The following is a 461,373-nucleotide window of genomic DNA, read 5'->3' on the forward strand; positions in this document are numbered from 1 at the left end:
AGGACGCACTACAGATCGCAGCCGCCACATTGCCGCGCGCGATGGCGGTGAAAGCGATCGAGCTTTGTACCGTCGACGGGAGCAGCGACAGGAAGACGATGCCCATCGCCAGCGATGGATCGACGCCCGGCAGTCTCGCCACCCCGAACCCGAGCAGCGGAAAGAGCACGAAGGTCGAGGCCAGCACCGCCAGATGCAGCGGCCAGTTGCGCATCCCCGTCCAGATCGCATCGCGCGACAGCTTCGCACCGTGCAGGAAGAAGAGCAGCACGATCCCCGCATCGGCCATATAGCCCGCAAAGACGGCAAAGCCGCCGCGCGCGGGCAGGACCGTGGCGAGGAGGACGGTCGCCAGCAGACTGAGGATGAAGGGTTCGAAGACGGAAAACAGGCGCTGGATCATGGGCGCTCCCCGGCTGACGCGCTCCGCACCCTGAAAGGCTCCACCGAAACGCCGTAAAAGCCGCCAGATAGGCAAGACCGCCGGACGACGCCACCCTTTGCCGTGGAAAGATGCTTCGCGCCGGACGGCGGAAGTGAGGGGAGCGAGACCCGAACGCTCAACCCCCACCCCGATCGTCTGGCCGGTGCCGGTCTTCCCGGCGGCTTCCGCTCCCAATATCGATACTGTTCTGTGTTGGCCGACGATGCCCGGTTGCCGTAGGGGAAATCGCGGCCAAAAAAAAGGCCGGTCTTGCGACCGGCCGGAAAGTTTTTAGGAGAGGATGCCTGAAAGGCCCGTCCCTTGTGCATTGCAGCAGGGAATGACGCAATTGCAACCTTGGCAAGCAGAATTGCATGAATTGCAATTGATAGCGTTATCAGAGCTTTGCCGTTCGACTGCTCCGTAATCACAAGGCTAATCGGCCCCCTTCCCTCTTCCATGGCTCTTGCCGAACGCCGCAACGCTGCCGAGATGATCCTTATGATTTTGCCTGAGGATGCCGAATGACCACGAATCCGCTTCTTGCCGATACCGACCTGCCCGACTTCGCTGCGGTTCGCCCTGAGCATCTGGTGCCTGCCGTCGAGCAGATGATCGCGGATGCGCGCGCCGCTGCCGACCGGATCGGCGGATCGAACGCCAGCGATTTCGACGATGTCGTGCTGGCCAGCGAGCGCGCCGGGTTCGCGATCGCGCGGGGCTGGTCCCCCGCCGGGCATCTCCATTCGGTCGCCGACACGCCCGAACTACGCGCCGCCTTTGCTCAGGCCCAGGCGATGCTGGCCGAATATGGCATGGAGGCCGGTCAGGACCCGCGTATGTTCGCCGCCTTCAACCGGGTCGACCTGGCGCCGCTGACCGACGCCGAAGCCCGCGCGGTCGAACTGGCGCGGCGCGACTTCACCCTGTCGGGCGTCGGCCTGGATGACGACGCCAAGGCGCGGTTTCGCGAGATCGGGGTCGAACTCAACCGGCTGAGCACCGAATTCGGCAATGCCGTGCTCGATTCGACCGAGGCCTGGAGCGAGCATGTCACCGACGAGGCGCTGCTTTCCGGCCTGACCGACAATGCCAAGGCGATCCTGGCCTCTTATGCCGCCGAGAAGGAATTGGACGGCTGGCTGGTGACGCTGCGCGAACCCAGCGTGCAGGCGATCCTGACCCAGGCCGACAATCGCGACCTGCGCGCCCGCGTCGCTCGGGCCTATGCCACCCGCGCCTCGGATCAGGCGGCCGATCCGACCCACGACAATAGTGCCCGGATCGACCGCATCCTGGAACTGCGCCACGAAGCGGCCAGGCTACTGGGCTTCAACGACGCCGCCGCGCGTTCCGTCGAGACCAAGATGGCGCAGTCGGCGGACGAAGCGCTGGCCTTCCTGTCTGACCTCGCCGCACGGGCCCGCCCGCTGGCGGAGCGCGAACTGGCCGAGGCAAGCGCTTATGCCGCCGAAAAGTTCGGCGTCGACAAGCTGGAGCCCTGGGACACGGCCTATGTCGCAGAGCATATGCGGCGGGAGCGTTTCGGTGTCGATCGCGAAGCGATCCGCGCCTATTTTCCCCTGCCCCGCGTCATGGAGGGCACGATCGCGCTGATCGAGCGGCTGTACGGCATCCGGCTGGTCGAGCGGTCGGGCGTGTCGGTGTGGAATGCCGATGTCCGCTATTATGATGTGCAGGACAAAAGCGGGGAGATCGTCGCGGGCGTCTATTGCGATTTCCATGCCCGCGCGGGCAAGCGTGGCGGCGCCTGGATGGACGTATGCCGTCCACGCTTCCGCGATGCCGACCGTTTCCACCGGCCGATCGCCTATCTGACCTGCAACTTCCCGCCCGCGACCGGCGACACCCCTGCCCTGCTGGCGCATGGCGATGTCGTGACGCTTCTCCACGAGTTCGGCCATGTGCTGCATCACCTGCTGACCGAGGTCGACCTGCCCTCGATCGGCGGGATTTCGGGTGTGGAGTGGGACGCGGTGGAGCTGCCCAGCCAGTTCATGGAGAATTTCGCCTGGGACCGCGACACGCTGACCGCACTGTCCGCGCATATCGATACGGGCGAGCCGCTGCCCGACGCGTTGTTCGCCAAGATGCTGGCGGCGCGGCGTTTCCAGGCAGGCCTGTTCCTGCTTCGCCAGATCGAGTTCGCGACCTTCGACCTGCGGCTGCACCGAGACTTTGATCCCGCCCAGGGCGGTCGGGTGATGCAGGTGCTGAACGCGGTGCGCGACGAGGTGTCGGTGATTCGTCCGCCGGAATGGAACCGCTTCCCGCACAGCTTCAGCCATATCTTCGCGGGCGGTTATGCGGCGGGCTATTACAGCTATCTCTGGGCCGAGCTGCTGTCGGCGGACGCCTTCGCCGCCTTTGCCGAGGAAGGGCAGGCGGCGGGCGACCGCTTCCGCCGTGAAGTGCTGGCACGCGGGGCGAGCCGTCCGGCCGCCGAGAATTTCCGCGCCTTCCGCGGCCGCGCGCCGGAGCCGGACGCCTTGTTGCGTCATCACGGGCTGGCGGCCTGACCGACATTGCGGGGGCTGGAGCCATCCGGCCCCCGATTATGGTCCGCTCCATAACCTGGATTACGAAGAAAATCCCGATCGCTAAAAGCGCCGCCACCGCTTCTTAACCCTCTGCAATACAATAAGATATGGCATGGAGGGACTGCCGGTGAGCGGATCGGAACATATCGACTTTGAACAGAGGCTGGCGGCGTTCGATTATGACGCCCGCAGCTATGCGACCTTCCCCATGGTCAAGCGCGCGATCGAGCGTCATGCCCCCGCCGCGCTGACCGCGCTGTATCGCCATATCGCCGACACCGTGCAGATCCGAGGCCTCTTCGCCTCGCCAGCGCGGATGGATCACGCCCGCGACAAGCAGATGGAGCATTGGCGCAAGCTGTTCTCGCGCCCGCTCGACCGCGACTATGCCGCCGCCTCCACCCATATCGGCCAGGTCCATGCGCGGATCGGGCTGGCGCCGACCTGGTATATCAGCGGCTATGCGCGGATGCTGGAATATGTCCTGCCCAAGCTGATCCTGGGACGGCTGCTCTGGCCATTCGGCGCAAAGCGGCGGGCACGGGCGGCGACCGCGCTGGTCAAAGCCTCGCTGATCGACATGGACATCGCGCTTGCCGCCTATTTCGAGGCCGAGCAGGCCGGGCGGCGCGCGGTGATCGAGCGGTGCGGCGCGGTGTTCGACCGCATGGCGAAGGGCGACCTGACCGCCTCGCTCGACGGGCTGCCCACCGAATATCAGGCATTGGCCGACAGTTTCGAGGCGATGCGCGCGCAGATGTGCGCGACGCTGGGCGTCGTGACCATGTCGGGCCAGAATATCCGCATCGGCTCGGGCGATATCCGCCAGGCGTCGGATGACCTGTCCGACCGCACCAAGCAGCAGGCGGCTTCGCTGGAGGAAACCGCCGCCGCGATGCAACAGATTACCAGCACCGTCCGCCAGACCGCCGATGGTGCGTCACGCGCCAACCAGATCGTCGGCGAGGCACGGGCCGAGGCCGAGGAATCGGGCCAGATCGTCCGCCGCGCGGTCGACGCGATGGGCGGCATCGAGCGCGCCTCCTCGGAAATCAGCGAGATCATCACCGTCATCGACGGCATCTCCTTCCAGACCAACCTGCTCGCCCTGAACGCCGGGGTCGAGGCGGCGCGGGCGGGCGAAGCGGGCAAGGGCTTCGCCGTCGTCGCCAGCGAGGTCCGCGCACTGGCGCAGCGCTCGGCCGAAGCCGCCAAGGACGTGAAGACGCGCATCCTGGCGTCCTCGAACCAGGTCGGTGCCGGTGTCGAACTGGTCAACGAAGCGGGCGAAGCGCTGCAACGGATCATCGGGCGGATCGGCGAGATCAGCGAACTGGTGTCGCAGATCGCGACCTCCGCAACGCAGCAGTCGGTCGGCCTGCAACAGGTCAACACCGCCGTCGCCGAGATGGACAGCGTCACCCAACGCAACTCCGCGATGGTCGAACAGGCCACCGACGCCGCCCGTACCCTGGCGCAGGAGGCCGAAACGCTAGCCCGCGAAGTCGCCCGCTTCCGCCTGGCCGACATGACCCACGACCCGCGCAACCCGGTCCACCAGATGCAGCGGCGCCTGGCGGCGGTCTGACCCCTAAGGATGAACTGGGCTCCGACGCAAGTCGGGGCTATTTTTTCGGGCAGCAGACACGGCGAATTGCGCGACGTTGTGGAGTCGATAGGATCGCCGCCCATGCGCGCCATTCTCCTCAGCCTTGCCCTATCGCTCACCGCCGCCGCACCGCGCGCGACGGCGGAGCCTGTTCGCTACCGACTTACGCCCGAATTGACGGGCCAGGCACTGACCGGCTTGCAGGTCGAGATACGCTTCCCGGCCGATCCGTCGGGCACGACCGATCTTCATTGGGACAGCGGCTGGGCGGGTGAAAAGCGGCTTTGGCAATGGGCGCGCGACATGAAGGTCGAGGGCGCCACGGCGGTCAAGAGCGAAGCGGACGGACATTGGCGGATCACCGCGCCGCCCGGTACGCCCCTGATCGCGACCTATCGCATCGTCTCGGCCTATGATCACGACCCGACCGTCGAGGACAGCGAGCAGCCCCGCCCGGTGATTCGCCCCGACTGGTTCTACGCGGTCGGCAATGCCCTGTTCGCGTATCCGGGCACCAGGACGGACGTTCCCGCAACCTTTGACTGGGTCGGCACGCCCGGCATCGGCTTCGCCTCCGACCTGGAGCATCTGGCAGGCCAACACCGCAAAGCCAAGCGACCGGGGACGATCGATGATATCACCGAGAGCAGCGTGATCGGCGGCCGGGACCTGCGCCTGTTTCCGGCGCCTGACGGGTCGGGCGTCCGCGTCGCCAGTGTCGGGCGCTATAGCTTCAGCGCCGACCAGCTGGCCCAGTTGTCGCGCCGGATCATCGGCGTGGAACGGACCTTCTGGGGGACCGATCGGGGTGCCCCCTTCCTCGTCACGGCCGCACCGCTCGTGGCCGATCCGACGACCAGCAGCTATGGCGGCACGGGCCGCGGGGATGCCTTCGCACTGTGGATGGACCAGAGAATGTCCGCCGAAGACCTGAAATTGCTGCTGGCGCACGAATATTTCCATAGCTGGAATTCGCTCCGGCTGCGCAATGTCGACGATCGTGGGGAGCGGCCGCGTCCCGAATATTGGTTCAGCGAAGGCTTCACGGATTATTACGCCCGCGCCCTCCTCCTGCGCTCCGGGTTGATTACCCCGGAGCAATTCGCAGGGATGTGGAACACCATGCTCGCACTCTACGCCGGATCGACGGCCAAGGGCATGACCGACGCGCAGACGACCACCGCCTTCTGGAGCGACCAAGCGGCCGGAAAGATGCCCTATCAACGCGGTGCGATGCTGGCTGCACTGTGGAATGCCCGATTGCTCGCCGCGAACAGCGATGGGCGCAATCTGGATACCGTCCTGCACGATCAACTGCGTCGCGCCCGCACCGCCAGGGGATCGGCCGTCGCGCTGTTCCGCCAGAGCGCCCGGGCGGCTGGCCTGGATATTACGGCAGATATGCAACGGTATCTGACGGAAGGACAGCGCATCCTGCTGCCCGCCGACACGTTCGGTTCCTGCGCGACCATCGTTACCGAAGAGCGCCCGGTGTTCTCCCGGGGCTTCGATTCAGCGGCGACCGACAAGGCAGGGAATGTCGCGACCGGCGTCGATCCGGCCTTGCCCGCCTATGCAGCGGGCCTGCGCGACGGCATGACGATCCTGGAGCGTGTCGAGGGCGAGCCGGGCAATGCCATGCGTCCCTATGCGCTGCTGGTCGACGATCACGGCACGCGACGCACCATCCGCTATCTTCCGCAAGGGCAAGAGCATGAGACGGTTCAACGCATGGAGTTGGCGCACCCTCTTGCCGCCGACTGCCGTCGGACGCTTGGCGGACTGGCGCCCGCCACCGGCAAACCCGCAAAACAATAACGGCCACCCACGGCAAGACCGCGAAGGCATCATGTTGCGATTTCGTGGGAAGATGGTGGAGCCGAGGGGGATCGAACCCCTGACCTCTGCAATGCCATTGCAGCGCTCTCCCAGCTGAGCTACGGCCCCATCGATTTCGGCACGCGTCCGGCGGGATGCGGACTGGCCTGTCAGCGCATTATCAAATGCGGCTGTTCCGGCGGAATGGTGGAGCCGAGGGGGATCGAACCCCTGACCTCTGCAATGCCATTGCAGCGCTCTCCCAGCTGAGCTACGGCCCCGTTCCGCTGTGGAGGCAGCCCACTAGCGGGGCCGCCGGGGCTCGGCAAGCACTTTTTTCAGGTGCCTGCCAAGCCCGCTGGACAACTTAGTGTTCGTCGTCCTCGCTGGACGTTTCCACGCCCAGATCGTCGTCGCCGCCCAGATCGACTTCATCGTCGGGCGAGGGCTCTTCGTCCTCACCGGTGATGTCCAGATCTTCGTCGTCACCGCCCGCCAGATCGCTGTCGGCTTCCTTGTTCTCGGGCTTGTTCTGCTCGAAGGGCAGAGGCTGCTTCGACTTCAGGATGGGCTCGGGCTCCCACTGCGTCCCGCAATTGATGCAGGTGACAGGGTCGTCCTTTTCGAGGTCGTAAAAGCGCGTCGCGCATTTCGGGCACGTACGCTTCGTGCCCCATTCCGGCTTGATCATGCCGTTCATACCTTTCGGATTGGGTTTTCCGCCGGAGCGAAAAGTGGGCGCGCCTTGCCACAGCGCAAGGCCCCTGTCAAAAGCCCGCGCCATCATGGCGCATTCCCTTCCCCAACCTCGCACCGTGCGAGCCGCCGCCGCCCTTCGCGGCACCATCGCCGTTCCGGGCGACAAATCGATCAGCCACCGCTCGCTGATGCTCTCCGCGCTCGCGGTCGGCGAAAGCCGGGTCCAGGGGTTGCTGGAGGGCGAGGACGTGCTCGCCACCGCCGCTGCCATGCGCGCGATGGGCGCGGACATCGTCCGGCAGGATGACGGGGTGTGGGTGATCCACGGCGTCGGCGTCGGCGGACTGCTCCAGCCCGAAACCGCGCTCGACATGGGCAATTCGGGCACATCGACGCGCCTCCTGATGGGCCTGGTCGCCAGCCATCCGATCACCGCGACCTTCATCGGCGACGCCTCGCTGTCGAAGCGCCCGATGGGCCGGGTCATCGATCCGCTGTCGCAGATGGGCGCTGCGTTTCAGGATACGCCCGGCGGTCGCCTGCCGCTGATGGTGCGCGGGATCAGCCCGGCGGTGCCGATCCGTTACACCCTGCCCGTCGCCTCGGCGCAGGTGAAGTCGGCGATCCTGCTGGCGGGGCTCAACACGCCCGGCGAAACGACGGTGATCGAGCCGATCGCCACCCGCGACCATAGCGAGCGGATGCTGGCGGGCTTCGGCGCCGAACTGACCGTCACCCCCTCCCCCGAAGGCCGGATCATCACGATTCGCGGCGAAGCGGCGTTGAAGCCGCAGAATATCGTCGTGCCGGGCGATCCGTCCTCGGCGGCCTTCTGGCTGGTCGCGGGCTCGATCGTGCCGGGCGCCGACCTGACGATCACCAATGTCGGCATGAACCCGACTCGCACCGGCATCATCGCCGCGCTCAAGATGATGGGCGCGGACATCACCGAGCTCGACGCGCGCATCGTCGGCGGCGAGCCGGTGGCCGATCTGCGCGTCCGCCACGCGCCTTTGTCGGCGATCGAGGTGCCGCCCGAACTGACGCCGAGCATGATCGACGAATATCCCGTGCTGTTCGTCGCCGCCGCCTATGCCAAGGGCACGACCATTGCGCGCGGCGCGGAGGAACTGCGCGTCAAGGAGTCGGACCGCATCACCGCCATGGCCGACGCGCTGGGCGCATGCGGCGTGACGTGTCAGGAATATGAGGACGGCATGGCCGTGACCGGCACCGGCGGCGATCCGATCCCAGGCGGCGCGACCATTGCCACGCTGCTCGACCACCGGATCGCGATGAGCATGACCATTGCCGCGCTCAACGCCCGCGATCCCATCACGCTGGACGATGCCGCGCCCGTCGCGACCAGCTATCCCGTCTTCTTCGACACGCTCGAGAAACTGGGAGCCTTCGCATGATCATCGCCGTCGACGGCCCGGCCGCCAGCGGCAAGGGCACCATCGCGCGCGCACTGGCCAAGCATTATGGCCTGCCGCATCTCGACACCGGCCTGCTCTACCGCGCGGTGGCAGCGACGGTGCGGCAGATGCATCTCGACCCGACGAAGGAAGCCGATGCGGTCGCCGCGTGCAGCTTCGACGACAGCCTGCTGGCCGACCCGGCCCTGCGCGATGACGAGACGGGCAAGCTCGCCTCGGTCGTGTCGGCCCATCCGCTGGTCCGCGCCGCGCTGCTCCAGCGGCAGAAGCGCTTCGCCCAGCAACCGGGCGGTGCGATCCTCGACGGGCGTGACATCGGCACGGTCATCGCCCCCGACGCCGATGCCAAGCTGTTCGTGAAGGCCAGCTCGCAGGTCCGTGCCAGGCGGCGGCATAACGAACTGGCCGCGAACGGTTCTACCGCGAGCTTCGAGCAGGTGCTGGCCGACATCCGCGCCCGCGACGAACGCGACAGCGGCCGCGCGACGGCGCCCCTCACCCAGGCGGCGGACGCGGCGGCGCTGGATACGTCCGGCCTAACGATCGACGCAGCGGTCGCCCGCGCGATCCAGTTCGTCGACGCACAGGTGGCGGCAAAGGCGCGCGCCTGAAATTCCTCCCCTGCAAGGGGAGGGGGACCGCGGCGAAGCCGTGGTGGAGGGGTGTCCCGCCATCGAGAGGGCGACACCCCTCCGTCATCGCTGACGCGATGCCACCTCCCCTTCCAGGGGAGGAATACACAACCTCCCCCAACCTTGCGCCAAACCCCATTTTCCGCTATGGAGCCCCCGCTCGCGGACCCTGTTCCGCGGAGAGGCTGACGCGGGGCCTTGCCCTCAGCGTCCTTTCCGCATTTGTCGCGGACCGCCGCTTTTCCGTGTTTCAGCAATCTCTTCGGGCCTGGTGGCGTCGACATGGGGTCGGCGCGGCCATCGTCGAAGGCCGGGGCCGAATCCTCGACCAGAGGCGAAAAACTCTCAGGAACCTAACCCTTTTATGGCAACCAACCCCCAGCCCACGCGCGACGATTTCGCGGCGATGCTCGATGACATGTTCGGCGGTGCCGACAGCTTCGAGGGTCGCGTCGTGCATGGCACCGTCACCGCGATCGAAAACGACATGGCCGTCATCGACGTCGGTCTGAAGTCGGAAGGCCGTGTGCCCCTCCGCGAATTCGCTGCCCCCGGCCAGAAGGCCGACCTGAAGGTCGGTGACGAAGTCGAGGTCTATGTCGACCGCGTCGAGAACATGCACGGCGAAGCGATGCTCAGCCGCGACCGCGCGCGCCGCGAGGCCGCCTGGGACAAGCTGGAACTCGAATTCTCGAAGTCGGCCCGCGTCGAAGGCGTGATCTTCGGCCGCGTGAAGGGTGGCTTCACCGTCGACCTGAACGGCGCCGTGGCCTTCCTGCCCGGTTCGCAGGTGGACATCCGCCCCGTCCGCGACGTCACCCCGCTGATGGACATCCCGCAGCCGTTCCAGATCCTGAAGATGGATCGCAAGCGCGGCAACATCGTCGTGTCGCGTCGCGCGGTCCTGGAAGAGACCCGCGCCGAGCAGCGTTCGGGCCTGATCCAGAGCCTGGCCGAGGGTCAGATCATCGACGGCGTCGTCAAGAACATCACCGATTACGGTGCGTTCGTTGACCTGGGCGGCATCGACGGCCTGCTGCACGTCACCGACCTGTCGTACAAGCGCGTCAATCATCCGTCGGAGATGATCGCGATCGGCGACACCGTGCGCGTCCAGATCATCCGCATCAACAAGGACACGCAGCGCATCTCGCTCGGCATGAAGCAGCTCGAGAGCGATCCGTGGGATGGCGCCGGCGCCAAGTACCCGGTCGGCGCGAAGCTGTCGGGCCGCGTCACGAACATCACCGAGTACGGTGCGTTCGTCGAGCTGGAGCCGGGCATCGAAGGCCTGGTCCACGTCTCGGAAATGTCCTGGACCAAGAAGAACGTCCATCCGGGCAAGATCGTCTCGACCTCGCAGGAAGTCGATGTGGTCGTTCTCGAAGTCGATCAGGAAAAGCGTCGCATCTCGCTGGGTCTCAAGCAGGCTCAGGCCAATCCGTGGGAAGCGTTCGCAGCGGCCCATCCGATCGGTTCGACCGTCGAGGGCGAAGTCAAGAACGCGACCGAGTTCGGCCTGTTCATCGGCCTGGACAACGATGTCGACGGCATGGTCCACATGTCGGACATCGCCTGGGGCGTGTCGGGTGAGGATGCCCTCAACCTGCACCGCAAGGGCGAAGTCGTTCAGGCCGTTGTTCTGGACATCGACCCCGAGAAGGAGCGTATCTCGCTCGGCATGAAGCAGCTCGAGCGCGGCGGCCCCGTCGCTGGCGGCGTGGCTGCGGCTGGCGATCGCCTGAACAAGAACCAGGTCGTCACCGTGACCGTCCTCGAAGTCCGCGACGCGGGCCTCGAAGTCCAGGCGGGCGACGATGGTGCGACCGGCTTCATCAAGCGCACCGATCTGGGTCGCGACCGTGACGAGCAGCGCCCCGAGCGCTTCCAGGTCGGCCAGAAGTTCGACGCGATGGTCACCGGCTTCGATCGTTCGAAGAAGCCGACCTTCTCGGTCAAGGCGATGCAGATCGCCGAAGAGAAGCAGGCTGTGGCACAGTATGGTTCGTCCGACTCGGGCGCATCGCTGGGCGACATTCTGGGCGAAGCGCTGAAGGCGCGTACCCAGAAGTAAGTGACTGGACCGGGACATGTTTTTCAAAAAGACATGTCCCGGTTTCGGGCAAACGGCACCGACGCGTCGTTTAATCGTATAATAAAAATACTTTCAGCAGCGAGAAACACAGGTTAAGAACGGCTGGTCTGTAGCTTGGGACTAGGCGATGATCCGTTCGGAACTGGTGCAAAAAATCGGTCAGCATAATCCGGGTCTCAACCCGCGCGAAGTCGAGCTGATCGTCACGATTTTCTTTGATGAGATCACCAAGCGGCTGGCGAAAAACGGTCGTGTGGAACTGCGCGGCTTCGGCGCCTTTTCGACCCGCGCGCGCGACGCCCGCACCGGTCGCAATCCCCGCACCGGCGAAACCGTCGACGTCTGCGCCAAGCGCGTCCCCTATTTCAAACCCGGCAAGGAAATGCGTGCCCGCCTCAACGTCGAGGCGGATTGATCGCTTTTCTTACCGCATCGGGCAGCGGGATGGCGTGGCTATTCCCGCTTTCTGCCCGCTCCTGTCTTGACCTTCGCGACAACCTCGTCTCTTCGTAAGCCGGTGCGCGGACGTGGCGAAACCGGTAGACGCTGCCGACTTAAAATCGGCTTCCTATGGAGTGCGGGTTCGAGTCCCGCCGTCCGCACCATCGCGATGGGGGCCGCGCTGCTCGCGCTGTCCGGCTGTGACCGGCATGCCGATACGGGCGCGGTGGTGGTCAGTGTGGTGCAATCGGCCACCCCGGCCGCGCAATCGGGTGCGCTGGCGCTGGCCGATGGCGACACGCCGCACCGCGTGTTGCGGGATGCGCTGGCGCAGGGGCTGGTCCGGTTCGACGCCAATGGCCAGATCGAACCGGGCTTAGCCGAGCGTTGGATCGTCATCGACGAGGGCGGCAGCTTCATCTTCCGCCTGCGCGAGGCGAAGTGGAATGACGGCACGCCCGTCACCGCCGAGCAGGTGGTGCCGATCCTTCGCCGTTTGATATCGCCACGCTCGGGCAATCCGCTCGCGCCCTTTCTGACGGCGATCGACGAGATCGTCGTCATGACGCCGCAGGTCATCGAAATTCGCCTGTCGCGCCCTCGTCCCGACCTGCTGAAACTGTTCGCCCAACCCGAAATGGCGATCATCGACCGTGGCCGGCATGGCACCGGGCCGTTCCGGATCATCCAGGCAGGGCCGCTGCCGCTGCTCCGCCCGATCCCCGACCCGCGCCGGGCCGAACCCGATGACGCGGCAACGCCTGCGCCGGAAGAGGATGTCCGCCTGATCACCGAAAGCCCGGCACGGGCGATCCTCCGTTTCGCGCAAGGGCGATCGGATTTGATGCTGGGTGGCCGGTTCGAGACCTGGCCCCTGCTCGACGCCGTGCGGATCAATCAGGCGGCGGTCCGCGTCGATCCCGCCGCCGGGCTGTTCGGCCTCAGCATCGTCAATCGGGACGGCTTCTTGGGGGATACCGCCAATCGCCAGGCGCTGTCGGCGGCGTTCGACCGGGACGCCGTGCTGAGCGCCGTCTCACCCAATTGGGAGGCGGCGGATCGGCTCTTGCCCGATGCGCTGGATTCGGATGCACCGCCGCAGATTCCCGGCTGGGCGCTTCTGACCCTGGACGAGCGGCGCAGCGGCGCACGGGCGCGTGTTACCGCCTGGGGCCAGCCCGTCCGGTTGCGGATCGCCCTGCCGCCGGGGCCCGGCGCCAATCTTCTCTATGGCCAGATCGGCGCGACCTTGCTGGCGGTTGGCATCACGCCTGAGCGTGTAGCGATCGATGCGCCCGCCGACCTTCGTCTAGTTGACGCGGTCGCGCCCTATGACAGCGCGCGCTGGTATCTTGCCACCGCCTGTGCCCCGTGCGGTGAGACGGCAAAGGCCGCGATCGAGCAGGCCCGTCTTGCTCCGACCCTGGCGGCGCGGGGGGCGGCGATCGCGGCGGCCGATGCGGCGGTCAATGCGGATGCGCCCTTTATTCCGCTTGCCCGGCCATTGCGCTGGTCGCTCGCGACCAATCGCCTGCGACAGTTCCAGACCAACGCCCGCGCCTGGCATCCATTGAACCGGCTGCGCGCCGACACCAATTGAGCCGCATGGCCAAAGCATCCCGCATCGATCCCGCGACCTTCGACGCGCTGCCCCTGAACAAGAGTATCGCGGCGAGCCGTCAGCGGATCGAGGCGATGGAGAAGCTGCTCGAACGCGTCGTCGTCCTGCCCGGCATCAACCGGCCGATCGGCCTAGATGTGATGCTGGGCCTGGTCCCCATCGTCGGCGACATCGCCGCCGCCGCACTGGGCAGCTATATCATCTGGGAGGCACGCAATCTGGGCCTGTCCAAATTCCAGATGGCGCGGATGATGGGCAATGTCGGGTTCGATGCCCTGCTGGGGCTGGTGCCGCTGATCGGCGATGCCGCCGACGTGCTGTTCCGATCGAACACGCGCAATCTGCGCATCATCCGCAAACATCTGGACAGGCACCATCCCTCCGGCGCCACGCTGGAGGGATAGCGCCCGTCGCGCGTCACCGATAGCCGCGCCAGATTTTCAGCGGCGCATTGGGCGACAAGCCACCCTGATGGGCCGGGCAACGGCTGGGGCGGAACGCCTTGTTCAGGCAGATCCAGATTTCGTCGAGCCAGCCCTCGCGCGTCGCGGTGACCCGCATCATATCGGCGGTCATGCCCCGGTTCGCCGCGGCAAAGGCACTGGCGAGATCACCTGCGGTCAGGGCGTTACGCCGCGACAGCCGCTCCATGTCCGGGAAGCGCAGGCCATGGTACAGCGCATTGGACTGCTGGAAATAACGCGCCGGGCTGTATCCCGCCATGCAGGTGCCATGCTTGGCCCATTCATGCTGCATCAGCTGCGCCGAGGGGGTGGCGCAGATGTGGCGGCGAACGACCGCCTGCGGGAGGATCGCGGTGGGGCGGCAATATTGCGGCCAGTCCTTGTCCACGCCGTCGGGCCACAGCCCGTGCAGGGTGAAGCCGAAGCGATTGCTCTTGCCGCACTGGAAGCTGCTATCGCCCTTCGGGTCACGGCAATATTGCGGGCTCCAGGTGATGGCGAGCGTATAGCCACCGATCGGCAGCACCCGTGTCGGCTGGCTCTGGCTGGGCAGATCGGGGCGGATACGCTGCGGCCCCGACGGTGCGGTGCATTGCAGCGTTTGCGCCGATACGATCTGCGGCGCGGCCAGCAACGCCAGCCCGACCATTACGTGTTTCATGCTTCGCTCACCTCCGCCATCGCGCGATACCAGGCCAGGGCGTTGGGCCGCATCAGCATGACGACCGCGACCAGCGACGCCGCCGCCTGCACCGCCGTCAGCACGCCGAACACGCCCTCGGCCAGCGCACCGACCGACACCTGATAGAGAAAACCGAGCAGGTTTAGCACAGTCAGCACGACCAGCAGTCCCAATCCCACCCGGCTCGCGAACCGGGTGGTGAGCAGCGTGCCGAGCAGGAACAGCCCGATCAACAGCCCATTGGCGATCACCGCGATCGCGACCCCGGCCTGCGCGACCGTATCGCCCCAGCCGATCACCGCCAGTATGACCAGCAACAGGATGGCGAGGAACGACAGCCGCTCGCCCAATATCACCGACTTCGGTCGCACGCGCTTCCCCTTCTTGCCCCCACGGCCGATCAGGCCGCGGCGAAATCCAGCCCGATATCGGCCGCCGGGGCCGACTGGGTCAAGCGCCCCACGCTGACATAGGTGACGCCAGATTCCGCGATCGCGCGGATCGTGTCCAGCCGCACGCCACCCGACGCCTCGGTCGGAACGCGTCCCGCGACCAGCGCGACGCCCTGGGCCAATTGCGCCGGGCCCATATTGTCCAGCAGCAAATGGGTCGCCCCCGCCGCCAAGGCCGGTTCGATCTGGTCCAGCGCGTCGACCTCGACGATGATCCGGGCGATCCCCGCGTCGCGCGCCGCCGTCACCGCCGGACCGATGCCGCCCGCAACCGCGACGTGATTATCCTTGATCATGGCCGCATCCCACAGGCCCATGCGGTGGTTCTGCGCGCCGCCCATGCGGGTGGCGTATTTTTCGATCAGGCGAAGGCCGGGAATGGTCTTGCGGGTATCGAGCAAGGTCGCGCCCGTCCCCGCAATCGCCGCGACATAGGCCGCCGTCATCGTCGCGATGCCTGACAGATGCTGCACGGTGTTCAACGCCGACCGTTCAGCCGTCAGCATCGCACGCGCCTTGCCCGACAGGCGGAGTAGCGCGGTGCCCGCCGCAACGCTGGTTCCGTCCTCGACCAGCCGCTCGATCACGACATCCGCGTCGAGGCGACGGAAGAATGCCTCGGCGATGGGAAGCCCGGCGACGGTGATCGCGTCGCGGCTCGCCATCGTACCGACGAAGCGTGCGCCCGCCGGGATCACGGCGGCGGAGGTGATGTCACCGCCCGGCCCCAAATCCTCGGCCAGCGTCGCGGTAACGAACGCGTCGAGGTCGAAGCCCTCGATCATGAACGCGGGCCCAGATCGCCCTTGCCGACCGTCCCGCTGGCCAGGGTCAGCATGGCATCGAGGCTCTTCTTGGCCTGGAGCCGCAACCCTTCCTCGATCTCGACGCGCGGGGTCAGGTCACGCAGCGCCAGATACAGCTTCTCCATCGTGTTGAGCGCCATATAGGGGCAGATATTGCAGTTGCAGTTGCCGTCCGCGCCCGGCGCGCCGATGAAGGTCTTGCCCGGCATCGCCTTTTGCATCTGGTGGATGATGTGCGGCTCGGTCGCGACGATCAGCGTATCGCTGGTCACGGTTTGCGCGAATTCCAGGATGCCGCGCGTCGATCCGACATAATCGGCATGGTCCAGGATCACCGCCGGGCATTCGGGATGCGCGGCGATCGGCGCGTCCGGGTACTGGGCGCGCAGCTTCAGCAATTCGGTTTCGCTGAACGCCTCGTGCACGATGCAGACGCCGGGCCACAGGAGCATGTCGCGGCCGGTCTTGCGCGCCAGATAGCCGCCCAGATTGCGGTCCGGGCCGAAGATGATCTTCTGATCGGGGTCGATCTGCGCCAGGATCTGCTCCGCCGAGGACGAGGTGACGATGATGTCGGACAGCGCCTTCACCTCGGTCGAGCAGTTGATGTAGGTCAGCGCGATGTGATCCGGGTGCTGCGCACGGAACTCGGCGAACTGTTCGGGCGGGCAGCTATCCTCCAGGCTGCACCCGGCGGCCATGTCGGGCAGCACGACGATCTTGTCCGGCGACAGGATTTTCGCCGTCTCCGCCATGAAGCGCACGCCGCAAAAGGCGATGACGTCCGCATCGGTGGCCTGCGCCTTGCGGCTGAGGTCCAGGCTGTCGCCGACGAAATCGGCCAGGTCCTGAATCTCGGGCTTCTGGTAATAATGGGCGAGGATGACGGCGTTACGCTCGCGGCGGAGGCGATCAATCTCGGCGCGCAGGTCGAGGCCGGTCAGATTCGTCTGGATGGTCATGGCACTCCCCTAGGCGCAAGCCCCTGCGCCGACAATCGGGCACGTTACCGCGCGTTGCTCAGGACATCCTGAACGGTGCGGGTGGTATCCCAGTGTTCGTCACCGGCAGGCTCGTCGGCGAAGCGGACCTTGACGGTGCCGTCGACCCCGGCGGCGCGCAGCGGCATGGTGAAGCTGCGCTCGACCGCCCGGCGGGTCGCATCGCGCGCCAGCTTCATCGGTGCCGGCGCGCGGGCCTGGCGCATCAGTTCGACCTGCCCCGCCGTCCGGTTGGCCGCGTCCAGTCGCTGTTCGGCGTCGGTAAAGGTGCTGAGCACCCCGCCCGAGCCATATTCGCGGATCGCCGCCAGATCGACCTGTGGCCCATCGATCTCGATCGGGGGCAGCGTGACCGACAGGATATGATCGGTCCCGTCCCAGCGGACATCCTGCTGCCGCAGCTTGCCCAGATCGACCTCATAGCGGACCATGCCCGGCATGATGAGCGTCCGCTCGGTCGAGAAGCCCAGTTGCGACTGGCGCGAGGTGACGACCGCGACATAGCGCGCGGCAAAAGCCGACAGACGGTTCTGCTCGCGAAGCCCCTCCAGGCTGGCGCGCGCGATCGTCGTCGGATCGGGGGTCAGGCGGTCGGCGACATAGCGCTGCACGCCCCACACCACGATCAGCCCGGCCAGGATCAGCAGGACCAGCGCGCCCGCGACCTTGGTCAGGAACAGCCCGACCCCGCCGCGCCGCTGCGTCGTGGCAGGCGGGATTACGCCGCGCTCGTCCATGATGCTCCTTCCTCGCGGACCAGCCCCCGGTTCCGCAGGTCATAAAGATGCGCCAGCACCGATCGTTCGGCGGCCGGAAGCAATTTGGGGTTCAGCCCGACATACATGCGCGCGGTCATCGCGGCGATGGTCTGCGCCTCCCCCGCCGCGAGCAATCGCAATATCTGCCCCTCGCGCTGCTTGCGGTGCCCCAGCATGCCGCGCACCAGCCGCTGCGGATTGTCGACCGCCTCGCCATGGCCGGGATAATAGACCCGGTCATCGCGACCCATCAGCTTTTCCAGGCTCGCCATATAGGCGGTCATATCGCCATCGGGCGGCGAGACGATGCTGGTCGACCAGCCCATCACATGATCGCCTGAAAACAGCGCCTTCGTCTCCGGCAATGCAAAGGCGAGATGGTTCGATGTGTGGCCCGGTGTGGCAATGGCCTCCAGTGTCCAGCCATCCCCGGCGACGCCCTCTCCCTCGGCCAGCACGCGGTCGGGGGCATAGTCGCGGTCGAACGCGGCGTCGGACTGGCCGCCCTCATAATCGGGGGCGAAGGGAGCCGCACCGACAATCGGCGCGCCGGTCAGTCGGGCGAGCGGGCGGCTGGCCGGGCTGTGGTCGCGGTGGTGATGGGTGATGACGATCGCCCTCACGGGCCGCCCGGCAATCGCGCGGGTCAGCGCGTCGATATGGGCAGGATCGTCCGGGCCGGGGTCGATGACCGCCACATCGCGGTCGCCCACGACATGGCTCTGCGTGCCCGTATAGGTAAAGGGCGACGGATTGGGAGCGAGCACGCGGGTAACCAGCGGCTCAAGCAGGATCGGAATGCCGGTCGGGTGCTCAGCCATTATCGAGCATGTGGGCAAGCCGCAGGCAAAGGGCAACCCCTGTACCCGCTAACGGGTACGGGGGTCGAGTTCGGGGTAAAGTCGTGGTCGCCTCAGTCGCGATCGCGGTTCGCCATTTCGGCCTTCACCTGGGCGGTCGCCTGATCCAGACCATTCAGGGCGCCGTGGCGAGACTCTTCGGATAGGTTGCGGTCGCGAATAATCGAGGCGCGGGCGCTTTCGATGCTGGCCAGCGCGATCTGCATGTTCACCTTCGCCGTGCGCTGGGCATCGATGACGGCGCGCGAAGCAGCCTGTTGCGCCGAATGCTCGATCCGGTCGGTGCAAATGACGGTGACCTGTCGCCGCGTCTTGCCGTCCACCGTGGTATAGCTGGTACGGGTATCGCTGCTGCCCGTGCCGCAAGCGCGGGCCTGGACCATCGGGATCGGAGGCATCGGCACCAGCGAAGACACGCCATGTGCGTTGACGATCTGAACCTTTTGTCCGTTGCGCAAGGTGACGACGCGGACACGCGGCACGGCCGGGGTCGCCGGAGCGGCCGGGACATCGGCAGCTTGGGGCGCGGCGGGAGCGATCGGTGCGGCAGGAACCGTCGGCGCTATCGAAGCCATAGCGGTCATCGGGGCAGCGCGGTTGATAGGAGCTGCCCGAGCAGGAGTCGTGGACGGTGCTGCGACCTCCGGCATCTCGGCAACCTCCGGGGTTTCTGGCGTCTCCGGGGTCTCCGGCACGTCGATCTGATCGGGCATAGCAGGCGTCGTCAGGTCGACGCCCAGGGTCCGCTCGACCTTCTTGGTCAGCGCCGCCGCCGCCGGGGTGCCCGAGGCGGTCGCCCCCAGCCCAGCCAGCACCAGCAGCGACACGGCCGCGCCGCCCATCGCCAGCTGACGACGCGATTTCGGAGAAGTGGTCAACATCTTCAGCCTCCCTTTCAGATCATCGATGGTGTGCAGGTGACAAGCGCCCGACAGCGCGCGGCCATGCGCGGCCTTGACGATGGCGCAGGCATAGACATGCCGGTCGGCGCGACTGCGGCCCTTCAGGACGCGGGCGTCATTGGCCAGCTCCTGATCGGCGCGGAACGCGTGGAAGGCCCGCCAGGCCACCGGATTGAACCAGTGGAGCGCCAGCACCGTGAGCGCGATCCAGTTGGCGATCAGGTCGCCCCGCGCGTGGTGCCCCAGCTCATGCGCCAGCGCCAGATCGCGTTCATCCGCGTCGTACCGCTCGGCGAAATCGCGAGGAAAGGCGACATAGCGATGCCATATGCCGAAGGCGAGCGGACCGGGCGCGCCATCGCTGGCCACGACACGCACCCCCTCGATCGCGTCCAGCGGTTCGGCCGAGGCGAGCAGGCGGCTACGGAAGCGCCAGTGGCGAAACAGCTGGAACCCCAGGAAACCCGCCGCCCCGACGATCCAGAACCAGGCGATCCCCTCCCCCACCATCGGCCAGATGCTGGGCGCGGCGAGCGGCGCGGGGAGCTGTTCGGCAACCGGCACCATCACATAGGCCGAAAACCGTTCGCTGACGGCGGCCAGCGGCGGCGTCGCCTGCTCGGACACCCCTTGCGGCAGACGGGGCAGGACCAGCCGGAGCAGCGGCAGCGCCCAGAGCGCATAGGCGATTTGCGGCCCGAAGGCTGCGCGGACATGGCGGCGGGCGAGCAGCACCAGCACCATGAGGAGGGTCGAGGCGATCATCGCCTCCACCGCCCAGCCGAGTTGCGCGCCGCTCACGCCTTCAGCTCCTTGAGCAGCGCCTCGATCTCGGAAATGTCCTGCGCGGTCAGTTCGTCGCGTTCGGCCAGATGCGCGACCAGCGGGGTCAGGCGGCCGCCGAACAGTCGGTCGATCAGGCGGCGGGACTCGCCCACCACATAATCGTCCCGCGCGACGAGCGGGTGGTACAGGTAACGCCGCCCCTGCTCTTCATGCGCGATGGCGCTCTTGGCGAGCAGGCGGCCGAGCAGCGTCTTGACGGTGTTGGTGCTCCAGCCCCGATCGGGATCGACCCGCTCGGCGACATCCTGCGCGGTCAGCGGAGCCTCCTCCCACAGGACCTCCATCACGGCATGTTCGGCATCGCTGATACGCTCGGCCATCGACTCGCCCTCTTATTGACTACAAGCGTAATCCTATTCCGATTACAGGCGTAGTCAATAGGGTCGATTCATTCCTCCCCTGTAAGGGGAGGTGGCAGGCCGCAGGCCTGACGGAGGGGTGTCACCATCAGCGGGGACACCCCTCCACCATCCTCTGGATGGTCCCCCTCCCCTTACAGGGGAGGAATAGAAAAAGGGGGCCGGATCGAAACCCAGCCCCCCTCTCAATTTTCAGGATCGCCGAACGATCACGCGGTCTTCACATCCTGGACCAGCTCGGCCAGTTCGCCGCTTTCGTACATCTCCATCATGATGTCCGAACCGCCGACGAATTCGCCCTTCACATAGAGCTGCGGGATGGTCGGCCAGTCCGAATAGGCCTTGATCCCCTGGCGGATGCCCTGGTCCTGGAGCACGTCGACGCTCTCGAACGGCACGTCCAGATGGTTCAGGATCGCCACGGCGCGGCTGGAAAAGCCGCATTGCGGAAAGAGCGGCGTGCCCTTCATGAACAGGAGGACGGCATTGTCCTTTACCAGCGCGTCGATCCGCGCATTCGTATCGTCGGTCATATCAATCGTCCTTGAGGAAAAGGGTCAGGCGGGAACGGCGGTCGTCAGTTGCAGCGCATGAAGCTCGCCCCCCATGCGCCCGCCAAGTGCCGCGTAAACGGCGCGGGTGCGTGCGACGCGGCTCATCCCCGCAAAGCTGGCGGCGGTCACATGCGCGGCATAGTGATCGCCGTCCCCGGCCAGATCGGTGATCTGGACATCGGCATCGGGAATGGCGGCGCGGATCATCGCGGCGATATCGTCGGCGGCCATCGGCATGGTCAGCGGCTCTCCATCAACTGGCGGCGGGCCTCGACCTGCTGCTCGTCCAGCGCGCGGCGGACCTCGGCCTCGTCCACATCGATCCCCGCGGCGGTCAGATCGCCCAGCAGCTTACGGATGACGTCCTCATCGCCCGCTTCCTCGAAATCGGCCTGTACGACCGCCTTGGCATAAGCATCGGTCTCGGCAGGCGTCAGCTTCATCCGCTCCGCGGCCCATTGCGCGACCAGCCGGTTACGCCGGGCCGTGATCCGGAACACCATATCCTGATCGGCCACGAACTTGGCCTCGAAGCCCTTTCTGCGATCGTCGAAACTGGTCATCGGTCCGCCATCCCCCAAGCCCTGGTCGGGCAATCAAAACACCCGTCCGAGATAGGGGGCGGCGCGGCGGCGCGCAACCGATGGTCGTGGATCGACCTGCAAGGGATGGCCAGAGGTTCCGCGGCAGCCTCTCGATCAGCGGAAGCTCCAGCCCATCGTTGCTCAGCCGGAACGAACGGAACCCGGTGCCCTGCAAAGCGTAGTGTAAGAGTAACCAGAACGGGATGGACCACCGGGTCGAAACGAACCCGACGCCTGACCGATAAAGCGTTAGGAGAGCGTGATGCCGACCCCCCTGCCTCCCATTGCCGGCGACCGCGATCGCGGTCCGATGCTGGGTATCGTCAACGGCGTGATCGGGTCCCTCGCCATGTGGGCGCTGATCGCGGGCGTCGTGGTCGTCGCGTCCTGATTGCCCCAGCGAACGCTTACGTCGCGGCTCAGGCGTTGCCGGTCACCTCGGCGTCCAGCCGCCGCCGTCCGGCAACCCAGGGCCGCCCCTCGGCCATCGCACCTTCGAACGTGCCGATCGCCTCGTCCCGTGCCAGCGTCAGGCCGACTTCATCGAGCCCTTTCATCAGGCATTCGCGGCGGAACGGGTCGAGGTCGAAGCCGAACCGATCCTGAAACGGCGTCGTGACCGTCATCGTTTCCAGATCGACCGTGATCGGCTGGTCCTTCGCCACTTCGATCAGCCGATCGACCGCGTCCTGCGACAGCACGACCGGAACGATGCCGTTCTTGAACGCATTGCCCGAAAAAATGTCGGAGAAGCTGGGCGCGATCACCGCCTGGATGCCCATATCGGCCAGCGCCCAGGCGGCATGTTCGCGGCTGGAGCCGCAGCCGAAATTGTCGCCCGCGATCAGGATCGGCGCACCCGCATAGGCGGGATCATCAAAGATATTGCCCGGTTGCGCCCGCACCGTCTCGAACGCCCCGCGCCCCAGACCGGCGCGGGTGATCGTCTTCAGCCAGTGCGCCGGGATGATGACATCCGTGTCGATATTCTTGGCACCCCAAGGGTAAGCGGTGCCGGAGACGGTCGTAACCGGGTTCATTCCATCATCCCTGTGTTCAAAAGCGTCCGGGTCAGCGCGCCTGGGGCGGACGCTGCTCGGCCACGGCGGGGCGCGACGCGATCCCGGCGGCATAGGCGGCCGCACCGCAGAGTACCGCGCCGGTGACGAGCATGACCAATACGTGCTTCATGATGCCTTTCCCCTATCGTCCCTGTCCGATGCCTTCACGATCGAAATCGTGGATCTTCAACTCTCTAACATCGAAAAGGCGCCCGGTCACGGCCGCCGCCGCCGCCATGGCGGGGGAAACGAGATGGGTGCGCGCACCCGGACCCTGGCGACCGACGAAGTTGCGGTTCGAGGTCGAGGCACAACGCTCGCCCGCTGGCACCTTGTCGGGGTTCATCGCCAGGCACATCGAACAGCCCGGCTCGCGCCATTCAAAGCCCGCCTGTACGAAGACACGGTCGAGCCCCTCGGCCTCCGCCTGGCGCTTGACCAGCCCCGAACCGGGGACGACCAGCGCGCGGACGCCATCGGCCACCTTGCGGTCGCGTGCCACGGCGGCGGCGGCACGCAGATCCTCGATCCGGCTGTTGGTGCAGCTGCCGATGAAGACGTGCTGGATGGGCACGTCCTGCATCGCGGTGCCGGGTTCCAGGCCCATATAATCCAGCGACTTGCGTGCTGCTTCACGCTTGGACGGATCGGCGAAGCTGTCGGGATCGGGGACGACGCCGGTGATCGGCACCACATCCTCCGGGCTGGTGCCCCAGGTCAGGTTGGGCGCGATATCGGCGGCGTCGAGCGTCACGACCTTGTCGTACACCGCGCCCGGATCGGTGGGCAGCGTCCGCCACCAGGCGACGGCGCGGTCCCAATCTTCACCCTGCGGCGCCATCGGGCGGCCCTTCAGATAGGCGAAGGTCGTCTCGTCGGGCGCGATCAGGCCCGCGCGCGCGCCGCCTTCGATCGACATGTTGGCGATGGTCAGGCGCCCCTCGACCGACAGGTTGCGGATGACGCTGCCGGTAAATTCGATGACATGGCCGGTGCCGCCCGCCGCACCGATCTTGCCGATGATCGCCAGCACCACGTCCTTGGCCGACACGCCGTAGCCCAGCGTGCCGTCGACCCGGACCTCCATCGTCTTGGAGGGCGAGAGCAGCAGCGTCTGGGTCGCCAGCACATGCTCGACCTCCGACGTGCCGATACCGAAGGCCAGCGCGCCCAGCGCGCCATGCGCCGACGTATGGCTGTCGCCGCAAACCAGCGTCGTGCCCGGCAGGGTGAAGCCCTGTTCCGGCCCCACGACATGGACGATGCCCTGCGCCGCCGCCGTCGCGTCGATATAGTCGACGCCGAACTCGGCGGTGTTGCGGCGAAGCGCCTCCAGCTGCTGCGCGCTTTCCGGGTCGGCGATGGGCAGCAAATTGCCGTTCGCGTCCGTGCGCGGCGTCGTGGGCAGGTTATGGTCCGGCACCGCCAGCGTCAGCTCGGGACGGCGCACCTTGCGGCCCGCTGCGCGTAGCCCCTCGAATGCCTGGGGACTGGTCACCTCATGAACGAGGTGGCGGTCGATATAGATGAGGCAGGTGCCATCGGGCCGCCGTTCGACAACGTGCGCGGCCCAGATCTTCTCGTACAGAGTCTGGGGTCGTTGGGCCATGATGCCGGGCTGTTATCCGAAAAGGTGCCAAACGCAAAGGCCGGGCGCAATCTTATTTCGCCCGGCGATCGATCATGGCGGATTTTTCATGTTGAAACGGTCGATCGCTCACGCCTGCGTACGAAAATCCTCGGTCACCCCGCCGCATTCGGCCAGGTCGATTTCGTGATCCGGATCACGCCACGTCTCGGCCAACGCCTGCGCCTCCCAGTCCTGCACCGCCGGATGCGCCAGGATCGTCTCGACCCAGGTCGCGCCCACCGGACCGACGTGGATGCCATAGGTGCGCACCCGGAACGCGACCGGGGCATAGAAAGCATCGACCGCCGAAAAGGCCGCACCCGCCAGCCACGGCCCGCCGAAGCGCGACAGGCCCTCTTCCCACACTTCGATCAGCCGCGCGATATCGCGCTCCAGGCGCGGCGAAGCAGGCTTGGGATCGACCCGCACCCCGACATTCATCGTCCGCTCGGAGCGCAGCGCATCGAAGCCGCCATGCATCTCCGCCACCGCGCACATCGCCCAGGCGCGGGCCGCTTCATCCTCGGGCCAGACACCGGGATGCCGCTCGGCCAGGTAAAGCGCGATGCCCAGCGAGTCCCACACCACCCGCTCACCATCGAGGAGCACCGGCACCTGCCCGGTCGGCGAGAAGGCGCGGAACGCCGCGTAATTCTCGGCTGCCTGAAAGGGTTCGATCCGATCCTCGAACGCGATCCCCAGCGCCTTCATCAGCAGCCAGGGCCGCAGCGACCAGCTCGAATAATTCCGGTTCGCCGTGATGAGGGTATAGGCCACCCGCTCAGCGCTCGAAGCGCGCGGTCGTCTTGGCGGCGATCTCGTCGGCGGTCACACCCGGCGCGCATTCGATCAGGCGGAAGGCGCTGTCATGATCGGGGCGCTGGAACACCGCCAGATCGGTGACGATCATATCGACGACGTTGCGCCCGGTCAGCGGCAGGGTGCATTCGGGGATGAACTTGGGGCTGCCGTCCTTGGCATTATGCTCCATGACGACGATGATCTTCTTGACGCCCGCGACCAGGTCCATCGCACCGCCCATGCCCTTGATCATCTTGCCGGGGATCATCCAGTTGGCGATGTCGCCGCCTTCGGAGACTTCCATCGCACCCAGCACCGTCAGGTCGATATGCCCGCCCCGGATCATCGCGAAGCTGTCCGCCGACGAGAAATAGACCGAGTGCGGCAGTTCGCTGATCGTCTGTTTCCCTGCGTTGATCAGATCGGGATCGACCTCGTCATCATAGGGAAACGGCCCGATGCCCAGCATCCCGTTTTCGGATTGCAGCGTCACCTCGACCCCTTGTGGGATATGGTTCGCCACCAGCGTCGGGATGCCGATGCCGAGATTGACGTAGAAACCGTCCTTCAGCTCCTTGGCCGCACGGGCGGCCATTTCGTCGCGGGTCCAGGCCATGCTCACTCTCCTGTCGGGTGCCACCGCCGGTCGGCGGGGAAGATGTCGTCGGGTGTGCCCTTCAGCGCCTTGCCGTAGACGGGGTTCGGGAAGACGAACCAGCCGCGTCCCCACAGCGCCGCGATGCGCGGGCCATCGGCACGGGCGCGACGCTGCGCCACGGTGGCAGAGGTATTGAACAACTCGCTGAAATCGCCCAGCTGGTCGCCGCCCATCGCGATCACGCAATAGCGCTGCGCAATCTGCCAGCGGCGTGGGTCCTTATTGTCGCCGCTCCCCGTGTCGGGCCGCACGAACAGCGTGTCGCCATGCACCGCCGGGCCCAGCCCCGCTGCATCGATCACCCGCGCGGCCCCGGCAGGATCGTCGCGATTGGTGTTGAAGATCACGGTCACGCCCATCGCGCGCAGATCGGCGATGGCCGCCACGGCGCCGGGCGTGGGCAGGACGGCATGGCCGTCGCTCTGTTCCCAGGCGCGCCAGCGGCCGGGGAAGTCGCGGTCGGAACGGCCGGTCAGATCGTCATATTCGAAACCGAGATTCTGGAGCACCGTCTCGTCGACATCGAAGACCGCCGCCGGGCGCTTGCCCGCACAAGGGACGAAGCGGGGGCTTTCGAGGCTCGAACCCTGCGCCAGCACGACGCTGTCGGCTTGGGGGCGGCGCACCCGGTCGGCGGCATAGGTGACGAGCGTGTTCCAGGCTTGGCGCGAGATCGCGTCGGCCTCGGCCGAGCCGTAGAGGTATTGCATGCCCGCGAGTTTGGGGTTCGTCGCAGCAGAGGGTGCCGGAGCCGGACTGTTGTTGCCGACCGCTACGACGCAGCCGGACAGGGTCAGGGCGGCGGCGAGTGCGATGCCCAGCCTCAAGCCGGGCTGCCCTCCCCCAGCCCCTCCCGCCTGCGGGAGGGGAGAGGTTTCTGGGCTATCGTTCGATTTCAATCGCCAGTTTTTCAAAGCCATGCCCTCCGCCAAGCACGCTCCCCCTCCCGCAGGCGGGAGGGGGTCGGGGGGAGGGAAAGCCCCACCCCCTGCCCCATCCATCAAACCCGCTCGCGAACCGTGCGGAACTCGATCTTCTTCTCATACGGTGCGCCGACGATCATGCGCTTCACGTAAATGCCGGGCAGATGGATCTGGTCGGGGTCGAGCGACCCCACCGGCACCACCTCTTCGACCTCGGCGACGCAGATGCGGCCCGCCGTCGCCATCGGCTGGTTGAAGTTGCGCGCGGTCTTGCGGAAGATCAGGTTCCCGGCCTCGTCGGCCTTCCACCCCTTGATGATCGACAGGTCGGCGCGGATACCGCGTTCGAGGATATAGTCCTCACCGTCGAACTGCTTCACTTCCTTGCCCTCGGCGACCTTCGTGCCGACGCCGGTCTTGGTGTAGAAGCCCGGAATGCCAGCGCCCCCCGCCCGGCAGCGTTCGGCCAGCGTGCCCTGCGGACAGAACTCGACCTCCAACTCTCCGCTCAGATATTGCCGCTCGAACTCCTTGTTCTCGCCGACATAGGACGAGATCATCTTCTTCACCTGATGCGAGCGGAGCAGCTTGCCCAGCCCGACGCCGTCGATCCCGGCATTGTTGCTGGCGATGGTCAGGTCCTTGACCCCGGCGGCCTCGATCGCGTCGATCAGGCGTTCCGGGATGCCGCACAGGCCGAAGCCCCCGGCGCAGATCGTCATGCCGTCATGGAGCAGGCCGTCGAGCGCGGCGGCCGCGTCGGAATAGAGCTTCTGCATGGGCGTCCTCCCTATGATGGCGCAAGCGTTAGGCGGAGGGGTGGAGCCGGGTCAACCCAAGGTTTGCGCTTTGCAAACAAGCAAGGCTAGGCTCAGCCCATGACCACGAAAACCGGCGGACGCCTGCTTGTCGATGCGCTTCTCGAACAGGGGTGCGACCGTATCTTCACCGTGCCGGGCGAGAGTTTCCTGGCGGTGCTGGACGCGCTGCACGACACGCCCGCCATCGACTTGGTGACGTGTCGGCAGGAAGGCGGCGTAACCTTCATGGCCTGTGCCGACGGCACGCTGACCGGGCGGCCGGGCATCGCCTTCGTGACGCGCGGGCCGGGCGCGACCAACGCGGCGATCGGCGTGCATGTCGCACACCAGGATTCGCAACCGATGATCCTGTTCATCGGCGATGTCGACCGGGGCACGCGCGACCGCGAAGCCTTTCAGGAGGTCGATTTCCAGGCGATGTTTGCACCGCTCGCCAAATGGGCGGCGCGAATCGACGATGCCGCGCGTATCCCCGAATATATCGCCCGCGCCTATGCTACCGCAATGAACGGGCGGCCGGGGCCTGTGGTGCTGGCCCTGCCGGAGGACATGCTGTGTGACCTGATCGAAGGCACACCCCGCCCCCGGATCGAGCGGCCCGCGCAGGATGTGCTGATCTCCGACGCGATGGAGGTTCAGGAACTTATCAACGCGGCGGAGCGTCCGGTGGCGATCATAGGCGGCGCGTATTGGAACGCCGATGCGGTCCGCATGGTCGCGCAATGGGGCGAAACCTCCGGCATTCCGCTCGTCGCCGCGTTTCGGCGGCAGGACGCGGTGCCAAGCACTTGCCCCGTCTATGCGGGCAATCTGGGCTATGGCCCCAACCCCGCCCTGGTCGCGCGGGTGCGGGAAGCCGACCTGCTGATCGTACTCGGCGCGCGGCTGGGCGAGGCGACGACCGATGGCTATGCGCTCATCACGCCGGACCATCCGGGACAGAAGCTGGTCCATATCCACCCCGACCCGCAGGAATTGCATAGCGTCTATCGCACCGATCTGGCGCTGTGCTGCGACGTGTTCGAGGGCGCGGCGATGCTGGACGTGCTGGCGCGGGATCGCGGCGTGGTCGACATGTCCGGCGCGAAGGCCCATGCCGACTATCTCGCCTGGTCCGAACCCGCTCCGCGCGACGGCGTGACGCTCGATCTGGGACAATGCGTCGCCGCAATGCGCGAGATGCTCCCGGCCGATTCGATCCTGTGCAACGGCGCGGGCAATTATTCCGGCTGGTGGCACCGTTACTGGCGCTACGAGCCGGGATGCCAGCTCGCCCCGACCTGCGGCGCGATGGGGTATGGTGTCCCCGCCGCCACCGCCGCCGCGCTGCGCCATCCCGACCGGATGGTCGTCGCGCTGGCGGGCGATGGCTGCTTCCTGATGAACGGACAGGAACTGGCGACCGCCGGGCAGCACGGCGCGCAAATGCTGGTCATCGTGGTCGACAATGGCGGGTACGGCACGATCCGCATGCACCAGGAACGCGAATATCCCGGCCGGGTCGCGGCGACGGGACTCGCCAACCCCGATTTCGCGGCGCTGGCGCGAGCCTATGGATGCTGGAGCGAGACGGTGACGCAGACCGAGGATTTCGCCCCTGCCCTCTCTCGCGCCATGGCGGAGACGGGGGTGCGACTGCTGCATCTCAAGACCGACATCGAGGTCATCACGCCAGCTACCACCTTGTCGCGAATCGCTGGCCGCTAAATCCTCCCCGGCATGGGAAGGTGGCAGGGCGAAGCCCTGACGGAGGGGTGGCGCGTTATCGAGAGGGGTGACACCCCTCCACCATCCTTCGGATGGTCCCCCTCCCCTTGCAGGGGAGGATCGGGAAGCAATGCGTCACGGCGCTATAGTGAAGCCATTACAATCAAGCCGCATTTGGCCGATCAACCTCAGACAAAATAAAACCGCCCCGGCATGACCGGGGCGGCGAGTTCGTTGCTGATTGCTTTAGTCAGAAACGATTAGCAGGTTCAGATGTTGTCGCCAAGAGCGCCCTTCACCGAACCTTTGACTTCCTGGCCCTTGCCCTTGAGCTGCTGGGCCTGGCCCTCCGCCTTCAGGTCGGCGTCATGATTGTGGTCGCCCAGGGCTTCCTTGGCCTTGCCAACCAGCTCGTTGACATTGCCCTTGATCTTGTCGGTCAGCTCACCCATTGCGGCCTCCATTTACTGGGGACTGAATAAGTCCCGTTGAACACACGGAAACACAACGGTTCGTTACGCGGCAAGTTCCCTGAAATTAATGTCAGATCAGTCCGGCAAGCGGGCTGGAGGGGTCGGCATAGCGCCGCATGCCCATCCGCCCGGCGCGATAGGCCATGCGGCCCGCCTCGACCCCGGCCTTCATCGCGCGGGCCATCAGGACCGGGTCCTTGGCCTCGGCGATCGCGGTGTTCATCAGCACACCGTCACAGCCCAACTCCATCGCGACCGCCGCCTCGGACGCGGTGCCGACGCCTGCATCGACCAGCACCGGCACCTTGGCCCCTTCGACGATCAGGCGGATCGTCACCTTGTTCTGGATACCCAGCCCCGATCCGATCGGCGCGCCCAGCGGCATGATCGCGACCGCGCCGACATCCTCCAGCCGCTTGGCCGCGATGGGATCGTCGACGCAATACACCATCGGCTTGAAGCCTTCCTTGGCCAGGATCTCGGTCGCGCGCAGCGTTTCGTACATGTCGGGATAGAGCGTCTTCGCCTCGCCCAGCACCTCCAGCTTGACCAGCTCCCAGCCGCCCGCCTCGCGCGCCAGACGTAGCGTACGGATCGCGTCCTCAGCGGTGAAGCAGCCAGCCGTGTTGGGCAGATAGGTGATCTTCTTGGGGTCGATAAAATCGGTCAACATCGGCGCGTTGCGATCCGATACGTTGACCCGGCGCACCGCGACCGTGACGATCTCAGCCCCCGCCGCCTCGACCGCCGCGGCATTCTGCGCGAAGTCCTTATACTTGCCGGTGCCGACGATCAGGCGCGAGCGGAAACGCTGGCCCGCGACTTCCCACGAATCGTCATCCACCACGGGCGCCACATGATCGCCGCCGCCGACGAAGTGCACGATCTCGATCTCGTCGCCATCCTCGACCTGCACGTCCGCCAGCGTCGAGCGCGGTACGACCTCCAGGTTGCGCTCCACCGCCACCTTTTCAGGCACCAGCCCCAGTTGACTCGCCAGATCGGCCAGCGACAGGCCCGCCGCCACCCGCTTATGCTCGCCATTCACGGTGATCGTCACGGTTCCATCGGTATGGGGCATATGTGTCACTTACCATGCAAGTCGCTGCCCGCTCGACGTGGGATAGGGCATGCGGTTAAGGAGGACCCTCGATCTAGGCCCGGCCATCCCGAGCCGCAACCATGGGAGTGCCGATGCCCGCGACCATCTATGTCCTCAACGGGCCGAACCTGAACCTGCTGGGTATGCGCGAGCCGCATATCTATGGTCATGACACGCTCGACGACATCGCGGGAATGCTGGAGGACCGCGCGCGCGAACTCGATCTCATGATCGACATGCGCCAGTCCAACCATGAAGGCCATCTGATCGACTGGCTGCACGAGGCCCAGGCCTATGAGGCAAAAGCCGTGCTGCTCAATGCCGGGGGCTTTACCCACACGTCGATCGCGATCCATGATGCGATCAAGTCGGTGACGACCCCGGTGATCGAGGTTCACCTATCCAACCCTCATGCGCGGGAGCCATTCCGTCATGAGAGCTTCATCGGGCGTGCCGCAAAAGGCACAATCGCCGGTTTTGGCGCGCAATCCTATCTGCTCGCGCTTGAAGCCGCCGCCCGGTTCTGACAGGAGCGCGTCCCATGACCGAAAAGACTGAACAAGCGATGAAGGTCGATGTCGACCTCGTCCGTCAGCTCGCCGAGCTGCTCGACGCCACCGCCCTGACCGAGATCGAGGTCGAGCATGGCGACCGCAAGATCCGCGTCGCGCGAAAGGCGGCCCCCGCCGCACCGGTGGCCTATGCCCCGGCACCCGCCGCTGCCCCCGCTCCGGTGGCTGCTGCGCCCGCCGCCGCCGCTGTGCCTGCGGAAGCCGCCGCGCCTGCCGTCTCGGCCAATGCCGTGAAGTCTCCGATGGTCGGCACCGTCTATCTGTCGGCCGAGCCGGGCGCCAAGCCCTTCGCCTCGGTCGGGCAGAAGGTGTCGGCGGGCGACACGCTGCTGATCGTCGAAGCGATGAAGGTGATGAACCCGATCACTGCGACGGCGGCGGGCACCGTCACCGCCGTCCTGGTCGAGAACGGCCAGCCGGTCGAGTTCGACCAGCCCCTGGTCGTCGTCGAGTAAGCCGCCTTGGCGCAGATCAAGAAACTCCTGATCGCCAATCGTGGTGAGATTGCGCTTCGCATCCACCGCGCCTGTCACGAGATGGGGATCGAAACCGTCGCCGTGCACTCCACGGCCGACGCCGATGCCATGCATGTGCGCCTCGCCGACCAGGCGGTGTGCATCGGCCCGCCCGCGGCCGGTGACAGCTATCTCAACATCCCGAACATCATCTCGGCCGCCGAGATTTCGGGCGCGGACGCGATCCACCCCGGCTATGGCTTCCTGTCGGAGAACGCCAAGTTCGCCGAGATCGTCGAGGCGCACGGCCTGATCTTCGTCGGCCCCAAGCCCGAGCATATCCGCATCATGGGCGACAAGGTCGAGGCCAAGCGCACCGCCGGTGCGCTCGGCCTGCCGCTGGTCCCCGGTTCGGACGGCGCGATTTCGGATGTCGAGGAAGCCAAGGCGCTCGCGGCGGAGATCGGCTATCCGGTGCTGATCAAGGCGGCGTCGGGCGGCGGCGGTCGCGGCATGAAGGTCGTGCCGTCCGAGGACCAGCTCGAAACGCTGATGCAGCAGGCGGGTTCGGAAGCGAAGGCCGCGTTCGGTGACTCGACCGTCTACATGGAAAAATATCTGGGTAACCCCCGGCATATCGAATTCCAGGTCTTCGGCGACGGCAACGGCCAGGCGATCCATCTGGGCGAGCGCGACTGCTCGCTCCAGCGCCGCCACCAGAAGGTGCTGGAGGAAGCCCCCTCGCCGATCATCACCGCCGAGGAGCGCGCGCGCATGGGCGGCGTGGTCGCTAAGGCGATGGCCGATATGGGCTATCGCGGCGCGGGCACGATCGAATTCCTGTGGGAAGACGGCGAGTTTTATTTCATCGAAATGAACACCCGCCTTCAGGTCGAACATCCCGTCACCGAGATGATCACCGGCCTGGACCTGGTGCGCGAGCAGATCCGCGTCGCCGAGGGTCATCCGCTGACCCTGCGCCAGCAGGACGTTCAGTTCCGTGGCCACGCCATCGAGTGCCGCATCAACGCGGAAGACCCGCGCACCTTCGCCCCCTCGCCGGGCACGGTGAAGATGTATCACGCGCCGGGCGGCATGCATGTCCGCGTCGATAGCGGCCTGTACCAGGGCTATAAGGTGCCGCCTTATTACGACAGCATGATCGCCAAGCTGATCGTGTACGGCACGACCCGCGAGGGCGCGCTGCGCCGCCTGCGCCGCGCGCTGGAGGAGTTCGTGATCGAGGGGATGAAGACCACCATCCCGCTCCACCAGGCGCTGCTGGACGATCCCGAGTTCCAGAAGGGCGACTATACGATCAAGTGGCTCGAGGAATGGCTCGCCAAGCAGGGCTGAGATGACGAAAAGGGCATGTGCGAAAAAATCGCACATGCCCTTTCTTCTGAAACCATAGCCAATACAAATACTTGCCGAACACCCCAATCGAAACCGGCACGCAAACGCATGAAATCCGTTTCACCGGCGGGAACTCGCAGTTGCGAAGCGCTTTTATGCAATGCCTTTAACGAGAGGGGTTTGCAGATGAAAATGCTCAAAGCTTTCGGTGTCGTCGCAGCGTTCTCGATCGCCGCGGTTTCTTCGGGTGCTTTTGCTCAGAGCGTCTATGAACAGGCTCATGTGCCTGGCAAGAACGGCGTGCGGGTCATCGAAGTCCTGAAGTCCGGCAAGAAGATGGAGACTGTGACCTGTCACGACTTCGGTCTGCTTGACGAGAGCTTCCGCCCGCAGGCCATTGTTTATGCGGCCAATTATGGTCCCAAGGGCAAGCCGCACCCGACCTATACCATCGATGGCGTCGAGAAGATCGTGCCGGTCGTGGTCGACCAGTGCAAGGCGCGCCCCGGCGACCATTTCGTGACCGCCGTGAAGCGCGCGATCGCGAAGCAGCCCTAATCCTCTTTCGGAGCGGGAGGGGCGGTGCGCCCTTCCCGCTCTTATCGCGATCATGGCCTTGGCTTCCAGGCCATCAGGGCGCATAAGCCACCCATGGCTCGACGGGCGACCATCTATCACAATCCGCGCTGCTCCAAGTCGCGCGAAGCGCTGGCCCTGCTGCATGACGCGGGCGCGGACGTCACCATCGTCGAATATCTGAAGTCGCCGCCTAGCGCCGACGAACTCCGCCGCCTCTATGCCAAGGCTGGCCTGTCGCCCCGCGACGGGCTGCGCAAGGCGGAGGCAGAGGCCAAGGCGCTTGCCACGTCGGACGACGCGGCGGTCCTGGCTGCTATGGCGGCCAATCCCATCCTGATCGAACGACCGCTTGTCGAAACCGACAAGGGCGTGGTCATCGGCCGCCCGCCCGAAGCGGTTCGGAGCATCCTGTGAGCGCTGCCCGAAAATCAGGCAGCGAGCAGGTACTTGCCCATTTTGCGGGCGCAATCATGAGCATTTCCTTACCCTCTCACGAGGGAGAAGCAGTTGGCACGATCCATGCGAAACGCATGATCGGGCGAGGGTTCGAACAACATCGGGGGCATTCAGGCTCGTGAAAAAGATTGAGGCGATCATCAAGCCGTTCAAGCTCGATGAGGTGAAGGAGGCGCTGCATGAGATCAGCGTGTCCGGTATCACCGTCACCGAGGCCAAGGGCTTCGGCCGCCAGAAGGGCCACACCGAGCTGTATCGGGGTGCCGAATATGTCGTCGACTTCCTGCCCAAGGTAAAATTGGAAGTCGTCGTCGAGGACGGCCTGGCCGAGCGCGTGGTCGAGGCGATCGCGGCGGCAGCGCAGACCGGCCGGATCGGCGACGGCAAGATATTCGTCATCCCGGTCGAAACCGCGCTGCGCATCCGCACCGGCGAGCGGGACGACGCGGCGATCTGACCCACCCCGACCCATCGACGTCACCGGGCTGACACTCAGCCCGTCTAAAACCTTACCACCGACCCCGGAGTTTTTCCGGGTGGCGGCCACAAGCAGAGAGAGAACGGAACATGGCGAAAACGGCCAGCGATATCCTGAACCAGATCAAGGACGAAGAGATCGAGTGGGTCGACCTGCGCTTTACCGACCCCAAGGGCAAGTGGCAGCACCTGACCATGGTCGCCTCGATCCTGGGTGAGGACGAGCTGACCGACGGCCTGATGTTCGACGGTTCGTCGATCGAGGGCTGGAAGGCGATCAACGAGTCGGACATGGTCCTGAAGCCCGACCTCGACGCCGTGTACACCGATCCGTTCTCGGCCACCCCGATGCTGATCGTGTTCTGCGACATCGTCGAGCCGTCGACCGGCGAACTCTATGCCCGCGATCCGCGCTCGACCGCCAAGCGCGCCGAGGCGTTCGTGAAGACCACCGGCATCGGCGACACCGTCTATGTCGGCCCGGAAGCCGAATTCTTCATGTTCGACGACGTGCAGTTCGACACCAACTATTCGTCGTCCTACTTCAAGATCGACGATATCGAGCTGCCGACCAACACCGGCCGCGACTATGAGGGCGGCAATCTCGGCCACCGTCCGCGCGCCAAGGGCGGCTATTTCCCCGTCGCGCCGGTCGACTCGGCGGTCGACATCCGTGGCGAGATGGTCACCACCATGCTCGAAATGGGCCTGCCCTGCGACAAGCACCACCATGAGGTTGCCGCCGCGCAGCACGAGCTGGGCCTGACCTTCGGCACGCTGACCCAGACCGCCGACCGCATGCAGATCTACAAGTACGTCGTGCATCAGGTCGCCCATGCATACGGCAAGACCGCGACCTTCATGCCCAAGCCGATCAAGGAAGATAACGGCTCGGGCATGCACACCCACTTCTCGATCTGGGAAGGCAAGACCCCGCTGTTCGCCGGCAACGGCTATGCGGGCCTGTCGGAAACCTGCCTGTACTTCATCGGCGGCATCATCAAGCATGCCAAGGCGGTGAATGCCTTCACCAACCCGACCACCAACAGCTACAAGCGCCTGGTGCCGGGTTACGAAGCGCCGGTGCTGCTCGCTTACTCGGCGCGCAATCGCTCGGCGTCGTGCCGTATCCCGTACGGCACCGGCCCGAAGTCGAAGCGCGTCGAAGTGCGCTTCCCCGACGCGCTGGCGAACCCGTACCTCGCCTATGCGGCGCTGCTGATGGCCGGTCTGGACGGTATCCAGAACAAGATCCATCCGGGCGAAGCGATGGACAAGAACCTGTACGACCTGCCGCCCGCCGAACTGGCCCAGGTCCCGACCGTCTGCGGTTCGCTGCGCGAAGCGCTCGACTCGCTGGCCGCCGATCACGACTTCCTGCTGAAGGGCGACGTGTTCACCAAGGACCAGATCGAAAGCTATATCGAACTGAAGATGCAGGAAGTGATGCGCTGGGAAATGACCCCCAGCCCGGTCGAATACGACATGTATTACAGCGGCTGATCCAGCCACCGATGGATGTCACTACGGGGAAAGGGGCCGCAAGGCCCCTTTCTTTTTGGGGGAGGTGGTCATCACGAACAAGCAATCACGCTCGAAAATGCGAACGAGGCCATCCTATCAGGTCTGCCCGATTGACAGCCGTGTCGCTCAACCTCACGATCATGGACAATTATCATAAGAAGCTTTGATAGTGATCCTGATTTTGGCCCTGCTCGCGTTGCAAGAGACGACCGCTCCCTTGGAAGCTGCGAGCCCCTGGCAAGTCGCGCCGTCATCGGAAGGCTGCATCGCTCAGCGGGCCTTTAAAGGTGAAGACGCAGTCCAGATCGGATTTGAAGAAACTCTTCATAGCCGCACCCCCTATCTTCTCATCCGCGCACCCAATGCCCTGCTCCCATCGGGTATCGGGCAGATAAACGTCTCCGTGGACAATGCGCCACCGATCGCTATCCATTATGGCGCCTTCGCAACGCAGGACACGAGATATCGGCTGCTCAAGCTCTTTCCCGACAAGGCGGCATTAGCCTCATTACACGACGCAACCACTATTCGGCTGGAAGGCAAGATGCCGCCGCTTCACGTTACGTCCATAGGTGCTGTTCTGCAAAAGATGGACGAATGCATGTCGAGCAAGTTGGCCGATTGGGGCGTGTCGCCGTCACTCTATTTCGAGGACAAGCTCGCCAAGGTCAGCAAGCAACTCCTATTGGCGTTCGACAACAAGCGCTACCCGGAGGAAGCACGCCGGGCGGGCGTTTCGGGGCGCGTTTTATTACTGCTTAAAACCGATCCAACCGGCGCGATCACAGATTGCAAGGCCGTGGAGTCGGCCGACGAGCGGTTGAACACCGGAAGCTGCGCCATAGCGAAAGAGGCACGGTTGATCCCTCCGACGGATGCCAGCGGACGGCCCATGGCGAGCTACGCCTTCCTTCCTATCCGGTGGAATCGTCCATAAAGGCGGCAATAGGGATTCGATCCGGTTTGGCTCAGGTCTTGTTGGGTTGACCGACCGGATAGACCCGCAAATCCCGCTCGCCGATGCCAGTTCCGGCCAAGCCGCCCGCCATTCCGCCAGATGCGGCGCGGCGAAATGGCGGTCCAGCGCCGCCTGGTCGGTCCATAGCTCCTTCACATGGATGAGGCCGGGATCGAGCACATCCTCGGCATAGCTATAGTCCAGGCATCCCGGCTCGGCGCGGCTGGCCTCGACCATGCGCCGCATGACCGGGCGCGCCGCGTCGAGATTTGCGGGCGGCAGGCGGACGGTGCCGACGATCAACAGCATGTCACTTCGCGACCGTCACCCGCTTGGCCGACAGGATCTTCACCGGCGCGGCCAGCATCTCGCCTTTGAACGGGCCCTTGGTGGGATCAGCGGGCTGGTCGAGGATCTTGTGGATCACGTCCATCCCCTCGACGACATGGCCGAAGGCGGCATAGCCCAGATTGTCGCCGGGCTTCGACGGATCGGCGTCGAGCGAGGGTTGGTCGCCGACCATGATGGTGAAATCACCGCGCGCCGATCCGGGCGCCAGCCGCGCGATCGAGATGGTGCCGTCCGTGTGCTTGATGCCCGTCTTGGTCGTCGGCTCATGCGCGATCGGGGGCAGGATGCGCTTGGGCTCGTTCTGGATGCCGAACTGGACGAATCCGAAATCGGGTGCGACCCGGACCGTGCGGTAGAAGGTTACGCCGTCCAGCCGGTGCTGGTCGACATAGCGCAGGAAATTGGCGGTGGTGATCGGCGCATGGGTACGGTCGAGATCGAGCACGACCGGCCCCAGGCTGGTCTGCATGGCGACACGGACCATCACCGGTTTGGGCGCCTCGGTCGTCGCCGGGGCGGGCGGGGCGACCGGCACGACTTGCGCGACGAACAGGGCGAGCGGCAGGAGCGGGAGCATCTGGGGGCCTCCAATTACGAAACTGGCTCTGGTCTAACGTGGATCGCGGGCTTCAGGGAAGCCGCACGTCGCTCACGGGATCAAGACCGTGCTACCGACCGTCTCCCCGGCCTCGATCGCGCGGTGGGCCTCGGCAGCGTCGGTCAAGGCGAAGGACTGGCCGATCTCCGGCGTGATCGCGCCTTTCTCCAGCATCGCAAAGACCCGCGCGATCAGGCTGCGCTTTTCCTCCGGGCTGACCGCATAGTCGAACAGGGTCGGACGGGTCACGAACAGCGATCCCTTCGACGCCAATATACCCAGATTGACGCCATCGACCGCGCCCGAGGCATTGCCGAAGCTGACCACCAGCCCGCGCCGCGCGGTGCTGTTCAGCGAGGCGTCCCAGGTCGCCTTGCCCACCCCGTCCAGCACCACCGGCACGCCCGCACCGCCGGTGATCTCGCGCACGCGGGCGGCGACATCCTCCTGCCGGTTGAGGATGACGTGATCGGCCCCGGCGGCGCGCGCTTTCTCCGCCTTCGCGTCGCTGCCGACGGTCGCGATCACCGTCGCGCCGATCGCCTTGAGCCAGCCGACTGCCAGGTGCCCCACCCCGCCCGCCGCTGCATGGACAAGGACCGTCCAGCCGGGCTGAACCCTGGCGCAATCCTCGATCAGGAAGGCCGTCGTCGCGCCCTTCAACAGGATCGCCGCCGCCGTCCGGTCGTCGACGCTGTCGGGCAGCGGTACGAGCAGATCGGCCGGGACATTGCGTGCCGTGGCATAGGCGCCGCGCGCGGGGCCGAACACACCGACCCGGTCGCCGATGGCGAAATCGGTGACGCCCTCCCCCACCGCCTCGACCACACCCGCCGCTTCGGAGCCCAGCTTGCCGGGCAGGTCGATCGGATAGAGCCCGCTGCGGTGATAGGTGTCGATATAGTTCAGCCCGACCGCATGGTGGCGCATCCGCACCTCGCCCGCGCCCGGCGGCGGCAGGTCCTCGTCGCGCCACTGGATGACCTCTGGCCCGCCGGTCCGGTCGATAAAGGCGGTCTTTTCCATGGCTCTGCTCCTGTTCGCGGTTCGCCCGCGCCAACGCGTCAATAATCCTTGGATATCCGCACGTTCACATTCTGCCGCCCCAGCGTCGAGATGCTGGAGAGCAGCGAGAGCCAGCGGGTGACCTGGAACTCGATCTGGGTCGCGGAATAGCCCTGCCCGTCGGTGATGATCTCGGCATAGAAACGCCGGGTGATGTACTTGCCCGCCGCGACCGAGGTGCCGCGACCGATCTGCACATCGGCGGGCAGCACCCTTAGCCGATCGAGCCCCGCTGCGCGCCGCACCGCATTGATCGGGTTCAGCCCATTGCCGCCATCCTGAAGCGCGGCCACGGCGGCGGCGAGCTGCAACGCTTCCGGCGCGGACAATTTGGCGATCGAGGTGCCAAAGAGCAGCCGCGAGAGGAGTTCGTCATTGGGCAGAGCGGGCGTGCTCGAAAAACCGATCTCGGGTTTGAGCGCGGTGCCGGTCACGCGGATCGTCGCGCTCAGCCCCTGGACATTGGCGTTGGCGGCGATGTCGAGTGCGGGGTTGGCGGGCACCTCGCCGCCGAAGCGGATAATCCCGCGCGCCAGGTCGAAGTCGCGACCCGCAAATTCATAATCGCCGCGGATCAGCGTCGCCTGCCCGTTGATCGCCGGATTGTCGGGCGTGCCGCCGATCTTCAGGTCCGCCGACCATTCGCTGTTCAGGCCCAGGCCGGACACGATCAGCCCGTTGGGCGCGCTCGCCCGGACCGCCAGCGTCCAGGGTTTGCGGGGAACGTCATCCTCCTCGCCGCCGCCGGGAATGTTGATCTCGCGGATGTTGAGCTGCGGCACCGCCGTCGCCGCCGTCGCGCGGCCCAGGCGATAGCGGCTGCGGTTGAGCACCACATCGCCCGCGATCGTGCCGCCCGCGCCATCGGAATGGAAGGTCAGCGGCCCCGTCACCGTCGCGCCGATATCGTCGCGCGCGATCATCACCGCATTGCTGGCGTTGAGCGACAGATCGAGCCCGACGCCATGCGCGGCGGCGAAGTCGAACTGGCCGGTGCCGCTGACCCGACCGTCGCGCCCCGCCTGGGCGGTGAAGCGGTCGATGACCAGCCGCGATCCGCCGAACCGGCCGCTGGCCTGTACATCGGTCAGCACCGTGCCGGTGGTCGCGCTTTCGATCCGCGCACCCGTCGCCTTCACCGCGCCCCGGATAACCGGCTGGCTTAGCGATCCGCTGACATCGGCACCGATCGCGACCGGGCCGGACAGGTCGAACATCTCGACCCCCGTCAGCCGCCACAATGTATCGGCGGGCCCGGCATAGCGAAGCTGCGCGATCAACCGCCCGGCCTGCATCCGCGCCGCCCAGTCCCCCGCCCCGCCGGGGACCAGCAGCGCCTGACCGCGCCCGATCACCCGCCCGCCCGAGGCCATCACCGCCCGCACGCCCAGCCGATCGGCGGACAGCACGCCCGCCACGCCCATATCGATCGGCCGCGAGGTCAGGACCAGCCCGGCGCGGGTCAGTCCGCTGATGGTCAGGTCCACCTTGCCGGTCGGGGCCCCCGCCGCCTGTCGAACGGTCAGCGTGCCGGTGGCGGTGCCGCCCAGGCCAAGCCCCGGATAGCCGATGTCGAGCACCGCCAGCGGCATTCTGGTCAAGCTGGCCTGAACCTCCGTCGCGTCGCTGTCGAACCGCCCGGCCAGCTTCGCCTCGCCGCCCGCAAAGCTGAGCCGGGTCGGTGCCAGCACCCAGCCGTCGCCGTCGCGCGTCACCACGGCGGGCGACAGCAATTGCAGCGGCCGCCGGTCGAGCGTCCCTTGCGCAGCCGTCGAGAAACGGTCGGGCGTGACCTGCGTCACCGCCTGGATCGAGAAGGCCCGACCGCGCGAGCCGGAGATGCCGACCCGAACCTCACCGGTGCCGCCGCGCATCCGGGCGGTCCCGTTCATCCGGGCGATGTGCAGCGCACCGCGCCGCAGCCCCTGGGCATTGGCCGACGCCTCGACCGAGGCGCCCGCGGGGTCGAGCAGCGCAATCAGGTCCAGCCGCCCCTGCCGCACCATGACGCCCGAAATCTGCGCCTGCCGTGCAGCAAGATGCGCCTCGACCCGCTGGACCTCGCCGACCGGACGGAACAGCAATTCGCCCGACAGACCGCCGCCCGCCACGTCCAGCCGCCCGGCAAAGCCACCCTGCACGACGTTGAGCACGCCGGTCGCGCGGGTGCCTGCCACCAGCAGCGGCTGGATCTGGATCACCGCATCCTGGCCATGCGGCAACAGGATCGCCCCGCTCGCCTGGAAGGGCCCCAGCCGCGATCCCCCGGCGGCGCGGACGGTAAAGCCCTGGTCGGTCGGGTCGAGATGCGCCCGCACGTCGCGCAGGCCCATCGCCGCATTGGGCGCGGTGAGCAGCAGGTCGAGCGTCGGCCGGTCGATGCGCCCGTCCAGCACCATCTGGACCGGGCCGTAGGTCCGCTGTCGCCCGCCACCGACGAAGTGGAAGGTGCCGTCGCGCCGCCGGATCGCTTCGCCGGTCAGGCGGATGGCCGGGCCGGTCAGGACCAGATGGTGGAAATGGAACACGCCATCGGGCCCGCGTTCCAGATCGGTGGTCAGGTGCGGCAAGCCCCCCGCCAGCGAGCGGAGGAAGCCATTGTCGAGCCGCCGGACCTGCGCCTCGCCCCGCCCGACGACGCGCGTGCCATGGCCACCGGCACCCGGTACGGCGGTCAGCCGGGATTTCACATCGACGATGCCCAGGCCGGGGATCAGATAGCGCTGGAGCGCGCCGTCGAGCCCGACATCATAGCGTCCATTGGTCAGGTCGATACGCAGGTTCAGCCGCCCGGCCAGCTTGTCCGAACGGAGCGCCAGCCCCTGCCCCAGTATGTCACGCGGCGTGATGCGCAGGTCGCCCGCCACCGACAGCCGGTGCAATATGCCTCCCGCCGCCTCGCCTACGCCCGTCACGCGCGTCGCGGTGAACCGCACCGGCAGGGTCAGCGGCCAGCGCCCCTGCAACCGGCCCTTGCCCGCCGCGACCGCATCCTCGAACCCCGTCCGGTCGAAGGCGAAGCGGGTCGCCGCCAGCCGATAGTCGAACGCGGCGCGGTCGAATGCGCCGTCCAGCCGCAGGGTCATGGCAATCGCCTGCCCGCTCATATTGCGGAACAGCGCCTCGGGCCGGAGCAATTTGGCATCGACGCGCAGCCCTTCGAAGCGGCTCCGGCCCAGATCGACGATCCCCCGCGCGCGCATCCGCAGCGCGGGCGAACGCAGCACCAGCGCGCCGTTCAGCCGCCGATCGGCGAAATCCGCCTGGCCCGCCACGATGACGCGCGGCGTGGCCATCCGCTGGAGCCGCCCGTGCAGGATCAACGAGGGCGCGATCTGCCCCGCCAGCGCATAGCGGCCCCCGCGGGCCGACAGGGTCAGGTCGACCGCGCGCCGACCACCAATCTGCCCCTGCGCCCGGCCGTCCCAGCGCGACCAGCGGCCCGCGCCCGCAACGGTCAGCGTCACCGGCACGCGGGCGCCGACCGCCTTGGCGAGCACGCCATCGGCCGCTCCCCGCGCATCGACCGTCAGGTCGAAACGGTCGCGATCGGGTTGCGCATCGAGGCGAAGGCGCAGCCGGTCGCTACCCGCCACTGCACCGTCGAGCGCCACGACGGCGCGTCCGTCGCGAATGTCCGCGCGGCCTATAACCTTCGCCACCCGCTCGCGGCCCAATACGCGCGGGGCAAGGATCAGGCGGTCGAGCCGCAGCCGGTCGATACGGATATCGAAATCCGGCAGGATCGGCCTTTGCCGCCCGGTGCGCCGCATATGGGGCACATGATAGAGCGTTGCCGTCGCCGCCTCGACCCGGCGGATATCGAGCATGCCGCGCGTCCAGTTCCAGGGCCGCCAGTCGAGCCGCGCCTGCGGCACCTGCACCAACAGCCCGTCCAGATCATAGACGCGCAGGTCGACCAGCCGCATGTCCGAATAGAGCGACCCGTCGATCCGCCCGACCGAGAAGCGAAGCCCCGTCGGCGTGCGGATGGTCGCAATGCGATCCGCGACCCAGCGATGCCCGATCGACGTATCGACGACACCCAGTGCCGCACACAGGATGCCGACCAGCGCCGCCACCGCAATCGCGATTGCCCTTCCCACACGGAAACGCGGCCGGGCGACGGGTGCGGGCTCGGTGTTCTCGGTCAAAAGGCCTGTCCCAGCGAGACATAGACCGCAACCCGGCTATCCCCCTTTTGCGGGTTGAGCGGGGTGCCGACATCGAGGCGGATCGGCCCGAAATTGGAATAATAACGCACGCCGAGCCCGGTGCCGAAGCGCAGGCCCGTTAGGCGCGGCAGCGGCGAGGTGGAGATATTGCCCGCATCCAGGAACGGCACGATGCCGAAATGGCCGAACGCCTTGACCCGCGCCTCGATCGAGAACTCCGCCAGACTGCGCCCGCCGATCGGATCGTTGTTCGCGTCACGCGGCCCGATCGCCTGGAAACCATAGCCGCGCACCGAAGCGCCGCCGCCCGCATAGAAACGCCGCGACGGCGCGATCTGGTCGCGCGGGGCACCCAGGATCGTGCCCAGCCGGGTCCGCGCGGCCAGCACCACCCGGTCGCCGAACGGGTGATAGAGGCTGGCATCGATCTGGGTCCGGGTATAGCCGAAGACGCTGCCCTGTAGCGACAATTCCGGGCTCACCCGCCCGCCCAGCCGGAAGCCGCGCGTCGGGTTCAGCAGGTCGTCGGAGCCGTCATAATTCAGGCTGGTCGGCAATGCGCCGATGAAGAAGGTACGCCTGCGCGGCTGGCCGGTGCTCTCGATCACGTCGCGTTCGTCCGAGGTCAGCAATTCCGCACCCAGCGACCAGGTCCAGGTCTTCTGGAAGAAGATATTGGTCTGGCGCTCCAGCCCGCCGGACAACGAGATCGTCTTGGCCTCATAGGCGTCGCGCAGGATATGCGCCGCCGAGAATTGCGCTGTCAGCACGCGGTCGCGGCCCTGGAAATTGTTGCGCCGGAACACGACCGCGCCGAGCTGCTCGCGGGTGCCGAGCACGCTGCGCAGGGTCAGCGCGCCTTCGGGTGGGAAAAGGTTACGGTCGGTCCAGTTGATCGTCGCGCTCGCGCCCTCGCCGGTGCCATAGCCCAGTTCGCCCGCGATGGTGTGCGGCGGCGCGGGCTCCAGCGCGACGGCGATGTTCACCGTGTCGGGCGTGTCGCCGGGCACGGGCTTCACCTCGACCGACGAGACGAGCCCGGTCTGCACCAGCGCGCGGCGCAGATCGTCCAGCCCGGCGGAATCATAGGGCTGGCCGGGTTCGAAGCGGGCGATCTCCTGAACGTGCTTGGCGTCGAACAGCTTGTCGTTGGCCATGACGATCCGGCCATAGCGGCGCGACGACCCCGGATCGACCGACAGGTCCAGCGTCGCGGTGCGCGCGGCGCGGTCAACCACGATCTGCGGGTCGCCGACCTTGGCGAAGGGAAAGCCTTCCTCCCCCACCACGGTCTTCAGCCGCGCCTCGCCCGCGACGATGGTGTCGGCATCGACCGGATCGCCCGGCTTGATCCCGAACGCCTTTTCCAGCGGCGCGGCCTTGTCACCGGCCGCCTTCACCCCGTCCAGCGTCACGCCCGCGAAGCGATAGAGATTGCCCGGCACCGCCTCCAGCACGACGGTCGGCTCATTCCCCGGCTCGATCCGGGTCGTGACCTGGGCGTCGTAATAGCCCGCCCCACGCAGCAAATTGGTCAGCAGTTGCGCGTCCTCGCGCGCGCGGCGATCGAGCTGCGCGGCGTTGGCGGGCTCGCCGTCATTGGCGTCCAGGGTGGACAGTTGCTCGAAACGACGGCGAACCAGATCGCCCGTGCCGTCGATCCCCTCCACCCGCCAGTGATAACGCCGCTCGGCCGCCGCATCGACCGTCGCGGCCATCGTCGCCATCGGATCGCCCGGCGCGGTCGCCAGGTCGGGCCAGGCCACGCCGATCTCGGGCAGCGGTGCCAGCGGCGCGGAGGGATCAAGCATGGTCGGATCGTCCAGAGCGTCCGCCGTCGGGGCCGTCTGTTTCGCCACGGGCGATGCCGGGCTCGCGGTCTGCGCGGACGCAGCGCCGGACCAGCCCGCGCCGCCAAGCCCCCCAAGACCCATTGCCAAGCATATGATGGCGGCCGAGCGGCGCGGCCGCCCGACGCGGACCATCATGCGCCAATCCCTAGCCGCGCGGAGGCGACAGCAACACCCCAAAGCGCCATCATCTGGACAGATTTGCCGATCCGGTCGTCGCGAAGCACCACGATCCCGAGGAACGCGGGCCGCCGATCAATGGACGGTGCCGACCGCCTCGTCACCGGACAAGAGGTCGATCAGCCGCTCGATCTGACGCCAGCGGCAGAAATGGATGTGATTGCCCAGATCGCGGCTGCGATCGGCGCGCGCGGCGGCCTCATCACCCGCGGCATGGCCGAAAGTTTCCATCATCTCGGCCGCGTCCGCCACATCTCGATCGGTCAGGAATGGCGCAACATAGGCATCGCGATGATCGCGCATGGAAACTCCCTCTAACCGCGCCGTGGACGCCGCTTCCCCTAAGCGGGGGTTATGAATTTAGCCACCCCTTGAAATGGTTAACTCGATTTCGACCATGGGTGGCTGGTTTCGCCGCCTTGTGCATGGCAGGAAAGCCAGCATGACCGACCCGAAAATCCCGCGCCCGTCCTCGTCGTCCGCCCATGCGGGCGGCATCTTCATCGCGCTGGGCGTGGTGGGCGGGATCATCGCGGGGCTGGCGACCGGCGAAGTCACTATGGGGGTGTTGATCGGGCTGGCGGTTGGGGTCGTCGTGGCGCTGCTGCTGTGGTGGCGGGGGCGGTAAAAACATTCCTCCCCTGCAAGGGGAGGGGGACCAGCGAAGCTGGTGGAGGGGTGTCGCCGGTCGTGAGTTGGGACCATCCTCGCCGATGGTTACACCCCTCCGTCAGGGCTTCGCCCTGCCACCTCCCCTTGCAGGGGAGGAATACGTTCATCAGCTTGGCAATCGCATCTGCCATACGACGCGCCCGATTACCGCGATCGCCCCCTCAGGCAGCGGCGGCGCGGCGGGGTTGTCGCTGGTGGCGACCAGCCGGTCTGCCATCGCGCGCACCCGCTTGACCATCAGCACCTCGCCGATCCGGATCACGTAAAGGCCCCCGCGCGCACTGGGCCGGACGTCGCGCTCGTCGACCACCAGATGATCGCCGTCGAGCAGCCCCGGCGCCATCGAATCGCCCCGCACGCGGATCACCGAGGCCGCCCCGTCCCGCAATCCCAGCCGCCGGGCCAGACCGCGATCGATCGCCTCGACCCCGATCATCACTTCGTCATCGACCGTCGCCCCCGGCCCCGCCGACGCCGCGACCGCCAGCCGGGGCACCAGCATCGGTCCCGTCGCGGGCGAGGCCCCCAGCCGCGTCTCGGGCACCCCGAAAAACTCGGCCAATTGCCGCCGATCCGCCTCGGCCAGCACGCGTGGGGTGCCGCGCTGCACGAACTGCTGGAGATAGGCGTCGTTGCGACCGAGCATGCGCGACAGCGCCGCCAGGCTGACTCCCGCCTCCGCCGCCAGCGCCTGCACCGCCGTCCTGATGCCCGTGTCCGTCATTGTCCCGATATAGGCATAGGATTTTTCCTAGACAAGTTGGAAATCAGAACAGATCATGAACATAGGAACAAGAATCGGACTTTGGGAGAACGTCCATGGAATTGTTGGGAGTGATCGATCGCTATCTGAAAACCAGCCATATGCCCGAGACGAAATTCGGACGGCTGGCGGTCAATGATCCGCGTCTGGTCAGTGATTTGCGGCGCGGGCGGGAGCCGGGGCAGGAAATGATCGCGCGCGTCAACGCGTTCATCGCAGGACAGCCCGCATGACCGCGCTGGCCCGAATCGTACAGGCTGCGCAGCCCCGCCCGCTACCCGTTCGCCGCCCGGCAGATCGCGGCGAGCGGCTGGCCCGCGCGCTGACCGCCCATGCCGCACGGAACGGCTGCGCCGTGCAGCTGTCCGTCGTATCGGTCGAGCCCTGGTGTTCGGCGACGTTCAGCGGCTCGGTCATCGTGCTGGCGGTAGAGGCGCTTGGCGGGGCGGCGCGATCGGCCTGGCTGGCCGACCTCGCCGAGGCCGATATCCCGCTTGGCCGCGACCTGATCGCCGACATCGCGGTAGAGGCAGAGGGCGATGCTCTGCGCCTGCGCGTCCTCCTGTGCCTGGATGCGGCAAACACATGACGAGCGCGTGAATTTTTTCTTGATATGTTGTAACAATACTGTAGGCGGCGGGGCATCATTTATCGGAGCCCCGCCTTGTTCAAGCCCGTACTCCTGTCCGGCCTTTCGGCCACCGCGCTCGCCAGCCTGCTCGCCCCCGCCGCCGCGCAGTCCACCAGTTCCTCATCGGCCAATCGGGGTCGTGAGATCGTGGTGACCGCGCCGGTCCAGCAATCGGAGGCCGATGTGCTGTCGGGTACCTCGATCATCACCGGCGAGGAACTGGATCGCGCGATCCGTCCGACCATCGGCGAGACGCTGGCCCGCCTGCCCGGCGTGTCGGCGACTTCGTTCGGCCCCAATGCCTCGCGCCCCGTGCTGCGCGGTTTCCAGGGCGAGCGTATCCGCGTCCTGACCGACGGCATCGGATCGATCGACGTGTCGAACACCAGCGTCGATCACGCGGTCGTCATCAACCCGCTGCTCGCCGAGCGGATCGAGGTGCTGCGCGGCCCCTCCGCGCTGCTGTTCGGCTCGTCGGCGGTGGGCGGCGTGGTCAACGTCATCGACAATCGCATCCCGCGCACCGTGCCCGAGAAGGGCTATCGCCTGTCGGGCATGGCGACCTATGGCTCGGCAGCGACCGAACGTTCGGTGGCGGGTGCGACCGACGTGGCGGTGGGCAAGCAGTTCGTCGTCCATGCCGACGGTTCGTATCTGAAGACCGACGACCTGAAGATCGGCGGCTATGTCCTCAGCCCCCGCGCCCGTGCCGAGGCGCAGGCTTCGGCGGCGCAGGCCCCGAACGATCCGCTCGACTTCGCCAGCGTCGCGAACCTGCGCGGCCGCCTGCCCAACACCGCCAGCGAGACCTGGACGGCGGGCGTCGGCGGTGCGCTCATCACCGACACCGGATCGCTGGGCATCGCCTATAGCCATTATGACAGCTTCTATGGCGTGCCGATCCGCTACACGCTGACGCCCGGCGGCGAAGAGCCCGAGGCCCCGCGCCTCAGCCTGGTCCAGAACCGCCTCGACCTGCGCGGCGAGATCGAGACGGGCGGCGGCTTCCTCGACCGTATCCGCCTGCGCGCGGGCGCGGCGCAATATCGCCATTACGAGCTGGAAGAGGATGGCGGCATCGGCACCGCCTTCTACAACAAGGGTATCGAAGGCCGCCTGGAACTGGTGCAGAGCAAGCGCGACGGCTGGCAGGGCGCGTCGGGCGTCCAGTTCTTCAACCGCGACTTCGACGTGCGCGGCGATGAAGCCTTCCTGCCGCGCAACAACACCGCGCAGGTCGGCCTGTTCACCCTGCAACAGCTGGATCGCGGCGCGTTCAAGATGGAAGCAGGCGCGCGCTTCGAGCATACCTCGCTGACCGCGCGCACCGCCGTCAGCGACGATCGCTTCTTCCGGGGTCAGCGCAGCTTCGACGCCTTTTCCGGCTCGATCGGCGCCAGCTATGGCTTCGCGCCCGACTGGCGGGCGGGCCTGAACCTGTCGCGCACCGAGCGCGCGCCCTCGGCCGAGGAGTTGTTCGCCAACGGCCCGCATGCCGGGACCGAGGCCTATGAACTGGGCAATCCGAACTTCAAGAAGGAGGCGAGCTGGGGCATCGAGGCGACCGTCCACGGTCATGGCGACGGCTATAGCTTCGACGCCTCGGCCTATTACAACCGCTTCTCCAACTATATCTATGACGCGCTGGTGCCGCAGGGTGCCTGCGTCGCGGCGGCGGCTCCCTCGGGTCGCGATGTCGACCTGCCCTGCTTCCAATATGCCCAGGCCGATGCCCGCTATTATGGTGTCGAGGCGGAGGGTTCGCTGCGGCTCGCCACGATCGGCACATATGCGATCAACGCCGACCTGCTGGGCGATTATGTCCATGCCCAGATCATCGACACCGGCCCGGCCCCGCGCATCCCGCCGCTGCGCCTGCTCGGCGGCCTGGAAGCCCAGTCGGACAGCGTCAACGCCCGCGTCGAGGTGGAGCGCAGCTTCAAGCAGACCCGCGTGCTGGGGCTGGAGACGCCGACCAACGGCTTCACCCTGGTCAACGCCTCGGTCCAGCTGAAGCCCTGGGGCGCGCTCAACCCGACCACGCTGACTCTGTCGGCGAACAACATCTTCGACGTCGATGCCCGCCGTCACGCCAGCGTCCTGAAGGACTTCGCACCGCTGGCGGGCCGCGATCTGCGCGCGACGCTCAACTTCAAACTGTAAGGCTCCTTCCTCCCCTGGCAGGGGAGGTGGCAGGCTGCAGGCCTGACGGAGGGGTGTCCCGGCTGGTGATGGATGGGAATCCTCGCGACCGGTTACACCCCTCCACCATGCTCCGCATGGTCCCCCTTCCCTTGCAGGGGAGGAATAGCTTCTGCACCGGGGGTGGACAAAGCGTGCCGCCTTCGAAAGAAGCGGGGACATAAGGAGAGAAGCCAATGTCCCCGATGGGCAAGTTCGACTGGGCGGACCCGTTCCTGCTCGACGACCAGCTGACCGATGACGAGCGGATGATCCGCGACACCGCGCGCGCCTATGCCGACGACCGGCTGGCCCCGCGCATCATCAATGCCTTCGCACAGGAACATACCGATCCCGGCATCTTCCGCGAGATGGGCGCACTGGGCCTGCTCGGCCCCACCATCCCCGAGGAGTTCGGCGGCGTCGGCGCCTCCTATGTCGCCTATGGCCTGATCGCGCGCGAGGTGGAGCGGATCGACAGCGGATACCGCTCGATGATGAGCGTGCAGTCCAGCCTGGTCATGTATCCGATCCATGCTTACGGCTCGAACGAACAGAAGCATCGCTATCTACCCAAACTGGCGAGCGGCGAGTGGATCGGCTGTTTCGGCCTGACCGAACCCGATGCCGGTTCCGATCCGGGGGGCATGCGGACGACCGCGAAGAAGGTCGAGGGCGGCTATGTGCTGTCGGGCGCGAAGACCTGGATTTCCAACTCGCCCATCGCCGATGTCTTTGTGATCTGGGCCAAGTCCGAAGCGCATGGCGGCGCGATCCGGGGCTTCGTGCTGGAAAAGGGCATGAAGGGCCTGTCCGCGCCCAAGATCGAGAACAAGCTGTCCTTGCGCGCCTCGATCACCGGCATGGTGATGATGGACGAGGTCGCGGTCGGCGAAGACGCGCTGCTGCCGCATGTCGAAGGGCTGAAGGGGCCGTTCGGCTGTCTCAACCGCGCGCGCTACGGCATCAGTTGGGGCGCGCTGGGCGCGGCGGAGTTCTGCTTCCACGCGGCGCGCCAATATGGCCTCGACCGCAAGCAGTTCGGGCGACCGCTGGCCGCGACGCAGCTTTACCAGAAGAAACTGGCCGATATGGAAACCGAGATCGCTCTGGGCTTGCAGGCGTCTTTGCGCGTCGGACGGCTGATGGACGAGGGCCGGTTCGCGCCCGAGATGATCTCGATCGTCAAGCGCAACAATGTCGGCAAGGCGCTGGATATCGCCCGTGCCGCGCGTGACATGCATGGCGGCAACGGCATTTCGGGCGAGTATCAGGTGATGCGCCACCTGATGAACCTGGAGACGGTCAACACCTATGAAGGCGCGCATGACGTCCACGCGCTGATCCTGGGCCGCGCCATCACCGGGATTGCGGCGTTTTGAGCCCCACCCCAATCCTCCCCAAGCTATGCTTGGGGTGGGGGACCGCGCCCGCAGGGCGTGGTGGAGGGGCATGGCCGGTCCGTCGCGCCCCTCCACCATCGCTGGCGCGATGGTCCCCCTCCCCAAGCAAGCTTGGGGAGGATTGAAGTGGTGAAACCCGCTCCCCTTACCGGCCTGAAGGTCATCGAACTCGCCCGTATCCTGGCCGGCCCCTGGGCGGGTCAGGTCTTGGCCGATCTCGGCGCGGAGGTCATCAAGGTCGAGAGCCCCGAAGGCGACGACACGCGCCGCTGGGGGCCGCCCTTCATCTCCAACCCGGACGGCACGCAGGACGCCGCCTATTTCCACGCTGCCAATCGGGGCAAGGCCTCGGTCGTCGCCGACTTCGCCACGCCCGAGGGTCAGGCCAAGGTCCGCGCGCTGATCGCCGACGCCGATATCGTCATCGAGAATTTCAAGCTGGGCGGCCTGACCCGTTATGGCCTGGACTATGACAGCCTGTCGGCGATCAATCCGCGCCTCGTCTATTGCTCGATCACCGGCTTCGGACAGGACGGTCCCTATGCGCCGCGCGCCGGGTACGACTTCATCGTGCAGGGCATGAGCGGCATCATGGACCTGACCGGCGAACCCGGCGGCGCGCCGCAGAAGATCGGTGTCGCGCTGGCCGACATCATGACCGGCCTCTACGCGGTCATCGCGATCCAGGCGGCACTCCACATGCGGACACGCACCGGGCGTGGGCAGCATATCGACATGGCACTGCTCGACACGATGACGGGCGTGCTCGCCAACCAGGCAATGAACTATCTCGCCTCGGGCACGACGCCGACGAGGCTGGGCAATGCGCATCCCAATATCGTGCCCTATGCCGCCTTTCCGGCGCGCGACGGCTGGTTCATCCTGGCGGTCGGCAATGACGCGCAGTTCCGCCGCTTCGCCGCGATCGTGGGACTCGATGGCGACGATCCGCGTTATGCCACCAATGCGCTGCGCTGCCAGCACCGGGCCGCGCTGACCCAGGCGATCGAGGCCGTCACCGCGACCTGGGCCCGCGACGCCCTGCTCGCCGCGCTCGAAGCGGCGGGCGTCCCGGCCGGGCCCATCAACACGGTCGAACAAGCCTTTGCCGATCCGCAGATCGTCGCGCGCGATCTGGCGATCCACCCCAAGCGCCCCGATGGCTCGGCGGTGCCCGGCGTGCGCACCCCGATCCGCTTCTCCGACGCCGCGCTGACCCTGGACCGCGCTGCCCCGATGCTGGGTCGCTAGCCCGGTCCGATTGCATCCGCTAAGCACCGCCCCGCCATGACCAGCCTGACCGTCAACAATCAGCCGATCCGCTATCGCCTGCCGCCCGACACACCGCTGCTCTGGGCGCTGCGCGATGCGTCCAACCTGACCGGCACCAAATATGGCTGCGGCACCGGCGATTGCGGCGCATGCACGGTCGATATCGACGGGCGCGCGGTGCGCAGTTGCCTGGTCCCGATCGGCCGGATCGAGGGCAGCGTCGTCACCACGATCGAGGGGCTGTCGCGCGACCGCTCGCACCCGGTCCAACAGGTGTTCCTCGCCGCCAATGTCGGCCAATGCGGCTATTGCATCCCCGGCATGGTGATGGCCGCCGCCGCGCTGATCCACAAAAATCCCGACCCGTCCGAGGAGCTGATCCGCACGACGATCACCAATCTGTGCCGCTGTGGCATCTATCCCCGCCTGGTCGAAGCGATCCAGCGCGCCGCCCGCGCCGCGCGGGGCGAGGAAACCATTCCCGCCGCCCCCATCCCCGGCACCGATCCGGCCGACGCCGCCCGCGCCGTGCCTGCGCTGGTTCCGGGCGCGATGCAGCAGGAGCCATAGCCGCGCCGTCCGTCCAAACGCCGCCACGATTCTTTCACGAAGCTGACAGGTGGGTTCAGCAACCGCTCAACGCAGATCGGGCAAGGTCCATCGCATGATCGGGGTCGGCTCGTGCGCCGACGGATGGGGTGAAGACGGATGAACAGGCATTGGATGGCGGCTCTGCTGGCGGCGACCGCGATGGTGGCGGGGGCGACTCCGGCGATAGTGCGGGCGCAGGCGATCGACCCCGGTCCGCGTGGGGGTCCACGTGGGGGTCCGGGCGAGGGCCCGCGCGGCGGTCCGCCCCGTGGCGGTCCCGATGGTCCGGGCGGCCCTGCCGGGCGGCTGGAGCGCAGCGAGAACCGTCCGATCTTCCACGATCGCGAATCCTTCCCCGAAAACCGCCCGGCCTTCCGCCCGGACCATGCCGAGGCACCGCGTCCGCCAGCGCCCGCGCAATCGCGCGACTGGGGCGATCGCGGCCGCAACCGGCCCGAGCCTTCACCCGCCCCGGTGCCGGGGGAGGAACGCGCATGGGGCAATCGCGGCGGCTGGCGCGACCGGCCGGAGCCCTCGCCCATGCCCCGGCCCGGCCCGGCCGGTCCCAGCGGCGTGCGGGTCGACCGCCAGAATGCGGGCCCCGACACTTGGCGCGACGGTCGTCAGCAATGGCGCGACCAGCAACGCCGGGACCAGCGGTGGCGCGACGACGACCGCCGCCGCCGCGAGGATCAGGACCGCTGGCGGCGCAACTATGGCGACTGGCGCGACCAGAATAACCAGGCCTATGGCTTTGCCGAGCGCCGCGCCTGGGCCGACCAGTGGAACCGCAGCTGGCGCGGCGACCGCCGCTATGACTGGATGGGCTGGCGGTCGCTGAACCGGGGCGTCTATCACCTGCCGCGCTATTATGGCCCGAACGGCGGCTATGGCTATCAGCGCTTTTCGAGCGGCGTGATCCTGGAGCCGATGTTCTTCGGCCAGAATTACTGGCTCGACGATCCGTACAGCTATCGCCTGCCGCCCGCCTACGGCCCCTATCGCTGGGTCCGCTATTACAATGACGCGGTGCTGGTCGACCTGCGCAGCGGGCTGGTCGTCGACATCGTCTACGACATCTTCTGGTGATCGGTCGGGAGGGGTTCGCAAGGCCCCTCCCCCCTTGTCTTTGCTCGGCTGTCGTCGCACATCGGCGCCCATGTCGTTCTTCTCGAGGAAGCCGAAGGGCCACCCCGCCGCCTCCCCCGTCCGTGCGCGTTTCGGGGTCACCGTCGCCGAGCATCTGGACGCGAACCCGGCCGTTACGCGGGTGGCGACCGATATGGCGCAAATCTATTATCAGGCCGATTTCCTGACGCCCGAACAGTGCGACGCGCTGATGGGCATGATCGACGCCAATCGCCGCCCCTCGACCCTGTTGTCGGACCGGCCCGATTATGGGTTCCGCACCTCGGAAAGCTGCGACATGGCGCGCTGGTCCCCCGATGTGCAGCCGATCGACGAATCGATCGCCGCGCTGCTCGGCATCGCCCCCGAACAGGGCGAGACGATGCAGGGACAGCGTTATGCCCCCGGCCAGCAATTCCGCGCCCATCACGATTATTTCCACGAGAGCGAAAGCTATTGGGAAAAGGTGCGCGTCCATGGCGGCCAGCGGACCTGGACCGCGATGATCTACCTCAACGACGTGCCCGAGGGTGGCGCGACCTGGTTCCCGCAAGCAGGCATCCGCGTCGCCCCGCGCCGGGGCCTGCTGCTCGCCTGGAACAACATGAAGCTCGACGGCAGCCCCAATGAGATGACGCTGCACGAAGGGATGCCGGTGATCGAGGGCACCAAATATGTCATCACCAAATGGTTTCGCGAGGGCAACTGGGTCAGCTGAGCGCGCCGCCCGCTCTTGTCGCGACTCTGCCGTCCATGGCATGACGTTCGCGTGACGTTCTCCCTTTTCGTGTTCCGCCCATGACCGAGGTTCTCGGTATCGCCCAATCGATCCTGGGCCAGCCCTGGCGCTGGCGCGCGCTCGCCGCCGACGCGCGCGACGGCCTCGGCCATGACGATCTGGTCGCCCAGCTGCTGCTGGCGCGCGGATGCCCGCCCGACGCGGTCGAGGCGCATCGCACGCCCTCGATTCGGGGCTTCATGCCCGACCCCTCGATTTTCCGCGACATGGATCGGGCGGCCGAGCGGCTGGCCGATGCGGTGGCCGCGGGCGAGCCGGTGGCGATCTTCGGCGATTATGACGTCGACGGCGCGACTTCGGCCGCGTTGATGGTCCGCCTGCTGCGCGATCTGGGCCTGTCCGCCCGCCCCTATATCCCCGACCGCCTGACCGAAGGCTATGGCCCGACCGAGGCCGCGCTGCTGCGCCTGCAGGCCGAGGGCGCGAACCTGATCGTCACCGTCGATTGCGGCGCGCAGGCGTTCGAGCCGCTGGCGGCGGCGCATGCAGCGGGCATCGAAATCCTGGTCGTCGACCATCACAAATGCGCGACCGAGCTGCCCCGCGCCCATGCGGTGGTGAACCCCAACCGCCTGGACGAGACCGAAGGCGCCGCGCACGGCCATCTGGCGGCGGTCGGCGTGTGCTTCCTGCTCGGCGCGGCGCTGATCCGGACGCTCCGCGCGCAGGGCTTCTTTGCGAACCGGGCCGAGCCCCGGTTGCTCGACTTGCTCGACCTTGTCGCGCTGGGGACGGTGGCCGATGTGGCGCCTTTGCGCGGGTTGAACCGCGCCTTCGTCGCGCAGGGGCTCAAGGTCATGGCGCAGCGGCGCAATATCGGCCTCGCCGCGCTGACCGACGCCGCCCGCCTCACCCGCGCGCCGACCTGTTCCGACCTGGGCTTCGCACTGGGGCCGCGGATCAATGCGGGCGGTCGCGTCGGCCGCGCCGATCTGGGCGTCCGCCTGCTCACCACCGACGATCCGGCCGAGGCGCGCGCGATCGCCGAGGAGCTCAACCATTTCAACGACGAGCGCCGCGCGATCGAGGCGGGGGTGCAGACGACCGCCGAAACCATCGTCGATCGCAACCGGCAGGTGGCGGTCGTGTCGGGCGACGGCTGGCACCCCGGCGTCATCGGGATCGTGGCGGGCCGCCTCAAGGAAAAGCTCGACCGCCCCGCCATCGTCATCGCCATCGACGAACACGGGATCGGCAAGGGCTCGGGCCGCTCGATCACCGGTGTCGATCTGGGCGCCGCGATCCTGGCCGCCAAGGAACACGGCCTGCTGATCGCGGGTGGCGGCCACGCCATGGCGGCAGGCCTGACCATCGCGGCGCACCGCATCCCCGAACTCGCCGAGTTTCTGGAGGAACGCCTGGCCGAGACCGTCGTCCGCGCCAGCGCGGGCCGGGCTTTGCTGGTCGACGCGGTGCTAGCCCCCGGCGGGGTCAATCCCGGCCTAGTCGGCGCGATGGATGCCGGTGGCCCTTACGGCATGGGCTGGCCCGCCCCCCGCATCGCCGCGGGCCCCTTCCGCGTGATCCGCGCCGATCTGGTCGGCACCCATCATGTCCGCGCGATCGTGGCGGGCGCGGATGGCCGCAGCCTGAAAGCCATGGCCTTCCGCCAGGCCGACACCGCACTCGGCCAGGCGCTGCTGGCCGCTGGCAGCACCCGCCGCCTGTGGCTGGCGGGCCGCGCGAAAGTCGACGACTGGTCGGGCCGCGACGTCGCCGAACTCCATGTCGAGGACGCCGCATGGGCCGACTGAAAAAAGCGCTTGACCGATTCCTCACCCTCCCTTAGAGGCCCCTCCACGCCACCCGGCGGCCCCTTCGTCTAGCGGTTAGGACGCGGCCCTTTCACGGCTGAAACACGGGTTCGATTCCCGTAGGGGTCACCATCTGCGCTCAACAGTGCAGAATTGCGCGATTAAGCCATTCTTTGCCGCTCGCTGGTACAGCGCACAGGTACAGCGAGCATTATAATGGCCCTCATGGCGACACCCTGGAAACACCCTTCGACCGGCGTTTATTACCTGCGCCGACAGATCCCCGAGAAGCTGCGCCCCGCATTCGACGGCAAGGCGTTGTGGAAGGTATCGCTCAGCACCAAGAACGCCAGCGAAGCCACGGTGCTGTTCCTCCAGGCCAATGCCGCCCTCGAACAGCGGTTCGAAGAGGCGCGGGCCCGGCTGAAGGCGACCGGCAGCCCCTGCCCGTCCGCACGTGATCGTGCCGACGAATTGGTCTCCGCGTATTTCCAGGGCCCCGAGTTGAAGGCCGGCGGTCTCGATGGCATCGAACGTCTGCTGCTTGCCCGGCTGGAGCTGGACCGTGGGTTGTGGAACGCGACCCCGACCGGATGCAGCTCCCCTAGCCCGCTGAGCGATCAGCAATGGTGGGAATTGGCGAACAACGCCGCGCTTTTCCGCGATCATCCCGGACGCAAGCCGGTTCAAGGCCACGCACCCGGCACGATCTGGCGCTGGGGCAACGAAAACTTCCGATCCGAAGCCAGAGCCGAACAGATCGGCCGGGTCGTCGACCAGATCGCCCGCCACAATGATGTGACCGTCGCCGAGCTGCCCAACGGCATCGATGCGGCGATCACGGCCTATCTCGACGCGATTCCTGTTGAAGCCCCAAAGGCCCGCAAGCGTCGACCGACATCGGGTCGCCTGCGGCCTGACCTCCGCCTGATGGAATTGTTTGCCGACTGGCAGGCCGTGATGCAGCCGTCTTTGCAGAGCGCGCATGAATATGAAGGCGCGACCCGCGATTTCATCGACTTTCTGGGGGACGTCACCGTCGAGGAGATCGTCAACAACGATCTGCTCGATTACCGCGATGAGGCAGCCCATCTGCCCGCCTCCATGCCACGCGCAGATCGCGAACTGACCTTCACCGAGCGCCTCGAGCGCCATCGGCATTCAGATACGCCCCGGATCAGTCCGGCGACGCTGAAAAAGCGAGTCGGCGCGATCCAGGCGTTGCTGAGCTTCGCCAAGGGCCAGAAGTGGATCAGCCGCAACGAGGGCCGCGACGTGCCGATCCTCGGCTATTCCAAGACTGGCGCCGCCCCTCGCCAGACCTTCCAGGAAGAGGAGTTGCAACGGCTGTTCGCCAGCCCGCTATTCACCGCCCCCGCGACGTGGAAGCATGATCGGCTGGTCAGTGACATGACGCTGTATTGGCTGTTCCTCCTCGGCCTCACGACGGGTGCGCGGCTTGAGGAAGTCGGCCAGGCGATGGTCGCCGATGTGAAGACCGACGGCGCCATCACCTATATCGACATCGACGACTACGCCGCCGGTCCCAGCGATGACCCGAAGTCGATCAAGACGACCACCTCACGCCGACTCGTACCGGTCCATACCAAGCTGATCGAGCTGGGCTTTCGCCACTATATCGACGCGGTGAAGAAGGCCGGACACACCAGGCTATTCCCTGACCTGGTTCCCAACGGTTTCGGCAAGCGGACGAAGGAGGCCTCGCGCATCGCCAACCGCATCATCGACCGTTACGTGTCGACCGATGCCCGATTGGTCTTTCACAGCTTCCGGCACGGATTCAAGGACCTCGCCCTCGAAGCTGGCGTGCTCGAGCGGATCGTCGACCAGATTTGCGGTCATGCCGCGACCACGGTCGGCGGCAAATACGGTCAGGGTGTTCGCCTGACGATCCTGAACCGCGAATTGCACAAGGTCGATTGGTCGTTCCTCGACTGGGCAGCGCTGGTTCAAGCGAGCACCCAAATAGACTGGGTCAAACGGTTCGAATGAAATTCCGCCACCTAAACAACCTCAAATGGCAGCAGTCGACCAGAATTCGTCGTTCGTCGGTTGGGCTTCGAACGACAGATTCAGCTAAAACCGGCCATTCCCTGAGCGCAGGATCGTCTGGCAGTAATGCGCCCTAAAGTCGGATTTCGGGTCGCGGATTGGCGCGACCTGAAAGCGGACAAAGCTCAATCAAATAGCTCCACGACCAGCGAATAGTTCGAATCTTTCCGGGCGCGCCATATCTCCGGTATTATGGCGCAACGGCACCAAGCGTGCCGGAAGCCAAATACCTATCTGACGGGGCATGAGCGCCACGTCCAACCTCGTCCACAATCTCGAACATCGACTATCGCATTTGCGTGGTGAGCGCGAAGCGATAGCGTCCGAACTGCGATCGATCGAAGAGGGCGTCACTCGTCTCTCGGCTTTGCATGAAAAGCTCGCAAGTCTGGATAAGGCCATCTCATCCACGAACGTCCGGATTGGCAATCATCACGCGTCAAAGCGGTTCGTCCCGGCGAACTTGGACGGACCGCGCTGACCGTTCTTCGCGAATCCCGATCAGGACCAGCATCGCCAATGACCACCCATTGCGGCCAGTGCCGAGCGGCGCGAATGCACTTGCCCGCAACAATGCTGGCGTCAGCAGCGCCCAGGGTGTGAAGAACAGGATCATAGTGGCCAGCGTGACCGGCAAGGCCTTCCAGTCGCCCCCCTTGTCGAGCAACCAGACGGCGGGCGCATAGCAGCACGCGGCGATGCACCAGCCGCCTGCCCCAAACCGAATGGATGGCCTCCCCTCGCCGTTCATGATCTGGAACGAACGATATCCTGGACAGTCACCGAGACAGCATCCTGGGCAGACCTCAAGGAAAGTAGGCCGGGATACAGGGATCGCCCGATCCTACGGGATCAGGATGATCTTGCCCGCGAAGGTACGGTCCTCCAGCAATCGGTGCGCTGCCGCCCCCTCCTGCAACGCAAAGGTCGTGATCGGTGGCGCGGTGATCGTCCCGGCGCGCAAGGCGGCGAACAGCCGGTCGACGCGGCTCTGACGGGTCTCGGCACCGTTCAGATGGGTCCACAGATCACCGCCGACGACGCTTTTCGATCCCTCCATCAACAGCAGCGGATCGATCGCCGGTGGGGTGCCGCCGGCCTTGCCGAAGATCACCGCACGACCGCCCGGACGCAGGGCGACGATGCTGTCCTGCAGGGTGGTCCCGATCGAGTCATAGACCACATCGACCCCGCCTCCAGTCGCCCGCCTTACCTGCGGCACCCAATCCTGATAGCCATAGACGGCGCTCGCCCCATTCGATCGCGCCTGTTCGCGCTTGGCCGGTGTGGAGGCCAGCGCATGAACCTCTGCGCCCAGCGCATGGGCCATCTGAACCAGGAGTCGCCCCACACCCCCTGACGCGGCCTGCACCAGCACTCGGTCGCCAGCGGACAGCCTGCCGCTATCCTCGACCAGATACTGAGCCGTCACGCCTTGCAACAATAAAGCGGCCGCGGTGCGGTCGTCGATATCGTCCGGCAACGCCACCAGACGGTCGGCTGGCGCGCGGACCCGTTCGGCATGAGCGCGCGGCACGTCGAGAAACCCGACCCGCTGCCCGACCTGCCAGCGATCGACGTCCCTGCCAATCGCGACGACACGCCCGGTGCCTTCATAGCCGCCGATCCAGGGCGCCTCACCGTCCAGCACATAGACGCCCTGTCGACGATAGATGTCGGCGAAGTTTAACCCGACCGCGCTGGTTTCCACCAAGACCGACGTCGCATCCAACGCCATGTCCGGCAGAATATCGTATCGCAACACATCGGGCCCACCGAACCGGTCGAAGCACAAGGCCTTCATCGCACATCATCCCTATCATGGTTTGTAATGGCGACAGGCTATCGGCTGTATCGGCAGGGAATAAGCCGTGTAGGATATGGTTTCTTTAAACCAGGGGTTTGGAATGGACCGGTTGACCAGCATGGCGATCTTCGTTTCAGCGGTCGATCTCGGCAGCTTCACCGCCGCGGCCAAGGCGCATGACATCTCGGCGACGATGGTGGCCAAGCATGTCAACGCGCTCGAAGCCCGGCTCGACACTCGCCTGCTCCACCGAACGACGCGACGGCTGTCGCCGACCGAGGCTGGACGGCGCTTTGCCGAGTCCTGCCGGCGTGTCCTGGCCGATGTCGCGATCGCCGAGACCGTGGGGGCAGAGGTGGCGCAAACGCCGGTCGGTCGGCTTCGCATCGCGGCGCCCATTGCGTTCGGCACCGAACGGGTCGCGCCGTTGCTCGCGACCTATCTCGACCGTTTTCCCGATATGCAGGCCGAACTGGTGCTGGGCGATCGGAAGGTCGAGCTGATCGAGGAAGGCTTCGACCTGGCCTTTCGTATCGGCGCGCTGGAGGACGACTGGCTCGTCGCCCATCCGCTGGCCCCCTATCGCCTGATGCTCGCGGCCGCACCGTCCTATCTGACGCGCCACGGTCATCCGGAGACGCCCGCCGACTTACGCGAACACCGGCTGATCGGCTTTGCGCAATTTGGCGCAGACGATCGCTGGACGTTGGGCGGGCCGGACGGCGAGCATATCGTAAAATTGCCGCCGCCCCGCCTCCGCATCAATCAGGCGGCGGCCCTTCGGCAGGCTGCGGTTGCGGGCTATGGCGTCATCCTGCAATCCCGCGTGACGCTGGAAGGTGATATGGCTTCGGGACGCCTGGTTCCGGTCCTGCCCGATTATGCACCCGAACCGCGTCCGCTGACGCTCGTCCGTCTGCCGGATCGCCGCTCGACGGCGGGCCTCCGGGCGTTTGTCGACATGGCAGTTTCGGCTTTCAGCGACAACTGAAACGGTGAGCATGGCCGAACGTCATTATGTCGATACGGTCGCAGCGACCTGTCGAAGCCGCGGGGATGCGTCGATCAGGGGGCTATCGTCCGAATGCGCATCGCCGTTCACAAGTGATCTGATTGCGGCCACGGAGTCCTGGACAAGCCGATAGCTGCGACGTCCGGTTTCGATGGCACTGGTCGGGATACCCACCAGTCGAAGGGCACATCGCAGATTGCAAATATAGACTTTGACCGCCTTGCCATCGACGGATCGGATACCCGCCGCGCGAACCAGTTCTTCGCACGAAACATAAGAGCCGGGCTCATCAAGTAGGCGTAGCAAGATCGCGACACCGTTTCGCCCGGCCCGAGGCATCAGAGCGGCCATGCGCTCTATAACGAGGAGACGGCGCTGCTCCTGCGCAATCAGCTTTCGCGAGAGGGGCTGAATGGAAACGGTCGGGATCAGGGGCGGGGACAGGAACAGCTTCAACAGCTCAGGGTCGATCAAAGCGTCAGGAAGTTCTTCCAGGCGATGGAGCAATGCGCGGGCAGCCGACAGAGCCTCGATCCCCGCGTCGATCATGGCGGTCAATTCGCGATAGTTCTCAAAACTCGCATGGTCCTGGACCACGATCCGGTTCTCCCTTGTAGGTCTCCAACGTTGCCGGAGGATAGCAAGGTCGTTTCCTCACCATCCTCCGGCAGCCACTCAGTGCGACGGCGCGTCGCCGAACAGCGACCCAATCCGACGCAAGGAGAAGAGATGCGCGAAGATCAGCGCCAGCGCGCCCGATTGAACCAGCTTGCGATACTGGTCGCCACGCAGGCTCTTCAGCTTTTCTTCCGACACCATCTGAAAGCCACGCAGGATACGCGGCGTGCCGTCCTCGCCAGCCACGCTCGCCTCGGCTTCGATTAACAGATCGAGCTCGCGCAGTTCGGCCACGAAGCTTTCGGTGCGCCGGACCGCCGCCTCGAATTGCTCGCAAAAAGCCAGGATGGCGCGGGCTTGGTCGGTGGGTTCATCCCCGGCGAACAGATTGCCTGCCTCGCCCTCGATCAGTCGGCCGCTTTCACCGTCAAAGCACAGGGTCAGGTCGGTCGCCTTGTCGTCGAGCCTGGCGAGCAGGAAGGGATAGCGGCGAACATAGGCCGGAATGTAACGCTCCGCCTGCCAATGCCCCTCACTATCGACATGACGGTTCTTGCCGCCCGGCATACCGGTCATGACCACCGGCATCGGGTTCTCGCCGCTGGAGAAGACGATCGGATAATCGGCTTGGGCAGCGATGAACTCGTCGGTGGTCAACACGATCGCGGGACTGTCGGCCGCGAAGCCAAAATCAGGGGTGGCCTGCTCCTCGAAGATAAGGGCGCTGTGGAGCTGGCTCATCAAAGGGGTCACCGCCTTATAGAATTGCGGCAAGGTCTGGGTTTGGGTCTGTTCAGGGGTCTGGTCGGTCATATCATTCGCTTTGGTTGAACGTTCGGGATATTCGGCAACGAGGGCTTAGCTCTCGTCTGCCACGTCGGAGGCCGGAGCCGGAAAGGCCTGCGCCAAATGGCGCAGCGAGAAGAGGTGGGCGAAGATCGCACCTTGTGCGCCCGTGCTCATCAGCTTGCGCAGAGGCTCGGCCCGCAACTGACGCAGCCGTTCCTCATCGACCATGCGGTAGCCGGGAACCGTGATCCGCCCGCCCGCGCCATCATCGAGTCGCAGATCGACCAACAGGTCGAGTTCGGCCAGCTCTTCCATGAAGCCGCGCGTACGACGCACCGCAGCCTCGAAGCTCTGGCAGAATTCGAGGATCTGACGGGTCGTCTCGCTGGGATTATCGTCTTCGCCGAACAGATTGCCCTCGTCCCGATCACTCAGCCAGGGGCAGGCACCATCGAAGCACAGGCTCATCTCATCCAGTTCGGGGTCGAGCCGGGCAAGGAGAAAGGGATAGCGGCGAACATAGGCCGGAACATAGGCTCCCGGACGCCACGCCCCCTGGGCGTCAACGAACTGGTTGCGCTGACTGCCGGGCTGGCCGGTCAAGACCATCGGCCTTGGTGCATCCCCGCCGCCGAACACGATCGGATAATGCATGACGGCGGAAGGAAACTCGTCGATCGTCAGGTCGATCGTATCCGCCCGCACGGCAAAGCCGTAATCCGGTGTTTCGGGCGCATCATAGGCCAGATGACGATGAAGCCGGCTAATCAGCGGCGTCACGAAGCGATAGAAGCGCGGCAGCGGCGCGCTAGGCATCGGTGTCATGGAGTTTCTCGCCTTTAACGAGGGGTGGTCGGCGTTGCGGCAGGCTGAGCCGGACGCGCCTTGGCCCAGGCTTGGTTGCGTGCGGTCATCACCTGCATCGCCTGCGCGAAGCCGTTGAGCGACAGCGGCAGGACAACCGGCTTGCCCGAGCGGTCGGCGACCGCGATCAGTCCCTTGGTCGCCTTGAAGAAGGGTTCGATTTCGGCGCGGGTCATCACCCGGTCGATGAAGCAGCCGTCCGGTTCGCAGCGGGTGATGCGAAAGCCAGGTACGTCGGTCTTCTCGTCCAGCCGGATCAGCGGCGCGGTCTGGACCAGCACGCCGAGCGGCACTTGGAACTGGACGCCATAGCGGTCGCCCTGGCCGGCATAAGCGAAGGAGAAGCGAAGCTGCTGGGTATCGCCTTCCTTGCGCTGGACACCTTGCACCACTTCGCACGGCGGCAATTCGGCGCGCTCGACGCACAGAACCGACCAATCGCCATAGCGCTCGGGTTGTGCGGCGGGGGCCGACGGCGCGGGTGCCGTGGCTTGCGGTGGTGTCGCGGTCGGCGCTCCCGATGTCAAAGCGGCCGCAGCCAATAGCGGAATCATCGTGTCTTTCCTTCCTGTGTTATGGGGAGTCTGGCCACCGGCCAGGATCGCGGAGTTACGGCCGAGCATGTCGGCGAAAGCGGCGGCAAGGCCTTGGCGGGCGAGCGGAATGTCCTGCGAGCCCGCGATGCGGTCGCGAAAACGAACATAGATGTCTGGCGCACGAGCCATCTCTTGCCCCAGGGCCAGCGGCAGTACCGCTCCGGCAAGGCAACGCACCGCGTCGCAGTCGATCACCGGCAGTTCCAAGGGCGTGGTCGCGCCAAGTTGGAGCAAGGCCCCCCGTCCCCTTACCAAGTTAGGGGGCAGGGCCAGTTGAATGGCGCAACGCGCTTGTCCGTCACGACAGCTCAGCGAGACCTGCAGGATCGGCCGCCCGGCGCGTGCGCTATCCTCGACACGCTGTGCCACCTGGCAATAATCGGCCCGGCCCGTCGTGTTCGGACACTGCACCGACCATGCGCCATAAATGGCGACGGGCGGAACCGAAGGGGGTGGGCTGGCATCCGCGACGGCCGGGATCGCGGCGGAGGCGATCAGAGCCGCCGCCATCGCCTTTTCCCAACCCGCACCGGACATCGCCCGGCGCTTAGTTGCCGACATAATAGACCGCGTTCCCCAGATTCGTCTGCGGCACCACCTGGCGATAGACCGCCTTGGCGTCCCGATCGCCGAAGCGCGCGGTGACATAAGTGGTGTCGGCCTGGGACGTCATGACCGCGTCGGTCAGCATGCTGCCCGCCCCGCCCGCAATCGTGGCGTCGGCTGGCTCACCCTGAAGAAGCGCCGCGACGCCGGTCGCACCGGTAGAAACGGGGGTGTTCGCCATCGCTTCGAAGGCCGGGGCGCCAGGCAGAAGACCGCCGACGGTCGCCGGGCCACCGGTGAACAGGTTGCCAGCCCCGATGAACGTTGCCCCCAATCCACCGCCCGAAGCGGAACTGATCGCAGCGGCGCGTGCGGCCAAGCTATCCGCCGCAACCCTTGCCTGATCGATCAAACCGCCCGCCGTGCAGGAGCCGGAAATCTTGCCCGACCCGGATGTGCACGACACCGTACCGCCGAAATGATTGCCGCTATTGGTCAGCGTGATATCGCCGACCGCGTTCAACACGGCATCACCCGTGACCGTGACATATTGATCCTGCAGGATGCGGCCCGCCCCGCTCTTGCCCGCCGTCACCGACAGGTTGCGTCCGACGGTGGTTGGCCCGCGCAGGACAGCATCGCCACCCGCTATGATCGTCAAATCACGCGAAGCAGTGGTCCCGCCGGCACGCACGGCCTGATCACCGACCAACGTCACATCGCGTCCCGAAATCGACAACGTCTCAAGATCGGCCCCGCCCTGATGAATTGCCACGTCGCCCATCATCGCGATCGCACCGCCTGTCTGCGTAAAACCGTCAAGGACCGTCACATTGCCTGCGCCGGTCAGCGCCCCGCCCCGCTGGATCAGGGTGTCGACGCTCAAATCCTTGGCGATGACCAGGTTACCCTTGAGCAGAGTCAGGGCGGTATCCGTGCTGCTGGGAACGGTGTCGGCGTCCGGGGTGGTGAGCAGCCGGTCGATCGACACGCGCTCCGCCCCGTCAAAGCTTATCGCCGTGCTGGCCGGAAGGACGACGTCGGCGACATTGGCCCCATCAGGGATCGCCCCCCCCGCCCAGTTGGCGGGATCGAACCAGCTCTTGCCGTCACCCTTCCCGGTCCAGACGACGCTTGCCAGGCGGGTGATATCGGCAGTCAGCCCGGTCGGCTGGACGATGGTATAATTCCCAGCATCTGCGCCTCCCAGCGTATAGCCCGAGGCAACGACAACCTTGTTCGTGCCGACGTTGCGATCATCGAACCGGGCGACTGCCCCCGTGGTGACCAGGGCAACGGTATCAGGCGCAAGCGCCGTGACGAAGCCGCCCGAGGCCGAGGCCGCATCACCACCGTCATAGACCTTGTTCGCGACCGTGACGCCCTGCACGCTCAACGGCGCCGGGGTGATCGTGGCGGTCAATCCGGTCGGCTGAACGACGCTGTAATTCCCCGCATCGGCCCCGCCGAGCGTATAGCCCGAGACCGTCACGGCCTTACCCACGCCTGCCATCCGGTTGGCAAAAGCACCGCTCACGCCCGCCGTGTCGAGGGTCACGCTATCGCCTGCAAAAGCGGTCACGCTACCCCCCGAAATAGCCGCGAGGGTGGTGGCATCATAAACCTTGTCGGCGGCGCGCGCGCCGGTGACGAAGAGCTGCGCCGGCGTGATATCGGCGGTCAGCCCGGTTGGCTGGACCAGCGCATAATTACCGGCATCCGCACCGATCAGAGTCAGACCACTGACACTGACGGTCTTGCCGTTACCGACATTCTTGGTCGCAAACCGCGCCTGTGCGCTGCTCGCATCGAGCTGAACCGCATCCTGGGCCAAAGGCCGCACGTCGCCCCCTGTAAAGGTCGCGTCGGTGCCCGCATCATAGCTTCTGTTCTGAATCGTCATTCCATCCACCACCAGCGTTGCGCGCGTTATCGTCGCCGTCAGCCCGGTGGGCTGGATCAGAGTATAATTGCGGGCATCCGCACCCGAGATGGCATAGCCCGATGCGGTCACCGTCTTGGCGGTACCGACATCCTTGGTCGCAAAACGCCCACTGGCTCCTGCCGCCGACAAGGTGACGACATCATCGCCCAAGGCGTTCACCGTGCCGCCCATAAGGGTCGCGGCCGTCGTCGCGTCATAGACCTTGTCGCGTGCCGTAACGCCCAGGACCGCGAGATTGGCGGGCGTGATATCCGCCGTCGTGGTCAGCGCGGTGGAGACAAGCCGGTAATTCCCCGCGTCCGCCCCTGTCAGCGTGCCCATGACGTCAAGCGTCACGCGCTTGGCGGTGCCGACATTCTTGTCTGCAAAGGCTCCGGTCGCCCCGCTCAGGTCCAATCCGACCGTATCGCCCGCCATCAGCCCCGCAAGCGACAGTCCGCTGACATCGACCTGTGCCGCGACGCTCGCGTCATAGACCTTGTTTCGAGCGGTGAAGCCGCCCGCCAGCGTCAGTGAGGCCGGGGTGATCGACGCGCGCAATCCGGTGGGCTGCACGAGCAGGTAATTGCCCGCATCCGCACCCGAAATGGCGTATCCCGACGCTGTCACGGCCTTTCCGGCTCCGACATTCTTGTCGGCGAAGCGCCCGGAAGCACCGCTCGTCGACAAGATCACCACATCCGCACCCAGTGCCGACACCGTGCCACCCGACAGAGCGGCATCGACGGTCCCGTCATAGACCTTGCTCAGCGCGCTCACGCCCTGCACCGTCAGGCTGGCGCGGCTGATATCCGCGCTCAGCCCGGTCGGCTGGATCAGGGTATAGTTGCCAGCATCGGTCCCCGAGATGGTGTAGCCCGACGCCGTTACCGCCTTGGCGGTGCCCGCGTTCCGGTCCGCGAAGCGACCAACCGCTCCCGCCGTCGACAGCGTCACCATGTCGCTGCCCAATGGCCGTACCATGCCGCCCGTCAACGTGGCGACGGTCGTCGCATCATACACCTTGCCGAGCGCGGTCACACCACTCACCGCCAGGTTGGCGCGGCTGATATCCGCCGTCGTGGTCGGAAGGGCCGAGACGACCACATAATTGCCCGCGTCCAGACCGGTCAGCGAGCCCGTCGTGCTCAGCGTGACGATCTTGGCCGTGCCGACATTCTTGTCGGCAAACGACCCCGTCGCGCCGTTCAGGTTCAATCCGACCGTATCACCGGTGAGTACACCCGCGATCGACAGCCCACCGACATCAACCTGCGCCAGGGTCGTCGTATCATAGACCTTGTTTTGCGCTGTAAAACCACCTGCGAGCGTGAGGGACGCAGGCGTGATCGACGCGCTCAACCCGGTTGGCTGGGCCAGTACGTAATTGCCAGCATCGGCACCCGAGATGGCATAGCCCGACGCCGCCACCGCCTTGGCGCTACCGACATTCTTGTCGGCGAAGCGTCCGGCTGCACTGCCCGTCAGGAGGGTCACGACATCACCGGGCAATGCGCTCACCACGCCGCCGGTCAGCGTCGCATCGACACCGGCGTCATAGACCTTGTTCTGTGCGGTCACGCCCGTCACGGCCAGTGTCGCCTGACTGATGTCCGCCGTCAGTCCGACCGGCTGCGCCAGCAGGTAATTGCCAGCATCGACACCCGAGAGGGCATAGCCCGAAGCAAGCACGGTCTTGCCCGTGCCGACATTCTTGTCCCCGAACTTGCCGCTGGCCCCGATCGTCACCAACGTCACGGCGTCGCCACCGAATGCCGTCACCGATCCGCCGCTAAGGCTGGCCAGTGTGTTGGCATCATATGTCTTGTTCGCCGCACGCACGCCTGCAACCGACAGGGTCGCAGGCGTAATGCTTGCCACCAATCCGGTCGGCTGGACCAGCATATAATTGCCGGCATCCGCCCCCGAAATCGCATAGCCCGATACGCTTACCCGCTTGCCGTATCCGACATTCTTATCGTCGAAGCGCCCCGTAGCGCCCAGGGTCGACAAGATCACGACGTCCTGGCCCAGCGCCGTCACCGTGCCGCCGGACAGTGCCGCCGTCGTCGTGGCATCATAGACCTTGCTCTGGGCAGTCACGCCCGTCACGCCCAAGATGGCCTGAGAAATATCCGCGGTCAGGCCTGTCGGCTGAACCAGCGTATAGTTGCCCGCATCCGTACCCGAGATCGCATAGCCCGAGGCCGTCACCGCCTTGCCCGAACCGACATTCTTGTCGGCGAATGTGCCGGTCGCACCGCTCGCCACCAAAGCGACCACATCGCTGCCCAGCGCTGTCACCGAGCCGCCCGTCAGGCCCGCAGCCACATTGGCGTCATAAACCTTGCTGAGCGCGCTCACGCCGACGACACGCAACGTCGCAGGTGTGATATTGGCAGTCGTCGTCGGAGCAAGCGCGCTATAGCTGTAATTGCCCGCGTCGGCACCGCTCAGCACGCCTGCCGTGCTAAGCGTCACGCGCTTGGCTGTGCCGACATTCTTGTCCGTAAATTGGCCCGTCGCCCCCGCCAGATTGAGGGCTACCGCGTCGCCGTTCATGACACCGGACAACGTCAACCCGGTGGTATCGACCCGTGCCGACGTCGTTGCGTCATACACCTTGTTCTGCGCCGTGAAGGTTCCCGCGAGAGCCAGCACGGCGGGTGTGATCGTCGCGGTCAAGCCGGTCGGCTGGGCAAGCGTGTAATTGCCTGCATCCGCACCGGAGATCGCATAGCCCGACGCGCTCACCGCCTTGCCCGCCCCGACATTCTTGTCCGCGAATACGCCCGAAGCGCCGTTCGTGGACAATAGGACAACGTCATGGCCCAATGCGGTTACCGTGCCGCCCGACAGCGCCGCCGTCGTCGTGGCATCGTAGACCTTGCTCTGCGCGGTCACGCCCGTCACGGCCAGGACGGCCTGGGTGATATCCGCCGTCAGCCCTGTCGGCTGAACCAGCGTATAGTTGCCCGCATCCGTGCCCGAGATCGCATAGCCCGACGCCGTCACCGCCTTGCCGGAACCGACATTCTTGTCGGCAAACGAGGCCGTCGCACCGCCGGTCACCAGAGCGACCACATCACTGCCCAGCGCTGTCACCGCGCCGCCCGTCAGGCCCGCAGCTACGCTGGCGTCATAAACCTTGCCGAGCGCGCTTACGCCGACGACATTCAGCGTCGCAGGCGTGATGTTCGCGGTCGTCGTCGGTGCCGACGCATTGAAGACGTAATTGTCCGCGTCCGCGCCCGCCAACGAGCCCGCCGTGCTCAATGTCACCAGCTTGGCGTTGCCGACCGTCTTGCTTGCGAAATGACCGGTTGCGCCGTTCAGATTAAGCCGGACATCATCGCCCACGACGGCATTGGCCAGGCTGAGACCGCTGGTATCGATCGACGCGATGGTGGTCGCATCATATACCTTGTCTTGCGCGGTGAAGCTGCCGGACACCGCCAGCGTACGAGGGTCGATCGTCGCAGTCAGGCCCACAGGCTGGATCAACGTATAGTTGCCCGCATCCACGCCCGAGATGGTGTAGCCCGACGCCGTCACCACCTTACCCGCGCCCACATTCTTGCTTGCGAAGCGGCCGACCGCGCCGCTCGTGGACAGCGTAACCACGTCACTGCCCAACGCAGCTATACCGCCGCCGGACAGGCCCGCTGTGTCCGTCCCGTCATACGTCTTCGAGGAGGCTTTGACACCGGTGACGGTTAGATTGGCCTTGGCGATATTCCCCGTCAGTCCGACCGGCTGGATCAGCGCATAGTTGCCCGCATCGGTTCCTGAAATGGTGTAGCCGGATGCGGTCACCGCCTTGCCGGTACCGACATTCTTGGTCGCAAAATTGCCGGTCGCGCTGGTCGTGACCAACGTCACGACGTCCCCGCTCAGCGCCGCAACCGCTCCGCCCGACAGCGTGGCCGATGTACCGGCATCATAAACCTTGTCCGCAACGGTGACGCCCGTGACCAGGAGGCTGGCCTGCGTGATGTTCGCGGCCAGTCCGGTCGGCTGGATTAGCGCGTAATTGCCTGCGTCCGTCCCCGAAATGGCGTAGCCGGAGGCGCTTACCGCCTTGGCCGTCCCGACATTCTTGTTCGCGAAACGTCCCACCGCGCCGCTCGTCGACAGCGTGACCACATCGTTACCCAGGGCCGTTACCGATCCACCAGACAGGTTCGCTGCAGTCGTGGCATCGTAGACCTTGTCCGCCGCCGTTACACCGGTGACGGCCAGGCTGGCACGCGTGATATCCGCCGTCAGTCCGGTCGGCTGAACAAGCGTATAGTTACCGGCGTCCGTACCCGAGATGGTGTAGCCGGAGGCCAGCACGGACTTGCCCGTGCCGACATTCTTATCCGCGAAGGCACCAACCGCGCCAGTGATGACCAGCGTCACCGCGTCGCTGCCGAGCGGCCGCACCGATCCGCCTGTCAGACTGGCAATCGTCGAAGCATCATAAACCCTGCCGAGCGCGCTTACGCCGACGACGTTCAACGTGGCAGGCGTGATGCTGGCCGTCGTTGTCGGGGCCGAAGCCGCAAAGCTGTAATTGCCCGCATCGGCACCGGTCAGCGAGCCCGCCGTGCTGAGGGTCACGAGCTTGCCCGCCCCGACATTCTTGTCGGCAAAGCGGCCGCTTGCCCCTGCCAGGTTCAACCCGACATCGTCTCCCGCCACTGCGTTGGACAAGCCCAAACCGCTGGTGTCGATCGATGCCGTGGTCGTCGCGTCATAGACCTTGTCCAGCGCGGTGAAACTGCCCGATACGCCCAACGTGCGTGCAGTGATGTCCGCCGTCACGCCGGTCGGCTGGATGAGCGCATAATTGCCTGCATCCGCCCCGGAAATGGCGTAGCCGGAGACGCTTACTGCCTTGGCCGTCCCGACATTCTTGTTCGCGAAACGTCCCACCGCGCCGCTCGTCGACAGCGTGACCACATCGTTACCCAGGGCCGTTACCGATCCACCCGTCAGGTCCGCTGCGGTCGTGGCATTATAGACCTTGTCCATCGCCGTTACACCGGTGACGGCCAGGCTGGCACGCGTGATATCGGCGGTCAGTCCAACCGGCTGAACAAGTGCGTAATTGCCCGCGTCGGTCCCTGCGATGGTGTAGCCCGAGGCCGTCACCGCCTTGCCCGTCCCGACATTCTTGTCCGCAAAGTCGCCGGATGCCCCCGTTTTCACCAGCGTCACGACATCGCTGCCCAATGCGCTCACCACGCCGCCCGACAGACCCGCGGTCCTGGTCGCGTCGTAAACCTTATTGGCTGCGGTCACGCCCGAGATCGTCAGGCTGGCCTGGGTGATATCCGCCGTCAGACCACTCGGCTGAACCAGCGTATAATTGCCCGCATCAGTGCCTGAGATGGTATAGCCCGAGGCCGTCACCGCCTTGCCGGTCCCGACATTCTTATCCGCAAAGGCCCCGCTCGCCCCGGTCTTTACCAAGGTCACCACGTCGCTGGCCAAGGGGTTCACCGATCCACCCGTCAGGTACGCGACCGTCGAGGCATCATAGACCTTGCTGGATGCGCTCACGCCAGCAACGGCCAGCGAGGCTGACGTGATGTTGGCCGTCGTCGTCGGAGCCGAAGCAGTGAAACTGTAATTGCCCGCGTCGGCCCCCGTCAGCGCGCCCGCCGTGCTGAGCGTTACGGTCTTGGCAACGCCGACATTCTTGTTTGCAAAACTACCGGTCGCCCCGCTCAGGTTCAAATGGACATCGTCACCAGCCACCGTATTGGACAGCCCTAGGCCGCTGACGTCGATGACTGCCGCGGTGCCCGCATCATAAACCTTGTTCTGCGCCGTGAAGCTTCCCGACACACTCAAAGCACGAGGCGTGATCGTGCCAGTCAGCCTGCTTGGCTGAACCAGCGTATAGTTGCCGGCATCGGTGCCCGACAGGCTATAGCCAGAAGCCGTAACCGTCTTGCCGGTACCGACATTCTTATCCGCGAACAGGCCTCGACCGTCTGCGAGAACGACCGTATCGCCCGATACCAGGCCGGATAGTGCGCCTCCGTTCAGCGTCGCAGCCGCCGTACCATCATACACCTTACTGGTCACCGTAACGCCGGTCACGGCCAACGTCTTGGCGGTGATGATCGCGGAGACGCCGTTTGTCGCAGACAGTGAATAGTTGGAGGCCAGCCCACCATTGCTGCCATTGGCCAGCGTATAGGCGACGCTCGTCGTATAGCTGCCGACATTCTTGCTCGACAGCGTACCAGCTGTGCCGGTCACATCCAGCGTCTCGCTGCCGATCAGCCCCGACACGGTGCCGACGTTGACCGCACCGGCACTCGTCGTCCCGTCATAGGTCTTGGCCGTGATGCTGGTGCCACTGATCGACAGCGCCTTGGCCGTGATCTCGGCCGACACACCGCTTGTCGACGTCAGCGTATAATTGGACGCCAAGCCGCCATTGCTGCCATCCGCCAGCAAATAGGCGACCGTCGTCGTGTAGCTGCCGGCATTCTTGCCCATCAGCGCCGCCGCCGTGCCAGACACGTTCAGCGTCTCGCTACCGACGAGGCCCGACAGACCGCCAATGGTCAGCGTACCCGCGGCCGTTGTCCCATCATAGGCCTTGGACGCGATGCTCGGCGCGCCGATCGTCAGCGATTTGGCTACGATGGCCGCCGATACGCCACTGGTCGATGCCAATGTGTAGTTGGAGGAGAGCCCACCGTTGCTGCCATCCGCCAGCGTATAGGAAACCGCCGTCGTGTAACTGCCGACATTCTTGCCCGTCAGTGCCGCCGCCGTGCCAGACACGCCCAGCGTCTCGCTGCCGACCAAGCCCGACAGACTGCCGATCGTCAGCGTACCCGCGACCGTCGTGCCGTCATATGCCTTGGACGCAATGCTCGGCGCGCCGATCGTCAGCGATTTGGCCGTGATCGTACCGGTCAACCCGCTCGGCTGCGTCAACGTGTAATTGCCCGCGTCCGTACCTGAAATCATATAGCCCGACACGGTGACGGCCTTGCCCGATCCGGCATTTTTGTCAGCGAAGTTGCCGGTTACCCCTGTCGTCACCAACGTCACGACATCATTGCCCAGTGGGCTTACCGCCCCGCCGGTCAAGGTCGCCGTCGTCGTGGCGTCATAGACCTTGTCCACGACCGCAACCCCTGTGACCATAAGGCTGGCTGGCGTGATGTTCGCGGTCGTCGTCGGGGCCGATGCGGTGAAGGTGTAATTTCCGGCATCAGCGCCCGTCAGCGAGCCTGCCGTACTCAGCGTAACGACCTTGCCATTACCGACATTCTTATTCGCGAAGCTGCCGGTGGCACCCGTCAGGCTCAGGTGCACATCATCCCCGGCTACGGCGTTGGAGAGGCCGAGACCACTCGTGTCGATCGACGCCGTCGTCGTTGCGTCATAGACCTTGTTCTGTGCCGTAAAGCTGCCTGAAAGATTCAAGGTCCGCGCGGTGATATCGGCCGTCAGACCGGTAGGTTGGACCAGCGCATAGTTGCCCGCATCCGTGCCCGAGATCGCATAGCCCGACGCCGTTACCGCCTTGCCCGTTCCGACATTCTTATTGGCGAAGGCGCCGACCGCATTCGCCGTCGACAGCGCAACCACGTCGCCACTGAATACCGTGATCGTTCCACCACTAAGGCCTGCAGCAGTCGTGCCGTTGTAAATCTTGTTCGCCGCACTGACGCCCGCGATGACGAGCGAAGCGGGTGTGATCGTGGCCGTGGCGGTCGGAGCACCTGCCCCCAATACATAATTGGCTATATCCGCACCTGTCAGAACGCCTGTGGCGCTCAGACTTACCGTCTTGTTGGTGCCAGCATTCTTGTTGGCGAAGCTGCCCGTCGCCCCGCTCGTCTTCAGGGAAACCGCGTCACTGCCCAGGACGCCGGACAGTGTCAGACTGCTCGTCGTCACCGCTGCCACTGTCGTCGCATCATACGTACGATCGCTGGCCGTAAAGCTACCGCCCAACGTCAAGGAGGCAGGCGTAATCGTCGCCGTGGCGGTCGGAGCGCCCGCTGCCAACACGTAATTGCTCGCATCCGACCCTGTCAGCACCCCCGACGCGTTCAACGTGACCGTCTTGTTGGTGCCGACATTCTTGTTGGCGAAGCTGCCCGTCGCCCCGCTCGTCTTCAGGGAAACCGCGTCACTGCCCAGGACGCCGGACAGTGTCAGACTACTCGTCGTCACCGCTGCCACTGTCGTCGCATCATAAGTACGGTCGCTGGCCGTGAAGCTACCACCTACGGTCAGCGAAGCAGGTGTGATCGTCGCCGTTGCAGTCGGCGCGCCTGCCGCCAATACATAATTGCCCGCATCCGCGCCGGTCAGCACGCCGGACGCGCTGAGCGTGACCGTCTTGTTCGTGCCGACATTCTTGTTGGCGAACTGCCCCGTGGCGCCGCTTGTCTTAAACGACACGCTATCACCGGCGAAGACGCCCGTCATCGACAGGCCATTCGTCGCGACAGAGGCCAAGGTCGTGGCGTCATAAACGCGATCACTGGCGACAAAGCTACCCGACAGCGTCAATGCGGCTGGCATGATCTCGGCGGAAAGCCCACTGGTGGAACCGAGTGAATAGTTGGAGGCTAGCCCACCATTGCTGCCATTGGCCAGCGTATAGGCGACGCTCGTCGTATAGCTGCCGACATTCTTGCTCGACAGCGTACCAGCTGTGCCGGTCACATCCAGCGTCTCGCTGCCGATCAGCCCCGACACGGTGCCGACGTTGACCGCACCGGCACTCGTCGTCCCGTCATAGGTCTTGGCCGTGATGCTGGTGCCACTGATCGACAGCGCCTTGGCCGTGATCTCGGCCGACACACCGCTTGTCGACGTCAGCGTATAATTGGACGCCAAGCCGCCATTGCTGCCATCCGCCAGCAAATAGGCGACCGTCGTCGTGTAGCTGCCGGCATTCTTGCCCATCAGCGCCGCCGCCGTGCCAGACACGTTCAGCGTCTCGCTACCGACGAGGCCCGACAGACCGCCAATGGTCAGCGTACCCGCGGCCGTTGTCCCATCATAGGCCTTGGACGCGATGCTCGGCGCGCCGATCGTCAGCGATTTGGCTACGATGGCCGCCGATACGCCACTGGTCGATGCCAATGTGTAGTTGGAGGAGAGCCCACCGTTGCTGCCATCCGCCAGCGTATAGGAAACCGCCGTCGTGTAACTGCCGACATTCTTGCCCGTCAGTGCCGCCGCCGTGCCAGACACGCCCAGCGTCTCGCTGCCGACCAAGCCCGACAGGCTGCCGATCGTCAGCGTACCCGCGACCGTCGTGCCGTCATATGCCTTGGACGCAATACTCGGCGCGCCGATCGTCAGCGATTTGGCAATGATGGCCGCCGATACGCCACTGGTAGAACCGAGTGAATAGTTGGAGGCCAGCCCACCATTGCTGCCATTGGCCAGCGTATAGGCGACGCTCGTCGTATAGCTGCCGACATTCTTGCTCGACAGCGTACCAGCGGTGCCGGTCACACCCAGCGTCTCACTGCCGATCAGCCCCGACACGGTGCCCGCGTTGACCGTACCGGCACTCGTCGTCCCGTCATAGGCCTTGGCCGTAATGTTCGTACCGCTGATCGACAGCGCCTTGGCCGTAATCGCTGCCGACACACCGCTTGTCGACGCAAGCGTATAATTGGACGCCAAGCCGCCATTACCGCCATCCGCCAGCGTATAGGAAACCGCCGTCGTGTAACTGCCGACATTCTTGCCCGACAGCGCACCAGCCATGCCCGACACGCCCAACGTCTCGCTGCCAACCAAGCCCGACAGACCGCCAATGGTCAGCGTACCTGCGGCCGTTGTCCCATCATAGGCCTTGGACGCGATGCTCGGCGCGCCGATCGTCAGCGATTTGGCTACGATGGCCGCCGATACGCCACTGGTCGATGCCAGGGTGTAGTTGGAAGCAAGGCCACCATTACTGCCATTGGCCAGTGTATAGGCGATGCTCGTCGTATAGCTGCCGACATTCTTGCTCGACAGCGTACCAGCGGTGCCGGTCACACCCAGCGTCTCGCTGCCGATCAGCCCCGACACGGTGCCCGCGTTGACCGTACCGGCACTTGCCGTCCCGTCATAAGCCTTGGCCGTAATGTTCGTACCGCTGATCGACAGCGCCTTGGCCGTGATCGCTGCCGACACACCGGTTGTCGACGCCAGCGTGTAATTGGATGCCAAGCCGCCATTACTACCATCCGCCAGCGTATAGGCGACCGTCGTCGTGTAACTGCCGACATTCTTGCTCGACAGCGCCGCCCCGTTGCCGGACGCCGTCACCGTCTCGCTGCCGACAAAGCCCGACAATGTACCGACGGTCACCGAACCGGCGGACGTTGTTCCGTCATAGGCCTTGCTCGCGATCGTCGGTGCGGTGACCGACAACGTCTTGGCAGCTATCGAGCTTGCGGTGTTGGTCACTGTCGAAGCGATCGCATAGCCGTATACCGGCTTAGTCGCTTGACCGTTCGACGAGGTAACCGTGGCGGAGACGCCGACGGCGGTCAGCGTATTGTTGGCCACTACATTCTTGCTGCGGAAGCTGGCGCCGGTCGATCTAATCGAGGCGGAGTCGCCACTGAATGTGCCGCTGACGGTCAAGCTGGTGATAGAGCCAGAATCACTACCGTCATACGTTTTGCTATAGGCGCCAAGTGTAGCGGTCAGTACCGGTGCGACTCTATATAAAAGACCATTGCCGGTCCCGCTTACCGGCACATTATCGACATTGTACTGCTTGAAATCGAAGAGTAGACCGCCGACAGTATCGTTCGCAGGCGAATCACTACGAATGTCCCAGTTACCGTTCGGGGCCGATAGAGCGTTGGCTCCGGCGTTATTTTTAAATATTGGCGCACTTAGAGCGAGGGCAACGCGCTGACTACCGTTCGCACCGCTGGCCGTTAGGGTATTACCATTCGTCAATATAAGGGCACTACCAGGGGAAATGCCCTGATTCTGAATTGTCAGCGTCGTGGCCGAAACAGACGCAAGTGTAACATCGCCGCTCGTACGGTTGGTCAGCCCCGCTCCATCTGCCAGCGTTAAGTAGAAATCATTTTTACTCGTGATAGAGGTACCCGAGGCCATCGTTACGACCGCTGCACCGGAATCTCGCTGCGCGTCCACCGTACCACTTGAGGTCGGAACGTTCGCTGCCATGCTAACAGTCCCAGCAATTGATATGCTAGCATTGATTAGCAGCGAACGACCGGCATAAAGCTCAAGAACACCGGTAGCATTTGGTGAATTTATCGCACTATTGAAATACAGGTCGTTCGATGACTGAAGCTTTACTCCCGTACCACTGTCCAATTGCGCAGCGACATCCGATGCCTTAACATTTTGGACTCCGTTCGTCTCGGATTGATTGACATCTCCAACAATCAAGTTCTTTGGATCGAGCAATAGATATCCATCACTGGCCTGTACGCGGCCGAGGTCAGCGCGGTACAGATTATCCTCCGACGAGATTTCGACCGCGCCGCCGCTGCCCTTCGCCCCGCTGCCGCGTGCGTCGATCGCGCCCAGGAAAGTCGTCTTTGCATTCGACCAGACAATCGCCGTACCGCCCCGCCCTTCGGATGAGGCGACATTGATCGTGGTCGCATCGTCGACGAAATTCTCATTCGCCTTGCTCAGTTTGGGCATGGTGCCCCAGCGGCCGAGAAAGCTTTGGGTCGAGGCTTGGGTCTCGTCCGGGGTCTTGCCGCCCTGGAACGGACCACCGAGCCGGACAAGACCGCCACCGCTACGCCCAGTTGCCAGGACAGTCGCACCCACCAGCAGCATGTCGGTCGCTGTCATGTCGATCCAGCCACCCAGGCCATAAAGCCCGTCCGCAATGTAGCGCCCCGAAATCCTCGCACCGTCACGGATCAACGAACGGATCGTGCCGCCATCGATCTTCCCCGAGACATCGGTGCGGCTATCGCTATTTTCGAGCAGATTTTCCGCGGCATATGTCACGTTCCCGCCAGAGCCGAGTTCGGATAGCGCCCGCGTCGTGCCGCCCAGCGACAACAACCCGTCGGACTTGACGGCAACCGTGCCGCCGGTCTGCTTGACCCCGGTCGAGGACGCGTCGATCAACCCACCCAGGCCGACGCTGCCGCCGGTGATGGTCACGCTGCCGCCGGAGGCGCCTGCCGCCGAGATCACCGATCCCGTCTCGGTCCCGATCCCGCCCGGGCCGGACAGGGTGATGACCCCGCCTTGCGCCGAGACGGAATCCGCGCGCACGATGCCCGACACGTTGACCGACGCGTTGACCACGTCCCGCGCCGCCGCCGCGCTGAGCAGGATCTTGCCGCCCTGCGCCGCGATGGTGCCGTCATTCTCGACCAGCGCCTTGATCGGCTTGCCGCTCGCATCCTTCAGCGTATCGGTGATCGCGTCGGATGCGGCGAAGCGCACGAGACCGTCGCCATAGAGGTCGATCCCGAACCCCTTGCCCGCCGCCAGCGACACCCGCCCCATATCGGCCATGATCAGCCCGGAGTTGCGGACATGCGGTGCCACGAACGCCGCCATACCGGCGTCGCGGATGGTGATCCGCCCCTCCACGACGATTTCGGCCTGGTCGTTGCCGCCATCGCTGAAGCGCAACAGCGAATCGCCGCGCATGAAGCCCTTCGCGTCGATATCATGGGTCGAGACGATCAGCCCCGCCGTATCGACCTGCGACCCCTTGCCGAACAGCACGCCGTTGCGGTTGATGAGCACGACCTGGCCATTGGCCTTGATCGAGCCCAGAATGGTCGAGGGATCGCTACCCGCCACCCGGTTGACGGTGATCGACTTGGCATCAGGCTGTTGAAACACCGCCATGTCGCCGTCACGAAGCGAGAAGCGATCCCAGTTGACGATGGCGCGGTCGCTGGTCTGGGTGATCGTCGTCTGCGACGTCCCCTGTCCGCTGATCGTCGCCTGACCACCCACGACCTGACCACCGGAAAGCTGGGCGAAGGCCGGGGTGGCATACATCAACGCCCCCGCCGCGACCGTGATCGCGATCCCGCTCGTGCCACCGTACCAGCGCTTGCCCCTGTTCATCATCACACTACGTCCTGGAAAAAATCGATTGGCCCACACGGCCCGCGGCCGGACTCCCGAAGCGGCCGCGGGCGGTCAAAAGCGGAAAGAGATGTTGCCGAGCAGCCGCCCGCCACGCTCGAGCGGACTGCCGCTCGGCGCCTTGACGATCCGGCTTGCCTCAATGCCGCCGCTGATATGCTCGGTCAGGCTCAGCCGGAGCCCCAGCCCCGCTGATGCGGCAGAAGCGGTGCGCCGCTCGCCGGGCAGCAACCGGCCCTGCTGCCAGACCTGCCCGGCGTCGACGAAGGTATAGGCCTGCATACCGACCGGCATGTCGCCGATGCTTGCGGGCGCGCTCCAGCGCAGCTCGACGCTGGAAAGCAGGCAATGGTCGCCGACCATGGCGCCCGCATCGAAACGCCGCCCGAAGCGGCGACCACCATAGCTGCACTCGGCCGAGCTGTAGAGCGGCCCCCGTGCGGCCGCCTGGGCCTGCGCGGCGATCAGTGTCGATACCTGGCCACCCGCGACGCGCGCGATGGGCTGCAGCCGCTGCACCTCCATGGTCAGCAGCAGATAGTCGAGCCGTCCATTCGCCCGGCTGTTGCCGCGCGCGTCGAGCTTCTTCAGCCCCTGCTCCATCCCCAGCCGCAGCGAACTCGCCGCCTGATGCGCATCGGTGACGTCATAGGTCAGCGCCGTCACCACCGAACGCAGCCGATCGCGCATCTCGGCGCGGCCGAGCAGTTCGGAGTCCGTGTTGGCGATGGCACCCCCCACCTCGACCGCGAGATTTTCGGTTCGCGACCGGATGAAGGGAAAGCTCAGGCTGGCCCGACCGGTCATCGCACTGCCCTGATAGTCGAGCAGGCGCAGCAGCGGCGTGGTCGGGCGGGTATGCGAATAGCTGCCCGATACTGCCAGCGACAGTCCGTCCTGGTCGAGGATCGAGACATAGTCCCCCGACAGGTTCCAATACGCATTGCTGGCAATGCTCTGATAAGCCCCCAGCCGCAGCCGATCTCCGCCGGTGAGCAGCGCATTGGCCTCCACCGTGCCGCCCACGACATGGGTGCCCAGCGTGCGCGGCATGAAGCTGTTATAGCCGACATCCATCGAACGGCGCTTGCGCGCGATATCGATGGTCAGGATCGAGCCGCCCACCACATCGGGGGCGGGCGACAGCGTCGCGCGCGCGGTGACGCCTGGCACGTCGTTGATGAGCAGCAGATAGCGCTCGAGATCGGCATTGCGTAAGGGTCGGGACTGGCGAATGCGCTCGGCAATATCCGCAACCGGCCCTCGACCGAGTAGACCACTGGGCAGTTTCGCGCCCGTAAAGTCGATCCGGCTGACAAAGCCCTCCACCACCCGGATGGTGATGATGCCGTCCCTGATCTGCTGTTCGGGCACCACCCCGAACGAAATGGCATAGCCCTTCTTCGCATAGAGCCGCGTCACGGCATTGGCGAAGCGGAACACGTCCTCGACGCTGACCTCTTCGCCCGGCGCATGCTTCCATTCGCGCATCAGCCGCGCGACGGGGATTACCGTGGCCCCCTCGATGTGCACCTCCCGCCAGACAAAGCGGGTCGCAGCGGCGGCTTCGGGTGCGGCCTGTTGCGGCGAGGCCTGGATCGCCAGCGGCGCCGAGGGCACAGGCTCGGGCGTGCGCGCGACATTGTCCTGCACCCGGTTCGGATCGAGCGTCGGCGGCACGACCTGGGGCGGCACACCCTGCGCCAGTGCAGGAGCCGCCAACATCAACCCCAGGGGCAACGTCGTCACACTGCCCAGCCCCCGGATCGAAAGCCGATATGAACGCAGTCGAGGGCGGAAAGAAGGGGCATCGGATAGGAACACGGGAACCTCTACAGACGGAACCCGCCAGTTGGCGGGACGCAGAATAGGAAAAAGGGAAAGCGCGGATGACGTCGCAACCATGCGGGGGCGCTGCATCAGCGCATGGCGCCTGGGGCCTCGGACCCAGCAGTCCAACCCTGTCGCCACAACCGGGTCAGCGAAGGCTTGGCGTGGAGATAGCCCTGCTGCCAGGACACTCCGGAAGATCGGACGAAATCGGCCTGCGCCGCGGTTTCAATTCCTTCCGCCACGACCTCGGCACCAAAGGAACGGGCCAGTTCGACCAATTGGCGAAAGATGCCCGCGTCCCGCGCGCTCAGCGTCGCCCGATCAAGAAACAGGCGGTCGATCTTGATGATGTCGGGCGAGAAAATGAGGAGTTGGCGGATCGAGGCGAAGCCCACCCCGAAATCGTCGATCGCGATCCGGCATCCCAACGACTTGACCAGGGACACGAACGCCACCGCCCGGTTCATGTCGGCCACAAGCGCTGTCTCGGTAATCTCCCAGACCAGCCGCCGGGCGATATCGGGCCGCCGCCCCAACCGCTCGAGAATCTCGCTCCAGGATTGCGTACAGGACAAGCTTTGCGCCGAGACATTGGCCGCCAATGTTACGCCGGGTGCCGCTTCCAACTCGTCGATCACCGAAGAGACGACATAGCGATCCAACGCACAGACGAAGCCCAGTCGTTCCAGGGCCAGCAGCAATGGCTCCGGCGAACCCGTCGCGCCATCGGGATCGCAAAGACGACACAAGGCCTCGTGATACAGGACCGCATCACTGCCGGATCCGTCGATGACGGGTTGCCAGTAGAGCACCAGACTCCGGCCGCTTTCCGTCGCCCCCCCATCGCGCGGAGCCAGGAGCATGGGCAACACCTCCACCGCCAATGCCATATCGGCGCGGTAGAGCGCCGCCGCGTCCGCCTCATTTCCGATCGACGGACCGCCGAACGGGAAGATTCGGCCGCCCTCCCGACCGCCGACCGCCCAATCCCCGGACAGCCAGACGCCCAGAGGCCCCGCCTCGGTAGTGATCGGGCGCCCCAAAGTCGCCGAGCAGAAAGAGGCCAACCAGATCGGGAAGAGCGCCTCGGCGGCCTCGCCTTCCGCGTCCTGGCCCACCCCATGACTTATGCCGGCGAGCAACGTGTCCGCGCCACCTGACATGACATGGCTCGTCGCCGGCAACGCCTCCACCAGCCGACGCCGGACTTCAGTCGCGACCGCTGCTGCGACCGTCCATCCATAAGCGCGGTCGATATGATGGAAATTGCAGATGCGCAGGGACAAACGCACCCTCGCCGCCCCAGCCGCACGAACAGCCAGGCCCGGAACGAACGCTCCCCCCCGCCACTCCATGCTGCCGCGCCCTGCCTGTATCATCACCCGCACCCCCCGGAAACGCGCCTGTCAAGGCGCCTCGCCGGTTACAGTTTAGCCAAGAGTGTATCAGCTGTGCCGTGTCTGCTCCCTATCAGTTTCCGCAGCGCCCATCCTAAATACCGCCCATAATGTGAAGAGGTCAGAGTCAATGACGCCCATGATTTTCAATCGCGATGGACAAAGGAAATATCTCACGCCCGCTGAAATTGACGTATTCGTCAATACGGCACACGGATTTCCATCCGGCATACGCTTGTTCTGTATGATGATCGCTTACTCGGGATGTAGAATCTCGGAAGCGCTCGCGATGAAGAAAAGCAACATAGACTTCGCATCGCGCCACGTCGTGATCCGATGCCTGAAAAAGCGCGGAAAGACGATATTTCGTTCTATCCCTCTACCTTCACGCTTCCTTGATATGCTCAAGTCATGGATCAGAAGAGAAAAGATCAAGGATTGTTTTCTGTGGCCATGGTCGCGCATGACCGGCTATCGCCGGATACGCGACGTCATGAACGCCGCCAATATCCGTGGGCGCCATGCCTCACCCAAGGGCCTGCGCCATGGCTTTGGCGTGCGCGCCGTGCAGTCCAGCGTCCCTCTGACATTGATCCAGCGCTGGCTGGGACATGCTGATATCAAGACTACGGCGATCTATACCAATGCGATCGGCCCCGAAGAACGTCGCATCGCATCGCGCATGTGGCGCGCCAATGTTATCAACAAGGCGTCATCCAATGAACATGCCGCAATAGCGCCGGATAACACGCCTCTCGACGTGGAATCGAATAGTAACATTCACCAATCCAGAGATTCGACAGACTCGGCAGAATTGGTAAACCAAAGTTTAACAACCAAAGCGCATCTTGAGTGCGGTCGGCATATTTCCTCAATAATCCAACCGGTTTCCCCAAATCGGCTAATCGGTAAAACCAACGGTTGCACGCTGATACACTCTTGGCTAAATCGTAACAGTATTTTCACATACTTTTCAGCATCTTATGTCAATGATGCAGTCTTTGATCCGTTGCAACACCATAGCGTTGCAATGGGGTTAAATACCATGTCCAAACCCAACCCCGATGGCTGTTCGGATCCGAAATCAATCCATCCGGAAATCGTCACGGCATCCGACCATCTGCGAGGACGAACGGCTGGCGATGGGCTTGCCGCCGACACCTATTCCGGGCCCGGCTGCAAATCTCGATTCCGTCTGGAGGCGGACAAGAGGCAGGCTGGTGTCAGCCCGCATGGCTGCCCGATGGCCGACCAACATGGCGGCGGCCACTCTATGTCACAGCATTTCGATATCAGAACATGGTGCCACGCCGTTTCTCATTCGGGGTCAAGAACCCTTCCGCCCCTGCTCGCTGCCAAAGACTGACATCGCCACGTCGATGACGCCCTGAAGACCTACGCCTGACGCATAGATTCTGCTCGTAATGCAGCCGCTGAAGCAAATTCCGATCAGTCTGCATCATAACCTGCAGCGACGAAGTAGTTGGCGCACTCTGTCGGCGTGAAGGTGTCGATGGCGGCACCGATGGCGCTGTACAGGCCGTTGCGGGTGTGGGCGGCGGCTTTGCGCAGGAGCGCCTTGAGCTTCGCGAAGGCGTTTTCGATCGGGTTGAAGTCGGGCGAGTGAGGCGGAAGAAAAGCAGCCGGGCACCCCTTGCCTCGATCGCCATGCGTGCCACGACGCTCTTGTGGGCGGGTAGGTTGTCGAGGATCACGACGTCGCCGGGCTTCAGCGTCGGGGCGAGCGCGCGAGCGACTTAGCACTACTTTGGCAGAAATTTGCTGTATTCATTGGTTAAGCCTTTGCCGCAATGAGGGCATCGCCGTGGTGGCGGTCGGGAGAGGCGGTCAAGGATGGCTTGGCGTACAGCCGGGAGGCTCGGCTGAGGCGGTGGTCCGGAGGCTCTTTTTTTTCCGTCCCGCCTGAGCGAGCCTTCGCGTCTGCAGGAAGGCGTAAGCGATCATTGTCATGAGGGCATGGCGATGCAGCCCGGTCCAGGATCGGCCCTCGAAATGGTCGAGCCCGAGTTCCTCCTTGAGTTGCTGATGCGCCTGTTCGCAGATCCAGCGCGCCTTGATGGCGCCAGCGACGTCCTTGATCGAGGTGTCGGGGGGCAGGTTCGAGAGATAGTATTTCCGCTCTCCATTGGAGCGATGCTCGCCCACCAGCCAGGCTTCTTCGCCCGGCATATGCTGCGCGCCAGCCGCACCGATCCGCTGTGGTGGGCCATCGGCGATCCGCACGCGCATGACCGCGAAGCGGGCCGTCAAACGGCCCTTTGTCCCTAGACGCCAGCTGACCTGTCGCCACTTTGACCCTTCGAGCATGGCATGGGCGGCCCGGGATGTGATATCGGGGACATGCCGAACGCGCGGTCGCCCACGTCCCGCCACCGGAAAGATCAACTGCACGTCGGCGGGATAGACCTTCTGATGGCGCGGGACGCCGACGGCCCAGCACAATCCTCGCGCGCTGAGCGCCTGTCGGAAGGGCGCTGACAGGCCGTAGCCTGCATCTGCGACTATGGTGCGATCGAACGCCGTGCAGCGTGAATCGATTGAGTTTTGGAATACGGCTACCGGCTTCGGTGTGTGGCTATCCGCAGCCGCAATCGACGTCATCCTCAACGCTGCGTTTCAAGCGGGAAGGCGCGAGACAGGTGGAATCCTCATCGGCCGCTACGATGCCGAAGGCTGGATGGCCGAGATCGTGGAGGCGACATCGAAGCCCCATGTGTGCAGCACGGCGGTGATGCCGACCCGCGCGCCGAGGTGTTTCGGATCGGCCGCGATGGCCAGCAGCGTGTCGGCCGCCGCGCGGAACAGCAGGTCATAGACCATCGCCTTGTTCTGCTAGGCGATGGCGGCAATCTGTGCGGGCACGGTGAACACGACATGGAAATAGCCGACCGGCAACAGATCGGCCTCGCGCGCGGCCAGCCAGGTGCGCGCGGCGGCGCCCTGGCACTTGGGGCAGTGCCGGTTGCGGCAGGAGTTGTAGGCGACCCGCCAGTGCCCGCAGTCGTCACAGGCTTCGACGTGACCGCCCAGCGCGGCGGTACGGCAGTTCTCGATCGCCGTCATGACCTTTAGCTGGCCAAGGCTCAAATGCCCGGCATGGGCCGCCCGATAGGCGGTCCCGGCGCTACGGAAGATATCGGCGACCTCGAGCGAGGTGCGCACCGGCTCAACCGGGAGGGGCCTTGCCTTCCATCACGGCAACGATCTGGTCGAGCGGACTGGCCACCGCCCGCATGGTCTTGCTCGACACCTTGGTATAGATGGCGGTGGTGTCGATGTTGGTGTGACCCAGCAGCACCTGGATGACGCGGATATCGACGCCCTGCTCGAGCAGGTGAGTGGCGAACGAATGGCGCAAGGTGTGCGGGCTCACGCGCTTGCGGATTCCGGCGAATTCAGCCGCCTCATGCACGGCGCGGTTCAACTGGCGCGCCGAGATCGGATCGGTGCAATTGCGACCCGGGAACATCCAGCCATGCGGCAACATCACCCCGCGCCGCTTGCCTTCGCGCCACCATTGCCGCAGCAGATCCAGCAGGTGCGGTGAGAGCATGGCGTTGCGGTCCTTGCGTCCCTTGCCCTGTTCGACACGGATGATCATGCGCTTGCTGTCGATGTCTCCAACCTTGAGGTGGGTGACTTCGGACACGCGCAGGCCGGCGCCATAGGCCACGCTGAAAGCCGCCTTGTACTTGATGCCTGGCGCGGCCTTGATCAGCCGCGCGGCCTCTTCGACGCTCAGAACGTCTCGAAGTTTGGGTTCACACCGGATGACAGATAGCCCCAGCGCAATCTCCGGCCGCTTTAGCGTCATGGTGAAGAGGAAGCGCAGAGCCGATACTGCGGCGTTGATGGTCGCTGGTCCAACCGCGCGCCGGTGTTGGTCGAGCTGAAATCGCCGGAGGTCTTCTGCATTGGCCGTGTCGGGAGGGCGGCCCAGAAACGCGGCGAAAGACCGGACGTGGCGAATATAGTCCTGCTGGGTATGCGCCCCAAGCCCTCGAAGCTTCATATCCTGCAGCATCCGCTGGCGCAGCGAACCGATTGGGGCCGCAGTAATCGTAATGGTCTCCATGGTGAGTTCCTTTGCGTTGAAGGAACCTCACAATCTCATGGCAACTACGCCTCGCCCAACGGCGCCGCTATTACGGCGCGCGCTCGCCACAAGTACCCATCCTGCGGAGCGGGTTCGTCCTTGTCCCAAGGGCGGCCGCCCCGGTGCCCGATAATGTAGTGGAATGACGTCTCGAGGCGCGATGGTGATAGCCACGTCCTCATACCCTATACGGACGAGGCGGCATATTCGGACACGAAGGTAACAATTTTGTTGGCAGGTGTCCGAATTCGCTGGCTGGTCCGTATAGGGTGATAGACCTCAACCCGATCCGTCAGGCGGCCTGCGCCCACAGCGTGCATTGCGCGTCGTCATACTGGACGCCCGGCCGCGTGACCTGTCGGGCCAACCAGGCGCTGGCGCGCCCGATGCCCTCGCTCAGATCCTCGGCGGGCTTGCCGTCGATGTGCATGATCTCGCGCGGTGCGAGGCGGAAATGCCCGCGCACATGGGCCTGCGGCAGGATCAGCCCACGGTTGCCCGACTTCGACAGCCACAAGTGACAGCCGCTCTGGATGTGGCAGCGACCATCGCGCGGCAGGAACAACGCGATGCCGGTCAGCGCCGGGTTCGGTCCGGCGCGATATTCGAGGTGGAGCAGATCGGCATCGGTCTCAACCGCATGGCGGCCCATCTCGATCTTGTCCTCGACGCCGAGCGGATCGCCGCCGGTGATGACGACGCCGGGCTTGAGCTTGCGGGCACCGAGCAGCAGCTTGACGACGGCGCGGGTGACGGCGGCTTCGAAGGTTGTGATGGTCATCATTCTATCTCCTGGTTTCATCCCCGCATCGGGGCCGTTCATCATTCCGTTCATCTCAACCCTGGTGTTCGCTGCGGCAGGCGCGCACGATCTGGGCGGCGGCGCACTCCAGCCCGGCGGCGCGGTCCCACAGGCAGTTCCAGGGCAGCCGGGTGCCGATCTCGACACCGTGACGGCCGAGCTTCACCGACAGCCCGCCGCGAGCCGGAACCAGATGCAGGCCCTGATCACGGTCGCGGAAAAAGTTGAGGTCGGTGAGCAGCAGCGGGCCGGTGATCGAGCGCAGCGCGACGTCGACGCGGACCGGATCGATCGTCTCCGGATGGAAACCATGCCGAATCAACAATGTATCGCGACGGCGCGTGGCGGCACAGCGCAGCAGCGCCTGATCGAACATCGGCTCGGTCACGGGGGTCATCGCGATGATGACGTTATGGTCGAGGCATTCGACCGCACCCGGCAAGCCGGAGTTGCCGAAGAGCGGCGCGGGTTCGTCGCAGCCGAGGGCTGCGAGAACATAGGTCATCAGCGCGACCGAGGCGGTCGGCAAAACATCGTGGATCATAGAGGACATCGAGCCTTTGTGGACGTACGTGATCCCCGGACCGGCTGGTCCGGATCAGGCCCCTTCGATTTTCATTTCTCGCCAGGGCTTCGCTCGGCCCCGGCCAATTGTCCCTTCCTCACACGGCAGCGATCGCGGCCATCGCGAAAGATGGCGTTGCCGATGACGGCATAGCCCCAGCTATCGAGTGTTCGCGCGCTGTCGCCGGTGGTGCCGGACCGGTGAATGGCGGCAGCCGGGCAATACACCTCGGCCATGGCCGGCACCCAGCCGGCGATGCTGCCGGCGGGCTGGCGTTGCCACCATTGTCCCGCGATCAGGGCGGTCAGCAGCAGGATTGCGCTCAAGCGAAAGACGATGGGGAAGCGGCGGCGCTTCATTTTCTTTTCTCCAGCAGATTGTCTGCTGCCGGAGAAGGTAAGCGTCTAGAAATACACCAAATCGTACTGTCAGAACTAGCCCAGCTTACCGCATGATGCAGCAACCCGACGTCCATCCTGCACAACGGGACTTGGTTCGTTAACGGGTTCCGCCTAAACAAGCCCGGTTCGCCAGCAGGCGGACCGAGGCGTGGAAACCTCGTCGGAAAGTAGCCGCATGCCCGGTCGAAAGAGATTTCGGCCGGGGAGCGGGCGTGGATGTCCAAGGCACCCTTTGGGGGGCCCAAAGACGCTCGCGCCTGTCTTTCCGCAGGTTTCCAATCCCCGGCTTACGGGCCGGCATCGCCTCGTTTCAATATGGGGCGGTGCCGCCGGCTGGGGAAGCCGATGCATCGCCCGACACGGGGGTGCGTATGGTTGCGGGACTCAGCCGCCAGTGGCGGAAAGCGTTTCAAACGACATCGGTGATTTCGGCAGCCATGCTGCTTGCGGCCTGTGGCGGTGGAGGCGTTAATTCGTCCGGGTCGATCCCGACGCCTGCACCCACGCCGACGCCCAGCCCGACACCGACGCCGTCCCCCACACCGACCCCGCCGCCCAGCGCTGCCGATAGCGCCGAGTATAAGGCGTCTGCCGCTGTGGTCAGCGCGAAGGCCGCCTATGCCTATGACAAGGGCATCACCGGCAAGGGCGTGACCATCGCGGTCATCGACACCGGCATCGCCACCAGCAGCGCCGAGTTTGCCGGGCGCATCTCGCCCGACAGCAAGACGTTCGAGAGCCGGATCGCGCGTTGCGCTACCTGTGCACCGGAGACGGTGACCTTCCCGCTCGACGATGTGCAGGGCCACGGCACCGAGGTCGCCTCAGTCGCGCTGGCCGCGAAAAATGGCTCGGGCGTGCACGGCGTCGCCTACGACGCAACACTGCTTGCGCTTAAGATCGCCGCCCCCGATCTCGAAGGCGTCACCGCGACCTCCGTAATCAAGGAGGCGGACAGCGCTAATCCGATGAACGTCGCCCCGGCCATTACCTATGCGGTGGAGAAAGGGGCGTTTGTCATCTCGCTAAGCCTGAATGGCGAGGCGGCTGGTCAGACCGCCGCGGAGCAACGTGCGGCGATGGACGGCGTCGTCAAAGCAGACCGGCTTTTGGTGCAATCCGTCTCCAATTTCGTCGACGACAAGAGTGCCAACGTCGGCACGATCACCCGCAATTTTGTCGGCAGCAATCTCGAGAACGAGGACAACTTCCTGTTCGGCATCCGCGTCGACAGTGCGCTGCGACCACCCAGCGGCAATGGCCTGCCCGGCGAGCTTGCCGACCGCACCCTGGCGGTGGTCGCGACGGACGTCAGCGTCGTTGGCAAGGACGGGCAAATCACCACAGTCACCGGCAACAGCTTCGCCGCCCCCGCGATCGCCGGGGCCGCTGCGCTCCTCAAGCAATATTGGCCGCAACTCGGCGGCAAGGCGATCTCGCGCATCCTGCTCGATACCGCGACCGACCTTGGCGACAAGGGCGCCGACCAAATCTTCGGTGCTGGTTTGCTCAACGTCGAGGCCGCAATGAAGGCGCAGGCGCCCACCAGCGCCTTCGCCGCCGCCGATATGGTGCTGGCACGCTATTCCTCACTGAGCCTGTCGGGTCCATTTGGTAGCGGCGGACAGCTATCCGATGCCGTGACCCGCATGACGGTGTTCGACCGCTATGGCCGTGACTTCGCCATGACCGGCACCGTCGGGCCACGGAGCCGAGGATCGGGGTTGCTGGCAGGTGCCATGCTGGGGGCGATCGATCCGCCGTGGCTCGCTACGAGTGTGAGCGACGCGAAGTTCGGCTTCGCTTCCGCTACCACCGGGCCATGGGCTGCAGCGCGGTCCAGCCGCCCGGCCACCTTCGCCTTCTCGCCTGCTGCAGGCCATATGGTCAGCTTCAGCGCCAATGTCGCGGTCGGGCAAGGTGCGGGCATCGCCGGTTCTGCCCTGCGCGGTGTTGTCGCTGCACCGGTCGGCATGTCATCGTCGTGGAGTGGCAATGGCTGGTCGGCTGCCTATGCTTCCGGCGCGTCGCACGACGGCCGCTCTGATTTGCGCAGTGTCAGTTTCGCAACGCCGCTGGGGCTTGGGGTTGAGCTGTCGGATCTGACCGAGCGCGGTCAGGTGCTGGGCCTGCGCGGGCCGGCTGGCTTTGCTCTCTCAGGCAGCCGGACGACGCTGGCCACACTGACCGCCAGCCGAACCGTTGCAGGGGTGCTGCTGTCGGCACGGGCCACGGCCGCCAATACCCGGGTCGATGGCGGATCGGACCTGCTGCACTTTACCGGCCAGATGACCGGTACGGCCTTCGCGCTCGACGCCGCGCATCGCCTCGGCGGCGGTACCGTCACATTCGGACTGTCATCACCGCTTCGGCTGGAACGAGCACGGGCGGTGGTCGAAGCGCCAGTCGCCTATGACCTGATGACCGGCGTGCTCGCCACCCGCCTTACCAGCGTCGACCTGACACCGACTGCGCGCGAGCTGGACGTCGCGCTCGGTTGGTCGGCGACGCTGTCGCCCACCTCGTCACTGCGGCTTGGCATCGCCCACGCCTTCGATGCCGGGCACGTCGCCGGCGCGCAGGACACCGCTGGCTTCCTCAGCCTGACCCTCCGCTGATCCAGCATCATCACAAGGACATGACTATGTATGACCGAATAATATTTGCAGCGGTTGCAGCCGGACTGCTCACCTTCGCCGCACCCGCACACGCCGCCGATCCGGCAACCATGGACGTGGCCGGCATTCGGCTCGGCGACACGCCGCAGAAGGTGAAGGCGGCCCTGCAGCAGGCCGGATACAAGGTGACCGAGACGCGCAAGACCGAATCCTTCGCGCAGCGCGTTGCTGTCGAAGTGGCGAACCGCAAGGGTGCGGCGGCAGCCAATTCCACCTATGCCGGGATCAGCAACATCATCGCCATGGGGCCTCACCAAGAGCGCGCCGACATCCAGTTCGCGCAAGTAGCCGGGGGCGACAGCGTATCGCGCGTTGAGGTCACCATCCCGGGCACCGCGATGGGCGAAGCCGCGATGAAGGCACAGCTCACGGCCCGATACGGCAAGCCTGATGCGGTGAAGGACCAAGGGCTTACCTGGCATTGGTGCGCACCGCAGGCGGTGAAGATCTGCGGCATGACCTATACTGGCGGCGAGCTCGATACGGCGTGGCCGACGTTGCGGGGCAGCACCGCCATGGGCGCCAATTCGATCATCCTGGAAGCGGGCACCGATGCTGATCGCCGCCTTAGCCAAGCGTTCGAGGCCGCCGTACTGGCGCGAGCGCCCAAGACAGACCGGGCCGCGTTCTGACGATCGAACGGGGTGGCAGCGGCCACCCCGCTCACCTGCTCAAGCGGCAACCATCTGCTCCCATCCGGTACGGAATGCCTGCCATTCGTCCGCCCACATCCGATGGGTGGTGTCAGCGAGATCGGGATGTTCGGCGGCCCAGCCGCTCGGCGTGTGCTGGCGCGCCAGCATGCATATATGGACATGCGGCAGGGCGCGGCTGAGTTCATCGCCGGGGGCATGCGCCACGACCACGCTGGTCAGCGAGCGGCCGCAGGCGAGGTGAATCGCGGCATAGCTGGTGGCCATGTCGAACACGTCGTGGATCGGGGTGCTGATATCGCCGCGCACTGTCAGCACGCCGGCGAGCAGGCGCTGATGCGGGCGGACGGCACGATCATACTCGTCGAGCAGCGGCGCCAACGGCATGTCCCCGACACCTCGGGCGAGCACGAGCCGGTGCTGGCGGGCAGTCACCGGGATGCCGCAGGCGGTCGTGCGCGCGGCGCTGGTCGGCTCGACGGGCGCCATCTTCGCGCGGACCAGCGTCGCCACGCTGTTCGCCTTCTGCTTCGCGCGGGGTCGGAGCAGAGCATAGCCCAGTTCTTCGCACCCGGGCTCGCGCACATCGAAAAGCGTGTCCATCACGGCGCTCGGGCTCAGCCAACCCGGCACAACGTTCGTCTTGGTCTTCATATCAATTCCAGTCCGGCGGCGCGGGGCTGCTCGCGTCGCCTTCAGGTCCATTTCACCATCATGGTGCAGCCGACAGGCTATTCCCCTCCTTCCTCCTGGCCGATCGCATCGATCGGGGCGGCCCGAAATCCGTCATTATCTTTCTGAACCGCGATCCATTGGATGCTGTGGCGGTGCTACATCGTCCGGCCCCTTGCTCCGGATATGGGGCGGAGGGCCCTTCGGCCTGTCTCGCGGGGCGGGCCCGGGCGGCACCTGCCGCTCGCCCTCCTTCTCTCGCTGTGGATCGACCCTGGTCACAACGGGCGGATCCGGCGGTCGTCGATTGACGGGCTGGGTAGCGGCGTAATCGACAGAAGCGGGGGGAGCAGGTTTGGGCGGCGATTTCCCTTCCGGCACGGGTGGCCTGTCCGGAGGCTGGGCGGCGGGCGTGTCCGCAGCAACCGGTGCTGGCCGCGCACGATCCTCCGGCGGCGACATCGTTCTGACCAGGTCGTCCGCTTCCGCCTTCGCGGCCTGTTGCTTGCGACGGGCCGCCTCGGCGCGTTGCAGCGCTGCCTGCTTGTCGCGCTGCCGCTTGGCATCGGCTGCGGCCTGATTGGCCCGCCGCTCCCGTTCGCTGACCAGCCAGTTCTGGAACTCCTCCTCGCCAGCGAACCGCCGCATCAGCCGGTCGATCGATTTCGGCACAACGGACGCGAAGCGCACCGCGTCGCCTTCAAAGATCAGCCGCCCCTCATCTCGTCCATGCCGCGTCAACCATTGGCGAAGGCGTCCACGCACCTGCTCCTGATAATCCGGATGGTGCATCGTCGCGGCGGGTGCCGTCCGTGTGGAAACATAGGTGATCGCAGGAGTGCGTTGGCCCTTTGTCGCAATCGCCGCCGCGACCTCGTCCCATGCAGCACCAGTCTGCGCTTCGATCCGGGCGAGCCGCTGCCGTTCGGCCACACGCTCGTCGTCGGAGGGCGAATGCTGCGCTACCCAGTCGAGATGCGCGCGCGCCGCCTCCAACAGCGCACCGTCACCCGCGCGTGGCTTGGTCCGGCGGCCGGGCTCCGGCTCCAGCGTCGCGATCACCGCTTCCGCCCTCGATCGCGATGCCGCCACCACGACATCGGCGACGTCCATGTCATGGCGGCGCTGGATCAGTCGGCGGGACAATCGCTCATACCGCTGCGCCGCTAAAACCGCGTCGGGCTGGTCACCGATCGACGCCAGGATCAGCGCCATGTCCCTTGCCAGCACGTCCGTCGCAGCGGCCGCCTTCCTATCGCAGGCGGCAAGCTCATCGCGCACGATCTGCCGCGCGTTGCGGGTGCCGACCTCCGTCGCCATTCCACGCCGCTCGTGGCCGGTCGCACGATTACCCATATGCTCGAGCGGGGTCAGGGCAATGCCGTTTTCCTCGTAGGTGCCGTGGAGATAGCGCTCCTCACCCATCACCGCGTTGACGATGTCGATGAAGCGCCCGCGCATGAGCTCGGCGGTGTCGACCTTGGCACGCTTGCCGTTGTTGCCCGGCTCCGCGCGGTAGCTGACCTTGTTCTGACGGTAGGGCCGGGTGTTCTTGCCATTCTTGCGCTCGACCACCTCGAAATCCCACTTGCCCTCCTCGTCCAGCCACTTCGCCGGGCGGTCATAGGCGTCGACATGGATGTGGAAGTTGCGCTTGTCGCCGTGCTGGTCCGGCTGGTGGATCACCCCCACCGCCATCCAGCCATCCGCCGCCAGCATCGCGACGATGTCGCGAAGGATCTGACCTTGCTGCTCTGGCTTGGCGTCGGCGGGCAGTTCCTGCACGAAGCGATAGTGACTGCGCCCCGTCCGTCCCTGCTGCCATCGCGGCGCGGGGAAGCCGGGATGCTTATCGAACCAGGTCAACCGGTCGAACGCCTGCTCGGGCGTGACATCCGCGACGACGACCTGCCGGTTCTTGAAGGGGCGTCCCTTGGCCGCCGCCTTGGCTTCGGCTTCCCGGCGCGCAGCCTTCAGTCTGCGGCTCATGTCACGCAGCCAGTCCGGACTTGTCGCGAATCCCGCCACCCGATCATATCGTCCGACCTCGGCGGTCGAGGCGGTGAGATGATGGACCCTGGGCTGGCTTTCGCTCTGCTCGGCGGCAACGAACAACGACCGCTGGCGCTCAGGGCTACCGCGGATGTTGGATACGATGGCCCGGGCGTTCATACCGCCCCGGATCACCTGCTCATCGATCATGTCGATGACGAGGTCCTCGGCCAGATCGGCGACCGCATGATCGCGCCGGATATAATCGAGATGGCTGATGATCGTGACCTTCGCGCCGTCCCGCAGATAGTCGAAGTGTTCGCCCTGCGTGACCTTGGCCTTGAAGCGGTGGTGAACCTTTCCGTCTCCGCTCGTCGGTACGTGAGCCATGCCCATGGGCTTCATGTCGAAGTGTGGCACCCGGCCGCCACCGGTCTGGCGGCTACCCCGCCGGATCGGGCTGGGTCGGTGGAAGTCGATGCCGACCGCTGCGGCGAGCGCATCCGCCTTGCGACGGGCTGGCGATTGGCCCTGCTCCGCCTCGGGCTGGTGATTGCGTCCGCGACGGTACGACGCTCCCACCAGATCCCGGTCGGCCTGCGCTTGACGCGCCAGGAGCGCGCGCACATGATGCGCGAAGACGGGCTGTGCGTCGGGCAGGCCAGGACCGGTCATGCCTCATAGTGTCCGGCATCAGCCCGGCGCCGACAAGTACCCCCTCCCGCCTTCCGGAAGCCGCGTGCGGCTGGAGGACACCGCGCTCGATCGCCCCTGAACGAGCGCGCGCACCGGCAAATTGGCGGCCCAGCCGCCGATTTGCGTTGTTGCGCCTAAATTTCCTCATCTCCGGTCACGATGGCGCCTTTTCCTGCCCCTCGGGCCACCAAGCTTTACAGCACCGATGCATATTCCTTATTCTGAGGTCGGTTCCACCGCGGCAGAATGATCAGACAAACATGGTAGACGGTGAGCCCAGCAATTCGCGAAGCCCGGTCGCGGCAGGAACCGAATTGAAGATAGCTGCGAGAGAAATCGTCCGACGGTGGGTCCGCGATGCCAGTGACGTTATACTCGACCGGATTGGCGAAGGTGCCATGTGCACATCCTCCGATGCCACAGCTCACCTGCCTGCACTGGTCGAGGGCCGATCTGCACAGACCATCATAGCGGATGTCGAGCGGTCGATCGCGGCATGGGATGCGCCCCCGCCGCCGCCTCGCTTTCCCTGGCTGCGGGGCCGTCAGCAGACTGCCCCCGGCCTATCACCCAAAGACATCGACACGCTGGTGATGCGTCTAGATGCCGAACGGGATGAATCCACTCGGCGGATGATCCTCCTCACATCGGCCCGCGATCGCCTGGCCAGGGCCGCTGGCGGATTGGAGCAGTCTTTAACGACGATCGAGCTATTGCGCCCCATGATCGAGTCAGCGGCGCGGGAGTTGCGGGTCGAACAGCCCGAACGCGCCGCCGCCATGCAGGATCGCGGATCTGCCATCCTGCTGGAACGCGAACAGGCCCTGCTCACGCAGCAGGCCATTCACCAGCAGGCCGTGATGACGCTGGACCTGCTAATCGCCAATCAGACCGTCCTCGACAAGGCGATCATCCAGGCGCGCACTGCAACGCTGTCGGCGCTGCAAGTCGCCATGGCGGCCAGGCAGGTGATGAGCGATCAGACGCGTATCGACCCAGGCCTCGCCGCCGACCGCGCCCGAGACAAGCTTCGTGCTGCCCTGGCCGAGGCGCACCAGGCGATGGAAACACTGGCATCGCGTGACAATTCCACCAGCCCGCTGGATTTGTAGCCGCTGCATGCGGTAGTCTCGCCTCCGGACGGAGGCGACAAGCGCAAGACATGGTATCGGGGTTTCTTGATCGAATCGCCAACTGGCTCTCAGCCCCCGATGACGTGTCGGCCACCCAGCCCCCTGCGCCCGTTCCGAGCAACCCTGCCATCAGCCCCGACGACGAACGCCTGCCCGATGCGTCGCGCCCGCGCGTGGCCCGGCTCGTCTCGCTCATTGCTGATATCGAAGCGCGTGCCCGGGACAATAGCCTGATGGTCTCGGCATTGGCCGAGGTTCGCCAGATGCGCGACACGCATCTGCCGCGACTGATCGCCAGCTATGCCGAAATCCCCCCTGCTCACCGCGCCGAGATTTTCCGCACGACGGGTCGTTCGGCGAGCTACAATCTCAATGAGGCGCTCGATCGCATGGTCACTCGAGCGGAAACGCTGTCCCGATCGATGGCACAGGACGATATCGACAGCTTCGCCGACAATCTGCGCTTCATCGAGCAGCGCTATGGCGACAACGGCCCCGCCTGACCTCGGTTAGCCGAGCCGCATCGTCGGAGTGAGCCATACCGTGCCACGCCCGGAAAACACGAAGACCAGCCCCTCACCACTACGCATCGCATTGCGCAGCCCCCGGACCAACGGGCGAAGCTCGACCTGCAACCCGGCTGAATACATCAGCATCAGGTCGCCATCGACGATCAGTTCGTCACGCCCATCCAGCTCGACCACCTCGATCTCGTCGACCGGCACCGGCGACTCCACGACAAAGGCCCCCGCCCCGGTCAGCTTGGGCTGCATCAGGCCGTTACCCGACAGCACGCCCTGCACGGATCGGTGGATATGGGTCGACACAGCGATATTGCCGTCGCAGGCGTAGAAGGCGCCGTCGTCGAGGATCAGGGCATCCTGCGGCCCATCCATCTGCGCCAGGATGAAATGCTTGGGGGTCGCCTCGGTCCACACCTCGCCCTGTCCAGCATAGCGGGTCGCGAAGGCGCTCTCACCGGTCCCGGCGGAGGTGATGGCGCGGGCAAAAAAGCCACCGGCACCGGCATTCTTCTGAATGTCGATCTGCAACCGGCCCTTGGCATATTGCAGAGCGCCCGGCTCCAAGAGCGCTGCACCGCCATCTAGCACGATCCGCAACTGGCGCGCGGTGGCGGGATGCGGCGGGTGAAGGTGGATGGTGGCGGCGGTTCCGTTCGGCGCGGCATTGGGAACGTGCATCGGCGTGCCGAGCGCGTGGCTCTTGCGCACGAACTGATACAGTTCGAAGCGGACGCCCCTGCCGACCTGCTCGTCGATCTTGGTCCGATAATCGCTCATGCTACTCTCCCCTATGCTCATGCGCGCAGCGGTATCGACGCAGGGCGTGACATGGAATCTGCCACGCCGAAGGCATCGGCGCGGGCAAGGATCCGCTCGGCCCAGCCGCGATGGGTCGATGGTTCGCACATGACCCCATGATGGGCAAACACCGCCGCACTGTCCGGCGCCAGGATCGCCTGCGCCTCCCTCCATTGGTGCGACGGCACCGCGAGCGCCGCCTGGATGACCGGAACCTGATCGGGATGGATCGCCGATTTGGTGAACAGGCCATGCTCGACATCGCGCTGCACTTCGTCGCGGAGCAGCGCGGTGTCGCCGAACCGCTCGAACACCGGCGCGCTGAGGGCAAAGCCCCAAGGCGCGAAGCTGCCGACCAGCATTCCGATCATCGCGCCCAGCGGCCCGTCATAGGCGGTTCGCCCCGCCACGCGGCGCAACCCCATGGTCTGCAGCAGATCATTGCCGCCGATACGCAGCGCCAGGATGCGATCCTGCACAGCCAGCAACTGATCGCGCAGCCGACGCAGCTCATAGGGGTCGAGTGCCTCCCGCGTCTCCAGCGTCGGCATCAACCGATGCCCCGGCGCATAGGGCAGCGAGAGATAGGCGGGCATGTTCTCGGCATGGGCCTTGGGCAGGACGAAGCCCTGGACCCGCTCGATGCCGGGCAAGCGGAGGATATGGTCCAGCATTGCCCCATCGCGCGGCCGGACGAAGATCATTGGATCGCCTGATGCGGCGTCCCGCTGCGCCAGCCGACGCAGCAGCGCCACCAGATGCGCCATCGCTAGAGGAATGTCGGAAACGAGGACCGCATCTTCCAGGCACAGCACCGCTGAGCGCAGCCCTGGCACGGCAGCAGGACCGAACAACCGCTCGAACAGATCGGGCCGGGTGCATGGCATGTAGAGCGTCGCGCCCAGCATCATCGCCGACATCATGAGTCGTTCCCCAGGCTGCGGATGATGGCGACCGCGCGGTAACGGCTGTCGTCGCCAAGGCCCGAGACGGGGACGCCGCCGCGTTCGGCCAGATGCAGCAGATGCGCGACATCGGCATCGTCGCGATCGCGGACCAGCAACCGCTCGGGCATACGACGCAGCAAGGCACGGGTCGCCTCGGCGATGCCCGGCTTGATCCGGTTGCGGTCAATGGTCTGCCCCGATGCGAGCAGACGCGTGACCATCGCCTCGCATGCCTGACGCAGCGCCGGTCGCCGTGCCGCATGTCCGTCGATCGGCTGCACCATCGCTCGCAGCGCCAATGGCGTCAGCGCATCGACAAAGGCGCGCGAACGGTCGGCGGCGGCGAACTGCGGGTAGCAGACACAGGCATGGAAATCGTCCGGCCCAACCAGATCGTCGCGCAGGATCGAGCGGCTGACCAGCCCCGAAACAATCCCGTTCAGCAGGCCTGAGGCGATCAGGTAATCGTCATGGGAAGCGGCGATGTCCGCCTGCCCGGCGGGATCGGCGACGACCGCCAGCACTGGCGCGAAGCCGAACGGCCGGTCGGCGAGGCTAGCACGCAGTTCCTGCGCGATCGCCCCCTTCCCCGTCCAGCCGTCGACGAAGACGACATCGGCCGGATCGTGGCGATCGGCGATATGGCGCAGCGCGTTCCGGTCGATGCCGCGATCGCGAATGATGCTGACGGCATAGTGATCCGCAGTATGCCCGGTGGCCCGCAACAGCCGCATCAGCAACACGCCAATCGGCGTACCAGCACGTGCGAGGCTCGCGATCACCACGGGGCGACCGGGACGTCGCGCCGCCAGATGCGCAGCAAGGCTTGCGATATCCTGCGCCAGCCGCGCGCCATTGCGCGCCAAAGCCGCATCGTACAGCGAGAGATAGGCGTCGCCGGGCACGGTTTCGGGCGCGATCATCTCGGAGTAATGGCGGCGGCCCGACTGGATCAGTGCCTCCTTCTCCACGACATCCGTCGCGTCGAGCGCGACCGGCTTGAGCAGGAACGTCACATCCTCGGGCGCATAGCTGCCCGAGAATTGCAGTCCTGCCAGGACGGTGGCGGGATCAGCCGCCACGCAGCACCTGCTTGCCCAGTTGCGATCCCACCGGCATCATCGCGAAGTCGCAGGCCGCCATGAAGGGCGCATCGGTCAGGCTGTCGCCGATGCCCAGAACCGGCAGATCGCCATGCGCGGCCCGCAACCGGGGTAGCAGCCGCTCGACCGCGTGCCGCTTGCCCAGATAGGGCGGCATCAGCGCGATATTGTTGCCGTTGCGGTGATCGGTCCAGCCGACGGGCAGGCTTGGCACGGCGGCGTTGACCACCTGGTTCAGCGACGCGCTGTCGGCCGTCGCATGTTTGACCAACACGTAGAGCGGCACATCAACTTCGGTCAGGACGCGGACGCGGATCGCCTGCCCCCTATGCTCGGCCTCGGCTGCAATGGCGTCGGCATAGCCAATCAGTTCGGCAACATGCGCTTCGGCGCTGGCGGCGATGCGGGCGGCCCATTCCTCGTCCACCTGCCCATGATCGTCGAGGATCACCCCGCCGTGCGCGCAGATCGCGGCGGCGAAGGGGATATGAACCCGACGCAGCGCATCCAGGCTACGCGCCGTGACCGGAATCAGACGCGTCGTCTGAGCCAGCCAGTTCAGGAAAGACATTTGGCGGGGCGTTGCATAGCTGAGCGGGTCGCCCTCCCGGGTGAAGCCCAGCGGCGTCAACCGGTCGATGGGAACATCGTCGGGACATTTCCCGATCGTCTGGAACAGCGTGTCGTCCAGATCGACGAACGCGATCGCCCCTATCGTCATCGCCACCCCAAGACAGAAGCGTCCAACGCTGAGATCAGCGCCGGATCGACACTGGCTATCGGCGTTTCATGACAGATCCAATTCGCACGCCCATCGGCGGGATCGGCATTGTAAAGATAGTTAGCGACCCCGGTGTCGTAATTGTCGCCGAAGCACAGCTTGGTCGCCATCGCGCCGCCGATCCGCGCCGGGCTGCGGCTGGTCGCCTGCACCACCACGTCACGCCCCTCCGCCTCCAGCCGTTCGGCGAGGCGGAAGGGCAGATAGGTGAACTCGCCGGTGCCGATGATCCGCAATGGCTCCGTGCCATCGGGTAATGGCTCAACCGGCAGCGAGTCGGGCGAGTCCGACCGCCCCAGCCGTCCGTAATTGATATGTGTCGGCATGGTGCCGAGCGACCCCGCCCGCGCCTCGAAGCCCAAATCGGCTTGGTAGTCGGCGGCAGGCGTCCAGTCCAACCGCCCGCGAAGCAGCGATACCACCTCGGTCGAGCGCGGCATGGCGCTCCAACGATCTGGACCCGCCGTCCAGTCGGTGAGCGTCGCCACAACGACCCTTTCGACCTGCGGCCATTCGGCGATCAATGCGGCTGCGAGGTTGCGAACGGTGGTGCCGGTCGAAATCTCGTCATCGACGATCACCAGCGATCGGGGACAGGCCAGTGCATCGAACTGCGGGCGATAGATCAGATGTGCCGAGGCGTGGCTGTGCGGTTCCTCGAACCGGCACAGCAGCGGTGCGTTGACCGTTTGTCGGGTGGAATGGATGAAGCCAACATCTTCGCGCCCGGTCTGACGCTGCCATTCCTCGTGCAGCGTCTGGCCCAAGCAAACCGCCGTCTCGGCCAGTCCGATGACCAGCACCGGGCCGGGCAGATCGGCGGGGATGGCGGAAGCCAGGTCGCGAACGCTGCGCCGCATGACGCTGGCCCGCGCGGGCAGATGCCGCCCCAGCACGCGCGACACGACCAGATAGCCGCGCTTGGGGTTCTCCCGCGCGGCAAAGTCACAAAGCGCCTCCAACGGCCAACGGCTATGGTTGACGCGGATGGTCAACTGACCGGTCGGCAGAGCGAAGCGATAGGGCGGAGGCGCGAGGTCCGGCACGGCCGACATGAAGTAAGAATGTCCCGAATGAACGACCACGACAGGCCGATCCCGCCGGTTTCCCCGGCGGGATCGCGTCGTCAGATATTGACGCCAAGCGACTGGGCAAGCGGCCCCAGACCACCGGCGAAGCCCTGGCCGATCGCCTTGAACTTCCACTCGCCATTGTGGCGATACAGATCGCCGAAGATCATCGCCGTCTCGGTCGAGGCGTCTTCCGACAGATCGTAGCGCGCGATTTCCGTGCCGCCGTCCGCGTTGACCACCCGGATATAGGCGTTGGACACCATGCCGAAATTCTGGCGACGCCCCTCAGCTTCGTGGATCGTCACCGCGAAGCTAAGCTTCTGGATGTCGGCGGGAAGCTGATCGAGGCCGACGACCACGACCTCGTCATCGCCGCTACCCTCGCCGGTCAGGTTGTCGCCCTGGTGGACGACCGCGCCGTTCGCGCCGTTCTTGTTGTTGTAAAATACGAAATCGGCATCCGAGCGCACCCGGCCACCTTCGTTCAGCAGGAACACGCTGGCATCGAGATCGAACGCGCTGCCATCCGTCACGCGCGTGTCCCAGCCCAAGCCGACACGCACGCCGCGCAGGCCCGGTGCTTCCTTGCTAAGGCTGACATTGCCGCCCTTGGAGAGAGAAACTGCCATCTTTGCTATCCTCGATAGGGTCGGCGATCAGCCGACATTGACGCCATAATTGCGGGCCATGGGAGCCAGGCCGCCCTTGAAACCCTGGCCGACCGCGCGGAATTTCCACTCGCCATTATGGCGATAGACTTCGCCGAAGATCATCGCCGTCTCGGTCGAGGCATCCTCGGACAGGTCGTACCGCGCGATCTCGCGGCCGGTGGCATCGTTGACCACGCGGATGAACGCGTTGGATACCATGCCAAAGCTCTGGCGCCGGGCCTCGCCTTCATGGATGGTGACGCTGACCGCGATCTTCTGAACATCGGCGGGCACTTTGCCCAATTCGACCTTCAGCGCCTCGTCATCACCGTCACCCTCACCGGTGCGGTTGTCGCCGGTATGCTCGACCGAACCGTCCGAAGAGCGCAGGTTGTTGTAGAAAATGAAGTCGGCATCACCTCGCACCTTGTCATTGGCGCCCAGCAGGAAGGCGCTGGCATCGAGATCGAAATCGGTGCCGTCGGTGGTGCGTGTATCCCAGCCCAGACCGATCAGGATATGGGTTAGGCCGGGTTCTTCTTTCGACAGGCTGACATTGCCGCCCTTGGCCAGACTGACTGACATTGGTTTTTCCTCTCTCTTGATCGTTTAGATGGACAGGCGTTCACCGGTCGGCGCGACCGGCACCGCTTCCTCCAGCGCCACGTCGCCATCGCCTTCTCGCCGGTTGGCGCGGACCGATGCGAACAACGCCATGCCGATAAACGCCGCACCGATCAGGCCGGTGACGGTTTCGGGCACCTCGACCCGGACCGAGATCAGCATGATCGCGGCCAGCGCGATGATGGCGTAGAATGCGCCGTGTTCCAGGTAGCGATATTCGGTCAGCGTTCCCTTATCGACGAGCATGACCGTCATCGACCGGACGAACATGGCGCCGATACCCAGGCCGAGTGCGATGATGAACAGGTTGTTCGACAGTGCGAACGCACCGATCACACCGTCGAACGAGAAGCTGGCGTCCAGCACCTCGAGATAGAGGAACGCGGCGAGGCCGGACTTGGCCACCGCAACTGTCGCGGCCGCATTGCCCGAGGTGGGTTCCTCGTCGTCTTTTTCCAGGATCGCACCGACTGCCTGCACCGCGATATAGGCAAGCAGGCCGAAGATTCCGGCGGTCAGGAAGGTCATCGCCTCCTCGGCGGGAATGGCGCGCGAGATTCCGTAGATCGCCAGCAGCACTATGCCGATCGCCAGCCCCGAAATCCGCGAGAGACCGGCAAAAGGCCGCTCGATCAGGCCGATCCAATGCGAGTCCTTTTCCTCGTCGAGGAAGAAGGTCAGCCCGACCATCGCCAGGAACGCGCCACCAAAGCCCGAGATGCCGACATGCGCGCCGGTGATGATCCGTTCATAGGCGACGGGATCTGTCGCGGCGAGCACCACCGCGTCGATCGGTCCCAAGCGCGCCGCGATCGCGACGATGACCAGCGGGAACAGGATGCGCATCCCGAAGACCGCGATGATGATGCCCCAGGTCAGGAAGCGACGCTGCCAGACCGGCGTCATGTCGCGCAGCACGGTAGCGTTGACCACCGCATTGTCGAACGACAGCGAAACCTCCAGCACGCCGAGCACCAGCACGATCCACAATATCCCCAGCGTGCCCGCGATATCATGCGTCAACGTCCAGCCAATCCAGGCCCCGATGGCCAGGCAGATCGCCGAAAAGGCGAACGATCCCTTGAAGTACTTAAACATTTTTCCCCCGTATGCCGTCGACCATGGTCGGACGGCCTTAATCCTTGCTGCCCGCGACCCAGCGAAGACCCCAGTCGAAACGTTCGTCGAGCACCTGCTGGTCGCGAACATATTCGACGATCCGCGTCGCCTTCAGCCGCCCGCCGTCATTCTCGATCAGGACGATGCCGCACAGACGGCGGTCATTGCGCCCCTCGGTCATGCGGACTTCGATCGGCGGCTGGTCCGGCATGGTGACCGTCACCACGCCATCGGTCTGCTGCCAGTTCGGGACACCATCATAGATGTTGGCGAAGACGACGAGGCGACGCAGGTCCGACCAATGGGCACCATTGATGCGCATCGTTTCTCCCTGCGAGACATCGCCCGTGCGATCGTCACCCGACAAGGCGATATAGGGGGCTCGATCAAAACCACCGAACGCCCGGCCCAGCGCCTGCACCACACCCTTGCGCCCGTTGGTCAGTTCGAACAGACACCCCAGATCTAGATCGATCGCGGTGCTGCCGCCGAAAAACGCTTTGCGACCGCGAGACCAATTAAGATTGACGATGATCTCGCCAAAATGGCTGCCCTTCTTCTCCAGGCTGACCGTCTGGCCCGGCTTGTCGAGCGTGACTTTGCTCAGACGGACAGGCGGCGCCGGTGGGGATGACGGAGGCGCCGGCGGCGGAGCGGCATCCTCCGCCACCTCGATCCCGAAGGAGCGCGCCAAGGGTGCCAGGCCGCCATTGAACCCCTGCCCCACGGCGCGAAACTTCCACTGGTTACCCCGCCGATAGAGCTCACCCAACACCATCGCCGCTTCGGTCGCTCCAGCCAGCATCGGCCGATAGCGAATCGTGTCGCCGCCGCCCGCGGGGGTCACGGAGATTTCGGCATTGGCGAGCAGCGCCAACGTCTGCCCCTTGGCCTGCGCCTCGTGGATCGTCACACAGAAGACGATGCGCTCCAGCTCGACGGGCAATTGCGCCAGATCGACGGTAAAGCTTCCGCGCGGCCCGGCACGATCGCCGAAGCGCACCGCACCGGCCGCGCCATCAGGCTGATTATAGAACACCATGTCCGCATCGCCGCGAACCTTACCGATTGCGGTCAGCAGATAAGCAGACGCATCCGCCTCGACATCACGCCCCGACGGTATGGCCCACGAAAAGCCGACAGACATCTGGCTGCCGGTGACAGGCGTGTTGCCGCCCTGTTGAAGCTCGGTCATCCCCCGCAATTCCCCGCCTGGACGATAGTTCAGAGAACAGCGTTGATCGCGGAACTCATGTCGTGGAACGTGCGCCCTGTCGTCTTCTCACCCAGCGCCTTCATATCCCAGCCCTGACCGTTGCGGGTCAGCTTGGCCATCACCTGCCCGGTGTGGCTACCCTCCCCCGTCAGGTCGTAGCGTGCCATCTCGCGTCCCGTGGTCAGGTCGACCAATCGACAATAGGCATTGGCGATCCGCTCGAAGCTGTCGCCCTGGAAACTGTTGACCGTAAAGACCAAGGTCTGAACCGAGGATGGAACGCGCGACAGATCGACATTGATCGTCTCGTCATCGCCGTCGCCAGCACCGGTCCGATTATCGCCACTATGGACGATGCTGCCGTCCTTGCTCGACAATTGGCGGAACCAGACCTCGTCGACCATGCGGCGGTTGCCATCGAACAGCAGGCAAGAGGCATCGAGATCGATGTCGCCGCCACCGCCGCCGAACAGACCGAACAGCCCCTTACCCTTGCGGACATCCCAGCCCAGTCCCATCGCAACCTTGGTCAGGCTGCCGCCATCGGACTTCGCGAGCGAAACCGTCTGCCCCTTTTGCAAGCTAACCATATACGATCGTTGCCCCCGTTAGATCTCCCGATGGTGGCGCGAACAGTGACACAAGGTCAAGGTCGCCACAGCCCGAATTTTTTCATCCATTTTGGTCAGTGCAAAAAAGATGACCGACACCCCTTCATCTTTCTATGCTTGGCGTGTGAAGGTGGGATGACATCGAGCAAAGGCGACGGGGGTTTATGATCGAGCGGGATCGCTTGACGGCACTGATCGAATATGTCGAGGCAACCGAACGAGATCGATTGCGCACGGTCAGCGACATGGCGGACTATCGTGCGTTTCGGCGATCGGGTGAGGATATCATCCTTCTTCCCGGCGTCCTCGTCAACGTGCGCGACGGCGACGATCATCGCTGGTTGAGTGTCGACCGCCTTGTCCGCCGCCCTCCCCCGGTGCCAAGCGACCCCGAATTGCGACGCTGGATCGACCTGCGCGACGATGTCGCGCAGGTACCAAGTCTGCGCCGCGAACTGCCTAGAGAGATGCTCGATGACGCGCTACGCGACGGGATCGAAACGCCCGGCCTGGCGCTGATCGATCACCCTGAAGCTGCGCGTTTGAACTCGGCATTGGAGGGCTACAAACGCGAGATCTGGTCCGCCTGGGCGCTGGAGGAACGACCCCGCCGCCAAGCGATCGACCTGTACAACAGCCTGTTCGCGCTTCGTCAGACGCTGGACGGCGGGTCGGAGCAGCCGGTCGAACTGGTATGGGGCATCGGCGTCGCGCGCTGGACCCGGCCGTTCGGGCGGCTGCACCACCCGCTGCTCACTATCCCCGTCGAACTGACGCTGGACGAGGTCACGCACCGCATCGACATTCGCCCGCGTAGCGAAGCCCCACCGGGGATCGAGACAGCTCCGCTCGATGCGCTCGACGCGCCCTCGGTCGACGAGTGGCAGGCCGGCACGCAGCGCTATCTCGACGCAATGGAGGGCGAAGGCCTATCTCCTTTCGATGCTGAGAGCTTTGCACCGCCGCTACGCCGGGCGGTCGCGCTACTCGATCCCGACGGGCATTATCTGCCCGATCTGGGCGAACGCCACCCACCGAGCGGCGAGACGCTGCAAGTTGATGGTGGCTGGATCCTGATCGAACGCACGCGGCAGGCGACGCAGTTGATGGACGACCTGCGCCGGTTCAAGGCTGCCCTTGTCACGATCGATGATCCGGAAGCCCTGCCCCCCGCCGTCCGTGTCCTGCTGCAACCACCCGCCGACAGCGCGACGACGGAGGCCTATCCCAGCTATCGCGGCGTCTCGACGGTGCCGGGCGTCACATCCTCGGACGGGTCGGGCCACGACCTGTTCTTCCCCATGCCGTTCAATCGCGAACAGGTGGAGGTGATCCAGCGCCTCGCGACTCGGCCGGGGGTGGTCGTGCAGGGGCCGCCGGGCACCGGCAAAACCCACACCATCGCCAATATCATCAGCCACTATCTGGCGCTCGGCAAACGGGTCCTCGTCACCTCGCAAAAGGCACCCGCGCTGAAGGTCCTGCGCGACAAGCTGCCCGCCGCCGTCCGCCCGCTCGCCGTTAGCCTTCTCGACAGCGACCGCGATGGGTTGAAACAGTTTCAGGAATCGGTCGATATCATCGCCGACCGGCTGCACCGCACTCGCCCGACCGAAACGGCGCAGCAGATCGCGGTGCTCGATGCCCGGATCGAAGCGATTCACCGCCAGCTCGCCAGCATCGACCGGCAAGTAGAGGATATCGGTCGACAGGCCATGACCGTGGCTATGGTTGACGGCGCGTCGGTCGAACCCGCCGATGCCGCACGACGCGTGATGGCGGCGGGAGAACTGGCGGATTGGCTGCCCGATGCGATCGACATCATCGCCTCGCACGAACCCGAGTTCGACGATGCCGCCATCATCCGGCTGCGCGCGGCGCGCAAGGAAGCGGGCGAACGGATCGCGCTGCTCGACCAGCCACCGCCGCCGGGTGACCTGCCCGGTGCGGCGGCAATCGGTGCGATACACCGTGATCTGGTCGAGGCCCGCGCTCTGGGTGAACGGACCGGGGGCGATCAGGCACTGGGACGACAGATCGGTGCCGAGGCCGTCGCCACCTTGCGCGCGCAGGCCGAGGCTCTGCTTACCATCCGGCGGCAGGCGATGGCGGGCGGTTTTGCCTGGTCGGCCACCGTGCGCGACCGCTGGTTAGCCGATGCCGACGATCCCGCGCTGGTCGCCCTCGACGGACTGGCCGACGAAGCCGGGCAGGTCGCGGCCGAGGCGCGGCATTTCCTGGTCCGCCCGGTCGTTTTGCCGGATGACGCCGTCACCGATGCGGCTTTCCGCGAAACCGTTGGCCGATTGGCGGCCGGTGAGGATCTCGGCCTGTTTCAGAGCCTGTTCGCGCGACAGCTCAAGACGCAGGTCGCCACCGTCCGTCTTTCGGGCCGCGCACCCGGTGATGCCAGCGAATGGACCGAGGTTCATCGCTATCTCGCGCTTTGTGATCGGGCGATCCGGCTGGCGGCGGCGTGGAACCATGCGGGACCGCTTGCCGGAGTTGATCCGGTGGCCGGGCAAGAGCCAGCCGCTGCCGAAGCCATGCGGCGGCAGCTTGCACACATCGCCGCCCTTCGCACATTGGCGCACGAAGAGCGGGCATTGGCCGATGGCGTTCGGATAGTTCTGCCCGGATGGCGACGCCCGCTGATCGGCGACGATGCCGCGACCGAGGCGCTGATCATGCTGTTTGACCAGCATCTGCTGGTCTTCCGCCTATCCGCCGCCGAAGAGGAGCGCGACCGACTGGTGACGCTGGCGCGTACCATTGGCGGCGCCATCGGTGATGAAATATTTGCCATACTGCAGGACATGGTCGGACAGCAGAGCATCGACGCTCATCTGCTCGAACGTCGGTGGCAGGCGGCGCTGAGCGAGGTGGCGGTGCTGCGCGCACTGATCCCCAGCTTCGCGACGATCCGCGACCTGACCGCGCTGATCGCCGAAAACGGCGCACCCGGTTGGGCGGAGCGACTACGCAGTGAGGCCGTGACGGGCACCGAAGACGCACTGACGCCCGGCGACTGGCGCGAACGTTGGACGCTACGCAGGCTGTCCACCTGGCTGCGCCGGGTCGATCGGCACGATCGGCTGCGCGCGCTGGGGCAGGAACGCGGCGAGCAGGAATCGCTGCTGCGCCGCGCCTATGAAGAGGCGATCGAACTTCGCACCTGGTGCCGCCTGGCTGAGAAGGCCAGCGATCAGGTTCGCACGGCGCTCGCTTCCTATGCGCAAGCGATGCGAAAGCTGGGGCGCGGCACCGGTATCCGTGCGGGTCGCTATCGTGCCGATGCGCGTGCCGCGGCTGACCGCGCCAAGAACGCCCTGCCCTGCTGGATCATGCCGCATTACCGCGTATCGGAATCGCTGCCCGCCGAACTGGGCCTGTTCGATTTGGTGGTGATCGACGAAGCGTCGCAATCGACCGTCGCCGCCCTTCCAGCCCTTCTACGGGCCCGCCAAGTCCTGATCGTCGGCGATGATCGGCAGGTCAGTCCGGATGCAGGTTTCCGTGAAGAGGCACGGATGAACCAACTGGCCGACCGCCATCTTGGTGGACAGGTCGCAGACTATCGATCCGCGCTACGCGAGGAAAAGTCGCTATACGACCTGGGTACGGTCGTCTTTGCCGGTGGGGCGATCCTGCTCAAGGAACATTTCCGCTGCGTCGGGCCAATCATCGAATACTCCAAAGCGCAATTCTACAGCCACCAGCTAGTACCGCTGCGCCTGCCATCGGCATCCGAGCGCCTCGATCCGCCGCTGATCGATATTCTGGTCGAGGACGGCTATCGCCGGGGGAAGGTCAATCCGCCCGAGGTCGACTGTATCGTCGATGCCATCGGTCGCATCGCCGACGATCCGGCGATGCACAAGCGCTCGATCGGCGTGACCACGTTGCTCGGCCAGGAACAGGCCGTCGCGATCATGACAGCGATCGAGCAGGTGCTGGGCTCCGAAGTCCAGCTGCGTCACAACATCCGCGTCGGCGAGCCCGCAGCCTTTCAGGGCGACGAGCGCGACATCATGTTCATTTCGCTGGTCGCGGATGGGAAGAGCAGCGGCCTGTCCGGCCTGGGCTATGAGCAGCGCTTCAACGTCGCCGCATCCCGGGCACGCGACCGGATGGTGCTGGTCCGCTCGGTGGAATTGGAGGATTTGCGTGCGGCCGACAAATTGCGCCGAAGCCTGATCGAGCATTTCCATGCACCCTTTGCGGGCGACACCACCATGGTTGCCGATCGCCGGGCCAGATGCGAGTCGCCATTCGAAATCGAAATGTACGACCTTTTGGTCGAACGGGGTTATCGCGTCGACACGCAGGTGCCGGTGGGTACCAAGCGGATCGACTTGGTTGTCGAGGGCGAGAACGACCGGCGACTGGCGATCGAATGCGATGGCGACCGTTACCACGGCCCCGATCAATGGCCGCATGACATGGCCCGTCAACGCATGCTGGAGCGAGCGGGTTGGACCGTGTGGCGCTGCTTCGCCTCGCGTTTCGTTCGCGAACGTGATGGTGTCATGGCCGAATTGATCGCTTTGCTGGATTCTCGCGGAATTGAGCCACAACGGGAGGAAGGCGCCCCGCCGAGCCGCTTCACGGAGCACCGCCGATGGCGCAGCACGCCAGAAAAATCGGACCCTGTTCCTTACGCGTGGCTTGTTGCGGAGGATATATTCTGAAGAGCGCTCGGAAAAGTGATAGCGGCTTGAAAGAAATGGGTTCCCGCTCGCACCTCCCCTTAATATCACGCGGGTGAATTGACCGCGACGTATTTAAATGATCTTACGAGAATCGGCATTCTGGGTTTCTTTAACCCATATGTATTATTGAACATTGCCAAAGCCTGGACAGAATAAGGGCCTATAACGCCTCAGCACGTCAATGGCATCGACGACCAAGGGAATATGGCCTTTGATATTGCCGCAAGCGAAAGCCTTACTATGTTGTGCAACTCAACCGCGTTGGTACAGCAAGCAGGTACAGCGTGGCTGATCGCAAGACACAAAAAGCCCGCAAATCTGCGCTTTTTGTGACTGTGACATCCCTCCCGTAGGGGTCACCAGCACCCGCCAGAATGGCGGATTTGTGCGGCTTTGACGGTCTTCATGGACGCTTTACCCATCCTTGTGTACAAAGGATGCGTACAACGTGATCCGTATGGCCAGTCCCATCAAATATCCTCGCACTGGCATTTTCTATATTCGTCGGGTCATCCCCGAGGCGCTGCGTCCGTTCTTCGACGACGCGTCGCGCGAGTATAAGCGGACCCTCAATACGCGCGATCCATGGTCGATGCCTATCTCGACGGCGTAGACGAACGACAACTGCACAGCACGACCCATTCCGTTTCAGTGCACGCCCGCGGCGACGCTGGCGCGCAAAGCCAGCGGCAGCAGGTCATCGTCGACGGCGTCATCCGCGACCGATACCGCGTTCGCCGACGATCTTCAGTCCATAGCCGTCGAGGCCGACCAGCGTGTGGTGCGTGTTGGTGAGCAGCATGATCTCCCCCACCCCCAGTTCGTTGAGGATCATCGCGCCGACGCCGTAATCGCGCAGTTCCTCCATGTCAGGCAGCGTGGCTCCGGCCCGCGCATGGATGGCGAGGGTCAGGCCATCGGGACGCGGGCGGTCGATCACCACGACCACCCCGGCCCCCTCCTCGCCGATGATCCGCATCGAGCGGGCGAGCAACTGCGCCCGCGCGCCGGTTTCGCCGAACATGTCGGTGAAGGGCGACAGCGAGTGCATGCGCACCAGCGTCGGCTTGTCCGGCCGAACCTCTCCCTTGACCAGCGCGACCTGTTCGCTGCCGGTCGCCTTGTTCCAGAAGGTCATGGCACGCCACTGGCCACCCCATTCACTCTCGAACACCGTCTCTGCGCGCTTCTGCACCAGATGGTCGTGGCGGCGGCGATAGGCGATCAGGTCGCGGATGGTGCCGATCTTGAGGTTATGAAGCTGCGCGAAGCCGACCAGATCGTCGAGCCGGGCCATCGAGCCGTCCTCGTTCATGATCTCGCAGATCACACCCGAGGAATTCAGCCCGGCGAGCCGCGATACGTCCACCGCCGCCTCGGTATGCCCGGCCCGCACCAGCACGCCGCCGTCGCGTGCGATCAGCGGAAAGACATGACCGGGCGTTACGATGTCGGCCGCGCCCTTCGTTCCGTCGATCGCCACCGCAACGGTCCGCGCGCGGTCGGCGGCGGAAATACCGGTGGTCACCCCTTCCCGCGCCTCGATCGAGACGGTGAAGGCGGTTTCGTGGCGCGTGCCATTGGCCTTGGCCATCGGGCCGATGCCCAGTTGGTCGACACGGTCCTTCGTCAGCGCCAGACAGATCAGCCCGCGCCCGTGCCGCGCCATGAAGTTGATCGCGTCCGGCGTCGCCATCTGCGCGGGGATGACCAGGTCGCCTTCATTCTCGCGGTCCTCGTCATCGACCAGAATGAACATCCGGCCGTTGCGGGCCTCGTCGATAATCTCCTCGGGCGTGGCGAGAAAGGCGTGGCGGACGTCCGATATTGCGCAGCTGGCCATGGACTTGTTCCTCTCACATCAGGGATGCGCGGGGCGGAGCATCTCGAATCGGTCGGTCTGTCGGCCGTACCAGCCTGCGCCGTGCAGCCGGGAAATCAGGTTCATCGCCGCGATGTCGAAATGCAGCCGCTCGGCGTTCGCGACAAAGGCGTCGGCGATATGGGCGTGGACGATCTCGGCCAGCACCGCGAACTGGTGCGGGCCGGTTTCGAGGAAGCGCCGCGTCCGGCATTCGAACGCGACCGGCGCGCTCGCGATGCGGGGCGCGCCGACTTGGGCAGCGGCCACCATGTCGAGACCCAGCAGCGCGCCTTCATCGACCCCCGCCGGGTGATCGTAGCTCGACCGGTTCATCGCCTCGGCATGGGCCTCGTCGACCAGATGGACGACGAACTCGCCGGTCGCCCGGATATTCCCGGCGGTGTCCTTCGCGCCCTTGGCCGGATGTGCGACCAGCCCCAGCGCGATCATCGGCGGGTCGTTCCCGATCGCGTTGAAGAAGCTGTAGGGGGCGAGATTGGGCACCCCCTCGGCCGATACGCTGGACACCCAGGCGATCGGCCGGGGCGTGACGCAGGCCCCGATGATCTTGTAGCGGCTCGCCGGGTCGAGCGTGCGCATATCGACATGCATCGGGGCCGCTCCCGTCAGTAGCGACCGCTGAGCAGCGCACCGGCATTTGGCACCCGCCGCTCCAGCCCCAGCCGGTCGAGCATCTGGTGCGTGGTGCATACTGCCGCCGAGACGACGGGCACGCCGATCGCATCCTCCAGCCGCTGGATGATCGGCAGCGAGGGCATCTGGACGCAGGCGGAGGCGACGAAGGCATCGACGCCGGTCCGGTCGACGCGCTTGTAGATTTCCAGCAGCCGCTCGGGATCGTGCCGCCCGACCTCCAGATTGTCGGGGATTTCCAGTGCGGTGAAGTCGTGGACCGTGATCCCCTCATGCTCGATATAATCGACCACCAGCTGGGTCAGCGGCTTCATATAGGGGCAGATGACCGAGATCTTCTTGGCCCCCATCCGCTTCAGCCCATCGACCAGCGCGCCCGCGCTGGTGACGACGGGCGCGGCGGCGTTGTTCTCGACGGTGCGGGCGTGGAGCCTTGCTTCGGACTCGCGGTGATAGCCCTTTCCCATGCTCATGATCGCAACGAGGCACGCATAGCCCAGCACGTCGACCCGCGCGTCGGACAGTTCGGTGGCGCAGCGATCGCTGTCGCGGTCCATCGCTTCCAGCTCTTCCTTGACCACCTTCTTCATCCGCATCCGGCTGGAATGGAAGGTGAAACGCTCGGGCAAAATCTCCTCGCGCGCGCGGAGCATGGCGGGGATTTCGGTTTCCATGGTGGTGTTGGACGACGGCACGATCTGGCCGATGCGATAGCTGCGGACGGTCATGGTGATCCTCTCTGGGGTCTGTTCTGGAATGTCAGGGCTGGGCGTCGCCGGTCGGCTCGGGCTCGACCGGCGGCTTGGGCGCGGTCTCGATCCGCACCGGCTGTTGCGGCACCGCGTTCACGCGCAGGTCGAACACGTCGAAGCGGTTATAATGGCCGATAATGTCGTGCATCTGCTTGGGCTGGATGCAGCGCGACAGGTCGATTTCGCCGTAGACGATGCCTTCCTCGTCGATCAGCGGCTGGCCGACGACGCGCCCATCGGGGCCGAGGATGCCGGAGAAGGCGCTGTTCCTGCGTTCCAGCCGCGCGCGCGCATCGGGGACCAACGTCTCCATCGCCGCGATGATCTCCTCCGACACGGTCGAGCAGGAGACGATGGTGAACAGCTTGCCCTCGAAGCAATGCGCGGCGGCGCGCACCTTGATCGCCTCGGCCATGTCGTAGTCGGGCGGGGCCACCGGCAGCGCGATATAGCTGGCGACATGGACCAGTTCGCCCTGCGCCAGCAGGCTGAACCGCGCGAGCGTGTTGGTGTTCTCCCCGCAGGCCAGCCCGCCCAGCGGCCCGATCGCGGTGTCATAGACCTTCAGCGTCGACCCGTCGCCATGCGCCCAGGTCAGCTTTTCGGCCCAGGTCGGCACCAGCTTGCGATGCTTGCCCAGGATCGTACCGTCCGGCCCGATGAAGACGAGTGTGTTGTAGAGCGTGCCGAGCGACACCGGGCTGCGTTCGTTGACGCCGATGACGACATGCACGCCCGCCTGCCGCGCGGCGGTACAGACCCGGTCGATCTCCGGCCCCGGTATCAGGATCGAGGCGCGGGCCAGCTTCTCGAACCAGGGACTGCCCGACACGGGATCGGCGATCCAGCTCCAATAGGGATAGCCCGCTACGAATACCTCCGGGAAGGCGACCAGTTCGGCGCCGTTGGCGGCTGCCTCGCGGATCAGGCTGGCGGCCTTGTCCACGGTAGCGGCGGGATCGAGGAAAACGGGGGCCGCCTGGACGGCGGCGGCCTTGAAGCGGGGCAGGTTCAGCATGAGGCATTCCTTGCATGTGCAAGTTTTTCCTAACCCCGATTGACAGCGCTTGGCAAGATATTTTAAGCCTGAACTAATTCGATGCCACAAGGAGATCGAGCATGTCGACGGAGAGCTTTGACGCCTATCGCGAGGATGTCGCCGGGCGCGCCAATGTCAGCGATACGGCCGAACTGGTGGATTTCTACCGCGACCTCGAAAGCCAGCACGCGGGCGCGCTGTGGACCGTCGCCAACAAGATCGAACCTTGGGAACCCAAGTCCCAGTCGGTGCCGGTCCTGTGGCAATATGACCGCCTGCGCGACCATGTGCTGCGCGCGCTCGAATTGGTAAGCCCGGAAAAGGCCGGGCGCCGTGTCGTCTATCTCGCCAATCCGGGGCGCCGCGACGTGTCGGCGGCGGTCGGCTGGCTCTACACCGGCCTTCAGGTGATGGGACCGGGCGAGGTCGCCTCGGCGCACCGCCATTCCGCCTCCGCGCTGCGCTTCATCATGGAGGGCGCGGGCGCGTTCACCAATGTCGATGGCCACAAGATGACGCTGGGCCGCAACGACTTCGTGCTGACCCCCAATGGCACCTGGCACGAACATGGCGTGGCGGAGGACGGCTCGGTCTGCATCTGGCAGGACGGGCTGGACATCCCGCTGATGAACGCGCTGGAGGCCAATTTCTACGAGGTCCACCCGGACCTCAACCAGGCGGTCGGCTATGCGGTCGACGATTCCACCGCGACCTGGGGCAATGCCGCGCTGCTGCCCGCCGGGGAAAGCTGGTCGAAGCGCTATTCGCCGCTGCTGAAATACGAATGGGAGCCGACCTATGAGGCGCTGCTCCGCTATGCGCGCGCGACCGACGGTTCGCCCTTCGACGGCATCCATATGAACTATGTGAACCCGTTCAACGGCGGCCCGCCCATGTCGACCATCGGTGCGTCGATGCAGTTGCTGCGGCCCGGCGAGCACACCAAGGCGCATCGCGAGGTCGGCAGCTTCGTCTATCAATGCGCCAAGGGCTCCGGCCATTCGATCATCGGCGGCAAGCGCTTCGATTGGAAGGAGCGCGACATCTTCGTCGTGCCGTCCTGGATGTGGCACGAACATGCCAACGGATCGGCCAGCGAGGACGCCTGCCTGTTCTCGTTCCACGATCTGCCCGCGATGCGCGCGCTCAATCTCTACCGATCGGAAGCCTTTGCCGACAATGGCGGGCACCAGCCGGTCCTGTCCTGATCCCCACCTCGAAAGGATTACCATGCGTCTCGTTACGTATCGCGCCGATGTCGAAGCCGAAGGCCGGTTGGGCGTGCTGGTCGATGGTCTGGTCATCGACGTCGCCAAGCTGGGCGCACGCGCGGGTGTGCCGCTGCCGTCGCGAATGCTCGATTTCATCGATCTGGGGCCGGTCGCGGCGGCCGAACTCAAGCTGCTGCTCGACGAAGCCAAGGGCCGCTGGCCGGTCGATGGTGCACGTCCGCTGGCGGGCGTCAAGCTGCTCGCCCCGATCCCGCGCCCGCGCAAGAACGTGTTCGGCATCGGGCTGAACTATATCGATCACGTCGCGGAGAGCGCCGCCGCGCTCGACACCTCGCCCGATTTGCCCAAGAAGCCGGTCATCTTCTCCAAGCCGCCGACCAGCGTCATCGCGCCTGGCGAGCCGATCGTCCACCGCGCCGACATCACCCAGCAGCTGGACTGGGAGATCGAGCTGGGCGCGATTATCGGCACCACCGCGCAGCGCGTCGCCCGTGAAGATGCGTTGAAGCATGTGTTCGGCTACACCACGCTGATCGACATGAGCGCGCGCGATTGCCGCCGCGCGGGCCAGTGGATCTATTCCAAGGGGCAGGACAGCTATTGCCCGATGGGGCCGTGCATCGTCACCGCCGATGAAATCCCCGATCCGCAGACGCTGGACCTGTGGCTGACGGTCAATGGCGTCGAGAAGCAGCGCAACAACACCAGCCACATGCTCTTCAAGGTCGACGAACTGATCGCCGACATCAGCCAGGGCATCACGCTGGAGCCGGGCGACATCATCGCGACTGGCACCCCCGAAGGCGTCGGCGCGGGCCGCACTCCGCAGGAGTGGGTGTGGCCGGGCGACGTGATCGAGGGCGAAGTCGTCGGCATCGGCAAGCTGCGCCATTCGATCGTCGCGGGGTAAAACCCGCCCCTGACAGGTGTAAAGACCGCCCCCGATCGCCAAAATCGGGGGCGGTTTTGTTTTGATCGCACTTATGAAGCGCCCCACCCCGATCCCTATCCTGAAGGGAAGGGCCAAAACGCAAAAAAACGGCGCGCGGGCCGGGACCCGCGCGCCGTCGATCGGCCCGGTGGAAGGATCAGGCCGCGACGCTCAGCGCCTTCGGCCGCATGTCGGCGGGCCATTCGGCCGAGCGGGCTTCCTTCAAATTCATGCAGACCAGCACCACGGTCGCGCGGAAGCGCAGTTCGCCACCGCATTCCACCTGCACCGACATTTCCGCCGAGCTGCGCCCGACCCGTACCGGCGTGACCAGGAAGTCGAGCATGTCGCCCAACCGGCTGGGCATGGCGAAGTCGGCCTCCAGCCGGACGGTGGGGACGCCCAAGCCCCGATCGCCATGCATCTCGGCGAAATCGACGCCGACGGCATGGGCGAAATAATCCTCGATCGCCGCGTTCAGCATCTCGAAATAGCGCGGATAGAAGACGATGCCCGCACCGTCGACATGGGCGAAGCGGACCTGTTGAGTCGAACGGAATGTCATTCGCTATCCTCTCCTTCGGACCCCAGCGACTGTTTCAGGATCGCCAGTAGGTCATAGAGTTCGGCCATCCGCGCATCGGGCACGCGGTCGAACATCGCCGCGATCCAGCCATGATGCGCGGCGGCCAGTTCCTCGAAATGCGCCCGCCCCTGCGGCGTCAGCGCCACGATATAGCGGCGGCGATCCTCGGGCGCGGGCTGGCTGGAGACATAGCCGTCGGACTCCAGCTGGCGGACCAGCGCGGTGACGTTGCCGTTGGACACCAGCAGCGAGCGGGACAGCTCGCCCATGGTGATCCCTCCGGAGTGCCGCTCCAGCGCGGCCAGCACGTCGAAGCGCGGCAGGGTCGTGTCGAACTGCTCGATGAAGCGGCGGCGCAGCCGCTTCTCGATCGTCATCGAACAGCTCAGCAGGCGCAGCAGGACCTTGATGTCCATGCGGCCCGCCAAGGCCCCGTCATGCTTTTCGCGAATGCGATCCGTCAAAATCAATGTCTCCACAGGCGCCGTCACGCCGTCTCCGACTGGCGTTGGACGTTGCGCATAAGCTGTGCCTGGCCAAGGGCATAGGCCGAAGGCACCGGAACCTTATGGCCTGCCGCCGCCGCCGCATGGAGCGTCCAGTTGGGATCGGCCAGATGCGGCCGCCCCAGCGCGACCAGATCGGCACGGCCCGCCGCCAATATGCCGTTGACGTGATCCGCCTCATAGATGTTGCCGACCGCCATGGTCGGGCAGTCCAGCTCGTTGCGAATGCGGTCGGAAAAGGGCGTCTTGAACATGCGGCCATAGACCGGCCGGGCCTCAGGCGCGGTTTCGCCCGCCGACACGTCGATCAGGTCAGCACCTGCGTCGCGCATGGCCGCGGCAATCTCCACCGCCTCGGCCGGGGTCACCCCCGCCTCGCCTGCCCAGTCATGGGCGGAAATGCGCACCGCCAGCGGCCGGTCCTCACCCCATACCGCGCGCACCGCCCGCACCACCTCCAGCGGGAAGCGCAGCCGGTTTGCCAGGCTGCCGCCATAGTCGTCCGTACGCTCGTTCATCAGCGGGGTGATAAAGGACGACAGCAGGAAACCGTGTCCCGCCTGGATTTCGATCATGTCGAACCCGGCCTCGACGGCGCGAATGGCGGCGGCGACGAAATCCTCGCGCACCCGGTCCATATCCGCGCGCGTCATCGCGGACGGGCGCTGGCTTTCCGGCCGATACGGCTTGTCCGACGCGGCGAGCAGCGGCCAGCCACCTTCGGGCAACGGCCGATCCGGCTGCACCGATCCCGGCAGCGTCGCGCCGCGCGGGCCAGCATGGCCAAGCTGGATGCATAGCTTGCCCGCCCCTTGCGCATGGGCAAAGTCGGTGATCCGCCGCCACGCCGCCGTCTGCTCGTCATTCCACAGGCCGGGACAGGCGGGCGTGATCCGCCCCTCGGGCGAGACGGCGGTCATCTCGGTCACGATCAGCCCCGCCCCGCCCATGGCGCGTGCGCCGTAATGGACGAGATGGAAGTCCCCCGGCACCCCGTCCGGCCCGGCTTCATAGGTCAGCACCGGCGACACCACCACGCGGTTGGGCAGGGTCAGTTCGCGCAGGCGATAGGGCGCGAACATCGGCGGCACCGCTTCATTGCCCCCGGCACGCGCGGCGAACCACTGCTCGATACCGTTCAGCCACTCAGGATCGCGCAGGCGCAGATTTTCGTGGCTCACCCGCTGCGACCGGGTGAGCAGCGAATAGGCGAATTGCTTCGGGTCGAAATCCAGATAGCGGTCCAGCGTCTCGAACCATTCGGTCGAGTTGCGCGCCGAATTCTGGATCTTCAGCACCTCGACATGGCGTTCGTTGCGATATTCGGCCAGCGCGGCGGCCATGCCCGCGCGGTCCTGCTCGATATGGTCGCGGCTCATCACCTCGGCCAGCTTGATCGCATCCTCCAGCGCCAGCTTGGTGCCCGATCCAATCGAGAAATGCGCGGTATGCGCGGCGTCGCCCAGCAGCACGACATTGTCGAACGACCACTGCCCGCACAGGATGCGCCGGAAATTGATCCACGCCCCCGACCCGCGCAGATGCGCCGAGTTGGTCAGCAACGGCTCGCCGTTCAGGTGGCGCGCGAAGATGCGCTCGCACGCGGCGATCGCATCGGCCTGCTCCATCGTGTCGAAGCCCAGCCCCTTCCACGTCGCCTCCGAGCATTCGACGATGAAGGTCGAGCGCGTCTCGTCGAACCGATACGCATGGGCCCAGATCCAGCCCGCCTCGGTCTTTTCGAAGATGAAGGCAAAGGCGTCGAACAGGCGCGGCGTGCCCAGCCAAATGAATTTGTTGGCGCGGGTATCGATGTCGACATCGAACTTGTCTTCATAGGCGGTACGGATGCGGCTGTTGATGCCGTCCGCCGCGACGATCAGGTCGTAATCGGCCCATTTGGTCAGGTCGGCATCAAAATCGGTCTCGAACTGCAACCGCACGCCGAGTTCACGGGCGCGGTCCTGCAGGATGTTCAGCAGCCGCTTGCGCCCGATGCCGATAAAGCCATGCCCGCCGGAGCGTTCGACATGGTCCTCCACGACCACCTCGATATCGTCCCAATGGGCGAATTCCGACTCGATGGTCGCCGCACTGACCGGATCGTTGGCGCGCAAATTGGTCAGCGTCTGGTCCGAAAACACCACGCCCCAGCCGAACGTGTCCCCCGCCTTGTTGCGCTCCACGACCAGCACGTCATGCGACGGGTCACGCAGCTTCATCGAGATCGCGAAATACAGCCCCGCAGGCCCGCCACCCAGACAAACGACACGCATCGGCATCTCCTCTATTTGTTTTAGACTTAAAATATATCGACCCACCAATCAAGGGGGTTTCGGGCGATCAGCCCTCCAGATTGCGGTAGACGCGGTCGAGCAGGGCCAGCAGCCGGTCGAAATCGCGCGCGGAAAGTCCCTTGATTACCTGCTGATAGACAGGCGATGTGGCCTGCCGCGCTTCGGTCAGTTTCGATTCGCCGATCGGGGTCAGCGCGACCATGGTGACGCGCGCATCCTCAGGACTAGGGGTCAGCGTGACCAGATCGGCGGCGGCCATGCGCTGAACGATCCGGGTCATGGTGGACAGCGGGATCACCGCCGCCTCGGCGATGTCGCGCACCCCGCGCGGGGCGTGTTCGCCCAGGATCATCAGCACCCGCCAATTGGGTATATCGAGGCCGATGTCACGCAGGCGCGGCTCGATCGTCGCATTGTACCGACTCGCCAGCCGGTTGATGAGGAAGAAGGGATAACGCTCCACCTGGAACGCCGCCGTTCCGGGATCACCCTGCGTACGATGGTCCAATCCAATAGCTCCCTATTCCACAGGGCCTTACCCCCTGGCCCGTCCCGTCGCAACCGGCTCCAAAATAATTTGGTTGCATATGCACGTTTCTTTCGGCAGCTTTCGATCAAGAAATACGAAATCGGAGAGCGACTATGGCCGAATCCGCCTTGTCTCGTTTCGCGGCCGCCCTGACCGGCGGATCGATCGAGATCGTCGACCTGACGCAGGAACTGTCGGAGGACACGCCGGTCCTGATCCTGCCCGAACCCTTCGGCCAGACAGCACCGTTCAGCCGCCAGGAAATCTCGCGCTATGACGAACGCGGCGTCGCCTGGGCCTGGAGCAACTTCACCACCGGCGAGCATACCGGCACCCATTTCGACGCACCGCTCCACTGGGTGACGGGCAAGGATCTGCCCGACAACAGCGTCGACACGATCGACCCCGCGCATTTTGTCGGCCCGGCGGTCGTGATCGACGCCTCGACCGAAGCCGCCGCCGACCCCGACTTCATCCTGACGGCCGAGTTCATCCGCCAGTGGGAAGCGACACATGGCCGCATCCCCGCGAAAAGCTGGGTACTCCTTCGCACCGACTGGTCGAAGCGCGAGGGCGATGCCTATACGAACCGGCGCGACGACGGGCCGCACACCCCCGGCCCCGATCCCGAAGCTGTGCGCTTCCTGGTCGAGGATCGCGACATCATCGGCTTCGGGGTGGAGACGATCGGCACCGATGCGGGGCAGGCGCACGGGATGACGCCCCCCTACCCCGCACACACCCTGCTGCACGGGGCGGGCCGCTATGGCCTGCAATGCCTCGCCAATCTCGACCGCCTGCCGCCGACCGGCGCGGTCATCGTCGCCGCGCCGCTCAAGATCCGTGGCGGCTCGGGTAGCCCGCTGCGCGTCCTCGCTTTCGTCGGGAGCTGATCCATGGCCGAACGGTCCTTTAAGAAGGAAGTCGAAAAGCTCCGCCTCGGCGCGGGCGAGACGTTCGAGGGTGAAGGCATCCTCGCCGTCACCAAGGCGCTGTTGCAGGCCGGGGTCGCCTATGTCGGCGGCTATCAGGGGTCGCCGATCAGCCATCTGATGGACGTGTTCGCCGACGCCGATCCGCTGCTGCGCGAACTAGGCGTGCATTTCGAATCCAACGCCAATGAGGCGGCAGCGGGCGCGATGCTCGCGGCCTCGGTCAACTATCCGTTGCGCGGTGCGGTCGCGTGGAAGTCGGTGGTCGGCACCAATGTCGCCTCCGACGCGCTGTCAAACCTGGCCAGCGGCGGCGTGACCGGCGGCGCGCTGGTCATCGTGGGCGAGGATTATGGCGAAGGCTCCTCGATCATGCAGGAGCGGACGCATGCGTTCGCGATGAAGAGCCAGATGTGGCTGCTCGACCCGCGCCCCAATCTGCCGACGATCGTGGGCATGGTCGAAAAGGGCTTCGAACTGTCCGAGGCGTCGAACACGCCCGTCATGATCGAGATGCGGGTGCGCAGCTGCCACATGACCGGCAGCTTCGTCGCCAGCGACAATCGCCGCCCGACGATGACCGTCGGACAGGCCGCCGCCAACCCGCGCCGCGCGCTCGACCGGATCGTCCTGCCGCCCGCCAACTTCCAGCACGAGATCGAGAAGATTGAACAGCGCTGGCCCGCCGCGCAGACATTCGTGCGCGAACAGCGGCTGAACGAATGGTTCGGGCCGGAGCGCGACGATATCGGCATCATCGTGCAGGGCGGCCTCTACAACACGCTCAACCGCGCGCTGGAGCTGGCCGGACTGTCCGACACGTTCGGCGCGACGCGCATCCCGATCTATTGTCTGAATGTCGTCTATCCACTGATCCCCGAAGAGGTCGTCGCCTTTTGCGCAGGGAAACGCGCGGTGCTGGTGCTGGAGGAGGGCCAGCCCGAATTCATCGAGCATGAACTCAGCACGCTGCTGCGCCGCGCCGATATCCAGACCCGGCTGGTCGGCAAGGACGTGATGCCCCGCGCGGGCGAATATTCGGGACAGGTGATCGGCGACGGCCTCGCCAAGTTCCTGCGCAACCACGCGCCCGAACGCGCGCCCGAACCCCGCGCGGGGGTGCCCGTCCCCGCCGATGTCGCCGCCACCGTGCCGCAGCGCCCGGCGGGCTTCTGCACCGGCTGTCCCGAACGCCCGATCTTCGCCGCGATGAAGCTGGTCCAGCGCGAACTGGGCGAGATGCACGTCTCGGCCGATATCGGCTGTCACCTCTTTTCGATCCTGCCGCCGTTCAACATCGGCAATACGACGATGGGCTATGGCCTGGGCGCCGCCGCCGCCTCGGCGTTCAAGCCGGAGGGCAAGCGCGCGCTGGCGGTGATGGGCGATGGCGGCTTCTGGCATAACGGCCTGACGTCAGGCATCGGCAATGCCGTCTTCAACCAGGACGAGACCGTCACCGTCATCGTCGACAATGGCTATTCGGCGGCGACCGGCGGGCAGGACATATTGTCCTCGCGCGCGAAGAACGACACGCGCATCACCAACCACCCGATCGAGAAAGCGGTGCGCGGCATGGGCGTCAAATGGGCGCGCACGCTGACCCGTACCTATGACGTGGCCAGGATGCGCGACCTGATCCGCGAGGCGATGACCAGCCCCGAAAAGGGTCCGAAGGTCATCATCGCCCAGTCGGAATGCATGTTGAACCGCCAGCGCCGCGAAAAGCCGCTGCTGGCCAAGGCGGCGAAGGACGGAAAGCGCGTGGTGCGCGAGCGGTTCGGCGTCGATCCCGACACCTGCACCGGCGACCATGCCTGTATCCGCCTGTCGGGCTGCCCTTCGCTCAGCATCCGCGACAATCCCGATCCGCTGCGCCAGCATCCGGTCACGCATATCGACAATAGCTGCGTCGGCTGCGGCAATTGTGGCGAGGTCGCCCACGCCGCCGTGCTGTGCCCCTCCTTCTGGAAGGCGAGCATCGTCACCAATCCCGGCCGCTGGGAGACATGGCGCCACCGCCTGACCCGGCGCGTCATCGGCTGGCTGCAACAGCGCCATGGCCGCCACCTTGCCGCGAGGGCTTTCTGATGGAACTGGTTCTTCCCGATCGCGACCGGATCACCATCGCCATCCTGGCGCTGGGCGGTGAAGGCGGCGGCGTGCTGGCCGAATGGGTGCAGCATATCGCCCGCGCCAATGGCTATGTGGCGCAGGGCACGTCGGTTCCCGGCGTCGCGCAGCGCACCGGATCGACGGTCTATTATATCGAGCTGGTGCGGTCACGCCCCAGCGGCGGCAACCGCCCGGACCCTGTGCTGGCGATGATGCCGGTGCCGGGCGATGTCGACATCGTCATTGCCTCGGAACTGATGGAGGCGGGGCGCGCCATCCTGCGCGGTTTCGTCAGCGAGGATCGCACCACGCTGATCGGTTCGACCCACCGCGTCTATGCCATCTCGGAGAAGGCCGCGCTCGGTGACGGCACCGGGGCGAGCGAGCGCATCCTCGCCGCCGCGAAGCGCCGCGCGCGCCGCTTCATCGGCTTCGACATGTCGGCCGCCGCGAGCAAATCGGGCAGCGTCATCAGCTCGATCATGCTCGGCGCGCTGGCGGGCAGCGAGGCCCTGCCCTTCCCGCGCGCGGCGTTCGAGGATGCGATCCGTCATGGCGGCAAGGCGGTCGAAACCAATTTGAAGGGCTTCGGCCTGGGCTTCGACTCGGCGAAAGGCGGCGGCGAGGAGGCCGATGACAGGCCCGCCGGTCCACCGGTGCCGACGACCGCCGCCGGGCGTGCGCTCGCCGCCCGTATCGCCAACACGCTCCCCGAAGCGGCGCAGGCGACCGCGACCGAGGGTGTGCGCAAGCTGATGGACTATCAGGACGCCGACTATGCCGGGGAGTATCTCGACCGGCTGGCGGCGTTCGTACCGCTGGACGATGCGGACGGCGCGCTGACCGGGGCCGCGGCACGCCATCTGGCGCTGTGGATGGCCTATGAGGACACGATCCGCGTCGCCGACCTGAAGGTGCGCGCGACGCGCAGCGACCGCGTCGCGCGGGAGGTGCGGGCGAAGGACGACCAGCTGCTCACCGTCACCGAATATATGCATCCGCGCCTGCAGGAAGTGTGCGAGACGCTGCCCGCTGGCCTCGGCCGCTTCATCCTGAAGCGCGACTGGCTGCGACGGCGGCTGGAACCGTTCTTCCGGAGCGGTCGCCATGTGCGGACGACCGGCCTGCGCTGGTTCCTGATGCTCCGATTGCTGGCGGGAATGCGGGGGATGCGGCGGCGGACGCTGCGCTATGTCGAGGAACAGGCGCGGATCGCGGCATGGCTCGACCTCGCGCTTGGAGCGGCGCGCACCGATCGCGCGGCGGCGATCGCCATTCTGCGCTGCCAGAATCTGATCAAGGGCTATTCGGACACGTTCGAGCGCGGGCTGGCGCATTTCGGGATGGTCATGGCGGCCGTTCCCGCCGCGCTCGCCAGACCCGGTGCGGCGGCGCGGATCGCGGCGCTGCACGATGCCGCGCTGGCGGATGAAAAGGGCGAGGCGCTGGGCTGCGCGCTGGCGGCCACGGGCTGATCTTCGCCGCGCCCAGCGAACAGGCCCGGCACTGGCTGCATAACGCCATCGCCCCGCCGGGCCATAGACTGACACCATAACATATAGGCTAAGAGGATAAGCGCATGGCCATGCTGGACGGAAAGGTCGCGATCGTCACCGGGGGCGGCGCATCGATCGGCGGCGCGATCACGCGCAAGCTGCATGCCGAGGGCGCGAAGGTGGTCATCGCCGCGCGCAACCAGGATCAGGGTGCGAAGCTGGCCGAGGAACTGGGCGACAACGCGCTGTTCGTCGCGACCGACATCACCGACGATACCGCCATCGCGCATCTTGTGGATGCCACGATCGCGAAATTCGGGCGGCTCGACATATTGGTCAACAACGCCTGTTCCTATGGCGACGAAGGCCCCGCGACCCCGCGTGAGACCTGGCTCCAGACGCTGAACGTCAACGCCGTCTCCGCCGCCATCCTGGGTGAGGCGGCGCGCCCGCATCTGGCCGCTGCGCGGGGCAATATCGTCAATATCGGCTCCATCTCAGGCAAGTTCGCGCATATCGGCCGCTGGGCCTATCCGGTGTCGAAGGCGACGCTGGCGCACCTCACCCGCTCGCAGGCGATGGATTATGCCGCCGACGGCATCCGCGTGAACATGGTGACATTGGGCCATATCTGGTCCGACCCGTTCGATGGCCTGACGGCGGGCGACCGCGCCCATGCCGACAAGGTGGCGAGCGATCTCAACCTGATCGGCCGCGTCGCCGATGCGGCCGAGGTCGCCAATGTCGTCGCCTTCGTCGCCTCCGACGCAGCGTCCTACATGACCGGCAGCGAGACGGCGGTCGACGGCGGCTACGGGATGCTCGGGCCGGAGCGGCGGGTGCCGCTGATGCCCCTCCTCGCCGCGCACGGCTGACTCGCGATGGCGGCCGGGAACCGAGACGCCGATATCGTCATCATCGGCAGCGGGATCAACGCGTTGGTCTGCGGCGCGCGCCTCGCCCTGAAAGGCAAGCGCGTCGCGCTGTTCGAGCGCGAGAGCGTCGCGGGCGGCTGTATCCGCACCGAGGAACTGACCCTTCCCGGCTTTCGCCACGACACGCTGTCGACGCTCTACCCGCTGTTCGTCACCTCGCCGCATTATGCCGAGCTGGGGCCGGAACTGGCGCGCCACGGCCTGCGCTTCCGCAACACGACGACGCCGACCGCCTCGGTCATGGACGATGGCCGCAGCGTCATCTTCCGCACCGACCGCGCCGCCAACATCGCCGCGCTCGACGCCTGCGCGCCGGGCGACGGACAGGCCTATGCCCGCGCCATGGCCGAGGTGGAGGACATCGCGCCGCTGGTCTTCGGCCTGCTCGGCGGCGAGCTATGGTCCTGGCCGACCGCGAAGCTGCTGCTGGGCGAAGTGCGCAAGCGCGGCCCCAAGGGGCTGGGCCGGATGTTCGGCGGAATGCTGCGCGCCTCGCGCGACTGGCTGCGCAGCGACTTTTCCTCGCCGCTGTCGCAGGCGCTGTTCGCGCCCTGGGTGCTGCATGTCGGCCTGTCGCCGGAGAGCAGCGCGTCGGCGCTGATGAACCGGCTGGTCCTGATGTCACTGGAGGCGGCGGGCAGCCCGATGGTCGAGGGCGGCAGCGACCGCATCGTCGCGGCCCTCACCCGGCTGATCGCGGAAAAGGGCGGCCGCATCCACACCGGCGCGGACGTCGCCGAGATCATCGTCGAACGCGGTCGCGCCACCGGCATCCGGCTGGCGGACGGCGAAGTGGTGCGCGCGCACAAGGCGGTGGTCGCCTCGGTCACGCCGACCCAGCTTTACGGACGGCTCCTGTCGCCCAAGGCCACGCCCGAACGCGCACGCAGCGAGGCCAGCGCCTATCGCTATGGTCGCGGCGAGATGCAGATCCACCTCGCCTTGTCCGAGCCGCCCGCATGGCCCGACCCGGCGCTGCGCGACGTGGCGATGCTGCATGTCAGCAACGGGCTGGAGTCGGTGTCGCGCGCGGTCAACGAAGCCGAACGCGGGCTCCTCCCCGCCGAGGCGAGCATCGTCGTTGCCCAGCCGATCGCGCTCGATCCCAGCCGCGCGCCCGAGGGCAAGTGGATCTTCTGGATTCAGCTTCAGGAGCTGCCCCGCGACGGCGCGGTAAAGGGCGACGCGGCGGGCATCATTCCCACCCCGGCGGACGGCCATTGGACGCCCGAGCTGCGCGACGCCTATGCCGACCGTATCATCGACCGGCTCTGCGCGCTGATCCCCAATCTGCGGGACAGCATCATCGGCCGCCACGCGATCAGCCCGGCCGATCTCGCCCGGCTGAACATCAATCTCGTCGGCGGCGATCCCTATGGCGGCGACTGTTCGCTCGACCAGTTCATGCTCTGGCGCCCGCGCGCGACGCCGGGCAACCACGAAACCCCGATCAAGGGGCTGTACCAGATCGGCGCCTCGACCCATCCCGGCCCCGGCCTGGGCGGCATGTCGGGCCATATGGTCGCCGAGCGGCTGGAGTAATTTCCATAAAAAATGGCTCCCCGTCGCGGTGACGGGGAGCCCAGTCGGCCAGAGCTCTTAGCGGCCGATCGGGATGATCGCCTTCAACCAGAATTTGTCACCCTGCGGCCGGTTCTCGGCGTGGAACTCGTGCTGCCAGCTGCCGATGAGCTGGACCTTGCCCGCCTGATAGCTGGCCGAGGGGCCGACGCCGATCACCTGCCCCTTGAAGCCGCGCATCCGGTCGACGAACGCCTGTGCCGTCGGATCGGACACCTGGTCCTTCGTGGTCTGCTTATAGACATAGCCCGACGCGCCCAGCTTCCACTTGCCGATCTGCTGGCCGACCGCGAAATCGGCGTGCAGTTCGTTGCCGCTGCGATAGCTGGCGCCGGTCGGGTTGAAGGGGGTGAAGACCGCCTGGTTGTTGCGGGTGTTGATGTCGTACATCACCTTCACATCGACCGAGAAGCCCGACTTGCCATAATAGGCCAGCGCCACGACCGGCTCGAAATTCAGGTAGTTGCGCCCAATATTGGACAGCTTGCGGCGGTCATAGGCCCCAAGCGGCAGGTTGATGTCGACCCCGGCGCTCAGGTGCACGCCGTTCTGGAAATGCCAGCCGAGCAGGATCGGGTCGATGGTTACATCGCCCACCCCCGTCGTCTCGTCACCCAGGCCCGCCGCCCCGACCTTCAGCCGGGTGACCGGCACGATCGCCTGCATCCCCCAGGTCGCGCCCAGGATCTTGACCGGCGTCATGTGCACGACGCGGATCACCGCGGCATCGGCACGGACGCGGAAATTGGGGAGCAGCCCAGCCTCGCCGTCCGGCCCGTTGAAGCGATCCGCCTCATAATGCTGGAGATAGCCCAGCAAATAGGTGCCCGGCGGCGGCATGGCGGCCCCAGAATAGCCCTCCGCCCCGTTCGGATAGACACCACCCCCCAGTTCGGATGCCAGCGCCGGGGCAGAGCCCCCCGCCGCCAGCGCGAGCGTCATCGTGGCGAGAAACTTCCGCATATCATCCCCCTTTTTTGTGATTTATGTCGTTAAGCCGGTGGCCGCCGGATCAGGCGGCCATCTCGTGCAGCTGCCGATACGCGCCGCCATAGAAGAGCAGCGGCGGCGTCGACTCGTCCTCGTGCCGGTGATCGACCACTTCGGCGACGAACAGGCAGTGGTCGCCCGCCGGGAACACGTCCTTCACCCGGCACGCCAGATGCGCCATCGCGCCGCGCACCAGCGGAATATCCTCATGCCAGTCGAAGTCGATCGGCTCGTCGCACGGACGCCCGGCAAAATGGTTCGACAGCGCCATTTGCTGCTGCGACAGGATGTTCAGGCCATAATGCCCCGCCTCGCGCAGGCGGGCCGCCATCTTGGCCTTGTTGTCGATGCTGATCAGCACCAGCGCGGGGTCGAGCGATACGGAGGTGAAGGAATTGGCGGTCATGCCGTGCACCCCGTCCTCGGTCGAGCAGGTGACGATCGTGACCCCGGTGGCGAAGCGGCCGAAGGTCCGGCGAAGAGCCATGCGATCCATGTTATGCAGCCTCCTTGATGAAGTCCTCGGTCAGCTCGGGCGCGGTGATGGTCGGGAAGAAGCGCCGCGGATCGTCGAACGCGTTGGCGAACCAGTGCGCCACGCGCGGCTGCGCCGATGCCGCACCGAGCAGTTGCACCATGTGCGGGGGCGGCGGCTGCAGCATGCCGTTGGTCCAGCCGACGACGAACTGCGCATAGTCCCAATAGCGATCGAAGGTCGCCTGCATCCAGGCGGCGTCGAACGGCTTGCCCGCATTCTCGATGATCGAGTCGAGATAGATGGCCGCGCTCTTGGCGGCGTTGTTCGCGCCCTGCCCGGTGATCGGGTCGTTCAGGCAGACCGCATCGCCCAGCCCCAGCGCCTTGGCACCCGACGGCAGGGTCAGCACCGGCTTGCGCACCGTCGGCGGGAAACGCCCGGTCAGCCAGCCCTGCTGGTCGGTCAGCGTGCAGTTGCGCGCCCGCTCATACTCTTCCGGCACATAGCGCTTCAGAATGTGGAGGCTGGTTTCCAGATGCTCGTCGGCCGAGGCGCGCGGGTCCCACAGGTCCATCGGGCCGCCGGGCAGCGACTCGAACACCATGATCTCGCACGGCCCGTTCAGGGTCAGCGCCGGGAAGACGAAATATTCGCCCATGCCGGGGATGAGGTTGAAGTTGACCGCACTATGCTCGGCACGCGGGGTCATGCCCTTCACATAGGTCAGCGCCAGGCTGCGCATCGGCTTGTCGAAGGGCGACTTCTCCGCGTCGCGCTCGAACAGCTTGCCGATCTCGCCCTTGCCCGAGGCGACCAGGACCAAGTCGCATTCGCGCGCCAGTTCCTCCAGCTCGGCGATGCCCGCGTCGCAAATGCGCAACTCGCCGCCGCGCTTTTCGAACTCGGCCAGCCAGCGCGGCATCTTCACCCGCTGGTCGACCGACTGGGCGGGCGCATCGAGGCGCGAGGCCCAGGACATTTGCGGCGCGCCATCCTCGCCGACCAGCGAGAAGGCGATGCCCTCCACCGGCGGACAGGCCTCGTCCCAGAAGTTGATGCCCAGCGCACGCTCATGAGCCCGCGCCTGGTCGAACATACACTGGCTGGAGGTGACGCGGCCGCCCGCAATCTGCTCCGCCGTCTGGTTGGACAGCATGATGACCTCATGCCCCCTCTCCAGCAAACCCATGCCCAGTTGCAGTCCCGCCTGGCCTGCACCGACGATCCCGATCCGCGTCATCTCTCCGGTCTCCACATGTCTTTTTAATGGAGGCAGGATAAGTGCGTGTGCCGCGCCGGGACTATGCAGCGACCGCCGATGCTGTTCGCGGATTGCATATTTTAAGTTTGAAATGTTATGCTGCGCCACGAGCCGGGCAAACCGGCCGGCGCTTGCAGGTGGACACGACTCATGGCTTGATTCGCCGGTGACGGCGGGACCGATGGAGAGGCGATGCTGGACAGGATGATGCCATCAAAGGCCAAGGCGCAACCGCTCGACAAATGCCGCGTGTTCGGCTCGTCGGATGTGGACGAAACGCGGGCGCATGTCGCACGTCTTTATTGCGACCACCGGCTCAGCCCGACCTCGCAAGACGCCAAGTTGCAGGCGTGGCAGAACGCCGTGACCATCAAGCAATCCTGTCTGGCGACGATGGGCTATGGCGCCGAAGTCCAGATCGATCCGGGCAAGCTCCAGAATTTCTATCTGCTGATGTTGCCCTATGCCGGACAAGCGATGGTCGACGCGGGCGGACGCATGGTGCAGGCCTCCCCGACCCTGGGCACCTTGTTGTCACCCGACGATCTGGTGACGATGCGCTGGTCGCCCGACTGCGCCAAATATATGGTGCGGATCGACCGCGAGGCACTGGAACAGCATGTCGCGGTGCTGCTCGGCCATCCGCTGCGCCGTCCGCTGACCTTCCGCCTTGCCATTCCCCGCGAAGGACTGGGGGCGGAATGGTGGCGGCTCACCGAGTTGCTCGTCGGCCTGGTCGAGTGCCAGGATCGCACGCATCCCCAGAGCCTGGCGATCGAACATCTGGAACAGACGCTGCTGCTCAGCCTGATCGAGGGGCAGGAGCATAATTACAGCGACGTGCTGCGCGACCGCGACCGCTCTATCGCGCCGCGCCATGTCCGACTGGTCGAACAATATATCGAGGAACATGCCGCCGATCCGATCACGATCGAGCAGCTCGTCGCGGTCAGCGGCGTCAGCGGGCGGGCGTTGTTCGATGGCTTCAAGCGCTTCCGCAACACCTCGCCCATGGCGCATCTGCGCGCGTGCCGGATGCGGCGGGTGCGCGAGGCGCTGCTTGCCCCGACGCCGGACACCACCGTATCGCGTCTGGCGCAGGATTGGGGCTTTTTCGAACTGGGACGCTTTGCCGGGCAATATCGCAAGCTGTACGGTGAAACCCCATCCGAAACCCTTCGCAGTGCCCGCTGACGCCGTAACGAGATTCACCGATGGCGCGCCAGGCCCCAAGACAATTCCGTGGCGCCGGCTGTTTGACGTGATCGTCGCCGTATCGAAACGGAGTTGGCAATTGGCGATCCGACCGTCCGGGGCGGTGCCGTGCTTGTTCGAGGTCGCATATCTCGTGGATCGGGAAAGGTTCGAACGAGCAACCGCATTCGTATCCGTCGATATTGCGGACTGAGCAATGCGTCAGCCTGCGGCCGTCATGGCGCAGATGTCGGCGAGCAATGTCGGACCTTCGGGTTGCCAACCCAACCGCTTGCGCGTCAACGTGCTGGATGCCGACATGTCCTTCGATGCGAATGCCGCAAGCCAGCCGAAATGCGCACCAGCCTCGTCCGCGCTCACCGACTTCACCGGCAGGCCGAACGTCTGGCCGATCGCCTCGGCGATGTCGCGAAAGCTGATCGCGCCTTCGGCGGTGCCATGATAGCGCGCGCCGGCCTCGTTCCGCTCCAGCGCCATCCGGTAAAGACGGGCGGTGTCGAGAACGTGCGCGGCCGACCATGTGTTGGTGTCCTCGCCGACATAGGCTGAGACGCCCTTCTTACGGGCAAGCCCGATGATGTCGCTGACCAGCCCCTGCTTGCGGGTGTCATGGATCTGGGAGTTACGCACCACAATGACGCGGATACCGCGCCCGGACAGCGCCTGCCCTGCCAGTTCGGAGGCCACCCGCGGGTTGGGACTATCGGGATTGAAGGCATCCTCCGATGCCGGGTCGCCCGGTACGGTCGATCCCATGGCCGTACTGGACGTGATGATGAGCGGCTTGGACGTACCCCCATGCCGCCCGCCACCTGCAGACATGTGCGCACTTGTCTCGCAGGATCGAGGAATATGGCGAGCACCCTGACCATAAGGCTTATGTGACTGCTCTGAAGGACCGCCATGGACGAAAGAGCGGCTGCTGGAATGCGTAGCTGTTTCCCTGCGGACACAGTCTTGCTTCCCGACAGAACGGAGCGTCGATCACCGTCAGAAGCACCACCGTCATGACAATGTCAAAATCTCCGCGTCGATATCGGCCAAGCTATAGGCCGCATCCGCGATGACGTGACCAACATTCCGCAGGTCAGGCGGAAGAATCGCCATACTGCCATGTGCAGCGCCTGCAGCCCTACATTGGTGAAGTCTATCGACCAATCGCCGGACACACACGGCAGAAACATGGTCGCAGCTTACCCCGCCCCCACTTCGCGCGTGGCACCCTGGACCAGTCCGTCGAGTGTGGCGCCGTCGAAGCCGAGTTCCTTCATCAGGCCGTCGATTACCGGCGCCTGGGCACGGTAACGCAGCGCGGCGGCGACCGCGGAATTGGCGAGGTTTCCATCGCCAGCCGGTGGTGACGACGCATTCCCCGCCGATGCCGCCCCGCCGCCGTTCAGTCCGTCGACCTGGACGATCCTGATGCTGTCGATCGCCTCCAGCGGCTTGGAGGCTTCGCGGACGAGGTCGGGCAGGACCTTGAGCAGCGCCAGCTTGGTCTGGAGCGAGACCTGTTCGTTGGACAGCAGATTGGCGGCTTCGTTGACCGCCTTCTGTCCGGCGGCCTCCACCTCGAAGCGGACGCGCGCGGCGTCGGCGCGCAGCTTTTCGGCCTCGGCCTCACCCTCAGCGGCGGCACGCAGGGCCTGGGCGCGGTCGCTGGCGGCCTTTGCCTCGGCCTCGGCGGCGACGCGGATCGCGATCGCGGCGCGTTCGGCTTCGCGGGTGGCGTCGATCAGCTCGATGCGCTTGGTCCGCTCGGCGACCTCGGTTTCACGCGCGGTGGCGACCTTTTCCTCGGCGGCGACGGCTTCGGCGCGCGCGCTGTCCGCCTGTGCCTTGGCCTGGCTTTCCTCGCGGCTCTTGTTCTGGACCGCGATCTGCTGCTCCTGCCGCGCGATGGCGAGCGCCTGTTCCTGGGCGATCCGCGCCTCCTGGATTGCGCGATCGGCCTCGATCTGCGCAGCGCCGGTCTGCTGCTTGGCGAGGATGCGGGCCTGTTCGGCCTCGCGCTCCCGCTCGGTCTGCTGGCGCGAGATTTCGCTCGCCTGTTCAGCACGACGCACCTCCAGCTCGCGCTCCTGCTCCAGCCGCGCAAATTCGGCGTCGCGGGCGATGGTGAAGGACTGGCGGCTCGCCTCCAGATTCTTCGCCTCGATCTGGACACGCGTGTCCTGTTCGATGTCGTTGCGCGCCTTTTTGCGCAGCTCGATCTGCTCGGTGAGCTTGGTCAGGCCCTCGGCGTCGAACGCATTGTTGGCGTTGAAATGCTCGATCGAGGTCTGGTCGAGCCCGGTCAGCGACACGCTCTCCAGCTCCAGCCCGTTCATCGCCAGGTCGGCGGACGAGACCTGCTGCACCTTCTGCACGAATTCGCTGCGCTGTTCGTGAAGCTGGTTCATCGTCATGCCCGCCGCGACCGAGCGGAGCGCGTCGACGAACTTGCCTTCGACCAGTTCCTTCAGCGCCTCCGGGTTCATCGTGCGCTGCCCCAGCGTCTGCGCCGCGGTGGCGAGGGCTTCGCGGTCAGGACGGACGCGGACATAGAACTCCGCACGGACGTCGATGCGGAGGCGGTCGAGCGTGATGAGCGCGTCGCCGTTGCGCCGCTCCACCGCCAGGCGGACCGTGTTCATGTTCACCGGCATCGTTTCGTGCAGCACCGGCAATACCAGCGCGCCGCCGTTCATCACCACCTTCTCGCCGCCGAAGCCCGTGCGGACAAAGGCGATCTCCTTCGACGCCCGCTTGTAGAGCCGGGCGGTGACGATGCCGATGATGATAAGCGCGAGGAGCGGGATGCCGGCATAGAGGAGCACGACACCCGCACCGGCGGGAACGAGGTTGTTCATATCTTCATCCAGTCGGTGTGGCGGGGTGAGGAATAGAGGACGGCACGAAAGCACGCGCCCTCCCGGCGAACGAGGAGTACGGTATCGCCCTCTTCGAAAATGGCGGCGGGATCATTGGGTTCGACCAGCACATGATGCGGCTGGCCATGCGGGTCGAGGACGCGGGTGCGCGCGGGGCTGTCGATCGCGGCGCGGCCGACCGTGATGACGCCCTGACGCCCGACCAGATCCTCGACATCGAAGGCGGTGGTTTCGTCATGCGGCATCAGGCGTGCGAGCACGCTTCCGAGCCCTGCCGTGACGGGAACCGACACCAGCGCCGCTCCCGGCACCGCCAGCCAGACCGGCAGGAACGTCCCCGTCAGCCCTTGCGCAATCTGCTGCCCCGCCAATCCGAAAATGCCGAAGCTGGCCAGAAAGGCGATCAGGATGACGAGCAACGGCACCCGCCCGACGCCCAGCCAGTCAAGCAACCCGGAATCGAGATCGAGGTCCAGATCGAGCCCGCTTGCGCCAAGCCCCAACGCCTCGATCACGCCGATCGCAAGCATCAACATCAGCGCTGCGGTAAAGACCACCGCTTGCGGCGCGATCAATACGTCCAACACGTCGCAATCCCCCGTCTGACGCCGAGATTAGCGTCGTCGGACGGGGGAGCAAGTGATTCCACAATTTACCGTATCGGCGCTCAGGCGGACTGACCGACACGCATTGCTGCAGTTCGATTATAAAAAAGCGCCGTAATATTAACCCTATGCTTGATGGGACGAGCGCTACAGCCCGACCGAGTACAGCGCATGGTGGGACAGGATGAACAGGCGTTTCCCGCTGCCCTTTTCGTCGAGCACCAGTTGCAATGGCCGTTCCGGCGTATCGATCCGGCGGAGCAACCGGCCGTCGGGCGCGTAGACGAACACCTGCCCGTTCGCGACATAGAGATTGCCCGCCGCATCGCGCGCCACGCTCTCGCCGCCGCGTTCGGCCAGCACGCGCAGGTCGGTGACCCGCCCGTCCGCGCCGAGCCGCCCGGCATAGGTGCGGTTCTCCGATCCGTTGGTCAGGACGACATCGCCGCCGGTCGCTGCGGTCGTGAAGCCATAGGCATCGAGCGTGTCGGACCAGCGCCAGCCGCGATGATCGTCCGGCCCCTGGTTCCAGACCCGAAAGGCGGGCAGGACCAGCGATCCGTCGGGCGAGACATATTCCTGCGCCTTGGCCTCCCCCATCTTCTCGGCGAACAAATCGGCGAGCGTCGGATAGGCGTAGCTTTTGGGATCGATCCGGTCGGCGAACTCGCCATTGGCCCAGACATTGACCGGCAGCAGCGTGCCAGCCCCGTCATGGGCGCGGGCGGCGGTCGGCGGGATGACGGTCACCGCGGCCGGATGGGCGGGGTCGATGCTGTAGACCGTCCCGTCGCGCCCGGCCGAGGACAGGACGAGCAGGTGCCCGGACCGATCGACCGCCAGATTGACCGCATCGAGCGGCGCGTCGGCGACGATGTTCAGCCCCTTGTCCGGCGACCAGCTGTAAATCCGCTGAAAGAAGCGATCGATGAAATAGAGCCTGCCGCCGGTATCCAGCGCCGCTCCTGCGATCGAATAGAAGCCATCGGCCAGCCTTTCGACGCCGGGCGACACCGCGACGGCCGAGCGGGTTGCGGCGGTCGTGGGCGCGGGCGGCACGTCGAGGCGGGCGAACTCGCGCTCACGGACCTCGGCCTGACGGGTCATGTCCTTGATCGCATTCTCGAAGGGGTATTTGCTGGCCCGCAAAAAGGTGCCGCAGCCCTTGGCATCGCAACTGGCAAAGCCGCTCTCGGCATTCACATGGACATTGCGAAAGCGGATATCGCCCGAGTCATAGAGCTTGACCGCCGCGTCCATCGGCTTGGCGGTGCGGGTCACGCGGTAGCCATGGTAATTGGCGAACAGGATGTTGCGACTGTGACGAAACTCGGTCGACACCGCGTTGACGCCGTCGCGCACCTCCTGCTCGGTCTGGGGCGCCAGAAACTCCCAATTGGCGACATGATCCAGCACGATCTCCGCACGATAATGATGCTCGGCGGACAGTTGGTAGACATGGCCCGGCGTCTCGGTGTTCGAGACGTAGAAGCCTGCCGAGGCCAGCGTGTTGGGTGACCAGAGCGCATTGAACGTGCCGCCGCCGCCGTCCGTGACCCAGATGCTGGGATGCTGGCCATCGAACCGGGCGCGGTCATTGCCGAAGCCGATCGGGCTGCCGGGCGTCAACACCGTGCCGCCGCCCTGGATCTTCACATCATCGACCAGCGAGGCTTCGCCTGCCTTCCAGATCAGCGCACTGGCACGCGGATTGACCCCGCCGGTCCATAGCCCCACACCCGACACGATCCCCGCCCCGCCCTTCGCACTCTCGATCAGGGCGCGGGCCGGACCGACCCCGCGATAGGCGGGCGCATCATCGGCCAGATAGATATGGGTCAGGCTGGGATGCAGCGCGATCAGAACGCTATCGGGGCGCAGCCGTAGCGTGTCGCTGACCCGGTAGCGCCCCATCGGCAGATAGAGCACCCGGTGGGTGTCGATCGCGCGTTGCAGGGCGGCGGTGTCGTCGGTGCTATCGTCGCCCTTCACGCCCAGGGTCCGGACATCGGTCCAGACGGCGACCGGCGGCAAGGCGGGGATGGCGGGCCGGGGCCGGGCGGGCGCCCTGGTCAGCCGCGTCATCCGGACATCGGTGGCGAAGTCGCCCATATCGCCCAGCGCCGGGACTTTCAGGCCATAGGAGAAGTCGGCGACGCGGTAGCGCGGCCCCGTACCCGCCACCGTCCGCCCGCTGTCGCGAAAACGGGCGAAGACCGGCGTCGCGATACCGACCGCATCGTCGAAGCCGATCTGGGTGAACACGCTCTTTTCCGACGCGATCAGCACGCCCGCATCGCGGACATTCTCGAACCGGACCTGCTTGCCCCAGAGCGAGTCGGAATAACCGCGATCGATCTCGATCCCGACCGGCGTGTCGCGGATCGCGACATTGACCAGGGTCAGGTCGACCTCATGCTCGCGGATCGCGGCGTCGCGCTGGCCGGTGAAATCGGAGTCGATCAGCGTGAACTGCCAAGCGGGCGAGGTCTTCTCGGTAACGATACCATATCGGCCACCGAAAAAGCGCAAATCCTGTGCGGCATTGCCCGCCTGATAGATGCCTGCAAAGCCCGACCCCAGATGGAAATCGACATGGCGCAGATAGCCATGCTGCGCCACACGGAACCGCACGCCGACCGCGCCCGCATTGCCCTGACCGATCCGGAAATCGATATTGGCGAGCGCGGAATAGAAGGTGCTGGAGGTCGCATCGAACAGGCTGGCGTCGAAGGGGACGGTGGTCGGCACCGGCACGGGCGGCTTGCCCGATCGATATTGATCCTCGCCCGCGAAGGTCATCATCGCGGCGATCCCCGATCCGAAGCCTGGGGTCGCATCGCCCAGCACGATCTCCGGCCGGGTCGCGCCGACGCCGAAAAGGCGGACGCCCGCACGCACGATGATCGTGCGGCTGATCCGATAGCGACCGGACGGCAGGAAGACGATGCCGCCATGGCCGCCCTTCGCCGCGTCATCGATCCCCTGCTGGATCGCCGCGCTGTCGTCCGCACGGCCATCGCCGACACCGCGGATCGTAACCGCGCGCGGATCGGCCGGCGCGGTCCGATAGACCGATGTCGAGGATCGGGCGGCGGCCGGTGTCGCCATCGACGGCACGGCCGCCATCACCACCGCCGCACTCAGCAGCCAGTTCGCCTTCATCACGCTCTCCCTGTTTTTCGGCCTATCGTAACCGCCTGGCCGGGGGCGTCGCCAAACTGGATCAGGTCCAGGATTCAGGCGTGGAGGCTCAGCGCCTGTGCCGCGATCGCCACCTGGGTCCGGTTGCGCACGTTCAGCTTGCGCATCAACGCGGTCATATGCGCCTTCACCGTCGCCTCGGCGATGCCCAGGTCGAAGGCGATCTGCTTGTTGAGCAGCCCCGAATGGACGCCGCGCAGGACCTTCATCTGGGTCGGGGTCAATTGCGCGAACGACGTCGCGCCAGCGGGTGGTGCCATGCCCGGATTTACGGGCTGACGGGCGATCGCGTGAGTCCCTTCCATCGTCATCCTCCTCCATGCCCCATCGGGCCACGGCCGCCGGTCCTTCATGCCGATACGGTCCGCTTATCCTGACCGACCCGCTGCTTTGGACAGATTCGGTTGGACAGGTTTCTACAATGCATCCGTGATTTGCTTGGGATCAAGCCCTTTTCATTTGCCCTATGGCAAAAACCTGTCGTACAACTTGGGATAAGCTTCGGGCAGGTGAAGGCACCGCCACGGGGTTGGGAAACACGACCTAGGAGGGGTGCCGATGCGCGATCCGAACAGCATGACCGGGCTCGGGGCACGCGTCCGTCGATGACCGGCGAGGATTTTCGACTGATCGGGGCGGCGCTGGCGGGCATCCTGCTGGCCGTGCTGATGATCGTGCGCGGCCGATTGCATCCCTTCATCGCCCTGTTGTGCGGCGCGTTCACGGTCGGGCTGCTCGCCGGGCTGCCGCTGGGCGACATTGCCAAGGCGGTGCAGAAGGGCGTGGGCGATATCGTCGGGGGCACGGGCCTGGTCGTCGCGCTCGGCCTGTCGCTGGGTGCGATGCTGCATCTGTCGGGTGCCGCCGCCGCGCTGGCGCAAAGCGCGCTGCGGCTGACCGGGGCCAAGGCCGCACCCTGGGCGACATTAGGCATTGCGATCCTGATCGGCCTGCCGCTGTTCTTCGAAACCGGCCTCGTCCTCCTGTTGCCGATCGTCGTGGCGGCGGCGGAGGCGATGAACATCCCGGACGGCCCGGCGCGCGACGCCGCCAAGTTGCGGCTCATCATGCCCGCGCTTGCCGGTCTGGGCGTCGTGCACGCGCTCGTGCCCCCGCATCCCGGCCCGCTGCTGGCGGTCGAGGCACTGGGCGCCAATCTGGGGCGCACGATGTTCTATGGCATCCTGGTCGCCATCCCGACCGCGATCATCGCGGGGCCGGTGCTGGCGCGGATCGTCACGCCCGGCGTGCGACTGGCACCGCCGGTGCTGGGCGACCATCGCCTGGATATCGCGACGCCGGGCCGGGGCGCGGCGCTGTTCATCGTCCTGCTGCCCGTCCTGCTGATCGCGACCGGCGAACTGGGCCAGCTTGCCCCGGCCTGGAAGGGCGCGGCCTGGTTGGTGGCTGCCAGCAACCCGGTGATCGCGCTGCTCGTCACCAATCTGCTCGCCCTGCCCCTGCTGTTCGGGCGGCGGCTGCGCGAGGCAAAGATCCAGGATGCCGTGTGGCATGAGACGATGGGTGCCGCAGGCGCGATCCTGCTGGCGATCGGCGCGGGCGGGGCATTGAAGCAGGTGCTGGTCAGCGCGGGGCTATCCGACCTGCTCGCCCGGCTCGTCACCATGTACGCCATCTCGCCGCTGCTGCTCGGCTGGCTGGTCGCGGTCGGCATCCGCCTGGCCGCGGGGTCGGCGACGGTGGCGACGATCACCGCGGTCGGTATCATGCCGGGCGTGGTCGCGAACTCCGGCGTCTCGCCCGAACTGGTCGTACTGGCGATCGGCGCGGGATCGGTGTTCTTCAGCCATGTCAACGATCCCGGCTTCTGGCTGGTCAAGAGCTATGTCGGGACCAGCACCGCCGACACGTTCAAGACCTGGTCGATGCTGGAGACGGTGATCTCGGTCGTCGGCCTGGCGCTGGTCATGCTGCTGAGCCGGATCGTCTGAAGGGGGCGGCGATGAACGAGGGGCGGCTGGCGGACCGGGCCTATACGGCGATCGTCCGCATCATCAATGACGAGGGGCTGGTGATCGGCGACCGCCTGCCCTCCGAGGCAAGGCTGGCCGAGACGTTCGGCATGTCGCGGACCATCGTGCGCGAGGCGCTGGCCCGGCTCGCCTCGGACGGGATCACCGAGGCGCGGCGGGGGGCGGGGTCCTATGTCAAACGCCGCCCGTCCGAGCGGCTGGGCACGCACATGCCGATGGACGACCTGGCCAAGACGCTGGGCACCTATGAGGTGCGCTTCGTGCTGGAGGCGGAAGCGGCACGGCTGGCGGCACAGCGCCGGTCGAGCGATCAGCTGGACGAGATCGAACGCGCGCTTTCCGCGCTGCGGGCCGCGCTGCTGTCCGACGCGTCTGCGCATGACGAGGATTGGTGGCTGCACCGCGCCATCGTCGAGGCGACGGGCAATTCGGCCTTCATACCGGTCTTCGATCACCTGAAGGACGCGGTGATGCACATCCTGCGCGCTGGGGTCGACATCTCGCGCTCGCGCCCGCCCGAGGTGATCGGCGCGATGATGGACGAGCATGACGCCATCGTCGATGCGATCCGCGCGCGCGACGCGGACGGCGCGGCGCTGGCGATGCGGTGGCATTTGTCGCAGGGACGCAAGCGGCTGATGCCATGAGGGGCCTAGGCGGCCTGCATCGTCTCGACCCAAGCGAGCGTGTCGCCGACCAACCGTTTGGGCGGCTGCCCGGCATCCAGGGTCAGCGCGCATTCTCCTGGCCCCGGCCGCTCCAGCGTCGCCAACTGGCTGTCGAGCAGGCTGGGCGGCATATAATGGCCCGGCCGCCCGCGCATCCGCCGCGCGATCTCGTCCGCATCGGTATCGAGCAGCACGAAGAACAGCGGCACGCCCGCCGCCGCCGACAGCCGCTCGCGATAGCTGCGCCTGAGCGCCGAGCAGGCGGCGACCGCCACCCCGCTGCCGTGCGCCGCCTCGCCGATCGCCGCGCCCAGCCGGTCGAGCCAGGGCCAGCGATCCGCATCGGTCAGCGGATGGCCGCTGCGCATCTTGGCGACATTGGCGGCGGAATGAAAATCATCGCCCTCCAGCACCGGGCAATGCAGATGCGTGCCCAGACGCTGGGACAAGGTGGTCTTGCCGGTGCCGCTGACGCCCATCACCACGATGCCATAAGCGCGTTCGCCTGCGTCACTTCCGTCTGTCGCCTTCACCCGCATCCCTTATCGCTTGTGCCCGTTCGGCCTTCGCTATCGCGCCTTGGGCGGCAAAGGCCATTACGACCTTTGTCGCAGTCGTGCCGACGTGTCGCCTTGCCTATTCCAATTACCCTGCCATCGATCCGTTCCGCCTGATGAGGATGACCGCCATGACGCGCCCGCTTTCCCTTGCCGTTCTGGCACTGCTCGCCGGGACCGCCGCGTCGCCCGTTTGGGCCGATCGCCCGGCCTCGGTCTTCACCCGTGCCCCCGCCGATCCGCGCGCGGTGACGGTGACGGCGCGCGGCGACGGGCGGAGCGACGATGGCGCAGCGATCCAGCAGGCAATCGACCGGGTCGCAGGCCAAGGGGGCGGCGGCATCGTCTTCCTCCCCTCGGGCCGCTATCGCCTGACCCGCACGCTTTATATGCGGCCGGGGGTGCGTCTGTTCGGGGTGGGCAAGACGCGGCCGGTCTTCGTCCTCGCCCCCAACACGCCGGGGTTCCAGCAGGGCATCGGCACCATGGTCTTCTTCACCGGCACCCTGCCGCCCGAGGCAGGCAAGACGGCACCGCCGGTCCCCGTGCCGCCGCCGACCAGCGTGCCCTTCGACAAGGGCATTGCCGACGCCAATTCGGGCACCTTCTATTCGGCGATGGCCAATGTCGATTTCGACATCGGCGCGGGCAATCCGGCCGCGACCGCCGTCCGCTTCCATACCGCACAGCACAGCTATCTGGCGCATATCGACTTCCGGTTGGGCGATGCGCTGGCGGGCATCTATCAGGTCGGCAATCTGGGGCAGGACCTGCATTTCCATGGTGGCCGCTATGGCATCCTGACCGAAAAGCCCTCGCCCGCCTGGTCCTATACGCTGCTCGATTCCACCTTCGACGGACAACGGGATGCCGCCATCCGCGAGCATGAGGCGGGGCTGACGCTGGTCAACACGGTGATCCGCAACGTGCCGGTCGGGATCGAGATCGACCGGGGCTATGGCGACTGGCTGTGGGGCAGGAATGTCCGGTTCGAACGGGTCCGCCGCGCCGGTGTCATCATCAGCAACGAGGACAATGCCTATACCCAGATCGGGTTCGAGGGCGCGACCGCGACCGACACGCCCGTTTTCGCGCATTTCCGCGACAGCGGGCGCGATGTCGCCGGACCGGGCCGCCATTACCGGGTAGGCCGCTTCACCTATGGCATGGCGGTGCCGTCGCTGGGGCAGACCGGCGATTATGCAACGACGTTCGATGCCGCGCCGCGGTCGGGCGCGCCACGGTCCCCCGCGCCCGCGATCCGCGCGCTGCCGCCGGTGTCCACCTGGACCAATGTCCGCGCCCTTGGCGCCAAGGGCGACGACGCGACCGACGATACCGCCACATTGCAAAGGGCGATCGACACGCACCGCGTCCTGTATTTCCCCGCCGGTTTCTACCGAGTCAGCTACAGCTTGCGCCTGCGCCCCGACAGCGTGCTGATCGGCCTGCACCCCAGCCTGACCCAGATCGTCCTGACCGACGACAGCCCGGCCTTTCGGGGCGTCGGCAGCGCCAAGGGGCTGATCGAAAGCGCCAAGGGCGGTGACGCCGTCATTTCGGGCCTGGGTCTGGCGGCGGGCGGACGCAATCCGCGTGCCGCCGCGCTGCTGTGGCGTGCGGGCGAGGCCTCGCTGGTCGACGACGTCAAGTTCCAGGGCGGTCACGGCACCTTCCGGGCCGATGGCAGCCGCTTCGATCCCTATAATGCCGATCACACCGGCGATCCCGACCCGACGCAGCGCTGGGATGGTCATTATCCCAGCCTGTTGGTCACGGACGGTGGCGGCGGCACGTTCAACGGGTTGTGGACACCCGATACCTATGCCTCGGCCGGAATGATGGTGTCGAACACCGACACGCCGGGCCATGTCTATCAGCTATCCGCCGAGCATCATCGCCGGGCCGAGATCGTGCTCGACAAGGTGGCGCATTGGGAGTTCCTGGCTCCCCAGACCGAGGAGGAAGCGGGCGAGAGCCGGGATGCCGTCGCCTTCGAGATACGCAATGCGCGTGACGTGCTGTTCGCCAATCTCCATGCCTATCGCGTCACCCGGTCGCTGCAACCCGCGCGCGCCGCGATCACGCTCTATGGCGACAACGCGCTTCGTTTCCGCAACGTCCATGTGAATGCCGAGAGCGGCTTTGCGACCTGCCAGGCGGATGGTTGCGGCACCTATCTGCGCGCCAGCAAATATCCCTATGAGAATGCCATCCGCGACATGACCCGCGCCGCCGAAGTGCGCGAGCGCGAGTTCGCGACGCTGGACGTCACGCCCGCCGCCCTGCCCGCCCCCTCGCCGACCCTGGCGCCGGTGCGTCGTCTGGCCGACGGCTTTTATTCGCTGGGCGGCGGTGCGACGGACGCGAACGGCAAGCTCTATTTCGTCGACCGTTATTTTCAGCGTATCCATGGCTGGAGCGAGGCGGAGGGCCTGTCGGTGGTGTCCGACGCACCGCTCGATCCGGTCAATCTGGCGGTCGATGGCGCGGGCAAGCTGATGGTGCTGTCCTCGGCGGGGCCGGCGGCGACGGTCTACAGCATCGACCCCAAGGCCCCCGCCGCCGTCACCCTGCTATCGCCGACCACTGCAACGCCGCCGGGCGCGCGGATCGTGCTGCCCGGCAGCCTGTGGGACAATGGCGAGTTTCGCGATCAATATGATCCGGCCACCGACCACTTCACGACGCTGGCCGAAATGTTCGCCCGCGATGTCGCCATTCCCAAGCCGACATCCTATGTCGCCCCTGATGGCAGCATCGCCCTGCCCGCCTTCCGCGTGTGGCAGCAGGGGCCGACCGACCATCGCGGCTGGCGCTTTTCCGACACGCTAGACACCTATGGCTTCATCACCGGCCGCCCCGGCACGCGGATCGCGATCGCCAACGGGTCGGAGGACCGCACCTATACCGGACTCCTCGGAGCGGGCGGCGCGCTGACCGATCTGAAGCCCTTCGCCAGTCGCGGGGGCGAGAGCGTCGTCACCGGGCCGGACGGGCGCGTCTATATCGCGAACGGCCAGGTCTTCGTCTATGATGCAGGCGGTCGTACGCTGGGGCGGATCGACGTGCCCGAGCGTCCGCTGCAACTGGTCTTCGGCGGTGCGGAAGGGCGGACGCTGTTCATCCTGACCCATCATAGCCTTTACGCGGCGCAGCCCTGAAATCCGCCGATACCGACTATGGTCGTAGATGCCCCCTGCCTTTCCTCAGGTTAAGGTAGGGGACAACGGAGGAATCACCGGCAAACGGCGCGTGCTCCGATAGGCGAGTGAGGGGATGGATCAATGAACATGGGCAAGCGCCGCGCGGGCGTCACGACAAAATCCGGTAACGCTACCAGCATCATGGCGCTGGCGTTGACGCTGATCGCCAGTCCCGCGCTGGCTCAGCCTTTGCAGCAGACCGGCTCGCCCGATCCATCCACCTCCCCCACCGAAGAGACGCAGGCCGCCCCCAGCGCCAAGGACATCATCGTCACCGGCACGCGCATCACCGCCAATGGCTATAACGCCCCCACCCCGACCACGGTGATCGGCGAAGAACAAATTCAGCAGAATGCGCAGCCCAATATCTTCAACACGGTCGCGCAACTGCCCTCGCTGCAGGGATCGACCGGCGCGACGACCGGCACCTTCAGCACGTCGAGCGGGCAACAGGGCCTCAGTTCCTTCTCGCTGCGCGGCCTGGGTACGATCCGCACCCTGACCTTGCTCGACGGGCAGCGGGTGGTCGGCGCGAACGTGACGGGCGTTCCCGATATCAGCCAGTTCCCGCAACTGCTCATCAAGCGGGTCGATGTCGTCACCGGCGGCGCCTCGGCCTCCTGGGGGTCGGATGCGGTCGGCGGCGTCATCAACTTCATCACCGATACCCGCTTCACCGGGTTCAAGGGCAATCTTCAGACCGGCGTCACCACGTACGGCGATGACGGACAGGTACTGGCCCAGGCGGCGTTCGGCAAGGCGCTGGCGGGCGACCGGCTGCATGTCATCGTCAGCGGCGAATATGCCAAGGATCAGGGCGTCGGGCCGGGCAATTTCGGCGAGGATCTGGCCGGTAGCCGCGACTGGTATCGCGCGACGACGCTGGTCGATACCGGCATCCGCAATGGCAGCACCCCGCAATTCCTCTATCGCGACCATGGCCAGGCCTATCAATACACCAAATACGGCCTCATCAGCGCCGGGCCGCTTCAGGGCACCGCGTTCGACGCCAATGGCAATCCCTTCCCTTTCCAATATGGATCGAACGGGGTGCCCGCGAAGAATGCGGCGGGCAATGTCATCGGTTGCTATGTCGGCTTCTGCGTCGGCGGCGACCAGTCGGGCCATGTCGGATCGGGCACCTCGCTGCAATCGGCGCTGGAGCGGATCAACGGCTATACCCGGATCGGCTATGACATCGCGCCCGACATGGAGCTGTATGTCACCGCCAATATCGCGCAGGTGAAGACCAGCAACCAGCCCAATCCGGGTGCGGCCAAGACGGGGCTGACCATCCAATGCTCCAACCCCTATCTGCCGCAATCCATCCAGCAGCAATGCGCCGCCAACGGCATCACCCAGTTCAGCTATGGCCTGAGCAACGCGATCCTGCCCAACATCAAGGTCAATACCGACCGCCGCCAGTATCGCTTCGTCGGCGGGTTGAAGGGCAAGGCCGATGTGCTGGGCGGCAGCTGGACCTATGACATCTATTACGAGCATGGCATCAACGTCACCGATATCGATGTCGACAATATCAGCCTGACCGGACGCTATAATCAGGCGATCAATGCGACGACGCTGAACGGCCAGATCGTCTGTGCCAATGCGGCCGCGCGGGCCAGCGGGTGCCAGCCGATCAACATCTTCGGCGGCGCGACGCCCTCAGCGGCGGCACTCGCCTATATCGTGCCCGCCAACGGCCCGTTCCAGCATACCCGCCAGACCCAGGACGTGGCGGCGGGCAGCATCTCGGGCAATCTGATCGACCTGTGGGCCGGGCCGCTCTCGATCGCGACCGGCATCGAATACCGGCGCGAAGCCTATCGCGTGAACGCCGATCCTTACGGCGCGGGCGTATCCGACATCAGCCCCAATTCGGCGGCGTACCCGGCCGACCCGTTCCTGAACTCGACCACCGGCAGCAACTGGTATGCGGGCAATTACAAGAACGGATCGGGCAAATACGACGTCTATGAGAGCTTCCTGGAGCTCAACCTGCCGATCCTGAATTCGGAAGCGCTCGGCCGTGCCAATCTGAACGCGGCGGGCCGTGCCACGCATTACTCCACCTCAGGCGCGGTCTATGCGTGGAAGGTCGGCGGCACCTGGGACACGCCGCTCGACGGATTCCGCCTGCGCGCCGTCACCTCGCGCGACGTGCGTGCGCCCAACCTGTCCGAGCTGTTCGCCGCCCCCACCACGACGACGGTGCCCAACTTCACCGATCCGTTCCGCAATACCCAGGTGCTCATCATCCAGAACACGCTGGGCAACCCCAATCTACGCCCCGAAATCGCGCGCAGCACCGAGGCGGGCGTCGTCCTGTCCCGGCCGAGCTGGGCACCGGGGCTGAGCCTGTCCTTCGACTATTACACGATCAAGGTGAACGACGTCGTCTCCAGCCTGTCGGCGGCGCAGATCGTCAATCTCTGCTTCCAGGGCAATACCGAGACGTGCGGGGCGTTCAACCTTCAGAACACGGCCGGGCCCAATTTCGTCAACGTCCAGGCGTTCAACCTCGCCTCGATCAAGACCAGCGGTTTCGATATCGAGGGCAGCTATCAGTGGCGCAATCCGCTGGGGCTGAACGGCAATCTGACGCTGCGGGCGCTCGCCACGCATGTCATCAAGTTCGTCACCGATCCCGGCCTGCCCGGCACCATTCCGGTCGACAGCGCCGGGGCCAATTCGGGCGCGACGCCGGACTGGAAGTGGCTGGCGATCCAGAGCTACGACACCGACAAGTTCAGCCTGCTCATCCAGGAACGCTGGTTCAGCGACGGCGTGATCGGTCACCAATATGTCGTCTGTTCGACCAACTGCCCGGTCTCGACCGGCAACAATCCGACGATCGACCGCAACTTCATGAAGGGCGCCTTCTACCTCGATATCGGCGGTTCGCTGAACGTGACGCCCGCGGTCAGCATGTTCTTCAAGGTCGACAATCTGCTCAACCGCGATCCCGAGCCCTCGCCGCAAACGAACACCGGCCTCGACGTCAATCCGGCGCTCTACGACACACTGGGCCGCTTCTACCGGATCGGCCTGCGCGCCAAATTCTGATCGCCGGACGGGCGCAGCGTCTTTCCCCCGCGCTTGCGTCGCTGGCCATAGTCCGGTCGGCGGAAAACCCTTCCGCCGACCGGTTTTTTTTGCCTCACCCGCCTTAACGCCACGCCCTGACGCCCAGGATCGCCAGCCCGCCCGCGATCGTGACCATCGCCAGCGCGATGAGGACGCGGCCGAAATCCTGCGGTGTGGCGAAGGTCCAGGTCAGGGCGGCGCCCAGAAAGGTCGGCAGGGTGTTGGTCAGGTTGAACAGCCCCAGGTCGCGCCCGCGATGACGCGGATCGGGCAACAACTGAAAGCTCAGGCCCGAATGGAGCGCAACGAACACCGACGATCCGGCGGTATAAAGGATGAAGGCCGCCGCCCCCGCCGCGCGGCTTTGTGCCAAGGCCATCGCGAACAGCCCGAGCGCCGCGACCAGCGCCGCCAGCAGCAACACATATTGCCGCCGCTCCGCCCGGTCGGCCAGCCGCCCGAAAATGAGTGCCAGCGGAAGCGGCACGATGAAGGCGAAGGTGAAGAGTTGCCCGATCCAGCGCGGCAGATCGGCCTGCTCCGCCGATGGCACGATCGTCTCGAAATAATAGAGAAGGTAGAATTGGGTCGCGACCGCCGCGACCTGGATCAACAGGCGCGACAGCCCGGCGATCCAGAAGTCACGCCGGGGCGGGCGTGAGGAGACGACGGGCAGGTCGTCCATCGCCACCGCAAGACGCCCGCGCGTCAGGACCAGCGGCAGGACGCACAGCAGGATGACGAGCAGCACCATCGCCAGCCGGGCCCGCTCCCCCAGCATCGCCTCGCCCACCAGCCAGGCCGACAGCGCCGAGGCGGCCGGATTGCCCAGCGCCAGCAGGCCGCCCGCCAGCCCACGCTTCGCATCGGGGATTTCCTCGGCCATGATCGCCATCAGGGGGGCGAGCAGCGCATTGACCGCGAACTGAAAGCCCAGGATCGCCGCGACGAGCGTGGCGGACGTCGACGCCATGCCGATCGCGGCATAGCTGGCGGCAATGCCGACCAGTCCGATCGCCATCCAGCCGCGCCTGCCGCCGCCCGCCCGTCGCGAACGATCGCTCAGCCAGCCGAACAGGATATTGGCCCCACTGGCGACGACCGCGCCCGCCACTGCGATCAGCGACAGGAGCGCGATCCGGCCGTCCGCGCTGATCGCCTCCACCTTCAGTGGCACCAACAGGGTCAGCAACGGCAGATAGGCGATCACCCCGCCGATATTGGCCAGCGCGAACAGCCCCAGCGGAAGGGGTGCGCGCGGCGGAGCCGGATCGGGGCCAGATGGGGACATGCCCCACCCTGCCCCCGATCGTCCCGCCGGGCAACGTCCCCGGCGGGATGCTTAGGGCTTCATCGTCTGCGGCGTGACCATGGTGGTCGTGACCATCGCCCGGTCGGCGGCGTCATGCGCCACCGCAACGCGGTATGGCCCGCCCGCGATCCGCCAGCCCGGCAGGCTGGTGTCATAGTCGGCCAGGATGCGCGGCTCGGCGGTCAGGGTGATGCGGCGCGTCTCGCCCGGCTTCAACGCCACCCGCTGGAACGCAGCCAGACGCATCGGCGCGTCGCCGCCATCGCGCGCGATATAGATTTGCGGCACGTCCGACCCTTCACGCTGGCCGGTATTCACCACATCGACGGTGACGCGGATCGTCTTGCCCCCGGTGACGACCGGATTGCGATAGGCGAAGCTGGTATAGCTGAGCCCATGGCCGAAGGGGAAAAGCGGTTTCAGCCCCTTTTTCTCATACCAGCGATAGCCGACATCCGCGCCCTCGACATAATCGACCGGGAAGCTTTGCAGCGTCTTGCCCGACGACGCGGCCGGATTGGCCGCCGCGGCCGCCTCCAGCTCGGTGAGGCGGTCCAGCCCGACCGGGCGCGGGCGCGGCGGTTGCGAGGCATCGGCCGGGAAAGTGATCGGCAGACGGCCCGAGGGATCGACCTGTCCGGTCAGGATCGCGGCGATCGCCTCACCTCCGCGCTGGCCCGGATACCAGGCCTGGACCACGGCGGGCACCTTGGCGATCCAGGGCATCAGCACCGGGCCGCCGGTTTCCATCACCGCGACCGTCCTGGGCTGGACGGCGGCGATGGCGGCGATCAGCGCGTCCTGCTGGTTGGGCAGGCGCAGGTCGGGCACGTCATCGGCCTCCGTCGTCCACTGGGTCGCAAAGAAGATCGCGAGGTCCGCATCCTTCGCCGCCGCGACGGTGGCGTTCAGGTTGCGCCCGTCCATCCATTGCACCTCGACACCCGGCAGCGCCTTGCGCAGCGCGTTCAACGGCGAGGAGGCGTGATAGGTGATCCGCGCGAACGAGGCCGACCCGCCATAGGCCAGCGGAATCTCCACCGGTGCCCCGCCGACCGAGCGGACCTGCGACGATCCGCCGCCCGACAACACGCCGACATCGGCATTGCCGCCGATCACAACGATGCGCTTGGCGGTGCGCGCGATGGGCAGCAGATTGCCGTCATTCTTGAGAAGGACGATGCCCGCTTCGGCCGCCCGCTGCGCCACCTCGGCATGGGCAGCGTAATCAGGCGTCACCGCCTGGGGCGGCATGGCCGTGTCATAGGCGCCCGTCTCGATCAGGCCGGTCAGATAGCGCGCGACCATATCGTTCAGCCGCGCCTCGGACACGTCGCCCCTGGCCACCGCCTCGGCGAGCGGCGCGCCGAAATAGACGTCCTTGTCCAGCTCCTGCCCGGATTCCTGGTCCAGACCCGCATTGGCGGCCTTCACCGTCGAATGCACCGCGCCCCAGTCGCTCATCACCCAGCCGGGATAGCCCCAGTCACGCTTCAGCACATCGGTCAGCAGGTGGTGGTTCTCGCACGCCCAGTCGCCGTTGATCTTGTTATAAGCGCACATGACCGAGCCGGGTCGCCCCTGCTCGATCGCGATCTGAAAGGCGAGCAGGTCGCTCATCCGAAGTGCCGCCTCGCCGATCCGGGCGTCCAGGATGTTGCGGCCAGTTTCCTGGGCATTGAGCACATAATGCTTGATCGTCGAGACGATGCGGTTCGACTGGACGCCCGCGATATGGGCGCCGCCCAGCGTGCCCGCCAGCAGCGGGTCCTCGCCCAGATATTCGAAATTGCGCCCGTTCCACGGGTCGCGGGTCAGGTTGACGCCGCCCGCCAGCAGCACGTTGAACCGCTTGTCGCGCGCCTCCGCGCCGATCATCGCGCCGCCCGCCCGCGCGATGGCGGGATCGAAGCTGGCCGCCGTGGCCAGGCCGGAGGGCAGCGCGGTGGCGACATCGCCGACCCGCTGTTCGACCTGATTGGCGACGCCCAGCGAGGCGTCGCTTTCGCGGACCAGCGGCACGCCCAGCCGGGGAATGCCGTCGATATGCCCGGCCGAAGGGATCAGTTCGTTGGTCGTCTTGCCCGCCGCCATCGGCGGGAACAGGCCATGGACCAGCGCGATCTTTTCCGCGCGGGTCAGCTTCGCGACGATCCGGTCGGCGCGGGCGCGTGCCGCCTTGGCGGAGGATGCAGCCTTGACCTGGGTCTTCGTCTGCGCCTGCGCCACCGTGCCTGCGCCCGCACCGCCCATGACCAGCGCGATCATCGCCAGACTGCTCGCCAACTTGCCCTTGTTCACTGTCATCCTCCCTGTATCGGCCGCGCTTCTACCGGCTTGTTGCTGTCAGACAAGCATATCCGGAGAACGTTCACAATCATTCGATTTCAATGACAAGTCGCTCTTGACACCATCATGGCTTTGCGAGAGTGAACGTTCTCAAGAGCGCGGCAAACCGCGCCCGTTTCAAAAGGGGAGGTTTTTATGCGTAGCGTTCGTGCGCGCCTGCTATCCAATTTCGCCATCGGTGTTTCCACGGTTGCCCTGACCCTTCCTGCCGCCGCGCTGGCGCAGGATGCGGCCGCCACCATGGGCAATCCGGGCCCGGCCCAGACCGATCCCAACGCCCCCGCCACCGGCCCGGCCGATCCCGCACAGGGGCAGGGCGATATCGTCGTCACCGGCATCCGCGCCTCGCTGCGCCAGTCGATTGACATCAAGCGCAATGCGCAGGGCGTGGTCGACGCGATCAGCGCCGAGGAAATGGGCAAGTTCCCCGACACCAACCTGGCGGAATCGCTCCAGCGTATTACCGGCGTGTCGATCGACCGGTCGAACGGCGAAGGCCAGTTCGTCACCGTGCGCGGGTTCGGCCCCGAATATAACCTGGTGACGCTCAACGGCCGCCAGATGCCGACCGCCGCGATCGGCGACGGCAACAGCGCACCGGGTTCGCGCTCGTTCGACTTCGCCAACCTCGCCTCGGAAGGCGTCGCCGCGCTGGAGGTCTACAAATCCGGGCGCGCCACGGTTCCGTCGGGCGGCATCGGCTCGACGATCAACATCCGCACGCCCCGCCCCTTCGACAAGCCGGGCCTGCGCGGCTCGGTCGCGGCGCGCGGCGTCCTCGACACCTCGCAGAACGGCGGCAAGCAGATCACGCCGGAAGTGTCGGGCATCATCTCCGACACCTTTGCCGACGACCGGATCGGCGTCCTGATCACCGGTGCCTATCAGCGCCGCAACTTCAGCCAGAACCAGGCCAATGTCGGCTGGCGCGACGGCTATCTGGGCTCGGAGAATAATTGGGGTTCGCTGGCGCAACCGGGCGACCCGCGTTACGCCAACATCACCAACCGCCCCGGCCCCAATGACGTCTATCAGGTGCCGCAGAACGCCAGCTACAACATCGTCAACGGACGGCGCGAGCGGATCAACGGGCAGGCCGTCCTGCAATTCCGCCCGACCGACGATCTGACCGCGACCGTCGACTATACCTATTCGCAGAACACTTTCGACATTCGCGACAACAATGTCGGCATCTGGTATAATCACAACGACACATCGAGCGCCTGGACCGACGGCCCGGTGGCAGGCCCGATCTTCTATACCGAACGCTTCACTGCCGCCGAGGCCAAGGATCTGGCCTATTCGGCGTCGCAGACCTCGACGCGCAGCGTCAACAAGTCGCTGGGCGGCAATTTGACGTGGAAGGCGCCGGGCGGCGTCACCCTGTCGATCGACGCGCATCACTCGACCGCCGTGTCCAAGCCCGACAATCCTTACGGCAACAGCAATTCGGTCGGCACCGCGATCTTCGGGGTGCAGAGCCAGACGGTCAATTTCGACAACAAGCTGCCCGTCATCTCGTTCGCGATGCAGCCGGGGGTCGACCCGCTCAACGCCGCGAACATCGTCCCCACGGGCAGCGCGTTCCGCAATTCCTATTTCCGCGACGAGATCAACCAGGTCCAGTTCCGGGGCCATTATGACCATGAGCAGGGCTTCATGGACAGCCTGGACTGGGGCTTCGACTATACCGACAACAAGGTCCGATCGGCCTATAGCGTGCTGCAGAACGACACCTGGGGCGGCACCGGCGGCGACAGCGCGGCCCAGCGTGCGGCGGCCGCGGCGCTGATCCCCGACGATCTGTTCAAGCTGATCAGCGTGCCGGACAAATTCTCGGGCATCAACGGCGCAGGCGATCCGGCGATGGTCAAGTCCTTCTACGGCTTCGACCTGCCGACCATGGTGTCGCTGCTCGACAAGGCGTATAATATCTGCGGCGGCAACGGCCAGTGCCTGATCCCGTACAACACGGACTCGCGCATCCGCGAAAAGACCGTCGCGCCCTATGTCCAGTTCAACGGCAAGATGGACCTGTTCTCGCGCCCCGCGCACCTGATCGCAGGCCTGCGGTTCGAGAATACGGATGTGTCGGCGTCGGCGCTGGTGCCGACCCCGGTCGGCGCACGCCAGAATTCGCAGAACGAGTTCAACGTGCTGTTCTCGGGCAGCGGCTTTACGACCTTCAAGGGCAGCTACCAAAACTGGCTCCCCTCGATCGACTTCGACTTCCAGCCGCTGGAAAACGTCAAGCTGCGCGCATCGTACAGCCACACCATCACCCGCGCCGATTATGGCAGCCTGCAAGGCGGGCGGCAAATCGATCAGCTCTTCCGCATCGGCGGCGGCACCGGCAAGGTCGGCAACCCCAACCTGATCCCGTACAAGTCGAAGAATATCGACCTGTCGGCGGAGTGGTATTACAAGTCCGACAGCTACATCTCGGTCGGCTTCTTCCACAAGGTGGTGTCGAACTATATCGGCCAGACCCAGCGCAACCTGACCATTCCGGGGATCACCACGCCGGTCACGACCTTTGGCGGGACGACGCAATATGGCCCGCGTTACCAGGCGGCGGTCAATGTGCTGGGTGCGAACGCGACCTTTGCCGATATCCGCAACTATATCGCCACCAACTTCCCCGGCGGCGTGGTCAACGGCACGATCGTCGCACAACCCAATGATCCGCTGGCCAATTTCGTCGTGACGACGCCGTTCAACAGCGACCAGACCGCGACCGTCAACGGTGCCGAATTCGCGATCCAGCATAATTTCTGGGATACCGGTTTCGGCACGATCCTGAATTACACGATCGTCCGGGGCAATCGCGACTATAACAACACCCTGCCCGCCAGCGTGTCGCAGTTCGCGATCACCGGCCTGTCGGACAGCGCGAACGCCGTGCTGTTCTACGACAAGTTCGGTATCCAGGCGCGGGCGGCCTATAACTGGCGCAAGGGCTATCTGGCGGGGGCGGGCATCAACCCGGTCTATGTCAACACCTATGGCCAGCTCGACGCCAGCGCCAGCTATGCGCTGACCCCGAAGATCGCGATCTTTGCCGAGGGCATCAACCTGCTGGGCGAAAACCGCAGCGGGCATCTGCGCTCGGATCGCAACATCAACTTCGTCACGAAACAGGATGCGCGCTATTCGGCGGGCGTACGCTTCACCTTCTGACGATGTCGGATCGGCCGGTTTTCCCCGCGGGGAAAGCTGGCCTTTTCGGACCGGCGGCGGCATCCTGACGGATATGGGCGTGCCGCCTGCCCTCCCCTCTCGTGCCGCGATCGGAAAGACACAGCCCATGACCCGCCATGCGATCCTGACCCCGGAGGCGCATCGCGACCTGCGCATCCTCGACCGGCATGACGCGGCGCTTGGCGATGCACAGATGTGCTGCATCACCGTGCCGTCCGAGTTTCGCGCGGTGCAGGCCGAATATCCCATCCTGTTCCGTCTGACCGCCGAGCGCGACCGGTTCCACGCGCTCGCCATGTTCGGGTTCGAAAATGGCGAGAATCTGTACCTGACCGATCGCGGCTGGGACGCGCGCTATCGTCCGCTGGCGATGGCGATCCAGCCCTTCCTCATCGGCGGCGGCCCCGACGATCACAGTGCCAAGCAGGTCCATGTCGATCTGGACTCCCCGCGCATCGCCAGCGGCGACGAAGGCCTGCGCGTCTTCGACCAGCATGGCCGCCCGACCGCGTATCTGAACCGGATCGCCGAGCAACTGGGCGATCTCGATCAGGGGTATCGCGAGGCGACGGACTTCTTCGCGGCGCTCCAGCGTTACGACCTGCTGGAGCCGTTCACGCTGGAAGTCACGCTGGACGATGGATCGACCAACCGGCTGGTCGGCTTCCACATCATCGCGGAGGAACGGCTGGCCTCGCTCGACGGTGCGGTAATGGCCGAGCTTCACGCCGCCGGGTATCTGGAGCCCATCTATATGGCGATCGCCTCGCTGACCCAGTGGAGCGGCCTGATCGCGCGGCGCAACCGGCGGATGGCGCATGGCTGACGACGGTTCGGGGCCGCTGTCCGCGCTGCCCCCGGTGCCCGAAATCGCGGTTGCCGATACGGCGGCGCTGGACGCGGCGCTGCGGCGGCATGACCGCCCCTTCGTCATCCGGGGCCTCGCCGCCGACTGGCCGCTGGTGCAGGCGGGGCGGCGCTCGGCCGGGGCCGCGCAAGGCTATCTGCTCGATCATCATCGCGACCGGCCCTTCACCGTCTCGGTCGGCGTGCCGGGCAGCGGCGGGCGGCTGTTCTATGACGATGCGATGGCGATGAACTTCCGGATGATGGAGGCCAAACTCCCGGAAATCTTCACCCGCATCGCCGAATTTGCGGGCAAGCCCGAGGCGCCGTCCATCTATCTTGCCTCGATCGACATGCACCAATATTTCGACGGGCTGCACCAGGCGAACCATATCGATCTGGGCGACCGCGAATTGCTGTCGAGCATCTGGATCGGCACCCGCACCCGGATCGCCGCGCATAACGACGTGCCGCACAATCTGGCGGTCTGCGCGGTCGGCCGCCGCCGCTTCACCATTTTCCCGCGCGAACAGTTCCGCAACCTCTATCTCGGCCCGGTCGACAACACGCCCGCCGGTCGCGCGGTCAGCATGGTCGATTTCCACGCCCCCGATCTCGGCCGCCATCCCCGTTTCACCGAGGCGCTGGCGACGGCACAGGTCGCCGAACTGGAACCGGGCGACGCGGTCTATATCCCTGCGCTCTGGTGGCATCATGTCGAGGGGACCGAGGATTTCAACGTGCTGGTCAATTACTGGTGGCGCGACGCCCCCCGCTGGATGGGCCAGCCCCAGGAAGCCCTGAACCACGCGATGATGACGATCCGCGACCTGCCCGCCGACCAGAAGGCGCATTGGCGTGACATGTTCGACCATTATGTCTTCGCCAATGACGAGAGTGTCGTTGCGCATATCCCGGAGGGCGGGCGCGGCATCCTGGACCCGATGACCCCGGAACTAGCCAGCCGCATCCGCTCCTTCCTGCTGCGGACGCTCAGCCGATGAGCGCGCCACGCCGGATCGTCATCGCCGGGGGCGGCACCGCCGGTTGGATGGCCGCCGCCGCCTTTGCCCGCACGCTGGGCCGGGCGGTGACGGTGACGCTGGTGGAATCGGACACGATCGGCACGATCGGCGTCGGCGAGTCCACCATCCCGCCGATCATCACCTTCAACCGGCTGCTCGGCATCAACGAGGCCGAGTTCATGGCCGCGACCCAGGCGACCTTCAAGCTGGGCATCCAGTTCGACGGCTGGAAAGGCCACGAGGACCGGTATTTCCACTCCTTCGGCCTGACCGGCAAGGATCATTGGGCGGCGGGCTTCCAGCATTTCTGGCTCGACGGCCGCGCGCGCGGGCATGACGCGCCCTATGACGACTATTGCCTGGAACTGGTCGCCGCGCGCGAGGGCAAGTTCGCGCATCTGCCCGACGAGCGGATGAACTATGCCTATCAGCTGGACTCGACGCTCTACGGCCGTTTCCTGCGTCGCATGGCGGAGGGCGACGGCGCGACGCGGATCGAGGGGCGGATCGCGCAGGTCGATCTGGACGGCGAGACGGGCGACATCGCCGCGCTGGTCCTCGACGATGGACAGCGGATCGAGGGCGACCTGTTCCTCGACTGCACCGGCTTTCGCGCGCTGTTAATCGAACGGGCGCTGCATGTCGGGTTCGACGACTGGAGCCACTATCTGCCCTGCGATGCCGCCGTCGCGGTGCAGACCGAAAGCGTGCGGCCGCCCGTGCCCTTCACCCGCGCCATCGCGCATGAGGCGGGGTGGCAATGGCGCATCCCCCTGCAACACCGGGCGGGCAACGGCATCGTCTATTGCAGCCGCTATATGGATCACGACGCGGCGCGCGAGACGCTGCTGTCCACCATCGAGGGCAAGGTGCTGACCGAGCCCAATATGCTTCGCTTCCAGACCGGCGCGCGGCGCAAGCAATGGCATCGCAACTGCATCGCCATCGGCCTGTCGGGCGGGTTCATGGAGCCGCTGGAGTCGACCAGCATCCACCTGATCCAACGGGCGATCCTGCGGCTGATCCGCCTGCTTCCCGGCGGTCCGATCAGCGCGCACGACATCGCCGAGTTCAACGATCAGCAGATGACCGACATGCTGCAGATCCGCGACTTCCTGATCCTGCACTACAAGGTGCACGAACGGCGCGACAGCGCCTTCTGGCGGCAATGCGCCGATATGGAGATACCGGACAGCCTGGCGCACAAGATCGCGCTGTTCCGCGAAACGGGGCGCGTCTTCCGCCGCAACGACGAACTCTTCGCCGAGAATAGCTGGGTGCAGGTGATGATGGGTCAGGGCATCACGCCCGAAAGCCATCACCCGATCACCGCGCGCCTGTCGGACGAGGAACTGGCCAAGCTGCTGTCCACGCTGCGTCAGAATGTCGCGACGACGGTGCGCGGCCTGCCGCCCCATGCCGACTATGTCGCGCGGCATTGCGGCACGGCCGCCTGACCGTCCATGGCCCCGCGTCGCCGCCAGTCCGTCACCATCCGCCACGTCGCGGCCGATGCGGGCGTGTCGCTCCAGACCGTCAGCCGCGTCATCAACAAGGAGCCTAATGTCCGCCCCGAAATGATGGCGCGGGTGCAGGCCTCGATCGCCAGGCTCGGCTATGTCCCCTCGATCGCGGCGCAGCGCATGGGCGGATCGCGATCCTATCTCATCATCGCGCTCAACGATCGCGAACGGACCATCGCCGACTGGCGCAATCGGCAGGGCACCGACTGGGTCGACCAGATGATGCTGGGCGGCATGCTGACCTGTGCCGAACATGGCTATCGCCTGATCGTCGAGCTGGTCGACACGCATAGCGATCATATCGAGCGCGAGCTGCTGGGCGCGATTGCCGCCTTGCAGCCCGATGGCGTGATCCTGACCCCGCCCCATTCGGAAAACCCGCTCATCACCCAGTTGCTGGAGGCGCATGGGATCAGCTTTGCCCGGATCGGATCGCTGAAGCCCGGCGGCGGCTTCGCACTGGCGATCGATGACGAGGGCGCGGCGCGGCTGGCGACCGATCACCTCGCCGCACTCGGGCATCGCCGGATCGGCTTCATCGCCGGGCCGGATGACTATGAACTCAGCGGCTGGCGGGTTCAGGGCTGGCGCACATCCATGGCGGCGGCGGGACTGAGTTGCGATCGCCTGCTCGCACAGGGCGACTTCAGCTTCGCCTCGGGCCGTGCCGCCGCCATCGCGCTGTTCGACGGCGCCCCTGCCCCGACCGCGATCATCGCCAGCAACGACCAGATGGCGCTGGCGACACTGGAACTGGCGCGCGAGCGCGACCTCGACGTGCCCGGCGATCTGTCGCTGATCAGCTTCGACGATACGCCTATCGTACGCTTCGTCCACCCTGCGCTGACCGCCGTGGTACAGCCGATCGCCGCCGTCACCGCCCGCGCGGTCGAGCTGATCATCGCCGAACGGTCCGGGCAGGACGCGCCGACCGGCCCTGTCATCCTGCCCGCCGAACTGGCGATCCGCGCCTCGACCAGCCCACCCCGTTCTGGGGACGCCTAACCTCAATCCCTCGACAAAAAGGCCCCCAGCTTAGCCCCGGCCGCCTGCCAGTCGACATCGCGCTCATGCAACCAGGCGTCGTCATAATAGGTGCAATCGTAACGCTCGCCGCCATCGCACAGGATGGTGACGACCGAGCCGTGTTCGCCGGCCGCGTGCATCTCGGCGATCAGCTGCGCACAGGCGACCAGGTTCGTGCCGGTCGAGCCCCCGACCCGCCGCCCCAACCGCGCCGACAGGGCCCGCATCGCACCGATGCTGTCCGCATCCTCCACCGCGATCATCCGGTCGATGACCGAGGGGATGAAGCTGGGCTCGACGCGCGGCCGCCCGATGCCCTCGATCCGGCTGGCGCATCCTTCCGCCAGCGCGGTCACCGCGCGATCGGCAAAGTGGCGGTGGAAGACCGAATGAACGGGGTCGGCGACACAGAGCCGGGTCGCATGACGCTGATACCCGATATAGCGGCCGATCGTCGCCGAGGTGCCGCCGGTGCCCGCCCCGCACACGATCCAGGCCGGGATCGGAAATGCCTCCGCCGCCATCTGCGCGAAGATGCTTTCGGCAATGTTGTTGTTGCCACGCCAGTCGGTCGCCCGCTCGGCATAGGTGAACTGGTCGAGATAATGACCGTTCGTCTCTACCGCGAGGGCGTGGGCAACGTCATAGACGGTACGCGGATCGTCGACCGCATGGATCTCGCCGCCATGGAAGCGGATCGCATCGAGCTTGGGCGCGGCGGTCGAGGCGGGGACGACCGCGATGAAGCGCAGCCCCAGCATGCGCGCGAAATAGGCCTCGCTGACCGCCGTCGACCCGGACGACGCCTCGATGATGCAGGTGTCGGGCCCGATCCAGCCATTGCACAGCGCATAGAGAAACAGCGATCGTGCCAGCCGATGCTTCAAACTGCCCGTCGGATGGCTGCTTTCATCCTTCAGATACAGCGTGATCCCCGGATAGCGTGGCAGCTCGATCCGGATCAGATGCGTATCCGCCGAGCGGTTGAAATCCGCCTCGATCCGATGGATCGCCTCGGTACGCCAGGCCCGGATGGCGGCATCGTCGCGATCAGCGGGCATCGGCGGTCAGCCCGTGGCGTAGCAGCATCGCCTGCGGATCGGCGTCGCGACCGCGAAAGGCGCGGAAGCTCTTGGCGGCCGGGCGGCTGGCGCCGCGCGACAGGACCTCGTCGCGGAAGCGGGCGGCGGTGGCGCGGTCGATCAGCCCGGCTTCGGCAAAGCCCTGGAAGCCGTCGGCGGCCAGCACCTCGGCCCAGAGATAGCTGTAATAGCCCGATGCATAGCCCCCTGCGAAGATATGGGTGAAGGCGTGGGGGAATCGATGCCAGGCGGGCGGGCGGACCACCGCCACCTCGTCGCGTACCGCTTCGATCACCTCCATCGGATCGCTGCCCATCGTGCCCAGGTGCAGCAACAGGTCGAACAGTGCGAATTCCACCTGTCGCACGATGAACATGCCCGACAGGAAGTGCCGCGCGGCGATCAGTCGCTCGAACAACGCATCCGACAGCGGCGCGCCGGTGTCGTGATGTCCGGACATGTCGCGCAGGACGGCGCGGTCCCAGGCGAAATCCTCCATCAGCTGGCTGGGCAGTTCGATCGCGTCCCATTCGAAGCCGTTGGTGCCCGCAATATTGGGGCGGTCGACCCGCGTGAACAGGTGATGCAGGCAATGCCCCGTCTCGTGCAGGAAGGTGACGACCTCCTTATGACTGAGCAGCGACGGGCTACCCGGCATCCTGGGCGCGAAGTTGCACACGAGATAGGCGACCGGCACGCGCCGGGCATTGCCGTCGTTCAGCCGGGGCCGCGCCTGCGCCATCCATGCGCCGCCCCGCTTGCCCGGCCGCGCATGCAGATCGACATAGACGCCCGCGAACACCGTGCCCGCTTCGTCCGCCACGTCATAATAACAGGCATCGGGATGATAGACCGCCACATCGGGCCGCGCGATCAGGCGGATGCCGAACAGGCGGTCGAGCAGATTCTGCCAGCCCGTAACGACACGCACCACCGGGAAATGGGCGCGCACCTCCTGCTCATCGACGGCATAGCGGGCCTGACGCAGCCGCTCCGCCACATAAGCCACATCCCAGGGTTGAAGATCGGCGATCCCCAGATGCTGGGCAGCATAATCGGCCAGTTCGGCAAACTCGCGCGCCGCGGCCGGTTTCGCGCGGCACGCCAGATCGCGCAGGAAGGCCAGAACCGTGGCGGCATCGGGCGCCATCTTGGTCGCGAGCGACCATTCGACCGGATCGGGAAAACCGAGCAGGTGCGCGCCCTCCCGCCGCCGCGCAAGGATTTCGGCGATACGCCCCGAATTGTCGAAGCGACCGGCATGAGGCCCCTGATCGGACGCACGGGTGCCCGAGGCGGCATAGACACGCTCGCGCAAGCCCCGATCCTCGGCAAAGGTCAGGACCGCGTTGACGCTGGGCATCTGAAGCGTGACGACCCAGCCGGACAGGCCACGCAGCTTGGCCGCCTCGGCGAACATCGCCCTGTCCGATGCGGAAAGACCGGCCAACAGGCCTTCGTCCTCGACATGTTCGAACCAGGCATCGGTCGCGTCGAGCACCGCATTGCCGAACTCGGTCGACAGCTGTGACAGCTCCACCGACAAGGCGGCGAAGCGGGCGCGGTCCTCGAGCGACAGCGCGACCCCCGACAGGGTGAAGTCGCGGATCATGTGGTTCACCGCCGCACGATCCGCCTCGGGACGCGCCGCAAAGGCCGTCGTCTCGGTCAGGGCGACCAGCACGTCGTACAGGGCGCGGTTCTGCATGACCTGAAGATGGTTCTCGACCAGCCGCTTCTGCCCCTGTGCGTAGGCCGATCGCAGTTCGGGCGTGTCGGCGACCGCCTGTAGATGCGACACCGCCGACCAGACACCTGCGATCGCGGTGTCCGCCCGTTCCAGCGGCATCCACGCCTCGGCAAAGTCGGTCGGTCGGGCCTCGACGATGCGCGCCACCACCGCGCGGTGATCGGCCAGCACCTGGTCGAGCGCGGGGGCGATCTGGTCGGGGCGGATATCGCCGAAATGCGGCAGTGCCAGCGTGTCGAGCAGCGGGTTCGTCATCATGCCTTCTCTTTCAAACCAGCGGAGCGGAGGCCGCGCCATCGGCGGCAATCGCGTGAATATTGTGGCCCGCCAGGAAGCGCTCGGCCTCCAGGGCGGCCATGCAGCCCATGCCTGCCGAGGTGACGGCCTGGCGGAACAGCTTGTCCTGCACATCGCCCGCCGCAAATACGCCGGGCACGCTGGTCGCGGTCGATCCGGGGGTGACGAGGATATAGCCCTCGTCGTCCATCCGAAGCTGCCCCTTGAACAGCGATGTGGCGGGATCATGCCCGATCGCGACGAACAGCCCGTGGACCGCCAGTTGCGACATGGTGCCGCCCTGCGTATCGCGCAGCGCGACGCCGGTCACGCCGCTCGCATCGCCCAGCACCTCCGCCACCTCGGCATTCCAGATCATCTCGATCTTGGGATTGGCATGGAGCCGCGCCTGATTGGTGCGATCGGCGCGCAAACGATCGCGGCGATGGATCAGATAGACCTTCTCGGCGAAATTGGTGAGGTACAGTGCTTCCTCGACCGCCGTGTTGCCGCCGCCCACCACCGCGCAGGTCCGGCCGCGATAGAAGAAACCGTCGCATGTCGCGCAGGCCGACACGCCGCGCCCGCGATATTCGGTCTCGCTGTCCAGCCCCAGCCAGCGCGCCGACGCGCCGGTCGCCACGACGATCGTGTCGGCGCAATAATGCGTGCCGTCGTCACCGATCGCCAGGAAGGGCCGGGCGGTCAGGTCCACTTGGACGATCAGGTCGCTCACCACCTCGACACCGGCTTTCCGCACCTGTTCGCCCATCCGCGCCATTAGGTCGGGGCCGAGCACGCTTTCGTCGCCCGGCCAGTTCTCGACCTCGGTGGTGATGGTCAATTGTCCGCCCGGTTGCGGCCCCTCGATCAGGATCGGGGCAAGCGCGGCGCGCGCGGCATAGACGGCGGCCGTGTAACCCGCCGGGCCGGAACCGATGATGAGGACCTTGCCGGACCGGATCGAGGGGGAGCGTATGTCCGGCACGTTACGCCTCCACGACCAGCGGCGCGGCTTCCATGACCTCGATGGCCTTCCAACCGGTGGCCATATAGGTCGCGACCGACTTGTCCATGCGATCGCATCGCATGCGGAAGCGTTCACCCAGCGCCGGATGATCGGCGTCGAGAATGGCATAGACCCGCGCCAGCCCATCCAGGTCCGCCTTGTACCCGTCTTTCTCCGCCTGTTCGCGGATCTTGTAGACCTGGCTCTCTTCCTCTTCGGTCCAGCCGATCTCCGCGAGCGAGCGATACAGGTTCAGCGTGCCGACCGCACTCAGCGTATCGCGCAGCACCGTGCGCATCGTGCCGGGCCAGGCCGCCGCCTCGACCGCACTGCCCGCCTTGCGACCCAGCGGATCGTCGCCGATCGCATCGGTGGCCGCCACCGCCGCCAGCCGTGCCGATTTCCACGCCTTGCGATCGGGTTCGTCCCCGTCGATGGCGCGCCGGTGCAGGGCGACGATCGCCTGTCGGCTCTGCTCCAGCAGCGGGTGACGCTCCGCCACCGCGCACAGGGTCTGCTGTTCCAGCAGCGACAGGATCAGCCGGGATACGACCCCCGTCAGATCGGCACCGACCGGCGTGCGCTCCAGCCAGGCTTCGGCAAAGGCGGCGGCGTCGGCGCGCGGCCGGAAACCGTTGACGAACACCGGCAGCGTCTCGGCCAGGGCGATCGGGTATCCCAGCCGGGCGGCATAGCCGGGCGTGTCATCCGCCTCGATGATCGCACCGATCACATTGGCCTGGCCATTCTCCCAGGCGGGGAAATAGACGAAGGTGTCGGCCGCGATGTGCCGCCGCAGTTGCGCCAGGGCATGACCCTTGAGCGCAGGATCGCCGTGAAACGCGATGTCGGCCATCATTCCCCACCCACATGCGCATCGACAAAGGCATCGAGGCGGCTACGCGAAATGGTGCCGACGGTGCGAGCGGTTTCCGCCCCGTCCTTCACGATCATCAGGAGGGGAATGCCGCGCACGCCGAACCGCTGGGCAAGACCCGGATTGGCCTCGATATCGACCTTCACGATCTCCATCTCCTCGGCATAATCCTCGGCCAGTTCGTCGAGCGCGGGGACCAGCGCCTTGCACGGCGCGCACCACGGGGCCCAGAAATCGACCAGCACCGGCTTGTCGTTCTTCAGGACGATGTCGTCGAAATCCTGCTCGGTCGCGTTACGCATGAAACTGTCCTTTCGGGAATGTTCGGGAGTTCATCCGGCCTGTCCGCCGACCATCATCCGGTCGATGCGCAGCGTGGGCTGGCCGACGCTGACATTGAGCGACTGGCCCTGCTTGCCACAGGTCGCCATGCCGGTGTCGAAGGCCAGGTCGTTGCCGATCATCGAGACGTGGCGCAGCGCCTCGTGCCCGACGCCGATCAGCGTCGCGCCGCGTACCGGCGCCACCAGCCTGCCCTTCTCGACCAGCCACGCCTCGATCGTGGTGAAGTTGAAGCGGCCGGTGACGATATCAACCTGCCCGCCGTCGAACTCGGTCGCGTAGATGCCGCGATCGATCGAGGCGATGATGGCGGCCGGATCGGCCGCGCCGTTCGCCAGGAAGGTGTTGGTCATGCGCGGCATCGGCAGATGGGCATAGGACTGGCGACGGCCATTGCCGGTCGAGCGGGCGTTCATCAGCCCGGCGTTGAGCCGGTCCTGCATCAGCCCGGTCAACACGCCGTCTTCGACCAGCACGGTGCGATCGGGCGCGCTACCTTCGTCATCGATGCCCAGCGAGCCCAGCCGCCCTGCCAGCCCGCCATCGTCGATCACGGTCACGCCCGCCGCGGCGATCCGTTCGCCGACCTTGCCGTCGAAGGCAGACAGATGCTTGCGGTGATGATCGCCCTCCAGCCCATGGCCGACCGCCTCGTGGAACAGCACGCCGGGATAACCCGGCCCCAGCACCACCGGCATCTCGCCGACCGGCGCGGCGATCGCGTCGAGATTGTTGAGCGCCATGCGCGTCGCGGTCTTGACCATCTGATCGACGGACGCGGCATCGAATCCCTCCAGTGCCGCACGCCGCCCCAGCCCCGCCTGGCCGCGTGCGCGCCGCCCGTCCTGCTCGGCGATGACGACCATCGACAGGATCGTCAGCGGCCGCACGTCGCCCGCCAGCAGGCCATCGGCCTCGGCGACGAGGATCGTCGTGTCGGTCGAGCGGACATTGGCATCGACCCGCGCGATGCGGCCGTCCTGGGCGCGGGCAAGCTGGTCGATCCGCTCGAGCAGCGCGATCCATGCGGTGGCGTCGGCGACCGAGACCGCGTCGATGGCGGGATAGAGATCATGGCCGCCCGCCTGACGGGTCAGCGCGATGCCCTGCCCCTGCCGACCCGCATCGCCGTGGCGCGCGAGCGTGCGCACCGCGCGCACCGTATCGCGCAACGCGCCTTCGCGCATATCGGCCGAATGGGCGAAACTGACCTGGCCGCCATGCGCCGCGCGTGCGCCGACGCCCTGCCGCATCGAAAAGCCGCCCTGGGTGACGCGGCCGTCCTGCAATTGCCAGCTTCGAGTCGCGGTCGTCTCGAAATACAGATCGGCCAGATCGGCGCCGCCGCCCGCCAGTTCGCCCAGCGCGCGGCCGATCGCCGCTTCGTCCAGCCCCGCCGGGCCGAGCAGCGCCGCACGCGCCCGGTCCAGAGCCAATGCGCCGCCGTTCATGCCTTGCCTCCCACCTGCATGTCGTCGACCAGGATCGCCCCCGTACGGATCGCGCCCAGACGCTCGACATCGCGGCCGACCGCGCGGATGCCGTTCAGCATCGCGGGCAGTTGCCCCGCCAGCGTCACATCGGTGACGGCATGGACGATCTCGCCCCCCTCGACCCACAGCCCCTTGGCCGCCTGGGTCCAGTTGCCGGTCGCGGGATCGGTCTTACCGCCCTGAAACTCGGTGACGACCAGCCCTGTGTCCAGCATCCGCAGCATCGCCGCAAAGTCGCCGCTCGGGGCCGTGCTGGTCAGTCGCAGATTGTAGAAGCCATCGGCATTGCCGGTCGACGCCATGCCCAGCTTGCGCCCCGAGACGCTCGACAGGAACAGCCCCTCGACCATCCCGCCGCGCAGGATATGCCGGGTCGACCCTGCAATCCCCTCGCTGTCGAACCCACCGCTCGCCAGTCCCAGCGGTTCGAACGGGTCCTCGACCAGATCGAGATGCGCGGCGGCGACGCTCCGGCCCAGCGGATCGCGCAGGAAACTCATCCCCCGGAACTGCGCCATGCCGGTCAGCGCGCCCGCCAGGTCGGACACCAGCGACATGGCTGTGCGCGGATCGAACAGGACGGGACCACGGCGGCTGGGCACGGCCCGCGCGCCCAGCCCTGCACGGGCCCGGTCGGCTGCGGTCCGGACCAGCTGCTCCGGCGGAGTCAGCGCGTCGACGCGCCGCTCCTGCGACTGGCAAAAGGCAGACGTGCTGCCGCCCTCGTCCTTCGCCAGCATCACCGACCAGCGTGCATCGTTCGAGCGGCGGACGCTGCGGCAAAAGCCGTCGCTCGTCGCCAGCGCCCACAGCCCCTCGGTCGCGACCGCCACCGACTCCCCGGCGCGAAGGCGCGGATCGGCGCGCACCGCCTCACCGGCGATCCGGTCCATCAGGCTGGCCGAGGCCAGCAACACGTCCGGGTCGCGCGGGCCGTCCGCGTAAATCGCGGGCGACGGCCCGGAAAAGGCGAGCGCGTCGGCGGGCGGCAAGCCCGCATCCGGGTCGGGCTGGACATGGGCGGCGATCATCATCGCCTCCTCGACCACCCGTTCGATCGCCGCCCGGTCGAAGCTGGCGGTCGAGGCCGCGCCGCGTCGTCCTTCGTGGAAGACCGTGATCCCCAGCCCTTGCGTCCCGCTCCGCTCGGCAGTCTCGACCTCGCCGCCGCGCACCGCGATCTTGGCGACGCCTTCATGATGGACCGAGGCCCGTGCGGTGGCACCGCGCCGGACCGCCAGTTCGACCGCCCGTTGCGCCGCAGCGCGCAGATCCTCCTCGCGCTGGGTCAGCAGGCTGCTCATGCCGCCCCCTCGATGCGCGACGGCGTGGCATGGCCGTGATGCAGGGTCAGGCGGTGGGTGTGATACGCGGCCAGTTTCTCGTTATGCACGACGCTGACGATGGTGGCGTCGGGCATGGCGGCGATCACCGCCTGATAGAAGAACGCCGCATTGCCGGCATCGAGCGCGCTGGTCGCCTCGTCGACGATCAACAGGGTCGGCCGCTGCAACAGGATGCGGGCCAGCGCGACACGCTGCTGCTCGCCGGGCGACAGCTCGTCCTGCCACATGCGCAGCTCGTGCATGGCCTCAACATGGGCATCCAGATGGACTTCCCTGAGCAGCGCCGCGATGACCGCATCGTCATGATCCTCGGGCTGGTCGGGGAAGCAGATCGCGTCCTTCAGCGTCCCCAGTGGCAGGTATAGCCGCTGCGGCACCAGCATCGCACTGCCGGTCCGAGTCATCGCGACCTGCCCCGTGCCGTCCGGCCACAGCCCGGCAATGGCACGCAGCAGCGTGGTCTTGCCGGTGCCCGACGGCCCCTCGATCACCCAGCGCTCGCCATTGCAGATCGTCCAGTCCGCCACCGACAATAGCGGCTCGCCATTGGGGCGGCGCAAGGCAAGGCCGGTGGTCAGGATCGCCACGCCATCCGGTGTGCCGCCGGGCGTGAACGCGATGCCGCGCGGCCGTTCATGATCGATCGCATCGTCCAGCGCCTTTAGACGGTTGATATTGGCGATCTGCGTCGCGATCTGCGGATAGGCGGTGACGATATAGGACAGGCTGGACGAGAATTGCGTGAAGGCGTCCCGTGCGGCTTGCACTTGGCCGAAGGTAATCGCGCCTGCGAAATATTTGGGGACGGTCAGGAACAGCGGCACGACCGTCATGATCCGCTGATAAATATTTTGCCCGGCGCTCAGACCGGCATTGGCCAGCATCAGCGGATACCAGTTGCGACGGATATTGGCGAAGGCGATCCGCAGGCCATCACGCTCGGTTGCCTGCGCGCCCGAAAAAGCGATCTGCTCGCCGTTACGCCGGACGTGCAGCAGGGCGCTGCGATAATCGGCATCATAATGCTGCTCGCGCATCTTGCGCCGGATGAACGGCTTGCCGATCCAGGCGATGAACACCGTACCGAAGATCACATAGGCGATCGAGAACCAGACCAGGTCACCGCCGGGCAGCGGGATGCGATAGCCGAAGAGCGGTATCGCGATTGGCGAGGAGGTTTGCAGAAGGATGGTGGCGAACACGACCGCGCGCACCGTGCTGAAGATCACCCCGACCAGGATAGCGAACGGCGATGTGCCATATTGCAGGCCGATCGAGGTGAAGGATCGGATATCCTCGGCGATACGCTGATCGGGATTGTCGATCATGCGCAACCGCTCGATCTCGTAAAACCGGTCGCGCGCGAACCAGCGGCCGAGATACCAGTCGTTCAACCAGCTGCGCCACCGGATCGACAAGGTCCAGTTGACGATATTGTGGGCGAACATCGTCCCCACTTCCATGCCCGCGATCATCAGGAACATCACGACCAGCGACAGGAACTTGGCCCCCTGCCGCTGCTCGATCGCATCATAGAATTGCCGCTGCCACTGGTTCGACCAGAAGAAAGCATAGGTCGTGCCGATCTCGATCACGCAATAGCACAGGACCAGAAACCACGCCCATTTCCAGTCGTCCGAGACGAAGTACCGCGTGCTGATCCGCCAGGCATGCGCCCACCGGTCGCGGGCGGGCTGCGGCGGCTGGAGACCCGCTTCGCGGCGGGTCTCCTCGACATTGGCGGGGGGTGGCATCATGATCGGCGAAACCTATCAGAACAAACGCTTGGAGATGCTCAGGCGGACGCTGCGCGGCTCGTTGACCGGTACATAGGCGAATGTCGCGGTCGACCCGTAATTACGCCGGTTGAGAATGTTGCGGATACCGATGTTGAAGTCGAAGCCCTTGAACGACAGGAACGCATTCGTATCGATCTGGCGTGACGGCGGCACGACATATTGGCCCAGAACATTGGCATAGGAACTGGAGCGCCCGTACAGCCCCCCCGATACACCGCCGCTGACGCCATCGGAAATCTTTGTGCGATAGGTCGAATACAGGCTATACGTATCGCGCGGCTGGTTCGCTACCACGGTCTGCGATGCGTTCGTCGTCAGCAAGGCATATTTGGTGCGTGTCAGCGACGCCAGCACCGACCATCCCGGCAGCAACTGCCCGGCGATATTCAGGTCGATGCCACGCCCTCGCTGGCCCGGTCCCGGAAACAGATTGGTCGGGTCGATCGGATCGCGGACGATGATATTGTCCTGCTGGATATCGAAATAGGACGCGTTGATCGTCGCCCGCTTGTGGAACAGGTCGAGCTTGACGCCCGCCTCCTTATTCGTGGTGATGATGTTCGGCAGGATGCTACCGTCCTTGGCCACGGTGAAGATGGCCTGTTCGCCACGTCCATAGTTGGCGAAGAGGGACAGGTTGTTCGTGGCGTCCAATATGATGCCCGCGCTGGGTGACACGCCGTTCTTGCGCTGCAAGGATACAGCCGACGGCCCTGTGAAGAATGTCTGCCCCCGCGTTTCGAACCAGTTCTTACGAACGCCGCCGAGAATCTTGATCTTCCAGAATTCGATCAGCGCCTGGCCGTATACGCCCTCCTGCTTGCCCTGGCTGCGGATCTGCACCGGTCCGAAGGGCTTCCAGAGAATTACATTGTCCGTATTCCCGAACAGAGGCGGATTGGGGATGGTCAGACCCGACGTCGCGGACCGCTGCTCGACCGTGCCGTCACTATAATTATAGCCGACGTTGAAACTCGCCTTCAGTGCATCACCGAGATGGGTCTTGATGCGGACAAAGCTGTCGATGGCGTTGGACGAGCCCTCCTGCTGCGAGCCTATGAAATAGCCGTTGAAGGCCCCCGCACGCGTATAGCCGAGACTGCCGGCCCGCAGCGTCAGCAACGTCTGGTCGTGCATGCCACGGGCCACGATCTCGACGCCCGGCACGATCTGTCGCGTCGCATCAAAATAGAAACGACTGGTGCTGATCCGGATACCCTGGTCGGAGGAATAGATCGGCACCGAGGGATCGCGATCGATGATCTGCCGCGTTTTGTTGTCGAACAACGTGTACGCGCCGATCCCGCTGGTCGCCTCGTTGATGCTTGCGCCGACGACGATATCGGTCAGGCGATCCTTATATCGCAGCGACGGCGCGAACAGCCAGCTCTTGTCCCCGGTATAGCCGCCGTAATTATGGTCCATCGTCTGCGCGCTGGCGATGACGCGTGCGGAGAGTTTCTTGTCGGCGGTGATCGCGTTGTTGGCATCGATCACACCGCGCACCAGCCCGAACGAACCCGTATCGAAGCTGACGGCCAGCCGCTCCTCGGCGCTCGGCTTCTTGGTCACCACGTTGATGTTGCCGCCCAGATTGCCGAACCCGGCGAGTATCGCGTCCGGCCCCTTCAGGACTTCCACCCGCTCGATATTGGCGACCGGCTGATCGGCACCGGCGTTGACGCCATATTGCGACGACGACGTCAGGCCATTGACCAGGCCGCCTGCCGAAAAGCCACGGACCGTGTACGTCGCACCGCTATTGGGGCCGTTGCCCTGGATCGACACACCGCCCGCATTGCGCAGGATGTCGGTGATGTTGAGCGCCTGCTGCTCCTCGATGGTCTTGGCGGTGATGACCTGCGTGTTGCGCGGCTGGTTGCGCAGGCCCAGGCCGTTGCGATCCGATGTCGTGGCCTGGCGAACCAGAACGCTGGTCTCCGCCTCGTCGCGCCGCGCGGTCACGACGATGTCGTTGACGATGGTCAGCGCGCCCTGCGCACCGGGGATGATCGCCAGGCTGCTGCCCTGGATCGCCGCCTGAACGGCACGCTTGGCGTTGCGGGCGCCGCGCACCGGGTGCGAGGTCAGCCCCTTCACCGCATCGGGGTCGTAATTGATCGCCTCGCCGCTCCGTGCGGCGATCGCCTGAAGCGCCTCGGCCATCGGCATGGCGGGCAGGTCGATCACAGCCCCCCGGTTGCTCGGCCCGGTCTGTGCCGAGGCGGGCGACGGTGCGACGCCACTCATGATCGCCAGAACGCTCAGGCTGGCGGCGCCCAGAAGGCCGCGTGCATTTGCAGTCATATCCAACATGCAATCCCCTCCCCAAGGCCAAGCGCCATCCCGCGCACGGGCATGATCGCCCATCCGTTGAACCGAAGACCCTGTGACAAAAACGGACTCGCCCGGTGGCGAAAAAGCGGTCGATTCCACGACAGTAACAACCGCGGCCGTCCTCCTGCTCGACGGACTTCCCTATCTTGGCACCAACGGCGCCAGTGGGAATTTTCCGTCTGAAGAGAGGCTATGCTTCAGGCGTGTGACACGCAAATTCGAAGTGTTCATGACCACCATGAATGGCATCGATGGGCCGGATCGTTCACATCCGGCCGGGAAAAAGCCCGGCATAGGCCTCGATCTGTTCGACGAACCAGGCGAGCATCGGGTCGCGCCGCCGGTGCGACGCCCATTGCGCCACGATCTTCGCCTCTTCGCGCACGAAGGGCGGACTGACGACCTTCAACGGCATTATCGAGGCATAACGCTGGAACAGCCAGCTGCTGCCCGTCGCGATCAGGTCGCTGCCGAGAACGATCGACGGCAGCGCCGCCTGCGAGCTGGTGCGCATGGCGATCCGCCGCGCGCCGAGCAGGTCGGCGGCCTTCCGGTCGAGGGTGAAGGATGGCATCCGCTCGTCCCGCGCGATGACGTGGCGGGCGGCGCGATAGGCGGCCTCGTCGATCTCCAGTCGATCGCTCAGTTCGGAATGACCGTTCCAGATCAGACACGACACATGATCGGTCAGGATCGGCAGGGTTTCCAGGTCTTTCAGCGCCATGTCCGCAGGCAGCAACAGCAGCTCCGCCCCCCGGTCGAGCGCCTGACGCGGTGCCCCGGCATCGAGCGGAATGACGTCGACCGTTAGTCCGGGCGCCGCATGCAGCACGCCGCGCAGGACCGGGCCGAGCAGCATCTGCTCGACAACGTCCGATGCCGCGACGGTGATCGTCCCGGTGCCCGTCAGCGGATCGAAGGACAAGGCGAAGTTCAGCGTACCGTCCACGTCGCGCAGCACCCGGCGCACCTCTGCGCGCAACGCCATGCCCAGCGGGGTCAGTTGCTGCTCACCGCTCAGATGGATGACCAGGTCGTCGCCGAAATGCTCACGCAGGCGGCGCAGGGCATGGCTCATCGCGGACTGGCTGAGCCGCACCCGCCGCCCCGCCTCGGTCAGGGTCGGCGCGTGCAGGATCGCATCCAGCGGATAGAGCAGGTTCAGGTTGAGACGGTGAACGGGCGCCTCGCCCAGAGGCACGCCGATCCTGTTCGTCGTCGGTCGATCCACCGTCACCCCTGCCCCCTTCCGCATCACCGCCATCCGCCGACACTATTCACGGCTTTGTCGCGGCGCGAAAGGGGCACGGGCCGGAGGCGACGGGTGCCGGGCGATGCCGGGCGGCCGGTCAGCGCTGGCGGGCGAGGTGGCGGTGGATCGTGCTGCGATGGACACCCAGTTGCCGCGCCGCCGCCGTGATATTCCCGCCATAGGCCGCCAGCGCCGCGTCGATCGCTTCCGCCCGGTCATCCGCCAGCGGACGCGCGACGGACAGTTCGATGCCACCGCCTTGATTGTCCGCGTCCCAGCCGCCGATCAGCATCGCGCCGTTGGTCAGCCGCAGATGCCCGCGCGCCGCCTGCCCGCCCATATCCACCAACTCGCCCAGCGCCGTATCGTCCAGCGCTTCCCAACTGCGCCCGACCAAGGACAGGCCCCGGCGATTGGCGGCGACCAGCCGGTCCTCACGAAACACCAATATCCCCTCACGCGCGGTGCCCAGCATCGCGGCATCGTCATGCATGCGCAGGACGCGACAATCGGTGAAGCCGGAGCGGAAGAGCCGATGCTCGATCTGGTCGACCGCCAGCCGGATCAGCCCCAGCGCATGGCTATGCCCGCTGGCCGAGGGCCCGGAGATATCCAGCGCCCCGACGATCGCGCCGCGTGGATCGAGGATCGGCGTCGCCGCACAGCTCAACACGGCATGTTCGGCGAAGAAATGTTCGGGGCCGTGGACGGCGATCGGGCGACGCTCGGCAATGGCGGTGCCGATCGCGTTGGTGCCGGTACTCGCCTCGGTCCAGGAGACGCCCGGCCGCAGCGCCACCTGCGCCGCGCGGGACAGGAAGCCGGTGTCGCCGATACTGTCGAGGATCATGCCGTCCGCATCGGCCAGGATCACGACGCTGCCCGTATCGCGCGCCTCGCCCGCCAGCATTTCCAGTTCGGGACGGCATAGGCGACGCAGCGACTCGCGACGCTGGCGCAGGGCGTTGAGTTCGCTCTCGGTCAGCGGGCCGCCATCCCGTCGCCGTCCTTGCGCCAGGCCCATGTCGGTGCAGCGCAGCCAGGAGCGCAGCACCGGCTGGCGCACGCTTTCCAGCGGCAACTGCCCCTCGTCGAAATAGGCCCGACGCCCTTGCTCTATCCCGGCGCCGTCCATCGCCGCATCCTTCTCCGCCATATCGTTCTTCCAGTGTCGCAAGTTGCGACACTGGCGCGCCTCCGCGTCGCGCCGTGCGACACATGCTACGCTTAACCCGCAGAAAGTCCATCGTCGCGCTTACACTTCGTCGCGGATCGGCTTGTCGTCGGCCGGGGACAGGCAGAGCCTTTGTTCCATACGAAACGAAGGAGAGGTTGCATGACGATCCACGAAACCATCAAGGCCCGCACCGCGCCGTTCAAAGAACGCTATGCCAATTTCATCGGCGGCCGCTGGGTCGATCCGGTCGACGGCCGCTGGTTCGACAACCAATCGCCCATCGACGGGCAAGTCATCTGTCAGGTCGCGCGCAGCCAGGCGGCCGATATCGAACTGGCGCTCGACGCCGCGCACAAGGCCAAGGACGGCTGGGGCCGCACCAGCGTCGCCGAGCGCGCCCTGATCCTCCACCGCATCGCCGACCGGATGGAGGAGAATCTGTCCCTGCTCGCCACCGCCGAGACCTGGGACAATGGCAAACCGATCCGCGAGACGACCGCTGCCGACCTGCCGCTGGCGATCGACCATTTCCGCTATTTCGCCGGCTGTATCCGCGCGCAGGAAGGCGGGATTTCGGAGATCGACCATGACACGGTGGCCTATCACTTCCACGAGCCGTTGGGCGTGGTGGGGCAGATCATCCCGTGGAACTTCCCGCTGCTGATGGCCTGCTGGAAGCTGGCGCCCGCGCTGGCGGCGGGCAATTGCGTGGTCCTGAAACCCGCCGAGCAGACCCCGGCCTCGATCATGGTGCTGGCCGAACTGATCGCCGACCTGCTGCCCGCGGGCGTACTGAACATCGTCAACGGTTTCGGCGTGGAGGCAGGCAAGCCGCTGGCGCAGAACCCGCGCATCGCCAAGATCGCCTTTACCGGCGAAACGACGACCGGCCAGCTCATCATGTCCTATGCATCCGAAAACCTGATCCCGGTCACGCTGGAACTCGGCGGCAAGAGCCCCAACATCTTCTTCGCCGATGTGGCGGCCGAGGATGACGATTATTTCGACAAGGCGATCGAGGGCTTCGCCATGTTCGCGCTCAACCAGGGCGAGGTCTGCACCTGTCCCAGCCGCGCGCTGGTGCACGAATCCATCTATGACCGCTTCATGGAAAAGGCGGTCGCCCGCGTCGAGGCGATGATCCAGGGCGATCCGCTCGACCCCGCCACCATGGTCGGCGCGCAGGCCTCGCAGGAGCAGATGGACAAGATCCTCGGCTATCTCGACATTGGCCGCGACGAAGGGGCCAAGGTGCTGACCGGCGGCACCCGCAACCGGCCCGAGGGGCTGGACGGCTATTATGTCAAGCCGACCGTGCTCAGCGGCAACAACAAGATGCGGGTGTTCCAGGAGGAGATTTTCGGTCCCGTCGTCTCGGTCGCGACCTTCAAGGATGACGAAGAGGCGCTGCGCATCGCCAATGACACGCTCTATGGCCTCGGCGCGGGCGTGTGGACCCGCGACGGGACGCGCGCTTACCGCATGGGCCGTGCGATCCAGGCGGGCCGCGTCTGGACCAACTGCTACCACGCCTATCCCGCGCACGCGGCGTTCGGCGGCTATAAGCGGTCGGGCATCGGGCGCGAGACGCACCGGATGATGCTCGACCACTATCAGCAGACCAAGAATCTGCTGGTCAGCTATTCGGCCAAGAAGCTCGGCTTCTTTTGATCCGGTCAAGGCAGGGACCGGCACACGCGCCCGCCCCTGCCTCATCATCCGACAGGAGAAACACCATGGCGAAGACGATGAAAGCGGCGGTCGTTCGCGCGTTCGGCGAACCCCTCAGCATCGATGAAGTCCCCGTGCCGGAGGTCAGCGACGGCCTGATCCAGGTCGCGATCCAGGCCTCGGGCGTCTGTCACACCGATCTCCACGCCGCCGAAGGCGACTGGCCGGTCAAGCCCAACCCGCCCTTCATTCCGGGGCATGAGGGGGTCGGCTATGTCTCGGCGGTCGGCAAGGGCGTAAAGCATGTGAAGGAAGGCGACCGGGTCGGCGTGCCGTGGCTCTACACCGCCTGCGGCCACTGTATGCATTGCCTGGGCGGGTGGGAGACGCTGTGCGAGAGCCAGCTCAACACCGGCTATTCGGTCAATGGCGGCTTTGCCGATTATGTCATCGCCGACCCGAATTTCGTCGGCCATCTGCCCGACAATATCGGCTTTACCGAGATCGCACCCGTGCTGTGTGCCGGGGTCACGGTCTATAAGGGGCTGAAGATGACCGATACCAAACCGGGCGACACGGTCGTCATCTCCGGTATCGGCGGGCTCGGCCATATGGCGGTGCAATATGCCGTCGCCATGGGCCTGAACGTCGCGGCGGTCGATGTCGACGATGCCAAGCTGGACCTCGCCCGGCGGCTGGGTGCCAAGATCACCGTCAATGCGCGGCTCGGCGATCCGGTCGAAGCGGTCAAGCGCGAAACGGGCGGCGGCGCGCACGGCGCCTTGGTGACGGCGGTCAGCGAAAAGGCGTTCGCCCAGGCCGTGGGCATGATGGCACGCGGCGGCACCGTCGCGCTCAACGGCCTGCCGCCGGGGGACTTTCCGCTCAACATCTTCGGGCTGGTGCTGAACGGCATCACGGTGCGCGGGTCGATCGTCGGAACCCGGCGCGACCTGCAGGAATCGCTCGACTTCGCGGCGGACGGCAAGGTCCGGGCGACCGTCTCCACCGCGCCGCTGACCGAGGTCAATGAGGTATTCGAGCGAATGCGCAAAGGCCAGATCGAGGGCCGCATCGTCCTCGACCTCGCCGCGTGACACCGTGGCGGGCGGCGGTTTCGGCCCCGCCCGCCGCATTGGGAGTGACAATGACCGATCGTATCGCCTGCCCGACCCTGCGTTCCCGTATCACCGATGCCGACACCGCCGCCGCCCTGATCCGCCCCGGCGAGACGGTGGCGACCAGCGGCTTCACCGGCTCCGGCTATCCCAAGATGGTGCCGCAAGCCCTGGCGCGACGGATGGCGGCGGAGCATGTCGAGGGGCGGCCGTTCCGCGTCAATCTGTGGACCGGCGCGTCGACCGGCCCCGAGCTGGACGGCGCGCTGGCGGCGGTCGACGGCATCGCCCAGCGGCTGCCCTATAGCGGCGATCCGGTCGCGCGCGAGAAGATCAATCGTGGCGAGATCGACTATCTCGACATGCATCTCAGCCAGGTCGCGCCGATGGCATGGGAAGGCGTGCTCGGCCCGCTCGATACCGCGATCATCGAGGTGTCGGGCATCCGCGCCGATGGCTCGCTCATCCCCTCCTCCTCGATCGGCAACAACAAGACCTGGGTTGACCGGGCGAGCCGCGTCATCCTGGAGGTCAACCGCTGGCAGGACGCGGCGCTGGAGGGGATGCACGACATTTATTACGGCACCCGCCTACCGCCCGACCGCGTGCCGATCCCGCTGGTCCGCCCCGACGACCGCATCGGCACGCCCTATCTCGCCTGCGATCCCGCCAAGATCGTCGCCATCGTCGAGACGGACGCGCCCGACCGCAACCTGCCCTTCGCCGCGCCCGATGCCACCGCGCGCGCCATTGCCGGGCATATCATCGAATTCCTGCGCCATGAGGTGTCGCGCGGCCGCCTGCCGCCCGCGCTGCTGCCGATCCAGTCGGGGGTTGGTAATATCGCCAATGCCGTGCTGTCCGGCCTGATCGACGCGCCGTTCGAACCGATGACCGCCTATACCGAGGTGATTCAGGACGGGATGCTCGACCTGCTCGATGCGGGGCGCCTGCGCATGGCCTCGGCCACCGCCTTCTCGCTCAGCCCGCAAGCGGCGGCACGGCTCAATGCCAACATGGCCGCGTATCGCGACCGCATGATCCTGCGCCCGCAAGAGATCAGCAACCATCCCGAACTCGTCCGCCGCCTGGGGTGCATCGCGATGAACGGGCTGATCGAGGCGGATATCTACGGCAACGTCAATTCGACGCTGGTGATGGGATCGCGCATCCAGAACGGCATCGGAGGATCGGGCGATTTCGCGCGCAACGCCTATGTCTCGATCTTCATGACCCCCTCGACCGCCAAGGGCGGCAAGATCTCGGCCATCGTGCCGCAGGCCTCGCATGTCGATCATATCATGCAGGATGTGCAGGTGATCGTGACCGAACAGGGCCTGGCCGATCTGCGCGGCCTGTCGCCCCGCCAGCGCGCGAAGGCCGTGATCGAACGCTGCGCCCATCCCGATTACCGCCCGCTGCTCGCCGATTATGCGATGCGCGCCGAGGGCGGGTCCTACGGCCTTCATGCCCCCGCCCTGCCCGCCGAAGCGTTATCCTGGCACCGGCGTTTCATGGAAACCGGGACGATGCTACCGTCTTGACCAGGGTCGATGTCGCGCGCGTCGAACCGGCCCATCATCGATGGCAACCCAGGAGGACAGCATGATGACCACCGACACCGACCTGCTCGTCACCCGGCATGGCGTGCGGCTGCACGTCCGGCCCGCGCAAGACGCGGACGAGGCGGCGCTGGCTGCGTTCTTCGCCAAGGTCTCGCCCGAGGACCTGCGCTTCCGCTTCCTGACCGGCATCCGCCAGGTCAGCCACGAGCGACTGTCGGGCATGATCCGCGCCAATGACACCGACAGTCTCAGCCTGATCGCCTTTGCCGATGACGGATCGATCCTGGCGGCGGCGATGCTGGCGGGCGACCAGACGGGAACCACGGCCGAGGCGGCGATCGCGCTGCGGCATGACAGCAAGCAGCAGGGCATCGGCTGGACGCTGCTCGATCATCTGGTCGATCATGCCCGGCGCCGGGGATACCGGACGATCGAGGCGCTGGAGGACCGGGCGAACCGATCGGCCATCACGATCGAGCGGGAAATGGGCTTCGAACCTTATCCAGTGGAGGGCGACCCGACGCTGGTCCGGCTGAAGCGGACGATCCGCTAGGCCGGTTCGCCCAGCGTCTTGCGCATCCGGGTCAGCGGCACGACCACCCCGTCGACCGCCGCATCGGCGCGCGCGATCGGGTGATAGCCGCAGGCGGCGTAAAGCGGTGCACCGCCCGCGGTGCCCATCAGTTCGACCGCCGTGAAGCCTTCCGCCCGCGCCGCCGCTTCGCAATGGTTCAGGATCATGCGGCCAATGCCGCGCCGGACATGGTCGGGATGGGTGTACATGGCGCGGATGCGCGCGGCATCCTTTGCCGGATCGAGCAGGGCCGGATCGCGCAAGGCGGTGCTGTGGTCGCCGCCATAGAGCGTCGCCCGCCTGCTCCATCCGCCGCACCCGACCGGCACCGTCCCCTGCTCGACCACGAAATAGGTGCCGTCGCGCACCAGTTGTGTGTCGAGCCCCATCACCGCACGGCTCGCGGCGACCTGCGCCGGGGTAAGGAACGCCGCCTGCCCCTGGTCTATCGCCAGCGTCATCAGCGCGCGCAGGGCCGCAAGGTCGGCCTCGATCGCCTGCCGGATAGTCAGCACCCCGCTCATGCCCCCAGCTCCAGCCGCCAGGTCTCGCCCTGAAGCGGAACGCCGAAGCGTTCATGCATCGCCGTCTCGACACAGGCAAAGCCGTGCCCAGCATAGATGCGGCGTGCGGACTCCAGGACGCTGTGGGTCCACAGCGTCAACGCATGATAGCCGGTTTCCCGTGCGAAAGTGACGCAAGCGCCGACCAGCGCATCGCCGATGCCCCGCCCCCGTGCAAAGGGCTCGACATATAGCAGCCGTAGCCGCGCCAGCCCCTCGCCTTCATCGGTGACGAACACCGCCCCCGCCATCACCCCATCGATCTCGGCGACCCAGCATTGTTCGCGTGCGGGGTCGAAGTCGCGCAGGAACGCCGCCGTCACCCCGCTCTCGATCACCTCCAGTTCGCGGCCCCAACCATGGCTTTCGGCATAGAGGACCGACTGGCGCGCGGCGATCAGCGCGGGCTCGCCGGTGCGAAAGGGGCGAATGACGAACGGCCCGCCCGATCCGGGGTCGAGCAGCAACCGTGCCCGCGTCAGCGCCTCCACCAGATCGCGGCGGGCTCCACCCTGAACCGTGGCCAGCAGATCGCCGACGGCATCGCTCTGGCGACCATCGATCAGCGCAAACGCCGCGCGCCCGGCTTCGGTCAGGCGCAGGTCACGCGCCCGCGCATCGTCGTCGCGGCGGACCCGGACGACCCAGTCGCGCCCCTCGAACCGCGCGATCAGGCGGCTGAGATAGCCCGCATCCATGCCCAGCGCGTCCTGTAAGGCACTGGCCGTCACCGGTTCGCGGGTGGCGATCTCGAACAACAGGCGCGCTTCGGGCAGGGTCGCATCGGTTCCCAGAAAGCGGGCGTCCAGCGCGCCGATCATCTGGGTGTAGAAGCGGTTGAACCGGCGGATGGCGGTGATGTCTGCATCGTCCATAGCCGCCATGCTGCATCGGCTTGGTTGACAGAGTCAACTATTCTCGCGCGCCCAATGCTGCGAATAGCGCCTGTTGCCGCAGCGGCTTGCCCAGTACCATGTCGAAGCCGCTGTCCCGCGCGATCGCCGCCAGCGCCGCGCTGGGGGCCCCGGTGATGAGGACCGAGCGCCCCTGCCAGCCCCGCGCCGCCATCGCCCGCCGCACATCGCAACCCGTGGCATCGGGCAGGCGATAATCGGCGATCAGCACATCGGCGGCATCGAAACCGCCCCCGGTCAGCACCGGTGCGGCGGAGGCGAAGGACAGCACGTCATAGCCGCGCCAATGCAACAGCAATTGCAGCGAGCGCCGTACCCCATCGTCATCCTCGATCAGCAGGGCCCTGCGCCGACTGTCCGCCTTGTCCGTCGTCATGATCCGCTCCACGTCGAAGGTCGATCATGGCGGCGCGCGCCAGCGCCGTCGCTACGTGATGTTCCGGACCCCGCTACGCCTCCGCCAGCCCGGCGGCGAAGGCCAGGCGCAGCGCGTCGGACAGGCTGTGTACGCCCAGCTTGGCCATGACGTTGGCGCGGTGCACCTCGACCGTACGCGGGCTGATCCCCAGGTCGAAGGCGATCGTCTTGTTGGGATGACCATGGACGAGGCCGGTCAGCACCTCGCGTTCGCGCGGGGTCAGCGCGGCGATGCGTATCTCCGCCTCACGCGCGCTGGCCGCCGTCACGTCGCGACGTTCGAGATCGCCGAATCCCCGGTCGAGCGCGGCAAGCAGCGCGGCCTTTTCGAACGGCTTTTCGAGGAAATCGACGGCTCCCTGGCGCATCGCGGTGACGGCAGTGGCGATATCGCCATGCCCGGTCAGCACGATCACCGGCAGCGCGATGCCCTGTTCCGCCAATTCGCGCTGGACCTGAAGCCCGTCCTTCTCCGGCATCCGGATGTCGAGCAGGACGCAGCCGGGCGTCGCCGCCTTCGCCTGCGCCAGAAAAGCCACGCCGCTGTCCCAGGTCGTGACCGCGAACCCGGAGGTCTTCAGCATGAAGGCGATCGAGCGGCGTACCGCCTCTTCGTCATCGACCACATGCACCTGCCGTGCCTCAGTCATCGCCGTCCTCCGCCGCGCCGCTCCATAGGGTGAAATGAAAGACCGTGCCGCCCCCCTCGCCCGGCACCGCCCAGATGCGGCCGCCATGCGCCTCGACGATGGTGCGCGAGATGGAGAGGCCGAGGCCCATCCCCTCTTCCTTGCCGCTGGCGAACGCCTCGAACAGGCGCGGTGCGATGGCGGGCGCGATGCCGGGGCCGGTATCGGCGACCGCGATGTCGATCATGCCGCCGTCGCGCCGGGTCGTGACGCGAATGTCGCGCCGCTCGCCCCCCGTGACCGCCTCGGCCGCGTTGCGCAGCAGATTGACCAGCACCTGCTGCACCTGCACCCGGTCGGCCAGCACCAGGGCGGCGCGGGGATCGAAATCGGTGAACAGCCGGATGCCTCGTTCGGTCGCGCCGAGCAGGCCCAGCCGGGCCGCCTCGGCGATCATCGCGGGCAGGTCGTGCACCGCCTTCTCCGTCTCACCCCGCGCCACGAAATCGCGCAGGCGGCGCACGATCTGCCCGGCGCGCAGAGCCTCGCGCGCGGCCTCGTCCATCGCCTCGCGCAGGAAGGGCCGCGCATCGGCCGCATCGCTGTCGATCAGGTCGCGTCCCGCCTCCAGATAATTGGCGATCGCGGTCAGCGGCTGGTTCAGCTCATGCGCCAGCGTCGAGGCCATCGTCCCCATCGCGCTGACGCGGGAGACGTGGATCAGTTCGGCCTGCAATTCCTTCATCCGCATCTCGGCCAGTTGCTGTGCGGTCAGGTCGCGGATGAAGCCGGTGAATATACGGTGCCCCTCGTCCCGCGCTTCGCCGACCGCCAGCTCCATCGGGAATTGGGTGCCGTCGCGGCGCAGGCCGGTGACGACGCGGCCGATGCCGATGATACGGCGCTCGCCGGTCGCCTCGTACCGGGCGATATAGCCGTCATGCTGTTCGCGGTACGGTGTCGGCATCAACAGGCTGACATTGCACCCGACGATCTCGGCCTCGGTATAGCCGAACAGCCGCTCGGCAGCGGCGCTGAACGACAGGATCAGCCCGCCATCGTCGATGACGATCATCGCATCGGGCACGGTCGCCAGGATCGAGCGGACATGGAGTTCGCTCTGGCGCAGCGCCTGTTCGTGGGCGCGGCCGGAGGTGACATCGGCGATGCCCAGCCCGAAGCCGGTCAGCGCGCCCGCATCGTCACGCAGCGGCACGATCGATACATCGGCCAGAAACTCGCTGCCGTCGCGCCGGGCCAGCCATTGCTCGCACCGAAGCGGCCCGCCGTCGCGCGCGGCGTCCAGATCGGGGCCGGGCGGGCCCTCACCGCTACCGCGCGGATAGAGGACGGAGGCGGTCCGCCCGATCAGCTCCGCCTGCGTCCAGCCCAGCAGCAACATGGTGCCGGGCGTGCAGCCGGTCACGATGCCGTCGCTCGCCAGAAGCAGCACGGCACGGTCCAGCGTACCCTCGACGAACCGGGCCAGCTGATCGGCCATGGCCCCGTCGTGCCCGCTCATCGTCATGCCGCTCGCGCTATCCTTCTGAAGGGAGGCCCATGCGTTCCAGCATGACGATGGCGGCCGCCATGTCAAACCGCGACACTCGCCCGGCCGCGCACCGACACTCGGCGCGCATCGAAGGCGGCGGCGACCAGTCGACGATAGCAACGATCGGTCTCGGCCATCACGACCTGTCCACCCGACCGGGCCACGATGCCCCGCGCGGCCAAGGCGTCCAGCGCGGCCACCGACCCATCAAGGATGTGGAGATCGGCCTCATGATCCGAACAGACCGCCGCCAGATCGACCCGGCCTTCGCACAGGATATGCGCGATGATCGCTCCGCGCAGCCGGTCCTCGGCCGTGCGCACCACCCCGCGTACGCCCGCCAGCCGACCGTCCCGTACCGCCGCGCGGTAGCGGCCGACATGCTTTTCGTTCTGGACGATCACCCCGTCGAACTGGCTGATCGACGAAGCGCCCAGCCCGATCACCGCCTCGGCCGGATCGTCGGTGAAACCTTGGAAGTTACGCCGCAACCGTCCGGCCGCCGCCGCGCGGGCCAGGCTATCGCAGGCGAGCGCATAATGGTCGAAGCCGATGGGGCGATAGCCTGCCTCCCCCATCAGCCGATCCGCCAGCGCGCTCTGGCCGAACCGCGCCTCGGCATCCGGCAGGGTCGCGGCGTCGATCATCCGCTGGCGGGGCAGCATCGCGGGCACATGGGCATAGCCGAACATCGCCACCCGCGATGGCCGAAGCTGCAGCGCCGCCGCGATGGTGGCGGCGATGTCGTCCAGTCCCTGATGCGGCAGGCCGTACATCAGGTCGAGATTGATATGGCGGATGCCGACGCCGCGCAGCCGATCGACCACGCCCGCCACCCTGTCATAGGGCTGGATACGGTTGATCGCGCGCTGGATCGGCAGGGCGAAGGTCTGGACGCCGATGCTGACCCGGCGGATGCCGATCGCCGCCACTGCGGCGGCGCGTTCGGCATCGAAGCCGCGCGGGTCGATCTCCATCGCCCATTCGGCCGCTTCGTCGACGCCGAACTGGTCGCGGATCGCGTCGGCGATACGGTGGAGTTGCGCGGGCGACAGGACATTGGGGCTACCGCCGCCAAAATGGACCGAGCCGACCCGCCCGTCGAGCAGCCTCGCGACCGTCGCGATCTCGGCCAGCAGCGCCTCGACATAATCATCCAGCCGCGCCGCCCGCCCGATCGCGCCAGTATTGCACCCGCAATACCAGCAGATTTCATGGCAATAGGGGATGTGGATATAGAGCGAGACCGGCATGTCACGCCCGACGCCGAGCAGCGCCAGTGCCTGGCGCTCGGCCCCCACCGCAGGCGTGAAATCGACCGCGGTGGGATAGCTGGTGTAGCGCGGCACGGCCGCGCCTGCGAGGTCGGGGTGATAGCGCGCCATGCCCTCACGCCTCCTCGTCGGCGGGCAGGTGGAATTCATGCCACATGCCGTTGATGATGCCGAAACCGACGGCAAGGCCAAGGCCCAGAACCCAGGTGAAATACCACATGGCGAATACTCCTGTTCAGTAGAAGTCGGGGCCGGTCGTGACCGCCTGGGTCGTCACCCGACCGAACATCACGCGGTACGCCCAGGCCGTGTAAGCGAGCACGATCGGCAGAAAGACGATGGTGACGATCAGCATGATCCCCAGCGTCCGTGCGCTGGACGAGGCGTTCCAGACCGTCAGGCTGGAATGCGGATCGATGCTGGAGGGCAGGATGAAGGGAAACATCGCCAGACCCACGGTCGCGATGATCCCGGCCGCGCCGATGCTCGACCCGCTGAATGCCGCCGCCCCCTGCCGCCGATAGATGCCGATCATCGCCAGCAGCGTGCCGCCAAAGCCCATGACCGGCGCGATCAGCATCCAGGGATGCCGGGCGAAGTTGAGCAGCCAGCCGCCCGACACCATCCGTGCGCTGCTGTGGAGCGGGTTGGACGGGGCGGACGGATCGACCGCGCCGACCAGTTCGAACCCCGGCATCTGCATGACCAGCAGGCCGCCCAGCCCGAACAGGATCAGCGCCACCGTGCCCGCCGTAAAGCCATAGGCGGTCGCCCGGTCATGCACCGCGCCGTCCTCCACCTTGATCGACAGCCAGGCCGCGCCGTGCAGCACCAGCATCGCCACCGACAACAGCCCGGCGAGCAGCGCAAACGGGCTGAACAGCGCAAGGAAGCTGCCATCGTAAAAGACGCGCAGATCGCCATCCAGGCGGAAGGGCGCGCCGGTCAGGACATTGCCGACCGCGACGCCGAAGACCAGTGCGGGCACCAGTCCGCCGACGAACAGCGCCCAGTCCCAGCGGCTGCGCCAGGCGGGATCGGGTCGCTTGCTGCGATATTTGAACCCCACCGGCCGCAGGATGAGCGCCGCCAGCACCACGAACATGGCGAGATAGAAGCCCGAGAAGCTCGCCGCATAGACGAAGGGCCAGGCCGCGAAGATCGCGCCGCCACCCAGGATGAACCACACTTGGTTCCCCTCCCAGGTCGGGCCGATGGCGTTGATGACCATCCGCCGCTCCGCATCGGTCCGCGCCACGAAGGGCAGCAGCGCCGCGACGCCCAGGTCGAACCCGTCGGTCAGGGCAAAACCGATCAGCAGCACGCCCAGCAGCGCCCACCAGATCAGGCGCAACATCTCATAGTCGAACATCGGTCATGCCTCCTTCAGGCGACAAGGGGTCGAGCGGAAATGGCGGCGTCCGCCTCCGCCGGAAGCTGCGGCTCGTCCTCGACCGGGCCGTGGCGGACGGTTGCCAGGATCAGCCGCACCTCGATCACCGCCAGCGCGCCATAGATCAGGGTGAAGCCCGCAATGGTGGTCAACAGCGCCGGGACCGTCAGGCTGGACGCGGCCAGGAAGGTCGGCAGCACCCCGTCGATCGCCCAGGGTTGCCGCCCCAGTTCGGCGACCACCCAGCCCAGCTCGATCGCGATCCAGGGCAGCGGGATGGCGACGACCGCCGCCTTCAGGAACCAGCGCACGTTCATGTGCATCCGCAGCGAACACAGGACGAAGGCGGTGGCGAACAGTGCGATCATCGCAAAGCCGATCGCCGCCATGATCCGGAACGCCCAGAACATCAGGGGGACGCTGGGCACCGTGTCCCAGGCCGCCCGTTCGATCTGGGCGGGCGTCGCGGCGGCGGGGTCGGCGACATAACGCTTCAGGAGGAGGGCATAGCCCAGATCGCGCTTATGCGCCTCGAACGCGGCGCGCGCGGTCATGTCCCGGCCATCGACCTTCAGCCGCTGGACCGCGGCATAGGCGATCCGGCCCGAGGCGATCCGCTCCTGCGCCTGCAACACCAGTTCGGACATGCCGGTGACGGTGCCGTCCAGGCTGCGCGTCGCGATCAGGCCCAGCACCCAGGGGATCTGCACCTCATAGCGCGTCTCGTGCGTCGCCATGCTGGGCATGCCGAAGACGGTCAGCCCGGCGGGTGCGGCCGAGGTGTGCCACGCCGCCTCGATCGCGGCGAGCTTCATCTTCTGGTTGTCGGTCAGCGCATAGCCGCTCTCGTCGCCCAGCACGACGACCGACAGCGACGCGGCGAGACCGAAGGCCGCCGCGACCGTCATCGACCGGCGCGCGACCGGGACCCAGCGCCCCTTCAGCAGCCAGAAGGCCGAAATGCCGAGCACCACGACCGAGGCGGTGACATAGCCTGCGCTGACCGTATGGACGAACTTGGCCTGCGCGACCGGGTTGAACAGCACCGCGCCGAAGTCGCTGACCTCCATGCGCATCGTGTCGGGGTTGAACGTCGCCCCGACCGGGTTCTGCATCCAGCCATTGGCGATCAAGATCCACAGCGCCGACAAATTGGTGCCCAGCGCCACCATGAAGGTGACGATCAGATGCCCCAGCCGCGACAACCGGTCCCAGCCGAAGAACATCAGCCCGACGAAGGTCGCCTCCAGGAAAAAGGCCATCAGCCCTTCGATCGCCAGCGGCGCGCCGAAGATATCGCCGACATAATGCGAGAAATAGGACCAGTTGGTGCCGAACTGGAACTCCATGGTCAGCCCGGTGGCGACGCCCAGCACGAAGTTGATGCCGAAGATCTTGCCCCAGAAGCGCGTGACCTGGCGCCACACCGGGCGGCCGGTCATGACATAGATCGACTCCATGATGACCAGCATGAAGCTGAGCCCGAGCGTCAGCGGCACGAACAGGAAATGGTACAGCGCGGTCAGCGCGAATTGCAGCCGCGACAGGTCGATGACGGTCGGGTCCACCTTCTGGGTCTCCTCCTTGGCCCACAGCGAAAGGCGCCGGGCTCGGGCGGCTTCATCGGCCTGCCGCGTCGCCATCGATATACGGGAAGTCCCGTATTCGGGGCGGTCGGGGCAGCGGCTAATCCCCCCCGCATGACGACGATCCCCTCACGCCGCCGCGCCGCCCCCTCTCCGCTCGTCGGCCTGACCCTGGGATCGCGCGGGGCCGAATGGCTGATGATCGGCGATACGCTGGCCGCGATCGGCTTTGCCGCCGGGCTGGCCGGGGCGATCGGCCATGGTGGAGACATGAGTGCGACTCTACCTTGGCTGGGACTGACGCTGGTCGCAGGGGTGGCGCGGGCCGGGCTTGCCGTGGCGCTATCGGCACGCGGCGCGGCGGCGGGACGGGACGCCACCATGCATGCCCGAACGCGCATCGTTCGGGCGGCGTTCGGCGGCATGGCCGGGTGCGGGCCGAGCGCGCCGGAACTGGTCGGCGCGGCGGTGGACGAGGTCGATACGCTGGACGGCTATGCCGCGCGCTTCGTGCCCGCGCGACGGGCGGCCTCGATCGCGCCGATGATCGTGCTGGCCGCGATTGCCGTCGCCAGTCCGGTCAGTGCCGCGATCCTGCTCGGCACGCTGATCCCCTTCGTCGCAGCGATGATCCTGGCGGGCGGCGCGGCGGCGGATCGCTCGCGGCGGCAATTCGCGGCGCTTGTGCGTCTCTCCGCCTTGTTCGCCGACCGGGTGCGCGCCCTGCCGGTCGTTCTCGCCTTTCGTGCCGAAGAGCGCGAGGCGGCGCGGATCGGGACCGCGTCGGAAGAACTCGCCACGCGCACCATGGGCGTGCTGCGCGTCGCCTTCCTGTCCTCGGGCACGCTGGAGTTCTTTGCCGCGCTGTCGGTCGCGCTCGTGGCGGTCTATTGCGGTTTTGCGCTGCTCGGCCTGCTGCCCTTCGCGACGCCCGAAACGCTGACGCTGCCGGAGGCGTTTTTCGCGCTGGCGCTGGCGCCGGAATTCTACGCCCCCATGCGCCGTCTGGCCGCCGCCTATCATGAACGGCAGGCGGCGGAGACGGCCGCGACCCGGCTCGCCCCGCTGTTCGACCGGCCCGCCCGCCCCGCGCCGCTGGCCCCGGCCGCGCCGCCGCATATCATGTTCGACCGGGTCACCATCCGCTATCCCGACAGCGATCGCGCGGCGGTCACGACCTTCTCACTGACCATCCGGCCGGGCGAGACGGTGGCGCTGGTCGGCCCCTCGGGCAGCGGCAAGACCAGCCTGCTCCACGCCCTGCTCGGACTGGCGCCGGTGACCGAGGGGCGGCTGCTGATCGACGGCCTGCCCCCGCCCTCCGGCGGCGCGGTCGCGGCAGCCTGGGCGGGGCAGAATCCCCTGTTGATGCCCGGCACGATCGGCGAGGCGATCGCGCTCGGCCAGCCGGGTGCCTCGTGCGACCGGATCGCGGCGGCGGCCGAGGCGGCGGGGCTGGGCCCCGCACTCGCCCGGCGCGACGGCGGTTTCGACGCCCGGATCGATGCACGCGGCGGCGGTCTGTCGGGGGGCGAGCGGCGGCGGATCGGCATCGCCCGTGCGCTGTTGCGCGACGCCCCCCTCCTGCTGCTCGACGAGCCCAGCGCGCATCTCGACGCGCTGGCCGAGGCGGAAATGGTCGACGTCATCGCCCGCGCCTGTGCCGGGCGTACCGCGATCATCGCCACCCATTCGTCCCGTCTGGCCGCCATCGCCGACCGGGTGATCCGCTTGGGAGACATGGCATGACCCGCTTTTCCGATCTGCTCACAGGCGAGATGCGGCGCGAGCGCCTGGGCCTGATCCGTGCCGGGCTGCTCGCCGCTGCGGTGGCCGCCGCGACCGTCGCGCTGCTCGGCCTGTCCGGCTGGTTCATCACGGCGGCGGGCGCGGCGGGGCTGGCGGGGCCGGTCGTCGCGCAAGGCTTCAACTATCTGCTGCCCAGTGCGGCGATCCGGCTGCTCGCCATCGTCAGGACCGGCGCCCGCTATGGCGAGCGGCTGGCGGGGCATGCCGCCGCCTTCGCGATCCTGTCACGGGTCCGGCCTGCCCTCTACCGCGCCATCGCCGCCGCGCCGCCCGCCCGTGCCCTTGGGCTGACCTCGGGCGAGGCCAGTGCACGGCTGGTGCAGGATGTCGGCGCGGTCGAGATGGCGATCGCGCGCCGCCCGGCACGGGTCGGCGCGGTGGCTTCGGTGGCGAGCGGCGCAGCGCTCTGCTGGCTTGCCCGCCCTGTCGCCGCACTGGCCCTGGTTCTGCTGGTCATGGCGGTGCTGGCCGTCGCCTTCCGCCTGTCACGGTCGCTCGATGAAGCGGGCCGTGACGTACAGCGACTGCAGGGCGCGTTGCGCGATTTGCTCGCTTCCTATCTCGCCGCCGCGCCTGAATTGCGCTGCTATGCCATGGAAGAGACCGCACTGGCGCGGATCGCCACGGTCGACACGGCGCTGGCCAAGGCCCGGCGGCGGCAGATGCTCGGCTTCGGGGCAATCGAGGGCGTTTCGGCGACGGCCACGGGCATGGCGGCGGTCGGCGCCTTCCTGCTCGCCTGGCCGAGCGGCGTGCCGCTCGCATCGCTCGCCGCACTGGCCGGGGTGACCGCGATCGACGGGCTGATGCCCTTCCTGCGCGAATGCGCCGCGCGCGGTTCGACCCGTGAGGCCGAGGCGCGGCTGGCCGACCTGTTCATGACGGGCGACGCGGCATCTGCGCCCGCTTTGCCCGTGTTCGGCTACCTCCCCAAGACCAGCCGGATCGCGATCACCGGTCCGTCCGGCGCAGGCAAGACGACGCTGGTCGAAACCCTGCTTGGCCTGCGCGACGCCGATCGGGCCCCGGCCCAGAGGCGGGCGCGTTTCGCCTGGTCGCCGCAGGACGCGCAGCTTTTGGCCGGGACGATCCGCGACAATCTGCGGCTCGCCCATCCCAGTGCCGATGATGCCGCCATGTGGGAGGCGCTCGACGATGCCTGCCTCGCCGAGGTCGTGCACGCCCTGCCCCAGGGGCTCGACAGCTGGATCGGCGAGGACGGCACCCGCCTGTCGGGCGGTGAGCGACGCCGCCTGTCGCTGGCCCGCGCCTATCTCGCCCCGGCGCCATGGCTTTTGCTGGACGAGCCGACCGAGGCGCTGGACGCGCGGACCGAACGCCGGGTCATCGACCGCCTGACCGCCAGGCTGGCGCGGACGGGACAGGGACTGATCGTCGTGACCCACCGCCCCGCGCTGCTGGCGCTCTGTCCGATCCGCCATGCCGTCGGCGATCCGGCCGACGAGCGGATGATCGCGGCATGAGCGGGTCCGCTCAGCAGACCGAGGTCAGCGGTGCCGGATCGGGTTCCTCGATCGTCGACAAGGGGATCGGGCGGCCATAACGATAGCCCTGCCCCAGCTGGCAGCCCAGCTGGCGAAGGCGATCCGCCTGCCATTCGGCTTCGATACCTTCCGCGATCACCACCTTGCCCAGCCCGATACCCAGCCCGACAATCGCGCTGACGATGGGTAGCGTGCCGCCCTCGCCTTCGTCCAGCCCGGCGACGAAGGACTGGTCGATCTTGATCCGGTCGACCGGCAACTGGCGGAGATGGACGAGCGAGGCATAGCCGGTGCCGAAATCGTCGAGCGCGATGCACACCCCCGCATCGTGCAGCGTGCGCAGATTGGCCAGGATGCTGTCGGCCACCCGGTCGAGCATCACCCCCTCCGTCACCTCGACACAAAGACGGGCGGGATCGATGCCGTGATGCGCCAGCCGGGCGAGCACATTGCGCGCCGCGCGCGCGCCTGCCAGCTGGGCCGAGGTGAAATTGACGCTGAGCAGCCCCAGTTCCTCGCCCCGGTCCCGCAGCGCGAGCAGCGCCATTTCCAGGACATGATCCTGAATGCGCAGGCCCACCCGTTCGGCGACCAGCACCTCGGCAAAGCTGTCGGGGGTCATCAGGCCATGATACGGATGGTTCCAGCGCAGCAGCGCTTCATGCCCGCACACCGCCTCGGTCTCGAGCGAGACGATGGGTTGCAGATAGAGTTCGAACTGGCCTTGCTCCAGCGCCTGCTCGGCCTCGTCGTTGAAGGCGATCTGCATGTCGCGCAGGCTGCGTTGCAGCGGATCGAACCGGATATAGCGCCCGCGCCCCAGCCGTTTGGCGGTATAGAGCGCTAAGTCCGCATTCTGGTAGAGCAGGTCCAGCGCCGCCGCATCCTCGGGATAACGCGCCGAGCCGACGCTGAGCGACATGGTGCGATTGCGGTCGGTGGGGTGCCAGACCTCGCCCTGCACCGCGGCCATCGCCTCGGCCAGCGCGGTTTCCGCCGCGAGCGGGCCGGGACACAGGATCGCGAACTCGTCGCCGCCGATCCGCGCGACCCGCACATCCGCCATGGGCTGAACCACCCCGGCCAGCGCCGAGCCGACATGACAGAGCAGCATGTCGCCGCTGGCATGGCCCAGACGGTCGTTCACCTCCTTCAGATAATCGACATCGACCAGGAACAGGCTGAACGGCATCGAGGCCTTCATCAGGGCGTTCGCCTGCTGCTGAAAGGCGGCACGGTTGCCCAGGCCGGTCAGGAAGTCGGTATGCGCGGCGAGCCGCAGCGTCTTGGTCTCCGCCAGGTCGATTTCGCGCCGCTGCCGCGCCTTGTCCAGTTCCTGCCGGATCAGGCGGAACCGGTCGGCGATCGCCAGCGACAGCACGAGCGCCTCGAACCCGAGCGCGACGAAGGTCGCCATGTCGACCGCATCGCTCTGGCCCACGAACCCCAGGTTGCGCGCCAGCCGCGCGAGGAAGAGGCAGATGACCGGGGTCCAGCCGATCAGGTAGAACCAGATGACCCGGCTGCCTCGCCGCACCGCAACCACGCAGGACCAGGCGATCACGATCGAGGTCGCCGCGATCGTATAGCTGAGCAGCTGATCGGTCAGGACCACGGGCAGCCATGCGTCCGCCGATGCCAGCACCCCGAACACCGCGCCCGCCACCGCCAGCAACCGGCCGATCCGCGTCAATCCGCGCGGCAACACCCCCTCCTCGATCACCGAGAAGAAGAACATGTTGCACGCCGCGACCATCAGGCCGATCAGCACATAGTCCAGCCGGAACGCGATCGGGCCGACCAGCCAGGGAATGGCCAGCGCCGCGGTGTTGGTCCAGATCAGGCCATAGACGAGCGCGACCGACACCCAGAGCAGATACCAGCGCTGAAAGGCCGGTCGCTGCCCGGTATGGATCACGATATTATAGACCAGCGCCGACAACAGGGTGCCCGCGAACAGCCCGGTCAGCACCAGCCAGCCGACATCCGCGCCGTTCATCGCCGTCCCCGGCCGGGCGACGACCTTGCGCATCAGCGACAGGTCATCGATCCGCCGGAACCCGATATAGAGCCCGCGCACGTCACGGCCCGGCGGCGCGATCACGAATTTCAACAGTCCGCCGGGTGCCCAATGGCCCGCAAGTTCATAGGCGCTGCGCGAGACGCGGGTGGTCGAGTCCCGGCCGACGATCAGCACCGCGATCCGATCGAACCGCGTCTGATCGATCAGCAGATCCCAGTTCGCGGGCAGCGCCCCCAGATACGACGTATCGAGGCGCAGCCACAGCCAGCCGGGGCTCTGCGTCGGTGCCTGCGCCCCGCAGCGATAGGGTGCGGCCAGCACCTGCGCGTTGGTGGCCTGCGCGGGCAGGACGGCGCTACAGACCGACCGGTGCAGGTCGATCGGCGCGGCCGACGCGGTCCCTGACATCAGTCCCGCAAGGAGCAGCAGCCATGCGAGCCCCCACGCCCTGACGTTCAATGCCACCTTCGCGGCCACCATGCCGATCCGCCCTTAGCGTAGGTTAAATTGCGTGGACACGGACGCGGCCGTCCCATGAAGCCCCCCAGCTTCGCCGCGCGTTCCAGCGCTGGCCCCTGCCCCCTTTTTTCCGCCTGCGTCAATGTCGGTATCTCAAGCCGCTGTGCCAATTTGGTTTTCCTCCGCGATTTCGCCGCGCTGCGTCGCCGGAGGGCGGACCGGCCTGATTATCGACGGGCCGGTTACGCACCGCTGGCGGTCGGCTTACGCTTTCGCCATGGAGGAGGAATGACGATGTCCCATCCGATTGCCCGCGCCTCGCGCGCCCGCTTGGCGCTGGCCGCCGGGCTGCTGATCGCCGCCTGTTCGCCGCTGACCGCGTTCGACACGCTGGTCCCCAAGGACGGCGGGGGCGCGAGGGTCGCGAGCGGCCTGGCCTATGGCCGCGATGCCCGGCAGACGCTGGACATCTATGCGCCCAAGGCTCCCGGCGTGCGGGATCGGCCGGTCATCGTCTTCTTCTATGGCGGCAGCTGGAACAGCGGCACGCGTAGCGGCTATGCCTTTGTCGGCCGCGCCCTGGCGGCGCAGGGATTCGTGGTGGTCATCCCCGATTACCGGCTGGTCCCCGCGATACGCTATCCCGCCTTTGTCGAGGATGGTGCGGCCGCCGTGCGCTGGACCGAGGGGCATATCGCCGGATATGGCGGCGATCCCCATCGCCTGGTGCTGATGGGGCATTCGGCGGGTGCCTATATCGCCGCGATGCTGGCGGTCGACGACCGCTGGCTGGGTCCGGCGCGGCAGGCGGTTCGCGGCTTTGTCGGACTGGCCGGTCCCTATGACTTCGCCCCCTTCGACATCGATGTCAGCCGCGCGGCGTTCGGCGAATGGCCGCGCCCCGAGGAAACCCAGCCGGTGCACTGGGCCGGTGCCGGCGATCCGCCCGCGCTGCTGCTGTTGGGTGCCGAGGACAAGACCGTTCAGCCGCGCAACAGCGAGGCACTGGCCGCGAAGTTGCGTGCGGGCGGCGTGCCGGTGACGCTGCGCACCTATCCGAAATTGGGGCATATCGGGCTGATCCTGGCGGTCGCCCGCCCGTTTCGCGGCCGCGCGCCGGTGGTCGCCGATGTCGCCCGCTTCGTCCGGCAGGTGACGCGTTAACGCGCGTCCGGGATCAGCCAGGTCTCCGCGACCTGCTTGCCGCGACCGCTGCCGCCCATGCCCGGCGGGCGGGTCCAGGCGAGGTCGAGCATGCCATGCGCCGTCGCTTCGCGCGGAATGGCGATCGTGACCTGCATCGGGTTGGCGGTGCGGACGAAGTGGTCCTGCAATATGATCGTCCCGTTGGCGACCAGCCGCATCGGCAGGGTGTAATCCTCGCCCGCATAGGTGATCGTCAGGCTATAGCCCCGGCGCGGGTCGAGCCCGTCATAATGCATCCGCAGCGGGCTGTCATAGAGCGTCTCGGCATAGTCCAGCTCGCCGGGCCACCAGCCGTCCTGCAGAGTGCGGTCGGCGATCCCGTCGATGGCGGTGGTGAAGAATTGCGGATCGGCGAGGAAACCGGGGCCGCGCACCAGATGCGGCTCGGCATCGGGGCGCCCCAGATCGTCATAGAGCGCGCCCTCCGCCCGGCGGCTGCGATCGGGGATCGGCCAGCCCTTGGCCATCTGCGCCTCGATCCAGGCACGGCCGGTCAGGTCGACATCGGCACGGTCGAGATTGGCGCCCCGCTCGATATTCGACGCACCATAGCGTTTAACGCTGAGTTGCAGCCGCGCCTTTTGCCACAGTTGCTCGGCAAGGGCGTTCAGCCGGTCGAGCAGGGCTGCGACCTCCGGCCCGTCGCCGGTCGCCAGGATCGCGCGCGCACGCTCGGGATCGGGGGCCGCCAGCGCCGCTGCACGGCGTGCACGCGCCGCGATGGTACGGCGACGGACCAGCGCGTCATAGACCGCGCGGTAGCGGAGCGCGTCGAGCCGCCAGTCGGCAAAACCGGCGGGCCGGACCTGGTCGGCCAGGCGCAGCGTCGCATCTATTCCGGCGTTGGTCGCCGGATCGCCGACCCAATTGGCCTCCAGCGCCGCCGGTAGCGCCGCCGCGCGGGGGTCGCCGATGAACACCCGCGCATAATCGCGCACAAAGGCCTGGGGATCGGTCTTCGGGTCCCACCCCATGCGGAACCAGAGGAACTGGTTGAAATCATCATTCACCCCCTCGGAATAGGTGATGAACCCGGCGGTCAGCGGGGCGAAACGGGCGAAGATATGCGTATAGGCCGAAGGGCGCGGATTGATCGGCTCACGCCCTTCGGTCAGTGCAAATTCGGGCCACCAGCGCGGCACCGGGAATTGCGCATGCATGGTGTGCGCGATGTCGGGATAGAGGATCAGCGGATAGCGCGCCGGTATCCGCGCCCGCTCGACCGACAGCGGATCGCGGGTCTGGGGGCCGACGAATATGCCGGTCAGCCAGTCGGGGCGCTTGTCCAGCTCATGGTAAAAGGCCTCGAACCCCGCCGCGTCGAATCCCTGCGACGAGATATAGACGGGCGCCCTGGGATTGCGCGCCCGCAGCAATGCCGCCTGCTGCGCCACCAAGGGAAACAGCCGTGCGGGCGCGGTATGCCCCGGATCGCCGCCGGGCACGTAGAGCGCATCGACATAGGGCAGGTCGCCGAGCACCTTGCCGAACGCCGCCACCTCCGTCGCCACCGCGCCCGGCTTTTCATAATCGCCCAGCTCCGGATAATAGAGCGCGACGTCCAGCCCCAGCCGGTGGGTGATCGTCGAAATCCCCGCCAGCGTCTCGCGCGGCGGCGCGGGGAAGAGCGGCCCGGTCGCCGCGTCGTCGGACACCGGCGCGATCAGCTGTACGCCGCTGGCGCCCCATAGCGCGAAATCCTCGATCCGCCGCTGAAACATGGGCAGCGTCCAGGCATCATAGCTGTTGTTCTTGGGTCGATAACCGATCTGGGTCAGCCGCGTGGCATAGGCAGGGGCCTGATCGACCGGTCCCTGGAGCGTCAGCCGCGCCGTACCGCCCGTCCCGTCGAGATGACGCAGCACCCAGCCTGCGCCATAGACCAGTCCCCGCGTGCCGCGCGCGGTGACGACCGTGACCGACCCGACCTGCCGGATCGCAAAGCCTTCCGGGGCCAGCATGACCGGCGCGCGCCACCGCGCCCGCAGCTTCAGCGGCAGCGCCGCCGCCACCGCTTCCGGCGGCGCGACCAGCAACCGGACATCGCCGCACGCCTTCACCTGCTCGGCGATACGGCGGTTCAGCAGATCGGCGGCGACCTCGCCCCCTGCCCCGGCCGTGACACAGGATACGGCAAGCGCGGCCGCCACAATCATCATGCGCCGGTCCGATATGCGATGCGGGTCAAGCTCGGCTCCCAGGTTTCACCTTCGCCTTATCGCCGGCCGGCGGGACTGGCGATAGACTTTGCCCGCTCGGTCAGTCCTCGGGCCGCAACCCCCATTGGTCATAGACATAGACCCGCTCGCCAAAGCGGAAGCGCCGATCGTCCAGTCGTTCGGCCGACATACCGGGTGCCGCCCGCGCCGCCATCCAGCCCGGCAGCGTCACGCGCGCCACCACTCCACCGAACGGGCTGGCGAGCGGGCTATCCAGGTCGAGCAACAGGTCACGTGCGCCCAACCGGGTCATGACCTCCGCCATATCATCCGGGAAAACGAGTTCGAAAAAAGGCTTGGACAGATCGAGCGCCACCCCGTCCGCCCGCTGCCCGTCCGCCAGAACGCCGCCCTCCAGGCGACTGGCGTGATTGATCCAGGCGGCCCCGCCCGCCTGCGCGATCGGCTTCAGCGCATCCGGGTGCAGGGCCCGTTCGACCAGCAGGCGATTGTCGCGCGGAATGGCGATGTCGGGCCGCGCTTCGATCAGCCGCAGCGTCGCCTCCAGATGCAGCACATTGGGATAGACATCGCCCAGCCCGTGCCGACCACCGCGCCCCGGCTCCAGCAACGGGGTCAGATCGCGGTCCTCGGGACGCAGGACCAGCACGCGCGCCTGGGCGAATGCGCCGCGATCCTTGCGCCCATGACGATGCAGCCGCCCGATCCGCTGGAGCAGCACGTCCATCGGCGCCAGATCGGTAATGAGGAAATCGGCATCGATATCGAGCGACTGTTCCAGCGTCTGGGTGCCGACCAGGACGCACCCGCCCGCATGTCGCGCCTTGCCGAACGCCGTCTCAACCGCCTTGTCCAGCCGCTGCCGATCCGTCGCGGCAAAGCGGCCATGGTGCAGGGTCGGCACGTCCTCGACCCGGAAAGCCAGATCGGGCGCGCGCGTCGCCACCGCCTGCGCCACCGCGATCGCCCCGGCCACGCTGTTGCGCACGACTAGCACCGCCGCGCCGTCCCGTGCCGCCGCGACCGCGCGCGTGGCGACGGCGTCGGGATCGGCGATCAGCCCCGCCGTCTCGATCGCCACCTGTTTCTGGCGCGCGCCACCCGATAGGGCCGCGCGCGGTGCGCGCCCCGTTCCCGACAGCGCCGGATAGGGCAGCGCCTCCGCCTCGGCGAGCGACGCGGGCGGCGTCCGCAACAACCGCCCCCGCGCCGCCGCGCCCAGCGTCGCCGACAACAGCAAAGCCCGGCCACCGACCGCGACATGCTGGTCCAGCAACCGTTCGAGCAGCCCGGTCATATAGGCGTCGGAGGCATGGACCTCATCGACGACCAACAAGCTGCGCGCCAACACTGAGGCGCGGAAAAAGGCGTGTTTGACCGGCAGCACCGACAACAGCGCCTGGTCGATCGTCCCGACCGCCACCCGCGCCGCGAGGAAACGGTTGGCCCGCTCCGCCGCCCAGCGCGCATCCTCCGCCCCGCCGGGCTCGCCCCGGTCCCAGCGGACCGCATAGCCAGGCAGCGCCTGTCCGTGCGCATCGCCCGCCCGCAAATAGCCGGGCACCGCCAGCACGGCGGGCGGGGCGTCCGCACCCCAAAGCGTCTTCACCGCGTCGTTGACCCGCGCGTGAAGCTGTACCGCCGCCGAGCGGGTCGGCAGCGCGAAGAACAGGCCATCGACCTCGCCCCGCCGCCGCATCTCCAGCCAGCGCCAGAGCGCCGCCTCGGTCTTGCCCGATCCGGTCTCCGCCTCGATCAGCGCGACCGGGCCGAGGTCGGGGGCGGCCGCGTCGGCCTGAAAGGCATAAGGCGGATTGCCGAATATCGTCTCGAACGTCGCAGGCGGCGTGGCGAGCGGCGTGAAACCCCGTGCCGCCGCCGCCGCGCCCGCCTGGGTCCGCCGTAGCGCATCGCGCGCCATGCCGTGCGGGCCATCGACCGGGAAACGCCGCGTGTCCGAACCCAGCCAGTCGGCCAGAGTCACCAGTCCGGCGAACAGCGCCGCAAAGCGTGGTGCATCGGGCAAGGGTGGACCCACCTGCCAGGCGAGCGGCCAGCGGGCACGCAGGGCCTCGATCAGATGGACGACATCGAACTTGGGATCATGGCCGCGAATGGCCTCCCAATGCCCGATATGCCGCTTCCACACATCTTCCTTTTCGCGACCCGCCGATCGGTGAAATTCGGCCAGCGGCCTGCCGTGATGGGCCATGACGGCGGCGAAAAGGTCCGCTGCGCCCCAGGACGTGATGACCTCCAACAGCGCCTTTCCTGCGATACTCTGTCTGAAACCGGCATGGCGCAACAAGGCGGCGACCGGGCCGGTATGGCCGACGATCTGCTTCACCGCCGGATCGATCCGCGCCTGAAAGCCGTGATTGGCCTTGCCCAGATCGTGCAGCGCGGCCAGCACGATCAGCCGGGCCATATCCTGCGGCGTCAAAGGCCGCCCCGCCGCAACTTCCAAACTGTGCAGCCAGACCGGCAGAACCCCCTCCAAAGCGGCGCCGACATCCAGGCAATGGTCGAGCAGCGGCAATATCGCCGTCAACGTCCCGTCATCGGCACGGGTCAGTTTTGCCCAAGGCCCCGCATCGGTCATCGCCCGCTCCCCCAAGGCGACACGCGCCCGCGCGAAAGACTAGCGTCGACAATGGCCGACGCAATCCTTTCCACGCCTGGAAATACATCCGATTCGATCCGTCCTTTCATTGCAACATCTGCGCCCGCCAGCATCCTGATAAGCGGGAGGATCAAACAATCGACATGTCGGACACGGCCGCCTTTGCCATGCCTTCGCCCCGTGGGTCCGGCCCGGGCGTCGGCCAGTTCGTGTCGCTGCGCGGACGGCTGTGGATGGTCGAGGCGCAGCCCGACGGTCCGCTCTCCGGCCACCGCCTGGCCTGTATCGACGACGATGCCAGCGGCGAGGATGCGCAGGTCCTGTGGAGCGCGGAGGTGGACGCGCGGCTGCATGACGAGGAAGCCTGGGCCTCGCTGGGCGCGCAGGGCGGCGACGCGGCGACCTTCTCGGCCTATTTACGCACCGTGCGTTGGCGCACCGCGACGGCGGCCGAGCGCGACCTGTTCCAAGCACCGTTCCGCGCCGGTATCCGCCTCGATCCCTATCAGCTGCTTCCCTTGCGCAAGGCGCTGCGCCTGCCGCGCGTCAACCTGCTGATCGCCGACGATGTCGGGCTGGGCAAGACGGTCGAGGCCGGGCTGGTCCTGCGCGAGATGCTGCTGCGCCGCCGGGTCGATTATACCGTCGTCGTCGCGCCCGCCGCCATGACCGGCCAGTGGCGGGACGAGTTGCAGAGCAAGTTCGGCCTGGCCTTCGAGATCGTCGATGCGCGCCACCTCGAAGACTTGCGGCGGCGGCGCGGCTATGGCGCAAACCCCTGGGCGGCGGGATCGCGTTTCATCCTGTCGCACCGGCTGCTCGGCGAGGAAGCCTATGTCGCGGGCCTGCGGGACGTGCTGGAGGACTTCCGCGCCCGCTCGCTGCTGATCCTGGACGAGGCGCATCATGCCGCACCCTCGGGCAATGGTCGTTATGCGATCGAGAGCCAGTTCACCCGCGCGCTTCGCGACCTGTCGGATCGGTTCGAGCATCGCCTGTTCCTGTCGGCGACGCCGCATAACGGCCATGCCAACAGCTTCGCGACGCTCCTCGAACTGCTCGATCCGCAGCGTTTCACGCGCGGGCTGACCGTCCGCCCCGCCGATCTGGAGCCGGTGATGGTGCGGCGGCTGAAAAGCGACCTGCGCGCGCTGGGCGAGGCCTTTCCCGAACGGATCGTTGAACCGATCCTGCTCGATGGTCTGGCCGAGGATGCGCCCGAACTGACACTGGCGACGATGCTCGCCGACTATCGCCGCCTGCGCGAACGGCGGATCGCCGGACTGCCGGGGGCACAAGGCGTGCGGGCGCGGCTGGCGATGGTCGGCCTGCAACAGCGGTTGCTGTCGTCGATCCCGGCCTTTGCCCGCACGCTGCGGGTGCATCTGGCCGGACTGGACCGCGCCATCGCGGGGACGGTGCGCGAGGTGGCACCCCCGACCGAACCGGAAGCGCCCGACCGGATGGAGGACGAGGATGCCGCGCTGAACCTGCTCGACCGCGGCGTCGAAGCGGAGGCCGAACGTCAGGCCATGACCGGCGCGGCCGGGGCGTCACAGGACCAGTTGCGACAGGAACGTGGCCAGGCCGCCGCAATGCTCGCCGTGGCGGAGGCCGCGCGCGCGAACAGCGATGCGCGCATGGACTGGATATTGGACTGGGCGCGCACGCATCTGCTCGATGCCGAAGGCCGGTGGCGCGAGCGGCGGTTGATCCTGTTCACCGAATATGAGGATACGCGTCGCTGGCTCCAGCGGCAATTGGCGGTGCTGGTCGACCCCGAGGACGTGCATGAGGCGCGGCGGATCGACAGCTTCACCGGCATCACCTCGACCGAGCGGCGCGAGGCGATCAAGCGCGCCTTCAACGATCCCGCCGATCCGCTGCGCATCCTGGTCTGCACCGATGCCGCGCGCGAGGGGATCAATCTTCAGGCGCAATGCCATGACCTGATCCATGTCGACCTGCCCTGGAACCCGTCGCGGCTGGAACAGCGCAACGGACGGATCGATCGCAAGCTGCAACCCAGCCCGACCGTCACCTGCCGTTATTTCGTCTATGCCCAACGGCCCGAGGACGTCGTGCTCGACGCGCTGGTCCGCAAGACCGAGCTGATCCGTCGCCAGCTCGGCTCGGCGGGGCAAGTGCTGGGCGCACGCATCGCCGATCGGCTGGGCGGCGGCATCGACCGGGCGGCGGCGCGCGATCTGGCCGCACGGATCGATGACGAGGAAGCCGATGAGCGCGTCCGTGCGGCGGTCCGCGATCTGGACGACGGCGCGGACGTTCGGCTGGCGCGGTTGAAGCGCGAACAGGCCGATCTGTCCAAGGCGCTGGAGACGGCCCGTGCGCGGGTCGGCGTCGATCCGGGGGAGTTGCAATCGGTGGTCGGCCTCGCGCTGACCCGTGCCGGTGGTGGCTGGGCCAGCCCGTCGGCAGTCGGCGACACGCCGGTCTTCGCGCTCGATCAGGATAGGCTGGCGACCGATCCGAGCTGGCAGCCGCTGCTCGACGAGTTGCGCGCCCGCCCGATCCGCCCCGGCGAGCGGCCCGGCGAATGGCGGGCGAGCGCCGATGCCGATGTCCGCCGGATCAGCTTCGCCCCCGCCATCCTGCCCGATGGGCGCGATGCGGGCGATGTGGTGCAGCTGCATCTGGAGCATCGGCTCGTCCGCCGCCTGCTCGGGCGGTTCCTGTCGGCGGGTTTCCGCCAGGGGCTGGAACGCGCCTGCGTCATCCGCACCGCCGCCACGCTTTCGCCGCGCGTCATCCTGCTCGGGCGACTGGCGCTCTTCGGCGAACAGGCCGCACGACTGCATGAGGAGGTGCTGAGCGTCGCCGCCGACTGGCGTGACACCGGCGGGTTGCGGGCGCTGGCCGAGGGGCGCGAGGCCGAGGCGCGGGTGCTGGAGGAACTGATCGAGGCGCTGCGCCACGCCAGCGACGCCGAACCCGCCATCGCTGCCCAGGCAACCGCCCATGCCCTGCGCGACGTGACCGATCTTCGCCCTGTGCTGGAGGCGCGGGCGGCAGCGCGGGTCGAGAAGGTCGCCGCCGAACTTACCCGCCGCGCCGAGGCCGAGGCACGCGGACTGGAAACCCTGCTGCGCCAGCGTATCGCGCGCATTTTGCGCGAACGGGGCGAGGATGACGGTCAGCTCGCGCTGCTGCTCGATCCGCAAGAGGCCCGCCAACGCGCCGCCGACCGCCGTTCCTGGGACCGCGCCGCGACGCGGCTGGATGACGAACTGGTCCGCGAGCCCGAACGGCTCCGCGCCGCCGCGCGCATCCATGCCACCCGGCTGGAGCCGATCGGCCTCGTCTATCTCTGGCCCGTGGCATGAGCGGCCCCATCCCCGGTGGTCGGCATGACTGGATCGGTTATCTCCAGCCGGTCGGCCTGGTCGTCGCCCCCGCCGCGCTGGCGCGGATCGGCCTCTGGCCCAGCCCACAGGGCGCGGCGGATGGCGAAGCGGCGGTGCGCGCGGCAGCGGGCTTCGCCGACGATCCCTGGTCGTTCTTCCGCGAGATATTGGGCTGGCCCGACGGGCGTATCCTGCGGGACGAGGCCCTGCCCGACCGATTGCGCGTGGTCTTTCGCGAGCAGGAGACGCTGCTGGAGCCGCATGGCGCAATCCCGGCACCCGACGGCACGATCCAGTTGCTGGTGCGGATCGAGGCACCCGACCTGATCCTCGACCGACGCGGCACGCTGCCCGGTTGGGAGGCCACCGCGCAGCAGCGGTTCGAGCGGCTGCTCCGCGAAACCGGCGTCGCGGCCGGGGTGATCGTCGGCGCGGGTGAAACCGGGCGCAAGGACGGCCCCGCCACCGAACCGGTCCTGCGGCTGGTCGTCGTCCCGCGCGGCGAGGCGTCGGGGCATATCAGCTGGCCCTTGGCGCGGCTGGGCGATGTCTCGGGCCGCGCGATGCTGGCGGGCTTGAAGCTGCTGCTCGACGCCCATGTGCTGTTCAGCGGGCCGCCGTCACACCGCCTGCCCGCCATCCTCGCCGAAAGCCGCGCGGCGCAGGCCGAGGTGTCCAACCGGCTCGCCGGACAGGTGCTGGCGGGCCTGCACGAATTGCTGCGCGGGCTGGACGCCGCCGATGGTCCGCGCATCCGCGCGCTGGCGGCGGGCGACCCGGATCAGCTCTACAAGGGGTTGCTGACCGTGCTGCTGCGGCTGGTCTTCATCCTTTATGCCGAGGATCGGCAGCTGATGCCGTCCGCACCGGGCGGCATGGCGGCGGCGCTGTACGAACAGGGCTATGCGCTGGGCGGGCTGCATCTGCGGCTGCGCGACGATGCCGCGCTCTATCCCGACACGATGGACGAGCGGCGCGGGGCCTGGGGGCGGTTGCTGGCGCTGTTCCGGCTGGTCGATCGCGGCCATCCCTCGGGCTTCATGCAGGCGCGGGGCGGCAAGCTGTTCAGCGAGGCGGCCTTCCCTTTCCTCTTGGGCCGTGACACGCCCGACCAGCCCGAATGCGTGCTGCCGGTCGGAGATGGCTGCATCCTGCGGGTGCTCGACAGCCTGTTGATGCTGAAGGGCGAACGGGTCGCCTATCGCGCGCTCAGCGTCGAGCAGATCGGCTCGGTATACGAGGCGGTGATGGGCTTCACCGTCCAGCGCGCGCCCAGCATCATGCTCGCCATCCGCGCGGGCAAGGGCAACAAGGTGCCGGTCTGGGTCGATCTGGACGCGCTGGCCGCCACCAAATCGTCGGAGCGCGAGCGCGCGCTGAAGCTCTGGACCGGCCGCGCCGCCTGGCCCGCCGCCGTGTCACGCAGCCTGCGCGGTGCCGAGGATGTCGCCGCGCTCGCCGCCGCACTCGGCCCGGTGACCGACCCGCGTGCCTCCCCGCGCGGACAGCCGGTGGCGGCGGGGACGCCGATCCTGCAACCGACCGACGAACGGCGGCGGACCGGCAGCCATTATACCCCACCCTCGCTGACCCGCCCGATCGTCCAACACGCGCTCGCCCCCGCCTTTGCCCGGATCGGCCCGGATGCGGGGCCCGCGCAGGTGCTCGACCTGAAGGTCTGCGATCCCGCCGCCGGATCGGGCGCGTTCCTGGTCGAGGCGTGTCGCCAGCTCGGCGAGCGGCTGGTCGCCGCCTGGACCCGCTGGCCTGCCCAGCGTCCGACCATTCCCGCCGACGAGGATGATCTGCTCCACGCCAAGCGGCTGGTGGCGCAGCATTGCCTGCGCGGGGTCGACCGCAATCCGCTGGCCATCGATCTCGCCAAGCTGGCGCTCTGGCTGGAGACGCTGGCGAGCGCGCATGAGTTCACCTTTCTCGACGCGGTCCTGCGCTGCGGCGACAGCCTGGTGGGCTTGCCCAATCCGAACATCATCGCCGTCACCTGGGACAAGGTGTCGGGCCAGCAGGGTTTCGTCGAGGCGATCGTGCGCGAAGGGATCGACGCCGCCGCGCAACTGCGCCGCCTGATGCGGGTCGAGGCGGAGATCGCGCCCTATGCCGTGCAGGAACAGCGGCATGACGCAGCGACCTTCGCGCTGGCGCGCGCGCAACTGGTCGCCGATGGCATACTCTGGTCCTATTTCACCGGCACGACCGCGCGTGAGCGGGCCGCGCGGCTGGCCGAGGTGCAGCAATGCGTGCTGGCGCCCACGCCCGCCAGCTGGGCCCGGCTGCAAGCCTGTCGCGACGCGTTGCGCCAACCGCCGATCGGCATCACGCCCTTTCACTGGGAGCTGGAGTTCGAGGATGTCTTCAACCGCGCCAATCCCGGTTTCGACGCGATCATCGGCAATCCGCCTTTCGCGGGCAAGAACACCATCGCGGCGGGCCATGCCCCGGCCTATCCCGACTGGCTGAAGACGCTCCACACGGGCGCACATGGCAATGCCGATCTGGCGGCGCATTTCTTCCGCCGCGCCTATGGCCTGCTCCGGCGCGGCGGCGCATTCGGCCTGATCGCCACCAACACCATCCGCCAGGGCGACACGCGCGAGACCGGCCTGACGAAAATCCTGGCCGAGGGCGGCGCCATCATCCGCGCGGTCAGCCGCCACCGCTGGGAAGGTGAAGCGGCGGTCGTCGTCGCGCAGGTGTTCGTCATGAAGGGCGCGGCGGACGTGACGCCGATGCTGGACGACCGGCCGGTGCGGCGGATTTCGGCCTATCTGATGGAGGGCGATCTCGATGGCTCGCCTGCGGCGTTGCGGGAGAATGCGGGGAAGGCGTTTATCGGGTCGTTCTTGTTGGGCATGGGCTTCACATTCGACGACGTCAATTACAGCAAAGGCAAAGCCAGTTCGATCGACATGATGAGCGAACTGATCGCCGCCCATGCCGACAATGCCAATCGCATCAGGCCCTATCTTGGGGGCGAAGAAGTCAACAACTCGCCGATCATATCCCATAGCAGGTACACGATCGATTTTGGCGACATGCCACTTCGACGGATCGAAAACGGAAAGAACTGGGCATCGCTGTCAGAGCGGGAGCGGGCAGACCAACTGCGCTCCGGCTTGGTAGCGCACGACTATCCTGACCGCGTGGCAGCCGATTGGCCCGCACTGCTCGAAATCGTCGAACGCCTGGTGAAACCGGAACGCGATCGCGACAATCGCGAACTACGCCGACGCAAATGGTGGCAGTTCGCCGAGAAGGCTCCTCAACTCTACCAAGCGATCTCTTCTTTGAATAAGGTGATGGTACGCCCCCAGGTTTCACCACATCACGCTTTCGCATTTGTTCCCAGCGACCAGGTTCTTGCATTGACGCTGGTCAACTTCGCGATGGAATCCAATTCGGCCTTCGCCATACTGCAATCGCGCGTCCACGAAGTCTGGACCCGCTTCTTCGCGTCCACATTGGAAGACCGCCTCCGCTACACGCCGTCGGACTGTTTCGAGACCTTCCCCCTGCCCCCCGGTTACGCCGACTCCCCCGACCTCGAAGCCGCAGGCCAGGCCTATCACGACCACCGCGCCGCGCTGATGATCGCGCGGGATCAGGGGATGACGCCGACCTATAATCGCTTCCACCGCGCCGCCGACACGGACGACGATATCGCGACGCTGCGCGCGCTCCACCATGCCATGGATCGGGCGGTGCTGGCCGCTTATGGCTGGGACGATCTGGCCGCCGAGGCCGCGCCCGTCTTCCTCGATTCCGAGAGCGAGGACGATCATCGCTATCAGGGCCGCCTCTTCTGGCCCGCGCCGTTCCGCGATGCGGTGCTGGCACGCCTGCTCAAGCTCAACGAGGAACGGGTCAGGATGGAGCGGATGCTGTGAACGCGAGCGGCGTGCGTGCGGAGATGGTGCGGCGGCTGCGCCGCAACCTGATCGGCCCCAGCGAGGCGGAGGATCACGACCTTGCCGCCGAACGCCTGCCAGCGGGCGAGAATCCGTCGCGCTGGTATCTGGCGGGCTTCATCGCGCCGTCCCGGGAGCTGACCGTCGAGCCCGCCGCCGATGCCGACACCGAATGGGACGAGGTCGACGGGTTGCTGTCCGATGTCGAGGCGTTCGGCGCGGGCGGCGCGGCGGGGGATCATGACGAGCCCGAGGCTCCGCCCGCCCGGCGGCGTTTCCTGCCCAGCACGATCGGCCTGTCGACCATGGTCGCGCCCGAGGTCCGCATGCTGGAGGCCACGATCGACTGGGGCGATTATGTGCCCGAGCCGCCGCTGCCCCCCGAGATGCTGGAAACCGGTGGCGAGCCGCAGGGCGTGCCCGTCAGCTGGCGGCGGGTGGCGCGCCAGCATCGCATCACCCTGCCCTTGCCTGCCGAGGCCGAGGGCGTCACGCATCATCCGTTGCCCGGCACCGCCGCCACCGCGCGGCCGGGCGGCGCGCTGGAGCTGGCGATCCGGGCGCGTCCCTTTGCGCTGCATCTGGCCGATGGATCGCGGCGCGCGGTGCAGGTCGTCACCGTCTTCCTGGTCAATAAGCGGTTGGAGCCGCCCTCTAAATATCGCGATCTGGCCTATGCCTTTCAGGCGACGCTGCGCCTGCACTGCGCGAACGGCTTCGTCGCGCAGCATGACCTGTCGCGGATCGCGCGCGACGACTGGGACGACCAGCTCGCCGATCTTCACTACCGCGACAGCGCCGCCTATGCCGCCGGGCTGGGCTGTGCGGCGGCGCATGTCGTGGAGGAGGACGGCATGGTCCGCTGCGTCCACACCACCCACCTCCCCCGCGCCGCCGTCGAGCGGACGGTGGCCGCGCCGGTGCCGGGTGTCGTCTTCGGCATGGACGCGCTGGCGACGCTGGCACAGGGGGATGGGCAGGCGCTGCACGCCGCGCTGATCCCGCTGGTCACCGACTATCACCACTGGGCGGAGGACCAGCGCACGGCCGCCACCGCCCCCGATCTGGCCAGTGCAGCTCAGCGTGGCCGCACCGCCGCCGCGCTGATCGCCGCGCAGGACGAGGCGCGGGGCCGGATCGCGGCGGGTATCGCACTGCTGGCGCGGGATGCGCAGGTCCGCCTCGCCTTCGAGATCGCCAACCGTGCGGTCGCCGATGCCACCCGTGCGCGCCGCCCCACCGATACGGCGCCCGCATGGCGGCCGTTCCAGCTCGCCTTCATCCTGCTCAACCTGTCGGGCATGACCGATAAGCGCCATCCCGACCGCGACATCGCCGACCTGCTGTTCTTCCCGACCGGCGGCGGCAAGACCGAAGCCTATCTGGGCCTGGCCGCCTTCACCATCGCGCTGCGGCGGCTGGGGGCGAGCGGGCTGCTGGGGGCGGGCGTGTCGGTCATCATGCGCTATACGCTGCGGCTGTTGACGCTGGACCAGCTGGGCCGCGCCGCCGGGCTGGTCTGTGCGCTGGAACTGTTACGCGACGGGCCGGATTACCGCGACGTGGCGGGCCGTCCGCGTCTGGGCGACTGGCCGATCGAGATCGGGCTATGGGTCGGCTCCGATGCCAGCCCCAACAAGCTGGGCCGCAAGGGCGACCGGACCGAGGGCACCGCCGTCCGCCGGGTTCGCGCCTATACCACCGGCCGCGACACGCGCGCGCCCGCGCCGATCAAGGCCTGTCCATGGTGCGGCACCGCCTTCACTCCGCAGAGCTTCCGGTGCGTTCCCCATGCCGACGCGCCGACCAATCTGGAACTGCGCTGCGTCAGCGACACGTGCCCGTTCACCGGCGATCGCGCGCTGCCGGTGGTGACGGTGGACGAGGCGATCTACCGCCGCCTCCCCGCCTTCCTGATCGCGACGATCGACAAGTTCGCCGCTTTGCCCTGGAACGGTCAGGCGGGCGCGTTCTTCGGCCATGTCGACCGCGCCGACGACAGCGGTTTCTACGGCGCGGCCGAGCCCGGTCAGGGCCGTGCGCTCGATGGCGGGCACCGGCTCGATCCGCCCGATCTGGTCGTGCAGGACGAACTTCATTTGATCTCCGGCCCGCTCGGCACCGTGGCGGGGCTGTACGAAGCGGCGATCGACCGGCTGGCCACCCGCGAGATCGCCGGACAACGGGTGCGCCCCAAGATCGTCGCCTCCACCGCCACCGTCCGCCGCGCGAGCGACCAGATCCGCGCGCTGTTCGACCGCGACCGGACCCGCATCTTCCCGCCACCGGGCCTCGACCGGCGCGACAGCTTCTTCGCGTTGACGCGCGCCGAGAGCGAGGCCGATCCGACGCGCTGGTATGTCGGGCTGGCCGCCGCCGGGCGCGGGCCGAAGCTGGTCTTCCTTCAGGCGCTGGTGACATTGCTCAGCGCCGCGCAGGCCATGGCCGAGGATGGCGACGAGGCCGACGCCTATCGCACCGCACTCTGTTACTTCAACGCACTGCGCGAACTGGGCGGCGCGCGGCGGATCGTCGAGGACGAGGTGGCCGCCCGGCTCGCGCGGTACGGGGCGCAGCGGCGGCGGCTGGAGCCCTCCGACCGGCCCTTTGCCGATCGCGAACTGGGCGAGCCGGTCGAACTGACCTCGCGCGTGTCGACCGATCAGGTCGCCGCGGCGAAGCGGCGGCTGGAGGCGACGTTCGACAGCGCGGAAGATCAGCCGGTCGATGTCGCACTCGCCACCAACATGATCTCGGTCGGGCTGGACATCGACCGGCTGGGCCTGATGCTGGTGCAGGGACAGCCCAAGACGGCGGCCGAATATATTCAGGCTACCAGCCGCGTCGGCCGCAACCCCGCGCGGCCCGGCATGGTCGTCGTGGTGCTCAACGTCCACCGCCCGCGCGACCGGATGCATTTCGAGCAGTTCGGCCATTTCCACGACACCTTCTACCGCGCGGTGGAGGCGACCAGCGTCACCCCCTGGTCGCCACGCGCGCTGGACCGCACGCTGGCGGCGGTGGTGGTGGCGATCGCGCGGCATCTCGACCCCGCGCTCACCCCGTCGGGCGCGGTCGAGGCACTCGCCCGCATGCCCGGCACCCGTACGGCGGTAGTTCGGCATCTGGTCGAGCGTGCGCCATCGGACGTTCGCGACACGCTGGCCGTCCAGATCGAGACGCTGCTGGACGACTGGATCGCCATCGCCGTCGAACAGACCGCCGCCGGGGGCCGCTTCACCTATGAGGATCGGCCGCACCGGCTGCTCCACCCGCCGCTCGACCCGGCGCTGGACCAGCTTACCCCCGAGCATCGCCGCTTCCAGGCCGGATGGAGCATGCGCGATGTCGAGCCCGGCGTCCGGATCAAGCCGCGCGGCCCCGATGGCGAACGGGTCGGCGGCGCGGGAGACATGGCATGACCACCAAACCCATCACGCTGCGCCAGTCGCAGCTCATCACCGCCTTCGGCCCCGGCGCGATGGTCGACCTGCCCACCCGATCGGTGGTGATCGGCGGGCTCGACCTGTGGCACATGCGCGAGCGCGGCAGCTGGCAGCCGATCCACGAGCCGCGCGCGACGGCGGTGCTGGAGACGTTGATGCGCGCCAGCGGGCGACTGGCCGAGGAGGCCCGGCTGACCCTGCGCACGCCGCCTGCCGATGCCGACAGCGCCGGTACGGCGACCGAACCGCCCGGCGTCGAGGCGCGCATCTTCCCCGCCTGGTTCGTCGCGCGCGATGCCGAGGAGCTGGGTGAGGTCCGCCGCCGTCGGCTGGTCCGCTGGCGCGATCTCGATCCGCGCGGGCGCAACATGCTGGTCGATGACGAGGGCCGCCGTGTGCCCGTGACGCCGATCCGCTTCGTCGCGGGGTGCCGCAAGGGGCATTTGCAGGACATCAACTGGGCCCAGGTGGTGCATATCGGCATCGAGGGGCGCTGCATCCAGCCGCTCTGGCTGGAGGAGCGTGGCACCTCGGGCGATCCGGCTTCGACCCGTGTCGTCTGCGGCTGCGGCGCGGCGCTGTCGCTGCGTGATGCGCAGGCGACCGGGCTGCTCGGCGGGTGCCGGGGGCGTCGTCCCTGGCTGCGCACGCCCGAGCCCGGCGCATGTAGCGAGAATCTGCGCTTCCTGACCCGCACCGCGACCAACGCCTATTTCCCGCAGGTGCTGACCGTCATCTCGCTGCCCGCCGCCGAGGACGAGCTGTCGCGGCTGGTCGAGGCGCATATGGACGCGATCGACTGGGTGACGTGCGAGGCGGAGATGGCGATCGCCCGCCGCTCCAACCCCGCGCTGCGTGCCGCACTCGCCGGGTGGAGCGACGGCGAGGTGGTGACCCGCATCGGCCAGCTGCGCCTGAGTGGCAACCAGTCGCTCGCCAAGGCCCCCAAGGTCGCCGAGTTCGACCTGCTCGCCTCCGGCCAGCCACAGATCGGCATGGATGCGCCCGATGCCCGGCTCCACGCCCGCACCCTGACCCGCGCGGCGTGGGACGGCGAGCGCCCCCGCCTCGCCCCGATCGCCTCGGCCGTGGCGGTCGATCGGCTGCGCGAGGTCGCCTGCCTCTATGGCTTTACCCGATTCGAGGCGGCCCCGACCGCAACAGACGGCGATCTGGAGGAACTGTATCTGGCGGTCGAGGGCGCAGCACTCGCCACCGAACTGGAATGGCTGCCCGCGGTCGAGCATCGCGGCGAAGGCATCTTCCTGCGCTTCGATCCGCAGGCCATTCGCGACTGGCTGTCCCGCCCGGCGGTGATGGCGCGCGGCGAGGCGCTGTACCGGGGATGGGACCGGTGGCGGGCCGGGCAATTCTATGGCGCGCGGCTGCAATTTCCACGTCTGGCCTATTATGCCATGCACGGCTTTTCGCACGCGCTGATGAACGAGATCGCGCTCGACTGCGGCTATCCGGCGACCGCACTCAAGGAGCGGCTCTATGCGATCGTCGATGACGAGGGCGAGCGCTTCGGCCTGTTGATCTATACCGCCTCGACCGGCACGCAGGGGACGCTGGGCGGGTTGGTCGCCGTGCTGCCGAGGCTGGGCGCGATCGCCGAGCGAGCGCTGGACCGGCTGGTGCTGTGCTCCGGCGATCCGATCTGCGCCGAGCATGATCCGGACGCCCATACCGACGACCGCGCGCTCAGCGGTGCCGCCTGCCATAGCTGCCTGCTCGTCGCCGAGACGAGTTGCGAGGCGCGCAACCTCTATCTCGACCGCGCCCTGACCGCGCAGACGATCCTGGCGGGCGGGACGGGGCTGTTCGAGTGAGGCTAACGGCGATTCACCGTAGCATCCTAACATGCTGTTGAGCACAAGATATGGCTGAACATGCTTTTAATCACTGTAGTGTGTCTTATTGACTCACAATGTGAATAAGCTCATTAACCAGATGTGCTCGACCCGAATCACTCCATTCCCTCGCGCAGAGTGAGACGCAGCTATCTGCAAGCGTCTACACTTGCTCGCCTGACACTATGGTGGAATTCTAGGTACACAGCACCGAAATCCAATGGCGATCTAAACAAGTGCAATCTTGTGACATTTGTTCAAATTGACATTGTTCGATGCGGAGGTTTGGCTGGTCGCGCCAAAGGGACGTTATCTGTTTCCGCGCATATGGCGCGGATTGCCCCATGCTTTTAAGTACCGGGTGGACTCCCCCGCACTTGCGGGGAAAATAGCATCAATCACGCAGATAACCCAAATCGGTCGTATTTTTGCTTGATATTTTCGATAATATCTCGAAATATTTTCGCCGGGAGGGGCTAATGATCGAATGGCGCGATAGTGAAAACCACGATCATTGCGGCAGCCTGTTTGCGGCATTTTCCGCTCTGGCGCGCGGCGAGGCACGGAGCTTTCCCGCGCTGCGCCCGCATCAGCGCGAACCCTGGCACAGCTTTACCGTACAGGTCGCCGCGCTGGCGCTGATCCGCGCCGGGCGGGACGACATGCCCGACGACGAGGCGGCGTGGCGTGACTTGCTGATCGCCTTGACCCCGGAATGGCCCGACGGCGAAGCATGGGACCTGGTCGTCGTCGACTGGTCGAAACCGGCGCTGCTGCAACCGCCGATCGTCGCGGCGACCGATCGGGCTGCGTACAAGAACCGGCTGATGACGCCCGACGCACTCGACATGCTGGTCACCGCGAAGAACCATGACGTGAAGCAGGAGCGCATGGTCGGTGCCAGCGAGCAGGACTGGCTGTTCGCGCTGGTGACGCTTCAGACGACGGAAGGGTTTCTGGGGGCCGGCAACTATGGCGTGTCCCGGATGAATGGCGGTTTCGCCAGCCGGATGAGCCTGGGCGTGCGGCCTATTGGCGGGGCGGGCTTCCGACGCGATGTGCGGCGGCTGGTCGAGGATGCCCGCGCCCGGCCCGACCGGCGCGGCGGCATCCCGCTGCTCTGGACCGTGCCGTGGGACGGCACCGTATCGCTCAGCTATGCCGATCTGGATGAACTCTATGTCGAAATCTGTCGGCGGGTCCGGTTGCAGCGTTCGAATACGGGCACGGTTCAGGCGATGGCGGCGGGTTCGAAATGCGCGCGGGTCGCGGCGGCCGATCTGAAGGGCATCACGGGCGACCCCTGGGCCCCGGTAAAGGCCGATCGCTCGTCCAGCCATACGCCGACGGGTGCGGGCTTCGGCTATCGCCAGATGGCCACCTTGCTCGACCAGGCGAAGATCACCCGCCCGCTCCTTGCCGAGCCGCATGACGGCGACGACCGCCAAGGCCTGTCGATCGTCGCGGCGGCACTGGTGCGCGGACAGGGCAAGACCGAAGGGCTGCACCGGCGCAGCGTGCCCGTCAGCCGCTGGGAGACGATCAGCGCCTATGAGGACGCCCCGCTCGACCGGATCGGCGCGGTGGCGACCAAGCGTGCCGGGGACGCGGGCGAGGCTGGCAGGCGGCTCGGTCGCGCGCTGATCTCGTTGGTGCAGGGCGGGCCGGAAAAGGCACGGCTCGACGATGATGCCGCCAAGAAAAAGACCGAACGCTGGCTCGAACAGTTTAATCGGGTGGTGGACGCGGAGTTTTTCGACGTGCCCTTCTGGGCCGAGGCGGCGGGCGATGACGGCAATCACCGGCTGCTCTGGCGGACTCGGCTACGTTCCATCGCCAGCGATGTGTTCGACACCGCCGCCGAAGCCGCCCCGCGCACCGAGGTCCGGCGCATCCGCGCCATCGCCCGCGCGCGCGCTTTTCTCGATGGTCAGATGGGGAAGTGGATGAAGGATGTGCAGCATGGCGAGTGAGGCCCCTTCCCCGGCAGTACCAGGCGCCCCGCCCAGGGACAAAGGCCCCATCGAGTCGATCGCCGGGCAGATTCCGTATCTGTCGAGCCGCGACCATGCGCTGTTGCGGCGCATGTATCTGACCGGGCGGCATGAGGCCGATGGGGTCGTCGCGGCGCTGCTCGTTCGGGCAAAGGTCAAGGTGCCGACGGACCCGCTGGGCTTCGCACCGTGGCGGCTGCTCGCCCATTGCGCGGCGCTGTTGTCCGGTACCGGCAAAGCCCATCCGCACGCCAATGGACCGCAGTTGGGCAGCCGACTGCATGAGATCGGCCTGTCGGAAAACCGGCTGATGCGCCTGGTGTCGGCACGCGGGAGCGGGCTGGAAGCGCAGGTCATCCGCGCGATGCGAATGCTGGCGCAACACGGCAAGGCGCCGGTCAACCTCCACACGCTGTTCGGGCTTATCGGCCACGACCCCGATCAAGCGGAGGCTGCGCGCATCCGTATCGCCAAAGACTATTATGCCGCCGAAGCGCGGTCCGAAGAGGGGACTTCGAGTGACGACTGATACGACCGAACCCACCACGCCGAAGTTCATCCAGATCCATTTCCTGGCCGCCTGGCCGGGCGCGCTGCTCAACCGCGACGATGCCGGGCTCGCCAAGCGTCTGCCCTTCGGCAACGCGACCCGGACGCGCATTTCCTCGCAATGCCTGAAGCGGCACTGGCGCGTGGCCGATGATCGCCACGCATTGCACAGCCTCGCCAAACAGGCCGGGGTCGAGGGGTTGCGCTCGAAGATCGCGATCGAGCGCGAGGTGACAGGCCCCCTGCGCGCCCGTTTCGACGAAAAGGCAGTGGACGCGGTCGAACTGGCCTTCCTGACGAAATTCTACGGCAAGAACGCCAAGGACAAGCAACAGCGCCAGGCGCTGCTGTTCGGCCGCCCCGAACTGGCCTGGATGCGCGAACAGGCTGAGCGCCTCCTGTCCGAGAACCCCGACGCCGCTGCCGCCAAGGCCGCCGCCGAAGCCTGGATCAAGGAGGAAAAGGCCAACCTCAACCAGCTGCGTGACCAGAATGTCCTCGCCGCCTCGCTGGAGGCCGCGCTGTTCGGGCGGATGGTGACGAGCGACACCCGCGCCAATCGCGATGCCGCGATCCATGTCGCCCATGCCTTTACCGTGCACGAAGAACAGGCCGAGCTCGACTATTTCACCGTCGTCGACGATCTGCGCGACCGCGAACAGGGCGACGATGCGGGCGCGGCGGGCGTGTTCGATACCGAACTGACCTCGGGCCTATATTATGGCTATGTCGTGGTCGACGTGCCGCTGCTGGTGTCCAACCTGACCGGCTGCGCGCGGGGCGACTGGACCGGCGATCATGACCGCGCGCTGGCGGCACAGGTCGTCGCGCATCTGATCCACCTGATCGCCGAGGTCTCGCCGGGCGCCAAGAAGGGCTCGACCGCGCCCTATAGCCGCGCCGAACTGGTGCTGGTCGAAGCGGGCGACCGCCAGCCACGTACGCTGGCCAATGCCTTCCGCGATGCCGTGACGCTGGTCGATCGCGGTTCGAACGAGCCTTTGGGGAGCCGCGCCGCCGAAAAGCTGCACGCCCATTTGCGCGAGATGGACGCTGTGTATGAAACCGGCGAGGCGCGCCGTCATGCCGCTCTGCCGCAGTTGAAGCTGAACGGCGTCGCGGACGGCAGCCTGCGCGAACTGGCGGACTGGGCGGGCGCGCTGGTCCGCGACGCGCGGATGCCCGCATGAGGCATGTGCTGCTGGACCTCGACGCGCCGCTGATGAGTTTCGGCGGCGACCTGGTCGATGCTTACGGCGTGGTGCGCGACTTTCCCGCCAAGTCGATGGTCGCCGGGCTGTTCGGCAACGCGCTGGGCTGGGAGCGCTTCGACGGCGCGGCGCATGCCGATCTGCAGGCGCGGCTGACGATCGGGTCGATGCGGATCGCCGAGGGGCACCGGCAGCGCGAGTTCCAGACCGCCAAGCTGGAGGCGGGCGATCGCGGCTGGACGACCCATGGCCGGGTTGAGGGGCGCGCGGGCGGCGCCGACACCTATAAGTCGCCACATATCCGCTACCGCGACATGGATGCCGATACCCGCGTGCTGGTCGCCTGTCGGCTGGCCCCTGCGGACAGCGGCCCCGATCTCGACAGGCTCGCCGCCGCGTTGACCCGGCCCGAGCGGCCGCTGTTCATCGGGCGCAAACCGTTCCTGCCCTCGCGCCCCCTGCTGCTCGGGACGATCGACGCCGATACCATCCCCGATGCCTTGATCGCAGGGCTTTCCCTGCTCCGCGAACCGCCGGTCCGTCAGGACAGTGCACGTGCGCAATGGCCGTTCGGCGAGCCGACCGGCGCCGCCATCGCCACCGCCTTGCGCGAAGACGAACTGACCGATGAGCGCCATTGGCCCGCAGGCGTGCATGCCGGGCTGCGCCGCGTCGTCCAGGGGCGGCTCGCCTGGCCGGAGGCAACCGCGTGACGCTGCACCTCGTTCGGATCGGCATCGACCCGCACGCCCTCGCCATCTTCGCCGCCGAGCGTCGGCTGAGCGACGATGATGCGGGCTATGCCCTCCATGCGGCGCTGGCGGCGCGGTTCGGGGAGGCCGCACCCCGGCCCTTCCGCTATTTGCCCGACCATGCGCGGAGGCCCCATCTGCTCGGCTATTCGAGCGACGTCGCCGGAATCGCGGACGCCGCCGCGCTGCCCCCCGCCGATGCCTTGGTGGCCGACCTCTTTGCCGCCCCCCAGGTTCAGGCGATGCCCGAAGCGTGGCGCGAAGGCGCCCGCTATGGCTTTGATGTGCGGGTGCGCCCCGTCGTCCGCTTCGGCAAGACCATCCGCGCCGCGCGCGCCGAACGCGCCGACGCCTGGCAGCGCAAGGCGGGCGAGATCGACGCCTATGTCCGCGCCTGCGAACGGGCGGTGTCGGAAGGGCGCGAAACCGGCTCGGTCGACCGCGAGGCGGTCTATATCGCTTGGCTCGCCCAGCGGCTGGACGGTGCGGCGACGCTCGATCACGCAACGCTCCACCAGTTTCGCCGGTCGCGCACACGGCGCAGCACGCACCAGACCAAAGGCGCGCGGACGCACGGAGTCGAGGGGCCCGATGCGATCATGACCGGCACGCTGACCGTCACCGACCCGGCGGGCTTTGCCGCGCGGCTGGCCAATGGGGTCGGGCGCCATGCGGCCTTCGGCTATGGCATGATATTGCTCTCGCCGCCGGGACGCGCCGGATAGATGCTGTCGGGGCGCCTCGGGCTGGAGCGGGCGCGCATCCCGCATGCCGACCGGCATGGCCTGGTCTGGGTCGAGCGCGGGCGGCTGGAGGTGGAGGATGGCTGCCTGCGCTTCGTGACCGCGGGCGGCGGGGCGATGGAGGCGGGGGATTACCAGATTCCCTATCATTCCATCTCGATCATCCTGCTGGGGCCGGGGTCCAGCGTCACCCATGACGCGCTGCGCCTGCTGGCCCGCCATGGCTGTGCACTGGCGGCGATCGGGGACGGGGCGGTGCGCTTCTATACCGCGCCGCCGCTGATGCCCGACAGCTCGGCACTGGCACGCGCGCAGGTCCGCCGCTGGTCCGACCCCAAGCAGCGCATGGAGACCGCCCGCGCCATGTATGCGATGCGTTTCGGCGAGATCGTGCGCACCCGCGACATCGCCGTGCTGCGCGGGCAGGAGGGCGCCCGCATCAAGCGCGCCTATGTCCTGGCCGCCGAACGCCATGGCATCGTCTGGAGCGGACGCCGCTATGACCGCGAAAACCCGGAGGCGGGCGACCTCGCCAACCAGGCGATCAACCATGCCGGATCGGCGATGACCGCCGCCGCCAGCGTCGCGGTCGCCGCCACCGGCGCGATCCCGCAACTGGGCTTCGTGCACGAGGATTCGGGCCAGAGCTTCGTCCTCGACATCGCCGACCTCTATCGCCACGACGTGCTGCTCGACATCGCGTTCGGCGCGGTGCGCGAGGCGCGGGCGCGCGGTGCCGCTCCGATCGAGCGGCTGGTCCGCAAACGCGCCGCCCTGCTCTTTCGCCAGCGCGCGGTGATCCCCGGCATGATTGACCGGATCAAGACGCTGCTGATGCCGGGCGGCGGCGACGGCCCCGGCGAGACTGCTGCCGGGAACGGGCCACCCACGCCGATCGACCCGCCATGCCGCTGACCGTGATCATCACCCGCGATGTCGAGGACCGCTATCGCGGCTTTCTGGGCTCGGCGATGCTGGAGTTGGCCCCCGGCGTCTATGCCCAGCCGCGGATGAGCGCCGGGGTGCGCGGCCGGATCTGGGCCGTCGTCGAGGAATGGCACGCCCGCCTGCGCCGCGGCAGCATCGTGATGTGCTGGGCCGAATCCGCCGCCGCCGGTGGCCTGGGCCTCCTGACCCTGGGCGAGCCGCCCAAGGACGTCATCGCCCATGAAGGCATCCTCCTGGTCCGCCGCGCCCTCCCCTCCCGCATCCCGTCCTGACGCGCGTTCCGAGTGGGCCGTCCAACAGCGGGTCTTTGACATTGTGAACGAAATCAGCGATCTGCCTGCCAGAGGCTCCCCCGCACCCGCGGGGATGGTCCCTTCAAGACCCTCGTGAAGGCCGCCCTCGACACGGCTCCCCCGCACCCGCGGGGATGGTCCCGATTGGGCGTCGCAGCCCTACACCGCCGAGACGGCTCCCCCGCACCCGCGGGGATGGTCCCGCCAAGGCCCTCTTCGGCCTGCCTGACGATACGGCTCCCCCGCACCCGCGGGGATGGTCCCCGTTATGGCGGGATCGACCAGATCGCCAACGTGGCTCCCCCGCACCCGCGGGGATGGTCCCTGTGCTGAAATGGGGTATCACGGCGGCAATCTGGCTCCCCCGCACCCGCGGGGATGGTCCCATGGACACGCCGCGCTTCAAGCGATCGCTCACGGCTCCCCCGCACCCGCGGGGATGGTCCGCGCAGATTGCGCTACAGGCATCGCGGCGAGAGGGCTCCCCCGCACCCGCGGGGATGGTCCCTTTTTCGACGTGACCGCCGGGTCCAATCGCATGGCTCCCCCGCACCCGCGGGGATGGTCCCGTGCGGAGGCGGCCGAAAAGGACGGCCAAGCGGGCTCCCCCGCACCCGCGGGGATGGTCCCAAGGTCCTTGTTTATCCATCACTCGCCCAATCGGCTCCCCCGCACCCGCGGGGATGGTCCGGCTAACTCCCGTATGCCGGGCACCCTGACATGGGCTCCCCCGCACCCGCGGGGATGGTCCCCGGCGTTCGAGCGGTCGGACAAGGCTTGGTACGGCTCCCCCGCACCCGCGGGGATGGTCCCAAGCGAGCAATCGTAGTACCATGTGTCGCAAGGGCTCCCCCGCACCCGCGGGGATGGTCCCCCCGGAAGAACAGCCCCAGCGGTGCACCCATGGGCTCCCCCGCACCCGCGGGGATGGTCCCCAATCGCTGGAGGTTCACTCAGTTCGGTGACGGGCTCCCCCGCACCCGCGGGGATGGTCCCACCGACGCGAAGATCATGCGGGAGGCGCGGATGGCTCCCCCGCACCCGCGGGGATGGTCCCGTGCCAATGGCCTATAAGGACGGCACTCCGCTGGCTCCCCCGCACCCGCGGGGATGGTCCCATGCCCGGCATTCCAGGCAAGGGCGGCGTAAAGGCTCCCCCGCACCCGCGGGGATGGTCCCACGGCGGGTGACAAGGCAACCGAAATCCTTGCGGCTCCCCCGCACCCGCGGGGATGGTCCCGGGCAGCCCGGTTTTCAAGTGTGGATACTAGCGGCTCCCCCGCACCCGCGGGGATGGTCCCCGCCATCATCGGGGTTGCTATTCTTTCGGTCAGGCTCCCCCGCACCCGCGGGGATGGTCCGAGCCCAATGTTGCCGCGAAACTTTTTCTTACCGGCTCCCCCGCACCCGCGGGGATGGTCCCTCTGTAGCGTTACCGGTGATGCTACCGGTGAGGGCTCCCCCGCACCCACGGGGATGGTCCCGTGCGCACCCTTCACAGTGTCGGGAAGAGTGGGGCTCCCCCGCACCCGCGGGGATGGTCCCGTCAATGTTGTCATTACTAACGAGGTAGACTGGGCTCCCCCGCACCCGCGGGGATGGTCCCCATGCGGTAGCACCGCGTCCAGCATTGGCCGCGGCTCCCCCGCACCCGCGGGGATGGTCCCGTCGGTGTGCTCATGACTTAACACACTGTATTGGCTCCCCCGCACCCGCGGGGATGGTCCCTGGTGCATCGGACGATCGACGGCAGCGCGTATGGCTCCCCCGCACCCGCGGGGATGGTCCCCACTGGTCGAAGACGACCGGCGTGTTGTTCGCGGCTCCCCCGCACCCGCGGGGATGGTCCCGTCTGGCTCGGCGCGACGGTGGTCAATCAGACGGCTCCCCCGCACCCGCGGGGATGGTCCCGACATGGAGGATTTCCACGTCGCCGAGTTCCGGGCTCCCCCGCACCCGCGGGGATGGTCCCCTTCCATCAGTGCCAGATCACCGTGCGCGGCCGGCTCCCCCGCACCCGCGGGGATGGTCCCCGAGGGCGCCGCTGATCGTCGTCTGGGCGATCGGCTCCCCCGCACCCGCGGGGATGGTCCATTGCCTTTCGCATCGCGACAAGGAGCTGTGAAAACTCCCTCACATGGGTGGGGACGATCTTTTCTCCTTTGCGACGCAGCAACTGCTATGCACTTCCCCAAGCCTGCGTCACGCCATCAACCGAGCGGGCCCCGGCTAAAAACGGCAGCCTGCCGGCTCCCCAACTAGGCATCCCCAAACAATCACCGCACCTGGCGCCCCATGCCCGGTCGCGCCCGCCCGGCCAGGCGCGTCCATATCCTCGACCGCGCCTCCGAACCCAAACCCGCCAGCACAGCCCGCTCCCGCGCCGACAGCGCGTATAGCCGCCAGCCGCGCTCCTTCATGCAGGCGTCGATGCTCGTCCCCGGATCGACCGCGCGCGCACCATTGTCGAGCAATGCCGCGCCGTCGGGGCGTTCGCCGCCGGTGGTCGGGCCCGTGGTGATACGGCGGCACAGGCGCCGTTCGGCCTCGACGTCCTCCACCTTCGCGCCCGGTCGGTTGTAGAAGACCGGCGGCACCGGGTCGGCGACCGTCGCCGGTCCCGGACCCGATACCGCAAGCAGGGCCCATGCGATCATGTCATCGGCCCCGCTCGCTCCATCAGAAAGCCAGCTTCAGCCCGGCGCGATAGGACTGGTTGCGGACATCGTCGCGCCCCACCGTCGAGTCCGCCGCCAGCGAGACGGTCGCCCGGCCGGACCGATAGGCGATACCGGCGCTGATCTCGCCCCAGTCGCGGTCTTGGCTGGCGGTCAGGAAGCGGGCCTGGGCGCGCGTGCCGCCAGCGAAACCGGCGTCGAAATAGCCCGGCCGCCCCTCGAAATCATGCACGAAATAGGCCGAGGCGAAGGGGCGGAAGCCCCCCTGGGTCGCATCGATCTGAAGCCCCGCCCGGCCCTGCACGCTCAGGAAGCGGTCGCGGCCATAGAGCAGCGCGGGACCGGTGCCCGTCTCGCCCGTGGGGGTGAAGTCGATCGTGCTGGTGCGGATCGCCACGCGCGGGCCGAAGCGCAGCGTCTGGCTGCCCTTCATATAGCTCGCCCCCACCTCGCTCGACAGCGCCAGCGCATTGTCGCGCGCGCGCAGGTCGAACGGCGTGCCGACGAAGCTGCCCTGCCGCCGGGTCGAGGACTGGTACACGCCCGCCCCGAACTGTGCGTCGAGCGCGGGCCCCAATGTGCCGCCGAGCCGTCCGTAGAGCGTGCCCTGGATCAGTTCGCCCTCGGCGGACTGGCCGAAACGCTGGTCGCCGTCGATGTCCGAATAGGACAGGCCGAAGCCCAGCGCCGCCGTGTCGGACACCCGCGCCTCAATGCCGCCCGCGATATAGAAGCCGTCGAACGGATCGCGGCCGCCGATGGTGCCGGGCATGGGCGCGCCCGATCCGTTGACATAGCCACCGGCCAGATAGGCCGAGACAGTGTCGGGCAGCATGTTTTCGCGGACCATGCTGGTCGGCGTATCGCTGACCGTCTGGGGACGGCCGGGCGCGGCGATCGCGTTGGCGGCGAACTCCAGCGGCTTGCCGATCATCGCGACCGTGCCGCCCGCAAAGCCGTCCGGCGTCATGCCGTTCAGGCGGTCGCGATAGAAGCGCGCGATATTGTCGGTCGCGGTGGTGCCGATCGCCCGGCGCGTCGTCTCCGCCCGTGGCGCGATCGCCTCCAGGCTTGCTCGGATCGTGCCGACATCCTGAAGGTCGAGCAGGTCATAGGTGCCGCGCAAATTGGCATAGGCCGACCGGTTGCTGTCGAGCAGCCGGGCATAGGCGGTCTGCACCGGCGTCCCCGCGACGACGCTGGCATAGGGCTTTGCCCCCACCGCCGCCGTCACCCGGCCCGCGGCATAGCTTAATTCGGGATAGAGGATCGCGCTGAACGCGGTGGTATTGCCGAAGCTGCCGGTGATGCCGTTCGACGCGGTCAGGATCGTGTAGCTGTCGCCATAGCGCGGCAAACGGTTGACCGGACGCAGGGTCAGCGTGCCGCCGCCCAGCACGATGCTGCGCGCGGTCAGCTGGTCCGAGGTGCCGCTGGCACCGATATCGGCGACGAACTGGCTGCCCGCGCCCAGCGTGGTGGTCCCCGCGACGTTGAGGGTCCCGATCGCGCCGGTGCTGCCAGGCGAGACGATGCCGCCCGACCCTGCCGTCAGCGATGCGACGCTGCCGTTGCCCGCAAGGATGCCGCCGGACATCGCGGTTACCGCCGATCGGGTCAGGCTGCCGTCGACGGTCAGCTGTCCCTGCTCGACCCGCGTCGGGCCGCTATAGCTGTTGGCGGCGGTCAGGATCAGCTCGCCGCCGCCGCGCTTGACGATGCCGCCGATATCATTGGGGAAACCCGCCAGCACTTCCGCCGAATAGCGGTCGCGCGCGTCGGTGATCGGGTTGCTCCAGATATCCGTGGTGCCCGACGCCACCGTCACCTCGCGCGTGTCGCGCAGGGCGGTCGGCCCGCGCAGCGCCACCGCCATCTGCGGCGCCCCCCAGCCGGAGCGCAGGTCGACGCCCGGCGTGTCGAGGTCCTTGGAACTGGACACCAATATGTCCGAGATCAGCCCGGTATTATATTCGGGGAAATACTCCATCAGCAGCGCCGCGAAGCCCGAAATATTGGGCGCCGCCATCGAGGTGCCGGTCAGCGCGGCATAGCCGGGCCCGGTGAAGGTGATGTAGCGCTGAAGCTCGGCGGTGATGATGGCATTGGCCTGGGTCAGCACCGAGGAGGTGAAGTCGCGCCCGACCAATGCGACATTGCCGGGGATGGTCAGGATCTGGGCCAGGCGGCTGGTATAGCCGTCCGGATCGGGCGTCATGAAGCGCGCGCCATAGGCCAGCGAGATGCCGACCGCCTGCTGTGCGACCTTGGTTCGCTCGGCATCCTCGTCGAAGAAGCGCCCCGACGCCTTGGCCGCATCGCGCCGGTTGAGATAGTCGTTCAGCACGCCCAGCCAGCTGTTGACCGCCGCATTCTGCAACTGGGCCAGCGTCGTCGCGGCATAGATGCCCGGATACATGGCGCGGGTATATTTGGCGCGGATCGCGGCCCCGTCGATGGTATAGGTCTGTGCCGAGGACACGACCGAGCTGCCGGGCCCCGATACGCACCAGGTCGCGGTCTGTCCGCACAGGCTGGTGCTGGCCGCCGCCGTGCCGTTCGCCAGATAGTTGGTGACCGACAGCCAGTTGGAGCGCAGCCGCAGGTCGTTCAGCGGGGTCACCGCATCGATGCTGGCATGGACGCCCGATCCGTTGCCCGCGGAAAACACGACCAGCACGTCGTTCTTCAGGACCGGATCGTAAAAGCCGTTCAGCGTCTGCTGGAACGCGCTGCGCGCCTGGGCCGGGGTCAGGGTATAGGGCTGGGTCGATGTCGAACCCCAGCTGTTGTTGATGATCCGCACCCGCCCGGTATTGGCGAGATCGGGGATATTCTCCTGCGCGGTGGCGACCATCACGTCGTCGAGCACCTGATCGCGCCACCACAGGAAATCGCCCGCCGCGAAGTTGGTCGTCGCCGACAGGATGTTCGCGCCAAAGGCGTTGCCGAACATCACCCCGTTCGCGATCCGGTTGCCCGCCGCCGTGCCCGCGACATGGGTGCCATGGATTTCCCAGGGCCGCCGGGGATTGACCATCCCGTCATTGCCATAGGTCGAGGGGATCGGGGTGCGCAGGCCGGAAATCTTGCCCGACCCGGCGAACAGCGGATGGCTCATCACCACGCCCGCATCGTTGATCCCGATCGTCTGTCCCTTGCCCGACAGGCCCAGGACATAGGCATATTCCAGCCCCAGATTGCCCTTGGTGTAGTCAACCGAGAATTGCTTGTCCTGCCGCCAGGATGCCAGCGCCGCGTCATAGTCGGTCGTCCGCTGGCCATTGGCCATGACATAGCCGCCGGTCGGTGCGGGCGGGACATATTGGCTTTGCGCCATGGCAGGCACCGCCTGCGTCGAAATTCCGAATGCGATCGCTAACAGCGATGCGCGACGAAGATTGCCCCCCATGATGAGCTAGCCCCTTGATATTTATCCGTTATCGGAGCAGTTTTCATGGGGGCAGATCGATGTCAACGATTTCATATAGTTGACAAAATCTTAGAGATCATGACGCGAAGCATGACCCCGATGCTGTAACGATCATGCCAACACAATGCGCAACGGACGTGACGCTACGGAAAGTATAGGCGAACGGCTAATAGGAGAGGTGGCGGACAACGCGTCGCCTTAACCTCGCGCAACAACGGACCCTGACGCCACCACTTGGCTCGGCAAGACCCTATGGTCGATTTATCTTGGTTAAGACATCGCAACGCGTCGCTAAAGCGGTGAATACGTGTCCATTACGGTCGACCATGCGGTGCCGAATCGCTCCGAGTCGTTAAATTTAACCGGTGCCCGCTCTTGCGCCGATGGAGCGCCATAACTGCCGAGAGCGATATCATCCTGGCGATCAGCGGGGGACCTCGGCCCGCTCCGCGCCCGAGACGGTCAGGCGGCGGGCGCCGAGTGCGATCGGCAGCGTCGCGAACCCCATCACCCCGATCACGCCGGGCACGCTCAGCCCCAGGGCCAGCAGCAGCGTCACGACCACGACCATCGCCACCGTGACGAGGGCGTTGACGATGTTGTTCGCCGCGATCACCCGCGACCGCTCCGCCGGGTCGGTCCGGACCTGCAGGATCGCATAAAGCGGCACGATGAAGATGCCGCCCGACAGGGCCAGCCCGGTCAGCGCGACCAGGATATGCGCGCTTCCCGCACTCGCCCAGAACGCCGCGATATCGGCTTGGGGCACCGCGCCGTCATAGCGACCCGTCGCGATCCACAGATCGATCAGGAACACCGCCATGCCGAGCGCCGCGAACGGCACATAGCGCGCCGACACCTCGCCGCCGAGCAGCCGGTTGACGACCAGCGACCCCGCCGCGACCGAGATGGAGAAGACCAGCAGGAACAATGTCACGACGCCCGGCCCGGCATGCAGCGTCCCGCTGACCAAAGGTGCGAACTCGGAAAGCAGGATCGCGCCCACCGCGAAGAACCAGCTGATCCCCACAACCGCCAGCCACACGCCCCGCCCCGAGCGCGCGACCGCCAATATCTCCCACGTCCCCTTCCAGATATTGCGGTCGATCCGCAGATCCGGTGCCGCCGCCGGAGCCGAAGGGATGGCGAGGCTGGCCAGCAGGCCTAGTGTCGCCACCCCGATCGCCGCCAGCCCCGCCTGCCACGCCTGGATCACCCCGCCCAGCAATTGCCCGGTCAGGATCGCGAGGAACGTCCCCGCCTCGATCAGGCCGGTGCCGCCCATCAGCTCATGGCGGCCCAGAAGCTGGGGCAGGATCGAATATTTGACCGGCCCGAAAAGCGTCGAATGCACCCCCATCAGGAACAGACAGGTCAACAGCACCGGCACCGACTGGAACCAGAAACCGACCAGCGCCAGCGTCATGATCCCGACCTCGGCCCCCTTGATCGCGCGGATCAGCCATGCCTTGTCCCACTTGTCCGCGACCTGGCCCGCCAGCGCCGACAGCAGGAAATAGGGCAGGATGAACAAGCCGGTGGCGATCGTCGCAAGCTGCTCGGCCTTGGCGGGTGCGGCGGCGTAGAGGGTGAAGTTGGCGAGGAAGAGCATCGCGAACTTCAGCAGATTGTCGTTGAACGCCCCCAGGAACTGGACGACGAACAGGGGCGCGAACCGGCGCTTGGCCAAGAGCGACAGATCAGGTGCGGACATGGTGACGATTCCCCTTCGTCACGCGCGATAGCGGCGGAAATTCAACGAGCAAGCTCGTCGGGCAGATAGCGGCTGTAGAGCCAGCCGATCCCGATCAGGCTGAACCCCAGCGCCGCGAAGGATGCGATGCGCGCCAGTCCGTCGAGCCCGGCGGCGTCGAACAGGAAGACCTTCACCACCGCGACCAGCATCAGCGCCAGGCTGGCGACGCGACAGTCCCGCTTCCGCCGGACGATGCCGAGGCCCAGGAACAGTCCCGCAAGCGCCAGCGCGAGGAGCGAGCGCAGGATCTTCTCCCCCTGCCCCGTACCGTCCCACAGCGGCATCGGGCGGTGGCTCAGCTGGCGCAGCAGGGTGAAGCTGGCGACGATGCTCAGCGCCATCAGCGCGCCGTCACGGGCACGGACCATGTCCGGCAAGGCGCGGGGCATGGCCCACAGAAGCGCCCCCATCACCGCATAACCGATCGCCAGCCACGGCCCCGACTGTTGCAGCACGATCAGCGGATTGAGCACGATGCCGGTAAACCAGACGCCATGCGCGAGCGCCGCCGCACCCAGCCCGATCGCGGCATCGCGTCGCCCGAAACGCCAGGCGGCCCCCGCGCCAAGTGCCAGCATCGCTTCCCACATGGTGCGCTCCATCGGTGCCCGCATGACGAAGGCGGCGGCCGTGTCGATGCCGATGGCGTGTTTCAGCGCGACATGCGCCGCCAACATCATCAGCCCCAGGCCCAAGATACCACCGATCCGCCGTGCTTGCCGGTCCAGCGGCAGCCACCACGCGGCGGCACCGATGGCCAGGCCCGGCAGCGCAAGGCGCGACAGGGCGTCGGCCAGGTCGGGCCAGCGGTCGAGCGGCACGAACGTCCCCGCCATCGCCTCAACCGACGCGGCGATCCAGCTCCACACCGGCATCAGGGCCCAGCCGATCACCAGCGCCGCCGCAGCCGCGCTCGCCGGGCGCAACGCGCCCCGCCGGGTAGCGGCCAACCCACCGAGCAGCGCCACCGCCAACCAGGGCAAGGCCACGCCCGGCAGCAACTGCGCCACGGCACCATAGCCGATCACCACCGCCACCGGCTGCACGAGCCAGGCGCGCCGCCGATCCGAGCGCCAGGCGATCAGGATCGCTGCCAACGCGGGCAATATCCAGTGGCTCGCATGGCCGGACATGGGTTCGCCGAACAGCCGCTGGATACCTTCGTCGATGCCCAGCAACGCCAGCATCGGCAGGCCGAACGCCATGCCTATCCGCTCGATGCGCCGATCCTCCGCCGTATCGCCCAGCAGAACCAGCGCGGCACCGACCACCGCTGCGACCGACGCCCAGGCAGCCAGTGGCAGCGCCTGTGCGCCTGCCAGTGCGGTGAGCAGCCCGGCACTGTTGGCGAGGACCGCGAACCGCGCATCCTCGCCCCGCTCGGCCACGCGCCAGCCCCAGGCCGCGACACCCGCTGCCAGCACCGCTCCGACCAGCGTGGCCATGCCCGATCCATGACCATGGATCGCTGGCAACACCCCGATGGCCGCTGCCGCCGCCGCCACGATCGGTGCATCGATACGGCGGACATCGCTGCGCCAGACGCGCCAGGCCGCGGGCGCGGCATGGATGGCGACCACCCCGCACAACAGCAGCGTCAGTCCCAATATGCTCGGGTTCGGCCAGGCACAGCCCAGCAGGAGCGCGACACCCAAGGCCGCCACCGGCATATCGGCGAACAGCGTCTCACGTCGCGACAGCCAGAGGACCGCAACCGAGATCAATCCGAACAGCGCCCATTGCAGCGCGCCGAACCCGCCCAATGCGACCAGCGCCGCCATCTGCGCACAGCCCATCAGCCCGGCACCGGCACGCAGCAGCGTGGCACGATCGCCGACCAGCAGCATCGGCAAGCCGATCGCCAGCACCAGCGCATAAAGCCCCAGCGACAGCGACGCGGCGAAGCCCAGCGCGCCACTTACGATCAGCAGCGTGCCCCAACCGAACCCGCCCAGCAAAGCCGTCGCCCCCAGCCATGCCCAGCCCTGTCGCCGCCCGAGCATGCACAGCCCACCGACGGTCAGCGCCAGATACAGGGTCAACAGCGAAACATCGGGCTCCCCTGCCCCCAGCAAGGCGGGCGCGGCCAGTCCACCGAGCAGGCCCAGCAGCGCACTCGGCGCGCCGAAGCGCAGCGACAGTCCACCCGCCAGGATCGTGACCCCGGTCATGACGGCAAAGGCGGTGCCGGAGCCGATCAGGCCATAGAGATTGGCGGCCGCCAGCGTGACCGCATAAAGCGTTGCGATCCCCGCGCCCGCCAAGGCCTGCCGCACGCGCGGGTCGCGCACCGCCTCGTCGCGCCGCAACGCCAGTTCCGCCCCCGCGATCAGCGCACTGCCGAACAGCCAGCCCATCACCACCCGGACCAGCGGCGACAACAGCCCCGCCTCGATCGAATAGCGGACGATCAGCACGCCCGCGACCGCCAGCGTCAATCCGCCCGCCCAGATCGGCAGGCGGCGGCCGAAAATCTCTTCGAAGCCGAAGCCACGGACCGGCGCGGCCGGTTCGAATTCCACCTCTTCCACCACAGACTCTTCCACCACAAACGGGGGGCTGGCTGGAAACGGGATGGGCGGCGACCAGTCGACGGTTGGCGGCGGCGGCGGCGCGGCCGGAACCGGGGCGGGCGCAAACGGACGATCCGCGATATCGCTATCCGGTTCAAAGACCGGCGCGAACGATGCGCCTGCCTCCAACACGGCGATCCGCGCGCGCAGCCGCCGCACCTCTTGCCACAGCATCGCCAGCAGCACGGCCAAGACGATCGTCATCAGCATCATTGGGTTCCCTCCCACGATTCGGACGCGACCATATCACGAAATGAACACCGCTCAATAATGAAATTGGACAGCGTTCAATTATGGCGCTAGAGCCTTGTCATGGGCCGACGATCCGATCATAGCCGCGCCGAACTGGAGGAATTGATCCTGTCGACCGGCACCGCCCTGGTCGCCGAGACGGGGCTCGCCTGTTTCTCCGCGCGCGAGGTTGCGCGGCGGATCGGCTATTCGATCGGGACCATCCACAATGTCTTCGGCAGCGCGGACCGGTTGATTGCCGCGATCAACACGCGCAGCTTCGCCGCCTGGGCCCAGTATCTCGGCGCGCGTCTGGCCCAGGCGGGCGATGGCGACCGGATCGCTGCACTGGTCGAGGGCTATTTCGGCTTCGCGCGCGATCACACCCATTTGTGGACCGCCATCTACGACCACCGCCTGCCCGCCGATATGGGCCTGAGCGAAGCGGACGAGGCCGGGCGCGGGTTGCTGACCCGGATCGTGGTGGAGGAGATCGCCAACGCCCTGCACCGTCCGGTCGATGAGGCGGTGATCGCCCTGTCCCGCTCGTTGATCGCGACCGTCCACGGCCACTGCGCCTTCGCGATCAGCGGCGCCTGGGCCCTGATGGGCGAAGCCGCACCCGAGGCCGCCGCGCTCGCCCGTGTCCGCGAGGCGCTGGCGGCGGCGCGTTAGCGACCGGAGGAGCCACTAAACCGCCCTGCGCACCGCCGCTAATGCCTCGTCACGGCGGCGCGTCAGTTCCTCGACCGACCGCTGTGCCAGATCGAACCGCAGTTCGTGCATCGTCATGCCCGAGCGATACCCCTCCGGCCAGACAGCGGTCTGTTCGAACCCGCACCGCAGGAAAAAGGGCGCGACCTGAGGCGAGGTGTCGACGGTGACATAGCGGGTGACCGGCCGGGCATGGACCGCGACATGCCGCAGCCGCTCGAACAGCAGCAACCGTCCCAGCCCGCTGCCATGATAGCGCCGCGCGGCCATGCCCCAGAACAGCAGCGCCTTGTTGTAATGCTCCCAGATCTCATAGCCGCCGAACGCCGCCGCCTGTCCGTCGATCGCGACGACGAAGGCCGGGCCATCGGGCTCGTCGAGCGTCTCGACCAGCCATTCGCGGTCCCCTGCCCCGAAATAATCGGGCAGATTGCTGTCGAAGATCGCCAGCACCGCGTCGCGATCGGCGTCGTCATAGGGGCGGACGGTGATGTCGGTCATACCCATAAAGCCACCGTGTCGATCGCCCCGTCCTGTTCGCGGGTCCAGCAATGCGAGACGCCTTCGCACGCCGCCGTCGCCTCGCAATCATCGATCAGTCGCGTGTCGATCGCCGGGGGCGCGATCCGGCGCGGTTCGCCGATCAGCTTGGCATGCGCTTCCTTGATCGTCCATCGGCGCAGCCATTGCCGGGGCGGGTCGGCGGCGGCCCGCACCGCCCGCGCCTCTGCTTCCGTCAGCATGTCCCAGAGCGGCGGGACATCATCGATCACCTCATGATCCACCGCGATGGGGCGGTCCGCCGCCGCGATCAGGCATTGGCCGTCCCGCCCGGCGAAACTGATGAACCAGCCGGGCGGCGCGGCGACCTGGGGTGCGCCTGCAATACTCCGCGCCAATTGCACCGCCGCGCCCGACAGCCGTCCGACAAGGGCATTCGCCAACGGCGCGCGCTGCCCCCGCCCCGGATCGCGGGTGCGCCAGACCAGGGGCGACTGCCCGTCCCAGTCCAGCCGGTCGAGCGGCCCGTCATGCCAGACCGGGGTCATTCCCCGGTCACGATCCGCGCCGGGCTGCCCTCCCAATTGGTGCCGTCGGGCAGCGTCTCGCCCTTCATCACCACCGACAGATCGCCCAGCTGCGCATCCGCGCCGATTTCGGCATCGTAGAGCACGATCGCCAGCGAGCCGATGGTCGCGCGGTCGCCGACCTTGATCGCGCCGACCTTCATCACCCGATCCTCGAACAGATGCGTCTGGAGCCCGGCATAGTCGTTCAGCGCGACATCGTCGCCGATCGTCACCAAATCATGCTCGGTCAGATCGGTCGTGTCGATATAGCAGCGCTTGCCGACCTTGGCCCCCATCAGGCGCAGATACAGCCCGATCCACGGCGTCCCGCGCAACGGCTCCAGGAAATTGGCGACCGCGAGATTCTCATAGGTCGCGGTCACCAGTTCGGTCCGCCAGACGAAGGTGCTCCACAGCGGCGCGGTCCGCGCCTTGTAGCGGCCGACCACCAGCCATTTCAGCGCAAGGACGAACACGCCGCACGCCAGGCAGAACGCCATGTACAGGAACGGGAAGGTCGTGATGATGACCAGCCCGCCCCGCTCCAGATCGTCGAGATCGCCGACCACCGACAACAGCGCGCTGAAGAACACCAGGAAGGCGGTCAGCGACAGGGTGGTGCGGATCGCCTCGATCGACAGGCGGGTCGCGATCAGCCCGCGCGATGGGTTGAAGCGTGCGCCCTCGTCGAACATCGTCGCGACCTGCCGCACGGGCAGCTTGATCGCGGGCGAGCCGAACCAGGTGCTGCCCGGCTCGGTCGCGAGCGCGGGGTCTTCCGGCGGCTTGGAGAGGACGCCGATCAGCACTTCGTCGCCGATCTGCGCCCCGCTGGGCAACAGCGCGGAATTGCCGATGAAGCTGCGACGGCCAATCTTCGTATGCGCCAGCTCGATCGTGCCATGCCCGATTCTGGCCGCCCCGAAGATGACCGAGTCGGCGATGAAGCTTTCCGGCCCGATCTCGACCAGGTCGGGGACGATGGCGCTGGCGGTCGAAATCTCCGCCCGCCGCCCGACCTTCACGCCCAGCGCGCGATACCAGGGAATGACATAGAGGGTCGCGAAGATCGGGTGCAGCAGGCGCAGCGCCAGGTCGTTGATCTGCTTGACCAACCAGTAACGGACATAGAACCAGCTGCCGAGCGCATAGGTGCCCGGCGCCACCCGCCCCAGGATCAGCCGCTTGGCGAGCACCGTCAGCACGCACATCATCACGACATAGGTGACGGCGAGCAACGGCGAGACAAGCATGTAGCTATAGCCGGTCGTCGCCCAGTCCATCTCGATCAGCGCGATCAGGCCCGGCGCGATCGGCAGGATGGCGATGATCGGCAGCAACAGCGCACCGATCAGCAGGCCCAGCGCCGGGCCGAACGCGCCCTGCTTGCCCTGCACCATGCCAGGCTGCACCCGGCGGTCGAAGGTGGCGGGCGATCCGGTCCAGCGCTCGCCCGCCGGAATGGCGACCCCGGCCTGAAGCGCGGACATGTCGTCCAGGATCGCATCCTCGCCCAACGACGCATTGCGCCCAACCACCGCCTGCGACCCGACAAAGGACCGCGCGCCGAGCGTGACCGTCCCCAGCCGCAGCAGGCCGCGCTCGACCGAGCTAGTCGCCATCACCGCCATGTCGCTGACGATCGCATCATCGCCGCAGGTGAACAGGTCGGCGGTATCGATGACACCGGTGCCCAGATAGGCGCGCTTGCCGATCTTCGCGCCCAGCATCCGGTAATAGCCCCGGATCATCGGCGTCCCCGCGATATAGGGGGTCGCGGTCACAGCGATGATCCGCCGTACCAGCCACCAGCGGAAATAATAACTGCCCCAGAGCGGATAATCGCCCGCCTTGGACCGCCCGACGATCAGCCATTTCGCGGCGATCGAAAACAGCATCGAGGCAATGGGGACGATGGTAAAGAACAGGGCGCTGAGGATCAGTGCGTCGATGCGCGGCATCCGCCCGGCCAGATGGGTATAGGCGACATAGGGCGAGAACCATTGCAGCCCTGCCAGCGTATAGATCGGGATCAGCGCGATCGTCTGCGCCGCGACACAGGCCCATCGCTTCCAGGCGGGGACGCGGTGGAAACTCGCCTCGGTCTCGACCGCGACGGGGGCGTTGCCGCCGATACGCAGCGCCAGCGCACGGATGGTCGGCGCGGCGTACAGGTCTTCGAGCGACAGCCCCTCCAGCCCCGGCACCTTGCGCGCCGCCGATACGAGGCGCGCAGCCTTCAGCGAATGGCCGCCCAGATCCTCGAACAGATCGTCCAGCACCGATACCGGCTGCGGCGCGAAGGCCTCGGCCCAGATGGCATGGAGTTTTTCCTCCATCGGCGTGGCGGGCGGCTCGACCGTGCGGCCGGTGTCGATGGTGACCTCGGGCTTCACCAGCGCCTTGCGGTCGACCTTGCCCGAGGCGGGCAGCGTCGGCAGCGCCGCCAGCTGCTGATAGGCGGCGGGGCGCATGTAATTGGGCAGGCGTTCGGTGACGCGCGCCTTGATGTCGGCGATGTCGATCGTCTCGCCGGACCGCGCGACCAGGAAGGCGGCGAGGAATTCCGAACCATCGGCATCGGTGAACAGATGCACGACGACCTGCGCGACGCCCGGCGCCTCGCCGATCACCGCCTCGATCTCGGCCAGTTCGACACGGAAGCCGCGGATCTTCACCTGCGTATCGATGCGCCCGACGAAATCGATATCGCCCGCCGGGTCCAGCCGGACGAGATCGCCCGAGCGATAGATGCGCTCCGGCTTGCCCGACACGGTGTCGAACGGGGTCATGGTGAACTTCTCGGCGGTCAGGTCGGGACGGTTGACGTAACCGACACCGACGCCGGGGCCGCCGATGACCAGTTCGCCCTCCTGCCCCGCCTCGACCGGTTGCAACTGCTCGTCGACGATCCAGGCGGTATAGCCGGGAAGCGGCTTGCCGATGGTGATACGCTGGCCGGGATGCACCTCGGTCCAGGTCGCCGTCACCGAGGTTTCGGTCGGGCCATAGGTGTTGAGCAGCCGCAGGCCCGGTCGCGCCAGACGACGCGGCAGATCGGCCGGGCAGGCCTCGCCCCCCATGTTGATGAGGCGCAAGCTCGGCACCGGATGCTCGACCAGCGCGATCAGCGAGGGGACGACGTGCCAGATCGTCGCCTTTTCCGCCGCCAGGGTGATCGCGACATCGGGGCCGCTCGACGCCAGGGCGTCGGTCGCGACCAACAGTTTCGCGCCGACGAAAAAGGCGCTCCACATCGTCTCGACCGACATGTCGAAGGCCAGGCTGAACCCGCCGAACACGATGTCGCTCGGCTCCAGCGCCAGGATCGCGCTTTCGGAGCGGACCAGGTGGCAGGCATTGGCATGGGTGATCATCACCCCCTTGGGCCGCCCGGTCGTGCCCGAGGTATAGATGATATAGGCCAGGTCCTGCGGGTCCGATCCCGTCAGATCGCGGCCGAGCGGTTCGGCCGGTTCGGCGGCCAGGTCGCCCAGTTCGGCATCCAGGCACAGGGTCTTGCCCGGTATCTCGCCCGCCCGCGCGGAGGTGGTGATGGTCAGCGCCGCACCGCTATCCTCGATGATGTAGGCGATGCGATCCTGCGGATAGCCCCAGTCGACCGGCACATAGGCCGCGCCCGACCGCAGCACGCCCAGGATCGCCATATACTGGTCCAGCCCGCGCGGCAGGCACAGGACGACACGGTCGCCCTTGCCCACCCCCAAGGCGCGCAGCCGGTGCGCCAGCGACAGGCTGCGCCGGGCGAGCATGTCATAGGTCCAGGCCTTGGGTCGGCTATATTCCTCGTCCGCGCCGATCAGCTGGGCCGCCACCGCCGTCCCATGGTCGCGCACGGTCGCGTCGAACAGCTCGTGCAGCAACTCGTCACGGGCATAGGGCCGCCCCGGCCGCAGCGCGGGTGCGGGCGCGATCGAGGCGTGGATGCTCGGCGCGACGGGATCGGCGTCACGGGGCGGCATCGTATCTGCTGGCATCGAGAGGCTTTCTTGCGGAACGACAGGACAAAGGGATCAGCTTCGGCGGATAAGCGCCCGCGATAGTCGCCGATCCTCCAAGGAATAGTAAAGCCAGATACCATCCTGCGCCACCACAACCGAGGCGGCAAAGGCAATATCGGTCGCCCCGCGATCATCGGCGGGCGGCGGTAGGATCAGCGGCTCGATGCCGCGCGCGACGACGCGGGTATAATGCTCGTCGAACGCGACCCAGCCGATCCGCCAGCGCGCGTCACGGGTCGCGCCGTTATAGAACATCACCGGGCACGTCTTGTCATCGGTCAGCAGCGGGCCGGTCGACAGGTGCCAGTCGTCCCAACTATCCTCGCGCGGCATGAAGGGCGTGGGCTGCTCGGTCCATGGCCCGGCGACATCCTCACCGATCGCCAGACCGATCCGCGACGCATCGTCGGCGGCATATTCGTAGAACAGCCGCCAGCGCCCGTCCGCCGTCCGGTCGACCGTCGCCTCCTTGGTATTGCCCTCCGACTTGGAAGAGGCGAGCGCCACGCCGCTCTTCTCCAGCCGGTCCAGCGACGGCCCGGTGGCGTAGGAAAGTTCGCCATGGGCATGATCGGCGAGCACGCCCGAATAATAGACGATATAGCCTTGGTCGGTGCGTACGACCGTCGGGTCCTCGACCCCGCCCGCGTCATGATCGCCCGGCCCCGGCGCGATGGAGGGCGCGTCTAGCATGGTGAAATGCCGCCCGTCCTCGCTCCATCCCGACCAGATGACGCCGGTATCGGTCAGCGTCTCGCCCGGCCGCACCACCGCGCGGACCATCATTCCCCAGCGGCCATCGGCCTCACGCCAGACATAGGGGCTCATCAGGTCGCGGGCCATCAGCGCGGGCGGCCCGTCGAGCGTGACATCCTCGATCCGCTTGACGTTGAAATCCAGGTCCAGCGGCGCGTCGGCCACCCGGTCCTTGCGGTGCGGGTCGGCGACCGGGCTGTTCGCGTCGGGGGCCATCATGCGCCGAGCGCCTGCATCAGCGACAGACCGCCATCGATGACGATCCGCGCGCCGGTGATGTACCGCGCCTTGTCGGAGGCGAGGAAGACGGCAAGGTCCGCCACCTCCGAGGCGTTGCCCGCCCGGCCGATCGGGATATTCTTCTCCAGGCTGGCGCGATAGGCGGGATCGGCCTGCGCCTTGGCATTCATCGGGGTCAGGATCATGCCCGGCTCGATCGCATTCACGCGTATGCCGCGCGGGGCCTCCTCGATAGCGAGCGTCTCGACCAGGTTGGTCAGCCCGCCTTTGGCCGCGCAATAATCCGCGCCGCCCGCGCGCACCGCATAGGCATGGATCGACGAGATTTGCAGGATGGTCGCGTCGCCCTTCGCCGCGCCGCGCCCGGCCAAGAACCGGCGCGAGGTCAGGAAGGCGCCGGTCAGGTCGGTGTCGATCAGCCGCTGCCACTGGGCCAGCGTCATGTCGCGCACGCTCACGCCCGACATGTTCAGCCCGGCCGAATTGACCAACACGTCCGCCGGACCCCATTGCTCCTCGACGGTGGCGAAAGCCTGGTCGACCGAGGCTTCGTCATCGACCGCAACCTGCACCGTGATCGCCTCGCCGCCTGCCTTGCGCACCGCGTCGGCCGTGACATCGGCGTCGTCCTGCCTGCTGTGAAACAGGACCGCGACCCTGGCCCCGGTCGCACCGAACGCCTCGGCACAAGCCGCGCCGATCCCCGACTCCGCCCCCGTCACGATCACCGTCTGCGCTGCCACCGGCTTCCTCCTTTCATGGATGAAAGCCCGTAACGATTCTTATCCTGGATTGTTTCTAGGCGGGAACGACATTACATTTCCGTCATTCCCGGTCCGTCTGTCCGTCATGATGCCCGCTCATCGCCGCACCCGCATCGGGGGCGAAACGCCGGTTCCAGATGATCGCCGAGGTGGAGATCACCGCGACGACCAGGAACGCCGCCGAAAAGCTGGTCAGCGTCGGCGTGCCCTTCCCCTCGACCAGCGCGCCGATCTGCAGCACGGTCGCGGCGGTACAGATGCCCAGCGACAGGGTAAGCTGTTGAAAGGTCGCATAGAAGCTTGTCGCCGCGCTCATCCGGTCCTTGTCCACATCGGCATAGGCGATGGCGTTGAAGCCGGTGAACTGGAACGAGGTGAAGAAGCCCGACAGCGCCAGGATGCCCATGATCGCCGCGATCGACCAGTCGGGGCGGAACAGCGCGCAGGTCGCGTAACCCGCACTGCTGACTAGGCCCGACACGATCAGGCTGCGGCGAAACCCCCAGCGGCGCAGCACGCGCGGTGCCAGCGCCTTCATCGCCAGCGCGCCGACCGCGCCCGCCATGGTGATCGTCCCGGTCTTCGCGGCGGTCAGCCCGAAGCCGAGCTGGAACATCAGCGGCAATAGAAAGGGCTGCGCACCTTGCGTGATCCGGGTCAGCGACCCGCCGATCACCGACAGGCGAAAGGTCGGCACTCGCATCAGCGTCGGGTCGAGGATCGGATCGACCATATGCCGCGCATGGCGGATGTAGAGCCCCCCGAACGCCAGACCGACGAGCAGCAGCACCAGCGCGACCCAGCCCGTCCCCGGTCGGCTCGCCAGCTCGAACCCGAAGAGCAGACAGCCCAGCGACACGCCCGACAACAGGAAGCCCGATATGTCGAACCGCGCCCGCGCATCGCCGCGTACCTCGGGCACCAGCATCCACGCCCCAATCATGCCGATGACGCCGATCGGGATATTGAGATAGAATATCCAGCGCCAGTCGAGCCAGGTCACGATGAACCCGCCCAAAGGCGGTCCCAGGATCGGGCCGATCAGCGCAGGCATGACCAGCCAGGACAAGGCCTGCACCATGTCCGCCTTGGCGACGCTGCGCAGCAGGACCAGCCGCCCGACCGGCACCATCATCGCGCCGCCAATCCCCTGAAGAAAGCGCGCCGCGACCAGCGTCGGCAGCGAGCCCGACTGCGCGCACAGGATCGAGCCGAGCAGGAACACGCCGATCGCCGAACAGAACACCGTGCGCGAGCCAAATCGATCGGCCAGCGTGCCGCTCGCCGGAATGAACAGCGCGAGTGCCAACAGATAGCTGGTCAGTGCCAGGCTGAGGCTGGTCGCGGGCGTGCCCAGGTCGCGCGCCATGGTGGGGAGCGCGACGGTCAGGACGGTGCCGTCCAGCTGTTGCATGAACAGGGCGGAGGCGACGACCAGGGCGATCACGCGATAGCCACGGGTCTGCACAGGCTCTTCGGAACGGGGGGTGCCGCTGGTCACGGCCTCGACGCCGGGGGCCAGCCCATCGCTCACGTCCGCACTCATCGAGGCCAGGTTACGTCGTCTCCAGCGCATGCCGTTCCATTCGTCTATCGCTCACCCCCGGCCCCCTAGAACGCGATAGGCCCCCGACCGATCAAGTCCCATCGCGATCTTTTGCGGATCGGCCGGTCGCGGGCCGACGGAACGGGGCGAACGGGCCAGGGGTTTGGCCAGGGTTTGGAAAGCCGAAACAAAGAGTTCCCCGCCGATGCCGACGATCGCCACCGACCATCTCTTCATCGCCCATGACCTGTACGGCCCGGAGGGCGCGCCCGTGGTCCTGCTGCTGCATGGCTGGCCCGACGATGCCACCACCTGGGACAGGGTCGCGCCGCGGCTCGCCCAGGCGGGGCTGCGGGTCGTGGTGCCGACGCTGCGCGGGTTCGGTGCGACGCGGTTCCGCCATGACCATATACCGCGCACCGGCGACAGCGCGATCCTGGCGCTGGACGCGATCGCGCTGATGGATGCGCTGGGTATCGACCGCTTCATGGTCGCCGGGCATGACTGGGGCGCGAACATCGCCGAGGCGCTGGCGGTCGGCTGGCCAGAACGGGTTACGAGGCTGGCGATGCTGGGCACTCCACCACGCTTGGGAGGGATGCCGACGCCGTCCTTCGATCGGGCGCAGCGGCAATGGTATCACTGGTTCATGGCGACCCGGCGCGGCGCGCAAGCGGTGCGCGACGATCGGCGGGGCTTTGCCCATATCCATTGGGTCAACTGGTCGCCGCCGGGCTGGTTCGACGCGGCGACCTTCGACCGGGTGGCCAAGTCCTTCGACCATCCCGACTGGCCCGCCATCACCATCCACAGCTACCGCGCGCGCTGGGACGAGGCGCAGCCCGATCCGCGCGGGAGCTGGCTGGCCGACCGGGTCAAGGCCACCAGGACGCTGTCGCTGCCCACCCTCTATCTTCACGGCGAACGCGATGGCGTGAACCCGCCTGCGACCGCGCGCGACGTGCCGTCCAAGTTCACCGGACCGTTCACGATGGTCGAACTGCAAGGCGTCGGCCATTTCCCGCAGCGGGAGAATCCGGAGGCCGTCACGCGCCATCTGATCGACCTGTTCGTCGACAAGGGCGACGATCGGCGACGCAAGGCGACCGCCACGAGGCTCGGCATCGGTCTCGCCGCCACTGCCGGTCTCATCGCCCTCGGCATCGCCTGCTCCCGAAGCGGATCGGACGATCCCGCGTCGTAACGGGTTGCCCCACGGCGCGGTCGATGCGAAGGAATCCCTAGGGTGTTCGCAGACCAGATGCGGGCAGGATCGTCGTTGGTCGGGCCGCCAGCGATGGTCAGCCATGTCGGAGACACCCCTCATGACGCAATCCGCGCGCGCCAGCGCCATCCGCCGTTTCCTCAATTCCCAGACCTCGTCCGGACTGGTCCTGATGGCGGCGGCCCTGCTGGCGCTGATCCTCGCCAATTCGCCGCTCGCCGGGAAGTATGAGGCGGTCCTTCACCAACATCTGGGGCCGTTGTCGCTGAGCCACTGGATCAATGACGGGCTGATGGCAGTCTTCTTCCTGCTCGTTGGGCTGGAGATCAAGCGCGAGGTGCGGGACGGGCAATTGTCCAGCTGGCCGCGTCGTATCCTCCCCGGATTGGCGGCGCTGGGCGGGATGGTCGTGCCCGCCCTGATCTATCTCGCCTTCAATCGCAGTGGCACCTCTTCGGGCTGGGCGATCCCGACGGCGACCGACATCGCCTTTGCGCTGGCGGTCATCCGGCTGGTCGGCGACCGGGTGCCCGCGTCCTTGCGCATATTCCTGGCGGCGCTGGCGATCATCGACGATCTGGGCGCGGTCGTGGTGATCGCGGCCTTCTATTCCGCCGCACTGTCGCCGATCGATCTGGGCGGCGCGGCGGCGATGCTGGTCTTGCTGATCGCGTTCAATCGACTGGGGGTGAAGCGGCTGTCGCCCTATATGCTGGTCGGGATCGGGCTTTGGGTGTTCATGGTCCGATCGGGCATTCACGCCACCATCGCGGGCGTCCTGCTGGCCTTCACCATCCCGATGAGCCGCACCCCGGCCCGGCCCGATGGCGAGGATGATACGCGCGACAGCCCGCTCCACCGATTGGAGCACGGCCTGCACATGCCGGTCGGGTTCCTGATCCTGCCGATCTTCGGGCTCGCCAATGCCGGGGTTCCTGTGCTGGGCCTGCCCATGGGGGCGTGGGCCGCGCCAGTGACATTGGGCGTCGGCATGGGGTTGCTGGTCGGCAAGGTGGTCGGCGTCTTCGGCATGACGATGCTGGCGGTGCGCACGGGCCTGGCCGATGCGCCCGCCCATGCGACCGTCACGCAGATGCTGGGCACGGCCCTGCTCTGCGGGATCGGGTTCACGATGAGTATCTTCATCACCTTGCTCGCCTTTCCCGGTGATCCGCTGCTTCAGGCGGAGGCCAAGCTTGGCGTGCTGGCGGGGTCGCTGGCGTCGGGGCTGATCGGTTTCGCCATCCTGCGCCGCGCCGCCCGATAAGCGCTTGCGCCCGTTCGGCCCGGCGGCCATCCTGCCGATCTCGGGACATGAAGGGGGACGGCAATGCGGTGGATGGCGGCAACGGGTTTGATGGCACTCGCCTGGGCGATGCCCGCCACGGCGCAACAGGCGACCCCGCCGGTCGCCGCCAAGAAACCGCATCAGGTCGCCTCCCCCAATGGCGCGCGCGAGGACGAATATTACTGGCTGCGCGACGACACCCGGAAGAACCCCGAGATGCTCGCCTATCTCAAGGCCGAGAACGCCTATGCCGATGCGCAGACCGCCGCGCTGAAGCCGATTGAGGCGACACTCTATGCAGAGACGGTCGCCCATATCAAACAGGACGACAGCAGCGTCCCGTACCGCAAGAACGGATACTGGTATTCGTCACGCTTCGCGACCGGCGCGGACTATCCACTGGTCGAACGCCGCCAGGGCAGCCCGACCGCGCCCGCCACTCTGCTGTTCGATCAGCCCGCCATGGCGAAGGGCCACAATTTCTTCTCGCTGTCCGACTGGTCGGTCAGCCCGAACAACAGGCTGGTCGCCTGGGCCGAGGACACGGTCGGGCGGCGGCAATATGTCCTGAAGGTCAAGGATATCGCGACCGGGCGCCTCTATGAAGACACGATCGCGAACATCGAGCCGAACATCGTCTGGGCGGCGGATAATCGCACCATCCTCTACATCGCCAAGGACCCGACGACGCTGCGGGGCTACCGCGTCATGGCGCATGTGCTCGGCACGCCGGTCAACGCCGACCGGATGCTGTATGAGGAGAAGGACGACACCTTCAATATGGGAATCGGCCGGACGACCGACGACCGCTATATCTGCATCGGCGTCCAGAGCACGGTCAGCGACGAGCAGCGTTGCGCCCCCGCCGCGCAACCGACCGCCTTCACGATCATCGCGCCCCGCGAACGCGAGTTCCGCTATAGCGCCGACCATCTCGGCAATCGCTGGATCATCCGCACCAACCGGGGCGCCAAGAACTACAAGCTGGTGACGCTCGCCGATGCCGACACGGCAAGGGGCGAGGCTGCATGGCGCGATTTGGTGGCCGGCAGCGACGCGGTGTTCATCGAGGCGTTCAAGCCCTTCAACGGCTTCGTCGCGATCGACCAGCGCGAGGGCGGCAACCGGATGATCCGCCTGCTGACCGATGCGGGCACGTCCATCCCCGTCAAGGCGGACGAGCCCGCCTATCGCATGGGCCTGTCGACCAATGAAGAGCCGGACACGCCCTGGGTCCGCTACACCTATGGCTCGCTGGTCACGCCGACCACGACCTATGAGATCAATGCCCGCACCGGCGAGCGCCGCACGCTGAAGGTGACGCCGGTGCCGGGCTATGACCCCTCGCGCTACGTCACCGAGCGGGTCTGGGCGCCTGCACGCGACGGCACGCGCATCCCCGTCTCGATCGTGTATCGCAAGGGCGTGAAGCGCGACGGCACGGCACCGCTCTTCCAATATGCCTATGGCAGCTATGGCATTTCCACCGATCCCTCGGTCGATGCCGGGCGGATCGGGCTGCTCGACCGCGGCGTCGTCTATGCGATCGCCCATATCCGCGGCGGGCAGGAGATGGGGCGCGGATGGTATGATGACGGGCATCTGCTGAACAAGAAGAACAGCTTCACCGACTTCATCGACGTGACCCGCTATCTGGTCGCGCAGAAATATGCCGCGCCCCGCCGGGTCGCGGCGATGGGCGGCAGTGCGGGCGGCCTGCTGATGGGCGGCGTCGCCAATATGGCGCCGCAGGATTACAGGGTCATCATCGCGCAGGTGCCGTTCGTCGACGTGGTGACGACGATGCTCGACGCCTCGATCCCGCTGACCACCTTCGAGTATGACGAATGGGGCAATCCAGCGAACAAGCCCTATTACGACTATATGCTCAGCTACTCACCCTACGACAATGTCGCGGCCAAGGCCTATCCGGCGCTCTATGTCGGCACCGGCCTGTGGGACAGCCAGGTGCAATATTACGAGCCCGCCAAATGGGTCGCCCGGCTGCGCGCGAAGAAGACAGACGCCAACCCGCTGCTGTTCCGGGTGAATATGGAGGCCGGGCATGGCGGCAAATCCGGGCGGTTCGAACGCATCCGCCAGAATGCCGAGTGGCAGGCGTTCATGCTGTCGCAACTGGGGGTGACGGGAAGCTGACCCCAAATCCTTCGCCTCGGCACCCGCACGACGAGGGGCATTGCAGATGATACGGCTCGGCTGGCTCATCCTGGGATGCCTGTTCGTCGCGCTCGGCGTGATCGGGGCGATCCTGCCGCTGATGCCGACGACGATCTTCCTGATCCTGGCGGCGGGCTGTTTCGCGCGGTCCTCGCCCCGGCTGGAGGCGTGGCTGCTCGACCATCCGCGCTTCGGCCCGACCTTGCGCGCCTGGCGGGAACAGGGCGCGATCGGGCGGCGGGGCAAGGCGATGGCGTGCGGCGGGATGACGCTGGGCTATGGTCTGTTCTGGCTCACCGCCAGGCCGCATTGGCCGCTGGCGCTGCTCGTCGCCGCCGTGATGGGCGGATGTGCGGCCTATGTCCTGACGCGGCCGACCGCCTGATCCGGCCTTGCAGTCGCTATATATGAAGCATATACGCTTCATATATGGGTATCGTAAAAATCGACGACCAGCTCCACGAGGACATCCGCCGCGCCAGCACCGTCATGTGCCGGTCGATCAATGCGCAGGCCGAGTTCTGGATGAAGATGGGCATGCTGGCCGAGGCCAATCCGACACTGACTTTCCATCAGATCGTCAAGGATCAGATGGCGGCCGCCGATATGGCCCTGCCCAAGCCGCTGGTCGCCTGACATGGTGAAGACTCCGCAAGAACTGGCGCTGATGCGCATCTCCGGGCGCCTGCTGGCGCAGGTGTTCGAGATGCTGGACGGCGTAACGCTGAGCGGCATGTCGACGCTGGCGGTCAACGATCTGGTCGAACGCTACATCACCCATGACCTGTCCGCGCGGCCCGCGAGCAAGGGGCAGTACGGCTTTGCCTATGTGCTCAACAGTTCGATCAACCAGGTCGTCTGCCACGGCGTGCCGAACGCGGATGACGTGATCCGCGACGGCGATATCGTCAATCTCGACATCACGCTGGAAAAGAACGGCTTCATCGCGGATTCCAGCAAGACCTATATGGTCGGCGAAGTCTCGCCGGGCGCGAAACGGCTGGTCCGCGTGACGCAGGAAGCGATGTGGAAGGGCATCAGACAGGTCCGCCCCGGCGCACGGCTGGGCGACATCGGCGCGGCGATCGAGAAACATGCCAAGGCGAACGGCTATTCGGTGGTACGCGACTATTGCGGCCACGGCATCGGGCGCGAAATGCATGAGGCGCCCGATGTGATGCACTTCGGGCGGCCGGGCACGGGTGTGCCCTTGCGCGAGGGGATGACTTTCACCATCGAACCGATGATCAACCAGGGCACGCGCAAGGTGTCGACCAGCGACGATGGCTGGACGGTGGTGACCGATGACGGCAAGCTCTCGGCGCAGTTCGAACATACGGTCGCGGTGACGAAGACCGGGGTGGAGGTTCTGACCCTCCGGACGGGCGAGAAGCTGGGCTGACGTAATTCCTCCCCTGCAAGGGGAGGTGGCAGGCCGTCAGGCCTGACGGAGGGGTGTCGCTATCGAGAGGGTTACACCCCTCCGACGCGCTACGCGCGCCACCTCCCCTTGCAGGGGAGGAATGGGATGGTCCTACCCCTCCACCCGCAACCGATACCCCACGCCCAGTTCGTTCGCGATCACGCTGCCGACCGGCCGTGGCGCCTCCAGCTTCTGGCGCAGGTTGCGCACGACGATGCGCAGATAATCGATGCGCGGGTCCTCGTCCCCGCCCCAGGCGGCATCGATGATCTTGTCATGCGTCACCACCCGCCCCGGATGCCGCGCCAGTACCGCCAACACGTCATATTCCTTGCGGGTCAGATGCTGTTCCTCACCACCCCGCGTCACCACGCGCCGATCGAGATCGATCGCCAGATCGCCCGTCCGCACGACAGAAGGCGCCGCCTCCGCCGCGCGTCGGTGGCGCAGGGCGACACGCAGCCGCGCCAGCAACTCGTCGGTGTCGAACGGCTTGGTGACATAATCGTCCGCGCCCAGATCGAGCGCGGCGACCTTCTCCTCGGTCGCCTCGCGCGCGGAGACGACCAGGATCACCCGCTGTCCCCCACGCAGCAGCGGGATCAGGCTGAGCCCATCACGGTCAGGCAGCCCCAGGTCGAGCAGCACCGCATCGGGATGGTCCGCCGCCGCGCGTGCCAGCGCCTCTCGCCCGTCGCGCGCCTCGACCACCAGATGCCCCGCCTGTTCCAGCGTGTTGCGCAGCAGGCGGCGGATCGCGACTTCGTCGTCCACCACCAGGATCGTCGCGGGCATCAGGCCATTCCCTCCGGCGCCCCGTCACCCATGACAAGGTCGCGCATGATACGCTCGCGCGGGAAGCACAGCGCGAACGCCGCGCCCGTGCCATCCTCGCGATTGCCCGCCTCTACGCCCAGACCCATGGCCTCGGCAAAGGCCTTGACGATGGCGAGGCCAAGGCCCGTGCCACCCGCCACCCGGTCCGAGCCTTCCAGCCGCCGGAACGTCTCGAACACCTCCGCCTCGCGCCCCGGCGGCAGGCCGGGACCATGATCGAGGACCGAGAGGCGCAAGCTCCCATGGCGGTGCCGCCCCTCGATGACGATCTCGGTCCCCGGATCGCCGTAACGCCCGGCATTGTCGAGCAGGTTGAGCAGGCAGTGGTGCAGCAGTTGCGGATCGGCGCGGACCAAAGGCAGGTCGGGCGGCACGTCGAGCCGCACCGCATGGCCCTCCAGCGCGCGGCGGGCGTCATGCGCCGCGCCGGTCACCGCGTCGCTGAGGTCGATCGCCTCGATCTTCAGCTTAAGCGCCCCAGCCTCGACCCGCGCCATGTCGAGCAGATTGGCGACGAAGCGGTTGAGCCGTGCCGCCTCGCCCTCGATGGTCGAAATCAGGTCGGGCGTCGCGCCCTGCCGCAACTGCGCGGCGGCGGCCATCACGGCAGTCAGCGGCGTGCGTAGGTCATGGCTGACCGAGGACAGCAGCGCGGCGCGTAAACGATCGCGGGTGCGCACCGCATCGACGTCGCGCACCTCCACCTCCAGCCGCAACCGTTCGAGGATCAGCGCGGCCTGATCGATCAGCCCGGTCAGCAGCGGCAAGCGGTCGGCGCGCACCGGCTCGCCCCCTGCCTCACGCGCCAGCCCCAGCACGGCGAGCGTCCGGTTGCCCGCCTTCAGCGGCTGGAACAGCCATTCGGAGGCGGCCAGCGTCGCCGATCCCTTGCCCGCGGGCGTGCCGGTGTCGAACGCCCAGTGCGCGGCGGCCATCTCCATCGTCTCCAGCCGGTAGTCCGGCTTGGTCGCGGCCTGCACGGCCAGCCCGGCGGGCGATGGGGTGAGCAGCACCGCCTGCACCTCGAACAGCCGGGCAATGTCTTCGCAAATGACCCGCGCCGCCTCGGCCGGATCGGCGAGGCCGCTCAACCGGTGGAGGAACCCCGCCAGCGTCGCATTGTCGCGGGCACTCGCCGCCGCCAGATCGGCCTGCGCCCGGACCCGCGAGGTCAGCTGGCTGGTCGCAATGGCAACGCCTAGCAGGACGAAAATCGAGATGACATTCTCGGGATTGCTGACGCTCAGCGTGCCGACGGGGGGCAGGAAGAAGAAGTTGTAGGCCAGGCTCGACGCGATCCCGGCGAACAGGCCGGTGCGCAGGCCATAGAGGCTCGCCGCCGCCATGACGGGGAGCAGATAGAGAAGCGCGACATTGCCCAAGTTCAGGATATGGAACAGCGCACTCGCCAGCCCGGTGACGCCCGTGACCCCCGCCAGCGTCAGGGCATAGCCGATGGGCGAGCCCCATTGTCCGCGCCGCTTGGTGCGCTCGCGCGCGACCGGCGCTTCCCCGACCGGCAAGACATGGACGGTGACGCCCGGCGTCTCACGCACCAGCCGGTCGACGACCGAACCATGGCGCAGCTCGAACCAGCGCGATCGCTTCGCCTTGCCGACGACCAGCTGCGTGGCGCGTGCATCGGTCAGGAAGGCGCGGATACCCTCGACCACGCTGGGGGCAGGCACCGTCGCCACCGCAGCCCCCAGCTGTGTGGCCAGCGTCATCGTCGCGGCCAGCCGCCGATGCTGTGCCTCGCCCAAAGTCGCGGTGCGCGGCGTATCGATGAACAGCGCGGTCCAGGGCGCGCGTAAAGCATCGGCGGTGCGTTTGGCGGCGCGGACCAGTTCATCCGCACCGGGCAATTCGCTGACCGCGACGACCAGCCGCTCCCCCGCCGCCCATTGCCCGCCGACGCCCAAGCTGCGGACATGGTCGAGCATCTGCGCATCGACCGCCTGTGCCGCCCGCCGCAGCGCCAGTTCGCGCAGCGCCGACAGGTTGGACTTGGAAAAGAAATGCGACAGCGCCCGCGTCGCTTCCTGCGGCAGATAGACCTTGCCCGCCTTCAACCGCTCGATCAGCTCGTCGGGGGGAATGTCGACCACCTCGATCTCGGCGGCCTCCAGGATGCGGTCGGGCACCGTCTCGCGCACGCGGACACGGGTGAAGCTGGCGACGACGTCGTTCAGGCTTTCGACGTGCTGGATGTTGACGGTGGAATAGACGTCGATCCCCGCCGCCAGAAGCTCCTCGACATCCTGATAGCGTTTCGGATGGCGACTGCCGGGCGCATTGGTGTGCGCCAGTTCGTCGACCAGCGCGAGGCGCGGCGCACGGGCGAGCACCGCGTCGATGTCCATCTCATGCAGCGTCCGCCCCTCATAGGGGACGGCGCGGCGAGGCATGACCTCCTGCCCCCGCACCAGCGCCTCGGTCTCGACCCGGCCATGGGTTTCCACGACCGCGACGACGACATCCACCCCGTCGCGTCGTCGTGCGGCCCCTTCGGAGAGCATCTCGAACGTCTTGCCGACGCCGGGGGCTGCGCCGAGGAAGATTTTCAGGCGGCCGCGCCCCTCGCGCTCGGCGGCGCGCAGCAGGGCATCGGGGTCGGGGCGCGGCTCGCCTGCCGTCATCGCGCGGGCGTGGCGTCCAGCGCGCGGTTAAGGGCGAGGACGTTGACATGGGGGTCGCCCAGCACCGAGCCTTCGGTATGAGCGACGACCAGCGCCCGAACCTGCTCGACGCCCAGACCTCGGACGCGGGCGACGCGTGCGACTTGCGCCAGTGCGGCTTCGGGCGACAGATCGGGGTCGAGGCCCGAGCCGCTGGCGGTGACGAGGTCGGCCGGAATCGGCCCCATCACACCCTCGGCACGACGCTTGGCCACATCGGCCTTCACCCGGTCGACCAGGGCGCGCGACGTCGGCCCCAGATTCGAGCCCGACGAGGCCAGCCCGTCATAGCCCTTGCCTGCCGCCGAGGGACGCGTCTGGAAATAGCGATCGCTGACGAAGGCTTGCCCGACCACCTCGGAGCCGATCACGCGGCCGCCGACCTGCACCAAACTGCCATTGGCCTGATGCGGGAAGATCGCCTGGCCGATCCCGGTCATGGCCAGGGGATAGGCGATGCCGAGAAGAGCGGCGAACAGGATCGTCATGACGATCGCGGGCCGCAAGGCGGAAGTGAAATCCTTACCCATGACAATGCTTCCTTATGCGAGGCCGAGGCCACCGACCACAAGGTCGATGATCTTGATGCCGACGAACGGCGCGATCAGGCCGCCCAGGCCATAGACGGCGAGGTTACGCGCCAGCAGCGGCCCCGCCCCCATCGGCTTGTAGGCGACACCCTTCAGCGCCAAGGGCACGAGCAACGGGATGATGAGCGCGTTGAAGATGATCGCGCTCAGGATCGCCGATTGCGGCGTCGCCAGACCCATGACGTTGAGCACGCCAAGGCCCGGATAGAGCACCACGAACATCGCCGGAATGATCGCGAAATACTTCGCCACGTCATTGGCGACCGAGAAGGTCGTCAACGCCCCGCGCGTCATCAGCAGCTGCTTGCCGAGGCCGACGACCTCGATCAGCTTGGTCGGATCGCTGTCCAGGTCGACCATGTTGCCCGCCTCGCGCGCAGCCTGGGTGCCGGTGTTCATCGCCACCCCTACGTCCGCCTGTGCCAGGGCCGGCGCGTCGTTGGTGCCGTCGCCGCACATCGCGACCAGCTTGCCGCCCTGCTGTTCCTTGCGGATCAGCGCCAGCTTGTCCTCCGGCGTGGCCTGGGCGAGGAAGTCGTCGACGCCCGCCTCGGCAGCGATCGCGGCGGCGGTCAGCGGATTGTCGCCGGTAATCATCACCGTGCGGATGCCCATGCGGCGCAGCTCGCCGAAGCGTTCGCGGATGCCCGCCTTCACCACGTCCTTCAGGAAGATGGCACCGAGCAGGCGACCATTCTCCGCCACCGCCAGCGGGGTGCCACCGGCGCGCGCGATCTCGTCGGTGATACGGCGCAGCTGGGTCGCCGCCGCCGTCTCGCCTACGCCCGGATGGGCGCGCAGGATCGAGTCGACCGCGCCCTTCTGGATCAGCCGATCGCCGATCCTCACGCCCGAGATGCGGGTCTGGGCGGTGAAGGGGATGATCTCGGCGTTCGCCGGCAGGCTGGCGATCGACACCTTGAACTGCTCGCGCGCCAGGACGACGATCGAGCGGCCCTCGGGCGTTTCATCGGCGAGACTCGCCATCAGCGCCGCCTCGGCCAGCGCGTCGACATCCGAGCCGCCGACGGCGCGAAACTCGCTCGCTTGACGGTCGCCGATGGTGATGGTGCCCGTCTTGTCGAGCAGCAGCACGTCGACATCGCCCGCCGCCTCGACCGCGCGCCCCGACTTGGCGAGCACGTTGAAGCGGACCAGACGGTCCATGCCCGCGATACCGATCGCCGACAGCAAGGCCGCGATGGTCGTCGGGATCAGGGTGATGAGCAGCGCCGCCAGGATGGCTACCGGGATGCTGCCGCCCGCAAAGGAGGCAAAGCCCGGAATGGTGCCCACCGCAATCAGGAAGATGATGGTTAAGCCGACGAGCAATATGGTCAGCGCCACCTCGTTCGGGGTCTTCTGCCGCTCGGCCCCCTCGACCAGCGCGATCATGCGGTCGAGAAAGCCCTGGCCCGGATTGACGGTGACGCGTACCCGGATTTCGTCCGAGATGACGCGGGTGCCCGCCGTCACCGCCGAACGGTCGCCGCCCGCCTCGCGGATGACCGGCGCGCTCTCGCCGGTGATCGCGGCCTCGTTGACCGAGGCCACACCGGCGACGACTTCGCCGTCCGAGGGGATCAGGTCGCCGGTCTCGACCAGCACCACGTCGCCGATCTTCAGCGCGCTGGCGGGGACATTCTCCCACTCATGGCCCGCGCCCTTCAGCCGCTTGGCAGTCAGCTCGGCCTTGGCAGCACGCAAGCTTGCCGCCTGCGCCTTGCCACGCCCTTCGGCCAGGGCTTCGGCAAAGGTGCCGAACAGCACGGTCAGCCACAGCCAGACGACCAGTTGCAGCTTGAAGCCGGTGGTCAGCCCGTCATGCCCGACGACGAGCAGGATGGTCAGGAGGGCGGCGACCACGGCGGTCACGAACATCACCGGATTGCGGATCAGTTCTCGCGGATTGAGTTTGACGAACGACGCCTTGATCGCCGGGAGCACCAGCTCGGCGGTGAACAGGCTCTTGGTAGGGGAATGGGCCATGACAGGCGCTCCCGATCAGAAGAGTTGACCGCGGATCATCGCGAGATGATCGGCGATGGGACCAAGGGCGAGGCTCGGCAGGAAGGTCAGGCCGCCCAGCACCAGCACGATGCCGACGAGCAGACCGACCCACAGCAGACCCGTGGTCGGGAAGGAACCGGCCGAGGCGGGGACATGCTTCTTCGCCGCCAGGCTGCCCGCGATCGCGAGCATCGGCACGATGATGAAGAAGCGGCCGACCCACATGGCGACGCCCAGAAGGCCGTCATACCAAGGGGTCGCGGCGGTCAGGCCGCCAAAGGCCGAGCCGTTGTTCGCGACGGCACTGGTGAAGGCGTAGAGGATTTCGCCGAACCCATGCGGCCCCTTGTTCAGCGGCCCCGCGAGGCCTTGCTGCGTTACGCATGACAGCGCAGTCAGCCCCAGGATGAACAGCGGCAGGACGGCGATGGCGAGGACGGCGAGCTTGACCTCGCGGGCTTCGATCTTCTTGCCGACATATTCCGGCGTGCGGCCGACCATAAGACCTGCGACGAACACCGCGAGGATAGCGAACAGCAGGAAGCCATAGATGCCCGCGCCGACGCCGCCGATCACGACCTCGCCCAGTTGCATGTTGAACAGTGGGATCATGCCGCCAAGTGCGGTGAAGCTGTCATGCATCGCATTGACCGCACCGCACGACGCCGCCGTGGTGACGGCCGCGAACAGGGCCGAGGCGGCGATGCCGAAGCGCACTTCCTTGCCCTCCATATTGCCGCCCGCGACACCCAGCTGGTGCAGCACGGGGTTGCCCGCCGCTTCCGCCCAGTAACAAACGGCCGCGCCGCCCAGGAACAGCAGGATCATGGCCGACAGCATCGCCCAGCCCTGACGCGTGTTGCCCACCGCCTTGCCGAAGCACCAGGTCAGGCCGAAGCCGATGACGAAGATCGACAGCATCTGGACAAAATTGGTCAGCGCGGTCGGGTTCTCGAACGGGTGCGCGCTGTTGGCGTTGAAGAAGCCGCCGCCATTGGTGCCGAGCATCTTGATCGCTTCCTGGCTCGCGACGGGGCCGAGTAGGATCGACTGGCGCACGCCCTCCAGCGTGTCGATGTTGACGACACCGGCCATGGTCTGCGGCACGCCGCTGGCGATCAGGAACAGGGTATAGACGACGCAGAGCGGCAGCAGCAGATACAGGGTGATCCGCGTCACATCGGCCCAGAAATTGCCGAGATTCTTCGTCTCGCGTCCCGCAAAACCCCGGAACAGCGCGAACGCCAGCGCGATGCCGGTCGCGGCCGACAGGAAATTGTGGATGGTCAGGCCGACCATTTGGGCAAGGTTCGACATGGTCGACTCGCCCGCATAGCTTTGCCAGTTGGTGTTGGTCGTGAAGCTGATCGCGGTGTTGAACGCCAGATGCGGGGTCAGCCCGGCCAGCCCCTGCGGATTGCCCGGCAGATAATATTGCAGGCGCAGCACCGCATAGGTGAAGACCATCAACGCGACGTTGAAGATCAGCATGTGCAGCGCATAGCGGCGCCAGCCCTGCTGGGCCTCCGGGTCGATGCCCGACAGCGTGTAGAAGCCGCGCTCGACCGGGCCGAGAACGACATGAAGGGGCGTACGCCGCCCCTCGTACAGCGCGAACAGCCACGCGCCGACCGGCTTGGTCAGCGCGAGCAGGATTGCGACGAAGCCCAATATCAGGGCCCATCCTTGAAGCGTCATGATGCCGCCCCCTTCAGAAGCGTTCGGGGCGGATCAGCACCGCCACCAGATAGACGAGAAGGCCAAGCGCGGTCAGCGCCGCCAGCCAGAGGTCGAGGGTCATGGTCTCAGCCCCCTCACGCGTGGTCGCACAGGCGGGCATAGGCGAGCGTCGCCGCCACCAGCCCGGCCATGACCAACAGCCAGATCAGATCGTCCATGTGCGATGCTCCTCAGAAACCGGCGGTGAGGGTGGCGAGGAAGGTGCTGCCCGCGATATTGCCGCTGCCGTCCTGCCCCTTGCTGAAGCTCGGGCGCAGATAGGCGGCCTTGCGGTCGGCAATGCTGGTGTCGACCCAGGCGACGCCCAACGTCAGATTGTGCCAGCTCGTATCCGCGCCCAGCGACCAGTCCCAATAGTCGCCGGTCGGCGTCGGCGCGGTGGCGTTGGGGCCAAGCCCGTCCATGCCCCAGCTATGGCCGATATGCGCCTTGGCGGTGAACGGCGTGCCCGCGATCGCCGCCGCGCCGTCGCCCCAGAGATAGAGGTTGTCGCTTCTAGCGCCGGGATGATCATAGACCCCGGCGGCGGCGCTGGCGCCGTTATCGTACCATTTGCCGATCGCCTGCTGCTTCGGCGCATAGGCGACGCCAGTGGTCAGCGAGACCGGGCCGGTGGTGCCCGACAGCTTCACATAGGGTTCGGCATAGTCGGTCTTGTTCGCGCCGCCCGGATACATGTACCAGGTCAGCCCGACGTCCAGCGTGCCGGTCGGGCTGATCCTAGTCTTGTACCCGCCGATCAGGTCCAGCTCCATGTTCGCGCCGCCGAAGGTCCCCCACCCCGCGAGGTTCGATCCCCAGACGCCGACATAGGCGCCGCTTTCGTGTGCCACGGTCAGGCCGCCCTGCACCGCCATATGCTCGTCCGACTGCGAAATGCCGCGCAGGCGATAGTCCGATGCGATGGCAACCGATCCGCTGACCGTCACGGGCGGCGGCGGCGCGGTGTCGGCGGTCTGCGCTGACGCAGCAGCGGGAAACACGAACAGCGCCGCGGCGGCGCTCAACATCATGGTCTTCATACAGGCCCCTATGGACAGGCCCCCACGATGGAATGGGCGGCCTCCAGGGCTGAGCAATTAGGCCCGAGCGCCGTAGCAATTCGAGGGCGATCCCCCGGTTTCGCATATAGATGGCGTATAGCGACGCACACATTCCTCCCCTGCAAGGGGAGGGGGACCAGCGAAGCTGGTGGAGGGGTGTCCCCGGTCGCGAGGGTGGTCGAACCCCACCGAGCGGGACACCCCTCCGACGCGCTGCGCGCGCCACCTCCCCTTTCAGGGGAGGAAAAAGATCGGCGTCACCAAAACGTCAATGACATCGGCCATGGCGGGACATGGTCACATTCTCCCGTCGTTCCCTTCTCTCCGCTGGCGCCGCACTGGCCGGTGCCGCCGCCCTGCCCCCGGCCATCGCCCGCGCCGCCGCCATCGCGCCCGACCGGCGTACCGGCACGATCCGCGACATCGACCATGTCGTCATCCTGATGCAGGAAAATCGCGGCTTCGATCACTATTTCGGCACGATGCGCGGCGTGCGCGGCTTCGGCGACCGCCTCCCCATCCCGGTTGCGTCGTCCGCGGACGCGCCCCGTACCGTCTGGCAACAGCTCGACCGCAGGGCGGAGGGCGGCCCGCGCTTCGTCTCCCCCTTCCACCTCGACACCGAGAAACAGTTCGCCCTCATGCGCATGGAAGGCACGCCGCACACCTGGCCCGACGCGCAGGCCGCCTGGGACGAGGGCCGTATGGCGCACTGGCCCGAGGCGAAGCACCAGCGCGCCATGGGCCATTATGCCCGCGCCGATCTGCCCTTCCAGTTCGCACTGGCCGAGGCGTTCACCATCTGCGACGCCTATCACTGCGCGGTGCAGACGGGGACCAACACCAACCGCCTGTTTCTGTGGACCGGCACCAACGACCCGAGCGGCCAGGCGGGCGGCCCGGCGATCGGCAATTCGCATGACAGCTTCGTCGAGAATGGCGGCGCAGCCGATCCCTATCGCTGGACCACCACCCCTGAGCGGATGCAGGCGGCGGGCATCGACTGGCGCATCTATCAGGACATGGCAGACAATTTCACCGACAACCCGCTGGTCGGCTTCCATGCCTATCGCGAGGCGCATCATGGGCGCGGCGACCCGACGCTGAAAGACCGGGCGCTGACCACGCGCGGGCTGGACGTGCTAAAGGCCGATGTGCTGGCCGGGCGACTGCCGCAGGTGTCCTATGTCATCGCCACCGCCGCCGGATCGGAACACCCCAATCCATCCAGCCCGGCACAGGGCGCGGCCTATACCGCCGAGCTGCTCGACGCGCTGACCGCCGATCCGAAGGTCTGGGCGCGTACCGCGCTATTCGTGATGTTCGACGAGAATGACGGCTTTTTCGACCACGTCCCGCCGCCCGCGCCGCCGTCGCGTGGGAGTGATGGCAAACTGCTCGGCGGCTCGACGGTCGATCTGGCGGGGGCCTATCATGACGTGCCCTCGACCGGCGACGCCGATGTCGACAAGCCCGCCTATCGCGGCCGTCCCTATGGCCTGGGTCCGCGCGTGCCCATGTATGTCGTCTCGCCATGGAGCCGGGGCGGCTGGGTCAATTCGGAAGTCTTCGACCACACCAGCGTCATCCGCTTCCTGGAGACGCGGTTCGGCTTCCACGAACCCAATATCGCACCCTGGCGGCGCGCGGTGTGCGGCGACCTGACCAGCGCGTTCGACTTTACGGGAAGCGACGAGACCACGCCCAGCCTGCCCGATCCGCGCGCGCAGGCGGTCCGCGCCGCCGCGATCAAGGGGCAGGTCGATCCGCAGGCGCCCGCCTCGCCCGGCGCGCCGCAACAGGAACCCGGCATCCGCCGCGCCCGGCCCCTGCCCTATCGGTTGGACGTGCAGCGTGTCGCCGATCCGGCAGGCGTTCACCTGCGCTTTCGAGCGGAGGGTGCGGGGGCGGTCTTCCATGTCTATGACCGCCTTGCCCTCGATCAGGCACCGCGCCGCTATGTGCTGGCGGCAGGCACGCGGATCGAGGATGTCTGGCCTCCCGCCCATGACCTGTGGGTGCTCGGCCCGAACGGTTTCCACCGCCATTTCGCCGCGCGCGACGTGGCGGCAGAGGTGCAGCATTGGGTCGATGACCACGGCCTGACCCTGATCGTCCCGCCGAGCCTGACCGACCTGTCGATCGTCCGCCTCGAACCCGGCAAGGCCGCCCCCTCCCCCCGCCCGCTCAAGCCCGGCCGCCATCGCTGGTCGTTGGATCAGGCACTTGGCTGGTACGACGTGACGCTGACCCGCACGGGCGATCCGCATTACCGCCTGCGGCTGGCGGGACGGCAGGACCGGCCGGGTCGCGCGACGATCAGCGATCCGTTCCGCGCCTGACCGCATTCCCCCTTCCCCACCCGCCGCACCAGCGATAGGGTGGCGAATACGCAAAACAGTTTGCTTAATAGGGGGGATGTTTCATGCGGGGCAAAGCGCGCGCCACGGTGTCCGGTCGTCGCTGGCGATGGGCTGTCGCCGCATCCGCCCTGCTCGCGGGCGTCGCCCCGCTGGCGCTGTCGGCCGATCCGATCGCGACCGTCGAGCGCAACGGCGCGCTCGTCTCGGTCGAACCCTACGCCCCCGGCATCGTCCGCGTCACCATCGCCACCGACCGCGCCGAGGCGGAAGGCAAGCCCGGCTATGGCCTGATCGCGAAAAGCGACGCGAGCGGCTGGTCGCACCGTGCCGATGCCAGCGGCGACGTGTTCGCCTCGCCCGGCATGACCGTCACCGTCCCACCGCAGCCTTGGCCCAAGCCGCCCAACCAGATGGAGCGGTATTTCGCGCCCTCGCTGCCCCCGGTGGCGATCAGCTTCACCGGGCCAGACGGCAAGCCGCTGACCCGGATGAACGGCTGGGAAAAGGCGCCGCACACCGTCTCGGACGAAAAGACCTTCCGCGTCGGCGCAAGCTTTTCCGATACGCCCGACACCCATTATTATGGCCTCGGCCAATATCAGGACGGCGTGCTCGACCTTCGCGGGCGGACCATCGATTGCCGCCACGATTATGACCGCCCCGGCGGCGAGTCGGTCTGCGTGCCGTTCATGGTGACGGACAAGGGCTATGCGATCCTGTGGGACAATCCGTCCGCCACCACCGTCTCGCCGGGCCTGCTGAACGCGACCAAATTCGCCTCTAACGTCGGCGAGCGGGTGTCGTTTTTCGTCATCGCGGGCAAGACGGCGGACGAACTCTATGCCGGTTACGCCCGCCTGACCGGCGCGACGCCGCTGCCGCCCAAGGCCGCCTTCGGCCTGATCCAGAGCAAGGCCCGCTATGAGACGCAGGGCCAGTTGACGGACATTGCGGACGGCTATCGCAAGCGTGGCCTGCCGCTCGACATCATGGTGCTCGACTGGTTCTACTGGACGCGGATGGGGCAGCTCGACATCGACCGCACCGCCTTTCCCGATCCCGCAGGCATGAACGCGCATCTCAAGGCGATGGGGATGCAGAGCATTATCAGCATCTGGCCGCGCTTCGAGCGGGAAAGCCGATATTTCGACACGCTGGCCGCCAAGGGCTGGCTGATGAAGGACAAGGACGGCAACCCGGTCGACGGCCTGCCGATCCGCTCCGACCGCGCGGGCGCGCTGATCGACAGCACCAATCCGCAGGCCCGCGAATGGTATTGGGACAAGATCCGCAACAACATCTTTAGCCAGGGCTTCGACTATGCCTGGCTGGACGAGACCGAGCCCGACCTGGTGCCGGAAGGGCATTTCTTTTCGATCGGCTCGGGCGACCGCTATCGCAACGTCTATCCGCTGCTCCACACCGCCAGCGTCGCCGAAGGCTCGGCGCGCGACCGGCCGGACAAACGCAACCTGATCCTGTGCCGCGCCGCCTATCTGGGCACGCAGGCCAATGGCTGCCTGTTCTGGTCGTCGGACGTGCAGTCCAACTGGGAAGCGCTGCGCCGTCAGGTGCCCGCCGGTCTGGGCATGACCGCCAGCGGCATGGCCTATTGGTCGAGCGACACCGGCGGCTGGCAATGGCCCAACGGACCGGAGGCCCAACGCCCGGTACTGGTCGATCCGGCGGGAGCGACCGCGATGGCACCGTCCTACCGCGATTACCCTGAGCTGTTCGTCCGCTGGTTCCAGTATAACGCCTTCACGCCCACGCTGCGCATCCATGGCCAGCGGCCGGGCACGGCTTTGTGGGACTATGGCACCGCCGCCGAGCCGATCCTGGCGAGCACCCTGCGCCTGCGCTACGCGCTGATGCCCTATCTCTATGCGCTGGGGCGGCAGACCAGCCAGACCGGCGCGCCCTTCATGCGCGCGCTGTTCATGGACTTCCCCAATGATCCGGCGGTGAAGGATCTGGGTGACGAGTACATGTTCGGCCCCGCCTTCCTGGTCGCGCCGGTAACCGAACAGGGGCAGACCACGCGCCGCGTCTATCTGCCCGCCGGGGCCGACTGGTATGATTGGTGGACCGACAAGCGCTATACCGGTGGCCAGTGGATCGCGGCAGCCGCGCCCATCGACCATATTCCGCTGTTCGTGCGGGCGGGCTCGATCGTGCCGATGGGCGTTCAAGTGCCCAGCACCGCGACCGCGCAAGGGCTGGAGAGCATCCGCGTCTATCCGGGCCGCGATACCAGCTTCACGCTGTACGACGATGACGGCACCACCAACGCCTGGCGCAAGGCCGGGGGGCGCAGCGCCACGCTGCGCTGGGATGACAGGGCCCGCCGACTGACCGCCAGCGGCCGCCTGCCGACCGGTCAATCGGTCGAGCCGCTCGTCAAGATCATCGGCCAGTAAGACGAGGCCCGGCTCCTTCCTGGGGCCGGGCTTTTCTTAACTCGCAGAATACAATCGTTTTTATGGAACGGCCTGGATGCCCTGGCCGAAAGAGGAGGAGAAGGATCATGATCGGATTTGTGGCCCTGCTGATCGCGGCGCTGCCAGCGGGAGGCGCCGCCCAGGCCGCCCCCAGCGCGGCGGCCCAGCCCAGCATCTTCGACAAGGCGGTCAACGCCCCCGGCATCGGCTGGTCACCCTATGGCCCTAATCAGAGCGCCAAGCAGGTCCCCGCTCCCGACGTGCCCGGCGGCAATGCCGTACAGGTCAAGGTGACGGCGGCGGGCGCCAATCCCTGGGACAGCGGCGTAACCTATCCCACGATCAAGCCGATCGCCGCAGGCGACACGCTGATGACCATGATCTTCCTGCGCGCGCCCAACGCGCCCGAGGGGCAGACCGTGTCCATCCCCGTGGCCATGGGCGGCGCCGAACCGCCCTATACCCCGATCGCGTCCGAGCCGGTGCAGGTCGGATCGACGTGGAAGCGCTATTATGTGACGGGCGTCGCAGGCCAGGCCTTCGCGGCGGGCAAGGCGAATATCTCGGTCCAACTCGCAGGGGCCAAGCAGGTCATCGAAGTCGGCCCGGCCTTCCTGCTCGACCTGGGGCCGAATTTCGACCGGTCGAAGCTGCCGCATAACTGATCCTCGGACCGGGGCGGTTCCATGTGAGCGCCCCGGCTCTGACTCATTGCGAGCGTAGCGAAGCAATGACGGGTCAGCATGCAAAGAAAAAACCGCCCGCCTCCGAACAGGAAGCGGGCGGTTTTCTTATGTCACCCCGGCCGAACCCCGAAAGGTCCGGCCGGGAAAACGGGATCAGAAGTTGCCGCGCAAGATGAACGAGTAGCGGCGGTCATTGACGAAGTACGACCGAGGGGCAAGCTGGCTGGGATCGCCAGTATAAGCCTGCAGGGTCTTCGTCACGGTGTTGGTCAGGTTCACGCCCTGAACGCCGATTTTGACGAACTTTGACACGTTGATGAATGCCGACGCATCGAGCTGCCCCGCAGCATCCTGGAAGATCGACGTGTAGGGGAAGATCACGTCGGCCGCCGTCAGCAGATACTTGGACCGCCAGTTATAGGCCGCGCGAAGCGAAATCGGTCCCTTTTCATAGAAGAGCGTGGCGTTAACGTTATGCTTCGACAGACCTTCCAGCGGCAGGTTCCCGCGCACCGTCTGCGCCGCAACGTTCGTGACCGGTGCACCACCGTTCAGGAACGAATTGGGCAGGCCCGAGCTTTCGATATACGAATAGTTGCCCGTGAAGCCGAAGCCGTTGAGGAAGCCCGGCAAGAAGCTGAAAGTCTGCTGATAGGCAATCTCGACACCCTTGATCTTGCCATGGCCGTTGTAGTTCGCAGGTCCCCGCGTCAGCAACGGGAAGGTCACGCCGTTGTTCTGCAGCGGCAGGCTCACGATCGACTGGTAGAAGAAGTTCGACACGTCCTTGTAGAAGGCGTCGACGGTCAGCGATCCGACCTTCGAGAAGTACCATTCTGCCGTTGCGTCGAACTGCCACGCCGTTGCCGGCTTCAGATACGGATTGCCGACCGTGCTGAGGAAGTTGCCGTTACCGTCGATCGTGATCTGCTGGAAATTGCGGATCAACGCGGAGTCGGGCCGTGTCAACACCTTCGAACCAGCGAGACGCGCGATCAGATTCGGCGTGATACCGAACTTCAAATTCACGCTCGGCAGCCAATAGGTGTAGCTGTTCTTCGCCTGGTTAAACAGGTTGACCGAGTTGACCCCCGCAAACTGCTGCAGCAGGCCATAACCGGTTTCGCCCAGGTTACAGACACCACCGGGACGGCTGGGGTTGGTACCAGCCGGCGCGCCGGCTGGCGGCGGCGAAATGGCGCAACGCGAGTTGTACGGGTTCGAGATGTTCAGCGTCGCCTGGTTGGGGATCGTGCTGGTGCCGAAAGAGTCCAGACCGGTGCGAACATAACGTACACCCGCATTACCGCTGAAGCTGAACGACCCCAGCGATTTGAACGACACCATCGCATATGCCGCCGTGTCGCGCTGATGCACGCGCTGGATTTCGCTCGGAAGATACGAGGTGCCTGCGACAACGCCCGGACGCTCGGCCAGCGGCACCCACTGCTGCTGGGTGTTGCCGTTCTGGGTCTGCGCGACGGATTCGACCTGCTTGATGAACTTCACCGCATCGCCATATCCGTTGATGAGGTCGCCATTGTAATAATAGCCACCCGGGGGCGAGTTGGTCGCACCACGGAAGAAGTTCGGGAAGCTGTAATACTGCGCCTGATTTCCGCCGAACTGGTCGACGGTCACGGGGTAACCCGCCCAGATCTCGCTCATCATACCCCAATTATACGTGGAGTACTTCACGGTCTGGTCGCGATCGGCATAGCGAGCGCCGAAACGCACCTTGTTGAAGAAGCTGCCATCGGCGAAGTCATAGGTGACGTCCGCCTTGAACTGATATTCCTGGCCGACGCTGTCCTCGGCGTGATCCATCGCGGCGCGCCAGAATTGCGTGCGCTTGTCCGCGAAATACTGGGCATCGGTCTCGCCTGCGAGGACCGTGTTCGTCGGCTGCGCCCAGCTTGCCGACAGCGTGCTCGGCTTGTGCGAGATGACCGACGGCAGGTTACCCGTCAGATCGAGTTCCTGGTCGGCGTACGTCGCGCCGAAGATGCTCAGGCTGCGATTGCTGCGCTCGGAACGGGTGTAATCCGCATCCAGGTTGACCGACAGCCGATCCGACGGGTGGATTTCGGCATTCAGGCCATAGTCGCTGATCAGATTGCGTTCGTACGTCTGACCACGCGCGAGCTGCAACTGCGCACCGCCTGTCGGAATGAAGGTCGTGTTCGGCGCGCCGCTACGGTTGGTGCGGTAGCCGGTGCCCGGCGACGTGATGTAACCGCTCTGGAACAGCCCGTTGGAGTCGTAAGTGTAATTCTTGAACTGGCCGATCGGGCATTCCGCGCGGGTCGTGCCATTGCCGTTGTAGAGCGGCCCGTTGTTGTTCTGTACGCAGCCGACTGGGAAAGTGCTGTACTCCGACAGATCGGGCGCGGCTTCAAACGTGTACTCATCGGTGTTGTTCGTGGTGTGCGAACGCAGATACTGCGCGGTCAGCACGAACGACTTGTCACGCGTTTCATATTGCGCAGCGAGTGCGATACCGTCGCGCTTGCGATCGAATTCCTGCGTCCGGTACTGGCCGCCCAGCGGCGCATAGGCCTTGGTCAGAGGATCGGCCAGGCCGTCCGCGCCCGGCGTCGATGCCGTACCACAGGGCGAACCCGCCGCCGGCAGGGTCGTCGTGTCGGTGTTGCCGGGCAGAGGATTTCGGCAAACGAGTACGCCGCCGCCGTTCTGGAACGGCACCTGCGTATTGTCGCGCGTCTGGAAATTCGTGATCTGCACACCGTCGGCCCGGCTGCGGATGCGCGAATAGGACAGGTCCCCGAGGATACCGAACGTACCGATCCCGGTTTCGAACGTATCGCTGACCAGGATCGAGCCGGTCGGCGTCCACTTCTTGCGGAAGTCGCCATAATTGGCTTCGGCATCATAGCCGATATGGAAGCCGCGATTGTCGAAGGGCTTGCGCGTGTTGAGGTTGACCGTACCGGCAAGGCCACCTTCGATGGCGGCCGCGGTCACGTTCTTGTAGACCTCGACCGACCCAAGCAGTTCCGCCGGAACGTCGGAGAAGTTGATAGCCTGACCGCCAATACCCGCGGCAAAAGCATCACGCCCGTTGAATTCGGAGCGGACGAAGTTCAGACCACGGATGACCACGCCCGAACCCTCGACCGAGAAGTGGTCGGGATCGTTGGCGGCGGCGAAGCGGCTGATCGACACGCCGGGAACGCGCTGAAGCGCTTCGGTGACCGAGCGATCGGGCAGTGCGCCGATGTCGGTTGCGGTGATCGCGTCGACGACGGTGTCGGAGTTGCGCTTGATGTTCTGCGCATTCGCCAGGCTCTGGCGGATACCGGTGACGACGACTTCCTTGCCGGTGTCATCGGCTGCGGGCGCCTGCGCGCCAGCAGCTTGGGCACTGGCGCTCTGGTCGGCATTGGTGGTCGTCTGTGCAAAGGCAGGCGTGGTCAGCCCCGCGATGCACAGCGCACCGGCGGACGCGCCCAGCAGGAGCCGATTAAAACGATTGGCATTGGCAGTGACGGGCGCAGCGCTGCGCATAATGGTCATCCCCCCCTTGTCGCGCGCCCCATCGGCGTCGCTTAGATAGGTTGCGAGCGCGCCTGTCGACACGCTCCACAGACTGGTGATTGCGCTACCAGCAACATTTCGACAAGATGTTTAACTTAAACTATGTCCGATCCGGGACAAGGTGCGACATTCCTGCCACGCTCCCCCGATCGGTGGATTGCGGCATGGGCCTGCGCACGGCATGAAATGCGCAAATGGCCAGGGGAATCACCGGCCAGGGGGATGGATGACGAAGGTGGCAAAGGACAGGGTGCGGGTCGTCATCGTGGGCGGCGGCACGGCGGGCTGGATGGCCGGCGCCGCGCTGACCCGTCTTCTTTCGGGACAATGCACGGTCCGTTTGATCGAATCGGAAGCGATCGGGGTGGTCGGCGTCGGCGAGGCCACGCTGCCGCATATCCGCGCGTTCAACGAACGGCTCGGCATCCCCGAGGCCGAGTTCATGGCGCGCACCCGCGCGACCTTCAAGCTGGGCATCGAGTTTCGCGATTGGGGCCGAATCGGGGACAGCTATATCCACCCCTTCGGCACCTTCGGGCGCGGCACCGGGGCGATCGACTTCCACCATTATTGGACGCGGCTGGCCCGCGAAGGCCATGATCTGCCGCCGCTCGATGACCTTTCCTATGCCTGTGCCCTGGCGCGGGAGGCGCGGTTCGACCATCCCGATCAGGCGCGCGGCGGTCTCGCCTCGACCTTCGGCTATGCCTATCAGTTCGATGCGCTGCTGTTCGCGCCCTATCTGCGCAGCCTGGCGGAAGAGGCGGGCGCGGTGCGGACCGAGGGCATGGTCGTCGATGTCGAGCGCGATGGCGCAAGCGGCCTGATCCGCGCGGTGACGCTGGCCGATGGCGAGCGGGTCGAGGGCGACCTGTTCATCGACTGCTCGGGCTTTCGTTCGCTGCTGCTGGGACAAACGCTGGAAGAGCCGTTCGAGGACTGGTCGAAATGGCTGCCGACCGACCGCGCGGTGGCGATGCCGTGCCGGACCGAAACCGCCGTCACCCCCTATACCAGCGCGATCGCGATGCCCGCCGGGTGGCGCTGGCGCATCCCGCTCCAGCATCGCACCGGCAATGGCTATGTCTATGCCAGCGACTTCATCAGCGACGCCGATGCCGCCCGCGCGCTGGAAGAGGCGGTGGAAGGCGAGAAGCTGGCCGAGCCGCGCCTGCTGCGTTTCAAGGCGGGGCGGCGGCGGCGCAGCTGGGTCGGCAACTGCATCGCGATCGGGCTGGCCAGCGGGTTCCTCGAACCCCTGGAATCGACCAGCATCTATCTGGTGCAGCAGGCGATCACCGCGCTGATCGAGCTGTTCCCCGGTCGCGAGATGGCCTCGTCCGACCGCGACGAGTTCAACCGGGTCATCGACCTGGAATATGACCGGATCAGGGATTTCCTGATCCTGCATTACCACGCCACGACGCGCGACGATTCACCCTTCTGGGACTATGTCCGCACCATGCCCATCCCCGACAGCCTGGGCGAGAAGATGGAATTGTGGCGCAGGCGGGCGCGGGTGGTGAAGTATCGGGAGGGCGTGTTCCTGGATGCCAGCTGGATCGCGGTCTATCTGGGCCAGGGGATAGTGCCCGACGGCTGGGACCCGCGCGCCGATGTCGCGGGGACCGATGATCTGCTCCACGCCGTGACAGGGCTTCGCGCCGAGATCGCCGCCGATGTCGCCGCGCGGCCCGATCATCGCGCCTTTCTGGAACGCTATTGCCCGATGGTGGCGGCATGAGCGCGCCCATGCGCCATGTGCTGGTCGCCGGAAGCGGGCTGACCGCCTGGTGCGCCGCCGCCGCATTGAAGCGCCGCGCGCCGTTTCTGGCGGTGACGCTGCTCGCCACGCCGCCAGCGGACGACGCGCTGGGCGACCGGATCACCTGCACCCTGCCCTCATTGCCCGGTTTCCAGGCCGATCTGGGCATCGGTGAGGATGACGGGGTCACGCGCACCGGCGCAGGCTATCGGCTGGGGACGCGTTTTTCCGGCTGGGCGGAGGGGCTGCCCGATTATGTCCATGCCTATGGCGGCTATGGCCATGCCATCGGCCCGGCGGCCTTTCACCTTCACTGGGTTCGGGCCGCGCTTGCAGGAGCTGTGGCACCGTTCGATGCCTTTTCTCCGGCCGCACAGGTGGCGCGGGCGGGCGGCTTCGTACCGCCGACGCCGGATACGCTGTTCGCCGGTCACGAATATGGCCTGACCCTCGATCTCGCCCGCCATGTCGCGATGATGCGCGCGTTTGCGCACCATGTGGGTGTGCGTGAAACATCCGGCTCGGTCGAGGCGGTGGAGGTCGACGATCACGGGCATGTGATCGCTATCGCATTGGAACACGGTCCGAAATTGACAGCGGACCTGTATATCGATGCGACCGGTCCGACGGCGCGGTTACGCGGCGCGATCGATGACGCATGGCAGGACTGGCGCGACTGGCTGCCCTGCGACCGGGTGCTGCTCGGCACGCAGGCCTCGGGCGAAGGCGCGCCGGTGCTGACGCCCGTCACCGCCCATGCGGCGGGCTGGCACTGGTCGAGCGGTGAGCAGGTCGGCATCGCCTATAGCAGCGCCCATCTTTCCGATGTCGAGGCGGCCACGATGCTGGGCCGCGACGGCGCGGTGGTCGGCGCCCCCATCGCCATCCGCCCCGGCACCCGACCGCAAGCCTGGCGCGGCAACTGCATCGCGATCGGCGACGCCGCGACCCAGGTCGAGCCGCTGGAATGGTGCAACCTGCATCTGGCGCTCAGTGCGATCGACCGGCTCGTCACCATGTTGCCCGACACCGCCATGGCCGAGGTGGAGGCCGCCGATTTCAACCGCCAGACCCTGGCCGAGGCCAACCGGGTCCGCGACTTCCTCGCCGCGCATTACCGCACCGCCCGCCGCCCCGAGCCGATGTGGCAGGCGGTGGCAAAGGTCGCGCCGCCCGCGTCACTGGCACATACGCTCGGCCAGTTTGGCGAGCGCGGCCGCCTGCCCTTTTACGAGGAAGAAACCTTCACCCGCGACGGCTGGGCCGCGATCCTGCTGGGTCAGGGCTATCTGCCGCGCCGGGTCGATCCGCTGGTCCACGGCGTGCCCGTGGCGGAGGTCGATGCCGTCATGACGCGGATGACCGACGCGATCGCCGCCGCCCTTCCCCATGTTCCGGCCCATGCGCAGTGGCGCGCGGCCCAGATGAGGCGCCTTGCCCGATGACATCTTCCCCTGACCATCAGATTCGCCGGGTCGTCATCGTCGGCGGTGGCACCGCCGGATGGATGGCCGCCGCCGCCTTCGCCCGGCTGCTCAACAACGGCTATACGCAAGTGACGCTGGTCGAGTCCGAGGAGATCGGCACGGTCGGCGTCGGCGAGGCGACGATCCCGCCGATCATCACCTTCAACCAGATGCTGGGGCTGGACGAGAACGACTTCCTCGCCAAGACCGGCGGCACGTTCAAGCTGGGTATCGAGTTCGTCGATTGGGGCGACAAGGGCGAACGCTATTTCCACCCCTTCGGCCGCCATGCCCAGGATTTGCAGGGCGTGCATTTCCACCAGCTGTACCTGCGCGAATGCAGCCGTCGCGCCCTGCCCGACATTGCCGAATGGTCGATGAGCGCGGTCGCGGCAAAGGCGGGCAAGTTCGGCCGCGCCAAGCCCGATGCCCGCTCACCGATCCGCGAGTTGTTCTATGCCTTCCATTTCGACGCCTCGCTCTATGCCCGCTATTTGCGCGGCTATGCCGAGCGCGGCGGGGTGACGCGGATCGAGGGGCGCGTCGATGCGGTCAACCTGCGCCCCGAGGACGGCTATGTCGAGGCGGTGACGCTGGCCGATGGGCGGCGGATCGAGGGCGATCTGTTCATCGACTGCTCGGGCTTTCGCGGCCTGCTGATCGAGGAGGCGCTGGAAACGGGCTATGAAAGCTATGCCCAGTGGCTGCCCTGCGACCGGGCGGTGGCCGTGCCGTGCGCGCTGCCCGACCCGGCCGAGCCCGATCCCTTCACCCGCGCCACCGCGCGCGATGCCGGGTGGCAGTGGCGCATCCCGCTCCAGCACCGGATGGGCAATGGCCTGGTCTATTGCAGCGACTATCTCGATGCCGAGGCGGCCGAGGCACAGTTGCTGGGCAGTCTGGAGGGCGAGCTGCTGGGCGATCCCCGCCATCTACGCTTCACCGCCGGGCGACGACGGCAGAGCTGGAACCGCAACGTCGTGGCGCTCGGCCTGTCGAGCGGCTTTCTGGAGCCGCTGGAATCGACCAGCATCCACCTCGTTCAGGCGGCGATCCAGCGGCTGATCGCGCTGTTCCCCGACACGCGTTTCGACCCCGCCGAGCGCAACGAGTTCAACCGCCAGATGCACGACCTGTATGAGGATGTGCGCGACTTTATCATCCTGCATTACAAGGCGACACGGCGCGACGACACGCCCTTCTGGAACCGGGTGCGCACCATGGACGTGCCCGAGAGTCTCGCGCGCAAGATGGCGCTGTGGGCGGGCAAGGGGCGGCTGTTCCGCGAAGGCTATGACCTGTTCAGCAATCCCAGCTGGGTCGCGGTCTGCCTGGGCCAGGGGCTGGTGCCCGAACGCTGGGAACCCGCCGCCGACGCGCTGGACGAGGATCTGGTGGCGCAGGCGCTGGAACAGATGCGCGCCGGTTATGCCGACACCGCCGCACGCATGCCCAGCCACGGCGACTTCCTGCGCATGACCGCCCCGTCTCCGCTCGCCCCCGCCATGACGGCGCGCGGGACCAGCGACGGGTTCGACTTCGCCGGCGCGCCCGGCACCGTGCAGGCCAAGGGGCCCCTTCTGTGAAGCGCATAATCCTTCCTCTGCTCGCGCTGGCGGCAACCGGCGCGGGGGAAGCACCGGGGCCGCATCTCAACCAGATCGGCTTTCGCCCCGACACCGCCAAGCGGGCCATCGTCGCGAAGGGCGGCGCTGCGCTGCCCTGGGCGTTGCTCGACGAACAGGGCCGCACGGTCGCGCACGGCAATGCCATCGTGTTCGGTCCGGACGCCGCCTCCGGCGACACGGTGCAGCAGATCGATTTCGGTGCGTTCCGCACGCCCGGCACCTATCGCCTGACGATCGATGGCCGCACCAGCCATCCCTTCACCATCGCCGCCGATGTCTATCGCCCGCTGTCCCGCGCCGCGCTCAATTTCTTCTATCAGCAGCGCGCCGGGGTGGCGATCGATGCGCGGTTCGCCGGGGGCACGCAATGGGCGCGTGCGGCGGGGCATGTCCATGAGGTCGTGACCTGCTTCAAGGGGATGGATCAGGCGGGCACCGACTGGCCGGGCTGTCCCTATACGCTGGACGTGACCGGCGGCTGGTATGATGCGGGCGATCAGGGCAAATATGTCGTCAATGGCGGCATCGCCCTGTGGATGCTGCAAAATCTCTACGAGGTCGATGCGGCCTCTCCCCCCTTCCCCGATGGCAGCGCCGCGCTGCCCGAGGCGGGGAACGGCATCAACGACCTGCTCGACGAGACACGCTGGGAAATGCGCTTCCTGCTCTCGATGCAGGTGCCCGACGGCCAGACCATAAAGCTGCCGCTCGGGCGGCAAGGCGGCGGTCCGTTGCGGCTGACACCGGTCGATGCCAGCGGCATGGCGCATCACAAGATCGCCGATCGCCACTGGACCAAGCTACCCACCGCCCCTGCCGACGATCATGAGGAGCGGCTGCTCTTTCCGCCCAGCACGGCGGCCACGCTGAACCTCGCCGCCACCGCCGCGCAGTGCTCGCGCATCTGGCGGGGGATCGACAACGCCTTCGCCAAACGCTGCCTGATCGCGGCGGGCAAGGCGTATAGCGCCGCGCTGCGCAACCCAGACGTCTATGCGGCGCAAGCGTTCGACGGCAGCGGCGGTTACGGTGACAGCGAGCTGTCCGACGAACTCTATTGGGCAACGGCAGAGCTGTACGCCGCCACCGGCATGCCCGAACTGGCCGAGGCGCTGCACAAGATGCCGCTCCACACCGCGCCGCTGACCGGCGAGCCGGGCTGGGCCAACGTCGCCGCCTTGGGCACGATCACGCTGGCGACCGCGACCGGTGTCATGCCCTCTGAACGCGCGGCGGCGCGCACCAAGCTGATCGCGCTGGCCGACCGGTTCCTGGCCGAGGAGGCACGCTCGGGCTATCATATCCCCTATGCCTCGACCGCCTATCACTGGGGGTCGAACAGCGGGATATTGGGCCGGGGGCAGATCCTGGCGCTGGCCGCCCGCTTCACCGGCCAGGAACGCTATCGCGATGCGGAGGTCGACACGATCGACTATGTGCTCGGCCGCAATCCACTCGACCAGAGCTATGTCAGCGGGTTCGGGTGGAAGCCGATGCAGCACCCGCATCACCGTTTCTGGGCGCATCAGTTCGACGCGCGAATGCCCGGTCCGCCGCCGGGCGTGCTGAGCGGCGGCGCGAACAGCACCGTCTTTCCCGAACCGGTTTCCGCCACGCTGAAAGGCAAGTGCGTCGGCCAACGCTGCTGGATCGACGATGCGCGCGCCTATGCGCACAACGAAGTCGCCATCAACTGGAACGCGCCCCTGGTCTGGGTCGCGACCGACCTGACCCGCCCGCTCGTCACCGAACGCTAACGCGGCGGACAGCCCCCGTTCACCCGAATATCGCCATAAGAGATACAGAAAAGGACAAGAGATGGATCGTCGTAACTTCATGAAGACCGGCATGGCGATGGGCGGTGTCGCGCTCGCCACCGGCGGCGGCACCCTGGCCGCCACACGGGCCGCCGCCGCGACGGCCTCGGACCTGAGCTTTCCGAAGGACTTCCTCTGGGGTTGCGCCACCGCCGCCTATCAGATCGAGGGCGCGGTGAAGGAAGACGGCCGCGGCCAGACCAACTGGGACGTGTTCTCGCATACGCCGGGCAAGGTCGCCAACGGCGACACCGGCGATGTCGCCTGCGACAGCTATCACCGTTACAAGGAGGACATCGCGCTTCTCCAGAATCTGGGCGTGAAGGCGTATCGCATGTCGCTCGCCTGGTCGCGCATCTTCCCCGAGGGGCGCGGCAAGCCCAACCAAAAGGGCATCGACTATTATAACCGCGTGATCGACGCGCTGCTGGCGGCGGGTATCCAGCCCAACGTCACCATGTTCCACTGGGACCTGCCACAGGCGCTGCCCGGCGGCTGGCAGAATCGCGACACGGCCAAGGCGTTTGCCGACTATGCGGGCTTCATGGCGGGCAAGCTGTCCGACCGCGTCCACCGCTTCATGACGGTCAACGAACTGCGCTGCTTCACCGATCTGGGCCATATGGTCGGCACCCATGCGCCGGGCCTGAAGCTACCCCAGGGTCAGGTGAACCAGGTCCGTCACCATGGCTGCCTTGCCCATGGCCTGGGCGTCCAGGCGATCCGCGCCAATGCCAAGGCGGGGACCGAGGTCGGCATCGCCGACAACGCCAATATCTATGTCCCCGTCATCGAGACGCCCGAGCATATCGAGGCGACCAAGAAGGCGATGCGCGAGGACAATGCCATGTTCCTGACCGCAGTCATGGAGGGCAAATATCTCGACAGCTATCTGGCGGCCGCAGGTGCCGATGCGCCCAAGGTGCAGGCGGGCGACATGGCCGCGATCGGCAGCCCGCTCGATTTCGTCGCGCTCAACATCTACACGCCGACCTTCGTGAAGGCGAACCCCAACGATCCGCGCGGCTATACCCCGCTGCCCCATCTGCCGCAGTCGCCGCGCATGGCCTCGCCCTGGCTTTATGTCGGGCCCGAGGCCGCCTATTGGGGCGTGCGCGCGGCCAGCGAGCTGTGGAAGCCCAAGGCGATCTACATCTCGGAGAACGGCACCTCGGCCGATGATCCCCTCAACAGCACAGGGACGGTCGATGACGGCGACCGGATCATGTATCTGCGCAACTATCTGGGCCAGTTCCGCCGCGCCGCGGCCGAGGGATATCCGCTCAAGGGCTATTTCCTGTGGAGCCTGATGGACAATTTCGAATGGGCCGATGGCTATGGCAAGCGCTTCGGCATCCATTATGTCGACTTCGCCACCCAGAAGCGCACGCCCAAGCTGAGCGCGCAGTGGTATAAGGAACTGATCCGCCGCAACGCGCTGGTCTGATTCCGAAGCCCGCCGAATGAGAAGCCCCGCCGGTCGCAGGATCGGCGGGGTTTTTCGTGGGTGTCATCCGCGCAGGCCATAGAAAAAGGGCAGAGACGGCGTGGTGCCGTCCCTGCCCTGCAAGGCTCCTTGGGGATATTCGGGGGGCGAGCCGCAACCCGCCCCCAACCGCTCAGAAGCGGAAGCGCAGGCCCACGCCGTAATAACGGCCCTCGTCACGGATATCGCGCGGGTAGCGCAGCCCGTCGCCATATTGCGCATAGTTGTTGAACGGCTGGGCGAGGATGTTCGCCGCATCGAACGTCACGGTCACTTCCTTCATGATGTTGTAGTTGAAGGAGAAGTCGAGGCGCTGAATGCGGACCGTGCCTTCGCCGTTATAGACGCCCTGCGAATTGACGAAGTTGCTGTTCAAAAACGCATCGCGATTGTTGAGCGACAGGCGGGTCGAAACGTCGCCCTTTTCGTAGAATAGCGCGACATTGTACGTCCAGCGCGACAGGCCGGGAATCTTGACGAAGGGCGGCTCGGTCGTACCGCCGACGCTGCGGAAGACGTTCGCCGGATATTGCTGCTCACCGACCAGGAAGGTCGTGTTGGCCTGTACGCCAAAGCCGCTCCACAGACCCGGCAGGAAGTCCAGGAAGGTCTGCGCCCCCAGCTCGAAGCCCTTGATCCGGCCCTTGCCCGCATTTTCCGGACGGCTGATTTCCAGCAGACCATAGACCGGGTCGAGGGTACGATTGGTGTAGTTGCTGATGAAGCCCTTCAGATCGCGATAGAAGGCTGCCGCCGTGATCGAGGCGGTCGGCGAGAAATAATATTCGATCGTTGCGTCGTAATTCTTCGACGTCAGCGGCTGAAGATCCGGATTGCCGCCGCGTCCCGTGGCATCGGGACGCCCCTGAAGACCGGGCGCGAAGCGCGTATCGGGCACGGGGTTTTCCACCGGCGTCGCGGTATTCTGCTCGATGAAGATGGCCGGGTTCAGCTGGCTGAATTCGGGCTTGGTTCGCGTGATCGTCCAGCCAAAACGCACCTGCAGCTTGTCCGTCGGACGGATGCGCAAGCTGATATTGGGCAGCACGTCGACATAATTGGCCTTGGTGCTGCGCGGTTCGGCGCGAGTCACACCGTTGAAGCGGACGCTCGACAGACCGCTGTAGCGACCGACGGTGTTGACGACGCGCGCGCCGAGCAGACCGTCGAACCGGACGGCACCGATGTCGAACTCATATTTGGTCTGGCCGTAAAAGGCATAGGTCTGCTCCTGCGCGAAGAACGCGGCGAGCGGATCGAGCTCGACCGTCGGCGTCGACCAGCGGTTCAGCGCGTCGCGATAGCCCTGATCGGTGGGGTTGCCCGCGATGATGCGCTGCAATGCGTCGACCGAGAATTTGCGAAGCTCGGCCGCATTGCCCGCGATGCCGTCACGCGATGGCATCAGCCAGCTGGTGAAGCCCTGATTGCCGCGGAACGTATTCTGGGTCAGCGCGAGGTCGCCGGTCGGCGTCTGGGCGAGCGGGATCGCCAGCCATTCGGTATAGGCATAACGGTTGCCACGCTTCAGCGAGGCGTCGCGATCGGTCCAGCGGACACCGATCTGCAGCTTGGGGAACAGCGACAAATTGGTGTCGAAATCCAGGTCGGCGCGCCACTGCCACCCCTTGCCCTGCACGCGGTAGGTGCTTTCGAAATAGCCGCGCCAGATATAATTGTTGGGATCGGAAGGATCGAAGCCCGGCAGGCTGAACGACGAACCACCGTCGACGAAGAAGCGCACATCGACCGGGGGCGCTTTGGAGAATGCGGTGTCGAAGCTCCATTCGTCATCGCCGTATTGCGACGTGGTATAGGCCAGGTCGGTCGAGAAATGCGCGTTGCCGACATCCCACTTGGCGCCGCCCGCCACCTGATAGGTGTTGGTATAGGCCGAGCGCGTGCTGCGATACGCCTCGGGCCGGACGCCGCCGGTCTTGGTCAGGCTGTCGACCTGGCGCGGCTCGCCCTCACGCAGCACGACATTGGTAAAGCTGGGATTGCCGTCGAGCAAGGGCACGCGCAGCCAGTCATTGGCGATCTCGCCGCGATAGCCCTGATAGAGGAAGTCGTAATAGAGTTCGAGGTTATGGGCCGGGCGCCACTGGACACTGGCGTTCAGCGCCGGTCGCCAGCGCTTGCCGGTATCATTGTACACGCCGACATTGACCGGAATCTGCCAGCCGCGACCGACCGAGGCCGGGCTGATCGTCGAGTTCGCGCTGGGACTCGTCACATAGCCATCGGCCCAGCGCACCGCGTTGCGATATTGGGCCTGGGTATAGGCCGCGTTGACCAGCCAGCCGATCTCGCCGATCGCGGTGTCGGCGCGCTGGCTGATGAGCAGGTTGCCCAGCGGGTCGAACTTCTTCGACTGGTCGTTATAGGTGCCGCGTACGCCGCCCGCGATCGTGAACCCCTTTTCAAAATCGAAGGGGCGACGCGAGCGGACGTTGATGAGGCCCGCCAGGCCCGGCTCGAGCAGGTCGGCGGTGCCGGACTTGTAGACTTCCAGACCCGCCAGCGCGCCCGCCGGGAAATCCTGAAGCGCGGCGCGGCGGTTCTCGGCGGTGAAGATGTCGCGGCCGTTGAAGGTGGTCGCGACATCAGGCAGACCGCGCACCAGCACCTGCGTCACTTCGTCGCTATACCGGCTGACCTGGATGCCGGTGACACGCGCCAGCGATTCCGCCGCCGTATTGTCGGGCAACTTGCCGATATCCTGCGCGACGATCGCATCGAGGATCGCGTCCGAGTTGCGCTTGATAGCCTGTGCCGAACCAAGGCTAGCGCGGTAGCCGGTGACGACGATGTCACGCGGATCGACCTCCTCGCCGGGCAGTCCAGTGGTCGAGGCCTGAACCGGGCTGCGGCCGGGGACTTCGCCGACATCCTGGCGGATTCCCTCGGCGGTCTGCGCCTCGATCGGGGCGTTGGGGTCCGTCGCCTGGGTCTTTTGCGTCGTCGTGGCGGTCTGGGCCAATGCAGGCGCGGCCATCAGCGCCCATGGCGCGACCGACAGCAAAAGGACGTGGTGCTTCATCAGAATCTTCCCCTCCGATCGGCCCGAACTTTCGGTGCCTTATCGAGGGTCATTTGTCTGACTATCGTATAATTTCGTCAAGTCAGACATGAAGAAATAGTGAAACACATGTCAGGTCGTGGATTTTGAGCCACACCCGCATATTGTGCAGATGCGCAGATAGAAGCCGATTTCCGGCACATTATCGAGGAAAATCAAGCGACAGCCCCATGCTGCACCGCAATGCAGTCATAAAGTAACTTGTCCGTCTTTTTAATCCGCCGATCGTGGCATGCAAAGGCTTTCCAGCGATGGGAGGCGCGGAGGAATCGTTAAAATCCTGCATCGGGTACGGGATAGGATCGAATCACGCTCACCGATATGCGCACAAACCGCTCAGGCAATGGACCGACATATCCGGCCAGCCCCGATCAGGCTGGTTCTTTCTCCACGACAGGCCAGCCAGCCGCATCCCAATGCAATCTGGCGATCCGCAAGGTCGGCGCGCCGCCGGCGGCAGCGTCATAAGCGTGATGGATCAGATAATAGCGGCCATCGCGGTCCCGCATCACGCCAGCATGGCCCGGTCCGCGAAACCGGTCATGGCCTGCCGCATCCGCCTGAAGCAACACCGTACCGCCGCCGTCGCGCATCGGCCGCCCGGAGCGGTCGAGATAAGGCCCCTCGATCGATCGCGCCCGACCGACGCGCAGATTATAGCTGCCGTTCACGCCCCGGCAGCAAAAGTCGAACGACACGATCAGCCAATACCAGCCGCCATGGTCGACGATGAACGGCGCCTCGATCGCATTCTCCCGATCCCCCATGGCGCGCCGTGCGATCATCGCCGGCCGTGCGCCTTGCGCAGGCTTGCCGGTGCGCGGGTCGAGGCGAATCAGCTGGATACCGCCCCAGAAACTGCCAAAGGCCAGCCACTCGCCACCCCGCCGGTCGCGCGCGAAGGCCGGATCGATCGCATTATACGCATCTCCCTCCTTCGAGCCGATGACCAGCCCCTCGTCCCGCCAGCCATGACCGGGCGCGGCCGGGTCGAGCGTCGCGGCGGTCGCCAGGCCGATGACCGAACGCTGGGTGCCGAAGCGCGACACCGAATAATAAAGCCGATAGCGTCCCCCGACGCGTGCGATATCGGGCGCCCACATCTCGCGCGCGCCGGGCACGGCGGCCTTTGCCCAGTCGGGAAGGTCGGACAGCGGCGACGCCAGCGCACTCCAGTGCCGCAGATCGCGCGAGGTCCGGGCGACCAGCGGCCGCCGGTCCCGCTGCCCGGTGGAAAAGGCGTAATAACGATCGCCTTCGCGGATCAGGACCGGGTCATGCGCGGGCACGATATCGCCCGACAGGGTCAGGCCCTGTGGCGCGGACCGCAGCGCCGCGCCACCCACCGCCGCCATCCCGGCCAGCAACATCACGCGCAGAGCATGCAAGCTCCGCGATCGGGCCAATTGGCGCATGGTCGGTGGCATCCCCGCTTGACGACCGGGTCATGAAATCGCCCAGCCTCTTGATAGGACAGGATTATAGTCTGACATAAATCAACGCAAGTCGCTTTGCCGAGATCGACCGAGGCCGTCGATCACCAGCCTGCGAAACCGGAGCGGCATCGGGCAAAACCGCTTACCGATTCGGCCGTTCCATCGCCGATCCCGTCCATCCCCGCCGCCGGTCGAAAGATGGTCGGTTCATGAACAGATTGTCGTAATCACCGCCTCCCCGGTGAATTCACTGTCCTGCCCCACCCCGTAGACAAGTTGATTTACCGCCCATGAAGATGGTTCCAAGGCCTTCTGAAACATGATGCCGATTTCACAATCCGTGTCCGCCATGCAACATTGCCGCTCCATTCCGATCATGAAATATTGTCGTCATTTACAGCAGGAATAGGCGATCGATACCTCACCCCACCAATAGTTTATTTCCGCGACCGCCCGGATCGCGGAAAAAAGGGTGGAGTAATCGAGTCATGACCAGTGTGTCCGTCGTCCGTGCAGCCCTGTTGCGGGGAACCGCCGCGCCCGCCATCCTGATCGGGGGTCTTCTGGCCGCCAGCCCCGCCATCGCGCAGGACAATGGCGCACCCGCCCAGAGCACGACCAGCACCACGACCTCGGCCCAGGCTCCCGCCGCCACGCCCGGCAAGGACATCGTCGTCACCGGCACGCTGTTCCGCCGGACCAATACCGAAACCCCCTCGCCCGTTACCATCCTGTCGGCCGACACACTAAAGAAGGCGGGCATCAACAATGTCTCCGACGCGGTCCGCTCGATCTCGGCGGATAGCAGCGGATCGATCCCGACCGCCTTTGCCAACGGCTTCGGCGCGGGTTCGTCGGCGGTGTCGCTGCGCGGCCTGACCGTCAACTCGACGCTGACCCTGATCGACGGGATGCGCACCGCCAATTATCCGCTGTCGGACGATGGCCAGCGGTCCTTCGTCGACCTGAACACCATCCCCGACGCGATCGTCGACCGGGTCGAGGTGCTGAAGGACGGCGCCTCGTCCAGCTATGGCGCCGACGCGATCGGCGGCGTCGTCAACATCATCATGAAGAAGGAGATCACCGGGGTCGCGGGCACGCTGGAAGGCGGTGTCACCCAGCGGGGCGACGGTGGCGAGCAGCGCGCGACCCTGACCCTGGGCACCGGCAAGCTCAAGGAACAGGGCTTCAACGTCTATATCAGCGGCGAATACCAGCATGACGACCCGATCTGGGCGCGCAATCGCGGCTTCCCGTTCAACACCGCCGACCTGACCCGGATCGGCGGCGACAACAACCAGGCCGGTTCGGTCGTGCCCGGCTCGACCACCAGCGCGCTGGTCGCCCCGACGACGCAGCTGACGCCGGGCAACATCCTGTCCGGGTCGGGAATCGCCAGCGGCCCGTTCCAGGTGCTCAACCCCAATGGCTGCACCGGCACGACCTCACCGGTCAGCGGCGCGCTGGGCAATGGCTGCACCCAGAACACCATCGCCGATTACGGCCAGATCGCGCCGGAACAGACCCGCTTCGGCGTGACCGGCCATGCCACGGTACAGGTCAACGACCAGACCCAGGCCTATCTGATGGCCTCCTATTACCAGAATGAGGTTCTGGCGGCGGGCAGCCCGGCCAATATCCGGTCGATCAACCCGATCAACACCCAGAACATCATCCTGCCTGCCCTTCTCGCCAACGGACAGCTCAACCCGAACAACCCCTATGCGGCTTCGGGCCAGCCCGCGATGATCCGCTATCTGTTCGGCGACATCCCCGCCTCGTCGGATTACAAGAACCATGTCCTGCGCGCCGCCGCCGGAATCGACGGCGCGTTCGGCAACGGCTGGACTTATTCGGTATCGGGCACGATCGCCCATAGCTGGCTGGACATGACGCAGAACGGCTATCTGAACCTGGCCGCGCTGACCAATGCGATCAACAACGGCACCTATAACTTCGTCGATCCGACGCAGAACAGCGCCGCCGTCCGCAGCGCCCTGTCGCCTGCCATCCATACCCAGGCGACCACCGATCTGGATATGATCCAGGGCATCCTGACCAAGGAACTGTTTCAACTGCCGGGCGGTCCGCTTCAGGTCGGCGTCGGCGGGTCGTTCCGCTACGAGGCGCAGAACGACCCCAACCAGAATCCGAACCTGACGACGCTGGGGCTCAACCAGTTCTCGGCGATCGGCCATCGCACCGTGGAATCGGGCTATTTCGAGATCAACGCACCGATCCTGACCAGCCTGGAGATCGACGGGTCGGGCCGCTACGACCATTATCAGGAAGGCTATAACCGCTTCTCGCCCAAGGTCGGCATCAAGTTCACGCCGTTCAAGCAGCTCGCCCTGCGCGGCACCTTCTCCAAGGGCTTCCGCGCCCCGAGCTTTGCCGAAACCTCGGGCACCGTCATCGGATTTACCAGCGCCAAGCCCCCCTGCTCGATCCAGGTCCAGCATGGTGCGACCGTCTCGGGCAATGGCTGCACCGGCGGCAGCGCGTATAACCAGAGCTATTCGATCGGCTTCAACACAGTCGGCAACCCGAACATCAAGCCCGAACTGTCGCAGAGCTTCACGGCAGGCGCCGTCATCCAGCCGACCCCGTGGCTGAGCTTCACCGCCGACTATTACAACATCAAGAAGACCGATGTGATCAGCGGCGGCCCGCTGTCCAACCAGGCGCTGGCCGCCTTCTATGGCAACGGCACGATGCCGGCGGGCTATTCGGTTACGCCCGACGTGATCGACCCCGCCTTCCCCAACGCGCCGCTGCGCGCGCTGTTCGTCAACTCGCCCTTCGCCAACGCGGCGGCGCTCAAGACGTCCGGCATCGACGTGTCGGCCCAGGTGCAGCTGCATCGTGACGACCTGCGCTTCACTAGCCGTGCCGAGGCGACCTATATCCTGCACTATCTGTTCAAGCCGAGCGCCGACCAGCCCTATACCGACTTTGTCGGCACCCAGTCGCCTTATGTGACGTCGTCGGGCGCGGGCACGCCGCAATGGCGTGGCAATTGGCAGAACAGCGTCGACTATGGCCCCTATTCGCTGACCGCGACCGCCTATTATGTGTCGGGTTACAAGGCGGTCGGGTTCGACCAGTTCGGCACGATGGATTGCAACGGCGGCAGCACCTATGGCGGCACCGATCCCAACTTCAACTGCCATGTCCGCCGCTTCATCGACGTCGACCTGACCGGCAGCGTGAAGGTCAACGACAAGTTCACATTCTACGCGAACGTCATCAACCTGACCGATGCCAAGGCACCGCTGAACGCGGGCAACTATGCCGCGGTGAACTACAACCCGACCTATACGCAGATCGGCGCGGTCGGCCGGACCTTCCGCTTCGGCGCGAACTTCCGCTTCTGACGATCCGACCAGGCGGGCGCGGCCTCGGCCGCCCCGCCGACCATGGGCAAGACCGGCGTCGCGTTCCTCGCGGCGCCGTTTCTTTTGGCCGTGCCCGCCGGTCGCGACCGGCGGGGTATCAGCGCTTTTAAGGGATATGAGATGGTGCCCCTGGCCGGACTCGAACCAGCATGCCTTGCGGCGTTCGATTTTGAGTCGAATGCGTCTACCAATTTCGCCACAGGGGCAGCAAAGAGGCGCTGCTAGACGAGGGTGATGGTCTGTGCAAGCGCCGATTGTCGCAGGTCGGGGTAATCATGCGTTGCGACTCGGATAGGGGCGACAAGCGCGGGGGAGCCGCAACCGCCCATCACAGGCCCGCCCTTAATTGACCGGCGGGCGCTGGCGATAGCTTAGCGCTTCGGCGATATGGATACGCCCTATTTGTTCGGCGGCCGCCAAGTCCGCGATGGTGCGGGCGACGCGCAGGACCCGCGTATAGCCCCGTGCGGTCAGCCGCATCCGTTCCGCCGCCTCGGCCAGCAGGGCACGGCCCGAATCGTCCGGTGTCGACCAGCGCTCGAGCCACGCGCCGTCCGCCTCGGCATTGGTGCGGATCGTGCCCGGCGCATCCTGATAGCGGACCGTCTGACGCGCGCGGGCGGCTGCGACCCGCCGGGCGACGACAGCGGACGATTCGGCGACGGCGGGCGCGAACAGGTCGATCGCGCGGACGGGTTGGACCTCCACCGACAGGTCGATTCGATCGAGCAACGGCCCGGAAATCTTCGCCTGATAATCCGCCGCGCATCGCGGGGCCCGCGCGCAGGCCAGTGCCGCATCGCCCAGATGGCCGCAGCGACACGGGTTCATCGCGGCGACCAACTGCACGCGCGCCGGGAAGGTTACATGCGCATTGGCGCGCGCGATGCTGACGGTGCCGGTCTCCAGCGGCTGGCGCAGCGAATCGAGTACCGCCCGCTGAAACTCGGGCAATTCATCGAGGAACAGGACGCCGAGATGCGCGAGGCTCACCTCGCCCGGCTTGGCCTTCAGGCCGCCGCCGGTCAGCGCCGCCATCGACGCGGAGTGATGCGGCGCGCGGAACGGCCGCGTCCGGGTCAGCCGCCCGCCCGCCAGGGCTCCGGCGACGGACTGGACCATCGAAACCTCCAGCGCCTCGGCGGCATCGAGCGGCGGCAAAATTCCGGGAAGGCAAGCCGCCATCAACGACTTGCCCGAGCCCGGCGGACCACTCATCAACAAGTTATGGCCACCGGCCGCCGCGATCTCCAGCGCCCGCCTGGCATTTTCCTGGCCCTTGACCTGGGACAGGTCGGGACCGGGCACGCCCTCCTCGACCAACCCGGCCTCGGGCATCGGTAGGACCGAATGGCCCTTCAGGTGATTGATGAGCGAGAGCAGGTCGGGCGCGGCGATCACCGATCCGCCCCCTGCCCAGCTCGCCTCGCTGCCTTGCGCGGCGGGACATATCAGCCCCTTGTCGACCGAACCGGCATGGATCGCGGCCAGCAGCACGCCCGGCGACGGTCCGATCCGCCCGTCGAGCGCCAGTTCACCGACGACGACATGATCGGCCAGCAATTCCGCATCCACCACCCCCATCGCCGCCAGCAGCGCAAGCGCGATGGGCAGGTCGAAATGCGATCCTTCCTTGGGCAGGTCGGCAGGCGACAGGTTCACCGCGATCCGCTTGGGCGGCAGCGCCAGGCCCATCGCGGCGATGGCAGCACGCACCCGCTCGCGACTCTCGCCCACGGCCTTGTCCGCAAGGCCCACCAGATTGAAGGCGGGCAGCCCCGCGATCAGTTGCACCTGCACCTCGACGGCGCGCGCCTCCAGCCCCAGATAGGCCACCGTCGACACGATCGTCGCCATCAGATTCCCCCCTGTACGGGCTCTCCCCCGCCCGTTGATGCTTCCTGCAAAGGATAGCACCAGACCGCAAGGGGCGATAAGCGTACACCGAATGCGTACGGCGGATTGACTTGAAATCCCGCTTTGCGTAAGCGGCTTGCCACCAAGGCCGTCCTCGTGGCGGCCGTTTTTATTCAGACGTATCCAAGGAATGAACGATGAAGCGGACCTTTCAGCCGAGCAATCTGGTGCGCGCTCGCCGTCACGGCTTCCGTGCGCGGATGGCGACGCCGGGCGGCCGGGCGGTGATCCGGGCGCGTCGCGCGCGCGGTCGCAAGAAGCTGTCGGCGTAATCACGACGCTGACCCGCCGCCGCGATTTCCTCGCGGCCAATGGCGGGCGACGCGTGGCGATGCCCGGCTTCGTGCTGCAGGTTCGCCCGCGGGATGACGGTGATGCCGGCATGCGAGTCGGCTTTACCGTCACCAAGAAGATCGGCAACGCGGTCGTTCGCAACCGGATGAAACGCCGGTTGCGGGCGCTCGCGCGCGATCTGTTGCCGGGCAAGGGCATAGCGGGCGCCGACCATGTCCTGATCGGACGGCAAGGCGGGATCGAGCGCGACTATCAGGCGCTCACCGCCGAACTGGCCAAGGCGCTGACTCGCGCCGTCTCCCCCGACACCGGCAGCCATGACCGCCCGCGCGAACCGCGTGTCCATCATGGCCGTGGCAAGGGACGCGGGCCCCGTGGCGGCGCGCACCGCACCCCCGAATCGCCGTCATCACCATCGCAGGAGCCGGGCCGACCATGATCGCCCGGCTCCTGATTCTCATCGCGCGGGGCTGGCAACTGGGCCCTTCGCTGATCCTGCCGCCCACTTGTCGCTATCAACCATCCTGTTCGGCCTATGCAATTGAGGCCATTGGCCGCTATGGCGCGGTCAAAGGGGGCTGGTTGGCGCTCAAGCGCATTGCGCGGTGCCATCCCTGGGGCGGGCACGGACCCGACCCGGTGCCCTGACGTAACGGACGTCACAACTGGGGTTTCGACGTGAAGGAAGACCGCAAGAATTTCGTCGTGTTCGCGGTGATCGCGGCGCTGATCCTGTTCGGATGGCCGCTCATCCAGAGCAAGTTCTTCCCCAGCAATCCGCCCGCGACCAAGATCGTCGACGGCAAGCAGGTGCCGGTGGCAGGACCAAACTCCAATGCGACGGCCACCACGCCCTCGGCGATCCGCGATCGCCGGGTCGTCCTGGCCGAAACCCCGCGCGTGGTGATCGATACGCCGCGCCTGAAGGGTTCGATCAACCTGAAGGGCGCGCGGATCGATGACCTCGTTCTGCTGAACTACAAGGAAACGGTGGCGAAGAATTCGCCGCCGATCCGCCTGTTGTCGCCAGCGGGCACCGAGGGTGCCTATTTCGCCGGTTTCGGCTGGCGCACCGACGGGCTGAACCCGCCCGCCGCCGACGCGGTGTGGACCGCCAGCGCCCCCGTGCTGCGCCCCGGCCAGCCGGTCACGCTGACCGCCACCAATGCCACGGGCCAGCAGTTCCGCATCATCCTGTCGGTCGACAAGGATTACATGTTCACCGTCCAACAGACGGTGGCCAATGGCGGCACCGCCGCCGTCCCGGTCGCGGCCTATGGCTATGTCAATCGCGGCATCTCGGCCGATCCGGACACCTGGACGATCCATGTCGGTCCGATGTCGGTCAATAACGGCTCGGCCAATTACGGTCCGAACTGGAAGGATGTCGATAAGGCGCCGACCCGTTTCACCACCACCGGCGGCTGGTTGGGCTTCACCGATAAATATTGGCTGACCGCGCTGATCCCCGATCAGGCAAAGTCGTTCGACGGCCAGTTCCGCGCCGGTGCCAACCAGACCTATCAGGCCGACGACACTGTTCAGCCGCAGCTTCTGGCACCGGGCCAGCAGCTGACCCAGACGACTCGCTTCTTCGCGGGCGCCAAGGAAGTCGCGCTGCTTGACCGCTATACCGACAAGGAAGGCGTGACGAAGCTCGATTACGCGCTCGACTGGGGGTATCTGCGCATCCTGGAAAAGCCGATCTTCTATTATCTCGACTGGCTGTTCCACCTGGTCGGCAATTTCGGCATCGCGATCATCCTGCTGACCGTCACCATCCGCGCGCTGATGTTCCCGATCGCGCAGCGCCAGTTCGCCTCGATGGCGGCGATGCGCGCGGTGCAGCCCAAGATGAAGGCGCTCCAGGAACGCTACAAGGACGACAAGGTCCGGATGCAGCAGGAGGTCATGGCCCTTTACAAGCAGGAGAAGGTCAATCCGCTGGCGGGCTGTCTGCCCACGCTGATCCAGATTCCGATCTTCTATGCGCTGTACAAGGTGCTGATGCTGACGATCGAAATGCGGCACCAGCCCTTCTTCGGCTGGATCAAGGATCTGTCCGCACCCGATCCGCTGACCCCGGTCAACCTGTTCGGCCTGCTGCCCTTCACCCCGCCGCACTTCATCGCGATCGGCGTCGTGCCGATCATCCTGGGCATCTCGATGTACTTCCAGTTCAAGATGAACCCGCAGCCGATGGACGATGCGCAGAAGCAGGTCTTCGCGATCCTGCCCTGGGTGCTGATGTTCGTGATGGCGCCGTTCGCGGTCGGCCTGCAGGTCTACTGGATCACGACCAACTGCATCTCGATCCTGCAGCAGCGCCTGCTCTACGCCCGCCATCCGGGCCTGAAGCAGCCGGTCGCCAAGTGAGCGAGCTTCCCACCCCTGCCCCCTCCGAGGAACCCGAAGGTTTCTCGGAGGAACTGGTCGAGGCGGCGCGCAAGCTGTTCGCCGGGCCGGTCACCTTCCTGAAATCCGCGCCCGCGCTGAAATTCCTGCCCGATCCGATCGTGCCGGAAGTCGCGGTGGCGGGCCGGTCGAACGTCGGCAAGTCGTCGCTGCTCAACGCGATGACCAACCGCAATGGCCTGGCCCGCACGTCGAATACGCCGGGGCGGACGCAGGAGCTGAACTTCTTCGATGTCGGGACTCCACCCACGCTGCGGCTGGTCGACATGCCCGGCTATGGCTTTGCCAAGGCGCCCAAGGACATGGTCAAGCAGTGGCGTTTCCTGGTGAACGACTTCCTGCGCGGGCGGCAGGCGCTGAAGCGTGCGCTGGTGCTGATCGACTCGCGCCACGGCATCAAGGAGGTCGACCGTGAGATCCTCGAGATGCTCGACCGTGCGGCGGTCAGCTATCGCATCGTCCTGACCAAGGCGGACAAGGTCAAGGCCAGCGAACTCGCCGCCGTCATCGCACGGACCCAGGACGAAGCCCGCAAGCGCGCCGCCGCGCACCCCGACATCCTCGCGACCTCCAGCGAGGGCGGCATGGGCATCCCCGAACTGCGCGCGGCCGTGCTCGAAGCCATCGGCTAAGCATCACCCTCCCGTTGCAACGCAAAAGGCCCGTTCGGTTCCCCCGAGCGGGCCTTTTTTGTTCGGTTGCCCACGGCGTTCCGGCCCGTTACCCCTTGACCCCATGAAGCTCATCATCGGTAACAAGGCCTATTCCTCCTGGTCGCTGCGCGGCTGGCTCGCCTGTCGTCAATCGGGCATCGCGTTCGAGGAGATGGTCGTGCCGCTCTACGACGCCGACTGGGACAAGCGGCGCGACGGTGCCGAGTTCGCCCCCTCCTCGGGCAAGGTACCAATCCTGTGGGACGGCGATGCGGTGGTCTGGGACAGCCTGGCGATCATCGACTATCTCGCCGACAAGGTGGGCCGCGACCGCTTCTGGCCTGCCGATGATGCCGCACGCGCCATGGCCCGGTCGATGGCGGCGGAGATGCATTCCAGCTTCGTCGCGCTTCGTCGCAAGCACAGCATGAACATTCGCCAGGTCTATCCTGCCCAGACACCCGACGAGGATGTCATCGTCGACCTGAAGCGGATCATGGAGCTATGGGCCCAGGCGCGGGCGCGCTTCGGCGGTGGCGGGGATTTCCTGTTCGGTGATTTCGGCGCGGCCGACATCATGTTCGCGCCCGTGGTGACCCGGATCATCACCTATCAACTCCCCGTCGCACGCTTTGCCGTGCCCTATATGGACGCGGTGCTGCGTCACCCCTTCATGCAGGACTGGATCGCCTCTGCGCAGGAAGAGGAATGGGTGATCGAGCGGTTCGAGCAGCCGGTCGGCTGACGCCCGAACGCCCCGGTCCCGCGCGGAACAGGGGCGTCCGGTTGACGCTAGCGCGCGGTGGGCGTCACTTCGTTCAACGGCGCGCGCTGTTCGGCCGCCGGTTCGGCGACGCGCGAGGAAAAGGTGTAGAGCAGCACCGCCGCGATCCCCAGCGCGATAACCAGCCACATCAGCAACCGTCCGCCTGCCTTACGCCCCTTGTGATCCGGGTCGTTGCTCATCGCCTTACTCCTGTTACCGGCGACACCAACGACCCCGGCGCGCTTTGGGGTCCGCCGGATCGGTCGATCCCGATCAATCGGCCGATTGCCGATCGCCCGCGCCCTGCCTATGCCACGAGCCATGACCGACGTCCTCGCCCTCGCCCAGTCCCTGATCCGCAGCGATAGTGTCACGCCCGCACTTGGGTCGGTGTTCGATGTGCTGGAGGCGGCGCTGCTGCCGCTGGGCTTTGCGGTCGATCGCTTCACGGTGGGGGAGGAGCCGGACGGCCCGGTCGAAAACCTGCTCGCCACGCGGGCGGGGACAGGCCCGCATCTCGCCTTTGCGGGGCATGTCGATGTCGTGCCCGCAGGCGATGGCTGGCAGGGTTCGCCCTTTTCCGGCGATGTTCGCGACGGCCTGCTTTTCGGACGCGGCGCGGTCGACATGAAGGGCGCCGTCGCCGCCTTTGTCGCGGCGATCCCGGCCGAGCCGACCATTCCCCTCTCCCTCATCATCACCGGCGACGAGGAAGGCCCCGCCATCTATGGCACCCGCGCCCTGATCGACCGGATGTCCGAGCGCGGTATCGCCCCTGACCTCTGCCTGGTCGGCGAGCCCACGTCCGCGCACCGGCTGGGCGACATGATGAAGATCGGGCGGCGCGGCTCGGTCAATATCTGGATCACCGTGCCGGGGCGGCAGGGTCATGTGGCCTATCCCCACCTTGCCGACAATCCGATCACGTCGCTGATCGCAATCCTGGCAGAGATCGAAGGGGTGACGCTCGACACCGGCAACGCGTGGTTCCAGCCATCCAATATCGAGATCACCGACCTGCATGTCGGCAATCCGGCGCATAACGTCATTCCCGGATCGGCGCAGGCGCGGCTGTCGATCCGGTTCAACGACGAACAGAACGGCCAGGCGTTGATCGAGCGGATCACCGCCATCGCGCAAGGCCATGCTCCGGCGGCGCAGGTGACCGGCCGCATCTCGGGCGAGGCCTTCCTGACCCAGCCCGGCGCCTTCTCTGCCATGATCGCCGATGCCATCCGGGCCGAGACGGGAATCGAGCCCGAATTGTCGACCACCGGCGGCACCTCGGACGCGCGTTTCCTGTCGAAGCTGTGCCCGACGGTCGAGTTCGGACTGCTCAATGCCACCATGCACAAGGTGGACGAGGCGGTGGCGGTCGACGACCTTTACGCACTGACCCGCATCTATGCGGGCGTCATCGCTCGCGCGGGCGCCTGAAAACGATGTAGAGCGCGCCCTGCCCGCCATGGCGTGGATGGGCATTGCGGATCGCCGCGATCGCATCGGCATGACGCGACGCGCCCAGCCAGTCGCTGATCGCCGCGCGGATCGCACCGCGCGCATGGGGACGCTCGCTTTCGGGGCGGGGCGGCTTGCCCGTCACCAGCAGCAGCACCCGGTCGCCGCGCGCGATCGCCCGGCCCAGCCCCTGGTCGAGCATCGCATGGGCCGAGGCCAGCGTATGGCCATGCAGGTCGAGCGAGCTGTCGGGCATCACGCTGCCGCGCGACAGCCTCTTGTCCCAGCCGCCGTCGAGCGTCTCGCCGGGCCCCTTCTTCGCCGCGACCGGTGCAGGCGCAGGCTGACGCAGCGGCGGCACGCGGCCCTTCACCCGCACCTTGGGTGCGCCGGGCACCTCCTGAAACACCGTTTCCATGGCGGGCGGTGGCGGCGCAGGGCGTGCGGGAACGACGGCGGCGCGAAGCGGGCGCACCGTCTCCATCACCCGCGCCCAGAGCTGCGCCTCGTCAGGGTTGAGGGGGCGCACCGACCGTCCCGTTCGGGCTGGCGATCCCCGCCCGCGCCAGCGTGCCGACCGGCAGCAGCAGGAACGCCGTGCCCCGCGCCGACATGCCGCCCGCCACGGCGCGCGCCGTATCGCCCGCACCCCAGAAGGTATCGAAGCGGTTGGAACCCTTGATCGCCCCGCCAGTATCCTGCGCGACCCATAGGCCGGTGGCGTCCTGCCGGTCCATCGACAGGAAGACCGGCGCGCCCAGCGGCACGAATTTGGGGTCCGCCGCCGCGCTGACCTGCCCGGTCACCGCATAGCCCATCGCGCCCTGCGGCGCGCCGTTCAGTTCGCGGAAGAAGACGAAGCTCTTATTCTCGCGCATGATCGCGCGGCCTTCCTCGGGATGCTCGTGCAGCCAGGCGACGATCCCCTGCATCGAGGTCTGGCCCGGCCCCAGCAATCCGCGCGCCTTCATCAGCGCGCCGATGCCGGTATAATCGCGGCCATTCTGATCGTCATAGCCGATCCGCATGATCCCGCCATCGGGCAATCGCAGCCGCCCCGATCCCTGAATCTGCAGGAAGAACACCTCGACCGGGTCCGCACCCCAGGCGAGGATCGGCGCGCGCCCCTCCAGCGATCCCTGCTCGATCGCGGTGCGGTCGTCATAGGGGACGAGCTTGGTCCCCTGCACCTTGCCGCGGATCTTCTTGCCCTTCAGGTCCGCAGTGAAGGCACCCAGATCGACATCGATCAGATCGCGCGGCCGGGCATAGATCGGCACCTCATAGCCCGAACGCCGTTCGCGCGAGCCCGCAATCTCCGGCTCGTAATAGCCGGTGGCGAGCGATCGGCCATCGCCGACCTGCACCGCCTCGAAATAGCGGGCGAAGAAATCCCGCGCGCCGCCGCGCGGAACGCTGGCCGCCGCCTGACAGGCGGGTTGCCAGTCGGTGCCTTGCGTCAATCCGCTGACATCATTGCGTCGCATCAGGCCGGGGCAGGACAGCAGGAAGGCCGCCCGCGCCGCTTCGGCCTGAGCCTCGGTGATCGGCAGCGATGCGACCGGCGGTCCGGCAAGCACGCCCGCCTGCGCCGCGGTCGCCGCACCCGGCACCGTGACGACCGGCGTGGCGGACAAAGGCGTCGATGGCAGGATACGCACCGGACCCGCGGGCACGCGCGAGACGCTGGGCCCACCGGGCTGCACCGCTGCACCGCCGGGCCGGGGGCGCGGCTGGGGCTGGGGCTGCGGAGTCCGTCCCCCATGCGACGGATAACCAGCGGACGCGGTCGGCGGGACGATCCGCCCCGCGCAGGCCGACAGGCTGACCGAAAGCGCGACCATGGCCGCGACGCGATACCCCCTCATCGCGGACATTCCCCCGTGCGACCGGTCAGGCTTCGTCGGTGTCGACGAGCTTCCAGTTCGGATCGCCGCTCTTCAGCGTCCGGGCGAAGGTCCAGACGTCATGCGTCTCGACCGCATCGCTCAGCGAACCGGCGATCACCTGGCCCTCGGCATCGCGCGTCACGGCGGCGATATCGGCGTCGAAGCGGACGGTGATCCGTGCCTCACGCCCCTCGACGGCGGCATCGACGATCTTGGCACTGTCGATCCGGATCAGACGGTTGTCGAGCGTCTGCCCGGCCTCGCGCCGCTGTTCGATCGCCTCGGAGAAGGCGGCCAGCACATCGGCCTCGACCAGATCGGCCAGCGCGTCCTCGTCACCCTTCCAGAACGCCTCCAGCGTCATGCGATAGGCCGCTTGCGCCCCGTTCAGGAACTGCGCCACGTCGAAGCCGGACTCGCCCGCGATCACCGCACGCAGGCCCTGTTCGGCCCGCGGATCGATGTTGCGGTTGGCGACCGGCGTCGGAACCTGCGCCGCCTCGGTCGCGCGCGGCAGCGTGACGGGCAGCGGCCGATCATCGGCACTGCGCGCCAGCGGCTGCTGCTCATGGCCGGTGCGCTTGCCCAGCACACTATACAGCCTCAGCGCCAGGAAGAGCGCGACCATCGCAAGAAGAACGACGTAGAATAACAACACAGGCGCCTTTCACTATCCTCACCGATATAGGCGTACGAGCCGACAATGAAAACCCGGTCACCCGACGAAGAGGGCAAGGTTGAAACCATGCCGACCCGCTGCTACGCGCAACGGCCATATGGCCGAACGCGCGAACCCGCCCTTTCGGTTCCTAATCTCCCTTGATCTAACGCAAGTAAGGTATCAACGATGGACGAACAGGGTTTGCCGCAGGGCTTCGAAGCACCGGGCGCGGACGATGCGGGCCCCGCCGCGGGCATGATCTCGCAATATGTGAAGGACCTGTCGTTCGAGAACCCGAACGCGCCCGCCATCTATCAGGCGCAGACGGCGCCCGGCATCGACGTGCAGTTCAACATCTCCGCGGCGCAGGTCGGCGAGGAAGTCCACGAACTGACCCTGAAGATCGAGGTTCGCGCCGAGTCCGAGGGCAAGACCGCCTTCATCGTCGACCTCAGCTATGCGGGGCTCTTCGGTTTCCGCAACGTGCCCGCCGACCAGATCCAGCCCTTCATGCTGGGCGAAGCGCCGCGCCTGCTCTTCCCCTTCGCCCGCCGCGTGCTGGCCGATGCGGTGCGCGACGGCGGCTTCCCGCCCCTGATGCTGGAGCCGATCGACTTTGCGCAGCTCTACCTGCAGCAGGCGGATGCCCAGGCGGGGGCGCAGCCCAACACTCCGGAAACCGGCCACGCCTGATCCGGACTGACATATGAACCTGCACAAGGCGCTGGGCTCGGTCGGCGGGCTGACTCTGGCCAGCCGCGTGCTGGGACTGGTGCGCGACTCGCTGTTCTTCCGCTTCGTGGGCGCGAACTTCGCCTCCGACGCGTTCCAGATCGCGTTTCGCCTGCCCAACATGTTCCGCGCCCTCTTCGCCGAGGGCGCCTTTTCCGCCGCCTTCATCCCGATGTTCAACCGCAAGGTGGCCGAAGGGGACAAGGCGGCGGAAGGTTCCGGCCTGGCCCATGGCCTGGCCTTTGCCGAAAACGCGCTGTCGGTGCTGTTGCCGGTCCTGATCGTGATGACCGCCCTGGTCGAAGTCGCCGCCTGGCCGGTGACCTGGATTCAGACCTTCGGCTATGGCGACGGCACGACCGCGCAATTCGATTATATCGTCCTGCTCAACCGGCTGACCTTCCCCTATCTGCTGTTCATCAGCCTGGTGTCGCTGCTGGGCGGTATCCTCAATTCCCTGCACCGTTTCTGGGTCAATGCGGCCGCGCCGATCCTGCTCAACCTGACGCTGATCGTCGCGCTGTTGCTGTTCCACGAGCATGATCCCCTGGCCACGGTGCATCATCAGGCGATCGCGGTATCGGTGGCGGGCCTGCTTCAGTTCGCCTGGCTCTGGTGGGCCTGCCGCCGTGCGGGCGTCCGGCTGAAGTTCAAGCGGCCGACGATCAATGACGACGTCAAACGGCTGATGAAGCTGATCCTGCCCGCCGCCGCCGGTGCGGGCGCGGTGCAGATCAACCTCGTCATCTCGACCGCGCTGGCCGCGCGCTTCCTGCCGGCCGGATCGGTGTCGTACATCTATGCCGCCGACCGGTTGAACCAGTTGCCGCTCGGACTGATCGGCATTGGCCTCGGCACCGTTCTTCTACCCACCGTCTCACGCCTGTTGGGGGCGGGGCGCGAGGTGGAGGCGATGGAGACGCAGAATCGCGGCATGGAGCTGGCGCTGCTGCTGACCCTGCCCGCAACGGTCGCCCTGATCGTCTGTGGTCGGCCGATCGCCGCCGCGCTGTTCGAACATGGCAAGTTCACCGCGACCAACACCTATTATACCGCACAGGCGCTGGCCGCCTTCTCGATCGGTCTGCCCAGCTATATCCTGGTCAAGGTACTGACGCCGGGCTTCTATGCTCGCGCCGACACCCGGACGCCGGTGCGCTTCGCCACCTGGTCGATGCTGGTCAATCTGGTGCTGAACCTGATCTTCATCTGGTGGCTGGGTCATATGGGACCGCCGCTCGCCACCGCGATCGCCTCGACCGTCAATGTCGCGCTGCTCTATCGCGAGCTGTCGCGGCGCGGACATTTCGTCGCCGACCCGCAGCTTCGGCGGCGCAGCTGGCGGATGCTTCTCGCCGCCGTGCTGATGGGCGGTGCGATGGCGCTGCTCAACGAACGGTTCCAGCCCTATGTCACCGGCTCCAATCTGGAGCGCTGGGGCGCCCTGATCGTGCTGGTCGCGACGGGGATGCTGGTCTATGCGGTCGCCACCTTCGCGACGGGCGCCTTCCGTCTCGGGGACATCAAGCGGCTCGTTCGCCGCAACAGTTGAGGACCATCATGCGCGTCGTTTCCGGCATCAAGCCCACGGGCAATCTCCACCTCGGCAATTATCTGGGCGCCGTGAAGCAGTGGGTGGCGATGCAGGACGACATCCAGGCCAAGGGCGGCGAGACGATGTACTTCATCGCCGACCTGCACGGCCTGACCGAATGGATCGCGCCCGCCGACATGGCGGCCAACACCATCGAGATGACCGCGACCCTGATCGCGGCCGGGATCGATCCCGAACGCTCGATCCTGTTCAACCAGACGCGCGTGCCGCAGCATAGCGAGCTGGGCTGGCTGCTGAACAATGTCGCGCGGGTCGGCTGGCTGAACCGCATGACCCAGTTCAAGGACAAGGCGGGCAAGAACCGCGAGGGCGCCAGCGTCGGTCTGTACGACTATCCGGTGCTGATGGCGGCCGACGTGCTGCTCTACAATGCCACCCATGTCCCCGTCGGCGAGGATCAGAAGCAGCATCTGGAACTGGCGCGCGACATCGCGACCAAGTTCAACAACGACTATGGCCGCGAGGTCTTCACCCTTCCCGAACCGCTGATCAGCGCCGCCGCGCCGCGCATCATGTCCTTGCGCGACGGCGCGTCGAAAATGTCCAAGTCGAACCCGTCGGAAATGTCGCTGGTCAAGCTGATCGACACCGATGACCAGATCGCCGAGAAATTCCGCAAGGCCAAGACCGACCCCGACGTCCTGCCCGAGACGATGGACGGGCTGGAAGGGCGGGCCGAGGCGCGCAACCTCGTCACCATCTATGCTGCATTGTCCGACCGGGCACCGGCCGATGTGCTGGCGCAGTTCGCGGGCAAGGGCTTCGGTGCGTTCAAGCCCGAGCTGGCCGATCTGGCGGTCGCTACGCTGGGCCCGATCCGCGAGCGGCTGACCCGCTTGCTCGACGATCGCGGCGAGGTGGGCCGCATCCTGGAACGCGGCGCGGAGAAGGCCCGCGATCTGGCCGCCCCCATGCTGCTCGACGTGCAGCGGACCATGGGCCTGCAAATCTGATGACGCCCGGCTCCGTCACCACGGTCCCTCGCCGGATCATGGTGATGGGGCCACCGGGCAGCGGCAAGTCGACGCTGGCCCGGTTGCTGGGCGCGCGACTCGCGCTGCCCGTCTGGCATGGCGACGCGCTCTTCCATGCGCCCGGCTGGGTCACCCGGCCCCGGCAGGATTTCATCGCCGATATGACTGCTGTCGCCGCGCGGCCCGAATGGGTGATCGACGGCAATTATTCCAGCGCGCATTACGGCTCGGCGATCCGCGACAGGCTGGCGCGGGCGGATCGGATCATCCTGCTCGACCTGCCCCGCCGCGTGACGATTCCGCGCATCCTGCGGCGCATCGCCCGCCACCATGGACAGTGCCGCCCCGATAGCGCGGCGGGATGCCCCGAGCGGCTGGATATCGGGTTTCTGGCCTATTGCTGGCGCTGGCACCGCGCGGTGCGGCCGGGGATCGTCCGCGTCCTGGACGAGGCGCAGGATCGGCTGATCCGATATGACCGGCCGCCGTCGCTGGAGCAGGTTATCGCTGACTTGATGGGGTGAAGGGGCTTAGCCCTCCAATTCCTTCATCAGCACCCGCACCGCATTGTCGATATCGCGGTCGGTATCGCGCAGTTCCTCGATCTTGCGCACCGCATAGATGACGGTCGAGTGGTCGCGTCCACCAAATTTGCGACCGATCTCGGGCAATGAGCGGGTGGTCAACCGCTTGGCGAGATACATGGCGATCTGGCGCGGCCGCGCGACCGCACGGGCCCGACGCGCCGACACCAGGTCGAGCGGCTTGAGTTCGAAGTGACGGCTGACCAGCTTCTGGATTTCGTCGATCGTGATCCGCCGCTGCGCGCCGCGCAGCACCTCGCCCAGCGTGGCGACGGCGAATTCCAGATCGATCTTGTCGCCGGTCAGCTGTGCATAGGCAACGACCCGGTTCAGCGCGCCTTCCAGCTCGCGGATATTGCCGCGAATACGGGAAGCGAGCAGGTCGAGCACGTCGTTGGGCACGTCGATCTCGGGCAGATCGGCGACCTTGCGGTCCAGGATCGTGCGGCGCAGCGTCAGGTCGGGCGCCTTGATGTCGGCGACGAGCCCTGCGCCCAACCGGCCGATGATGCGCGGTTCGACGCCATCGAGCGACTGGGGCGAGCGGTCGGCCGAGATGACCAGCCGCTTGCCCGCACCGACCAGTTCGTTGACCGTGTGGAAGAATTCCTCCTGGGTCGAATCCTTGCCCGCGATGAACTGAAGATCGTCGATCAGCAGCAGATCGGCCGAGCGCAGCCGCGACTTGAAGCTGTGCGTGTCGCGCGCCCGCATCGCCGCGACGAAGTCGAACATGAACCGCTCGGCCGACATGCACAGCACGACCGCATCGGGATGCGACTCGAGAAAGGCATGGGCGATGGCGTGCATCAGGTGGGTCTTGCCCTGCCCCGTGCCGCCATGAAGGAACAGCGGGCTGAAACGCGGCGGACCCGGCTCGGCGAGCGAGAGCGCGGCGTTGAACGCGACGCGGTTCGACGAATCGACCACGAAGCGATCGAAGGTCAGGCGCGGATCGAGCGGCGGCCGGTCAGCGGGCGCGCGCAGTGCCGGCGCTGCCACGGCCGCCACCGGCGCGGGGCTCGCCGCCTTCGCAGCGGCGCGCGGGGCCGGACGTGGCGCTGGCGCAGGCGCCGGGGCGGGCGTCGGCACGGCGAAGAGCGACGGCTGCTCGGCATCCTCGACCGGCTGCGGCGCAGCGGCGACCGTACGCGGCGCAGGCGCAGGCTCCAGCGTCTCGACGCTGGTCAACCGGGCGACCTTGCTGGGCGCGCGGGTCTCGATGACGACCGAGCGGACCTCGGGCAGCACCGCCTTGAATTCCAGGTGCAGGCGGTCGGCATAATGGCTGCGCACCCAATTGGTCGCAAAGGCCGACGGGAGCGCCAGGCGAACCGTGTCGGGCTCGTCCCCCTCGATCAGCTCCATGGGCTTCAGCCACTGGTCGAACAGGCGTGCACCGGCCGATTCGCGCAGGTTCGCGCGGACGCGCGCCCAGGCACGAGCCTGGTCCGTCGTCGGTCGCGTTGCCTGCCAATTCGTCACCCGCGCACTCCACTTCTGCCGACCCCCATGATGGGCGGTCGAGCCCCTGTTCCACTCGGCGACACGTTACCCATCGGCGAATCAAACGGATTCGACCCGGTCTGTCACTTCGCTATGTCCATGACGCGGGGCACGAAGCACCGCCGCTGGGAAACCGATTATGAGCGATGACGGGGTCCGATCAAGACCATGTCCGGCCATAAATCTGAAATAAACCGGATTGACAGGCAAAAGCCCGCAGAAACCCGTCCAAATATCTCATAACACTTTGAAATTGCTCGATATTAACCACGCCCTTGGACAACCTAGCCAAACCCGAATCACTCGAATCGCGGATTAAGCTGGCGTTGCGCGAAACGTGGGATTGTTCCCCCGGATCGCATCCGCAAAAGGGTTAACGGCGGGACGATGGACGCACGAAAAAACCCGCCGGGGGACCGCCCCCGGCGGGTTGTTTTCGTCGCGGAAACCGAGAGGCTTTTTAGGCCAGTGCGGCGACGCGCTTGGTCAGGCGCGAGAACTTGCGCGCGACCGTGTTCTTGTGCAGCACGCCCTTGGCGACGCCGCGCGCCATTTCCGGCTGCGCCGCGGCCAGAGCGACCGTCGCGGTTTCCTTGTCACCAGCGGCCAGCGCGGCTTCGACCTTCTTCACGAAGGTACGGATGCGGCTGACGCGGTTGCCGTTGATGACGGCGCGACGCTCGTTGCGACGGATACGCTTTTTGGCCTGCGGCGTGTTCGCCATGAAAACCTCTAAATCTCGATCAAAAGGGATAGCGGCGCGACGCACCAGCTTTGAAGCCGCCGCCCTTACCGACTGGCGGGCATCCCGTCAACTGCGCTGGCAGGTCGCACACCAGAAAGTCGAGCGCCCCGAATCGGTCCGCCGCCGAACGATCGTGCCGCATTCACATGGCTCGCCCTCGCGACCATAGACGCGCCATTCCTTGGAGAAATAGCCCAATTCGCCGTCCGGCCTCACATAATCGCGAAGCGACGATCCGCCCGCCAGAATTGCGGCCTCCAGCACGGCACGGATCGCCTCGACCAGCCGGACGAGTCGCGCCCTGGAAATCTGCCCGCCCGCCCGGCCCGGCGTGATCTTCGCCATGTGCAGCGCTTCGCACACATAGATATTGCCCAGGCCCGCGACGATCCGTTGATCGAGCAGCATCGCCTTGATGGGCGCCGCCCGCCCCTCCAAGGCCTTGGCCAGATAGTCGGCGGTGAAGTCCGGCCCCAGCGGCTCCGGCCCCATGACCAGAAACGGCGGATAGCTGGCCAGTTCGGCGGTCGGCCACAGGTCGACGAAACCGAATCGCCGGGGATCGTTCAGCGCCAGCCGCCGCCCCGCATCGGTTTCCAGCAGGAGATGGTCATGCGTCTGCGGCTCGCCGGGATCGATCCGCCAGCGCCCCGACATGCCGAGGTGAAAGACCATGGTGTCGCCGCGATCGGTGTCGATCAGGCCATATTTGGCGCGGCGTCCGAGCGCGGTGACCGTCGCCCCTGTCATCCGCTGGCGCAGGTCGGCGGGAAAGGGACGGCGCAGATCGGCACGGCGCGGTTCGACCAGCGTCAGCCGTGCGCCCGCCAGGACCGGAGTCAGGCCGCGGACCGTCGTTTCGACCTCGGGAAGTTCGGGCATCGTCTCTCGGAATGGCTTTCGTAAGCCCAACAGCTAGGTAGCGTTTGCCCCGCCAGCAAGGCCGGGCTAGGGCATCCCCATGAGCGATACCGTCTCCTTCGGCTATGAAGATGTGCCCCGCGACGAAAAGGTCGCCCGTGTCGGCAGCGTGTTTACCAATGTCGCCGCCAAATATGACCTGATGAACGATGCCATGTCGGGCGGTATGCACCGGCTGTGGAAGGATCGCTTCGTGCGCCGGGTGAAGCCGCGCGCCAGCGATCAGATCCTCGACATGGCGGGCGGTACCGGCGACATCGCCTTCCGCCTGGCCGAGTCGGGCGCGAGCATCACGGTCGCCGACATCAATCCGGCGATGCTGGAAGTCGGCATGAAGCGCGCGGCGGAGCGCGGCTTCGACGAGCTGGTCTGGACCGAGGCCAATGCCGAGTCGCTGACCTTCCCCGACAAGTTCTTCGACGCCTATACGATTGCGTTCGGCATCCGGAACGTCACCGACATTCCGGCAGCACTGAAGGAAGCGCACCGCGTCCTGCGGCGTGGCGGGCGATTTTTCTGCCTGGAATTCTCGACCACCGTCTGGCCGGGTTTTTCGGAGGTGTATGACGCCTATTCGCACAAACTGGTGCCCAAGCTGGGTCAGATGCTGGCGGGCGATGCGGACAGCTATCGCTATCTGATCGAGTCGATCCGCCGCTTCCCCGACATGCCGACCTTCGAGCGGATGATCCGCGAGGCGGGCTTTGTCGAGACCAAGGTCGAGCCGATCATGGGCGGGCTGGTCGCGATCCATTCGGGCTGGAAGATTTGATGCGAGGACGCCTGGGCGGAAACGCCCTGTGACCCAACCGGTGGTGCATCTGTGGCGTTTGCTCAAATGGGGGCGGACGCTGGCGCGGCATGGCGCGCTGAAGGGCATCGAGCGCGATCCCAACACGCCCGCGCCCGTGCGGCGACTGGCGCGCATCGCCCGTTTCGGCGCGCGCGTGCCCGCCAAGCCCGCCTATGCCGATGCGTTCCAGGCGATCGGCCCGGCCGCGATCAAGCTGGGCCAGACGCTGGCCACCCGCCCCGACCTGGTCGGCGATGAAGCCGCACACGATCTGCTGCGTCTACAGGACCAGTTGCCCCCCGTCCCCTTCGCGACGATCGCCGCCGCGATGGAGGCGAGCATGGGCCGCCCGCCCTCGCACTTCTTTTCCTCGATCGAGGAGGTGCCGGTCGGCGCCGCCTCCATCGCGCAGGTCCACCGCGCGGTGACCACCGATGGCCGGACGGTCGCCGTCAAGGTGCTGCGCCCCGGCGTCGAGGACGACTTCACCCGCGCGATCGACACCTATCAATGGGCCGCCGCCCAGGTCGAGGGGATGAGCCCCGAGGCCGCGCGCCTGCGCCCGCGCCTGACGGTCGAGAATTTCCGCCGCTGGACGCTGCGCGAGCTAAACTTCCGGCGCGAGGCGGCCTCGGCCTCCGAACTCGCCGAGTCGATGACCGCCGAGCCCGATTTCGTCGTGCCGCAGATCGACTGGGCGCGCTCGACCGCCAAGGTTCTGACGGTCGAATGGGTCGACGGGATCAAACTGTCCAACCGCCAGGCGCTGGTCGAGGCGGGATACGACCTGCCGCACCTCGCCCAGACGCTGGTGCGCGCCTTCCTGCGTCAGGCGATCGCCGAGGGCTTCTTCCACGCCGATATGCACCAGGGCAATTTGTTCGCCCTGCCCGGCAATAAGATCGCCGCGATCGACTTCGGCATCATGGGCCGGATCGACCGGCGCGCACGCGTCTGGCTGGCCGAAATCCTCTATGGCCTGATTACCGGCAATTATAAGCGTGTCGCCGAGATCCATTTCGAGGCGGGCTATGTGCCTTCGCACCACAATGTCGCCGAGTTCGCGACCGCGCTGCGCGCCGTGGGCGAGCCGATGCGCGGCCTGCCGGTCAAGGACATGTCGATCGGCATGATGCTGGACGGGCTGTTCTCGATCACCCGCGATTTCGACATGGTGACGCAGCCGCATCTGCTGCTGCTGCAAAAGACGATGGTGATGGTCGAGGGCGTGGCGACCAGCCTCGATCCCGACATCAACCTGTGGGACTCGGCCGCGCCCTTCGTGCGTGAGTGGATTCGCACCGAACTCGGCCCCGAGGCCAAGATCGCCGACCGCTTGATCGAGGATGTCCGCACCATCGCCCGCCTGCCCGATCTGGTCCGGCGGATCGAGGCGCGCTACCCCGCCCCCGGTGGCGAGCCCCCCGCCCCGCCCCTCAAGCAGATCGAGGTCGTGCGGATCGGCGGCGGCTGGCGCTATGCGCTGATCTCCATGCTGTCGGCCGCCGCCGGGGTCGCGGCCACCCTGGCCGTGCTTCGGTAGGATGCTGGGATAGGAATGCCGGGCAGCGCGCCCCCCGCACCCCTGCGCCGCCCCTCGCGGCCGCTCTGGCTGAACCAGCCGGGGCGGTTGTCGGGCATGACGCCGCCGGTCGCAGTCGGTGTGTTGGTGCTGCTGTTCGTGATGATGGCCGCAGCGGTGCTGACCCGCACGCCGATCGATCCGGTGGCCGACCGCCTGCCCCCGGTCTCTGCGGCGATCCTCGATCATGTCCGGCATGGCCAGGGCTTCTACCCCGCCGCCATCGATGCCTTGCGCGAGAATGCGCGGCCCTTGCGCCCCGTGCTGCTCGCGGTGCCGCTGCCCGCCCTGCCCGTGACGCTGGCACTGCTGCCGCCGATCGTCGGCCATGCGCTGTTGCTGCTGATCGGGCTGGCCGTGGTTATAGGCTGGGCGCGGCGCTGCTGGCCGCTGTTCGAGCGGAACGGTCCGCGCGCATTGGCGGTCGTCCTGCTCGTGGCCGGGCTCTATCTGGCGATCGACCCGACGATGGTCGCGGTGCCCGAAGTCTGGGCCGCACTGCTGATCGCGCTTTCGCTGGTCCAGCGCCGCCCCGATGCCATGCCGACCGCCGTCGCGCTGGGGCTGGTCGCAATGATCCTTAGCCCCGTCGCGCTGCTCCATGCGCTGCTGATGGGTTTCCTCGCGTGGCGCGCGGGGGCACATCGTGAGGCGACGGGCTGGATCATTGCGACCGCGATCGCGATGATCGTCTACGCGGCGCATACCCATGCGCTGAACGCGATGGTCGGCCCGATCGACCCCGTCATCGCCGCGCCCATCACCCTCCAGGCGCCGGGTGAATGGCTGGCGGCGACCGCCTCGGCCAGCGGGGTCGGGGTGTTGCCCGCCATCATCGCACTGCCGCTCGCGCTGTTCGCCGCCTTGGGCTGGGCGCATTGGCGGCAGCCGGTGGCGCGGCGGACAGCGATCACTTTGGCCGCCTATGCGCTAATGGCGTTGCTGACCGGCGCACTGGCCTTTACGCTGATGGTCGCGCCCCTTTTGTTCCTTGGCGTCGTCTTCGCCCCCGACGCGGTGCGCGCGTTGATCGCGGCGGCACGCGACCGGCGACGCATCACCGTGAGGCGAATCGTGCGATGAGCCATATCCTGTTGATCGTCGGCGGTGGCATCGCCGCCTATAAATCGTGCGAGTTGATCCGCCTGCTCCGCAAGAATGGGCACAGCGTCCGCTGCGTCCTGACCGAGGGGGGCAGCCATTTCGTCACGCCGATGACGCTCGCCGCGCTGTCGGAGAACCAGGTCTTCACCACCCTGTGGGACCTGAAGGACGAGGCCGAGATGGGGCATATCCAGCTCAGCCGCGAGGCGGACCTGGTGGTCGTCGCGCCGGGCACCGCCGATCTGATCGCGCGGATGGCGAACGGTCATGCCGATGATCTGGCGACGACCCTGCTGCTCGCCACCGATACGCCGGTGCTGGTCGCGCCCGCGATGAACGTGCGCATGTGGCTGCACCCCGCGACGCAGCGCAATGTGGCGCGGCTGCGCGCCGATGGCGTCACGGTGATGGCCCCCGACGAAGGCGCGATGGCATGCGGCGAGTTCGGCCCCGGCCGCCTGCCCGAACCGCCTGCGATCCTGTCGGCGATCGAGGCCAAGCTGGCCCCCGCCCATCGCCCGCTGACGGGGCGGCATGTGCTGATAACGGCGGGCCCGACTCACGAGCCGATCGATCCGGTCCGCTACATCGCCAATCGCTCCTCGGGGCGACAGGGCTTTGCGATCGCGGGGGCGCTGGCGGTGCTGGGCGCGCGGGTGACGCTGGTGGCTGGGCCGGTGACGCTACCCACCCCGCCCGGCGTTGACCGGGTGAATGTCGAGACCGCGCGCGACATGGCGCAGGCGGTTGCCGCGGCGCTGCCCGCCGATGCCGCAGTGATGGTCGCCGCCGTCGCCGACTGGCGAGTCGAGGCCGCCGGGCAGAAGGTCAAGAAGGATGGCGGTGCCGTCCCCACGTTGATGCTGGTCGAGAATCCCGACATCCTCGCCACCCTGGCCGCCGCGCCGAACCGCCCCGCTCTGGTCGTCGGCTTCGCCGCCGAGACCGAGCATGTCATCGACCATGCCGTCGCCAAGCGCCTGCGCAAGCGGGCCGACTGGATCGTCGCCAATGACGTATCGGGCGATGTGTTCGGCGGCGAGGCGAACCGCGTCCACCTCATTACCGCCGACGGCGTCGAAAGCTGGGAGCGGATGGGCAAGGACGATGTCGCCAGGGGGCTCGCGCAACGTATCGCCGATGCGCTACAAGACGCGCCATGACGCTTGCACCAATCTCCATTGCCCTCAAACGCTTGCCCCATGGCGAGGGGCTTCCGCTGCCCGCCTATGCCACCCCCGGCGCGGCGGGCATGGACGTGGTCGCCGCCGAGACGCTGACGCTGGAGCCCGGCAAACGTGCCGCCGTCGCGACCGGCTTCGCCATCGCCATCCCGCCGGGATATGAGGTGCAGGTGCGCCCACGCTCGGGCCTGGCGCTGAAGAACGGCATCACCTGCCTCAACACGCCCGGCACCATCGATGAGGATTATCGTGGCGAGGTGAAGGTGATCCTCGCCAATCTGGGCGAAGAGCCGTTCGAGGTCGTGCGCGGCGAACGCATCGCCCAGCTGGTCCCCGCCCCCGTTCAGCGCGCGACCCTCACGCAAGTCGACGAACTGGGAGAGACGCAGCGGGGTGACGGCGGCTTCGGGTCGACCGGACGGTGATCGCCGCACTGCTCCTCGCCGTCTCAGTGCAGACGACGACCGCGCCGACGCCCCCGGCTCAAGCTCCGGCTCCGGGGGCCATATCTGCTCCTAATCCCGCCGAACCACCGCATGACTGGTCGACGCTCGCCGCGATCACCCTGCCGCCCGCCGGACCCGACATGGTCCGCTTCGTCCGCGACGAGGTGACGGCGGGCCGCTGCTCCCGTGCCAAGGCGACGGATGCGCAGATGGTGCTGGCCGTACCGCTCGCCATCCGGATCGGCACCGATGGCGGCGCCGACAGCATCGTGCCGCTCGCCATCGGCTGCCCCACGGTCGAACAGTTCACCGCAGGCGCGGCACAGCGCATGGTGCGCCACCTGGCCCACCGCACCACGATTCCGGGCGGTCGCTGGTATCGCACGGTCATCACCTATACATGGCCGGGATGATCCTGACCGACGACGAACTCGACCGCTATGCCCGCCATATCGTGCTCCGCGAATTCGGAGGGGGAGGACAGCTTCGGCTCAGACAGGCGCGGATCGCGGTGATCGGCGCAGGCGGCATCGGATCGCCCGCCATCCAGTATCTCGCCGCTGCCGGGGTCGGGTCGCTGGTCCTGATCGACGACGATGTGGTCGAACCGTCCAACCTGCAACGCCAGACCATCTTCACCACCGAGGATCGGGGACTGGCCAAGGTGGACGCCGCCGCCGCCCATGTCGCGCGGCTGAATCCGCATGTCGTCATTGAGACTCACCGGGTCCGTATCACGGCGGACAATGCCGGTACGCTGATCGACGGTGCGGACGTGGTGCTGGACGGATGCGACAATTTCGCCACCCGGCTGGCGGTCGCCGATGCCGCACTGGCACGACGCATCCCGCTCGTCTCGGCGGCGGTCGGACAGTTCGAGGGGCAGCTAGCCGTTTATCGCGGCTGGGAAAGCGACAAGCCCTGTTATCGCTGCTTCGTCGGCGACGCCGCCGATCAGGCGGGGCAAAGCTGCGCCGATGACGGGGTGCTGGGCCCGGTGACCGGCGTGATGGGCAGCCTCGCCGCGCTGGAGACGATACGCGCGGTCGCAGGCTTTGGCCGGGATATGGCAGGGACGATCATGATTGCAGATATGTTGACGATGCGCTTCCGGACGCTGGCGCTGCCCAAGGACCCAGGCTGCCGCTGCGCCCGGACCGTCGCGGTGGCGGCATGAGCGCGCGGCCCGCGCCGCCGCCCGGCTGGCTCGACTGGACCGGCGACAAGAGCTGGATCGGGCAAGTCACCGGCCTGCCCGACAGCACGCTGCATGCCTATGCGGGCATGGCGATCCTGACCCTCTCGGCGCTGATCATGCGACGCAAGCCCTGGGACTGGCGCTGCTGGCTGACGGTCTTGGTGATCGAGACGATCAACGAAGCCTATGACCTGCTCCAGCCCTTCTATGCCACCGACGAGGGCAATCTGCCCGCCAGCTGGTTCGACATTTGGAACACGATGCTGTGCCCGACACTGATCCTGCTGACCTTCGGCTGGCTCGCGCGGCGGGGTGAGCGGCGCGGACGGTAAACACCATTCCTCCCCATCAACGATGGGGAGGAATGAAAAGGGGCGGTAGCCTTTCGGCCCCGCCCCCTTCGTCAACTTGGACGGATCAAGTCAGCCGAGCAGGTTCTTGGCGAATTCCCGCACCGCCGGACCGATGTCCTCGCGCGCCAGACCCAGCGCCAGGTTCGCGGTCAGCCAGCCCGCCTTGTCGCCGCAATCGTAACGCTGGCCGTCGAAGGTGAAGCCGTGGAAGGGCTGGTTGCCGATCAGCTTGGCCATCGCGTCGGTCAGCTGGATTTCGCCGCCCGCACCCGGCTCCTGCGCGTCGAGGATCTGCATGACCTCGGGCTGGAGGATGTAGCGGCCGGGGATCATCAGGTTGGACGGCGCCTTGCCCTTGGGCTTTTCGACCAGCGCGGTCACTTCGGTCAGACGACCGTCCTGCTTGCCCGGCGAGATGATGCCATATTTGTCGGTCTCGCTGTCTGGCACTTCCAGCGCACCGATGACGTTGCCGCCGACTTGATCATAGGCCTCGACCATCTGCTTCATGAAGCCGCCGACCATCAGCTCGTCGGGCAGCAGCACCGCGAAGGGCTCGTCGCCGACGATCTCGCGCGCGCACCACACGGCATGGCCCAGGCCCAGCGGCTCCTGCTGGCGGACGTAAACGGGCGAACCCGGCTTCTGGCGAATGCCCTCGACCACCGCGAGGCTCTTGCCGCGCGCCTTCATCGTGGCTTCGAGTTCGTAGGAGATGTCGAAATGATCCTCCAGCGCGCCCTTGCCGCGACCGGTGACGAAGATGATCTGCTCAATCCCCGCTTCCAGCGCTTCCTCGACGGCGTACTGGATCAGCGGCTTGTCGACGACGGTCAGCATCTCCTTCGGCATCGACTTGGTCGCGGGCAGAAAGCGCGTTCCCAGACCGGCGACAGGAAAAACAGCCTTGCGAACCTTCTTGATCGTCATGAAACCTCCCTGGATCGATATGCCTCTAGCCGGATCGTGCGGCGCAACATAGCCTTGCGCCGCCGGGATGCGATTAGGGTGTCCTTAAAAGCGACAGGTTACGAATCGCCCGATGACGCGCCCCCCGATCCCTGCCCCTATTCTCATCGTCTTCGGCACAAGGCCGGAAGCGATCAAACTGTTCCCTGTTATCAGGGCCTTGCGTACATCGAATGCGGCACCGGTGCGGGTTTGCGTGACCGCCCAGCACCGGGGGATGCTCGATCAGGTGCTGGATATCGCCGATCTGACGCCCGATCATGATCTGGACCTGATGGAGCCCGGCCAGTCGCTCGACCGGCTGACCGCGAGGCTGCTGACCGGGCTGGGCGAGGTGATGGATAGCGAGCGCCCCGCGATGGTGGTCGTACAGGGCGATACCGCGACCGCCATGGCAGGCGCACTGGCCGCCTATTACCGCAAAGTGCCCGTCGCCCATGTCGAGGCGGGGTTGCGCTCCGGCGATATCTATCAGCCCTGGCCCGAGGAAGTGAACCGGCGGATGATCGCGCCGATCGCCGCGCTGCATTTCGCCCCGACCGAAACCGCCGCCGCCGCGCTCCGGGCGGAGGGGATCGATCCGGGCAAGGTCCATGTCACGGGCAACAGCGTGATCGACGCGCTTCACTGGACACGCGGACGAATTGCCGCCGATCCGGCGCTGGCGGCCGGGCTCGATCCGGTGCTGGCGCGGCTGGCGGGCAAGCGGATCGTCCTCGTGACGACGCATCGGCGCGAGAATTTCGGCGACGGCATGGCCGCGATCGCCCGCGCGCTGCGCCGGATCGCCGACCGTCCGGATGTCGGCATCCTCTTCCCCGTCCACCCCAATCCCAATGTCGTCGCGGTCATGGACGAAGTGCTGGGCGATCACCCCGCCATCGCCCGGATCGCCCCGCTCGATTATCCGCACTTCGTCCGCGCGCTGGATGCTGCCCATATCGTGCTGACCGACTCGGGCGGCGTGCAGGAAGAAGCCCCCGCGCTCGGCAAGCCGGTTCTCGTCATGCGCGAGACGACCGAACGCCCCGAAGGCGTTGCAGCGGGCACAGCCCGGCTGATCGGAACCGACGAGGATCGGATCGCACGGGAAGTCTTCGCGTTGCTCGACGATGCCGATCTTTATGCCGCGATGGCGCGCGCGCACAACCCGTTCGGCTCGGGCGACACCGCCGAGCAGATCAACAGGATCATGACTGATGCCCTTGGACTCTGAACTCTCGGTCACGGTGATGGGGCTGGGCTATATCGGCCTGCCCACCGCCGCCGTCATCGCGCGCACCGGCGCGATGGTCACCGGTGTCGACGTCACGCCCTCCGTCGTGGACACGATCAATTCGGGTCGCGTCCATATCGAGGAGGTCGATCTGGACGGCCTCGTCTCCGGCGTGGTCGCACGTGGCAGCCTGAAGGCCTCGCTGACCGTCGCACCTGCCGAGATTTTCGTCATCGCGGTGCCGACTCCCTTCACCGACGATCGTCAGCCCGACATCACCTATGTCCTCGATGCCGCGCGCGCGATCGCGCCGGTGCTGAAGACCGGGGACACGGTAATCCTGGAGTCGACCTCGCCCGTCGGCACGACCGAGCAGGTCCGCGACCTGATCGCAGGCGAACGGCCCGACCTGAAAATGCCCGGTGTCACCCGGCCGGGCGAGCAGGCCGATATCGCCATCGCCTATTGCCCCGAGCGCGTCTTGCCGGGGCGTATCCTGGTCGAGCTGATCGACAATGACCGGGTCATCGGCGGCATCACCCCGCGCTGCGCGCGCAAGGCGCTGGCCTTTTATCGGCGCTTCGTGCGCGGCGCCTGCGTCACCGCCACCGCGCGGGCGGCGGAGATGACCAAGCTGACCGAAAACGCGTTTCGCGACGTCAATATCGCCTTTGCCAATGAACTCAGCCTGGTGGCGGACACGCTGGGTGTCGATGTGTGGGAGGTGATCCGGCTGGCCAACCGCCATCCGCGCGTCAACATCCTGTCGCCAGGGCCCGGCGTGGGCGGCCATTGCATCGCGGTCGACCCCTGGTTCCTGGTCGCGGCCGACCCCGCCAATACGCCGCTGATCCGCACCGCGCGCGAGGTGAATGACGGCAAGACCGATCATGTCATCGCCCGCGCCGCCGCGATGGTCGAGGCGCAGGACGGACCGGTCGCGTGCCTGGGCCTCGCCTTCAAGGCCAATATCGACGATTTCCGCGAAAGCCCCGCGCTGAAGGTCGCCACTGCGCTCGCCAGTCGGTTCGCGGAACGCATCCATATCGTCGAACCCTATGCCAGCGCGTTGCCCCGCGCATTCGACGGCACCGGCGCTCGGCTGATCGATATCGACACCGCCTTGGAAACTTGTTCGGCGATGGTCGTTCTGGTCGATCACGACCTTTTCCGATCCGTTCCGCTCGACGAGCGTCGGGGCAAGACCGTTCTGGATACACGCGGGCTCTGGCCCGACCAGAGCTGACCGCCGCTTCGCATTGCACGCAGGGGCGGTGAGGACTAAGGACAACCGCCTGTAGCGGATATCAGACCATCCATGCTTGCCAAGCTCTTGAATCTACGAAAACGCGTTCCCGATTTCGTACCCGCGATGATGCCCGGCCTCCGGGTTTATGCCATCGGCGACATCCATGGACGGCTCGACCTGCTCGACGCCCTTCTTGCCCGGATCGAAGCGGATCACGCCGCGCGCCCGCCCGCCGAGCGCCACATCATCGTCCTGGGTGACCTGGTCGACCGGGGTCCGGACTCGGCCGGGGTGGTCGAGCGGATTCGCGGATTGTGCGCAAGCGATGCGAACATCCATTGCCTGATGGGCAATCACGAGGAAATCCTGCTTCGCGCGATCGAGGGCGACGACAAGGCATTGCGCCTGTTCTGCCGAATCGGTGGGCGCGAGACGATGCTCAGCTACGGCGTGACCGCCGAAGACTATGAACGGCTCGATTATGCCGAAGTCGCCGAACGGCTGGTCGCCGTCGTGCCGCCCGCTCACCGCGATTTCCTGGAAAATCTGAAGGAGATCATGATCCTGGGGGATTATGCCTTCGTTCATGCCGGCGTGCGCCCCGGTATCCCGATCGCCGAGCAGAAGCTGGCCGAGACGCGCTGGATTCGCGATCCCTTCCTCGATCACCGCGCGCCGTTGGAAAAGATGGTGGTGCATGGCCATACCGTGGCGGACGAGGCAGAAATCCTGCCGCATCGCATCGGAATCGACACCGGCGCCTATCACAGCAACCGCCTGACCGCGCTGATGCTGGAAGACCAGGCGCGGGAGATTTTTTCTACCTGACGTCTCTTTACCGAGGCGAAACGTTTGTAAGGGCATTCCGTTTGGCGGCAAAGCAACGTATAGCCGCGGAGCGGTAAAGTAATGTTGCATTGCCGCATCAGTGTGGGAGCATAACTGTCCCATGCTCGTTGGTGGGGTTGCCTTGGGACGGTCGACGTGCCATGGCCCTGCTGACAATTTTTAAGGGAGTTCGACATGCGTCTTGGGAAGTTTCTCGTCGCCGCTGCCGCCGTTTCGATGACCGTTGCTCCGGCAATGGCTGCGAACCCGGCTGCCAGCCTCTCGGTTTCGAAGTCGGTTCGCGCTTCGGCTCCGACCGCCAAGAAGAACGGCCTGGCCGGCGGTGGCATCCTCGTCGCCGTCCTGGCGGCTGCTGCCGTTGTGGCTGGTATCGTTGTCGTCGCCGACTCGAACGATTCGGCCGACAGCAACTAAGTTGCTTCAGCCTCACGGCTGAAAGGAATAGCGGCCTTCGGGCCGCTATTTTTTTGTCCCGCGAAGATGAGTGTCTTTGCATAGGGACCGGTGATCATAGGCGAATCGCTCCCTATTGGGGATAGCGGAGGCCAACGGGCCTTGAGAGTGCCTAGAGCGCTTATCGAGCCTCAGCAGTTGCCGCCCCACACTCCCTCTTGTCCCGGCAACCAAAGACGAGCGGCCCCTGTCTGGCGAACCCTTCCGCCAGACCTATGGCTTGACGGGAGTCGACAGGCTTTCTCGAATATCAGAGCGTCAAGGGCAGCTAGAACGCGATGACGTCAGTTTGACCCAATCCGTCATTGCGAGCACAGCGAAGCAATCCGGTGTCCGGGCAAGACGCTCTGGATTGCTTCGCTACGCTCGCAATGACGATTCCAGCTCATGTCATCCGTCTCTAGCAATTCGGTGCCGAACCCGCATCGCGGAGCAGCCCTGGGGTAAGTTACCGAGCCCATATCGACCGTCTCACGAATGAGATACCGGCCCTCCCTCAATTCCGATCACCCCAAATGAAAAATCGCCGGAGCCCCTCAGGGCTCCGGCGATCCTAGGCCGATCGGGCGCGCTCCAATAAGCGCTGGCCGGGGCTTAGCGGGGCGACGGTGCGCCGGGAGCACCGCCGGGGCCGGGCATCCCGCCGGGGGCGCCGCCGCCCATCATCGACTGCTGCGCCTGCATCTGCCGCAATACCGACTCGGGAATGAAGTCGATCATGTCGACATCGAACACCAGCTGCGAATTGGCCGGGATCGGGCCGTTGGCGTGATCGCCATAACCGAGCTTGGCGGGCAGCCAGAAGCGATACTTCGCGCCCTTGGGCATCAGCTTGAGCGCTTCGGCAAAACCGGGCAGCACGCTGGACAGCGGCATCGGCGTCGGCTGCTTCGAGGCATCGAAGACAGTACCATCGATCAGGCGGCCGGTATAGTTGACCAGCGCCACATCGGTCGCGGTCGGATGCGGACCGCCCTGGCCAGGCTCGATCACCTTATACTGAAGGCCCGATGCGGTCGTCACGACGCCGGCACCGCGCGCCTCGCGCAGCAGCGCCGCGTCACCCTGGCGCGCCAGCAGCGCAGCGACGACGACAGCCGCCACCACCGCAACCCATATCCAGACCAGATAGGAACGCCGGACGGGACGAATGGGAACAGCGGTTACGGACATGCCTGTTTCTCGCTCTGTGCGTGGGCGTTCAGGGACAGCGGCGCTCAAAGCGCGGGCCGAGTCGCCTCAACGCGAATCGGCCAAAGGCCGGACCGCGCCACCCCTTTGCCTCATGCAAAGCGGCGGCCAGCAGTCCGGCGAGACGCTTACCGGGCGCCGTCGCGCTCGGCGCGCTTGCGCTCCAGCTTGCGGGCACGACGCACGGCCGCAGCACGCTCGCGAGCGCGCTTTTCCGACGGCTTTTCATAGTGGCGACGGAGCTTCATTTCGCGATACACGCCTTCCCGCTGCAGCTTCTTCTTGAGCGCGCGAAGGGCCTGATCCACATTGTTGTCGCGAACGATGATCTGCATAAAAACGAATTGCTCCGGCAAAACAGGATAAAGCGGCCGCAGAACAACTGTGGCCGCATCGTCGGGCGCTCCTAGCAGCGTGGTCGGCCGATTACAACCCGTTGGAACGCAAATCGCGCCACCACCTTTTCCGCGTCCCCCATCTCCGCAGCAACCGAGATGAACGACGATGTCATGCGGCGGCCATGCTGCGGTGATCTGGGAGGCCTTAAAAGCCTGACCGTCCGGCTAACTCCCGTATGCCGGGCACCCTGACATGTTCATGGGCCTTTGAGGCGCAGGAACGAAAAGGCACGGTGCCTCCCCTGTCACCGCGTCAGCCCCGGTCCGATACCCTTCGGACCGGGGCCCTCTTTCAGGCCGCAGCCGACATGGCTAAGGCAAGCGCCATGACCGCCCCCGCCCCTTCCCCCGCCATTCCGCTGACCCTGTATAACAGCCTGACGCGCAGCGCAGAGACGTTCCGGCCGATCGATCCGGCGAATGTGCGCGTCTATTCCTGCGGGCCGACCGTCTATAACTATGCACATATCGGCAATTTGCGGGCCTACGTCTTCACCGACACGCTGTCGCGCGTGCTGCGGTGGAAGGGGTGGCCGCTCACCCATATCATCAACATCACCGATGTCGGCCATCTGACCTCGGACGCCGACGCAGGCGACGACAAGATGGAGGCGGCCGCCAAGAAGAGCGGCCAGGATATCTGGGCGATCGCCGCGCATTACACCGACGCCTTCAAGCGGAATCTGAAGGATCTCGGCATCGACGCCCCGACTCGCTTCCCGCTGGCGACCGAGCATGTCCCGCAGATGATCGACTTCGCCAAGGCCATCGAGGCCAAGCATTGCTATCGCCTGCCCGACGGCCTGTATTTCGACGTGACGACGGTGCCCGATTATGGCCGCCTCGCCCGGCATCAGGACGACGAAGGCGAGAGTCGGATTGATCCGGTCGCGGGCAAGCGGCATCCGGCCGACTTCGCCATCTGGCGCGCCTCGGCCCCCGGCGAGCAACGTCAGATGGAATGGGACAGCCCATGGGGCCCCGGCGCACCCGGCTGGCATCTCGAATGCTCGGTGATGAGCAAACAATATCTGGGTGCGCAGTTCGACATCCATACCGGCGGCATCGACCATCGCGAGATTCATCACCCCAATGAGATCGCGCAGAACCAGGCGCACAGCTGCACGGCCGACAGCGGCGCCAATATCTGGATGCACAACAACTTCCTGGTCGACCGGACCGGCAAGATGTCCAAGTCGTCGGGCGAATTCCTGACGCTGCAGGCGCTGATCGATCGCGGCTTCCACCCGCTCGCCTATCGCCTGATGTGCCTTCAGGCGCATTATCGGTCGGAAATGGAGTTCGGCTGGGATGGGCTGGCCGCCGCGCAGGTGCGGTTGAAGCGGCTGGTGCAGACGGTCGAGGGGCTTCGCGCCCGCGCCGACGCCCCCGAAAAGGGCGACGCGGCATCCTATCGCGCGCGGCTGGATGCCGCGCTGTCGGACGATCTGGCGACACCGCGCGCCCTGCCGGTGCTGGACGAGATGCTGGGTGACAAGACGCTGTCGCCGGGCGTGCGCCTGGCCGCCCTTGCCGATTTCGACGCGACGCTGGGGCTGCAACTCACGACGCTGACCCGCGCCGACCTGCGCACCCGGCCCGAGGCCGCGACGCTCGACGAGACGGGAATCGCGGCGCAACTGGCCGAGCGGCGGGCGGCGCGGGCGGACAAGGACTTCGCCCGCTCGGATGCGATCCGCGACACGCTGCTCGCCGCCGGGGTCGAGGTGATGGACGGCGATCCGCTGGGCTGGGACTGGAAGCCGGTGCTGCCGGAGGGGTAAGCTCCTCCCCGGCTCAGCGGCGTCCGCGTGCGGTTCTCAGCCTGAGGCCGATGAACAGCACCGTCGGCCAGAACATCGTGTTGGCGATATCGCCCAGCGTGTCGGCCCAGCGCCACGATCCGTAATGCAGCCGGTCGAGGATCTCGTTCGCCGCCTCGGCCAGCGCGACGCAGGCGAGCGGGATCGGCGTCGCCAGCGATTTGCGGGTCAGGATGCGGGCGAGAAACAGCACCGCCATGCCCGCATGAACGTGCAGCAGGCTGTCGGCCATGCCGGTGCCGTCGCCGATCCACTGGATGAAATCGGCATAGCGTGCGGGAATATCCATCGGCGCCGCTTGCCCCGGCACGATGCGAGTTACAATCCCCGCCGCCCTCGCTTCGCCGTGCCGGGCCTCCCACAAAGCGCAGATGCGACAAGGCCCGCAATCCGCCGGGTGGGATTGCGGGCCTCGAAAATACCGTCCTGCGGGTCAGGCCGGGATCAGAAGCTGCTCCAATCGTCGTCGTCCTGTTTGACGGCGAGGTTGCCCTGCACCGGGCTCGCCGCACGCCGCGCCGGGGCCGCCGCCGCAGGGGCAGCGCGGCGCATCGGGACGACCGGGGCGGACGGCGCCATAGCGACGTCATCGACGCGGAAGCGGTTGATCTGATCCTCCAGCGCCCGCGTCTCGCCCGACAGCGCACGGACGGCGGCGGTCACTTCCTCGACCATCGCGGCATTGGCCTGGGTCACGCCGTCCATGTCGTTGATCGCCAGATTGACCTGCTGGATGCTGGTCGCCTGCTCGGACGCGCCGCCCGCGATGGATTCGACCAGCCCGGTAATGTCCTGCATCCCCGTTGCGATCAGGCGCAGCGATTCGTCGGTCTTGTTGGCCAGTTCCACACCGCTGCGCACCCGGTCGACCGTGGTGGTGATCCGCGCGCTGATATCGCGGGCCGCCTCGGCCGAGCGTTCGGCGAGCGCGCGCACTTCGGAGGCGACGACCGCAAAGCCCTTGCCCGCATCGCCCGCCCGCGCCGCCTCGACGCCCGCATTCAACGCCAGCAGATTCGTCTGGAAGGACAGGCCGTCGATCACCGCGATGATCTCGGCAATCTCGTTCGACGAGCGTTCGATGTCACCGATCGCGGAGACGGTGCGGCGTACGATCGCCTCGCTGTTTGCCACGTCGCCGGTCGCCTTGCGCACGATCGTCTCGGCCGAATGCGCCTTGGCGGCGGCGGCGGTGACCGACTGGGCGATCTCGTTCATCGCGGCCGAGGTTTCCTCGATGCTGGCGGCCTGCTGTTCCGCGCGGCGGGCCAGATCGTCGGCGGCCTCGTTCATCTCCACCGTGCCGCTGGCGATCCCGGCGGCATTGATCCGGACCGCGGCCAGCGCCGCCGAGAGGCGCGAGACCGCCGTGTTGAAGTCGCGCTCGATCGCCGCATAGGAAGGCGGGAAACCGGACAGCTTGGCCGTCAGGTCCGAATCCGCCAACTGGCCCAGTGCGCCGCCGATACGGTCGACCACCTCATTCTGCTCGGCATCCGCCCGCGCCTTGGCGATGGCGGCATCGCGGAAGACGACGACCGCCCGCGACATGCTGCCCAGTTCGTCGCCACGGTCCGCGTCGGGAACGGTGATCTCGTTGCGGCCACGCGCCAGCTGCTCCATGATCCCGGTCAACCGGACGATCGGCCGCCCCAGCGCCCGCGACAGCATGATCGCCATCGCGACCGCGACGCCGATCATCACGAGCCCACCGACCACCAGGCTCCATTGGCCCATCTGGACCGCCGTTTTGCGAGCGCCCCGCACGGCCGCCAGCTCATCGACCGTCCGCGCCCGGACATCGCGCAGCGCCTGCAGCACCGAGGTCACGCGGACCCGCGCGCTGTTCTGACGCAGCCAGTCCTGTGCGCCCTCGCGGTCGGTACGGCTGCGCTCGATCAGCGGATCGCTGATCGTACGGCGCCATTCCTGCATATGCTCATGCGACTGGGCGACCTCGGCCCGCGCCTTGGGATCGTTCGCCAGCAGCGCGTCGAGCTTGGCCGCCGCCTGGGTTTCGGTCGCGCGCGACTCGAAATATTGCTTCAGATAGGCTTCGTCGCCGGTGATCAGAAAGCCGCGCATCTGGCTGTTTTCGCGCTGGACGCCGCCTTCCATCTCCAGCGTCGAGCCATAGATATCCTGCGCATGTCCGCTTTGCGCGGTCGTCGAGTCGATGCGTGCAAATGCCCACCACAGAACGCCGATCATGACGGACACCGTCAGGATGACGGCCGCGAAGGACAATCCGATCTTCTTGGGTATGGGCAAGGATGATAGCATGACGGTTCCCGACAGACCGCAGGCTCCCGTGCCTGCGATTTTGCCGGTAGGTTACCGCCCAACTGCAAATAGTTGGTTAAGCGCTTACCGAAACGCCCCTATTTGAGCGGAGCGCCCACCCGGTCGAGCAGCGCAGGCCGATAGGGAGTCGGTGCCCCTGCCGGGATCGCCGCGATCTCGGCGGCCACCGCATCGGCCCGCGCCGACGAGGATGGATGGGTCCGGCTGCGAAACAGGCCGCCATCGACCTCGCCCCCATGCTCGCGCCAGAAGCGCACCGCATCCTGCGGATCGTAACCCGCATTGCGCATCAGGATGACGCCCAGCAGATCGGCCTCGGTCTCGGTCTGGCGGAACAGCCGCCCGTTGCGTCCGAACTCCGACAGGATGCCGCGCTTCACCCCCGCCGCGTCCAGCTTGTCGCGGTGATGCAGGATATTATGCGAGAATTCATGCCCGACGACGACCGCGATCATCCGGTCGTCGAACCGCTCGAAAAAGCGCGAGCCGATCTGGACGATATCGCCGTCCGCCGAGGCGGTCAGGCCCGGCCCCATCAGCATCTCGAACCGCGATCGGCATCCGGGTTGTGCGGCCACCGTTACCTCGCGCTTCTGTCCATGGCGCAGGATGGTCAGCCGCAATGGCCGGTCGGCGGGTTCGGCGGCGATCTGGCGCTGGGCGGCGTCGCGGGTCGCGGTGTTCGCCTGCGACGCGCCCGCCGGGTTCACGACGAAGGGCTTGCCGTCGACCGCCTCGATCGTGTCGTTCGCCTGGACCCCGGCCTTCGCCGCCGCGCTGCCCGGCACCACCGCCTCGACCGCCACCGGCCCTTCGAAGCCGAAGATCGCGGGCAGGTCCTTGCGCACCGCCGGATCGTATTGGTCGATCGCATGGACGACCAGGCCGGGCGTCGGCGCGCGGTCGGGGCAGATCGCGGCATTGGCCGTCGCCAGCCGCCACGCGATCGTCGCCAGCCGCAGATCGGCGTCGCGCATCGCCCCGAACAGCGCAGTATCGTCGGTCTTCTCCACCGACACCATGGGCGCGGCGGGCGCCTGATCGGGCACCGACAACAGGAAGGCGGACAGGGCGACGACCGCCGAGGACAGGATGGAGGCACGCGACATCGCGCCCCTGCTACCGCCTCTCCGGGCAATCCGCAAAGCCGGTCGCCGCAATCCGCCACCTTTCGGCGCAAACTGGTATCGGACGCAACAAAGTGCGAGACTTGGGGGCCTCAAACGCCAACTTCATTGCGTATGGCCTCAATTCGGCGCATGGGCGATCCGTCAAACACAAGAAGACGAAAGAGCAGGACGATCATGGCCGCGAACTGGGCCCCCGACAGCTGGACGAATGCCGAAGCGCGCCAGCTTCCCCGCTATCCCGACCAGAATGCGCTGGACGCCGCAACCAAGACGCTGGCGACCTATCCGCCGCTGGTCTTTGCGGGCGAGGCGCGCAACCTGACCGCCGAACTCGCCGAGGTGGCGGCGGGCCGGGGTTTCCTGCTCCAGGGTGGCGACTGTGCCGAGAGCTTTGCCGAGCATAGCGCGAACAACATCCGCGATACCTTCCGCGTCATTCTCCAGATGGCGGTCGTCCTGACCTTCGCCTCCAAGCTGCCGGTGGTGAAGCTGGGCCGGATGGCGGGTCAGTTCGCCAAGCCGCGCTCGGCCGATACCGAGGTCGTCGGCGGCGTCGAGCTGCCCAGCTATCGCGGCGACAATGTCAACGACATCGCCTTCACCCCCGAAGCGCGCGTGCCCGATCCGCAGCGGATGCTGCGCTCCTATGCGCAATCGGCCGCGACGCTGAACCTGCTGCGCGCGTTCGCGCAAGGCGGCTATGCGAACCTGCACCAGGTCCATCGCTGGACCCACGACTTCATGGGCCGCAGCCCCTGGGCGCAGAAATATAGCGAGATGGCCGACCGGATCGGCGAGGCGCTGGACTTCATGGCGGCGTGCGGCATCGACCCCGCTTCGGTGCCGCAGCTGGCGCAGACCAGCTTCTACACCAGCCATGAGGCGCTGCTGCTGCCGTACGAGCAGGCGCTGACCCGGCAGGATTCGCTGACCGGCGACTGGTACGACACCTCGGCCCACTTCCTGTGGATCGGCGACCGCACCCGCTTCGAGGGCTCGTCGCATGTCGAGTTCCTGCGCGGCATCGGCAACCCGATCGGCGTGAAGTGCGGACCGAGCCTGGAGCCCGAGGCGCTGCTGCGGATGCTCGACACGCTGAACCCTGGCCGGGTGCCGGGGCACATGACGCTCATCACCCGCTATGGCCATGACAAGATCGAGGCGCATCTGCCCAAGCTGGTCCGCGCCGTCACGCGCGAGGGCCATCCGGTCGTCTGGTCATGCGACCCGATGCACGGCAACACGATCAAGGCGGCGACCGGCTACAAGACCCGGCCCTTCGACCGCATCCTGGCCGAGGTGCGCGGCTTCTTCGCCGTCCACCGTGCCGAAGGGACCCATGCGGGCGGCATCCATGCCGAGATGACCGGCCAGAACGTGACCGAGTGCACCGGCGGCGCGATCGACGTGACCGAGCAGTCGCTGGCCGACCGCTACCACACCCATTGCGACCCGCGCCTCAATGCGGGCCAGAGCCTGGAACTCGCCTTCCTCCTGGCCGAAATGCTGAACGAAGAAATGGCCGAACGCCGCAAGGACGCGGCCTGATCGACCGGTGACGGGGCGGGGATGACATCATGTCGCCCCGCCCCGTCGCACTTTTATCGAAGTTTCGCAGGGAAGCGCTTGACGCCCAACGCCACCCCCGCTAACAGCGCCGCTCCACTGCCAACGGCCCCTTCGTCTAGCGGTTAGGACGTCGCCCTCTCACGGCGAAAACACGAGTTCGATTCTCGTAGGGGTCACCAGCCGCAGAAAATTGCGGTTCTCGCTGGATCGGCCTGGGCAATTTGCCACGCCAAATCATCCGATTTTCCCCAACCACTCTCACCAGGCCTGTGCCATTCATCGGCATGACAGTGCCGCCTGAAACGCGCCGGATTCAGGCGACGGGTTTTGCTTACCGGCCGCAGGGCGATAGCGGCGGCCGGAAGACTGCCCTATACCGAATCCGGCTTGGGCTCCGGCCGCAATCCGCGTGCTACCGCCTGATCGGCCAGGAACGCGCCGACATCGGCTTCGCGCATCGGCTTGGAGAAGAAATAGCCCTGGATCAGGCTGCACCCCATGTCCTGCAGAATGTCGAGCTGCTGCCGCGTCTCCACACCCTCCACCACGCATTTCAGCGACAGGTCGCGTGACAATGCGCTGACCGAGCGTACGATCTTCTGGCTCGCTTCGCTGTCGGCCAGGTCGCGCACGAAGCTGCCGTCGACCTTGATCTTGTCGAGGGGCAGTTTCTGAATCTGGCTGAGACTGGAATAGCCGGTGCCGAAATCGTCGAGCGAGATGCGCGCGCCGGTCGCCTTCAGCCGGTGGATATTGGCCAGCGCCTCGTCCAGATTCATCATCAGCGCGGTTTCGGTCACCTCGAATTCGACCCGGCGCGCGGGCACGCCGCTGCGTTCCAATATGTCGATCAGCCGCGTGACCTTGTCCTCCGCGACGATGTCGTGACCGGACAGGTTGAACGAGATGCCGACCTCGTCGGGCCATTGCTTGATCGCGCGCAGCGCCTTGTCGAGCAGCACCGGCGTCAGCGCCGAGATATAGCCGCATTGTTCGGCGACGACGATGAACTTGGCCGGTGACACCGGCCCCAGGACGGGACTGTTCCAGCGCGCCAGGCATTCGAGGAGCGGCGTCGTATCCAGGCTGGAATCGACGATCGGCTGGAATTGCAGGTAAAGCTCCGCCTCCAGATCGGCCGCGCGCAGCGTCCGTTCGAGCAGCGCCGTCTCGCGCACGTCGCGCTCATGCTCCTCGCTGAACACCACCGGCTTCATCCGGCCGGTGCGCTTGGCGTGGAACAGCGCATAATCGGCGCGCGCATACAGGTCGTCGCGATTCTCGGCCATGCGAGGGAAGGCGGCAAAGCCGATCGAGCAGCCGAGCAGCAGTCGCAATTCGTCGATGCGGATCGGCGTGTTGACGTCAGCAATGATGCGCTCGCCAATGGCAAGCAGCCGCGCGTCATCCTGTTCGCCCGCGATGATGAGGGCGAATTCGTCGCCGCCCAGCCGATAGACCTCGGCGACACCGGCAAGGGCCGCCTGCAACCGCTCCGCCATGGCGTGGAGCAGCCGGTCGCCGACGACATGGCCGTGGCTGTCATTGACCGACTTGAACCCGTCGAGATCGATGATGCCGAACGTGACCGGTTCGCCCTTCGCCGCCGCCTCGACCAGCGCGACGTCGAGATCGCGAAAGCACCGGCGCCGATTGCCGATGTCGGTCAACATGTCGGTGTTGGCGATACGGAAATTCTGCTCGCTCAGTTCCTCGATTTCCGCGGCGCGTTGCTCCAGCGTCAGACGCGAGCGGGCGAGGCGGACGAAATCGCCGAAATTATGCTGGGCGATATAGACAAGGCCCACGACGCCGCCGGTCAGCAGGACGACCACGCCCCAGATATGGGTGCCCGCGCCCGCAGCGATGCACAGCATGCCGATGACACAGGAGATCGCGGCGATGATCGAACCGATACGGACGTGCAGCAATCCGAACAGCACGAACACCATCTGGCCGCCCATGCACAGCGCCAGCAGCAACCGCATGTCGGGCGTCGCCCATTGCGAAATCCACACCTGCCACACCACGAGCAGCGACATGCCCGCCGCCAGTTCGATGCCGACGATCCGCATCACCCGTATGCATTCGTCCGTCGAGGGTATGTCATGCCGCCGCCGGTGCAGCAGCGTGAACCAGAAAATGCCTTTCGGGATCAGGTAGAGCGGCGGAAACAACGCCCAGGCCCACCATGGCGCGACCGATGCATGGACCGCGGCCACCGCGATGGTGTCAGCACACAGCGCGATGAACATCGCGGTGCAGATGCCCCCCAATGCCGCGAACCGCGCCTGCTCGACCGACTGCCCCCATGTGATTGAACGTGTCATAGGACCCTACCCACCCATTGCCCCTCCTCTAGGACGATCGGGTAAAGGAATTCTCTCGAAACGCCCGGTTCGGTGAATTTTTGTTTCGAGCGCTTCATGCCTCAAGATGATAGGAGGCCATCCGATGGATGGGAGGGCAGTTTCCCACCAACAGCATTCACGGCCTTCTGCCGATCTCGCAAATGATCCACGGTCAAGCTGATGTAATTTTGTGCTTTTTTTCCGTATCTTAATGTCCGGCGCCCCTGACAATCGAATGTTCACATCTGGCGCCTATGCGAAAGATGATGAATAGAACGATCATTCCACGGCTGCTTGGTTTTTCCGGTCGACCGATCATCGATCGTTGGCTTCGTTTCGCGCCCGCGCTTCAAGCACGCTATGAGAACGACCAGGGGCGTCAACGCGGTGCCGAATTGCGCACCGTCATCATCGTCGGCCTGATATTCTACAATGTTTACAGTCTGACCAGCCTTGTGCTGATGCCGGACATAGCGTTGATGGGCATCGTCTTGCGGCTGGGCATCTTCACGCCGCTAATGGCTGGCCTGGCCTGGTGGGTGGGACATGCGCCACCGCGCTGGAACGAACGGCTGATTTTTGGAGGATCGCTCGGTGCGCAGGCCTTTCCCATCTGGCAATTCTGGCTGACCGGGAGTCCCCTGGGTCTGCTGACCTTTGGCGAGCTGTTTCTTTGTATCGTCTATACAAGCCTACTTCTGGCGCTGCGCTTTCCCTATGCCGTCGCCTTCAACCTCTGCACGCTGGCGATGACCTTTGCGGCGCTTGTCACGAAACCGGGTCTGTCCCCTGTCGTTCAACTCGCCTTCATGATTCAGATCGCCACAGTGTGCGCCTTCGTGCTCTGGGCCAATTATCGTTTGGAATGGCGACGCTGTAACGACTATATTTCGGCGCTGACGGCGACGCTGGAGGCCGAGGAAGCCGAAACCGCGCGTCACACCTTCCAGATCTTGTCACGGACCGACGCGCTGACCGGTCTGCCCAATCGGCGGCATCTCTCCGAGACCGTCGACGATTGGTGGACGGCGTCGGACGACTTCGCCCTGATGATGATCGATATCGATTACTTCAAAGCCTATAATGACTGCCTCGGTCATGTGGCAGGCGACGATTGCCTGAAACGTGTCGCCGAAATCCTGGCATCGGCGGTGCGCGGTTCGGATGCCTTTTGCGCCCGATATGGTGGCGAAGAATTCACCATTCTCATACGGGTGCAAGGCGAAGAGGCGATCGCGACATGGGCAGCAAGGCTGGTTCAAGCCATCCGCGCCGGGATGATCCCGCATCCGGCCCGTCGGGACGGAATGCATGTCGTCACCGTCAGCATCGGCGTCGCCATGCGCCGGAACGTCAATGGGACATCGCCGAGCGTGCTCTTCAAGCTGGCGGACGGCGCCCTTTATGCCGCCAAACAGCGCGGGCGAAACGGCTTTGCGCTGTCTGAGGATTCGACGCTGCTGCACGGGATCGGCTGATCCCGTGCAGGGCAGTGCCCCATAGGGCAGGATGACATGCCCTCCCCTTCAGGAGAGGGGCTCGCGCTGGCTCAAGGCGATGTCATCAAGGTATAGACCCGGCTAGCGCGATGACCGCGCAGCGTGATCCGGCTTAATGGATCTTCCAGTCGACGATCGCCCGCAGGCCCAGCACCACCACGCCCGGCGCGTCGCGCAGGCCTGACGGCCGATGGACATATTGGACATCCGGCTGAAGCGTCAGGAAGGGCGCGACACGATCGCTATAGGTCAGTTCGACCATGCTTTCCGATCGGGACAGGAGCGGTTCGTCGGGGGGATTGGTCCGGCGATAGGCCCCGCTCAGCCCGGCGGTCGCCAGGCCGATCGAAACCAGCGAGTCGGGGCGCGACGGCAGGATACCATGCCCCGTCACGCCGATCTGCGTCCCGTTGCCGAACGGCGTGGTCAGACCATCGGACAGACCGGCACGGAGAAAGGCGCACCAATGCCCCATCTTCCCCGCCTCGCCGGCCAAATCCTGTTCGATCAGCGCATATAGTCCATGCGACGCGGCGGTGTCGGGGGCCAGGGTGAGGCCGGGCGGGACGATCCGCGGCTGGTGACGGCTATAGGTCCAGCCGCCGATGGTAATCGCCGTCCGCCCCCTGATACCCGCTTCCGCGATCAACAGGGCCGATCGCGGACCGCCATCGTCCGCAACCCCGCGCGGCGCGCGTATCGCGGCCGCCTGCACATAATGGCGCTTGCCCTCCATCCGGACGCGGATCGCGAGATCGGTCTGCGGGAAGATCGACGGCCCATTGGGCCCCGTCGCCGCCAGCTCCGATCCGATACCAAAGGCTGGCGCGATCAGCGCGGCGGCGGCCGGATTGGCATAGAACTCGCTATTGAGGTCATATTTGCCGACCAGCACCGACCCCCGATCCCCGGCAAAGCGCTGCTGCACCCAAGCCTGATAGAGCAGCACATCGGGGCTCGCGACCTCGATATTGTTGACCCCCTGCAAGGTGCCCGCAATGTCATTGGGCCGTGCGCCCGTGTTGCTCAACACCCCGACATAGGCGCTACCGCCCTGCCAGCCAGCCGCACGCTCCAGGTCGAGCGATGCCATCAGGTCGACATTGTCGAGAAAGCGCGCACCCCGCGCACCGCCGCCCGCCGCCACGCCGACCAGATCGGCCTTGTAGAGCAGGTCGAGGCTGAAGGCCCGTGTCGGCGCCTCCTCCCCCTCGCCTTCGGCTTCCGTGCGCGGCTCCTCTTCCTGCGCGAAGGCGGGCATCGGCAGCGCGGCCAGCATCGGGGCGACCAGCAGCATGATCGATTGACGAAGCGTCATCGCCATATCCCTCTTTTGTGAGGGGCGGGAGCCTTGGCCCCCGCCCCCGCTTTCACGCGGCGACCGCCTCACAGGCGTAACGGGCGTCGTCGGCCAATGCCGCGATAGCCTCCATGTCGAGCAGCCCGACAAACGCCTCGCCACGACGCAGGACGCCCGACAGACGCCATGGACCGCGTTGCGGCACGATGGCGGGCACGTCCTGTCGATCCGCATTGGCGTGGCACGCCACATCGACGACCTGATCGACCAGCAGGCCCAGGCACGGACCATGTTCACCGGTCTCGACGATCAGGATGCGCGCACCGTCTCCGGCTTCGGTATGGGTGGCGGTGGCGAAGGCGCGAAGGTCGATCACCGCCACCGACTGTCCGCGCAGGTCGATCAATCCGACCAGCCAATCGGGCGCGGAGGGCACGCGAAAGGCCGGACGCCGATCCAGTATTTCGCGCACCCTGGTTACGGGCAGCGCGAACAGGGCGCCGTCGATCGCGAAGACGACCGCTTCGGTTTCCCCGCTCATGCCGCGCGTCCGAACATGCGGTCCTCATCATCCGAGCCGCCGGGCGTCAGGTCGAGCGCGAACCCCCGCGAGGGTGCCGATGGCTTGGCCGCCTTGCGCGCAGCGGGACGATGGGCAGGACGACGGACGGCATTATTCCGGCCCGCCTCGTCGATGTGGAAATACGAGATGCTGGACTGCAACTGACCGGCCTTCTCCGCCAGCTGTTCGGACGTTGCCGACATCTCTTCGGAGGCGCTGGCATTTTGCTGGGTGACCTGATCCAGCTGCTGGATCGCCTGGTTGATCTGGACCGCACCGATATCCTGCTCGCGGCAGGCGGCACTGATCTCGGCGACCAGCTCGGCGGTGCGGCGGATGTCGGGCACCAGCTTGGTCAGCATCTCGCCCGCCTGCGTCGCGGCACCGACGGTGTCCGACGACATGCCGCTGATCTCGGCCGCCGCCGTCTGGCTGCGCTCGGCCAGCTTGCGGACCTCGGCGGCAACCACCGCAAAGCCGCGACCATGTTCACCGGCACGCGCCGCTTCCACCGCCGCATTCAGGGCGAGCAGGTCGGTCTGGCGGGCGATTTCCTGCACGATGCCGATCTTCTCGGCGATGGTGCGCATCGCGACGACGGCCTTCTGCACCGCAGCCCCGCTCTGTTCGGCGTCCTGCGACGACTGGCGGGCGATCTTCTCGGTCTGGGTCGCGTTGTCGGCATTCTGTTTGATGTTGGCCGCCATCTGCTCCATCGACGACGATGCCTCTTCGGCCGCTGCCGCCTGTTCGGTCGCGCCCTGGCTCACCTGCTCGGACGAGGAGGACAGCTGCTGGCTACCGGCCGCGACGCTCGATGCCGCTTCGGTCGCTTCGCCGACGACGATGCGCAGCCGCTCGACCATCGCGACAAGGGCGTGACCCAGCTTGTCCTTGTCGGACAGCGGCTGATGCTCGACCGTCAGGTCGCCCTGTGCGATGCGATCCGCCAGCGTCGCCGAGCTGCGCAGATTGTCGGTCATGTGATTGACGACGGTGACCAGGTCACGGATTTCGTCATTGCTGTTCACCTCGACCTTATGGTCCAGGTCGCCGGTCGCCACCGCACCGAGCGCGACGGAGACGCGCTTCAGGCCGCGCGAAACGATGCGGCTGATCCAGAAGGCCCCCGTCATGGCGAGCAGGAAGGCCGCTACCGCGACCACGAGCAACATCGTGCGCGACTGGGCGTACAGCGTATCGCCCTCTTCATCGGCGGCGTGCAATTCGGACCGCTGACGCTTGACGATCTGGTCGACGATATCGCCGATACGCACCGCGGCCTTGTTGGCGGCACCCAGGGAAATCACCGAGGCCTCGGCGTTACGATTGGCCAAGGCGAGTTCGATCGCCTTGTTGGCCACCATCTTATAGTCGGTCCACCCGCGCTGCGCCTCGGAATACATTTCGCGGTCGATCGCGTCCTTGGTCTGCAAGGCCTCGCCGATCAGTCGATCCGCGCGCGCGCGCTGCCGCCGCAGTTCCGCAAGCTGCCCGGACATGAAGTCGGGGTCGTCGCTCATCGTCAGATTCTTCTGCGCGACGATCGAAGAGGTGGTGGCATCGTTGAATTGCTGAATACGATCCAGCGACGCGGCAGGATCATCGACCATATCACTCATGGCACTGTTCAGGGTCGACAAGCGATTGACGCTAAACCCCACGATGATCGCCAACATTACCAGGACGACTGCAAATGTCGTGACCAACTTCGCCTTGATCGTAGCCCGCATGTCTTTATCCCCTGTTCACACAATCGCGGCGCGCACTGCAAATAATGATGTGAAATCAGTGTTATGCTCACATCACCTAGCAATGACGCCTTAGAAATTCGTTGAGGTTCGCTTGATCCTCGACGGGGCGAATGCATGACAGGAATTTAATATAAGGTTCTTCGGATAGGGAGTTTTCATTAACCAAATATCATTGGTAACCCGAATATGTCGGCCAGAAATTTTCTTTATGCATTGATTTATATGAAATTTTCTCTTTCGTGATTTGCCGAGACACACTCTGAGAAAAAAATTTAACGGCGTGCCCCGATCAAATTATGACATCCATGTAATAATTTGATCGGACATGGGGCAGCTACGTCCTTCGCGACACTGCGCGATACCACCCCACCCCGCTTTGCTCACACCCGATGCAGCCCCGGCGCACCCGTCATCCGATGACGGATCAGCCCGATCGACGATGCTCGCTGGCATCCAGGCCATAGCGCTGGAGGCGGTCGTACAGGCTGCGCTTCGACATCGCCAGCGCCTCGGCCGCGCTGGCGACATCGCCCGCCGCCTTGTGCAGCGCTTCGGCGATCACCGCCGCTTCGAAGCGGGCGACCCGGTCGGCGAGCGGCAGGCTGTCTTCCTCCCCTCTTGCATCGTGAAGGGCCAGCACGGTCTGGACGGCGAAGTTGCGCAGCGCCCGCACATTGCCGCGCCAGGGATCGGTCATCAGCCTGGCCTCGACCGTCGCCGTCAGCGAGGGCACCGGACGATCGAAGCGCTCGGCCGCCTCTTGCAGGAAATAGCTGAACAGCAACGGCACGTCGGCGCGGCGTTCGCGCAAGGGCGGGATGCGCACGCGCACGGTTTCCAGCCGATAGAGCAGATCCTCGCGAAACCGCCCCTCGGCACAGGCGCGGGACAGGTCGCCCTTGGCCGCCGCGACGATGCGCAGGTCGACGCTGCGCGGCGAACCGCCGCCGACCGGGGGCAGTTCACGCTCTTCGATCACGCGCAGCAGCTTGCCCTGGACCGCGCTCGACATGCTGTCGATTTCGTCGAGGAACAGGGTGCCGCGATTGGCATCCTCGATCCGGCCGCCTTGCGCGCGGCCTCCGAACAAAGCCTCGTCGGCGAGTTGATCGGGCAGCGCGGCACAGTCGATCGCGACGAATTCGCGCCCGCGCCGCTTGCTCCAGCGATGCAGCATCCGCGCGACCAGTTCCTTGCCAGTACCGGTTTCGCCTTCGATCAGCACGTCGACCTCGACCTGCGCGAGTTGACGCACCGCATCGCGCAGGCTGGCCATGGCGGGGGTCGTGCCGATCAGAGGGAAATCCTCCTCGGCGACGGGAAGCACCGACCGCAAGCGCCGGTTTTCCAGCACCAGCCTGCGCGTTTCCAGCGCGCGGCGGACGCTGGCGACCAGATGGTCGGTCGCGAACGGCTTGGCGATGAAGTCGAACGCGCCCCGGCTCATCGCGGCGACCGCCATCGCGATATCGCCATGCCCGGTCATCAGCAGCACCGGCAGTTCGGGGTCCGTCGCATGGACCGCATCGAAGACCGCATGACCGTCCATGCCCGGCATCCGGATGTCGGTGACGACGATACCGGCATAATCGGCGTCGAGACCGGCGAGCGCCGTACGCGCATCGGCATGGGCCTCCGCCTCGATACCCGCGATCGCAAAGGTGTCGGCAATGGCGGCGCGCAAAGCGGCGTCGTCGTCGATCAGCAGGACTTTCATGGCCTATCCTCTTTTGCGCGCGCGACGATGACCTGGAAGGCCGCGCCCCCCAATGGCGAGCACACCACCGATACCGTGCCGTCAAAACCCTGGATGATGTCGCGCACGATGCCCAATCCCAGTCCCAGCCCCTCGGGCTTGCCGGTGACGAAGGGTTCGAAAATCTGGTCGGCGATGGCCGGATCGATACCGGGGCCATTGTCGGCGACGATCAGCGCGACGCGGTCGCCTTCGGCCGCGACGGTCAGCGCGACCTGCGGCGCGTCATGCTCCGCCACCGCGTCGAGCGCGTTCTGGAGCAGGTTGACCAGCACCTGTTCCAGCCGGACCCGCCCCGCAATCACGCTCGGCTGCCCCGGCGGCGGCCAATCCAGGGCAACCCCGGCGGTACGGAACCGGTCGCCGATCAACAGGCGCGTGCCCGCGATCACCGCGTCCAGCGGCACGGGTTCGATCGTGCCGGTGCCCCGCCGCGCGAAGCGGCGCATCTCCTGCGTGATCGCGCCGATGCGGGCGGTCAGGCCGATCGCCGTGTCGAGATTGGCGGCGACCCGGTCCAGCCTGCCGCCCGCCAGATGGGCGCGCGCATTTTCCGACAGGGTGCGGATCGTCGCCACCGGCTGGTTGATCTCATGCGCCAGCCCAGCGGTGATCGACCCCAGCGATCCCAACCGGTTGGCCTGGGCCAGTTCCTCGCGGGCGTCGCGGAAACGTTGGTCGATCCGCGTCCGCTCGGCGATCTCGTCACGCAGTTCGGCGGTGCGGGTCGCGACGGCGGCCTCCAGCCTGGCGCGCTCGCGCGCGGCATCGGCAGCACGGGTGATGCGCCAGAGAAGAAATGCCGCGACCAATCCGGCGATCAGCGCCGCGACCAGTCCGATCAGCCGCGCCAGATTGGCGGCTTCGCGCAAGGACATGGCGACCGGCATGACATGGACCAGCCGCCAGCCTGGCACCGGCATCGCGGCCGATCCGACGACGGACGGCGCTCCACCCGGCACGGCGACGAAGCCATTGGCCGACAATGTGTAGCGGCTGGGCTGTAGCGGCGTCTCCCCGAACTGGGCCGCACTGCCGATGGCGGCCAGTTCGGCCGGGCGGATCGGGCGGGTCGCGCGGAAGCGTTCGGCGGGATCGGTCGCGAACAGGATGATGCCGCGACCATCCATCACCAGCGTCTCGCCCGGATCGGTACGCCAGATGCGGATCAGCTTGTCGAATTCGACCTTCACCACGATCACCCCCGCCGGGTCGGCGGCGGGGCCGATCCGACGCGCGAGGAACAGGCCGGGGCGACCGCTGACATTACCGACGGCATAATATTCCGCCGCCCCCTGCCGCATCGCGCGCACGAAATAGGGGCGGAACCGGTAATTGCGCCCGACGAAGCTCTCCGCGGTTCCGGCATTGGACGCCGACACCGTCTCGCCCCTCTGGTCGATCAGATAGATGACGGGTGCGCCGGTGCGCTCGGCAAGGAGGTGCAGCTTACCGTCCATGCGGCGCCGCGCGGCGGGATCGCCCTGACGCAGGGCATCGCCAAGGTCGTTATACTCCCCCAGCACCAGCGGCAGCAGCCGGAACTGCGCCAGATCGCTCGCGAACAGGCGCGCCTGCTGAACCGCGATCCGCCCCGCCTCCTCACGCAGATCATCGCGCGCCGTGCGGCTGAGCCATGCCGAAGCGACCAGCCACGCCAAGAGGCCGATGACGACGGTAAAGGCGCCGGCCAGAATCAGGGGAAGAATGCGACGCACGGACATTTTTGCAGGATGCTGCAAATTCCCAGCCGATGCCATGCAGAATCTCGCACGGCATCCGCCGCATCACGAGCATCAACCAACATCAAGGCACTGATTTATAAAGACTATCTCGTTTTTAACGCGATCGATTTACCCCATATGGGTGCGCGCGCATGATGGCCCTGCACCGAAAGCATCGGGCGTGAGAGGACTGGATGACGCGTTCCCCGGATCAGGATGACAGGCGTGCGGCCTTATCGCCGGTCGTGAACAGGAATGCGCCCGCCCCGCAAATCCTCACCGCGCTTGACGACCATGTGATGGGCCCGACCGGCCGTTTCCGAGGACAATAATGAACCATAATGGGAGAGACGACATGGCGACGATACCCGCGCCCCATGCGGCGCCCGCCGCGCCACCCAGCACCAACACCCGGCTGAAATCGATCATCGGCGGCTCGACCGGCAATCTGGTCGAGTGGTTCGACTGGTATGTCTATGCCGCCTTCACCCTGTATTTCGCGCCACACTTCTTCCCCAGCGACAACCAGACCGCCCAGCTTTTGAGCGCGGCGGCGGTGTTCGCGGTCGGCTTCGTCATGCGGCCGATCGGCGCCTGGGTGATGGGCGTCTATTCCGACCGTCATGGTCGCAAGGCGGGTCTTACCCTGTCGGTGACACTGATGTGCCTGGGCTCGCTCATCATCGCGCTGACCCCCAGCTATGCGACGATCGGCGTGCTGGCGCCTGCGCTGCTGGTCATCGCCCGGCTGATGCAGGGCCTGTCGGTCGGTGGCGAATATGGCGCCAGCGCGACCTATCTGTCGGAAATGGCGGGCAAGGACCGGCGCGGCTTCTTCTCCAGCTTCCAGTATGTCACGCTGATCTCGGGCCAGTTGCTCGCGATCCTGCTGCTGCTCGTGCTCCAGAATGTGATGGGCAAGCCCGCGCTGGAGGAATGGGGCTGGCGTATCCCCTTCCTCGTCGGCGCGGTCCTGGCCGTGGTCGTGTTCCGTCTGCGTCGCGGCTTGGCGGAGACCGAGAGCTTCAAGAACGCCAAGGCCACCGACGCGCCCAAGTCGGGCTTCCTGGCCCTGCTGCGCCACCACCCGAAGGAAACCGCGCTGGTCATGCTGCTGACCGCCGGTGGTACGCTCGCCTTCTATGCCTATTCGATCTACATGCAGAAGTTCCTGGTCAACACCAGCGGCTTCACCAAGGAAGCGGCGACGCAGATCAACGCGGTCACGCTGTTCATCTTCATGCTGCTCCAGCCGGTGGCGGGCGCGCTGAGCGACAAGATCGGGCGCAAGCCGCTGATGATCGCCTTCGGCGTGTCGGGCGTGTTGTTCACCTATCCGATCTTTACCGCGCTTCAGCATACGCAGGACATGTTCACCGCCGGGCTGCTGGTGATGGCCGCGCTCATCATCGTGACGGGCTATACCTCGATCAACGCGGTGGTGAAGGCGGAGATGTTCCCCGCCCATATCCGCGCGCTGGGCGTCGCCCTGCCCTATGCGCTGGCCAACACCATCTTCGGCGGCACCGCCGAGTTCGTCGCGCTGAAGTTCAAGGCCGCCGGGTGGGAGCAGGGCTTCTACTGGTACGTCACCGCGATGATCGGCATCTCGCTGATCGTCTATCTGCGGATGCGCGATACCCGCCGCGACAGCCTGATCGCCGAGGATTGAGCAAAGGCCCCCGGCGTTCCGCGATCATCGGGACGCCGGGGGCTGCGGCACGTCATCATCCCTGGATTCCCTCGCGGCTCTCCGGGACTCGTCGTTTCGGTGCCAGCGCGGCCCCGGCCAGTGCGACAAGCCCGCCGATCAGCGTGGCGGTCAGCCGGTCCCAATCGACGCCCAGTACCTCGCTGCCCGCCAGGGCGATCATCAAGACCACGCTGGCGGTGATCGCGGTGGCCAGCACGGCATAACGGGCCTGTTGCAATCCGAAGGCCGCCGCCCCGAACAACGTCACCGCAATCACGCGCAGGATCGGGGAGCCGGTCGCCAGGATGATCGCGGTCGCGATCACGATGCCCAGGATGGTGCCCCCGATCCGCTCGACACCGCGCAGGGCCGTGTCGCGCAGGCCCGGCTTCAGGACGATCATCGCCGTCATGGGCGCCCAATATTGGTGGATGAGGTGCACGGCCCGGCTCGCCAGCAGCGCCACACCGATGCAGATCGCCGCGCGCAGGGCGTGCAGCACCATGTCCCTGGCCCGCACATCCTCGTCCGGCGGCGACACGCTTGCCGGGGTGTCGATGGCCAATTTCATCAGCCAGACCATGGCGATCTGAACGCCCGTGCCCAGCGTGACCAGCGCGGCGCGGTGCAGCCCGGCGGACAGGTCGCCGGGATAATTCGCCGCCAGCAGGAAGGCGATGATGACCTGCAACCACACCCACCATAGCGTGGTGTCCCAGCGGATCAGCGCGCCGCACAGTCCGCCCATCAGCATCGTCACGACGAGTTCGAGATAGGGGTCGCGCCCCACCAGCGTTCCCAGGATACTGACCACCGCCATCCCGCCGCCGGTCAGCAGCATCGCGTCCAGATTGCGATGCCGGACGCGCTTGGTCGCGCCGAATCCGACCGCAAAGGCCGCGCCCGCCGCGATCGAGGCCGCGACATGGGCATGGCTCAGCACACCCGCCAACAGCAGCAGGAACAAGGCGGGCATCGCGACGACCGCGCCCCGCCAGTCGAAGCGGAATATCTGTCGCAGCGTGTCGCGAGTCTCCATCCGAATGACGACGGCCTCCCTGTCTCGGCCTCGTAACGATGATGAAGCGCAGACGCTCCCAATGCCGGGCAGGATCAAAGCCCCGCGCCCCGCCGGGAACCGATCCGTCGCCAGAACACTTACCGCGATCAAGAGCAGTGGTGACGTTAGAGGTGGATAATGACGCGACGTGTGGCCGATGTGATCGTGGAGACCCTGGCCGCCGCCGGGGCGAAGCGATGCTATGGCGTACCGGGTGACACGCTCAATTACGTCACCGATGCCATCCGCCGCAGCGACATACGCTGGGTCCATGTCCGGCATGAGGAAGCGGGCGCCTTCGCCGCTGGCGCCGATGCGCTGCTGACCGGCGAACTGGCCCTATGCGCCGGGTCATGCGGGCCCGGCAGCCTGCATTTCATCAACGGCGTCTGGGAATCGAACCGCAATCGTGCGCCCGTGGTGCTGATCGCCAGCCAGATCGTGCAGGACGAACTCGGCTTCGACTTTCCGCAGGAGGTTGATTTCAAGTCGGTCTATGCCAAGGGCACCGTCTTCTGCGAGGAAATCCGCACGCCCGCCCAGGCCCGGCGGATGACGGCGATGGCGGCACAGGCCGCGATCGCCAAGCGCGGGGTCGCGGTGCTGATCGTGCCCGTCGACGTGTCCAAGGCCAATGCGCCCGACGAGCCGGACTTCGCCGTGCACCGCGCGGCACCGGTGATCCGTCCTTCGGATCAGGAACTGGCGCGGATCGCCGATGCGCTGAACGGTGGCGAACGGATCGCCATCTATGGCGGTTCGGGCTGCGAGCATGCCCATGACGCGGTCGTCGCCCTGGCCCAGCGGTTGCAGGCCCCGGTCGCACGGACCAGCCGGGCCAAGGATTTTCTGGAACACGACAATCCCTATGACGTCGGCATGACCGGGGTGTTCGGCACGGCGGGCGGCTATCAGGCGCTGATGGACTGCGACACGCTGTTGCTGCTGGGCTGCGACTTTGCGTGGCGGCAATTCTATCCGAGCAAGGCGACGATCATCCAGATCGACGTCGAGGCCACGCATCTCGGCCGTCGCCATCCGGTCGACATCGCGGCGGTGGGGACCATCGCGGACACGCTCCAGGCGCTTATCCCGATGGTCACCCCGCGTGAGGATCGCAGCTTCCTCGACCATGCCCTGTCGCATGCGCACAAGGCGGAGGCGGCGCTCGATGCGCGACAGACGGCCGGACACCGCGACGTGATCCATCCGCAATATCTGACCGGGCTGATCGCGCAGCATGCCTTGCCCGATGCGGTGTTCACCGCCGATGGCGGCTCGCCCATGGTCTGGTGCCTGCGCCACATTCCGTCGACCGGGGCGAACCGGACGGTGGTCAGCCTCAGCCACGGGACGATGGCCAATGCCATGCCCCAGGCGCTGGGCGCGCAGGCCGCCTATCCGGGGCGGCAGGTCATCGCCATGTCGGGCGATGGCGGGTTGACCATGTTGCTGGGCGACATGCTCACCGCCGTACAGGAAGACCTGCCGATCAAGGTCGTGGTCTTCAACAACGGCACGCTCGGCTTCGTCGAGATCGAGCAGAAGGTCGAAGGACTGCTCGATACCTTCACCGAACTGAAAAACCCGGATTTCGGTCGCATGGCGGACGCGATGGGCTGGTGGGGGCGGCGGGTCGAGCATCCCGATGCACTGGAAGAGGCGGTCAAGGCATGGCTTGCCGAACCCGGTCCGGCGCTGCTGGATGTCGTGACGGTGCGCGACGAACTGGTCATGCCGCCCAAGGTCGAAGCGGGCCAGGTCTTCGGCATGGCATTGTATTCGGCCAAGGGCCTATTGTCCGGTCCCAAGGAAGCGGCCAATGTCGTGGACCTGCTGAAGAACGCCATCCTTCCGTAACCGCGCGGATGGAACAGCGCCGGAATGGGGGAACCTCCCCTTTTCCGGCGCTTCCCGGTCAGGGATCGAGCGGATCAGCCGGGTCGACGCGCAGGGAATCGCGTGACGGCCGCATCGCCACGGCGGTCGGGGCGATCTGGCCATCGGCGGTGGCGGGCTGATAGCCCAGTTCGCGGCGGTTGCGTTCGACAAAGGCCGGGCTGGCGACCGCGTCGATATGCGGCGCATTGCTGACGACCAGCATGTCCCGGTCGAGCGGTGCGGCTATCGCGATCAGGCGGCGCGTGGCGTTGCGTATGTTCGTCGTGGTATGCCGGGCATAGGGTTCGAGCACGATCGCCTCGGGCGGAATGCCATAACGTTCGATCAGGGCGCGCCGCATCTCCACCGCCTCGACATGCGGCGTGTCGCGCGGATGCACCGCGCCACCGCTGACGATCAGGAAGGGTGCGAGGCCTTGTGCATAATAGTCGGCGGCCATCCGGACATTCACCTTGCCCTTTGCGCTCAGCGGCGTGACGATGTCCTCCGGCCCGACGCCCAGGACCAGAATCGCCGTATAGCGATACCGGCCCCAGTCGATGGTACGGGCGCGTTCGATCGCCGCGGCATTGTAACGCTGGTCGAGCGGCTCGAAGGCCGCCGCCGCATTCTTGTCATTGGCGTCGAGCAAGGCGAGCGCCAGCGACAGGCTGATGTCGCCGCCGACCGCCGGATCGCTGCGCTGCGTCCCGGCCATGGTGACCGCATCGGCGACCTCGGCCGCAAAGGCCTCGCTGCCGAACGGCGCATCGGACCCGTCGATCAGGGGATAGCGGGGCAATTTGCCGACGCCATAAACCCGCAGGATATCGTTCAGCCCGTCGACCTGCCGCCGCACGTCGTCGGCGCGATCGCCCGCACGCGCGGCCAGCGTCTCGCGCTCGTCGTCGCGCAGGATCGCCGCCGCGACGACACATGCGGGTGCTCCGGCACAGGCGGCGACGCGGCGATCGCGCGCCTCCCCCGCCAGCACTTTCCCGTGCAGCGCGGGGAACAGCCGCGCCGCCATCGTCGCCAGTTGCCTATCGCGCACGGGCGTCGCCGCGACGGCGGGCCACGGCGCGGCCATGGACAATAGCATCGCCGCCGCCATGGCCCACATCATGCGCCTCACCATGCCTTGCTGATGACGAAGCGGACGCTGCGCCCGAAGATCGGGCGGCCATAGATCGCATCGCGCGAGGTCTGGCCGCTCAGCTGATCGGTGCGCGGATTGCCCTCGGTCAGGCCCTTGTTGTTGAAGATATTGTCGCCGACCACCTGGAACTGGAACCCGCCATGGGTCAGCGTCGCGCCCAGGCCGAACGTGTTGTAAGCGGGCAGGCCCGTATTGTTGAACAGGTCGACATAGCGACGCCCAACATATTCGTAACGTCCATAGATCTCGACCTGATCGCTCCCGGCGTCGAAGGCGAAGGTCGGGCGGATATTGCCGAACACCTTGGGCTCGCGGATGATCTGCTTGCCGTTGACCGCGGAAGGGTCGGCGCCCGAGCTGTTCTGGAGATTCTTGTACTTCGGTTCCTGATAGGTGAACGAACCCGAGACGAAGAACCACGGCGCCGGGGCCAGCGTGCCGTCGACCTCGACGCCCTTCACCTCGGCCTGGCCGATAAAGGGCACCGCCTGGTCGTTGCGGCCGGTGGTCGGATTGAACGCCACGAACGAGGCGTTGAACGGATCGAACTTCGTATAGAAGCCGGTCATGTACAGATAGTTGCGACCGAAGGACGCCTTCAGCCCGGCCTCATACTGGTCGGCCTGCGTCTTCACCAGCACGGGATTGATATTGTAATAGCTGGCCGATTGCGGCGGCACCTCCAGATGCGAGGCGCGCAGATAACCACCGAAATGGGTGCTGACGTCATAGTTGATGCCGACCGTCCAGTTGGTCGCGACCGGGCTGTCCTTGCGGGTCTGGCGTCCACCGTCGAAGCTGCGGACATTATTGTCGGCCAGGGTCGTCGGATCGCCCAGATTGACCGAGGTGGAGGTCAGGCCATAGCCGCTGATATTGTACCATTCATGGCGAATACCGCCATCGATGCGCAGGCCCGGCGTCACCTCCCAGGTGTCGTTGGCATAGACCGCATAGACGGTGGAATCGACATCGCCCTGGTTCAGCGTCGTGCCATAACGCAGCACGCCCTTGTCGGTGACATAGCCCAGCACCTTGCCGCTCGCGTCATAGGCGACGAGGTCCAGCGTCCGGGGCTGGCCGCGCACCTCCATCAGATAATCCTGATAGACGGCCTTGTTGGTCAGGCCATAGGCCGAGGCATAGCCGCCCAGCCGCAGGTCATGCGTGCCGAAACCGGTGTCGAACTTGCGCGTGACGCTGACATCGCCCTGCCCCGAATAGAAACGGGAATCGACGCCGCGATACTGGCCCTGCACGACCAGGCCGGACGCGGCATAGGGATCATAGGCCGTCGCGCCATTGGTCGCCGACAGCGCATAGCCCAGCCGCGCGACCGGGCCGAAGGCGGCATTGGCGGCGCTCAGGAAACTGTTGGCGAAGCTGTTCGCGTCGACCGGGTTGGAGGTCGAATAGAGCGCGTCGAAACTCAGCTTGCCCTGGGTGTAGCCGGTCTTGGCCGAGAACTGCCAGCCGCCGAACTCGGCGTCATATTGCAGGCCGATATTGCCATATTCCATGTGGCGGCCATTGGCCAGATCGCGGGTCTCGCTGCGCACCACCCCGGCCGAGTCCCGGTACTTCAGCGTCACGCCGCGATAGGCGGGCGAGTTCAGCGTGCCGTGGAAGAAGTTGATATAGGGATTGAGCGACACCGACGGGTTGCGCGGATCGGCGATCGGGATCGGCAGGTAGAAGGTGTTGTGGTCGTTCAGATAATTGACGCTGATCTTGAGCGTGCCATTGTCCAGGTCGCGCTTGATATTGGCGCGGATCTGCCCGCCGCGATCATTGGGAAAGCCGTTGTTCCGCTGGCCGCCGTCCTGGCGCAGATAGCCGCCGACCGCATAATAGGTGCGGTTCCCCAGCGGCCCGGCCTGCATCGCGTCCAGGCGATAGAGGTCGGTGGTGCCCAGCGTCACCTGCACCTTGCCCCGCGTCGTGTCGGTGCCGGTCGCGGTGATCGAGTTGACGATCGCTGCCGCTTGGCTGGCGAAGATCGGCGCGGGGCCGCCGCGCACCACCTCGACCCGCTCGGTCATCAGGTCGTAGCGGTTGAGGCTGTCGCCGCGAAAGAAATTGCCGTTGATGTCGTTGAACAGCGGCAGGCCGTCCTGCTGGAACACGGCATAGCCGTCATCGGTGGGAATGCCGCGGACGCGGGTGATGTTCTGCACCTCGCCGCCGGTCGCCTCGACCTGGATGCCGGGCAGCTTGCCGAGCAGATCGGCGAAATTGAGCGGGGCCAGCCGCTTCACATCGTCCTGCCCCAGCGAATTGACCGCATAGGACACGTCGAAGCGCCGCTGCCGCCGGGCGGACCCGGTGACAATCACCTCTTCGCCGGTCGCCGCCTGCGTCTCGGGCGCAGCCTTGGCGGTATCGGTCGCCGCCTCGCTGGTGGTCTGCGCATTGGCCAGTTGCGGCACGGCGATCAGCGCAGCGGTCAAGGCGGTCGCGCGCAGCAGCGCAGCTTTGGCAAAAGTCATGGTTTCCCCCGTTTTGGATCAATTGGCAGCCCCGTTGCCAAGCTATCACGACAGATTTGTGAATCGACCAGATTTATGGAGCGATCCAGATCAACGGGGACGCGTCGTGACCGTCAATGTCCCGCCCTCCAGCAGCGCCTTGTGCGTCACCCGCCAGTCCGCCAGCGCCCGCCCATTCCAGTCGGCCCGCACGATCGCGCCATCGCGTGGACCGACGCGGCGGACCGTCATGCGGCGCCCCCGACCCAGATCGATGGTCGCGCGCGCAAAGCTCGGCACCGTCACCACATACCAGGGCTCACCCGGCACCAGCGGATAAAGGCCCAGCGACGCGAAGACATACCAGGCGGTCATCGCGCCTGCGTCATCGTCCATGCCATCGGCAAAGCCCTGCGGCGCCAGCGCGAAGCTGCGCCCGACAAAGGGCTGCGGCAGCTTGCCCGCGTTGGTATAGGGATGCGCCATCGGCTGCGTCAGGATGGTACGCACCAGATCGGCGGTCGCCTGGGGCTGTCCGGCGGCCGCGAACAGGAACGGCACCTGGATATCCGGCTCGTTGGTCATGTTGAACAGACCGGCATCGAAGAAGTGATGAAGCTGCGCCAGCCATTCGGCCCTGCCCACCGTCGCGACCATCCAGTTCAGATCGAACACAGGTGCCCAGCGATATTGCCAGAGCGTCCCCTGATACAGGCCACGCGCCTTGACCGTGTCGCCATCCGCCCCCGGCATTTCGAACACGGATCGCCACATCGGACGATAGCCATAGGCCTTTGCCAGGAAGCGCCGCGCGGTGTCGACATCCCCCAAATCCTGCGCCAGCTGCGCGGTCGCCCAGTCGTCATAGGCCGCCTCGATCTGTTGATCGGGCGTATCGCGTTGCAGCGTGGCGCTGTCGGCGACCATGCCCTTCAGCGCGGCGGGCGCATCGAAGCCGGCAATGCCCTTTCGCCGCATGTCGAGCAGCGCGATCCCGGCATGTTCGGTGCGGACCGTCAGGAACGGCTCGGTCATCGTCGCCCATTGCGCCTTGCCGCGTGTGTAGAGATCGGCGAGCGAGCGGGCGATATCCTGGCTGCGTTCGGGTTGCAGCAGGGCGAGCAGCGGCAGCTGCGTCCGGTAATTGTCCCATAGCGACCAACTGGCATAGCGGGTCTGCCCGGCGCGCGACCGGGCGATCGTCCCGTCATTCTCCCGGTGGCGGCGATCGGGATCGTCGATCGCGACCGGGGTCTGGAAGACGCGGAACAGCGCGGTGTAGAACAGCGCACGCTCGGCCCGCGATCCCTCCGGCCGCACCCGTTCCAGCACCCGGTTCCAGGCGGCGCGCGTTTCGGCGGCAATGGCCGCGAAACCGCGATGACCGATTTCCCGTTCGCGAACCAGCGCCGCCCCGTCATCATCGACGCTCGACACGCCGGTGGCCAATGCGACCACATCGCCGCGCCGCACGGTCAGGTCGAGCGTCGCCACACCGTCCTTGACGACCATCGCACGGTGAAGCGGGCGGCCGTTCAGCGTCACCCGGCTCGATGAGAACAGGCGATAGCGTCCCTGGTCGCACACCGTTCCCGCCACCATCTCGGCGCGCAGATCGTCGCTGGTCGTCGTCCGCCATGTCGCCGAGGTCCGCTTGGCATAGCTGTGCCGCGCATCGATCCGCAGCACGACCCGCCCCGCCCGACCCACCGCAAAGCGCAACAGCCCCGCCCCCCGCGTCGCCGTCGCCTCCGCCGTCAGATCGCCGTCATAGCGCACCCGATAAAATCCCGCCGCCGCCCGCTCGCTGCGCTTGTCCATCATCGCGAGGCCGCTCGCCCCCGCCGGGCGCAACGACACGAGCAGGTCACCGCCCGCGCCTCCGCAGCCCACCCCCACGCCGCGCGTGAAGGAAAAGCCGCGCAGCCGGTCGGCGGCGAAGTCATAACCCGCATGATTGGCCGGATCGGTATCCGGGCTGAGCTGCACCATGCCGAACGGCGCGACGGCGGCAGGCGTCAACTGTCCGAAATCGGCCAGCGTGCCGACGAACGGGTCGACCAGATCGGCCGGCGTCTCGCGCGCCAGGGCGGGCGTCGCGGCCATGCACAGTGCGGCCGCCATCATCCATTTCATCCGACCAGCCCCTTGTTGACGGCGTTGCGACACAGACAGCCTCCCATTGAAGGCCCATCTTTACAGCGGCATGACGCACTCGCGAGGCTGATTTTCCGCCACTTTCCTGCGTCAGCCGCCACGTTCGCAAGCGAATAGCTGGCCTAATCGCACGGCAATATATGCTTTTCCCACAAATCCTATCTGTTTGATAGGTTTTACTCATGGCGCCCTTCGGTGCCCCAGCGAGGAGACCGGGATGATCTCAGTCCGCTTTCACGATCCGCCGGCTTTCCGGGTCCGTCATAGCATTTTCTGATCGCTGACCCTGCGCGGGGCCGGTCGCACCGGTCTCGTACACGCGGCAGCGCCGTATCCGTCCGACGCCATCAGGGTGGCGGCAGGGGGACGGATCGTGCCCCCGCCCCGCGCCGCCCATCGCCAAGACCAACAAGAAAGCCAATCCATGAAAAGGGGATTTCCGGCAACGATGGCGCTTGTCCGTCGCCGCCGCTACCTGCTGCTCGCCGCCACGGCGCTGCTGCCGTCCGGTGCCGCCGCACAGGTCGTACTCGCCAGCAACGACACGCCAGCCAAGGCGGAAAAAAGCGTCGAGGCACCGCGAGCCGACACCGCGCCGACCGACGCCGGGGTCGAGGAAGCCCCCGCCAACGACATCCTCGTCACCGCCCGGCGGCGTGAGGAGCGGGCGCAGGACGTACCGATCGCGCTCAGCGTGGTCGACGCGGAGCAGCTTGGTATCCGCGGCGATTATCGGCTCGATCAGGTCCAGCAACTGGTGCCGTCGCTCCAGGTCTTCAGCTTCAATCCGCGCAACACCAATATCAATATTCGCGGGCTGGGCTCGAATGTCGCGCTGACCAATGACGGTCTGGAAAACGGCGTCGGCGTCTATATCGACAATGTCTATTACGGCCGTGTCGGGCAAAGCCAGTTCGATCTGGTCGACCTCGACCGGGTCGAGGTGCTGCGCGGGCCGCAGGGCACGTTGTTCGGCAAGAACACCACGGCGGGCGCGATCAATATCTCCAGCCGCCTGCCGCAATTCGACTGGCATGCCGATGGCCAAGTCGATGTCGGCAATTACGATTATCGCCAGCTGCGCGGCTCCGTCACCGGCCCGCTGATCGACGGTCTCGCCGCCTTCCGCCTGAGCGCGGCCTATACCAGCCGCGACGGCTTTCTCTACGACACGACGACGCGCCGCCGGGTCCATGACTATGAGAATGCGACGATACGCGGCCAGTTGCTGCTGACCCCCGCCCCGGCCCTGACGATCCGCATCATCGGCGACTGGGGCCAGCAGAACCAGACATGCTGCGTCAACCTGCCGGTGCGGACCTTCGCGACCTATGACAATGGCGCCCCCATCGCCAACAGCTTCGTTCAGCGGCTGGCCCGCTTTCCGAACTACACGCCGCTGCCGATCGATCCCTTTGCAAGGCGCACAGATGCCAATTCGCCGTTCCAGGCGAACATGGATACATGGGGCGTGTCGGGTCAGGTCGATTACGATCTGGACGGCGCGGCGCTGACATCGATCACCGCCGTCCGGCAATGGAACTGGTTCCCCCGCAACGACGGCGACATGACCGCGCTGTCGATCAACACGCAAGGCCATATCCTCAATTTCCAACGCCAGTTCAGCCAGGAGTTGCGGCTCGCCTCCACCGGCACGCGCACGATCGACTGGCTGCTGGGCGTCTATTATTTCCAGCAGGTGGTGCGCGGCTATGGCCGCAGCGAATTCGGGCCCGACGCCGCCCTCGCGCTCTTTCCGTCGGACAATCAGACGGTCGCAGGCATCGCCACCAACGGCCTGCTCTCCGCCACCCGGTCCGATCCGCATACCAAGAGCGGGGCGTTCTTCGGTCAGGGAACGTGGCACATCACGCCCGCGCTCAGCCTGACGGCGGGCTTGCGCTACACGCATGAGGAGAAATGGGGCAGCTATGCCAATGAACGCCTCTTCGCCCAACCGACGACCGGGCTGACGGCGGCGCAAATCGCGCGCGTCACCGCGATCCGCAACGCGCTGTCACCGATCCAGGCTTTTTCGGTCGACACCGACGATGACAGCTTTTCCGGGCTGGCGACGCTGGGCTGGAAACCCGGCGAGGACGTGCTGGTCTATGCCACCTATTCGCGCGGCGCGAAGTCGCAGGGGCTGAACCTCACCAACCTGCCCGCCGGGGTCGATCCCGTCGTCCGGCCCGAGACGGTCGACAATTACGAGATCGGGTTGAAGTCGCAGTTCCTCGACCGGCGCGTGACGTTCAATCTCGCCGCCTACCAAACCAATGTGCACGATTATCAGACGACGATCGTCCAGCAGGTGATCGGCACCAACACCTATATCAATTATATCGCCAACATCCCCAAGGTCCGCTCGCGCGGGTTCGAGGGCGATGTCGCGGTCCGCCCCGCCGACTGGCTGAGCTTGACCGGCTCGATCGCCTATACCGACGCGACCTATCGCGATTATCCCAACGGCCCGACGCCGGTGGAGGCACTCAACCCCACCGCCACCAGCCCCGGCGGATCGCCGGTGAGCGACTTTACCGGCAAGCGGCTGGCGGGCGTGCCGAAATGGGCGGCCTCGGTCGGCGGCGATGCGACACACACGGTCGGCGGCGGTGCCGAGGCCTATCTGCACGGCGATTGGTCGTACCGCTCGTCTTATTACACGGTCGCCAGCAACAGCCGCTACGGGCTGGTCCCCGGCTATGGCCTGGTCAATGCGCGGGCGGGCATCCGGCTGGGCGAGGATGGTCGCTACGACCTGTCGGTCTGGGCACGCAACCTGTTCGACAAACACTATTTCCAGACCTTGAACGTCGTCAATTACGGGCTCGTCACCGCCATTCTCGGCGATCCGGGCACCTATGGCGCGACCTTCAAGGTCCGTTTCTGACGGAGGCGGCGATGGCCAGCATTCCCTTTGATACCGTAAAGCCCCGGCGGGCACCGCGACAGGCCACACGAGGCGATGGCGCATCGGGTTATCGACTGCTCGGCTTCGGCTCGCTGTCGATCCCGCTGGCCGCGGCAGGCCTGCCGCTCGCCCTGTTCGTGCCGCAACTCTATGCCAGCCATTTCGGCCTGTCGCTGGCGACGATCGGCTTCATCTTCTTCCTCGGTCGCCTCTGGGACATGGCGTCGGACCCGATCATCGGCACGCTGTCCGATCGCACGCGCAGCCGTTTCGGGCGACGGCGGCCATGGATCGCGGCCGGTGGCCTGCTGTTCGGGATCGGCTCTACGCTGTTGTTCTTCCCGCCCGCGACCGTCGCGCCGCTGTATCTGGGCGTGGCCCTCTTCGTCTTTTACGCGGGCTGGACGATGATCGAGATCCCCTTCTCCGCCTGGGCGGGGGAATTGTCGGGCCGGTATCACGAACGCACGCGCATCGTGACCTATAAGCAGACGATGTTCGCGATCGGCCTGTTGCTGGTGCTGATCCTGCCGACGCTGATCGAGCAATGGCGTCCCGCCGACGGGGTGCTGAAGCTCCATGCGACCGGCCTGTTCATCCTGGCGACGCTGGTGCCCGCGCTGTTGCTGGGCCTGACCACGATCGCCGAACCGCCCACCCCCGCTCGGCATCCGCACGGTATCGGCTTCTGGCGCAGCGCCGGGCTGGTCTTTGGCGACCGGCTGCTGCTGCGCGTGCTCGCCTCCGACGTGGCGGTGACGGCGGGCCAGTCGATCCGCGCCGGGCTGATCGCATTCTTCTGCGTCAGCTATATGGGCCTGCCGCAATGGGCGAGCGGGCTGTACCTGCTGCAATTCCTATTCGGCGTCGCCGCCGGGCCGCTCTGGCTGGCGATCGGGCGGCGGCTGGGCAAGCGCGAGACGGCGATCGCGGGCGAACTGGCGCAGGCGGCGATCAATATCGGCCTGCTCGCGGTCTTTCCCGACATGCTGTGGCTGCTGATCGCGCTGGCGGTGGCGCAGGGGCTGACCCAGGGGTCGGGCAATCTGATGCTGCGCGCGATGGTGGCGGATGTCGCCGATGCGCATGAACTGGCGACGGGACACAACCGCACCGGCCTGTTCTTCTCGGTCTTCAGCCTGGCGACCAAGGCGGGCCCGGCGATCGGCATCGGCCTGGCGCTGCCGTTGCTCGCCTGGTTGGGCTTCCAGCCCAAGGGGCACAGCGCCCCCGCCGCGCTCGACGCGCTCAAATATGTTTTCGCGCTCGGCCCTGCCGTTGCGCACATCATCTCGGCCGCGCTGATCTGGCACTTTCCGCTCGACCAGACCCGCCACGCCGCGATCCGCCGCGCCCTCGATGCCCGCGCGGCCCCTGTTCCCGTCCAAGCCTGAAGGAGTGTGACATGACCGTGATCCAGCACCAATTCTATAATGCCGCCGACGCCCAGAGCCCGCTCGACATCGTGCCCGTTGCGGGGCGGATCGGCGCCGAAATCCGGGGCGTCGCGCTGTCGGGCGATCTCGACGACCTGACCGTCGACGCCATCAAACAGGCGCTCGTCCGCCACAAGGTCATCTTCTTCCGCGGCCAGACGCAGCTCGACGACGACGCGCACGAGGCCTTTGCCGCCCGGCTGGGCGAGCCGCTGGCGCATCCCACCGTGCCGGTGGCGGAAGGGTCGCGCTTCCTGCTCGAACTCAACTCGCGCGAGGGGGAAGCGGCGTCGCTATGGCATACCGACATCACCTTCCTCCCCGCCTTTCCCGCCGCCTCGATCCTGCGCGCGCTGGTAATCCCACCAGCGGGCGGCGACACGCTCTGGGCCAATGCCGTCGCCGCCTATGAAGGCCTGCCCCCCGCGCTCAAGGCGCTGGTCGAGGATCTGCGCGCGGTCCACACCAATGCCTATGATTACGCCACCGCCATTCAAGACGCCTCATCGGAGGCGATCCGCCGCCACCGCGAGGTCTTCGCCTCCACCGTCTATGAGACGGAGCATCCGGTGGTGCACGTCCATCCGGTGACGGGCGAAAAGGCGCTGCTGCTCGGCAATTTCGTCAAGAGTTTCGTCGGCCTCAACCGCGACGATTCCAACCGCGTCTTCCAGATCCTGCAGGACCAGATCACCAGGCCCGAGAACACGGTGCGGTGGCGCTGGCAGCCGGGGGATGTGGCGATCTGGGACAATCGCGCGACACAGCACCGCGCGATCGCCGACTTCGGCAAACAGAAGCGCCACCTGCGCCGCGCGACCATTGCGGGATCGGTGCCCGTCGCGCTCAATGGCGCATCCAGTCGCGCGCTGAAGCCGGAGCCGCTGCTCGAAGCCGCCGAATGAATCCGTCGCGCCAGCATCTTCTCCACCGGAGATGCTGGCGCACCCGGCTCTGGCTGCATCAGCCGAAAGACCATGCGTTACTTGCCCGCTCGTCCCGATGCGCGAATAACCCCAATTAATAGTATTTTAACGCTTCCGACGATGTAGCAACATTCTTCGTTCCGCAACAAATCCGCAAAACCAACTACATACTCCATCCATCATTTCGAATAAAAAACTCAAAATTACATAACATACCATAATCCACAGGTTATTTTTAACTTCTCGGCAACTTTGCCGATGATAGGCGCCCCACCCATCGCAGAGCCGGATCACGGCGGGTCTCATACCGGCGACGAACGTCGCTGCTGCGTCAGAGGGGGAATAGCCAAGTGACTTCGATGATTTCCGCGTTCGGTAAACTGCGCCTCGGGATTTCGACGGCGGCCTTGCTGACCGCGATCGCCGCTCCGGCCTATGCGCAGGAGGCCGCGCCGACCCAGGCCGCGGACACCACCGATCAGAGCACGGCATCGCAAACGCCAGCGAACCAGGACGTTTCGGTCAAGCAGGCCACCGCACCGGCTGCGGCCGCCAATTCGGGCGAAGGCGCCACCGTCGTCGTCACCGGCACACTGTTCCGCGATTCCAACGCCAGCTCGATCTCGCCGGTGACCGTGCTGAACGCCAATGTGCTCCAGCGCGCGAACATCACGACCGCGCAGGAGGCCGTCCGCTCGGTGTCCGCCGACAGCGCGGGTTCGATCTCGACCGGCTTCAAGAACGGCTTCTCGGCCGGTGGCGCGGCGGTGTCGCTGCGCGGCCTGGGCGTCTCGTCGACCGTGGTGCTGATCGACGGCCTCCGCTCGGCGAACTTCCCGCTGAACGACGATGGCCATAACGCCTATGTCGATTTGAACTCGATCCCGTTCAGCACCATCGAGCGTATCGAAGTGCTGAAGGACGGCGCATCCTCGACCTATGGCGCGGACGCCATCGGCGGCGTGGTCAACCTCATCAGCAAGAAGAACGTCCAGGGCATTTCGGGTTCGGTCCAGGGCGGCACCACCGAAAAGGCCGATGGCTCGCACTACCGCGCCACGCTGACCGCCGGTATCGGCGACTATCGCGAGCAGGGCTTCAACTTCTACGTCAACGGTGAATATACCTATGACGGGTTCATCACCAACAACTCGCGCGGCTATCCGTTCAACACGTTGGACCTGCGTCCGAGCGGCCTGACCGACCGCAACCGCAACGACGACTCGCTGCTCGCCGCCAACCCGCAGGCGGTCGTCACCCGCGTCACGCAGAGCGATCTCAACAATCCGCTGGCGGGCCAGGTCGGCGCACCGCTGACCAACCAGTACCGCCTGCTCAACCCCGGCGCCTGCCCCTTCGGCACCTTTACCGTGTCCTCGGGCGCGGCCCAGGGCACCGGCTGCAAGCACAACCTGCCCGACGAATATGGCATCATCCAGCCGCGCCAGCAGCGCTATTCGACCACGGCGCGCCTGAACGTCCGCCTTGCCGAGGGCTGGGAAGCCTTTGCCAGCGGCAGCTATTCGCATTCCGAAGTCGATATTCGCGGCACCCCGGCGGGCATCCGCCAAACCCAGCCGTTCGGTGGTTCGGCCGCGCTGTCGTCGAGCAGCCCCGGCATCGTCCTGCCCATGTATGTCTGCTCGGCGGGCGTGAATTGCGCGACCGCAGCGGATCGCCGTCTGAACCCGAACAACCCCTATGCCGTGGCAGGTGCCGATCCGACGCAGAATGCCGCGCGCATCTATTACCTGTTCGGCGACATCCCGGCGGGCAGCCACCGTTATGTCGACGTGTTCCGCGCGACGGGCGGCATTTCGGGCGATCTGGGCAATGGCTTCAAGTTCCGCCTGAACGGCGTCTATGCGCGTGACAATCTGAGCATCACGCAGCACGGCTTCATCAACATTCAGGGCCTGCTGAACGCGATCAACACCGGCGCGTACAACTTCGTCAATCCGGAGCAGAACACGGCGGCGGTGCGCAACCAGATCTCGCCAGATCGCACCACCCCGTCCTATTCGACGGTGGCCACGATCGGCGGTTCGCTGCTCAAGTCGCTGATGGAACTGCCGGGCGGCGACCTCAACGTCGGTGCGGGCTTCCAGGTCCGTCGCGAGACGCTGATGAACCGCAACCAGAATGTCGACCTGTCCTATTACAACCTGAACACCTCGTCGGCCCAGGGTCGCCAGACCGTGACCGCCGGGTTCTTCGAAATCGATGCGCCCTTCGCACGGTCGTTCGACCTGAACGTCTCGGGCCGCTACGATCATTATTCGCAAGGCTATAGCCACTTCTCGCCGAAGGTCGGTGCGAAGTTCACGCCGGTCCGCGAATTCTCGCTGCGTGCCACCTATTCGCAAGGCTTCCGCGCGCCGACCTTTGCGGAATATAACCCGGCCAGCAGCTATTCGGGCTTCTCGACCTTTACGCCGCCCGCCAGCTTCGTCGCGGCGCATCCGGGCAATCCGGCCTATACGACCTCGTACAACATTGGCAGCGGCGCGCAGGGCAACCCGGACATCCTGCCCGAAGTGTCGCGCAGCTTCACCGTCGGTACGATCGTCAACCCGGCGCGTTGGCTGAACCTCACGGTCGACTATTACAACATCCGCAAGTCGAACCTGATCGTCACCGGACCGCTGCGCGCCGATGCGATCGCGGCCTATTATGGCCAGACCAATGCGGCCGACGGCTGTGCGGCGCTTGCCAAGGTGGGCCCCGGCTATCGCTGTAACGTTATCGACGGCGCCGACCCCGTCAATCCGAACGCCCTGCCCCGCCTGCTGGTGTTCGACGTGCCTTACGTCAACGCCAACTACATGGTCAGCTCGGGCATCGACGTGCAGGCGAATGCGAACGTCCAGCTTGCCAACGGCGTGAAGTTCATCAGCCGCGTCGACGTGACCCGCGTGCTTCGCCTCGATCTGGTCACGCCAGCGGGCGTGGTGCAGAAATATGCGGGTACGCTGGGGCCGTACGAGCTGTCCTCGGGCGGTGGCACGCCGCGCATCCGTGGCAACTGGCAGAACACGATCGAACTCGGCAATTTCTCGCTGACCTCGACGACCTATTATGTCGGTCGGATCAAGCAGGTTGCCGCCGACGGGATCACCCCGGTCAACGGCGTGATCGACCTGTCGTGCAGCAATGCGCTGAACAGCCAGTGCTATATCAGCCCGTTCATCTATACCGATCTGAACGCAGCGGTGCGGGTGAACGATCAGTTCCGCTTCTTCTTCAGCATTCAGAACCTGACCAATGCCCGCGCTCCGCTGGCATCGGCCGCCTATACCAGCAATCCGAACTATCTGAGCAGCTGGCATTATGCGGGTCTCGTCGGCCGTAGCTTCAGCGCGGGCGCGAACTTCAACTTCTGATCTTGCCTGACACGGTGATGCGCACCGGGACCGGCTTTCCCGTCGTCCCGGTGCGCATGACCATCCTTACCCTTGCGGCGTCATAGGCGAGCCGTGCAGCCGGAGCGTTCCAAGACCATGTATCCGGGTTCGGATGATCCGACCGCTTCGCCGAGCGAATTGTACCGGCAGTCGCTGGTCATGCGGGCGATCGGCACCCCCTTCGTCGCCGACCTGCTGGCGGCGGTGGACCGGCAGCTCGACAAGGCGCCGCTCAGCGCCGCCCTGATCCGGTCATGGGGCAATACCGCCGCCGCCTCGGCGATCGCGATGCGGATCAATGCCGCGCTTCACGCGCTGGCAAGGCGCGGTGCCGAGCCGCAGCTCGCCGCCCTATATGCCGGGGAACATCGCCGCTTCGACGAAGCCGTCGCCCTGGCGCTGGCGAGCCATGACGAATTTCTGGTCGAATGGTTGCTGCGCGTTCCCCAGACCAACGAGATCGGCCGCGCCGCGGCGCTCCATGCCGCCCTGATGGTGCTGGCGCGTGATTATGGTCACGCCTTCGAATTGTTCGAAATCGGGGCGAGCGCCGGACTCAACCTCAATCTGGCGCATTATGCCTATGATCTGGGCGGCGTGCGCGCCGGGATGCCGGAGTCGCCGGTGCGGATCGCCCCGCTATGGCGCGGCGTCCCCCCGCCCGATGCACCGGTGACCGTCCACGCGGCACGCGGCGTCGACCTCCATCCGCTTGACGTCAATGATCCGGCGGCGTGCGAGCGGCTGGCCTCCTTCATCTTCGCGGATCAGCCCGAACGCAGCGAGCGCCTGGACCGGGCGCTGGCGATCGCGCGGGCGCATCCCCCGCGTCTCGATACGGGGGATGCGGCGTCGTGGCTGGCGGCGCAACTCGCCCTGCCCGCCACGGATCATCGCCACCGGGTCGTCCTGCATTCGATGGTCCTGCAATATGTCGGCGCCGGGGACCGGGCGGCAATCGAAGCGACCGTGGCGCATGCCGGACGGGCGGCGACCGACGCGCGGCCCTTTGCCTGTATCGGTTTCGAATGGGACGATGCCCGAACCCGCGTCGAGCTGCGCCTGCGGTCCTGGCCGGACGGTCGCGACCGGGTGCTCGCCCATTGTCATCCCTATGGCGCGTGGATCGAATGGCTGGGCCCGTAAATCCCATCGCGGTGGATGAGAGGGGGCTGATTTCATGCATAATTAACCCTCAAATCATACCGATCACACCAACAAAATCCGTCATGGCCCATTAGATGCCTGCCTTCCTCCGCGTCGACTTCTGACCCTTTTGTCTGGCCGCCTGCCTTGCTGAGAGAAACGTCATCATGCTTGCGAACATGAACATCCCCAAGAAGCTGGGTGTATCATTTCTGGTGATCGGCCTGTCGGCGGCGGTCATGACGATCGTGTTCTTCGTCAACATCTGGGAGATCCGCAGCGCGACGGCGCGCAACAACCATGCGCAGGAGGTCTATGCCAAGGCGCTGACGCTGGAGACCTCGATCCTGCGCGAGAACAGCCAGTTGCGCGGTTTTCTGGTGACGGGCGACACCAGTTACCTCAAATCCTATGACGAGGCGCGCAAGGAATATGACACGACCAGCCGCGAGCTGATTCCAATGCTGACCGACCCGGCCGAGACCGCGCTGGTCGTCAAGTCGCGCGAGGAGGCGACGCGCTGGCGACGGCAATGGAGCGACCGGCTGACCGCATGGGTCAAGGCCGGACGGCGCGACGAGGCGCAACAGGCGGTGCGCGACGCGGGCAAGGCGGTGCTGACCAGCGCCATCGTCCTGCCGCTGCGCGACGTGCGCGACCAGGAAACCGCCGCGATCGCGCAGAATGCCGCCTTGCAGGACCGCGCGATCACCACCGCGATCGTCGCCCTGGTGCTGGGCGGCATCATGCTGATCGGCATCGCCGTCACGCTCCAGATGCTGCTCAGCCGCAGCATCGCCCGGCCGATCACCGCGCTGACCCGGCGCATGGCCGACCTGGCGCGCGGGCGCAACGATATCGACGTGCCCGACAGCGCCCGGTGCGACGAGCTGGGCGACATGGCGCGCGCCGTCGTCGTCTTTCGCGATGCGGCCAAGGCCAAGGTCAGCGACGACGAGGAACGCGAACGCGCATTGCAGGCGATCGGCGCGGGGCTGCACAGCCTGTCCCAGGCCGACCTGACCGTGCGGCTGACCGACGTGCCGCCCTCCTTCCATCAGCTGGCGCACGACTTCAACGACGCGGTCCAGAACCTGGCTGGCCTCACCAGCCATGTCCGCGGCAGCGCGGGCGCGATCCGCACGAACATCGAGGAAATCCGCCAGGCCACCGACCATCTCTCGGCGCGCAGCGAGCAGCAGGCCGCCAGCCTGCGCGAGACGGCGGCCGCGGTGGGCGAGATCACGCAAGGGGTGCGCGACGGCGCGGCCAATGCGGGCCAGGCCAATCGCGCGGTGACCGAGGCACGCAGCGAGGCCGAGAAGGGCGGCGAGATCGTCGCCAAGTCGATCGTGGCGATGAACGGCATCGACCAGGCCAGCCGCGAGATCGTCGACATCATCACGGTCATCGACGGCATCGCCTTCCAGACCAACCTGCTCGCCCTCAACGCCGGGGTCGAGGCGGCACGCGCGGGCGATGCGGGCAAGGGCTTTGCCGTCGTCGCCAGCGAGGTCCGTGCGCTTGCCCAGCGTTCCGCCGACGCGGCCTCCGACGTCAAGGCGCGCATCCTGTCGGCGATCGAGCATGTGAAGTCGGGCGTGGTCTTGGTCGACGAGACCGGCAACGCGCTTCACCGGATCATCGGCAAGGTGTCGGACGTCAGCGCGGTGGTCGACGTGATCGCCCGCTCGTCCGAACAACAGGCGCATAGCCTGAGCCAGGTCAACATCGCGATCGGCGAGATCGATGCGGTGACCCAGCAGAACGCCGCGATGGTCGAGGAATCCACCGCCGCCGCCACCATGCTGGCCAAGGAATGCGGTACGCTCGTCTCCTCGGTCATGCGCTTCAACGTCGATCCCGGCTTTGCCGCACCACCAAGCCCCAGGATGCGGCTCGCCTCCTGACCGGGCCACCCAGGCGTGCGCTAGACATTAAGACCTATCCTCCTCATATTGGTAATACCAATATGAGGAGGGGCAAAATGAAGATCGTTGCAGCACGGGTGATCGTCACCGCGCCGGGGCGCAATTTCGTGACCCTGAAGATCGTGACCGACCAGGGCATTTACGGGATCGGCGACGCCACGCTGAACGGTCGGGAAAAGGCCGTCGTCTCCTATCTGGAGGACCATGTCTGCCCGCTTCTGATCGGGCGGGATGCCCGGCAGATCGAGGATATCTGGCAGTTGCTGTATCGCGGCGCCTATTGGCGGCGGGGGCCGGTGACGATGCGCGCGATCGCGGCGGTCGACGTGGCGCTGTGGGATATCAAGGGCAAGGCGCTGAACACGCCGCTCTACAACCTGCTCGGCGGCCGGAGCCGTGACCGGTTGATGGTTTACGGCCATGCCAATGGCGGCGACATCGCCGAGACCGTCGATGCGGTCGGGCGCTATATCGATCTGGGGTATAAGGCGATCCGGGCACAGACCGGACTGCCCGGCGTCGAGAATGTCTATGGCGTATCGCGCAGCACGATGGTCTATGAACCCGCCAACGCCGCGCTGGCCAGCGTCACCGGCTGGGACACGCGCAAGGCGCTCAACTATGTGCCTAAGCTGTTCGACGCCTTGCGCGAAACATATGGCTTCGATCTTCATCTGCTGCATGACGCGCATCATCGCTACACGCCGCAGGAGGCGGCGAACCTCGGCAAGATGCTGGAGCCCTATCAGCTCTTCTGGCTGGAGGATGCGACCCCTGGCGAGAATCAGGAGGCCTTCCGGCTGATCCGCCAGCATACGGTGACCCCGCTTGCCGTGGGGGAGGTCTTCAATACGATCTGGGACGCCAAGGACCTGATCCAGAACCAGCTGATCGATTATATCCGCACGACGATCGTCGGCGCCGGCGGCGTAACCCATTTGCGGCGGATCGCCGATCTGGCGGGCCTCTATCAGATTCGCACCGGCTGCCACGGCGCCACCGACCTGTCGCCCGTCACCCTGGGCACCGCGATCCATTTCGATAGCTGGGTGCCCAATTTCGGCATCCAGGAATATATGAAGCACACGCCGGAAACCGACGCCGTCTTCCCGCATGACTATCATTTCGCCGACGGCTTCCTCCATTGCGGCGAGGCACCGGGCCACGGGGTCGATATCGACGAGGCCCTGGCGGCCAAATATCCCTATGAGCCCCGCCAGTTGCCGATCGCACGGCTGGAGGATGGAACGCTCTGGAACTGGTGAGCGGCCTTCAGGCCACCGGTTCCTGCTCCGCTGGCCGCAAATGCCTCAACCCGGCGATCAGGATAGCGGCGGCCAGCAGATCGAAGACCGACAGACAGGCAAAGATCGGTGCAAAGCCGATCGTATCGGCAACCTGCCCGATCGCCAGCGTCGACACCGCGCCGCCGACCCAGCCGATCTGCCCGACGAACCCCACCGCCGTCGCGACGTCGCGCTGCGGGAAGATGTCGGTGCTGAGCGTGGTGTGCAGCACGGAGATCATCGCATGGGCAAAGCCCCCGACACAGAAGAGCGCGATCGCGACATAGGGGCTCGCCGACAGCCCGATGCATCCCGGCCCGATCATCAGCATCGCGCCCAGCGATATGCCAGCCACGCGGGAGGTGATGACGGTGATCCCGAACCTGCGGACCAGAAAGGGTGACAGATAGCCCGCGAAGACCGCGCCCAGATCGGCCGCCAGGAATGGCAGCCAGGCGAGCATCGCGATGCGGCTCAAGTCCATATGATGCGTGGTCGCCAGATAGAGCGGCACCCAGAAATTGAGCGTCTGCCAGGCCGGATCGACGAAGAAGCGCGGGATGGCGATCCGCCAGAAGCGTCCGCTGGTGACGATGGCCCGCACGTCCGCCGCCCCTGCGGGCGCGATGACACGGCCGGTCAGGATATGCGCGCGCTCCGCCGCCGTGATCGCGCGGTGCCGGTCCGGCGCATCGTAGAAGAACAGCCACAAGGCGGCCCAGCCGAGCCCGACGATGCCGGTCACGACGAACGCCCAATGCCAGCTGCCGAACAGGGTGATAGCGAAGATCAGCGGCGGCGCGATCGCCGAGCCGAAGGCCGTCCCTGCGCTGAACCAGCCGGTCGCGACCGACCGTTCCTTCATCGGGAACCAGGCGGTGATCGCCTTCATGCCCGCAGGCACCAGCGCCGCCTCGGTCCCACCGAGCAGCATGCGGAAAAGCGACAATTCGATCCAGCTGCCCGCCAGCGCATGGAGGATATTGGCGATCGACCAGGCCGCCGCGAAAAAGGCGAAGCCTTTGCGCAAGCCGACACGGTCGATGACATAGCCGCATACCGGCTGCATGATCGCGTAGGAGATCAGGAAGGTGCCGACGACATAGGAATATTGCGCCGTGCTCATCCCCAGTTCGATCTTCAATTCGGGCGCGAGCACCGCCAGCGTGTTGCGGGCGACATAGTTGAGCACCGTCCCCAGAAAGATCAGGCCGACGATCCACCATCGCAGCTTGGGGATTCGTCCCCGGCGGAATCCCCCCTCGCGGTTCATTGCTCCGGCTGCCTCTCGCATATATTATGTTCTGCCTTGGCCTCTCCGCATTTGGTCTAGACCTTCATTCGTTTGCTGTCCATACTGGTATGACCAAAATGGAAGTCACAAGCGCTGGGGCGCGGTTAGGAGAGGATGATGAAGGCGCTGACCAAGGCCGTGTATCGGGGACGTGATGCCTCTTGGGCGGTGTTCGACCTCGACCTCGGCTATGAGCTACGCATCGCGTTGGTGGAGGCGGATGTGGGGCGCGTCGTCCTGCGTCGGCCGGACGGCTATCGCCTGGATCGCGGCTGGTCGATTGCGCCGGGCGGGCTGGAGCCGGGCTATGAAGGGCGTGCGCGCGACGACCTGTCGGGTTTCGCCCTGCCTGCGTCCGAGGTTCGGGAAAGCGACGGCGCCGTCACCATCGCCACGCCGGGCGGTCTGACCGCGCGCGTCCGGCTCGAACCGTTCGGCATCGCCTGGCTGCGCGCGGGCGAGGACGTGCCCTTCCTTCAGGATCGCCCCACCCAGGCCTATTTCGTGTCGCGCAAGACCAACGAACTGCGCCACTTCATGGCCCGCGAAGAGGGCGAGCGCCATTACGGTCTGGGCGATAAATCGGGTCCGCTCGACCGGACCGGCCGCCGCTTCCGCATCGATGCGGTCGATCCCTGCGGTTACGATGCCGAGGTCAGCGATCCGCTCTACAAGATGGTGCCGATGGTCGTCGTCGATGGCGATCACGGCGCGCACGGCATCTTCTATGACAATCTGGCGGTGGCCGATGTCGATCTGGGCTGCACGATCGACAATTATCACGGGCCGTTCCGCTCCTATTCGGCGGTTGACGGCGACCTGGATTATTATGTCCTGGCCGGGCCGTCGGTGCCCGATGTCGTTCGCCGTTTTTCCTGGATGACCGGGGGCCAGGCCTTTCCGCCGCGCTGGTCGCTGGGCTTCGGCCTGACGACGATGACGATCCTCGACGCACCCGATGCCGGGCGGCGGGTCGCCGCGTTCATCGAGGAGTGCAAGGCGCATGCGATCCCGTGCGAGAGTTTCCATTTCGGGTCGGGCTATACGTCGATCAACGGGCGTCGTTATGCGTTCAACTGGAACCGCGACAAGTTTCCCGATCCGGTGGGCACGCTGAAGGCGCTGCGCGATGCGGGCATGGTGCCGGTCGCCAATCTGAAGCCCTGCCTGCTCGACGATCACCCCCGGCTTCACGAAGCCGAACAGGGCGGTTTCCTGGTACAGGACAGCGCCGCCGACCAGCCTGCGGTCGCGCAATTCTGGGACGGGCTCGGCTATCATGTCGACTTCACCCACCCGGCGGGGCGGGACTGGTGGTATGACGGGATCACCACCGCGCTGCTCGACTATGGCATGGCGTCGGTGTGGAGCGACAATAACGAATATGAGATCTGGGACGAGGACGCGGTCTGCAACGGCGACGGCCGCCCCTTTCCCCAGATCCTGGCCCGCGCCGCGCAGGCGATGCTGATGCTGAAGGTCTCGCACCAGGCGCAGACCGCCCATGCGCCGGGCAAGCGCCCCTATGTCATTACCCGCGCGGGCAATGCGGGGACGTGGCGCTATGGCCAGACCTGGTCGGGGGACAATGAGACCGCCTGGAAGACGCTGCGCTTCAACCTGGCACAGGGGTTGAACATGAGCCTGACCGGCATGTTCAACACCGGGCATGACGTGGGCGGTTTCCACGGACCGACGCCCGATGCCGAGCTGTTCTGCCGCTTCGTCGAATTCTGCTGCCTGTGGCCGCGCTTCGTGATGAACAGCTGGAAGGCGAACAATGTCGTCAACGAACCCTGGATGCACCCGGAGGTCACCGACCGCATCCGCGACCTGATGCTGCTGCGGCGTCGGCTGATGCCCTATTACTACACCCAGATGTGGCGCGCCTCGACGACGGACGAGCCGGTGGTGACGCCGCTCTTCTATCACTTCCCGCAGGACCAGGGCGCGCGGGCGATCGACGATTGCTTCATGGTCGGCCCCGACCTGCTGGTCGCGCCGGTGCTGGAACAGGGCGACACCGAACGCAGCGTCTATCTGCCCGCGCATCCCGGCGGCTGGTACGACCTATATGATGGCCGCCATCATGAGGGCGGCGCGGCGGTGCAGGTCGCGGCCCCGCTCGGCCATCTCCCGCTGTTCGTGCGCAGTGGCGCGATCCTGCCGACCGCCGAGCCGAAGGATGGCGGCGACACCTGCACGCTATGGGTGTTCGGCAAGGCCGGGGACGGCGCCACAAGCCAGCTGTTCCTGGATGATGGCGAACAGGCCGACTGGCGTGAAGGCGGCCTGCAACTGCGGTTCGAGCTGCGCGCGGGGCCGGATGGGCGGACGCTGTCGGCGACCAGCGAGGGGGCCTATCGCCCCGCCTCGCCGGCGATCGATATCCGCGTGGTCGATGGCGATCCCGTCACCGTCGATACGGCGACCTTCCCGGCCTTCCTGACCCCCAAGGTCGCCTGAACGAAACGACCGGCGCGCCTGGAGTGCGATGGTCCAATGCGTCATTGCGAGCGTAGCGAAGCAATCCAGAGCGTCTTGCCCGGACACCGGATTGCTTCGCTGCGCTCGCAATGACGAAGCTATCTCATGTCATCGGTCGGTTTTTACGCGGTGAGATTGACAAAGACCCCAGCCTGCACCGGAGCGGCCGTCCGTCAGGGGCGATAGTCGAACCGCATGCCGATCGCGCGGCTCGGCTGGAACCCCTTCCACACCGTCGCCGCGGGTGGACCGGGACTATAGCGCGCGACCCGACCGACCGGTGCGTCCGGCCAGCGCCCCGCATCGGAATCCGGCGTCAGGTCATCCAGATAGGCTTCCATCGCCCGGTCTCCCTTCACATAGCGATCGAGGAAGGCGGTGATGAAATGCGCCTGGATCGGTAACAGCCGGTCCTTGCGCCAGACGGCATCCTCGAACCAGTCGAAGTTCCAGTAATTGGTCCGCATCGACGGCGGCGCGCCGGTCAAGGCGATGCTATGCCCCGCCTGTCGGAAGGTCAGCAGATAGCGAGCGGCCGGTGCGGGTGCCTCGAACAGCGCACGCACCGCGTCATAGCCGACGACACGGTCCCGATCGCCGACAATGAACAGCGTCGGGGCGGCAACCGCCCCGGCCCCTGTTCCCGTCCATAGCGGCACACCGCTCAAGCGTGCGGCCGGTGCGATGGCGACGACCGCCTTCACCCCCTTGGCATGCAGCGCATCGGCCTGTGCGCCACCGGCGGCGAAGGGCGCCAACAGGCCCCGGCTCAAATCCGCCATGCGCGGGTTCAGCGGCGCGCCGCCGACGGTCAGCACGCCGTAACCCCCCATCGAATAGCCGATCAGCGCCGTCCGCTCCGGATCGACGCTCGCGAAGATTCCCTCCCGCGCACCCGCGCGGCGCTGCGCTTCGGCGGTGACGAAAGCGATGTCCAGCGGACGCCGCGTGATGGGGCCCGCCCGTGCCGCATCGGTCCTGATGCTGATCGGCGGATCGCGAAACGCCGGAGCGACGACGACATAGCCCTTGCTCGCCAGATTCTCGCCCAGCCAGGACAGCACCGCCGGGCTGTTGCCATAGCCATGGGCCAGGATCACCAGCGGGAAACGCCCCGCCGCGACCGGCAGGTCGGCGGTCGCCAGTCCGGGCAGGTCGAAGGGTACGTCGCGGCCATCTTCGCCCGACAAGGCGGTGTGATAGACAATCCCCCTGCCCGCCCCGGCCGCCGGATACCAGATCGTCAGCGGCAGGTGCCGGTCGGCGATCGCCGGTCGCTCGTCGCCGTGCAGCGGGTCGGCCTGGCGCGGCTGGACGAATTCGCTGTTCGTCACGCCGATCGGATAACGGCCCAGCCGGGCCAGTTCCGGTGCGTCGATCCCCGGCCGGGCGGGGGCGTCCAGGTCCGGGGTGGTGGCGATGCCGTTCGATGCCGCCGCGCCCGCCAGGGTCGTGCCGACCATCATGGCGATCAGGAACCGCATCGCCACCCCTTCGTCAGAAGTTCAGGCCAAGGCGCAGCCCCGCATAGCGCCGGAAATCGCGCGGCAGCACCGCCTGGGTCGCGATATTGCCGCCGAAATTGCCCGACGTATTCACCAGCGAACCATAATATTGCTTGTCGAACAGGTTGTTGACGAAGGCGATCAACTCCCATTTGCGCTCCGCCTGCCGCACGCCGAGCCCGATATTGACGATGCTATAGGCGGGTTGGAAGGTCTGCGGATCGCGCGGCTGGAAGAAGACGCTGCTCTGATATTGCCAGTTTGCCTGCGCGACGCCGCGCAAATCGGCGGTCAGGGCAGGCGCATATTCGCCGCCGATGTTGAACTTCCACTTCGGCGCCTGGATCGCGGTGGTGCCGGTCAGGTTCTGGCGCGCCGGTGAGCCGGTGCAGCCTTGCGCGGCAGTCTGCAGCGGATAGCATTGCGCCGCATCGAACCTGGCATATTTCGCATCGAGATAGGTCACGCCACCGTTGAGATTCAGGTCCTCACCGATCCGCGCGGAGGATTCCAGTTCGATCCCCTTCGTATTCAGTCGGCCGACATTGGTCAGGCGATAGTTGAACGAGCCGTCCGGCAGCGTCTCGATCGTCTGGGCCTGAAGATCGCGATAGGTGGTGTCGAAGAAGGTCAGGTTGGCGGTCAGGCGCCGCTCGAAGAATTGGGTACGGATGCCCAGTTGCTTGTCGCGCGACCGCTCCGGCTTGATCGGCCCGGCGAGCAGGCGATTGCGGTTGAAACCCGTCGTCAGGTCGAAGGTCTGGCCCTTATAGCCGGTCGCATAGCTGATGAACGCATTGATGTCGGGCGTGAATTCATAGCGAAGGCTGGCGCGATAGGTGGCCGCGGTATCGCTGGCATGATCGCGATACGTCGCGTTGTTGAGATAGTCGTTATAGACGAACGACACCCGCTCGTTCTGCAATCGCGCGCCGCCGGTCAGCACCAGCTTTGGCACGATCGTCCAGTCCGCCTGGACGAAGCCCGCAAATTGCCGCGAGCTTTGCGAACCGAACCAGTTGGCGAGCGCGAAATAGGGGCCGCGATAAATGGGGCGGCTGATCCGCACGAACGCGGCATAGGCGCCGATCGTGTAGCGGAACGGCTTGGCGGCGTCCGACTGCAAGCGCACTTCGTCGGTATATTGCAGCGAGTCGAACTTGCCGAGCTGGTTGTTGTTGCCCACCGTTGCGGGTGCGGAGGTATCGTCCTGGTCCAGCACGTCCTTCATATGAAAACGGTCATAGGAGGTGATCGTCGTCAGGGTCATCGAACCGAGCCCGATCTCGCCCCGGATATAACCGCCGCCGCCCTCATAATCGTTGCGTGAGTTGAAGTTGTTGCTGATATCCTGATTGTCGGGACCAATATTCACCCCCGGCAGCACGACCGCCGGGGTCAGCGCCGCGATGCCGCGCAACCGGGCATTGGGCGACATGCGGATGAAGGGGCGGCCCACCGTGCTGTTGCCGTTGACATAATTGGCCGAGACGGTGAGCGAGGCGTCGTCCGTCGGGCTCCACCGCAGCTTGCCGCGCAGGTTCACCGCCCGGCGGCCACCCACTTCCTTGCCGTTGAACAGATTCCGGACATTGCCGTCCCAGTTATTATAGGCTGCGGAGACGATATAGCCCAGGTCCGGTGAGATCGGCCCCGACACACTGAAATTGGCGCCCTGTTCCTGGTCGTTGGTGACGACGGCATTGGCGCGGACCTGCAATTCCGATGTCGGATTGCGCGTGATGAGGTTGACCAGACCGGCCGAGGCCGATTTGCCGTACAAGGTGCTCTGCGGCCCGCGCAACACCTCGATCCGCTGGATATCCGGCAAGTCGGTAAAGGCGCGCGCCTGGAACGGTAGCGGGACTTCGTCGACCAGCACCGCGACGCTCGACTCGACGCCGACGCCAAATGCGAAGGTGCCGACGCCGCGCAGCGAGATGTTGGAATTTTGCGGCTGTTCGGCGGGACGCACGACCAGCGAGGGTGAGACCTTGCCGATATCGGCAAAGTTGCGCACCCCTGCCACCGCCAATTGGGCCGGAGAGACGACGGAGACGGCAAGCGGCACGCGTTGCAGATTTTCCGCGCGCTTGTTGGCCGTCACGATGATCTCACCGACGCTGGCCTCGCTCGCATCCGGCGTCGTTGCATCCTGGGGCGGTGTGGTGGGGTCGGCTTGGGCCGATGCGGAAGCGGGCGCTCCGCTGGCTTGGGCCTGGACGGTGGTCGCTGTGGCCAGCGAGACGATCAAAGCCGGAATCGCAACGGATGCGCGCAGGAATAGCATGGGCCCCTCCCCTTCAATTGATGCTCCGGCTCTGATGGCCGTCTGTCATCAATCTTACCGATAGGCCTTACCAATGCAATCGCTTTTGTTTTTACCAATATTCGTCAAGCGATTTGACATGATGGCTGAATTTTCCGCCAACAATTCAGCATGTTACGGCGAGCGCCCTTGCGTAAGCAGCAAGAAAGCGGTCCTTCGCAGGCGTTTGCGACCGTCGTGCAGAATGGCTTATCGGCGCAGATGGCGAGTCAGCCAGGACCGGATCGGTTGGTCCCAGACCCGCCACGCCACCACCGCGAACAGGACCGTGAAGACATAGAGCGACACCGCCACTACCGCCGTCGTTCCGCCGGATGCCGGGTTCGTCACCACCCAGTTCATATAGACATACACGAACGGATAATGGGTGATGTACAGCGGATAGGATAACCGCCCCGCCGCCTTGCACAGCCGCAGCGCCATCGGTCCGCCCGCCGAATGCTGCCCCGCGACCAGGATCAGGGGAAACAGGATCAGGACGCAAACCGCCTGATAGACACCGTTCAGCTTCACGCCGCCCAGCTCCGGCCATACCGGTACGGCGAACAGGACCAGCAACATCAGGCTGAGCGGCACGAAGCCCAGCCTGATCCGCGGCCAATGCGCCCGCGTCCGATACAGCAGCAATCCGGCGAGAAAGGGGTAGGCCAGCCGCACCGGCGCGCCCCAGAAATTCTCCAGCCCCCAGCCCGTGTCATAGGAGCCGAGCGTCAATGCCGTCGCGGCGGACACCAGCGCCGCCATGATCGTCAGCGCGACCAGCGGCCGCACGCCCAACCGCCGCAGCACCAGCGCATAGGCGAGATTGGCGATATATTCCTGAAACAGCGTCCAGGCAGGCGCATTGAGCGGATGGCTGTCGCCCAATCGATTGGGCAGCGGGGCCGAGGGCAAGGCCAGCAGCGCCGCGACAAAGGCCAGACCGATCAGCATAGCGGACGCATTCTGACGATCCCCGGCAAAGGGATCGACCAGATAGCTGACCAATCCCAATATCGCGCCCAGCACCACCAGCGGGTGCAGGCGGATCAGACGCTGGGTCAGGAACCCGCGCACGGTCATCGTCGCCCAGCGATCGTCATAGGCATAGCCGACGACGAACCCGGACAGCGCAAAGAAGAAATCGACCGCCAGATAGGCATGGGGCAGCAACAGCCGGTCCGGCTGGAACAGCACGGTGATGCCCTGGATATGGAACGCCACCACCAGCAGTGCCGCGGTGCCGCGCAGTCCGTCCAGTATCTCGAAATGCGGCTTGCCCCGACGGGTCGCGTCGGGGACGGGATCGGGCCGCTCGCTCATCGGACGACCGGTCGTGCCGGATTGCCGATCACGGTCGCCCCCCGCGCCACGTCGCGGGTCACGACGCTGCCCGCGCCGATAATGGCGTCGTCGCCGATCGTCACGCCCGGCAGGATCAGCGCGCCGCCACCGATCCAGACATTGGCCCCGATGCGGATCGGCCGCCCATATTCCAGCCCCTGCGCCCGCAGCGCCGGATCGCGCGGATGGTCGGCGGTCAGGATTTGTACGCCGGGCCCGATCTGCGTGCCCGCACCGATCTCGACCCCGACCACGTCGAGGATGACGCAGCCGAAGTTCAGGAAGACCCGCTCGCCCAGGGCGATATTATAGCCATAGTCGCAGTGGAACGGCGGCCGGACCACCGCCCCCGCCCCGACCTGGCCGAGCCCCTCGACCAGCAGCGCATGGCGATCGGCCGCGTCCCAGGCCAGCGAAGCGTTATAGCGTTCCATCCACGCCGCCGCGCGGGCCGCATCGGCGGCGAGTTCGGAATCGTCGGCGGTATAGAGCTCGCCCGCCAGCATGCGCTGCTTCTGGGTCATGGGCGTCAGCTCAGATCGTGCAGGTCTTTGCCGAGCGGCGCGGTGATGCGCAGGTCGGAGAAGCGCACCTCCAACCCTTCGCGCTCCGGCGTACAGGCCATCGGCCCCACCCGATAGCTCTTGGCGACCGGGAACGGTGCCAACCGGACCAGCGGCCAGTGTTTGCCATCGGCCGACACCTGCAACCGCAACACACCCTTGGCGACGGTCGCGCGCATCCAGAAATCGGCGGCATCGCCCTCATAGGGGCCGGTCGCCCAGTCCGAGCGGCCGTCGGTCAGCACACTGCTGAGCATCGCGCGACCATCGGACAGCTCGATCCCCGCCTTCACCCAGCGCCGTTCGTCGAGCCGCACCATGATACCGGCCTGGTCATATAGTTTTTCGTAACGCCCCCGGATGCGCAGCTGCGCGGTGAAGGCATCCCCGGTCGGAAAGCCCAGGAAATGCCCGCTGTCGCGCGTGAAGCCATAATGCGTCTCGCGCCAGAAGTCGGTGCCGCGATCGGTGACCAGCGTCAGGTTGCCATCCCCATCGACATGCCATGTCTTGGGCGCGTTCAGCCAGACACCGTCGTTTCGGCCGAGGACGGTCTTGCCTGCCGGAGGCCGCACCGCCGCGCCCGCCACCGACGGCACGCCCAGCGCCACCGCGCTCCCCAGGATCGCCCGGCGCGACAGCCGCGGTTCCTCCATCTTTCTTCCTTTCCGTTTTGCGATAGGGCGCACAAAGCCCCTGCCCGATTTCGGCAGCATGTGTACATTTGTACACATTCAATGCAACGGAGTTTTCGCATGACCGATCGATCAGTGCGGCGAAACGATCCGGCACGACGGCAACGCATCGTCGCGGCCACGCTGGAAGTGATCGCCGAACATGGCGTGCCGGGCACTACCCATCGCCGCATCGCGGCGGCGGCCGAGGTGCCGCTGGGGTCGGTCACCTATTATTTCGACTCCCTGGAAACGCTGCTGGCCGCCGCCTTCCTGCAATTGGCGGAGGAATCCTCGGACGCCTTTCGCACCCGCATGGCGCAGGCCACCGACCGCGACAGCGCGCGTGAGGCGATCATCGACATCATCGCCGGCTCGGTCTGGGCAGAGCCGCGCACCCTGTTGCTCAGCTATGAGCTTTACGCCTTCGCCGCGCGCCACCCCTCGGTCTCGACGGTGATGCAGCGATGGATGAACAACAGCCGTGCCGCGCTGGAACGCTTCTTCGATCCGCTGACGACCCGCGCGCTGGATGCTTTGGTGGAGGGGATCGGCATCCACAATTCGATCGATCCCAACCCATTGGAGCGAAATGCGATTCGGGACATCGTGCACCGGATCACCAACGGCGCGGCGTGAACGAAAGCCCGCCGCGATCATTGTGCGAAGGATCATTTCATCCCGATCCGGAGAAGCATCGATGAAGACCAGCGGTAACACGATCCTGATGACGGGCGGCGGCAGCGGTATCGGCGAGGCGCTGGCGCACCGTTTCCACGATCGCGGCGACACCGTCATCATCGCCGGACGCCGCCGCGAGGCGCTGGAAAAGGCGGCGAAGGGGCGGGAGCGCATCCATGTCGTCACGCTCGATGTCGAGGATGCGGCGGCGGTCGACGCCTTCGCCAGGCAGATCGTCGCCGACTTCCCCGCGCTGAACGTGCTGTTCAACAATGCGGGCATCATGAAGTTCGAGGACCTGACTCAGCGCCGCGACCTGTCGGATGCCGAGGCGACGCTGACCACCAATATCCTGGGCCCGATCCGGCTGACCAATGCGCTGATCGATCATCTGACCCAGCAGCCCGACGCCGCGATCGTCAACGTGACCTCGGGCCTGGCCTTCGTGCCGCTGGTCGCCGCGCCGACCTATTCGGCGACCAAGGCGGCGATCCATTCCTATACCGTGTCGCTGCGCACCCAACTGGCGGGCAAGGTCGAGGTGATCGAGCTGGCCCCGCCGGGCGTGCAGACCGATCTGACGCCGGGCCAGGCGCATCGTCCGGGCTATGTGCCGCTCGAGGAATTTGCCGATGCGGTCGCCGCGCAGTTCGCGCAAACGCCGACCCCGTCCGAAATCCTAGTCGAGCAGGTCCGCCCTTTCCGCATGGCCGAGCGCGAGGGCAAATTCGACGAGACGCTTGCGGCCCTGACCAAGCGCGCCGCCGAACAGCGGGCGGCGGGCGACCGCATCCAGTCGGGCAACTGAGGCTTGGGAACGGGCAACGGGTCGGCTATGGACGGCCATGGATTTCGACCAGTTGCTCGTCCGCTTCTTCGGCACCGAAGAGATTGCCGACCTCTCCCCCGACCAGCTCAGCGCCGGGGTGGATCGGCTGCGCGTCCAGTTCGGGCTGGAGCGTGACAGCGGCCGCCGCTTCGCGCTGTGGTGCCTGGCCTATATGATCGGCGTCGCGCCCGACATCGACGACGCGTTCGAGAATGAGGATGACCGCGAGGCCGCGCGCGACTTCATGGACAGCGTCGACAGCGAGATGGACGAAGAGGAAGAGGATTGATTGGATCTTTCACTCCTCCCCTGGAAGGGGAGGTGGCAGGCCGCCAGGCCTGACGGAGGGGTGTCACCCTCTCGATAGCGGGACACCCCTCCACCATGCTGCGCATGGTCCCCCTCCCCTTGCAGGGGAGGAAGATTATTCAGGACTATCTTCAACCCGCAGCGACCATGCGCTGCGTCTGTTCGCCCAGCTTGTCGATGCCCAGGCGCACCGTCTGGCCCGCGCGCAGGTAGACCGGCGGCTTCTGGCCCATACCGACGCCCTGGGGCGTACCGGTCGAGATGATGTCGCCCGGCTCCAGCGTGCAGAACTGGCTGACATAGGAGACCAGCTCGGCGACCGGGAAGATCATGTCGGCGGTGCTGCTGTCCTGATAGCGCTTGCCATCGACGTCCAGCCACAGGCGCAGGTCCTGCGGATCGCCCACCTCGTCCGCCGTGACCAGCCATGGGCCGGTCGGGCCGAACGTGTCGCAGCCCTTGCCCTTGTCCCAGGTGCCGCCGCGTTCGAGCTGGAAGGCGCGCTCCGACACATCGTGCACGACGCAATAGCCCGCGACGTGCGATAGCGCCTCGTCCTGGGTGAGATAGCGACCACGCGTGCCGATGACGACGCCCAGTTCGACTTCCCAATCGGTCTTTTCCGATCCGCGCGGGATTTCGACATCGTCATTGGGGCCGACGACGGCGCTGCCCCACTTGCCGAAGATGACCGGCTCGGCGGGGATGGGCAGATTGCTCTCGGCGGCATGGGCGCGGTAGTTCAGGCCGATACAGATGAACTTGCCCGGACGCGCGACGCACGATCCCAGGCGGGGATTGCCCTCGACCACGGGCAGCGCCTCGGGATCGAGCACAGCGATCGCGGCCAGGCCCTCAGGCGTCAGACGATCGCCCGCCAGGTCGCCCAGCGCCTCGGGCAGGGCACGGATACGGCCCTGATCGTCCAGAAGTCCGGCGCGCTCACGCCCCATTTCGCCATAACGCAACAACTTCATCCGTCGATCTCCTTGTTCGTGATCCCGGCATCGATGCCGGTGGTGAATTCGTGTCTGCCCGCCTCAGGGATGGTCGCTCCGGCGGAAAATGCAGGGCCTCTCCACCCAGCCCTGCTGCCCTGCCAGTGAAGCGCGTCCATGCGGCGTTGCCAGCGTCATCGGAGGGTCAGACCATGCCCAGGATAGGGCAACAGGCCAGGTCGCCCAGGCGACGCCCGGCATCGGCCGATGGCTTGGGGCTGGCCGAACGGGTGCGGGCACGGACGGGCTTGGTCATCATCTCCTTCCCTAACGCCTTGATGGTAGTAGCGCTACCGGCGCCGATGCCCCTCTGGTCGATCGGCGGCTTCCTCGGTCCTTCTCCGGCCGGAGCCCGGCGGCATCGATCACCGTACGATCGGGGTCCGGCGATGGGTCATGGGAGGAAGGCCGATTATTCTCGGCGAAAGCGCCCGTCAGACCGACAAGCTACGATCCTCGGCCAGCTTCAGGCACAGATCGGCGCGGCCGGGCATCTCGGCCCAGATATGGCGGGTCAGCCGCTCATAATGGCTGACGAAGCGGGCGAGCTGGGCCGCATCCATCACCCCGACCCCGCCACCCCGCTTGCGACGCAACGCCTCTTCCTGCTGGGCGCGCCAGCGCAGGACGGTCGGCCAGTCGGGCGCCACCATCAACACCAGGGCACCGATAGCATCGAACAATGCCGGATAGTCGGTCGCCAGTGCCGCGTTGACGTGGCGCCGCCAGATGCCGTCGGCATCCTCCTGCGCCTCCAGTACATTGATCGGCGTTGCCAGATCGGCCTCGGCCTGCGGCCTGGCCCCGACGCACCACCCCTCGAAGATCAGCAGCGCGCACCCCGCAGGTGCACGCAGCCAGGTCGCCATCGGGGCACGGTCGTCGATCGCCTTGTCGAAACGCGGCAAGGGCACCGCCTCGCCCCGTGCGACCGCCGCGATCGTGTCGACGCCCAGCGCCACGTCATGCGTTCCAGGTACGCCGCGCGTCGCAAACAGCGGATGCACCGTGCGCGCCAGCCGCTGTCGTTCGGCACGGGTGAGATAGAGATCGTCGAGCGACAGGATCGCGCTCTTCTCGACCTGCGCGGCCAGGCGTCCGGCGACGGTCGACTTGCCGCTCCCTTGCGCACCGCATAGGCCCAGGATCAGCGGCGGATCGCCCGCGCGACGCTGCGCCAGCCGCTCCGCGACCAGCGCTGCGATCGCCGTTTCAGGCGACACGATCGGCGGGCTCCTCGCCCCGATCGAAGGCGGCGAGATTGGCCGCCGCGCGCATGCCCATCGCGGTCCGCGCCTCGATCGTCGCGCTGCCCAGATGCGGCAGCAGCACGGCGCGTGGATGCGCCAGCAGGCCGGGATGCACCTGCGGCTCATGCTCATAGACGTCCAGGCCGACGCCGCCGATCTTCCCCTCGTGCAGCGCCTCGACCAGCGCGCCCTCGTCGATCACCGGCCCGCGTGCGGTGTTCACGATGATCGCATGCGGCTGCATCCGCGACAGCAGTGCCGCATCGACCAGATGGTGCGTCGCCGCGCCGCCAGGAACGTGCAGCGACAGGACATCGCACGCCGCCGCCAGCACCGTGGGCGAGGCCATGCGGGTCGCCGCCAGCGCCTGCTCCACCGCGGGGTCGGCGGCCGACCGACTGGCATAGCGGATACGCATCCCCAGCCCGCGCGCCTTGGCCGCCGTTGCCTGTGCGATCCGGCCGAAACCGATCAGCCCCAGCGTCTTGCCCGACAGCCCCTGCCCGATCAGATGCGAGGGCCGCCAGCCGGTCCAGCCGCCGCTGCGCAGCTCGCGTTCCCCCTCGCCCGCCCGGCGCGCCGTCATCAGCATCAGCAGGACCGCGATCTCCGCCGTCGCCTCGGTCAACACATCGGGGGTGTTCGTCACGACCACCCCGGCCGCGCGCGCCGCCGCCAGATCGATATGATCCACCCCGGCCCCGTAATTGGCGAGGATACGGACCCGCCTGCCCGGCACGGTCAGCAGTTCCGCGTCGATCCGGTCGGTGATCGTTGGCATCCACGCGTCATAGTCGGTCATCGCCTGCTTCAGCGCGTCCCGGTCGAGCGGCCGGTCGTCGGCGCTCAACACCGTGTCCCAGGTTTCGACCAGATGCCGCTCGACGGTTTCGGGAAGACGACGCGTAACGAGCAGCTTGAGCCTGTCGGTCATGGTGAGCAGGTATCCTTCGCAAGGCGCATCGGAGCGGATACTGCCGTCAGGCCCGCTGCGCGCAAGAGCGATCGGCCGGACGCGGCCGGTCAAGCGGTGGCGAGCAATCCCGCCATCCGCTCGGCATGCGGACGCCAGTCGATACCCCGTGCATCGAGCCATGCATCGTTATAATAGGTGCAGCCATAACGCTCGCCGCCATCGCACAGGATGGTAACGATCGACCCCGGCCTGTCCTGCTCCGCCATCTCCGCGATCAGTTGCGCACAGGCGATCAGGTTCGTGCCGGTCGAGCCCCCGACCCGTCGCCCCAGCCGTGCCGACAGGGCCCGCATCGCCCCGATGCTGGCGGCGTCGTCGACCGCGATCATCCGGTCGATGACCGAGGGGATGAAGCTGGGCTCGACCCGCGGCCGCCCGATGCCCTCGATACAGCTCGCGCACCCCTCGGGCAGCGACAGCGCCGCGCGGTCGGCGAAATGGCGGTGGAAGACCGAATGGACCGGGTCCGCAACGCAGAGCCGCGTCGGGTGCCGCTGATAGGCGATATAGCGGCCGATCGTCGCCGACGTGCCGCCGGTCCCCGCCCCGCACACCACCCAGTCGGGAATGGGATGTTCCTCGGCCGACATCTGGGCGAAGATGCTCTCCGCGATATTGTTGTTGCCGCGCCAGTCGGTCGCGCGTTCGGCATAGGTGAACTGGTCGAGATAATGGCCGCCCGTCTCCGCCGCGAGGCGGTGGGCGACGTCATAAACGGTGCGTGGATCGTCGACGGGGTAGATCTCGCCACCATGGAAACGAATGGCATCGAGCTTGGGCGCGGCAGTCGAGGCGGGCACGACCGCGATGAAACGCAGGCCCAGCATATGCGCGAAATAGGCTTCGCTGACCGCCGTCGAGCCCGAGGACGATTCGATCACGCAGGTATCCGGCCCGATCCAGCCATTGCACAGCGCATAAAGGAACAGCGAGCGCGCCAGCCGGTGCTTCAGGCTGCCGGTCGGGTGGCTGCTTTCGTCCTTCAGATACAAAGTGATGCCGGGATAGCGCGGCAGTTCGACCCGGATCAGATGCGTGTCGGCCGAACGGTTGAAGTCCGCCTCGATCCGCCGGATCGCCTCGGCCCGCCAGGCACACAATGCCGCCTTGTCGCGTTCACCGGTCATCAAAGCCCCCCTTCGTCGCCATCATCGTCGCGGCCTGCCCATAATGGCGAAAGCCGGATTTGGGAACGCGGCGTTCCGCCCAAATCCATGGTCTTGCGGGCGCTTTCCCCTTCGCCCATGCTGGCGGCATGATCGTGTCCCGCCGCTCCGCCCTTGCCGCCGGTCTCGCCCTGCTCGCCGCGCCCGGCCTCGCGGCACAGACGACCCCGCGCCTGCGCCGCCTGTCGCCCAGGCTGGACCGGATGATCGCGCCCGGCACCGAGCCGGAGGTCATCGCCACCGGTATCCGCTGGGCCGAGGGACCGGTCTGGGTAGCGCGCGGCGGCTATCTGCTCTTTTCCGATCCGCCCGCCAATATCGTCCGCCGCTGGCAGCGCGGGCGGGGCGTGTCGGTCGTGCTCGATCCCTCAGGCGCAGCGGGCACCGACCCCGCGCTGGTCCGCGAGCCCGGTGCCAATGGGCTGGCGCTGGATGCGAACGGCGCGCTGCTGATCGCCAATAGCGGCGGGCGCAGCATCGACCGGGTCGATCTGGCGACGGGCCGCCGCACCGTGCTGGCCGACCGTTATGCGGGCAAGCGGTTCAACAGCCCCAATGACCTGCATGTCGCCAGGGACGGTTCGATCTGGTTCACCGATCCGCCCTATGGCCTGAAGGATGGCGACACATCACCGCTGAAGGAGCAGGCGGTCAACGGCGTCTATCGACGGCGGCCCGATGGCGGGGTCGATCTGATCGACGGCACGCTGACCCGCCCCAACGGCATCGCGCTGTCGCCCGACGAGCGCCGACTCTACGTCTCCGTCTCGGACGAGGCGGCGCCCCGGATCATGGTCTATGATGTCGATGCGCGCGGGCGGGTGGCCGATCGCCGCGTGTTGCTCGACGCGCGGGCGATGCTGGCGGCGGGCGGCGCGGGCCTGCCCGACGGGATGAAGGTCGCGCGCGACGGCACGCTGATCTGTTCGGTGCCGGGCGGCATGATGCTGATGACCCCCGAGGCCGAGCCGCTGGGGATCATCGAACAGGGGTCGCCGATCGCCAATTGCGCATTCGGCGAAGACGGCCGCGCGCTGTTCCTGGCCGCGAACGACCATATCCTGCGGATTACGCTGCAGCCCGGCTGGCAGGGTGAGGGCTAGAGAAGGATGACATGAGCTGGAATCGTCATTGCGAGCGTAGCGAAGCAATCCAGAGCGTCTTGCCCGGACACTGGATTGCTTCGCTCCGCTCGCAATGACGGATTGGGTTAAACTGACGTCATCCTGCTCTAAACGGGCTCGCCGCCGTCCGGACCGACCGTTGCGGATACGGGAATGGCGATGGTGCAATGTACCCCGTCCGCGCCCAGGCAATAGGTCGTTCGCGCCCCCAGTTGATAGGGCAAGGCGCGTTCGATCAGTTCGCGCCCCTGCCCCGTGCCCGTCGGCCAGGCTCCCTCAAGCGGCATCCGGACGCCGCTTTCGCGCCAGTCGATATGCAGCCACGGCCTGCCGCCCGGTCCGTCCGCCTCCAGGGACCAGCCGATCGCCAGCCGCCCGCCCTCCTGTCCCAGCGCGCCATATTTGATCGCGTTGGTCGCCAGTTCATGGATCGCCATGGCCAACGTATGGATGGTCGAGGACCGCAGGCGAACCCCGGCCGGGCCGTCCAGCGTGACCGACTCGGTACGCCCGTCCATCGCGACGAGTTCGGCATGGATCAAGTCTTCGAACGAAACCCGGTCATGTTCGTCCAGCCGCGACAGCAGCGCCTGCACCCGCGACAGCGCATCCAGGCGGTCGTCGAAGCGCGCGCGGAAATCGGGCAGGCTGGTCGCGCCGCGCGCCGTATTGTCCGCGATCGAACGCACCACGCCCAGCAGGTTGCTGGTCCGATGCTGCAACTCGGCGATCAGCACCCGCTGCAACGCCTCGCTACGGCGCAGTTCGGCCTCGGTCTTGCGCCGTTCCGACAGGTCGGCGGTCACCGCCAGCAACCGATCGGGCTGGCCCCCGGCGTTGCGCAGGACCGAAAGCGTGCTGCTCGCCCACACCCGCGAGCCGTCGGGGCGGACATAGCGTTTGTCGAGCGTGGCGGGACGCTCGCTCGACATGGCCTCGGCGATCGCGTCCAGGCTGGGCAGCAGGTCGTCGGGATGGGTGACATCGGCCACGCGCCGTTCCAGCACCTCCTCACGCGGGCGCCCCAGGATGCGGCACAGCTCGTCATTGACCCGCAGGAACCGGCCATCCAGCGACAGCACCGACAAGCCGACCGGCGCGGTGGCGAAGATCGCCCCCAGCTGTCGTTCGGTCTCGGCCAGTTTGACCTGTACGACCTCTTCGCGAAGCCGCAGGATTTCGGCCTGTGACTGTTTCCACTCGGTGATGTCGCGCGTCGTGGTCGCGACGCCGTCGCCCAGCTTCACGACCGTCTGAAAGAACCAGCCGTCAAACTGTTCGTGGACATAATGATGTTCCGCCTGTTCGGGCAGGCCGGTTTCGGTCACGCGGCGAAAAGCATCGAATATCCCCTCTTCGACCACGCCGGGATTACGCTGCAACAGGCTTTCGCCGCGCACCTCGCCATATTTGCGTTCCGAGGTGTGGTTGTTCAGCACCCAGCGGAAATCGACGATCGCACCGGACGCGTCGCGGATCGCCTCGAACACCTGGATCATGTCGGTCGAGGCGTCCATCGTCGCCTGGAGCAGTTCAGGACTGGCCTGAAATTCGGCGTGTCGCTCCTGCATCGATCCCTTCATCCTCCCCGCCGGGACGACGGATCACCGAGTCCCCTCGGATCGGGCTTCTAGCATCATCGGCATCGAAGGTAATCCGCCGTCCATCCCGCCATAGCGACGACATCCCCCAGGGCGCCAATGCATAGAATAAGCCCGCTTTTATTGCGATTGACTCGCATATTCATAGCGATTAATTCGCGGTCGCAACGAAATAGGGGGTTTCATGATCTGGGTTCGGGCGGCCTTAGCCATATTCTTGTCGTCGACGGCGGCCCCCTGTCTGGCGCAGAGCCAGTCGCCACAACAGCGCACCGACACGGACGCGGCCGAGACGGGCAACGACATCGTCGTGGTCGGGGAAAAGGCCGACCGAACCCTGCGCGACACCCCGGCCAGCGTCGCGATCACGACGGCGCAGACCATCGCCAACCAGAATCTGCTGGATGTCTATGACGTGCTGCAACGTACGCCCAACGTCTCGGTCGGGGCCAACCGGACCAGCTTCACCATTCGCGGCATCGATGCGTTCAACGTGTCCGGCGCGGGCGATGGTGCGCTGGCCAGCGTCTATGTCGACGGCGCGGTGCTGCCCCGCGCGGCGCTGAATACCGGCCCCCTCGACCTGTACGACATCGCGCAGGTCGAGGTGTTTCGCGGGCCGCAATCCACGGTGCAGGGGCGCAACGCGCTGGCCGGGGCGGTGGTCATCCGCACGACCGATCCCAGCTTCGACTGGAGCGGCAAGGCCAGGGTGATGCTGACCGGCCCCGATGGCCAGCGCCGCGCCGCCGCTGCGCTGGGCGGGCCGATCCTGGGCGACCAGATCGCGTTCCGCGTCGCGGGGGAGGTCGCGCGCTCGGACGGCCTGCTCTATAACACCACGCTCCACCGCGACGCCGATCCGCGCCAGTCGGAAACGGTGCGCGGCAAGCTGCTCGTCACACCCGATGCCCTGCCGGGGCTGCGGATCATCGCGACCTATCTGCATGATCGCCATGTGCGCGGCGCCTATTCCTCGGAATTCGACGCCCCCTATACGCCCGAGGAGCGCATCGTGACCGAGGATGTGGCGACCAATACCCGCACCCTCAGCGACATCGCCACGCTGGAGGCGCATTACGCGCTGGGCGGCGGCTTCGACCTGAGTTCGGTTACCAACTATTCCAACGTCCGCGCCCGCTATATCGCCGACCCGGACCGCAATCCGACGCCCGGCCAGATGAGCCTGACCCGCGATCCCAGCAAGACGGTGCAACAGGAACTGCGCCTGGGCATCGACCTGCCCTGGGTGCAGGGCCTGATCGGCGCCTATTATCTGCGCGAGGACAATCGCGACTATCGGTTCGAGGCGACCCAGAACATGAACCTGACGCGGCTGGGCGTGGATCGCCAGTTGCTGGCGCTGGGCCTGTCGCAACCCTTGGTGAATACGGTGCTGGGCCTGTATGGCGGCGTCGTTCCGATCAAGAATCTGCTGACCCAGCCGCGCCTCACCCGCAATCTGGCGGCGTTCACCGACCTGACCTTCCCGCTGACTGCCCGGCTGAAGCTGCGTGCGGGGCTGCGCTATGACAATGAGCGCCAGTTGCGCGGGGCGAGCCAGTCGGTGGTGCTGAACGGCACCCTGCCCGACCCCTCGCGTCTGCCGGTGCCGGCGCTGGCGCCGATCGTGACCCGTCTCAACGCGTTGCTCCAGGCGACGGCGGCGGGGGCGACCAGCGTTCAGCCGATGCGCGCCGTCACCTATGACGCATGGCTGCCCAAGCTGGGGCTGACCTGGGACGCGGCCGCCAATATCGGGCTGAGCGCCACCGTCCAGCGCGGCTATCGCGCAGGCGGGGCCGGGATCAATCAGCAGCGGGGGCAGGCCTTTACCTATGCGCCCGAATATACCTGGAACTACGAACTCGCGCTGCGGTCCGACTGGTTCGACCGCAAGCTGAGCGTCAACGCCAATGCCTATTATATCGACTGGCGCGACCAGCAGGTGTCGGTCCAGTTGACCCCCGGCGCGGTGTTCGACACCCAGGTCGTCAATGCGGGCAAGTCGCGCCTCTACGGGTTCGAGGCGGAACTGCGCGCGCGGCCGACCCGCACGCTCGACCTCTATGCCGGGGTCGGGCACAGCCGGACCAAGTTCCTCGACTTCACCGTGCCGATCGGCACCGCCAAATGGTCCGCCACCGGCAACGAGTTCGCCAATGCCCCGCACTGGACCGCCTCATGGGGCGGCACCTGGCGCAGCGCGGGCGGGCTGTTCGCCAATATCAACGCCACCTATCGCGACGCACTGTTCCAGAGCACCATCGACCAGACGGTGCGCGACATCCGCCCGATCACGCTGGTCAATGCCAAGCTGGGTTGGCAGGGGCCGCATTTCGGGGCGTTCCTGATCGCCAGCAACATCTTCGACCGGCAGCAGCCGACCTCCTTCTTCACCGATTTCGACGGTCGGGTCCGCGGCACCATATCCGAGCCGCGCATCCTGGGCCTGAGTTTCGAAGGACGGTTCTGACCCATCCGAATGTCGGACATATAAATCGCCGCCCTGCCTTGCCATCCCCACAACAGACCGTAGGCTTGTTCGACTAAAAGATACGGGAGTGGATGCATGGGCAAGGACGGGGGCGGGATCAGCCGTCGACAGGCGCTCGCCGGGGTCGCCGCCGGGGCCGCGATCACCGGCGGGCTGACGCTGGGGGCGACGGGCGCAGCGGCGGCGCGGTCGGACATGCTCGCGCCCCGTCCGCCGATGGGGTGGAACAGCTGGAACAGCTTCGCGACCACCATCACCGAGGCGCAGGCGCGCGAAACCGCCGCGATCATGCGCGCCAAGCTGCTGCCCTTCGGCTATGACGTCTTTACCGTCGATATCCAATGGTATGAGCCCAAGGCATCCAGCTACGAATATAATGCCGCGCCGGTGCCCGCGATGGACGGCTATGGCCGGTTGATCCCGGCGCCCAACCGTTTCCCGTCGAGCGCGGACGGATCGGGCTTCACCAGGCTGGCGGCGGACATCCATGCAATGGGCATGAAGTTCGGCATCCACCTGATGCGCGGCATCCCCCGGCTGGCGGTCAGCAAGAACCTGCCGATCCTGGGCACCCGCTACCGCGCCGCCGACATCGCCGACACCAGCAGCATCTGTTCGTGGAACCCGGACATGTACGGCGTCGACATGACCAAGCCCGGCGCGCAGGCCTATTATGACAGCGTCTTCGCGCTTTATGCGTCCTGGGGCGTCGATTTCGTCAAGATGGACGATATGAGCCGCCCCTATGACGCCCATGCGCCCGAGATCGAGGCGGCGCACAAGGCGATCGTCAACAGCGGCCGTCCGATGATCCTCAGCCTGTCGCCCGGCGAAACCCCGCTGTTTCGCGGAGCCCATGTCCGACGCTTCGCGCAGATGTGGCGCATCTCGGACGATTTCTGGGACGAATGGTCGATGCTGGAGGCGCAGTTCACCCGGTTGGAGAACTGGACGCTCTATCGCGGGCCGGGCGGCTGGCCGGATGCCGACATGCTGCCGCTCGGCCGCCTGGCGCTGGGCAAGCGCGACACCAAGTTCACGCCCGACGAGCAGCGCACGCTGATGACCCTGTGGTTGATCGCGCGCTCGCCGCTCATCATGGGGGGCGACCTGCGCTATCTGGATGCGCCGACATTGGCGTTGCTGACCAACCGGGCGGTGCTGGCGGTCAACCAAGCCTCGACCGACAACCAGCCGCATTTCGTCGAGGACGGCGCGCGCATCTGGTCCGCCAAGCCCGAGGGCGCGCCCGGCGACCGCTATCTGGCGCTGTTCAACACCGGCGACAAACCCAAGGAAGTCGGTCTGGCTTTCCACTATCTGGGTTTGAGCGGCGAGATGGGTGTGACCGATCTGTGGAGCGGCGCATCGCTGGGCCGCGCCAAGGGGCGCTTCGCACAGATGCTGCCGCCGCATGGATCGGGGCTGTATCGCCTTCGGGCCTGAATGAACGAACCGTTGGAAATCGGCCATGCCATGGCGGGGAGGGCGGTGGCATGACGCCTGCGCCCCATTCGAGGATCAGGTCCATGTCGCTTTCCCCTCGCCTGTTGCCCGCCCTGTTGCTGCTCGCCGCCCCCGCCATGGCGCAGGACCGCCGATCGGTGGCCGAGCCGACCCTGCCGCAACAAGGCTGCACCAGCCTGTCGCCGGACGGAGCCGATTGGCGGACGGAGACGCGGCGGCTTCAGGCGGCGATCGACCATTGCCCCTCGGGCACCGCCGTTCGCCTGGTCGCGGGGCCAGGCGACGGGCGGTTCGTCAGCGGCCCGTTGCGCATGAAATCGGGCGTGACGCTGTGGCTCGATCGCGGCGTGACCCTGATCGCCGTCCCCGATCCGCGCGCCTATGACCGGGGGCAAGGCCTGTGCGGGACGATCGCGGCCAAGGGCAATGGCTGCCTGCCCTTCATCAGCTTCGACGGCACGCGCGGCGGCGGCATCGTCGGGGACGGCGTGATCGACGGATCGGGCGGCGCGATCATGGCGGGGCAGAGCGAAAGTTGGTGGCAACTCGCCCGGCAAGCCCAACGCGAAGGCGGCAAGCAGAACAACCCCCGACTGGTCGAGGCGGATCATGCCCGCGATCTGGTCTTCTATCGCACGACCTTCCGCAACGCGCCCAACTTCCACATCGTGCTGAACGACGTGCGGGGCGCGACCTTCTGGGGCGTGCGGATCGACACGCCCGCCGATGCGCGCAACACCGACGGCATCGATCCGGGCGCGTCGCAGGACGTGACCATCGCGCACAGCTTCATCCGGACCGGCGACGACAATATCGCGATCAAGGCGGGGCACGGCCCGACCCGCTATGTCTCGATCCTCGATGATCATTTCTATGCCGGTCACGGCCTGTCGATCGGCAGCGAGACCAATGCCGGGGTCAGCGACATCCTTGTGCGCAACGTGACGCTCGACGGCACGACCTCCGGCCTGCGGATCAAGAGCGATGCCAGCCGTGGCGGGCTGGTGACGCGGGTCCGTTATGAGGGGATATGCCTGCGCCACAACCAGCGGCCGATCGATTTCGACACCCGCTATGACGCATCCGCGCAAGGGGGTGCCATTCCGGTCTATCGCGACATCGTCCTGAACGGCGTGACCGGCGGCGACGGGACCCTGGTGCTGCGCGGTCATGATGCCAGCCATCCGCTGGAGGTGACGCTGGACGGCGTCCGCTTCGATCCGACAGCGGTCTGGCAGGTCGAGAACGCGCATATCACCACCGGTCCGGGCGGCGTATCCCCCACGCCGCCGGGCCTGGCTTCATCGCCTGTTCTCGCCGGAACCACGCCGGATTGCACGGCGTCCTGGGTGCCCTTTCCCAACGATCGCTAGCGTGGTGACGGGTGGACAAATCGCTCGCCCACAATAGCCTGCGCCCAGACGACCACCGAACACCGCCATAAGCGGGACGGACGGTCGCGACGATGCGGGAGAGGACGAGCATGAAGAGACTGAGCGCATTCGCGGCCGCCGGGCTGGCGCTGACCGTTGCGGCGGCGGGGGTCGCCCGCAATCCGCAATTCCAGGGCGCGGACCCGCATGCGATCATGATCGGCAAGGAACTTTGGGTGTTCCCCACCGGCGGGCCGGGGGGAAGCTGGGCCGCCGATCGCTTCGGCGCCTTTTCCAGCCGCGACCTGAAGACGTGGCGTCCGCGCGGCGAGTTGATCCGGCGCGACCAGATAGGCTGGATCAAGGATGACGGCGCGCCCGAGCATTTCCTCTGGGCCCCCGGCGTCGCGACCCGGAACGGCAAATATTATCTCTATTACTCGGTCGGCCCGCAGAACCCGACGCCCAGCCGGATCGGCGTCGCCGTCGCCGACCGCCCCGAGGGCCCGTATCGCGACAGCGGCCGTCCGCTGATCACCGGCGACACACGCTTCGAGGCGATCGACCCGATGGTCTTCACCGATCGCAAATCGGGCAAGATCTATCTCTATGCGGGCGGCAGCGCGGGCGCGCGCCTGCGCGTCTGGGAACTCAAGCCCGACATGGTGAGCATCGCACGCGAGGTGACGGTCGCCAACCCGCCCCAGTTCACCGAGGGGGCGTTCATGCATGAGCGGGGCGGCATATATTACCTCTCCTACAGCCATGGCCGGTTCAACGGCCCCGATTATTCGGTGCATTATGCCACCGCGCCCTCGCCGATCGGGCCATGGCGCTATCGCGGCGCGATCCTGACCAGCGATGACCGCCATCAGGGGCCGGGACATCACAGCTTCGTGAAGACCCCGGACGGCCGCTGGCTGATCGTCTATCACCGCTGGGACCGCGCGCCCGGCCCCGGCCCGTTTCAGGGCGAGCGGGTCGTGGCGATCGACCGCATCACCTATGCCGCCGATGGCAGCATCCGCCCGGTGCGCATGACCGATGGCGATGCGCCGATCCTGCCGCGTCGCGACTGAACCTTGCCCCAGGTTAATTCGCATTAACCATCTGAATTAATTCCGAAAACGGTGCCCACGCATCACGCGCCAAACTTTGCGGTTAGAGTTTGCGTAAGGGGAGGCTGCGTGTCGGCGCAAGCAAAGCCATCACCGCGCCCCCCGACCCGGCATCCATGCCGGGGCATGACGACATGCAATGGGAGGAACAGGCCATGCAGACCGAGATCATCGCAAAAGCGACCGGCACCACCACCACGACCAGCGCCAACGTCATCGAGCTGAACGCCCCCAGCGTGGTGCGGCTCGACCTCGACCGGTCGCAGGTCGCCACGATGGAGCGCGAGGGCAATGACCTCCTCATCCGCCTGACCGATGGCCAGACCATTCGCATCGACAATTTCTATGACCAGCAACAGGGCAAGGTCAGCGACCTGGTGCTGCGCGAAGACCAGGGTAGCCAGTGGCTGGCGCACCCCTCGGCGAGCGGGGCGGGGCGGTTCACCGCGATCACTGATCTCGACGATCTGATGGGCGCGGCGGCAGCGGCGCAGGGCGGTGGATCGTCCTTCATCCTGCCCGCCGTACTGGGCGTGGCGGGTGTCGGCGGGCTGGTCGCGGCGGTTTCGGGCGGGGGCGGCAACAATCGCAACCCGACCGATGGCGCGTCCGCCGACACCCAGCCCCCCGCCCAGCCGACCGCCACCTTCACCGCCAACGGCGCCAGCGTCACCGGTCGGGGCGAGGCGGGCGCGACGATCCGCGTGACCGACGGCAGCGGCAATGTGATCGGCTCGGGCACGGTCGGGGCGGACGGTAATTTCACCATCCCGGTCAACCCGCCCCAGACCAACGGCCAGCCCGTGACTGTCGTCCAGAGCGACGCCGCAGGCAATGTCTCGCCCCCCGCCACCATGACGGCGCCCGACATCACCCCGCCCGCCACACCGACCGCGGCGATCACCGGCGACGGCCGGACGATCACCGGCACCGGCGAACCCGGCGCGACCGTGACGGTCCGCGACGCCGCCGGACAGGTGCTGGGCACCGCCGTCGTCGGGGCACAGGGCGGCTATACGCTGACCCTCGCCACCCCGCAGGCCAATGGCGGGACGTTGACCGTGACGCAAAGCGATCCGGCGGGTAACGTCTCGCCCGCCGCAAGCCTTGCCGCGCCGGACATCACCCCACCCGCCGTGCCAAGCGCGACGATCAACGGCACCGGCACCAGCATCACCGGCACCGGTGAGGCGGGCGCGACCGTCACTGTCCGCACCGCCGCCGGACAAGTGCTGGGCACCGCGACCGTCGATGCGCAAGGCGGCTATACGCTGACCCTCACCACGCCTCAGGCCAATGGCGAAACCCTGACCGTCACGCAGAGCGATCCCGCCGGGAACGTCTCCCCCGCCGTCACGCTGGCGGCACCCGATATCACGCCGCCCGCCGCGCCCAGCGCCACCCTCTCCGCCGATGGCACGACGGTCAGCGGATCGGGCGAGGCCGGTGCGACCGTGCGTGTCGTCGGCCCGGACGGGCAGCCGATCGGCACCGTGACCGTCGCGGCCGATGGCAGCTATACGGTGACGCTGACCACCGCGCAGACGGGTGGCGGCGTGCTGGTCGTGACCCAGACGGACGCGGCGGGCAATGTCTCGCCGACCACCCAGATCGCGGCCATCGACGCCGATCCAATGCCGCTGCCGACCGCCGAGATCGACGCGCAAGGCACGACCATTTCCGGCACCGGCGAACCCGGCGCGACCGTGACGGTCCGCGACGCCGCCGGTCAGACGATCGGCGAGACGATCGTCGATGCGGACGGCACCTATATCCTGCCGCTGGCCACGCCCCAGGCCAATGGCGAGACCCTGACCGTCACGCAGAGCGACGGGGCAGGCAACACCTCGCCGACCATCACCCTGACCGCCCCCGATCTGACCGCGCCCCTCGCACCGACGGCGGATATCACTGCTGACGGCACCGCGATCACCGGCACCGGTGAACCCGGTGCGACGGTGACGGTCCGCGACGGCGCGGGTCAACCGATCGGCGCCACAACCGTCGATGCGGCGGGCACCTACACCCTGCCGCTGACGACGCCCCAGGCCAATGGCGAAACGCTGACCGTGACGCAGAGCGACGCGGCGGGCAACACCTCGCCCGGCGTCACCATCAACGCCCCCGACATCACCGCCCCCGCCGCACCGACCGTCACGATCGCGGGCGACGGCACCGCGATTACCGGCACCGGTGAGCCCGGCGCGACCGTGACGGTTCGCGACGCCGCCGGTCAGCCGATCGGCGCGTCCACCGTCGATCCGGCGGGCACCTACACCCTGCCGCTGGCCACGCCACAGGCCAATGGCGAAACCCTGACCGTCACGCAAAGCGATGCGGCGGGTAACACCTCGCCCGCCGTCACCATCAGCGCGCCCGACACGACTCCGCCCGTCGCCCCAACCGCCACGATCGCAAGCGATGGTGCCACGATCACCGGCACCGGCGAACCGGGCGCAACGGTCACCGTCCGCGACGGCGCGGGTCAGCCGATCGGTGCCGCCACCGTCGATCCGGCGGGCAATTACACCCTGCCGCTGGCCACCCCGCAGGCCAATGGCGGCACGCTGACCGTCACGCAAAGCGATGCGGCGGGCAATGTCTCGCCCAGTACGACCGTCGTCGCGCCCGACATCACCGCGCCTGCCGCGCCCAGCGCCAGCGTCAGCGCGGATGGCACGTTGCTGACCGGTATCGGTGAGGCCGGAGCGACGGTGCAGGTCGTCGATGCCAGCGGCCAGCCGGTCGGCTCCGCGACGGTCGGGACGGACGGCCAGTTCAACGTCGCGCTGCCCGCCGGAGTCGCCAATGGCCAGACCCTGTCGGTCGTCCAGACCGACGCGGCGGGCAATGCCTCGCCCGCGACCGCGACGATCACCCCCGATCTGGTCGCCCCCGCCGCGCCGACCGTCACGCTCAGCGCCGATGGCACCAGCATCAGCGGCACGGGTGAGGAAGGCGCGACCCTGATCGTCCGCGCGGCCGATGGCTCCGTGCTGGCCAGCGTGACCGTGCCCGCCGGGGGCGGTTTCAGCGCAACGCTGACCACGCCGCAGGCCAATGGCGAGACGCTGAGCGTGACCCAGGTCGATGCGGCAGGCAATATCTCGCCCGCCGCGACCGTGATCGCGCCCGACATCACGCCGCCCGCCCCGCCCATCGCCACGCTGTCGGCCGATGGCAGCGCGGTCTATGGCAATGGCGAACCCGGTGCCACGGTCCGCATCGTCGATGGCACCGGCACGGTGCTGGGCAGCGCGGTCGTGGGCGCGGACAGCAGCTTCACCCTGCCACTGACCCCGCCGCAGACCAGCGGCCAGACCCTGTCGGCCATTCAGACCGACCCGGCGGGCAATTCGTCGCAACCCGCGACGGTCGCCGCCCCCGACTTGACCGCGCCCGCCGCCCCGGACGCGACCATCGCCGCCGACGGGACCAGCGTGACCGGCACCGGCGAACCCTTCGCGACGGTGCGGGTGCGCGATGCCGATGGAACGGTGATCGCTACGGCGGTCGTAGGTGCCAATGGCGGCTTCACCGCGCCCCTCTCGCCCGCCCAGGCCAATGGCGAAGCGCTGTCGATCGACCAGACCGATCGCGGCGGCAATATCTCGCCCGCCACAGCGCTGGTCGCGCCCGACATCACCGCGCCGATCGGGCTGACCGCCGCGATCAGCGGCGACGGCGCGATCGTCACCGGTTCGGGCGAAGCGGGGGCGACCGTCACCATCCGCGATGCGACCGGCACCGTGATCGGCACCGCCACCGTCGCCGCCAATGGCAGTTATAGCGCGACACTGACCACGCCGCAGACCAATGGCGAAACCCTGCAGGCGACGCAGGCCGATGCGGCGGGCAATGTCTCCGCCCCCGAGACCGTCATCGCCCCCGACACGACGCCACCGCTCGCCCCGACCGGGTCGGTCATTGACAATGGCGCCACCCTGTCGGGCACCGGCGAGGCGGGTGCCACCGTCACCATCCGGGCGGCCGACGGCACGCTGCTGGGCAGCGGCCAGGTGGGTACGGACGGCAATTTCGCCGTCGCGCTGACCCCGGCCCAGGCCAATGGCCAGAGCCTCCAGCTCGTTCAAACCGATGCGGCGGGCAATGCCTCGCCGATCGTCACCGTCGCCGCACCCGACATCACCGCGCCGACCGGCCTCACCGCCGCCATCAGCGGCGACGGCGCGATCGTCACCGGCTCCGGCGAAGCGGGCGCGAGTGTCACCATTCGCGACGCGACCGGCACGGTGATCGGCACCGCCACCGTCGCCGCCAATGGCAGTTATAGCGCGACACTGACCACGCCGCAGACCAATGGCGAAACCCTGCAAGCGACGCAGGCCGATGCGGCGGGCAATGTCTCCGCCCCCGCCACCGTCATCGCCCCCGACACGACGCCACCGCTCGCCCCGACCGGGTCGGTCGTCGACAATGGCGCCACCTTGTCGGGCACCGGCGAGGCGGGTGCCACCGTCACCATCCGGGCGGCCGACGGCACGCTGCTGGGCAGCGGCCAGGTGGGTACGGACGGCAATTTCGCCGTCGCGCTGACCCCGGCCCAGGCCAATGGCCAGAGCCTCCAGCTCGTCCAGACCGATGCGGCGGGCAATGCCTCGCCGATCGTCACCGTCGCCGCGCCCGACATCACCGCGCCGACCGGCCTCACCGCCGCGATCAGCGGGGACGGCGCGATCGTCACCGGCGTCGGCGAAGCGGGTGCGACGGTCACGATCCGCGATCCCATCGGCGCGATCATCGGCACCGCCATCGTCGGCACGAACGGCAGCTATGTCGCCGTGCTCACCCCCGGCCAGGTCAACGGCCAGACGCTGCAAGTGACGCAGGCCGATGCGGCGGGCAATGTCTCTGCCCCGGTGGCCCCGGTTGCTCCGGACCTCACCGCCCCGCTGGCGCCGCTCGGCACCATATCGGCGGACGGTACATCGGTGAACGGCACCGGTGAGGCGGGCGCGACCGTCACCGTGCGCAGCGCCACCGGACAGCTGTTGGGCAGCGCGGTGGTCGCCGCCGATGGCAGCTTCGCCGTCCCGCTCTCGCCCGCGCAGACCAACGGCCAGACGCTGTCGGTCGTCCAGGCGGACGTGGCAGGCAATGTCTCGCTGCCGCTATCGCTGACCGCGCTCGACACCAGCGCGCCGGTCGGCCTGACCGCGAGCGTCGACGGCACCGGCACCATCGTCAGCGGCCAGGCGGAGGCGGGCGCGACCATCACCGTGCGCGACCCGGCCGGAACGATCATCGGCACCGGTATTGCGGGCGCGACCGGCGCCTATGCGCTGACCCTGACCACCGCCCAGCTGAACGGTCAGGTCCTGCAAGTGACCCAGGCCGATGCCGCCGGGAACACCTCGACGCCCAGCCCGGCCACCGCGCCGGACATCACCGCGCCGGACGCGCCCCTCTTCACGCTCGACGCGCGCGGCGCGAATGCCGGGGGCACCGGCGAGGTCGGTGCGACGGTCATCTTGCGCGATGCCGGCGGCGCGGTGATCGGCACCGGCACCGTCGGTGCGGATGGCAGCTTCAGCGTGCCCCTGTCCCCGGCCCAGGCCAATGGCGGGGCGGTCAGCGCGACGCTGACCGACGCGGCGGGCAATGTCTCGACCGCCACCGCCATTACGGCCCCCGACATCACCCCGCCCGCCGCGCCTGTCGCGACACTGAACGCGACCGGCACGATCGTCAGCGGCCAGGGCGAAGTCGGCGCGACCGTCACCGTGCGCGGCCCGGATGGCGGCGTGCTGGGCAGCGCGATCGTCGGGCCGCAGGGCGGCTTCACGGTCATCCTGTCGGCGGCCCAGCTGAACAGCCAGGTGCTGAGCGTCACCCAGGCGGACGTTGCCGGGAACCCCTCGCCCATCACCACGGTCACGGCGCTCGACCGTACGCCGCCGGACGCGCCGGTGGCCACCATCTCGGGCGACGGAGCCACCGTGACCGGCACCGGCGAGATCGGCGCGATCGTGACGATCACCGATCCGGTCGGACTGGTGCTGGCAACGGTGCCGGTGGACGCCACTGGCGGCTTCAGCGTGACGCTGCCCAGCGCGCTGACCAACGGCCAGGTGCTGACCCTGACCCAGGCGGATGCGGCGGGCAATGTCTCGGCACCGGGCAGCGCGACCGCGCCCGACCTGATCCCCAACGACACGCCGCCCGCCCCCACCGCGACCGTCGGAGCCGACGGCGCCAGCGTGTCCGGCACCGGGCAGCTCGGCACGACGATCATCGTGCGTGACGCAAATGGTGCCGTGATCGGCAACGTCCAGGTCGCGGCGGATGGCACCTACACCGCCACGCTGACCACGCCGCAGCGCAATGGTGAGACGGTGCGGGTGACGCAGACCGATGCCGATGGCGATGTCTCGCCCCCCGCCACCGCGATCGCGCCCGATCTGACCCCGCCCGCCCTGCCCGTCGCCACGATCGACACGACCGGCGCGATCGTCAGCGGCACTGGTGAGGTCGGTGCAACGGTGCGGATCTTCGACGGCGGCGGCACGCTGCTGGGCAGTGCGATCGTGGGCACGGGCGGCGCCTATGCCGTGACGCTCGCCACGCCGCAGACCAACGGCCAGCCCCTGACCGTGGTGCAGAGCGATGCGGCGGGCAATCCCTCGCCCGCCGCCGCCCTGACCGCACCCGACCTGACCGCGCCGCTGGCGCCGATCGGCACCGTTTCGGGTGACGGCACCACCCTGACCGGCACCGGCGAGGTGGGCGCGACCGTCACCATCCGGGGCGTCGGCGGGGCGGTGATCGGCACCGCGATCGTCGATGCCAATGGCGGCTTCACCGCTACGCTGACCCCGGCCCAGGCGAACGGCCAGCTGGTGACGCTGACTCAGGCCGATGCGGCGGGCAATGTCTCGCCCATCGCGCAGGCGATCGCGCCCGATATCACCGCGCCGATCGGGCTGACCGCCGCGATCAACGGCGCGGGCAGCCTGGTCACCGGCCAGGGCGAGGCGGGTGCGACCGTCACCATCCGCGATGCGGGTGGTGCGGTGGTCGGCACCGCGATCGTCGCCGCGAACGGAACCTACGCCGCCATCCTGACGCCGCCACAGGTCAATGCGCAGGTCTTGCAGGTGACCCAGGCCGATGCGGCGGGCAACGTCTCGACGCCCGCCAGCGTGATCGCACCCGATCTGACCGCGCCTTTGGCACCGATCGGCACCGTCTCGGGTGACGGCACTACCCTGACCGGCACCGGCGAGGTAGGCGCGACCGTCACCATCCGGGGCGTCGGCGGGGCGGTGATCGGCACCGCGCTGGTCGATGCCAATGGCGGCTTCACCGCCACGCTGACCCCGGCCCAGGCGAACGGCCAGACCGTGACGCTCACCCAGGCGGATGCGGCGGGCAATGTCTCGCCCATCACCCAGGCGACCGCGCCCGACATCACCGCGCCGGTCGGCCTGACCGCCGCGATCAGCGGTGCGGGTAGTGTCGTGACCGGCCAGGGAGAAGCGGGCGCGACCGTCACCATCCGCGATGCGGGTGGCGCGGTGATCGGCACCGCGATTGTCGCGGCGAATGGCAGCTATGCCGCGATCCTGACGCCACCGCAGGTCAATGCGCAGGTCCTTCAGGTGACCCAGGCCGATGCGGCGGGCAACGTCTCGACGCCCGCGACCGTGATCGCCCCGGACCTGACCGCGCCATTGGCGCCGGTCGGCACCGTCTCGGGCGACGGCACCACCCTGACCGGCATTGGCGAGCCCGGCGCGACCGTTACCATCCGGGGCGTCGGCGGGGCGGTGATCGGCACCGCGCTGGTCGATGCCAATGGCGGCTTCACCGCCACGCTGACCCCGGCCCAAGCGAACGGCCAGACCGTCACGCTGACCCAGGCGGATGTGGCGGGCAATGTCTCGCCCATTACCCAGGCGACGGCGCCCGACATCACCGCGCCGATCGGGCTGACCGCCGCAATCAACGGCGCGGGCAGCCTGGTCACCGGCCAGGGTGAAGCGGGCGCAACCGTCACCATCCGCGATGCGGGTGGCGCGGTGGTCGGCACGGCGATCGTCGCGGCGAATGGCAGCTATGCCGCGACGCTGACGCCGCCACAAGTCAACGCCCAGGTGCTTCAGGTGACGCAGGCCGATGCGGCAGGCAATATCTCGACGCCCGCCAACGTCACCGCACCCGACCTGACCGCCCCGCTGGCGCCGATCGGCACCGTGTCGGGCGACGGCACCACCCTGACCGGCACCGGTGAGCCCGGCGCGACCGTCACCATTCGCGGCGTCGGCGGGGCGGTGATCGGCACCGCGCTGGTCGATGCCAATGGCGGCTTCGTCGCCGCGCTGTCCCCGGCCCAGGCGAACGGCCAGATCGTCACGCTGACCCAGGCGGACGCGGCGGGCAATGTCTCGCCCATCACGCAAGCGACCGCGCCCGACATCACCGCGCCGGTCGGTCTGACCGCCGCGATCAACGGCGTCGGCACGCTGGTCACGGGTCAGGGTGAAGTCGGCGCGACCGTCACCGTGCGCGATGCGCTCGGCAATCCGATCGGGACGGCGATCGTCGCGGCGAACGGCAGCTATGCCGTGACCCTGACCACGCCACAGGCCAATGGCCAGGCGCTGACCGTCGCCCAGGCGGATGCGGCCGGAAACGTCTCGCCTACCCAGCCGCTGACCGCACCCGATATCACCCCGCCCGCCGCGCCGGTGGCGCTGGTCAACGGCACGGGCACGGTCGTCACCGGCACCGGCGAGGTCGGCGCGACGGTGCGTATCCTCGATCCACAGGGCCAACTGGTCGGCAGCGCGGTCGTGGGCGGCGGCGGCACCTATAGCGCCACGCTGACCACGCCGCAGGCCAATGGCCAGGCGCTGACCGTGACCCAGGTCGATGCGGCGGGCAATGTCTCGCCCCAGACGCCGGTGGCCGCGCCCGACATCACGCCGCCCGCCGCCCCCACCGCTGCGATCAACGCGACCGGTACGATCGTGACCGGCCTGGGCGAGCCCGGTACGACGGTGGAGGTCCGCAATGCCGGGGGCACCATCATCGGCTCCGGACTGGTCGGCGCGGGCGGCGGCTATGCCGTCACGCTCACCAGTCCGCAGGTGGCGGGCCAGACGCTGGCGGTCGGCTTGCGCGACGGGGCCGGCAATGTGTCGGGCACGGTGGCGGTGATCGCGCCGTTCGACATCAGCGCCTTCGACAATGTCGCCTCGGCACAGGTCGATCTGTTGCCGGTGCAGACCAACCAGAACCTGGGCGGCGCCAATTACACCGCGCTCGTCTCGCTCGGGCTGGTCAATCTGAACGCGCAGGTGCTGGCCATTCCCAATGTCCAGTTCACCGTTCAGCAGGGCCATACGCTGGATGCGACCTTCACCTATGACGCCACCCTGTCGCTGGGCGTCGCCAGCGGCTATTCGGTGGTGCTCCAGCGGTTTAACGGGACCAACTGGGTCGCGGTGAATGGCGGCGGCAATTCCTCGCTGCTGGAGGTCAGCCTGCTGGGCGGCAACCTTGTCGCCACGGCCGGTGATCTGGCACCGGGCCAGTACCGGGCCTTCGTCACCTTCGACAATACGCTGGGCGTCGGCCTGCTCGGCGGGCTCCGCGTCACCGGCGTCGATTCGGACTTCACCGATATCGGCCAGGTGATCCCGGCAACGACCAACGGCAACGTCATCACCGATCCGGGCCCCACGGGCCAGGTCGATGTGGTCAGCCCGCAGACCCGCGTCGAAAGCGTGACGCTGAACGGCGTCACCACCGCCGTCACGGGGGACGATACGCGGGTGGTCGGGCAATGGGGGACGCTGATCATCGATCGCGATGGCAGCTACAGCTATACCCCCAATGCCGATGCCGCCGTGCTGGGCAAGACCGATCGCTTCACCTACACGCTGCTCGACGCGAGCGACGGCGAGCGGGAAAGCGCGACCCTGACCATCGCCATCGGCAGCCCGGATGTCACCGGCACGCCGATCGCGGTCAATGACGTGGCCACCGCCACCGCGACCTTCGCCAATGTCGTCGAAACCATCCCGCCCGCGATCGACTCGACCTTCGGTACCCCCACCGCCGTCCTCCTCGGGGGCGCGCAGACGGGGCGGGTCGTCGACAGCTTCACGGTCGAGCCCAACAGCGTGGCGAACGTCACCCTGACCGCCGCGATCGCGCCGGGCCTGGCCTTGCTGCCCAGCTATACGATCACCGTCACCAATGCGGCGGGGGCGGTGGTCGGCACCGCATCGGGCACGGCGGTCGCCGGGGTCGGCGGGCTGATCGGCTCCGGCCTCACCGTGACGATGAACGGGCTGCCGTCCGGCACCTATAACTACACCGTCACCAGCACCAACACGCTGGGCGCGGGCTATACCACCAATGTCTATGTCGGCGAGACGGTCACCCATCTCGACCGCTTCACCCTGACCGGCACGACCCCGGTCAGCGGCGACCTGCTTGCCAACGATACGCTGGGCAGCCCCTTCCTGGGGGTCAAGGTGCTCGTCGGCGGCGGTTTCGTCGAGGTGGGTGAGACGCCCCTGACGGTGACCGGCACCTATGGCACGCTGACCATCAACGAGGTCGGGCAATATAGCTATCAGCCTTCGACCCGCCTGACCTATGCCGGGACCGACCCGATCGACAGCTTCACCTATCAGATCGTGCAGCCCGACGGGCAGCTGTCGACCGCCCGGCTGGACGTGGCCGTCGACATCAACAATGGAGTCGCGCCCGTCTTCCCGGCGACGCTGACCACGCTGGCCGTGGAGGAGCCGCTGCACCTGCATGGCGATGTCGTGCCCATGACGCTGGCCGTCGAACATGACGCCGCCGTGCCGATGACGGCGGATCATGCCGACACCCAGCTCGCGCTGTCGCTGATGGAGGGGCAAGGCAGCGTCGAGGACGTGCTGTCCCGCTATCTCGACGCCCATAGCGTGCCGAGCGAGCCGGTGACCGAATCGACACATGACGTTTCTGTTATGCCGATAGTTACCGATACCATTGCCGAGGCTCCCGTGCCGCAAGACCCGCTGGGCTATCTGTCCGTTTCGGTCGATCCGGAGCAGGAAAAGCTCGCCACGATGCACCTGGTCTGACCATCTTGCACAACGATCCGAAAACGGAATTGATTTCGAGCGCCGAAGGGGTTCCTCTTCGGCGCTTAATTCCTTTTGTTCAAATAGTTTAAGTCACCAAGCTAAGATGCGGGGTAACAAAGGCGATCCATGAAGCGAGAGCGCTATCATATGCGATCGAAACGAGGGGGGACGGTGATGATCGCGTTGGGCGCCATCATGTCCATAGCGGCGGTGGAACCGCCCGCCGTCACGATGGAGAGCGCGATGCACGAGGTTCTCGCCTGGCATCCCTCGGTCGCCCAGGCAACGGCGACGGTCGAGGCGCGCGGTGAGGATGTCGCGGTCGCCCGCGCCGGCTATCTACCCCGGATCAGCGCCGGGGTCGGCAGCGGCTATGACAGCCGCCTGGGCAGCGCCTGGCGCCCCCGCCCGCAGGTTTCCGCCTCGCAGATGCTCTATGATTTCGGCAAGGTCGCGGGCGCCGTGGAGTCGGCACGAGCTGGCACCCGGATCGGCCGCGCCGACCTGCTGCTGGCGGTCGACGGCCTGATCCGCGACACCGGCTATGCGCTGGTCGAGGTGCAGCGCAACGCCGCGCTGCGCGGGATCGCGACCGAGCAGTTGTCCCGCATCCGCGAGATCAGCGCGCTGGTCGACAAACGGTTCGGCAAGGGCGCGACGACCCGCTCCGACGCGCTTCAGGCCCAATCGCGCGTCGCCGCCGCCGAAGCGACGCTGACCCGCATCGAGGCGGAGCAGCGGCGCTGGACGACCAGCCTGTCCTTCCTGCTCGGCCGCGACACCGCGCCGGTGGTCGATCCGAACGTGCCCGACTGGCTGATGACCAGCTGCACCCGTGCCGCCACGGTCGAATGGGCCGATGTGCCCGCGATCATGCGGGCACGCGCGCAATATGAACAGGCGAGCGCCGAAAGCCGCCGGGTCCATGCCGCGCGCCTGCCGACGATCGCGCTTGCGGGCGATGCGGCCGCCGATGTGTCCTCGCCCTTTTCCGATCGCAGCATCTACAATGTCGGACTGAACGTCAGCAGCGACGTGTTCGGCGGCAATGCCGTGCGCGCCCGCGCCCGCAGCGCCGATTACGGCGTCCGCGCGGCGCAGGCCGCCGAACAGGCGGCGCGCAACGAGGTCGGCCAGGAACTGGCCGCCGCGCAACAGCAGATCGCCGGGCTGTCGCAACTGCTCGGCACCCTGTCCGAACGGCAGGAGAATATGGTCGAGACGGGCAAACTGTACCGCCTGCAATATCTCGACATGGGCACCCGCACGCTGGTCGACCTGCTCAACGCCGAACAGGAGTTGCAGCAGGCACGCTTCGACGCGGTCAACACGGTCCATGATTTGCGGCGGCTGGCGATCGAGTGCCTCTATTATTCGGGCCGCGCGCGCGACGATTTCGGGCTGACCGGCACTTCGATCCGGGGCGTGACGCTATGACCGGTGCGCCCCAGCCCCCAACCGATCCCATCGCCTGGATCGACATGATGGGCCAGGTCGCGCGCCATTACCGCATGCCCTTTGCCGAACAGCGCGCGCGGCTGACCACGCTCTGGCAGGCGGGCGGCGATGACGAAGCGCGGGTCCGCGCACTGGCGCGGGCGAGCGGCCTGTCGGTCCGGGTCGTGGTGCCCGGCGCGATCCGGCTGACCAGCTGGCGCCTTCCCGTCATCGCCTGGTTGAACGACGGCGAACTGGCGCTGATTACCGGCATCGATGCCGATGGGCAGGCGTTGTTCACCGTCGCAGGCGAGGACGGCCAGACCGCGCAACGCCCCCTCGACCTGCTGGTCGAACAGACGCACCTGTTCGTCGTCCCCCGCCCAGCCCGCTCGGCCGCCGACATCCGCGTCGACAGCTATATCCGCCCGTTCGAGGAGCATTGGCTCCGCCGCCTGCTGCTTCAAGACATGAAGGGCTATGGCCATGTCGCCATCGCCTCGGTCGTGACCAACTGCCTGGGGCTGGCGGGCGTGCTGTTCTCGATGCAGGTCTATGACCGGGTCGTCCCCGCCCAGTCGATGCCGACCCTCTATATCCTGTTTATCGGCGTCATCCTGGCGACCGGCTTCGACTTCGTGCTGCGCCGCCTGCGTGTCGGGATCACCGACATCCTTGGCAAGCGCGCCGATCTGCGGCTGTCGGACCTGGTGTTCGGCCATGCGCTGCGCGTCCGCAACCGGGCGCGGCCAAGCTCGACCGGCACCTTCATCGCGCAGCTTCGCGATCTGGACCAGGTGCGCGACATGCTGACCTCGACCACGGTCGCGGCGGTGGCGGACCTGCCCTTCTTCCTGCTTTTCCTCGTCATCCTCTGCTTCATCGGCGGCACGCTCGCATTGGTCCCGGTGGTGGCGCTGGTCGCGCTGCTCCTGCCCAGCCTGCTCGCCCAGCGCCGGTTGCGCGCCCATGCCACCGAGTCGATGCGTGAGACCTCGCTGCGCAACGCCCTGTTGATCGAGGCGGTGCAGGGGATCGAGGATATCAAGACCCTTCAGGCCGAGGAGCGTTTCCAGCGCCAATGGAATCACTGCAACGCGGTGGCGGGCGAGGCGCAATTGCGCCTGCGCGGGCTGACCGCCAGCCTGTCGACCTGGGCGCAGAGCGTGCAGAATGCGGTGTACGCGACCGTCATCTTCGTCGGCGCGCCGATGGTGATCGCAGGCGACATCACCACCGGCGCGCTGGTCGCGACCTCGATGCTGGCCAGCCGGATGATGGCGCCCATGGGCCAGGTGTCGCACCTGCTCGGCCGCTATCAACATGCCAAGGTCGCGGCGAACAGCCTGGACCAGATCATGGCGCTGCCGGTCGACAACCCGGACGCTGAGCATCGCATCCCCCTGCCCTCGGTCGATGGCCGCTTCGCGCTTCGCGGCGCGGTGTTCAGCTATGCCGACCCCAATGCCCCGCCTGCGCTGACCGTCCCCAAGCTGGAGATTGCGGCGGGCGAGAAGGTGGCGCTGCTGGGCCGCAACGGCGCGGGCAAGTCGACGCTGCTGCAAGGGCTGTCAGGCATGTTGCAGCCGGTGTCGGGGGAGGTACTGCTCGACGACCTGGCACTGCATCAGATCGACCCCAGCGATGTCCGCCGCGACGTCGCGCTGCTGACCCAGAATAGCCGGCTGTTCCACGGCACATTGCGCGAGAACCTGACCATGGGCGCGCCGATGGCCAGCAACGCGACGATCCTCGCCGCGCTCGACATGGTGGGCGCGATCGACCTCATCCGGCGGTTGCGCGACGGATTGGAGCATGTCGTGCTGGAAGGCGGGATCGGCCTGTCCGGCGGCCAGCAACAGGCATTGCTGCTCGCCCGCCTGCTGATCCGCCAGCCCCAGGTCATGCTGCTGGACGAGCCGACCGCCGCGATGGACGAGGCGGCCGAGCGGCTGTTCATCGACCGCTTCCGCGACTGGAGCCGCGGCCGGACGGTCGTCGTCGCGACCCACCGGATGCGCGTCCTCGAACTGGTCGATCGGATCATCGTCATCGACCAGGGCCAGGTCCTGCTCGACCAGCCCAAGGCGACCGCGCTGGCGACGATGCAGGGCGCGACCCGGAGCCAGGCGGCATGAGCACGCTCGCCCATCCCGCCGACCTGCCCTTTGCCGATGAAGGCGCCGCGCCCCTGCTCGCCGCCAAGCGGATGACCTGGGTGCTGGCGGCGCTGTTCGTCACCCTGCTCGTCTGGGCCTGGTTCGCCGAGCTGGACGAGGTGGCGACCGGCACCGGCCGCGTCGTGCCGACCAGCCGCGAACAGGTGCTGCAATCGCTGGAGGGCGGCATCCTCGCCAGGATGCTGGTCCGGCAGGACGATATCGTGAAGCCGGGCCAGATCCTCGCCCAGCTCGACCCGACCCAGGCCGGATCGACCGTCGAGGAAAGCGCCGCCAAATACCGCGCCGCGCTCGCCGCCCAGGCGCGGTTGCAGGCGGAGGTGAACGGCACCCCCCTGACCTTCTCGCGCGAACTGGACGCGTTCCCCGCGCTCAAGGCCGAGCAGCAGCGCCTCTACGACGCGCGCCGCCGCAGCCTCGCCAGCTCGATCGGGCTGATCGACGAGTCACTGGCGCTGATCGGGCGCGAGGTCGGGATCGGCGAGTCGCTGATCGAGGTCGGTGCGGCCAGCAATGTCGAGGTGCTGCGCCTGAAGCGCCAGCGCGCCGACCTGGACCTGAAGAAATCCGACCTGCGCTCGCAATATATCGTCGAGGCGCGGCAGGACCTGGCCAAGGTCAGCGAGGAGGTGGAGGCGCTCGCCCCCGTGGTGCGCGGGCGGTCCGATACGCTGAGCCGCCTGACGCTGCGCTCCCCGGTGCGCGGCGTGGTCAAGAATATCGAGGTGTCGACCATCGGTGGCGTCATCCCCCCGAACGGCAAGATCATGGAGATCGTGCCGCTCGACGAACGCCTACTGGTCGAGGCGCGCATCTCGCCGCGCGACATCGCCTTCATCCGCCCCGGCCAGCGCGCCAGCGTCAAGATCACCGCCTATGACTATGCGATCTTCGGCGGGCTGGAAGGCCGGGTCAGCAGCATTTCGCCCGACACCATCCGCGACGAGGTGAACCCGGACGTCTATTATTACCGCGTCTTCGTGCGGACGACGGCGGACTCGCTGGTCAACAAGGCGGGCAAGCGCTTTCCGATCGTGCCCGGCATGATCGCCACCGCCGACATCCACACCGGCAGCAAGACCGTGCTGCAATATCTTCTGAAACCGCTCAACCGCGCGCGCGAAGGATTGCGCGAGCGATGACCGGCACATCTGCACTCCCATCCGCCGCCCCGCCATGGACAACGCCGTGCATGGCCCCCAAGCCAAGGATAGCCTGATGCCCAAGGACTTAGCCGCCCATTACCACCCCCCGGCCCATCGCAGCAGCTGGCCGCCGATCCGCGATGCCCGTCCCAGCCTGCTCGAACTCGCCCGGCAGACCCAGGCGATGCGCGCCAATGTCGCGCAATTCTTTCCCCGCGACGTATTCCGCGATTCCGCCTGGGACATGATGCTGGAACTGTTCATCGCGGAGGAGCAGCACCGCCAGCTATGCGTCAAGGAACTGATCCTGGTGTCGGGCGAAACCGCGACCAGCGCGCTGCGTCGGATCGACCGGCTGGAAAGCACGGGGCTGCTCCGGCGGCAGACCGATCCGGCGGATCATCGGCGACTGGCGGTCACGCTGACCCAGCGCGGCACCGATGCGATGACCGCGATGCTGCGCCATCTGTACCTGACGACCGGCGACGATCCGCATGGCGGGACGAAGCCTCGCCCCGACCGGGCGTCCTGACGGGGGCGTCGTCTCTAGAAGCTGTTTGGAAACGGGCTCCTAGTCGCGCGATGCGGGCACGAGGCTGCCCGCATCGTCGGGACGATGGCCCAGCTGTTGCGAGATGCGCGCGGTCGTCTCGACCAGGATCTGCGTGGCCTGGGGAATGGAGCATTTCTGCGATCCGTCGATCGTCTCCAGGAACGGGATGGTCAGTGCCGCCATGCAGTCGCCGCCAAAGCCGAAGATCGGCGCGCTGAGATCGGTCACGCCGCGGGTGATCGGGCTTTCGCGCAGACCATGGCCCTGGGTCCGCACCCGCTCCAGTTCCTCGCCCAGTTGCACGCGGTCGATCGCACGCCCCTGCGCCGCCTCCGCCCGGTCCAGGATGCGCGCCCGTTGCGCCGGGGCGGCAAAGGCCAGCAGCACCTTGCCCGAGCAGCTGGCGACGATGTCGATCGACGCCCCCATGCGCAGCGCAAAGCCACGCGTGCCCGGATTTTCCTCCCGCGCGATAACCAGGCCCGCGCCGCCCTCGATCACCACTAGGTGACAGGACTGGCCGACGGTCAGCGCCAGCGACTGCATCTCGGGCAGCGCGGCGGCGGTCAGTTGCCGGGCGGGCGTCGCGCGATAGGCGATGTCCAGGAACTTGTAGGTCACCCGGTAACGGTCGTCGATCGGCGACTTTTCGAGGTAGCGTGCCTCCTCCATCACCACGACGATCCGGAACAGTTCGCCCAGCGATCGGCCGAGCGCGGTCGCCATTTCGCTGACCAGCATCCCCTGCGGATGGTTGGCCAGCAATTCGATGATCAGGAACGCCTTGTCGAGCGCAGGGGCGGCATAGCTGCCCTTGCGCGTTCGTCCCTCACTGATCTTTCCGCCGTCGCCTGCCATACCCATCCTCTATGTGAGGCAGGAGTAAGACGGTGGCGCGCGGCGGGCAAGCGATCTTGCCCGTAACGGCAATTCGGCGGCGTCAGGCGATAGTGATGATCGCCTTGAGCACCGAATCCGCCTCGTCGATCAGTTCGGGCAGGCGCTGCGGTGCCTCGTCCAGCGTCAGCGTGTGGGTACGGATCGCGTCGGTCGGCACCGCCCCCGACCGGATGCTGGCGATGACATGGTCGAAATCGACCGACAGCGCGTTGCGACTGGCGAGCAGCGTCGTCTCGCGCTTGTGGAATTCGGGATCGGCGAAGACCAGATCGTCCTTGCACACCCCAACCAGCGTATAGCTGCCCCCATGCGCCACCCAGTTCAGCCCGGCGCGCATCGCATGGATGTTGCCGGTGGCGTCGAACACATGGTCGAACATCTCGCCCGCCGTCATCCCGGCCAGCGTTTCGGCCAGCGCGGCGTCGGCGACCACGCCCTCGGCCAGGCCCAGATGATCGCGGGCATAGGCCAGGCGCGGCGCACGCGTATCGACCAGCACGGTCCGGCCTGCGCCTGCGATCCGCGCGAACAGGGCCGCCGCAATGCCGATCGGCCCGGCGCCCACCACCAGGACGCTCTCGCCCTCGGCGACACGGGCACGCCGCACGGCATGGGCGCCGATCGCCAGGAACTCGACCATCGCGGCTTGGTCAAGCGACAGCCCGACCGCATCGATCACCGCGCTTTCGGGCACCGACAGCCACTCGCACATGCCGCCATCGCCGTGGACACCCAGCACGCTGATCCGCGAACAGCAATTCGGCTTGCCCCGGCGACAGGCGCGACAAGTGCCGCAGGCGATATAGGGATTGACCGTCACCACCTGTCCGATGCTCAGCGTTGAGCCTTCCGGCACCTCGGCGATTTCCCCGGCCAGCTCATGCCCGATCAGCCGGGGATATTCGAGGAACGGATGCTTGCCGCCATAGATATGATAGTCGGTGCCGCAAATCCCGGCGCGGCGCATCCGGAGCAGGACCTCGTCGTCGCCGCGCACCGGCACGGGCCGATCCTCGACGCGAATTTCATGCGGCTGCACACAGACCAGCGCCTTCATTGCCACCCTCTCCAAATTCCCATATGCGATTTCACTCTCACATATGCCATTGATGATGCCGGTTGGGAACGCTAAAACGGCATCCGACAGACCGGGCGACGCGATCGAACCGGCACCATCATGAGAGGAGGCGCGATTTGGCCCGACGCCTGTGTTTTGCACTTGATCTGGTCGACGATGCCGCGCTGATCGCGGACTATGAACGCGCCCATGCCCCCGGCGCCGCCTGGCCCGAGGTGACGGCGGCGATCCGCGCCAAGGGGTTCCTGGCGATGGACATCTGGCGCACCGGCGACCGGCTGTTCATGATCGCCGAGGTGGCGGACGACTTTCCCCGCGCGATCCCGGCCGATCTGGCAGCGGTCGACGCCAAATGGGAGGCGACGATGGACCGGTTCCAAAAGGCCCTGCCCCATGCCGCACCGGGCGAGAAATGGGTGGCGATGGACCGCATCTTCACGCTGGACGCCCAATGACCGAGGCGCCCGTCATCCTGCAGTTCGGCACCAGCCGTTTCCTGCAAGCCCATGTCGACCTGTTCGCCGAGGAAGCCCGTGCCTCCGGACAGGCGGTGCCGCCGATCGTCATCGTCCAGACGACCAACGATCCCGAACGCGCCCGGCGGCTGGCGGGCTTTGCCGACCCGGCGGGCTTTCCGGTCATCCTGCGCGGCCTGCGTGACGGTGTCCGCGAGGAACGGACCGTCCAAGTACGCAGCGTGTGCGAAGGCCTGAGCGCCGCCACCGACTGGGACCGGCTGGTCGATCTGGCGGAGCGGGCGGCGAGCCATATCGTATCCAACACCGGCGATACGGGCTATGCTATTCCCGACAGCGATCGCACCGCGCCGGTGGGGCCCCAAGTCCCGGCGAGCTTCTGCGGGATGCTGACCGAATTGCTGCATCGGCGCTGGCGGGCGGGCGGGAATGCGATCACGCTGCTGCCGTGCGAACTGGTGGTGCGCAACGGCGACGTTCTGCGCGCCGCGATCACCGGACTGGCCCGCGCACAAGGCCGGGAGGCGGCGTTCCTCGACTGGCTGGCGCATCGGTGCATCTGGGCCAACACGCTGGTCGACCGGATCGTCAGCGAACCACTCCATCCGGCGGGTGCGGTGGCCGAACCCTATGCGCTCTGGGCGATCGAGCGGCAGCCGGGCCTGACCCTGCCCTTCACACATCCCGCCATCGTCCTGACCGACGATCTGGACCGATATGAGCGGTTGAAGCTGTACATCCTCAATCTCGGTCATAGCTGGCTGGCGGCGCGCTGGCATGACGGCGGTGCGGCGGCGGACCAGACGGTGCGCGCGGCGCTCGCCGATCCCGACACGCGGGCGTCGCTCGACCGGGTGATGGCGGAGGAGGTCCTGCCCGGCTTCGCGGCGCACGGCATGGCGGACGAGGCACGCGACTACATCGCCACCACGCTGGAGCGGTTCGCCAACCCGTTTCTCGATCACCGGCTGTCCGACATCTTCTCGGGCCATGCCGCCAAGATCGACAAGCGGGTCGGCGGGTTCGTCCGCTGGGTCGATGGCTCGGGCCAGACGGTGGCGATGCCGGAGCTGCGGGCGCTGGCCAAGGCGCGCTGACGGGGTCCGCCCTCCCCCGCCCCGCTCAGGCCGCTTGGGGCAGGCAGGCGGGGCCCTTCGCCCCGGCCGCCTTATAGGTCAGGACGAACTCCTGATGCCCCAGTGCTTCCGATTTGGTCTGCGCGCCGCCCGACACCGCGACGATCAGGTCGACGATCTCCGCGCCCACCTCGTCCAGCGTCGCGTCGCCATACAGGATGCGACCGGCGTTCACGTCCATATCGCCTTCCATCCGAGCATACATTTCGGGGTTGGCCGCGATCTTGATGACCGGCGAGATGGCCGAGCCGACCACCGAGCCGCGTCCCGTCACGAACAGGTTGATATGCGCGCCGCACGCGATCAGCTCGCCGATCTCGGCATTGTCGACGATGTTGGGGAAGCCGAACTTCGGGTCGCCCGCGGGCACCACGTCGAGCAGGTACAGCCCCGGCCCCGGTGCCTGTTCGGCGGGCAGGATGACGCCGGTGATCGGACGGCTGCCCGACTTGGCATAGGCGCCCGCCGACTTTTCCTCCTGGCTGGTCAGCCCGCCCTCGGCATTGCCGGGTGCGAAGCTGCCATAGCCCATGGCGCGGTAATAGCGCTCGGCCTGTGCGACTGAGGCGATCAGGTCCTGCGCGACCTCCGGGGTCGCGGCGCGCTCGGCCATATGGCCTTCGCACCCGATCATCTCGCCGGTTTCCTCGAAGATGCAGATCGCGCCCGCATCATAGAGCGTGTCGAAGGCGCGGCCGACCGCCGGGTTGCCGGTGATGCCGCTGGTCCCGTCCGACCCGCCGCAGATGGTGCCGATCACCAGTTCCGACAGGGTCATCGGCACGCGCACCGCTTGCGCATCCGCCTGCGCCCGCACACGCTCGACGGCGGCGATCCCTGCCTCCATCGCGCCGCGCGTGCCGCCCGACTGCTGGATCACGATCGTCTCGACCGGGCGACCCTGCTCGCGCGCATTGGCGGCCAGCGCCTCGCGGTTGAAGCTCTCGCAGCCCAGCGACAGCAGCACGACGCCGCCGACATTGGGGTGCGTGGTCAGCGCCTTCATCATCGCCAGCGCATAGTCATTGGGGTAACAGCCGGGAAAGCCGATCAGCTGCACGCGCGGATCGTCCATCTTGTCCACGATGCGCCGGGCGACATGGTGTGCACACTCGACCAGATAGACGACGACGATCGCGTCGCGAATGCCCTTGCGGCCATCGGGGCGTGCCCAGGCCTGCCAGGTGCGTTCGGTCATGTTTGCGCTCATGCGTGATCTCCATGCGCGTCGCGCAGATGCGCGGGAATATAATCGCTTTGCATATTGTGCATGTGAACCCAGCCTCCGGCGGGCGCATCATGGGTCATCGACCCGATCGGCATGCCGTATTTGATGACCTTGTCGCCGGTCGCCAGCGCCACGACCGCCAGCTTGTGGCCCAGCGCGACGCGTTCGGTGACGATCAGCTCGTGCCCGTCGACCATGATATGCTCGCCCGGCTCGACCGTACGGCAGCAGACGGCGACATTGTCGGTCGGGGTCAGCCGGATGGCGGCGACGCTCATGCGCCCTCTCCCGGCAGGGGCGCGTCGGGACGGACCAGTCCTTCGGACCGCAACTCCGCCCAAAAGGCGGACGGGATGGGTTCGGCGTAGAGTCGCATCGTGTCGGATACCTGTTGCGGATCGGCGATTCCGGGAATGACGCTGGCCACCAGCGGATGGGCCAGCACGAAGGCGAGCGCGGCGGCGGGCAGCGAGACATGGTGCCGCGCGGCCACCACTTCCAGTGCGCGGACCTTGCTGAGGACGGTTTCGGGCGCAGGCGCGTAATTATAGCGCCCGGCGGCCGCGCTCCCCGTCGCGAGGATACCGCTATTATAGGGGCCACCAACCACGATAGCGGTTTCCGCCGCCGCACAGGCCGGGAACAGCGCATCGAGCGCCCCCTGCTCCAGCAATGTGTAACGCCCAGCGAGCAGGATCACGTCGAACCGCACCGCCTGCATCAGGTCCAGGCAGACCTCGACCTCATTAACGCCCAGCCCGAAGCCGGAGATCGCACCCTGATCGCGCAAGCTCTCCAGCGCCCGGAAGCCGCCGCCCGCGATCAGCTGTTCGCGATAGCGCGCATCGGCCTCGCCATGCGTGACCCGGCCGATGTCATGGACGAACAGGATATCGACGCGCGCCAGGCCCAGCCGTTGCAGGCTGTGCTCATGGCTGCGCATGATGCCCTCATAGCTATAGTCGTAGCGCGGGCGGAACGGCATCGCGGTATGGAAGCCGTCCCGCTCGCGATCGTCGGTAATGCCGGCGTCCGGGTCCATCAGCCGCCCGACCTTGGTCGAGACGATGACGTCCTGCCGCCCCCGCACCGCATCGCCCAGCCGTCGCTCGCTCAGGCCCCGACCATAATGCGGCGCGGTGTCGAAATAGCGGAAACCGGCCGACAATGCGGCGGCCAGCGTCGCGGCGGCGCTGGCATCGTCGATCGCGGCATAAAGATTGCCCATCGCCGCCGCGCCAAAGCCCAGCTCAGGCAATGTGCAGCCGGTCTTGCCCAGCTTACGGCGGGGAATGTCGGTCATAGGTTCAGGCCCAGTCGATAGATTCGGTTGGCATTGCGCCCCCACAGGTCGCGCCGCTCATCATCGGAAAAGCCAGTCAGCAGGTCCTCATAGGCCCCGAGCGTGCGGTTCAGATCGGCGGCGAGCCGGTCGGTCGGGAAATTGGTCGCGACCATCACCCGATCGGTGCCGAAACGGTCGATCACCTCGGCCACGATATCGGCGAAACCCGCGGGATCGAAGCGCGGGCCGACGAAACCGGCTCCCGACAGCTTGATCGCGGCATGGGGCATCGCGGCAAAGGCGATCAGCCCGGCGCGCCATTCCTCCAGCCCGTCCGCCGGGATGGGCAGCGCCAGGTGGTTGAGGATGATCGGCACTTCGGGATGCTGCGCCGCCACCTCGGCCAGCCCCGACAGCTGCGCGGGAAAGCCGTGAAAGTCGAAGCTGAGCCCATGACGCCCCAGCAGCGCAAAGCCCGCCCGCCAGCGCGGATCGCGGGTCAGGTCTCGGGTATAGGCGCGGCGTGACGGATCGGTCGGATGCCAGTTGATGAGGTGGCGGATGCCCTTCACCCGTGACTGTGCCGCCTGCCACGCCAGTTGCGCCTCGACCGCCGGATGGTCGAGTTCGACCCGCGCGACGATACCGCTGGGCAGACCATCCTCATCGGCGGTGGTGTTCAGCCAGACCGTCTCGTCCGCCCCCTGGTCGGGATGCGCACCCGCATCGACATGCACCGCGCCCGCCAGATTCCATGCCGCCAACTCCGCCCGGTAATCGGCGATGCGATAGGTGGCGGCGATCGGCGCGGTGTCGGGCGCGCCCAGCCACGGATAACGCAGCACCGCGTGATCCCACAGGTGGAAATGCGCATCGACAAAGGGCGGGCGTGTGTTCGTCACGCCATCGTCCATCCGCCGTCGATGGCGTGCAGCTGGCCGGTGGTATAGGCGCTCTCGTCCGAGGCGAGATAGAGCGCGAGCGCGGCGACCTCTTCGGCGCGGCCCAGCCGCCCCATGGGCTGACGCGCGACGAAGGCGGCGCGGGCCGCTTCGGCATCGCCGGTCGCGGCCAGGCGCTCGTCCAGGCTGGGCGACTGAACGGTGCCGGGGCAGATCGCGTTGCAGCGAATGCCCTTGCCGACATAATCGAGCGCGACCGAACGGGTGATCCCCGCCACCGCCGCCTTGGACGCGCAATAGGCATAGCGATTGCCGACACCGATCAACGCGCCCGCGACCGAGGCCATGTTGACGATCGATCCGCCCCCTTGCGCGATCATGGCAGGGACAAAGGCCTGGAGCATATGGGTGATCGCATGGACGTTCAGGTCGAAGGACAGCCGGTATCCGCCATCCTGCGTCGCCAGCAGGTCGCCCGCATCGACATAGCCCGCGCAGTTGAACAGTATATCGACCGCGCCGGTGCGTTCCCCGAACGCCGCGATCGCAGCCGGATCGGTCAGGTCGAGCATGTCGGTCGTGCAGCCCTGTAGGCTGGCCAGCGCCTCGGCATTGCGGTCGACCGCGATCACCTGCGCGCCCTCGGCCGCGAACAGTTCGGCGGCGGCGCGGCCGATCCCCTGCCCGGCACCCGTCACGATCGCCCGCTTACCCTGCAAACGATTCATCCATTCATCTCCTTCCGGCGGCCCAGCATCAGGGCGAAGAGCGTCACGACCATAAAACTGGCGGTCGGGACCAGCATCGCGCTGGTAATGCCTGCATGGTCGGACACCAAGCCCATCAGCGCGGTCAGGCCCGCGCCGCCGATGATCGCCATGACGATCAGCGACGCCCCCGCCCGGCGCAGCGGCCCCAGCCCCTCGATGCCCAGCGCAAAGATCGTCGGGAACTGGATCGACATGAAGAAGCTCGCCGCGACCAGCGCGATCAGGCCCGGCCAGCCGCCCAGCACGCCCGCCACCACGGTCAGCAGCACCGAGATGCCCGCGAACAGCGCCAGCAGCTTGACCGGCGCGACGCGGCCCATCAGCGCGCTGCCCAGGAAACGCCCGGCGGCGAACAGCACCAGCGAGAAGAACAGCGCGTCCGCGCCGCCCCGCTCGTTCAGGCCGACATTGGCCTGCGCATAGCGGATGGTGTAGCTCCACACGCCGACCTGCGCACCGACATAGAAGAACTGCGCGACGACCGCGCCCAGCAGACGCGGCTGGCGGAACACCTCGACGAAGCGCCCGCTGCGCCCCTCCTCCGTCCGCACCGGCGCGCCGCTGGGAAAGCGAACCAAAGCGGCGGCGACCGCGAACAGCAGCACGACGATCGCGATCGCGACATAGGGCGGTGCGATCGCCTGCACCTCCGCCTTGTAGAAGGCGGTGCGCGTCGCGGCGTCCATCGTGGCGAGCGCGCGCTCGTCATGCTCGATGCCCGACAGGATGAAGAAGCGCCCGATCAGGACGCCGGTGATCGCGCCCAGCGGATTGGCCGCCTGCGCCCAATTGAGCCGCCGGGTCGCGCCCGCCGGATCGCCCAGCTCGCCCATCAACGGGTTGGCCGAGGTTTCGAGAAAGGCGAGCCCCGCCGCGATCACGAAGAGGCCGAGCAGGAACAGCTGATACAGGCTCGCCGCCGCCGCCGGATAGAAGAGCAGCGCGCCGGTGCCATAGAGCGTCAGCCCCAGCACGATCGCCGCCTTATAACCATAACGGCGCATCACCACCGAGGCGGGCACCGCGAGCAGGAAATAGCCGAGATAGAAGACCTGCTGGACGAAGCTGGTCCCGAAATCGCTGAGCGTGAAGGCCTTGCGGAACTGGGCGATCAGGATGTCGTTGAGGTTGTTCGCCATGCCCCAGAGGAAGAACAGGCTGACCGTGATGACCAGCGCGGGCAGGTAACCGCGCGTGACGGTGCCGCCATGGCTGGCACCGTCCGCACCGCGCCCGGCCGCCGGGAAATCGACAGGGAGGGCCATCAGCCTTGCCCTCGCTTCTGCTGTCCCGCTGCGACTGTCGCCATCACGACTCCTTCTCCATGAAAGTCCTATTTTATGAGCGCAACTTTAAGGCGACTAAGGGGCCGAACGCAAGCGCTATCGGACGGCATGAGCCGCCGATCCGACAATCCATTTCGACAGGAAGGCCTTCGCGGTCAGGCGTGGCCGCGCACCGACTCGCCCAGCAGGGTGAAGAAGCCGCGCGCGACGCCGCAGGTCGCCACGTCCCATTCGGGATGCCATTGCACCGCCAGCACGTCCGCGCCGCAACCGGGCGCGCGGAAGGCCTCGATCAGCCCATCCTCGGCATCGCGTGCCTCGACCACCAGACCATAGCCCAGCCGGTCGACACCCTGCTGGTGCACCGAATTGACCTCGACCCGGCGATGCCCGCTGCGCCCGGCCAGCGCGCCGCCGGGCATCAGGTCGACCGGGTGGTGATGGCCGAACAAGGTGTCGTAATCGCCTTCCCACGATCCGCGATGATGGCGCGGCAGGCCGCCCAGGCAGGTCAACGAGCCGCCGAACAGCACGTTGATCTCCTGCATCCCCCGACAGATGCCGAACACCGTCTTGCCGCGCTCGATCATTCGCCCGGCCAGTGCCAGCGCGACCGAGTCCCGCTGCGGGTCGCAGGCTTGCGGGGCGAGTTCGGCGCAGTCGCCATATTGCGCGGGCGCGACATGCGACCGACCGCCGGTCAGCAGCAATCCGTCGAGCATGTCGGCCATCATCACGGTGTCCACCGCTTCCGGCACGGCGGGGACGATCACCACGCTGGCACCGCATAGCTGGACCAGCGGATCGATGAAGCGGGTCGCGACCGCCTGAATCGGGCGGTTCGCGACCTCGTTGCCGCACATCAGGCCGATGATGGTTTTGCGCCCCTGCTTCATGCCGTCCCCTCCAATTCCTGGCGCAGCGCCCGCCCCTCCGCGCGCGGCAGGGCCAGCGCCTCGGGCTGGACCAGCACGCTGTCGGGCTCGACATCGGTCAGCAGCCAGACATTGCCGCCGATCACCGAGCGCGCGCCGATCGTCACCCGCCCCAGGATCGTCGCGCCCGCATAGATGATGACGTCATCTTCGACGATGGGATGACGCGCGAAACGGTCGCGCGGCGAGCGCGGCGCGGTGCCCAGTGCCGAGCGCGCACCCAGCGTCACATGCTGGTAGACACGCACCCGCTCGCCGATGATCGCGGTTTCGCCGACGACAACGCCGGTGCCATGATCGACGAAGAAATGCCGCCCGATGGTCGCGCCCGGATGGATGTCGATCCCGGTCCGCTCATTGGCGAGTTCGGAGATCATCCGCGCGACGATCGGCGCGCCCAGCTCGTTCAGTTCGTGCGCGATGCGGTGGTGCAGGCTGGCGATGGCGCCGGGATAGCAGAGCAATATCTCGTCGACGCTGCGCGCGGCGGGATCGGCCAGGAACGCCGCCTCGACATCGCTGTCGATCAACTCGCGCACCTGCGGCAGGGTCGCGCCGAACAGCCGCGCGACCAAAGCGGCCTGCTCGGGCGGGAAGGCCGCATCGACATCCTTCTGCCAATAGGCCAGTTCCGCGCCGATCTCGCGTTCCAATGCGGTCAGCGCGGCGAGCAGCTTGGCCGCGACGAAGCGATCCTCCTCCTGCACCCCGCCCCGGAAATGACCCAGGCGGCGCGGATAAAGCGCGGCGGCGACCAGCGCGACGACATCTTCGACCCCGCTGCGCGACGGAAAACGCTCGACATCGCGGCCCGCGTCCTGCCGCACCCGCCAGCCATGCCGGGCGGTGCGCAGCGCCGATACGATGCCGTCAATGCCCGTCGATGCATGACCCTGCACGGGGGTTTCCGTCATCAGCCGTCCGGTCGTCATATGCGATCCTCCGACCTCCATCATATCCCATTTGCGAAGTGGGATATAACAGATTTGCTACGGTCCCATAAAGCGCCAGCTTTGCTTAACGTCAGGTTGCGCACGGGCGGAGGCCGGTCCATGGTCCGCCCGCCACCATGGCTTGGCCCGGCGGGAGGGAGCCCGCGGGGCCGATCATCCCCCCGGCCCTTCCCGGAGCAATCGATGACGACGCCGCGCCAGACGACGCTGACCCGTTTCCTGATCGAGGAGCAGCGCCGCTCCGAAGAGACCTGCCCCGCCGAGCTGCGCCTGCTGATCGAAACCGTCGCGCGCGCGTGCAAGGCGGTGAACCAGGCGATCTCCAAGGGCGCACTGGGCGATGTGCTGGGCAGCCTCGGCAGCGAGAATGTGCAGGGCGAGGTCCAGAAGAAGCTGGACGTGATCGCCAACGACCTGCTGCTCGATGCCAATGAATGGGGCGGGCACCTGGCCGCGATGGCGTCGGAGGAAATGGAGACGATCCACCGCATCCCCAACCGCTTCCCGCGCGGCGAATATCTGTTGCTGTTCGATCCCATCGATGGGTCGAGCAATGTCGATGTCGACCTGTCGGTCGGCACCATCTTCTCGGTCCTGCGCGCGCCCGAGGATTGCGCGGGCCGCGAAGTGACCGAGGCCGATTTCCTCCAGCCCGGCCGGGCGCAGGTGGCGGCAGGCTATGCCATTTACGGCCCGCAGACGCTGCTGGTGCTGACGGTCGGCACCGGCGTCTATGAGTTCACGCTCGACCGCGAGATCGGATCGTGGCGGCTGACCGACGGGCCGATGCGCATTCCGACGGGCACCAAGGAGTTCGCGATCAACATGGCGCGCCGCCGCCAATGGTCGCCCGGCATTTCGCGCTACATCGAGGAGCGTATCCTCGGCACCGAAGGGCCGCTGGGCGAGGATTACAATATGCGCTGGACCGCCTCGATGGTGGCGGATGTGCACCGCATCCTGAAGCGCGGCGGCGTGTTCCTCTACCCCGGCGACCACCGCAAGGACGGCAAGGCCAAGCTGCGCTTGCTCTATGAGGCGAACCCGATGAGCTTCCTGATCGAACAGGCGGGCGGCGCGTCGATCGACGGGGCAAAGCCGATCATGGAGGTCGAGGCGGTCGGCCTGCACCAGCGCGTCGGCGTGGTGCTGGGCGATCCCGAAGAGGTGGCGCTGGTCGCGGAGTATGGGCGGACGGGGTAAGGTTTCACCGCTCTCCTATACCCGGCGAAGGCCGGGGCCCAGTTGCGGTGACCTATCGAGGGCGGGATGTGGATTGGCCTCCCCCGCCTCGTCGTCCGCTCTACACGCTTGATGGAGCCTGGGCCCCGGCCTCCGCCGGGGTGCGAAGAAATTAGGGTTATGCGGCCACGTGCCCCCTTATCCCCGCCCCACCGATTCCCGCGCGACCAGTTCGAAATCCACCACCCGGTCCTCCACCGTCCGCGAGCGCAGCGATGCCAGCACCTGTTCGACCGCGCAGAAGGCCATGTCGCCGACCGGCTGGCGGATCACGGTCAGCGGCGGCCACAGCCGCGCGGCGATCGCGGTATCGTCAAACCCGGTGACCGTCAGATCGTCGGGCAGGCGCAGCCCTCTGCGAGACGCCTCGCCGATCAGCCCGGCCGCCATGTCGTCGCTGCTGCACAGGATCGCGCTCGGCCGGTCGGGCAGGTCGAGCAGCACCCGCCCCGCCGCCGCACCCGCCGCCGGATCGAACCCCGCGCGCATGACCAGCGCCGGGTCATAGGCCAGCCCATTCGCCGCCAGCCCGTCGCGAAACCCAGCCATTCGCTCGTCCGCGACCGAGAAATGCTGCGGCCCCGCCAGGAAACCGATGCGGCGATGCCCTGCCTTCGCGACATGGCTGGTCATCGCCGCCATCGCCGCGCGATTGTCGATCCGCACCGTCGCCATGTCGGGCATCGCCTGCCCGGTCGCGATCGCCGCCGCCGCGACGCCCAGTTCCTCGAACAGGCCCGAGCCACTGAGCAATTCGGCAAAGGGTGGCAGCAACAGCACCGCCGCCGCCCCGCTCTGCACCAGCGAACGCAGCGCCGCCTCGGCCGCCTCGCGGGTCAGCCCTTCCTCCCCTCGCGCGATGAACTGCAACCCGCGCGCATTGCTCGCCCGGAGCGCGCCCAACAGGATCGAGTCGATAAAGGGCGTGCCCTTGTCGCTATAGAGCAGGCCCAGCGTCGTCGCCCGCGCCTTGGCCAGCCGCCGTGCCGCGACATTGGGGACATAGCCCAGCGCCTCGATCGCGGCGAGCACGGTCGCGCGCGTCGCGGGGCTGACCCGGCCTGCGCCGTTGATGACGTTGGACACCGTCATCGCCGACACCCCCGCCCGCTCGCCGACCGCGCGGATGGTAATGCCCTCGGGGCGTTTGGTGATGGACATTCAGCCTATTCCTCCCCTGCAAGGGGAGGGGGACCACCCGAAGGGTGGTGGAGGGGTGTCCCGTTGGCGAGGAATGTCCACCTCTCCGACCGGGACACCCCTCCGTCAGGCCTTCGGCCTGCCACCTCCCCTTGCAGGGGAGGAATATAAGTTGCGCCCAACCTCAGACCGCCCCCGCCTTCAGCCCCTTGACCGCATGATCCGCCGCGCGCGCGGTCAGGGCCATGAAGGTCAGCGAGGGGTTCACGCACGACACCGACGCCATCTGCGCACCGTCCGTCACATAGAGGTTGGACGCATCATGCGCCTGGCTCCACTTGTTGAGCACCGATTGGCGCGGGTCCGCACCCATGCGCGCGCCGCCCATTTCGTGGATCGCGTCGCCCGGCACATGCTCCTGCTCGCCGCTGGTCACGTTCTTCAGGCCCGCCGCGCGCAGCATCGCCTCGCCCTCGCGCCGGGCGTCGGCCATCATCTTCAACTCATTGTCGCGGAAGGTCACGTCGAACTTCATCAGCGGCACGCCGAACCGGTCGACCTTGCTGGAATGCAGCGAGACGCGATTATCCTCGTAAGGAAGGCATTCGCCGAACGCGCCCATGCTGAACTGCCACGGGCCATAGCGCCGCATCCCATGCTTCATCTCCGCGCCGAAGCCGACCGGCTTGGCGGCGTTGCGATAGGCCGACCCCTGATAGCCATAGCCGCGCCGGAACCCCAGCCCCTCGTCGCCCTTCAGATTGCGGAAGCGCGGGACGTACACCCCGCCCGGACGACGGCCATATTCGATCAGGTCGTCCATGCCCGGAATCTCGCCCGACACGCCGACGCGGAAGATATGGTCCATCACGTAGCGGCCCAGCGTCCCGCTGCTGTCGAAATGGCTGCGCTCCGAGCCAGCGCTGCGCGAGTTCATCAATATCTGCACCGACGCCATGGCCGAGGCGCAGACGAAGACCAGATTGGCCGCGACCGTCTGCGCCTGCCCCGTCTTGGCATCGACATAGCGGACGCCGGTGACTTTCTTCTTCGCCGGATCATAGTCGATCCCCGTTACCACCGCATCGGATTGCAGCGTCAGCCGCCCGGTCGCGCGCGCGGCGGGCAGCGTCACCGCCTGGGTCGAGAAATAGGCGCCGAACGAACAGCCATTGCCGCACTGGTTGCGGAACTGGCATTTGGTGCGGTTCTGGTCGGGCTTGTCCTCGGTCATGTTGGACAGGCGGGTGTGGATCAACTTGCGGCCCGGAAACTGGCTTTCCAGCCGCTCCTTCAGCCACGTCTCCGCCACGTTCATCGGGATCGGCGGCTGGAACTCGCTATCGGGCAGATAGGGCAGGTTCTCGCGCGAACCCGACACGCCGATATATTTCTCGACGTACGAGTACCACGGCGCGACATCGTCATAGCGGATCGGCCAGTCGGCGGCGACGCCCTCGCGCTTGTTCGCCTCGAAATCGTCCGCGCTCCAGCGGAACGACCAGCGACCCCAGATCAGCGACTTGCCGCCGACCGCGCCGGGCCTGATCCAGTAGAATTTGCTCCCCTCGTCATAGGCATAGGGGTTCAGCCGGTCGTCATTGTAGAATTTTTGGTTACTGGGGGCGACATAGCCCTGTTTGGCGATGAAATAATCGCTCTCGACCAAGGGCTTGGGCATGATGTTGCGCGCGGGCACCTCGAACGGCGGCTTGCCGTCATAGGGATAGCCCTCGCCATGTTCGACCATGACGCCCCGGTCGAGCATCAGGACGCGCAGGCCCTTTTCGGTCAGTTCCTTGGCGGCGAACCCGCCGCTGATCCCCGACCCGATCACGATCGCGTCGAAACGGTTCGTCGCCGCCATGGCTGTCCTCCCTAATGTCTTATGTCGTTGCATTTATTCGTCATTGCGAGCGCAAGCGAAGCAATCCAGGGCGTCCTGCCCGTGGCTCTGGATTGCTTCGCTTGCGCTCGCAATGACGGGATGTGGCATGGATCAGAACCGCAACGCGCGCAGCGTCCGGTAACTGGTCGTGATGTCGGGTAGATAGGGTGCGGGTGCCTGATCGTTCTCGACATAGAAATGCTTCACGCCCGCAAGGCCGTTGAGCTTGAAAAGCGCAGCGAAGTCGATCTTGCCCGCCCCCACCGCGGTCATGCTGCCATCGGCGCGCGCATCCTTGACGTGATAGGCATAGATGCGCCCGGCCAACCGCCGGATCAGCGCGGCGGCATCCTCGCCCGCATGGATCGCCCAATAGAGGTCGATCTCCACCTTAACGAGCGCGGGGTCGGTGCCCTTCAGCAGCCGGTCGTAAAGGCTGATGCCGCCGGGCTTGGTGGTGAACTCGAAATCGTGATTGTGATAGGCAAAGCCCAGCCCCGCCATTTTCAACTGCGCGGCAAAGCGGTTGATGTTGGGCAATGCGGCGTTCCAGCCCGGCTCGGTCCGATGCGCGTCGGTCATATAGGGCAGGACGATGGTGTCCGCGCCCAAGGTCTTCGCCATGGTCACGCATGCGTCGAACTTGCCGAGCAGCGAGTCATAAGGGACATGGATCGACGGCGCCTTCAGCCCCAGCCGGTCCTGCGTGCGGCGGAGCATGGCATGGTCCATCGCGTCATAGCCGCCCCCGCCATATTCGATCTCGCGGTAACCTATCCTTGCCACCGCCTCCAATGTCTTGACCGGATCGGCGGCGAACAGCTCGCGGATCGTGTAGAGCTGCAACCCGATGGCCCCGAGTTGCGCGGCCTGTGCCATGCCCGGCAACAGCACGCCTGCGCCCAGCCCCAGCCCCGCGCCCATCAGCGAACGACGATCGATCATGCCGAATACACCTTGTTGACCTTGGAATAGGGATAGGCGCCGTCATATTCGCCGGGGACGGGCAGGTACTCGCGTTCCTGCGTGATGCCGATCTCCGACGTGTAGTATCCGGTGATGACCAGTTGCCGGAACGGCTCGAAGAACGCCCGGCCCTCGGGGAGAACGCCCTCCATCGCCTCGGTCAGCAACGTGTCCTGTTGCGCAGGGCTGGCCTTGGCGGCGGCCACCTTGTTGACGCTCTGGCTGCGCGCCTCGATCGCGTTCAACCCGGCGATGATCGGCACCCGGTCGGTGGGCAGCGCCCAATCGGCCAGCATCTTCTCGATAAAGGCGGGCACGCCGGCGGCGATCGCGCCGGGCGTGTCGGTGGTGGGCAGCACCCGCTCCGCCAGAGCAGTCATCGTCGCGCGCTGAACGGGGGTAAACACCGCCACGCTGGGCGGGCCGTCCGAGATGACGGGAACACCCCCACGCGTCTGCTCGACCGCGCCCGCCGCACGGGCGATGGGTGCGAACAGCGCGGAGCCGAACATGGCGGTAATCCCCGCCAAAGCGTGTCTGCGGTCGATCATCGGGCATCCTCCGGCAGGTCCTGCGCGATCGCCTCGGGCGACAGCGGGCGGACCCAGATATTGCGGAACGAGACGGGCGAATCGTGATCCTGAAGCTGGATCGGCGCGGCATCGCCATGCGCCTGATATTTCTCGACCTGCCGCCAGATGGTGGTGCCGAGCATCGCCTGATGGTTCTGCACCACGACGCCGTTCAGGAAAGCGGTGACATAGGCGGGGCGGAGCAGCTTGCCGTCCGCCGCAAAGCGGGGCCGCTCGAAGATGATGTCATAGCTCTGCCATTCGCCGGGCTTCCGCGCCGCATTCACCAGCGGCGGCTTCCAGGCATAGACCGCACCGACCTGGCCATCGGCATAGGTCGGGTTGTTGTACCCATCGAGGATCTGCACCTCGTAGCGCTGCATGAACCAGATGCCGCTATTGCCCCGGTCCTGCGACGATTTCTGCGGCGGGTTGGGCGAGCGGAACTCCAGGTGAAGCTGCACGTCGCCGAAACTCTGCTTGCTGACCAGCACGCTCTCGCCCTTGCCGTCGCGCGGCGGCACGGTCATCACGCCGTTCTTCAGTAGCCATGGCTTGCCGCTGGGCGTCCAGGCGTCCAGCGAGCGCCCGTCGAACAGCACGACCGCGTCTGACGGTGCGCCGCCGGGTTGCGCGGCAGGCGTCACGACGCGCGGCGCAGGGCGGTCGGGATCATGGACATGCCATTTGCCACCGGGCAGCATCGGTGTGTCGCGAAAGCCCATGCCCGGCCTGTCTTGCGCCACAGCACCGCTCGCCAGTACCAGCGCGATCAACGGCAATATCCGCATCGCTCCCCTCCTCATGTTCTCGGATCGATCGCGCGATAGGCGGCGATCAGCTTCTCTTCGCCCGCCCGGCCCCTGACCGAATTGCCATGTTCCATGCCGATCACCTCGGCATAGCCCTGTGCTTTCAGGAAGCGGCAGATATTGGCGTAATTGATCTCGCCGCTGCCCGGCTCGTTGCGGCCGGGATTGTCGCCGAACTGGATATAGCCGATCTCGTCCCAGCACAGCTTCATTGTCGGGATCAAATTCCCCGACTGAATCTGCTCGTGATACAGGTCGGCCAGCACCTTCACGCCCGGACTGTTCGCCCCGCGCGCGACCGCATAGCCTTCCGCGATCGACTGCATGAAGACGCCGGGATGGTTGGTCCGCGTGTTGAGCGGCTCCATCACCAGCGCCATTCCATGCGGCGCGACGATATCGCCTGCCCGGCGCATCACGTCGATGATCCGCCCCATCTGGATTGCCGGGTGCAGTTTCTTGTCCATGAAGCCGGTGACGACCGTCATCCGCGTCGCCCCGACCCGCTTGGCGACATCGACCGCGCTGGTCACATCGGCCAGGAAAGCCTGCCGCTCGGCATCGTCGTCACCGCCCAGCAGGGGGCGCGATTCCGACCATTTGGGCATCGAGGCGACGAACACGCCCATCGTCATCTTGCGGTCGCGCAACGCCTTGGCGATGGCCTCCTGCTCGGCGATGGGGCGGAGGCGATATTCATTGTCTTCCCACGCCCAGAAGCCCTGATCGGCGGCATAGGCGATCTGCTCGACCGAACTGTCGCCCCGGCTGGCGAAGCTGCCAAGATGTGGTGCGAAGCCGAGGGTGAAGCGCGCGGCGTTGGACGACCGGCCTGCCTTCTGCCCCGCCAGCGCGGCGGCGGGAACGGCGGCGGCGAGGCCACCCATCACGGTACGACGCGACCAGCTCATGCGACACGCTCCGCGACTTGGGGGCGGGGACGGCGGCGCTCGGCCAGCCAGATGCCGCCGAACACGAACAACAGGATCACCGGCACGATGGCGAGCCGGGCAAAGGACTGCGACGCGGCGGCATCCTCGACCTGGCGCAGCGCCTCGCCGGTCAGCCGCTTGAACGCCTCCGGCCCACCGGCCAGCTCGACCTTGGCGGCGTCGAACATCGCGCCCAGTCGCGGCAGGACGAAGAAGCTCGCCAGCGCGCCCGCCGATCCGACCAGCCCCAGCGCCCAGGCCCCACCGCGCGGATAACGCTCCGCGACCGAGGCGAGCATGGTCGGCCACATCGCGCAGACGCCCAGCCCCCAGACGGTCGAGGCCAGGATCGCCGCCACCGGCGACTGCGCGCGCGACAACAGGAACAGGCCAATCCCCGCCATCAGGCTCGACACCCAGAGCAGCCCCGGATTGGACAGCCGTCCCGCGATCCGCCCGGCGAAATGGCGGAACACGAACATCAGCGCACTGACATAGACGAGCAGCAGGATGCCGCGCATGCCCACCCGGCTGCTGAGCGCCACGTCGAGCCACTGGCCCGGCGCCAGCTCGGACGCGGCGGTCAGGAACATCGCGGCGAACCAGACGAAGAAGCTTGGCCGCTTGAAGACTTCCGCGATCATGCCGCCGAAACCGACATCGCGCACCGCACGCGGGACGGGCGGGAAGCGGGTGATCGCCGCCATCACCAGCACGCCCAGCGCGGGGACCAGGACCAGCGCCATGATCGCCTGCCACGACAGGACTTCCGCCAGCAGCACGCCCGCCAGCCCGCCGACGATCAGCCCGCCGGGATACCAAGCGTGCAGCACGTTCAGCCGGTGCGTGGTCTCTTCCGGATAGAGCCGCGCGGTCAGCGGGTTGATCGACGCTTCTGCCAGCCCCCAGCCAATGCCGCTGAGCAGCATCCCGCCCCAGACGATGTGATAGACGCCCATGCCGCTGGCGACATGGCCCGCCCCGATGATCGCGCCCGTGCCGACCAGGAAACACAGCCCGCAACCGATCAGCATCTGCCGCGCGCCGATCCGATCGAGCAGCGCGCTCGCCACGAACAAAGTCGCCGCAAAGCCCAGAAAGGCCGAGCCGAGCGCCGAGCCGATCAGCTCCCCCGCCTCGACCGGCGCGATGGGATCGATCCACTCCGCCTTCAGGCTACTCGCCACCGCCGCGCGCAACGCCGCACTCGCGGCGGCCGTGAACAAGGCCAGCACGCTCAGCCAGAACAGACGCGACCGATTGTCCGGTATCGCTTCCATGCCCCTCTCCCGCTTATATTTTATGTCAGACTTTACCCTCCGGGGCGGATGGTCAAGTCTTTGAATTGTTTAAAGTCCCAGCCAGCGCCGATTGGCCGCCGGATCGCCGCCACCGGCGAAATCGTCGAAAGCCCGCTCGGCCCGGCGGATCATATGCGCGGCGATAAAGGGGGCCCCTTCGCGCGCGCCGTCCTCCGGGTGCTTCAGGCAGCATTCCCATTCCAGCACCGCCCAACCGGCATAGCCATATTGGGTCAGCTTGGAGAAAATCCCGCCGAAATCGACCTGCCCGTCGCCCAGCGAGCGGAAGCGTCCCGGCCGGTCGATCCAGTCGCTATAGCTGCCATAGACGCCCGCCCGGCCGGTCGGATTGAACTCGGCATCCTTGACGTGGAACATGCGGATGCGGTCGTGATAGATGTCGATGAACTGCAGATAATCCATCGCCTGCAATACGAAATGGCTGGGGTCGTAGAGGATGTTAGCGCGCTGATGCCCGCCGACCGAATCCAGGAACCGTTCGAACGTCGTGCCGTCATGCAAATCCTCGCCCGGATGCAGTTCGTAGCAGAGGTCCACGCCCTCCGCCTCGAATGCATCCAGGATCGGCCGCCAGCGCTTGCCGAGTTCGGCAAAACCTTCCGCGACCAGCCCGGCGGGCCGCTGCGGCCAGGGATAGACGAACGGCCAGAGCAACGCGCCCGAGAAGGTCGCGTGTGCCTTCAGCCCCAGCCGACGACTGGCCTTGCCCGCGTAATGAAGCTGCTGAACGGCCCATTCCTGCCGCTCGGCCGGTTTGCCCCGCACCGCTTCCGGCGCGAAGCCGTCGAACGCCGCGTCATAGGCCGGATGGACCGCAACCAGCTGCCCCTGCAAATGGGTCGACAATTCAGTGATCGCGACGCCTGCCTCGGCACAGCGCCCGGCCAGGTCGTCGCAATAATCCTGGCTCTCGGCAGCCAGCTTCAGGTCGATACAGCGCGCATCCCAGGTCGGGATCTGCACACCCGCATAGCCCGCCTCCGCCATCCAGCGCGCCGCCGAATCCAGCGTATCGAACGGCGCGGCATCGCCCATGAACTGGGCCAGAAAGATGCCCGGCCCGCGCATGGTCCCGGCTACGGTCACTTGCTCGTCTCGGCCTTGAGATAGGCGATCAGCGCGGCGCGCTTGGCGGGGTCGGCGACGCCGATCGGCATCCGCGTGCCCGGCACCTTCTTCATCGGCGCGGCGATGAATTCGTCGAGCGTCTTGTCATCCCATTTCAGGCCCGACGCCTTCATCGCGGGCGAATAGTTGAAACCGGCGACCGTCGCTGCCTGTCGCCCGAACACGCCGTTGAGATTGGGGCCGACACCGTTGCGCCCACCCTTGTTGAGCGTGTGGCAGGCGCGGCATGCGGCAAAGGCCTGTGCCCCGGCGGCGGGCGCGGATTGCGCGGTGGACGGCGCGTTCGCCGCCACGACCAATGCCACGGCGCCGGGCAATGCGGCCAGCCAAAGCAGCTGCCTCATCCTCTCTCTCCTGTCATTTTCTTTCCCAGACTCGCTGGTTCATGGCGAAGTTTAACGGTAAACCGTCATCACGCAAGCATCGAATATCGCAACATAAGCGATTGGGATGAAAGGAGAGGATGATGGCGGGACGCAAATTACGACTGGCGATGGCGGGCGGCGGTGAGGGTGCGTTCATCGGCGGCGTGCACCGGATGGCGGCGGCGCTGGACGGCGAGTGGGAACTGGTCGCGGGCACGTTCAGCAGCGATGCCGACCGCAATCGCCGCAGCGGCGCGGCGCTGGGCCTCGCCCCCGACCGGGTGCACGACTCGATCGCGGCGCTGCTCGCCGACGAACGCTCGCGGCCCGAGGACGAGCGCATTCACGCCGTCGCGATCGTCACCCCCAATCATCTCCACGCCCCCATGGCGATCGCCGCTTTGAATGCGGGCTTCCCGGTGTTCAGCGAAAAGCCGATGGCGATGAACCTCGCCGAGGCGCGGGCCATTGCCGAGGGGGCGCGCGCGTCGGGCCAGCTCTACGCCCTTGCCTTCACCTATAGCGGCTATCCGATGGTCGAGGAGGCGCGGGCCCGCGTCGCACGCGGCGACTTCGGTGCGATCCGGCTCGTCCATGTCGAATATGTCCAGGGCTGGCTGAGCAGTCCGCTCGACCGCGAGGGCAACAAACAGGCCGAGTGGCGCACCGACCCGGCGCGGGCCGGACTGGGCGGGGCGCTGGGCGATATCGGCACCCACGCCTTTCAACTCGCCGAGCATGTCTCCGGCCTCGCGGTCGAGGCGCTGTCGGCCGATGTCACGACGCATGTCGCAGGGCGGATGCTGGACGACGACGTCAATGTGCTGCTCCGTTTCGCCGAAGGTGCGCGCGGCACGCTGCGCGCGACGCAGGTGGCGGCGGGCGAGGAGAATGGCCTGCGCCTGCGCATCCACGGCGAGAAGGGCGGACTCGAATGGTCGCAGATGGAGCCCAACACGCTGACCCTGCGCTGGCTGGACCGTCCCGCCGAGATCGTCCGCGCCGGCGGGCCTGGCCTCAGCCCCACCACCCTGCCCCGCCTGCGCACCCCCTCGGGCCACCCGGAGGGCTATATCGAGGCGTTCGGCAATCTCTACCGCGCGGTGGCGGGAACGTTGCGGGACGGCGGCCCGGCCCAGGGCGGCGCGCCGGGTGAGGCAAGCTGGTTTCCGGGACTGGAGTCCGGCCTTCGCACCATGGCCTTTGTCGAGGCGGTGCTGGCCAATGCCGGGTCGGACGAGAAATGGACCGCCCTATCCCTCTAAGGTGCTGTCAGCAGGCATTCATGCGGCGATGATACGCATTGCGAAGGATCAACCCTGGAGCCCATTTTGATGAAGTCCCTGTACGCGATCGCCGCCTGCGCCGCCCTCGCTTTGCCGGGTGCCGTACAGGCCATGCCCAACCCCGCATCGATCTTCTGCGGCAAGATGGCCGGGCGTTCGGTCATGGCCAAGCTGCCGGATGGCGGCACGATCGGGCTTTGCTATCTGCCGGGCAAGAAGATCGTCGAGGAGTGGACGCTGTTCCGCATGATGAACGGCAAGGTGCCTTCGCCCCGGCACAATATGTTCCGGTAACATCATGAACGAACCGCCGGGGCCATGGGGCTCCGGCGGTCAGGGCGAGGGATCAGGCGGCCTTGGCGCTTCGCCCCCGCACGATCCCGATCGCACCCGCCAGCACGGCGGCGTCCTCGGCAAAGCCCGTCTTCGTCTGGCCATAGCGGCCCAGTGCCGCCATGCGCCCGCGCCATCCCGGATAGGACGCGACCACCGCCGTCACGCCGCCGATCGCCGCGCCCAGCCAGCGATGCTTCGGGCTGGCCAGCGCCGCCCCCGCAATCGCCGAGGTGGTGAAGCGCGCCGCCAGACCGATCGGCACGATCCGGTCGGGGGCGGTCTTCTGCTTGTCGCCCGCCATCTCGCCGATCGCGAGCGCCAGCGTGCCCACCGCGACGATCGGATTGGCCAGCCAGCGAAGCACGCCCTTGCCCAGCGGCAATTGCCCGCGCGCAGCGGCGATCGACACCGCGGCCAGCGGCGTCATCGCGCGCTGACCGCCGACCAGACCCATTTTGAATGATGCGAGCATGCGAATGGCCCTGTGCATGTGGAGCAGACCGCAACAACGCCGCCACCCGCCCGCCGGGTTCCCCCTTCCCCATCCGCCCCCGGCTTTGGCATGATGCGCGCCATGATCCGCATCCTGATGACCGCCGCGCTGCTGTCGCTTGCCGCATGTTCGTCCTCCGACCAGCCCAAGGGGTTGAGCGAGGAAGAGAATCGCCAGCTGAACGAAGCCGCCGCGATGCTCGATGCCAATGCGTTCGATCTGAACGCGATGGCGCCTTCGGACGTTGAGGAGGAAACATCCACCGCCAACGAAAGCTGATCCCGATGACCGACATGCCGCTTCGCCGCCTGGGCTCGACCGACCTGATGATCGCGCCGCTGGTGCTGGGCGGCAATGTCTTCGGCTGGACCGCCGACCGGGCGGCGAGCTTCGCGGTGCTCGACGCCTTTGTCGATCAGGGCGGCACGATGATCGACACGGCCGATGTCTATTCCGCCTGGGTCGATGGTCATCAGGGCGGCGAGTCCGAGACGATGATCGGCGAATGGCTGAAGGCCAGCGGCAAGCGCGACCAGGTGCTGATCGCGACCAAGGTCGGGATGCTGCCGGGTGAAGGCGGCGAGAAACTGGCGCCCGCCCGTATCGCGGCCGCGGCGGAGGCGTCGCTCCGGCGGCTCGGCACCGATCGGATCGACCTGTATTTCGCGCATCAGGATGACGAGGATCAACCGCAGGAGGCGGTGATGGAGGCCTTTGCCCGACTGGTAGAGGCGGGCAAGGTGCGCGTGATCGGCGCGTCCAACTTCCATGCCGCGCGCCTGAAATCCGCCAATGACGCGGCGCGCGCCGCCGGTCTGCCGCGCTATCACGTCCTGCAACCCGAATATAATCTGGTCAGCCGCCACATGTTCGAGGGCGAGTTGCAGGATTATTGCGTCACCGAAAATGTCGGGGTCGTCCCCTATTACGGCCTCGCCGCCGGGTTCCTGACCGGCAAATATCGCAGCGAAGCCGATCTGTCGCAGAGCGTACGCGGCGCGAAGATGGGCGAACTGCTCCATGGCAAGGGTGGCGCGGTGCTGGCGGCGCTGGACGCGGTGGCGGCGGAGACCGGCGCGACCCCGGCCCAGGTGGCGCTGGCCTGGCTGATGGCGCAACCGGGCGTCACCGCCCCGATCGCCAGCGCAACCAGCGTCGGGCAGTTGTCCGAGCTGACGCCTGCGATGCGCCTCTCCCTCACCGATGCCCAGCTGGAGCAGCTGACCACGAGCGGCACATGAACCGCGCATGAATTATATTACATCAAGTCTGGAACGTATGCGTCAACCTGGCTTTTAATGCAGCATATGACGGCACCGACCATTTTGATCGTTGAAGATCAACAGCTTCTACTGATGCACGTACAGTTTGCCTTTGAAGATGCAGGCTATGTGGTGGTCCAGGCCGACAGTGCGGACGAGGCGCTGCTGGCGCTGGACCGGCATCCCGAGATCCGTGCGATGTTCACCGATGTCGCGATGCCGGGCACGATCGATGGGGCGGCGCTGGCGGCACGAGTGCACAAGTCGCATCCGCATGTGACGATCATCGTCACCTCGGGCGAGCAATTGCAAGTCGCCGCCGACCTGCCCGCCGGGGTCCATTTCGTGCCCAAACCCTATACGGGCCGCGATATCATCCGGATGATCGAGCGACAGATCGCCTGAAACACCCCCGCCCGGTCAGGCGGCATGGGCCAGATGCACCGCCGGACGGCCGATCAGATAGCCCTGGATCTGATCGCATCCCAGGTCGCACAACATCCGGTGCTGGGCGTCGGTTTCCACCCCTTCGGCGATGATCGGGATATTCAGGCTGCGCCCCAACCCGATCGAGGCGCGGACGATCGACAGCGCCGGGCCGTCCGCATCCATCGCCTGGATGAAGCTGCGATCGATCTTGATCTTGTCGAAGGGAAATTGCTGCAGGCTGCTGAGCGAGGAATAGCCGGTGCCGAAATCGTCCATGACGATCCCCACCCCCGCCGCCCGCAACCCCGCCAGATTGGCCGTGGCGATCTCGCGGTGGTCGATCAGCACCCCTTCGGTCACTTCCACCTCGACCCGGCGCGGGTCCATGCCGTGCGCGGTGATCACCGCCAGCATCTGCTCGGCCAGCATCGGGTCGCGCAACTGGACGGGCGAGAGGTTGATCGCCAGCAACCGGTCAGCGGGCCAGCCCCGCGCCTCGGTCAGCGCCGCGACCAGCAGACGCTGGCCGATCTCGTCGATCAGCCCATTTTCCTCGGCCAGGGCGATGAAGCAGTCCGGGCTGACCGGCCCCAATACCGGGTGATGCCACCGGGCCAGCGCCTCATATCCGATGATCCGGCGCGTCGCGCAATCGGCCAGCGGCTGGTACATCAGGTACAGATCGCCCCGCTCGACCGCTCCGCGCAGTTCGTGCGCCAGCCAGTGACGCTGACGCTGTTCCTCGTCCATCGCGCGGTCGTAATGGCGTGCGCAGTGGCGGCCTTCCGCCTTGGCGCGGTAGAGCGCGATGTCGGCACAGGCATGGAGTTCGCCCCCCTCGACCCCGTGGCGCGGTGACAGGGCGATGCCGATGCTCAGGCGGATGGCCGGCATGGCCGGGTCCGCCGCGACGACGGTGAAGATGCGTCGGGCCAGCGCCGCCGCGTCGTTCTCATCGGGCGAGAGATGGTGGAGGATCGCAAATTCGTCGCCGCCGATGCGCGCCACGATATCCCCGTCACATACCGACGCCGTCAACAGCGCGGTCGCGCGCTTCAGCATCGTGTCGCCCATGGCATGACCCAGCGTGTCGTTCACGCATTTGAACCCGTCCAGATCGATCGCCAGCAGGGCGATCCGCGCGCCCCTGCCCAGCGCCTCGGCCAGCCGTTCGGCAAAGACGACGCGATTGGCCAGTCCGGTCAGCGGGTCGTGATGCGCCAGATATTCCACCTCGCGTTGCGCCTGCTCCCGTTCCTCGGTGGCGCGGGCCATCGACTGGAGCGCGCGGGTCAGCTCGCCCAGTTCGTCCGGCCGCGCGCCCGAGCATAGCAACGGCGGTTTCTGCCCCGCATTCATGGCGCGAACCGTCCGGACGATGCGCATCAGCGGGCGCACGATGCGCAAGCGCAGCCACAGCACCAGCAACGCGCCCAGCACCAGCATCAACCCGACCGCCAGCACCATCTGGGCGAAGGCGCGCTCGGCCAGCGCCCCGGTCCGTCGCACCTCTTGGTCAAGCTGGGTGCGCAAGGCGTGCCGGAAGGGATCGCTGCGGCGCTCCATCCGCCAGAGGGCGGTGCGGAACCGCTTCATACGCGCCGGGGAGGCCGCCGAATCGCGCCGGGACATGGCCATGGCGGCCGCCGAAAAGCGGCGTTCCGCATGATAAGCGCGCCGTTGCAATATGCCGGTGCGCCCCGGCATGTTCAGCAACGGCAAGGCCCTGCGGTGTGACCATCCCACCAGCGCCTGATTGAGCGAGGCCCAACGGGCTTGCCGCTTCGTTGGATCGGCCAGCGGATCATCCGCCAGTTGCGCGATCCGAACCCGCACCAAACGCAGGCGCGCATCATGCCGCGAATAGATTCCCAGAACCTTGGCGATCCCCATGGTCGATTGCGTCATCGACACGAGTTGCCGATCCACTCGCAGGACCAGAATGCTCAGCCCCAGAAAGATCGCCAGGGCGATGGTCATCCGGGCGGTGAAGCTGAATTCGAGTGAGCGGGAACGGATTATCATCGTCTCCTGTCGGTACAACGACAACGCTTAATTTTTGTTAAACTTTTATCCCATGTTAATCTCCCGCAAAAATCAACGGGATGACTGCCCTCTCGCGCTCATTGACCAGCAGGGCGCGGCCGATCGGCGGATGGGAACGCTGCGGACATTCGGTGCGCAGGCAGCGGCGGCATCCGGGACCGATCGGCGTCGCCGCGCCGCGCACCGGCTCCTGCCCACGCAGCGCCGCGATCTGTCCGGCCGACTCCGCTGCCAGCCCCAGCACGATCGCGAACCGTCCGGTATCGCCCGACAGCGTCCGCCCGGCGCGTAAGGCGACCTGTACCAACGTCGCGAAGCGTGCGCCGTCGGGCATCGCGACCGTCTGGACCAGCGTGTCGCCGCGCCGGTCGAAGGCGGCAAAGACATTCCAGAGCGGGCACACCCCTTCCGCCTCGACCAGGCCGGGATCGGCTGCTCCGGCCAGACGCTTCGACACCTGCCCCGCCCGGTCGATCCGCATCAGGAAGAAGGGCAACCCCCGCGCGCCCACCCGGTTGAGGGTCGTCAGCCGGTGCGCCAGTTGCTCGAACGAGACGCCGAACCGTCGCTGAAGCACCGGCAGGTCATAGCCCGTCGCCTCGCAGGCGCGCAGGAAGCGGGCATAGGGCATGACGATGGCGGCGGCGCAATATTGCGCGAGATAGCGCCGGAACAGTCGCTCGGCGATCCGGTCGCCGAACGCCGCGCCGCGCGCCAGCGCCTCGATCTCGCTGCGCATTTCCGACTGGGCGAGCTGCACCGCCAACGCGAAGACCCGTGCGGGCGCCTCCAGCATCTCGGACAACTGCAACTGGCGTGCATGAAGGTCGAGCCGGACGAGCCGATCGGGCAGGATATCGATCGGCAGCACCCGGATGGTCAGCGCATGACGAACCCGCAGCCGCTCGGCCAGCGCGCCGTACAGATCGCCCGCCGCCAGCCGCAATTCGTCGGCCAGCGCTTCCGCCGCGGCGTCGAGATCGGGGAAGTGGTTGCGCCACCGCTCGATCTCGCGCCGGACGGTGATCGTCGGATCGGGCGCGGCGGCTATGTCGGCCGTACCGCCCCCCGCTCCGGCCAGCCGGTCGAAAGCGCGGGCAAATGCCTCCGCCCCGCCGGGCGCGGCGGCCAGCCATTCCTCCAGCTCGGCGCGGTCGATCTCCAGATCGGCGAATAGCGGATCGGCCAGCCGCCGCCGCATCGCCGCCGCCCCGCCCCCCGGTGCGTCACTGGTCAGTGCGCGCGGATCGAAATCGAACCGCTCGACCAGCCGGACCAGCAAGGCCGCCGACACCGGCCGCTGGTTACGCTCGATCAGGTTCAGATAGCTGGGCGAGATGTCCAGCATCTCCGCCATCGCCGCCTGCGACAGGCCGTTCTGGCGCCGCACCCGCCGCACGGCATGGCCCGCGATCAACTTGGCTCCGCTCATCGCCGCTCTCCTCGAAGGCCAGGCTGAGCGGGGCAAGCCAGCTTGTCAATTCTTTACATGACGACTCACCCATTAGCGATGATCGGCGACCCGGATACGTCGTGAAACCCGCGTCGGCGCTTCAAAGGCGGCAGCAGGACCGGCAATCTCTCCGTCAAGAACAGACCATTTGTAAAGGACGATGCGATGCCGACCTTCCAAGACCTGATCCCCGCCCCCGCCGGGCGGTTCGACGGTATCACCCGCTCCTACACCCCCGCCGATGTCGCACGGCTGCGCGGATCGATCACGGTCGAACATACGCTTGCGCGGCGCGGTGCGCTGAAGCTGTGGACGTTGCTCAAGACCGAGGATTATGTCCCCGCGCTCGGCGCGCTGTCGGGCAATCAGGCGATGCAGATGGTGCGCGCGGGGTTGAAGGCGATCTATCTCTCGGGCTGGCAGGTCGCGGCGGACGCCAATACGGCGGGGCAGATGTATCCCGACCAGTCGCTCTATCCCGCCAATGCCGGGCCGGAGCTGGCACGGCGGATCAATGCGACGCTGGCCCGCGCCGACCAGATCGAACATGCCGAGGGCGGTGCGACACGCGACTGGTTCGCGCCGATCGTCGCCGATGCCGAGGCCGGGTTCGGCGGGCCGCTCAACTGCTACGAGATCATGAAGGCCTATATCGCGGCGGGCGCGGCGGGCGTGCATTTCGAGGACCAGCTGGCCTCGGAGAAGAAGTGTGGCCATCTGGGCGGCAAGGTGCTGATCCCCACCGCCGCGCATATCCGCAATCTGGATGCGGCGCGGCTGGCGGCAGATGTGGCGGGCGTACCGACCGTGATCTGTGCACGCACCGATGCGGAAAGCGCCCGGCTCATCACCTCCGACGTGGACGAACGCGATCGCGAATTCCTGACCGGCGAGCGGACGGCGGAGGGCTTCTTCCGCCTGAAGGAGGGCACCGGCGTCGACCATTGCATCAAGCGCGGCCTGGCCTTTGCGCCCCATGCCGACCTGTTGTGGTGGGAAACGTCGAAGCCCAATCTGACCGATGCGCGCCGCTTCGCCGAGGCGATCCAGCGCGCATATCCGGGCAAGATGCTGGCCTATAATTGCTCGCCCAGCTTCAACTGGGAGAAGAATCTCGACCGCGACGACATCGCCCGCTTCCAGCGGGAGATCGGGGCGATGGGGTATAAGTTCCAGTTCGTGACGCTCGCCGGGTTCCACCAGCTGAATTACGGAATGTTCGAGCTGGCGCGCGGATACCGGGATCGGGGCATGGCGGCCTATTCCGAGCTGCAACAGGCCGAGTTCGCCGCCGAGCCCCATGGCTATACCGCGACCCGCCACCAGCGCGAGGTGGGAACCGGCTATTTCGACCTGATCGCGCAGGTGATCGCGGGGGGCGACAGCTCGACCACCGCACTCGCCGAATCCACCGAGGCCGCACAATTCGTCCAGGCCGCTTAAGTCACAAAGGAGAGAAAGCCATGCCGACCGAACCGCAACGCAGCCGCGCCGTCTTCTCTACCGAAGACTTCGCATTGATGAAGGAAGCCATCGCCGAACACGTCAAGCGCGTCGCCGACGATCCCCGCTCGATCAAGTTCGCGCATCTCTACCACCGGCTGGGCCGGATCGCGTCCTGACCCAACACCCGACTTCCTTAGGGAAGGAGGCGACCCCGCCGATGGTCATCGGCGGGGTTTGTTCGCCCGGCGGAACAAGCGCTTGGGTCGCACGCTTAACCGCGCATGCCCGACACCGGACTGACCGCGCGGATTCGCGAAAACATCGTCCTGTACGGCGCGCTGGCCGCCAATCTGGGCATCGGCGTCGCCAAGTTCGTCGCGGCCGGGATCACCGGATCATCCTCGATGCTGACCGAGGGGGTGCATTCGGTCGTCGACAGCGGCAACCAGATCCTGCTGCTCTATGGCCAGAAACGCGCCAGGCGCGGGCCGGATGCGATCCATCCCTTCGGCTATGGCCGCGAACTTTATTTCTGGGCCTTCGTCGTCGCGATCCTGATCTTCGCGCTGGGCTCTGGTATCTCCATCTATGAAGGCTGGCTGCACGTCCAGACGCCCGAGCCGCTGCGCGATCCGACGGTCAATTATATCGTGCTCGCCATCGCCTTTGCGCTGGAGGGGGCAAGCTGGACGATCGCGGTGCGGGAGTTTTCGCGGACCAAGGGCGATGGCGGCTGGTGGCGCGCCATTCACGACTCCAAGGACCCGCCGGGCTTCATCGTCCTGTTCGAGGATTCGGCGGCACTGGCGGGCCTGGTCATCGCTGCACTTGGCGTCTGGCTGTCGCATGCGACGGGCGATGCGCGGATCGACGGTATCGCCTCGATCCTGATTGGCCTGGTGCTGGGGCTGGTCGCGATCCTGCTGGCGCGCGAGGCCAAGGGGCTGTTGATCGGCGAGCGCGCCGACCCGGAGGTGGTCGAGACGATCCGCGCGATCGTCGCCGCGCGTCCCTGGATCACGCACGTCAATCATGTCCGCACGATCCACACCGCGCCCGACAGCATCTTTGCCGCGATCAGCGCCGATTTCGTCGACAGCCTGCCGATGGGCGTGGCGGAAACGATGATCGAAGTACTGGAGGATGATCTTCGGCTGGCCGTGCCCAGCCTGTCATCCATCTATATTCGCCCGGAAAAGCGGGAAAACGCCGCTGCAGCGACGCCCAACATAGGTTAGGAAGGCGGTCATGACGATGCTCTCGCGACTCGCAATGGCCCTGGCGCTGATATTCGGTGGTGCTCTGCCCGCCCAGGCCGCCGTGACAATCACCTTTTGGAGCCATGAGCTGGGGAACAGCTTTCCCCATGCCTTTTTCTCGCTTCGCGGGACGGTGGATGCGACCGGCCAGCCGGTAGACGCTAATTACGGCTTTACCGCCAAGTCCGTATCGCCCGCGATCCTGATGGGCACGGTCAAGGGGCGGCTGGACATCTCCAAGCCCTTCTATATCGGCACCAGCGACGCACAATTTTCCTATGTGATGACCGACGCGCAATATGCCGACATGCTGGCGCTGGTCGCGGCCTGGGACGAGAAGACCGGCGACGCGCATTATAATCTCAACAACCGCAACTGCGTCCATTTCGTCCAGGAAGCGGCGAGGCGGCTGGGGCTGATCGGGCTCGACCGTCCCGAGCTGATGAAGAAGCCGCGCTCCTATCTGAAGGCGGTGGCCGACGCCAATGCCGACCGGGTCACGGTCATCGGCCAGCATGGCAAGGCCTATCTCGCCTCATTGCCGCCGCTGCCCGCCGCGCCGGTCGCGCCGCAGCCGGTGGCCCCTGCGCCCACCCCCGCCCCGGTTCAGGGCGCGACCGGCACCAGTTCGAGAATGTCGACCACCGATTCATAAGCGGGATAGGGAAAGGCGATCCGCCAGCGCGTCGGATCGATCCGCTCCACCACCCCCGCCATGTCGCGCGCCCGATCACGACCATAGGCATAGGAGCGCTCCTCGTCCCCCAGGATCATCGTGCCCAGGAAGATGCTGCGCGCATCGGTATCGGGATAGATACGCCCGGTCAGCCGCTGCGACCCGTCGATCTTGGTCAGCCGCTGGCCACCGCCCGCCACCCGGCAGCGGAAATAGGGATAGGCCACATAGGTCAGCGTCGCGCGCCCCTGCGACCCCAGCTTGATCGTGCGACAGCGATAGTCGCCATCGGGCAGGTCCGGCTCCGCGACCGAGTGATCGGGATCGGCAAGTTCGCCCAGCGCCGCGATATCCGCCGCCGACCCGCCCGTCCGCGCCTGCGCCAATCCCTTCACCCAGGCGCTGCGCCACCCGCGCAGGCGGACGCGGTCATCCTCGGTCGCCGCCAGCCGCCAGTCATTCGCCTGCTCGACCCGCTGCGCCTCGGCAGCGGCCATGCCGCCCACCGCCAGCGCCGCGCCGACCAGGGCTGTCGCCAACCTCATTGCGCGGTCCAGCCGCCATCGACCGACAGGTTGGCCCCGGTGATCGACTTTGCTTCATCGCGGCACAGGAACAGCGCGAGCGCCGCCACCTGTTCGATGGTGACGAATTCCTTGGTCGGCTGCGCCTTCAGCAGCACATCGTCGATCACCTGTTCACGGCTTAGCCCGCGCGCCTTCATCGTGTCGGGGATCTGGTTCTCGACCAAAGGCGTCCAGACATAGCCGGGCGAGATGCAATTGGCGGTGATGCCGTCGGTCGCGACCTCCAGCGCCACGGTCTTGGTGATGCCGACCACGCCGTGCTTGGCCGCGACATAGGCCGACTTGTTGGGGCTGGCGACCAGGCTGTGGGCGGACGCGGTGGTGATGATCCGACCCCAGCCTTCTTTACGCATATGCGGGATCGCCGCGCGCATCATGTGCCAGGCCGAGGACAGGTTGATCGCGATGATCGCATCCCATTTCTCGACCGGGAACTCGGTGATCGGGGCGACATGCTGGATACCGGCATTGTTGATGACGATATCGACCGAACCCGTTTCGGCCACCGCGCGCTCGATCATCGCGGTGATCTGCTCCGGCTGGGTCATATCAGCGGGGTCGTACAGCGCCGCCGCACCGCTGGCCTGTTCCAGCGCGGCGCGGTTCGCCTCGATCGCGTCCGCCTCGCCAAACCCGTTGAGCACGATCGCCGCGCCCTCCGCCGCCAACGCCTTGGCATAGGCCAGACCGATCCCCGAGGTGGAGCCCGAGATCACCGCCGTCTTGCCCTTCAGGAACATGCCATTCTCCCTTGGTATGGGTGACACCATGCGATCAGATGCCGACCCGTGCAACCGCCGGGAGGCTTGGTGGGTTCATCCGCACGGTAAAGACCTGCATAGCCGGGCTGTATGACAAAGGGGTGAGACGACGATGCGGCTCGACGATTATGACAACGACATCGATGTCGGCGAGGCGCGGAGCGGCGGCGGGTTCGGCGGTGGCGGCGGCGGGCTGCTCTTCGGGCTGTTGCCGCTGATCGGCAGCCGGTTCGGCTGCGGCGGCATCATCGTCGTGCTCATCATCCTGGCGGTGCTGGGCATGAACCCGCTCAGCCTGTTGAACGGCGGCGGCAGCGGCAATGCGCCCGTCACGCGGTCGGCCGACTCCTCCTCGGGCCAGAGCGTCCGCCAGATTTGCGAAGCGTCGCCCGAACGCCGCGACACCTGCCGCGCGTTCAGCAATGCCGACAAGACATGGGAAAAGATCTTCGCGGAATCGGGACAGCGTTTCGAGGCGCCGGGCCTGCGCTTTTTCAAGCCGGGCAAGGACAGTGTAGAGTCGGGTTGCGGCGTGGCGCAGTCGGCGGTCGGCCCCTTCTATTGCCCCACCGATCGCAAAATCTATCTCGACACCAATTTCTTCAACGAACTCGCCAATCGCTTCGGCGCGAAGGGCGACTTCGCCCGCTATTATGTCGTCGCGCATGAGTTCGGCCATCATATCCAGACCCTGCTCGGCACCTCCGACAAGGTGCGTCAGGCGCAGGCAGCGGCGGGTCGGGCGGAGGGCAATGCCCTGTCGGTGCGGCTGGAGTTGCAGGCGGATTGCTATGCAGGCGTCTGGGCCGCGAAGAACCGCGACCGGCTGGACCCCGGCGATGTCGAGGAAGGCATGACCGCTGCCCGCGCCATCGGCGACGATACGCTCCAGCGCGAGGCGACCGGTCGGGTAGTGCCCGACAGCTTCACCCATGGCACCTCGGAACAGCGGATGCGTTGGCTGCGCCGGGGCATGGAGACGGGCGATCCCGCCAATTGCGACACCTTCTCGGGCGCGATTTAGAGAAGGATAGCATGAGATGGATTCGTCATTGCGAGCGCAGCGAAGCAATCCAGGGTTGGATCATGACGCCCTGGATTGCTTCGCTGCGCTCGCAATGACAGATTGGGTCAAACTGACGTCATCGCGCTCTAAGTAATAAAATGCCCCCCTCCCGCAAGCGGGAGGGGTCGGGAGGAAGATTAGAAGTCTCACCGAGACTATCGCCCGTGGCCTTGCCCTCCCCCCGCCCAGTCTCAGGTGAACGATGCCCGCATAGTTCAGGTCATGCCGGGGGCATGACCGACCTGAAACTCGCCTGCGGGGGGGGAGCAACAAGGGCTGACGAAGAACCTTACAGCTTCACCAGCATCTTGCCCTTGTTGCCGCCGGAAAACAGCGCCAGAAACGCCTCGGGCGTCTTGTCCAGCCCGTCGAACACCGTTTCCTCGCGCTGCAACTGGCCATCTTTCAGCATCGCCGCCATGTCCTGATAGAAACCGGCGTGATCCTTGAAGTCCGCGACGATGAAGCCCTGAATCCGCACGCGGTTGCCGATCAGACGCGCCAGATATTTCAGGCTCGTCGGCTTGGCGTCATTATAGACGTCGATCATGCCGCAGATCGCAAAGCGCGCATTCGGCTTGGCATGGGCCAGCGCCGCGTCCAGATGATCGCCGCCGACATTGTCGAAATAGACGTCGATCCCCTCCGGCGCCGCGTCGCCCAGCGCGTCGACGACCGACGGGCCCGCCTTATAGTCGATCACCGCATCCGCACCGAGCGCGCGCACCCAGGCGCATTTGTCCGCCCCGCCCGCCGAGCCGATGACGGTCATGCCCTTGGCCTTGGCGATCTGCACCACCGTCGATCCGACCGCGCCCGCCGCCGCCGAGACGAACACCGTGTCGCCCGGCTTGGCCGCGGCGATCTGGAGCAGGCCATAATAGGCGGTCATCCCCGGCATACCGAACTGGCCCAGATAGGCCTGAGGATCGACACCGAGATCGGGCAGCGGCTGGACATGCTTACCCGAGACCACCGCCTCATCGCGCCACCCCGCCATATGGCTGACCATCGTGCCCACCGTGATGCCCTCGGCGCGGCTCTCCACCACCTCGCCGATCGCGCCGCCCTGCATCGGCTCGCCGAGCTGGAAGGGCGGGACATAGCTTTTCACGTCATTCATCCGGCCGCGCATATAGGGATCGACCGACAGCCAGCGATTGGCGATCCGCACCTCGCCGTCCGCCAGTGCGGGCAGGTCGCGTTCGATCAGCGCGAAGTCCTCCGGTACGGGCATCCCCTTGGGGCGAGCCGCCAGCGTCCAAGCCTTCATCGTGATATCCTTTCAAAAACCGGAGCGGACATGGGAAAGGGCTCGGGTGAAATCCACCCGAGCCCTTCAAGAAAAGTCACCAATGCGTGACGTTTTTCTTTCTTAGAAACCCCGGTTGGTATCCGAGGTGGTGCCGGTGCCACCCGTCGTCGTGCCGGTCGTTGCCGTGCTGCCGGTGGTGGTGCCGGTGGTGTTCTGGGTCGAGCTGGTCGTACCGGTCGCACTCTGGCCGTAACCGCTCGTCTGGCCGCCGGTCTGGCTGCCGCTCTGACCATAGCGGTTGGCCTGACCGTAACGGTCGTTTTCGCTGGTGCGGTCGCCGAACATGGCGCGCGCATTTTCCTCTTCCCGCCACTGGGCCTTGGCTTCCTCGGCGGTCTTGGTCAGCGTGATCTTGTCCTCGACCGACTTCAGCCAACGCGACGGAATCGAGTGGTGCTGACCGCCCGCATCCTTGTCATTCTTGGTCAGCAGGATGCGGTCGCCGCGCACCTTGTCGACGGTGCCGACATGGCTGCCGTCCGAACCGACGACTTCCTGATGCTCGTTCACCTTGGACAACAGGCCGCGCTGGCCTTCGCGTTCGGTGCGCCAGCTGTTGAACTCGTTGTGGAACTTGGTGCGGTTCTCGCTGCGATACTCGTCATAATCGCGGTCGAGCGCGGCGATCTGGCCCGAGCGCCAGTGATTATAGTCATGGTCCTGCTGCGCATAATAACGCTCGTCGAAGCGCGCATCGGCCTCGCGGCGGCGCTCCGCCTCCTCGTCACCGAACCACGAGCGGACCTCGTCCCCGGCGCGGGCGAAGAAACCGCGATCCTCATAATCATAGCCCTGCGGCTGGCGACCATAATCGCGGTTCGACGAGGACCGGCCATAATCGGCGCGGCCATAATCGACACGACCGTAATCCGCGCGACCCTGGCGGTCGTCCCGGCCGTACCGATCGCCGGTATAGCCATAGCCCCGCGACGAATCGCCATAATTCGACCCGCGATAGCCTTCACGGCCATAGTCGCGCTCGCCGCCGCGATAGCTGTCCCGGCCATAGCTGTTATCGCCACGATAGGCGCCGTAATTGCCGGAGCGGCCTTCGCCGTAACGGCCTTCATTCTGGCGACCGCCGAAATCCTGGCGGGTGCCGCGATAGGCGTCGTCGCGGTCATAGCCCTGATGGCCATAGTCGCGCGCGCCATAGCCCCGGCGGCTATCGTTGCGGCTGTCATTGCGATCGTCGTCAAAGGCGCCCGCCGCGTCATAGTCGCGCGCACTGGAATAGGTATAGTCGCGCCCCGAGCCATAGTCCCGGCCATAATCGAAGTCGCGGCCGCCACGATTGGCGTCGCGGGAATAGCGGTCGTAAGCCATCCTAAACCCTCCTGAAATTCGGTCCTGCGGGGGCCGACGCCGCTCGTCCGGCGGGCCGTACCTTCCATGGGTTTCAATGAGGCACATCAAGACATGTTCCGTCTTCGCCGCAGCAGCCGCGACGGATGGAGGGATGCGAAAGGCCGATAGCGGTCCAAAAATTTTTGGGTCCGGTCCGCAAAGCGGTGTTGCGTCGCCTCCGATCACCGGCTAATGGCGTCGCTCCCGACCATGGTCGGGATACGGGGCGGGGCTGTAGCTCAGATGGGAGAGCGCTGCAATCGCACTGCAGAGGTCAGGGGTTCGATTCCCCTCAGCTCCACCACCCCGCCCCCCCCGTCATCGCTATCCTTCATCCGCGCGTTGACCGAGCGATGACTCCCGATCCCATTCCCGCCGCCACGCTGATCCTGATGCGCAATGGTGCCGCGCCCGGTGATGATCCCGAAATCCTGATGGTCGAACGCGGGGCGACGCTCGCCTTTCTGGGCGGGGCGATGGTCTTTCCCGGCGGCCGGGTCGATCCGGGCGATCACGCCATGGTGCCAGCCGACGCCGCCGATCCTGAGGAAGCCGCCGCCCGGATCGCGGCCATTCGCGAAACGATCGAGGAAGTGGGTCTCGCCATCGGCCTGGTGCCGCCGCCCGATGCGGCGACGCTGACGCGGCTGCGCCTGGCGATGGCGGCGGGCCAGGGCTTTGGCGCAGTGTTACGCGACCTCGGCCTGACCATCGATGCCCAGGCGCTGACACCCTTTGCCCGCTGGTGTCCCGAACATGTGCCGGTGCGGCGGTTCGACGCGCGCTTCTATCTGACGGCGATCGACCGCAACGCCTCCGAGCCCGTGATCGACGGCGGCGAGACGGTGCGCGCGACATGGCTGACCGCGCGCGCGGCGTTGGCGCAAGCGGACAAGGGCGCGATCCGGATCATCTTCCCGACGCGCCGGACCCTGGAACGATTGGCGCTCTACCGCGATTTCCCCTCTGCCACCGCCGATGCGCGGGCCTGGCCCATCCGACGGATCATCCCTTTTCAGGCGGAGCGTGACGGCGTGCCATCGATCTGCATCCCCGACGATCTGGGCTATCCGATCACCTCGGAACCCGTGACCAGCGCGAAACGCGGCTGATGCGGGCGCTCCGGCGATGGACGACCGCGCTGGTCGTGATCGCGGGACTGGCCGTTCTCCTGCTGCTGCTGTGGGGCTGGGTGCGCCGCAATCCACAGGATATGCCTTGGACACCGCTCGACCTGGGGCAGCCAGTGGGTCTGTTCACCGGACGCAAGCTGACCGCGCTGACCCAGGACAAGGCGCAGTGTCTGGGGCTGCTCGACCGGGCGGGCATCCGCTACACCGCCCTGCCCGCCCGGTCGGACGGGGCGCAATGCGGTTACGACGATGCCGTGCGCTTCACGTCGGGCGGGGTGCGGGCGATCGGCTATCGCCCAGCCAATCTGGGCATATCCTGCCCGGTCGCCGCCGCGCTCGCCTTATGGGAATGGGATGCGGTGCAGCCCGCCGCCCGCGCCCTGCTGGGGGCGGAGGTCGTCGCGATCGATCATCTGGGCAGCTATAACTGCCGCCGGATCAGCGGACGCAGCGGCAGCGACTGGAGCGAACATGCCCGCGCCAATGCGGTCGACATCGCCGGTTTCCGCCTGAGCGACGGACGGCGGATCAGCGTGGTGCGCGACTGGAAGGATACGGGCCCGGCCGGGCAATTCCTGCACCAGGTCCGCGACCGGGCGTGCGACTTGTTCGCGACGACGCTGTCGCCCGACTATAATGCCGCGCATGCCGACCATTTCCATCTCGACCAGGCCTATCGCGGCCGGATGGGCTGGCGCGCCTGTCGGTGAGCGGCGGCGGAGCCCCCCGGCCCGCCGCCGCCGACCGCGTCAGTTGGCCAGCGAGGTGCCGTTGGTGTCGACCTTCTCCACCCAATGCGGGAAGAAAGCCGGCTGACGGCTCGACCAGCCTGCCGCGGTCGCCGCCGCCTCGCTGATCGACTGGAGAAGTTGCCGCCGCAATTCGGGATGCAGATGCGGCAAAGCCGCCGCCGCGCAGAACACCGATGGCAGCCACGGCCGCACCTCGGCGCCGATCAGCCGCTCATAGAGGAACCGGAAGGCCGAAAAGCTGGTCAACCGCCCCTGCCCCAGGTCGAAGGCCGCGATCGTCACGAACGGTGCCATGAAGGGTTCGAGCGATTCCAGGCCGCTATCGACCGGGATCAGGTGACGAAGCTCGGGCAGATTGCGGTACAGCCTGGCCTGGGCGCGAATGCTCGCCGCCTCGACCACGTCGCGTGACCAGCGCAGCATCGCATCTTCGCGGTCCAGCCCGATATCGAGCGACCGGCGGATATAACGCTGCGTCGAGGCCGCGAAGCCCGCAAATTCCTTCATCTCGGCCAATGTCATTGCGCCTTCGGCCGGTCTGTTCCTTGATCCCATAGCGTTACCCCGCCCAATCGAAACTAGCCCGATCATCATGCGCCGATTTGGTTAACGCAACGCTGAACGAGCAAGGACAGACGAACACGAAATGCACCGCGTCGCAACATAGATTGCGACGAACGGTTATCGCAGCAATCAATTTTGCTGGCGTTGGCGCAGAAGGACATAATCGCAAAGTTCGTTGCGATTATGGAATATAAGCCCGCTATCAGTCGGGCCGCGCCAGGGCGAAGGCCCCTGAAGGCCTTTGCCCTGGTCGCCGTCCGGAGGGATCAGCGATCCTCTTCGGTATAGCCCGACGACTCGGCCGGGCCGTCACGACCCGGCTGGGTGTTGGAGGGCGGATCGCTGGCATCCATCGATTCGTCCAGGCTCTCGTCGAGCTGGGCGTCGACATCCTCGGGGTTCTTCGCGAGATTGTCGGTGATGTCGGCGTCCTGCCCGGCATCCTGTTCGGGCGGACGCGGGCGGTTGCCCTGCTCAGCCTGTTCGCCGCCGGGCGCGACCGAAACGCTGTCGAGCGCGCGATCGTCGATGCTGTCGTTCATGTCACTTCCCCATCACAGTGGACAGGATCAACGAGTCAGATCGCGCAACCGTTCCTGCCCGATCAGTCCAACCGGCGTACCTTAACCCGTTGATCGCAAAGCTGCGCTTCGCCGAACACGGTCATGAAGGCGATATCGGTCGCGTCGCGGCCGACACACACCCGCGCGATCTCGTCGGCCTGGGCCATGCCAGTGGCGTCGACCAGATGCCAGCCGCTCTCCAACCACAGCTCGGCCACCGCATGGAAATCGGGCGGATCGACGCCCGGCGCATAGGCCGAGACGCAGCGTGCCGGAATCTCCGCCGCACGCGCCAGCGCGACCAGCAGATGCGCATAGTCGCGGCACACCCCGCTGCGCATTCCGAAGGTATCGAGCGCGGTGGTCGTGCCGGTCGAGCTGCCCATCCGATAGGTCAGCCGGGTCGCCACCCAGTCGGCGAGCGCCGCCGCCATCGCGCCCCCGGCCAGGCCATCGAAACGCCGCCGGACAAAGCCCTCCAGCCGATCCGACTCGCAATAACGGCTGGGCAGTAGATAGGGGATCAGATCCCCTGCCAACCCCCGCGCCGGAGTCGCCGCCAGCCCCTTCAGGCGGGCGGCCGGCCGCTCGACAGCGACCACCGCCTCATAACGCGCCAGCAGGCCATGATCGGCGCGGACCCAGCAACGCTGGCCGATGCCGTCCTCGCCGCGCACCGCCGTCACCGCATGGTCGGACCAGATGGTCAGCGACTGATGCTCCAGCCGCTGGTCGGGGGTCGCCGCCGCCTCGATCTGAAGCAGGATGTCGGCTGGGTCCTTCAGGACATAATCCAGCGTCACGTCGATAGACAGGCGCATGGCCGCATCACCTTCCCACGAAAAAGGGCCCGGCGGACACTCCGCCGAGCCCTTGAGATCACCCCGTCAGACCCGATCAGTCGCGGCTGGAGCCGAACAGACGCAGGATGAACAGGAACATGTTGATGAAGTCGAGATACAGGCTCAGCGCCGACATGATGACCACGCGGTCCTGCATGCCCGTGCCGCGCACCTGATAATACATCTCCTTGGTCCGCTGCGTGTCATAGGCGGTGAGGCCTGCGAACAGCAGCACGCCGACGAAGCTGATGACCAGCGCCATCGTGCCCGACTGCAGGAAGATGTTGATCACGCTGGCGACGATCAGGCCGACCAGACCGACGATCAGGAAGGTGCCGAACGCCGACAGGTCGCGCTTGGTGGTGTAGCCATAGAGGCTCAGCGCCGCGAAGCCCGCCGCCGTCGCGAAGAACGCGCCAGCGATCGACGAACCGCTATAAACCAGGAAGATGGTCGACAGCGACAGGCCCATGACGACCGCGAACGCCCAGAAGAGCAGCTGCATCGTCGAGGTCTTCATGCGGTTCACGCCCATGCTCAGCGCGAACACGAAGCCGAGCGGCGCGAACATGATGACATATTTCAGCAGACCGCCGGTCATGAAGACCTGCGCGGCCATGCTGTCGCGCCCACCCCAGGCGAAGAGCAGCGCGACGATACCCGTCAGCAGCACGCCCGACGTCATATAGTTATAGACGGACAGCATGTACGAACGCAGACCCGCGTCATAGGCGGTCGAGCCCGTGGTGGCGGTGGTTCCGAACGGCGCGGCGCTCGGCCGTGGATCAGACCAGTTTGCCATGGTGAACTATTGCTCCTTTACCCGGCCAGATGCCGGTTGGTGGAAATATCGCTCTCTCCGTGACGCTTTTCAAGCGCAAGAGGTTCCCGTTGCCCTTACAGAATGCGATAGACATATTTTGTCATGCTCCGCCTGTTCGTCGCCCTTCGCCCGCCCCGCGCCATTCGGGACCAGCTTGCCGACGTGATGGACGGCGTGCCCCATACCCGCTGGCAGGATGACGAGCAGCTGCACCTGACGCTGCGCTTCATCGGCGCGGTCGATCGCCCGGTGGCCGAGGATCTCGCCGCCGCGCTGGGTCAGGTTCATGCGCCCGCCCCCACCGTCCGCATCTCGGGTGTCGGGGTCTTCGATCGCAAGGGCAAGGTCGACACGCTCTGGGCCGGGGTCAGCCCGCAGGACGCGCTGGCGCATCTCCACCGCAAGGTCGACCAGGCCTGTGTCCGCGTCGGCCTGCCCCCCGAAGCGCGCGCCTATCGCCCGCACATCACGCTGGCGCGCCTGCCCGCCTCGGCCGGTCTGGCACCCGAGATCGAGGGGTGGCGCGCGGTCCATGCCGGATTGTCGAGCGCGTCCTTCACGATGGAACATCTCGTTCTCTATCAAAGCCATCTGGGGCATGGCGGCGCATCCTATGAACCGGTGATGCGTTGGCCGCTTGAAACCGGCGGGTAACACGCCGCACCTATCCGTATCGAACAGGGAGCTTCCGTCATGAAATATCTCACGCTGTTGACCATCGGCACCGTCGCACTGGGCCTTGGCGCCTGTGACCAGACGAAGATGGAGACGGGCTCCCCCACGCCAAACGGTGCAAGCGCGACCGCGACGCTGAAGACCGCGACCGGCGCCGATGCGGGCCGCGCCACCGCGACCGAAGTGGCGGGCGGACTTCGCGTGACGCTCGACGCGATGAACGTACCTGCGGGCATGCACGGCGTTCATATCCACACCGTCGGCCGCTGCGACGCGCCCGACTTCACCACGGCGGGCGGTCACTGGAACCCGACGCAGCGCCAGCATGGTAGCATGAACCCGCAAGGACCGCATGAAGGCGACATGCCCAACATGACCGTCGGCAATGACGGGCGGGGCACGCTGGGCGTCGTGCTGCCGGGTGCGACCATGGCGGGGCTGCTCGATGCGGACGGCTCGGCGATCGTCATCCATGCGGGGGCCGACGACCTGAAGACCGACCCCAGCGGCAATAGCGGCGGCCGTATCGCCTGCGGCGTATTCCAGGCCAATTGAGCGGGATGACCATATCTCTGCCGACCCGCGCCTTTGGCGGCTTCCTGTTCGACATGGACGGGACGATCCTGAGTTCGATCGCCTCGGCCGAACGCGCCTGGACCGCCTGGGCCGAGCGGCAGGGGCTGGACGTCGCGGCGTTCCTGCCGACCATTCACGGCGTCCAGTCGGTCGAGACGATCCGGCGGCTGAACCTGCCCGGTATCGATCCGGTGGCGGAGGCGCATGCGTTGACCGAGGCGGAGATGCTGGATGTGGACGATATCGCCCCGATCGGCGGCGCGGCGGAATTTCTGGCGGCGCTGCCCACCGATCGCTGGGCGATCGTGACCTCCGCGCCGAAGCGGCTGGCGGAGGTGCGGCTGAAGGCGGCGGGCCTGCCCTTACCCGGCGTATTCGTGACGGCCGAGGATGCGGAGCGGAGCAAGCCTGCGCCCGACGGCTTTCTGCTGGGCGCGGAACGGCTGGGCGTCGCGCCGGCGGATTGCCTGGCGTTCGAGGACGCCCCCGCCGGGATCGCTGCGGCAGAGGCGGCGGGCATGACGGTGGTGGTGATTACCGAGACGCATCGCGGGACGATGGATACGGCCCACGCGATGGTGACCGATTATCGTGACTTGGCGGTGGAATGGGATGGCGCGAGTTTGAAGCTGGATCACCGGGTCTAGGGGCCTGCCCTCACCCTTCCCACCCGCTATGCGGGCGGGCCCCTTCCCTCTCCCGCCGGGAGAGGGAGGGAGGCGCGTAGCGCCGGAAGGGTGAGGGTAAACTGAACCTTCGCTCACTGCAAACGGAGTGGAGGAACGGCTCCCGCCCCCTCAAACCGTAAAGCTCTCCCCGCACCCGCACGCGCCCTTGGCGTTGGGGTTCTGGAACACGAAGCCAGCGGTGAAATCATCCTCGACCCAGTCCATGGTCGACCCGATCAGATACAGGATCGACCCGCCATCGACGAACAGCGTGCCGCCCGGCGTATCGATCTTCTCATCGAACGCCTTGGCCTCGGTGACGTAATCGACCGAATAGGCCAGTCCCGAACAGCCCCGACGCGGGGTCGACAGCTTCACCCCGATCGCCCCTTCCGGTGCACGGGCCATCAGGTCGGCGATCCGCGCCTCGGCGGAGGGCGTCAGGTTCAGCGCGGCGGGACGCGGACGCAGGGTGGTCGCCATGGTCAGAGCATCCCCAGTTCGAGCTTGGCGTCGTCCGACATCTTCTGCGGGTCCCAGGGCGGGTCCCAGATCAGGTTGACGTCGGCCGTCGCGATCCCCGGCACCGCCGAGACGCGCAGTTCGACCTCACCCGGCATCGACTCGGCGACCGGGCAATGCGGGGTGGTCAGCGTCATGGTGACGACGGCATGGCCGCCCTCGGTCACCTCGACACCGTAGATCAGCCCCAAGTCATAGATATTGACCGGAATTTCGGGGTCGTAAATGTCCTTCAGCGCATCGATGATGCCATCATACAGCGCGCCGCCCGGCTGGGTCGGATCGTCGGTGGTCGGCTTTTGCGACAGGAAGCCGGACAGATAATCACGCTGCCGCTCTGCTGGCGCCTCGACCACGTCCTGCACGCGCGCCTTGGGCGGCTGCGCGACGCTGTCCACTTCCTCGACCTTGTAATCGCTCATCCGAAAATCCTCGTGACCCGCCGGACGCCATCCACCAGCGCCGCGACGTCATCGGGTCCGTTATACACGCCGAAACTCGCCCGTGCGGTGGCGGGCAGGCCGAGCGCCTCCATCAGCGGTTGCGCACAGTGATGGCCCGCGCGGATCGCCACCCGGCTCTCGTCCAATATGGTGCCGATATCATGGGGATGAACCCCCTCGACCGCGAAACTGACGATTCCTGCCGAGTCTTTGGGCCCCAGCAACCGTACCGAGTTGATCGCCGACAGCCCCTCGCGCGCCTGCGCGACCAAAGCCGCCTCATGCTTATGGATCGCGTCCAGCCCGATGGCCGACACATAGTCGATCGCGGCATGAAGCCCCAGCGCGCCGACGATATGCGGCGTCCCCGCCTCGAACCGGCCAGGCGGCGGGGCATAGGTGGTCTTCTCGAAGCTCACCCGGTCGATCATCGACCCGCCGCCCTGATAGGGCGGCATCGCCTCCAGCAGCTCAGGCCGCGCCCACAGCACGCCGATCCCGGTCGGGCCATAAAGCTTGTGCCCGGAAAAGACGTAGAAGTCGCAATCCAGCGCCTTCACATCGACCGCGATGCGCGGCACGGCCTGGCATCCGTCGAGCAGGATCTTCGCGCCGACACCATGCGCCAGATCGGCTGCGCGCCGCCCGTCGAGCACCGAGCCCAGCACGTTCGACACATGCCCCAACGACACCAGCTTGTGTGCAGGCGTCAGCATCCGCGCCATCGCGTCCAGATCGATGCGGTGATCGGCGGTCAGCGGCAGCACGTCGATCGCGACGCCCAGTCGCTCGGCGACCATCTGCCACGGCACGATGTTGGAGTGGTGCTCCAGCATCGACAACAGGATGCGGTCGCCCGCCTTCAGCTGGGTCGCGGCCCAGCATTGCGCGACCAGATTGATCCCCTCGGTCGCCCCGCGCGTGAAGACGATCTCGTTCGCCGAACCAGCGCCGATGAACCGCGCCGCCGCCTCGCGCGCCTTTTCATAGGCGACAGTCATATCGGCCGAGCGCTGATAGACGCCGCGATGCACGGTGGCATAGCTGGTGTCATAGGCCCGCGTGATCGCGTCGATCACTCCTTGCGGCTTCTGCGCCGTCGCGGCGGTGTCGAGATAGGCCCAGCCGTCCGGGATCGCCGGAAAATCCGCCACCCGGTCGAGAGGCGATGCGCTCGCCATCAAATCCTCCCCAAGCTGTGCTTGGGGAGGGGGACCATCGCGCCAGCGATGGTGGAGGGGCCACGCCCGGCCAGCCCCTCCACCACCGCTTCGCGGCGGTCCCCCTCCCCATCAGAGATGGGGGGGAATGAATGGGCCAAGCTCAAAGCGCCGCCTCCAGCCAGGCATCCGCATCCGCCGCAAAGGCTTCGCGCACCACTTCGTTGCCGATCCGGTCGATCGCATCCGCGACAAAGGCGCGGGTCAGCAGCGCCTGGGCGCGGGGCTTCGGAATGCCACGGCTCTGCATATAGAACAGCGCCTTGGCGTCCAGCTCTCCCACCGTCGCACCATGCGCGCACTTCACGTCGTCGGCGAAGATTTCCAGCTCGGGCTTCAGATTGACCGTCGCCGTCCGCTGGAGCAGCAGGCCGCGAAGCGACTGTTCGCCATCGGTCTTCTGGGCATCCCGCGCCACCTCGACACGGGCGGCGAGGCTCGCCTGGCTGCGATCGGCGGCGACCGCGCGCCACAGCTGATGGCTCTGGCCGTTCAGCGCGGCATGGCGCAAGGCCACCGCGCATTCTTGGCGAAGTTCGCCCTTGGTCAGCAGCGCGCCGCCAAACTCGGCATAGGCGCCGTCCCCAGTCTGCGTGATGCCGCCATCGATCCGCGCGCCCAAATTACCCGCCGCCAGGAAGGTCGCGGTCAGGCTCGCGCCCTCGCCCAGCTCGGCTTCCTCGCGCAGCGACACGAAGCCATCATCCTGCAACAGCCGCACCGCCCGCATCAGCCGCGCCGACGCCGCCAGCCTCACCCGCGTCAGTCGGTTGGTCCAGCCGCGCCCGACATAGGTCTCATAGACCTGCGCCGCCGCATCCTCGGCCAGTACGATCTCGGCGGGCAGATGGTTCGCCGCACCGCTGGCGACATGGACGATCTGAACGGGGTCGGCGACCGCATCGCGCGCCAGCCGCAGCGACCAGCCACGTCCCAAGGCCTGCTTACCCAACGGATGGTCGCTGGCGTCGATCTGGGTCAGCTGGACCGGGCCGAGATTACTGGCGCTTTCATCCAACACGCCGTCGACGAACAGCAACCGCGCGCCCGGCAGATCGAGGAAGCGATCCGCCCCCGCGACCGGCACCGCCCGCTCGCTTTCCGCCGCGCGACGCAGCGCGTCGAGATCAGCCCAGCGCCACGCCTCTTCGCGCGGCGAAGGAAGGTCCAACACGTCCGCCATCAATTCCTCCCCAAGCTATGCTTGGGGAGGGGGACCAGCCGTAGGCTGGTGGAGGGGCAAGCCCCTCCGGCCCCTCCACCCCTCGCTTCGCGAGCGGTCCCCCTCCCCGCGCCAAGCGCAGGGAGGATTTGAAGAAAAACGCTCATGCCTCGACCCCGGCATAGCCCTCACGCTCTAGTTCGAGCGCGAGTTCGGGTCCGCCCGAACGCACGATGCGGCCATCGGCCAGCACGTGCACCCGGTCGGGCTGCACATAGTCGAGCAACCGCTGATAGTGCGTAATCAGCAGCACCGCCTTATCGGGCGCGCGCATGATGCGGTTGATGCCGTCGCCGACGATGCGCAGCGCGTCGATGTCGAGGCCGGAGTCCGTCTCGTCCAGGATCGCGAACTTGGGGTTCAGGATGCCCATCTGGACCATCTCGTTGCGCTTCTTCTCGCCGCCCGAGAAACCGACATTGACCAGACGCTTGAGCATGTCCTGGTTCAGCCCCAGCCCATCGGCCTGCGCGCGGGCGAGCTTCAGGAATTCGCCACCCGACAGCGGCTTTTCGTCGCGCTGCCCGCGCTGCGCGTTCAGACTCTCGCGCAGGAACTGGACGTTGGACACGCCGGGGATCTCGACCGGATATTGGAAGCCCAGGAACAGCCCGGCGGCGGCACGCTCGTTCGGCTCCAGCTCGAGCAGGTCGACGCCGTCGAACGTCACCGAACCCTCGGTCACTTCATAACCGGGACGCCCGCCCAGCACATAACCCAGCGTCGACTTGCCCGCGCCGTTCGGCCCCATGATCGCATGGACTTCGCCCGCATTCACCTCGAGCGTCAGGCCCTTGAGGATCGGCTTGCCGTCAATCTCGGCGTGGAGGTTTTCAATCTTAAGCACTGATATTCCCACCATGAAGAAGCTTTATCTTTGCTTGGCCAGCACCATCCGCGGCTCGGATCGCCATCTTACCACTAGGCAGCAGTTCATGCTGATATACGACGCCTGCCAAACGTGGATCTGCCTCGATCTCCGGGAAATAATCGGCATCAACATAGATCGGCGGAATAATCGACATGTTCATCACCCCACGCTCCCCTCCAGCGAAATCCCCAGCAGCTTCTGCGCCTCGACCGCAAACTCCATCGGAAGCTGCTGCAAGACTTCCCGCGCAAAGCCGTTGACGATCAGCGCGACCGCCGCCTCCTGATCCAACCCACGGCTCATCGCATAGAAGAGCTGGTCCTCGCTGATCTTGCTGGTCGTCGCCTCATGCTCGATCTGGGCGCTGGGGTTCTTTACCTCAATGTACGGCACGGTATGCGCGCCGCACTGGTCGCCCAGCAGCAGGCTGTCGCACTGGGTGAAGTTGCGGACATTCTCGGCGGTCGCGGCCACGCGGACCAGCCCGCGATAGGTGTTGTCCGAATGCCCGGCCGAAATCCCCTTCGACACGATGGTCGAGCGGGTGTTCTTGCCCAGATGGATCATCTTGGTGCCGGTATCGGCCTGCTGACGGTTGTTGGTGACCGCGACCGAGTAGAACTCGCCCACCGAGCCGTCGCCCGCCAGCACGCAGCTGGGGTATTTCCACGTTACCGCCGATCCGGTTTCGACCTGGGTCCACGACACCTTGCTGTTCTTGCCCTGACAGAGCGCGCGCTTGGTGACGAAATTGTAGATCCCGCCGACGCCATTCTCGTCGCCCGGATACCAGTTCTGGACGGTCGAATATTTGATCTCGGCATCGTCCAGCGCGACCAGCTCGACCACCGCCGCATGCAGCTGGTTCTCGTCGCGCATCGGCGCAGTGCAGCCTTCGAGATAGGAGACGTATGCCCCCTTGTCCGCGACGATCAGCGTGCGCTCGAACTGGCCGGTATTCTCCGCGTTGATGCGGAAATAGGTCGACAGCTCCATCGGGCAGCGAACGCCCTCGGGGATGTAGACGAAGGTGCCGTCCGAGAAGACCGCCGAGTTGAGCGTCGCGAAGTAATTATCCCGCTGCGGCACGACCTTGCCCAGCCACTTGCGGACCAGATCGGGATATTCCTTGATCGCCTCGGAGATCGAGCGGAAGATGACGCCCGCCGCTTCCAGCTCCTTGCGGAAGGTGGTCGCGACCGAGACGCTGTCGAACACCGCATCGACCGCGACCTTGCGCGCGCCCTCGACGCCCGCCAGCACTTCCTGCTCGGCGATCGGGATGCCCAGCTTTTCGTAGGTCCGGCGGATTTCAGGATCGAGCTCGTCCAGCGACGCGATCGTCTTCTTCTGCTTGGGCTCGGCGTAATAATACGCGTCCTGATAATCGATCGGCGGGATGTTCAGCTTGGCCCAGTCCGGCGTCTCCAGCGTCTGCCACAGGCGAAACGCCTTCAGCCGCCAGTCGAGCATCCATTCCGGCTCGCCCTTCTTGGCCGAGATATAGCGGACCGTATCCTCGCTCAGCCCCTTGGGCGCGAAGTCCTGCTCGACCTCGGTCGCGAAGCCCCACTCATATTTCTTGTTGGCGGCGGCGAGCGCCTCTGCATTCTTCGTGGCCATCAGGCGAATACCCCCGGACGCGCATCAGCGCCCATCACTTGCGATTCAACAGGATCGGCGGCGAGCGTCGCGAGCGTCACCCCGGAAAAGGCGGCGCGTACCGCCTGATTGACGACATGCCAATGCGGCCGGACGCGGCATTGCATTTCCAGGCCGCAGTCATGGGCCGCGCCCTCGACGCACGCGGTCAGCGCGATCGGGCCGTCCACCGCCTCGACGATGTCGGCGAGGCTGATCGTATCGGCATCGCGGGCGAGGCGGATGCCGCCCCCGGTGCCGCGCGTGCTCTCGATCAAGCCAGCGCCCGCCAGACGGCTAACCAGCTTCTGCGCGGTAGGGAGCGGCACGCCCGTCTGTCCGGCCAGCAAGGTCGCGTTGCTCCGCCCACCGGCACCTTCGCGCGCGGCGGCGGTCATCATCACGACCGCATAATCGGCTAGGCTGGAAAGGCGCATGGTCTCCCAATCGGATGGATTTGGTCCGATTGGCAAATGGGCGTGAGGGGCCGGTTCGTCAACCGCCAATGCGCACGGGATTTTCGATGGGTGTGAGTGAAGAGGGGCGCGGTTTGGCCCCTCTCGCTCTTCTTTAAGCCCCTCCCGTAGACGGGAGGGGTTTGGGGAGGGCATGGGGTCTCACCGAGCCTGTCGCCCGTGGCTTGCCCTCCCCCATCCCCTCCCGCCTACGGGAGGGGCGTGAGACTCGTTGGCGTGGAGCTTTTAACGCCCGATCAGGCCTTGCGCGATTTCGTCCGCCACGTCCGAGGCCGGATGGCCGGTTTCCGCCGAACGCTGCCACACCTGTTCCAGACGCTCGGGAATTTTGGCGATGCGCGCCATGACCTCGGCCTCGTCGCCCTGGCCCAGATATTCCAGGCCGACATTAATGATGCCGCCCGCATTGATGACGTAATCGGGGGCGTAGAGGATGCCCGCCTCCGCCACGCGCGCGCCATCCTCGCGGGTCGCCAGCTGGTTGTTGGCACCGCCCGCGACGACCTTGGCCTTCAGCCGCTGGATCGAATCGGCGTTCAGCACCGCGCCCAGCGCATTGGGGCTGACCAGATCGACATCGGCGAAGAGGATCTCGTCGGCCGAAGCGACGCTCGCTCCCAACTCCGCCGCCATCTGTTCGGCGCGTGCCTGGTTCACATCGGCGATGGTCAGGACCGCACCGTCCTTGGCCAGCAGCTTGGCCAGACCGCCGCCGACCGAGCCGACGCCCTGGATCGCGACGCGTACGCCCTTCATGTCGGTCGCGCCGAGCCCACGGCTGGCAGCGGCCTTGACGCCCAGATAGACGCCGTGCGCGGTGTAGGGGCCGGGGTCGCCGCCCGCCGCACCACTCGCCACCGGCAGGCCGGAGACATAGCGGGTCTGGGTCGCGATGACCTTCATCCGCTCTTCCGACATGCCGACATCCTCGGCCGTCACGTAACGACCGCCGAGCGACTCGACCGCACGGCCGAAGGCTTCGAGCTGCGCGGTGGTGATGACATCGCCCGGCTTCGCCGCCAGGACCACGCCCTTGCCGCCGCCCAGCGCCAGACCTGCCATCGCATTCTTGTAGCTCATGCCGCGCGACAGGCGCAGCGCGTCGGTGATGGCGAGCGCGGGCGTGCCGTAATTCCAGAAGCGCGCACCGCCCGCCGCCGGGCCGAGATGCGTCGAGTGCACAGCGATGACCGCCTGCAGCCCCGAAGCGGGATCGGTGAACAGGTGCACGCCTTCATGCGCGTCGAAATCGGGAAAGCCCCAGTTCGTCATGCTCGTCCTTCGGTCCGACAAAAGCGGAACCGGACCGAGTCTTCCGACCCGGCCACCCCATCGGTGAGGATTGTGGGAGGACACGGCTCTGAAGGGGGCCGGTGCCGTGGCCAGCGGAGTGGCCAGAAAGAATGGGGCGACCGACGGGACTTGAACCCGCAACTTCCGGCATCACAAGCCGGCGCTCTAACCAATTGAACTACGGTCGCCGCGAAGGCTTGCGCCCCTAAACGGGATCACCCGCTTTCGTCAAGCGGTCAAAATCGCACCCTTCAGAATCTTCCCTGCGCCGAAAGTCGGTATCCGCCCCCCGTGCCGGCGACGAAGCCGAGTTGCTCCAGCCGCGTCGCCGCCGTCGGATCGCCAGGCGTCAGGACCAGATCGGCGGTGTAGCGGCCATCGGGACGGATGCGCAGATTGACCGCCTCGGTGCCGCCCTGCCCCGTCATCGGCAGCAGCAGCGCCCCCGCCTCGCACCGCGCGGTGCCCATCATCATCGGCGGCAGCGGCAGGCCGCCGGCCTCGCCCACCACGGTCGCACGAACACGCCCCGCCGCTTCCTCGCACACCCCGTCGCGAAAGCGCACCGTCACATCCTCCAGCGCCAGCGTGGTGACGGGCAAGGGCGCGAACAGCGTGGCGGCGGGCAGGCTGGCGGTGACATCCTCGATTCCCATCGCATGGCGGCTGATCGTCGCCGCGCCCGCGATCGGTCGGCCATCGGCCCCTGCCCCCTCGAACGCCAGCCGCGCCCGACCGACGAGCAGCGCCAGCGGCGACAACGACACGCGAAGGTCGCCCAGCGCCACATCGCCCAACCGCGCCTCGATCAGGCTGCCGCCCCAGATGGTGCCGCCGACCCGGCGTGCGCTCAGCCCTTCATCGGCGAGGCCCGTCGCCCCCAGCGCAAGGCGCATCGGCAGGAAGACGATCAGCGCCACGACCAGCATCGCTGCGAACAGCACCGGAGGCCGTGTGGTCATCCGTAACCGCATCACGACACCCGCGTCCGCAAGAGAAGGGCGACGCCCACCGTCCGATCGCCATTGTCGGTCAGCGTCGCCTGCTCGACCAGCACCCCGCCCCGCTCCAGCCGGGCGAGCCAGGCATTCAGCGCGGCGGGCCGGGCCGAGGCGATCTGCGCCCGTAACCGGCCGGGGCCGTCCTCGGTCAGCGCGGACAGGGTAAAGCCCGCCTGCTCCGCCGACAGCCGCACCGTATCGGCGAGCGTGCCCGACAGAGCGGCCGGGCGACGGCGGCGTTGGTTCAGTTCGGCGGCAATGGCTTGCGCCTCGCCCAGCCGGATCACCGCATCGGCATGGCGTTCGCGCGCGCTCGACAGGCCGTCGCCCAAGGGCCGCAATATGCCGCCCCAAAGGAGCGTCACGACCAGCAACGCGCCCATGACCAGCAGCAGCCGCTTCTCCCGCAAGGAGCGGCCATCGAACCAGAGTTTCAGCGCCTTCATCGTGCGCGCACCGTGAATTCTCCCGTGATCCGCCCGTTCGCCGCGACGAAGGTGCTGGCCTGGACGGTGAAACCTTCCGCCTCGATCGCGCGCTTCAGATCGGTGGCCAACGCCTCGCGATCGACCGCCACACCCAGCCGGATCGCGCCGTTCGGCTGGAAGTCGAGCGCGGTCAGCTCAGAGCCCGGCACCGCCCGCACGGCGGCGAACACCGCCGCCGCCGTCCGGCTGAACCCCTGGCCAGGTCCGCGCACTGCCGACAGCCGCTCGGCCAGTTGGCGGTCGGCATCGACCAACGTCTCGCCGCGCGGCAGGGCGGTGCGGGCGATCTGCTCGATCTTGGCCTCGGTCGCGTCGGCAGCGAAACTATATTTGGTGAGCCGGACGAAATCGATCGCCAGCGTCGCGACGACGATGGCGAGGCCCAGCCAGGCGAGCCGCCTGACCAGCCGCCAGTCGATCGCAAAACCCCGCCGCCGCGCGAACGGCCCTTGTCGCAGGTCGAGTGCGGGGGCAGCGGCGACTGCGCCCAGCGCCGCCGCGATCCCATCGGCATCCAGATCGGTGAGCGGTTCCTCGCCCGTCACCAGTTCGGTAAGGCCCGGCTCATCGGCAAAGCCCGAGCTTCGCCCGCGCACCACCCCCTGCCCGGCCAGGTCGCCGCGCACATAGCCCTGGTCGGGGCGTGGCAGCAGGAGCGGTGCAGGCACGACCGCCACCGGATCGACCCCCGCCGCGCCCAACCGCGCCAGCCATCCCGCCATCGCACCGCGATTGACGATGCCGATCGCGCGGGTGCCGTCCTCGTCTTCGCCCACCGCGACATGAAGTTCGTCCATCGGCGCCGCACTCACCTCGGCCGCCAGCAGCCGCGCGGCGGCGGCGGCCTGTGCGGTCGAGCGGGCGGGGATGTCGGCCCAGTGGAGCGACACCGCATCGGCGGGCGCGACCGCGATCACCTCGCCGTCACCCTGGGGCAGGCCCTCTCCGGCGGCGGCGACGCGTGCATCCTCGATCCGCATCCAGCGATAATCACCGCCCTCGCCCGGCGGCAGGAACAGGAGGTTGGTCGCACTCATCACTCTTCCCCCCATGTCCGCGCGACGAGGCGCGGCGGCAGCCGTGTCGCATCGACCAGCGCGCGTTCTTGAACCCGGACGCTGCCCAAGCCGACATCGATGCGCAAGTTGAACCAGCGGGTCGTCACCGCCACGCCGCCGCCCCCGCTCGCCCCCGGTATCTGCGCCCAAAAGGCGCTGGCATCCGCATAGCCCTGCGGCGGGCGGCGCAAAAGGGCCTGGGCGATGGCGGCGGGCGAAATCGTGTCGATCTGCGCCATCGCGACCAGCGGCGCCTGTTCGGGTGCCAGCGTGTTGATGTTGACGGCGGTCGGCTTCGCCTCGGGCAGCGTACAGACCCAGGGGCGAAGCTGCGCATAGAGTTCGGGGGTGACGCCGTTGACCATCCGCAATTCACTGACGTCCGCCATCATCGCACCGCCGGTCCGGTATGGCGGATCGCGGGCAAGATAGAGCGCATCCTCCGCCCCGCCGCCTTGCGGGTTCTGGTCGCTGTCGATCCAGTCGGATGTCGCGGTGGCCACCTGCTGGGCGACCTGACCGGGAATGCCCAACAGGCGCATCAGCTTGGCGAAATGCGCGACCTCCACCGCATTGCCGATCAGCACGCCCGGCTGCCCCGGCAAGGCTTGCGCCAGCCCGTTGAGATTGAAGCAATTGCCGCCATCGGTCACCCGCGCGACCGCACTGCCCCCGCCCGCCACATCACCGAGCGGCAGCGCGAAGGGGCGGTCGCTCCATCCGCCGAGCAGCGACACCTTGCCCTGGGACCGTTCCAGCAGGTCGCCGATCCGGATGATCGCCAGCGCCTCGGCCGCATAGGCAAAACCGCGCGCCTGTTCGATCGCCACCGCATTGCCGCCCAGCCGCGTCGACAGGCGCAGCTTTTCCAGCGCGGTCGCGGCCAGTACCGCGATCACCGCGACCAGGATCAGTACGGTCAGCAGCGCGGCGCCGCGCTCGCCAGGTCGAGGGATACGCCTAGCCATTGGGCGTCGGCGTGGGGGTCGGATCGGGGCTGGCGGAACCGCTTTGCGGAACGCCGACATAGCCTGTCCCCACTAGGAAGAGCTGGCGAAAGATCATGCCGTCATCGCGCACGATCGTCACTTCCGCGGCCTGGGGCAAGGCGACGCCGGGCTGCCCCTGCCACTGATCGAGCCATGCCCCGTTGAAGCGATAGCGCAGGTGCAGTTCGCGCACATGGTCCATCAGCGCGGCGGGCTCCATGGCTGCGGCCCCGTCGAGCAGCGGCCAGGCGACCCGCTCCAGCACGTCCCCGTTCAGCCGATAGGCGACCTTTTGCAACGAAGGACGGGCGGCATTGTCGAGATTGCTCCAGCCGCCGCGCACCAGCCGCATCGCATCCGGCCCGGCGACCATGGCGGGGGTCAGGACGCCGCCTTCGTCACGCGTCGGACGGTCGACCGCCTGCGCCAGATCGGCCGACAGGATGGCGGTCGTCCGGCTGATCGCGCTCAGCGCGTCGAGCTTCTGCCCCGTCACCGCCTGCGCCCGCACGCTGAGCGACAGGATCGCCACGGCGGCAGCGGCAAGCATCGAGAAGATGAGCAGCGCCACCATGACTTCGACCAGGGTGAAGCCATGCTGCCCCATTCCCCCGCGAAGGCGAGGGCCCAGTTGCGGCGAACCCTGAAAATCGGGGCAAACGCCGCCTCTCGCCTTAAGCCGGGCAGCAACCGGCCCCCGGCCTTCGCCGGGGAACAGAAAGGCAAGCGCGCGCAATCTCACGACGCCGACACTCCGACCGGCGGCGCGGCCATGGGCGGGCGGACCATCGTCATCCGCCCCGCGACGCTACCGCCCGCATTCGCGACCGCCACGTCGATCCGCACCACGCGCGCATCGCCCGTGCCGCTGACGATCCGCGTCCATTTCCAGCTACGCCCGCCATTCACCTCGACGCCGGTCGTCCGGCCAAGCGCAGGCGCCTGCGGATCGGTGACGGCGGCGATTGCGACGTTGCGCGCGACCATCTGGGCCACGACCGTCTCGTCCAGGATCGACGCCCCCCGGATCGTCGCGCTCTCCAGCCGGACCAGCGCCATCGCCGCCAGGCTGAACACCGCCAGCGCGACCATGATCTCGATAAGGGTGAAGCCCCCTTCTTTTCCTCCCCTGCAAGGGGAGGGGGACCATGCGGAGCATGGTGGAGGGGTGTCCCGCCACCGAGAGGGCGACACCCCTCCGTCAGGGCTGCGCCCTGCCACCTCCCCTTGCAGGGGAGGAATTTCAGACCCCTCACCCATCGACCCGCACCGTGCCGTCGGCGCCGATCCGCACGATGCTGCTCACCCGCTCGCGGGTCAGGCGCAGTTCGACCGGGCGGTCGGCCAGTCCCGTCACGTCGAAGGTGATCCGCACCCGGCCGCTGGGATCGGGGATCATCGCCTGGGTGCCGTCCTCCCACTGCGCGACGCGCAAGGGTTTGGCGGTCATCGGGCTCCACGCCCCGTCCACGCGGCGATCGAAGCCATAGCCGCCGCGCGTGACCCAGATGCTGACCGGAGACGCTTCGACCACCGCCACGTCATGCGCGGCACGGACACGGGCGGCAAAGCGCAGCGCTTCGTCGGTCACCCGCCCGCGCCGGTCGGGCAGCGACCAGACGGCGATCGCCGATGCCAGCCCGATGACGGTGATGACGACCATCAGCTCGACCAGCGTAAAGCCCCCGTCGCGCGCCCTCGCGCGGCGCAACGCGCGCCCACCGCCGTTCGCGGCATCCAGGCGCGCGGGCGCGATCACTTATCCCAATTGCCGATATCGGCGTTGATCCCCTCGCCACCTTCCTTGCCATCGGCGCCATAGGTCCAGACGTCCGCCTCGCCATGCTGGCCGGGCGCGGCATAGAGATAGGGACGTCCCCAGGGATCGTCGGGCAGCTTCTTCAGATAGCCGCCCTTCTGATAGCGCGACGGATCGGCGAGGCCCGCGGGCATCGACACCAGCGCCTGCAACCCTTGCGCGGTCGTCGGGAAGGTCAGGTTCTGGAGCTTGTACATCTCCAGCCCGCCCTCGATCTGCGCGATGTCGGCCTTGGCCTTCTGCACCCGCGCGGTGTCGCCCGAGGGGAGGACGTTCAGCGCGACGATGGTGGCGAGCAGGCCAATGATGACGATCACGACCATCAGCTCGACCAGCGTAAAGCCGTTGGCGGGCCGCTTGCGGCGGATCGGACGGCGGGTTTGGGTACGCATCAACATGTCCTCTCGTCTCATTGACCCGCCAGCGTGTTGAGCTGGAGGATCGGCAGCAGGATGGATAGCACGATCGTCGCGACCACGCCGCCCATCACGACGATGATCGCGGGCTCCAGCAGCGACAAAGCGGTGGCGGTGAAGCGGTCGAACTCACGCTCCAGATAATCGGCGGCGCGCTCCAGCATCTCGTCCAGCCGCCCCGCCGCCTCGCCGCTCGCCGCCAGATAGGTGAGCAGTGGCGGGAAGACGCCCGCCCGCCGCATCGCCGCCGACAGGCTGCCCCCGCCCCGGATCGCATCGACGATGGCGTCGGACGCCACGCGCAACCGGCGATTGTGGATCGTGCCCGCCGTCAGGGTCAGCCCTTCGAGCAGCGGCAACCGGCTCGCCACCATCGTCCCCAGCGTGCGCGCCATCCGAGCGGCATGCAGGTCGCGCAGCAACCGGCCGAGCAGCGGCAGTTTCAGCAGCCATGTGTCGAAGGACAGTCGGATCGACGGCACCTTCAACGCGCGCCAGAAGCCGACGCCCCCCAGGACGGCGATCCCCGCCATCAGCCACCACCAGCCGACCAGCAGGTCCGACACGGCGATGACCATCCGCGTCAGGAAAGGCAGCTCCTGCCCGACCGTATCGAACTGTTCGACCACCTGCGGCACGACGAACATCATCAGCGCGGTGACGACGCCCAACGCCACCACCGCCAGGATCGTTGGATAGGCGAGCGCGGTGACGAGCTTGCCGCGAATTTCCGCCTGTCGTTCGAGCAGCGCGGCGAGCCGTTCGAGGATGGTTGGCAGCGTGCCCGAACTCTCCCCCGCCGCGACCATGGCACGATAGAGCGGGGGAAAGCTCTTCGGCTCGCGCGCCATCGCATCGGCCAGGCGACGACCTTCGGTGACACCCTGATGCACCGTCGCGACGATGGCGCGCACCCGCTCCTGCTCGGTCTGGCGGGTGATGGTGCGCAGGGACTCCTCCAGCGGCGAGACGCGGTTGAGCGTCGCCAGTTGGCGGGTGAACAGCGTCAGCTGCTTGACCGACATGCGCGCGCGGCCGAGCTTCAGCCCGAAGAGCGGACGACGCTCGGCGGTATCGCCGCTGCCCGGCTTGACGGAGACGACATAGAGCCGCTGCTTCTCCAGCGCGGCGCGGGCGGTGTCGGCGGTTTCGGCGGGGATGAACCCGCGCTTCTCGGCCCCCTTGGTGTCGATGGCGACATAGTCGAACCCGGCCATGTCAGCGCCCCCCCTTCGCACAATAGGGGCCCACCCCGGCGAAGGCCGGGGTCCAGTTGCGGTGGCAGTGCAGAAGCGGGGTACGGGATCGAAATCTTATCTCACGCGGAGACGCGGAGACGCGGAGAAAAAGTGAGTTCGCGCAGAGGCGCGGAGGACGCAGAGCTGTCTCGCACGTGACAACGCACAGCTCTTCAAATCGGCGAAAACAAGACGGCCGCTGGCGCGGCAGGTACGACGTCTCTGCGTCCTCTGCGCCTCTGCGCGAAAATGCCCTTCTCCGCGTCTCCGCGTCTCCGCGCGAACTGATGGGCTCATGGCCGCCACTCGCTGCCATTGGCGACTGGACCCCGGCCATCGCCGGGGTAGTGCGGTATGAGAGCCGAGCGCACACCCCCCCCTCACCCCGCGTCGGAGTCGCGGCGGGATACGCGGATGGCTTCCTCCGCCGTCGTCACCCCGTCCAGCACCAGCGCCCGCGCCACCGCCGCCAGCGGCTGCTGCCGGGCGAAGGCGTGCGACGCGATCGCCTGTTCGTCGCCGCCTTCGTTGATCAGCCGCCGGATCGCATCGTCGACCCGCACCGCCTCATAGACGCCGGTCCGGCCCTTATAGCCGGTGCCGTTGCACTGGGGACAGCCGACCGCCTCGTACACCGTCGCCTTGTTCTCGATGCCGAGCAGCGGCGCTACGGTCTGCTTGGCCTTGACCGGCCGCTTGCATGCGGGACACAGCCGCCGCACCAGCCGCTGCGCGATCACGGCGCGAAGCGTCGAGGCGAGCAGGAACGGCTCGACCTTCATGTCCCGCATCCGGGTGATCGCGCCGACCGCATCGTTGGTGTGGACGGTCGACAGGACGAGGTGCCCGGTCAGCGAGGCCTGCACCGCGATCTCGGCGGTTTCGCGGTCGCGGATTTCGCCGACCATCACCACGTCCGGGTCCTGGCGCAGGATCGCGCGCAGGCCCGCCGCGAAGGTCAGCCCGACCTTGGCGTTGACCTGGGTCTGCCCCACCCCCTCGACCGCATATTCGACCGGGTCCTCGACCGTCAGGATGTTCCGGCTGCCATCGTTCAGCAGGCGCAGCGCGGCGTACAGGCTGGTCGTCTTGCCCGAGCCGGTTGGCCCGGTAACCAGGATGATGCCGTTGGGCTCGCTGAGCGCCTCGCGCAGCAGCGCGTACATCGCCGGGTTCATGCCCAGCGCGTCGAGGTCGATCCCGGCATTCTCCTTGTCGAGGATACGCAGCACCACCCGCTCCCCCGCCCGGCTGGGCAGGGTCGAGACACGCACATCGAGCAGCTTACCGCCCAGAGTCAACGCCATGCGCCCGTCCTGCGGCACGCGGCGTTCGGCGATGTCGAGCCGGGCCATGACCTTGATACGGCTGACCACCACGGGGGCGACATGCGGCGGCATGCGAAGCGTCTCGCGCAGCACGCCGTCGATGCGCATCCGGACGACCAGTCCGGTCTCATACGGCTCGATATGGATGTCCGACACGCCGTTGCGCGCGGCATCGGCGATGATGCCGTTGATGAGCCGGATGGCGGGCGCGTCGTCGGCGGTGTCGAGCAAATCCTCGGCGGTCGGGATGCCATCGGCCAGCATGTCCAGCTCGTCGCCCATGCCGACCGCCGCGATCGCCGTCGCCTGTCCGTCCATCGCATAGGCGTCGGACAGAAGACGATCGAAGGCGGGGGCCTCGACGCGGGTGATGGCGAAGGGGCGGCCGATATGGCGGCGCAACTCGATCAGCGCGCGGGGGTCGGCGCCTTCCCGTAGGGCGATGGTCAACGGGTCGGCACTCTGGACCACCGTGCCGAACTTGCGCGCGAAACCATAGGGGATGGTCAGGGGGGCGACCAGTTCCAGCGCTTCGTCGGGCGTGGGGAGCGGGAGAGGGGTGTGCCCTCCCCCATCCCCCCCCGCCTGCGGGAGGGGCGTGCCCAGCGGCAAGGGCACGGTGTCCCCCGTGGTGATGGGCTGCTCGTCGTCAGTCACGGCGCTTGATCGGTTCGACCGATTTGGCGACGGGGACGGCGATGCGCGGGTCCTCGATATTGCCGGGCATCGGCGCGTGCGGGATCGGCGGCGCGGCGTTCATATAATCGCGGACCAGTTCGTCGATCGAGGGTTCGACGCCCGGCTGGGCATAGCCCTGAAGCTGGCGGAGATAGCCGTAACGCTGTTCGGTGACGCGGCGGCTGTCCTCGGGCGTGCGCAGGATGGTCGGGCGGATGAAGACCATCAGGTTCGTCTTCGACCGACTGCGCGCTTTGGATCGGAACAGCGCGCCCAGCCCCGGAATGTCGCCGAGCAGCGGAATCTTCTCGATCGTGCGCCGCTCATTGTCGTCGAGCAGACCGCCGATGACGGTGATCTGCCCGTCATCCGGCGTGAAGACATTCTCGAAGGCGCGCTTGTTGAGGATCAGCTCGCTATTGTTGCTCGACACCGGGCCCGCAATTGAACTGACCTCGAGGCGGACATAGAGTTTCAGCGAGCCGCCCGCATTGACCTGCGGCTTCACGTCCAGCTGGATGCCGACATTCTGCCGTTGCACGGTGCGGAAGGCATTGTCGAAATTGTTCGACAGCGCCTGGCCGGTCGTCACCGGGATTTCCTGGCCGACCAGGCTGTGGGCCTGCTGATTGTCCAGCGTGATGATGTGCGGGACCTGGAGCAGGTTGGAGGTCGTGTCGCTCTTCACCGCGTTGATGATCGCGCCGAACACCGTGTCGCCGATCTGCCCGCCCCAACCGGCAAAGCCGCCGGTGGTGCCCAGGATCGACTGCACCGCCGACTGGGTCAGCTGGCTATAGGCCTGGTTGGGGACATTGGTTTCGGTGCGCGTACCGTCCGGTGCGACGACGACCGTCTTGGTGCCACCGATCGTCTGCGCGCCCACCGCACCTGCGATCTGCAGGATATTGGGGGCGGTATTGCCATAGGTCGACGCCGCGAACGCACCCCCCGACAGGCTGCCGAGCAGGAACTGCGCGCCCAGCCGTCGTGCGGTCTGGTCGGAGACTTCGGCGACGATCGCCTCGATCAGCACCTGTTCGCGGCGCACGTCGAGCTGGCGGATCACCTCGCCGATCTGGCGCTGGATGTCGGCGGGCCCCGCGATGACGATGGCGTTCGCGCCGACGAAGCGGGTGACGACCGCCGCCGTCCGCCCGCCCTGCGTGCTGATCGCGGGCGGCTGGCCGTTCTGGCCGCCAGCACCGGGGGTGCTCGCCGCCTGGGGTTGGGCGACCGGCTGGATACGCTGCGCGATCGAGGTGCCCGCCGCCGAGCCGGACTGGTTGTTGGTCTGGGTGAAGCTGCCGCGCGACAGGGTGGTTTCCTGCACGGGGTCGGGCGTCTGGCCGACCAGTTGCTGAAGAACGGGCAAAAGCTGCTCGGCATCGGCGTTTTCGAGGAAGACGACGCGGATTTCGGTGCCGCTCTTGGCCTTGTTGTCCAGGTCGATCGCGATCTGGGCGAAACGCGCGACGTTCGACGGGTCGCCGCGCAGCGCGATCGAATTGGAGCTGTCGATCGCGACCACCGACACGCCGCTGCCGCCTTGAGGGCCACCGCCCTGCCCGGCCGCGCCACCGCCGCCACCCGCCAGCGTCTGGAGCGCGGTCGCAATCTCGCGCGCGCCCGCATTCTTCAGCGCGATGACGCGGGTCGAGGCATTGTCCGCATCGATCCGCCGGACGACATCGCGGATGCGGCGGATATTGTCGGCGAAGTCCACGACGACCAGGCTGTTGCCGCCACGGTTCGCCGTCACCGATCCTTGCGCGCTGACCAGCGGGCGGACCGTCTCCAGTGCACTGTTCGCGTCGATCGCGCGCAGGCGGATGATCTCGGTGACGTACGCATTGCGGTTGGCACCGCCCAGGCCGATGCGGCTGGGTTGCGACGCGGCATTGTCGATCGGCTGCACCCGGAAGGCACCGCCCGCGCTCGGCACCGCAACCAGCCCGTTGGCGCGCAGCGTGGACAGGAAAACCTCGAAATATTCCGACTTGGACAGCGGCCGATCGGTCACCACCGTCACCTTGCCGTTGACCCGGCTGTCGATGATGAAGGTCCGCCCCGTGACCTTCGCCGCATCGGCGATGAAGGCGCGGATATCGGCGTCGCGGACGTTGAGCGTGGTCTGGGCATGCGCGCTCGCGGCCAATGCCAGCGCCAGAACCGAACCGAGGACGAGCTTCTTCATGGCCGTGGTGCCGCAATCTGGAGGGAGAGCGGCAGCGTCTGATCGCCCCGCTCGACCGTGATGGAGAGAGAACCGCCCTGTGCGAAATCCGCGATCAGGCGGTCGAGGTCGCCCGGCCCCGTCACCGGACGGCCGCCGAGCGCGGTGACGATATCGCCCTCGCGCAGGCCCGCCGCCCGGAACGCCGTGCCTGACCCCATCGGCCGGACGACCAGCCCAGAGACGCGCCCGCCATCGAGCCGGGGAATGAAGCCGATATCGCTGCGCAACTGCGCGATCGGCACACCGCCCTGCGGCGGCACCGATCCGGGGAGCGGCACCGGCGGCGCACCAGCCGCCGGGGCACCAGCGGGCGGCGCATCGGACTGGTCGAGATACAGGTCTTCGGTCGCGCCGCCGCGATCGATGGTGATATGGTCGAAGGCGACCGCCTTCAGCGTGACGCCCGGCTGGATTTCCTCGCCGACCGACACCGAACGCTGCACCCCGTCTGGCCCGGCCAGGATCGCCGAGCCGCGCCCCGATGCCTCGTCGAGCCGCGTACCATATAGCGTCAGTTGCAGGTTGGTGACGGCGGCGGGTGCGGCCTGCTGCCCCTGCAACCGGAAAAAGGGGTCGAAGCCCTCCAGGATCGCGGAGGGCGAGCCCGCAATGGCGGGGGCGAGCGGGCGCCACTCGCCCAGCGGCGAGACGGGGGTGACGATCACCCATAGCAGCCGTGCGCCCTGAACGGCGAGGACCGCCATCAGCGCCAGTTCAGCTACCGAATAGACATTCACGACCGGCAGGCGCCGCAACCAGCGGCGTCCGCGCGCGTCGAGCCTCAACCGCATGAAACCAACCCCGTCCGCATTTTCGAGGTCTAGGCATGGCATGTTACAGCCCGGCGTCAAAGCCCCGAAACATATTCGTCATATCGGTTTCAGATGGAGAACAGGATGGATGCCTTGACCGATGACGTGCCCATGCTGGGCAATGGCCTTGATCCGACGCCGATCATCGCCCGGCTGACGGCGATTCCGGGGGTGCAGCGGCTGCCCAATCCCAAGCTGACGCTGTTCGTGAAGCGCGATGTCCTGCCGGGCGATCTCTGTGCGGCCTTGATGGCGCGAATCGATGCGGTGCGCCGCCCCTCGACCATCGCCGACGCCAATAGCGACACCGCCTATCGCACCAGCGAGACCGGTGACCTGCCCGCCGACGATCCGGCGGTGATCGACACCGAACGGCGCATCGCGATGCTGATTGGCCTGTCGGGCGATTATGGCGAGCCGATCCAGGGGCAGCGTTATGCGGTGGGCCAGGAGTTCAAGCAGCATACCGATTATTTCGAGCCGCGCGGCCTCGACTATCACCGCTATTGCGCGCTGTCGGGCAACCGGACCTGGACGGTGATGCTGTACCTCAACGCACCAGAGGCTGGCGGCGCGACCCGGTTCAAGGTGGTGGACAAGGTGATCCAGCCCGAACCCGGCAAGATGGTCGCCTGGAGCAACCGCCGCGCCGACGGCTCCCCCAACCCCGCCACGCTGCATCAGGCGATGAAGGTGCGGGCAGGGGTGAAATACGTCATCACCAAATGGTATCGGGAACTGCCCTGGCGGGGGTGAGTGGCCGCCGCCCGGAGAACCCGAACGACGGCCCTCGCCTGCCCCCCGAAGGATCAGAAGGTCGTGCTGATCCCCAGCGAGAAGATACGGCCCAGATTATAGCGGTTCAGATAGACGAACCGGCCGTTCCCGAAATCCTGCCGCTCATTATAGCGCGTGCGGGTCAGGTTGCGGGCCTCGGCCTTCAGTTCGAACTTGCCGCCCATCAGCTCAAAGCCCTGGCGCGCCACGAGGTCGAGGCGAATGCCCGGCACCTCGACGATGTCGGGCTGGAAACCGGTGCCCGACAGGTTCGACGGCCCGCGATTGGTCACGCGGTTGCTGGCATAGTTGAACAGCAGCGTGATCTGCGACAGCGCGGCGGTATCCTCGACGCCCAGTTGCAGATTGACCAGATGGTCCGACTGGCCGGTCAGCGGGGCGCCGTCGCGGAACAGCAGTCGCGCCGGACCGAAGCCCGAAGCGCAGCCCGCCAGGCCTGGCGACCCTTGCGCCGCCGCCGGGTTGGGCACGCAGGAGGCGTCCGCGTTGATCTGCGACTTGGTGTAGGTGTAGTTGGCGATCGCGACGAGGCGGCGCGTGGCGAAGAAATCGCCCCCCAGGCCCGCCAGCGGCACATATTTCTGCAACTCGACTTCGGCACCATAGAGCGTTGCCGAGGGCAGATAGGTGAAGCCCGTCTGCAACCGGTCGTCCGCGCCGGTGTAGAAGCCGACCTGTTCGATCGGATTCTTGATCCGCTTGTAGAAGCCCGCCAGCGTGAAGCGCTGGTCGCGCGCGTAGAACCATTCGTAGCGTGCTTCGAGGTTCCACAGCTCGCTGTCGCGCAGGTTCGGGTTGCCGAAGAACAGGCGGTCCGAGTCCGGGTCGCGGAACTGCTGCGGCGCGAGTTCGCGGAACTGCGGACGCGAGATGGTTTTGGCGCCGCTCGCACGCAGCTGCATATTGGCGGCGAAGTTCCAGGTCAGCGTGCCAGCGGGCAGGAAATAGCCGTTCTTCAGCCGCGTCGTCGCGCTCTGTACCGGCGTCACCGTCTCGACCGCCGTTTCATAGCGGACACCCGCCACCGCGCGCAGGCCGTTGGCGACTTCCGCCTCGGCCTGGACGTAACCGGCATGGACGTTCAGCCTGGCGTCATAGGCATAGGCACCGGCTTGCGTCGAGAATTGCAGCTGGAGCGTGCATGCCCCCTGCCCGCGCAACGGACAGGCATTGTTGATGACATCCGGGCTCAACAGATAGTCGGGACGGTAGAGATTGTACGGGAAGCCCGGCGCGGTGCCCGCCCCGTCGCTGGTCTGGTAGTTGAACTGGATGCGGCTCGAATAGCGGTCCGTGCCCTGGTAGAAATAGCCGGTGCTCAGCGTGATCGGACGATCACCGTCGATCTTGTAGGAAAGGTCCGCCTGGCCGGTCCACAGATTCTCGTTTAGTTCCGAGAAAATGATCGAGGCGAAGGGGGTGAAGCGCTGCGTCACCTGATACGCGCCGTTACACTGGAACCCGCCCGCGCCGTTGCCACCGTCATAGCTGATCGGCAGGCCGTTGCTGGTGCGGGCCGAGCAGAGATAGTCGAACTGGCGCTCATAGGGCGCATTGCGCTTCGAATTGGCGAAGGCCCCGCGCGCATCGAACTTCAGCGCATCGGTCAGCTTGAACTCGCCGACCAGCTGGCTTTCGATCAGCTGGCGTTCGAACCAGTTGGTATTCTGCTGGAAGCGAAGGCCGCTGGCGTTGTTGTAGACCTCGGCCGCGGAGCCCCGCCCCTGCTTCAGCGTGTCGTGGATATAGACGTTGGTCCAGCGCACCGTGTTGTCGCCGAACTCATAGCCCAGCCCGACCAGCGCATTGGCGACGATGCGGTTGTCGGTCAGGAGCGTGCGGAAATCATTCCGGATCGTGCCGTCTTCCGACACCGAATCCTGCTGGATCGCCGAGCGAGTGCGGAAGGTGTTGGACAGGCTGAGCGACGAGATCACGCCCAGACGGTCGCTGCCGATATCGAACACCGACCCGGCCGAAATCTCGCCCGACAGATTGGCGGGCAGATGGTTGTTGCGCTGGAGCAGGGTAGTCGAGGCGTTGGACAGCCCCGCCACCTGCGCCGCCGGAACCAGGCCCGCACCGCGCCCCGCCTGCACGTCACGCACGAACTGCGGCACGCCGCGCGTCCCGTCGTCATAGCCCAGCCAGTCGGCCTTGCCGCCCGCATAGGTATAGCCCAGCCCGCTGGTCGTCGCATCGTCGGCGGCGACCGTGAAGCCGCCCGAGATGAAGTTCTTGTTGGGGATCGCCTTGGTCGTCAGGTTGATGACGCCGCCGCCGAACTCGGCCGGATAATTGACCGAATAGGTCTTCTGGACCAGCGCCGAGCCGACGATGGTGGTCGGGAAGATGTCCAGCGGGACCGAGCGGCGCAGCGGCTCGGGGCTGGGCAGCGGCGAGCCGTTGAGCAGCGACGAGGAATAGCGATCGCCCAGACCCCGGACATAGACGAAGCCGCCGCCCACGACCGACAGGCCGGTGACGCGGGTCAGCGCACCCGCGATATCGCCCTCGCCCGTGCGCGCGATGTCGGCGGCGGACAGGACCGAGACGATCTGCGGCGTGGCGCGGATGGTGTTGGGGATGTTGCGGCCGACCACGACGATCTCGTTGCCCGCCGTGGCGTCGACGCCGGGTGCGGAGATTTCGACCGGCTCATCCGCCGACTGGCCGTCCTGGCCCGTCGGGGTCTGGCTCTGCGGCGTCGCCTGCCCGTCGGGGCTGGTCGCGGTCGTGCTGGTCTGCGGCGGCGCACCCGTGGCCTGCGCGAGCAGCGCGGGCGCGACGAGTTGCGAGGTCAGCAGAAGGAGGGAGGCATAAGCGAGGCGTCGCTGCATGGCCGGGTCATCCCGTATCAGATTCTATGGGGAAAAGCCGGGGTGGCGACGATCGCCACCCCGGCCTGCCGTCAACGCCCGGTCGCGGCCGAGCGCAGGGTCGAGCCGGGCCTTAGCGGCCGTCGCAGCTGAAATAGACCGAGGTGAAGACCGGCGGGCCGACATCCTGCAAGTCGGTGCTGGCGCCGCGGATCGTGGTGCGATCCGAACCCGAGCCGGCCCCCGCGATCAGGTTGATGCAGGCCACGCCCTGCTGGGTCGCCTTCACGATGCCGTTGATGAAGGTCATGTCGGCACCGCCGCGCAGGCGGATCGCGGCGGGCGCATTGGCCGTCTCGACGAAGGTGAAGTTGGCATAACGACCAAAGGTGCGCGGCAGCAGATCCTCGGCATTGTTCGAGTCGATCTCGGTCGAGAAGCTGTCGGCGGTCGCGCCGAGGGTCCGCTGCGCCGCGATCAGGAACTGCATGAAGCCGCGATAGCCATTGTCGATGTCGAAGCCGTCATCGTCCGCGCCGGTGATCGCGATGTACTTCAGGTTCGACGTGCCGCCGAAAATCTCGATGCCGTCATCGGCCGAATTGTGGCTCTGGATGTGGTCCAGCACGGTGCCCGAACCGGTGCCGCCGAGCGTCAGGCCCTGAAGCTCGTTGCCGTCCGAGATGGCGATGCCCGAATAGCGGATCTGGACATAGGACATCTGGCCCGACGAGTCGGTCTGGTTCGCGCCGCCGTAGAAGCGGCCCGTCACACCCTCGATCGCCAGCTGGCAGCTGGTCGACGAACCGGCGGCGTTGTTCGGGCCGGTGCCGGTGGCGCAGACGGCGGTCGGCGCGCGGCCGAGCAGGATGATGCCGCCCCACTGGCCCTGGGTCGCGTCGGACACGCCGTTGTTCGCCAGATTCTGCTGGGAGGTGAAGATGATCGGTGCGTCGCGGGTGCCGACCGCCGAGATCTTCGAGCCGCGATTGACGAGCAGCAGGTCGTTGGTCGCCTCCGACGAGTCCGCCGCGATCACCACGCCCGGCGCGATGGTCAGGGTGACGCCTGCGCCGCCGGTCGAGCCTAGATCCTTGCCGACCTCGACCTGGCCGCGCAGACGGTACACGACGCCCGCGATCTTCGGCAGCGTCAGGTCGCGCGTGGTCGTGACATCATTGTCGATGCGGCAGAAGCGGAAGCTGGGCGAGGACGCGCTGTTGGTGCCGTCATCGATGGTGCCGGTCGGGCAGACCGAGGTGGACGCCGAATAGGTGCCGATCGACGGAACCGCCGTACAGCGCGCGCCCGAACCGCCGAATTCCGCCGAGGTCGAGTTGCAGGTCCAGCCCTGGAAGGCCGTGTCGCTCGGCCCGTTGAGCGCGCCGACATAGTTGGTCGAGGTGAAGAAGCCGTTGATGATCGACGGGTCGGCGGCCTGGGTCAGCGAGGTGCTGCTGGTCGGATAGATGCCGTTCAGCGCCGAGCCGGTGCCGTTGACGTTGTTGTTCGAGCCCGCATTGACGATCGCCAACTGTTCGTCGGCGGTGATCGTCACGCCGTTGACCGTGGTCACGGCGGCGAACTTCGCGGCGGTGATGTTGGCGGTCGGCGTCGGGGTGGGCGACGGGGTCGGCGTCGGCTGGGGCTGGACGATCACGACGCTCCCCGCGCCCGGCGACGCCACGCTGTCGGCGCCGCCACAGGCGGTGAGGGCCGCGCAGGCCGAGCTGGTCATGAGAATGAGGCCGAAGCGCTTGAAGCTGCCCATCGCCGAAAAACTCCCGATCTTATCGTTGCTAAGCCGGGCGAACGCCGCCCGATGACCGACTCAAGACAAGTCCCCCCGTCGATCCCGGTCCGGGCGTTAGGCGCGTCTCATGACGCCAAGATGCATTTTGAAAGAAACTTCAGTGACAAAGATGCGTCATTTTTGTGACACGCGCATCCTTGCCACGGGCGCATGGCGGCGGCCTTGACGGCTTTATTTTGCATATCGTGCAGGAAGGCGCAGCTTTTGTAACCAAAGCACGTTACTGGGCCTGCGAGGTCGAGCTTCCGCACGTCCTCGGCGCCCCGTTCAGGCACTGTGTCACTACGGAATGAACGGGGCGTCCCTTTCCCCGACATTCAGCTCCGTGAGGATTTCCGCTTCGGCGCGTCCTGGCCCTTGGTGTCGGTCTGGCCGCGATGCGCCGCCACGGCCGGTCGCCGGGCTGTACGCACACCGGTTTGCGCCGGATTGGGCATTCGGGAAAAATTGCGCTAGATCAAACCGATGTTGCAAACCCGCATGAATCCCCGCGTCTTCTG

Annotated in this window: 361 protein-coding genes, 8 tRNA genes, 4 pseudogenes and 1 CRISPR repeat array (2 of these 374 only partly in view); of the genes and pseudogenes, 163 read left to right on the plus strand and 210 right to left on the minus strand. The window is 66.6% G+C overall.

The genetic code is table 11. The features are described 5' to 3' along the window. A protein-coding gene (locus U1H82_RS04800) for a bile acid:sodium symporter family protein (protein ID WP_322963802.1) crosses the window boundary here: on the minus strand, nt 1–403 show its start. The gene continues 584 nt to the left of window position 1, outside the view; the window shows 403 of its 987 coding nt (coding positions 1–403); its start codon is at nt 401–403; its stop codon lies beyond the left edge, outside the window. Between the two features lie 545 nt (nt 404–948). Here U1H82_RS04800 and U1H82_RS04805 point away from each other — a divergent pair. The 3 genes from U1H82_RS04805 (at nt 949) to U1H82_RS04815 (ending at nt 6,412) form a co-directional block, all read left to right on the plus strand. Beyond that, nucleotides 949–2,964: a M3 family metallopeptidase gene (locus tag U1H82_RS04805; protein WP_322963803.1), complete on the plus strand. Its 2,016-nt coding sequence runs from the start codon at nt 949–951 to the stop codon at nt 2,962–2,964. Nucleotides 2,965–3,112: 148 nt separating this feature from the next. Further along, on the plus strand, nt 3,113–4,573 hold the full coding sequence (locus U1H82_RS04810; RefSeq protein WP_322963804.1) for a globin-coupled sensor protein: 1,461 nt from the start codon (nt 3,113–3,115) through the stop codon (nt 4,571–4,573). Nucleotides 4,574–4,675: 102 nt separating this feature from the next. Next, nucleotides 4,676–6,412, plus strand: a complete 1,737-nt coding sequence (locus U1H82_RS04815) for a M61 family metallopeptidase (protein WP_322963805.1) — start codon at nt 4,676–4,678, stop codon at nt 6,410–6,412. A 53-nt stretch (nt 6,413–6,465) separates the two neighbouring features. Here the strand turns inward: U1H82_RS04815 and U1H82_RS04820 are convergent. The 3 genes from U1H82_RS04820 to U1H82_RS04830 all read right to left on the minus strand — a co-directional run bounded on the left by U1H82_RS04820 (nt 6,466) and on the right by U1H82_RS04830 (nt 7,103). Next, nucleotides 6,466–6,541, minus strand: a tRNA-Ala gene (locus U1H82_RS04820). Nucleotides 6,542–6,617: 76 nt separating this feature from the next. Next, nucleotides 6,618–6,693, minus strand: a tRNA-Ala gene (locus U1H82_RS04825). Nucleotides 6,694–6,779: 86 nt separating this feature from the next. Continuing rightward, entirely contained in the window at nt 6,780–7,103 is a 324-nt protein-coding gene (locus tag U1H82_RS04830; RefSeq protein WP_058717749.1) for a TIGR02300 family protein, read from the minus strand. A gap of 94 nt (nt 7,104–7,197) precedes the next feature. Between U1H82_RS04830 and aroA the strand changes: the two genes are divergently transcribed. The 7 genes from aroA to U1H82_RS04865 all read left to right on the plus strand — a co-directional run bounded on the left by aroA (nt 7,198) and on the right by U1H82_RS04865 (nt 13,743). Then, a complete protein-coding gene (gene aroA / locus U1H82_RS04835) occupies nt 7,198–8,529 on the plus strand; it encodes a 3-phosphoshikimate 1-carboxyvinyltransferase (RefSeq protein WP_322963806.1) in 1,332 nt (443 codons plus the stop codon). Beyond that, nucleotides 8,526–9,161, plus strand: a complete 636-nt coding sequence (cmk, locus tag U1H82_RS04840) for a (d)CMP kinase (protein ID WP_322963807.1) — start codon at nt 8,526–8,528, stop codon at nt 9,159–9,161. The genes aroA and cmk overlap by 4 nt, the downstream gene beginning before the upstream one ends. Before the next feature lie 385 nt (nt 9,162–9,546). Then, nucleotides 9,547–11,256: a 30S ribosomal protein S1 gene (gene rpsA / locus U1H82_RS04845; protein ID WP_007405816.1), complete on the plus strand. Its 1,710-nt coding sequence runs from the start codon at nt 9,547–9,549 to the stop codon at nt 11,254–11,256. A gap of 148 nt (nt 11,257–11,404) precedes the next feature. Beyond that, nucleotides 11,405–11,692: an integration host factor subunit beta gene (locus tag U1H82_RS04850; RefSeq protein WP_322963808.1), complete on the plus strand. Its 288-nt coding sequence runs from the start codon at nt 11,405–11,407 to the stop codon at nt 11,690–11,692. A gap of 106 nt (nt 11,693–11,798) precedes the next feature. Then, nucleotides 11,799–11,882, plus strand: a tRNA-Leu gene (locus U1H82_RS04855). 5 nt (nt 11,883–11,887) lie between these two features. Continuing rightward, on the plus strand, nt 11,888–13,318 hold the full coding sequence (locus tag U1H82_RS04860; protein ID WP_322963809.1) for an ABC transporter substrate-binding protein: 1,431 nt from the start codon (nt 11,888–11,890) through the stop codon (nt 13,316–13,318). A gap of 5 nt (nt 13,319–13,323) precedes the next feature. Next, nucleotides 13,324–13,743, plus strand: a complete 420-nt coding sequence (locus tag U1H82_RS04865; protein ID WP_322963810.1) for a DUF4112 domain-containing protein — start codon at nt 13,324–13,326, stop codon at nt 13,741–13,743. Between the two features lie 13 nt (nt 13,744–13,756). Here the strand turns inward: U1H82_RS04865 and U1H82_RS04870 are convergent, their stop codons facing one another. The 11 genes from U1H82_RS04870 to U1H82_RS04920 all read right to left on the minus strand — a co-directional run bounded on the left by U1H82_RS04870 (nt 13,757) and on the right by U1H82_RS04920 (nt 21,586). Continuing rightward, the gene (locus U1H82_RS04870) at nt 13,757–14,464 is read right to left on the minus strand and encodes a ribonuclease T2 family protein (protein ID WP_322963811.1); all 708 of its coding nucleotides are present in this window, start codon (nt 14,462–14,464) and stop codon (nt 13,757–13,759) included. Further along, nucleotides 14,461–14,856 (minus strand): hypothetical protein, encoded by a 396-nt coding sequence (locus U1H82_RS04875; protein WP_322963812.1) that lies wholly within the window; start codon nt 14,854–14,856, stop codon nt 14,461–14,463. Before U1H82_RS04875 ends, U1H82_RS04870 begins: the two co-directional genes overlap by 4 nt. A gap of 29 nt (nt 14,857–14,885) precedes the next feature. Beyond that, nucleotides 14,886–15,722 carry a carboxylating nicotinate-nucleotide diphosphorylase gene (gene nadC / locus U1H82_RS04880; RefSeq protein WP_322963813.1) on the minus strand — a complete coding sequence of 279 codons (837 nt, stop codon included), beginning with the start codon at nt 15,720–15,722 and terminating at the stop codon, nt 14,886–14,888. After that, entirely contained in the window at nt 15,719–16,705 is a 987-nt protein-coding gene (gene nadA / locus U1H82_RS04885; RefSeq protein ID WP_322963814.1) for a quinolinate synthase NadA, read from the minus strand. Before nadA ends, nadC begins: the two co-directional genes overlap by 4 nt. Before the next feature lie 44 nt (nt 16,706–16,749). Then, a complete protein-coding gene (locus U1H82_RS04890) occupies nt 16,750–17,481 on the minus strand; it encodes a DUF4230 domain-containing protein (protein ID WP_322963815.1) in 732 nt (243 codons plus the stop codon). Further along, nucleotides 17,463–18,323, minus strand: a complete 861-nt coding sequence (locus U1H82_RS04895) for an MBL fold metallo-hydrolase (RefSeq protein WP_322963816.1) — start codon at nt 18,321–18,323, stop codon at nt 17,463–17,465. Before U1H82_RS04895 ends, U1H82_RS04890 begins: the two co-directional genes overlap by 19 nt. Nucleotides 18,324–18,415: 92 nt before the next feature. Further along, nucleotides 18,416–20,065: a M56 family metallopeptidase gene (locus tag U1H82_RS04900; RefSeq protein WP_322963817.1), complete on the minus strand. Its 1,650-nt coding sequence runs from the start codon at nt 20,063–20,065 to the stop codon at nt 18,416–18,418. After that, on the minus strand, nt 20,062–20,430 hold the full coding sequence (locus U1H82_RS04905) for a BlaI/MecI/CopY family transcriptional regulator (protein WP_322963818.1): 369 nt from the start codon (nt 20,428–20,430) through the stop codon (nt 20,062–20,064). The genes U1H82_RS04900 and U1H82_RS04905 overlap by 4 nt, the downstream gene beginning before the upstream one ends. Nucleotides 20,431–20,678: 248 nt before the next feature. Next, the gene (gene grxD, locus U1H82_RS04910) at nt 20,679–21,002 is read right to left on the minus strand and encodes a Grx4 family monothiol glutaredoxin (RefSeq protein ID WP_056439494.1); all 324 of its coding nucleotides are present in this window, start codon (nt 21,000–21,002) and stop codon (nt 20,679–20,681) included. A gap of 24 nt (nt 21,003–21,026) precedes the next feature. After that, nucleotides 21,027–21,260, minus strand: coding sequence for a BolA/IbaG family iron-sulfur metabolism protein (locus tag U1H82_RS04915; RefSeq protein WP_294239658.1), 234 nt, complete (start codon nt 21,258–21,260; stop codon nt 21,027–21,029). A 2-nt stretch (nt 21,261–21,262) separates the two neighbouring features. Further along, a complete protein-coding gene (locus tag U1H82_RS04920) occupies nt 21,263–21,586 on the minus strand; it encodes a DUF1476 domain-containing protein (protein ID WP_322963819.1) in 324 nt (107 codons plus the stop codon). A gap of 283 nt (nt 21,587–21,869) precedes the next feature. Between U1H82_RS04920 and U1H82_RS04925 the strand changes: the two genes are divergently transcribed. After that, nucleotides 21,870–21,998, plus strand: a complete 129-nt coding sequence (locus U1H82_RS04925) for a hypothetical protein (RefSeq protein WP_322963820.1) — start codon at nt 21,870–21,872, stop codon at nt 21,996–21,998. A gap of 28 nt (nt 21,999–22,026) precedes the next feature. Here the strand turns inward: U1H82_RS04925 and leuD are convergent, their stop codons facing one another. The 6 genes from leuD to U1H82_RS04955 form a co-directional block, all read right to left on the minus strand. Continuing rightward, nucleotides 22,027–22,647, minus strand: coding sequence for a 3-isopropylmalate dehydratase small subunit (gene leuD / locus U1H82_RS04930; RefSeq protein WP_322963821.1), 621 nt, complete (start codon nt 22,645–22,647; stop codon nt 22,027–22,029). Nucleotides 22,648–22,810: 163 nt separating this feature from the next. Next, nucleotides 22,811–24,277, minus strand: a complete 1,467-nt coding sequence (leuC, locus tag U1H82_RS04935; RefSeq protein ID WP_322963822.1) for a 3-isopropylmalate dehydratase large subunit — start codon at nt 24,275–24,277, stop codon at nt 22,811–22,813. Nucleotides 24,278–24,385: 108 nt separating this feature from the next. After that, nucleotides 24,386–25,075, minus strand: coding sequence for a glutathione S-transferase family protein (locus U1H82_RS04940; RefSeq protein ID WP_322963823.1), 690 nt, complete (start codon nt 25,073–25,075; stop codon nt 24,386–24,388). A gap of 4 nt (nt 25,076–25,079) precedes the next feature. Then, nucleotides 25,080–25,715 (minus strand): CoA transferase subunit B, encoded by a 636-nt coding sequence (locus U1H82_RS04945; RefSeq protein WP_322963824.1) that lies wholly within the window; start codon nt 25,713–25,715, stop codon nt 25,080–25,082. Between the two features lie 2 nt (nt 25,716–25,717). Then, entirely contained in the window at nt 25,718–26,584 is an 867-nt protein-coding gene (locus tag U1H82_RS04950) for an HAD family acid phosphatase (protein ID WP_322963825.1), read from the minus strand. A 173-nt stretch (nt 26,585–26,757) separates the two neighbouring features. Next, on the minus strand, nt 26,758–27,459 hold the full coding sequence (locus tag U1H82_RS04955; protein WP_058746682.1) for a CoA transferase subunit A: 702 nt from the start codon (nt 27,457–27,459) through the stop codon (nt 26,758–26,760). Between the two features lie 99 nt (nt 27,460–27,558). Here U1H82_RS04955 and U1H82_RS04960 point away from each other — a divergent pair, with 99 nt between their 5' ends. Continuing rightward, nucleotides 27,559–29,208, plus strand: a complete 1,650-nt coding sequence (locus U1H82_RS04960; protein WP_322963826.1) for a thiamine pyrophosphate-binding protein — start codon at nt 27,559–27,561, stop codon at nt 29,206–29,208. A 269-nt stretch (nt 29,209–29,477) separates the two neighbouring features. On the opposite strand, the gene U1H82_RS04965 is transcribed toward U1H82_RS04960, so the two are convergent. Further along, nucleotides 29,478–29,660 carry a CsbD family protein gene (locus U1H82_RS04965; RefSeq protein WP_307001440.1) on the minus strand — a complete coding sequence of 61 codons (183 nt, stop codon included), beginning with the start codon at nt 29,658–29,660 and terminating at the stop codon, nt 29,478–29,480. A 91-nt stretch (nt 29,661–29,751) separates the two neighbouring features. Further along, nucleotides 29,752–30,762 carry a sulfur carrier protein ThiS gene (thiS, locus tag U1H82_RS04970; RefSeq protein ID WP_322963827.1) on the minus strand — a complete coding sequence of 337 codons (1,011 nt, stop codon included), beginning with the start codon at nt 30,760–30,762 and terminating at the stop codon, nt 29,752–29,754. Nucleotides 30,763–30,875: 113 nt separating this feature from the next. Here thiS and aroQ point away from each other — a divergent pair, with 113 nt between their 5' ends. The 8 genes from aroQ (at nt 30,876) to U1H82_RS05010 (ending at nt 37,139) form a co-directional block, all read left to right on the plus strand. Continuing rightward, the gene (gene aroQ, locus U1H82_RS04975; protein ID WP_322963828.1) at nt 30,876–31,310 is read left to right on the plus strand and encodes a type II 3-dehydroquinate dehydratase; all 435 of its coding nucleotides are present in this window, start codon (nt 30,876–30,878) and stop codon (nt 31,308–31,310) included. 14 nt (nt 31,311–31,324) lie between these two features. Then, the gene (gene accB, locus U1H82_RS04980) at nt 31,325–31,810 is read left to right on the plus strand and encodes an acetyl-CoA carboxylase biotin carboxyl carrier protein (RefSeq protein ID WP_322963829.1); all 486 of its coding nucleotides are present in this window, start codon (nt 31,325–31,327) and stop codon (nt 31,808–31,810) included. Between the two features lie 6 nt (nt 31,811–31,816). Continuing rightward, nucleotides 31,817–33,166, plus strand: coding sequence for an acetyl-CoA carboxylase biotin carboxylase subunit (gene accC, locus U1H82_RS04985; RefSeq protein ID WP_322963830.1), 1,350 nt, complete (start codon nt 31,817–31,819; stop codon nt 33,164–33,166). A gap of 186 nt (nt 33,167–33,352) precedes the next feature. Then, nucleotides 33,353–33,724: an HdeA/HdeB family chaperone gene (locus U1H82_RS04990; RefSeq protein WP_322964413.1), complete on the plus strand. Its 372-nt coding sequence runs from the start codon at nt 33,353–33,355 to the stop codon at nt 33,722–33,724. Between the two features lie 93 nt (nt 33,725–33,817). After that, complete coding sequence (gene arsC / locus U1H82_RS04995; protein WP_322963831.1) at nt 33,818–34,159, plus strand: arsenate reductase (glutaredoxin); 342 nt, start codon at nt 33,818–33,820, stop codon at nt 34,157–34,159. Between the two features lie 160 nt (nt 34,160–34,319). Then, entirely contained in the window at nt 34,320–34,658 is a 339-nt protein-coding gene (locus U1H82_RS05000; RefSeq protein WP_322963832.1) for a P-II family nitrogen regulator, read from the plus strand. 110 nt (nt 34,659–34,768) lie between these two features. Continuing rightward, the gene (glnA, locus tag U1H82_RS05005; RefSeq protein ID WP_322963833.1) at nt 34,769–36,181 is read left to right on the plus strand and encodes a type I glutamate--ammonia ligase; all 1,413 of its coding nucleotides are present in this window, start codon (nt 34,769–34,771) and stop codon (nt 36,179–36,181) included. 190 nt (nt 36,182–36,371) lie between these two features. Next, nucleotides 36,372–37,139 carry an energy transducer TonB gene (locus U1H82_RS05010; RefSeq protein ID WP_322963834.1) on the plus strand — a complete coding sequence of 256 codons (768 nt, stop codon included), beginning with the start codon at nt 36,372–36,374 and terminating at the stop codon, nt 37,137–37,139. A 162-nt stretch (nt 37,140–37,301) separates the two neighbouring features. On the opposite strand, the pseudogene U1H82_RS05015 reads toward U1H82_RS05010, so the two are convergent. The 6 genes and pseudogenes from U1H82_RS05015 to U1H82_RS05040 form a co-directional block, all read right to left on the minus strand. Further along, nucleotides 37,302–37,469 (minus strand): annotated as a pseudogene (locus U1H82_RS05015) (putative quinol monooxygenase); the annotation flags it as partial. 1 nt (nt 37,470) lies between these two features. Beyond that, nucleotides 37,471–38,088 (minus strand): peptidylprolyl isomerase, encoded by a 618-nt coding sequence (locus tag U1H82_RS05020; RefSeq protein ID WP_322963835.1) that lies wholly within the window; start codon nt 38,086–38,088, stop codon nt 37,471–37,473. Between the two features lie 72 nt (nt 38,089–38,160). Continuing rightward, entirely contained in the window at nt 38,161–39,135 is a 975-nt protein-coding gene (locus tag U1H82_RS05025; protein WP_322963836.1) for a quinone oxidoreductase family protein, read from the minus strand. Between the two features lie 38 nt (nt 39,136–39,173). Then, nucleotides 39,174–43,328, minus strand: coding sequence for a translocation/assembly module TamB domain-containing protein (locus U1H82_RS05030; RefSeq protein ID WP_322963837.1), 4,155 nt, complete (start codon nt 43,326–43,328; stop codon nt 39,174–39,176). After that, nucleotides 43,325–45,337: an autotransporter assembly complex protein TamA gene (locus U1H82_RS05035; protein ID WP_322963838.1), complete on the minus strand. Its 2,013-nt coding sequence runs from the start codon at nt 45,335–45,337 to the stop codon at nt 43,325–43,327. Before U1H82_RS05035 ends, U1H82_RS05030 begins: the two co-directional genes overlap by 4 nt. A 117-nt stretch (nt 45,338–45,454) precedes the next feature. Beyond that, nucleotides 45,455–45,682: a hypothetical protein gene (locus tag U1H82_RS05040; protein WP_322963839.1), complete on the minus strand. Its 228-nt coding sequence runs from the start codon at nt 45,680–45,682 to the stop codon at nt 45,455–45,457. A 139-nt stretch (nt 45,683–45,821) separates the two neighbouring features. On the opposite strand from U1H82_RS05040, the gene U1H82_RS05045 reads away from it, so the two are divergent. Next, complete coding sequence (locus tag U1H82_RS05045) at nt 45,822–46,007, plus strand: hypothetical protein (protein ID WP_322963840.1); 186 nt, start codon at nt 45,822–45,824, stop codon at nt 46,005–46,007. A 150-nt stretch (nt 46,008–46,157) separates the two neighbouring features. Here U1H82_RS05045 and U1H82_RS05050 read toward each other — a convergent pair whose 3' ends face one another. Further along, entirely contained in the window at nt 46,158–46,775 is a 618-nt protein-coding gene (locus U1H82_RS05050; protein ID WP_322963841.1) for a S24 family peptidase, read from the minus strand. Nucleotides 46,776–46,870: 95 nt separating this feature from the next. On the opposite strand from U1H82_RS05050, the gene U1H82_RS05055 reads away from it, so the two are divergent. The 11 genes from U1H82_RS05055 (at nt 46,871) to U1H82_RS05105 (ending at nt 58,586) form a co-directional block, all read left to right on the plus strand. Continuing rightward, nucleotides 46,871–47,047, plus strand: coding sequence for a hypothetical protein (locus U1H82_RS05055; protein WP_322963842.1), 177 nt, complete (start codon nt 46,871–46,873; stop codon nt 47,045–47,047). Next, nucleotides 47,044–47,403: a hypothetical protein gene (locus tag U1H82_RS05060; protein ID WP_322963843.1), complete on the plus strand. Its 360-nt coding sequence runs from the start codon at nt 47,044–47,046 to the stop codon at nt 47,401–47,403. The genes U1H82_RS05055 and U1H82_RS05060 overlap by 4 nt, the downstream gene beginning before the upstream one ends. Before the next feature lie 75 nt (nt 47,404–47,478). Beyond that, entirely contained in the window at nt 47,479–49,608 is a 2,130-nt protein-coding gene (locus U1H82_RS05065) for a TonB-dependent receptor (RefSeq protein ID WP_322963844.1), read from the plus strand. Nucleotides 49,609–49,823: 215 nt separating this feature from the next. After that, the gene (locus U1H82_RS05070; RefSeq protein WP_322963845.1) at nt 49,824–51,008 is read left to right on the plus strand and encodes an acyl-CoA dehydrogenase; all 1,185 of its coding nucleotides are present in this window, start codon (nt 49,824–49,826) and stop codon (nt 51,006–51,008) included. A 150-nt stretch (nt 51,009–51,158) separates the two neighbouring features. Then, on the plus strand, nt 51,159–52,280 hold the full coding sequence (locus tag U1H82_RS05075) for a CaiB/BaiF CoA transferase family protein (protein ID WP_322963846.1): 1,122 nt from the start codon (nt 51,159–51,161) through the stop codon (nt 52,278–52,280). Nucleotides 52,281–52,316: 36 nt separating this feature from the next. Further along, on the plus strand, nt 52,317–52,871 hold the full coding sequence (locus U1H82_RS05080; RefSeq protein ID WP_322963847.1) for a (2Fe-2S)-binding protein: 555 nt from the start codon (nt 52,317–52,319) through the stop codon (nt 52,869–52,871). A gap of 138 nt (nt 52,872–53,009) precedes the next feature. Further along, a complete protein-coding gene (locus tag U1H82_RS05085) occupies nt 53,010–53,981 on the plus strand; it encodes an RcnB family protein (protein ID WP_322963848.1) in 972 nt (323 codons plus the stop codon). A 70-nt stretch (nt 53,982–54,051) separates the two neighbouring features. Continuing rightward, a complete protein-coding gene (locus U1H82_RS05090; protein WP_322963849.1) occupies nt 54,052–54,738 on the plus strand; it encodes a prolyl hydroxylase family protein in 687 nt (228 codons plus the stop codon). An 80-nt stretch (nt 54,739–54,818) separates the two neighbouring features. Then, nucleotides 54,819–56,573: a single-stranded-DNA-specific exonuclease RecJ gene (gene recJ / locus U1H82_RS05095; RefSeq protein WP_322963850.1), complete on the plus strand. Its 1,755-nt coding sequence runs from the start codon at nt 54,819–54,821 to the stop codon at nt 56,571–56,573. 57 nt (nt 56,574–56,630) lie between these two features. Beyond that, a tRNA-Glu gene (locus U1H82_RS05100) sits at nt 56,631–56,705 on the plus strand. An 84-nt stretch (nt 56,706–56,789) separates the two neighbouring features. Then, nucleotides 56,790–58,586, plus strand: a complete 1,797-nt coding sequence (locus U1H82_RS05105; protein ID WP_322963851.1) for a DUF6538 domain-containing protein — start codon at nt 56,790–56,792, stop codon at nt 58,584–58,586. A gap of 499 nt (nt 58,587–59,085) precedes the next feature. On the opposite strand, the gene U1H82_RS05110 is transcribed toward U1H82_RS05105, so the two are convergent. After that, complete coding sequence (locus U1H82_RS05110) at nt 59,086–59,397, minus strand: hypothetical protein (RefSeq protein ID WP_322963852.1); 312 nt, start codon at nt 59,395–59,397, stop codon at nt 59,086–59,088. A gap of 93 nt (nt 59,398–59,490) precedes the next feature. Then, nucleotides 59,491–60,450 carry a quinone oxidoreductase family protein gene (locus U1H82_RS05115; RefSeq protein WP_322963853.1) on the minus strand — a complete coding sequence of 320 codons (960 nt, stop codon included), beginning with the start codon at nt 60,448–60,450 and terminating at the stop codon, nt 59,491–59,493. 103 nt (nt 60,451–60,553) lie between these two features. Between U1H82_RS05115 and U1H82_RS05120 the strand changes: the two genes are divergently transcribed. Further along, the gene (locus U1H82_RS05120) at nt 60,554–61,444 is read left to right on the plus strand and encodes a LysR family transcriptional regulator (RefSeq protein WP_322963854.1); all 891 of its coding nucleotides are present in this window, start codon (nt 60,554–60,556) and stop codon (nt 61,442–61,444) included. A 24-nt stretch (nt 61,445–61,468) separates the two neighbouring features. Here the strand turns inward: U1H82_RS05120 and U1H82_RS05125 are convergent, their stop codons facing one another. The 7 genes from U1H82_RS05125 to U1H82_RS05155 form a co-directional block, all read right to left on the minus strand. Next, on the minus strand, nt 61,469–62,062 hold the full coding sequence (locus U1H82_RS05125; protein ID WP_322963855.1) for a hypothetical protein: 594 nt from the start codon (nt 62,060–62,062) through the stop codon (nt 61,469–61,471). 78 nt (nt 62,063–62,140) lie between these two features. Next, nucleotides 62,141–62,896, minus strand: coding sequence for a SapC family protein (locus U1H82_RS05130; protein ID WP_322963856.1), 756 nt, complete (start codon nt 62,894–62,896; stop codon nt 62,141–62,143). Between the two features lie 45 nt (nt 62,897–62,941). Then, on the minus strand, nt 62,942–63,697 hold the full coding sequence (locus tag U1H82_RS05135; RefSeq protein ID WP_322963857.1) for a SapC family protein: 756 nt from the start codon (nt 63,695–63,697) through the stop codon (nt 62,942–62,944). A gap of 14 nt (nt 63,698–63,711) precedes the next feature. Beyond that, nucleotides 63,712–64,893, minus strand: coding sequence for an invasion associated locus B family protein (locus U1H82_RS05140; protein WP_322963858.1), 1,182 nt, complete (start codon nt 64,891–64,893; stop codon nt 63,712–63,714). After that, the gene (locus U1H82_RS05145) at nt 64,880–79,885 is read right to left on the minus strand and encodes a YDG domain-containing protein (RefSeq protein WP_322963859.1); all 15,006 of its coding nucleotides are present in this window, start codon (nt 79,883–79,885) and stop codon (nt 64,880–64,882) included. Before U1H82_RS05145 ends, U1H82_RS05140 begins: the two co-directional genes overlap by 14 nt. Before the next feature lie 72 nt (nt 79,886–79,957). After that, nucleotides 79,958–81,652: a ShlB/FhaC/HecB family hemolysin secretion/activation protein gene (locus tag U1H82_RS05150; RefSeq protein WP_322963860.1), complete on the minus strand. Its 1,695-nt coding sequence runs from the start codon at nt 81,650–81,652 to the stop codon at nt 79,958–79,960. A 170-nt stretch (nt 81,653–81,822) separates the two neighbouring features. Beyond that, nucleotides 81,823–83,022: an EAL domain-containing protein gene (locus U1H82_RS05155; RefSeq protein ID WP_322963861.1), complete on the minus strand. Its 1,200-nt coding sequence runs from the start codon at nt 83,020–83,022 to the stop codon at nt 81,823–81,825. 241 nt (nt 83,023–83,263) lie between these two features. Between U1H82_RS05155 and U1H82_RS05160 the strand changes: the two genes are divergently transcribed. Next, on the plus strand, nt 83,264–84,499 hold the full coding sequence (locus U1H82_RS05160) for a tyrosine-type recombinase/integrase (protein ID WP_322963862.1): 1,236 nt from the start codon (nt 83,264–83,266) through the stop codon (nt 84,497–84,499). 83 nt (nt 84,500–84,582) lie between these two features. On the opposite strand, the pseudogene U1H82_RS05165 reads toward U1H82_RS05160, so the two are convergent. From U1H82_RS05165 to U1H82_RS05195, 7 genes and pseudogenes are all read right to left on the minus strand, one after another. Then, nucleotides 84,583–84,890 (minus strand): annotated as a pseudogene (locus U1H82_RS05165) (transposase); the annotation flags it as partial. A 91-nt stretch (nt 84,891–84,981) separates the two neighbouring features. Further along, a pseudogene (locus U1H82_RS05170) lies at nt 84,982–85,743 on the minus strand (IS701 family transposase); the annotation flags it as partial. Nucleotides 85,744–85,860: 117 nt separating this feature from the next. After that, nucleotides 85,861–86,316: pseudogene (locus U1H82_RS05175) on the minus strand (IS91 family transposase); the annotation flags it as partial. A 4-nt stretch (nt 86,317–86,320) separates the two neighbouring features. Beyond that, entirely contained in the window at nt 86,321–87,229 is a 909-nt protein-coding gene (locus tag U1H82_RS05180; RefSeq protein ID WP_322963864.1) for a tyrosine-type recombinase/integrase, read from the minus strand. 313 nt (nt 87,230–87,542) lie between these two features. Then, the gene (locus tag U1H82_RS05185; protein ID WP_322963865.1) at nt 87,543–88,034 is read right to left on the minus strand and encodes a hypothetical protein; all 492 of its coding nucleotides are present in this window, start codon (nt 88,032–88,034) and stop codon (nt 87,543–87,545) included. 52 nt (nt 88,035–88,086) lie between these two features. Next, the gene (locus U1H82_RS05190; RefSeq protein WP_322963866.1) at nt 88,087–88,596 is read right to left on the minus strand and encodes a hypothetical protein; all 510 of its coding nucleotides are present in this window, start codon (nt 88,594–88,596) and stop codon (nt 88,087–88,089) included. Between the two features lie 71 nt (nt 88,597–88,667). Beyond that, nucleotides 88,668–88,976, minus strand: a complete 309-nt coding sequence (locus U1H82_RS05195) for a hypothetical protein (protein WP_322963867.1) — start codon at nt 88,974–88,976, stop codon at nt 88,668–88,670. Nucleotides 88,977–89,614: 638 nt separating this feature from the next. Between U1H82_RS05195 and U1H82_RS05200 the strand changes: the two genes are divergently transcribed. Next, nucleotides 89,615–91,636, plus strand: a complete 2,022-nt coding sequence (locus tag U1H82_RS05200) for a S8 family serine peptidase (RefSeq protein ID WP_322963868.1) — start codon at nt 89,615–89,617, stop codon at nt 91,634–91,636. A gap of 26 nt (nt 91,637–91,662) precedes the next feature. Continuing rightward, nucleotides 91,663–92,328 (plus strand): N-acetylmuramoyl-L-alanine amidase, encoded by a 666-nt coding sequence (locus U1H82_RS05205; RefSeq protein ID WP_322963869.1) that lies wholly within the window; start codon nt 91,663–91,665, stop codon nt 92,326–92,328. A gap of 39 nt (nt 92,329–92,367) precedes the next feature. Here U1H82_RS05205 and U1H82_RS05210 read toward each other — a convergent pair whose 3' ends face one another. Next, nucleotides 92,368–93,003: a hypothetical protein gene (locus tag U1H82_RS05210; protein ID WP_322963870.1), complete on the minus strand. Its 636-nt coding sequence runs from the start codon at nt 93,001–93,003 to the stop codon at nt 92,368–92,370. 135 nt (nt 93,004–93,138) lie between these two features. Next, complete coding sequence (locus U1H82_RS05215; RefSeq protein WP_322963871.1) at nt 93,139–95,688, minus strand: MobA/MobL family protein; 2,550 nt, start codon at nt 95,686–95,688, stop codon at nt 93,139–93,141. 335 nt (nt 95,689–96,023) lie between these two features. Here U1H82_RS05215 and U1H82_RS05220 point away from each other — a divergent pair, with 335 nt between their 5' ends. Next, nucleotides 96,024–96,821, plus strand: coding sequence for a toxic anion resistance protein (locus U1H82_RS05220; RefSeq protein ID WP_322963872.1), 798 nt, complete (start codon nt 96,024–96,026; stop codon nt 96,819–96,821). Between the two features lie 50 nt (nt 96,822–96,871). After that, entirely contained in the window at nt 96,872–97,345 is a 474-nt protein-coding gene (locus tag U1H82_RS05225) for a hypothetical protein (RefSeq protein WP_322963873.1), read from the plus strand. A gap of 6 nt (nt 97,346–97,351) precedes the next feature. Here the strand turns inward: U1H82_RS05225 and U1H82_RS05230 are convergent, their stop codons facing one another. The 10 genes from U1H82_RS05230 to U1H82_RS05275 form a co-directional block, all read right to left on the minus strand. Continuing rightward, nucleotides 97,352–98,143: an AIM24 family protein gene (locus tag U1H82_RS05230; RefSeq protein WP_322963874.1), complete on the minus strand. Its 792-nt coding sequence runs from the start codon at nt 98,141–98,143 to the stop codon at nt 97,352–97,354. A gap of 17 nt (nt 98,144–98,160) precedes the next feature. Then, nucleotides 98,161–99,087 carry an HpcH/HpaI aldolase/citrate lyase family protein gene (locus U1H82_RS05235; protein ID WP_322963875.1) on the minus strand — a complete coding sequence of 309 codons (927 nt, stop codon included), beginning with the start codon at nt 99,085–99,087 and terminating at the stop codon, nt 98,161–98,163. Then, entirely contained in the window at nt 99,084–100,193 is a 1,110-nt protein-coding gene (locus U1H82_RS05240; RefSeq protein ID WP_322963876.1) for a cysteine protease StiP domain-containing protein, read from the minus strand. Before U1H82_RS05240 ends, U1H82_RS05235 begins: the two co-directional genes overlap by 4 nt. Beyond that, nucleotides 100,183–100,935, minus strand: a complete 753-nt coding sequence (locus tag U1H82_RS05245; RefSeq protein ID WP_322963877.1) for an HAD family hydrolase — start codon at nt 100,933–100,935, stop codon at nt 100,183–100,185. Before U1H82_RS05245 ends, U1H82_RS05240 begins: the two co-directional genes overlap by 11 nt. Beyond that, nucleotides 100,932–102,050 carry a phosphoribosyltransferase domain-containing protein gene (locus U1H82_RS05250; RefSeq protein ID WP_322963878.1) on the minus strand — a complete coding sequence of 373 codons (1,119 nt, stop codon included), beginning with the start codon at nt 102,048–102,050 and terminating at the stop codon, nt 100,932–100,934. Before U1H82_RS05250 ends, U1H82_RS05245 begins: the two co-directional genes overlap by 4 nt. A gap of 71 nt (nt 102,051–102,121) precedes the next feature. Beyond that, nucleotides 102,122–102,697, minus strand: coding sequence for a TerD family protein (locus U1H82_RS05255; protein WP_007405832.1), 576 nt, complete (start codon nt 102,695–102,697; stop codon nt 102,122–102,124). A 27-nt stretch (nt 102,698–102,724) separates the two neighbouring features. After that, complete coding sequence (locus U1H82_RS05260) at nt 102,725–103,303, minus strand: TerD family protein (RefSeq protein WP_322963879.1); 579 nt, start codon at nt 103,301–103,303, stop codon at nt 102,725–102,727. A gap of 24 nt (nt 103,304–103,327) precedes the next feature. Beyond that, nucleotides 103,328–104,440 carry a DUF475 domain-containing protein gene (locus U1H82_RS05265; RefSeq protein ID WP_322963880.1) on the minus strand — a complete coding sequence of 371 codons (1,113 nt, stop codon included), beginning with the start codon at nt 104,438–104,440 and terminating at the stop codon, nt 103,328–103,330. A gap of 37 nt (nt 104,441–104,477) precedes the next feature. After that, a complete protein-coding gene (locus tag U1H82_RS05270; protein ID WP_322963881.1) occupies nt 104,478–105,656 on the minus strand; it encodes a TerD family protein in 1,179 nt (392 codons plus the stop codon). A 29-nt stretch (nt 105,657–105,685) separates the two neighbouring features. After that, nucleotides 105,686–106,267: a TerD family protein gene (locus tag U1H82_RS05275; protein WP_309698534.1), complete on the minus strand. Its 582-nt coding sequence runs from the start codon at nt 106,265–106,267 to the stop codon at nt 105,686–105,688. 203 nt (nt 106,268–106,470) lie between these two features. Here U1H82_RS05275 and U1H82_RS05280 point away from each other — a divergent pair, with 203 nt between their 5' ends. Next, nucleotides 106,471–110,979: a PDDEXK-like endonuclease domain-containing protein gene (locus tag U1H82_RS05280; RefSeq protein WP_322963882.1), complete on the plus strand. Its 4,509-nt coding sequence runs from the start codon at nt 106,471–106,473 to the stop codon at nt 110,977–110,979. Between the two features lie 478 nt (nt 110,980–111,457). After that, a complete protein-coding gene (locus U1H82_RS18300) occupies nt 111,458–111,613 on the plus strand; it encodes a DUF6538 domain-containing protein (RefSeq protein ID WP_375339507.1) in 156 nt (51 codons plus the stop codon). Nucleotides 111,614–111,712: 99 nt separating this feature from the next. Here the strand turns inward: U1H82_RS18300 and ribB are convergent, their stop codons facing one another. From ribB to U1H82_RS05300, 4 genes are read right to left on the minus strand one after another with little or no spacing between them, the layout of a single operon-like run. Then, on the minus strand, nt 111,713–112,843 hold the full coding sequence (gene ribB, locus U1H82_RS05285; protein ID WP_322963883.1) for a 3,4-dihydroxy-2-butanone-4-phosphate synthase: 1,131 nt from the start codon (nt 112,841–112,843) through the stop codon (nt 111,713–111,715). A gap of 18 nt (nt 112,844–112,861) precedes the next feature. Next, nucleotides 112,862–113,476, minus strand: a complete 615-nt coding sequence (locus U1H82_RS05290) for a flavin reductase family protein (protein WP_322963884.1) — start codon at nt 113,474–113,476, stop codon at nt 112,862–112,864. A 14-nt stretch (nt 113,477–113,490) separates the two neighbouring features. Further along, nucleotides 113,491–114,246 carry a maleate cis-trans isomerase family protein gene (locus U1H82_RS05295; protein ID WP_322963885.1) on the minus strand — a complete coding sequence of 252 codons (756 nt, stop codon included), beginning with the start codon at nt 114,244–114,246 and terminating at the stop codon, nt 113,491–113,493. A 31-nt stretch (nt 114,247–114,277) separates the two neighbouring features. Next, complete coding sequence (locus U1H82_RS05300; RefSeq protein ID WP_322963886.1) at nt 114,278–115,288, minus strand: carbon-nitrogen hydrolase family protein; 1,011 nt, start codon at nt 115,286–115,288, stop codon at nt 114,278–114,280. Between the two features lie 101 nt (nt 115,289–115,389). Between U1H82_RS05300 and U1H82_RS05305 the strand changes: the two genes are divergently transcribed. Both U1H82_RS05305 and U1H82_RS05310 read left to right on the plus strand, forming a co-directional pair. Continuing rightward, entirely contained in the window at nt 115,390–116,517 is a 1,128-nt protein-coding gene (locus U1H82_RS05305) for a cupin domain-containing protein (protein WP_322963887.1), read from the plus strand. A gap of 22 nt (nt 116,518–116,539) precedes the next feature. Then, entirely contained in the window at nt 116,540–117,451 is a 912-nt protein-coding gene (locus U1H82_RS05310) for a fumarylacetoacetate hydrolase family protein (RefSeq protein ID WP_322963888.1), read from the plus strand. 178 nt (nt 117,452–117,629) lie between these two features. On the opposite strand, the gene U1H82_RS05315 is transcribed toward U1H82_RS05310, so the two are convergent. The 4 genes from U1H82_RS05315 to U1H82_RS05330 all read right to left on the minus strand — a co-directional run bounded on the left by U1H82_RS05315 (nt 117,630) and on the right by U1H82_RS05330 (nt 121,369). Beyond that, a complete protein-coding gene (locus U1H82_RS05315) occupies nt 117,630–118,037 on the minus strand; it encodes an acyl-CoA thioesterase (RefSeq protein ID WP_322963889.1) in 408 nt (135 codons plus the stop codon). Then, on the minus strand, nt 118,034–118,474 hold the full coding sequence (locus U1H82_RS05320) for a MarR family winged helix-turn-helix transcriptional regulator (RefSeq protein ID WP_322963890.1): 441 nt from the start codon (nt 118,472–118,474) through the stop codon (nt 118,034–118,036). The genes U1H82_RS05315 and U1H82_RS05320 overlap by 4 nt, the downstream gene beginning before the upstream one ends. A gap of 71 nt (nt 118,475–118,545) precedes the next feature. Then, on the minus strand, nt 118,546–120,840 hold the full coding sequence (locus U1H82_RS05325) for a bifunctional salicylyl-CoA 5-hydroxylase/oxidoreductase (RefSeq protein WP_322963891.1): 2,295 nt from the start codon (nt 120,838–120,840) through the stop codon (nt 118,546–118,548). Nucleotides 120,841–120,907: 67 nt separating this feature from the next. Further along, entirely contained in the window at nt 120,908–121,369 is a 462-nt protein-coding gene (locus U1H82_RS05330) for a MarR family winged helix-turn-helix transcriptional regulator (RefSeq protein WP_322963892.1), read from the minus strand. A gap of 134 nt (nt 121,370–121,503) precedes the next feature. Here U1H82_RS05330 and U1H82_RS05335 point away from each other — a divergent pair, with 134 nt between their 5' ends. The 5 genes from U1H82_RS05335 to U1H82_RS05355 all read left to right on the plus strand — a co-directional run bounded on the left by U1H82_RS05335 (nt 121,504) and on the right by U1H82_RS05355 (nt 128,410). Then, nucleotides 121,504–122,283 carry a cyclase family protein gene (locus tag U1H82_RS05335; protein ID WP_322963893.1) on the plus strand — a complete coding sequence of 260 codons (780 nt, stop codon included), beginning with the start codon at nt 121,504–121,506 and terminating at the stop codon, nt 122,281–122,283. A 3-nt stretch (nt 122,284–122,286) separates the two neighbouring features. Then, complete coding sequence (locus U1H82_RS05340; RefSeq protein ID WP_322963894.1) at nt 122,287–124,413, plus strand: thiamine pyrophosphate-dependent enzyme; 2,127 nt, start codon at nt 122,287–122,289, stop codon at nt 124,411–124,413. Next, entirely contained in the window at nt 124,413–125,912 is a 1,500-nt protein-coding gene (locus U1H82_RS05345) for an indolepyruvate oxidoreductase subunit beta family protein (RefSeq protein ID WP_322963895.1), read from the plus strand. The genes U1H82_RS05340 and U1H82_RS05345 overlap by 1 nt, the downstream gene beginning before the upstream one ends. A gap of 104 nt (nt 125,913–126,016) precedes the next feature. Continuing rightward, nucleotides 126,017–126,808: an SDR family oxidoreductase gene (locus tag U1H82_RS05350; protein ID WP_322963896.1), complete on the plus strand. Its 792-nt coding sequence runs from the start codon at nt 126,017–126,019 to the stop codon at nt 126,806–126,808. 6 nt (nt 126,809–126,814) lie between these two features. Further along, nucleotides 126,815–128,410, plus strand: a complete 1,596-nt coding sequence (locus U1H82_RS05355) for a phytoene desaturase family protein (protein WP_322963897.1) — start codon at nt 126,815–126,817, stop codon at nt 128,408–128,410. Nucleotides 128,411–128,467: 57 nt separating this feature from the next. On the opposite strand, the gene U1H82_RS05360 is transcribed toward U1H82_RS05355, so the two are convergent. The 3 genes from U1H82_RS05360 to U1H82_RS05370 are packed head-to-tail and all read right to left on the minus strand — an operon-like array spanning nt 128,468 to nt 131,157. Further along, nucleotides 128,468–129,412 carry a SphA family protein gene (locus U1H82_RS05360; protein ID WP_322963898.1) on the minus strand — a complete coding sequence of 315 codons (945 nt, stop codon included), beginning with the start codon at nt 129,410–129,412 and terminating at the stop codon, nt 128,468–128,470. Nucleotides 129,413–129,461: 49 nt separating this feature from the next. After that, a complete protein-coding gene (locus U1H82_RS05365) occupies nt 129,462–129,935 on the minus strand; it encodes a flavin reductase family protein (RefSeq protein WP_322963899.1) in 474 nt (157 codons plus the stop codon). 1 nt (nt 129,936) lies between these two features. Then, a complete protein-coding gene (locus tag U1H82_RS05370) occupies nt 129,937–131,157 on the minus strand; it encodes a styrene monooxygenase/indole monooxygenase family protein (protein WP_322963900.1) in 1,221 nt (406 codons plus the stop codon). 213 nt (nt 131,158–131,370) lie between these two features. On the opposite strand from U1H82_RS05370, the gene U1H82_RS05375 reads away from it, so the two are divergent. After that, nucleotides 131,371–132,372 carry an AraC family transcriptional regulator gene (locus U1H82_RS05375; protein WP_322963901.1) on the plus strand — a complete coding sequence of 334 codons (1,002 nt, stop codon included), beginning with the start codon at nt 131,371–131,373 and terminating at the stop codon, nt 132,370–132,372. Nucleotides 132,373–132,594: 222 nt separating this feature from the next. Here U1H82_RS05375 and U1H82_RS05380 read toward each other — a convergent pair whose 3' ends face one another. Further along, nucleotides 132,595–133,215, minus strand: a complete 621-nt coding sequence (locus tag U1H82_RS05380) for a Rossmann-fold NAD(P)-binding domain-containing protein (protein ID WP_322963902.1) — start codon at nt 133,213–133,215, stop codon at nt 132,595–132,597. An 8-nt stretch (nt 133,216–133,223) separates the two neighbouring features. Between U1H82_RS05380 and U1H82_RS18305 the strand changes: the two genes are divergently transcribed. Beyond that, a complete protein-coding gene (locus U1H82_RS18305) occupies nt 133,224–133,328 on the plus strand; it encodes a DUF6880 family protein (protein WP_375339497.1) in 105 nt (34 codons plus the stop codon). A gap of 258 nt (nt 133,329–133,586) precedes the next feature. Here U1H82_RS18305 and U1H82_RS05385 read toward each other — a convergent pair whose 3' ends face one another. The 4 genes from U1H82_RS05385 to U1H82_RS05400 form a co-directional block, all read right to left on the minus strand. Further along, nucleotides 133,587–135,245 (minus strand): flotillin family protein, encoded by a 1,659-nt coding sequence (locus U1H82_RS05385; protein WP_322963903.1) that lies wholly within the window; start codon nt 135,243–135,245, stop codon nt 133,587–133,589. After that, nucleotides 135,242–135,853 carry a YqiJ family protein gene (locus U1H82_RS05390; RefSeq protein ID WP_322963904.1) on the minus strand — a complete coding sequence of 204 codons (612 nt, stop codon included), beginning with the start codon at nt 135,851–135,853 and terminating at the stop codon, nt 135,242–135,244. Before U1H82_RS05390 ends, U1H82_RS05385 begins: the two co-directional genes overlap by 4 nt. Nucleotides 135,854–136,018: 165 nt before the next feature. Further along, on the minus strand, nt 136,019–139,036 hold the full coding sequence (locus U1H82_RS05395) for a glycosyl hydrolase family 28-related protein (protein ID WP_322963905.1): 3,018 nt from the start codon (nt 139,034–139,036) through the stop codon (nt 136,019–136,021). Nucleotides 139,037–139,110: 74 nt separating this feature from the next. Then, nucleotides 139,111–139,335, minus strand: a complete 225-nt coding sequence (locus U1H82_RS05400) for a helix-turn-helix domain-containing protein (RefSeq protein ID WP_322964414.1) — start codon at nt 139,333–139,335, stop codon at nt 139,111–139,113. A 345-nt stretch (nt 139,336–139,680) separates the two neighbouring features. On the opposite strand from U1H82_RS05400, the gene U1H82_RS05405 reads away from it, so the two are divergent. Together U1H82_RS05405 and U1H82_RS05410 are read left to right on the plus strand one after the other, a co-directional pair. After that, a complete protein-coding gene (locus U1H82_RS05405; RefSeq protein WP_322963906.1) occupies nt 139,681–141,027 on the plus strand; it encodes a GntT/GntP/DsdX family permease in 1,347 nt (448 codons plus the stop codon). A gap of 11 nt (nt 141,028–141,038) precedes the next feature. Next, on the plus strand, nt 141,039–141,716 hold the full coding sequence (locus U1H82_RS05410; protein ID WP_322963907.1) for a FadR/GntR family transcriptional regulator: 678 nt from the start codon (nt 141,039–141,041) through the stop codon (nt 141,714–141,716). Nucleotides 141,717–141,721: 5 nt separating this feature from the next. On the opposite strand, the gene U1H82_RS05415 is transcribed toward U1H82_RS05410, so the two are convergent. Beyond that, the gene (locus tag U1H82_RS05415; RefSeq protein WP_322963908.1) at nt 141,722–142,270 is read right to left on the minus strand and encodes a gluconokinase; all 549 of its coding nucleotides are present in this window, start codon (nt 142,268–142,270) and stop codon (nt 141,722–141,724) included. A gap of 146 nt (nt 142,271–142,416) precedes the next feature. Between U1H82_RS05415 and U1H82_RS05420 the strand changes: the two genes are divergently transcribed. Together U1H82_RS05420 and U1H82_RS05425 are read left to right on the plus strand one after the other, a co-directional pair. Beyond that, nucleotides 142,417–145,458, plus strand: coding sequence for a glycosyl hydrolase family 28-related protein (locus tag U1H82_RS05420; protein ID WP_375339508.1), 3,042 nt, complete (start codon nt 142,417–142,419; stop codon nt 145,456–145,458). Nucleotides 145,459–145,587: 129 nt separating this feature from the next. Further along, nucleotides 145,588–148,566, plus strand: a complete 2,979-nt coding sequence (locus U1H82_RS05425; protein WP_322963910.1) for a TonB-dependent receptor plug domain-containing protein — start codon at nt 145,588–145,590, stop codon at nt 148,564–148,566. A 103-nt stretch (nt 148,567–148,669) separates the two neighbouring features. Here the strand turns inward: U1H82_RS05425 and U1H82_RS05430 are convergent, their stop codons facing one another. Both U1H82_RS05430 and U1H82_RS05435 read right to left on the minus strand, forming a co-directional pair. After that, entirely contained in the window at nt 148,670–149,878 is a 1,209-nt protein-coding gene (locus U1H82_RS05430) for an MFS transporter (protein WP_322963911.1), read from the minus strand. Nucleotides 149,879–149,929: 51 nt separating this feature from the next. After that, on the minus strand, nt 149,930–152,206 hold the full coding sequence (locus tag U1H82_RS05435) for a beta-glucosidase (RefSeq protein ID WP_322963912.1): 2,277 nt from the start codon (nt 152,204–152,206) through the stop codon (nt 149,930–149,932). A 177-nt stretch (nt 152,207–152,383) separates the two neighbouring features. Between U1H82_RS05435 and U1H82_RS05440 the strand changes: the two genes are divergently transcribed. The 5 genes from U1H82_RS05440 to U1H82_RS05460 all read left to right on the plus strand — a co-directional run bounded on the left by U1H82_RS05440 (nt 152,384) and on the right by U1H82_RS05460 (nt 159,848). After that, a complete protein-coding gene (locus U1H82_RS05440; RefSeq protein ID WP_322963913.1) occupies nt 152,384–155,428 on the plus strand; it encodes a TonB-dependent receptor in 3,045 nt (1,014 codons plus the stop codon). Between the two features lie 127 nt (nt 155,429–155,555). Further along, nucleotides 155,556–156,275, plus strand: a complete 720-nt coding sequence (locus U1H82_RS05445; protein WP_322963914.1) for a SapC family protein — start codon at nt 155,556–155,558, stop codon at nt 156,273–156,275. Continuing rightward, nucleotides 156,268–157,299 (plus strand): cupin-like domain-containing protein, encoded by a 1,032-nt coding sequence (locus U1H82_RS05450; protein WP_322963915.1) that lies wholly within the window; start codon nt 156,268–156,270, stop codon nt 157,297–157,299. The genes U1H82_RS05445 and U1H82_RS05450 overlap by 8 nt, the downstream gene beginning before the upstream one ends. Further along, on the plus strand, nt 157,296–158,777 hold the full coding sequence (locus U1H82_RS05455; protein ID WP_322963916.1) for a tryptophan halogenase family protein: 1,482 nt from the start codon (nt 157,296–157,298) through the stop codon (nt 158,775–158,777). The genes U1H82_RS05450 and U1H82_RS05455 overlap by 4 nt, the downstream gene beginning before the upstream one ends. 6 nt (nt 158,778–158,783) lie before the next feature. Further along, nucleotides 158,784–159,848 carry a LacI family DNA-binding transcriptional regulator gene (locus tag U1H82_RS05460; RefSeq protein ID WP_322963917.1) on the plus strand — a complete coding sequence of 355 codons (1,065 nt, stop codon included), beginning with the start codon at nt 158,784–158,786 and terminating at the stop codon, nt 159,846–159,848. Nucleotides 159,849–159,850: 2 nt separating this feature from the next. Here the strand turns inward: U1H82_RS05460 and U1H82_RS05465 are convergent, their stop codons facing one another. The 11 genes from U1H82_RS05465 to U1H82_RS05515 all read right to left on the minus strand — a co-directional run bounded on the left by U1H82_RS05465 (nt 159,851) and on the right by U1H82_RS05515 (nt 174,588). Next, nucleotides 159,851–160,930 (minus strand): PLP-dependent cysteine synthase family protein, encoded by a 1,080-nt coding sequence (locus tag U1H82_RS05465; RefSeq protein WP_322963918.1) that lies wholly within the window; start codon nt 160,928–160,930, stop codon nt 159,851–159,853. Continuing rightward, nucleotides 160,920–162,959, minus strand: a complete 2,040-nt coding sequence (locus tag U1H82_RS05470; protein WP_375339498.1) for a M3 family metallopeptidase — start codon at nt 162,957–162,959, stop codon at nt 160,920–160,922. Before U1H82_RS05470 ends, U1H82_RS05465 begins: the two co-directional genes overlap by 11 nt. 10 nt (nt 162,960–162,969) lie before the next feature. After that, nucleotides 162,970–163,965 carry a thioredoxin-disulfide reductase gene (trxB, locus tag U1H82_RS05475; protein WP_322963919.1) on the minus strand — a complete coding sequence of 332 codons (996 nt, stop codon included), beginning with the start codon at nt 163,963–163,965 and terminating at the stop codon, nt 162,970–162,972. Between the two features lies 1 nt (nt 163,966). Then, on the minus strand, nt 163,967–164,842 hold the full coding sequence (locus U1H82_RS05480; RefSeq protein WP_322963920.1) for a hypothetical protein: 876 nt from the start codon (nt 164,840–164,842) through the stop codon (nt 163,967–163,969). Further along, nucleotides 164,842–165,165, minus strand: coding sequence for a thioredoxin (gene trxA, locus U1H82_RS05485; protein ID WP_322963921.1), 324 nt, complete (start codon nt 165,163–165,165; stop codon nt 164,842–164,844). The genes U1H82_RS05480 and trxA overlap by 1 nt, the downstream gene beginning before the upstream one ends. Nucleotides 165,166–165,195: 30 nt before the next feature. Next, the gene (locus U1H82_RS05490) at nt 165,196–166,656 is read right to left on the minus strand and encodes a metallopeptidase TldD-related protein (protein WP_322963922.1); all 1,461 of its coding nucleotides are present in this window, start codon (nt 166,654–166,656) and stop codon (nt 165,196–165,198) included. Continuing rightward, nucleotides 166,653–168,002, minus strand: a complete 1,350-nt coding sequence (locus tag U1H82_RS05495) for a TldD/PmbA family protein (protein ID WP_322963923.1) — start codon at nt 168,000–168,002, stop codon at nt 166,653–166,655. The genes U1H82_RS05490 and U1H82_RS05495 overlap by 4 nt, the downstream gene beginning before the upstream one ends. Next, nucleotides 167,999–169,801, minus strand: coding sequence for an ABC transporter ATP-binding protein/permease (locus tag U1H82_RS05500; protein WP_322963924.1), 1,803 nt, complete (start codon nt 169,799–169,801; stop codon nt 167,999–168,001). The genes U1H82_RS05495 and U1H82_RS05500 overlap by 4 nt, the downstream gene beginning before the upstream one ends. A 15-nt stretch (nt 169,802–169,816) precedes the next feature. Beyond that, on the minus strand, nt 169,817–172,159 hold the full coding sequence (locus U1H82_RS05505) for a TonB-dependent siderophore receptor (protein ID WP_322963925.1): 2,343 nt from the start codon (nt 172,157–172,159) through the stop codon (nt 169,817–169,819). Nucleotides 172,160–172,445: 286 nt separating this feature from the next. Further along, nucleotides 172,446–173,417, minus strand: coding sequence for a LysR family transcriptional regulator (locus U1H82_RS05510; RefSeq protein WP_322963926.1), 972 nt, complete (start codon nt 173,415–173,417; stop codon nt 172,446–172,448). 112 nt (nt 173,418–173,529) lie between these two features. Further along, on the minus strand, nt 173,530–174,588 hold the full coding sequence (locus tag U1H82_RS05515) for a sigma-54-dependent Fis family transcriptional regulator (RefSeq protein WP_322963927.1): 1,059 nt from the start codon (nt 174,586–174,588) through the stop codon (nt 173,530–173,532). Nucleotides 174,589–174,768: 180 nt separating this feature from the next. On the opposite strand from U1H82_RS05515, the gene adh reads away from it, so the two are divergent. From adh to U1H82_RS05535, 4 genes are all read left to right on the plus strand, one after another. Then, nucleotides 174,769–176,280 (plus strand): aldehyde dehydrogenase, encoded by a 1,512-nt coding sequence (gene adh / locus U1H82_RS05520; protein ID WP_322963928.1) that lies wholly within the window; start codon nt 174,769–174,771, stop codon nt 176,278–176,280. 65 nt (nt 176,281–176,345) lie between these two features. Beyond that, complete coding sequence (gene adhP / locus U1H82_RS05525) at nt 176,346–177,377, plus strand: alcohol dehydrogenase AdhP (protein ID WP_322963929.1); 1,032 nt, start codon at nt 176,346–176,348, stop codon at nt 177,375–177,377. Between the two features lie 50 nt (nt 177,378–177,427). Continuing rightward, entirely contained in the window at nt 177,428–178,942 is a 1,515-nt protein-coding gene (gene scpC / locus U1H82_RS05530; RefSeq protein ID WP_322963930.1) for a succinyl-CoA:acetate CoA-transferase ScpC, read from the plus strand. Between the two features lie 61 nt (nt 178,943–179,003). Next, nucleotides 179,004–179,516, plus strand: a complete 513-nt coding sequence (locus tag U1H82_RS05535) for a GNAT family N-acetyltransferase (RefSeq protein ID WP_322963931.1) — start codon at nt 179,004–179,006, stop codon at nt 179,514–179,516. Here the strand turns inward: U1H82_RS05535 and U1H82_RS05540 are convergent. The 9 genes from U1H82_RS05540 to U1H82_RS05580 form a co-directional block, all read right to left on the minus strand. Then, nucleotides 179,513–180,061, minus strand: a complete 549-nt coding sequence (locus tag U1H82_RS05540; protein WP_322963932.1) for a GNAT family N-acetyltransferase — start codon at nt 180,059–180,061, stop codon at nt 179,513–179,515. The genes U1H82_RS05535 and U1H82_RS05540 overlap by 4 nt on opposite strands. Then, nucleotides 180,058–180,975 (minus strand): GNAT family N-acetyltransferase, encoded by a 918-nt coding sequence (locus tag U1H82_RS05545; protein WP_322963933.1) that lies wholly within the window; start codon nt 180,973–180,975, stop codon nt 180,058–180,060. Before U1H82_RS05545 ends, U1H82_RS05540 begins: the two co-directional genes overlap by 4 nt. Nucleotides 180,976–181,012: 37 nt before the next feature. Then, on the minus strand, nt 181,013–181,390 hold the full coding sequence (locus U1H82_RS05550) for a response regulator (RefSeq protein WP_322963934.1): 378 nt from the start codon (nt 181,388–181,390) through the stop codon (nt 181,013–181,015). Between the two features lie 73 nt (nt 181,391–181,463). Then, nucleotides 181,464–182,081, minus strand: a complete 618-nt coding sequence (locus U1H82_RS05555; protein WP_322963935.1) for a response regulator transcription factor — start codon at nt 182,079–182,081, stop codon at nt 181,464–181,466. Beyond that, nucleotides 182,074–183,588 (minus strand): PAS domain S-box protein, encoded by a 1,515-nt coding sequence (locus U1H82_RS05560; protein WP_375339499.1) that lies wholly within the window; start codon nt 183,586–183,588, stop codon nt 182,074–182,076. Before U1H82_RS05560 ends, U1H82_RS05555 begins: the two co-directional genes overlap by 8 nt. 65 nt (nt 183,589–183,653) lie before the next feature. Next, nucleotides 183,654–184,997, minus strand: a complete 1,344-nt coding sequence (gene hemN, locus U1H82_RS05565) for an oxygen-independent coproporphyrinogen III oxidase (RefSeq protein WP_322963936.1) — start codon at nt 184,995–184,997, stop codon at nt 183,654–183,656. A gap of 4 nt (nt 184,998–185,001) precedes the next feature. After that, nucleotides 185,002–185,106 carry a cytochrome bd-I oxidase subunit CydX gene (cydX, locus tag U1H82_RS05570; RefSeq protein WP_322963937.1) on the minus strand — a complete coding sequence of 35 codons (105 nt, stop codon included), beginning with the start codon at nt 185,104–185,106 and terminating at the stop codon, nt 185,002–185,004. Nucleotides 185,107–185,121: 15 nt separating this feature from the next. Continuing rightward, nucleotides 185,122–186,258 (minus strand): cytochrome d ubiquinol oxidase subunit II, encoded by a 1,137-nt coding sequence (gene cydB / locus U1H82_RS05575; RefSeq protein ID WP_322963938.1) that lies wholly within the window; start codon nt 186,256–186,258, stop codon nt 185,122–185,124. Nucleotides 186,259–186,272: 14 nt separating this feature from the next. Beyond that, entirely contained in the window at nt 186,273–187,847 is a 1,575-nt protein-coding gene (locus tag U1H82_RS05580) for a cytochrome ubiquinol oxidase subunit I (RefSeq protein ID WP_322963939.1), read from the minus strand. A gap of 132 nt (nt 187,848–187,979) precedes the next feature. Here U1H82_RS05580 and cydD point away from each other — a divergent pair, with 132 nt between their 5' ends. Beyond that, on the plus strand, nt 187,980–189,614 hold the full coding sequence (gene cydD / locus U1H82_RS05585; RefSeq protein ID WP_322963940.1) for a thiol reductant ABC exporter subunit CydD: 1,635 nt from the start codon (nt 187,980–187,982) through the stop codon (nt 189,612–189,614). Next, nucleotides 189,611–191,158, plus strand: coding sequence for an amino acid ABC transporter ATP-binding/permease protein (locus U1H82_RS05590; protein WP_322963941.1), 1,548 nt, complete (start codon nt 189,611–189,613; stop codon nt 191,156–191,158). The genes cydD and U1H82_RS05590 overlap by 4 nt, the downstream gene beginning before the upstream one ends. Nucleotides 191,159–191,168: 10 nt before the next feature. On the opposite strand, the gene U1H82_RS05595 is transcribed toward U1H82_RS05590, so the two are convergent. Next, nucleotides 191,169–193,610 (minus strand): putative bifunctional diguanylate cyclase/phosphodiesterase, encoded by a 2,442-nt coding sequence (locus U1H82_RS05595; protein WP_322963942.1) that lies wholly within the window; start codon nt 193,608–193,610, stop codon nt 191,169–191,171. Nucleotides 193,611–193,949: 339 nt separating this feature from the next. Here U1H82_RS05595 and U1H82_RS05600 point away from each other — a divergent pair, with 339 nt between their 5' ends. After that, nucleotides 193,950–194,825, plus strand: a complete 876-nt coding sequence (locus tag U1H82_RS05600; RefSeq protein ID WP_322963943.1) for an alpha/beta hydrolase — start codon at nt 193,950–193,952, stop codon at nt 194,823–194,825. Here the strand turns inward: U1H82_RS05600 and U1H82_RS05605 are convergent. After that, complete coding sequence (locus tag U1H82_RS05605) at nt 194,822–197,026, minus strand: hypothetical protein (protein ID WP_322963944.1); 2,205 nt, start codon at nt 197,024–197,026, stop codon at nt 194,822–194,824. The two genes, U1H82_RS05600 and U1H82_RS05605, sit on opposite strands and share 4 nt — an antisense overlap. A gap of 100 nt (nt 197,027–197,126) precedes the next feature. Further along, entirely contained in the window at nt 197,127–199,649 is a 2,523-nt protein-coding gene (cas3, locus tag U1H82_RS05610) for a CRISPR-associated helicase Cas3' (protein ID WP_322963945.1), read from the minus strand. Between the two features lie 164 nt (nt 199,650–199,813). On the opposite strand from cas3, the gene drmD reads away from it, so the two are divergent. The 11 genes from drmD to cas2e all read left to right on the plus strand — a co-directional run bounded on the left by drmD (nt 199,814) and on the right by cas2e (nt 218,729). After that, entirely contained in the window at nt 199,814–203,014 is a 3,201-nt protein-coding gene (gene drmD / locus U1H82_RS05615) for a DISARM system SNF2-like helicase DrmD (protein ID WP_322963946.1), read from the plus strand. Then, a complete protein-coding gene (locus U1H82_RS05620; RefSeq protein ID WP_322963947.1) occupies nt 203,011–206,940 on the plus strand; it encodes an Eco57I restriction-modification methylase domain-containing protein in 3,930 nt (1,309 codons plus the stop codon). The genes drmD and U1H82_RS05620 overlap by 4 nt, the downstream gene beginning before the upstream one ends. Further along, nucleotides 206,937–210,383 (plus strand): DISARM system helicase DrmA, encoded by a 3,447-nt coding sequence (drmA, locus tag U1H82_RS05625; RefSeq protein ID WP_322963948.1) that lies wholly within the window; start codon nt 206,937–206,939, stop codon nt 210,381–210,383. Before U1H82_RS05620 ends, drmA begins: the two co-directional genes overlap by 4 nt. Beyond that, a complete protein-coding gene (gene drmB, locus U1H82_RS05630; RefSeq protein ID WP_322963949.1) occupies nt 210,380–212,239 on the plus strand; it encodes a DrmB family protein in 1,860 nt (619 codons plus the stop codon). Before drmA ends, drmB begins: the two co-directional genes overlap by 4 nt. Nucleotides 212,240–212,739: 500 nt before the next feature. Next, nucleotides 212,740–214,233: a type I-E CRISPR-associated protein Cse1/CasA gene (gene casA / locus U1H82_RS05635; protein WP_322963950.1), complete on the plus strand. Its 1,494-nt coding sequence runs from the start codon at nt 212,740–212,742 to the stop codon at nt 214,231–214,233. After that, a complete protein-coding gene (gene casB, locus U1H82_RS05640) occupies nt 214,223–214,783 on the plus strand; it encodes a type I-E CRISPR-associated protein Cse2/CasB (RefSeq protein ID WP_322963951.1) in 561 nt (186 codons plus the stop codon). Before casA ends, casB begins: the two co-directional genes overlap by 11 nt. After that, nucleotides 214,773–215,993, plus strand: coding sequence for a type I-E CRISPR-associated protein Cas7/Cse4/CasC (gene cas7e / locus U1H82_RS05645; RefSeq protein WP_322963952.1), 1,221 nt, complete (start codon nt 214,773–214,775; stop codon nt 215,991–215,993). Before casB ends, cas7e begins: the two co-directional genes overlap by 11 nt. Further along, nucleotides 215,990–216,727, plus strand: coding sequence for a type I-E CRISPR-associated protein Cas5/CasD (gene cas5e, locus U1H82_RS05650; RefSeq protein ID WP_322963953.1), 738 nt, complete (start codon nt 215,990–215,992; stop codon nt 216,725–216,727). Before cas7e ends, cas5e begins: the two co-directional genes overlap by 4 nt. After that, nucleotides 216,724–217,491, plus strand: coding sequence for a type I-E CRISPR-associated protein Cas6/Cse3/CasE (locus tag U1H82_RS05655; protein WP_322963954.1), 768 nt, complete (start codon nt 216,724–216,726; stop codon nt 217,489–217,491). The genes cas5e and U1H82_RS05655 overlap by 4 nt, the downstream gene beginning before the upstream one ends. Then, nucleotides 217,492–218,424 carry a type I-E CRISPR-associated endonuclease Cas1e gene (cas1e, locus tag U1H82_RS05660; protein WP_322963955.1) on the plus strand — a complete coding sequence of 311 codons (933 nt, stop codon included), beginning with the start codon at nt 217,492–217,494 and terminating at the stop codon, nt 218,422–218,424. Next, complete coding sequence (cas2e, locus tag U1H82_RS05665; protein ID WP_322963956.1) at nt 218,415–218,729, plus strand: type I-E CRISPR-associated endoribonuclease Cas2e; 315 nt, start codon at nt 218,415–218,417, stop codon at nt 218,727–218,729. The genes cas1e and cas2e overlap by 10 nt, the downstream gene beginning before the upstream one ends. A 73-nt stretch (nt 218,730–218,802) precedes the next feature. Next, nucleotides 218,803–220,844: direct repeats of the CRISPR family, unit length 29 nt; unit sequence GGCTCCCCCGCACCCGCGGGGATGGTCCC. 182 nt (nt 220,845–221,026) lie between these two features. Here cas2e and U1H82_RS05670 read toward each other — a convergent pair. From U1H82_RS05670 to U1H82_RS05685, 4 genes are all read right to left on the minus strand, one after another. Beyond that, nucleotides 221,027–221,407: a hypothetical protein gene (locus U1H82_RS05670; protein ID WP_322963957.1), complete on the minus strand. Its 381-nt coding sequence runs from the start codon at nt 221,405–221,407 to the stop codon at nt 221,027–221,029. A 22-nt stretch (nt 221,408–221,429) separates the two neighbouring features. Then, on the minus strand, nt 221,430–224,840 hold the full coding sequence (locus tag U1H82_RS05675; protein WP_322963958.1) for a S8 family serine peptidase: 3,411 nt from the start codon (nt 224,838–224,840) through the stop codon (nt 221,430–221,432). Nucleotides 224,841–225,285: 445 nt separating this feature from the next. Beyond that, nucleotides 225,286–226,575, minus strand: a complete 1,290-nt coding sequence (locus U1H82_RS05680) for an MFS transporter (protein WP_322963959.1) — start codon at nt 226,573–226,575, stop codon at nt 225,286–225,288. Nucleotides 226,576–226,616: 41 nt separating this feature from the next. After that, a complete protein-coding gene (locus U1H82_RS05685) occupies nt 226,617–229,403 on the minus strand; it encodes a DUF2339 domain-containing protein (RefSeq protein WP_322963960.1) in 2,787 nt (928 codons plus the stop codon). A 99-nt stretch (nt 229,404–229,502) separates the two neighbouring features. On the opposite strand from U1H82_RS05685, the gene U1H82_RS05690 reads away from it, so the two are divergent. Then, entirely contained in the window at nt 229,503–230,096 is a 594-nt protein-coding gene (locus U1H82_RS05690; RefSeq protein WP_322963961.1) for a TetR/AcrR family transcriptional regulator, read from the plus strand. Nucleotides 230,097–230,111: 15 nt separating this feature from the next. Here the strand turns inward: U1H82_RS05690 and U1H82_RS05695 are convergent, their stop codons facing one another. From U1H82_RS05695 to U1H82_RS05720, 6 genes are all read right to left on the minus strand, one after another. Beyond that, nucleotides 230,112–230,636, minus strand: coding sequence for a GNAT family N-acetyltransferase (locus tag U1H82_RS05695; RefSeq protein ID WP_322963962.1), 525 nt, complete (start codon nt 230,634–230,636; stop codon nt 230,112–230,114). Further along, complete coding sequence (locus U1H82_RS05700) at nt 230,633–231,184, minus strand: 4'-phosphopantetheinyl transferase superfamily protein (RefSeq protein WP_322963963.1); 552 nt, start codon at nt 231,182–231,184, stop codon at nt 230,633–230,635. The genes U1H82_RS05695 and U1H82_RS05700 overlap by 4 nt, the downstream gene beginning before the upstream one ends. After that, complete coding sequence (locus tag U1H82_RS05705) at nt 231,181–235,203, minus strand: Pls/PosA family non-ribosomal peptide synthetase (protein ID WP_322963964.1); 4,023 nt, start codon at nt 235,201–235,203, stop codon at nt 231,181–231,183. Before U1H82_RS05705 ends, U1H82_RS05700 begins: the two co-directional genes overlap by 4 nt. A gap of 36 nt (nt 235,204–235,239) precedes the next feature. Beyond that, nucleotides 235,240–236,202 (minus strand): glycoside hydrolase family protein, encoded by a 963-nt coding sequence (locus tag U1H82_RS05710; RefSeq protein ID WP_375339500.1) that lies wholly within the window; start codon nt 236,200–236,202, stop codon nt 235,240–235,242. Further along, the gene (locus U1H82_RS05715; protein ID WP_322963965.1) at nt 236,199–236,966 is read right to left on the minus strand and encodes an SDR family NAD(P)-dependent oxidoreductase; all 768 of its coding nucleotides are present in this window, start codon (nt 236,964–236,966) and stop codon (nt 236,199–236,201) included. The genes U1H82_RS05710 and U1H82_RS05715 overlap by 4 nt, the downstream gene beginning before the upstream one ends. Before the next feature lie 82 nt (nt 236,967–237,048). Then, nucleotides 237,049–238,563 (minus strand): MFS transporter, encoded by a 1,515-nt coding sequence (locus tag U1H82_RS05720; protein WP_322963966.1) that lies wholly within the window; start codon nt 238,561–238,563, stop codon nt 237,049–237,051. A 175-nt stretch (nt 238,564–238,738) separates the two neighbouring features. Between U1H82_RS05720 and U1H82_RS05725 the strand changes: the two genes are divergently transcribed. The 6 genes from U1H82_RS05725 (at nt 238,739) to map (ending at nt 244,626) form a co-directional block, all read left to right on the plus strand. Continuing rightward, nucleotides 238,739–239,737, plus strand: a complete 999-nt coding sequence (locus U1H82_RS05725) for an alpha/beta fold hydrolase (protein WP_322963967.1) — start codon at nt 238,739–238,741, stop codon at nt 239,735–239,737. Nucleotides 239,738–239,858: 121 nt separating this feature from the next. Next, on the plus strand, nt 239,859–241,025 hold the full coding sequence (gene nhaA, locus U1H82_RS05730; protein ID WP_322963968.1) for a Na+/H+ antiporter NhaA: 1,167 nt from the start codon (nt 239,859–239,861) through the stop codon (nt 241,023–241,025). Between the two features lie 90 nt (nt 241,026–241,115). Beyond that, complete coding sequence (locus tag U1H82_RS05735) at nt 241,116–243,203, plus strand: S9 family peptidase (protein WP_322963969.1); 2,088 nt, start codon at nt 241,116–241,118, stop codon at nt 243,201–243,203. A 46-nt stretch (nt 243,204–243,249) separates the two neighbouring features. Next, on the plus strand, nt 243,250–243,609 hold the full coding sequence (locus U1H82_RS05740; RefSeq protein ID WP_322963970.1) for a YbaN family protein: 360 nt from the start codon (nt 243,250–243,252) through the stop codon (nt 243,607–243,609). Between the two features lie 44 nt (nt 243,610–243,653). Continuing rightward, a complete protein-coding gene (locus tag U1H82_RS05745; protein WP_322963971.1) occupies nt 243,654–243,860 on the plus strand; it encodes a ParD-like family protein in 207 nt (68 codons plus the stop codon). Between the two features lies 1 nt (nt 243,861). Beyond that, the gene (map, locus tag U1H82_RS05750) at nt 243,862–244,626 is read left to right on the plus strand and encodes a type I methionyl aminopeptidase (RefSeq protein ID WP_322963972.1); all 765 of its coding nucleotides are present in this window, start codon (nt 243,862–243,864) and stop codon (nt 244,624–244,626) included. A 132-nt stretch (nt 244,627–244,758) separates the two neighbouring features. Here map and U1H82_RS05755 read toward each other — a convergent pair whose 3' ends face one another. The 7 genes from U1H82_RS05755 to U1H82_RS05785 form a co-directional block, all read right to left on the minus strand. Beyond that, a complete protein-coding gene (locus U1H82_RS05755; RefSeq protein ID WP_322963973.1) occupies nt 244,759–245,442 on the minus strand; it encodes a response regulator transcription factor in 684 nt (227 codons plus the stop codon). Next, on the minus strand, nt 245,442–248,123 hold the full coding sequence (locus U1H82_RS05760; protein ID WP_322963974.1) for a DUF4118 domain-containing protein: 2,682 nt from the start codon (nt 248,121–248,123) through the stop codon (nt 245,442–245,444). The genes U1H82_RS05755 and U1H82_RS05760 overlap by 1 nt, the downstream gene beginning before the upstream one ends. Further along, nucleotides 248,120–248,692 carry a potassium-transporting ATPase subunit KdpC gene (kdpC, locus tag U1H82_RS05765; protein WP_322963975.1) on the minus strand — a complete coding sequence of 191 codons (573 nt, stop codon included), beginning with the start codon at nt 248,690–248,692 and terminating at the stop codon, nt 248,120–248,122. Before kdpC ends, U1H82_RS05760 begins: the two co-directional genes overlap by 4 nt. Nucleotides 248,693–248,704: 12 nt before the next feature. After that, nucleotides 248,705–250,741 (minus strand): potassium-transporting ATPase subunit KdpB, encoded by a 2,037-nt coding sequence (gene kdpB / locus U1H82_RS05770; RefSeq protein ID WP_322963976.1) that lies wholly within the window; start codon nt 250,739–250,741, stop codon nt 248,705–248,707. A 15-nt stretch (nt 250,742–250,756) separates the two neighbouring features. After that, nucleotides 250,757–252,460 carry a potassium-transporting ATPase subunit KdpA gene (gene kdpA / locus U1H82_RS05775; RefSeq protein ID WP_322963977.1) on the minus strand — a complete coding sequence of 568 codons (1,704 nt, stop codon included), beginning with the start codon at nt 252,458–252,460 and terminating at the stop codon, nt 250,757–250,759. 13 nt (nt 252,461–252,473) lie between these two features. Beyond that, a complete protein-coding gene (kdpF, locus tag U1H82_RS05780; protein ID WP_037531783.1) occupies nt 252,474–252,563 on the minus strand; it encodes a K(+)-transporting ATPase subunit F in 90 nt (29 codons plus the stop codon). 109 nt (nt 252,564–252,672) lie between these two features. Then, nucleotides 252,673–253,524 (minus strand): TorF family putative porin, encoded by an 852-nt coding sequence (locus U1H82_RS05785; protein WP_322963978.1) that lies wholly within the window; start codon nt 253,522–253,524, stop codon nt 252,673–252,675. A gap of 314 nt (nt 253,525–253,838) precedes the next feature. On the opposite strand from U1H82_RS05785, the gene U1H82_RS05790 reads away from it, so the two are divergent. From U1H82_RS05790 to U1H82_RS05800, 3 genes are all read left to right on the plus strand, one after another. Further along, nucleotides 253,839–255,887 (plus strand): phosphocholine-specific phospholipase C, encoded by a 2,049-nt coding sequence (locus U1H82_RS05790; RefSeq protein WP_322963979.1) that lies wholly within the window; start codon nt 253,839–253,841, stop codon nt 255,885–255,887. Nucleotides 255,888–255,970: 83 nt separating this feature from the next. Beyond that, nucleotides 255,971–258,328 (plus strand): glycoside hydrolase family 31 protein, encoded by a 2,358-nt coding sequence (locus U1H82_RS05795; RefSeq protein ID WP_322963980.1) that lies wholly within the window; start codon nt 255,971–255,973, stop codon nt 258,326–258,328. 107 nt (nt 258,329–258,435) lie between these two features. Further along, a complete protein-coding gene (locus U1H82_RS05800; RefSeq protein ID WP_322963981.1) occupies nt 258,436–259,014 on the plus strand; it encodes a hypothetical protein in 579 nt (192 codons plus the stop codon). Nucleotides 259,015–259,188: 174 nt separating this feature from the next. On the opposite strand, the gene U1H82_RS05805 is transcribed toward U1H82_RS05800, so the two are convergent. Continuing rightward, on the minus strand, nt 259,189–262,563 hold the full coding sequence (locus U1H82_RS05805) for a TonB-dependent receptor (protein ID WP_322963982.1): 3,375 nt from the start codon (nt 262,561–262,563) through the stop codon (nt 259,189–259,191). Nucleotides 262,564–262,819: 256 nt separating this feature from the next. Here U1H82_RS05805 and U1H82_RS05810 point away from each other — a divergent pair, with 256 nt between their 5' ends. The 5 genes from U1H82_RS05810 to U1H82_RS05830 all read left to right on the plus strand — a co-directional run bounded on the left by U1H82_RS05810 (nt 262,820) and on the right by U1H82_RS05830 (nt 270,716). Next, on the plus strand, nt 262,820–264,337 hold the full coding sequence (locus U1H82_RS05810; RefSeq protein ID WP_322963983.1) for a tryptophan halogenase family protein: 1,518 nt from the start codon (nt 262,820–262,822) through the stop codon (nt 264,335–264,337). After that, nucleotides 264,334–265,803 (plus strand): tryptophan 7-halogenase, encoded by a 1,470-nt coding sequence (locus tag U1H82_RS05815; protein WP_322963984.1) that lies wholly within the window; start codon nt 264,334–264,336, stop codon nt 265,801–265,803. The genes U1H82_RS05810 and U1H82_RS05815 overlap by 4 nt, the downstream gene beginning before the upstream one ends. Next, nucleotides 265,800–267,410 (plus strand): tryptophan halogenase family protein, encoded by a 1,611-nt coding sequence (locus U1H82_RS05820; protein WP_322963985.1) that lies wholly within the window; start codon nt 265,800–265,802, stop codon nt 267,408–267,410. Before U1H82_RS05815 ends, U1H82_RS05820 begins: the two co-directional genes overlap by 4 nt. Continuing rightward, nucleotides 267,407–269,209: a glycoside hydrolase family 9 protein gene (locus tag U1H82_RS05825; RefSeq protein ID WP_322963986.1), complete on the plus strand. Its 1,803-nt coding sequence runs from the start codon at nt 267,407–267,409 to the stop codon at nt 269,207–269,209. Before U1H82_RS05820 ends, U1H82_RS05825 begins: the two co-directional genes overlap by 4 nt. A 61-nt stretch (nt 269,210–269,270) precedes the next feature. Next, nucleotides 269,271–270,716 carry a GH1 family beta-glucosidase gene (locus tag U1H82_RS05830; protein WP_322963987.1) on the plus strand — a complete coding sequence of 482 codons (1,446 nt, stop codon included), beginning with the start codon at nt 269,271–269,273 and terminating at the stop codon, nt 270,714–270,716. 172 nt (nt 270,717–270,888) lie between these two features. Here U1H82_RS05830 and U1H82_RS05835 read toward each other — a convergent pair whose 3' ends face one another. Together U1H82_RS05835 and U1H82_RS05840 are read right to left on the minus strand one after the other, a co-directional pair. After that, on the minus strand, nt 270,889–273,798 hold the full coding sequence (locus tag U1H82_RS05835; protein ID WP_322963988.1) for a TonB-dependent receptor: 2,910 nt from the start codon (nt 273,796–273,798) through the stop codon (nt 270,889–270,891). A gap of 410 nt (nt 273,799–274,208) precedes the next feature. Then, nucleotides 274,209–275,225: an arabinan endo-1,5-alpha-L-arabinosidase gene (locus U1H82_RS05840; protein WP_322963989.1), complete on the minus strand. Its 1,017-nt coding sequence runs from the start codon at nt 275,223–275,225 to the stop codon at nt 274,209–274,211. 536 nt (nt 275,226–275,761) lie between these two features. Here U1H82_RS05840 and U1H82_RS05845 point away from each other — a divergent pair. Beyond that, nucleotides 275,762–278,653, plus strand: coding sequence for a TonB-dependent receptor plug domain-containing protein (locus U1H82_RS05845; protein ID WP_322963990.1), 2,892 nt, complete (start codon nt 275,762–275,764; stop codon nt 278,651–278,653). A 142-nt stretch (nt 278,654–278,795) separates the two neighbouring features. On the opposite strand, the gene U1H82_RS05850 is transcribed toward U1H82_RS05845, so the two are convergent. Further along, nucleotides 278,796–278,880 (minus strand) — tRNA-Leu (locus U1H82_RS05850). A gap of 136 nt (nt 278,881–279,016) precedes the next feature. Further along, nucleotides 279,017–280,531, minus strand: a complete 1,515-nt coding sequence (locus U1H82_RS05855; RefSeq protein ID WP_322963991.1) for a YifB family Mg chelatase-like AAA ATPase — start codon at nt 280,529–280,531, stop codon at nt 279,017–279,019. Between the two features lie 197 nt (nt 280,532–280,728). On the opposite strand from U1H82_RS05855, the gene rpmH reads away from it, so the two are divergent. The 6 genes from rpmH to U1H82_RS05885 all read left to right on the plus strand — a co-directional run bounded on the left by rpmH (nt 280,729) and on the right by U1H82_RS05885 (nt 284,698). Beyond that, nucleotides 280,729–280,863, plus strand: a complete 135-nt coding sequence (gene rpmH / locus U1H82_RS05860; protein ID WP_007404632.1) for a 50S ribosomal protein L34 — start codon at nt 280,729–280,731, stop codon at nt 280,861–280,863. Nucleotides 280,864–280,922: 59 nt separating this feature from the next. Beyond that, the gene (rnpA, locus tag U1H82_RS05865) at nt 280,923–281,324 is read left to right on the plus strand and encodes a ribonuclease P protein component (protein WP_375339509.1); all 402 of its coding nucleotides are present in this window, start codon (nt 280,923–280,925) and stop codon (nt 281,322–281,324) included. Beyond that, nucleotides 281,321–281,533: a membrane protein insertion efficiency factor YidD gene (gene yidD, locus U1H82_RS05870; RefSeq protein WP_205396454.1), complete on the plus strand. Its 213-nt coding sequence runs from the start codon at nt 281,321–281,323 to the stop codon at nt 281,531–281,533. The genes rnpA and yidD overlap by 4 nt, the downstream gene beginning before the upstream one ends. 30 nt (nt 281,534–281,563) lie before the next feature. Next, a complete protein-coding gene (gene yidC, locus U1H82_RS05875) occupies nt 281,564–283,261 on the plus strand; it encodes a membrane protein insertase YidC (RefSeq protein ID WP_322963992.1) in 1,698 nt (565 codons plus the stop codon). After that, a complete protein-coding gene (gene yihA / locus U1H82_RS05880) occupies nt 283,258–283,932 on the plus strand; it encodes a ribosome biogenesis GTP-binding protein YihA/YsxC (protein WP_322963993.1) in 675 nt (224 codons plus the stop codon). The genes yidC and yihA overlap by 4 nt, the downstream gene beginning before the upstream one ends. Nucleotides 283,933–284,035: 103 nt before the next feature. After that, nucleotides 284,036–284,698, plus strand: coding sequence for a glutathione S-transferase (locus U1H82_RS05885; RefSeq protein WP_322963994.1), 663 nt, complete (start codon nt 284,036–284,038; stop codon nt 284,696–284,698). Nucleotides 284,699–284,745: 47 nt separating this feature from the next. Here U1H82_RS05885 and U1H82_RS05890 read toward each other — a convergent pair whose 3' ends face one another. Further along, nucleotides 284,746–284,919 carry a hypothetical protein gene (locus tag U1H82_RS05890; protein ID WP_322963995.1) on the minus strand — a complete coding sequence of 58 codons (174 nt, stop codon included), beginning with the start codon at nt 284,917–284,919 and terminating at the stop codon, nt 284,746–284,748. Between the two features lie 121 nt (nt 284,920–285,040). On the opposite strand from U1H82_RS05890, the gene dapE reads away from it, so the two are divergent. Further along, nucleotides 285,041–286,156 (plus strand): succinyl-diaminopimelate desuccinylase, encoded by a 1,116-nt coding sequence (gene dapE, locus U1H82_RS05895; protein WP_322963996.1) that lies wholly within the window; start codon nt 285,041–285,043, stop codon nt 286,154–286,156. Here dapE and U1H82_RS05900 read toward each other — a convergent pair. The 3 genes from U1H82_RS05900 to U1H82_RS05910 are packed head-to-tail and all read right to left on the minus strand — an operon-like array spanning nt 286,134 to nt 288,694. Then, nucleotides 286,134–286,661, minus strand: coding sequence for a Smr/MutS family protein (locus U1H82_RS05900; protein WP_322964419.1), 528 nt, complete (start codon nt 286,659–286,661; stop codon nt 286,134–286,136). The two genes, dapE and U1H82_RS05900, sit on opposite strands and share 23 nt — an antisense overlap. A gap of 25 nt (nt 286,662–286,686) precedes the next feature. Further along, the gene (gene mltA / locus U1H82_RS05905; protein WP_322963997.1) at nt 286,687–288,045 is read right to left on the minus strand and encodes a murein transglycosylase A; all 1,359 of its coding nucleotides are present in this window, start codon (nt 288,043–288,045) and stop codon (nt 286,687–286,689) included. 25 nt (nt 288,046–288,070) lie between these two features. After that, nucleotides 288,071–288,694 carry a Tim44/TimA family putative adaptor protein gene (locus tag U1H82_RS05910; RefSeq protein ID WP_375339510.1) on the minus strand — a complete coding sequence of 208 codons (624 nt, stop codon included), beginning with the start codon at nt 288,692–288,694 and terminating at the stop codon, nt 288,071–288,073. Nucleotides 288,695–288,913: 219 nt separating this feature from the next. Here U1H82_RS05910 and secB point away from each other — a divergent pair, with 219 nt between their 5' ends. The 4 genes from secB to U1H82_RS05930 are packed head-to-tail and all read left to right on the plus strand — an operon-like array spanning nt 288,914 to nt 292,572. Beyond that, the gene (secB, locus tag U1H82_RS05915) at nt 288,914–289,420 is read left to right on the plus strand and encodes a protein-export chaperone SecB (protein ID WP_322963999.1); all 507 of its coding nucleotides are present in this window, start codon (nt 288,914–288,916) and stop codon (nt 289,418–289,420) included. Nucleotides 289,421–289,433: 13 nt separating this feature from the next. Continuing rightward, nucleotides 289,434–291,011, plus strand: coding sequence for a murein biosynthesis integral membrane protein MurJ (murJ, locus tag U1H82_RS05920; protein WP_322964000.1), 1,578 nt, complete (start codon nt 289,434–289,436; stop codon nt 291,009–291,011). 8 nt (nt 291,012–291,019) lie between these two features. Next, nucleotides 291,020–292,027, plus strand: a complete 1,008-nt coding sequence (gene trpS, locus U1H82_RS05925) for a tryptophan--tRNA ligase (protein WP_322964001.1) — start codon at nt 291,020–291,022, stop codon at nt 292,025–292,027. Next, nucleotides 292,027–292,572 (plus strand): P-loop NTPase family protein, encoded by a 546-nt coding sequence (locus U1H82_RS05930; RefSeq protein WP_322964002.1) that lies wholly within the window; start codon nt 292,027–292,029, stop codon nt 292,570–292,572. Before trpS ends, U1H82_RS05930 begins: the two co-directional genes overlap by 1 nt. A gap of 6 nt (nt 292,573–292,578) precedes the next feature. Here U1H82_RS05930 and dnaA read toward each other — a convergent pair whose 3' ends face one another. The 3 genes from dnaA to mutM form a co-directional block, all read right to left on the minus strand. Next, nucleotides 292,579–294,117 (minus strand): chromosomal replication initiator protein DnaA, encoded by a 1,539-nt coding sequence (gene dnaA, locus U1H82_RS05935; RefSeq protein ID WP_322964003.1) that lies wholly within the window; start codon nt 294,115–294,117, stop codon nt 292,579–292,581. Between the two features lie 481 nt (nt 294,118–294,598). Beyond that, nucleotides 294,599–294,862 carry a 30S ribosomal protein S20 gene (gene rpsT / locus U1H82_RS05940; RefSeq protein ID WP_322964004.1) on the minus strand — a complete coding sequence of 88 codons (264 nt, stop codon included), beginning with the start codon at nt 294,860–294,862 and terminating at the stop codon, nt 294,599–294,601. 87 nt (nt 294,863–294,949) lie between these two features. Continuing rightward, complete coding sequence (gene mutM / locus U1H82_RS05945; RefSeq protein ID WP_322964005.1) at nt 294,950–295,765, minus strand: bifunctional DNA-formamidopyrimidine glycosylase/DNA-(apurinic or apyrimidinic site) lyase; 816 nt, start codon at nt 295,763–295,765, stop codon at nt 294,950–294,952. Between the two features lie 79 nt (nt 295,766–295,844). Here mutM and U1H82_RS05950 point away from each other — a divergent pair, with 79 nt between their 5' ends. The 8 genes from U1H82_RS05950 to U1H82_RS05985 are packed head-to-tail and all read left to right on the plus strand — an operon-like array spanning nt 295,845 to nt 302,443. Beyond that, nucleotides 295,845–296,576: a class I SAM-dependent methyltransferase gene (locus U1H82_RS05950; RefSeq protein ID WP_042490299.1), complete on the plus strand. Its 732-nt coding sequence runs from the start codon at nt 295,845–295,847 to the stop codon at nt 296,574–296,576. A gap of 28 nt (nt 296,577–296,604) precedes the next feature. Further along, the gene (gene ubiB, locus U1H82_RS05955) at nt 296,605–298,140 is read left to right on the plus strand and encodes a 2-polyprenylphenol 6-hydroxylase (RefSeq protein ID WP_322964006.1); all 1,536 of its coding nucleotides are present in this window, start codon (nt 296,605–296,607) and stop codon (nt 298,138–298,140) included. Between the two features lie 15 nt (nt 298,141–298,155). Further along, nucleotides 298,156–299,262 (plus strand): hypothetical protein, encoded by a 1,107-nt coding sequence (locus U1H82_RS05960; RefSeq protein WP_322964007.1) that lies wholly within the window; start codon nt 298,156–298,158, stop codon nt 299,260–299,262. Then, complete coding sequence (gene coaBC / locus U1H82_RS05965) at nt 299,259–300,446, plus strand: bifunctional phosphopantothenoylcysteine decarboxylase/phosphopantothenate--cysteine ligase CoaBC (RefSeq protein ID WP_322964008.1); 1,188 nt, start codon at nt 299,259–299,261, stop codon at nt 300,444–300,446. The genes U1H82_RS05960 and coaBC overlap by 4 nt, the downstream gene beginning before the upstream one ends. Next, nucleotides 300,443–300,892 (plus strand): dUTP diphosphatase, encoded by a 450-nt coding sequence (dut, locus tag U1H82_RS05970; protein ID WP_322964009.1) that lies wholly within the window; start codon nt 300,443–300,445, stop codon nt 300,890–300,892. Before coaBC ends, dut begins: the two co-directional genes overlap by 4 nt. After that, complete coding sequence (locus U1H82_RS05975) at nt 300,889–301,326, plus strand: hypothetical protein (RefSeq protein WP_322964010.1); 438 nt, start codon at nt 300,889–300,891, stop codon at nt 301,324–301,326. The genes dut and U1H82_RS05975 overlap by 4 nt, the downstream gene beginning before the upstream one ends. Beyond that, entirely contained in the window at nt 301,323–302,090 is a 768-nt protein-coding gene (locus tag U1H82_RS05980) for a HesA/MoeB/ThiF family protein (RefSeq protein ID WP_322964420.1), read from the plus strand. The genes U1H82_RS05975 and U1H82_RS05980 overlap by 4 nt, the downstream gene beginning before the upstream one ends. Continuing rightward, on the plus strand, nt 302,087–302,443 hold the full coding sequence (locus tag U1H82_RS05985; RefSeq protein ID WP_322964011.1) for a hypothetical protein: 357 nt from the start codon (nt 302,087–302,089) through the stop codon (nt 302,441–302,443). The genes U1H82_RS05980 and U1H82_RS05985 overlap by 4 nt, the downstream gene beginning before the upstream one ends. A 90-nt stretch (nt 302,444–302,533) precedes the next feature. Here the strand turns inward: U1H82_RS05985 and galU are convergent, their stop codons facing one another. Beyond that, nucleotides 302,534–303,394, minus strand: coding sequence for a UTP--glucose-1-phosphate uridylyltransferase GalU (galU, locus tag U1H82_RS05990; RefSeq protein ID WP_219019345.1), 861 nt, complete (start codon nt 303,392–303,394; stop codon nt 302,534–302,536). 112 nt (nt 303,395–303,506) lie between these two features. Here galU and wecB point away from each other — a divergent pair, with 112 nt between their 5' ends. From wecB to U1H82_RS06010, 4 genes are all read left to right on the plus strand, one after another. Further along, nucleotides 303,507–304,649, plus strand: coding sequence for a non-hydrolyzing UDP-N-acetylglucosamine 2-epimerase (gene wecB / locus U1H82_RS05995; RefSeq protein ID WP_322964012.1), 1,143 nt, complete (start codon nt 303,507–303,509; stop codon nt 304,647–304,649). Beyond that, nucleotides 304,633–305,895 carry a UDP-N-acetyl-D-mannosamine dehydrogenase gene (wecC, locus tag U1H82_RS06000; RefSeq protein ID WP_322964013.1) on the plus strand — a complete coding sequence of 421 codons (1,263 nt, stop codon included), beginning with the start codon at nt 304,633–304,635 and terminating at the stop codon, nt 305,893–305,895. The genes wecB and wecC overlap by 17 nt, the downstream gene beginning before the upstream one ends. Nucleotides 305,896–306,021: 126 nt before the next feature. Continuing rightward, the gene (locus U1H82_RS06005; protein ID WP_322964014.1) at nt 306,022–306,726 is read left to right on the plus strand and encodes a metallophosphoesterase; all 705 of its coding nucleotides are present in this window, start codon (nt 306,022–306,024) and stop codon (nt 306,724–306,726) included. Between the two features lie 195 nt (nt 306,727–306,921). Continuing rightward, a complete protein-coding gene (locus U1H82_RS06010) occupies nt 306,922–307,161 on the plus strand; it encodes a hypothetical protein (RefSeq protein ID WP_322964015.1) in 240 nt (79 codons plus the stop codon). Between the two features lie 633 nt (nt 307,162–307,794). Here the strand turns inward: U1H82_RS06010 and U1H82_RS06015 are convergent. Continuing rightward, complete coding sequence (locus tag U1H82_RS06015; RefSeq protein ID WP_322964016.1) at nt 307,795–308,373, minus strand: FKBP-type peptidyl-prolyl cis-trans isomerase; 579 nt, start codon at nt 308,371–308,373, stop codon at nt 307,795–307,797. A 146-nt stretch (nt 308,374–308,519) separates the two neighbouring features. Next, the gene (gene rpsU / locus U1H82_RS06020; protein ID WP_007404630.1) at nt 308,520–308,726 is read right to left on the minus strand and encodes a 30S ribosomal protein S21; all 207 of its coding nucleotides are present in this window, start codon (nt 308,724–308,726) and stop codon (nt 308,520–308,522) included. 389 nt (nt 308,727–309,115) lie between these two features. Between rpsU and cysS the strand changes: the two genes are divergently transcribed. Beyond that, complete coding sequence (gene cysS / locus U1H82_RS06025) at nt 309,116–310,573, plus strand: cysteine--tRNA ligase (RefSeq protein WP_322964017.1); 1,458 nt, start codon at nt 309,116–309,118, stop codon at nt 310,571–310,573. Between the two features lie 13 nt (nt 310,574–310,586). Here the strand turns inward: cysS and U1H82_RS06030 are convergent, their stop codons facing one another. The 3 genes from U1H82_RS06030 to U1H82_RS06040 all read right to left on the minus strand — a co-directional run bounded on the left by U1H82_RS06030 (nt 310,587) and on the right by U1H82_RS06040 (nt 314,025). Next, nucleotides 310,587–310,901 (minus strand): hypothetical protein, encoded by a 315-nt coding sequence (locus U1H82_RS06030; RefSeq protein WP_322964018.1) that lies wholly within the window; start codon nt 310,899–310,901, stop codon nt 310,587–310,589. Between the two features lie 155 nt (nt 310,902–311,056). After that, nucleotides 311,057–312,895: a methyl-accepting chemotaxis protein gene (locus U1H82_RS06035; RefSeq protein ID WP_322964019.1), complete on the minus strand. Its 1,839-nt coding sequence runs from the start codon at nt 312,893–312,895 to the stop codon at nt 311,057–311,059. A gap of 98 nt (nt 312,896–312,993) precedes the next feature. After that, nucleotides 312,994–314,025 carry a M48 family metalloprotease gene (locus U1H82_RS06040; protein WP_322964020.1) on the minus strand — a complete coding sequence of 344 codons (1,032 nt, stop codon included), beginning with the start codon at nt 314,023–314,025 and terminating at the stop codon, nt 312,994–312,996. 195 nt (nt 314,026–314,220) lie between these two features. Between U1H82_RS06040 and U1H82_RS06045 the strand changes: the two genes are divergently transcribed. Together U1H82_RS06045 and U1H82_RS06050 are read left to right on the plus strand one after the other, a co-directional pair. Continuing rightward, nucleotides 314,221–315,594 (plus strand): class II 3-deoxy-7-phosphoheptulonate synthase, encoded by a 1,374-nt coding sequence (locus U1H82_RS06045; RefSeq protein ID WP_322964021.1) that lies wholly within the window; start codon nt 314,221–314,223, stop codon nt 315,592–315,594. 125 nt (nt 315,595–315,719) lie between these two features. After that, a tRNA-Glu gene (locus U1H82_RS06050) sits at nt 315,720–315,794 on the plus strand. Between the two features lie 192 nt (nt 315,795–315,986). On the opposite strand, the gene U1H82_RS06055 is transcribed toward U1H82_RS06050, so the two are convergent. After that, nucleotides 315,987–317,945, minus strand: a complete 1,959-nt coding sequence (locus U1H82_RS06055) for a putative bifunctional diguanylate cyclase/phosphodiesterase (protein ID WP_322964022.1) — start codon at nt 317,943–317,945, stop codon at nt 315,987–315,989. Between the two features lie 287 nt (nt 317,946–318,232). Here U1H82_RS06055 and U1H82_RS06060 point away from each other — a divergent pair, with 287 nt between their 5' ends. Beyond that, on the plus strand, nt 318,233–319,444 hold the full coding sequence (locus tag U1H82_RS06060; RefSeq protein ID WP_322964023.1) for a GGDEF domain-containing protein: 1,212 nt from the start codon (nt 318,233–318,235) through the stop codon (nt 319,442–319,444). A gap of 133 nt (nt 319,445–319,577) precedes the next feature. Here the strand turns inward: U1H82_RS06060 and U1H82_RS06065 are convergent, their stop codons facing one another. From U1H82_RS06065 to U1H82_RS06085, 5 genes are all read right to left on the minus strand, one after another. Continuing rightward, on the minus strand, nt 319,578–320,783 hold the full coding sequence (locus U1H82_RS06065; RefSeq protein WP_322964024.1) for a carbohydrate porin: 1,206 nt from the start codon (nt 320,781–320,783) through the stop codon (nt 319,578–319,580). Between the two features lie 52 nt (nt 320,784–320,835). Further along, nucleotides 320,836–321,306: a chemotaxis protein CheW gene (locus tag U1H82_RS06070; protein WP_322964025.1), complete on the minus strand. Its 471-nt coding sequence runs from the start codon at nt 321,304–321,306 to the stop codon at nt 320,836–320,838. Then, nucleotides 321,303–323,060, minus strand: a complete 1,758-nt coding sequence (locus tag U1H82_RS06075; protein ID WP_322964026.1) for a methyl-accepting chemotaxis protein — start codon at nt 323,058–323,060, stop codon at nt 321,303–321,305. Before U1H82_RS06075 ends, U1H82_RS06070 begins: the two co-directional genes overlap by 4 nt. Nucleotides 323,061–323,505: 445 nt before the next feature. Then, nucleotides 323,506–324,798 carry a sigma-54-dependent transcriptional regulator gene (locus tag U1H82_RS06080; RefSeq protein ID WP_322964027.1) on the minus strand — a complete coding sequence of 431 codons (1,293 nt, stop codon included), beginning with the start codon at nt 324,796–324,798 and terminating at the stop codon, nt 323,506–323,508. Then, entirely contained in the window at nt 324,795–326,555 is a 1,761-nt protein-coding gene (locus U1H82_RS06085) for a sensor histidine kinase (RefSeq protein WP_322964028.1), read from the minus strand. Before U1H82_RS06085 ends, U1H82_RS06080 begins: the two co-directional genes overlap by 4 nt. Nucleotides 326,556–326,916: 361 nt before the next feature. Here U1H82_RS06085 and U1H82_RS06090 point away from each other — a divergent pair, with 361 nt between their 5' ends. Then, nucleotides 326,917–328,233: an MFS transporter gene (locus tag U1H82_RS06090; protein ID WP_322964029.1), complete on the plus strand. Its 1,317-nt coding sequence runs from the start codon at nt 326,917–326,919 to the stop codon at nt 328,231–328,233. A 55-nt stretch (nt 328,234–328,288) separates the two neighbouring features. On the opposite strand, the gene U1H82_RS06095 is transcribed toward U1H82_RS06090, so the two are convergent. After that, entirely contained in the window at nt 328,289–329,293 is a 1,005-nt protein-coding gene (locus U1H82_RS06095) for an FUSC family protein (RefSeq protein WP_322964030.1), read from the minus strand. A 159-nt stretch (nt 329,294–329,452) separates the two neighbouring features. Between U1H82_RS06095 and U1H82_RS06100 the strand changes: the two genes are divergently transcribed. Continuing rightward, complete coding sequence (locus U1H82_RS06100; protein ID WP_322964031.1) at nt 329,453–331,174, plus strand: thiamine pyrophosphate-dependent enzyme; 1,722 nt, start codon at nt 329,453–329,455, stop codon at nt 331,172–331,174. A 58-nt stretch (nt 331,175–331,232) separates the two neighbouring features. Here U1H82_RS06100 and U1H82_RS06105 read toward each other — a convergent pair whose 3' ends face one another. From U1H82_RS06105 to U1H82_RS06115, 3 genes are all read right to left on the minus strand, one after another. Continuing rightward, on the minus strand, nt 331,233–332,321 hold the full coding sequence (locus U1H82_RS06105) for a YdcF family protein (protein WP_322964032.1): 1,089 nt from the start codon (nt 332,319–332,321) through the stop codon (nt 331,233–331,235). A gap of 5 nt (nt 332,322–332,326) precedes the next feature. Further along, nucleotides 332,327–334,843, minus strand: coding sequence for a TonB-dependent receptor (locus U1H82_RS06110; RefSeq protein WP_322964033.1), 2,517 nt, complete (start codon nt 334,841–334,843; stop codon nt 332,327–332,329). A 90-nt stretch (nt 334,844–334,933) separates the two neighbouring features. After that, nucleotides 334,934–336,958, minus strand: coding sequence for a glycoside hydrolase domain-containing protein (locus U1H82_RS06115; RefSeq protein WP_322964034.1), 2,025 nt, complete (start codon nt 336,956–336,958; stop codon nt 334,934–334,936). Between the two features lie 469 nt (nt 336,959–337,427). Between U1H82_RS06115 and U1H82_RS06120 the strand changes: the two genes are divergently transcribed. From U1H82_RS06120 to manD, 7 genes are all read left to right on the plus strand, one after another. Next, on the plus strand, nt 337,428–339,872 hold the full coding sequence (locus U1H82_RS06120; protein ID WP_322964035.1) for a TonB-dependent receptor: 2,445 nt from the start codon (nt 337,428–337,430) through the stop codon (nt 339,870–339,872). 11 nt (nt 339,873–339,883) lie between these two features. Next, on the plus strand, nt 339,884–341,287 hold the full coding sequence (locus U1H82_RS06125; protein WP_322964036.1) for an MFS transporter: 1,404 nt from the start codon (nt 339,884–339,886) through the stop codon (nt 341,285–341,287). 11 nt (nt 341,288–341,298) lie between these two features. Beyond that, nucleotides 341,299–342,234 (plus strand): TauD/TfdA dioxygenase family protein, encoded by a 936-nt coding sequence (locus U1H82_RS06130; RefSeq protein WP_322964037.1) that lies wholly within the window; start codon nt 341,299–341,301, stop codon nt 342,232–342,234. A gap of 380 nt (nt 342,235–342,614) precedes the next feature. Then, a complete protein-coding gene (locus tag U1H82_RS06135; protein ID WP_322964421.1) occupies nt 342,615–345,638 on the plus strand; it encodes a TonB-dependent receptor domain-containing protein in 3,024 nt (1,007 codons plus the stop codon). A gap of 93 nt (nt 345,639–345,731) precedes the next feature. Further along, nucleotides 345,732–346,805: a DUF2332 domain-containing protein gene (locus U1H82_RS06140; protein ID WP_322964038.1), complete on the plus strand. Its 1,074-nt coding sequence runs from the start codon at nt 345,732–345,734 to the stop codon at nt 346,803–346,805. A 167-nt stretch (nt 346,806–346,972) separates the two neighbouring features. Next, on the plus strand, nt 346,973–348,715 hold the full coding sequence (locus U1H82_RS06145; protein ID WP_322964039.1) for a methyl-accepting chemotaxis protein: 1,743 nt from the start codon (nt 346,973–346,975) through the stop codon (nt 348,713–348,715). Between the two features lie 77 nt (nt 348,716–348,792). Further along, a complete protein-coding gene (manD, locus tag U1H82_RS06150) occupies nt 348,793–350,001 on the plus strand; it encodes a D-mannonate dehydratase ManD (protein ID WP_322964040.1) in 1,209 nt (402 codons plus the stop codon). A 7-nt stretch (nt 350,002–350,008) separates the two neighbouring features. Here manD and U1H82_RS06155 read toward each other — a convergent pair whose 3' ends face one another. Then, nucleotides 350,009–351,295 carry an MFS transporter gene (locus tag U1H82_RS06155; protein WP_322964041.1) on the minus strand — a complete coding sequence of 429 codons (1,287 nt, stop codon included), beginning with the start codon at nt 351,293–351,295 and terminating at the stop codon, nt 350,009–350,011. Between the two features lie 138 nt (nt 351,296–351,433). On the opposite strand from U1H82_RS06155, the gene U1H82_RS06160 reads away from it, so the two are divergent. Then, nucleotides 351,434–353,782, plus strand: coding sequence for a glycoside hydrolase family 31 protein (locus U1H82_RS06160; protein WP_322964042.1), 2,349 nt, complete (start codon nt 351,434–351,436; stop codon nt 353,780–353,782). Nucleotides 353,783–353,976: 194 nt separating this feature from the next. Here the strand turns inward: U1H82_RS06160 and U1H82_RS06165 are convergent, their stop codons facing one another. The 5 genes from U1H82_RS06165 to U1H82_RS06185 all read right to left on the minus strand — a co-directional run bounded on the left by U1H82_RS06165 (nt 353,977) and on the right by U1H82_RS06185 (nt 360,179). Continuing rightward, nucleotides 353,977–355,287: an alpha/beta hydrolase family protein gene (locus U1H82_RS06165; RefSeq protein WP_322964043.1), complete on the minus strand. Its 1,311-nt coding sequence runs from the start codon at nt 355,285–355,287 to the stop codon at nt 353,977–353,979. Nucleotides 355,288–355,300: 13 nt separating this feature from the next. Next, complete coding sequence (locus U1H82_RS06170; protein WP_322964044.1) at nt 355,301–357,598, minus strand: TonB-dependent receptor; 2,298 nt, start codon at nt 357,596–357,598, stop codon at nt 355,301–355,303. A gap of 228 nt (nt 357,599–357,826) precedes the next feature. Then, complete coding sequence (locus U1H82_RS06175) at nt 357,827–358,939, minus strand: acyltransferase family protein (protein WP_322964045.1); 1,113 nt, start codon at nt 358,937–358,939, stop codon at nt 357,827–357,829. Continuing rightward, nucleotides 358,936–359,484 (minus strand): sugar O-acetyltransferase, encoded by a 549-nt coding sequence (locus tag U1H82_RS06180; protein ID WP_322964047.1) that lies wholly within the window; start codon nt 359,482–359,484, stop codon nt 358,936–358,938. Before U1H82_RS06180 ends, U1H82_RS06175 begins: the two co-directional genes overlap by 4 nt. Nucleotides 359,485–359,489: 5 nt before the next feature. Beyond that, nucleotides 359,490–360,179, minus strand: coding sequence for a DUF1349 domain-containing protein (locus U1H82_RS06185; protein WP_322964048.1), 690 nt, complete (start codon nt 360,177–360,179; stop codon nt 359,490–359,492). Nucleotides 360,180–360,278: 99 nt separating this feature from the next. Between U1H82_RS06185 and U1H82_RS06190 the strand changes: the two genes are divergently transcribed. The 3 genes from U1H82_RS06190 (at nt 360,279) to U1H82_RS06200 (ending at nt 361,996) form a co-directional block, all read left to right on the plus strand. Beyond that, the gene (locus U1H82_RS06190) at nt 360,279–360,836 is read left to right on the plus strand and encodes a TetR/AcrR family transcriptional regulator (RefSeq protein WP_322964049.1); all 558 of its coding nucleotides are present in this window, start codon (nt 360,279–360,281) and stop codon (nt 360,834–360,836) included. A 61-nt stretch (nt 360,837–360,897) separates the two neighbouring features. After that, on the plus strand, nt 360,898–361,686 hold the full coding sequence (locus U1H82_RS06195; RefSeq protein WP_322964050.1) for an SDR family oxidoreductase: 789 nt from the start codon (nt 360,898–360,900) through the stop codon (nt 361,684–361,686). Nucleotides 361,687–361,723: 37 nt separating this feature from the next. Next, nucleotides 361,724–361,996 (plus strand): hypothetical protein, encoded by a 273-nt coding sequence (locus U1H82_RS06200; protein WP_322964051.1) that lies wholly within the window; start codon nt 361,724–361,726, stop codon nt 361,994–361,996. A 151-nt stretch (nt 361,997–362,147) separates the two neighbouring features. Here the strand turns inward: U1H82_RS06200 and U1H82_RS06205 are convergent, their stop codons facing one another. The 4 genes from U1H82_RS06205 to U1H82_RS06220 all read right to left on the minus strand — a co-directional run bounded on the left by U1H82_RS06205 (nt 362,148) and on the right by U1H82_RS06220 (nt 366,367). Continuing rightward, on the minus strand, nt 362,148–362,993 hold the full coding sequence (locus U1H82_RS06205) for a fumarylacetoacetate hydrolase family protein (protein WP_322964052.1): 846 nt from the start codon (nt 362,991–362,993) through the stop codon (nt 362,148–362,150). 455 nt (nt 362,994–363,448) lie between these two features. Then, nucleotides 363,449–364,237: a kinase gene (locus tag U1H82_RS06210; protein WP_322964053.1), complete on the minus strand. Its 789-nt coding sequence runs from the start codon at nt 364,235–364,237 to the stop codon at nt 363,449–363,451. Beyond that, on the minus strand, nt 364,227–365,198 hold the full coding sequence (locus U1H82_RS06215) for a 2-hydroxyacid dehydrogenase (protein ID WP_322964054.1): 972 nt from the start codon (nt 365,196–365,198) through the stop codon (nt 364,227–364,229). The genes U1H82_RS06210 and U1H82_RS06215 overlap by 11 nt, the downstream gene beginning before the upstream one ends. An 89-nt stretch (nt 365,199–365,287) precedes the next feature. Further along, the gene (locus U1H82_RS06220) at nt 365,288–366,367 is read right to left on the minus strand and encodes a PLP-dependent cysteine synthase family protein (protein WP_322964055.1); all 1,080 of its coding nucleotides are present in this window, start codon (nt 366,365–366,367) and stop codon (nt 365,288–365,290) included. Between the two features lie 128 nt (nt 366,368–366,495). Between U1H82_RS06220 and U1H82_RS06225 the strand changes: the two genes are divergently transcribed. After that, nucleotides 366,496–367,509: an SMP-30/gluconolactonase/LRE family protein gene (locus tag U1H82_RS06225; RefSeq protein ID WP_375339501.1), complete on the plus strand. Its 1,014-nt coding sequence runs from the start codon at nt 366,496–366,498 to the stop codon at nt 367,507–367,509. Between the two features lie 128 nt (nt 367,510–367,637). Here U1H82_RS06225 and U1H82_RS06230 read toward each other — a convergent pair whose 3' ends face one another. Beyond that, nucleotides 367,638–369,101, minus strand: a complete 1,464-nt coding sequence (locus U1H82_RS06230; RefSeq protein WP_322964057.1) for a sensor histidine kinase — start codon at nt 369,099–369,101, stop codon at nt 367,638–367,640. Nucleotides 369,102–369,315: 214 nt separating this feature from the next. Here U1H82_RS06230 and U1H82_RS06235 point away from each other — a divergent pair, with 214 nt between their 5' ends. From U1H82_RS06235 to U1H82_RS06275, 9 genes are all read left to right on the plus strand, one after another. Next, nucleotides 369,316–371,607, plus strand: a complete 2,292-nt coding sequence (locus U1H82_RS06235; protein WP_322964058.1) for a TonB-dependent receptor — start codon at nt 369,316–369,318, stop codon at nt 371,605–371,607. A 96-nt stretch (nt 371,608–371,703) separates the two neighbouring features. Next, nucleotides 371,704–373,074: a glycoside hydrolase family 27 protein gene (locus U1H82_RS06240; protein WP_322964059.1), complete on the plus strand. Its 1,371-nt coding sequence runs from the start codon at nt 371,704–371,706 to the stop codon at nt 373,072–373,074. An 83-nt stretch (nt 373,075–373,157) separates the two neighbouring features. Then, nucleotides 373,158–374,468: a glycoside hydrolase family 28 protein gene (locus U1H82_RS06245; protein WP_322964060.1), complete on the plus strand. Its 1,311-nt coding sequence runs from the start codon at nt 373,158–373,160 to the stop codon at nt 374,466–374,468. 110 nt (nt 374,469–374,578) lie between these two features. Beyond that, nucleotides 374,579–375,547 carry a family 43 glycosylhydrolase gene (locus tag U1H82_RS06250; RefSeq protein WP_322964061.1) on the plus strand — a complete coding sequence of 323 codons (969 nt, stop codon included), beginning with the start codon at nt 374,579–374,581 and terminating at the stop codon, nt 375,545–375,547. A gap of 194 nt (nt 375,548–375,741) precedes the next feature. Beyond that, a complete protein-coding gene (locus U1H82_RS06255) occupies nt 375,742–386,697 on the plus strand; it encodes a BapA/Bap/LapF family large adhesin (protein ID WP_322964062.1) in 10,956 nt (3,651 codons plus the stop codon). A gap of 177 nt (nt 386,698–386,874) precedes the next feature. Beyond that, nucleotides 386,875–388,137 carry a TolC family protein gene (locus U1H82_RS06260; protein ID WP_322964422.1) on the plus strand — a complete coding sequence of 421 codons (1,263 nt, stop codon included), beginning with the start codon at nt 386,875–386,877 and terminating at the stop codon, nt 388,135–388,137. Continuing rightward, nucleotides 388,134–390,275 carry a type I secretion system permease/ATPase gene (locus U1H82_RS06265; protein ID WP_322964063.1) on the plus strand — a complete coding sequence of 714 codons (2,142 nt, stop codon included), beginning with the start codon at nt 388,134–388,136 and terminating at the stop codon, nt 390,273–390,275. The genes U1H82_RS06260 and U1H82_RS06265 overlap by 4 nt, the downstream gene beginning before the upstream one ends. Then, nucleotides 390,272–391,459, plus strand: coding sequence for a beta-barrel domain-containing protein (locus U1H82_RS06270; protein WP_322964064.1), 1,188 nt, complete (start codon nt 390,272–390,274; stop codon nt 391,457–391,459). Before U1H82_RS06265 ends, U1H82_RS06270 begins: the two co-directional genes overlap by 4 nt. 76 nt (nt 391,460–391,535) lie before the next feature. Further along, entirely contained in the window at nt 391,536–391,994 is a 459-nt protein-coding gene (locus tag U1H82_RS06275) for a MarR family transcriptional regulator (protein ID WP_322964065.1), read from the plus strand. Between the two features lie 39 nt (nt 391,995–392,033). On the opposite strand, the gene U1H82_RS06280 is transcribed toward U1H82_RS06275, so the two are convergent. Together U1H82_RS06280 and U1H82_RS06285 are read right to left on the minus strand one after the other, a co-directional pair. After that, nucleotides 392,034–392,873: an IclR family transcriptional regulator gene (locus U1H82_RS06280; RefSeq protein ID WP_322964066.1), complete on the minus strand. Its 840-nt coding sequence runs from the start codon at nt 392,871–392,873 to the stop codon at nt 392,034–392,036. 82 nt (nt 392,874–392,955) lie between these two features. Further along, nucleotides 392,956–393,972: a zinc-binding alcohol dehydrogenase family protein gene (locus tag U1H82_RS06285; RefSeq protein WP_322964067.1), complete on the minus strand. Its 1,017-nt coding sequence runs from the start codon at nt 393,970–393,972 to the stop codon at nt 392,956–392,958. Nucleotides 393,973–394,109: 137 nt separating this feature from the next. Between U1H82_RS06285 and U1H82_RS06290 the strand changes: the two genes are divergently transcribed. Both U1H82_RS06290 and U1H82_RS06295 read left to right on the plus strand, forming a co-directional pair. Continuing rightward, nucleotides 394,110–394,448 carry an L-rhamnose mutarotase gene (locus tag U1H82_RS06290; RefSeq protein ID WP_322964068.1) on the plus strand — a complete coding sequence of 113 codons (339 nt, stop codon included), beginning with the start codon at nt 394,110–394,112 and terminating at the stop codon, nt 394,446–394,448. Then, complete coding sequence (locus U1H82_RS06295; RefSeq protein WP_322964069.1) at nt 394,445–395,566, plus strand: mannitol dehydrogenase family protein; 1,122 nt, start codon at nt 394,445–394,447, stop codon at nt 395,564–395,566. Before U1H82_RS06290 ends, U1H82_RS06295 begins: the two co-directional genes overlap by 4 nt. A 25-nt stretch (nt 395,567–395,591) precedes the next feature. On the opposite strand, the gene U1H82_RS06300 is transcribed toward U1H82_RS06295, so the two are convergent. The 8 genes from U1H82_RS06300 to epsC form a co-directional block, all read right to left on the minus strand. Further along, on the minus strand, nt 395,592–396,815 hold the full coding sequence (locus tag U1H82_RS06300) for a UxaA family hydrolase (RefSeq protein ID WP_322964070.1): 1,224 nt from the start codon (nt 396,813–396,815) through the stop codon (nt 395,592–395,594). Beyond that, on the minus strand, nt 396,812–397,111 hold the full coding sequence (locus U1H82_RS06305; protein WP_322964071.1) for a UxaA family hydrolase: 300 nt from the start codon (nt 397,109–397,111) through the stop codon (nt 396,812–396,814). Before U1H82_RS06305 ends, U1H82_RS06300 begins: the two co-directional genes overlap by 4 nt. Then, nucleotides 397,108–398,136 (minus strand): aldo/keto reductase, encoded by a 1,029-nt coding sequence (locus U1H82_RS06310; protein ID WP_322964072.1) that lies wholly within the window; start codon nt 398,134–398,136, stop codon nt 397,108–397,110. Before U1H82_RS06310 ends, U1H82_RS06305 begins: the two co-directional genes overlap by 4 nt. Further along, the gene (locus U1H82_RS06315) at nt 398,133–399,020 is read right to left on the minus strand and encodes an amidohydrolase family protein (RefSeq protein ID WP_322964073.1); all 888 of its coding nucleotides are present in this window, start codon (nt 399,018–399,020) and stop codon (nt 398,133–398,135) included. Before U1H82_RS06315 ends, U1H82_RS06310 begins: the two co-directional genes overlap by 4 nt. Continuing rightward, the gene (locus tag U1H82_RS06320) at nt 399,017–399,748 is read right to left on the minus strand and encodes an SDR family oxidoreductase (protein ID WP_322964074.1); all 732 of its coding nucleotides are present in this window, start codon (nt 399,746–399,748) and stop codon (nt 399,017–399,019) included. Before U1H82_RS06320 ends, U1H82_RS06315 begins: the two co-directional genes overlap by 4 nt. Continuing rightward, on the minus strand, nt 399,745–401,055 hold the full coding sequence (gene fucP, locus U1H82_RS06325; protein ID WP_322964075.1) for an L-fucose:H+ symporter permease: 1,311 nt from the start codon (nt 401,053–401,055) through the stop codon (nt 399,745–399,747). The genes U1H82_RS06320 and fucP overlap by 4 nt, the downstream gene beginning before the upstream one ends. 176 nt (nt 401,056–401,231) lie before the next feature. Continuing rightward, nucleotides 401,232–401,972 carry a gamma-glutamyl-gamma-aminobutyrate hydrolase family protein gene (locus tag U1H82_RS06330; protein ID WP_322964076.1) on the minus strand — a complete coding sequence of 247 codons (741 nt, stop codon included), beginning with the start codon at nt 401,970–401,972 and terminating at the stop codon, nt 401,232–401,234. Continuing rightward, nucleotides 401,969–402,925, minus strand: a complete 957-nt coding sequence (epsC, locus tag U1H82_RS06335) for a serine O-acetyltransferase EpsC (protein ID WP_322964423.1) — start codon at nt 402,923–402,925, stop codon at nt 401,969–401,971. The genes U1H82_RS06330 and epsC overlap by 4 nt, the downstream gene beginning before the upstream one ends. Before the next feature lie 222 nt (nt 402,926–403,147). On the opposite strand from epsC, the gene U1H82_RS06340 reads away from it, so the two are divergent. Then, the gene (locus U1H82_RS06340; protein WP_322964077.1) at nt 403,148–404,167 is read left to right on the plus strand and encodes a class 1 fructose-bisphosphatase; all 1,020 of its coding nucleotides are present in this window, start codon (nt 403,148–403,150) and stop codon (nt 404,165–404,167) included. A gap of 177 nt (nt 404,168–404,344) precedes the next feature. On the opposite strand, the gene U1H82_RS06345 is transcribed toward U1H82_RS06340, so the two are convergent. The 9 genes from U1H82_RS06345 to U1H82_RS06385 form a co-directional block, all read right to left on the minus strand. Beyond that, nucleotides 404,345–405,367: a LacI family DNA-binding transcriptional regulator gene (locus U1H82_RS06345; RefSeq protein ID WP_322964078.1), complete on the minus strand. Its 1,023-nt coding sequence runs from the start codon at nt 405,365–405,367 to the stop codon at nt 404,345–404,347. Between the two features lie 163 nt (nt 405,368–405,530). Continuing rightward, a complete protein-coding gene (locus tag U1H82_RS06350; RefSeq protein WP_322964079.1) occupies nt 405,531–407,213 on the minus strand; it encodes a GMC family oxidoreductase in 1,683 nt (560 codons plus the stop codon). Between the two features lie 132 nt (nt 407,214–407,345). After that, nucleotides 407,346–408,179 (minus strand): sugar phosphate isomerase/epimerase family protein, encoded by an 834-nt coding sequence (locus U1H82_RS06355; RefSeq protein WP_322964080.1) that lies wholly within the window; start codon nt 408,177–408,179, stop codon nt 407,346–407,348. After that, nucleotides 408,176–408,751: a gluconate 2-dehydrogenase subunit 3 family protein gene (locus U1H82_RS06360; protein WP_322964081.1), complete on the minus strand. Its 576-nt coding sequence runs from the start codon at nt 408,749–408,751 to the stop codon at nt 408,176–408,178. Before U1H82_RS06360 ends, U1H82_RS06355 begins: the two co-directional genes overlap by 4 nt. Beyond that, nucleotides 408,748–409,563 carry a 3-keto-disaccharide hydrolase gene (locus U1H82_RS06365; RefSeq protein WP_322964082.1) on the minus strand — a complete coding sequence of 272 codons (816 nt, stop codon included), beginning with the start codon at nt 409,561–409,563 and terminating at the stop codon, nt 408,748–408,750. Before U1H82_RS06365 ends, U1H82_RS06360 begins: the two co-directional genes overlap by 4 nt. Nucleotides 409,564–409,574: 11 nt before the next feature. After that, nucleotides 409,575–410,495 carry a hydroxypyruvate isomerase family protein gene (locus U1H82_RS06370; protein ID WP_322964083.1) on the minus strand — a complete coding sequence of 307 codons (921 nt, stop codon included), beginning with the start codon at nt 410,493–410,495 and terminating at the stop codon, nt 409,575–409,577. Next, nucleotides 410,492–411,796 (minus strand): MFS transporter, encoded by a 1,305-nt coding sequence (locus U1H82_RS06375; protein ID WP_322964084.1) that lies wholly within the window; start codon nt 411,794–411,796, stop codon nt 410,492–410,494. The genes U1H82_RS06370 and U1H82_RS06375 overlap by 4 nt, the downstream gene beginning before the upstream one ends. A gap of 69 nt (nt 411,797–411,865) precedes the next feature. Next, entirely contained in the window at nt 411,866–412,906 is a 1,041-nt protein-coding gene (locus U1H82_RS06380) for a sugar phosphate isomerase/epimerase family protein (RefSeq protein ID WP_322964424.1), read from the minus strand. A gap of 14 nt (nt 412,907–412,920) precedes the next feature. After that, nucleotides 412,921–413,310, minus strand: coding sequence for a c-type cytochrome (locus U1H82_RS06385; protein ID WP_322964085.1), 390 nt, complete (start codon nt 413,308–413,310; stop codon nt 412,921–412,923). A 119-nt stretch (nt 413,311–413,429) separates the two neighbouring features. Here U1H82_RS06385 and U1H82_RS06390 point away from each other — a divergent pair, with 119 nt between their 5' ends. Further along, entirely contained in the window at nt 413,430–414,596 is a 1,167-nt protein-coding gene (locus tag U1H82_RS06390) for a Gfo/Idh/MocA family protein (RefSeq protein WP_322964086.1), read from the plus strand. A gap of 69 nt (nt 414,597–414,665) precedes the next feature. After that, nucleotides 414,666–414,911, plus strand: a complete 246-nt coding sequence (locus tag U1H82_RS06395; RefSeq protein ID WP_322964088.1) for a DUF333 domain-containing protein — start codon at nt 414,666–414,668, stop codon at nt 414,909–414,911. A gap of 52 nt (nt 414,912–414,963) precedes the next feature. Here the strand turns inward: U1H82_RS06395 and U1H82_RS06400 are convergent, their stop codons facing one another. Continuing rightward, nucleotides 414,964–415,425, minus strand: a complete 462-nt coding sequence (locus U1H82_RS06400) for a DUF4126 family protein (protein WP_322964089.1) — start codon at nt 415,423–415,425, stop codon at nt 414,964–414,966. Between the two features lie 90 nt (nt 415,426–415,515). Between U1H82_RS06400 and U1H82_RS06405 the strand changes: the two genes are divergently transcribed. From U1H82_RS06405 to U1H82_RS06415, 3 genes are all read left to right on the plus strand, one after another. Continuing rightward, the gene (locus U1H82_RS06405) at nt 415,516–415,725 is read left to right on the plus strand and encodes a hypothetical protein (protein ID WP_322964090.1); all 210 of its coding nucleotides are present in this window, start codon (nt 415,516–415,518) and stop codon (nt 415,723–415,725) included. A gap of 5 nt (nt 415,726–415,730) precedes the next feature. Then, nucleotides 415,731–416,687, plus strand: a complete 957-nt coding sequence (locus U1H82_RS06410) for an aldo/keto reductase (protein ID WP_322964091.1) — start codon at nt 415,731–415,733, stop codon at nt 416,685–416,687. A gap of 66 nt (nt 416,688–416,753) precedes the next feature. After that, nucleotides 416,754–417,113 (plus strand): response regulator, encoded by a 360-nt coding sequence (locus U1H82_RS06415; RefSeq protein ID WP_322964092.1) that lies wholly within the window; start codon nt 416,754–416,756, stop codon nt 417,111–417,113. A 15-nt stretch (nt 417,114–417,128) separates the two neighbouring features. Here the strand turns inward: U1H82_RS06415 and U1H82_RS06420 are convergent, their stop codons facing one another. Beyond that, nucleotides 417,129–419,162, minus strand: coding sequence for a putative bifunctional diguanylate cyclase/phosphodiesterase (locus tag U1H82_RS06420; protein WP_322964093.1), 2,034 nt, complete (start codon nt 419,160–419,162; stop codon nt 417,129–417,131). A gap of 55 nt (nt 419,163–419,217) precedes the next feature. Next, nucleotides 419,218–420,615 (minus strand): helix-turn-helix domain-containing protein, encoded by a 1,398-nt coding sequence (locus U1H82_RS06425; protein ID WP_322964094.1) that lies wholly within the window; start codon nt 420,613–420,615, stop codon nt 419,218–419,220. 186 nt (nt 420,616–420,801) lie between these two features. On the opposite strand from U1H82_RS06425, the gene aceA reads away from it, so the two are divergent. The 4 genes from aceA to U1H82_RS06445 all read left to right on the plus strand — a co-directional run bounded on the left by aceA (nt 420,802) and on the right by U1H82_RS06445 (nt 423,996). After that, nucleotides 420,802–422,079, plus strand: a complete 1,278-nt coding sequence (aceA, locus tag U1H82_RS06430; RefSeq protein WP_322964095.1) for an isocitrate lyase — start codon at nt 420,802–420,804, stop codon at nt 422,077–422,079. A gap of 20 nt (nt 422,080–422,099) precedes the next feature. Beyond that, entirely contained in the window at nt 422,100–422,258 is a 159-nt protein-coding gene (locus tag U1H82_RS06435; RefSeq protein ID WP_167345467.1) for a hypothetical protein, read from the plus strand. A 105-nt stretch (nt 422,259–422,363) separates the two neighbouring features. Continuing rightward, nucleotides 422,364–423,320 (plus strand): cation diffusion facilitator family transporter, encoded by a 957-nt coding sequence (locus U1H82_RS06440; protein WP_322964096.1) that lies wholly within the window; start codon nt 422,364–422,366, stop codon nt 423,318–423,320. Nucleotides 423,321–423,330: 10 nt separating this feature from the next. Beyond that, nucleotides 423,331–423,996, plus strand: coding sequence for a hypothetical protein (locus tag U1H82_RS06445; RefSeq protein ID WP_322964097.1), 666 nt, complete (start codon nt 423,331–423,333; stop codon nt 423,994–423,996). On the opposite strand, the gene U1H82_RS06450 is transcribed toward U1H82_RS06445, so the two are convergent. After that, nucleotides 423,948–424,562 carry a DUF4893 domain-containing protein gene (locus U1H82_RS06450; RefSeq protein WP_322964098.1) on the minus strand — a complete coding sequence of 205 codons (615 nt, stop codon included), beginning with the start codon at nt 424,560–424,562 and terminating at the stop codon, nt 423,948–423,950. The genes U1H82_RS06445 and U1H82_RS06450 overlap by 49 nt on opposite strands. Further along, nucleotides 424,559–425,344 carry a 3-hydroxybutyrate dehydrogenase gene (locus U1H82_RS06455; RefSeq protein ID WP_322964099.1) on the minus strand — a complete coding sequence of 262 codons (786 nt, stop codon included), beginning with the start codon at nt 425,342–425,344 and terminating at the stop codon, nt 424,559–424,561. Before U1H82_RS06455 ends, U1H82_RS06450 begins: the two co-directional genes overlap by 4 nt. Nucleotides 425,345–425,477: 133 nt before the next feature. Here U1H82_RS06455 and ypfJ point away from each other — a divergent pair, with 133 nt between their 5' ends. Then, nucleotides 425,478–426,389 (plus strand): KPN_02809 family neutral zinc metallopeptidase, encoded by a 912-nt coding sequence (gene ypfJ / locus U1H82_RS06460; protein ID WP_322964100.1) that lies wholly within the window; start codon nt 425,478–425,480, stop codon nt 426,387–426,389. Nucleotides 426,390–426,720: 331 nt separating this feature from the next. Here ypfJ and U1H82_RS06465 read toward each other — a convergent pair whose 3' ends face one another. Then, nucleotides 426,721–427,704 (minus strand): NADP-dependent oxidoreductase, encoded by a 984-nt coding sequence (locus tag U1H82_RS06465; protein ID WP_322964101.1) that lies wholly within the window; start codon nt 427,702–427,704, stop codon nt 426,721–426,723. Between the two features lie 102 nt (nt 427,705–427,806). Then, a complete protein-coding gene (locus U1H82_RS06470) occupies nt 427,807–429,072 on the minus strand; it encodes a DUF2171 domain-containing protein (protein ID WP_322964102.1) in 1,266 nt (421 codons plus the stop codon). A 249-nt stretch (nt 429,073–429,321) separates the two neighbouring features. Here U1H82_RS06470 and U1H82_RS06475 point away from each other — a divergent pair. The 3 genes from U1H82_RS06475 (at nt 429,322) to U1H82_RS06485 (ending at nt 430,936) form a co-directional block, all read left to right on the plus strand. Continuing rightward, nucleotides 429,322–429,397, plus strand: a tRNA-Ala gene (locus U1H82_RS06475). 49 nt (nt 429,398–429,446) lie between these two features. After that, nucleotides 429,447–430,205 carry an NUDIX hydrolase gene (locus tag U1H82_RS06480; protein ID WP_322964103.1) on the plus strand — a complete coding sequence of 253 codons (759 nt, stop codon included), beginning with the start codon at nt 429,447–429,449 and terminating at the stop codon, nt 430,203–430,205. Then, entirely contained in the window at nt 430,205–430,936 is a 732-nt protein-coding gene (locus tag U1H82_RS06485) for an extensin-like domain-containing protein (protein WP_322964104.1), read from the plus strand. Before U1H82_RS06480 ends, U1H82_RS06485 begins: the two co-directional genes overlap by 1 nt. A 39-nt stretch (nt 430,937–430,975) precedes the next feature. Here the strand turns inward: U1H82_RS06485 and U1H82_RS06490 are convergent, their stop codons facing one another. From U1H82_RS06490 to U1H82_RS06505, 4 genes are all read right to left on the minus strand, one after another. Next, on the minus strand, nt 430,976–431,533 hold the full coding sequence (locus U1H82_RS06490) for a hypothetical protein (protein WP_322964105.1): 558 nt from the start codon (nt 431,531–431,533) through the stop codon (nt 430,976–430,978). Between the two features lie 275 nt (nt 431,534–431,808). After that, a complete protein-coding gene (locus U1H82_RS06495; protein WP_322964106.1) occupies nt 431,809–432,084 on the minus strand; it encodes a hypothetical protein in 276 nt (91 codons plus the stop codon). 62 nt (nt 432,085–432,146) lie between these two features. Next, complete coding sequence (locus U1H82_RS06500; RefSeq protein WP_322964107.1) at nt 432,147–432,926, minus strand: transglutaminase-like domain-containing protein; 780 nt, start codon at nt 432,924–432,926, stop codon at nt 432,147–432,149. A 76-nt stretch (nt 432,927–433,002) separates the two neighbouring features. Then, complete coding sequence (locus U1H82_RS06505; RefSeq protein WP_322964108.1) at nt 433,003–433,749, minus strand: Bax inhibitor-1/YccA family protein; 747 nt, start codon at nt 433,747–433,749, stop codon at nt 433,003–433,005. A gap of 123 nt (nt 433,750–433,872) precedes the next feature. Here U1H82_RS06505 and thpR point away from each other — a divergent pair, with 123 nt between their 5' ends. Genes thpR through U1H82_RS06520 form a run of 3 tightly spaced genes read left to right on the plus strand, consistent with a single transcriptional unit; the run spans nt 433,873 to nt 435,668 of the window. Beyond that, entirely contained in the window at nt 433,873–434,424 is a 552-nt protein-coding gene (thpR, locus tag U1H82_RS06510) for an RNA 2',3'-cyclic phosphodiesterase (RefSeq protein ID WP_322964109.1), read from the plus strand. Nucleotides 434,425–434,463: 39 nt separating this feature from the next. Next, nucleotides 434,464–435,000, plus strand: coding sequence for a superoxide dismutase family protein (locus U1H82_RS06515; RefSeq protein WP_322964110.1), 537 nt, complete (start codon nt 434,464–434,466; stop codon nt 434,998–435,000). Between the two features lie 5 nt (nt 435,001–435,005). Beyond that, the gene (locus U1H82_RS06520; protein WP_322964111.1) at nt 435,006–435,668 is read left to right on the plus strand and encodes an HAD-IA family hydrolase; all 663 of its coding nucleotides are present in this window, start codon (nt 435,006–435,008) and stop codon (nt 435,666–435,668) included. A gap of 150 nt (nt 435,669–435,818) precedes the next feature. On the opposite strand, the gene U1H82_RS06525 is transcribed toward U1H82_RS06520, so the two are convergent. The 22 genes from U1H82_RS06525 to U1H82_RS06630 form a co-directional block, all read right to left on the minus strand. Then, the gene (locus tag U1H82_RS06525; protein WP_007404566.1) at nt 435,819–436,172 is read right to left on the minus strand and encodes a HesB/IscA family protein; all 354 of its coding nucleotides are present in this window, start codon (nt 436,170–436,172) and stop codon (nt 435,819–435,821) included. 2 nt (nt 436,173–436,174) lie between these two features. Then, entirely contained in the window at nt 436,175–436,633 is a 459-nt protein-coding gene (locus U1H82_RS06530) for an SUF system Fe-S cluster assembly protein (RefSeq protein WP_322964112.1), read from the minus strand. Next, nucleotides 436,630–437,835: an aminotransferase class V-fold PLP-dependent enzyme gene (locus U1H82_RS06535; protein WP_322964113.1), complete on the minus strand. Its 1,206-nt coding sequence runs from the start codon at nt 437,833–437,835 to the stop codon at nt 436,630–436,632. Before U1H82_RS06535 ends, U1H82_RS06530 begins: the two co-directional genes overlap by 4 nt. Before the next feature lie 142 nt (nt 437,836–437,977). Then, nucleotides 437,978–439,057, minus strand: coding sequence for a SufB/SufD family protein (locus U1H82_RS06540; RefSeq protein ID WP_322964114.1), 1,080 nt, complete (start codon nt 439,055–439,057; stop codon nt 437,978–437,980). Between the two features lie 142 nt (nt 439,058–439,199). Continuing rightward, nucleotides 439,200–439,943 carry a Fe-S cluster assembly ATPase SufC gene (sufC, locus tag U1H82_RS06545; RefSeq protein ID WP_322964115.1) on the minus strand — a complete coding sequence of 248 codons (744 nt, stop codon included), beginning with the start codon at nt 439,941–439,943 and terminating at the stop codon, nt 439,200–439,202. Further along, nucleotides 439,936–440,127, minus strand: a complete 192-nt coding sequence (locus U1H82_RS06550) for a hypothetical protein (protein ID WP_322964116.1) — start codon at nt 440,125–440,127, stop codon at nt 439,936–439,938. The genes sufC and U1H82_RS06550 overlap by 8 nt, the downstream gene beginning before the upstream one ends. Further along, on the minus strand, nt 440,127–441,590 hold the full coding sequence (gene sufB / locus U1H82_RS06555; protein ID WP_322964118.1) for a Fe-S cluster assembly protein SufB: 1,464 nt from the start codon (nt 441,588–441,590) through the stop codon (nt 440,127–440,129). The genes U1H82_RS06550 and sufB overlap by 1 nt, the downstream gene beginning before the upstream one ends. Next, nucleotides 441,590–442,045, minus strand: coding sequence for an SUF system Fe-S cluster assembly regulator (locus U1H82_RS06560; RefSeq protein WP_322964119.1), 456 nt, complete (start codon nt 442,043–442,045; stop codon nt 441,590–441,592). Before U1H82_RS06560 ends, sufB begins: the two co-directional genes overlap by 1 nt. A gap of 264 nt (nt 442,046–442,309) precedes the next feature. Continuing rightward, the gene (locus U1H82_RS06565) at nt 442,310–443,356 is read right to left on the minus strand and encodes a Glu/Leu/Phe/Val dehydrogenase family protein (protein WP_322964120.1); all 1,047 of its coding nucleotides are present in this window, start codon (nt 443,354–443,356) and stop codon (nt 442,310–442,312) included. Nucleotides 443,357–443,488: 132 nt separating this feature from the next. Continuing rightward, nucleotides 443,489–443,565 (minus strand) — tRNA-His (locus U1H82_RS06570). A gap of 63 nt (nt 443,566–443,628) precedes the next feature. Next, complete coding sequence (locus U1H82_RS06575) at nt 443,629–444,339, minus strand: type II secretion system protein N (protein ID WP_322964121.1); 711 nt, start codon at nt 444,337–444,339, stop codon at nt 443,629–443,631. 11 nt (nt 444,340–444,350) lie between these two features. Continuing rightward, complete coding sequence (gene gspM, locus U1H82_RS06580; RefSeq protein WP_322964122.1) at nt 444,351–444,824, minus strand: type II secretion system protein GspM; 474 nt, start codon at nt 444,822–444,824, stop codon at nt 444,351–444,353. Beyond that, complete coding sequence (gene gspL, locus U1H82_RS06585; RefSeq protein ID WP_322964123.1) at nt 444,821–445,903, minus strand: type II secretion system protein GspL; 1,083 nt, start codon at nt 445,901–445,903, stop codon at nt 444,821–444,823. Before gspL ends, gspM begins: the two co-directional genes overlap by 4 nt. Then, nucleotides 445,903–446,892: a type II secretion system minor pseudopilin GspK gene (gene gspK, locus U1H82_RS06590; RefSeq protein WP_322964124.1), complete on the minus strand. Its 990-nt coding sequence runs from the start codon at nt 446,890–446,892 to the stop codon at nt 445,903–445,905. Before gspK ends, gspL begins: the two co-directional genes overlap by 1 nt. Continuing rightward, entirely contained in the window at nt 446,885–447,520 is a 636-nt protein-coding gene (gspJ, locus tag U1H82_RS06595) for a type II secretion system minor pseudopilin GspJ (protein ID WP_322964125.1), read from the minus strand. Before gspJ ends, gspK begins: the two co-directional genes overlap by 8 nt. Before the next feature lie 131 nt (nt 447,521–447,651). Beyond that, nucleotides 447,652–448,005, minus strand: coding sequence for a type II secretion system minor pseudopilin GspI (gene gspI / locus U1H82_RS06600; RefSeq protein WP_322964126.1), 354 nt, complete (start codon nt 448,003–448,005; stop codon nt 447,652–447,654). A gap of 160 nt (nt 448,006–448,165) precedes the next feature. Next, nucleotides 448,166–448,672 (minus strand): GspH/FimT family pseudopilin, encoded by a 507-nt coding sequence (locus U1H82_RS06605; RefSeq protein WP_322964127.1) that lies wholly within the window; start codon nt 448,670–448,672, stop codon nt 448,166–448,168. After that, nucleotides 448,669–449,124, minus strand: a complete 456-nt coding sequence (gene gspG, locus U1H82_RS06610) for a type II secretion system major pseudopilin GspG (RefSeq protein WP_322964128.1) — start codon at nt 449,122–449,124, stop codon at nt 448,669–448,671. Before gspG ends, U1H82_RS06605 begins: the two co-directional genes overlap by 4 nt. 17 nt (nt 449,125–449,141) lie before the next feature. Next, nucleotides 449,142–450,365 carry a type II secretion system inner membrane protein GspF gene (gspF, locus tag U1H82_RS06615; protein WP_322964129.1) on the minus strand — a complete coding sequence of 408 codons (1,224 nt, stop codon included), beginning with the start codon at nt 450,363–450,365 and terminating at the stop codon, nt 449,142–449,144. A 401-nt stretch (nt 450,366–450,766) separates the two neighbouring features. Further along, the gene (gene gspE / locus U1H82_RS06620; RefSeq protein WP_511073013.1) at nt 450,767–452,242 is read right to left on the minus strand and encodes a type II secretion system ATPase GspE; all 1,476 of its coding nucleotides are present in this window, start codon (nt 452,240–452,242) and stop codon (nt 450,767–450,769) included. Between the two features lie 121 nt (nt 452,243–452,363). Beyond that, nucleotides 452,364–454,589, minus strand: a complete 2,226-nt coding sequence (gene gspD / locus U1H82_RS06625) for a type II secretion system secretin GspD (protein ID WP_322964130.1) — start codon at nt 454,587–454,589, stop codon at nt 452,364–452,366. Further along, nucleotides 454,586–455,422: a type II secretion system protein N gene (locus U1H82_RS06630; RefSeq protein WP_322964131.1), complete on the minus strand. Its 837-nt coding sequence runs from the start codon at nt 455,420–455,422 to the stop codon at nt 454,586–454,588. The genes gspD and U1H82_RS06630 overlap by 4 nt, the downstream gene beginning before the upstream one ends. A 105-nt stretch (nt 455,423–455,527) precedes the next feature. On the opposite strand from U1H82_RS06630, the gene U1H82_RS06635 reads away from it, so the two are divergent. Then, nucleotides 455,528–456,199 carry a prolyl hydroxylase family protein gene (locus U1H82_RS06635; RefSeq protein WP_322964132.1) on the plus strand — a complete coding sequence of 224 codons (672 nt, stop codon included), beginning with the start codon at nt 455,528–455,530 and terminating at the stop codon, nt 456,197–456,199. Between the two features lie 53 nt (nt 456,200–456,252). On the opposite strand, the gene U1H82_RS06640 is transcribed toward U1H82_RS06635, so the two are convergent. Continuing rightward, nucleotides 456,253–459,081 carry a TonB-dependent receptor domain-containing protein gene (locus tag U1H82_RS06640; RefSeq protein WP_322964133.1) on the minus strand — a complete coding sequence of 943 codons (2,829 nt, stop codon included), beginning with the start codon at nt 459,079–459,081 and terminating at the stop codon, nt 456,253–456,255. A 112-nt stretch (nt 459,082–459,193) separates the two neighbouring features. After that, nucleotides 459,194–460,831: a beta-helix domain-containing protein gene (locus U1H82_RS06645; RefSeq protein WP_322964134.1), complete on the minus strand. Its 1,638-nt coding sequence runs from the start codon at nt 460,829–460,831 to the stop codon at nt 459,194–459,196. 522 nt (nt 460,832–461,353) lie between these two features. Here U1H82_RS06645 and U1H82_RS06650 point away from each other — a divergent pair. Next, nucleotides 461,354–461,373: the 5' portion of a BCCT family transporter gene (locus U1H82_RS06650; RefSeq protein ID WP_322964135.1), read on the plus strand. 1,873 nt of this gene lie beyond the right edge of the window; only the first 20 of its 1,893 coding nucleotides appear in the window; its start codon is at nt 461,354–461,356; its stop codon lies off the right edge, out of view.

This window comes from Sphingomonas fuzhouensis (assembly GCF_034659795.1).
Taxonomy (GTDB): domain Bacteria; phylum Pseudomonadota; class Alphaproteobacteria; order Sphingomonadales; family Sphingomonadaceae; genus Sphingomonas; species Sphingomonas fuzhouensis.

What these genes read in the sequence shown, in the direction of transcription:
- gspI (WP_322964126.1), bottom strand. Translation starts at nt 448,005, where the DNA reads ATGGTCGCGCTGGCGGTGTTCAGCCTGGCGGCGATGGCGCTGGTCCGG.
- gspL (WP_322964123.1), bottom strand. Translation starts at nt 445,903, where the DNA reads ATGAGTGCGACCAACCTCCTGTTCCTGCCGCCGGGCGAGGGCGGTGAT.
- cysS (WP_322964017.1), top strand. Translation starts at nt 309,116, where the DNA reads ATGACCGCCCCCGCCCCTTCCCCCGCCATTCCGCTGACCCTGTATAAC.
- U1H82_RS05435 (WP_322963912.1), bottom strand. Translation starts at nt 152,206, where the DNA reads ATGACAGTGAACAAGGGCAAGTTGGCGAGCAGTCTGGCGATGATCGCG.
- U1H82_RS06530 (WP_322964112.1), bottom strand. Translation starts at nt 436,633, where the DNA reads ATGAGCGATTACAAGGTCGAGGAAGTGGACAGCGTCGCGCAGCCGCCC.
- cas2e (WP_322963956.1), top strand. Translation starts at nt 218,415, where the DNA reads ATGCCGCTGACCGTGATCATCACCCGCGATGTCGAGGACCGCTATCGC.
- U1H82_RS04905 (WP_322963818.1), bottom strand. Translation starts at nt 20,430, where the DNA reads ATGGCCGAGCGTATCAGCGATGCCGAACATGCCGTGATGGAGGTCCTG.
- U1H82_RS05460 (WP_322963917.1), top strand. Translation starts at nt 158,784, where the DNA reads ATGGCCCCGCGTCGCCGCCAGTCCGTCACCATCCGCCACGTCGCGGCC.
- mutM (WP_322964005.1), bottom strand. Translation starts at nt 295,765, where the DNA reads ATGCCCGAACTTCCCGAGGTCGAAACGACGGTCCGCGGCCTGACTCCG.
- U1H82_RS05045 (WP_322963840.1), top strand. Translation starts at nt 45,822, where the DNA reads ATGACCGACCCGAAAATCCCGCGCCCGTCCTCGTCGTCCGCCCATGCG.
- U1H82_RS06395 (WP_322964088.1), top strand. Translation starts at nt 414,666, where the DNA reads ATGAAGTCCCTGTACGCGATCGCCGCCTGCGCCGCCCTCGCTTTGCCG.
- U1H82_RS05620 (WP_322963947.1), top strand. Translation starts at nt 203,011, where the DNA reads ATGAGCGGCCCCATCCCCGGTGGTCGGCATGACTGGATCGGTTATCTC.
- U1H82_RS05130 (WP_322963856.1), bottom strand. Translation starts at nt 62,896, where the DNA reads ATGACCGACCAGACCCCTGAACAGACCCAAACCCAGACCTTGCCGCAA.
- scpC (WP_322963930.1), top strand. Translation starts at nt 177,428, where the DNA reads ATGACCGATCGTATCGCCTGCCCGACCCTGCGTTCCCGTATCACCGAT.
- dut (WP_322964009.1), top strand. Translation starts at nt 300,443, where the DNA reads ATGACGCTTGCACCAATCTCCATTGCCCTCAAACGCTTGCCCCATGGC.
- cas5e (WP_322963953.1), top strand. Translation starts at nt 215,990, where the DNA reads ATGAGGCATGTGCTGCTGGACCTCGACGCGCCGCTGATGAGTTTCGGC.
- U1H82_RS06235 (WP_322964058.1), top strand. Translation starts at nt 369,316, where the DNA reads ATGATCTGGGTTCGGGCGGCCTTAGCCATATTCTTGTCGTCGACGGCG.
- U1H82_RS06410 (WP_322964091.1), top strand. Translation starts at nt 415,731, where the DNA reads ATGACCGACATGCCGCTTCGCCGCCTGGGCTCGACCGACCTGATGATC.
- U1H82_RS05985 (WP_322964011.1), top strand. Translation starts at nt 302,087, where the DNA reads ATGAGCGCGCGGCCCGCGCCGCCGCCCGGCTGGCTCGACTGGACCGGC.
- U1H82_RS06045 (WP_322964021.1), top strand. Translation starts at nt 314,221, where the DNA reads ATGGCCGCGAACTGGGCCCCCGACAGCTGGACGAATGCCGAAGCGCGC.
- U1H82_RS06405 (WP_322964090.1), top strand. Translation starts at nt 415,516, where the DNA reads ATGATGCGCGCCATGATCCGCATCCTGATGACCGCCGCGCTGCTGTCG.
- U1H82_RS04815 (WP_322963805.1), top strand. Translation starts at nt 4,676, where the DNA reads ATGCGCGCCATTCTCCTCAGCCTTGCCCTATCGCTCACCGCCGCCGCA.
- U1H82_RS05540 (WP_322963932.1), bottom strand. Translation starts at nt 180,061, where the DNA reads ATGAGCGGGGTGCTGACTATCCGGCAGGCGATCGAGGCCGACCTTGCG.
- U1H82_RS05320 (WP_322963890.1), bottom strand. Translation starts at nt 118,474, where the DNA reads ATGGACATCAAGGTCCTGCTGCGCCTGCTGAGCTGTTCGATGACGATC.
- arsC (WP_322963831.1), top strand. Translation starts at nt 33,818, where the DNA reads ATGGCTCGACGGGCGACCATCTATCACAATCCGCGCTGCTCCAAGTCG.
- U1H82_RS06435 (WP_167345467.1), top strand. Translation starts at nt 422,100, where the DNA reads ATGCCGACCGAACCGCAACGCAGCCGCGCCGTCTTCTCTACCGAAGAC.
- U1H82_RS06145 (WP_322964039.1), top strand. Translation starts at nt 346,973, where the DNA reads ATGCTTGCGAACATGAACATCCCCAAGAAGCTGGGTGTATCATTTCTG.
- U1H82_RS06515 (WP_322964110.1), top strand. Translation starts at nt 434,464, where the DNA reads ATGAAATATCTCACGCTGTTGACCATCGGCACCGTCGCACTGGGCCTT.
- ypfJ (WP_322964100.1), top strand. Translation starts at nt 425,478, where the DNA reads ATGCGGCTCGACGATTATGACAACGACATCGATGTCGGCGAGGCGCGG.
- U1H82_RS06105 (WP_322964032.1), bottom strand. Translation starts at nt 332,321, where the DNA reads ATGATGTGGGCCATGGCGGCGGCGATGCTATTGTCCATGGCCGCGCCG.
- U1H82_RS05545 (WP_322963933.1), bottom strand. Translation starts at nt 180,975, where the DNA reads ATGGACGATGCAGACATCACCGCCATCCGCCGGTTCAACCGCTTCTAC.
- kdpF (WP_037531783.1), bottom strand. Translation starts at nt 252,563, where the DNA reads ATGACCCTCGACCTCTGGCTGGCGGCGCTGACCGCGCTTGGCCTTCTC.
- U1H82_RS05890 (WP_322963995.1), bottom strand. Translation starts at nt 284,919, where the DNA reads ATGAGCAACGACCCGGATCACAAGGGGCGTAAGGCAGGCGGACGGTTG.
- U1H82_RS04850 (WP_322963808.1), top strand. Translation starts at nt 11,405, where the DNA reads ATGATCCGTTCGGAACTGGTGCAAAAAATCGGTCAGCATAATCCGGGT.
- U1H82_RS05040 (WP_322963839.1), bottom strand. Translation starts at nt 45,682, where the DNA reads ATGCGCGATCATCGCGATGCCTATGTTGCGCCATTCCTGACCGATCGA.
- U1H82_RS06320 (WP_322964074.1), bottom strand. Translation starts at nt 399,748, where the DNA reads ATGAATCGTTTGCAGGGTAAGCGGGCGATCGTGACGGGTGCCGGGCAG.
- U1H82_RS05345 (WP_322963895.1), top strand. Translation starts at nt 124,413, where the DNA reads ATGGAACTGGTTCTTCCCGATCGCGACCGGATCACCATCGCCATCCTG.
- U1H82_RS06375 (WP_322964084.1), bottom strand. Translation starts at nt 411,796, where the DNA reads ATGGAAGCGATACCGGACAATCGGTCGCGTCTGTTCTGGCTGAGCGTG.
- aroA (WP_322963806.1), top strand. Translation starts at nt 7,198, where the DNA reads ATGGCGCATTCCCTTCCCCAACCTCGCACCGTGCGAGCCGCCGCCGCC.
- U1H82_RS05980 (WP_322964420.1), top strand. Translation starts at nt 301,323, where the DNA reads ATGATCCTGACCGACGACGAACTCGACCGCTATGCCCGCCATATCGTG.
- aroQ (WP_322963828.1), top strand. Translation starts at nt 30,876, where the DNA reads ATGCCCGCGACCATCTATGTCCTCAACGGGCCGAACCTGAACCTGCTG.
- U1H82_RS04860 (WP_322963809.1), top strand. Translation starts at nt 11,888, where the DNA reads ATGGGGGCCGCGCTGCTCGCGCTGTCCGGCTGTGACCGGCATGCCGAT.
- U1H82_RS05145 (WP_322963859.1), bottom strand. Translation starts at nt 79,885, where the DNA reads ATGATGAACAGGGGCAAGCGCTGGTACGGTGGCACGAGCGGGATCGCG.
- U1H82_RS05790 (WP_322963979.1), top strand. Translation starts at nt 253,839, where the DNA reads ATGGTCACATTCTCCCGTCGTTCCCTTCTCTCCGCTGGCGCCGCACTG.
- leuD (WP_322963821.1), bottom strand. Translation starts at nt 22,647, where the DNA reads ATGAACCCGGTTACGACCGTCTCCGGCACCGCTTACCCTTGGGGTGCC.
- ribB (WP_322963883.1), bottom strand. Translation starts at nt 112,843, where the DNA reads ATGGCCAGCTGCGCAATATCGGACGTCCGCCACGCCTTTCTCGCCACG.
- U1H82_RS06400 (WP_322964089.1), bottom strand. Translation starts at nt 415,425, where the DNA reads ATGCTCGCATCATTCAAAATGGGTCTGGTCGGCGGTCAGCGCGCGATG.
- trpS (WP_322964001.1), top strand. Translation starts at nt 291,020, where the DNA reads ATGCGCGTCGTTTCCGGCATCAAGCCCACGGGCAATCTCCACCTCGGC.
- U1H82_RS05070 (WP_322963845.1), top strand. Translation starts at nt 49,824, where the DNA reads ATGTCCCCGATGGGCAAGTTCGACTGGGCGGACCCGTTCCTGCTCGAC.
- U1H82_RS05090 (WP_322963849.1), top strand. Translation starts at nt 54,052, where the DNA reads ATGTCGTTCTTCTCGAGGAAGCCGAAGGGCCACCCCGCCGCCTCCCCC.
- U1H82_RS06345 (WP_322964078.1), bottom strand. Translation starts at nt 405,367, where the DNA reads ATGTCCATCACCAAACGCCCCGAGGGCATTACCATCCGCGCGGTCGGC.
- U1H82_RS04870 (WP_322963811.1), bottom strand. Translation starts at nt 14,464, where the DNA reads ATGAAACACGTAATGGTCGGGCTGGCGTTGCTGGCCGCGCCGCAGATC.
- U1H82_RS05550 (WP_322963934.1), bottom strand. Translation starts at nt 181,390, where the DNA reads ATGACGACGGACAAGGCGGACAGTCGGCGCAGGGCCCTGCTGATCGAG.
- U1H82_RS05235 (WP_322963875.1), bottom strand. Translation starts at nt 99,087, where the DNA reads ATGATGTCGGCGATGATGCTGGGCGCGACGCTCTACATGCCATGCACC.
- U1H82_RS05695 (WP_322963962.1), bottom strand. Translation starts at nt 230,636, where the DNA reads ATGACCGACATCACCGTCCGCCCCTATGACGACGCCGATCGCGACGCG.
- U1H82_RS06100 (WP_322964031.1), top strand. Translation starts at nt 329,453, where the DNA reads ATGACGCGACGTGTGGCCGATGTGATCGTGGAGACCCTGGCCGCCGCC.
- U1H82_RS05135 (WP_322963857.1), bottom strand. Translation starts at nt 63,697, where the DNA reads ATGACACCGATGCCTAGCGCGCCGCTGCCGCGCTTCTATCGCTTCGTG.
- U1H82_RS05205 (WP_322963869.1), top strand. Translation starts at nt 91,663, where the DNA reads ATGTATGACCGAATAATATTTGCAGCGGTTGCAGCCGGACTGCTCACC.
- U1H82_RS05835 (WP_322963988.1), bottom strand. Translation starts at nt 273,798, where the DNA reads ATGAAGCACCACGTCCTTTTGCTGTCGGTCGCGCCATGGGCGCTGATG.
- U1H82_RS05225 (WP_322963873.1), top strand. Translation starts at nt 96,872, where the DNA reads ATGGTATCGGGGTTTCTTGATCGAATCGCCAACTGGCTCTCAGCCCCC.
- U1H82_RS05245 (WP_322963877.1), bottom strand. Translation starts at nt 100,935, where the DNA reads ATGACGATAGGGGCGATCGCGTTCGTCGATCTGGACGACACGCTGTTC.
- U1H82_RS06200 (WP_322964051.1), top strand. Translation starts at nt 361,724, where the DNA reads ATGGATTTCGACCAGTTGCTCGTCCGCTTCTTCGGCACCGAAGAGATT.
- cas3 (WP_322963945.1), bottom strand. Translation starts at nt 199,649, where the DNA reads ATGACCGATGCGGGGCCTTGGGCAAAACTGACCCGTGCCGATGACGGG.
- U1H82_RS05505 (WP_322963925.1), bottom strand. Translation starts at nt 172,159, where the DNA reads ATGTTGGATATGACTGCAAATGCACGCGGCCTTCTGGGCGCCGCCAGC.
- U1H82_RS05325 (WP_322963891.1), bottom strand. Translation starts at nt 120,840, where the DNA reads ATGCGTGTCGTTTGTCTGGGTGGCGGGCCTGCGGGGCTGTATTTCGCG.
- U1H82_RS05395 (WP_322963905.1), bottom strand. Translation starts at nt 139,036, where the DNA reads ATGAAGGCGAACTGGCTGCTGAGTGCGGCGGTGGTGATGGCGGCCGTG.
- U1H82_RS05810 (WP_322963983.1), top strand. Translation starts at nt 262,820, where the DNA reads ATGACGAAGGTGGCAAAGGACAGGGTGCGGGTCGTCATCGTGGGCGGC.
- U1H82_RS06015 (WP_322964016.1), bottom strand. Translation starts at nt 308,373, where the DNA reads ATGTCCGTAACCGCTGTTCCCATTCGTCCCGTCCGGCGTTCCTATCTG.
- U1H82_RS05365 (WP_322963899.1), bottom strand. Translation starts at nt 129,935, where the DNA reads ATGGATCGCATGGCTCTTCGCCGGACCTTCGGCCGCTTCGCCACCGGG.
- U1H82_RS06360 (WP_322964081.1), bottom strand. Translation starts at nt 408,751, where the DNA reads ATGATCGACCGCAGACACGCTTTGGCGGGGATTACCGCCATGTTCGGC.
- U1H82_RS05855 (WP_322963991.1), bottom strand. Translation starts at nt 280,531, where the DNA reads ATGGCGACGATCGTGTCGACGGTGGCCTATCTGGGGCTGGAGGCGCGC.
- U1H82_RS06350 (WP_322964079.1), bottom strand. Translation starts at nt 407,213, where the DNA reads ATGGCGGCGACGAACCGTTTCGACGCGATCGTGATCGGGTCGGGGATC.
- U1H82_RS06540 (WP_322964114.1), bottom strand. Translation starts at nt 439,057, where the DNA reads ATGGCGGACGTGTTGGACCTTCCTTCGCCGCGCGAAGAGGCGTGGCGC.
- gspM (WP_322964122.1), bottom strand. Translation starts at nt 444,824, where the DNA reads ATGAAGGCGCTGAAACTCTGGTTCGATGGCCGCTCCTTGCGGGAGAAG.
- map (WP_322963972.1), top strand. Translation starts at nt 243,862, where the DNA reads ATGGTGAAGACTCCGCAAGAACTGGCGCTGATGCGCATCTCCGGGCGC.
- U1H82_RS05080 (WP_322963847.1), top strand. Translation starts at nt 52,317, where the DNA reads ATGACCAGCCTGACCGTCAACAATCAGCCGATCCGCTATCGCCTGCCG.
- U1H82_RS05310 (WP_322963888.1), top strand. Translation starts at nt 116,540, where the DNA reads ATGCGTCTCGTTACGTATCGCGCCGATGTCGAAGCCGAAGGCCGGTTG.
- U1H82_RS05335 (WP_322963893.1), top strand. Translation starts at nt 121,504, where the DNA reads ATGGCCGAATCCGCCTTGTCTCGTTTCGCGGCCGCCCTGACCGGCGGA.
- U1H82_RS05735 (WP_322963969.1), top strand. Translation starts at nt 241,116, where the DNA reads ATGGCACTCGCCTGGGCGATGCCCGCCACGGCGCAACAGGCGACCCCG.
- U1H82_RS05960 (WP_322964007.1), top strand. Translation starts at nt 298,156, where the DNA reads ATGCCGGGCAGCGCGCCCCCCGCACCCCTGCGCCGCCCCTCGCGGCCG.
- U1H82_RS06060 (WP_322964023.1), top strand. Translation starts at nt 318,233, where the DNA reads ATGAATAGAACGATCATTCCACGGCTGCTTGGTTTTTCCGGTCGACCG.
- U1H82_RS06230 (WP_322964057.1), bottom strand. Translation starts at nt 369,101, where the DNA reads ATGCAGGAGCGACACGCCGAATTTCAGGCCAGTCCTGAACTGCTCCAG.
- thiS (WP_322963827.1), bottom strand. Translation starts at nt 30,762, where the DNA reads ATGCCCCATACCGATGGAACCGTGACGATCACCGTGAATGGCGAGCAT.
- U1H82_RS06490 (WP_322964105.1), bottom strand. Translation starts at nt 431,533, where the DNA reads ATGGGATCAAGGAACAGACCGGCCGAAGGCGCAATGACATTGGCCGAG.
- U1H82_RS06005 (WP_322964014.1), top strand. Translation starts at nt 306,022, where the DNA reads ATGATGCCCGGCCTCCGGGTTTATGCCATCGGCGACATCCATGGACGG.
- U1H82_RS05690 (WP_322963961.1), top strand. Translation starts at nt 229,503, where the DNA reads ATGGGCCGACGATCCGATCATAGCCGCGCCGAACTGGAGGAATTGATC.
- U1H82_RS06250 (WP_322964061.1), top strand. Translation starts at nt 374,579, where the DNA reads ATGAAGAGACTGAGCGCATTCGCGGCCGCCGGGCTGGCGCTGACCGTT.
- U1H82_RS04830 (WP_058717749.1), bottom strand. Translation starts at nt 7,103, where the DNA reads ATGATCAAGCCGGAATGGGGCACGAAGCGTACGTGCCCGAAATGCGCG.
- gspK (WP_322964124.1), bottom strand. Translation starts at nt 446,892, where the DNA reads ATGGCTAGGCGTATCCCTCGACCTGGCGAGCGCGGCGCCGCGCTGCTG.
- U1H82_RS05375 (WP_322963901.1), top strand. Translation starts at nt 131,371, where the DNA reads ATGCTGGACAGGATGATGCCATCAAAGGCCAAGGCGCAACCGCTCGAC.
- U1H82_RS05020 (WP_322963835.1), bottom strand. Translation starts at nt 38,088, where the DNA reads ATGCTCCCGCTCCTGCCGCTCGCCCTGTTCGTCGCGCAAGTCGTGCCG.
- U1H82_RS05305 (WP_322963887.1), top strand. Translation starts at nt 115,390, where the DNA reads ATGTCGACGGAGAGCTTTGACGCCTATCGCGAGGATGTCGCCGGGCGC.
- U1H82_RS05255 (WP_007405832.1), bottom strand. Translation starts at nt 102,697, where the DNA reads ATGGCAGTTTCTCTCTCCAAGGGCGGCAATGTCAGCCTTAGCAAGGAA.
- U1H82_RS06565 (WP_322964120.1), bottom strand. Translation starts at nt 443,356, where the DNA reads ATGACGAACTGGGGCTTTCCCGATTTCGACGCGCATGAAGGCGTGCAC.
- U1H82_RS06465 (WP_322964101.1), bottom strand. Translation starts at nt 427,704, where the DNA reads ATGAAGGCTTGGACGCTGGCGGCTCGCCCCAAGGGGATGCCCGTACCG.
- U1H82_RS05470 (WP_375339498.1), bottom strand. Translation starts at nt 162,959, where the DNA reads ATGATGACGAACCCGCTGCTCGACACGCTGGCACTGCCGCATTTCGGC.
- U1H82_RS04920 (WP_322963819.1), bottom strand. Translation starts at nt 21,586, where the DNA reads ATGACCAGTTTCGACGATCGCAGAAAGGGCTTCGAGGCCAAGTTCGTG.
- grxD (WP_056439494.1), bottom strand. Translation starts at nt 21,002, where the DNA reads ATGACCGACGATACGAATGCGCGGATCGACGCGCTGGTAAAGGACAAT.
- U1H82_RS05385 (WP_322963903.1), bottom strand. Translation starts at nt 135,245, where the DNA reads ATGAACAACCTCGTTCCCGCCGGTGCGGGTGTCGTGCTCCTCTATGCC.
- U1H82_RS06520 (WP_322964111.1), top strand. Translation starts at nt 435,006, where the DNA reads ATGACCATATCTCTGCCGACCCGCGCCTTTGGCGGCTTCCTGTTCGAC.
- dapE (WP_322963996.1), top strand. Translation starts at nt 285,041, where the DNA reads ATGACCGACGTCCTCGCCCTCGCCCAGTCCCTGATCCGCAGCGATAGT.
- U1H82_RS05060 (WP_322963843.1), top strand. Translation starts at nt 47,044, where the DNA reads ATGACCGCGCTGGCCCGAATCGTACAGGCTGCGCAGCCCCGCCCGCTA.
- U1H82_RS04865 (WP_322963810.1), top strand. Translation starts at nt 13,324, where the DNA reads ATGGCCAAAGCATCCCGCATCGATCCCGCGACCTTCGACGCGCTGCCC.
- U1H82_RS06115 (WP_322964034.1), bottom strand. Translation starts at nt 336,958, where the DNA reads ATGAAATGGATGATGGCGGCCGCACTGTGCATGGCCGCGACGCCCGCC.
- cas1e (WP_322963955.1), top strand. Translation starts at nt 217,492, where the DNA reads ATGCTGTCGGGGCGCCTCGGGCTGGAGCGGGCGCGCATCCCGCATGCC.
- U1H82_RS05025 (WP_322963836.1), bottom strand. Translation starts at nt 39,135, where the DNA reads ATGGAAAAGACCGCCTTTATCGACCGGACCGGCGGGCCAGAGGTCATC.
- cydD (WP_322963940.1), top strand. Translation starts at nt 187,980, where the DNA reads ATGACGACGATCCCCTCACGCCGCCGCGCCGCCCCCTCTCCGCTCGTC.
- U1H82_RS05700 (WP_322963963.1), bottom strand. Translation starts at nt 231,184, where the DNA reads ATGACCCCGGTCTGGCATGACGGGCCGCTCGACCGGCTGGACTGGGAC.
- gspJ (WP_322964125.1), bottom strand. Translation starts at nt 447,520, where the DNA reads ATGGGGCAGCATGGCTTCACCCTGGTCGAAGTCATGGTGGCGCTGCTC.
- U1H82_RS05350 (WP_322963896.1), top strand. Translation starts at nt 126,017, where the DNA reads ATGGCCATGCTGGACGGAAAGGTCGCGATCGTCACCGGGGGCGGCGCA.
- U1H82_RS05590 (WP_322963941.1), top strand. Translation starts at nt 189,611, where the DNA reads ATGACCCGCTTTTCCGATCTGCTCACAGGCGAGATGCGGCGCGAGCGC.
- U1H82_RS06130 (WP_322964037.1), top strand. Translation starts at nt 341,299, where the DNA reads ATGACCGTGATCCAGCACCAATTCTATAATGCCGCCGACGCCCAGAGC.
- U1H82_RS05440 (WP_322963913.1), top strand. Translation starts at nt 152,384, where the DNA reads ATGCGTAGCGTTCGTGCGCGCCTGCTATCCAATTTCGCCATCGGTGTT.
- U1H82_RS05250 (WP_322963878.1), bottom strand. Translation starts at nt 102,050, where the DNA reads ATGTCGGCCGTGCCGGACCTCGCGCCTCCGCCCTATCGCTTCGCTCTG.
- U1H82_RS05800 (WP_322963981.1), top strand. Translation starts at nt 258,436, where the DNA reads ATGATCGGATTTGTGGCCCTGCTGATCGCGGCGCTGCCAGCGGGAGGC.
- U1H82_RS05515 (WP_322963927.1), bottom strand. Translation starts at nt 174,588, where the DNA reads ATGGCGGAGAAGGATGCGGCGATGGACGGCGCCGGGATAGAGCAAGGG.
- U1H82_RS05950 (WP_042490299.1), top strand. Translation starts at nt 295,845, where the DNA reads ATGAGCGATACCGTCTCCTTCGGCTATGAAGATGTGCCCCGCGACGAA.
- U1H82_RS05105 (WP_322963851.1), top strand. Translation starts at nt 56,790, where the DNA reads ATGGCCCTCATGGCGACACCCTGGAAACACCCTTCGACCGGCGTTTAT.
- U1H82_RS05265 (WP_322963880.1), bottom strand. Translation starts at nt 104,440, where the DNA reads ATGTTTAAGTACTTCAAGGGATCGTTCGCCTTTTCGGCGATCTGCCTG.
- U1H82_RS05490 (WP_322963922.1), bottom strand. Translation starts at nt 166,656, where the DNA reads ATGAACGGCGGCGCATTGGCTCTGGACCGGGCGCGTGCGGCGCTGCTC.
- U1H82_RS06485 (WP_322964104.1), top strand. Translation starts at nt 430,205, where the DNA reads ATGCGGGCGCTCCGGCGATGGACGACCGCGCTGGTCGTGATCGCGGGA.
- U1H82_RS05115 (WP_322963853.1), bottom strand. Translation starts at nt 60,450, where the DNA reads ATGAAGGCCTTGTGCTTCGACCGGTTCGGTGGGCCCGATGTGTTGCGA.
- U1H82_RS05420 (WP_375339508.1), top strand. Translation starts at nt 142,417, where the DNA reads ATGACCGCCATGACGCGCCCGCTTTCCCTTGCCGTTCTGGCACTGCTC.
- U1H82_RS05210 (WP_322963870.1), bottom strand. Translation starts at nt 93,003, where the DNA reads ATGAAGACCAAGACGAACGTTGTGCCGGGTTGGCTGAGCCCGAGCGCC.
- U1H82_RS04895 (WP_322963816.1), bottom strand. Translation starts at nt 18,323, where the DNA reads ATGGCTGAGCACCCGACCGGCATTCCGATCCTGCTTGAGCCGCTGGTT.
- U1H82_RS06260 (WP_322964422.1), top strand. Translation starts at nt 386,875, where the DNA reads ATGATCGCGTTGGGCGCCATCATGTCCATAGCGGCGGTGGAACCGCCC.
- U1H82_RS05295 (WP_322963885.1), bottom strand. Translation starts at nt 114,246, where the DNA reads ATGACCGTCCGCAGCTATCGCATCGGCCAGATCGTGCCGTCGTCCAAC.
- drmB (WP_322963949.1), top strand. Translation starts at nt 210,380, where the DNA reads ATGACCACCAAACCCATCACGCTGCGCCAGTCGCAGCTCATCACCGCC.
- U1H82_RS06575 (WP_322964121.1), bottom strand. Translation starts at nt 444,339, where the DNA reads ATGACCACACGGCCTCCGGTGCTGTTCGCAGCGATGCTGGTCGTGGCG.
- U1H82_RS06265 (WP_322964063.1), top strand. Translation starts at nt 388,134, where the DNA reads ATGACCGGTGCGCCCCAGCCCCCAACCGATCCCATCGCCTGGATCGAC.
- U1H82_RS06355 (WP_322964080.1), bottom strand. Translation starts at nt 408,179, where the DNA reads ATGATCGATCGTCGTTCGCTGATGGGCGCGGGGCTGGGGCTGGGCGCA.
- U1H82_RS05410 (WP_322963907.1), top strand. Translation starts at nt 141,039, where the DNA reads ATGAACGAGGGGCGGCTGGCGGACCGGGCCTATACGGCGATCGTCCGC.
- nadC (WP_322963813.1), bottom strand. Translation starts at nt 15,722, where the DNA reads ATGATCGAGGGCTTCGACCTCGACGCGTTCGTTACCGCGACGCTGGCC.
- U1H82_RS05085 (WP_322963848.1), top strand. Translation starts at nt 53,010, where the DNA reads ATGAACAGGCATTGGATGGCGGCTCTGCTGGCGGCGACCGCGATGGTG.
- U1H82_RS05465 (WP_322963918.1), bottom strand. Translation starts at nt 160,930, where the DNA reads ATGCCCGCTGATCGCGACGATGCCGCCATCCGGGCCTGGCGTACCGAG.
- rpsT (WP_322964004.1), bottom strand. Translation starts at nt 294,862, where the DNA reads ATGGCGAACACGCCGCAGGCCAAAAAGCGTATCCGTCGCAACGAGCGT.
- U1H82_RS05185 (WP_322963865.1), bottom strand. Translation starts at nt 88,034, where the DNA reads ATGATGACCATCACAACCTTCGAAGCCGCCGTCACCCGCGCCGTCGTC.
- U1H82_RS05830 (WP_322963987.1), top strand. Translation starts at nt 269,271, where the DNA reads ATGGATCGTCGTAACTTCATGAAGACCGGCATGGCGATGGGCGGTGTC.
- U1H82_RS06445 (WP_322964097.1), top strand. Translation starts at nt 423,331, where the DNA reads ATGACGATGCTCTCGCGACTCGCAATGGCCCTGGCGCTGATATTCGGT.
- U1H82_RS06470 (WP_322964102.1), bottom strand. Translation starts at nt 429,072, where the DNA reads ATGGCTTACGACCGCTATTCCCGCGACGCCAATCGTGGCGGCCGCGAC.
- U1H82_RS04955 (WP_058746682.1), bottom strand. Translation starts at nt 27,459, where the DNA reads ATGCAGAAGCTCTATTCCGACGCGGCCGCCGCGCTCGACGGCCTGCTC.
- U1H82_RS06120 (WP_322964035.1), top strand. Translation starts at nt 337,428, where the DNA reads ATGGCGCTTGTCCGTCGCCGCCGCTACCTGCTGCTCGCCGCCACGGCG.
- U1H82_RS05445 (WP_322963914.1), top strand. Translation starts at nt 155,556, where the DNA reads ATGACCCGCCATGCGATCCTGACCCCGGAGGCGCATCGCGACCTGCGC.
- glnA (WP_322963833.1), top strand. Translation starts at nt 34,769, where the DNA reads ATGGCGAAAACGGCCAGCGATATCCTGAACCAGATCAAGGACGAAGAG.
- U1H82_RS05480 (WP_322963920.1), bottom strand. Translation starts at nt 164,842, where the DNA reads ATGGCCGACATCGCGTTTCACGGCGATCCTGCGCTCAAGGGTCATGCC.
- U1H82_RS04805 (WP_322963803.1), top strand. Translation starts at nt 949, where the DNA reads ATGACCACGAATCCGCTTCTTGCCGATACCGACCTGCCCGACTTCGCT.
- U1H82_RS06075 (WP_322964026.1), bottom strand. Translation starts at nt 323,060, where the DNA reads ATGCGGGCTACGATCAAGGCGAAGTTGGTCACGACATTTGCAGTCGTC.
- U1H82_RS05930 (WP_322964002.1), top strand. Translation starts at nt 292,027, where the DNA reads ATGACGCCCGGCTCCGTCACCACGGTCCCTCGCCGGATCATGGTGATG.
- U1H82_RS06330 (WP_322964076.1), bottom strand. Translation starts at nt 401,972, where the DNA reads ATGAAGCAGGGGCGCAAAACCATCATCGGCCTGATGTGCGGCAACGAG.
- U1H82_RS06455 (WP_322964099.1), bottom strand. Translation starts at nt 425,344, where the DNA reads ATGTTCCTGAAGGGCAAGACGGCGGTGATCTCGGGCTCCACCTCGGGG.
- U1H82_RS06170 (WP_322964044.1), bottom strand. Translation starts at nt 357,598, where the DNA reads ATGCTATTCCTGCGCGCATCCGTTGCGATTCCGGCTTTGATCGTCTCG.
- U1H82_RS05035 (WP_322963838.1), bottom strand. Translation starts at nt 45,337, where the DNA reads ATGATGGTCCGCGTCGGGCGGCCGCGCCGCTCGGCCGCCATCATATGC.
- coaBC (WP_322964008.1), top strand. Translation starts at nt 299,259, where the DNA reads ATGAGCCATATCCTGTTGATCGTCGGCGGTGGCATCGCCGCCTATAAA.
- U1H82_RS05740 (WP_322963970.1), top strand. Translation starts at nt 243,250, where the DNA reads ATGATACGGCTCGGCTGGCTCATCCTGGGATGCCTGTTCGTCGCGCTC.
- rpmH (WP_007404632.1), top strand. Translation starts at nt 280,729, where the DNA reads ATGAAGCGGACCTTTCAGCCGAGCAATCTGGTGCGCGCTCGCCGTCAC.
- U1H82_RS05050 (WP_322963841.1), bottom strand. Translation starts at nt 46,775, where the DNA reads ATGACGGACACGGGCATCAGGACGGCGGTGCAGGCGCTGGCGGCGGAG.
- kdpC (WP_322963975.1), bottom strand. Translation starts at nt 248,692, where the DNA reads ATGGGTAAGGATTTCACTTCCGCCTTGCGGCCCGCGATCGTCATGACG.
- U1H82_RS06185 (WP_322964048.1), bottom strand. Translation starts at nt 360,179, where the DNA reads ATGGAGGAACCGCGGCTGTCGCGCCGGGCGATCCTGGGGAGCGCGGTG.
- U1H82_RS06095 (WP_322964030.1), bottom strand. Translation starts at nt 329,293, where the DNA reads ATGGAGACTCGCGACACGCTGCGACAGATATTCCGCTTCGACTGGCGG.
- U1H82_RS05190 (WP_322963866.1), bottom strand. Translation starts at nt 88,596, where the DNA reads ATGATCCACGATGTTTTGCCGACCGCCTCGGTCGCGCTGATGACCTAT.
- gspF (WP_322964129.1), bottom strand. Translation starts at nt 450,365, where the DNA reads ATGGCCGGGTTCGACTATGTCGCCATCGACACCAAGGGGGCCGAGAAG.
- U1H82_RS06245 (WP_322964060.1), top strand. Translation starts at nt 373,158, where the DNA reads ATGTCGCTTTCCCCTCGCCTGTTGCCCGCCCTGTTGCTGCTCGCCGCC.
- U1H82_RS06295 (WP_322964069.1), top strand. Translation starts at nt 394,445, where the DNA reads ATGACCGAGGCGCCCGTCATCCTGCAGTTCGGCACCAGCCGTTTCCTG.
- U1H82_RS05555 (WP_322963935.1), bottom strand. Translation starts at nt 182,081, where the DNA reads ATGACTGAGGCACGGCAGGTGCATGTGGTCGATGACGAAGAGGCGGTA.
- rpsA (WP_007405816.1), top strand. Translation starts at nt 9,547, where the DNA reads ATGGCAACCAACCCCCAGCCCACGCGCGACGATTTCGCGGCGATGCTC.
- U1H82_RS06135 (WP_322964421.1), top strand. Translation starts at nt 342,615, where the DNA reads ATGATTTCCGCGTTCGGTAAACTGCGCCTCGGGATTTCGACGGCGGCC.
- U1H82_RS06500 (WP_322964107.1), bottom strand. Translation starts at nt 432,926, where the DNA reads ATGCGCCTGTCTATCGACGTGACGCTGGATTATGTCCTGAAGGACCCA.
- nhaA (WP_322963968.1), top strand. Translation starts at nt 239,859, where the DNA reads ATGACGCAATCCGCGCGCGCCAGCGCCATCCGCCGTTTCCTCAATTCC.
- U1H82_RS04890 (WP_322963815.1), bottom strand. Translation starts at nt 17,481, where the DNA reads ATGGACGAGCGCGGCGTAATCCCGCCTGCCACGACGCAGCGGCGCGGC.
- U1H82_RS05455 (WP_322963916.1), top strand. Translation starts at nt 157,296, where the DNA reads ATGAGCGCGCCACGCCGGATCGTCATCGCCGGGGGCGGCACCGCCGGT.
- U1H82_RS05785 (WP_322963978.1), bottom strand. Translation starts at nt 253,524, where the DNA reads ATGAAGACCATGATGTTGAGCGCCGCCGCGGCGCTGTTCGTGTTTCCC.
- U1H82_RS06285 (WP_322964067.1), bottom strand. Translation starts at nt 393,972, where the DNA reads ATGAAGGCGCTGGTCTGTGTGCAGCCGCATGAAATTCGCGTCGAGGAT.
- U1H82_RS06310 (WP_322964072.1), bottom strand. Translation starts at nt 398,136, where the DNA reads ATGACCGACATTCCCCGCCGTAAGCTGGGCAAGACCGGCTGCACATTG.
- kdpB (WP_322963976.1), bottom strand. Translation starts at nt 250,741, where the DNA reads ATGGCCCATTCCCCTACCAAGAGCCTGTTCACCGCCGAGCTGGTGCTC.
- secB (WP_322963999.1), top strand. Translation starts at nt 288,914, where the DNA reads ATGGACGAACAGGGTTTGCCGCAGGGCTTCGAAGCACCGGGCGCGGAC.
- adh (WP_322963928.1), top strand. Translation starts at nt 174,769, where the DNA reads ATGACGATCCACGAAACCATCAAGGCCCGCACCGCGCCGTTCAAAGAA.
- U1H82_RS06160 (WP_322964042.1), top strand. Translation starts at nt 351,434, where the DNA reads ATGAAGGCGCTGACCAAGGCCGTGTATCGGGGACGTGATGCCTCTTGG.
- trxA (WP_322963921.1), bottom strand. Translation starts at nt 165,165, where the DNA reads ATGCGTAACGCGACCGAGCAGGATTTCGACGACATCGTCCTGAAGAAC.
- gspD (WP_322964130.1), bottom strand. Translation starts at nt 454,589, where the DNA reads ATGAAGAAGCTCGTCCTCGGTTCGGTTCTGGCGCTGGCATTGGCCGCG.
- U1H82_RS05340 (WP_322963894.1), top strand. Translation starts at nt 122,287, where the DNA reads ATGGCCGAACGGTCCTTTAAGAAGGAAGTCGAAAAGCTCCGCCTCGGC.
- U1H82_RS05560 (WP_375339499.1), bottom strand. Translation starts at nt 183,588, where the DNA reads ATGACGATGAGCGGGCACGACGGGGCCATGGCCGATCAGCTGGCCCGG.
- sufB (WP_322964118.1), bottom strand. Translation starts at nt 441,590, where the DNA reads ATGGCCACGAAGAATGCAGAGGCGCTCGCCGCCGCCAACAAGAAATAT.
- U1H82_RS05270 (WP_322963881.1), bottom strand. Translation starts at nt 105,656, where the DNA reads ATGACCGAGCTTCAACAGGGCGGCAACACGCCTGTCACCGGCAGCCAG.
- wecB (WP_322964012.1), top strand. Translation starts at nt 303,507, where the DNA reads ATGACGCGCCCCCCGATCCCTGCCCCTATTCTCATCGTCTTCGGCACA.
- U1H82_RS06415 (WP_322964092.1), top strand. Translation starts at nt 416,754, where the DNA reads ATGACGGCACCGACCATTTTGATCGTTGAAGATCAACAGCTTCTACTG.
- U1H82_RS06080 (WP_322964027.1), bottom strand. Translation starts at nt 324,798, where the DNA reads ATGAAAGTCCTGCTGATCGACGACGACGCCGCTTTGCGCGCCGCCATT.
- U1H82_RS05535 (WP_322963931.1), top strand. Translation starts at nt 179,004, where the DNA reads ATGATGACCACCGACACCGACCTGCTCGTCACCCGGCATGGCGTGCGG.
- U1H82_RS05120 (WP_322963854.1), top strand. Translation starts at nt 60,554, where the DNA reads ATGGACCGGTTGACCAGCATGGCGATCTTCGTTTCAGCGGTCGATCTC.
- U1H82_RS06190 (WP_322964049.1), top strand. Translation starts at nt 360,279, where the DNA reads ATGACCGATCGATCAGTGCGGCGAAACGATCCGGCACGACGGCAACGC.
- U1H82_RS06035 (WP_322964019.1), bottom strand. Translation starts at nt 312,895, where the DNA reads ATGCTATCATCCTTGCCCATACCCAAGAAGATCGGATTGTCCTTCGCG.
- U1H82_RS05215 (WP_322963871.1), bottom strand. Translation starts at nt 95,688, where the DNA reads ATGACCGGTCCTGGCCTGCCCGACGCACAGCCCGTCTTCGCGCATCAT.
- U1H82_RS06055 (WP_322964022.1), bottom strand. Translation starts at nt 317,945, where the DNA reads ATGACACGTTCAATCACATGGGGGCAGTCGGTCGAGCAGGCGCGGTTC.
- U1H82_RS06635 (WP_322964132.1), top strand. Translation starts at nt 455,528, where the DNA reads ATGGATGCCTTGACCGATGACGTGCCCATGCTGGGCAATGGCCTTGAT.
- U1H82_RS06560 (WP_322964119.1), bottom strand. Translation starts at nt 442,045, where the DNA reads ATGCGCCTTTCCAGCCTAGCCGATTATGCGGTCGTGATGATGACCGCC.
- U1H82_RS06270 (WP_322964064.1), top strand. Translation starts at nt 390,272, where the DNA reads ATGAGCACGCTCGCCCATCCCGCCGACCTGCCCTTTGCCGATGAAGGC.
- cydB (WP_322963938.1), bottom strand. Translation starts at nt 186,258, where the DNA reads ATGTTCGACTATGAGATGTTGCGCCTGATCTGGTGGGCGCTGCTGGGC.
- murJ (WP_322964000.1), top strand. Translation starts at nt 289,434, where the DNA reads ATGAACCTGCACAAGGCGCTGGGCTCGGTCGGCGGGCTGACTCTGGCC.
- U1H82_RS05680 (WP_322963959.1), bottom strand. Translation starts at nt 226,575, where the DNA reads ATGTCCGCACCTGATCTGTCGCTCTTGGCCAAGCGCCGGTTCGCGCCC.
- leuC (WP_322963822.1), bottom strand. Translation starts at nt 24,277, where the DNA reads ATGGCCCAACGACCCCAGACTCTGTACGAGAAGATCTGGGCCGCGCAC.
- U1H82_RS06640 (WP_322964133.1), bottom strand. Translation starts at nt 459,081, where the DNA reads ATGCAGCGACGCCTCGCTTATGCCTCCCTCCTTCTGCTGACCTCGCAA.
- U1H82_RS05450 (WP_322963915.1), top strand. Translation starts at nt 156,268, where the DNA reads ATGGCTGACGACGGTTCGGGGCCGCTGTCCGCGCTGCCCCCGGTGCCC.
- U1H82_RS04925 (WP_322963820.1), top strand. Translation starts at nt 21,870, where the DNA reads ATGCCGACCCCCCTGCCTCCCATTGCCGGCGACCGCGATCGCGGTCCG.
- U1H82_RS05795 (WP_322963980.1), top strand. Translation starts at nt 255,971, where the DNA reads ATGCGGGGCAAAGCGCGCGCCACGGTGTCCGGTCGTCGCTGGCGATGG.
- U1H82_RS06195 (WP_322964050.1), top strand. Translation starts at nt 360,898, where the DNA reads ATGAAGACCAGCGGTAACACGATCCTGATGACGGGCGGCGGCAGCGGT.
- U1H82_RS06090 (WP_322964029.1), top strand. Translation starts at nt 326,917, where the DNA reads ATGGCGACGATACCCGCGCCCCATGCGGCGCCCGCCGCGCCACCCAGC.
- U1H82_RS06420 (WP_322964093.1), bottom strand. Translation starts at nt 419,162, where the DNA reads ATGATAATCCGTTCCCGCTCACTCGAATTCAGCTTCACCGCCCGGATG.
- U1H82_RS05845 (WP_322963990.1), top strand. Translation starts at nt 275,762, where the DNA reads ATGACCAGTGTGTCCGTCGTCCGTGCAGCCCTGTTGCGGGGAACCGCC.
- casA (WP_322963950.1), top strand. Translation starts at nt 212,740, where the DNA reads ATGATCGAATGGCGCGATAGTGAAAACCACGATCATTGCGGCAGCCTG.
- adhP (WP_322963929.1), top strand. Translation starts at nt 176,346, where the DNA reads ATGGCGAAGACGATGAAAGCGGCGGTCGTTCGCGCGTTCGGCGAACCC.
- U1H82_RS06180 (WP_322964047.1), bottom strand. Translation starts at nt 359,484, where the DNA reads ATGACCCAGAAGCAGCGCATGCTGGCGGGCGAGCTCTATACCGCCGAC.
- U1H82_RS05885 (WP_322963994.1), top strand. Translation starts at nt 284,036, where the DNA reads ATGAAGCTCATCATCGGTAACAAGGCCTATTCCTCCTGGTCGCTGCGC.
- U1H82_RS04990 (WP_322964413.1), top strand. Translation starts at nt 33,353, where the DNA reads ATGAAAATGCTCAAAGCTTTCGGTGTCGTCGCAGCGTTCTCGATCGCC.
- rpsU (WP_007404630.1), bottom strand. Translation starts at nt 308,726, where the DNA reads ATGCAGATCATCGTTCGCGACAACAATGTGGATCAGGCCCTTCGCGCG.
- hemN (WP_322963936.1), bottom strand. Translation starts at nt 184,997, where the DNA reads ATGGCGCGCTATCACCCCGACCTCGCAGGCGCGGCCGTGCCGCGCTAC.
- U1H82_RS05360 (WP_322963898.1), bottom strand. Translation starts at nt 129,412, where the DNA reads ATGCGGAAGTTTCTCGCCACGATGACGCTCGCGCTGGCGGCGGGGGGC.
- U1H82_RS06385 (WP_322964085.1), bottom strand. Translation starts at nt 413,310, where the DNA reads ATGAGGCAGCTGCTTTGGCTGGCCGCATTGCCCGGCGCCGTGGCATTG.
- U1H82_RS06305 (WP_322964071.1), bottom strand. Translation starts at nt 397,111, where the DNA reads ATGAGCGTCGCCGCCATCCGGCTGACCCCGACCGACAATGTCGCCGTC.
- U1H82_RS06645 (WP_322964134.1), bottom strand. Translation starts at nt 460,831, where the DNA reads ATGGGCAGCTTCAAGCGCTTCGGCCTCATTCTCATGACCAGCTCGGCC.
- U1H82_RS05400 (WP_322964414.1), bottom strand. Translation starts at nt 139,335, where the DNA reads ATGGCACCACCCGCTGGCGCGACGTCGTTCGCGCAATTGACCCCGACC.
- U1H82_RS06535 (WP_322964113.1), bottom strand. Translation starts at nt 437,835, where the DNA reads ATGGCGAGCGCATCGCCTCTCGACCGGGTGGCGGATTTTCCGGCGATC.
- U1H82_RS06505 (WP_322964108.1), bottom strand. Translation starts at nt 433,749, where the DNA reads ATGGCAAACTGGTCTGATCCACGGCCGAGCGCCGCGCCGTTCGGAACC.
- U1H82_RS05380 (WP_322963902.1), bottom strand. Translation starts at nt 133,215, where the DNA reads ATGTCTGCAGGTGGCGGGCGGCATGGGGGTACGTCCAAGCCGCTCATC.
- U1H82_RS06370 (WP_322964083.1), bottom strand. Translation starts at nt 410,495, where the DNA reads ATGAGCTGGTCGCGTCGTACCGTGATGGGTGGCCTCGCCGCCGCCGTT.
- epsC (WP_322964423.1), bottom strand. Translation starts at nt 402,925, where the DNA reads ATGACGGAAACCCCCGTGCAGGGTCATGCATCGACGGGCATTGACGGC.
- U1H82_RS05160 (WP_322963862.1), top strand. Translation starts at nt 83,264, where the DNA reads ATGACGCCCATGATTTTCAATCGCGATGGACAAAGGAAATATCTCACG.
- U1H82_RS06255 (WP_322964062.1), top strand. Translation starts at nt 375,742, where the DNA reads ATGCAGACCGAGATCATCGCAAAAGCGACCGGCACCACCACCACGACC.
- U1H82_RS05180 (WP_322963864.1), bottom strand. Translation starts at nt 87,229, where the DNA reads ATGGAGACCATTACGATTACTGCGGCCCCAATCGGTTCGCTGCGCCAG.
- U1H82_RS04960 (WP_322963826.1), top strand. Translation starts at nt 27,559, where the DNA reads ATGACCACGAAAACCGGCGGACGCCTGCTTGTCGATGCGCTTCTCGAA.
- U1H82_RS04945 (WP_322963824.1), bottom strand. Translation starts at nt 25,715, where the DNA reads ATGGCCTGGACCCGCGACGAAATGGCCGCCCGTGCGGCCAAGGAGCTG.
- U1H82_RS04915 (WP_294239658.1), bottom strand. Translation starts at nt 21,260, where the DNA reads ATGCCGATGGCCGCCGACGATATCGCCGCGATGATCCGCGCCGCCATT.
- drmD (WP_322963946.1), top strand. Translation starts at nt 199,814, where the DNA reads ATGTCGGACACGGCCGCCTTTGCCATGCCTTCGCCCCGTGGGTCCGGC.
- U1H82_RS05110 (WP_322963852.1), bottom strand. Translation starts at nt 59,397, where the DNA reads ATGAACGGCGAGGGGAGGCCATCCATTCGGTTTGGGGCAGGCGGCTGG.
- U1H82_RS05140 (WP_322963858.1), bottom strand. Translation starts at nt 64,893, where the DNA reads ATGTCGGCAACTAAGCGCCGGGCGATGTCCGGTGCGGGTTGGGAAAAG.
- U1H82_RS05745 (WP_322963971.1), top strand. Translation starts at nt 243,654, where the DNA reads ATGGGTATCGTAAAAATCGACGACCAGCTCCACGAGGACATCCGCCGC.
- U1H82_RS06390 (WP_322964086.1), top strand. Translation starts at nt 413,430, where the DNA reads ATGATGGCGGGACGCAAATTACGACTGGCGATGGCGGGCGGCGGTGAG.
- U1H82_RS06165 (WP_322964043.1), bottom strand. Translation starts at nt 355,287, where the DNA reads ATGCGGTTCCTGATCGCCATGATGGTCGGCACGACCCTGGCGGGCGCG.
- U1H82_RS06070 (WP_322964025.1), bottom strand. Translation starts at nt 321,306, where the DNA reads ATGAGCGGGGAAACCGAAGCGGTCGTCTTCGCGATCGACGGCGCCCTG.
- U1H82_RS06280 (WP_322964066.1), bottom strand. Translation starts at nt 392,873, where the DNA reads ATGGCAGGCGACGGCGGAAAGATCAGTGAGGGACGAACGCGCAAGGGC.
- U1H82_RS06225 (WP_375339501.1), top strand. Translation starts at nt 366,496, where the DNA reads ATGATCGTGTCCCGCCGCTCCGCCCTTGCCGCCGGTCTCGCCCTGCTC.
- U1H82_RS05755 (WP_322963973.1), bottom strand. Translation starts at nt 245,442, where the DNA reads ATGCCCGCGACGATCCTGGTGGTGGACGACGAAGTCGCGATCCGCCGC.
- U1H82_RS05055 (WP_322963842.1), top strand. Translation starts at nt 46,871, where the DNA reads ATGGAATTGTTGGGAGTGATCGATCGCTATCTGAAAACCAGCCATATG.
- manD (WP_322964040.1), top strand. Translation starts at nt 348,793, where the DNA reads ATGAAGATCGTTGCAGCACGGGTGATCGTCACCGCGCCGGGGCGCAAT.
- U1H82_RS05290 (WP_322963884.1), bottom strand. Translation starts at nt 113,476, where the DNA reads ATGCATGTCGATATGCGCACGCTCGACCCGGCGAGCCGCTACAAGATC.
- U1H82_RS06450 (WP_322964098.1), bottom strand. Translation starts at nt 424,562, where the DNA reads ATGAGGTTGGCGACAGCCCTGGTCGGCGCGGCGCTGGCGGTGGGCGGC.
- accB (WP_322963829.1), top strand. Translation starts at nt 31,325, where the DNA reads ATGACCGAAAAGACTGAACAAGCGATGAAGGTCGATGTCGACCTCGTC.
- U1H82_RS05805 (WP_322963982.1), bottom strand. Translation starts at nt 262,563, where the DNA reads ATGCGCAGCGCTGCGCCCGTCACTGCCAATGCCAATCGTTTTAATCGG.
- U1H82_RS05685 (WP_322963960.1), bottom strand. Translation starts at nt 229,403, where the DNA reads ATGATGCTGATGACGATCGTCTTGGCCGTGCTGCTGGCGATGCTGTGG.
- thpR (WP_322964109.1), top strand. Translation starts at nt 433,873, where the DNA reads ATGCTCCGCCTGTTCGTCGCCCTTCGCCCGCCCCGCGCCATTCGGGAC.
- U1H82_RS06125 (WP_322964036.1), top strand. Translation starts at nt 339,884, where the DNA reads ATGGCCAGCATTCCCTTTGATACCGTAAAGCCCCGGCGGGCACCGCGA.
- U1H82_RS06040 (WP_322964020.1), bottom strand. Translation starts at nt 314,025, where the DNA reads ATGTCGCGTGCCTCCATCCTGTCCTCGGCGGTCGTCGCCCTGTCCGCC.
- U1H82_RS06340 (WP_322964077.1), top strand. Translation starts at nt 403,148, where the DNA reads ATGACGACGCCGCGCCAGACGACGCTGACCCGTTTCCTGATCGAGGAG.
- U1H82_RS05710 (WP_375339500.1), bottom strand. Translation starts at nt 236,202, where the DNA reads ATGATGGCCCCCGACGCGAACAGCCCGGTCGCCGACCCGCACCGCAAG.
- U1H82_RS05300 (WP_322963886.1), bottom strand. Translation starts at nt 115,288, where the DNA reads ATGCTGAACCTGCCCCGCTTCAAGGCCGCCGCCGTCCAGGCGGCCCCC.
- U1H82_RS06525 (WP_007404566.1), bottom strand. Translation starts at nt 436,172, where the DNA reads ATGGCGACCACCCTGCGTCCGCGTCCCGCCGCGCTGAACCTGACGCCC.
- recJ (WP_322963850.1), top strand. Translation starts at nt 54,819, where the DNA reads ATGACCGAGGTTCTCGGTATCGCCCAATCGATCCTGGGCCAGCCCTGG.
- wecC (WP_322964013.1), top strand. Translation starts at nt 304,633, where the DNA reads ATGCCCTTGGACTCTGAACTCTCGGTCACGGTGATGGGGCTGGGCTAT.
- U1H82_RS06380 (WP_322964424.1), bottom strand. Translation starts at nt 412,906, where the DNA reads ATGCGCGGGCCGGGCATCTTTCTGGCCCAGTTCATGGGCGATGCCGCG.
- U1H82_RS05195 (WP_322963867.1), bottom strand. Translation starts at nt 88,976, where the DNA reads ATGAAGCGCCGCCGCTTCCCCATCGTCTTTCGCTTGAGCGCAATCCTG.
- U1H82_RS05705 (WP_322963964.1), bottom strand. Translation starts at nt 235,203, where the DNA reads ATGCCAGCAGATACGATGCCGCCCCGTGACGCCGATCCCGTCGCGCCG.
- U1H82_RS06215 (WP_322964054.1), bottom strand. Translation starts at nt 365,198, where the DNA reads ATGACCGACAGGCTCAAGCTGCTCGTTACGCGTCGTCTTCCCGAAACC.
- U1H82_RS05370 (WP_322963900.1), bottom strand. Translation starts at nt 131,157, where the DNA reads ATGACGCGGATCGGGATCGTCGGTGCAGGCCAGGCGGGACTGCAACTG.
- U1H82_RS05675 (WP_322963958.1), bottom strand. Translation starts at nt 224,840, where the DNA reads ATGGGGGGCAATCTTCGTCGCGCATCGCTGTTAGCGATCGCATTCGGA.
- U1H82_RS06240 (WP_322964059.1), top strand. Translation starts at nt 371,704, where the DNA reads ATGGGCAAGGACGGGGGCGGGATCAGCCGTCGACAGGCGCTCGCCGGG.
- fucP (WP_322964075.1), bottom strand. Translation starts at nt 401,055, where the DNA reads ATGGCCCTCCCTGTCGATTTCCCGGCGGCCGGGCGCGGTGCGGACGGT.
- U1H82_RS06630 (WP_322964131.1), bottom strand. Translation starts at nt 455,422, where the DNA reads ATGCGGTTGAGGCTCGACGCGCGCGGACGCCGCTGGTTGCGGCGCCTG.
- yidD (WP_205396454.1), top strand. Translation starts at nt 281,321, where the DNA reads ATGATCGCCCGGCTCCTGATTCTCATCGCGCGGGGCTGGCAACTGGGC.
- cmk (WP_322963807.1), top strand. Translation starts at nt 8,526, where the DNA reads ATGATCATCGCCGTCGACGGCCCGGCCGCCAGCGGCAAGGGCACCATC.
- U1H82_RS05595 (WP_322963942.1), bottom strand. Translation starts at nt 193,610, where the DNA reads ATGTCAGGGACCGCGTCGGCCGCGCCGATCGACCTGCACCGGTCGGTC.
- U1H82_RS06300 (WP_322964070.1), bottom strand. Translation starts at nt 396,815, where the DNA reads ATGAGCGCAAACATGACCGAACGCACCTGGCAGGCCTGGGCACGCCCC.
- galU (WP_219019345.1), bottom strand. Translation starts at nt 303,394, where the DNA reads ATGACGATCAAGAAGGTTCGCAAGGCTGTTTTTCCTGTCGCCGGTCTG.
- U1H82_RS05725 (WP_322963967.1), top strand. Translation starts at nt 238,739, where the DNA reads ATGCCGACGATCGCCACCGACCATCTCTTCATCGCCCATGACCTGTAC.
- U1H82_RS06205 (WP_322964052.1), bottom strand. Translation starts at nt 362,993, where the DNA reads ATGAAGTTGTTGCGTTATGGCGAAATGGGGCGTGAGCGCGCCGGACTT.
- U1H82_RS05605 (WP_322963944.1), bottom strand. Translation starts at nt 197,026, where the DNA reads ATGATGATTGTGGCGGCCGCGCTTGCCGTATCCTGTGTCACGGCCGGG.
- U1H82_RS05815 (WP_322963984.1), top strand. Translation starts at nt 264,334, where the DNA reads ATGAGCGCGCCCATGCGCCATGTGCTGGTCGCCGGAAGCGGGCTGACC.
- U1H82_RS05760 (WP_322963974.1), bottom strand. Translation starts at nt 248,123, where the DNA reads ATGACGGCAGGCGAGCCGCGCCCCGACCCCGATGCCCTGCTGCGCGCC.
- U1H82_RS06065 (WP_322964024.1), bottom strand. Translation starts at nt 320,783, where the DNA reads ATGACGCTTCGTCAATCGATCATGCTGCTGGTCGCCCCGATGCTGGCC.
- U1H82_RS05405 (WP_322963906.1), top strand. Translation starts at nt 139,681, where the DNA reads ATGACCGGCGAGGATTTTCGACTGATCGGGGCGGCGCTGGCGGGCATC.
- U1H82_RS06550 (WP_322964116.1), bottom strand. Translation starts at nt 440,127, where the DNA reads ATGAACATGTCGATTATTCCGCCGATCTATGTTGATGCCGATTATTTC.
- U1H82_RS06110 (WP_322964033.1), bottom strand. Translation starts at nt 334,843, where the DNA reads ATGACTTTTGCCAAAGCTGCGCTGCTGCGCGCGACCGCCTTGACCGCT.
- U1H82_RS06495 (WP_322964106.1), bottom strand. Translation starts at nt 432,084, where the DNA reads ATGAACGACAGCATCGACGATCGCGCGCTCGACAGCGTTTCGGTCGCG.
- rnpA (WP_375339509.1), top strand. Translation starts at nt 280,923, where the DNA reads ATGCCCGGCTTCGTGCTGCAGGTTCGCCCGCGGGATGACGGTGATGCC.
- U1H82_RS06365 (WP_322964082.1), bottom strand. Translation starts at nt 409,563, where the DNA reads ATGCGGATATTGCCGTTGATCGCGCTGGTACTGGCGAGCGGTGCTGTG.
- U1H82_RS06480 (WP_322964103.1), top strand. Translation starts at nt 429,447, where the DNA reads ATGACTCCCGATCCCATTCCCGCCGCCACGCTGATCCTGATGCGCAAT.
- U1H82_RS06220 (WP_322964055.1), bottom strand. Translation starts at nt 366,367, where the DNA reads ATGACCGGTGAACGCGACAAGGCGGCATTGTGTGCCTGGCGGGCCGAG.
- U1H82_RS05670 (WP_322963957.1), bottom strand. Translation starts at nt 221,407, where the DNA reads ATGATCGCATGGGCCCTGCTTGCGGTATCGGGTCCGGGACCGGCGACG.
- U1H82_RS05315 (WP_322963889.1), bottom strand. Translation starts at nt 118,037, where the DNA reads ATGACATTCCGTTCGACTCAACAGGTCCGCTTCGCCCATGTCGACGGT.
- U1H82_RS06275 (WP_322964065.1), top strand. Translation starts at nt 391,536, where the DNA reads ATGCCCAAGGACTTAGCCGCCCATTACCACCCCCCGGCCCATCGCAGC.
- U1H82_RS05820 (WP_322963985.1), top strand. Translation starts at nt 265,800, where the DNA reads ATGACATCTTCCCCTGACCATCAGATTCGCCGGGTCGTCATCGTCGGC.
- cydX (WP_322963937.1), bottom strand. Translation starts at nt 185,106, where the DNA reads ATGTGGTATTTCACCTGGGTTCTGGGCCTTGGCCTTGCCGTCGGTTTC.
- U1H82_RS05355 (WP_322963897.1), top strand. Translation starts at nt 126,815, where the DNA reads ATGGCGGCCGGGAACCGAGACGCCGATATCGTCATCATCGGCAGCGGG.
- U1H82_RS06030 (WP_322964018.1), bottom strand. Translation starts at nt 310,901, where the DNA reads ATGGATATTCCCGCACGCTATGCCGATTTCATCCAGTGGATCGGCGAC.
- aceA (WP_322964095.1), top strand. Translation starts at nt 420,802, where the DNA reads ATGCCGACCTTCCAAGACCTGATCCCCGCCCCCGCCGGGCGGTTCGAC.
- U1H82_RS05900 (WP_322964419.1), bottom strand. Translation starts at nt 286,661, where the DNA reads ATGGAGACGGTGCGCCCGCTTCGCGCCGCCGTCGTTCCCGCACGCCCT.
- U1H82_RS05495 (WP_322963923.1), bottom strand. Translation starts at nt 168,002, where the DNA reads ATGAGCAGCCTGCTGACCCAGCGCGAGGAGGATCTGCGCGCTGCGGCG.
- U1H82_RS06175 (WP_322964045.1), bottom strand. Translation starts at nt 358,939, where the DNA reads ATGAGCGAGCGGCCCGATCCCGTCCCCGACGCGACCCGTCGGGGCAAG.
- kdpA (WP_322963977.1), bottom strand. Translation starts at nt 252,460, where the DNA reads ATGACGCTTCAAGGATGGGCCCTGATATTGGGCTTCGTCGCAATCCTG.
- U1H82_RS06010 (WP_322964015.1), top strand. Translation starts at nt 306,922, where the DNA reads ATGCGTCTTGGGAAGTTTCTCGTCGCCGCTGCCGCCGTTTCGATGACC.
- U1H82_RS04965 (WP_307001440.1), bottom strand. Translation starts at nt 29,660, where the DNA reads ATGGGTGAGCTGACCGACAAGATCAAGGGCAATGTCAACGAGCTGGTT.
- U1H82_RS06155 (WP_322964041.1), bottom strand. Translation starts at nt 351,295, where the DNA reads ATGAACCGCGAGGGGGGATTCCGCCGGGGACGAATCCCCAAGCTGCGA.
- U1H82_RS05230 (WP_322963874.1), bottom strand. Translation starts at nt 98,143, where the DNA reads ATGAGCGATTATCGGACCAAGATCGACGAGCAGGTCGGCAGGGGCGTC.
- U1H82_RS05425 (WP_322963910.1), top strand. Translation starts at nt 145,588, where the DNA reads ATGGGCAAGCGCCGCGCGGGCGTCACGACAAAATCCGGTAACGCTACC.
- casB (WP_322963951.1), top strand. Translation starts at nt 214,223, where the DNA reads ATGGCGAGTGAGGCCCCTTCCCCGGCAGTACCAGGCGCCCCGCCCAGG.
- U1H82_RS05910 (WP_375339510.1), bottom strand. Translation starts at nt 288,694, where the DNA reads ATGGTCGCGCTCTTCCTGGCGCTGAGGCTGTATAGTGTGCTGGGCAAG.
- U1H82_RS06425 (WP_322964094.1), bottom strand. Translation starts at nt 420,615, where the DNA reads ATGAGCGGAGCCAAGTTGATCGCGGGCCATGCCGTGCGGCGGGTGCGG.
- gspG (WP_322964128.1), bottom strand. Translation starts at nt 449,124, where the DNA reads ATGCGTACCCAAACCCGCCGTCCGATCCGCCGCAAGCGGCCCGCCAAC.
- U1H82_RS05720 (WP_322963966.1), bottom strand. Translation starts at nt 238,563, where the DNA reads ATGCGCTGGAGACGACGTAACCTGGCCTCGATGAGTGCGGACGTGAGC.
- nadA (WP_322963814.1), bottom strand. Translation starts at nt 16,705, where the DNA reads ATGACCATCCAGACGAATCTGACCGGCCTCGACCTGCGCGCCGAGATT.
- U1H82_RS05275 (WP_309698534.1), bottom strand. Translation starts at nt 106,267, where the DNA reads ATGGTTAGCTTGCAAAAGGGGCAGACGGTTTCGCTCGCGAAGTCCGAT.
- U1H82_RS05430 (WP_322963911.1), bottom strand. Translation starts at nt 149,878, where the DNA reads ATGTCCCCATCTGGCCCCGATCCGGCTCCGCCGCGCGCACCCCTTCCG.
- mltA (WP_322963997.1), bottom strand. Translation starts at nt 288,045, where the DNA reads ATGAGGGGGTATCGCGTCGCGGCCATGGTCGCGCTTTCGGTCAGCCTG.
- U1H82_RS05500 (WP_322963924.1), bottom strand. Translation starts at nt 169,801, where the DNA reads ATGATGCCACCCCCCGCCAATGTCGAGGAGACCCGCCGCGAAGCGGGT.
- U1H82_RS18300 (WP_375339507.1), top strand. Translation starts at nt 111,458, where the DNA reads ATGGCCAGTCCCATCAAATATCCTCGCACTGGCATTTTCTATATTCGT.
- U1H82_RS06440 (WP_322964096.1), top strand. Translation starts at nt 422,364, where the DNA reads ATGCCCGACACCGGACTGACCGCGCGGATTCGCGAAAACATCGTCCTG.
- U1H82_RS05260 (WP_322963879.1), bottom strand. Translation starts at nt 103,303, where the DNA reads ATGTCAGTCAGTCTGGCCAAGGGCGGCAATGTCAGCCTGTCGAAAGAA.
- U1H82_RS05600 (WP_322963943.1), top strand. Translation starts at nt 193,950, where the DNA reads ATGACGATGTCCCATCCGATTGCCCGCGCCTCGCGCGCCCGCTTGGCG.